Raw genomic sequence first — 461373 nt, forward strand, 5'->3', positions numbered from 1 at the left:
GGTGAGGTGTTTCATCTGGTACTCCTTTCTGCAAAGAAACGGTGCCCGCCTTCCTCGATGACGAAGATCTGGCTCTCGTGGAAGGCGCTGGTCACGAGGGCGGGGTTGTAGAAGTAGAGGATCGGCTCGTCCACGACGGTCTCGCCTCGGTCGAACACGGCCGCGACGGCGTCCTTGACGCGCTGTGTGGGATCCGGCCGGCTCTTGGTGTAGCTGTAAAGGACGACGGCCTCAGAGGGGTCGACGCCGCGCTTCTCGGCTGCGTTGAGGATGCACTGAGCGACGAGCATCTGGCCCTCGAAGGACTCCCCGCCTGCCTCGGCCATGACCACGCGCTCGACGACGTCTCGCTCAGCGTCGGTCAGAGGGTAGCGCAGGACGGGCTCGGTCGGCTCCACGGCCTCAGCGGCCGGGGCGGTGGTGTCCGGGATGTATGCGCCGACGGTGGCGGTCGGCGGCAGGATGTTGGTCTCCTGCTTGCTGCCGGTCGGGGTGGTGAAGATTGCCACAGAGATGCCGCCCAGCAGAAGGACGGCAGCGGCCAGCGTGGCAGCTCTCAGGGCTTTCCTCTTGGCACGGCGGCGCCGGCGTGTTATACTTGCGGTGCGGGATCCGTATGCTGGCAGGCTGCTGGATCTTCTCGCATGGGTCGCCCGGTCGCAACGGGCGGCCCTTTCTTTGTGGTTTCCATTGGTTTCTCCTTTCACTGAGCCCGTGCGACGGTCAGATCACAGAGGGCGTGAGTGAGGTCGCTGAACTCGGTCTCTCGGACGGTGTCAGCGGTCAGCAGCACAAGGTAGTCGTTGTCGTAGTAGTCGATCTCGGGGTGCCGCTGCCGGTTTACTTCGTTTTTGTGGCGGGCGTAGGGCTCGGCACGGTTCCAGACGTCGTCAGGGATCCAGCGGTCGAGGCGATCCTCGACGCGCTCGCGCAGCTCCTCGCTCGTGATCGTGATCTCCGGGCTCATGTTGTCACCTCCGCGCCACGCGGGCCGGGAGCGTCTGCTCCGGGCGAGTCAGGCCCTTGCTGAAGCTCTGCGGCTCATATCTGACGCCCACGATCCGGCGGCCGCTGACGCCGTACTTGGGGTTGTAGCCGAACAGGTTGACGTAGCTGCCGAGATCCTCGCGCTCGTCGTCCATCGCCTTCAGTACCTCGAACAGGGCCAGCACGTCGTCGATGGCGCGATGGCTGTTCTGCACCTTGCCGGTGAGGTCGTAGGCGATGATCGCGTTGGCGAGCTTGTGCGGGTAGGCCCTGCGGTCTTTGTAGACCGTCAGGCTGTCCAGCCAGTCGATCCGGCCGACCTTCTGGCCTCGGAGCAGGCCACGGAGGAAACAGGCGTCGAACTGTGCATTGTGGGCGATCATCAGGGTCGGGCCGTTCTGCATGAGCTTGGCGATCTGGCCGGCTGCCTTGACCGGCTGCACGCCCTCGGTCTGGAGCCGCTCGTCGGTGATGCCGGTCAGGCTGACGATGTTCTCCGGGAGGGTCTCGCCCTCGGGCAGCTTGATGAAGGTGTCCATCTTGCCGGCGATCCGTAGGCCGCCGGTGGCCGTGCGCTCCACGCGCAGGGCGGCGAGCTCGATGATCTGGTCGCTGTCGAAGTCGAGGCCGCTGGTCTCGGTATCAAACACGACGAGGGCCTTGTAGCGGTCGAGCAGGGTGGAGAGGTTACTCATGCCGGGCCTCCTTCTCGCGGGTAGCTCTCAGGGTGCCGAGCATAAACGAGAGGGCCGTGGTCAGTTGATCCTCGGTGGCGAAGGTGCCGCCGAACTGCTCGGCCAGCGCCGCGATGATCTCGCCGGCGTGCTCCGGCGTGACGTCGTCTGTGGCTTCGTCGTCCTCGACGGAGATCAGGAGATCGGAGTCCAGATAACAAGCGGGGCGCAGGCCGTCGCTGCCGCGGCAGGCGCTGTTCCAGTTCAGAGCGCCATCGGAGAAGACGCGGAGGGCGAGTGACTCGTAGCCGTTAGCCTTCGTGCTGAAGGCGGTAGACAGCCACCACCAGTCGTCTGCATTGGGGATGACGTCGCGGTTGCGCCGGTACTGGTCGACCGTCAGCAGGAAGATGGTGGCGGTGCAGGTGCCGTAGTCCTTCAGGCCGTCGTCTGTGGTCAGGTCGAGCTCCGTGGTCAGGAAGGCGTTGGGGCCGTTCACGTCCTCGAGCAGGTTGTCGAGGTAGGCGCCGTTGAGGTATTCCTTGCTGCTGGCGACGGCGAAGTTGTTGCAGTTGCCCTCGTCAAAGGCTCTGGTCTCGATGATGTCCTTGCTCAGGCAGAGGGCGCGGCCGTCATCATTCTCCAGCAGGATCCAGCTCTGGCCGGCATAGTCGAAGGCCGTGCCGCGGGTGGCGTTCTTGAGTGCGATCTTTTTCATGGGGTTGCTCCTTTCGTCATTTGTGGCCGTTCCTTTCGGTTGGCCTGTATGTCTTTCAGGGTGTAGCCGGAGCGGAGCCGGCTCTCACAGTGCGGGCAGATGTAGCCGGTGCGGGGGATCTTCTGGTATATGCTGACGTTCCAGTCGAGCCCGCAGCCGACGCACTTGGCTGTCATGGGCCTCCACCTCCTTCCGCAGCCAGAGCCTCGAAAACGTAGCGCCGGATGCGGTTGCGGTACTTCTTCCGGGTTCTGGCTTTCTTTGCGTGGGCCGCGAGGTGCAGCCACTTCGGCGGCACTCCGATGGCCCTGACCGATACCTTCCAGAGCTTTTTGAAGGCAGAGAGCACGGCGTTGATGACCGGCTTCATGGCTTCGGCCAGCTTGGCGGCGATTTCCCGCAGCGCGTCGGCCAGTCTATCGAGGGCTTCGCGGGCCTGCTGCATCTTCTCGTGATCGGCGAGTGCCATTCTGCCGTCGTAGACGTAGGGCTCAGCTCGTCATCGCCGCCGTCGGCCAGACGCTCGCAGAACGGGAGGCCGGCAGCTTCGGCAGCCTTGCGGCCCTCCTCGAGGGCGTCCCGGCCTTGCGTGACTTCGCAATAGTCCGCGAGGCGGTTGTGGCCGCCTTCGTAGTGCCAGCGGATCCCGGCGGCGATCTCGTCGATGGTCATGCCCTCACCGAAGTGGCCGCAGTAGTAGCCGTTGACGATGACGGCGTCCGGGTCGGCCTTCAGGATCCCGATGGCGTCGTTGAGGTCGTCGGTCTCCCACTCGCCGTTCCAGATGTCGCTCCAGATCGTCAGGGCGTTCCACGAGCGGCCGGTGCGATACACGATTGTCCAGCCGATGCCGTCACGGATCTCCGCGGCGAAGTCTCGGGCGATGTCTCTCAGTGCTGCCATGCTGGTGCCTCCTCTCTGGTGATGTGCACGACGGTGACGAGGTCGTCGATCTCGTGCTTGGTGGTGTATGTGTCCCGCTCGTCGAGCCCGATGTGCCGCAGCAGCGTCTCGGGCCCGTCCAGCAGGAAGGCGGTGACGGCCACGGCGTTCAGCCGGTAGACCGTGACCTCCACGGTGCAGCGGGTGCCGTCCTCGTCCAGCGTGGACGGGAACGAGGCCCGGCAGATGGGGCTCGCCTCGTATCTGAAGGCGGTCGCGCGGTTCTCGCCGGTGATGATGTCCTTCACAAACTCCTCGAAGGCTTTGCGGGGGATCGAGTTGCGGTACTTGTCCAGCGTGACGTCGGCGAGCTGCCGGATGGCTTTGGTGTTCATGTTCCGCACCTCCTCAGCAGGCGTCGCCGTGCGGGCCGACGACCGTGACATGCTTGGTGTTACCGTCTTTGTCCTCGTAGATTTCCTCGACGCTGTTGTCGGCCCAGTTGATCGTCTCCTTGAGCCGCCAGCACCGAGCGTCGTCCGCAGCTTTGGCGGCTTCGCGCGCTTCTTGCTGGAGCTCCTTCAGGCGTCCGAACTCGCTTAGCGTCAGGCTTGCAAAGGTTCGCTCAGCGCGTAGTCGCTGAGGTAGAAGCTGATAAAGCTATGGCTCCAGCCGGCGTTATGCCAGCCGCTCGTTGCTTTTTCGGCGAAGGCTATGAGCTCGGCGTCGTCCTCGATGGGGCCGCGCTTGCGGTGTTCAAAGATGAACTCGTCGCGGGAAAAGACGGGTTTCCCGTTTACATAGCCGTACACATTGGGGTTGTGTGTCATGGTGGTCTCCTTTCGTCTTGGCCCGGCCAGAGCCGGGGATCTTAGTGGTGTCGAGTCCCTGAAAAGCAGAAACACGACCGCCGGATCGCTTCAGAGAGCAGCGCGGAGGGTGCGCAGCTCGTCCATTTTCAGCGTCGGGGTCGTGTGATCGTTTTCATGTTGGGCTCTCCTTTCTTCGGCCCGGCGCTGCCGGTGTTCTTGGCTACTGTGCGGCCGGTGCTCGTTTACCTCTGCGCTTGAAGCTCTCACGCAGCCGCCTCTCGGCGAGCTCTGCGCTGTACCCTTCGCGCTGGTTGGCGTCCAGCGCGCCGGTCGCGCCTCGCTGGAGCTCCTTGTAGATCGTGGTGTGGTGGACGCTCAGGCGGGCCGCGATGTCGACCGGCCGATCTCCGAGCAGATGCCACGCCTCGATCTTCTTCCTGTCCTCGAAGGTCAGGTAGCGGTACTTTCCCGTCAGTCTCACCTCCGTCCTATGGGGGTTGTAGTAAAGAAAAACGCACAGCCGACTCGTTTGAGTCTCTGTGCGTTTAATGATAATGGATGGCGACGCGGATAAAAAACGGTAATTTGCTGGCAAACAAGGTTGGCTTATGCTATACTTCAAGATGAGTTATCATCTTCAGATCATACCGGTGCGCGGCCCAGAGTGCGGCGCGCCTTTTGGAGGGTGTGCACAGCACCTTCCGGTGATACAACGGAAGGAGAAAATCATCATGGAAGAAAAGAACCAGCCGCGCCGTCCGCGCCGCAGCCCGGAAGAGCCGCTGCAGAAGAACGAGAGCCTTGTTTATGGCAAAAATCCGGTGACCGAACTGCTGAAAAGCGGTTCCGGCGTGGACACCGTACTCATTGCTGAGGGCATGGCTCCGGCCGTGGCGGCTTACTATACCGCATTGGCAAAGGAAGCGGGTGCCACGGTGAAGCGGGTGCACCCCAACAAGCTGCGCCTGATGACCGGCACCGAGAGCCATCAGGGTGTGGCGGCATTTGCCAGCGAGATCGAATACGTGACGGTAGACGACCTGATGGCAGCAGCCAAGGACAAGGGCGAGGCACCTTTTCTGGTGCTGAGCGATGGCATTGAAGACCCGCACAATCTGGGTGCCGTGATGCGCAGTGCTCTGCTGTGCGGTGCGCATGGCATCGTGATCCCAAAGCGCGGCGGCGCATCGGTCACGCCTACCGTCATCAAGTCCAGCGCAGGTGCCGCAGAACGCCTGCCGGTGGCTCGTGTGGCCAACATCGGCGAGACCATCCGCCGCCTGAAGGAGCAGGGTGTGTTCGTCTACTGCGCCGATATGGACGGCGTGTCTCTGCGCAGGAACAACCTGACCGGCCCCATTGCACTGGTGCTGGGCAGCGAGGGCAGCGGTGTTTCGCAGCTGGTGAAAAAGCTGTGCGACGGCGTGGTGCGGCTGGATATGGCAGCACCGGGCACCGGTGTGGACAGCTACAACGTGTCGGTGGCTGCGGGCATTATTCTGTACGAGATCCAGTCCCAGCGCACAGCACAGCAGGCATGATCCGGCATTCGGGCCGGAACCTCAATTTGAATTACAGGAGGGACAAGAATGCCGAAAGATAAAAATAATGGCCGGGAAATGACCCCGGATGAAAAGTTCCGCTCCTTTTTCAGCACCACGGCGGTGGATATCCCGGAGGAGATGACCCGGAGGGACGAAAACCAGCCGGAGGAAAAGCCGCAGAAACGGTTTGGCCTGTTTGGCCGTGGTAAGGAAAAGCAGGAGACTGACGAAGCTGCAGCAGAGCAGCCGCAGGAAATGCCAACCGGTGAGGTGCGGCTGGGTGAGGATGCGCAGCCGGAACCGGAAGCGGATCTGGAACTGATGCTGAAGCCGGAGGCAGACCCGGAACAGGAACTGGCCCCGTGGCCTTTTCTGGAGAAGGAAGCAGAGGATGCACAGCCGGAAGCACCCGCCAAAAAGCCGGAGGAAAAATCTGCACCGCAAACGGCGGACCCCCGGCGGCAGTGAAGCCGGAAACACCCCGGCAGAGCGCTGTCCCGGCGGCAAGACCCGCAGAGCAGCACAGCACGGCAAAGCCTCTCCGGCACCCCAAGAATGCGCCGGAGGTGCTGCTGCCGCAGGAAGAGCAGGAGCAGCAGGAGATGGCACAGCTCAAGGCGATGATCAACGGCCTGAGCGACCAGAAGCCGGAAAAGCCTGCACCGAGGGCCGAAGCAGCCCCGGCAGCAGAAACTGAACCGGCTGAAAGCAAAAAGAAACCGTCCGGTGCACCGCTGCCCGCGGCTGTGTTTGCAGCGGTAAAGGAGACGGTACCGGAGCTGCAGCCGGAACCTGTGCCGCAGCCGGAAAAAACGGAGCAGCCGGAAAAGCAGCCGGTGGCCGATTTCTTTGGCAAGGCGCAGAGCGAGGACGCACCGCAGGCACCTTTGGCCCCGGCAGAGGAGCCTGCCGCAAAAGAGGATACCATGAGTCTGCCGCTGCTGCCGCTGGACGGTGAAGAGCCGCAGCAGGCACCGGAGAAGGCACCCGCTGCGCCACAGCCGGAACTGAAAGCTGAGGCGGAGGACGCGGTGTCTCCGGAGGAACATGCCGAAACGGAGCTGACCGAGCCGGAGGCCACGGCGGATAAGCTGCACCGCATGAACGCAGAGCTGACGCTGCGCTGCGTGCTGGGCGGCATTCTGGCTGTGGTGCTGCTGCATTTTGGTTTGGTGTCGGATGGGCTGCTGCCCGCCATGGCGGCGCTGGACCCGGACGCTGCCCCGGCGGCATTCTATGGTGCAAACCTGCTGCTGCTGGCTGCAAGCCTGTGCGTGGGCTTCCCGGTGCTGCGCGACGGCCTGAACGGCCTGCGCGGACGGTCTTCTTCCGAGACGATGCCGGCGCTGGCCGCAGTAGCAGCGCTGGTGCAGGCGGTTACAGCCATGCTGAACGCAAATGTTTACCGCGGCACCACCGGCATCTCGCTGCTCAGCGGCATGGCCGCGCTGGGGCTGTTCCTTGCGCTGCTGGGCAGCCGGGTGATGCTGGCTGCTGTCAAGGGCGGCTATGAGCTGGTGACCAATGGTGTGGAGTTCGAGGGCGCTTACCGCGCCAAGGACAAAGACCTGCTGCGCGCCCTTGCACGGGATCTGGAACAGAAGGACCCCTGGGTGCTGCTGAGCCGCCCGATGAAGGAAGCTGACGGCTTTGTGGAGCAGAGCTTGAGCGAACGCGCAAGCGAGCGCCGTGCACGCAAAGTTTCGTACATCCTGCTGGGCGTTGCCCTGCTCAGCGGCGTGCTGTTCCTGCTGGCAGGTGCCGGCTGGAACAAAGCTGCGGCTGCCATGGCAGCTGTGCTGTGCATGGGCGCACCGCTTTCTTCTACCTTGATCGCGGGCGTTGCCTCGCTACGGCTGCAGCGTGCGGCTGCGGCTGTGGGCGCAGTTGTGCCCGGTTGGCAGGCCATTGAGCAGCTGGGCGGCATTGATACGCTGCAGATCGATGCAGATGACCTGTTCACCGCCGACAGCGCACAGCTGGAGGACATCCGCATCTTCAAGGGCGGCCGCATCGACCGCGCCATCCTGTACGCGGCCAGCGTGTTGAACGAGAGCCACGGCACCCTGAAGGGGCTGTTCCGCCAGATCGTTGAGGAACGCACAGACATCCTGTTCCCGGTCAAGGATCTGGAGCAGCACCATGGGCTGGGCTTTTCCGCCTGGTGCGATAACAACCGCATCCTCATTGGTACCCGCCGCTATCTGGAGCAGGAGGGCGTGCCACTGCCGGACGAGGAATACGAGATGCAGCACTCGAAGAACGGCGAGCTGCAAATTTTGTATCTGGCTGTGTCCGGCAACCTGCACGCTATGTTCGTGCTGAAATATGTGGGCGGGCGCAATGTGGCCCGCGGCCTTGCCGTGCTGCAAAAGGAGAACATCCGCCTGTTGGTCACATGCCAGGACCCCAGTCTGACTGCACACCACATTACCGAAGCATACCGCCTGCCGGAAGGCATGATCACCGTGCTGGATCAGGAGCAGTGCAACGCCATCAAGGCCGCACCGGCAGACCCGGAGGACACCTGCTGCATGATCCATCTCAAGGCGTTTGCCAGCCTGACCGGCGGCCTTCAGGCTGCGGATCAGGCCCAGAACGCCGAGAGCAGCGCCACCACGGTACAGATGGTCTCGGTGCTGTTCTCCATTATCATTGCAGCGCTGCTCACCAGTGCGGGCAGCATCTGGGAGCTTTCGGTGGCAACGGTGCTGATGTATCAGGCAGCGTGGAGCGCCCTGAGCATTGCTGTGTGTGCACTGAAACAGCATAACTGAGAAATATTCTCAGAATAAATAGGAACTATTCTTGATTTCTCTCAAAAAATATGGTATACTCTGTTCAGAACCTGAGCCGCAGGCGAAAAAATTACCGCCGGGCTGAATGATAGAGCCGGGATCGGTCGATCCTGACAGAAGATCCGTTTTTGAAAGGAGAGCATCATGGAACTGAAGGGTACCAAAACCGAGAAAAATCTGATGGAAGCGTTTGCAGGCGAGAGCCAGGCACGCAACAAGTACACTTTCTTTGCCAGCATGGCAAAAAAAGAAGGCTACGAGCAGCTGGCCGCGATCTTTGAGGAGACCGCCGGCAATGAGAAGGAGCACGCAAAGATCTGGTTCAAGCTACTGTGCGGCGGCGCGATCCCCGATACCCTGACTTGTCTGGACATGGCAGCAGGCGGTGAGCACGACGAGTGGACCGAGATGTACCCCCGCATGGCCAAGGAGGCCAAAGAAGAGGGCTTCCCTCAGATCGCAGCACTGTTCACCATGGTGGCACAGATCGAGAAGGAGCACGAGGAGCGCTACCGTGCGCTGGCCGAAAACCTGAAAAACAACAAGGTCTTTGCCCGCGAGGAGCAGCAGGTATGGCAGTGCCGGAACTGCGGCTACACCTATATCGGCAAGTCCGCACCGCTCAAGTGCCCGGTGTGCGCACATCCGCAGAGCTACTTTGAGCTGAAAAAGATCAACTACTAAGCTGAAAATTCAAAAGCAGAACAGCGCCGCCGCATCCGGTTTGCCGGGTGCGGCGGCGTTTTGTACAAAATTGAAAAGCGGATTTTATTATTCTCCACAAAATAAGGCTCAGCTGCCCGGCAGAATGGGCAAAAAACTTGACCCGGTTTTGCACTGCGTGTAAAATAATACGGAGACAGGAATATTTAAAGGATCTTGCAGCAAAGCAGGCGGGGAGGGCAAAGCCCATGAAGCAGGGGTTCAAAGCGTGTGTTTGTGCAGTGGTGCTGTGCGCAGAACTGTTTGCAGCCGGGGCCTTGTCGGCCTATGCTGCGCAGGGGCAGCCGCTGCCGGACAGCGGCATGACATTGGACACTGCCGAACTGACGCTGGATATCACCGAAGGAGACCCGGCCCCGGTGGCCTACCTGAATGTGCAGGCACCCAACGACTACTTCTTTCTGATCTGGACTTCCAGTGATCCGGCAGTGGCATCGGTGGACGGCACCGGCAGGGTGACCGGCCATGCCGAGGGCACTGCGGCCGTCACGGCCCGCAATGAGCGCGGCGAAAAGACCACCTGTACCATCACGGTGCGCAAAAGCACAGCCAGCCGCTTGGTGCTGAACACCAGCGATCTGACGCTTACCATTACAGAGCAGGAGCCTGCCCCGACGAAACAGCTGAAGCTGGAACAGAACAAAGGCGGGTTTACCTATGTGCGGCAGTGGGTCAGCAGCAACCCGGCGGTGGCATCGGTAAGCACAAACGGTACCGTAAAGGCGCAGGGGTCCGGCAAGGCCGTCATCAGCGCACTGACCACAGCCGGGCAGGTGCTGCGCTGCACGGTAACGGTCACATCGGAGATCGGACGGGTGCAGATGAGCAAAAATGCCATGTTGCTGCAGGCAGTGGGAGCCAGTCAGAAGCTGACCGCGCAGGCTGCAGGCACCAAAAACGGAACGATGACATGGCTCAGCAGCAATCCGGGCGTGGCAACTGTGAGTGCGGATGGCATGGTAACGGGGGTGGGCGACGGTGAAACGATGATCCTTGCCGTTACACCGGAGGGTCGTGCCGATGCCTGCTATGTGGCCGTGGGAGCGGCGGCGTGGCGGTTCCGCTCGGAGGACGAACTTGCCGAAACGCTGACCCTGACCGGCCAGCTGCCCTATTCGGATGGAAAGTAAAAAGAAAAATGGGAGCGTTCTGTGCAGCAGGATGCTCCCATTTTTTCAAAACCCGCTGGGCAGAAAGATCATCGTTCCCCGGGCAGACCACGCCATCCGCTGGGCCATGCAGCCGGGCGCACCGGCCAGCAGAAACAGGGCCAGTGCGGCGAGCAGAAGCACCCATCCAAGGCCGCTGTGCGGCCTGCCGGAAAAAGGATCCCCTTTTTGCGTCTCATCCCGCTGCCCCTTTTTGCTGTGCTGGCCCATGCTATGCGCGGCCAGCAGTGATTGTGCAACGTGCTGGGCTGTGGTACAATAAAATATCGAAATCTACTGTGCAGGGAGAACGATTTTATGCTGACCATTACACTGCTGGGCACTGCGGCTACCATGCCACTGCCGGACCGGGCACTCTCGGCGGCGTTTGCTGCCTGCGGCGGCCACGGCCTGCTGTGGGACTGCGGCGAGGGCACTCAGGCAGCGGCACACCGGGCAGGCGTGAACCTGATGCGGGCAGATGCCATCTGCCTGACCCACTACCATGGCGACCACATCTTTGGTCTGCCGGGCCTTTTGCAGACTCTGGGGGCGCAGGGCCGCACAAGGCCGCTTGCGCTGCTGGGTCCGGAGGGCCTGCCGGATATCTGGGCGGCGGTGCGGGCACTGACCGGCCCGCTGCCCTATCCGGTGAAGCCGCAGGTGCTTATGCCGGGCCAGCCGCTGGCGCTGGATGCGCTGAGCGAGGGCTGGCCTGCCGGTGCGCGGCTGGTGCCGTTTGCCACAAAGCACCGGGTAAAAAGCCTTGGCTACCGGCTGGAGCTGCCCCGTGCAGGCAAATTCTCGCCGGAGCAGGCCCGGGCGCTGGGGGTGCCGGTGCAGCAATGGAAGCTGCTGCAGAAAGGGCAGAGCGTTGCCGTGGAGGGCAGAACGGTGCAGCCTGCGCAGGTGCTGGGCGCCCCGCGCAAGGGGTTGAGCGTGGTATTTTCCGGCGATACGGCCCCCTGCACGTATTATTTGCAGGCGGCGCATGACGCAGACCTGCTGATATGCGATGCCACCTATGCCCTTCCGGAGCAGGAAGACCAGGCCCGTCAGTGGGGGCACAGCACCTTTGGGCAGAGTGCATCCCTTGCCGCGCAGGCGAGGGCAAAGCGGCTTTGGCTGACCCATTATTCCCCCATGATCACCGACCCGGAGGAGTATGCCGCGCAGGCACAGAGCATCTTCCCGGCGGCGGAGTGCGGCTTTGACGGCAAAAGCATCACCCTGCAGTACGAGGAGGCACAGCCATGACCATCCGGATGGACGAGGGTGCGGCAGAGCTGCTGGACACCCTGCACAGGGCGGGCTATGCAGCCTACGTGGTGGGCGGCTGCGTGCGGGACAGTCTGCTGGGCCTTACACCGCACGACTGGGACCTGTGCACCAGTGCTCTGCCGCAGCAGGTGATGGAGCTGTTCGGCGCGCAGCGGTGCATCCCCACCGGCCTGCAGCACGGCACGGTAACGGTGAAGCAGAGCGGTGCCCTTTACGAGATCACCACCTTCCGTACAGAAGGCACCTACACAGATGGCCGCCACCCGGACGAGGTGCACTTTGTGCCGGATGTGCGGGAGGACCTGGCCCGGCGGGATTTTACCATCAACGCCATGGCCTACAATGAAAAAGAGGGCCTTGTGGACCCCTTTGGCGGGCAGGCCGATCTGCAAAGCGGCATCGTACGGGCGGTGGGTGTGCCCCGCCAGCGGTTCACCGAGGACGCGCTGCGCATCCTGCGGCTGTACCGCTTCGCAGCCCGGTTTGGCTTTGCCATCGACCCGCCCACGGCGCAGGCGGCACAGGAGCTGTGTGCCCATCTGGACTGCGTATCGGTGGAGCGCATCGAGGAAGAGCTTGCAAAACTGCTGGCCGCACCCGCCCCTGCGGCATATCTTGACAAAAAAATACTGCTTGTTATTCTGCCGGAGCTTTCATCGGAGGCACTGGCGGCGGCAAAGCCGGTGGTGGATGCCTGCCCGGCGGGGGCGGCTCTGCCCATCCGGCTGGCGGCGCTGCTGCTGAGCCTTGGCGAGGGCGGCACCCGCCGCACCCTCAGGCGCCTGCGCTGCTCCAATGCCTTGATTGAAGAGGCTGCGGTGTTGGTGCGGGAAGCCAGAAGGCGTGACGGTAGCTTTCTCTTCGGACACGAGTACGGGTTGCGGCACCCAGCGGATGCTTCGTGCTTTGAGCAGCACTCGCATCCTGCTGGCCGCTGTCCCAACAGCAACTTCCTGTTTCCGCCACTGGCGGCGGTCGTTGCTGTTGCAGGCCATTCCATCGCCCGCCCTATTGCCTTCGGCAACAGGGTCCCACCCCAGCGGACGGTCCTCAGAGAAACTACCGTCACACCCGACTTTACTATCTACGCCCGCCGACTACTGGGCAAATATAACTTGTGTACCGTGCAGCGTTTGGCAGCACTGGGCACAGCCCTGCAGCCGGAACACGCGGCTGATTTTGCTGCACTTTCCGAATTGGCCGAACGATTGGATGCGGACGGCGTGTGCTGCCGCGTCAGCCAGCTGGCTGTGAATGGCCGTGATCTGATGGCAGCAGGCATCCCGGCGGGGCCGGGCATCCGCAAAGTGCTGGAAGCGCTGCTGGACGGTGTGATCCGGGAAGAATATCCCAACGAGCGGCAAGCCCTGCTGGCCGCAGTGCAGCAGCTCGCTGCGTCTTGACAAGCTCTTTTTTCAGAGTTACTATTATACTACTGTTTTAGTGTGTTGAATGCACCAAAGGAGAACTTATGACCACACAGACCCCTGATTCAAAGCCGCGTGCCCTCATTGCCATGAGCGGCGGCGTGGACAGCTCGGTGGCGGCATGGCTCATGCAGCAGGCAGGCTATGACTGCACCGGCATCACCATGCGGCTCACCCGCAACGAAACGCTGGGACAGTCCGGCTTTCACACCTGCTGCTCGGAAAAGGACATCGAGGACGCGGCAGAGGTGGCGTATGCCATGGATATCCCGTACGAGGTGCTGGATTTCACGGCCGACTTCCGGGAACAGATCATTGAAAAATTCGTCCGCGTGTATGAGGCGGGCGGCACGCCGAACCCCTGCATCGACTGCAATAAATATATGAAGTTCCGCCATCTGCTGGACTGGGCCCGGGCACACGGCATGGAGTATGTGGTCACGGGCCACTATGCCCGGGTGGAGCAGGACGAGGCCACCGGCCGTTTCCTGCTCAAAAAGGGGCTGGACGAGGGCAAGGACCAGAGCTACGTGCTCTACAACCTCACTCAGGAGCAGCTGGCGCATATCCGTCTGCCGCTGGGCGGCCTGCACAAGACTGAGGTGCGCGAGATCGCGGAGCAGCACAAATTTGTCAATGCCCGCAAGCACGACAGTCAGGACATCTGCTTCGTGCCGGATGGCGACTATGCCCGCTTTATGGAGGACTTCACCGGCAAACACTACCCGGCAGGTGATTTTCTGGACGAGAGCGGCAGGGTGGTGGGCACCCACAACGGCGCGGTGCGGTACACCATCGGCCAGCGCAAGGGGCTGGGCCTTGCCATGGGGGCACCTGTGTACGTCTGCGGCAAGGACATGCAGGCAAACACCGTCACGGTAGGGCCGGAGGAGATGCTGTTCGACCGCATCGTGTATGCGGACGAGGTGAACTGGATCGCCATTCCGGAGTTGACCGGGCCGCTGCGGGTCACAGCCCGCACCCGGTACCATCAGGTGGAGCAGGCCGCCACCGTCTACCCGGCGGAGTGCGGCTTCCGGCTGGAATTTGACCAGCCCCAGCGCGCCCCTACGCCCGGTCAGGCCGTGGTGCTGTATCAGGGCGACACCGTGCTGGGCGGCGGCACCATTACGAGAGTGGAAAAGTAACAAGGAGAACAAAATGCAAAATCAGTATTCCCGCACGCAGTTGCTGCTGGGCGCGGAAGCTATGGAAAAACTGCACAATTCCCGCGTGGCGGTGTTCGGCATCGGCGGCGTGGGCGGCTACACGGTGGAAGCGCTGGCGCGCAGCGGCGTGGGGGCACTGGATCTGATCGATGATGATAAGGTCTGCCTGACCAACCTCAACCGCCAGATCATCGCCACCCGCAGCACGGTAGGGCAATATAAGGTAGATGTGGCTGCGCAGCGCATCCACGACATTGACCCGGACATCAGGGTGACCACCCACCGGTGCTTCTTTGGCCCGGAAACACAGGACCAGTTCGACTTTACCCAGTACGACTATGTGGTGGATGCCATTGACACCGTTACCGGCAAGCTGGCGCTGGTGATGAAGTGCAAGGAGGCAGGCACCCCCATCATCTGCTCCATGGGCGCAGGCAACAAGATGGACCCGACCCGCTTTGAAGTGACCGATATCTACAAGACCTCGGTCTGCCCGCTGGCCAAGGTGATGCGCACCGAGTGCCGCAAGCGCAAAATCAAGCACCTGAAGGTGGTCTACTCCAAGGAGCCTGCCATGACCCCCATCGAGGACGACGCCATCAGCTGCAAGTATCACTGCATCTGTCCTCCGGGCACCCAGCGCAAGTGCACCCAGCGCCGTTCGGTGCCGGGCTCCAATGCCTTTGTGCCCTCGGTGGCCGGCCTGATCATCGGCGGCGAGGTGGTAAAAGACCTTGTGGGCTTTGTGCCGATGAAGGGGTAAAACAGACCGCAGACTCCTGCTGTGTGGGACGATTTTGAATGCGCTCCGCGTTGCTTTGCGCATAAGCTAAGGAAATTATATTTTTGATTTTGGGGTCCAGAAACGCCTGCGGGTGTTTCTGGACCCCATTTTCATGGGCGGGGGTCGTGGAGGAAAGGCTTGTGCTTGCGGGCAGAACGTTAATTCCGCCGCGTGAATGTTTCCGCAGAAAACCAGCGCGGCAGCTTCCGCTTTCGGTTATGACTCCTCCCGTGAAAAGGCAATTCTGGAAAATCCGCAGATTTTCCAGAATTGCGAAATAAAATAATAATTCCGCTGAAAATGGTCAGAGCATCAGCGGAGACCATTTAAGATCGCGCTTTTTACGCGCTGCAGCGTTCCATAATATAAATTTGCAATCAATTTGCAATTTGGTATTGCAATTGGAGAGAATATCGTGTATAATCATCCCTGTTCAAAAATGCAACCAATTTGCAATTTACTAAAATGAAGCGACGAACGGTCGTTTTTAGGAGCGTATATGGAACTGTTTCTGGATGTTCTGGGCGAATCTCTGGTGGATACCGCCAAGATGCTGCCCTTCCTGTTTTTGGCTTATCTTCTGATCGAGTATATCGAGACCCGCCACGGTGAGCGCATTGAAGCACTGCTGGCAGGCGGCGGGCGCTGGGGCGCGATTCCGGGCGCGGTGCTGGGCTGTGTGCCGCAGTGCGGCTTTTCGGCCATTGCGTCCAACTTCTACTCCTCCCGCGTCATCACGCTGGGCACCCTGATGGCCGTCTACCTTGCCACCAGCGACGAAGCCATCCCGCTGCTGGTATCCATGCCGGCCTACTGGGATAAGCTGGCTGTGCTCATGGTCATCAAGGTGGTATACGCCATTGTGGTGGGCTTTGTGCTGGATTTTGTGCTGCGCGGCGTGCTGCCCAAATCGCTGCGCGGCGGCTACACCGGCCATGCCGACGAGGTGGACTGTCACGAGGAGCACAGCGACGAAGAGGGCAAGCCCGCCCCCATCTGGAAAGCGGCCCTGCGCCACACGCTGGAGATCTTTGTGTTCATTTTTGCGTTCAGTCTGGTGTTCGGCCTGATCGTGGAAGGCGTGGGCGAAGATGTGTTTGCAGACCTTCTGGGCAGCATGGGCTTCTTCCAGCCGGTAGTGGCTGCGCTGGTGGGCCTGATCCCCAACTGCGCCGCCAGCGTGCTGCTGACCCAGCTGTATGTGGAGGGTGCCCTGCGCTTTTCCAGTCTGGTGGCGGGCCTTTGCACCGGTGCAGGCGTGGGCCTTGCGGTGCTGTGGCGCACCAATCCTTCGTGGAAGCAGAACCTGTTCATCACCGGCCTGACATGGGGTGCAGGCGCATTCCTCGGCGTGGCAATGCAGGTGGTCGTGGCCGTGTTTGCGTGATCACGAGAAGAAGCTGCAAAGAAAGCAGCATCGTGAAACAAAATAAGGCTATTGCATGGAATTCTGTGCAGTAGCCTTATTTTTATGCCCAAATGCACCCCAATTTTAAAAAAGTATGGTATACTGGTACAAAACTCAGTTCCATAGGGGAGAATAGAATGCAATATAAGATTCTGGCAAGCGATTACGACAACACACTGGTGCCCTTTGGCGAGGGCAAGCCGCGTCAGAAGGTGGTAAAAGCCATCAAAAAGCTGCAGGCCGCAGGCGGCAGATTCGTGCTCAGCACCGGACGTGCGTATCCGTGCGTCAACCTCAAAGGCCAGCTGGGCGGCATCCGGTTCGATTATGCCATCACCTGCAACGGTGCCTGTGTGGTGGACCGCGAGGGCCGCATCGTGGCCGAGCACCCGCTCACCGCTGAGGAAATGTACGCGCTGGTGGATTTCTGCGAGGATTATAACTATCCGCTGCAGTTCAATTTCAGGGATGCCTGCTACGCCTACTGCGAGTATGAATATCTGCACAGGGGCTACCGGCAGATGAACAGCATCGGGCTGGACTGTATGGACGGCGAAGATCAGGACCGCCACCTGATCGACATGCCCCACGCCGCTTTTGCGGCAGTGCCGCCGGAGCACGTGGCAGATTTTGCGGCAAAGTACGGCCATCTGGGCCTGCACTGGATGCAGGTGGGCGCGCAGAATGCCGACGGCCTGTGCTACTACGACATCGTGCGCGGTGGAATGGACAAAGGCGTGGGCCTTGCCGACCTGTGCGAAAAGATGGGCCTGACACTGGCCGATGCCGTGGCGGCAGGCGATTCTGCCAACGATGTGGCCATGCTGAAGGCAGCGGGCCTTGGCTGCTGCATGGCAAACGGCACGCCGGACGCAAAGGCTGCCGCCGACCGCATCATTGGCGATGTGCGGGAGGACGGCCTTGCCGACCTGATCGATGAGCTGTGGTTCGACGGCCCCAGAGCAGAGCCGTCCGGCCGCGACCTTGGCTCGCCTTGGGATAAAATTGAAAGTGCAGGCGGACAATGAGCTTTGAACCGGTGTATAACGAACACAGCCGGGCGCTGATCCTTGGCACATGGCCCAGCCCCAAAAGCCGGGAGATGGCCTTTTACTACGGCCACCCGCAGAACCGCTTCTGGCCCATGATGGCCGCGCTGACCGGTGAGCCGGTGCCTGCCCGTGAGGACATTGAAGCCAAAAAGCAGATCATCCTGCGCCATGGGCTGGCCCTCTGGGACACGCTGGAACGCTGCACCATCACCGGCGCAGCGGACGCTTCCATCAAGGATGCAGTGCCGAATGATATTGCCGCTCTGCTGGCAAAGGCACCCATTGAAGCAGTATTCTGCAACGGAGCCACCGCATACCGGATCTATACAAAGTATTTGCAGCCGGTGTCTGGCATTGCAGCGGTAAAGCTGCCCAGCACCAGCCCGGCAAACGCTGCCTGCCGCCCGGAAAAGCTGCGCGAAATCTGGGGCGCGGCCCTCTTGCCGTGGATCAACAAATGATGGCCAGGTTGTAAATTATCCGTGAAAGCCTTGCGTTTTTCGCGGGGTGCGGTATTATGGATGACATAAGGGGCAATGCCCCGGACAAGGAGAAGAAACATGAGCAAGATCATCCGCACCAGAAAGCCCAGCGTTCTGCCATTTTATGCAATGGCACTGGTCTTTTTGGTATTGTGCGCGGTACTGCCGGTGTATAAGCTGTGGGCGCTGCTGGCGGCGCTGGGCGGTGCATTTGTGGCCTTTGGTGCGGCACAGAAGGTCTGCCCGCCCCGGGTGGTGGAGCACGAAGTGCCTTTCCACACCGGTGTGGAGGATGTGGACGCGATGCTGACCGACATCCAGCAGAAACTGGATACCCTGCACACCCTCAACGAGCAGCTGCCGGACCCGCAGCTCTCTGCCGCCATGACCCGCATGGAAAAGGCGGGCCGCTCCATTGTGGAAGCGGTGGAAGCAAACCCGGAAAAGGCAAAGCAGGTGCGCAGGTTCGCAAACTATTACCTGCCGGATGCGGTGAACGTTCTGCAGCAGTATGCAAAGCTGGCAAAGCAGGGCGTGCGCGGCGAGAATGCCGCAGCCATCCGTACCGAGGTGGAGCACAATGCTGCTTCCATTGCCACGGCGTTTGAAAACCAGCTGGATGCCCTGTACGCCGCCGAGAGCATGGACCTTTCTGCAGATATCACGGTGCTGCAGAACATGCTCAAAGGGCAGGGCCTGAGCTAAGAAAAAGGTAAACGGTATTTGGAAAGGAAGGAATCTCTTATGGCTGATAATACATTCAACTTTGACCTCGATGCACCCGCAGTACCCACCCTGACGCTGGACCCCACCCCGGCAGAAGAGGAAAAGGCAGCACCCGCCCAGCAGGAAGCTGCCGCACCGGAGCAGCCGCAGGTGAACCTGACCCCGGAAGAACAGGCCATGGTGGATCAGTTTGCTGAAAAGATCGATATTACCAACAGCCAGCAGGTGCTGCAGTACGGCTCCGCCTGTCAGAAGAAGATCGGCGATTTCTCCGAGGCCGCCCTTTCCAAGGTGGCCACCAAGGATCTGGGCGAAGTGGGCGATATGATTACCAGCCTGATCGGTGAGCTGAAGAGCTTTGATGCAGGCGAGGAAGAAAAAAGGGCATTCTGGGCTTCTTCAAGAAGAAGGGCGACCAGCTGGATGCCATGAAGATGAAGTACAACAAGGCCGAGACCAACGTGGAAAAGATCCAGTCCATGCTGGAGGGCCATCAGGTGCAGCTGCTCAAGGACATCGCCATGCTGGATAAGATGTATGATCTGAACATGGCCTACTTCAAGGAGCTGAGCATGTATATCCTTGCCGGCAAAAAGAAGCTGGCCGATGTGCGCGCAAACGAGCTGCAGCAGGCCATGGATAAGGCCAAGGTTTCCGGCCTGCCGGAGGATGCACAGGCGGCTCGTGATCTGGCCGACCAGTGCGAACGCTTTGAGAAGAAGCTCTATGATCTGGAGCTGACCCGCAACATCAGCCTGCAGATGGGGCCGCAGATCCGCCTTTTGCAGAACAACAATACCATGATGGCGGAAAAGATCCAGTCCACCATCGTCAACACCATCCCCCTGTGGAAGAACCAGATGGTGCTGGCACTGGGTCTGGCCCACAGCCAGCAGGCCATGCAGGCCGAGCGTGCCGTGACCGACATGACCAACGACCTGCTCAAGAAGAACGCCGAGGCCCTGAAGATGGGTACCATCGAGACCGCAAAGGAGAGCCAGCGCGGTGTGGTGGACATCGAGACCCTGCAGCAGACCAACAAGAGCCTGATCGAGACGCTGGACGAGCTGAACAAGATCCAGAGCGAGGGCCGCGCAAAGCGCGCTGCCGCCGAGCAGGAGCTGAACCGCATCGAGGACGAACTGAAAGCAAAAATGATGGAGATCCGGAGCTGAGATGGCAAACGCAGATTTTTCGCAAAAACAGAACAGCACTTCCGGCGGTTTTGACGCGGGCAGCTACCGCGAACAAAAGCAGCCGGAGCAGGCCGTGCCGCTGACACCTCTGCAGCAGAAGCTGACAGGGCTGGAAGCAAAGCTGCCCGCAGCCCTTTCCACCCGCGCAGCTGCACTGGCGCTGAGCGTGGTGGTGATGCTGGCGGCCTTTTTGGGCTTTGGCAGCGCCAAGCTGCGCAGCCGGTACAACGAAGTCCGCAAATGGTACACGGTGGGTGTGGCGGCAGACAACGGCTATAACCTCAACGAGGAGCTGACCACCCGCATGAACACGGCGGCAAACATCATCACCACCGCCGGCAGCACGCTGGGAGCGGACAGTGCCGAGGTACAGGCCGCACAGAGCGCGCTGAGCGATTTTACCGCCTGTCTGGAAGCCGTGCAGAACGGCGGCAAAAGTCAGGCACTCACCTCGCTGCCCTATTATCAGGGCAGCACGATGCATGCGCTGTATCAGGCCAACGAGGTGCTGGGGTCGCGGATCGATCAGCTCTACGCAAAGCTGCAGGAGCAGGCCGCAGACCCCATGAAGATAGGCGCGGTGCAGGGCCAGTACGGCCAGTTCAACAGTGCGGCTACCATTATCGGCACCCTGAAATACAACGATGCCGTTTACGACTACCAGAAAGAGACCGGCGGCTTCCCGGCCAGCGTGCTGGGCAGCATTGCCGGTGTAAAGGAGGTTGAACCCTTCGCATGAAAAATTTTGCAAAACGCGTAAGCGCTCTGGTGCTGGCCCTTGTGGTGGGCGCAGCGGCCCTGTGCCCGGCGGCCCTTGCCGCCGCCAGCCTGCCGGACCTGCCCAAAGACGAATGTGTGGTGGACGATGCCAACATCCTGAGCGACAGCACTACCCAGACCATCGTTGATCTGAACAACCAGCTGCAGTCCAGCTGCAACGGAGCACAGATCGGCGTACTGACTGTAGATTATACGGGTAATTATTCCACTGAGGATTATGCAACACAGGCCCTCAACGCCTGGGGCATCGGCTCGGCTTCCGAGAACAACGGTGTGCTGATCCTGCTGGTGATGGAATCGCCCATCTACGAGGACGGCGATTACTACGTGACCTACGGCGACGGCTTCCGCAACACCACGCTGGAAAGTCAGGCCAGTGCCCTCGCTCAGACCATGGAAGGTGATTTTGTTAACCGCGATTACAGCGATGCAGTAATCACCTGTGCCAACAATGTGGCCGACACCATTGCAAGTGTTTATGGGGTAAATCTGAACAATGGCAGCTACGACGATGGCAGCTACGCGGAGCCGGACGACGGCCCCACTACCTTTGAGGATGTCGTTCTGGGTATCGTGATCCTGTTCATGTCCCTGATGGTGATGCTGATCATCGTACTGTTCGTGTTCCGGGTGTTCATTGCACCCATCGGCCACGCAGCAGGCTGGAACTGGGGTCCCTTCGCATGGGGCTACATGGCAGGTTCGGCCCGCCGGCACCGTCCCGGCCCGCCGCCCCTCCGGGCCCCGGCTTCGGCCCCGGATACGGCCCGGGCTATGGCCCCGGCCCCCGCAATGACCGGCCCCGCCCGCCCCGGAACAACAACCGGCGTCCGCCCCGTCCTCCCATGGGCGGCGGCTTTGGCGGCGGGTCCTTCGGTGGCTCCCGCGGAGGTGGCTCCTTTGGGGGCGGCTCGTTCGGCGGCGGCTCCTTCGGTGGAATGGGCGGCGGCGGCAGCCACGGCGGCGGCGGTGGTCGCGGCCGTTAAAAACACAAAAACACGGAGAACTGCTGTGGGCGGTATGCCTGCGGCAGTTCTCTTTTTAGGTTTCAGGCGTGAAGGAAATTCATTTGACAAATCAACTTTGTTAACCTATACTGAGAAACATGCATAATAAGCCAGAAATAAAGGCTCTGAGAGCGGAAAAGCCGCAGAGCAGGGAACGATAAAAATAGAGGGAGAAAACCATGCTGACTCTGGATAAGATCTACCATGCAGCCTTTGTGCTCAAGGATGTTGCCCGCAAGACCGACCTCATCGAGGCACCCAAGCTCTCCAAGGACTGCCAACTGTACCTGAAAACCGAAAACCTGCAGGCCACCGGCAGCTTTAAGGTGCGCGGTGCTTACTATAAGATCAGCCAGCTTTCCGAGGAGGAGAGCGCCAAGGGCGTGATCGCCTGCTCTGCCGGCAACCACGCACAGGGCGTGGCGCTGGCTGCTACCCGCCGCGGCATCAAGAGCATCGTCTGTATGCCGGATGGTGCCCCCATCATGAAGGTGGAGAATACCAAGAATCTGGGCGCAGAGGTGTGTCTGGTGCCCGGCACCTACGATGATGCCCACGACAAGGCTGTGGAGCTGCAGGAAGAGACCGGCATGACCTTTATCCACCCCTATGACGATGAGCAGGTCATCGCGGGGCAGGGAACCATTGGTCTGGAAATTCTGGATCAGCTGCCGGATGTGGATGCGGTCGTTGTGCCGGTGGGCGGCGGCGGCCTGATCTCCGGCGTGGCCTTTGCCATCAAGAGTCTGCGCCCGGAGGTGAAGGTCTATGGCGTACAGGCCGAGGGTGCACCCAGCATGTACCGCAGCCTGCACGAGCATAAGTACCAGACCCTGAAAGCCGTTTCTACCTTTGCGGACGGCATTCAGGTCAAAACTCCCGGTGAGCTGACCTACCAGATCTGTGAGCAGTATGTGGACGACATCGTGACCGTGAGCGAGGATGAGACCGCTGCCGCCATCCTTTCGCTGATGGAGAACCAGAAGCTGGTTGCCGAGGGTGCCGGAGCCGTGCCGGTGGCTGCAGTGCTGTTCCACAAGCTGCCGGTCGAGGGCAAAAAGGTGGCCTGCGTCGTCTCCGGCGGCAACATCGATGTGAACATCCTCAACCGCGTGATCACCCGTGGTCTGGTCATGAGCGGCCGCAAGGCGAACATGACCATTGCGCTGGAGGACAAGCCCGGACAGCTCAAGAAGGTGGCCGAGATCGTGTCCCGCTGCGGCAGCAATGTGGTGTCGGTGCAGCACGATGGCTCCGATCCCAATATGCCCATTTCCAGCTGCTTCCTCAAGCTCACCCTTGAGACCCGCGATGCCGAGCAGATCGAGCAGATCCGCGCAGAGCTTGCAAAAGAGGGTTTCCAGCTTGTGAGCGAAAGAGTATAATAGAAGAAAAAAGAAAGGAACGTTTTATCATGAAAGTCGTTTCCACTTCCAACGCACCCGCAGCCATCGGCCCTTACAGCCAGGCGATCGATCTGGGCAATATGGTGTTTGTTTCCGGCCAGATCCCGGTAGACCCTGCTACCGGCAAGATGGCCGATACGGTTGAAGAGCAGGCTGCACAGAGCCTTGCAAACCTCAAGGCCATTCTGGCCGAGGCTGGCCTTTCCATGGCAAATGTGGTCAAGACTGTCATTTTTCTGGCCGATATCAACGATTTTGCCGCTGTGAATGCCGTGTATGCCAAGGCCTTTGCGGAGCCGTTCCCTGCCCGCAGCTGCGTGCAGGTGGCCGCCATCCCCAAGGGCGCAAAGCTGGAGATCGAGTGCATCGCCGTGCGCGAATAATCAGGCCTAAACACAAAGGGGCTGTGCCACTGGCACAGCCCCTTTTGCATGTATGAGGAAGAATGAGAATAGCAATTACGGGCGCAGACCCATGCCGCCCTCCAGCGTGAGGGTCTCGCCGGACAGATACTTGAAGTCCGGCATGGCCAGCTGCACGCATACCCGGCCAATCTCGGTCTCGGGGTTGGCGTAGTGGCCCATGGGCGGCATCTTGACGTTGGCCTTGAACGCATCCGGGTATGCCTGCTGGAACTGCTCCAGCTTGGCGGTCCAGGCCAGCGGGCAGATCACGTTGACATTGATGCCATCCTTGCCCCACTCAGTAGCGGCCACGCGGGACAGGCCGCGGATGCCCTCCTTGGCGGCAGCGTAGGAGCACTGGCCAAAGTTGCCAAACAAGCCTGCACCGGATGCAAAGTTGATCACGCTGCCCTTGGACTTGGCCAGATAGGGATAGCAGGCCTTCATATAGTAAAATGTAGCGTACAGGCCGGAATAAAGGGCCAGATCAAACTGCTCGGTGGTGTGCTCTGCCAGCGGCACGCCGGAAGCGGATGCCTGTGCGTTGTTCACCAGCACTTGAATGCCACCAAAGGTATCCACAGCCTGATTGACGACATTTTGCACGGTGGCTTCGTTGTCGGTGCCTGCACACACATCTGCCTGCACCGGCAGAACGCGGATGCCATACTTGGCTTCCAGCTCGTTTTTTGCCTCTTCCAGTTTTTTTACATTGCGGCCAGTGATGACCAGATTTGCGCCCTCTTTTGCAAAGGCGGTGGCAATGCCATAGCCGATGGAGCCGCAGCTGCCATCGGAAAGTACGGCGCGGCCTGCGCCGGTGATGATAGCGGTCTTACCCGTTAAAAAGCCCATAGTTGCCCTCCAGAAGTGCTCAATTGGCTGATGTTGGCCATATTATAGCCTGAATTTCAATAGAATGCAAGGCTTTTTACCGATAAATAAAAAATAGACAAAGAATGCCGAGAAGGTGAAAAAATTCACGACTTCTCGGCATTTTGTGAAAGATTTGTCAGAGATTTTGATGTTAAAATAAAGACAAACTAATTACTTCTGCACGCCCGCCTCGCACTGCTCAATAAACTGCTTTGCCACGCGGGGACTGCGGCCGCCGGCGCGGATGGCAAAGGCTTCGGCTTTGACCAGCAGCTGATCCATCGGCATGTCGATGCCGTGCTGCTTTGCCAGTTCGGCCAGAATGGTCTCAAACCGGGCCTTCTCCGGCCGCTGGAAAGTGACCGTCAGGCCGAACCGGGCGGAAAGGCTCATCAGCTCCTGCCGGGTATCGGCTTCGTGGATGTCGTCGCCGGTGCGGTCGGTCAGTGTTTCTTTAATAAGGTGGCGGCGGTTGGAGGTGGCATATACCGCAATATTCTTGGCCCGGCCGCCTACGCTGCCTTCTAGAATGGCCTTGAGCGCGGCAAAGTTGTCGTCGTTGGCGGTAAAGCTCAGGTCGTCGATGAACAGGATGAATTTGAGCGGGTTCGCGGCCAGCTTGTCCATCAGATCCGGGATCTGGTAGAGCTGGTTCTTCTTCACTTCCACCAGCCGCAGGCCTTCAGGTGCAAACTCATTGGCAATGGCTTTCACCGCACTGGACTTGCCGGTGCCTGCATCGCCGTACAGCAGCACATTGTTGGCGGGCATCCCGGCCAGCAGGGCCTTTGTGTTGGCAATGACCTTTTCGCGCTCCTTCTCGTAGCCGGGCAGCTCGGAAAGGCGCTGAGGGTCCGGGTATTTCACCGGCACCAGCTGGCCGTTCTCCACCGTGAACACATGGTGCTTGGCAAACATGCCATAGCCCTTTTTTCCCACCTCGCTCATGCGCTGGGCGTAGGCGGCAGGCAGGTCGATGCCGGAGGTCTCCCACCGGGGCAGGAAAGCCAGCTCCTGCGCCTGCCCTGTGGCAGAACCGGCAGCGGCCAGCAGCTCGTCCAGCGTCAGGCCGCACAGAGCCTGCAGAAAAGCCAGTTCACTGTCCAGCGCGGTCTGCAGTGCAGGGGCAAGGGTGCCCGATGCAGCCTGACGCACGCAGACGGTCTCGGCTTCCAGCACAGCGGCGCTGAGGTAGCTGCCCCAGTTGGTGGTGTGCTCGAACAGTGCGGCTTCAAATTGGGCCACAGCGTCGCACACCGGGCCATAGCCGGGCGCACCGGCTTCCATGCGGTCGGTCAGGTCCAAAAGCTTTGCCACAACGGGGTCGTCCAGCAGGCTGCGGAAAACAACAAGCCCGTGCAGCCGGGCATTCCATTCTCTCAATTTCATATTCCTGTCCTCTAGTTGGTCTTAAATTAAACGCGCAGGCGCGCATATCAGAAGTATACAGCGCATTGTGCCATGGCGCAAGAGGTGTTCAATTAACTTCATGTTTGGGGTGATTCAGGTTACAAATTGTCGATTGACAAAAGGCCGATTTATAGTATAATTTACATCAACAAATGCGCAGATGGGAAAAAGTACCACACGATCCCCACTGTTCAGAGAGCTGCCGTCTGGTGCAAGGCAGTCAGTGCTTCGTGCGGAAAATCATCCCGGAGCAGCCTGCCCAACGGGTGCAAAACCCTTGTAAGCAGCGCCGGTTGCAGCCGTTACCGTGCAGGGCTTTGTTGGAAGCCCGTGAGAGGGTGTGCACAGCACGCCAACGAGAGTGGTACCGCAGAGAGCTTGATGATCACAAGGTCTTTGTCTCTTGATAACAGGGGACAAAGGCCTTTTCTTTTAAAAAGAAGCTCCCCGGGAACGTGTAAAAAGTGGAAAAAGGTTAGGAAAACAGGAGAAACTCACCATGCAGTTGAATGGTTCTCAGATTTTTGTGGAGGTCCTCTGCGAGCAGGGCGTGGACACCCTTTTTGGTTATCCCGGCGGCGCAGTGCTGAACCTTTACGATGAACTGTACAAAAATTCGGACCGCATCACCCATGTGCTGACGGCACATGAACAGGGCGCGGCCCACGCGGCAGACGGCTATGCCCGCGCGACCGGCCGCACCGGCGTGGTGCTGGCTACCAGCGGCCCGGGTGCCACCAATCTGGTCACCGGCATTGCCACGGCCTATATGGACTCGGTGCCCATGGTAGCCTTTACCGGCAACGTGACCACGGACGGGATCGGGAGGGACAGCTTTCAGGAAGCCTACATTGAGGGCATCACAATGCCCATCACCAAGCACAATTTCACGGTGCGCCGGGTGGAAGAGCTGGCCGATACCATGCGCTCTGCCTTCCGTATTGCACAGAGCGGCCGCAAGGGCCCGGTGCTGGTGGATATCCCCAAGGACGTGACAGCGGCGGTATGCGAGTTCACCCCCAAAAAGCCGGAGCCCATCCGCACCGTTACCACCTTCAACGCAGAGCAGGTCAAGTGGGCAGCGGATCTTATCAATGCGGCCCAGCGCCCGCTGGTCTACTTTGGCGGCGGCGTGCGCAGCGCAGCCTCCTGCCAGCCGCTGCGTGATCTGCTGCACAAGGCAGAGATCCCGGCCACCTACACCCTGATGGCCGCAGGCGTTGTGCCCTACGGTGACCCGATGAACATTGGCATGGTGGGTATGCACGGCTGTTACACCTCCAATCGTGCCGTGGCCGACTGCGACGTGCTGATTGCAGTGGGCACCCGCTTTTCGGACCGTGTGGCCCTGAACCCCAAGACCTTTGCAAAGAACGCCACCATCATCCAGATCGACATCGACCCCAGTGAGCTGGGCAAGAATGTGGAGGTCGATCTTTCCATCGTGGGCGATGCCGCTTACGTGCTGAACGCCATGCTGCCGCAGATCGAGGAAAAGAAGCATCCCGACTGGATGAAGATGATCCGTGAGTGGCAGGCACAGGATTACCACCCGGTGTCCGACCCCACCCGCCTGATGCCCCATCAGGTGATCGGCGAGGTGTGCAACCAGTGCGGCCCGGAGGCCGTGTATGTGACCGATGTGGGCCAGCACCAGATGTGGGCGGCACAGTACCTGCGCCACGCTAAGAGCCGCGGCTTTATCACCAGCGGCGGTCTGGGCACCATGGGCTTTGGCTACGGTGCCGCCATTGGCGCACAGATGGCTCTGGGCCGCGACCAGCGGGTGGTCATGTTTACCGGCGACGGCTCCTTCCACATGAACCTGAACGAGGCCTGCACCGCCGTGAGCTATGAGCTGCCCATCATCACCGTGATCTTCAACAACTCGGTGCTGGGCATGGTGCGCCAGTGGCAGAACATCTTCTACGAAAAGCGCTACAGCCAGACCGACCCCCACCGCAAGACGGACTTCGTCAAGCTGGCCGAGGGCTTTGGCCTGAAGGGCTACCGCTGCAGAAACCTGCCGGAGTTTCAGGCTGCCTTTGCCGATGCAATGAAGCAGAAAGGCCCTACTTGGATCGAGTGCATCATCGATAAGGACGAAAAGGTGCTGCCCATGATCCCCGGCGGCGGCGATATCAACGACATCATCATGGAATAAGGAGGACACAGCAATATGGAATCCAACAAGCGCAGGGTCATCAGCCTGCTGGTGGACAACCAGAGCGGTGTTCTGGCCCGTGTGTCCAGCCTGTTCTGCCGCCGCGGCTTCAACATTGACAGCCTGACCGTTTCGGCTACCAACGACCCGGCGGTCAGCCGCATCACCGTTACCATCACCAGCGACGAAAAGGCACTCAGCCAGCTGGTCCTGCAGACCGAACGGCTGGAAGTTACCCGTCAGGTGTTCGTGCTGGACGGCGAAAAATCTCTGGAACGGGAACTGCTGCTGCTGAAGGTAGCGTCCGATGTGCACAACCGCAGCGAGCTGCGGGAGATCGCCAGTATCTACAAGGCCAAGATCATCGACCTTTCGCCGGACAGCATGGTGTTCGAGCTGATCGGCAAGCCGGATAAGATCGATGCCTTCCTGAAAATGTTTACAGATTACAAAATTTTGGAGCAGTGCCGCACCGGTGTTACCGCACTGGAGCGCGGCGGGATGCATCAGCATATGCAGAAGCCTCCGCAGGAGGTGCGCGAAGCACAGCTGCCTCTGCCGGGAACCCACTGCCCGGAGAGAAAGTAAGAACGAACCCTCTCCGTCACGGCTGCGCCGTGCCACCTCTCCCGAAGGGCGAGGTTTTATGCATCATCAAAAGAGAAGGTATGATAAAAGCTCCCCCCTCGGGGGAGCTGGCATCGAGCAAAGCGAGATGACTGAGAGGGTTAAAACTTCGCTTTTCCGCTCCACAGTGAGCGAAAAAATAAAATGTTTACAATCAGCCACTGAATAAACACAAAACAAAAAAGGAGAACAACTACCATGGCTATCAAGAAATACTACGATTCCGACTGCAACCTCGGCGTGCTGGACGGCAAGACCGTCGCTGTCATCGGCTTCGGCAGCCAGGGCCACGCCCATTCCGAGAACCTGGCCGAGAGCGGCGTGAATGTCGTCGTCGGCCTGCGCAAGGGCTCTGCTCACTGGGAGAAGGCTTCTGAGTTCGCAGCAACTCACGAGAACTTCAAGGTCATGGAAGTGGAAGAAGCTGCCAAGGCCGGCGACGTTGTCATGATGCTGGTGCCCGATGAGCTGTGCGCCGACATCTATAACAAGCAGGTGGCTCCCTACATGACCGAGGGCAAGGCACTGGCCTTTGCACACGGCTTCAACATCCACTTCAAGACCATCACTGCTCCCAAAAATGTGGACGTTATCATGATCGCTCCCAAGGGCCCCGGCCACATCGTCCGCCGCCTGTACACCGAGGGTGAGGGCTGCCCCTCTCTGATCTGCGTGGAGCAGGACTACACCGGCAAGGCTAAGGACATTGCTCTGGCATACGCTTCCGGCATCGGCGCTGGCCGTGCAGGCATCCTGCAGACCACCTTCAAGGAGGAGACCGAGACCGATCTGTTCGGTGAGCAGGCAGTGCTGTGCGGCGGCGTTTCCGAGCTGATCCACGCCGGTTTCGATACGCTGGTGGAAGCTGGCTACGAGCCCGAGATGGCATACTTTGAGACCTGCCACGAGATGAAGCTGATCGTTGACCTGATCAACGAGGGCGGCTTCTCCAAGATGCGTTACTCCATCTCCAACACCGCTGAGTACGGCGACTACCGCACCGGCAAGCGCCTGATCACCGCCGAGACCCGCAAGGAAATGAAGAAGGTTCTGACCGAGATCCAGGACGGCACCTTCGCTTCCGAGTTCCTGACCGAGATGAGCCCCAACGGCGGCCGCAAGGTGCACTTTCTGGCAAAGCGCCGCATGGAAGCAGAGCTGCCCATCGAGAAGGTCGGCGCAGAGCTGCGCGGCATGATGAGCTGGCTGAAGAAGTAAGGGGAAAACCCTCTCAGGCCGCCTTTCGGCGGCCAGCTCCCCCGAAAGGGGGAGCTTTTGTTGAAAGTGAGAACCTTATAGATCCTCCGCAAAAACCTCTCCCCTTCGGGAGAGGTGGCACGGCGCAGCCGTGACGGAGAGGGTTTTGTCAGAAAAGAGGATTTGAAATGAGAAGTGACAACGTGACCAAGGGTTCGGAGCGCGCCCCGAACCGAAGCCTGTTCTACGCACTGGGCTACACCAAGGAAGAGCTGGAGCGCCCGCTGATCGGCGTGGTGAGCGCCTACAGCGAGATCGTGCCCGGCCATATGAATCTGGACAAGATCGCCGATGCCGTCAAGGCCGGCGTTGAGATGGCAGGCGGCACCCCCATCCTGATCCCCGCCATTGGCGTGTGCGACGGCATCGCCATGGGCCATGTGGGCATGAAGTACAGCCTTGCATCCCGTGAGCTGATCTGCGACAGCGTTGAGACCATGCTCATGGCCCACCAGCTGGACGGTCTGGTGCTGGTGCCCAACTGCGATAAGATCGTGCCCGGCATGGTGATGGCAGCGGTGCGCATGGATGTGCCCGCTGTGGTCTGCTCCGGCGGCCCCATGCTGGCCGGTACCTACGGCGGCGAAGAGGTCAGCCTTTCCAAGATGTTCGAGGCTGTGGGTGCCTACAAGGCCGGTATGATCACCGAGGATCAGCTGGAAGACTGCACCTGCAACTGCTGCCCCAGCTGCGGCAGCTGCTCCGGCATGTACACCGCCAACAGTATGAACTGCCTGTGCGAGGCCATCGGCATCGCACTGCCCGGCAACGGCACCATTCCTGCCGTCTACTCCAAGCGTCTGCAGCTGGCAAAGCACGCCGGTATGGCCATCATGGATATGGTCAAGAAGGGCATCACCGCACGCCAGATCATCAACGAGCGCTCCATCCGCAACGCTCTGACCTGCGATATGGCTCTGGGCTGCTCCACCAACACCGTGCTGCACCTGCTGGCCATCGCTTATGAGGCTGGTGTGCCCATCGACCTGAAGCTGTTCAATGAGATCAGCGCCAAGACCCCGAACCTGTGCCATCTGGCACCGGCCGGCCCCACCCACATGCCGGACCTGTACGCCGCAGGCGGCATCCCCGCCGTGCAGGCAGAGCTGGCCAAGAAGGGCCTGCTGGATCTGGATGTGCCCACCGTTACCGGCAAGACGCTGGGCGAGAACATCAAGGGCGCACACATCCTGAACGACAAGGCCATCCGTCCCATCGACAACCCCTACTCCCAGACCGGCGGTCTGCAGATCCTGTGGGGCAACATTGCACCGGACGGCTGTGTGGTCAAGCGCAGCGCCGTGGCCCCCGAGATGCAGCAGCATTCCGGCCCGGCCCGCGTGTTCAACAGCGAGGACGAGGCCATTGCTTCCATCTACGCGGGTAAGATCGTCCCGGGCGATGTGGTGGTCATCCGCTACGAAGGCCCCAAGGGCGGCCCCGGTATGCGTGAGATGCTGAACCCCACCTCCGCACTGGCCGGCATGAAGCTGGACAAGACCGTGGCCCTCATCACCGACGGCCGCTTCTCCGGCGCAAGCCGCGGCGCAGCCATCGGCCATGTCAGCCCGGAGGCTGCTTCCGGCGGCCCCATCGGCCTGATCGAGGAGGGAGATACCATCAACATTGATATCCCCAATGCCTCCATCACGCTGGAGGTCAGCGACGAAGTCCTGGCCCAGCGCAAGGCAAAGTATATTGCACCCGAACCCAACATCAAGACAGGCTGGCTCAGCCGCTATGCACGCATGGTCACCAGTGCAAATCTGGGCGCCGTGCTGAAGTAATTTGATGATCTAAGCAAAAACAGAGGGACGACCCCGCGTCGTTCCTCTGTTTTTTGTTTCCTGCAGGCCCATAGATAAAAAAGAAAGCGGCAAAGCAGACAGGCTTTGTCACTTTTCAGGCAAAAATTTATTCTCCGTGGCCGAACAGCACCGCACGGAAGGTTGCAAAGATGATCTTCCAGTCCACCAGGAAGCTGCGCTCCTTGACATACTTCACATCCAGCGCCATCCACTCCTCAAAGCTCAGCTGGTTGCGGTGCGGGGCGATCTGCCAGTAGCAGCTCAGGCCCGGTGTCACGTACAGCCGCTGCCATTCATAGGGCGTGTACTGGGCCACCTCACGGGGCAGAGCCGGGCGCGGGCCCACGATGCTCATATCGCCCTTGAGGATGTTCACCAGCTGAGGCAGCTCGTCGATGCTGGTCTTGCGGATGAAATGGCCCACCCGGGTGATGCGGGGATCGTCCTTCATCTTGAACACCGGGCCGTCCATCTCGTTCTCCTGCAGCAGATCGTTGAGCTTGCTCTCAGCGTTCGGGCACATGGAACGGAACTTGTACAGCCGGAACAGCTTGCCGTTGCGGCCCACCCGCAGCTGGCTGAACACCGGGCTTGCACCCGGGCTGTCGATCCAGACTGCAATGCAGGTGAGGAGCATCAGCGGGGAAAGTGCGATCAGCGCCAGCAGAGAAAAGAAGATATCCTGTGCGCGGCGCACACACCAGTAGGCGCGGTGCTCGTGAAGATTCGTCTTACGATCGATCGTAATCGGCTTGCGGATGCCAAGCTCTGCGCCGGGTTCCTCCATCCAACCGGTCTGCAGCCAGTATTCCGCTTCTGGCGCAGTGGTTACAGTTGTCATACTTAGATTCACTCCATTGATCCTATAACATGAAAACAGGAGAGCCCCAAACTCTCCCACACAGTTATTGCATCTATTGCACAATAAAACTGCAAACTTCTGTACAATTTTACCATGTGTACAGGCGGATTGCAAGAGAGTTGAACCATTTTTTGTCTGGTATATCAGAAAAAACCGGATCACAGAGGTGGAAAGCGATGAACAGACAGACCGGTGCGCCAGAGCCTTACCCGAACAGGCTCTTTGTGTTGTGCATATAGACCGACAGCACAAGCCCCACGCAGATATACAGCATCAGCACCGAGCTGCCGCCCGCAGAATAAAAGGGCAGGGTGACGCCGATGACCGGCAGCACCCGCAGGTTCATGCCTACATTCACGGCGATCTGAGCCATCAGGGCGCCGCCGATGCCGGCGCAGATATAGCTGCCCAGCAGATCCTCGCTGCGCGCACCGGTGGCAAAGGTCTTGATCACCAGTGCCAGCAGTGCCCCCAGCACGATGCACAGGCCCACAAAGCCAATGACATTGCCCATCCAGCTGAGAATAAAGTCGTTGTGGGCATTGGGCACGCTGTAGTACCGGCCGCTGAACAGGCCGTTGCCGAAGATGCCGCCGGAGCCGATGGCGATCTCGCCGCGCTGCTGCTGATAGATGATGTTTTTCCAGGTGGCTTCGTTGGGTGCCCAGCCGGTGGAATTCTCCGGGTCGATAACGGCCAGAATGCGGTACCACTGGTAGCCCTTGCCGATCTTATCGCTGAAAAAGGCAAACGCCGCCGCCACGGCCACAGCTGCTGCCGAGATGGCACCGATGATATACTTCCAGCTCAGGCCCGCTGCAAACATCATGCAGCAGCCGATGATGGCGTAGATGATGGCGGTGCCGTCGTCGCCCTGAATGTGGATGATAAGGATGGGCACGGCCAGATGCAGCAGAAGCTTTACCAGCTCCTTTGGCTCGTTGATGCGGCTGCGCACATTGTTCAGGTGCATGGCAAAGGTAAGGATAAAGCTGATCTTTGCCAGCTCCGTGGGCTGGAAGGTAAAGCCGCCCAGCTTGTACCAGGAGTAGTTGTCGGTGTCACCGGCGTTGAAGCCGATGGTCAGCGGGCCGATGGCCACATTGCGGATGAACAGCGTGGGCAGCACCAGACCCCATGTCAGGGCTACATGCACCGGCCACACCTTGACAAGGCTGCGGTAGTCGATGCAGGAGAGCAGCAGCGCAATCACGATGCCAAGCACCGCCGCACCGGCCTGCACCAGCGCGCGGCGGTAATCGCCGATGCCGGTAATGGCACCAGTGATCTCGTCCGTGGCAAAACCGTTGCCCTGCTTTGCGGCCCAGGAGGCAAGAGCCACCACCGCCATGGTGCTGCTGAAGATGCACAGCAGCAGATAGATCTTATCTGTTCGTTTAAAATATTGTCGAATGCTTTCCAAGAAAGCACCACCTTTCGTTCCCAGATACACACCGGGTTTTGCCGCTGCAGCGGGCAATACCAACCCAGTTTATCCTATTATACACAGCCTGCACACCGTTTGCAATCCACCGGGTGTGACAGCTTTGCAAAATCCGCACGAATGCTTGACAAAGCAGACCGCACCATCTACAATGAAGGTGCAGCAGAAAGCTCCTTTGCAGAGCGCCTGCCGCGCAAAGAAAATGGCAGGAAGATGCCTGCTGGGAAAGGGCGGCGTGCCGCATTGGGCGGCAGATATGCCCGGAGGAAATGGGAATGGAACACGATATGCTCCGCCGTTTTGGGTGTGCACTGTGCGCTCTGGCTTTCGCGCTCACAGCGCTGCCCACAGCGGCTTTTGCACAGCAGCCGGAAGAACAGGCGGCTGTGCAGCAGAGCCTTTCGGCCACAGATGTGCGCGAGATGCAGCAGGCAGATGCTGCTGTGACCGCACTGACCGGAGGCAGCGACTATGCACAGATGACCGAGGACGAGCGCACAGATGCTGCTTTGCAGCAGCTGGATGCGCTGACCGCACAGGGCCTTGTGAAGCAGGGGTCTGTCTACACCGATGCCGAAAACGGCATGATCAGCTTTACCTACAGCTGCGGCGCGCTGGGCGGCATCTTGCTTACCGACCCGGAGGAGGAGAACACCGCAGCCCTGCCGGAGCTGGACAAGAGCCAGCTGCAGGAGCTGGCAGAGAACAAGCGGGTGGGCACGGCGGCGATCTATTATGCGTTTGACAACACGATCAACAGCACCCGCTACCCGTATTATGCCTACATGCAGACCTATTGGGATTCGGTGGGCCTGCAGACGGATCTGGATACCACCGTTACCGTATCCGACCTGCGCAGGATGGGCCGCTACGACCTGTGCATCCTGAGCACCCACGGCGCGTACTACACCTATGAATACGGCTGGCTGTTCAAAAAGACTACCACGGAACCGCTGATCCTGCTGACCGAGAGATCGGATTTCTGGAGCGATCTGCGCTATGGCTTTGACCTGCTGGCCCACCGCGTGGTCAAGGTGAACGGTATGTATGCCGTCAACGGCGATTTCTTCCGCAGTGCCTACCGCGGCAATGGCATCGTGCTCAGCGAGACCTGCGAGTTCTACGGCAAGAACGGCCATGTGGACACCTCTATGGCAGACGGCCTGCTGGCAGGCGGTGCCAAGGCGGTGATGGGCTATGTGAACAATGTCTACTCGGTGTATTCCCGCAGTATGCTGTGGGCCGCTGTAAACCGGATGATCGAGGGCGAAACGCTGGAACAGGCCGTGGACTATGCCAAGAGCATCTACGGCACCGATGATATCATCTGGTACAACGAGCAGGGCGGCAGACGGTCCCATGCGGCGGCATCCTATGCGATGCTCAGCGGAGACCGAAGCGCTGCACTGCCCAACCCCTACACGGCAGCGGATGTGGATGCGGCGGCGTAAGCAACACACGGCATTGCACTTTTGCACAAAGTATATTATACTAAAGGACGGCAGAGCATTCTGCCGTCCCTTTTGCTTTATAAAATGAGGTAAGCTTCATGTCAGAATATATCACCCACTCCCGCGCCGAGACGGTGGCGCTGGGTGCCCGTATGGCCGCAGTGCTGACACCGGGTTCGCTGGTTGCGTTCACCGGCGGGCTGGGCGCGGGCAAGACCGCTTTTACTGAGGGCCTTGCCGAGGGCCTTGGCTGCACCGACCCGGTGTCCAGCCCAACCTTTGCCATTGTGAACTACTACCGCGGCCCAAAGCCGCTGGCGCACTTTGACCTGTACCGTATTTCCACTGAGAACGACCTGTGTGCTGCAGGCTTTTACGATTATTTGGATCAGGGGGCCATTGTGGCAGCAGAGTGGAGCGAGAACTTTGCAGACCTGCTGGCACTGGAAAACCCCATCCGGGTGGACATCCAGCGCGTGGACGAGAACACCCGCAGAATCACCATTGAGGGGGTAACGCTATGAACATCTTAGCTGTGGATACAGCGGGCAAAACGGCTGGTGTGGCTCTTTCGCAGGGTGACCGCCTGCTGTACGAGGTGTATCTGGACGCAGGCATGACCCACAGCGAAACGCTGATGCCCATGATCGACACCTGCCTGAAGATGTGCGGCATGACCTGTGCAGATATTGACTTGTACGGTGTCAACGCAGGCCCCGGCAGTTTTACCGGGCTGCGCATCGGTCTGGCGGCGGTCAAGGGTCTGGCCTTCCCGCGGGAAACGCTGTGCGCACCGGTCTCCACGCTGGAAGCACTGGCCGCAGCCCACACGGGCGAGGGCACCGTGCTGTGCGCACTGGATGCCCGCCGTGCGCAGGTATACAGTGCCGCGTTCGACCTTGCCACCCACAGCCGCCTGCTGGAAGACGATGCCCGGGCGGTGGCAGATCTGGCCGATTTTGTAGAAAATTGCAAAAAGCCCCTGTTTTTTGTTGGTGATGGCACATCTCTGTGCTATAATGAATACGGCAGTGTGCCGGGCGTGCTGCAGGCACCTGCGGCCCTGCGCGGCGGGCGTGCTGCTGCAGTGGCCCTTGTGGCAAAGCAGATGGCCGAAGCCGGAAAGGCTGTGCTGCCGGAGGCTCTGCTGCCGGACTACCACCGCCTGAGTCAGGCCGAGCGGGAGCGCGCAGAGCGCCTTGCAGCAGAAGCTGCAGCCAATGCCGCCCAAAACAAGGAGCAGGCATAAAACCCTGCGTGACTGAGAGAAAGGAACATTTCCATGGCAAAACCCATTGCACTGGCCGCTGACCACGGCGGATTTGAATTGAAAGAAGCTGTCAAGGCGCATCTGAAGGAGCTGGGGCTGGAATACATCGATTTTGGCACCCATAGCACCGACAGCGTGGATTACCCTGATATGGCCGTGCCCGCCTGCGATGCAGTTGTGAGCGGCGAGTGCAGCAAGGCACTGCTGTTCTGTGGCACCGGCGTGGGCATCAGCATGGCAGCAAACAAGATCAAGGGCATTCGTGCCTGCTGCTGCTCTGACAGCTTCAGCTGCGAGTATACCCGCCGCCACAACGATGCCAATGCTCTGTGCATGGGCGGCCGCGTGGTCGGCCCCGGCCTTGCCTGCCAGCTGGTGGATCTCTTCCTGAATACGGAGTTTGAGGGCGGCCGCCATCAGCGCCGCATCGACAAGCTGACCGCACTGGAGAACCGCTGATCATGGCGAAGCGTATGCGGAGCTGTTTTAAATCGTAATCTTGGACCCGATAGAGTTATCTATTTAAAATAAGGAGCGTGTTTTTATGACCCCGATGATCGTTGAGCATCCGCTGCTGCAGCACAAGCTGAGCATTCTGCGCAACAAGCAGACCGGCACCAAGGAGTTCCGTGACCTCGTTGGCGAGATCGCGACCCTGCTGTGCTACGAAGCTACCCGTGACCTGCCTCTGGAAGAGGTGGAGATCGAGACGCCCATCACCATGGCAAAGACCAAGGTGCTGGCTGGCCGCAAGCTGGCTCTGGTGCCCATCCTGCGCGCAGGCATGGGTATGCTGGACGGTATGCTGACCCTGTTGCCCGCTGCAAAGGTGGGCTTCATCGGCCTGTACCGCGACGAGGAGACCCTGCAGCCCGTGGAGTACTTCTGCAAGCTGCCGCAGGATATTGCAGAGCGTGACGTTCTGGTTCTGGACCCGATGCTGGCTACCGGCGGCAGCGCCATCGATGCCATCACCCAGATCAAGAAGCATGGCGCAAAGCGCATCAAGTTCATCGGCCTGATCGCCGCTCCGGAAGGCATCAAGGCCCTGCACGAGGCACACCCTGATGTGGACATCTACCTCGGCGCAGAGGATGACCACCTGAACGAGAACGGCTATATCGTTCCCGGTCTGGGCGACGCAGGCGACCGCATCTACGGCACCAAGTAAGAAACTGTATCACGGAAGGGCAGCTGGGAACAGCTGCTCTTTTTTGTGCAGACGAAAAGGGGAACGACGGCTGTCGTTCCCCTTTGTGCGTTATGGAAAAACTCAGATCTCGGCCAGAATGGCATCGCCCATGGCGGTGCAGCCAAGGCAGGTGCAGCCCTCGCTCATGTTGTCGGCGGTGCGCAGGCCCTTGTCCAGCACCTTGTTCACGGCGGTCTCAATGGCATCGGCCTCCTCGGCCATGCCGAAGGAGTAGCGCAGCATCATGGCGGCAGACAGAATGCAGGCGGTGGGGTTCACGATGTCTTTGCCCGCAATATCTGGGGCCGAGCCGTGGATGGGCTCGTACAGGCCGCGGGTGCCGTCGCCCAGAGAGGAGGACGGGATCATGCCGATGGAGCCGGTGATCATGGAAGCCTCGTCCGACAGGATGTCGCCGAACATGTTCTCGGTAACGATCACGTCGAACTGGGCGGGGTTCTTGACGATCTGCATGGCGCAGTTGTCCACGAACATCTCGCTGTATTCCACATCCGGGTATTCGGCCTGCAGGCGGTGCATCACACTGCGCCACAGGCGGCTGGTGTCCAAAACGTTTGCCTTGTCCACGCAGCACAGTTTCTTGCGGCGCTTGCGTGCGGTCTCAAAGCCGATGCGGCCGATGCGCTCGATCTCGTGCTCCGCGTAGGGCATGGAGTCGATGGCCTGCTTCTCACCATTCTCGAGGGTGTGGGTCTCGTGATTGCCAAAGTATACGCCGCCGATCAGCTCACGCACGATGATGAAATCGATGCCCTGTGCCACGATCTCGGGCTTCAGGGGACTGGCAGGAGCCAGCTGGGGCCAGATCTTGGCCGGGCGGTTGTTGGAGTACAGGCCCATGCCTGCACGCAGGCGCAGCAGACCCTTCTCCGGGCGCTGCTCACCGGGCAGGCCCTCCCACTTGGGACCGCCCACGGCACCCAGCAGGACGCTGTCCGCGGCAAGGCACTTGTCCAGTTCGTGCTGGGGCAGCGGGTCGCCGTACTTGTCAATGGCTTCGCCGCCCATGGCAGCGTCGGTGTAGTGGAAGGTGTGGCCGTACTTTTCGGCCACCTTGTCAAGCACGCGGATGGTCTGCTTGACGATCTCCGGGCTGGAGCAGTCGCCCCAGATGACAGCAATGTTTTTTTCCATTGGGAAACTCCTTCTATCGGTTTGAACCCTCTCAGTCAATGCCTGCGGCATTGCCAGCTCCCCCGAAGGGGGAGCTTTTCAGGCGGGTAAGATATTGTTCGTTGTTTATCCTAGAAGAAAATACATTCGGGAAGATGGCAAAAAGCTCGCCCTTTGGGAGAGCTGGCGCGAAGCGCCTGAGAGGGTTACTGCTGCTTCGCCTTGATGGACTTCATCAGTCCACCGGCGGAGATGATCTCCTGAATGAACGGCGGGAAGGGCTCGGCATGGAACACCTTGCCGTTGGTCTCGTCGGTAATGACGCCGGTGTCAAAGTCCACGCTCACGGTATCGCCTGCGTTGATGGCATCCACAGCCTCCGGGCACTCCATGATGGGCAGACCGATGTTGATGCTGTTGCGGTAGAAGATGCGGGCAAAGCTCTTGGCGATCACGACCGAGATGCCGGCGGTCTTGATGCACAGCGGTGCGTGCTCACGGGAGGAGCCGCAGCCGAAGTTCCAGCCGCCCACCATGATGTCGCCGTCCTTCACCTTCTTGACGAAGTCCTTGTCGATGTCCTCCATGCAGTGGCTGGCCAGCTCTTTGGCATCCTGCGTGTTCAGGTGGCGGGCCGGGATGATGACATCGGTATCCACGTTGTCCGGGTATTTGAAAACAGAACCTTTTGCGTTCATTGTTGTGCTCCTTTCCGATCAGACCGTGCGGGGGTCGGTGATGCAGCCGGTCAGTGCGCTGGCGGCGGCGGTGGCGGGAGAAGCAAGGTAGACCTCGCTCTTCACATGGCCCATGCGGCCCACAAAGTTGCGGTTTGTGGTGGAAACGCAGCGCTCGCCCTCGGCCAGAATGCCCATGTAGCCGCCCAGACAGGGGCCGCAGGTGGGGGTGGACACGATGCAGCCTGCATCAATAAAGGCGGTGGTCCAGCCGCGCAGGATGCATTCCTTGTAAACGGCCATGGTGGCGGGGATGATGATGCCGCGCACGCCCTTGGCAATGTGCTTGCCCTTGAGCACGTTGTAGGCGGCTTCCATGTCCTCCAGACGGCCGTTGGTGCAGCTGCCGATCACTACCTGATCGATCTTGATGTCCTTGCCCTCGCTGGCAAGGTGGGTGTTCTCGGGCAGGTGGGGGTAGCTGACGGTGGGTTCCAGCTTGTCCAGATCGATCTCAATGGTCTTTTCGTACTCGGCATCCGGGTCGGCCTCAAAGAACACCGGCTCACGCTGGCTGCGGCCCTTGAGGTAGCTGCGGGTCACATTGTCCACAGGGAAGATGCCGTTCTTGGCACCGGCTTCGATGGCCATGTTGCAGATGCACAGGCGGTCGTCCATCGTCAAGCTGGCAACGCCCGGGCCGGTGAACTCCATGGATTTGTACAGCGCACCGTCCACACCGATCATGCCGATGATGTGCAGGATCAGGTCCTTGCCGGAGACGCGGGGGCCGAACTTGCCCTTGAGCACGAACTTGATGGCAGAGGGCACCTTGAACCATGCCATGCCGGTGGCCATGCCGGCAGCCATATCGGTGGAGCCGACACCGGTGGAGAAGGCACCCAGTGCACCATAGGTGCAGGTGTGGCTGTCCGCACCGATCACGCAGTCGCCTGCGGTCACGATGCCTTTTTCCGGCAGCAGAGCGTGCTCAATGCCCATCTGGCCCACATCGTAGAAGTTGAGGATATCGTATTTGTTGGCGAACTCGCGGCACTGCTTGGACTGGGTGGCGCTCTTGATGTCCTTGTTGGGCACAAAGTGGTCCAGCACAATGGCAATGTGCTCTTTGTCGAACACACCGTCAAAACCGGCCTTTTCAAACTCGTTGATGGCAACCGGGGTGGTGATGTCGTTGCCCAGCACGATGTCCAGCTTTGCATTGATGAGCTGGCCTGCCTTGACCTCGGCAAGACCGGCATGTGCGGCAAGAATTTTCTGCGTCAGGGTCATTCCCATGATGGTACTCTCCTTTTATCTGTTGGTAGAACTCCTTCAGGCACGGCTTGCGCCGTTCCAGCTCCCTCAAGGAGGGAGCCTCTGGCGAAACGGGAAACTTTTCCGCACTGCCAGGGGCCCCATCTCCGAGGGGGCTGTCTGCGAAGCAGACTGGGGGAGTTCTTTATTTATTATTGATGGCGCTCACCAGTGCCTTGATGCCGGCCACGATGATATCGGTATCCGTACCAGCACCCCATGTGACGGTGTTATCGCCCCAGACAAGGCCGACGTAGGAGGCAGCGCGGGAGGTGGAGCCTTCGTCCAGACTGTGCTCGGAGTAGGTCTCGAGGTGGAACTCCATGCCGGTGGCGCTCTGGATGGCGTTTGCCACAGCGTCCAGACGGCCATTGCCCACCGAGGTGACCACCTTGCGCTGACCGTTCAGTTCCAGCGTGACGGTGGCGGTGATGCCACCCACCTGTGCAAAGTGGGCTTCCAGAACGTTGAGCGGCTTGCAGCGGTTGAGGAAGGCATCCTCGAAGATGTGCAGCACCTCGTTTGCGCTCAGCTCCTTGTGGCTGTGGTCGGAAACGCTCTTGACCTTGTAGCCCAGCGCCTCGCGCATTTTGGGCGGCAGGTTGTAGCCGAAGTTCTGTTCCAGCACAAAGCCGATGCCGCCCTTGCCGCTCTGGCTGTTGATGCGGATCACATCGGCATCGTAGGTGCGGCCGATGTCGTGGGGGTCAACGGGGATGTAGGGGCAGGTCCAGCGGTGTTCGCCATGCTCCTTGCGGTAGGCCATGCCCTTTGCAATGGCATCCTGATGGCTGCCGGAGAAGGCGGCAAACACCAGCTGACCGGCGTAGGGGGTGCGCTCGTAAATGTGCATCCGGGTCACACGCTCGTAGGTGGCGCAGATGTCCGGCATATCGGAGAAGTCCAGCTTGGGGTCCACGCCGTGGCTGTACATGTTCATGGCCAGTGTCACGGCATCCACGTTGCCGGTGCGCTCGCCGTTGCCGAACAGGCAGCACTCCACCCGCTGTGCACCCGCCAGCACGGCCAGCTCTGCGCAGGCCACGCCGGTGCCGCGGTCGTTGTGGGGATGGGTGGAGATGATCACGCTGTCGCGGTATTTCAGGTGCTTGTCGCAGTACTCGATCTGGTTTGCGTAGACGTGCGGCATGCTCATTTCCACGGTAACGGGCAGGTTGATGATCATGGGACGGTCCGGGGTGGGCTGCATGATGTCCAGCACGGCGTTGCACACATCCACGGCATAGTCCACCTCGGTGCCGGTAAAGCTCTCAGGGCTGTACTCGAACAGGAAGTTGCCATCATACTCCTCGCTCAGCTGCTTGACCAGCTTTGCGCCGTCGGTGGCAATCTGCTTGATCTCCTCCTTGCTCTTGTGGAACACCTGCTCGCGCTGGGCCACAGAGGTGGAATTGTAGAAGTGGATCACCGCGCGGGGTGCGCCCTTGACGGCCTCGAAGGTCTTGCGGATGATGTGGTCGCGGCACTGGGTCAGCACCTGCACGGTGACATCCTCGGGGATCATGTTCTTCTCGATCAGGGTGCGCAGGAACTCATACTCGGTGTCGCTGGCGGCAGGGAAGCCCACCTCGATCTCCTTGAAGCCGATCTTTACCAGCATCTGGAAGAACTCCAGCTTTTCCTCAAGGCTCATGGGCACGATCAGGGCCTGATTGCCGTCGCGCAGGTCCACACTGCACCATGCGGGGGCCTTTTCAATGTGATCCTTCTTTACCCAGCTGTCATAGCCTGCGGGTACCGGGTAGTAACCCGGAGCGTACTTGGTTGCGTCCATCATAATGTGCGTCCTCCCAAACGATTTACACTTCTTGCTCCATGCTCTTTGTGAGCGTCCTTGCCCTCTCAGTCTCACATTCGTTCGACAGCTCCCCCAAAGGGGAGCCCTTGGCAAAACCGAAAACTTTGCCGTACTGCCAAGGCCTCTCACTTTGGGAGAGGTGGCACGGCGTAAGCCGTGACGGAGAGGGCAAGCCTGCTTCCAAAAGGCAGATATACGAAAAGGCTCTCGTCTTTCAAGGCGAAAACCTTGAGAGACGAGAGCCTGTAAAGTTCAAACTACAGGGCACCCGTGGTACCACTCTCTTTGCTGCGCCTTTGGGCACAGCCGCTTTGCACGATCGGCTTTTTGCAGCGAATCGCTGTCCTTGTAACGGTGGACATCCGTCAGAGCCTACTTGTGTGTTCAGCCCTGCCGCTCAGGGGCCAGTAACCGAAACCCTCTGCACCTGCCTTGCACCACCCGGCGGCTCTCTGTACGCAGAAGAAAATCGTTTTTTCCCCGTCAACGCATTTGTGCTTTTTTCAAAGTGGACTAAGTTTAGCATGATTCGCGGGCAGTGTCAAGCAATCTGACTCATTCTCAAAATGAAACAATTTCACAAAATAAGGGGCAGAATTTTCCAAAATTGTGCACCGGTCGATTCGACGCATTTTTCGGTCGATTCGTGTCAAACGAATGCCCGGGGGTGGGTACGGGTGTATGATAGGCTCAAAGATATAACAGAGGAGGTACACCCTACATGAAACTACGTACCCGTAAATTCCTTGCCGGGCTGCTGAGCCTTGGCCTGCTGCTGCAGGCGGCAAGCCCCCTCAGAGCATTGGCGGCGCAGTTGCAGCTGTTATTGTTGGCGGCGCAGCAGTCTGGGGCGGCTACGAGATCGCTACCCGGGTGATCCTGCACAACATCCTGCCCGAGGGCGCAGAGATCCCCGCAAACCGCGGCCAGCTGGCACTGCTGGTGTGGAACACCGCAGGCAGACCTGAACCTGTGAACACCCCGGCTTTTGCGGATGTGGCAGATGCCGACACCGCCAAGGCAGCCCAGTGGTGCGTGGAACAGGGCATCATGGAAGCCAAGACCGCAGAAACCTTCAAGCCGGAAGGCTGGACCCCCAAGCTCAAGGTCATTGAGGTCTGGAACAAGGCGTTCCCCAAACAGTAAACCTATACTAAACCAAAGAGAGCGGCTTCGGCTGCTCTCTTTTTGTATGCAGAGGGAACCTTTGTTAACAAACTGCTAAGTTTTTGGAAAGTTGTGCTCGAATTGCTGTTGCGCCCGGTTTTACTGTGCTATACTACTTGCATCAGGAACCAAAGGAGGAATTGCCACATGAAAGAAGTCAAACCTTCCAAAAAGCCGCTGGCGATTTACTACGCCATCGTGCTGGCGGTCCTGCTGCTGCTCAACCTTGTGCTGCTGCCGTGGATGAGCGAGCGTCAGGTGGAGGAAGTGGACTACGGTACCTTTATGACCATGACCGAGGAAAAGAACATCGGCCGTGTGGATATCGAATCCAATCAGATCATTTTTACCGATAAAGAGGAAAAGCAGGTCTACAAGACCGGCCTGATGAACGACCCGGAGCTTACCCAGCGCCTGTATGATGCCGGAGCACAGTTTTCCAGCGAGATCGTGGAGCAGGGGTCGCCGATGCTCAATTTCCTGATCTGGTTCCTGCTGCCCATCCTGTTGTTCAGCTTCATCGGCAATCAGATGAACAAAAAGCTGATGGAAAAGGCCGGCGGCGGCCCGGGGTCCATGATGTTCGGCGGCGTGGGCAAGTCCAACGCCAAGGTCTATGTGCAGTCCACCCACGGCATCCGCTTTGCGGATGTTGCCGGTGAGGATGAAGCTAAGGAAAACCTGCAGGAGATCGTGGATTACCTGCACGACCCCGGCAAGTACGAGAGCATTGGCGCATCCATGCCCAAGGGCATCCTGCTGGTGGGCCCTCCGGGCACCGGCAAGACCATGCTGGCTAAGGCCGTGGCAGGCGAATCCAACGTGCCGTTCTTCTCCATTTCCGGTTCTGAATTCGTGGAGATGTTCGTGGGCATGGGCGCATCCAAGGTGCGCGACCTGTTCCGACAGGCCAAGGAAAAGGCCCCCTGCATCGTGTTCATCGATGAGATCGATGCCATCGGTCAGAAGCGCAACAGCGGCAATCTCGGTGGCAACGACGAGCGTGAGCAGACTTTGAACCAGCTGCTCACCGAGATGGACGGCTTTGAGAGCAACACCGGCGTCATCATTCTGGCGGCTACCAACCGCCCGGATTCGCTGGACCCGGCGCTGACCCGTCCCGGACGTTTTGACCGCCGTGTGCCGGTGGAGCTGCCCGACCTTAAGGGCCGCGAAGAGATTTTGAAAGTGCACGCCAAAAAGGTGGCGCTGGCCCCGGGCATCGACTTCAACACTGTGGCCCGCATGGCTTCCGGTGCATCCGGTGCGGAACTTGCCAACATCGTCAACGAAGCAGCTCTGCGCGCTGTGCGTGCAGGCCGCAAGAGCGTGACGCAGGCCGATCTGGAGGAGAGCATCGAGGTGGTCATTGCAGGCTACCAGAAGAAGAACTCCATCCTCACCGACAAGGAAAAGTGCATCGTGGCCTACCACGAGATCGGCCATGCACTGGTGGCGGCCAAGCAATCCAACTCTGCCCCTGTGCAGAAGATCACCATTATCCCCCGCACCTCCGGCGCACTGGGTTACACCATGCAGGTGGACGAGGGCAACCACTACCTGATGAGCAAGGAAGAGCTGGAAAACAAGATCGCCACCCTTACCGGCGGACGCGCCGCCGAGGAAGTGGTGTTCCGATCCATCACCACCGGTGCCTCCAACGATATCGAGCAGGCCACCAAGCTTGCCCGCGCCATGCTTACCCGCTACGGCATGAGCAAGGACTTTGACATGGTGGCGCTGGAGACCGTGAACAACCAGTATCTGGGCGGTGACACCTCGCTGGCCTGCTCGGCGCAGACCCAGCGCGAGATCGACCAGAAGGTGGTGGAGCTGGTCAAGGCCCAGCACGAAAAGGCCATCCGCATCCTGACCGACAACCGCGCCAAGCTGGACGAGCTGGCACAGTATCTGTACCAGAAGGAGACCATCACCGGCGAGGAGTTCATGGAGATCCTGAACCGGGAACCGGCACAGGCCCAGTGACCCCGGCGGCAGAGCTTCCAAAAAATTTTTTAGCCTGCTGCAATAATCCCGCCGCCGCATCCGTTTATAAGACAGATGCGGCGGTTTTGTATTACACCGCATAGCAGACCATGGTTCTCCATAAAACAAAAATGTGCGGTGCAAAACCGCCGTCAACGGAGGTATTCCAAATGAAACTGAACCATAAATTTGTCCGTACCGTCACCACCACCGCTGCAGTGCTGGGTGCTGCCGCCATGCTGAGCGTGGGCGCATTTGCCGCAGAGGCAGACATCAACGACCCTGCTGCCGCAGGCTATCTGCCCCCGCAGGAGCAGATGGTGCAGGGGGATATCGCCCTGCACAGCGCCGATGTGGCAATCGGCGAAAAGGACCCCACCTACGGCGGCTACGGCGCACCGGAGGGAAACCCCATTCAGGGCAATATTATGCTGATCTCCGGCGATGAGCTGGCCGCCCCGTCCGCAGATGCAGCGGCGAAAAAGAGCGAGGCCCGTTACACCGTCAAGGGCCTGTTCGGCAGAGAAGTGCTGTACACTGCCCGCCAGAAGGACAGTGTGCTGACGCTGGATGTGCCCGCCGGTTCTGCCACCTTCCGCACCACCGTGCAGGACATGCAGACCCTGCTGAACGAGGGCGTGAGCACGCTGGTGGTCCAGACTGAGAAGGGCTCCACCACCCTGAACCTGTCTCTGCTGGTGGAGGGCCAGAAGGGCACCGACCGCGTGGTGCTGCGCCGACTGGGCGAAAACACCTTCCTCACCGTGGGCCTGCGCTGCCGCCGCGATTTGATCGTGGGGCGCTGACCGCTGAGATCAAATGATGAAAGGGCTGCTGCACGCAGGGATGTGCAGCGGCCCTTTTTGCGCTTTTCTGTTAAGTTTTTGAAAATTTGCGCAGATGTCTTTGCAAAGTCTGCCGGGAGATGTTATAGTTAAATTGAAACAGTATGCATTCCCGATAGAAAGGAAAAAACGCCATGGAGCATTTTGTGGAGTTTGAGGACGTTTGCAAATATTATCAGACCGGCAGTGTGAAGATCGCCGCCGCAGACCACCTGAATTTCTATGTGGATAAGGGGAGTTCTGCATCATCGTGGGGCCCTCCGGCGCAGGTAAGACCACCCTGCTGAACATCCTCGGCGGCATGGACAGCTGCGACGAGGGAAATGTCTGGCTGGACGGCCAGAACGTGAGCCATTTTACCGCCAGAGAGCTCACCACCTACCGCCGGTACGACGTGGGCTTTGTGTTCCAGTTCTACAACCTTGTGCAGAACCTGACCGCACTGGAGAACGTGGAGCTGGCCAGCGAGATCTGCCGCGACCCGCTGGACCCCAAAGAGACCCTGCGCAGCGTGGGTCTGGGAGAGCGGCTGAACAACTTCCCGGCTCAGCTTTCCGGCGGCGAGCAGCAGCGGGTGTCCATTGCCCGCGCACTGGCCAAAAACCCCAAGTTGCTGCTCTGCGACGAGCCCACCGGTGCACTGGATTACAAGACCGGTAAGCAGGTGCTGGCCCTTTTGCAGGATACCTGCCGCCGCACCGGCCGCACGGTGATCGTTATTACCCACAACACCGCCCTGACGGCGATGGCAGACCGCATCATTCAGGTGCGCAGCGGCAAGATCGTCTCCAATCAGGTCAACGAGCACCCTGTGCCGGTGCAGGAGATTGAGTGGTGAGAGCTGTGCTGAAAAGTTATCGTAAAAACATCCTGCGGGAAATGAAGGACAACCTGAGCCGCATGGTCTCGCTGTTCGGCATCGTAGCGCTGGGCGTGATGATGCTGACCGGCCTGATGAGTTTTGCGCCCAGCATGCGCATCGCCGGGCAGAAATACTACGTGCAGCAGAACGTGTTCGACCTGCGGGTGCTGTCCACGCTGGGCCTTTCGGAGGAGGACATTGCCGCCATTGCCGCCGTGGACGGCGTGGAGGCTGTGCAGCCGGTGAAATATCAGGACGTGGAGGCCCAGTGGCAGGGCCAGAGCGAGACGGCGGTGGTGCGCCTGCAGCAGCTGCCCGCCGACCCCGGGGCCGACACGGCAGAAAATATGGACCGTCTGGTGCTGCTCTCGGGCCGGATGCCTGAGGCCCCGGACGAGTGCGTGGTGCATGTGATGGGCTACGGCGACCCGGTGGAACCGGGCACGGTGCTCACCCTGCCGGAGGACACCGAACATGTGAGCCGGAAGCAGTTCACGGTAGTGGGCACCGTGCAGGACCCGCAGCATTTTTCCACGGACAAGGAGAGCAGCACCGCCGGTGACGGCCAGCTGGATGATATCGTATTCCTGCCGGAAGGCAGCCTGACCATGGGTTATTATACGGCGTGCTATCTCAAGGTGAAAAATGCCGACCTGTATGATAATTACTCGGACGCGTATCAGGCAGCAGTGGATGACACAGCCGCAAGGGTAAAGGCCATCAGCGGCGCACAGTGCACGGCCCGGCGGGCGGAGCTGATCGAGGATGCCAGTGCAGAGCTGGCCGATGCCCGGGCCGAGTACAACGACAAAAAAGCCGAAGCAGACCGTCAGTTTGCGGAGGCAGAGCAGCAGCTGGCCGATGCACAGGCACAGCTGGACAGCGCCAAAGCCCAGCTGGACGCGGGCGAAGCGGAGCTTGCCGCCAACAAAAAGGCCCTGCCGGATACTATGCAGGGCGGTGCGGACGAGCTGGTGAGCGGCGAGGAACAACTGCTGGAATTTGAGGATCAGCTGCAGCAGATCGAGATGCTGGTGAACCTGAAAAAGGTGGCCGACCCGCTGCTGGGCTATGCCGAAACGGCTCTGAACAATGCACAGAAAGCGCTGGACGAGGCCGAGCCCGCCGACGAGGAATACACCGACCTGCGGGACGCCCTGCAGAAGGCGCAGGATGCTTACGACAACATCAGCGGCCAGCTGAACGGCTATCAGGCTCAGCTGGACGCGGGCAAGCGCCAGATGTATGCACAGGGGCTGATCTCTTCGCCCAGCCTTTCCAACGAGCAGCTGGTGACCGAAGCCAAAGCCGCACTGCGCCAGATGAAGGTAAAGCTTCTGCAGGGGCAGCTGCAGCTCACCACCGGCACGGCCACAGCCTACACCCAGTTTGATGCGGCTCGCACCCGGCTGGACGAAGGCTGGCAGCAGTACAACGACGGCGTGCAGCAGCTGGCCGATTCCCGCGCGGAGTACGAGAGCCAGAAGGCCGATGCCGAACAGCAGCTGGCCGACGGCCTTGCCCAGCTGAACGATGCCGAGGAGCAGGTGAGCCAGATCAAGAGCGGCGAGTGGTATGTGCTGGACCGCGGCTCCACCGTGAGCTTTGTCACCTTTGAGCAGTATGCCGACCGCATGGATGCCATTGCACGGGTGTTCCCGGTGTTCTTCTTCCTGGTGGCGGCGCTGGTGGCCACTACCACTATGACCCGCATGGTGGACGAGAACCGCCTGCAGCTGGGCACCCTGAAAGCACTGGGCTACTCCAACGCAAAGATCGCAGGCAAGTATCTGTTCTATGCCCTCAGCGCCAGCGTGCTGGGCAGCATCGTGGGCATGGTCATCGGTTTTGTGGTGTTCCCGCTCATCATCTGGTATGCTTACCAGATGATCTTCAGCATGTCCACCTTTACGCTGCACTTTTACCCCGGCATGGCGGCAGCCAGCGTAGCCATCAGCGCGGCCGTCATCGGTTTTGCTACATGGAACGCCTGCCGTGCCAGCCTGAAGGAAAAGACCGCAGCTTTGCTGCTGCCCCGGGCCCCGGTGGCAGGCAAGCGCATCTTTTTGGAGTACATCACCCCGCTGTGGCAGCACATGAGCTTCTCCCAAAAGACCACAGCCCGCAACCTGTTCCGCTACAAAAAGCGCTTTTTCATGACAGTGCTGGGCGTGGCAGGCTGCACGGCGCTGCTGCTGATCGGTTTTGGCATTCAGGATTCCATCCTGCCCATCGTGGACAAGCAGTCCGGGCAGCTGACCCACAACGATCTCACCATCTCGCTCAGCGATGAAAAGGCGCTGACCATGGAGCAGGGCCTTGCCGACACGCTGGACAGCAGCAGTGCGGTCCACAGCTGGGGCGCGTTCTACACAAAGTCCACCACCCTTTATAATGAAGAGGGCGGGAGCGCCGATGTCAGCATCGTAGGCGCGGAGGACGATGCCCGGATGACCGAATACTTCACCTTCCGCACTCGGGTGGGCCACGACCCCATTCCCTTTGAAGAGGACAGCGTGATCCTGACCGAAAAAACGGCCCTGAATCTGGGGCTGAGCGTAGGCGATACGTTCTATGTGGAGGCAGCAGACGGGAGCCGCGTGCCGCTGGTGCTGACCGGCATTACCGAGAACTACATGTTCACCCGGCTGTATCTGTCCGGTGCACAGCTGGAGAGCCTGCTGGGCGGCACACCGGAGTGGAATACTGTGTACGGCCTGACCGGCTGTACCACCGAGGCGGAGTACAACGCCCTGCGCACAAAGCTGCTGGACTGCAACTATGTGAGCAGCGTCAGCTTCACCGAGGACACCACCTCCATGTTCGGCAGCCTGATCGGCAGCCTGAACTACGTGGTGGTGCTGATCATCGTGTGCGCGGCGGCGCTGGCGGCGGTGGTGCTGTACAACCTGATCAGCGTCAACCTTGCCGAGCGCAAAAAGGAGCTTGCCACCATCAAGGTTCTGGGCTTCTATGACAAAGAAGTGTACCGCTACATCTTCCGCGAGATCGAGCTTTTGTCCCTCATCGGCTCCGGCGTGGGCCTGCTGCTGGGCGTGCCGCTGCACCGGTTCATCGTCCTGACCGTGGAAATGGATCAGCTGATGTTTATTCGCACCATTGCACCCCACAGTTATCTGCTGGCAGTGGCATTGACGATGCTGTTCACCTTTGTGGTGTGCTTTGCCATGCGGCGGCATGTGCGGCATATCAGCATGGTGGAAAGCATGAAAGCCCCGGAGTGACAGCATGACAGCGGCAAAGAACCGGTAAATTCATAAAAGCTTCATATAAATAACATGCTTTCGCAGAAATTCTTTGGTATGATAATGCTACCGACAGGCGGGGCCGCAACCGCCTGAACGGGCAACATGATTCCTCCTTTACCAAACCAAATACCGCAAAACAAAACACCGCGCCTTGTCTGATCCGCAGCAGACAGGGCGCGGTGTCTTGTTTAAACCGTTAAGTTTTCAGCATCTGCGGCAATGGCATCGGCCTGCTGCTGGGTGAGCACGCGGCACTTGACCATCCGCTTGAGCACCACCTGCATCCGCTTGAAGGCAAGCTCTGGGCTGCTGGCGTAGGTGGAAGGCGCATTGGGCATACCCGCCAGATAGATCGCTTCGGCATCGGTCAGCTGGGCCGGTTCCTTGCCAAAGTAGCCCTCGGCAGCTTCTGCAATGCCATAATACCCGCTGCCAAAATAGATGGTGTTGGCGTACATCTCAAAGATCTGCTGCTTGGAGTAGGTCTTTTCAAGATCAAAAGCAGCAAGCATCTCGGCAGCCTTGCGGGCCAGATGCTTGTCCTGCGTGAACAGCTCGTTCTTGGCAAGCTGCTGGGTCAGGGTGCTGCCACCCTCGGCCAGCGAGTGGGTGCGCAGGTCGGCCAGCAGGGCGCGGGCAATGGCCCCCGGGTCAATGCCCTTGTGGGTCATAAAATGCTCGTCCTCGGTGCAGATGACTGCGTTAATATAGATCTGCGGCAGCGCATCGTAGGAAGTATAGCTCCCGCGGGCACAGATGGTGTCGTACATGGAAGCCACTGGGTAACTGCTGGCGGCACTGCGGTACAGCTGCCTGCCCTGATAAAAGAACCAGCCGCCTGCCAGCAGCCCGCCAAGCAGCAGGATGCAAAGAACAACGAGCAGGCTCTGCTTTAAAAAATGAAAGAAACGATGCAGCATCGAAAAAACTCCTTTGATGATAAAAAAGAACGCTACCATAATAAACGATTTGCAGGGCGTTTGCAAGGAATAGCTTTAGTATAACAATAAAATTTTAAGGTTTTATCAATGGAAAAATAAAAATTTTCGAAGAAGCAGAAGTGTTACTCCTGTTGGAACTGCACAACGGGATGCTGCAAATGCGGGCTGCGCATCGTGCAGAAAACTCAATTTGAAAAAAACTGGAATTAACCTATTGACAAACTGGGTAAGAGAGAATATAATGCAAACAATAAATCCACAAACCTAGTGGGAAAAAGAAAGCAAAGGTTTTGCTTCCCGGTACAGAGCAGATAGAGGCGCCGGTTTGTAGATGAGTGGGAAAGAGTTTTACGGGAAAGGAGGGCACGGATATGAAGCTGATTTGGAACGACCTGCTGCATGCAAACTTCCGCTGTGGGCGAATGTGCGGTGACCGGGCAGAACATCTGGCTGTGAACTGTACGATGCCCTCTTGCTGTGCACGAATGTGTACCCGAATGTGACGTTGACAGAATCGCTTTGAATTGTGTTTGCCCGATGCGCTTTTGTATCACGCATCGGGATTTTTTGTATCAGAAAATTATACTATAAGTACAAATAGAGAGGTAAAATACTATGTCTAACTATAAATTTGAGACCCTGCAGCTTCACGTTGGCCAGGAGCAGGCCGATCCCGCAACCGATTCCCGTGCAGTGCCTATCTATCAGACCACTTCCTATGTGTTCCGCAACAGCCAGCACGCAGCAGACCGCTTTGGTCTGGCAGATGCCGGCAACATCTACGGCCGTCTGACCAACTCCACGCAGGACGTGTTCGAGAAGCGCATCGCTGCTCTGGAGGGCGGCGTGGCTGCTCTGGCAACCGCCTCCGGTGCCGCTGCCATCACCTACACCATCGAAGCACTGGCACAGGCCGGTGACCACATCGTGGCTCAGAAGACCATCTACGGCGGCAGCTACAACCTGCTGGAGCACACCCTGACCCAGTTCGGTGTCACCACTACCTTTGTCAATGCACACGATCTGGCTGAGGTGGAGAATGCCATCCAGCTCAACACCAAGGCCGTCTATCTGGAAACTCTGGGCAACCCCAACAGCGATATCCCCGATATCGATGCCATTGCAGCCATCGCGCACAAGCACGGCCTGCCGCTGGTCATCGATAATACCTTCGGCACCCCGTACCTGATCCGTCCCATTGAGCACGGCGCAGATATCGTCGTCCATTCCGCCACCAAGTTCATCGGCGGCCACGGCACCACGCTGGGCGGCATCATCGTGGACAGCGGCAAGTTCGACTGGAAGGCAAGCGGTAAGTTCGGCAACATTGCTGACCCCAACCCCAGCTATCACGGCGTTTCCTTTGCCGATGCAGCAGGCCCCGCAGCTTTTGTCACCTACATCCGTGCGATCCTGCTGCGTGATACCGGTGCCACCATTTCGCCGTTCAACGCCTTCCTGCTGCTGCAGGGTACCGAGACCCTGAGCCTGCGCATCGAGCGCCATGTGGAGAACACCAAGAAGGTAGTCGAGTTTCTGGCAAACCACCCGCAGGTGGAGAAGGTCAACCACCCCTCCCTGCCGGATCACCCGGATCACGCCCTGTACGAGAAGTACTTTCCCAATGGCGGTGCATCCATCTTTACCTTCAACATCAAGGGCGGCCGCGAGGAAGCATTCAAGTTCATCGATAACCTGAAGATCTTCTCCCTGCTGGCAAACGTTGCTGATGTGAAGAGTCTGGTCATCCACCCGGCTTCCACCACCCACAGCCAGCTGAATGACGAAGAGCTGGCCGAGCAGCAGATCTATCAGAACACCATCCGCCTGTCCATCGGCACTGAGCACATCGACGATATCATTGCTGATCTGGAAGCAGGTTTCGCAGCCGTCCGCGGCGAGTAAATCTTATCCCCTTAGAACCTCCGACAGAATGTGTATGCCTTGTTTTTTCTCCTGATCTCTTCCAAAAATTCCTTATATCCTAAACACAGCAAAAGGGTCCCGGAATTTTCTCCGGGACCCTCTTGCTGTTTGCGGCAAAATGCCGTCAGCCTTTCACGCCGCCCAAAGCAACACCGCGGACGATGAACTTGGAAAGCAGCAGGTACACGATGATGACGGGCAGAATGGCGATAGCCACCATCATGTAAACCTTGCCCATATCAAACTTGAGGAAGTCTGCACTGCGCAGCTGTGCGATCAGGATGGGCAGGGTCTTTTTGTCGGCGCTGTCCAGCACCAGAGCGGGAATGAAGTAGTTGTTCCAGCTGGCCACGAAGGAGAAAATGGCCTGCACTGCCAGAGCGGGCTTCATAATGGGCAGTACGATCTTGTTGAAGGTGTAGAACTCGCCTGCACCGTCGATGCGGGCAGCCTCTACGATCTCCATGGGAAGGGAAGCGTCCAGATACTGCTTCATGAAGAAGAACACGGTGGGCGCTGCAATGCTGGGCAGGATCAGCGGGATAAAGCTGTTCTTCAGGCCCATCTTGGTGATGAGCTGCAAAAAGCCCAGAGCGGACACCTGCGTGGGCATGGTCATGATCAGCAGGATAATGGCGAACGCGGCCTTTTTGAATTTGAAGTTATAGGCGTAGATGCCGTAGGCCGTCAAGGCCGAGAAATACACGCTGAACGCCGCCGAGCAGGCGGAGACGATCAGGCTGTTGCGGATGCCGGTGATGACAGGGATGTTAGCATCGGCCAGCACGTTCTGGAAGTTGGTGATGAGCGATTTGCCCGGCAGCATCGAGAAGCCTTTCTGGATCTCGAAGTGGGTGCGGGTGGAGTTGATCACCAGCACATAGAAGAAGAACAGGCACAAAAAGCTGATGAGCACCAGCACCAGATAACACCATGCGCGGCGTGCAGCCAGTGTTGCTTTTTCCGATTGATTTCTAGGAGTGTGTGCCATAATCATTTCCCTCCTTTTGCTGCCTTTTTGGCGGCGTTCAGTTCTTTGCGCTGGGCGCGGGTCAGGCCGTCATCCTCCTTGGTAAGGGAGAAGTAGACCACAACGCACAGCACTGCACACACGAGGAACAGCACCACCGAGACTGCACCGGCCATGCCGTAGTTCTTGCTGAACAGGTGGTTGTTCAGGTACATGATCATGGTGGTGGAGGTGCGGTCCGGGCCGCCCTTGCCGTTGGTCAAAATCTGCGGCACATCGAACATCTGCAGGCCGCCGATCATGGAGGTGATCATGACGTAAACAAGGATGGGACGGATCAGCGGAATGGTGATCTTCCAGAACATCTGGTTCGGAGTGCAGCCGTCTAGTTCAGCCGCTTCGTACAGGGTGGGATCCACGCCCATGATCGCAGCCATCAGCATGATGGTAGTGTTGCCGAACCACATCAGGAAGTTCATCAGGCCGATCAGCCCGCGGTTGCCCCACACGGTGTTCAAAAAGCTGATGGGTTCTTTGATCCAGCCCATGCTCTGCAGCACGGCGTTCACCGGGCCGTTGTCCGAGAACAGTGCGAAGAACAGCATTGCAAAGGCGGAGGCCATGATCAGGTTGGGCATGTAGATGACCGTCTTGAAGAAGGTCTGGCCCTTCAACTTCAGGCGCAGATCGGTGAACCATGCTGCCAGCAACAGGGAAATGGCGATCTGCGGGATAAAGCCGATGATCCACAGGATCAGCGTGTTGCCAAAGTACTTGGGCAGATCGGTTGCGAACAGGGTAATGTAGTTTTTCAGGCCCACAAAGTTCGGGCCAATGATCTTCAGGCCGCTGCGGTAATATTCAAAAAAGCTGTAGTAAATGGTGGATGCCAGAGGGATCAGCTGGAATACCGCGAAGATGATGAAGAACGGCGCAATGAAGATGTAGCCCCATTTCGCGTAGCTGATCGACCCTTTCTTTTTCTTTTCTCCCATAGGATCGCCTCCTGATAAATTTGCGGAAAGAACAGGGGCGGGCGGGAACAGCGTCCGGCCCGCCCCTGCGTATTCACTTTTCCGTTTTAGGGTCGGCTGCTATTATGCGGGCCACACCACGTCGGTCAGCTCAGGATACTTCTCCTTGATAGCGGTCTCGAAGTTTGCCTTTGCGGTATCTTCGTCCACGTTGCCGGTAAAGTAATCCTTGAATGCATTCTGGAAGCTCTCATTCAGGCCCTGATCGTACGGACCGGCGTTGGACATATCGATCTTGGCTGCAGCCTCTGCAAACAGAGCGATGTGGTTCTGGCCGCCCAGGAAAGCGGAGCTGTAATCGCTGTTTGCGATCTCGTTCATAGCCTTCTCGTTGTTGGTGTAGTCCTGCGTATCCATGGTGATCTGCTTCATGATGGCTTCATCGCAGGTCAGCTTCTGCATAATATCCTTAATGGTCTCGATGTTGTCGCTGCCGGCTGCGCCGCAGATCCAGGTGCCGCCCCAGTAGTAGGGCTGAGGGCCTTCGCACACAGCGTAATCGCCGTAGATACCGTTGCCAACTTCTTCCTTGCCGCCCTCAGCGACAGGAGTCTCCAGAGAGTTGCCCAGCAGGGTGAAGTTGATGCCCCAAGTGGAGTAGAAGAAGCCGAACACCTTACCGGTGGGACCCTGATCGGCTGCCCACTGGCTGTCCCACAGGCTGGACTTGTTGTTATAGCCCTTATCGGTGTACTCCTTGGTCTGATCGACCCACTTCATAATGTTCTCATCAACGGTAACGGTAGTGCCGGTGACCCACGGAGCTGCCACGTTGTTGGAGAAGGTGCGGTATGCATCATCAAAGCCGGACAGCATCTTGTAGCCCTTGGCGGCTGCCTGTGCAGCTACATCATTGAACTTATCCCAGTCGGACAGGTAGGTCTGCACTTCGGCGGGATCATCGGTGCCCAGAACATCCTTGGCAATGCTGCGGCGGTATGCAAACAGACCGGGAGTTGCCTGCCAGGTGGTGCCGCGCTGGCTGCCGTCCACACTAACGATGTCCTTGGTGTACTGGTACTGGCCAGCCAGATCGTCATCGGTCAGGCCGATGTCCGCCTTGACATCCAGAACGTAATCGGAATCCACATACTTCAGAGCATAATCAGCCTCGATCAGGAAGATGTCGATCTTGTCGTCATCAGCAGCGCTGTCCTGACTCAGCAGGGCTTCGTCCAGCTTGTTCTGATAGTTGTTGTTCTCGTTGGCATTGATGGTCCACTTCACAACGGTGCCATCCTTCAGGGTGGTGGTGGACTTGTCGGCTGCGATCTCGGAAACTTCCGGATAGTAGTCGTTGAAGCGGCTCTGGAACTCATCATTCCAGCACCAGATGTTCAGCACCTTGCCCTGTGCTGCGGGAGCAGCGGAAGCAGCAGAGGAAGCCGGAGCAGAAGAAGCGGTGCTGGTGGAAGAAGAACCGCCGCAGGCAGCCAGAGCTGCACCAATGGTCACGGCACCGGAAGCGAGCAGGAAATTACGGCGAGAGATCTTTTTCATAAGGGTAAACCTCCTTCATGGTTTTCCATTATTTGCAAAAACTTTCTTCATAAAAGGTTCCGTAGCAAGAGCCTTTAGAGACATATTAAAGAATGCTGACCGACCCGCCGTCCAGCAATTTGCCGGAAACGCGGATCTGTTCGGGCAGGGTCACTCTTGGATGCTCGATCAGCTCAATGAGCTTGTCGGCAGCCGTGCGGCCCAGCGCGGCGGTGTTCTGCTGGTAAGTCACCAGCTGAGGCTTGACCACCCGGGAGAGGTAGATGCCGTCGTAGCCCATCACCGAAACATCCTCCGGGATCGAAAGCCCCTTTTCGCTGATGGCGTTGTAGCCGCCCAGCGCGGAGAAATCGTCCGGGAAGATGATGCAGGTGGGCGGCTGCGGAAGCTCCAGCAGCGCTTTGGTCTCGGCGGCACAGCGGTCAGCATCATGGTAGATGCCCTCCCGCACATAAGCTTCCGGGATCTTCAGGCCCAGCTCTTCGCAGGCCTGATAGAAACCTGCAACGCGGTTCTCGGTAACGGCGGTCTTTTCGCCGTGGATAAAGGCGATGCGGCGGTGGCCGCAGGCCCATGCCTGCCGCACCAGTGCCTTCAGGCCGAAAACGTTATCCGAGAGGATCGCCATGCGGTTATTGAACACATGATCGATCGTGACCACCGGCACCTCGCTGTTCACCAGCTCCACCACCTGCGGCTCGTAGAAGTTCACGCAGGCGATCACCACGCCGTCCACATTGCGGTAGCGGCAGTGCTCAAGGTAGCTCATGCTCTTGCCGCTGATATTGTGGTTGATAAAGGTGATGTCGTAGCCGTGTTTCTCGGCTTCCACCTTGAAGCTGTCCAGCACGGCGGAAAAGTATTCGTGGGTCAGGCCGCTCTGCCGTTCATCCACGAACAGAACGCCCAGATTGTAAGTACGGTTTGTTTTCAAGGAACGGGCGGCAGCATTGGGCAGGTAGCCCATACGGTGCGCTGCGGCCCGCACCCGTTCTCGTGTGGCAGGCGAGATATCCGGCTGGTCGTTCAGCGCCTTGCTGACCGTTGCCACCGATACGCCGCATTCCTTTGCCAGATCTTTCAGGGACGGCATCGCTCGTTTGCCTCCTTCCGAAGAACGTTTTACGGGGGATGTTCTCCGTCAAGTCCTTAATCGTTTTCGCAATTTCATGATAGCGTATTTTGTACGAAAAATCAAGCTCAAAAGAATAACTTTCATTGCTTTTGGCTCAATTTTGGCGTTTTGTTCGTTTCTGAAGAACCGAAATTGTGCATCTTGGATGGGTTTCGTTACATTTCGGTTAAAATCAAAAGATTTTCGTTGCGGTTTCGTTACGATTTTCGCCGTATATAATATTACCTATAAATTGTGTTTCAGCGTTTTCGCTTACAGGAAGCACAAAAAGCGTGCTTGAAATAAATTTTCTGAAAATCATGAAAACATACGTATTTATGAAAGATACTTTCAGAATTTTTTTAGAAAATCCTCTTGCTTTTTTGGCCTGCTTGGGCTATGCTAGAAGCAAAGAGAATGCTTTGATCGTCTGCCTTAATCGTTTTCGCAAAAGCGATGCCGCCGGGGCTGCCGGCAGCTGATAAGGAGGAAGCATTTATGAAATTCGGCCATTTTGATGATGCACGCAAAGAATATGTCATCACCACCCCGCGCACGCCTCTGCCCTGGATCAACTACCTTGGCAGCGAGGATTTCTTCAGTCTTGTCTCAAATACGGCGGGCGGCTACAGCTTTTACCGCGATGCGCGGATGCGCCGCCTGACCCGCTACCGCTATAACAGCTCCCCGCTGGATATGGACGGCCACCACATTTACATCAAGGATGGCGATACCGTCTGGAACCCCGGCTGGCAGCCCACCAAGACAGAGCTGGACAGCTACGCCTGCCGCCACGGTCTGGGCTATACCATTCTGGAGGGTGAGAAGAACGGTGTTTCCGCTGCGCAGGAGCTGTTCGTGCCCACCGGCGATGCCTGTGAGTTGGACCGCCTAACTTTGAAAAATAAGACGGATGCCATAAAAGAGCTGGATGTGTTCAGCTATGTGGAGTTCTGCCTGTGGGATGCCATTGACGACAGCTCCAACTTCCAGCGCAACTTCTCCACCGGCGAAGTGGAGGTGGAGCCGGCCATCATCTACCATAAGACGGAATACCGTGAGCGCCGCAATCACTATGCGGTATTCTGGAGCAATACGCCCGTTACCAGCTTTGATACCACCCGCGATGCCTTCTGCGGTGTGTATGGCGGCCCTGCAGACCCGCAGGCCGTCCACGCCGGGCACTGCTCCGGCAGCATCGCCCACGGCTGGGCACCGGTGGGCGCGCTGCACATCCATGTCACCCTTGCACCGGGTGAGGAAAAGAAGATCCTCTTCGGTCTGGGCTACATCGAGAACCCACAGGAAGAAAAGTTCACGGCTCCCGGTGTCATCAACAAGGAGCGTGCCCACGCCATGATCGCACGCTATGCCACCGATGCACAGGTGGACGCGGCCCGCAAGGCGCTGGCCGACCACTGGGAAGCTCTGCTCTCCACCTACCATCTGGAATCCGGCGAGGAAAAGCTGGACCGTATGGTGAACATCTGGCACCAGTATCAGTGTATGGTCACCTTCAATATGAGCCGCTCGGCCAGCTACTTTGAAAGCGGGACCGGCCGCGGCATGGGCTTCCGCGACAGCTGTCAGGATCTGCTGGGCTTTGTACACATCATTCCGTCCCGCGCACGGGAGCGCATTCTGGATATCGCCGCCACCCAGTTTGAGGATGGCAGCGCCTACCACCAGTACCAGCCTCTGACCAAGAAAGGCAACCGCGATATCGGCACCGGCTTCAACGATGACCCGCTGTGGCTCATTGCCGGCACTGCCGCCTATCTGCGCGAGACCGGCGACTGGTCTATTCTGGACGAGCAGGTGCCCTTTGATAATGATGCCAGCAAGGCACAGAGCCTGATGGAGCATCTGCGCCGCAGCTTCAACTTTACCGTCACCCACCTTGGCCCCCACGGCCTGCCGCTCATTGGCCGCGCCGACTGGAACGACTGCCTGAACCTGAACTGTTTCTCGGAGCACCCGGGCGAGAGCTTCCAGATCACCGGTCCCAGCGAAGGCCCTGTGGCCGAAAGCGTGTTCATTGCGGGCATGTTCGTCAAGTACGGCCACGAGTACGCCGAACTGTGCGACCACCTGAACCTTGCCGATGAAGCCGCTGCGGCCCGCAAGGCCGTGGACGGCGTGGAACAGGCGGCCCTGACCTCTGGCTGGGACGGCGCATGGTTCCGCCGCGCCTACGATGCTTTTGGCAAGCCTGTTGGCAGCAAGGAGTGCACCGAGGGCCAGATCTTCATTGAGCCGCAGGGCATGTGCGTTATGGCTGGCATTGGCAAGGAGACCGGTCAGGCCGCGCAGGCATTGAAGAGCGTAGAGGAACGGCTGGATACCAAGTACGGTGTGGTTCTGCACCAACCTGCATACACCAGTTATCAGCTCAATCTGGGCGAAATTTCCAGCTATCCTCCGGGATACAAGGAGAACGCCGGTATCTTCTGCCACAACAATCCGTGGATCAGCTGTGCCGAAGCCGTTCTGGGGCATGGCGACCGGGCCTTTGAGGTGTACCGCAAGACATGCCCGGCCTACATCGAGGATATTTCCGAGATCCACCGCACCGAACCCTATGTTTACAGCCAGATGGTGGCCGGTAAGGATGCCCCCACCTTTGGCGAAGCAAAGAACAGCTGGCTGACCGGCACTGCCGCATGGACCTTCTTCAATGTGAGCCAGTATATCCTTGGCATCCAGCCCACGCTGGACGGCCTGAAGGTAGACCCCTGTATCCCACACACGCTGGGCGGCTTCACCGTTACCCGCCGCTACCGGGGAGCAACCTATCACATTGCAGTGGATAATACCGCTGCAGTCCAGTACGGTGTGAAGAGCGTCGCTGTGGATGGCAAGCCCATTGAGGGCAGCCTGCTGCCGCTGGCACCAGAAGGCGCTGTGGTAGAGGTGCAGGTGACCATGGGATAACCTTTACTGCATTTTCATAATTTCTCCTTTGTGCTGTTCTGAAAGAACAGCGGCCTCCGCATTACGATCCTGCTTGGCATCATAATGCGGGGGCTTTTTGTTTGGCAGTTTATTTTGTCGGGAATACTGTTTCTGTTGTATCTGTTTTTTCACAACCTCAGCTTACAACAAAAAATGAGATAGGTAACCCCTTTCGGGGAAGTCTATCTCATTTTTTTCGTTGGAGCTATTTTGCAACAGCCCCCTACTGCCGCCAGAACACCCCATGCTTATTTCAAAAGCAATCATTTTTCTGATACTCCAGCATCAGCCCAAGAACGATTTTCAGTCCTGTGGGCAAGCTGGCAATGTCCACCCACTCCTGCCGGGTATGCGCCGATCCGCCATCTATCGTACCAATGGTATTGGCCGGGATACCCAGCGACAGCGGGATGTTGCTGTCCGTGGAGTTGGGCGTTTCGTCAGGCTCACGGCCTGTGAAGGCGCGAACAATCTCTTTACTTTTTTCCGTGAATTGACCGAGTCTTTTCTGGTCAACAGGGCCGTTGCCGGGACGGATGCCCAGCAGCTCCACCTCAAAATCGCCGCCTCTGCCATTCCAGTGCGCTACAGCACGACGGAATTTTTCTTCCATCTCTTCCAGACAATCCTGTGCGGTAGAACGGAACTCGTACAGCATGGATGCCTGCTGTGCAATGGAGTTGACCGTTGTGCCGCCCTCGATACGCCCTACATTATAGGTGGTACGGGAACGTACCGGTGGCTGGATCTGGTACAGTTCATTCACGAGTCCACACAGCAGTTGAATGGCACTGGGGTCGCCAAAATTTGCATAGGAGTGACCACCGGGCGTTTTACAGGTGATCTTATACCGATAAGAACCCACGGCACTGCTGCAGCAAAGCGGCATATAGATATCAAAAGAATAGAACCCCTGAATACGGGTGCCGTACTCGGCAAACAATGCCTTGGTACCGTCCAGATTGCCCAGACCTTCTTCGCAGGCATTCGCCACCACCAGCACACCATATTCCAGCGCGGTTTGTTTCTGGATCAGATATTTTGCAGCCATCAGCAAGTTGACGAGGTTGGCAGTATCATCGCCGATGCCCGGCGCAAATAGCTTGCCGCCCTCTTCCCGCAAGGGAAGATTTTCTACATCTGGGAACACAATATCCGTGTGGGCGGCAAAAACGACCAGTTCTTCGGTGTCCGGCCCCAGTTTGCAGATCACATTTTTAGCGCTGTCGATGCGGACATTTTCTGCCCCTTGTGCCCGGAGCCAATCCCGGCAGAATGCTGCCCGAAAATCCTCCTTTCGGGTCGGCGCAGGCATCTTTCCCAGTGTGCGCAGCAGTTCCAGCTGTTCGGTGCGGCATTCTTCTGCATAAGCTTCCACCTGCGCTTTTGTCTGTTCGTTCATAAAAACTTTCCCTCCCTGAACACGCCGAAAACCGCAGACAGTTTCCTGCCTGCGGTTCCGGCCTTCATTTAGCCTTCTAAGTCTTCACCATTGGTGGCGATACACTTCTGATACCAGTAAAAACTGTCTTTTCTACTGCGAGCCAGTGTGCCGTGACCGGCATCATCCTGATCCACATAGATCACGCCATACCGCTTGGACATTTCCATACTGCCGCAGGAGACCAGATCGATAAAGCCCCACATGGTATAGCCAATCAACTCCACGCCGTCCTTGACAGCTTCCTTCATCGCCAGCTTTTCGTGATTTTTAATCTTCTAACCCATGGCTCCCGGTTACGGTTTTCAAATATTCCTCTGGGTCGCCGTTCAGAATCAAATCGGCATAGCCCAGCGGGTCATTATAGATGAGATAATTCAACTCTGACCTCTGCGCCATGGTCACGTCCAGTGCATCCTCGACCCCGGTACAGTCAATGGAAATTTTTCTCCCATTCCGGAGCAGAAGCTCCACGCAGCCGGTGTCCATGTTACCCGCTGTTACTACGAAAGGGGAATTATTGGGTGAAGCAAAATAAGCGGTAGCCTCCCATTCCTACGGGTTGGGAACCGCGGCGGAATCTGGCGGTCAGGGCCTTACGGGTTGCGTTTGCTGATTTTTCTGCAGCCCCTTGGCAGGGCTTTGAAAAATCAGAACGCGGCCCCAACAACTCCTCCCTGTTTCAGCCGCTGGCTGCGGTCGTCGTCGTTGCTGTTCAAGTCCTCTTCCGCACCGAAAAAGAAAAACCAGTACACATTGTGTACTGGTTTTTCTTGGTGCAGTAAAGCAATCCAAATCCGAACCATTTCCCTCGGATGCAACTTCTGTCGCTTCTCCAAAGGTGACGGTCTGTGTACCTTCCTTATAGTTGAAGGTTATTAAAACCTTATCATCGTATAGATAAATCGCATTGATGAAGGTATCCACCAATGCCTGCCGCTGGTCTTTCAGGCTCATGTCCAGCTTGCGGAACCGCAGCAGCCAGAACCGGATGAACTCCTCTGTAACCTTGGGCTTTGCCAGCTTTTCTTCCGCAATGCGGGCTTCAAGCTCACGCTTGGTTTCTTCCAGCTGCTCCAGCCGCTCCTTGGTGGAGCTGGTCAGGATACCGACCTGAATCGCATTGAGCATATTCTGGATACCAGATTCAGCATCCCGAAGCTGTTTCTCATAGAGTGGAATGTTGGTGTTATCCTTATTTTGCAGTTCCATCACCTTGGCGATGATGGATTCCATAGCGGCATCGTCTTTCACAAGCTGCATGGTCTGGTTGACTACCAAATCTTCCAGCCACTGTTTGCGGACGGTCTTTTTCTTGCAGCCCTTGTGCTTTTTGGCAGTGGCACATTTATAGTAGCGGTGGACTTCACCCGTCCGGCTTGTGCCGCTTTCGCCAAACATCAACGCCCCACAGTAGCCGCAGAACAGCTTGGTGGTGAGCAGATAGTCATCCTCTGCCTTTCTACGGGCAGGGGCTTTTTTGTTTTTGGCGATTTTCTTCTGCACATCCTCAAACAGTTCCAGTGGAATGATGGGCGGGATAGCATCCGGCACGACCACATCCCGGAATTTCAGTTCTCCGATGTACCGCCGGTTCTTGAGCATATGTTCAACGCTGTTATAAGTAAATGCACCGCCCACCGGGTTCTTGATGCCGTTTTCGTTCAGCCAGTCCCGAATCTCCTTCATTGTGGAGCCTTCATTGTACTTCTTGAACGATTCAAGCACAAAAGGCGAGGTGAGAGGGTCGATGTGGAACTTCCGCTCGGAATCCAGCGTGTACCCAAAGGTTCCACGGCCACCGTTGCAGCGGCCTTTCAGGATGTTCTCGGTCTGTCCACGCACGACCTTCTCGGCAAGGTCAGCGGAATAATACTCGGCATAACCTTCCAGCACAGATTCCAGAATAATGCCCTCCGGCCCCTCGGAGATGATCTCGGTGGCAGACATGAGCTTGACGCCGTTCTTCTTCAGTTGGGTCTTATACCGGGCACTGTCGTAGCGGTTCCGAGCAAAACGGTCCAGCTTCCAGACCAGCACAATGTCAAACAGCTTCTTGTCGCTGTCCTTAATCATCTGCTGGAACTCCGGGCGGTTGTCCGTCTTGGCGGAGATAGCACGGTCAATATAGTGCTTGACGATGGTGATGCCGTTTTTCTCGGCATAAGCCGTGCATTCCCGGATCTGGCCTTCGATGGATTCTTCGCGCTGGTTGTCCGAGGAATAGCGGGCATAGATCACGGCGGTCATGGCAGGCACCTCCACTTTACACATCATTGAACGGTGGAACGTTCATCTAAGCAATGTTTCGTATAATGTATATACCACAGTTCTGCCCTGATTGCAAGCCCAATGATTTATTTTCATGATTCCAACAGACAAATTGTCTTAAGATTATATTCCGAGCAAAATGTGAAGTCCAAGCCCGGCCACGCCGCACAGGCACATGGTCAGGATGGGATTCCACTTGAGCTTCCGTAGGACAAAAAATGCCGATGCAAAACTGCCGATGCCGATCCAGTCTACGTTGGCGAGCGTCTTTGCACTCTCTCCGAACACCACCATAGACAGTATAGAAAGACCTGCACCAAAGATAAGCGCTACAATGACCGGACGCAGGCAGGCCAGAACACTTTGCAGCAGAGAAATATCCTTGTATTTACGATAGATGTAGGATAGAAGTGAAACAAAGAACAGCGCCGGTGTAATGCAACCTAGTGTTGCAATGATGGCTCCGGGTACCTGCGCGATACGCAAACCAACAAAAGTTGCCGAGTTGACCGCAATGGGACCAGGGGTCATTTCTGCAATCGTGATGAGGTCAGTAAACTCCTGCATCGTCAGCCAGCCATGTTGTTCCACCACTTGGCTCTGGATCAGCGGCATGGCCGCATAGCCGCCGCCTACGCTGAACATACCCACCTGCAAAAAGCTGAGAAAAAGCTGTAAGTAGATCATTTTGCACCACCTTTTTTCCACTGGACCAGAGCCAGCACCACGCCGAATACTGCAGCGGCAAGGATGACCACCACCACATTGACATCAAACACCGTATTTGCGACAAACGCTGCGACCATCAGGGCAATATACACCCATGAGCGGGTCTTCAGCACCTTGCCGCCGAGGTCGAATACAACATCCAGAATGACCGCCGCCACACCAGCCTGCATTCCCTTGAGTAACAACGCGATATAGCGATTGGTGGCAAAAGCATTGTAGAACACAGAAATGACTGAAAGAATGACCATAGGTGGGATGATGGTGCCCAACACTGCCACGATCATTCCAATCAAGCCTTCTACCTGCCAGCCTACCAGAATTGCAGCATTGACCGCGATTGCGCCCGGAGAGGACTGCGCCAACGCTGTCATATCCAGCATTTCCTGTTCATCGATCCAGTGCAGCTCATCTACAAATTTTTTCTTCATAAAGGTCACGATGACAAAGCCGCCGCCGAAGGTAAAGCTGCTAATGTACAGCGTACTCAAAAACAGCTTCCAAAGCCGTGCTAACCGTGTACCGTATGTTTTATTTTCATCCATACAAGTTTTCTTCTCCTTTTTTTGATTTTCGGACAACTATATTCGTTTTCTTACTATTTCAAACAGCTTTTAACTGTTACTGCTTGCGAAAGCCCGTATTTTCCGGTATCCTTGTTTTAAGAACTGCGAAGCACGGAGGGAATCTCTATGAAACATAATACATTTCTCGTCAAGCCAGCGTCCAGCCTGTGCAATCTGAGTTGCCGGTACTGCTTTTATGACGATGTTTCCAACAGCCGAGCCTGCAAAAATATGGGACTGCTTTCCCATGAAATGGCAGGAGAACTGGTTGAAAAGGCTTTTGCAGCCACAGAGGAAGGCGGCAGCGTCCATTTTCTGTTTCAGGGCGGCGAACCGACTCTTGCCGGGTTGGATTTCTTCCGGTTCTTTCTGGAAACGGAGCGTTCCATGCAGCGCAATATCTCTGTGTTCCACAGCATCCAGACCAATGGCATTTGTCTGGATGAAGAGTGGGCTTCCTTTTTCAAAGCCAACTCTTTCCTCGTAGGCCTCTCTCTGGACGGCACACAGGAGAACCATGATCTCTATCGGCTGGACGCAGCTGGGCAGGGCACATGGGATAAAGTAACTCATGCGCTTGCGCTGCTGGATGCCTACAGGGTCGAAACGAATCTGCTCTGTGTTGTGACCGGACAGCTGGCCAGAAAGCCGCAGCGAGCCTTCAAAAGCCTCTGCGAGTTGGGACAGCACAATCTGCAATTCATCCCATGTCTTGACCCACTTGATACGATTGGAGGGCAGGCATATTCTCTAACGCCGGAACTTTATGGTCGTTTTCTGTGCGGCGTCTTTGATACTTGGTATCAGCAGCTGCAACGAGGCAATTATATCAGCGTTCGCAATTTTGAGGACTATCTGCGTATCCTGCTGGGAATGCCGCCTACCTCCTGCGCTTCCTCCGGTTCCTGTGGACATTATCTTACCGTAGAAGGTGACGGAAGCCTTTATCCCTGTGACTTTTATGTTCTGGATGAGTGGAAGCTGGGAAATCTGAGCCACTGTACCGTTGAAGATGCGCTTGATTCTCCCACAAGCCAGACATTTCTGGCACAGGGCCGCAAACGCCCGGCGGAATGCGCAGCATGTGCTTATCAGCTGCTCTGCCGGGGCGGATGCAAGCGAGATTGGGATGCCTCTGGAAGCAACCGCTTTTGCGCAGCGTATAAGCAGTTCTTTGCCTATGTGCTTCCGCGCCTGCATACTGCTGCACATTTTCTGGCACAACAAAACCGATAAAGAGATTCTCCCGGAGAGCAGTACTGCCTCCGGGAGAATCTTTATTTTACCTTTTTGATCTTCCGGATGGAATGGCCATCGTAGAGGATGGGCTTCATGACATAAGTGTAGTTCCGGTCATCGCATTCGCCGGTGGAAATCATCTCCATAAGCCGCAGCGCAAGCTGACGTCCCATTTCAAAGCCTTGTTCCACAGAACAGGTAACGTCCTCCTGTCGATACGTCTCTTCCGAATAGTCAAAACAGACCAGCGAATAATCTTCGGGTACAGTCTTCCCCATTTTCTGCAGAGTTTTCATGACCAGTCGATAGATGATGTAGTTGCAGCAGACGATAGCGGTGCATTTAGGGATGCTCTTCAGAAATCTTTCAATGGAACGGACATAGCTTTCGTTGTGGGCTTCGTCCGAAATACACCACTTGATGTAATCATCGTTCAGTTCCAAACCACGATTTCGCATCGCTTCCGCCATGCCTTGAAACTTTTCTACGCTCTGGTAGTTGTCGTACACGAAGATGCCTGCAATGTGGCTGTGTCCGGCATCCATCAGGCGTCCTATCAACTGATGCGCACATTCAATATCATTGATGGTCACACGCGGACAGCGCAGATTCCGATAAAAATTGTTGTAGAATATCACCGGAATTTTGCGCCGATAAAGTTCCTTGTAGCAGTCAAGATTCGGGCTGAGGATACTCGACTTAACACCGTCCACGATAAAGCCATGAAAATTCTGATGCACCACTGTTTCCAGACAGCGGCGTTCGTTGCAGAACTTGTTATCGGTCAGAAATACGTGCAGATCCACCCGTTCCTGTGTCAGAACGCTGCGCACACCCTCAATCAGCCCCGAATTTGCACTCGTATCCTGACCTTGCAAAACAAGGCCGATCTTATAAAGTGCATCCTCGGTGTTCAAATCGCGCGTCATCACCTTTTCCCGGTGGAAATAGGTGCCGCTCCCTTTGACTTTGTACACGATTCCTTCATTCACCAATCGGTCAATGGCAACTCGAATCGTTTCCCGGCTGACGCCCAGCTTTCGGCAGAGTGCATTTTCCGAGGGCAGTCGTTGATTTCCAGAAAACTTGTTTTCGTCGATATAAGCCAGAAGCCAACGATATACCTGAGCAGATTTTTTCTCAGCAGCCGAGAGCATGGGCAAACGCTCCTTTTCAGTCGGTGATGGTGGGGCGGGTGCCTTCTGCGTGCTGTATCCAGTTCAGCAAGCGCTCACGAAGCTCCGCTTTGACGTCGGCGTATGCAGGATCTGCGACAACATTGTTCAGCTGCCACGGGTCTTTCTGCATATCATAGAGGAAGTCGTCCGCATACACATCAGATGCCGCAGCCTCGCCGCCATTGACACCGGGGGCATAGACAGAGTACATATAATCTGCCGTGCGGATGCAGCGGCCGCAGCGGCTCTCCGAGATTTGGGCGTAGACCTCATTAGCTCTATTATGATTTTTCTTTTCCACAACGTCAAGCAGATTTTCGCCGATCATCTTGTCGCCGACATCCACGCCTGCCAAAGCCAACAGAGTCTTGGGGATGCTCTCGGTGCTGACCAGCTCGGTGACTTCCTTGCCGCCCTTGAACGGGCCGCCGCAGATGACCAGCGGCACATGCAGGCAGCCGTCGTGGCACGAGCGCTTATAGTCATCGTATCCGTTCAGATGGGCGTCGCGGTTGCGGGTCTTGAAATGAGAGCCATGGTCGGAAGCGTAAAGGATAACAGTATTCTCATACAGACCCTTTTCTTTCAGTTTTTCCACCAGCTTGCCGAGGTTCTCGTCGAGGCTTGCGCACTGTCCCAGATAATCCGGATACTCTTCTGCTGCATTGCCGCCCAGAGCCTTCAAGTCTTCGGGGAGGACAAAATCCGCAAATCGCTGCTTCGAGCCGTTGGGGCCTTCGTAGTGGTTGTGGTCATTCTGATGGTGCGGCTCAATTTGGGATACGGTCATGAAGAAGGGCTTTTCGCCGGTGTACTGGTCGAGGTAGTCCAGCGCGAACTGGTTGATGCAGTCAGCACGGTAGCCCTTAAAATCGATGCGGTTGTTGTTCTCGTCGAACACATAGCCGTCGTAGCCGTGGGAGGTAAATTCCAGCACATCGGCTGCACGCCAGTAGCCGGTGTAGCCGCCGCGCAACTCCAACGGAACGGCTGTAATGGTATGGTCAATGGTCGGCTTCTTTTCCAGCTCGCCATCCGAGGCCAGATGCCACTTGCCGACATAGGCAGTTTCGTAGCCGGCATCTTTTTCCATATACTCGCCCAGAGTCTTGATATTCGAGGGCAGCATCAGGTTATTGCGGAAACAGCCTGTCTCAGTGGGGTATTTTCCGGTCTGGAACAGGGCGCGGCAAGGGCCGCACACCGGCTGGGGAGAGAAAGCATTGTCAAATTTTACGCCCTCCTCTGCCAGCTTGTCCAGATTGGGTGTGACGTTGAGCGGCTGGCCGAAGCAGCCGCAGGTATCCCAGCGCTGCTGGTCACTGAAGTAGAAAATAATGTTATATGCCACGGTCTTTACCTCCTTTTACTGTTCCACTTTCGCGTTCTTCGTTTCCTTCATCTTGCCGCGCAGGATGCCGATGATAACCACCACGATTAGCGCGATAAAAATCCAGCAATACACACTGCTGAAGAAGATTTTGGGACTTCCATCCGAGATGAGCAGGGCGCGGCGGAAGTTCGTCTCGGTCATATTGCCCAGCACCATGCCCAGCAGCACAGGGACAGCGGGCAGCTCCAGCTTGCGCATGAACCACGCCATCACGCCGAACACCAGCGCAACGCTCAAATCAAAATAGCTGCTGTTCACCGAGTAAGCACCGGCGAAACAGAAAATCACGATGATGGGGGTCAAGATCTGCTGAGGGATGGAGACGACCTTTGCAAACAGGCTAGTCAGGTATTTGCCCTGCAGGAACATGAAGATGTTCACGAGGATAAGGCCCAGCATGATGGCATACATGATAGCGCCGTCGGTGGTGAACAGCGAGAGACCGGGGTTCAGGCCATTTATCATCAGGGCCGACAACATGATGGCCACGCAGCCGTCGCCGGGGATGCCCAGCGTCAGCAAGGGAATCAGGGTCGCGCCACAGACGGCATTGTTGGCAGACTCAGCAGCCGCAACGCCCTCCACAGAACCGTGGCCGAATTCCTCGGGATGCTTGGACAGGTTCTTCGCAGTGTTGTAGGAGAACCACGAGGCCTCCGACGCACCCGTGCCAGGTACGATACCAACACAGGAACCGATGATAGAACCCATCAGCACTGGTCGGAACATCCGCTTGTATTCATCTTTTGTGATTTTGCCGTCATCATTGCCGATTTTTCCGGCGTGAAGGTTCAACTCATTCCGCTTCAGCTCTGCCTTGCCAATGATTTCCACCAGTGCGAACAAACCGATGAGGGTAACGGCAAGGTCAAGACCCAGATACAGACGGGGAATACCAAATGTAAAGCGGTCATAGCTGGTCATGGGGTCTGCGCCCACACAGGAAATAAGCAAACCAAGGCAGGCGGCGATGATGCCCTTGACAAGGCTCTTACCAGAAACGCCTGCAATAATCGTCATGCCGAACAGGCAGACCATAAAGTACTCCGCCGTGCCGAGCTGTGCCGAAATTTTTGCGACCTGAGGGCCGAGGAAGAGCAGCACCAACGCAGAGAAGATACCGCCAAAGGTAGATGCATAAAGTGCAATTTTCAACGCCGCCTTAGTGCGGCCCATTTTGGACAGCGGATAGCCGTCCAGCATAGTAGCCGCCGCGTGGGGCGTACCCGGCGTGTTGATAAGGATAGCCGATACCGAGCCACCATAGCCGCCTGCGCAGTAAATGCCCAACAGGAACATCATGCCGGGAATCGCACGCATGGTATAAGTGACAGGCAGGAATAGGATGATGCAGAGGATAACACTTAATCCCGGGATGGCCGCGAACACGCAGCCAATAAAGACGCCGAGGTTTATCCAGATGATATTTTCGAGGGTGAAAAGCAGCCCGGAGGCCGGGCCGATAAAGTCAAACAAACCCATATTCTGCCTCCTCAGAAACTAACATTCAGCACAAAGTGGAATACGACCCAAATCAACACAGCCATTGAAACTGTGATGGCATAGTAAAGGGGTTTCTTGCAGCGGAAAAAGACCAGAAATGCCAGTGCGCAGAATACAGCGCCCACAACAAACAGATCCGTGACCTCTGCCAGCAGATAAGTGACCACCAGAATGAGGACGATGACGAGTGCTTTTGTTTCCACCAAAAGATTCAGCGTTTTAGTTTTGGTCGGGCGGTGCATCACCATGTTGTATGCCTCGCGGCCCACCAGAAGGGCGCTCATGGCCAGCATGAGCCAAATCAGCATCGTCGGGAAAGCGCGGCCATTCACAACGTCTTTTTCCGAGATCTGCACCTGCTGCGGCATGATGAGCAGCAGCACGATGCCAATGACCAGAAACAGAATGCCGCAAATCAGGTCTACCGGGTACTCGATGTTCTTCTGTTCGAGCTTTGCGCCCCATTCATCCAGTTTTGCTTCGGCACGTTCTATCAGATTTTTCACTTGTTTCAACTCCTTTTGAAAACATAAAAGCAGGGAGAAGGGGATGTCCCCGTTCCCCCTGCTTCAGCTTTTTGTCGCTATGAGGGCTTTTTATCAGCCTACCACGATGTCCTTATACTGCTCGACGATGCTCTTGACGTTCTCAATGTGAGCCTTCACATCGTCCTCGGTCATGGTATCGACTTCCAGCAGCATGGTGTCGTTCAGCCACTCGACCATCTCATCATCGGCGAGGATCTTATCATACAGCTCTTTCAGCTCGGCAACCTTTGCGGCGTCAGTACCTTTGCGAGCCATGACGAAGCAGCGGTTGCGGAAGTAGGGGTAGCCCTTGGAGCCAACGCCCTCAACGCCTGCGAAGGGGCCGTTTTCGATAGCCTTGTCATCGAATGCGCAAACCACATCAACGCCGCCCTGCTGGTAGGTCTCAAGAATCTGAGACTGGTGAGAGACCGCGAATTTCGTTTCACCCTTAGCTACAGCCTGTGCAGCCTCCGCAGCGGACTGGTACGGAGTCAGTTTCAGCTGGTCGCCGGCACCCATAGAGCCGAACAGAGCCGCTGCCAGGAAAGCCTCGGAGCCGGTAGCGCCGTTAACGGCCACGGATACGGGGTTGCCTGCCTTGACATAGGCCTCCAGATCGTCCAGATTCTTGAGGTTCAGTGAAGAATCAGCGGACAGGACGAAGACGGAGGAGTACAAGTTCTCCACGAACTCGAAATCGTCGTAGCTGAACTGCAGCTTGGCCGGATCCAGAGTCTCGGTAATGGCGAACAGACCCTCACCGGCGAAGACCAGTTCCTTATCATTTGCCTTAGTACTGGACACCCAAGTGTTGACAGTAGCAGCATCGCCCTTGACGGCTTCAGCAACCAGTGTGATTTTATTATCAGAATAATCAGGGGACTTGGCAGCAGCCTTTTGGCTGACCATCGCTGCTACACCAGACGGTGCCCACGGGCAGGTAACTTTCCAGCTCTCCTGTTTGCTTCCGCAGCCGGTAAGCATCGACAAAGCAAGGACACCGGCGGTGACCAACGCCGCAATACGCTTTTTCATCATTTTACTCTCCTTTTTTGTTTTGCCTTTTCGTGTGGTAGCAAGCACTTCACCGTGCTTTTGTTACCAACAAGATAACATTTCAAGCAATTTCAAGTCAACAAATTTTTTTATTTTACAAAAAAGTTGTCTGGTAAAAGAGCTAAATGACCACATCTGTATTTTGCTGTAGAAAACTTATTGTGCATATTGCACATCCGCTTGAATCATCTTTGTGCAGCTTAAATTCTTTCATGATGTAAAGTGTATCATATTCATAATAGAAGTCTTACTATTGTCTCCATTCATAAATAATTTCTTCGGAATCATCTTGACGTACCCTACGAACCATGATATTCTCTATCACAAATCCCACTGAACTTGTAGATTGATTGCAAATCTTCTGCAAAAGTGGTTGGTTATCACCGTGAGACCCACCACTTCAGTGAGGAAAAATCCACGAAAGAAGCTACCGCCCCGCAACACACCCGATTCATTTTGCCGCCGACTCACCCGACAAAATCCATCGCTGCGCTGCGTGGGCGGTATTTTTCTTTATGGGAAACGTACCTTGAAAATTTCATAAGCCGACCGAACGTGATACCGACTTTCCGTCAACGCCGCTGCACAAACAGGGGCAGGAACTGCGTTCGGAGCAAACGGTGACCCACATACATGAGCAGCACAACCTCTACTTATTTTTTGCGCCTTAACAATTCGGAAACAATTACCCAGAAACGGTTTTGAGCGCAGCGGTAGAGGGCAAGAACCGTCCCGTGGCCACAAATTTTCAATTCTTGAAAATTTTTTGTCCATCCGGGACTTCACTTCTGCAATGCGTCCGCATTTCCGAAGTGATCTTGTTGGGGCGTGCCTGCCCCAAACCCTGCTTAGAACGGACGAGGAGGAATTGTGTCAATTTGACGCAATTCCTCCAACTTATAGAGAGAAACAGAGTGTTCCCGACGGGGAACGCCCTATTGTACATATCGCTATTGTCTGTGGTCTTTGGCAGGGTGCGTCCTATTCAGGGACGCACCCTGTTTTTATTTTGAGCCTTCACCGACTTTTTGAGATTCCGCCCTCTGCTTCCCGAATCAGAATCGTCAGCCGCTTCTGAACGCTATCATCTGCTGTGACGGTCAGATGAATTTTGCCCGCTGCTTCTCCTGCACGGACCACCGCCATGCAGCAGCCGCAGCATGGCAGGGGAGCCCAGCAGGCCGATGAGCAACAGCACCACACCGGCAACGGCGCTGATAATGGCCGCCGAGTGGACGGTCTTTTCCACGTCCTTGGGGTGGCGCGCACCGTAAAAACGCGCCACCAGCAGGTTGGAAAGCGCCAGCGGCAGACTGACCAGAAAGATCTGCTTGGCCAGAGGGCCTTCCGTCAGCGTATTCGTTTGAGAACTCATACTCTTTTTCCCTTTATCCTATATATCCCTAAACCGTGCCCGCGCACACCGGGGCACAGCCTCTTTTATAAGGCACTACGCTACTTTTGCAAGATGGAAACGGCAAAATGGCGCAAAAAAAACACGGCACCCGGCGGGGCGTCGTGTTTTTTGCGGAAAATATCTCAGCCCAGGTCCTCACCGTTGGTGGCAATGACCTGCTTGTACCAGTCAAAACTCTTTTTCTTATAGCGGTTCCCGGTGCCGGAGCCGTCGTCGTTGCGGTCCACGTAGATAAAGCCGTACCGCTTGCGTAGTTCGCCGGTGGTAAAGGACACCACGTCGATGCAGCCCCACGGGGTGTAGCCCAGCAGGTCCACGCCGTCCAACTCCACGGCCTTTTTCATCTCCTCGATGTGGGCGCGCAGGTAGTCGATGCGGTAGCTGTCGTCACAGGTGTGGTCGGGCTGGAGTTTGTCGATGGCGCCGAAGCCGTTCTCCACGATAAACAGCGGCTTCTCGTACCGCTCGTACAGGGTGGCCAGTGCGTAGCGCAGGCCCACCGGGTCGATCTGCCAGCCCCAGTCGCTGGCCTTGACGTAGGGGTTCGGCACGGTGTGGGCATTGCCGCCGCTGATGCCGTCGCTCTCCACGGCCACGTCCGAACGCACCGCGTTGCTCATGTAGTAGCTGAAGCCCAGATAGTCCACAGCACCCTCGGCCAGAATGGCCTCGTCACCCGGCTCCATCACCGGGGCAGTGCCCTCGCGCTCCCATTCCTTCTTAGCGTAGGCGGGGTAGTGACCGCGGCAGTGCACATCCGCAAAGTAGTAGCGCTCGTGCATGGATTCCAGCGCCAGCATCACGTCGTCCGGGTTGCAGGAGTAGGGATAGTACGGCACAAAGGAGCACATGCAACCGATCTGGAAGTCCGGGTTGATGGCATGGCCCTTTTTGACCACGAGGGCCGAGGCCACCAGTTCGTGGTGTACCACCTGATACAGGGCCTTCTTCTTGTTCTCGAACTGGGAGAACCGCACGCCGGAGTTGGTCCAGCCAAAGATGTCGTTGGTGGTGTTGCTCTGGTTGTTGATCTCGTTGAAGGTCATCCAGTACCTGACCTTGTGTTTGTAGCGCTCCATCACAGTGACGGCGTAGTGCACGAAGAAGTCGATGCACTTGCGGTTGTACCAGCCGCCGTACTCCTTGGCAAGGGCGTAGGGCATCTCAAAATGGCTCAGGGTGATCACCGGCTGGATGCCGTACTTGAGCAGTTCGTCAAACAGATCGTCGTAGAACTGCAGACCGGCCTCGTTGGGCTGCTGCTCGTCCCCGCGGGGGAAGATGCGGCTCCACGAGATGGAGGTGCGGAAACACTTGAAGCCCAGTTCGGCAAACAGCTTCACATCTTCCTTGTAGGTGTGGTAGAAGTCGATGCCCTCGTGGTTGGGGTAAAATTCGCCGGGCACAATGCCATCGGTGATGCGGCGGGCCACACCGTTGGCACCGCCGGTCATCACGTCGCTGACGGACGGGCCGCGGCCATCGGCGTTCCAGCCGCCTTCCAGCTGATGGGCAGCAACGGCACCGCCCCACAAAAAGTTTTCAGGAAGCATATTCTTTCTCCTTGGTCAAATGTATATCAGTTTTTCTGGGATTCTTTTTCGTCGCAGCCCACCACCTGCACCAGAACAATGGTGATGATAATGGTGGCCAGCACGCCGATCATCATGCCGGTAAAGGAAGAGGGATTGGCGTCGCTCATGGCGTTGACGGTGGTCAACAGGCCGGGCAGACCAGCGTATACATAGTACTTGGTGTTGAAGAAGCTGATGATCAGCGCACCGATGGCACCGCCGATGCAGCCGCAGACGAAGGGCTTCTTCAGGCGTAGGGTCACGCCGTAGATGGCGGGCTCGGTGATGCCGAAGATGCCGGTCAGGCCAGCGGACAGGGAAACGTTCTTGATGTCGGCCTTTTTGGTCTTGAGGAACACGCCGAAGCAGGCAGCAGCCTGTGCGATGACGGCGCAGGTCTGGAATGCCTGAAAGGAATCGCAGCCGTAGTTGGCAAAGTTGGCAAGGCACATGGGAGTGACGCCCCAGTGCACGCCGAAGATGACGAACACCTGCCAGATGCCGCCCACCAGAATGGCGGCCAGTGCGGGAACGTTGTTGGCAAGGAAGTTGTAGGCAGCAGCAATGGCGTTTGCCAGCACATTGGACACCGGGCCGATGACCAGAATAGTCAGGGGAACCATAACAATGGTGCAGATAAAGGGCACAGCCAGCGCCTTGATGATGTCGGGCAGATGCTCGTCCAGCCAGTGCTCCAGCCAGCTGAGCACCAGCACCAGGAACAGCGGCGGCAGCACGGTGGAGGTGTAGGTGGTCTGGCTCATGGGGAAGGCCAGGAACTTGATGACCTCACCGTCTGCGATGCGGGCAGCGATGGAAGCCCAGTCCGGGTTGACCAGCGCCATGCAGCACCACATGGCAATGAAGGTGTTACACTTGAAGTGCTTGGAAGCAGTGACGGCGATCATGACCGGCAGGAAGGTGAAGGGCGTCCAGCTGATGAAGCTGAGCACGGAATACGTACCGGTGGCCGCAAAAGCGGGGAAGAAGTGGGTAATGATGATCAGTGCGCCTTGCACCAGACCGGCTGCGGCCAGAATGTACACAAAGGGTGCGAACACGGCGGACATGGTGGCGATGATGCGGCTGCCGAGGCCCTGCTTGACTTCCGGCGCGGCAGCGGTGCTGTTGTCCAGATCCAGCAGCTGGGCCAGTGCTTCGTACACGTCCTTGGCATGGGTGCCGATGACCACCTGATACTGGCCGCCGCTTTCCATCACCTTGATGACGGCGGGCATCTCGGAGATCTGTTTGGTCACTTCGTCCGAGGGTGTTTCCCTCAGCACCAGACGCAGGCGGGTGGCACAGTGGGTCGCGCTGAGGATATTGTCCTTGCCGACGGCGGCACAGATGTCGGCGGCAAGCTTTGTGTAATCGCGGATTTTGTTTGCCATGATGTTCTCTCCTTTTCATCAGATCACGGGTTTGCCTTGTGTCCTCATTATACAGAGGAAAAACCGCATTGTCAGCTGATTTGATGCGCCAAAAAACAAAAATGTGCAGAAAAAACAGCTTGTTTTTTCTGCACATGGATACAAACATCTGTACAAATTGACGGAGCGTTTCTGCGGTCACTCCAGCAGGCGGTTGTACACCCGGCGGGCCAGTGCTTCCAGCAGGTAAAGTGCAGGCATCTGACTGGTCAGGTCGTAGCTTTCGGTGGTCACGCGGTGCACGGAACTGTAGTACGGCAGGGTGATGTCGGAAAGCTTTGCCGCAGAACTCTGGTCGGAACAGGTAATGGCGATCAGTCCGGCGTTTTTCTCCTTCAGCTGCCGGGCCAGATGCAGCACCTGCTTCGTTTCGCCGGATACCGAAAGAATGACGGCTGCGATGGTGGTGTTGGGCGTGACGGTGATGGGATAGAACGGGTCGGTCACGCCCAGCGCGAATTTGCCCAGATTGGACAGATACCGTGCACCATACTCGGCTATGCTGCCGGAATTGCCGATGCCCACCAGAAACACCCGCTCTGCCCGTGCGATCATACCGGCGGCTTCGTCCAGCGCTGCATCGTATTCCGGCGTGCCGACTTTCCACAGAAAGTTCTGCAACTCGCCCAGCGTGTCCGGCAGACGGGATCCCTGCGCGGAACCGGCCTGCTCCTTCAGCTTCCATTTGAATTGCGCATAACCGTCACAGCCCACCTTTTTGCAGAAGTGCAGCACTGTGGTGGTGGAAACGTGCGCTTCCGCTGCCAACTCCCGGATGCGCATGAAGGGCACCGTGTTCGGATGCTCGATGATGTACTGGTAGACCAGCAGTTCCAACTCGTTCAGATTTTTGATCTGCTGCGGGGTGAATAGTTCCATGAAAAGGCTCCCTCCTTGTCCCGATATCTGTCCTTATTATAGCAAAAGGAAGAACGGAAAAACAGGGCGAACATTTCCGTTTGCATTTTTAGCGCGGCTGTGCTATACCGTTTTATACTGACAGCATCAGTATGTGCGATCGTAGCTCAGCTGGATAGAGCCTTCATTCTGCTTTCCGAAGAAAACAAAAAATCCGAACCCTTCTCCTATCGAGAAAAGGTTCGGATTTTCATTGTTTGGTGCGGATAAGAGGACTTGAACCTCCACCGAGTTGCCCCGATTAGAACCTGAATCTAACGCGTCTGCCAATTCCGCCATATCCGCATATTTTGTTTTGTTCGTGAGCCGTGACGCTCGGAACGATAGTTATTATACCAGATATGGCAGAATTGTCAAGCATTATTTTTAATTTTTCTCGACAAAATTTTGCTTGAAAATTGATGCATTCTGAATGGCAGCTGCAGGGCGAAATTTTTGCCAAAGTGTGATACAATAAACAGGACGCGCCGGGAGGGTGTCCTGCGCGCAGACTGAGAAAACGAGGGAAATGCAGAATGTTCAATATCATTATTTTCCTGCTGGGAGCAGGCATCATGTTCTTTATGGCTCTGCGCAGCGTGCTGGCACGGCGCAGGCTGTGCACGCAGGGGCAGAAGGTCACGGCCACGGTGGAGGGCACCGTGCGGAGCCGGGATGGCGGTGCCTATGTGCTGGCCTTTACCACCGCAGGCGGCAGCCATCGGCTGCACTACCCGAAGCCTGCGCGGGGCAAGAGCTTTGCGGTGGGGGATACCGTCACCTTATACTATGACCCCGACGACCCGGAGAAGATGTACGTGGAAGGCGACCGGGCCACGCTGGGAGCCGAGGTGCTGTATGCCGTGATAGGTGTGGCCCTGCTGGTGCTGACCGTGGGCATTGCCCGCTGAAAGGGGAAAAGAGGATGAAACTAGAACATTTTGGCATGGCTGAGCCGGGCGACTGCCGTCTGGTATTCACAGCCGGTGCCGAGGAGCTGGCGGCAGCCGTTGCACAGGTGCAGGCGGAGCCGGACGCGCCGCAGGAAGAGGACGGTCTGCTGACTGAGGCGGTGAATCGCACCATTCTTGGCGGCTTTTCGGCGCTGTATGAGCAGCTGGTGCAGGAGTACCATGTGGTGCCGGTGACCGACCCGGATTTTGAATTGCTGGCGGTGAACCGGGCCGAGGGCTTCCGGGCGGGGGCGCAGTTCTACGCGCTACCGCCGCTGGAAGTGGGAGCATACACCGGCTTTGTGCAGCCCATTGAGCCGCACCCCATCCGGCAGCTGACCATTGAACTGGAGATCAACCGTCACCACGGCGACGAAGAACGTGCAGCCGATGCAGCGGGCAAGGCGGCGCTGCGGCAGCAGGTAGCCCGCGAGATCTGGGCACAGCGCTGTGCCCAGGCTGAGCAGCGGGCACGCAAGGAGCTGGTATGGCAGCTGGGCGATGCAGTGAAAGGCCCGCTGCCAAAGCAGCTGGTGGGCGGTAACTATTTTGCCGAGCAGCGCCAGTTCAACCTGAGCCTGCAGGCCAATGGCATCAACTTTGACCAGTTCCTTAAAGTGCGCGGCCAGACGGTGGAAGAGTTCCGTGCATGGCTCCACGCGCAGGCAGAGCGCAAGCTGCGCAGCTGGCTGGGGCTTCTGCTGGTGGCAGAAAAGGAGGGCCTTGCACCCACGGACGCCGAGGTGGAAGCAGCTGCTGCCCACTGGGATGCCAAGCTGGACGGCGAGCGCACCTTCCCCGCCAACGATGCACGCAAGGTGCGCCAGCGTCTGGCCCGGGAGAGGGCGGAGCAGTTCATTGTGGAGCACTCTACCCTCACGCCGCCGCCCGATGAACCCATCGTGCAGAAAGTTGAAAGCAAATAATAACAAAAAGGAGCGATGCAGCGCATCGCTCCTTTTTGTTATTATTATCAGGAACTCTCAGGTCTCCACGCCCTCGAACTGGCTGTTGTAGAGCTTGGCGTAGAAGCCGTTTGCAGCAAGCAGCTCGTCGTGGCTGCCCTGCTCCACAATGTGGCCGTCCTTCATCACAAGGATCACGTCCGCCTCGCGGATGGTGGAAAGGCGGTGCGCCACAATAAAGCTGGTACGGCCCTGCATCATGCGGGCAAAAGCTTTCTGGATACGCACCTCAGTGCGGGTATCGATGGAGGATGTTGCTTCGTCCAGGATCAGCATCGGCGGCAGGCAGAGCATCACGCGGGCAATGCACAGCAGCTGCTTCTGGCCCTGACTGATGTTGCCGCCGTCCTCGGCGATAACGGTGTCGTAGCCCTCCGGCAGGCGGCGGATAAAGCTGTCTGCATGGGCGGCTTTGGCTGCTGCCACGATCTCTTCAAGGCTTGCATCCGGCTTGCCGTAGGCAATGTTTTCCCGCACGGTACCGGCCCGCAGCCATGTATCCTGCAGCACCATGCCGTAGCTGCCGCGCAGGGAAGCGCGGGTCACATCCCGGATGTCGGTGCCGGACACCTTGATGGAACCGCCGTTCACATCATAGAAGCGCATGAGCAGGTTGATGAGGGTGGTCTTGCCGCAGCCGGTAGGGCCGACGATGGCGATGCGCTGGCCGGGCTTTACGTCGAGGGAAAGGCCCTCGATCAGCGGGCGGTCGGGCAGGTAGCGGAAGGAAACATCCTCCAGCTGCACATGGCCGTCCGGCTGCAGCACGGAGGCGTTCTCGACTTCCGGCACCTGATCGTCGGCATCCAGCAGCTCGAACACGCGGGCGGCGCAGGCCAGAGCATTCTGCAGCTCGGTGACTACACCGGAAATTTCGTTGAAGGGCTTGGTGTACTGGTTGGCGTAGCTCAAAAACACGCTCAGCTGGCCGATGGTGATGCCGCCCCGCACCGCGTACACGGCACCCACAAGGCCCACGCCTGCGTACACGATGTTATTCACAAAGCGGGTGGCGGGGTTGGTCAGGCTGGAAAAGAAGATGGCCTTCAGGCTCACGTCCTGCAGACGGCCATTCACCTCGTCAAAGGCGGTAAGGCTCTCGGCCTCGTGGCCGAAGGCCTGCACCACCTTCTGGCCCTCGATCATCTCGTTGACCAGCGCGGTCTGCTCGCCGCGCACGGCGCTCTGGCTCTGGAAGTAACCATAGCTGCGCTTGGCAAGGAAGCTTGCCACCACGAGGCTCAGCGGGGTGATGCACACCACCACCAGCGTGATGGGCACATTCTCGCTGAGCATGAACAGCAGGGTGCCGAGGATGGTCAGCACGCCGCTGAACAGCTGTGTAAAGCCCATCAGCAGGCCGTCCGCAAAGGTATCCACATCGGCCACCATGCGGCTGACGATATCGCCGGAGGGGTGGCTGTCGAGGTAGGAAAGCGGCAGGGTCTGAATTTTGCGCAGGGCTTCGTTGCGCAGGTCGCGGCTGACAAGGAAGGTGATGCGGTTGTTGCACACGCTCAGCAGCCACTGCGCAAGAGCGGCCACACCGGCAACCACCAGCACCTCGATGATAATGCGCATCACACCGCCAAAATCTACGGCACCCTTGCCCAGCATCATATCAATGGCGCTGCCGCAGAGGATGGGGATATACAGCTGTGCGCCCACGCTCACAGCGGCCACCACAAGGCTGCACACCACAAACAGGGAATAAGGTTTGATTTTGCCCAGAACACGGGTCAAGGTGGCCTTGCGCTGCTGCGGGGTCAGCTTTGTTTTTGCTTTTGCACTCATTTCTGCGCATCCCCTTTCTTGAACTGGCTCTCGTAGATCTCCTCGTAGACGGGGCAGGTCTGGCGCAGCTGGTCGTGGGTGCCGATGCCCACCAGATGGCCGTCGTCCAGCACCAGAATTTGATCCGCGTGCTGCAGGCTGGCGGCGCGCTGGCTCACGATGAACACGGTCAGGCTGCCGGGCAGAGCAGCCAGTGCCTTGCGCAGGGCGGCATCGGTGGCGTAGTCCAGTGCGCTGGCGCTGTCGTCAAGGATCAGAATTTCCGGCTTGCCCACAAGGGCGCGGGCGATGGTCAGGCGCTGCTTCTGTCCGCCGGACAGGTTGCGACCGCCCTGCTCCACAGGCTCGTCCAGCCCAAGGGGCTTGGCTTTGACGAACTCCGCAGCCTGTGCTGTTTCCAGTGCAGCCCACAGGTCCGCATCGGTGGCATTCTTGTTGCCCCACAGCAGGTTGGAGCGGATGGTGCCGCCAAAGAGCTGGGCCTTCTGCATGACCATGGCTGCCTTGCCGCGCAGTTCTTCACGGGGATAGTTCCGGGCATCGCGGCCCATGATCTCCACCCTGCCCTCGGTGGCATCGTAGAAGCGGGGATCAGGTTGACAAGGCTGGATTTGCCGCTGCCGGTACCGCCGATGACACCAATGGTCTGGCCGCGCTTTGCAGTGAAGCTGATGTCGGAAAGGCTGGGTGCACCGGCACCCGCATAGGTCAGGCTTACATGCTCAAAGCGCACGGCATCGCCGGATTTTTCGGCGGGCACCTCGCCCAGAAGCTTTTCCGGGAAGGCCATGCCGGGCGTGGTGTCCAGCACAGCCTGCACGCGGCCTGCGCAGGCCAGCGCCTTGCTCACCTGCACGATCAGGTTTGCCAGCTTGACCAGCTCCACAAGGATCTGGTTCATGTAGTTCACCAGCGCAATCACGTCGCCGGAAGCCATGCCACCCACATTGATCTCAATGCTGCCCACATATAGCAGTGCCACAATGGCAATGTTGATGAGCACATAGGTCAGCGGGTTCATCAGGGCAGAGATATGGCCTACATGGAGCTGCATCTTGGTCAGCAGGTCGTTGGCATTCTCAAAGCGCTCTACCTCGCTCTTTTCCTTATCAAAAGCGCGCACCACGCGCACGCCGGTCAGGTTTTCGCGGGTCAGGCCCAGCACCCGGTCAAGGCGATTCTGTACCGTCTTGTACAGGGGCCGGGTAGCAGCCATGATGCCGAACACCACCACGCTCAGCAGCGGGATGGTCACTACAAAGATCAGCGCTGCACGGGAATTCACCGTAAAGGCCATGACCATGGCACCGATCACCACGAACGGGCTGCGCAGGAACAGGCGTAAAAACAGGTTCAGGCCGCTCTGCACCTGATTCACGTCGCTGGTCATACGGGTGATCAGGGTGCTGGTGCCGAGGGTGTCCATCTCGGTAAAGCTCAGGGTCTGGATGTGCTCAAACAGGGCGTGGCGCAGAGCTGTGGAATAGCCCACGGCCGCCTTTGCGGAAAAATACTGTGCCGTCAGGCTGCAGGCAAGGCCGATCATGGCCAGCAGCAGCAAAATGCCGCACCGCACAAGAATATAGTGGAAGTCGTGGGCGGCAATGCCGATGTTCACGATATCCGCCATGACCAGCGGCACGAACAGGTCGAACGTGGCTTCCAGCATCTTGAAAAGGGGCGCAAGCACGCTCTCGCGCTTGTAGTCCTTCAGATAGCCTAGCATCTTGTTCAAGGCGATACTCCTTCTTTCTTGCTTTCTTGCATTATAAGGTTTATGAAATCCTACTTATTATAGCGTACAAAAACTTAAAAAGCCATAGAAAATGTTTTTATTGCAAAAGTGTGCTGAAAACCGCCGGGCAAAATGCCGAAAACGGTTGAAACCAGGGTGGGGGTATGCTACAATGATTTTAAATATTGCACAAAAGGGGAAACAGGAATGCTGATAAGTTTGGTCGTTCCGTGCTACAATGAGGAAGAATCACTTCCCATTTTTTATAAAGAGGCCAGCAAGATCGCACAGCAGATGGGAATATCCCACGGAGCAGATTTTGAGTTCATCTTTGTGGATGACGGCTCAAAAGACCGCACACTGCAGATCGCGCGGGAATTGCACCGGAAAGATGCCCGTGTGCGGTACATCTCCTTCAGCCGGAACTTTGGCAAGGAAGCAGGCATTTATGCCGGATTAAAAGCGGCAAAGGGCGATTATGTAGCAACGATGGATGCGGATCTGCAGGACCCGCCCTCGCTGCTGCCGGAAATGCTGGAACTGCTGCTCTCCGGCGAATATGACTGCGCGGCCACCCGCCGCACGACACGCGAGGGTGAACCGCCCGTTCGCAGCTGGTTTGCCAAAAAGTTTTATCAGATCATCAATAAGCTCTCGGATACAGAGATCGTGGATGGAGCAAGAGACTTCCGCCTGATGAGCCGCAAAATGACTGATGCCGTGCTGAGCATGGCGGAATATAACCGCTTCAGCAAGGGCATTTTCAGCTGGGTCGGCTTTAAAACAAAGTGGATCGACTACAAAAACGTAGAGCGTGTGGCGGGCACAACAAAGTGGAACTTCTGGGGTCTGCTCAAATATTCGATCGAAGGCATTGTGGGCTTTTCCACAGCTCCGCTGCTGATGGCGGCGGGCCTTGGCCTTGCCTTTTGCGTATTGGCGTTTGTAGGCATCATAATCGTGGTGGTGCGTGCACTGATGTTCGGCGACCCTACTTCCGGCTGGCCGAGCCTTGTCTGCATTATCCTTTTGTGCAGTGGTGTGCAGCTGCTGTGTACGGGCATTGCGGGCGAGTACCTTGCCAAAACATATCTTGAAACAAAGCACAGACCGATCTATATTGCTGCTGAGACCGAAGAAGATCTGGACGCGGAATAAGGCGTTTCAGGAAAAATGTATTTTTAACGGGGTGCCAGAAGAAGCTGATCTGGCACCCCGCTTTTTTTGAGCAGGGAAAAATGGATACATACAGATAGGCGTTGTACCCAAAGCCATTTCCTGCTATACTAAAAATTGACTAGAAACTGGAAGAATGGTGAGCAGATGGCAAAAAGACAAGACGGCGGCATCCGGCTGCGCCCGGTGGGCACCCGCAAGCATCGGCAGAACGCTCCGGCCTACAGCCCGGCGGGCACCGGCTGCCCGGCCTTTGAGCAGGCAGTGGAAAATTTATATAAAGGCCAGAACGAAGAAAGCTTCTGGACGCTGATGGGCGCTTTGAACTATGCACTGGAAATGGAGACCCATGTTCTGGTGCCGCTGCGCACGGCACTGACGGTGCACAACACGCCTGCACCGTGGACGGAGCATCCGGTGCCCACGGCAAAGGCTAAGGACCTGCAGCTGTGGACCCTGCGCAACGAGAAGGGTCGCACATGGCTGCCTATGTTCACCTCTGCAGCTGCGGCCTGCGCCGACCGCAGCACTTCTGCCCGGCCAATGGCGGATTACACCCTGCAGGATGCCATGGAGCTGGCCCTTTCCACTGAGGGAATCGACGGCGTGGTGCTGGACCCGTGGAGCCACTCGGCTACGCTGGACGGCGCTCTGCTCAACGGTTTGCTGCACGCGGGCCATACGCCGGAAGACCCCGGTGATGAGAAAGCAGATGCTGGAAAGGAAGCCGCCCGCAAGGGCAATTGGGCGCAGGCTGTGGAATGCTTTGAAAAAGCAGCCGAGCTTGGCAGCACCATGGGACTTGCCCTGCTGGCAGACTGTATTTATAAGGGCCGCGGCACCCGCACGAACCGTGCCGAGGCCCGCCGCATGTGGAAGGAAGCAGCGGACAGCGGCGAGATCTTATCCAACATTGCACTGGGCGATGACTGCGCTGCCCGGGGCGACAATGGCCGGGCACTTTTGTATTACCGCCGTGCCCGCACCAACGCAGCCCATATGCCGGATATCGAGTACACTCCGCAGGTGTGCCTGCGTGTGGCCCAGACCGAAACGCGCTACACCAGCCGCAAAAAGGCGCTGTCACTGGCCGCAGAAGCAAGGCAGGGCTTTTCCATCAAGGCCCGTGAGCACGAGCCGGACGCAGAGCAGTGGCTGGCCGAAGCCGACCAGCTCATCCGGGAACTGACCAGTGAACTGCCTGCCCGAGCCACAGCTTACGACATGGAATCTTTACAATTGGACTAAAAAATCGTCATATCGGGACGGTAAGATATACTCGGAAATGATTTGAAGAGCTGCGCCCAAGATGCACAGCACCGGAGAGGAAACAGACAGTATGAGCAAAGTAATCGGCATCGATCTCGGCACGACCAATTCCTGTGTGGCAGTGGTGGAGGGCGGCAAGCCCGTGGTCATCACCAATGCGGAGGGTGAGCGCACCACCCCCAGCGTTGTGGCTTTCACGAAGGACGGTGAACGTCTGGTGGGCGGTGCGGCCAAGCGCCAGATCGCCACAAATTCCGGGCGCACCATCTCCAGTATCAAGCGCCATATGGGCAGTGACTACCGGGTGCACATCGACGGCAAAGACCTGACCCCGCAGGAGATCAGCGCCATGATCTTGGCCAAGATCCGCCGCGATGCCGAGAGCTATCTGGGCGAGCCGGTGACCGAAGCGGTCATCACGGTGCCCGCCTACTTCGACGACAGCCAGCGCAAGGCTACGCAGGATGCAGGCCGCATTGCAGGCCTGAACGTGCTGCGCATCATCAACGAGCCTACTGCTGCCGCTGTGGCCTATGGTTTGGATAACGAAGCGGCGCAGAAGATCCTCGTCTACGACCTCGGCGGCGGCACCTTTGATGTGTCCATCATCGAGATCGAGGACGGGACCTTTACGGTGCTTGCCACCGGCGGCGACACCCATCTGGGCGGTGACGACTTCGATCAGCGCATCGTGGAATATGCCGTGGCCGAGTTCAAAAAGTCGGATCGCATCGACCTCTCCCGCGACCCGGCAGCTATGGGCCGGCTGAAAGAGGAAGCCGAAAAGGCAAAGAAGGAGCTTTCTGCAGCGCCGTCGGCACAGCTGAACCTGCCCTTTATCGCAGTGGGCAAGGACGGCCCTCACCACTTGGATATCTCGCTTTCCCGCCCGCAGTTCGAAATGATGACCGGCGACCTGCTGGCCCGCACAGTGGCTCCCGTGCAGAATGCGCTGCGGGACGCAGGCATTTCTGCCAGCCAGCTGGGCAAGGTGCTGCTGGTGGGCGGCAGCACCCGGATGCCTGCGGTGGAGCGTCAGGTGAAGGAGCTGCTGGGCTGCGAACCCAGCCACAGCCTGAACCCGGACGAGTGTGTTGCCATGGGTGCGGCTGTGCAGGGCGGTCTGCTGCAGGGCGGCGGCAAGCTGGCCGGTGCCACCGGCGCAGCGGCGCAGGGCCTTGTGCTGATGGATGTGACCCCGCTGACCCTCTCCATTGAGACGCTGGGCGGCGTGGCCACCCCGCTGATCACCCGCAACAGCATGATCCCCACCCGCAAGAGCCAGATCTTCACCACCGCACGGCCCATGCAGACCAGCGTGGAGATCAACGTGCTGCAGGGCGAGCGCCACTTTGCCCGCGACAACAAGAGTCTGGGCAAATTCAAGCTCACCGGCATTCGGGCAAGCTTCTCCTCCAAACCGCAGATCGAAGTTACCTTCGATATCGACGTGAACGGCGTGGTGAAGGTGTCTGCCAAAGACCTTGGCACCGGCCGGGAGCAGAACATCACCATCACCGGCAGCACCAACCTTTCGGAAAATGAGATCCAGCGCGCCATGGCAGACGCTGCCGCCTACGAGGCCGAGGACAGCCGCCGCAAGGAGCGGCTGGACCTGCACAATCAGGCCGAGGTGCTGGCCTACAAGGTGGACGAGGCTCTTTCCAAATGCAAAAAGGAGCTGGACAAGGACGAGAAGAACCGCATCAAAACCGACCTCGCCAACCTCCGCCGCTGCCTGCGCAAGGATAAGCCCGAAAAGATGAATGAAAACGAGGAAGCCGCCCTGCGTCAGGCCAAGACCCAGCTGGAAGAGAGCGCCAACCATCTGATGGTGCTGTATACCAGTGAGCAGGAAACAGATGGTACGAATAATGCGCTGTAAAAGTTGCAACAAAACAGAATGATGAGAACTGTGCTCTGTGGAAAATAGAAACCACAGAGCACGTTTTTTTGCAGAAATAGTTGCAGGAGATAGGCTGACATTGTATAATACAACTATATAGTTTTGGCTAAATTCGGGAATGATGCCTTGTTTGGGAGAAAGACATGGAAAAAACTGCGGAAAAGCTAAAGGTAAATGAGAGCCTGTTAAAAACAGTACTGTGCAGTGCTACTTTTTGGGGATTGTTGGCGCATGGTATGGTTCTGTTCAACAAATACTCATTCCATGATGATGTACGGTATTTCAATGAAGTGGGCGCTACTTACGAATCTGGACGGTGGATGCTGGGCATTCTTGGAAGTCTGAGTGCAAATTTGCTGGGTAGTAAAAACTACAGCCTGCCAGTGGTAAATGGTACGATTACGATTTTGTGCATTGCAGCAATCGTATATCTGCTGGTGGATAGTTTGAAGATCCAGTCAAAGCCTCTTGTTATTCTGCTGTGCGGAAGTATGGTGACATTTCCGTCAGTGACGGGAACATTCAGTTACATGTTTACTGCACCATACTATTATGCTGCATCCCTACTGGGAGTTGTTGGAGCATGGATTTTTCACCAGAAAAAGAATGTTGTCGCTCTATTACTCTGCACGGTTTTGATGGCTTGCTCTGTTGGTGTGTACCAGGCAAATATCCCGGTCTGCATCTGCACATTGCTGCTTTATATGATGGAAGATATCCGGCAGTCTGATATGAACTGGAAAACGTTTTGGAAAATGGCCCTGTGTAATGCAACTGTGTGCATTGGGTTTGTTACAGAATGTTTTCTAGTCAATCAATATTTTCTGAATCAGTTTGGCGTTGTTTTGACGGATTACAAAGGTATCAATCATTTTGGAAGAACAAATCTGAGCAATTATATTTATCGGATACTGTGCGGTTACGGCTCATTCTTTTATCCAAGCACTGCTGTGGAAGACTTCAGCGCAAGATATGTCTATACTTTGTTGATCATTGTTACTGCGATCATTGCCATATTTGTGCTCCGGAAAATGTATATTCTTAAGACCCCAAAAGGATGTCAAACCCTATTGATCCTAATCGCATATCCTATTGCAGCATGCTTTGTATACCTGATGGTAGAGCCTTGGGATGTTCATGCCGTAATGACTTTTGGACAGGCGTTTGCCTTTGCTTTGGTTGTATGGTTTATTGATAAATATCCCGAAGATAGAACAAAAGTAGAAGGTGCCCTATGTAAAGCCGCTGTTGCCCTATTAGGAGTACTTGTGACTCTAAATATTCGTTACAGCAATATCCTCTACCTAAAAGCAGACGTGATGCAGACACAAATGATCAGTTATTACACAACTTTGATCACGCGAATTGAAAGTATCGAAGGTTATACTGAAGATGCGCAGGTTGTTTATATCGGGGAGTATGACAAGCACGATAAAAATCTTGTTGGAATCAGCGAATATTTCGATGATTTGGATCTGGCTACATATAAAGGAGAGCCTATTTTCAATGATTACGCATGGAAGGAAGCCATGGAGTTTTGGTGTGGCTTTGCACCGGAATTAGGAGATGCCGCAGAGTTTGACGGTAATGCCGAGGTAGCATCTATGCCCTGCTATCCGGATCAGGGTTCGATCCGGTGCATCAACGGAAAAATTGTTGTCAAATTTGCAGATGAGCCGTAAGAACTACGAAAAAGCAGGGAAGTTAAATGAAAAAATTATCGTTAATTATTTTAGTTTATAACGAAGAAGCCGTTCTGGAAAAGTTTTATAAAGCTTTCTGCTCCATCGAACAGAATTTGGAATACGGGGGAGGGGGATATGAGCTGATTTTTGTAAATGATGGCAGTACCGATGCCAGTATGAATATTCTGGAAGTGATTGCGCAGCAGAACAAGAATGTCCGTGTAATCAGTTTTTCGCGAAATTTTGGCCACGAGGCTGCCATGATTGCAGGCATCGATCATGCTGCGGGGGACGTGATCATTTGCATGGATGCCGACCTGCAGCACCCTCTGGAATGCATCGCCCCCATCATGGCGAAATTTGAGGAAGGCTATGAGGTTATCAGCATGGTCCGAACCTCCAACAAATCGGCAGGTGCCATCAAAAACTTTACATCCAGAGCATTCTACCGGGTGATCAACGCCTTGTCTGATCAAGTAAAGCTGGAGGAAAATGCATCGGATTTCTTTGCCATCAGTAGCCGTGTGGCAGATGTTCTACGTACAAATTACCGTGAAAAAACTCGTTTTCTACGTGGATATGTACAAAGCGTTGGTTTCCGGAAAACAACGCTGGAATACACTGCTGCGGAAAGAGCTGGCGGTGCCAGCCACTATACGCTAAAAAAACTGATGAATTTTGCAATCAGCACCATAGTCGGTTTTTCTGATTTTCCACTGAAACTCGGCCTCTATGCCGGTGCTGTAAGTTTTCTTGCTGCTGTGATTTTTGCTATAAGTGCACTGTGTGGATTCCGCGAGTATAAGGTGATTCTTGCAGCATTCAATGTTTTATTTGCTGTTCTCTTTTTGCTGGTCGGAATTATGGGTGAATATTTTTCCGTTGCATTCGCAGAGCTGAAAAACCGTCCGATCTATATTGTGGAAAAGGAAATCAATTCCGGGCGCTGCGTATGATACAAACAATAAAGCAACTTTATTTTCGTTATAAGGAATTGATCAACTATGTGATCGTAGGTGGTCTGACTACGGTAGTGAGTCTGGCAAGTTACTATTTTTTCACTACAGCCTTTCTGGATCCGCAAGACCCATTTCAACTGATGGCTGCCAATACGTTCTCATGGATCTGCGCAGTTTCTTTTGCTTATATCACAAACCGAAAGTTCGTTTTTGAAAGCAAAAGTGCTGATAAATTGCGCGAAATGCTGAAATTTTTCAGTGCGAGGATTTCCACTCTCCTTATCGAAATGGCCTGCATGACATTGCTGGTAAATATTCTGCACTGGAATGACCGGATCTCTAAGTTTGCGGTACAGTTCATCGTCATGGCTTTGAATTACATTTTCAGCAAGCTGTTTGTGTTCCGCATCAAAGAATAATACAGAGTAAAAGGGGCTGCTGCACATGCAACAGCCCCTTTTACTCTGTGGAAAAGTATTACAGCATCTTAGAAAGGAATGCTTTCAGTCTGGGATGCTTCGGATTCGTGAACAGTTCCTGCGGCGGCTCGTCCTCCTGGATCTTGCCGTCGTCGATGAAGATGACGCGGTTGGACACCTCACGGGCGAAGCCCATCTCGTGGGTGACCACCAGCATGGTGATGCCGGTGTGGGCCAGCTCCTTCATCAGCTCCAGAACCTCGCCCACCATTTCGGGGTCGAGGGCGCTGGTGGGCTCGTCGAACAGGATCACGTCCGGGTCCATGGCAAGGGCACGGGCAATGGCAATGCGCTGCTGCTGGCCGCCGGAAAGGCTCTTGGGGTAGGCGTCGGCCTTGTCGGCCAGGCCTACGCGGGCCAGCAGTTCGTCGGCCTTGTCGGAAATGGCCTGCTTATCCTTGAGCTTGAGCAGGGTGGGGGCCAGCTCAAGGTTTTTCTTCACAGTCAGGTGCGGGAACAGGTTGAAGTGCTGGAACACCATGCCCATCTTCTGGCGCACAGCGTCGATGTGGGCTTCGTCCACCTCAGTGCCCTCGAACTTCACGGAGCCGCTGGTGGGGATCTCCAGCCGGTTCAGGCAGCGCAGGAAGGTGGACTTGCCGCAGCCGGAGGGGCCGATCAGGCAGACCACGTCGCCGCGGTAGATGTCGATATCAATACCCTTCAGCACGTCCAGGGTGGGGGTGGGCTGTTTTGCGCCCTTTTTCTTTTCGCCGCCGTAGGTCTTGGTCAGGCCGCGGACTTCCAGAATCTTATCGGTCACTTTGAGCAAGCCTCCTCTCAAACTTTGCCAGCAGACGGGTGAACAGCATGACCAGCACAAGGTAGATCAGTGCATCGCCCAGCAACGGGAACATGGGCTCGTAGGTGCGGTTCATGATGCCCTGTGCGGCGTACAGCAGCTCCTTGCCGCCGATGACCGTGATCAGGGAGGTATCCTTCAGCAGGACGATGAACTCGTTGCCCAGAGCAGGCAGCACCGCACGGATGGCCTGCGGGATGATGATGACCACCATGGTGGTCATGTAGTTCAAACCAAGGCTGCGGCCGGCCTCCATCTGGCCGGGGTCAACGGCCATCAGACCGCCGCGGATGATCTCCGAAACATAAGCACCGGAGTTGATGCCCAGTGCCAGCGCACCTACCATGGTAAAGTTGCGGCTGTTGGCAAAAATGACCATGCTCATGATGAGCAGCTGCACCATCATAGGCGTGCCGCGGATGATGGTGGTGTAAATTTCGCAGATGATGTTGAAGAAGCCCAGCACCGGGTTCTTGTGGCCGGGGCGCTGCTGGTCGTGTGCCACACGCACCAGAGCTACCACGCTGCCCAGCACGATGCCCAGCGCCAGCGCGAGAGCTGTGACCAGCAGGGTGGTGCCCACACCGCTGACATACTGGAGCCAGCGGTCTTTCAGGATGAACGCCTGATAAAACTTAAAGAAAAATTCCTGCCCGAAGCTGAGCTTCGTACCGCCGTTGAGCAGCTCTTTGAGCAGTTCGTATTGAGCAGCCATTCGCATCCTCACTTTCCTGTTTTGTTAGAATTTTGTAACCTTATTTTTCCAAAAAAGGGGAGGTACCCCAGTTGGGGCTGCCTCCCCGTGGTTCCGTTATCAGCCAGCTGATTATTCAGCGGTGATGTACTTGTCCACGATGGACTGCAGGGTGCCGTCAGCCTTCAGCTCTTCCAGAGCGGCGTTGACGACATCTTCCAGAGAAGAACCCTTTGCCATGCCGATGGCGTAATCCTCCTCGGCGTAGCTGGTCTCCAGCACCTTCAGGCCGGGGTTGGCAGCCACATACTCCTTGGCGGGAGCGTTGTCGATGACCACAGCGTCCACCTGACCATTGTTCAGGGCCTGCACAGCGGTCAGACCGCTGTCGTAAGCCACCACAGCGTCCTCGCCGAAATCATCGGTGCAGTAGATGTAACCGGTGGTGCCGCGCTGAGTGCCGATCTTCTTGCCCGCCAGATCATCGGGAGATGCAATGTCGGAGCCTTCGGGCACGATGATGGACTGGATGCCGGTAGCATAGCTGTCGGAGAAGTCCATCACAGCCTTGCGCTCGTCGGTGACGGTGACGCCGGCCATGACGATATCGGCCTTACCCTGCTGCACGCTCAGCAGAGCGGCGTCAAAGTCCATGTCATCGATCTGCAGCTCCAGACCCAGCTTGTCAGCAATGGCCTGAGCGGTCTCAATGTCGATGCCCTCGAACTCGCCTGCATCGGTGGTCATCTCATACGGAGGGAAGGTTGCGTTGGTGGCCATGGTCAGCTTGCCGGCCTCAACGGTGGTCAGCTCGCCAGCGGCAGCGCTGGTGGAAGCAGCTTCAGAAGAAGCAGCAGAGCTTGCCACGGAGGAAGCGGTGCTTGCGGAAGAACCACCGCAGGCGGTCAGAGCCAGAGCGGCAACGGACAGACCGGCAGCTGCCAGAAAGCTGCGACGAGAAATCTTTTTCATATTCAAACACTCCTCAAATGTACTGTATGTTTTTGCGGTACGCCGGAACGATGCGATTCATCGAACATCTGGCGAACGAATTTAGTATAGATTGTACAAATTGAAAAGTCAATACTTGTGCAAAAAATCTCATCATTTGAAACCGAATTGAAAACAATTATACAAAAAATGCGTTGAGAAAATGTATATATACAAATTATAGATATTTTGCAATCTCTTCTTTGCTTCGCTTTGGCACGCAGTAATCCCGGTTCTCGTCCAGATAATATTTTACGCCGGTCTCAGCCGTCAGCGGCACAATGTGAGCCTTGTGGGCCGGGTAGCCGAACGCCACCATGAATGCCAGCTTCTGCGGTTCTTCAATGCCCAGCAGTTCGGTGAGGGCAGGCTTGTTGATCGCGCCCATGATGCAACTGCCCACGCCTTTGTCCCATGCGGCAAGGGTCATGTTGGCAAGGGCGATGCCGGTATCGGTGGCAAGGTCGCCGGGGATGGAAGTGTCCTGCACCACGGCCACATACAGGGTGGGCAGCTCGTCGGCTTTGGGCGTGCCCTGCTCCGGCGGCAGATAGGCAGCCCACTTGACCAGCGGCTGCACCTTTGCCACCGCCTCGGGCTTGTTCACCACCACCAGACGCACAGCCTGACGGTTGGCTCCGCAGGAGGACAGGCGGACGGCCTCGACGATATCATCCACCACATCCTGCGGAACAGCTTTCTGTGCAAAGCGGCGGTAGGTGCGGCGGCTGACAAGAGTATCCATAACAGACATAAAGAGCACCTCCTTTATATAAGTGTTGTCAAAAGTATAGCAGATGCGGCAGAGTCTTGCAACGCTCCGGCGCAAAAAAGCTTGCACGTTGGGCAGTGATCTTGCCTTTTGCGACAGGCTGCAATTGCATCCGACAAATGATATATGGTAAAATATGGTAGAAGAAAGGAGGCGGCGCAATGGTATTGGCGGCAGGCATCGTGGGTTTTATTCTGGGGGTCAATGTGGGTTTTTTGTTTGCCGGGCTGATGCGGGCGGCAAAGGAGAAGGACGAGCAGACAGAAGATGAAAACAAGACATGTTGAGAATGAATGGAAACAGCATAGAACAGAAGGGGCCGCTGTACGGGATGCTGTGCAGCGGCCCTTTTGCCGGGCTTGACGGAACTTACGATTTTCTCTTGGTCGCTCCTGTTTTTCTGCATCCGGCGGAAAAAGATGCCAAAAATCACTTGACAAACTGTTACGGGGGGGGGTATTATATAGGAAAAGCAGGCTCCACAAAAAAGGGATCGGAGCATGCAGAAAAGATTGTGAGGTTGATTCTTATGTCTAACATTTCTCGTCGTAAGTTCCTCAAGGGCGCAGGTGTGGCTGCTCTGGCTGTTGCTGCTGCCGGTGTTCTGGCTGGCTGCTCTGGCAATGATGTCCCCGATGTCCCCGCGGTTCCCGGTGTGACCACTCGTCCTGTTACGGTTATCTTTATGAAGGATGAAGGCAATGGTGTGATCAACGTTGTGGGTGAGACTGCCAAGATTGATGTTCTGAAGACCGAGAACTCTGTGAAGGTTGCTGACATCGATAAGAAGCTGCTTCCCGAAGATTACCATCTGGAGAACGAGAACGCTGTTGTTGAAATCCGCAAGGACGACAGCAAGGGTGAGTACATCATCGTCTTCGTGACTGATGTGACCATGACTCCGACCAAGAAGACCATCGATGTCAAACTGCTGGAGCTGCCGAACAACTTCATTGAGGCTAAGGCTGAGGTTGCAGTCGATGCAACTGGCGTCAGCGCTGCTGATATTCAGCTGCCGGACGGCTACAAGCTGAGCACCGACTACGGCACGGAGGAAGAGCTGTTGAAGGTTCGTCCCTTCGGGACTGTCTTCATTGTGACCAAGCCCTGATTTCCTGGCACAGAAGTTTTTTGAAAAAACTCAAATAGCACCAACAGGGTGGCGGCCAACAAGGTCTCCGCCCTATTGGTGTTGTTTTTTTGTTGAAATTTCATTTGACAAACAGTTACCAGGGAGGGTATTATATAGAAAAAGCAGGCTCCACAAAAAAGTGATCGGGGCATGCAAAAAGATTGTGAGGTTGATTATTATGTCTAATATCTCTCGTCGTCAGTTCCTGAAGGGCGCAGGTGTCGCTACTCTGGCTGTTGCTGCTGCCGGTGTTCTGGCTGGCTGCTCCAACGTGCCTGACAAGCCGACCCCGGGTGTACCGGATAAGACTGTGCATATCTACTACATGATCGGGGTTCAGCCGGTCAATGGTGAGCCTGTCGAGATCTCTGTCAATGGTCTGGCTACCTATGTCACCTATGAGACCATCAAGGCAAACATTCCTGCCAATGTAGCTGCTGACTACGATTGCGCAAAGAAGAACTACGATATTGAAAAGGATGGCACAGTTACTGTCAAGCTGCAGAAAAAGGCATCTGCAAAGCCTACGAAGACTGTTGAGATCAGATATTACGAGGGTACAAATCCGGTCGGCGGCACGGAACTCATCTACTCTCTGGATGTTGATGAGGAGGCAACGGTGGTCAATCTGAGCAAGCTTGGACTTGAGAAGACTGACTATAAGCTGGCTGATGGTACGGAAAACAGCGGCATCATTAAGACCGAGGGTAAAAAGTTCTACGCAGAGGTCTTCGTTCAGAAGAAGTAAATCTCTCATAAAGCAGTATGAAAAAGAGAGCTGCCGCAAAACAGCTCCCTGAATCGATCACGCACAAAACCCGGAACCTTTTCGGGGCCTGAATGGCTCAGAAGGGTTCCGGGTTTCTGCTTTTTACGCAGGATGCCGATGCGTTTTTATTTTGTAGCAGATATGCTGTATCCGTAAACATCACACTTTATTCCGGTGCCGCTTTGGAATGGGCACGCTGAGCACCAGCGTGATGCCGATAGCCAGCGCAACGGCTACCTTAAAGGTGCTGATGCCGTTGGAAAGGGCCAGCGCATTGTTGCCCTGTATAAAATAGTAGGCGGTGTAGTAGATGCCCGCGCCGGGCACCAGCGGGAAGATGCCGGACAGCAGGAACACCGTTACCGGCATTTTAAGCACAATGGCAAACACGCGGGTGAGCAGGGTGAGCGGAATGACCGCCAGCAGGGAGGCTGCGGCACTGTCTGCCCCCAGCATCACGGCCAGCTCGTAGACAAACCAGCCCACGGCACCCACCAGCCCGCAGAAGGGCAGGCTTTTGCGCGGACAGCCGAACAGAACGGCAAAACTCAGGGTGCCTGCGCCGGCAATAAAGAACTGCGCGGCCAGCTCCCCAATTTGTGTACTGGTCAACATCATGCCACGACCACCCCCGTAAAGAATGTATAAAGGCTCAGCACAAGGCCGGTGCCAATGGCAATGCTGGCTGCAATGAGCAGCGCATCGATCATGCGGATGGTGCCGGAGAGGTAATCTCCGTGCACAAAGTCGCGGATGCCCATGGTAAAGGCGATGCCGGGGGTCAGGATCATCAGCGAACCGATAATAGAGTGACTGGCCGGTGTGCCCAGCATTCGGCAGGCCAGAATGCACACCAGCGTGATAAGCGCAGCACAGCTGATCTTGCAAAAGCCGCCGGGCAGCTCGTGCTGCTCACACAGCAGCAAATAGCCGCTGGCAAGAAAGCCTGCCAGTGCCGCCGCCAGTGCACTGCGCAGTGTGCCGCCGAAGATCAGCGCAAAGCAGAATGCACCGCACATGCCGCTGACCAGCTGCACCCAGTCCTTGGGAAAAGGGATGCGCCGCGCCAGCACCAGACGGCTCTCGGCTTCGTTCAGCGACATGTTGCCCTCTGCGATCTCGCGGGAAAGGGCGTTCACTGCCGCCACCCGGCCCAGATGAGTGGTGCGGGTAGGCACATTGCGCACCTCGCTGATCTCGGCGGTGCCCGCACTGGCAAAGATGCCGTTGGTCAGCACGTAAACATGGAACTCCCGCAGGTGGAATGACCGGGCCATGATCTCCATGGTCTGCTCCACCCGGAACACCTCGGCACCGTTTTCCAGCAATGTCTGGCCCGCCGCCATGATAAAATCCATGATGCGGCGGCGCAGTTCTTCATCCGGGAAAACCTCGCGGCTGTTCATTGCCGCACCTCCTTTATAAATAATGCTGTCTTATTCTACCATGTCCGCGGCTGGCGCACAAGATAAAAAAACGCAATTTCCTACTAAAAAACTTCGTTGTAGGTGTTGACAAATCCGGTCGATTGGATTATTATAAATGCAATATCACAAAAATGGCTGTGAAGAGAAGAGTAGGCCTTCGCATTGATCCTTACCAGAAAGCCCGGGCGATGGAAAAGGGCAGGAAACAGGAAGCTGAAAATGGTCTCGGAGCCGTGTGGGCGAGGCGCATGAGTGCTAAGTCTGCAACGGGATGCGCCCGTTACAGCGTCCGGCTGTAAGCAGCAAAACTGCCGCAGCATTGAGGCTGTGCCCGCAAGGGTGCGGTAAACCAAGGTGGTACCACGGAAGTATGTTATGCTCCCGTCCTTGTCTGAGCGTTGGCTCAAGGTCAAGGACGGGAGCTTTTTTCATGCATCCGTCAAAGGCCCTTAGCACGGAACTGTGCCGTGCGGGCCGCTGTACATTATAATAAGCAAATAGAGAGGGAACAAAACTATGATTACTCGTCGTGATTTTCTGAAAGTTACCGGAGCTGCAGCTGCTGCAGCTGCCCTGACCGCATGCGGCGGTTCTTCTTCCACCGCATCTTCCGCTGCTTCCGGCACTGCTTCTTCCGCAGCTTCTTCTGCTGTGGCTAAGCTGGACAAGGTGAAGGTGGCTGTGCCCAACGACACCACCAACGAGGCACGTGCCCTGACCCTGCTGGAGAAGAACGGCTTCTTTAAGCTGAAGGCTGATGCAGGCCTGACCGCAACCGCAAAGGACATCGAGGAGAACCCCTGAATGTTTCCGTCGATGAGGTCGAGGCTGCTCAGGTGCCCAACGTCCTGCAGGACGAGGACTACGCCGTCATCAACTCCAACTACGCCATCTCCGCTGGTCTGGACCCCATGACCGATGCTCTGGCAATGGAGGACGGCACCTCTGCTTACGTCAACATTCTGGTCTGCAAGGACGGCAATCAGGAAGAGCCGAAGATCAAGGCTCTGGCCGCTGCTCTGCAGAGCCAGAAGGTGAAGGACTTCATGGATGAAAACTACAAGGGCGCTGTGGTGTCCGTTGTGGAGAACCCCACCGACGGCTATGACTCCTCCATCGACTACGATGCACTGAACGGCGAGACCGTCAGCTGCGCTGCTACTCCGGCTCCTCACTGCGAGGTTCTGGAGATCTGCAAGGACATTCTGGCCGAAAAGGGCATCACGCTGGACATTCAGGAGTACGACGACTACATCATTCCCAACAACATCGTTGAGGACGGCCAGTGCGATACCAACTATTTCCAGCATCAGCCGTATCTGGACGACTTCAATGCAGAGCACGGCACCCATCTGGTGACGGTTGCCGGCATCCACGTGGAGCCTATGGGCATCTACGGCGGCAAGCAGGACAGTCTGGCACCGATCGAGGGCTAAGCAAACTCCCCCAGTCACCTTGCGGTGACAGCCCCCTCGGGGAGGGGGCCTTTGCTTGACCGTTCTGTTTCAGGCTCCCTCCATGAGGGAGCTGGCAAACCCGCAAGGGTTTGACTGAAGGAGTTTATTCAATAGCAAGGAGCAATTTCTGTGATCGAGATCAAACATCTTTCCAAGACCTTCCAGATGAAGGACGGCGCGGTGAATGCGCTGAAGGACATCAACCTCACCATCCCGGATGGTTCCATTTATGGCATCATCGGCATGTCCGGTGCGGGCAAATCCACGCTGGTGCGCTGCATCAACCTGCTGGAACGCCCCACCGAGGGCAGCGTTGTGATCGACGGCACCGCTATGGAGACTTTAAACGCAGCCCAGCTGCGTGAGCGCCGCCGCGATATCACCATGATCTTCCAGCAGTTCAATCTGCTGATGCAGCGCAGCTGCCTGAAGAACATCTGCTTCCCCATGGAGCTGGCCGGTGTGAAAAAGGCGGATGCCGAAAAGCGCGCCAGAGAGCTGCTGGAAGTGGTGGGCCTGCCCGATAAGGCCAACGCCTACCCGGCACAGCTGTCCGGCGGCCAGAAGCAGCGCATTGCCATTGCCCGCGCACTGGCAACGGACCCCAAAGTTCTGCTCTGCGATGAAGCCACCAGCGCACTGGACCCCAACACCACCCATGCTATCCTGACCCTGATCAAGGACATCAACAAGAAGCTGGGCATCACGGTTGTGGTCATCACCCATCAGATGAGCGTTGTGGAAGAGATCTGCGATCACGTTGCCATTCTGGACGGCGGCGTTGTGGTGGAGGAAGGCTCCGTGCAGGAGATCTTCTCGAACCCCAAAACGCCCGCAGCAAAGCGTCTGGTGGCCCCCAATGGCGGCAGCGCTGCGCGGGACCTGTCCAGCTTTGCACCGGACGACCATGTGGTGCGCGTCACCTTCAACGGTTCGTCCACGGCTAAGCCCTTGGTGGCAAGCCTTGCCGCAGAAAAAGGCATTCTGGTGTCGGTGCTCAGCGCCGATACCCGTGATCTGAGCGGCCAGTGCTACGGCTCCATGCTGCTCAAGCTGCCCGCTGATGTGGAGCAGGCAAAGCAGGCTGCGGCCTATATGCGCGCCCAGCCCGGCATTACGGTAGAGGAGGTGACCGGCGAATGAGTATTGCAGATTACGGCTTTGCCATCTGGGAGACCTTTTATGTGACGGTCCTTTCCACCGCGTTTGCGCTGGTGCTGGGCCTGCCGCTGGGTGTGCTGCTGGTGGCCGGTGATAAGGACGGCATTCTGCCGCTGCCCGGCTGGCTGATGCACATTCTCAACATCGTTATCAACATCCTGCGCAGTGTTCCGTTCCTGATCCTGATGATCTGTGTATTCCCGCTTACCCGTGCCATCGTGGGCACCACGGTGGGTACCAAAGCCACCATCGTTCCGCTGGTGGTGGCAGCCTTCCCGTTCGTGGCACGTCTGGTGGAGACCAGCCTGCGCGAGCTGGACGAGGGCGTGGTGGAAGCGGCCCAGAGCATGGGCGCAACGCCGTTCCAGATCATTACCAAGGTGATGATCCCGGAATGCCTGCCCGGCCTGATCTCCAGCATGACCACCGCACTGACCACCATTCTGGGCTACTCGGCCATGTCCGGTGTCATTGGCGGCGGCGGTCTGGGCAAGATCGCTTTGTCCTACGGCTATTACCGCTACCAGACCGATATCATGATCGTGTGTGTCATTTTGCTGGTGCTGATGGTTCAGGTGTTCCAGACTTTGGGCACTGCTTGGGCCACCAGAAGCGATAAGCGGCTGCGGAAGTAACTCCTTCAGTCGCACTTCGTGCGCCAGCTCCCTCGGAGAGGGAGCCTCTGGCGAAGAGGAAAACTTTCCGGTATTGCCAAAGCCGAAAGGCTTTGACGGAAGGCGTTCTCTCCTCATTTTGCCCCCGAACGGGAACTAAAATTTAACGTTTCAATTCCCCGCCGGAGGCTGCTGCACTCCTGCGGGGAATTGTGCTATATGGACAAACCCAGTAAAGGAGTATGTAGTATGAATCGTGATACTATCTGCGTGCAGGGCGGTTATACCCCCGGCAACGGCGAACCCCGCCAGATCCCCATTATCCAGTCCACCACCTTCAAGTATGCCACCAGCGAGGACATGGGCAAGCTGTTCGATCTGGAAGCTGACGGCTACTTCTATTCCCGTCTGCAGAACCCCACCTGCGACCTTGTGGCTAAGAAGATCTGCGAGCTGGAAGGCGGCACGGCCGCAATGCTGACCAGCAGCGGTCAGGCTGCAAACTTCTTTGCCCTGTTCAATCTCTGCGAAGCAGGCGACCACATCGTGGCATCCAGTACCATCTACGGCGGCACCTTCAACCTGATCTCCGTCACCATGAAGAAAATGGGCATTGAAGCCACCTTTGTTGATCCGCTGTGCACCGAGGAAGAATTGAACGCCGCATTCCAGCCCAACACCAAGGTGGTGTTCGGCGAGACCATCGCAAACCCGGCCCTGACCGTGCTGGACATTGAGAAGTTTGCCAAGGCTGCTCACGCCCACGGTGTGCCGCTAATCGTGGACAACACCTTCCCCACGCCGGTCAACTGCCGCCCCTTTGAGTGGGGCGCGGACATCGTGACCCACTCCACCACCAAGTACATGGACGGCCACGGCGCAGTGCTGGGCGGTGCCATCGTGGACAGCGGCAAGTTCGACTGGATGGCCCACGCCGACAAGTTCCCCGGCCTGTGCACCCCAGACGACAGCTACCACGGCATCACCTACGCCGAGCGTTTCGGCAAAGAGGGTGCCTTTATCACCAAGGCTACCGCGCAGCTGATGCGTGACTTTGGCTCCATGCAGTCGCCCATGAACGCCTACATGCTGAACCTCGGTCTGGAAAGCCTGCATGTCCGGATGCAGCGCCACTGCGCCAACGGCGTGGCTGTGGCAGAGTTCCTTGAAAGCCATCCCAAGGTGGCCTACGTGAACTACTGCGGCCTGGAGTCCAGCCCGTACCATGCACTGGCTGAAAAATACTTGCCGAACGGCAGCTGCGGCGTGGTCAGCTTTGGTCTGGCCGGCGGCCGTGAGGCTGCAAGCATTTTTATGAAGAACCTGAAGCTGGCAGCCATCGAGACCCATGTGGCCGATGCCCGCACCTGTTGCCTGAATCCTGCATCCAGCACCCACCGCCAGATGAACGATGAGCAGTTGAAAGCCGCCGGTGTGCCCGCAGAGCTGGTGCGCATGAGCTGCGGCTTGAAAGCAGCGAAGACCTCATCGCAGATATTGCACAGGCGCTGGATAAGATCTAAAAGGTGAGTTCAGCAGCATCTATCGGTTCCGGCCCTTCTCGTAAAAACGCGTTTGGAGCGCTCCGCAGGGCGCGACAAACGCAAAATATAAAAATAAATTCCGCTGAAGATAGCCAGAGCGTCAGCGGAGGCTATTCTAAATCGTTAGGAGTACGAACTATGCCGCTGATCATCCCCAAGACCCTGCCTGCTTACGATGCCCTCTACAACGAAAATATCTTCGTCATGCATCGTGAGCGTGCCCTTGCCCAGCACATCCGCCCGCTGGAGATCCTGATCCTGAACCTGATGCCCACCAAGATCACCACCGAGACCCAGATCGCCCGTCTGTTGGCAAATACCCCGCTGCAGGTGCACATGACCCTGCTGCAGACGGCCAGCCATGCGGCGACCCACGTTTCGGCAGCACACCTCGAATCGTTCTATAAGAACTTCAACGAGGTGAAGAACAACCGCTACGACGGCATGATCATCACCGGCGCACCGGTGGAGACCATGGACTTTGAGCAGGTGGATTACTGGCCGGAGCTGTGCGAAATCATGGACTTCAGCGAGACGAATGTCTACTCCACCCTGCATGTGTGCTGGGGTGCACAGGCTGGCCTGTACTACCACTACGGCGTGCACAAGCAGCTGCTGCCGGAAAAGATGTTCGGCGTGTTCGAGCACCGGGTCACCCGCCCGTCGAACCCTTTGGTGCGCGGCTTTGACGAGGTGTTCTATGCGCCCCACAGCCGTCACACCGGCATCAGCCGCGAGGATGTGGACAACTGTAAGGCTTTGCGCATCCTTGCCGAGAGCGATTCGGCCGGGCCCTTCCTTATGAGCACCGAGAACGGACGGCAGATCTTTGTCACCGGCCACCCGGAATATGACAAATACACGCTGGATTCAGAGTACCGCCGCGATGTGGACAAGGGCCTGCCCATCCATGTGCCGGTGAATTACTACCCGGACGATGATCCCACAAAGCCACCGCTGTTCCGCTGGCGTGCCCACGCCCACCTGCTGTATGAGAACTGGCTGAACTACTACGTCTACCAGAACACCCCCTACGATCTGGGCGAGATCCAGCGCGTAAAGCACGAATAAATGCACAAAAACCGGTATTGCGTCAAAATTGCGCGATACCGGTTTTTGTGCTATACTGTTCCTGCGGCCCTTCTCCATTCCCCTAACCGCGGAAAGGAGGTGAACCCCTTGGAAACTCTCTCTACATTTATCCAAACCGTTGCCGCGCAGGTAGTTGCCTACTATCTGTGCACATGGATCGACGGTAAGATCGGCAAGGGCAGCAAACACTAAAAGAAGCCCCCGGTACTGACACTACCGGGGGCTTCGTGTTTCGGCATGAACCCGATGGATTCAATCTCTCTACATTGCCTATCTTTAGTATATGCAGTTTTGGGCAAAAGTCAAGCGATGAAATGTAAATTATTTTTTACGCCTTACCGGCTTTTTCTTGCGCACGCTGTAGCCAAAGGTGCCCAGCTTTTTGCCCAGTGCCAGATATTCGCCGTGGCTGTAGACGATGAGCTTTGCCTTTTCGAGACACAGCTTGCCGCTTTCGTCCAGCAGGCTTTCGTCCACATCACAGGCCACCACTTCGGCAAGGAACAGGTCGTGGCTGCCCAGCGGGATCACCTGAGTTACCTTGCATTCCAGATTGACCGGGCTTTCTTCCAGAATGGGGCAGTCGGTCAGCACGCTGCCGGGGGCAGAATGCAGGCCGCAGGCGGCAAATTTATCCACATCACGGCCGCTTTTCACGCCGCACCAGTCCACCGAACGCACCAGCGCTTCGGTGGGCAGATTGATGGCAAACTGTCCGCTTTCCTGAATGAGGTGGTGGCTGTAGCGCTCCGGCCGAACGCTGATGGACACCATGCTGGGCTGGGTGCAGATGGTGCCCGTCCAGCCGATGGTGATGAGATTGGGCTTTTCCAGCCCGCCGCAGGACACCAATACCGGCGGTTCCGGGTTCAGCAGGGTGCTGCCCCGCCAGCTCTGTTTGCTCATCCGTGATACTTCCTTTCGTAGGGTGCCCAGGTGCGCTCGCTGATGATGTAGCGCGGACGGGCTTTCGTTTCCATATAAATTTTACCGATATATTCGCCGATCACGCCTAAGCACACCAGCTGCACGCCGCTCATGAAGCAGACGATGCACACGATGGAGGCCCAGCCGGCCACGCTGCTGCCCATGGCGGCGCACACGATGGCCCAGATGACTCCGATAAAGCTGATCAGGCTCACAAAGATGCCAGATCCGGTAATAAGGCGGATGGGCTTGTTGGACAGGCTGGTGATGCCATCAAAGGCCAGTGCCAGCATCTTGCTCAGCGGGTAGTGGCTCTCACCGGCAAGGCGTTCGTGACGCTCGTAGGTGACTACCTCGCTCTTGAAGCCCACCAGCGGCACCATGCCGCGCAGGAAAATGTTCACTTCCCTGTAGTCGGCAAAGCTTTCCAGCACACGGGTGCTGATGAGGCGGTAGTCTGCGTGGTTGAACACGATGTCTGCGCCCAGAGCGTTCATCACATGGTAAAAGCCCTCGGCGGTGAAGCGCTTGAAGAAGGTGTCTGTATCGCGGCGGCTGCGCACACCGTAGACCACCTCGGCACCGTCCAGATACTTTTTAACCATCTCGTCCATGGCGTTGATGTCGTCCTGACCATCACAGTCGATGGAAATGGTAACATCGCAGGTGCCGCTGTGCAGTGCCTCCATCAAGCCTGCCAGCACGGCGTTCTGGTGGCCGCGGTTGCGGCTCTGGGAAATGCCGATGTAGTGCTCGTCCTGTGCGGCAAAACTCTGGATCAGTTCCCATGTCTTGTCTTTGGAGCCGTCGTTCACGAACAGCACCCGGCTCTTCTCGCTCACAAGGCCCTGTGCGGCAAGGCCGCTGATCTTTTCCAGAAACATGGGAGCTGTAATGGGCAGCACCTGCTCCTCGTTGTAGCAGGGGATCACGATCCATAAAATCGGTTTTGACATATTTAATAATACTCCTATATAAAAAATAACAAGATGATGCCGCTGACGGTTACGGCCTTCCAGTGAAAAGAGTTTTAGAAAAATCCGTAGATTTTTCTAAAACTCAAATATAAAAATAAAATTTCAGCTGAATACAGCCAAAGCGCACGCGGCGGCTATTCAAATGGTCACTGCACCATTTGCTTCAGTACCTCAGGCTCCAGCAGCTTGAAGCTGCTTTTGTAGGTGTCCAGCAGGCCGTCCCGCTGCATCTGGCTCAGCTCGCGGCTGAGGGCGCTGCGGTCACAGTTCAGGTAATCTGCCAGCTGGATGCGGGAGAACGGGATGCTGAAGGTCAGGCTGCCAGCCCGCTCGGCTTCACTGAGCAGATAGGCGCACACTTTGGCCCGCAGGCTTTTGAGCACCAGCAGGTCGATGCGGCGGGAGAGGGAAAAATATTTATCGCTGATGGTGCGCACCAGATTGCGCAATGTCTGCTGGTGCGCCGGACTGCCATCCGAAAGCAGCAGCCGCTCGTAGGGAATCAGCAGCACCTCGCAGGGCACCGAAGCCATCACCGTGACCGGGCTTGCCAGACTGGAACCGCTCAGCACATCGCCGAACACGCCGCCCGGCTCCATGTGGGTGATGGGAATGCGCGCACCCTGCGGCCCGGGACGGTAGGCTTCCAGCTCACCGGACAGTACGATGCCCACCCTGCGGTTGGGTTCGCCCGCCAGAACAAGCGCTTCGCCTTTGCCATAGCTGCGCATAACGGCACCCAGCTGAGCCAGCAGGGTCTGCAGCTCTTCAGGGGTCAGACCATTGAATAAAGAGGTGGAGCATAACAGCGGAAGAAAGTTTTTCATCACAATTCCGTGGGAAAGATCCGGCTTCCCACAGCCCTCCTGCAATTCCGTTGCACACGCAACGGTATTTTTGACTCTATTATAGTAAACTTAGACCCGCAAAGCAAATGATTTTGCAAATTTGCCTTGTAAAAAATATGAAAAGACCGACCCATGGTTCTGTGCAAAATTTTCAGGCACAAAACGGCGCGGTCTTGTGAGGAAAGAGGGAACCCCGCATGAAAAAACTGACATCCATACTGCTGGCTCTGGCCCTTGTGCTGAGCCTTGCCGCCTGCGGCGGTGCGGCATCCAGCTCTGTTGCATCCAGTGCAGCTTCCAGCGAAGCTGTCCCCGAGGCTGCTTCGGAAGCCGCTTCCAGTGAGGAAGCAAAGGAACTGTCTACCACCGATGCTCTGCGCATTGCCGGCCTGAAAGGCCCCACCACCATGGGCCTTGTCAACCTGCTGAGCATGGAAGAGGATGGCACCGCTTCCATGGATTACGACCTGCAGCTTTACGGCGCTGCCGATGAGATCGTGCCGCTGCTGATGAAGGGCGAGCTGGACATGGCTGCCATCCCGGCAAATCTGGCCGCCACCCTGTATCAGAAGACGGAGGGCGGCATTCAGGCTGTGGCCGTCAACACGCTGGGCGTGCTGTACGTAGTGGAAAAAGGCGGCGATACGATCCAGTCCATGGCAGACCTTGCAGGCCGTACCATCCTGTCCACCGGCAAGGGCACCACGCCGGAGTACGTGCTGCGCTATCTTCTGAACGCCAACGGCATCGACCCGGACAAGGACGTGACCATTGAATACTACAGCGAGGCCACCGAGGTTACGGCCCAGATGGCCAATACCGAGGATGCCATTGCAGTTCTGCCCCAGCCCTATGTGACTGCAGCCGGCCTGCAGGACGACACCCTGCGTGTGGCCCTCGACCTGACCGAGGAATGGAACAAGGTCGCGGATACCCAGCTCATCACCGGCGTGACCGTGGTGCGCAAGGAGTATGCCGAGGAACACCCGGATGTTGTGGCCGCATTCCTTACCGACTACGCCAAGAGCGTGGAAGCTGCCAACGCCGATTTGGACGGCACTGCCGCTCTGTGCGAGGAGCAGGGTGTTGTGGCCAAGGCTGCCATTGCCAAGAAGGCCCTGCCCAACTGCAACATCGTCTGCCTGACCGGCGACGAGCTCAAGACCAACGCATCCGCTTATCTGCAGGTGCTGTTTGATGCCGACCCCAAGGCAGTGGGCGGCGCAATGCCCGGCGACGATTTCTACTGGACTGCCGAGTGATTCCTCAATAAGCCATCTCTCCGGCCGCTGTGCGATTGGTACGCACGGCGGCTTTTTTGTTTGCACAAAATGCTTGTATCCCAGCTTTTGTGCTCCCTGCACAAATTTAAAGACAATTTTTTGTGAACGAAAATGAATGAAATTGACTGAAAGCGATTGATTTTGGCGCTGTATTTGCTATAATAAAGATGCAATCAACCAAAACAACGCACAAACGGTCATAAACCGTCAAAGATAAGATCAAACCAAAGGAGAGGATGCCGATGCTGGCAGAAGAACGCTTCAGCCTGATCATGGAACAGCTGGACCGCAAACGCACCGTGACGGTGCAGGAACTGTGCGAGGCGCTGAACACCAGCGAATCCACCATCCGGCGCGACCTGACCGAACTGGACCGGCTGGGCAAGCTGAACAAGGTGCACGGCGGTGCCACCCTGCCGGACAGCCGTTTTCTGGCGGATGAACCCACCATGGAGGCCAAGGAGTCGCAGGCTGTGGAGCAGAAGCACAGCATCGCGCAGGCGGCGGCAAAGCTCATCAACGCCGATGATTTTGTGTTCATCGATGCAGGCTCCACCACGCTGGAGCTGGTGCGTGCACTGGCGGGGGATGCCCTCAAAGCCAGCTATGTGACCAACGGCGTGGCCCATGCCCGGGCACTGGCCCGAAAGGGCTGCCGGGTGTATCTGCCCGGAGGACTGCTGCGGCCCGAGACCGAAGCTATTGTGGGTGCACCCACAGTCACCAGCCTGCAGCGCTACAATTTTACCAAGGCGTTCATGGGTGCCAACGGTGTGGCGCTGGATGCCGGTTTTACCACGCCGGACCCCGAGGAAGCTGCCGTGAAAGCAGCGGCAGTGCACCGTGCACGGGAAGCCTGGTTCCTTGTGGATGATGCCAAGTTTTCCCGCATCGACCCGGCAGTCATTGCCGACCTGCAGGGCGGTGCCATTCTCACCAACCGCTGCCCCAACCCCAAATACAAACAATTCACGCTGGTAAAGGAGACGGAAGTATGATTTATACCGTAACATTCAACCCGGCCATTGACTATGTGGTGCGTTTGGATGCACCGCTGGAAGTAGGCGAGGTGAACCGCGCCAAAGGCGAGGACTGCGTGCTGGGCGGCAAGGGCATCAATGTGTCCGGTGTGCTGGCACAGCTGGGCTGCGAGAGCGTGGCGCTGGGCTTTGTGGCCGGTGAGACCGGCGCATGGCTGGAACGCGGTCTTGCTGCACAGGGCTTAAAGACCGATTTTGTGCATCTGGAACAGGGCATGACCCGCATCAATGTCAAGATCAAGGCAGGGCAGGAGACCGAGCTGAACGGCGCGGGCCCCGACATTCCGGAGAGCGCCATGCAGGAGCTGGAAAAGAAGCTGGACAGCCTGAACGAGGATGATATCCTCATTCTGGCGGGCAGCATCCCGGCAAGCCTTTCGCAGGATACCTACGAGCGGCTGCTGGCCCGGCTGCAGGGCAGGGGCGTGCGTGCTGTGGTGGATGCCACCCGCGACCTGCTGGTGAACGTGCTGCAGTACCACCCCTTCCTCATCAAGCCCAATAACCACGAGCTGGGCGAGATCGTGGGCAGGGTGCTGACTACGGACGAAGAGATCATTGCTGCGGCCCGCACCCTGCAGCAAAAGGGTGCTCGCAACGTGCTGGTAAGCATGGCGGGCGACGGTGCCCTGCTGGTGGACGAAAATGGCGAGGTGCACCGCATCGGCTGCCCCAAGGGCAAGGTCGTAAACAGCGTGGGCGCAGGCGACAGCATGGTGGCCGGCTTTGTGGCTGGCTGGATGCAGACCCGGAGCTATTCCTTTGCACTGCGTCTGGGCACAGCCTGCGGCAGTGCAACGGCGTTCAGCCTTGGCCTTGCCACCAAAGAAAAAATCGACGAACTGATGAAGGAAATCTGACCCTCTGTGACGGAGAGGGTTGCAGTTATACAGGAAGGGAGAAAAATCATGCGTATTACGGAATTATTCACCGCGCAGTCCATCGCACTGGATGAGGCTCTGACCGATCAGGAGCAGATCATCAGCCGTCTGGTGGAGCTGCAGGCCACCCATGGCAACATCACGGACAAGGATGCCTACAAAAAGGCCCTTTATGCCCGTGAGGCGGAGGGCTCCACCTATGTGGACAACGGCATCACGGTGCCCCACGCCAAGACCAATGTAGTCACCCGGCCCAGTCTGGCGGCGCTGCGGCTGAGCAGCCCTGTGCAGTACAACGCCGAGGACGACGGTACCACCGACCTGCTGTTTGCCATTGCGGCTCCGGAAAACGGCAGCCTGCATGTGGACATGCTGGCCCGTATGATGCAGATGCTGATGAACGAGGACTTTGTAGAAAAGCTGAAGGCTGCAAAGACCCCGGCAGAGTTCCTTGACTGCATCGATGCACAGGAGGAGGCTCAGTTCGGCGCGGAGAGCTTCACCCAGCAGGAGATCCCCCAGAGCGGTTACCGCATTCTGGCCGTGACCGCCTGCGTCAACGGCATTGCCCACACCTATATGGCTGCTGAGGCCCTGACCAAGGCCGGTGACAAGCTGGGTCTGCCCACCAAGGTGGAGACCAATGGCTCGGATGGAGCAAAGAACATCCTCACCAGAGAAGAGATCGCAAACTGCGACGGCATCATCGTGGCAGCAGAAAAGAAGGTGGAGACCGCCCGCTTCGACGGCAAACCGGTGCTGTTCACCCGGGTGGACGATGGCATCCACAAGCCGGAGGAGCTCATCAAGAAGATCGTGCACGGCGAGGTGCCTGTTTACCACGCCGAGGGCGGCGCACAGGCCGCCGAGGATGCTTCCGGCAAGGACAGCTTTGGCCGCACTCTGTACAAGAACCTGATGAACGGTGTCTCCCACATGCTGCCCTTCGTGGTGGGCGGCGGCATCATGATCGCACTGGCGTTCCTGCTGGACGATTACACCATCGATCCCTCCAACTTTGGCATGAACACCCCGGTCGCTGCCTTCTTTAAGACGGTGGGCAGCGCAGCCTTCGGTTACATGCTGCCCATCCTGTCTGCCTTCATCGCCATGTCCATCGCGGACCGTCCGGGTCTGGCGGTCGGTTTTGTGGGCGGTGTGCTGGCCATGAACGGCACCAACTTTGCAGGCATTGCAGCGGGTGAGACCACCGGTGTTTCCGGCGGCTTCCTTGCTGCACTGCTGGCCGGTTTTGCTGCAGGCTACATCGTTGAGCTGCTGAAAAAGATCACCGAAAAGCTGCCTGCCAGCCTGAATGGTATCCGTCCCATGCTCATCTACCCGCTGGGCGGTATGCTCATCCTCGGCGCGGTGATGTGCGGCATCAACCCGGTCATGGGCATGATCAACACTGCCATGACCGATTGCCTGAACGCCATGGGCGGCACCTCCAAGGTGCTGCTGGGTGCCATCGTGGCCGGGATGATGAGCATTGATATGGGCGGCCCCTTCAACAAAGCAGCTTACGTCTTTGGCACGGCAGCCCTTGCCTCCGGCAACTATGAGGTGATGGCCGCTGTCATGGTGGGCGGCATGGTTCCTCCCATCGCCATCGCCCTGTCCACCACCTTCTGCCCCAAGAAGTGGACTGCCGACGAGCGCCGCAACGGCATCGTGAACTACGTCATGGGCCTGTGCTTCGTCACCGAGGGCGCGATCCCTTATGCAGCAGCAGATCCGCTGCGCGTCCTGCCCAGCTGCGTGGCCGGTGCAGCGGTGGCCGGTGCGCTCTCCATGACCTTCGGCTGCGCTCTGCGTGCACCGCACGGCGGCATCTTCGTGTTCCCAGTTGTGGACCATACCGCTCTGTACTGTGTGGCGCTGGCTGTGGGCAGCGTGCTGGGTGCTGTGATCCTGAGCCTGCTCAAGAAAAACCGTACCGACGCAGAATAAACGCCATTCCCTCCATATTCGAGATACTTCATAAAGCTGCAGCAAGCCTCCGGGGAGACCCGGGGGCTTGCTGTATTACGCAGGATCGCGCGAAGGATCAGAAGGATAAAAAGAAAAAGTAACCGCCCACGACTTCCAATCCAATCAGATATAACATGATACACCCGCTGTCAAAAACGCGGTAAGAACCATTTTCACAAAAAATGCAGCAAAGAACAGCGCGAAACACCGCATTTGCTGGAAAAAGCTTTGCAGCCGCCCTTTTGGATTGCACCCGGTTTTTGAGTGTGGTATACTGTTTCTGTTATGGAAAAGTTCCGGTGCGGTGTGCCGGGCACAGCAAAGAGGAAAAAGGAAACGAACGATGAAAATTGGATTTGACAACGACAAATATCTCTCGATGCAGTCAGAACATATCCGCGAGCGCATCAAGAAATTTGACAACAAGCTCTATCTGGAATTCGGCGGCAAGCTGTTCGATGATTACCACGCGTCCCGCGTACTGCCGGGCTTCCAGCCCGATTCCAAGCTGCAGATGCTGCTGCAGCTGAAGGATCAGGCCGAGGTGGTCATCGTTATCAGCGCCGAGGACATCATCAGCAACAAGATCCGCGGCGACTACGGCATCACCTACGATCTGGATGTGCTGCGCCTGATCGATGCCTTCCAGGAAGTAGGCCTGTATGTGGGCAGCGTGTGCGTGACCAAGTACGCCGCTGCACCGGAGGTGGAGGCCTTTGAAAAGCGGCTGAACAGTCTGGGCATCCGCACCTTCCGCCACTACAAAATTCCCGGCTATCCCAACGATGTGGCACGCATCGTCAGCGACGAGGGCTACGGCAAGAACGATTACATCGAGACCCAGCGCCCGCTGGTGGTCATCACGGCCCCCGGCCCCGGCAGCGGAAAAATGGCCACCTGCCTTTCCCAGCTGTACCACGAGTACAAGCGCGGCGTGAAGGCCGGTTACGCCAAGTTCGAGACCTTCCCCATCTGGAACATTCCCCTCAAGCACCCGGTGAATCTGGCCTACGAGGCCGCTACAGCCGACCTGAACGATGTGAACATGATCGACCCGTTCCATCTGGAAGCCTACGGCGTGACCACCGTCAACTACAACCGCGATATTGAGATCTTCCCGGTGGTGAACGCCATGTTTGAGCTGATCGCCGGCAAAAGCCCGTATAAGTCCCCCACGGACATGGGCGTGAACATGGCAGGCAACTGCATCGTGGACGATGCGGTCTGCCGCGAAGCCTCCCGCAAGGAGATCCTGCGCCGCTACTTCAAGTGCCTGTGTGAGCAGAAGATCACCGGCACGGTCAAGGAGACCGAGCGCTACAAGCTGGAACTGCTGATGAATCAGGCCGACCTGACCGTGGGCCAGCGCGAAGTGGAAAAGCAGGCTCATGCCCGCAGCGAGAGCACCGGCGGGGCCCCTGCTGCCGCCATTGAGCTGCCGGACGGCACCGTTGTTACCGGCAAGACCGGTCCGCTGCTGGGTGCAGCAGCATCTGCTCTGATGAATGCTCTCAAGGTGCTGGCCGGTATCCCGCAGGAGACCGACCTTGTGAGTGCGGCTTCCATTGAGCCCATCCAGACCCTCAAGACCAACTATCTGGGCGGCAAGAATCCCCGCCTGCACACCGACGAGATCCTGATCGCGCTTTCCAGCTCGGCTGCTTCCAACGAGCAGGCTGCAGCGGCCATGCATCAGCTGCCCAACCTCAAGGGCTGCGATGTGCACTCCACCGTGCTGCTTTCGGGTGTGGATACCAGCACCCTGAACCGGCTGGGAATGTACCTGACCTGTGACCCTGTTTACGAGGAAGAGGACCGCAAGTACCACAAGCAGTAAATTATACAAAAAACAAAACAGGCGCATCCAAAGGCCGAAAGGCTGGCGGATGCGCCTGTTTTTATTGGTTCAGATACCGGTAAAATAGGATTTGTACTTTTCTGCGTACAGCTGGGTGCCCATGCGGCGCAGGCCGCCGTACAGGTGCCGCCGGATCAGCGGTTCAATGGCATCCAGGTCTTTTTCCCGGATCACCCGCAAAATTTCCCGGTGCTCGCTCAGCACATCCGGCACATTGTTGGCCCGCACCACATCCAGACGGGTAAAGCGGGAATAATCCGGCTGCGGCTTTGTCAGGTTCTGCCAGATGTACCACTTGTTCATGCTGCAAAACCAGATGGCGTGCATTTCCAGATCCAGCGTCAGGAAGGCATTGATATCCACGTTGTCCGGGTCGGTCATGGTCTGGGCCATCTCTTCCAGCAGGTCATATTTGTGCTTGATTTCGATGTACTCTTTGGGCGAACAGACCTGAATGAAATCGCGCAGCACCGTGCTTTCAACGGCTGTGCGCTGGTATACGATCTGATCCACGATATCCAGATTGATGGGGGTGACGATGGTGCCCTTGCAGGGAATGATCTGCACAAAGCCGTTCTGTTCCAGCCGCTGCAGGGCAGCGCGCACCGGTGTGCGCGAAATGCCGAACCGTTTGCACAGCTGATTTTCGCTGATGGTCTCTCCGGGCTTGATCTTCAGCGTAACGATCTCATATTCCAGCGTCTGGTAGATGTCCTCCGGATGCAGCTGTTCAGCCATGTGCTCACACTCCATTTACATAGTTGATGATAAGATATTTCTATTTTAGCCTGCCAAAAAGAGATTGTCAACGTATGAGAATGAAGTATACAATAGCCTGTATACAAGTATAGGAAAAGCTCCGAAATTTATCATATCTGACAAAAATTGATATATCAGATGAAAATGAACGGAATTGTGTCATCAAATTGTAACAGTTTTCACGAGAAACGGATAAGATTGTTAGTTATGCACAAAGAAACTTTACGAAGTTGGTGAAGTTTGGCTTTTGTGCGGATGTGAATTTTCTGTTACGATTAGCGTGCAATGAAAATGCTGTATACAGGGGCCGCCAAAAACTTTGCTAGAGTACAAGGCAAAACGGCACCCTTGAAACAAGGAGGAAGAAGATTATGAAAAAGGTCTCTCGTCGCAATTTCCTGAAGGTGTCTGGTGCAATGGCAGCTGCAGGTGCTCTGGCAGCCTGCGGCGGTTCCGGTGCATCCACTCCGGCTGCTTCCGGCGCAGCATCCACCAGCACTGCAGCAAGTGCCGCAGCAGCCGGTGAGGACAAGTTTGCATCTCTGGGCGACTTCACCATGACCGTGGGTCATGCACAGCCCGAAGGCAACCCCCGCTTTGTTTCCATGGAGCAGTTTGCCGCCGATGTGGCAGAGACCACCAACGGCCATGTGAAGATCGAGGTTTACGGCAACGGCCAGCTGGGCACCGAGAAGGAGATGCTGGAGCAGGTCGTGGCCGGCACCGTGCAGGGCATGCGCGGCGGTCAGTTCGACTTCAGCCCCCGCCTGCTGATGTTCACCCTGCCCTTCCTGACCAACACCCGTGCACAGGTCACGGCTCTGCTGCAGAGCGATCTGGCACAGAAGGTGTGCGCTGAGGCCGAAGGCGAGACGGGCACTGTCATCATTAACCTGTGCGATGCAGGCGGCTACCGCCAGTTCTCCAACTCCAAGCACCCCATCAAGGCTCCCGCAGACCTGAAGGGCCTGAAGATGCGCACCAACGGCATGAAGACCATTGACATGACCTTCCAGGCAATGGGTGCTACCACCACTACCATCCCGTACTCCGACCTGTACATGGGCCTGAAGACCGGCGTTGCAGACGGTCAGGAGAACCCTGGGTCAACGTGGAGGGCATGAAGTTCTATGAAGTGCAGAAGTACTTCACCGAGGTCAACTACCAGTTCCATCCGGATCCCTTCTATGTGAACGCAGCATGGTGGAACGGCCTGCCCGAGGAGTACCGCGATATCATTACCGAGTGCGCCACCAAGATGGGCGAGTACAACGACGAGCTGATCGACAAGAACTCCAGCGCCGCAAAGCAGACCATCGTGGATTCTGGCTGCGAAGTCTACGAGCCCTCTGCCGATGAGCTGAAGGCCTTCCAGACCGCTGTGCAGTCCGTGTACGACCAGTGTGTCACCGAGGGCATCTGCACCGCCGACGAGATCAAGGAGATGCAGGATATCGTCGCAAAGGCATAAGCAGAAACGACCAAAGGCAAAAACGGCCATGTTACGGTAAAGGCGAGAGGGCAGCCTGCGGGCTGCCCTCTGCTGTAACAGGCCAATGGAAAAAGTTGTAAAATAACCGAAAGGGGCTGAGCACCATCGAAAAGCTGAAAAAAATCGGCAAGAAGCTGTTTGACGTATACTTTACCATCGGCGTGATCGCCATGGCACTGCTGGCGGCTCTTGTGATCTTTACCGTTATTGCGCGCTACTGCTTCTCCCTGAGCTGGAAGCAGCTGGCAGAGTTCAACACCACCCTGTTTGCCTTTACCACTTTCTGGGGCATGGGCATCAACGTGATCAAGGACGAGCACGTCATGATCGACATCCTTTACGACGGCGTAAAGCCTGCCCGCAAGCGCTGGCTTGCCATCATCAACTACCTCATCGTGCTGGCTGTGGTGCTGGTGTTCACCTATCAGGGCTTCAAGTATGTGGGCGTTGCCGGTAAGCAGATCAGTCAGGGCATGGAGATCCCCATGATGTATATGTACGGCATCATGCCGGTGTGCGGCATCATCTGTGCCATCTGCGTCGTGATCAAGATCATCACCCTGTACAAGGCCGATATTTCCTACTTTGCGCCCAAGAATCAGGCGCTGAGCCGTGACGACGCATAAGCGGAAAGGGGAGAATACACAACTATGGCAATGCTCATCCTTCTGGTGCTGCTGATCTTCTTTGCCGCGCTGGGCATCCCGCTGGCCTTCGCCATCGGCGCTTCCTGTGTGACCTACATCCTGATCTATGCACCTACCTTTATTACCATGCTGCCGCAGCGCGTGTGGAACGGTGCCTACAGTGAGCTGATGATCGCCATGCCGCTGTTCATGCTGGCTGGTGAGCTGATGAACACCGGCGGCATCACCCAGCGCATCATCAACTTCTGCATGGAGCTGCTGCGGCCCATCCGCGGTGGTCTGGGCGAAGTGAACATCGTGGCTTCCATGATCTTTGGCGGTATTTCCGGTTCCTCTGTGGCCGATACCTCGGCTCTGGGTTCCATCCTGATCCCCGCCATGGAGAAGGAAGGCTACCCGCCGGAAGCTTCTGCCGGTATCACGGTGGCATCCTCCACCATGGGCATGATCATCCCGCCCTCCACCCCCATGATCGTTTACTCCATGATCTCCGGTGCATCGGTGGGTGCGCTGTTCGTGGCAGGTGCCGTGCCCGGCATCCTGATCGGTCTGACCCAGCTGGTGCTGGTGTACATCATCAGCGCCAAGAAGGGCTGGCATCCGGAAAAGGTCAAGTTTGACGGCAAGCGCGCCGCCAAGAGCCTGCTTTCCGGCATTCCTGCCCTCATCATGCCGCTGTTCATCATCATCTGCGTTTCCTTCGGCGTGTGCACTGCATCCGAAAGTGCCGGTGTGGCCGTGCTGTATTCCATGCTGGTGGGCTTCTTCGTCTACAAGGAGCTGACATGGAAGGGTGTCTGGGAGGCTTTGAAAAAGACCCTGATCTCTTCTTCCTCCATCATGCTCATCATCGGCTTTACCACCATCTTTACATGGGTGCTGACCATGCAGAAGGTGCCGCAGACGGTGGGTGCCTTCTTCATGTCCCTGAACATGCCCGCATGGGCCATTGCACTGATCTTTGATGTGCTGATCCTGATGATCGGCACCTTCATCGATGTCAGCCCGGCCATCCTGCTGCTCACCCCCATCCTGCTGCCGGTCATGGTGCAGTACGGCTTCTCGCCGCTGCAGTTCGGTGCCATGATGATCACCGGTCTGGCCATCGGTCTGGTCACTCCGCCGGTCGGCATGTGCCTGAACGCCTGCAACAAGATCAACCGTATGCCCATCATCGAGATCTTCAAGGGCGCAGCGCCCTACGTGATCTGCAACGTGATCGTTCTGATCTCCATCAGCCTGTGGGGCCCGCTTACTACCGCCCTGCCGCAGCTGCTGGGCTACAGCATCTTCTGAGAGCAACGCGTATACCTCTTATAAAAAACAGGCAGCGCTCCCTTGCGGGGCGCTGTTTGTTTTTTGCACGCAAACAGGCGGAACCGTTGTATTTGACGGACAGATATGGTACACTAAGGCCACTTGTGTATAGGAATATAGGAAAAGAGGAATTAAATCATGGATACGCAAAAACAAAAGCGCAGCGCCTTTTCCGGCAAGATCGGCTTTGTGCTGTCGGCCGCAGGCGCTTCGGTGGGTCTGGGCAACATCTGGCGGTTTCCGTACCTCGCCGCGAAATACGGCGGCGGCATTTTTCTGCTGGTGTACATCGTGCTGGCTGTCACCTTTGGCTACACGATGATCGTGGCCGAAACGGCACTGGGCCGCATGACCCACAAAAGCCCGGTGGGTGCCTTTGGCGCCTTTGGCAAAAAGGGCGGCCTGCGGTTCGGCGGCTGGATCAATGCGGTCATTCCCATTCTGATCGTGCCGTACTATTCGGTCATTGGCGGATGGGTCATCCGCTATCTGTCGGAGTATATCAGCGGCCATGGCAGTGAGCTTTCGCAGGACGGTTATTTTTCCAATTTCATTTCCAGCGGACTGTCGGCAGAGGTGTGCTTTCTGATCTTCACGGCCTTTACGCTGGCCATCATCTTTGCCGGTGTGCGCAACGGCGTGGAGCGTGTTTCCAAGGTGATGATGCCGGTGCTGGTGGTGCTTTCGGTGGTCATTGCGGGCTACTCGGTCACGCGCCCGGGTGCGTTGGCAGGCGTGAAGTATTTTCTGGTGCCGAACGTGGCAAACTTTTCCTGGATGACGGTGGTCACGGCCATGGGCCAGATGTTCTATTCGCTGTCCATCGCCATGGGCATTCTGGTCACCTTTGGCTCCTATATGAAGAAGGAGGTCTCCATTGAGGAATCCACCGAGAACGTGGAGGTGTTTGACACGGCCATTGCCATCATGGCGGGCCTGATGATCATTCCGGCGGTGTTCTCCTTCTCCGGCGGCGACCCGGACACCCTGCAGGCCGGCCCGGCGCTGATGTTCATTACCATCCCCAAGGTGTTCGAGAGCATGGGCTTTGGCCATGTGGTGGGCATCCTGTTCTTTTTGCTGGTGCTGTTTGCAGCCGTGACCAGCTCCATTGCCCTGACCGAGAGCGCTGTCTCCACCTTTGAGGACGAGCTGGGCTGGAGCCGCGAGCGCGCAACGGCACTGATCGGCCTGATCATGGTGGCGCTGGGCAGCCTTTCGGCACTGGGCTATGGCCCGCTGGCGGGCGTGACGGTGTTCGGAATGCAGTTTCTGGATTTCTTCGATTTCCTCACCAACTCTGTCATGATGCCCATTGCAGCCATTGCTATCTGCCTGCTGGTGTCCCGCGTGATCGGCGTGCAGAAGATCGAAGAAGAGGTGACGCTGGGCGGCAAGCCCTTCCGCCGTAAAAAGATCTTCAACTTCATGATCCAGTATCTGTGCCCCATCTTTGCGGCCATTATCCTGATCAGCTCTGTGGCAAATGCTCTGGGCTGGATCGCAATGTAAAAACAAAAAAGCGCAGAAGGTGTTTCTCAAAGGAAGCCTTCTGCGCTTTTTTGTATGTCCAAAAGGTTTTCTTATGCTGTGAAGTTGCATAAAGCATAGAAAACGGCGATTTTGGCCTCAATTAGCTGGAAGCCTGATTTTATTAGCTGGAACCGAAAATTCTGCTAATGGCATTCGCTGGCTAATTTTGGTGATAGGTTCAAAATGAAAAATGCGAAGATCGTCTTTCACATGGAAAAATGACCTTCGCATTTTCTTAAAATGGCGTCCCCGCCCGGATTCGAACCGGGGGCCTCAGGCTTAGGAGTAGACCGTACACCTGTAAACCCATTACAAAATAGGGTAATATATTCTACTCTATATCAACGAATTTTTTGTTGTGATGTCAACGTATGTAAATGGATTCGAACCTTTTTTATTCTGTGTAAACGGATGTTTATTAGCTGGAAATTAGCTGAGCTAATGAAAAGTGGCCGCTCTATTGTACAACGCTCACCTTTCATTAGCTGGGAGGTGTACGTTTCCCTACGGATATTTGCTTGTATAGCATTCGTGAACCAGACCATACAGCCGTAGCTGGTGTGATGGACAAATGTTTTCAATAGAAAAAGATCAGAGCTTTCTGCGAGAAAACTCTGGTCTATGTAACAGTGCGAATGGAAATGCGCATTGTCTTGTAAAAGGAAGGGGCTTATGGTATTCTTACTTTAAGTAAGGGAGTGGCAACGATGTGCAGAGCATTTGAAGAAGTGAGAGAAGAAACAAAGCATGAGCAGTCGATTGAAATTGCAAAATCTTTGCTAGAAGTTGGAAAAATGACCTATGAAGAAATTGCTCGGTCGGTTCAGCTTCCTGTTGAAGAAGTAAAGGCACTGGATACAAAGAAACCCGCCTGATCTTGATTCAGCCAAGATATTCTTAAAAACAAACAGCGGCAGTTTTCCCAATCGGAAAGCTGTCGCTGTTTATGTATAGAGGCCTATAAGTTCTTTGCAAGATTTTTGATGAGTTCGGCCATAGAGGGGTTGGCCAGCAATTTGGTAAGTGCTGCTGCCGCATCTGCATCAACCGCGCTGTTCTCAGGGATGGGCTGCGCTGTTTGATGGGGCATTTCAGGCTCTGCGCCATGATGCTGGTAGAAGAAATCATCAAAACGCTGTGCATTCAGACGCCGATCATCATCCAAGATATGTGCATACTGCTCTGTGACCATCGAAGCCTGTGCATGGCCGGAGTCACCCTGAACAGCTTTGATATCACCGCCGTTCAGTTTGAGTTTGTATGTAATACTGGAGTGTCGGAAGCTATGAAAGACCACTTTGGGGAGATCGTTTTCCTCAATCAGCTGCTTCAATGCACCGTTAATGGTGGATTGTTCGGTCGGCATTCCCAGCGGGCCGGCAACCACGAGATTATAGTCTGCATACTCTGCACCCAGTGCGTCCTTTGTCATGTCCTGCTCGGCTTTATAGTGGACAAGCATTTCAGCAACTGTTTTGGGGAGAAAAATGGTTCGGATACTGCTGTCTGTTTTAGGGCTTTTCAGAACCTGGACCGTGGTGCAGCGGGAACTCAGCGAGGGAAAACGAGTGATGACATTTTTATTTTCCAAGGCGTTCAGCAAAGCAATATCTACACGCTGCAATTCCTTATTTATGTAAATGGAGGCTCGCCCGGCTTCAATGCTTTCGGGGGAGATATCCACACAATCCCATGTCAGACCGAGCAATTCCCCTAAGCGCAGGGAACAAGAGAAGGAGAGGTTGATGCACAGCCGCAGCTTCGGATCATCACAAACTTTCAAAGCACGGAACAGCGTTTCAGCTGTCCAGATATCACGTTTCTTGGAAGTGTACTTGGGCAGGGTAGCGTAAATGCAGGGATTCTTTTCCATGAGTTCCCATTTTACAGCCTGCTCAAAGGCGCTCCGCAGAATCTTATGAACCGAACGGACTGTACTGGGGGAAACAAACTGGTGCTTCCGCTTCCCACACATAGGGTCAACGGCTTCGTATTTAAGCAGCCGCTGATAATATCCCTCAATTACGCGGGTGGTGAGATCTTGCAGCTTCATTGAGCCGATAAGCGGTTCTATGTAGTTTGAAATCAGTGCAGTGTTTGATTGATAGGTTGAAAGTGCCCATTTGGTTCTTCCGTACAGGGTGACGTATTCTTTAAGCAGGTCTTTTAGAGTTCGGCACTGGGGTGCCACAAAGGTACCGACGGATTCTTTGTATTCGACCTCTTTCTTACGGTTTTTGGCATCTGCAAGGTCGGTAAAGGTTTCCCATTTCTGCTTTAGCGTTCCATTAGTGTGTTTGTAGGTATAGACAACGCAGTATCGGTTATTGCGTTTGACAATGCTAGCCATTATACATCCTCCTCTACTTTACGTTTGGACTTCAGAACTTCATCGAAAGCATCTTTTTGGATGCGTTTTACCCTTCCCAACTTCATCGTTGGAATTCCTTCTTTGAGAACCCACGAGTCAAGTGTTGGGCGGCTGATTCCGTAAAAAGCCTGAATTTCCTGAAAACTGTAGTATTTCCCATTCTTGGGACATTGCAGTTTTAGCGGCGGCTCCTCATGCGTTTCTTTTTTCGGTTTTTGAAGTTGGTATGTAGATTGGCTTTTAAGCCATGCCTTAAAACTTTTTTTGGTAATGCGCGGCCTGTCGGCCACGCGCTCAATGACGAAACAATCTCGGTATTTTTTGCAATCAAGAATCCCATAAACATTCTTGCGTGGGATACCGAGTAGTTTTGCCATTTCCGGGATGGAGATGGTTTGCGCTTCAATCTCCCGGTCACGCTCACGGTCGGCTGCTGTGCGGTAGCGACTTTGTGATCGGTACCACCGCTCAAAGTCCTCTTTGGGAATTCTCATACAGAAGTCTGCCGTTTCTGTTTTCAACTTGCCCTGTCGGATGAGTGTATAGATCGTTTCGGGTTTCACCTTCAATATCTCGGCGGCGTCAGGAACGGAATAGGACCGTTTGCAAAGTTCCTCGCCCGGTGGCGAACCATTGACCTTATGATATTTGACCTGATTGGCATACCATTTCTCAAAGCTGGAAATAACGATACGCCTTTTGTCGTTTATCAGAATGACTTCAAAGAGATTCTTATGAAGCAGCCAATAGCTATCTGTTTTGCCAAGGCCGAGAAGCTGCCGCATCTCACGAACCGACATGGTGGTTTTGGTAGTGGCAGGTTCAGCTTTTCCGTATAAGGGAGCCGAAGTATTCCGCATATCATCCATGAAAGACACCTCTCTATCTATGTAAAAGTTTAGCCGGGATTTCTCATCCCGGCTAAAGAATAGCAGATTTCGCTTGAAATGTTGAGGATGTCAAACAGCAGGATTGCGTTCAACAGTGCCATCATTGAGCCATGCTTCAAAGCTGGCTTTGGAAATACGGTAAGCGCCGCTTACCTTGAACCAGCGGAATTCGTTCTGCTTCAGTAGACGGTAGACAGTGGGACGGCTCAGGAGCAGCATTTCCATCAGGTCTTCTACGGTATAGCAGCGGCTGTCCTTTGCTGTGGAAACAGGGGAGGAAACCGAGTTGGGCGAAGGTTCTTCATGGATAATCATTGGATAATACCTCGTTAAATATACTTAAAGTTAAAACTTGAGCGGCAATGCAGCCCGGCGGCTGCCACCATTATAAATAGTATAGACCTGCTGAAGGTACTTCGTCTTGCCGGGAAGGCTTACGCCTGCGGTTCGTGCAAGGCGAAAAATCGTGAATGCATCGACCTGCCGCAGTTTGGCAATCAGACGGCTTTTACTGTATTCGGAGTGGTACAGTTCTACAAAGCGGCAGATGCCGAGCAGATTTGCAGAACTCATGGAATCAGGTTCTCCGTCCCACGCATTCAGCAAAACATCAAGGGATTCGATATACAGTTCAGGACCAAGCCGGATGAATTCGTGATAGGCGGTTGCGATGCAGCTGATCCGCTGCTTGCCCCTGCCTTCTTCAAAAGAAAGATGAACGCCAGCCAATTCGGTGGCCTGCTGGAATGCAACGGCAGCAGGCTCCCCTGCAAAAATCAGGGCACGGAGCTTCTGCCCTGCACTCAGCCGTTCCGAAATGCCTGTCTGCTGTGCAAACAGGAGGGCTTCTTCCTGCTCGGTCATGTTAAAGTAGACCTTGCAGCGAATCTGCAGATCATCACCACCGTTCAGGAACTTCCGGGCAGCGATGGTGTTCTGCCCGTCCATCACATAGTAGTGACCATCCCGGAAGCTGATCTTCGGCTCATTGGCAACCCGCTCGTCAAATTCTTTTGCGATACGGGCAACACGAGCGGGGTGAAGAGCACGCTGATAAGTGTCGCGCGGCACGATCAGCTCACTGCTGTTCAGGCACATTTCATGGTAAGGTTTTACCACTGCGTTCATCATAAAGGAACCTCCTTCTTCTTTTGCAGAAAATCAATTCCTGATTGGATAATCAAACCGATTTTCTTCTTTTCGTTATCGGATAAGTGAAAACTGGAATACCGTTCATAACAGATATTCCAGCGGAACATAAGCGATTGAAGTGCATCATCCAGTTCTGCGACCATGAACTCAACAGAAGATTCTGTCGGGGTGGAGAGCATCCTTTCCGATATCTGCTCAATGCTATGTAAATCGCCTTTTGTGTGCTTGGTGAGAGCAGGGGGCTGACTGTTCAGCACCCGAAGATTCTGAAACTGCTGGGAGAGCAGCTCTTTTGCAGCGGCGAGAACATCCTCCTGCGGAGGAGCCGTAAGGTATTTTCGGAATGACTTATACCCAATGAACCCAAAGCTGTATTGCAGACACACTGACACTTGCCGCATTTCATATTTGGACAGGTGCCCAAGGTAGCTTAACACTCTGGATTTATCTGCAGGGCGCGGGCTTTCGCAAATCGCCATAGATGGCGCACTCAAAAAACGATTGTGCAGAATAAAATGCGTTGGCATATTTCGCTTTTTGATCTGTGTTGTCAGCGGAACGACCAGAAGAACATTGGAATAAAAATTACCGTCATCGTTTTGGACAACAATGGCAGGTCGGATGCCGCCTTGCTCGGAACCGCTGTAAGGATTCAGATCCATCATGTAGACATCCCCGCGCTTGTACATCCAGTTTGCGGGCATAGGCGGATACTCTTTCTCTTTTTTACCTCGTGTGGCCAATTTGGATTTCTCCTTTCTATCCGTATATGTAACAGTGGGCTGCTCGCACAGCCCACCCTACTATCTCAAACAGCAAATTGCTGTGATTTATAGTTCTATACCTTTCCGTATTTGTCCCTGACATCCCCGGAAACCGAAAACTCTGTTTTCGTGTGGGAAATCTTTCAGCCGTCCGGCAGCGTACCGAATCCATAGGGTTCTCACCTCTCCGTGGTTCTCACCGAGCTGCCCGAAGGCAGAAGTATCATTATTCTGTGATGGCTCTTAGCTATGGAGAAGCTGTCATCCATTTACCGTCAACCTACCGCTCATTCCCTCAGTGGGAGATCATCGCATTTGTTACGGACGTGGCTCATCATCACAGGAACGTGACTGAAGAATGCGTGTTCAATTTTCAAGGGGCGGGATAGCTTGAGGGCTGCTTTGAACGCTTGCCGAAGCTATGGCTGTATTGTAACCGATGCGGAACGAAATGAACAGGAACTCAGAGTTCACAATTTTTGAGGAAAATAGGAAGTATCGTTCCTATTTCTCGATGAGCCGTCAAAAATATATTTCCTGACTTTATGTAAGAAATGAAGTATTATACTCGTAAGAAACTAACTTACGAGTATATAAATTCGATAAATACACTTTTGGGAGGGAACAAAATGAGCCGATTTTACTGCCGCGATGAGGAACTTCGGAAGTTAAATAAACGATATGAGAATACCGTAATGAAAAAATCGGTTTGGACGAACTGGAACTGATTCGGGAATATGCAGCAGTCTTTGGGAAAGGAACAAACTACCACTACTACATTTTCTCGAAAGGCGGATTTACGGACGGACTACTTCAGGCACAGGAACGCGGAGAAGTACAGCTGCTTACCCTCGCCGATATTTTTGAATAACACAAGAAACGCTCTTGCCGGTGTAAAACTGGCAGGAGCGTTTCTTGTTGAAGTGATTATAAAAGACCTTTGATTTTTTCAATATGATCTATAGCGGCTTGCAGTTCATTTTGAAACTGATCCCTAGAAGGATCTCGACCCAAAAGAAGATAATCCATACTGACATGGAAGTATTCTGCAATATCGATCAGGATTTTTACAGAGCCATTGGAGCTTCCCCTTTCAAGATCGCCGAGGTGTCGATGGGAAACACCAAGTTTTTCCTGCGATAACTTCGCATTTGTACGCAAAGTAAAAATACGGTTACCAATAGCATTCGGATCAAAGCTCATGTGTGACCTCCAAATTTTCGATAAAGCGTGAGAAGTCGAAAACTCGGAGTTGCTACGGATATCTAGCCGCTTGGGGCATCCACGAAAAACGGACAAACATAAAGCCTGCTCCTTTTTACGGGAGCAGGCTTCCTGAAGGCTAAAAAAATAGCCGGACAACAACCAACTGAGGGATCTTCAATGAAAATCTCTCAATCAGCTGTTGCCCGGCTATTTGGAGCACGTTTCATACATTGCCTTGCGGCAATGGCCCGTTGCTCGGAGCGAACAGTCCATATTCAGGGTGCAATGCACCCGTATTTGTTAAAATGACTGGAAAATCACCGGCATCTAAATGCCAGATCAAGTCTCAGGGTTTCTTTGCATCTATTGCACTTCACTTGTAGTATACCTGAACACCCCTCGATTTTTTGGTATAACTTATTTCCACAAACAGGGCAAAATCTCCAGCCTATGCTAAATTCTGCCTGCTGTGTAGTAGTCGGTGCTTTACCGGCAAAGGGACGGTTCTTTAACTGAATCATATTCATTCTCCAAATCGCATGATGTCCAATGGATGGCAGTGGATGGGTTTGCCTTTTATAACCTGCATCTGCTGCAGTCTGATCCTGATTGCAGACCAAGAAACCCCAATCCGTCGAGCCATCTCCAGAATTTTTTCATAGTTAGGGTCAGACACTGATTTGTACAGAATCCCATTTGGCAGAGTCAACGCCACACGTTCTATTTCGGCATTGATCAGAAATGTTGGCATCAGCAGCTCTGCTGCAAGGGTATCCGCCTGCCATTCTTCCCACGAGGCCTTTCCGTTTCTTTCCCGATAGACAATGTGCCCACGGCACTTGACTGCTTTTCCGTAGTCGTTCGGAAACAGATCAGCCAAAATCTGATGTGCTGCTTCATGCGCTATTGTGAAATTCCGGCATCCAGTGCATCTGTCTGCCGCAAGAGCAGAATCGATTACGATATCCCTCGGCATAAATACTTCAACAAGCTTTGTTCCATCCTCAAGGGTTGCTGTGAAGCTACATCTCTGGAAAACCGTTAATCCAAGGATGTGACCATCGCTACACAGCGGCAACATCTTCAGGTTCAGTCCAAGAACAGAATTTGCAAACTGCTCTGGGTTAATAGGAGCGGGGTCATTTTTGCTTATTCCGAAGAGTGCATAGTACATTTCAATATATTTGCCTGCTATGCACGAGAGTTCTGCACGCGATAAGTATCTTGCCATTATGAAGCCCTACCTTCTGATGTGGCACAGTAGGCTTCCACGAACCACTTGCCCTTTTCAAGCCAAAGATTCCGCTTCTGCCCGCAAATCAGGCAGGTGAAGCAATGTCCTTTCACGCCAAAACGTGATGTACCGTGCTTGACTGCCAAGACACGATCAATTCCATAAGTGCGAGTCTTGTCATAGTTTATGGCAAGAGGACGGATCTTGCCGTCAGGAGTAAAACGAACATCCACTTCGACGTATCTTTTCTCACGGCGAAGGTTGTAATCACCACACATCAGAATTCCTCCTTTTTGCAGATTTATCAGAATGCAGCGTGCATTACTTGCGAATCATACTGCGTGCCACGAGCTGTTTTTCGTTTAACAGAGGAACGGACACTGTATGCTTTTTCCACTCATCCATAGAGCAGGTTACTGCTTTGCACAGACGGCATTTTGTCCAGCCGTCGGTTGCATCAAGATCTACATCATAGTTCATGGTTCCGCACATCGGGCATCTTACATTTTCTTTTCTCATATTATCACCTCTCAAAAACGCCAAATATACACGATTTCGGTCCAGAATTAACACCAAAAAGCTGTTATTTGTGGATTTGATTCGATTATACACCCACTTTATGGAGATGTAAATTACGCATTTGTCGCTATTTTGGAGATTTCTTGTTGATTTCTTGTGTTTTCTATACTATAATAGAGATACCGGATCACAAAGGAGTGTTCTTGTTATGAAAAAGAAAACTGCGCTCACCATAATGCACATAGCCCCATCCACGGTGTGCTATGATGCAGTCGCCGCAAGGGATAGTAATGAGGTTGGTCTGATTCTCGCAGCTGTACGAAAAAGGAATGGCTATTCACTTGTAACTTTCTCCGAACTTCTCCGCCACTATGGCGTCGATGTCAGTGACAAGGGAATCAGTAAATGGGAAAAAGGATACACCACTCCCAGCATCTACCAACTGGTTGCAATCTGCCACGCATTGAACATCAAGGAAGGACCTTCCTACTTTACAAAGACCTTTCAGAAACCCGCCCTTCTAAATGCCATCGGGCAAAAAAAAGTCGCCGAGTACGAAATGGACTTGATTGCATCTCGGCGCTACCAGCCAGGCACAGAAGAGCCTGCGAAAATCGACTGCATAACGATGCCAGTATCAGAGTTGCCAGTATCGGCAGGTCTAGGAGCTTTTCTTGAAGGTGAAATGTTTCAACAGATACAGGTGCCTGCCAGTAGCGTTCCGGCAGGGACTGAGTTTGGGATATACGTTAGTGGCGATAGTATGGAGCCGCGTTATCATGACGGACAAATCGTATGGGTGAAGCGCTGCGAAGAACTTGAATGCGGGGATATCGGGATATTCGTATATGATGACTGCGGATATCTGAAAAAATACGATGAACATACCCCAGATAAGTCTCAAGCAGAGTTCTTTACCGACAGCTATGGCGTGGTGCATAACCAACCGGTTTTGGTTTCTCTTAACACCAAATATTCGCCAATCCTTATATCTCCAGAGCAAAGATTTGAGATCGTTGGAAAAGTTTTGAACTAAAAAGATGGGAGGGATTTTCGTGGATACGATCAAACGTGTTCAGGATTTGATGCAAGAGCGTGATATGAATCTGTGTGTGTTGACAAAAAAATGCGGGATATCGTACTCCACAATCCAAAGTACTGCCCGTCGAGGAGGGCAGTTAAGCGTAGAGACGATTGAAAGAATTTGTCAGGGTTTGGGAATTACATTAAAAGACTTCTTCGATTCTTCATATTTGTAAATATGGCAGAAAAAAGCCGTTCACCGAGCTAGAAAACCTGTGCGGTGAACGGCTTTAATATTGCTTCTATTTATTCCCAATAGCATTCACGCATCAAGATGTAGCAGTCATTTTATATGTGGTTCTGACAACAAAAAGAAGTGGAAGTATTCCTATGTTGGAATGCTCCCACTCTTTAGGGATCACAATTCTTGAGTTCTCAGTGCATTTTCAAGCATTTGACGATAATCTTCACAAACCTTTTGGGGTGTGCCATAATAACTCGTGATGAATTCAGTTGCCTTAAATTCATACGAGCAGTGACACGACCAACTGGATTCAGAGGATGAATACATACAGGAGGTTCTAGTATGAACAAATTGATTTCCTGCCACTATAACATGGACACTAACCGGGTGGAAGCCCGGTTCGAGGATGGCACTACCCTTGCCATCGACTGCATCGCCGTGGAGGACGAATACGGCAACACCCCGGCACAGCGGGCAGAACTAGACTGGCTGCTGTACAATAAACCGCTGGAGTACGCACAGATGGTGCTGAGAGGGGAGATTGAGCATTATCTCTCGCTTGGTTGCGACCATGGAAGATTGGAAGATTGATTGACAAGGTTACATAACAGTTAACACAGCTTGCATTTGCCCTGCAATTTTTCAGAATGGAACGCCCCAAGGGCATCCGGTCTATATCCGGCAGATTTTTCATAAAGAATCTGCCGGGTATTTTTGTTTGTCATACCTATTGCAATTCTGACTATTTGGAATATACTTGTAAGTATCAAATTATTTCACTGTATGAGGACATCCGCACCAAACTTATCCAGTCCGGTGTAATGAAATGCAGAGAATAAAAGACAAAATTGGTATGTTCCACGAAATTTAGGGAGAAAACTGAGCAAGTAGGAAGGCGGAATATATATGAAACAAGATACTTTAGAGGGCAAAGCAAAAACAAAAAATGGGGTAAAACGGCTGTGTTTTTCCATAATCTGCATTCTTCTGGAAGTGATTTTTATTATTACTATCGTAACACGCTTGAATGAATATGCAGAAGTCATAAATTTATTTACAAGGATTTTGAGTGGGATCTTGGTTTTGGGATTGTACGCATCAAATAAGACATCCTCTATGAAAATGCCTTGGGTCATCTTAATTCTAATTTTCCCAATTATGGGTGTAGGCCTGTATTTGTTGATTGGTTTGAATGGTGGCACACATAAAATGCGTGAGCGGTATGCAGAAATTGATAGCAAATTGTTACCAATGCTTCCGGACAGTCAGGAGTGTTTGAGCAGAATAAAAGAAACAATTCCGAAAGCAGGAAATATAGCAAGTTACATACAAAGAAATTCGCAGTATCCAATCTATCAGAATACGGATATTGTGTATTTTGATGAAGCAGTGAAAGGATTAGAGGCACAGCTTAAGGATTTGGAGAAAGCACAAAAGTTTATCTTTATGGAATATCATGCGATAGAAGACGCTGAAGCATGGCATAAGATTCAAGATGTTCTGGAAGAGCGAGTAAAAGCAGGTGTGGAAGTTAGAGTATTCTACGATGATATGGGTTCTATAGGCTTTATTAACACAGATTTTGTGAAAAAAATGGAGACAATAGGAATTCATTGCCGTGTATTCAATCCGTTTATGCCAGGTTTAAATCTGTTTTTGAACAATCGTGATCATAGAAAAATAACAGTTATTGATGGAAAAGTCGGATTTACAGGTGGATATAATCTAGCAAACGAATATTTTAATTACACACACCCGTATGGACAGTGGAAAGATACAGGTATTCGTTTAGAAGGAGATGCTGTTCAGTCGCTTACAGTGACATTTTTAGAAATGTGGAATGCTGTTAGTGAAAAAGCTACGAATGATACTGATTTTAGTAAATACATTATTCATTACGATTATAAAGCACAGCAAACAGGTTTTGTTCAGCCTTATGCAGACAGTCCTATGGATAATGAGCAGGTCGGAGAAGAAGTTTATATCAGTATGATAAATAAAGCTGAAAAATATTGTTGGTTTATGACTCCATATCTAATCATAACAGATGAAATGACGCATGCGTTATGTCTGGCTGCTAAGCGAGGGGTAGACGTAAGAATTATCACACCTGGTATCCCTGATAAAAAATTCATTTATAGTGTAACTCGTTCTTTTTATCATGGATTAGTTAAACATGGTGTTCGTGTTTATGAGTGGACTCCTGGTTTCTGTCATGCAAAAATGAGTGTGGCAGATGACTGTATGGCAACTTGTGGAACAATTAATTTGGATTATCGAAGTTTATATCACCATTTTGAAAACGGCTGTTTTATGGCAGATTGTCAGGCAGTTGTGGAAATAAAAAATGATCTGATAAGAACGATGGGAGAATGTCGTGATGTGACAGACCAATATCAAACCGGACGAAGTGCATATTTGCGACTGGGACAATTATTTATGAGATTATTTGCTGGATTGCTATAAGAATCTGATGAAACGACCTTTCAAAAAACAGTTGATTTAGAAGTTAACTGTTTTTGAAAGGCCGTTTTTGCTATATCTAACAGTCTGTTGTACAAAGAAGATTTTGCATGGATGAAAAAACAAACCTTGTTGAGGTTAAATTGAGTTTTCTATTGTATTGTATTGCTAATGAATAAGAATAAGAAATAAAAAGGAATCAAGTGATGTACAATGAAAAAGCATAAAATATGTAAAATCCTTCTTGTTATACTGGCAATTTTTTTATGTGTGGCTTTTTATGAATTGCTCGGAATCTGCGTTGCATATAAAAAGCAGCCGGAAGTGTCCAATACAACCAAAAAAGAAACAAAAAATGGGTCATGGAACGAATGCAGTGAAAATACAGAACGGGCAGTAATCATAGAAAAGAATCCAGAAGCGCTTTTACAAAGAGTGCGTTTGATCAAGAATGCAAAAAAGGAAATTATTCTTTCTACTTTTGCATTTCAATCCGATGAAAGTGGAAAATTGATCTTAGGAGCACTGCATGATGCGGCAGACAGAGGTGTACATATTCGTCTGTTAGTAGATGGAATGGAGAGCTGGATTGATATGGAAGGAAATCCGTATTTCTATGGATTATCTTCCCATGAGAATGTTGAAATTAAACTGTATAATAAGGCCAATCCGTTGAAACCGTGGAAAATAATGGGTAGAATGCATGATAAATATTTGATTGCAGATGGAAAGAGATATATTCTTGGGGGAAGAAATACATACAATTATTTCCTGGGTGATTTTCCGGGACATAAGAACTATGACAGAGACGTGTTAGTGGTTTGCGATGAACCTGAGAAAGAAAATTCAGTTAACCAGTTGTTAGAGTATTTTGAAACGATATGGGAACAAGAAGACAGTGATTATTTTCATGACAATAAAAAACTGGCAAATAGAAAATCTGTAAAGAACGCAGTTTTAGAGCTGAAGAACGGCTATCAGAAATATTTTGAAGAGAATAAGGAAAGAATCTGCGATACCGATTACACGGACGAAACTTTTGAGACAGAAAAGATTGCATTAGTGTCAAATCCTATTCACACAGGTTCCAAAGAACCAGTAGTGTGGTATCAGTTGGGAGAATTGATGAAAAATGCAAAAAATCGTGTGAAGATCCACACGCCATATATTATCTGTAATGATATGATGTATAATACATGGGAGGAGATTGCAGAGAACGTTTCAGATTTTTCTATCATGACAAATTCAGTTGCGAATAATGGGAATCCATTTGGGGCTGCCGATTATGCGAAAAACAGAAATAGAATCTTAAGTACAGGGATTAATATCTGGGAATATGAAGGCGGTTATTCATACCACGGAAAAAGTATTCTGATTGACGATGATCTGTCTGTAATCGGTTCCTTTAATATGGACATGAGAAGTGCATATCTGGATACGGAACTGATGCTTGTAATTCGCAGTAAAGATATTAATAAACAGTTGGAAGAGGGCATGATGGAATATGAAAGAGTGTCCCGCCAGGTATTGGAAGATGGAACCTATCGTGATCCATATCATGTAGAGCCAATCGAATTAACAAAGAAACGTCAGAGAAAAATATTTTTGGTACAGCATCTGCTTGGATGGGCAAGGTATCTGTTTTAATAAGGAGGAAGGAAAACGTGTTTCAAATATTGATTGTAGAAGATGATAAAGAATTAAGCCAGCTATTCCAAAAAGTGCTTGAGAAGAATGGATATCAAGTCAAAAGTGCATCGGATGGAGCACAGGCATTAGAAGTATTGGTTAAGGAATATATTGATCTGATCATTTCTGATATTATGATGCCGGTTATGGATGGTTATGAACTGGTGTCGGAACTCCGTTCAGCAGGATATCAGATACCTGTACTTATGATCACTGCGAAAGGTTCCTTTGATGATATGCGCCAGGGATTTCTTTCGGGAAGTGACGATTATATGGTAAAACCGGTAAATGTGAATGAAATGGTTTTAAGAGTCGGAGCACTGCTTCGCCGTGCACAGATACTGAATGAACACAAAATTGTGATCGGCTCAACAGAGTTTGATTACGATGCAATGACGGTTACAACTGATAAGGAAAGTCTTGCTTTGCCTAAAAAAGAATTCCTGCTTTTATATAAGCTTGCAGCTTCGCCAGGCAGAATATTTACAAAACAACAGTTGATGGATGAAGTATGGGGATACGAGACGGAGGCAGACCCACATACGATAGAGGTACATATAGGAAGAATCAGGGAGCGTTTTAAAGATAACCCTGATTTTGAAATCGTAACAATGCGTGGAATTGGATACAAGGTGGTGAAAAAATAATGGAACAAAAGAAAGAAAAAGGATTGCGGATCCGATCCTGTCTGACTGGTGCAATCTGGCTGGCACTTGTATTTTCAACAGTCATATCTGCTTTATTATTTGCTTTTTTGAATCATTTTTTTAATCTGCCGGGCAGCATACCTGTGCTTGGCTGGCTTTTGATTTTCAATACATTGATTGCAGGGCTGATCACTTCCTTTATTAATGCAAAGTTACTGGAACCAATTACAAGACTTAGTAAAGCAATGAAGGAAGTTTCTCGGGGAGATTTTGAACAGCATTTGGAAACGAATAGCCGTATAGCAGAAGTTGGAGAATCTTATCAAAGTTTTAACGTTATGACAAAAGAACTTCGTGCAACAGAGGTGCTGCAGATGGATTTTGTATCTGATGTTTCTCATGAGTTTAAGACCCCGATTAATGCCATTGAAGGATATACAATGCTGCTTCAGGGAGAAGAACTGTCTCCGGATCAAGAGGAATATGTAGAAAAAATCTTATTTAACACCCAAAGACTTTCCGGATTGGTTGGTAATATTTTGCTGTTATCCAAGTTAGAGAATCAGAATATACCAATGAAAAAAACAGAATATCGTCTGGATGAACAGATCCGCCAGGCAGTTCTTTCATTGGAAACAAAATGGACAGAAAAAGAAATTGGTTTTCAGGTAGAATTGGAGGAAGTTAAATATACTGCGAATGAAGGACTTTTTATGCATGTCTGGATAAATCTTTTAGATAATGCGATTAAGTTCAGCCCTTCAAAGGGGACAATTACGATGTTTCTGAAACAAGAACAGGATTCTGTTAAGTTCATTCTGGAAGATGAAGGACCAGGAATAGAGGATGATGTAAAATCCAGAATATTTGACAAGTTCTATCAGGTAGATGGATCTCATAAAGCAGAAGGAAATGGCCTAGGTCTTGCACTTGTAAAACGGATTGTAGATAGTGCCGGAGGAACAATCAAAGCAGAAAACCGTGAATATGGTGGATGCAGATTTGTTATAGAGCTGCCAAAGCAGAAAGATGAGATTATCTAGTTTTAAGATAAATTAGAAGATGGGAGGATTTATATGACATTTTATCAGGAGTTGCAGTTAAATCAGGCAGGTTCTAAAAACCTGTTGAAAAAGAGTGAAACACTAAAAGAAAAACTATATCATATGTGGGTATATCTGGTGAAGATAGCTGCTACAATGGCATTTTGTTTTTTCTTTGTTAGTATTTTCAGCATCCTATTTGGAAATGAGAACAGCATTGTAGGTGTAGTAGTCTTATTATGTCTCATGGTGTTTAGGAATGCGGATCTGGGGATCCACACCGGACAATCTACGATGCTTTTGGCTTTGTTCTTTGTAATTATGACTGTATGTCCGCATTTAGCAAATCAGTTTTCACCGGTATTGGGAATGCTGTTAAATATTGCGGCACTGGCTGTGTTGATTCTGTTCGGATGCCATAATCCATTCATGTTTAATCAATCTACATTGGTTCTTGGGTATCTGCTGCTATATGGTTATGATGTTACGGGAAAAAGCTATCAGATGCGATTAGTCGGAATGGCTTTAGGTGCAGCACTTACCTGCTTCGTATTTTATCGAAATCATAAAAACAGAACTTATAAAAGAAATCTGAAAGATCTGATACAAGAATTTGATATCACTTCTTCCAGAACAAAATGGCAGATATGTCAGATTTTATGCGTACCGATTGTCCTTTGCATTGCAGAACTTTGTAATATGCCACGTGCAATGTGGGCTGGTATTGCGGCCATGTCCGTGATTTTGCCGTCTATGGAAGATATGCACTACAGAGTCCGTAAAAGGATTGTCGGAAATATTGCAGGTGTTATATGTTTTACAGTATTATATTTTCTGCTTCCTTCGTCAATCTATGCATATATAGGAATTCTTGGTGGAATCGGTGTAGGATTTTCAGCACAATATGGCTGGCAGGCAGTATTTAATACATTTGGTGCTTTAGCCATTGCTGCAGAGACATATGGACTACAAGGAGCGGTTAGTCTTAGAGTGAGTCAAAATGTTTTTGGTGTTGTGTTTGCTTTAGCATTTTGTGTTATGTTTTATTGGTTTATGCCTAAAAAAAGGAAAGTGAGGTGACCGTACATGCAGAGTGAAGTGAATCAGGAAGAAAATTTGAATACCACTGATTTTGACGAGCACTTCGCTAAAATTTCGTCCTATATTGTAGACACATTGCACGGCGTTCCACTTGAGATGACCGAGGATGAAAAAGAACAATTTCGCATACAGGTTATTTCAAATCAGTATGCAGAACGGTTGCTAAGTGAAGCCGAAAAGACAGAAACGTATAGAGGTTTATCAAAAATTGATATTCTCCATACAGTTTCTATCCCTCAACTGGCTAGAACAATCCCACTTAAAGGTTTGAATCTCAGTTTAGAAAAATACAGAATGCCGGATGGTGTAATAATAGAGGTTGAGAGTTCGTCACATTATTTGGGGTCATTTAGTGAGAAAAATGATTCTTCCACAAATTGGATAGAAAAGATCATGGAGGGTGTCGGTATTCACTAGATGGATTCTCAAGAAGCATATGCACGAAAGTTCTGCACGCGATAAGTATCTTGCCATTATGAAGCCCTACCTTCTGATGTGGCACAGTAGCAGTTGAAAACAGCTCAGGTTACCTATTGCAATTCTGACTATTTGGAATATACTTGTAAGTATCAAATTATTTCACTGTATGGGAGGAAATTATTATGGCAAGACCCAAGGGAAGCAAGAATAAGACCCGTATTGTAAATGCCAACGTTGATTATGCAGCCGTCGTTGCAGAAAAGACCGCCGAAAAGGAAAAAATCGAATCTGAGGTTGCTGCGCTGACTGCAAATCTCGATGATCTGAAGACGCAGCTGAAAGCCAAGAAAGCAGAATTGAAAGCCGCCACCAAGGAACTTGCCAAAGCCGAAAACAAAAAAGCTGCCGCCGAAGCAAAGGCAGCAGAAGAAGCAAAGAAGGGCGAAGCAGAAGATGTGCTGAAGAAGCTGCTTGCCAGCGGTATGACGGCTGAAGAAATCCTTGCAAAGCTCCAGTAATGCAATATGATGAACTGGACAAGCTGCTGAAGTAAAGGAAGGGGCTGTTGCACACGGATAAAAGCCGGTGCAACAGCCTCTTTTTCATTCATGCTGCAATTTTTTCAGCGTTTCAAACGTATCTAAATTAAAGTGGCATATCATATTCCTTTTCACACATACTTGCCATTTTCAGACAGGAGGTTGCTTTTATGAAAATATCTGCCGACTATCGTATGCTCGCTCTCGATGCTCTGCGCGGAAAATGGAAAACTGCTGTTCTGACAGGTATTGCCGCCAGTGCGCTCGGTGCTACCATTGTGAGCAGTTCCAACAGTGTCGTTTCCAATTCCAATCAGGCAAAGGACATTCATTTTAACCTGTTCGCCCAGCCAAACGGCGGTCGGCTGCTTGCTGTTTTGCTTGTCGGCATTGGTCTGTGGGCAATCCTCCAACTGATCGTGGGCGGTGCAGTTCAACTGGGATATGCTCATTTTAATCTGAACCTTGTAGATGGAAAGGATGCTGCCATCTCGGACTTGTTCTCTCAGAAAGACCGTCTGTGGGATGGCTTCTGCATGAAATTCCTGCAGGGTCTGTACATCGCCCTCTGGTCGCTGCTGTTGGTGATTCCGGGAATCGTGAAAACATACAGCTATGCGATGACACCTTACATCATGTCCGAGCATCCTTCGTTGACTGCAAATGAAGCGATCACAGAATCCCGGCGGATTATGGACGGCAACAAATGGCGGCTGTTCTGTCTGGATTTCAGCTTCATTGGCTGGGAGCTGCTCTGTTCGTTGCCACTGTATGCCGGGGGTTTTCTGGTTCTCAAATATTTCACCGGTTCAGAGGCTATGGCGATTTCTCTTTTTCTCCTGCTGACAATTCCATTGAGCATTGGCTTCTTTTTTGTACGCCCCTATGAGGAAGCTGCATGGGCCACTTTCTACCGTGATATTACCGCAGCACCTACCGAACCGGATGAAGCATACTGACTTTTATACTATTTCTCAGATGTGACCGGACTTTCTAGGTGATCTGCGTATGGAGAAGAAACCTGACCGTTCCGAAATAATTGCAATGACCCTCTTATTTGCTTTAACGCTGGTGCTTACGGTATTAAAAGTGACGAGAACGGTTTCACTGCCTTGGTTGTGGGTGCTGGGTCCGCTTTGGCTTGGCACATATCGGTACCGTGATTAGGGCTGCTTGCGCTGGGAGATTTCTCCCAGCGTTTTTTATTCCTCGGAGATGCCGAGATATTGGTCGATCTCCATGATACCCTCCCCACTGACCTCCACCAGATCTTCAAAGGGCACTACGGTGTCGCCCACCTGCAAGGTGCGGAACACCGGGTCGATGCGGTCTGCCTTGCCAGTCAGGGTGACGTAGTTGCCCACTGCGGGAATCTCCGGGTGGGCGGTATCCTCCTTGAAGTACCGCACCGTGATGGTCATGCCCTTGGTGACCTGCATCAGCCGATCGGACAGAGCCGACATTTCTTCCTCGGTCAAAATGCGCTTGGTCACCCGCTCGGTGCGCTGTTTTTCTGCGGCAAGCTGCTCATCATAATACTGCTTCTATTTATCCTTTGGCAATCTCCAGATAAACGCTAAAATGGAGCATCTACTGCACATCCTAACTTAATATGCACTGAATAAAAGAAAAAGCCTTATATTTCAATCTATAGAGGCCAATCTGTGGTATAATTGGAGCAAGAGAACTGGAAAAAATCCAGCAAAAACCTTGTACCTGGAGGGCAGCTATGTATCGTTACAGCAATGGCCAGATCAGCTTGGCGGATTAATCGAGTATCTAATGCAGCAGGAGACCATCCTCCGGAAATGTGAGGCAGTGCTGGATCTACCGTCCGTGTATGAGAAAATGGTGCAGTTGTGCAGCAAAGAAGATAGTCGTCCGCCCCTCGCCCCAGCGTTCATCGTAAAGTACCTGCTGGTGAGTTTCCTGTACAGCAAACCATTGAACCGGCAGATCGGGCAGCGCACCCCTTCACCTCAAAGCTAACGAAGCTAATGAACTGCACGCTGCCACCAGCCTTCAGTACCTCCATCACAACTGCGACGTGGACGTTCAGTGCCGCCTCCCTGTCCTTTCTTCGTCAGGCCAGGCTTTTTTCGCAATAGTGGCGACGAATTCGTTCTTGCTGTTTTTCGTTTGAAAAGAGCCTTATGACCTGGGCGCTCTCCGGTCGTGGGTAGCGTAGTAGGCTCGCTTATTTTCGTACATGCAATAGTCGGCCTTGTCCAGCAGCGTTTGCATGATGCAGCCTTCATAATCGGCGGAGATCGCCCAACCGTAGGCGTAGCTGAGAGGAAGCTGATTGCCGTCACGGTTTGCAGCGTCGGCTTCCCTGCGCAGACTGTCCAGTATGCCCTCCACCTCCTGCCGGTCCGTATGGTAAATGACCGCCATAAATTCGTCGCCGCCGTATCTGCCCACGAAATGCTTTTCCGGGATCACCCGGCGTAAAAGCCGGGCAAAGCTCAGGATCAGTTGGTCACCCGCCGAATGACCCCTCGTATCGTTGACGGTTTTCAGATTGTTCAGGTCAAATATGACGCAGGCCGTAGGCTCCCGGAGAATTTCCCTGTTGTTGAGAAGCTCCTCGCAGGAGCCTTTGTTGGGCAGGCCGGTATGGATGTCGATGTATGCCTTCTGCTCCAGCAGTTGGTTTTTCCGGGCCATTTTCAGTGCCATGGCGGTCTGGAGCATGATCAGGATCACCAGGCACAGCATATCCAGTGCCGAGAGGATCTCAATAGTGCGGATCTTCATGGCGATCTTTTCTGAATAGTGTTCCGCGGCAGACACCGTTTCGTCCGCCATTTCAAAATAGGTCTCGCTCATGGCAACGATTTGGGTGTTCTCATATCCACGCTGTCTGGCCGCCGCGACCTCCGCCTTGAGCCGCTCCCAGTAGGCACTCTGGATGTCCAGCCTTTCCTGATAGGCCGCGTCCTTGAGCTTTACCAATTCGTAGTGCCCATCCCCGGATGTCAGATCGCTTAAAATATCGTCTAAATACGCGATCAACTCATCGTTTCGGGTGCCTGTGATCTCCAGCTTTACCGCCCGCTGCGTGTCTCCGCGCACCAGCCCGGCATAATTGATGACGCGGGCCGTGCCCTTCAGGTTGCCGATCTCGACCATCATCAGAGCGACAAGGATCACCAAAATCAGCACAAGGCAGCTTTGCAGGATGCTGATGAGATTTTTGCGATCTATTTTTACATTTCCTTTTATCATAACGACCTCGATCACGGAACGACCATGATATTCTTTATTGCGAATCAGTCTTGATGAATACTTTACTCTGTAACGCACATCATGTCAATAACAATGGAAATTTTTCTACTGTCTCCCAAGAATGATCGGCATGAATAAAATGAAAAGCACGCACTTTATTGCTTGTTTCGGTTGGATGGCTTAGGCTTGTCAGGGATCGCCTCATCCGCCTTGGATGGGCGACCCCTGCGAGCCCCAACCAATTTCTCCGCTTTCTGGTTTTCAGTCATAGTCTTTTCTGCTTTCGGCGGACTGCCATGGCACAGCTTTTTCGGCTTCTATAATTGTAAGGAACATGGCTTTTCGCTGAATGGAAAGCGAAGCTGACCCGGGCTGGGGCGGTCTGTATGAAAGCAATATTTTTTTTGAAATAATCTTGACAAAATTTATCAAGATTGATATGATAGTATTAACAAGCAAGCGAAAAGAGGATGTGGAGCATGATCATCACCAAAGAGACGGACTACGCGCTGCGCATTTTGCGGGTGCTGCTGGACGGGGAGAAGCATTCGGTGGCCGAGATGTCGGAAACGGAATTGATCCCCAATCAGTTTGCCTACCAGATTCTGCGCAAGCTCTCCGCCGGCAATTTGGTGCGGGTGAGCCGCGGCGCTCTCGGCGGCTGCGAGCTGTCCTGCGATCTGGACGCGACCTCCCTCTACGATCTCATGGTGGTCGTGGGGGAGCGGGGCATCCTGTGCGCCTGCATGGAGCCGGGATATGAATGCCGCTGGCATGACAAGCATGGGCGGTGCGCCATCCACTGTCAGCTGGCGGCCTTGCAGCAAAAGCAGGACGAGGCGTTCCGTGCCGTGAGCCTGCGCAGGCTGCTGACCGGCGGATCCGATCCCCAAGATACAAGCAAGCTGTAAAATTTTAAAAGGAGGTACCCGTATGCTGTTTCAAACCACGTCGGCGCACGAAGAGCTGCGCGCGAAGATCCGGAGTTTTGCGGAGGAGGAGATCAAGCCACTCGCATTTTTAATGGATCAGAACAATGAGTTTCCCGAGGAGGCTGTCAAGAAGCTGGGTAAGCTGGGCTGGATGGGCATTCCCTACCCCAAGGAGTACGGCGGTGCCGGTCTTGATGCTCTGAGCTACGCCATCGCGGTGGAGGAGCTGGCCCGTGTGGACGGCGGCACGGGCGTAATCCTCTCCGCCCACGTCTCCCTCGGCTCATGGCCCATTTTCGCCTATGGCACCGAGGAGCAGAAGAAGAAATATCTGGTTCCGCTGGCCAAGGGCGAGAAGATCGGCGCCTTCGGCCTTACGGAGACCAACGCCGGATCCGACGCCGGCGGCACGGAGACCACGGCGCTGGATAAGGGGGACTACTACCTCCTCAACGGCGGCAAGATCTTCATTACCAACGCCCCTAAGGCGGACACCTATGTGGTTTTCGCCGTCACCACGCCGGACATCGGCACCCGGGGCATCTCCGCTTTCATCGTGGAGAAGGGCTGGAAGGGCTTTGAGTTCGGCGACCACTATGACAAGATGGGTATTCGCTCCTCCTCCACGGCGGAGCTGATCTTCAACAACGTGAAGGTTCCCAAGGAAAACCTATTGGGCAAGGAGGGCGAGGGCTTCAAGATTGCCATGTCCACGCTGGACGGCGGACGCATCGGCATCGCCGCGCAGGCGCTGGGCATCGCCCAGGGCGCGTTTGAGCACGCGTTGAGCTATTCCAAGGAGCGTGTCCAGTTCGGCAAGCCCATCGCGGCCCAGCAGAGCATCGCCTTCAAGCTGGCGGATATGGCAACCAAGCTGCGCTGCGCCCGGTTCCTCATCTACTCCGCGGCGGAGCTGAAGGAGCAGCACGCGCCTTACGGCATGGAGTCCGCCATGGCGAAGATGTACGCCTCGGACATCGCGCTGGAGGTCACCAATGATGCCTTGCAGATCCACGGCGGCAGCGGCTACCTCAAGGGCATGGAGGTGGAACGGGCCTACCGCGACGCCAAGATCACCACCCTCTACGAGGGCACTAACGAGATCCAGCGGGTGGTCATCGCCTCTCATCTGTTGGGCAGGCTGGGCAAGAGCTCCGGCGGCGAGAGCCGTTCGGCGGCCAAGAAACCCGCGCCCATCACCGGCATTCGCAAAAAGACCATCTTCCGGGAGGGGGATGCTGCCCAGCAGGTGGCCGACCTTGTGGCGGCGCTGAAGAAGGATGGTCACGACTTCTCCGTGGGCATCCCTATGGATACGCCCATCCCGCAGGCGGAACGGGTGGTCTCCGCGGGCAAGGGCATCGGGGAGAAAAAGAACATGAAACTGGTAGAGTCGCTGGCCAAGGCCGCCGGCGCGGCCATCGGTTCTTCCCGCCCTGTGGCGGAGACTCTCAAATATCTGCCGCTGAACCGCTATGTGGGTATGTCCGGTCAGAAGTTCACCGGCAATCTGTACATCGCCTGCGGCATCTCCGGCGCATCCCAGCACCTTAAGGGCATCAAGGACGCCTCCACCATCGTGGCCATCAATAAGAACGGTAACGCGCCTATCTTCAAGAATTGCGACTACGGCATCGTGGGCGATGTGGAGGAGATCCTGCCCCTGCTCACTGCCGCGCTGGATAGCGGCGAAAAGCTGCCCGCGCCGCCCATGGTAAAGATGAAGCGACCCACGCCGCCGAAGCCCGCCCCCATCGGCGACCGCTACGTCTGCAGCGGCTGCGGCTACGAGTATGTGCCGGAGTTGGGCGACGAGGACGGCGAGATCGCGCCCGGTACGCTCTTTGAGCAGCTTCCCGCCGAGTGGGTGTGTCCCGAGTGCGCGGAGACGAAGGATCAATTTGTAAAGGCTTGAGGCCGTGAAGGAGGCAAGATAAGATGTATTGCGTGCGTAAAGTAACGAACGACCTCTACTGGGTGGGCGCCAACGACCATCGCCTGGCCCTGTTTGAAAACTGCTTTCCCATTCCCCGGGGCGTAAGCTACAACGCCTACTGCCTGCTGGATGAAAAGACGGTGCTCTTTGACACGGTGGACTGGTCTGCCTGCCGCCAGCTTTTGGAAAATCTGGCGTATGTGCTGGATGGCCGCGAGCTGGACTACCTGCTGGTCAACCATCTGGAGCCGGATCACGCCGCCTGCATCGAGGAGATCCTGCTGCGCCATCCCAAGGTGAAATTGATCTCCAACGAGAAGGCATTCATGCTCATGCGGCAGTTCGGCTTCCATGTGGACGGACATGAGTGCATCGAGGTGAAGGAGGGCGACACCTTCTCCTTCGGCAAACACACCGTCACCTTTGTGGGCGCGCCTATGGTTCACTGGCCGGAGGCCATGGTGACCCTCGACGTCACCGACGGCGTCCTCTTTTCCGCCGACGCCTTCGGCACCTTCGGAGCGCTGGACGGCAAGCTGTTCGCCGACGAGGTGGACTTCGAGCGGGACTGGCTGGACGACGCCCGTCGCTACCTTACCAACATCGTGGGCAAGTACGGCCCCCACATCCAGCTCCTGCTGAAAAAGGCCGGCGGCGTTTTGGATCAGATCAAGTACATCTGCCCGCTCCACGGCCCCGTGTGGCGCAAGGATCTGGGCTGGTTCATTGAAAAGTACGACACATGGAGCCGCTATGCCCCTGAGACCCAGGGCGTGCTCATCGTCTACGCCTCTATGTACGGCAACACGGAGAACGCGGCGCAGGCGCTGGCGACGTCGCTCTGCGATAAGGGCATGAGCAAGGTGGCGATGTACGATGTGTCCTCCACTCATGTCTCCCAGCTGATCTCCGAGGCGTTTAAGTACAGTCACATTGTCCTGGCCTCTGTGACCTACAACCTCGGCATCTACCCTGCCATGCATGACTTCCTCATGGATATGAAGGCACTGAATCTGCAAAACCGCACCTTTGCCATCATTGAAAACGGCTCATGGGCGGTGAAGTCCGGTGACCTCATGCAGAAATTCGTCAACAATGAGCTTAAGAACATGACGGTGCTCAACGAGCGGCTCAGCCTCGCCTCGTCCATGGGCACGGACAAGCGCACTGAGCTGGAAGCACTGGCGGACGCCATTCTGGAATCTATGAAATAACTGGCAGGAAAGCCAAAACCAAGACAACAGACAACAAACAGCCCTGCCGCGTCGGCTGCAGAAAAACCGGCTTTCAAAAACAGAGCGGGCAAGCGTGATACTGCGCTTGCCCGCTCTTTGCCCAAAAGGACATGAGAAGTGACCGGAGAAGATGAGAGGATCGAAATGGAGATCAGAAAACGAAACGGGGAGTCTGTTCCCTTTCAACAGGAGAAAATTTTCAACGCCATGAAAAAGGCGTTTGACGGACAGGGCAAGGAGATCGGGAGCAGAGAGATGGATGAGATCCTCGCCACCGTTCTCAACAATCTCTCCGTCACAGTGCCGCTCACCGTAGAACGTGTGCAGGACGAGGTGGAGCGAACGCTCATGGAGCGCGGACACTATGAGGTGGCCAAGGCGTACATCCTCTACCGCGAAAAGCGGTCTGCGCTGCGCCGTGTCCGGCATACCATCGCGCGGACGGTGGGGGATGACTCGCTTGACGAGGTGCTGCGCCGCATCCAGATGGATTTTACCGAGGAAGTCTACTCCCTCGCGGCGCTTCAAATGAAGTTTGAGAGTTTCTGTCGTCTGGGCATGACGGAGGATGAGCGGGCTGAGGCACTGACCAAGGCGGCGGTAGAGCTGACTACGGCAGAGGCACCCAAGTGGGAGTTCATCGCGGCGCGGCTTCTGAACCACTCCTTTCGCTGTCGCAACGCACAGGAATGGGAGGGGCGCGGCGTCTGCGACCTCTATGGCAAGCTTCGCTATCTGACGGATAAGGGACTCTACGGTGACTATATCCTTGCCCACTATACCCACGAGGAGATTGCCATGGCGGAGGACTTTCTCTGCCCGGAACGGGACGAGCTGTTCACCTACTCCGGCCTTGACCTGCTGCTCAAACGCTATGTGATCCAGTCACGCAGCCGCGTGCCGCTGGAAACACCGCAGGAGATGTTTTTGGGTATCGCGCTGCATCTTGCTATGAACGAAGGCTCTGACCGCATGGGGTGGGTAAAACGCTTTTACGATATGCTCAGCCGTATGGAGGTCACAATGGCGACACCTACCATGTCCAACGCACGAAAGCCCTACCATCAGCTTTCAAGCTGCTTTGTGGACACTGTGCCGGACAGTCTGGACGGCATCTACCGCTCTCTGGACAACTTCGCAAAGGTCTCTAAATTCGGCGGTGGAATGGGGATGTACTTCGGTAAGGTGCGCGCTGCAGGCAGCACCATCCGCGGCTTTCAAGGGGCGGCGGGCGGTGTTATCCGCTGGATCCGGCTGGTCAACGACACCGCCGTGGCGGTGGATCAGTTGGGGATGCGGCAGGGCGCTGTGGCGGTTTACTTAGACGCATGGCACCGGGATCTGCCGGAATTCCTTCAACTGCGCACCAACAACGGCGACGACCGCATGAAGGCACATGATGTGTTTCCCGCCGTGTGCTATCCGGATCTCTTCTGGCGACTGGCGGAGGAGAACATAGACGCGCCGTGGCATCTCATGTGTCCGCATGAGATCCTCACGGTCAAGGGCTACGCACTGGAGGATTACTGGGGTACAGAATGGGAGAAGCGGTATCTGGACTGCGTCAATGACCCGCGCATCGAAAAGCGCAGCGTCACCGTCAAGGACATCGTGCGGCTGGTGCTTCGCTCGGCAGTGGAGACCGGCACACCCTTCGCTTTCAATCGCGACAGTGTAAATCATATGAACCCAAACGGCCACACGGGAATGATCTATTGCTCCAATCTCTGTACGGAGATCGCGCAGAACATGGCACCCATCGAGCACATCAGCACTGAGGTGCACACGGAGAACGGCGACACAATTGTGGTGACGGCCACACGCCCAGGTGAGTTTGTGGTCTGCAATCTGGCGAGTCTGTCTCTCGGTAATCTGCCGGTGGAGGACGAGGCCTATATGGAACGCACGGTGGAAACGGCCATCCGCGCACTGGATAATGTGATCGACCTCAACTTCTACCCGTTGGAATACGCGCGGCTTACCAATCAGAAGTACCGCAGCATCGGCCTGGGCGTCAGCGGCTACCACCACATGCTGGCAAAGCGCGGCATCCACTGGGAGAGCGATGAGCACCTTGCCTTCACCGACGCAGTGTTCGAGCTCATCAACTACGCCGCCGTCAAGGCGGACACAGCTCTGGCACGGGAAAAGAGTCGTTACGCGCTCTTTGAAGGCAGCGACTGGCAGACGGGCGCGTATTTTGAAAAGCGGGGTTATACCTCCGAAAAGTGGCGGGCGCTTGCGAAAACGGTGGCGGTGCAGGGAATGCGCAACGCCTATCTGCTGGCGGTCGCACCGACCTCCAGCACATCTATCCTCTCCGGCACGTCGGCGGGCATAGATCCAATTATGAAGAAATTCTTTTTAGAGGAAAAAAAGGGCAGCATGCTGCCCCGCGTTGCTCCGGAGCTTTCTATGGACACATGGTGGTACTATAAGGCAGCGCATCTAATCGACCAAAGCTGGTCGGTACGCGCCGCGGGCCTTCGCCAGAGACATATTGACCAGGCGCAGAGCATGAATCTCTATATCACCAACGACTATTCCATGCGTCAGGTGCTCAGACTGTATTTGGAGGCGTGGAGGGCCGGCGTCAAGACCATTTACTATGTCCGCAGCAAGGCCCTTGAGGTCGAGTCCTGCGAAAGCTGCTCGTCATAAGGAGGATAGCATGACGGAACTGAAGAAAAAGCCCCTCTTTAACCCGGAGGGCGACCCTGATGTGCGCCTGCGGCGCATGATCGGCGGCAATACCACAAACCTCAACGACTTCAACAATATGAAGTACGCTTGGGTCAGCGACTGGTACCGGCAGGCCATGAACAACTTTTGGATCCCTGAGGAGATCAATCTCTCGCAGGATGTGAAGGACTATCCCCGCCTGCTGTCAGCCGAGCGCAGCGCCTACGATAAAATTCTGAGTTTTCTTGTCTTTTTGGATTCCATTCAGACAGCGAACCTGCCTAATATCGGCGCCTACATTACCGCCAACGAGGTCAATCTCTGCCTGTCCATTCAGGCGTTTCAGGAGTGTGTCCACTCACAGAGCTACAGCTATATGCTCGACACCATCTGTTCCCCCGTGGAGCGCAATGACATCCTCTACCAATGGAAAACGGACGAGCATCTGCTGCGCCGCAACACCTTCATTGGGGACTGCTACAACGAGTTTCAGGAGCGGAAGGACGCTCCCACGCTGCTGCGCGTGATGATGGCAAACTATATTTTGGAGGGCATCTATTTTTACAGCGGCTTTATGTTCTTCTACAATCTCTCCCGAAACGGGAAGATGCCCGGCTCGGCGCAGGAGATTCGCTACATAAACCGCGATGAGAACACGCACTTGTGGCTGTTCCGCAATATCATCACGGAGCTGCAAAAGGAGCAGCCGGAGTTGTTCACCGCCGAGAGCGTACAAGCGCTGCGCGAGATGATGCGTGAGGGCGTGGAGCAGGAGATCGCATGGGGGCATTATGTAATCGGCGACGACATCCCGGGGCTGAACCGGCAGATGATCAGCGATTACATCCGCTATCTCGGCAACCTCCGCTGGACGAGCCTTGGCTATCCCGCATTGTATCCAGGCTTTGAGAGCGAACCGGAGAGCATGGAATGGGTCAGCCAGTACGCCGACGCCAACATGGTCAAGACCGATTTCTTTGAGGCACGCAGTACCGCCTACGCCAAGAGCACCGCACTGATAGACGATTTATAAGAAAACCAAAGACATCAGAATAGGAGATACTACTATGAATTACAGCGCTATGATCCAAAATCGCAGATCCGTTCACGCATTCTGCGAAAAGGAAGTTCCGAGCGAGGCTATCGGCCAGCTCCGATCCTACTATGAAAAGACCTGCCCCCGTCTTGTCCCGGAGATTGCAACGGAGTTGATCGTCTTGGACAAGGATGCACAGCCGGCGCTGGAGAGCTCAGCGGGCTATAATCAATTTCTCATCGGAGCACCGCACTACCTGCTCCTTATGTCTGCCCCGCATTCCTATGCGGCCATCAACGCCGGCTACATGATGGAAGATCTCGTCCTCAAGCTGACTGAGTTGGACATTGACACCTGCTGGATGACCTTCACCGACAGCGACAAAATCAAAAAGGCACTGTCTCTCGCCACCCCGTTAGAGGTGGCGGCAATCGTTGCCTTTGGCTACGGGGAAAAGACCGCAAAAAAGCTGCGGCTGAATATCCTAAGTATGTCTCAGATCGATGTGCGGGCCGAGCAGCAGTACTACGCGCCCAAAAAGGGCGTGCATGATTTGGTTCACATGGGGAGCTGGAGCAACAAGTCTGGGCTTGACGAGATGATGGACTTCTACGACGATATGCTCTGGCAGTCCTTCTACGCCGCTTCGCTCTCCCCCAGCTATCTCAACCGTCAGCCCTATGGCTTCCTTGTGCAGGATCACAGCATCTATTTGGTGCAGCAGGAGGATGCCTACACCGATAATTTGGATGCCGCATTGGATCTCGGTATTGTCATGCTCCACTTCTCCGCTGTCGCCTCCCAGTGGGCGGGGCAGGTACACTGGGAACTTTCACCTGCTGCGCCCGACGGCCTGCCGGAAGGACTTCGCTCCGCTGCGGTGTACCACATGTAACGACTCTGGGGGAAGCAAGGCAACGGTAAAATGCGCGACCGCCGATCCGCGGTTGAGCGTATGTTTCATTAGAAAAGAAGAACCTATCAGTCAGAGTCTGAGTAAGGAAAATAGGAGGTATTTTTTATATGGCTATCCAAACGGTAACAGATGCCATCCGCTATGTAGGGGTGGATGATAACACATTGGCACTCTTTGAAAACCAGTACCCCGTCCAGCCTATGGGAGTGAGCTACAACTCCTATGTCATTCTGGATGAGAAGATTGCCGTGATGGACAGCGTGGACGCACGGGCAACGGAAGAATGGCTTTCCAATGTGGCGCGGGTGTTGGAGGGGCGCAGCCCCGACTATCTTGTGGTCACACACATGGAGCCGGATCATTCCGGCAGCCTCATGCGGCTGGCACAAAAGTACCCGGAGATGAAGATCGTGGGAAACGCGAAAACATTTACCCTGATCAAGCAGTTCTTCGGCACAGGTGCATTGTCGGAAGACCGTATGCTGGAGGTTGGCGAAAGAGATACGCTTTCCTTGGGTTTGCACCGGCTGCGCTTTCTGCTGGCGCCGATGGTACACTGGCCGGAGGTGATGACGGCGTATGAGGAAACGGAAAAAATCCTGTTCTCGGCGGATGCCTTCGGACGCTTTGGCTCACTGGAACGGACTGCCCGTGCCCCCTGGGTGCCGCAGGCCCGACGGTATTATTACAATATTATCGGGAAATATGGCGCACAGGTGCAGGCTCTGCTGAAAAAATCTCCGCGCTGGAGATCAAAACGATCTGCCCGCTCCATGGCCCCATGCTCACAGAAGGACTTGGGGAGTATCTGCGGCTCTATGATCTCTGGTCACAATGGAAACCGGAAGAACCGGAGGGCATCCTGATCGCTCACGCATCGATCCATGGAAATACTGCCCATGCGGCGAAGACCCTCAAGAGCAAGCTGGAGGGCAAAGGTGCGCAAGTCACCATATGCGATCTGACGGCAACAGACCTTTCCTACGCTGTTGCCAGTGCATTCTACTGCGGGAAGTTGGTTTTAGCCAGCTCCACCTATGACGGAGGACTGTTTCCGCCCATGAGGGAGTTTTTGGAACATTTACGGACAAAGGGATTCCGAAACCGCCGGGTTGGCCTTATTGAAGACGGCTCTTGGGCACCTGCTGCCGCGCGGCTGATGCGCACCAAATTGGAGGAGATGAAGGATATCCACCTTTACGAAACGGTAGTGTCTCTGCGTGGTGCATTGAACCAAACCAGCGAAGCGCAGATGGACGCTCTGGTGGCTGAGCTCTGCGCAGAATAAGCTGCAACAAACCGCAGCTATTCTCGTACAGATGATGGTCTTACTCATCTGCTTTATGTCCCAAGGGCAGAGTACCGTCATCTCAGGTTGAGGTCACGATGTGGTGTGGGGCGAGACCGGAGTCTTGAGAATACCCAAACAAAGGAAAGGAGCTGGCAGATATGGCAGCTATGAACATGAATCAGGAGCAGTTTGAGCAGGCGATCCGGGAGGAAAAGCCCGTTTTGGTGGATTTCTGGGCGCCCTGGTGCGGCTACTGCCGGAGGATCGGCCCCGCGTATGAGAAGATCGGAGAGGAATACGCGGACAGCCTCGCCGTCGGCAAGATCAACATTGACGAGGAGCCGCGGCTGGCGGGGGCCGAGGGGATCGAGGACATCCCAACTCTGGTGCTGTACCGGAACGGAAAGGCCGTGGATTCCATCACCGCGCCCGGCTCAAAGGCAGAAATCGACCGTTTCATTCAGGAAGCCTTGGCGAAATAACGGAGGGTTCAGATATGAACAACAATCATGTTTATGATATGCTCGTGGTGGGCGGCGGCCCGGGCGGCTACACCGCCGCCCTGTACGCGGCACGGGCGGGGCTGGACACCATCGTGCTGGAAAAACTGTCCGCCGGTGGGCAGATGGCCCTGACCGAGCAGATCGACAACTATCCCGGCTTTGAGGACGGGATCGACGGCTTCTCTCTGGCGGAGAAGATGCAAAAGCAGGCGGAGCGCTTCGGGGCACGCAGCGAATACGCAGAAGTCCTCCGCATGGATCTGACGGCGGTTCCCAAGCTCGTGGAGACCAGCGAGGGGATCTTCCTGGGGAAAACCGTGGTGCTGGCCACCGGTGCGGACCCCAGAACGCTGGGCGTTGCCGGAGAGACTGAGCTGTTGGGCCGGGGCGTGGCCTACTGCGCCGCCTGCGACGGGATGTTTTACAAGGGCAAAACGGTGGTCGTGGTGGGCGGCGGCAATTCCGCCGCGGCAGATGCCCTCCTTCTCAGCCGCGTGGCGAAAAAAGTGATCCTCGTCCACCGCAGAGACACCCTGCGGGCCACCAAGATCTATCACGAGTCGCTGTCACAGGCCGAAAACGTGGAATTCCGTTGGAACAGCGTCGTTTCCGCGCTGCTTTCCGGGGACAGGCTGACCGGCGTCCGCCTGCGGGACACCGTCACCGGTGAGGAAAGCGTGGTGGACTGCGACGGCGTATTTGTCAGCGTGGGCCGACAGCCCGCCACGGCGCTGGCGGTGGGTCAACTGGCGCTGGACGGCGGCGGCTATATCGTGGCCGGAGAGACCACGGAAACCAGTATTCCCGGCGTTTACGCCGTGGGCGACGTGCGGACGAAGCCCCTCCGTCAGGTGGTCACCGCCGTGGCGGACGGCGCGGTGGCAGTCCACATGGCGGAGAAATATATCGCGGAAAACCGATAAGGGAGGTAGATTGAAAAAGCCATGTTTAAGGTCAGGCCGGATACGACCGCAGTGGGGATGCCGACATATCTGCAAGGCAAACTGCCAGAGTGATGGCAGATAAGATAACCCATGTAAGATCGGGAGATATGTTGTCTCTCCATATCCAGTCCACGCAACAGTGAGCAACTGAACACAAAACACAGCCGCAGATGTACTCTGCGGCTGTGTTTTTATGCGTAGTATTACCGCGTGACAAGCGGTTTTACTGTGACGGCGTCACATAATTTGAGAAAATCGGCTTCGAGGCAGCTTTTGGAGCACAAGCCCTTTGTGGTTGTTGACAGAGAAAAAAATATAGGTATAATAAAAGCAAAATAATAAGATTCATTCTTGCATTTGGAGAGTTGGCGGTATGCCAAAATACGCAGAGGAGATATTGGCCGCCGTAACGGAGCTGCAGCAGTATCCCAAGGCGGAGCAGGTGTTCCTGAAGATGAAAAGGGAGCATCCCAGCATCGCTCTGGGTACGGTATATCTGCCCCCATGCCGGGAGCAGGAAAAGACAATCTTATGGAGGAGAAGTATCATGAACGCTAACGTATCTCTTCTGCTCAACGAGCAGATCAATAAGGAGTTCTACTCCGCCTATCTGTATCTGGACTTTGCCAACTACTACGCCGCCGTCGGACTGGACGGCTTTGAGAACTGGTACCGGGTACAGGCGCAGGAGGAACGGGATCACGCCATGCTGTTTTGTCAGTATTTGCAGAATAACGGCGAGGGCGTCACCTTTGAGGCTATCGCAAAGCCGGAGTGGGAACGAGGCGACCACATGGCCCCGCTGAAAAGAGCACTGGAACACGAGATGCTGGTCACCGCCAGCATCAATGCCATCTACGCCGCCGCATACGAGGTCAGGGACTTCCGCACCATGCAGATGCTGGACTGGTTCATCAAGGAACAGGGTGAGGAGGAGAAGAACGCCGCTGACCTTATTACCAAGATGGATCTGTTCGGCGGTGACAGCAAGGGGCTGTATATGCTAAACAGCGAGCTGAAGGCACGGGTCTACACCGCGCCCTCGCTGGTGCTGTAAGCCCCGCGTGTCTGCGGGATTTCGCATCAGGCAAAAGGCAGACTACATACAGGTGGCCTGCCTTTCCTTCCACCAGATGGTTAGATTGTGCTGACTGCGTATAATAAATAAGCAGCGCCCGCCGGGAGATCTCCCGGCGGGCGCTGCTGTGTTCAGAGGAACGTTATTTTTCTTGCCTTACTTTGCGGCATCCACCAGCACACCAACGTAGCCGGCAGTATCCACCAGCGTGGCACCGGAAACGGCGTCCACAGCCTTTTCATCTTTGCTCAGAGCCTCGGCGTCGGCAATGCTCATGCCGTTCACGTGATTCTGGATGGCGTCGTAGTTGGCATCCAGCGAAACGGTGGAACCAGCCTTTTCGGCCATCATCTTGCTGTAGTAATCGGCGTTGACCCGCTTGGACATCAGCACCTTGCCCTCGGCGTAGCCTGCGCCGAAGTCAGAATCGGAGTTGGGCACACCGACGACCCCGGCGTCCGAACCGGCAAACTGGAACTCGTCAATGTAGCTCAGCACGATGGTGTCCCCGGCGGTGGCGACAGCGCCGGAGGTGAAGCACTTGGTACCGTGTGCGGCCCCATAGACCACATTCAGCTTCAGGTCCTCGGAGCTGCCGTTGAACTCCACGGCCTGCGTGGTCTGGGCGTTTTTGGCGGCATCCACGATGGCAGAGAGATAACCGGCGGTATCCACCAGCGTTGCGCCGGAGACGGCGTCCACAGCCTCGGCACCCTTGGCAGCCACATCCTCCAGCTCGGAGATGGTCTTGCCGACGGCAAAGTTCTGGATGGCATCGAAGTTTGCGTCCAGAGCGACCGTGGAGCCGCCCTTTTCGGCCATCATCTTGCTGTAATAATCAGCGTTGGCCCGCTTGGACATCAGCACCTTGCCCTCGGCGTAGCCTGCGGCAAAGTCGGAGTCGGAGTTGGGCACAGCGGTCACGCCTGCATCGGCGCTGGTGAACTGGAAATCGTCGAGGTAGGCGGCGAGGATGACGTCATCCTTCACCACAGCCACCGCTTCGGTGAAGCACTTGGTGCCGTGGGCGGCAGCATAGGCCTGACCGATTTGGATGCCGCCTTCCACCGGGACGATGGCGGCGGGCTCAGCGGGGGCTGCGGCAGCAGAGTCGGCGGGAGCCTCTTCGGCCAGCTCCACACCCAGTGCGGCGGCAACAGCCTTCCGGACGGCCTTGGTGGTCACCGTGGCACCGGCAACGCCGTCGATGGCGGGACCGTTGGCGGCCACGACCTGCTTGGACAGCTCTTCCAGTGCAGCGCCGCCGATGCTTTCGGTCTCCTGTGCACCTTCCAGCTTGCAGTCGGTAACAGTGCCGTTGGCATCCACGGTCAGGGTGGCGGTGACAGCACCGCCAAAGCCGTCGGCAGAGCCGGTCTTAGTCACACCGGCAGCGGTGGAGCTGCTGCTGCCGCCGCAGGCGGCCAGAGAGACGCCAACAACGAGGCTCATGGCCACGGCAGCGCTCAGTTTGCGGATGATCTCCTGTTTCATGGGTCTTTCCTCCAGAGAAAAATCGGTTTGTGTTCGGTCCCCAGAAAATGTCATATCTTTTCAAGGATGTTTACAAAAGATAACATATTTTGTGAGGTGCTGTCAAGAGATTTTAGCACATACTTCGTGAAGAATGATAAATTGGTGTCAATTTGTGACGCTGACGGTATAAAAAAGCCGGAAACCAACGTGCAGCGGTCGGTTCCCGGCAGACGGAAGCGCTAAGGCGAAACTCAACGCTTGATGTCGTAGTTCATGTTCATCAGGTTGCGGATGGAGCTTACTTCGTCGGTGATGTTGGCATCGCCGTGGATGGTGTGCTTGATGGCGCTGCTGGCCACGGCAAAGTTGATCATATCCATGGCCTTGTAGTCGTGCAGCATGGCGTAGATGAGGCCGCTGGCGAAGGCATCGCCGCCGCCCACGCGGTCGAGGATATTAATGCCGGTTCCGCCTATGCCCATTACCGATTCAGCTTGCTTTGTGACACGAATGTACGGCAACATTTTTATCTGCCGATAACTCAACCTGCGTCAATCGAACGCTGCAATGGAGATGGCGGAGAACAGTTTGCGCGTACGAGCGTTCAGCTCAAGCAATGCTTCGTTCTCTCAGCACATCTTCATTGTAGCTTAGGTTTGGGCATCTGTATAGCTCACTGGCTGTGAACTTCTCAGAACCAACACCATTGTAGCAAGCAGTGCATTCGTGCGCACAAATGCAAATTTTGCGTTGCAAAATGCTTGTTGGGAAATCCCAAACCCTTTCTGATCTGCACCGTTCCGGTGCAGGCTGCGCATTCTTTCCGAACGCTATTGAATGTGTCAATGCACACTCTCTCCGAAAATCCGGGGCGCTTTTTGGTGCAAGCGTCAATGGCATAATTCCTAAGTTCATGATAGAATAGGTGCGTTGTGTGCCTGACACATGAAAACGGAAAGGACGATGCAGAAATGGAGCAGCTTTATCTGATGCCCGGTGAGGAACGCTACACAAAGTTTCGGGATGAGAACGGTGTGCCCAAAATCCGTTACACCTACTGCTCCCTGCACGGCAAGCTGTTCAATTGCGTGTGCCGCTCAACAGATGAAGCCCAACGGCTGTGTGAAGATTGGCTCGTAACGCAGGATCGCTGCTACATAAACTAAAAAAGTCGCCGAGGATTCCGCCCCATGAAAGGGTTAGAATCCTCGGCGACTTTCGTTTATCGGGTCTGCTGCTTTTCCTGTGCGTCTTTTTCTTCTGTGAAGAACAATTCAATATTTTTCTGTGCCTTTACCAACTCCTGCATTTCTTCTCGTGCCTTGCGATAGTCCGGGTAGGCTGCTTTCTTTTGGGTCAGAAGATCGGAATACTCTGCATTCAGTGCTTTGACCTTCGGCAGCTTTTTTAAGCCAGTTTCATCGAAAGCGGCCTTGGCTACTTTGTGCAGTGTGATTTCTTCCCGGTGAGTATCCAGAAACTTTTTGCTATATCCCGCTTTCCGGTAGGCATCGTAGACTGGGTGGGTCTTGGCGTAATTGACGATGTGCGTTTTCAGCACAGCAATTTCCGCCATCCGTGTTTCGGCGGCTTTGATGGAATCTCCCAGCTGGTGATATTTTTCTGTTGCCGCCGCTGCGCGTTCATTCAGTTCATCTGTGCTGCCAATTTTGTGCTCCTGCAAGAAAATCAGCGTCTTGGACATTTCTTTCAGATTATATTTTTTCGCCCATCGTGCATAGCCTTCGCTTTTGCCCTCGGAGAGCTTTGCCTGAATGTTAACCAGCAATTGGAACGGTTGCTCTTGGGGCGGCTGCTTCTGGTGGGGATGGTGTTCTGCTTTTCCTGCAATCACTGCTTTCAGTTCGTCCTCGCTATAGCCTGCGCCCAGCGTTTTGAATCGGATGAACCGTTTTTGTCGTGCGCCCTTGACGGAAGTGTATTTTCCACGCTTGACCTCATAACCCTGTTGTTCCAGTTTTTGCAGAAAATCTTCGTAATCCTTGGGCTTTTCTGCAAGGATACTGTCGATGATGCCACACAGCCTATCACGATTGCTTTCTTTGGGTGGATAGAGGGTACGTTTCTGCCGTTCCCGGTAGGGCTTTATTTCAATAACAGAGAGTTGATGCTCCAGACAAATCAAGTCGCTCAACCGCTGAACGGCCAGTGCCGAAAAGAAAAAATCCCGGAACTTTTTTGAACCGTCCAATGCGGTGGAGTTGAAAATCACATGGTTATGGATGTGGTGACGGTCCGTGTGCGTTGCCACCACAAAGGCGTGTTTGCCCTTGGTAAAGCGCATGGCTAGTTCGTAGCCCACCTTGTTGGCTTCTTCGGCGGTGATCTCGCCGGGTTTGAACGACTGCCGGATCTGATAGGCAATCACGTCACTTTTCTGTCTGCGCCCGGTAGCAAGTTCATACTGCCGCTTGGTAAGCATAAATTCTTCATCGACTGTCAGAGGACTGCACTCGTGGCAACTCACCAATTCACCTTGCTCGGTCTTATCGGGGTTCTGCACATAATCTGTGCGGCTTTTCAAACAGGCCGCAACGGTCTTTCCCTTATTCTTGTGCAATGCGATCAATCGTGTCGCAGCCATCACGAATCACCCCCTATAAAATGAAAATGCCGCCCGAAGGCGGCAAAGGATTAAAACTATTTCTTACAGTTCTGCAAGCCATTCACTAAAACGCCCGATACCCTCGGTGATGGCAGTTGCACCGAAAAAGAGGATGAAGCAGATGAACTCGGACACCAGCAGGATAAGAAACTGATCCCAAGTTTGACGGCAGGCGGTGTAGATGCCGCAGCCGAAGATGTAGAGCATCAGCGGAGCGACCACATAACTGGACAAAGTGAGCAGCCACTTTGCCATGAGAGCCAAAAACGCCACAAAGAGAGAAATCGGGAAAAGAACAACTTTCTTCAGCATAGACATCATATCAAGCACTTCCTTTCTGTTCGCCCTTATTATAAAGGTATCGACTACTACGTTGCAAGGATGTCAAGCATTATATGTACACCCGCAGTCCTCCAACTGCGGGAATTTTTATAGCTCTGCCAGCTTGGAAAGAATCTGCTTACCGATATCAATCAGTTCATCCAGCCGGGTGCGTAGATCGGCAAGGTCGGCAGAATAGATCTTGCCGCTTTCGTTGACGCGTTTTGCTACCTGATTCAAGTTGTTGCTGCAATTCTGGAGCAAATAAGCCATGCGCCGCAGCTGCGGAAGGTCGAGATTCAGGCAGTAGCCATCCAATGCCATTTTGCGGATATAGGCACTCAGGCTGTGGATGCCCATGCCATACATCTTATCTAAAATGCAGTTCCGTTCTTCATCAGTCACACGAATAAAGAGACGGTGTTCCCGCTTTTTCAAATTATCGGCCCTCCTTATCCAGATAGCTTTTGAACGGCTTAACAGGCTCTGGCTGATTGGCTTTTTCTTCCAGTGCAGACAGCACAGACGGACGAGTTGCGGGTGCTTCGGTTTCCTCTGCTTCTTCGGGAGCATCCTGCGAGGAACTGCGGTCACGGTCGATATTCAATAGAGCATTCAGTTCGGCAAGGCGAGCAGACTTTTCAGCCAGTTCTTCTTCCTGCGCGAAGGGCTTTGCCACTTCAACCTCTGCAGCCTGTTTCTGCTGCTCCAGATTTTGCAGAGCATTTTCGGCGTCTGCAATACGGTCCGTAAAGTTGTCGATGGCATTGTCCAGACGAGTGATATTGCCGCGCGCATCATCGCCCAGCGATACCGGGTAGCTCAACTCTGCCCGAAGAACGGCCTGATGCTCATTCTTAAAGCTGTCGAACCGAATATTCAGTTCAAAGCCACGGTAGGTGCCCAGCAACATCATGTCGGCATTAGGCATCTCCTGCCGAGCCAGCAAAAGCCGTTCGCCCGCAGCCTTTTTGTCATCGTACACCATGCCCTTGATAGTCATGCCGCAGAAGTTTTCTTTGTCCTGTGGGTGTGCTGCTGCAATCTGTGAATCCTGCTGCAAAGCAGCAATGCGGGTTTTCTGTTTCTGGATCTCCTCCGGGAAAGTTTTGAGCAGCTTATCCTCCAGACGATATTTCTGATTCTGGAAGTCTCCGCGCAGCACCTTCAATTTTGCTACCTGCACGTCCAAGTCCATCTTTTCCCGGATGCGAGGGTCGCCTGCACACAGAGCCTTGATTTCTGCGTAAGATAAAGCCTGTTCGTCAATATCATCGCAAGATCGCATAGGCGATTTGCTCGTCATGATCTGCGAGATAAACTTCTGTTTATTCTCAAGGGTCTGATAGAGGTAGGCGTCAAATGTCGATTCCGTGACGTAGTTATAGACGTAGACTTGTTTGTTTTGGTTGCCTTGGCGGATGATTCTGCCGTTGCGCTGGGTCATATCAGACGGACGCCAGCCTACATCCAGATGATGCACCGCTACGAGCAGCGTCTGGACGTTGGTCCCTGCTCCCATTTTGGCAGTGCTGCCCAGCAGCACACGCACCTGTCCGCTGCGTACCTTGGAGAAAAGTTCGGTGGCCATAATGTCACCAAAGCCAGTAGCAGATTTATTGCTGATCCGCCATTCGGAAGTGTAAGGGGAGTAGCGAACGGTGATGGCATTGTTGTAGCGGATACGATAGGGCGGCTGAAAAGTTTCCATCATGAACTGCTGCACAATAGAGGGGCAAGCCATGTGGCACCCAGCCGCACATCAATTTCAGAAGCTTCCAAATCTTTGGGCTGCGCCTTAGTCAGTGCGTCCACATTGCCCTTGAACTCCGAGCGGCTTTCTGCAGCAAGTTGTGCCATCCGTAGTTTATCGCGCACATTACCCGAAAGGTATTCGTCCGCTGTTTGCCAGCCGGCTTCCGGGTCGTCAGCATCCGCAGCAGGGTCTTTGAAAATCACGCCGGACAATTCGGTGGTGATGCGCTCATAGTTACCGGGAGTGCCCAGCAGTTCTGCCATATAAGGCAGGTCTACTTTGCCATGCTCCCCGATGGACACTGCCAGTGCTTCGCTGGGGGTATCCACGCTGGTGACAATACGTTCTGGGCGAATCGTCCGCTTGGTGAACATATCTGCCTTAGATTTGAGATTTTTATTCTCGTCCAGATTCTCCAGCGAGCAGAGCAGATAATAGGAGCTGTCATCATCGAACAGGCGGGCATTTTTCTTGTCGTTGATCAGACCGTATTTTGCAGTAAACGCATCGTAGGCATAATTCAGCTTTGCCTGCGATGCCTTGATATCCTCGTCCGGGAAGTCATTCAACTGCTGGTCGATCAACTCGTTGACGATCTGCCGCAGTTCCACCATGCCAGCCACACGGCCTTTGGCGTTGTCGGACAGTTCAATCTGTGTCATGATGGAGTTCTCGCGGTAGTAGATTTCACCATCCACCACAGTATAGCTGAAATTCTTCACGGTAGGGTCTGCGGGCAGAGTTTTGCGCTGCACTTCCGCATCGGCAACGTCCGGAGCGGCAATCTCCACCGCAGTGTACTGGCCCTCGATGTGCTGCACCGCTTCGGTAAGCTGGTCTGCAAGGTTTGCATCTTCGATTGGTGCAACGGTCAGGTCATGGCCGTACTGGGTGCTTTCTAGTTCCAAATTTCCCAGCACCATTTCCGGATGGTCTACAAAATACTGATTGATATTGAAGCCATCTTCGGTCTGCCCCAGCTGCACCCATGCAGGTTCGATGTCTGCAGGGCGGTCACGCTTCTGCAAAAAGAGGATATCCGAAACAACCTCGGTGCTTGCATTTGCCTTAAAAGCGTTGTTGGGTAAGCGGATGGCTCCCAGCAAATCAGCACGTTCCGCCATGTACTTGCGGGCACTGCTGTCTTTGCTGTCCATCGTGAAACGGCTGGTCACGAAAGCAATCACGCCGCCCGGTCGGATCTGGTCGATAGTCTTGGCGAAAAAGTAGTTGTGGATAGAAAAACCCAGTTTGTTGTACGCCTTGTCGTTGACTTTGTACTGACCGAAAGGGACATTACCTACGGCAAGGTCGTAAAAATCTCGGCGGTCGGTGGTTTCAAAGCCAGCAACCGTAATGTCGGCCTGTGGATATAGTTTTTGGGCGATGCGTCCGGTGATGGAATCCAGTTCCACACCATACAGACGGCTGTCAGCCATGCCAGAGGGCAGCATACCGAAAAAGTTGCCAATACCCAAGGAAGGCTCCAAGATATTTCCAGACTGGAAGCCCATCTTTTCCACAGCATCATAGATGGCGCGAATTACCACCGGAGAGGTATAGTGGGCATTCAGAGTGGAAGCGCGGGCGGCGGCATACTCCTCTTCGGTGAGCAACCCTTTCAGTTGGGTGTACTCGGCAGACCAGTTTTCCTTGTTGGGGTCAAAGACATCTGCAAGACCGCCCCAGCCTACATACTGCGAAAGCACCTGCTGCTCCTCGGCGGTGGCACCGCGATGCTCCTGCTCCAAAGTGCGCAAGGTCTGGATGGCTTCAATATTGCGGGCGAATTTCTGCTTGGGGCCTCCGACACCCAAATTATCATCCGTGATGTGAAAATTTCCTGCGGCTTCCGGCATCGGTTCAGCGTTCAGGGCTTCGTCTGCGGCAGCAGCATCCGGAAAGGTCTGCCACTCGCCATTGACCTCCACAGAGATAGGCAACTTGTCCAGTTCCTCATCAGGTGTAGGTTCATCCCGCCGCAGACCGTCCTCGAATTGCTGCTTGTTGAGTACCTCGTTATCCCACGACTGCCCATGCGCGCTGGTGTCGATGCGCACATCGGTTTCGCCAACATAGCCGATTTTGCCTTCGATGGTTCGGGTGGGAAGGTCAACAACAACTTCGTCACCGACCTTGTAATCAACAGCCTTTTCAGGAGAAACGTCAATAATTTCATCCTGCTGCTGTTCATACAGTTCCCGGATATTGGGCAACCGTTCAACCCGGAAGATGGGCTGTCCGCTGTTGGTCAAGTCCATGTCCTGCAAGCTGACGGATTTGAACATGAAGTTGACGTGATCCACACGGAAATCCCGGCCATCTAGCTTGATGATGATGCCGATCGGCAGATAATCTTCCTCTCGCAGATATTTTGTCTGATGGTGGGTACCATCTCCGCCCTGTCCGGCTAGATAGATGCTGTTGCCCTCGGCCCACAGCTTCTGCGATTTTGCTACCCACTCTCTGCGCAAAAAGCCGGTCACTTTGACTTTTCCCAGCGCATTTTCCTGTGACAGCAAATTAGAACGAAAAACTTCCTTTACAGTGATTGCATCTTTGTCATAGAACAGAAAGTATCCGCCCAGTTCAAAGCCAATCAGGGTATTGGGGTACTGCTCTTTCAGAGCATTGTATTCGGCAGCGGCATCACCATCCAGCATTGGGAGCTGTCGTTCCGCTTCCTGCACGGCGGCACGATGCTCTTTTTCCTTATCGGTCAGGTAGCGGTCAGACTGAATCATCAGGTCGATGTATTTCTCGACCTGTGTCCAGCTTAACGTAACCTTTTGATGATCCGGGTAGTGGTCAAATTCAAGTCCTTTTCCATCATGATTTACAAAACCGCTGCTGCCATCCAGAAAATCCTGCGAATGTCCGCCGATGCCGTACTCTTTCGCCAATGCTTTAGCGCGGAGTTTGCGGTCGGGCTGTGTCTGGTACAGTTCGATGATTCGCTGCTTGCCATCCTGAAAACCGGAACCATGCTTGCGCAGTTCATTCTCAATTTCAGCCTGCGACAAAACAAAAGCGGAGGGCGATTTTTCGCTCTCCGCTCGGTCGATATGTTCAATTTGCTGGGCTTCGGTGGGGATGACGGCATCCAGAAAACTTAGCTGTAGATCAGTTCCGTCCGAATCACTTCCTCGACCTGCTCCTGTAGGCTGTTCATGTGCTGTACCCACGCCATCTGATTCTTCTCCTTGTCCGGGGCCGGGTTCTTCGCCAGCAGATCGGCCATCAGTTGCTTCTTCATCGCTGCTGCGGTCTGCTCCAGTTCGGTCAGGGTCGGGTACAGGCTCCCGTTCAGGAGCATCGTGTGGTACAGAACCGGGTGCTGCTGTTTCAGAAAGTTCAGGCGCATCCTGCCGTACTTGCCCAGCGGGTTCTTCGGCTGATGCAGGGTCAGGTTCGGGAGAAGATAATCCCCGGTCTGCGTATAACTCAGATTGCTGCTCATATTTATGCTGGCTCCTTTCATTGTTTCGGCGGCGAATGGTTGTTTTGACTGCCCGCTCGACGGTGCGCAGGACTTCGCGGCTGATGTCGCTGACTGCGGCACCGAGTGTGTAGACAGTGTCCGGGGTAGAAAAATCGTAGATGGCCTGAAAACTGTCTTTGTCAAAATAGCCATCCGGTTCAAATCCACAGCGTTCCAGCAGCGTGTAGGTGACGCTAATGGCGGCGGCAGACTTGAACTGCATCTCCACCCCGGCTTCATCATAATCCATCAGCAGCGAACCGTCAACGATGGCGCTGATGTCCTCGCTGTTGTTGTCCCAGTAATCCGCCACCAGTTTCCCGGCAACATCCGCAAGCTGCTGGCTGACACGCTCTCCGCTGATGCCGTAGGTGGCGGCGAGCATTTCTGAAACCGGCTGTTTCAGGTCATCGTTGTACTGCCACAGGTCGGGGTCACGGGAATTACGGCGCACCCCGGTGTCCGACACATCGAAAACGTAGTGCAGGCGCTGGAATCCGCTGGATTCATCCAGCAGGGCGATGCCCTTAGAACCGCGCCGGACATAACGGTTCATCCGGTTGTTCCAGATGTCATAGTCGGCGCAGGCGGTGGCATCGGGCCGCTGGGCGTAGATCATCAGCTGGTCTGCAAAGGGGTACTTGTACAGCCGGGATGCGGTGGTCAGATAGTCCGTCCAGCTTTCCCAGTATCGGGTCAAGCCGTTGGCCGTGCGCTGAGCAAGGGCAAGATATTCTTCGGTTTTGCTTGGCATAGCGTTCCTCCTTTTTCGGATTTTAGGGTATAAAAAGAGCGGGCAACCGTTTTGAGGGTCGCCCGCAGAAGGTGTGTAATAATTTGATAGTCCGTCAAACAGGAATTGATTTACTTTGTTTGTAAATCTTCCAGAAAGAAAATTCCCTCTGTTAGGTTGACAAACATTTCCTTGTCCTTGATTACATGAATTTTATTGTTCCACCAGACAGTAGTGTTATTAGCGGAGATTGTTTTGCTTGTTCCATCCTTGAGAAAATAAGTAATTGTAATAGCGGGTTCTTCTTCGCTATTCACTTCCCCAAATAAATCATATTTCAGAAATCCCGTTAGCTTTAAGGCTAACTCAATGTCCTCACTGCTCGAAATTTCTTTAACATCATCCGTGACACTCGGATACGTGATATTTACAGACTGAATATCATTTATGCGGGGCAATCCCCAAAGATACATACCATTAGTAAATATGTTGATCCCAACAATCAAAACAGTCATAACTATCACTTCTATCAAAAATCGAATAAGACCTTTGAAAATCTTGTTCACCAACTTATCCTCCAATCTCAATTTCTCCTACTCCCTCGATTCCGATTTATTGAGTTGAGCATATCACATAAGCGAACACTCCAACCCTACAGCTCGGTTTCCACTGCAAGCTGCTCCTGCTTCTCTTTTTCGTCAGCGATTTGGACATCAACATCTTCGCGCATCTTTTTCAGAAGTGCGAGGACACGCTTGATCTGGCCCTTGGTGTTCTCTACACGGCTCTGTGCCTGATTGATGTGATCCAGAACTGCCCAGTCTGCAAAGAGGCCGTCAAAGAAGAAATCCGCAAATTTCAAAAAGCTGTCCACCGTAACCTGAAGGTCTGCGGTGATCTCAACATCAGCAAGCTCAGTTTTGAACCGCCGCAGTTCCACTTGAAGCTGTTCGATTTGTTTCTGCGCATCGTCCAGTTCCTCATACTTGGCAAGATCGGCCATCAAACCGCCGCCCATTACGTCCCATGTACTCCAGCCCTCGGCATTGTCGAGGGTTTCGAGAACTTCGTTGACCGTATGCAAGGCAGTCTTTCCTGCGTTGATGGCTTCCAGCAGCTCCCGCTTTTGAACTTTCAGTGCGGCAATGCGGCTTTCGCTTTCCGCAATCTGCTGTGCGGCAGGGTGGGCAGAGACTTTGATGCTTTTGATTTTTTCGGAAAGAGCAGCTTGATACTGACTTTCGCAATCGGACAGCCGTGCCAGTCTATTTTGAATCTGCTTCAAGTCGGCATCAACGGAAGAAAGATCATGGAGAGCCGCATCGTACTTGACGCGGGCTGCATAGGCTTCCTGCCGTTCTTTGTCCAGCTTTTCATCCATTTTTCCAATCACTTGATAGAAAAATGCGGCAAGGCTGTGTCCCTCCAGACGGTCCACATCAGCCTGCTCTGCCAGCTTGGATTTTTCCAGCTTTTTCAGGCAATCAGCAAGCGTATCTCTCTGGGCGGTCAGTTCTTTCTGTTTTGCTTCGCAGCTTTTCTTTTCAGCGACCTGCTGCCAAAGCTCTTTCAACGTAGAATCACTCATATGGAATGTCCTTTCCCGGCATTACGTTTCTTCGTTCAGAAGCTGGTTCAAAAAATGCTGCCGATTATTTACAAATGTTTTGGTGATAACGTAGCTGTCCGTATCTTCATACTGACAAGGATGAATCGTGCCATTGTCGAAGCTAAAAATCTCAGCATCAGGCATTCCGAGGAGAATGGGTGAATGTGATACGATAATGAATTGCGCCCCTTCTTGGGCACACCGATAAATGTTGATCAGTAACGTGAGCTGCCGCTGCGGGGATAAAGCGGCTTCCGGCTCGTCAAAAATATAGACTCCATCTGCACCCATGTAGTCCTGCGCAATGGCGAGGAAACTTTCACCGTGTGATTTTTGGTGATAGCCTTTGGAGGGATGATCGTCATCGGAATAGTCGATTTCCTTGGTGGCTACATTATAGAAACTCTCTGCTCGGAGAAAATACCCGAACTTTGGTCTGCGATACCCCTTGGAAATCGTCATAGCCTCACATAGTTCCGAATGGGAGTTGTATGTGGAAAATGAATAGTTCTTCGTTCCACCCTCTGCGTTGAAGCCGTAAGCAACAGCGATTGCTTCCAGAAGCGTAGATTTTCCACTTCCATTTTCGCCAACAAAGAACGTAATGGGCTTATGGAATGTAAAAGTGTCGATTCCACTGATGGCAGGAATCTGACGAACATAATTGTATGGGCGAACTCTGTTCCAGTCGATGGTCAGCCCTTGGATAAACAAATCGTTCATACAGCACTCCATACTATATAATGTAAGAAACACTTAGCTCCGCTCAAACCCAAGATAGCGGGTGCCCTGAAAACTCAGCTTTCCGATGTCGCCCTGCACGAGCAGACCATAATCGCTTCCGTCCACTTCAAATTCCATCCGGTCGCCGCTCTCCACCTGAAAAGTCACATAGTACGATGTAAATGTGCTAGTGTCGTATCCGTGCGCACCGGACATATCTCCGGCATTGGCACTGCTGGAATGCGAAACATCGGTGCGCTTTGCTACCACTGTTGCCGGAACGGTAAGCCGCGGCGAGTGGTTGTTTTTGTTCCATGTGCGGAGATTTGAAATTAGAGCAAAGAAAAACATTCCAATAAAAAGCAGGAACAGGATTGGGAAAATGAAGCTGAATATAGCGTCAAACCATCCAAAAAACATTTTACTCCTCCAAAATTTCTTCCAGCAGGTCCTTTACATCGTCCAGAAAAGATTCTTCTCCGAGGGTGTTCACCTTGAAGAACACCGCTTGACTGCCGCCCGCTGTAATTGCAGACAGCCGAATCGGGCTATCTCCATTCTGGAACATGGTCAGTGTCAGACTCAGGCGGTTGCCGCCCATCATGCTGTACCGTTCAAACACACGGACACTGCACCGGGCATCGCCCTCTTTGAAATCACTGCCTGCCTCTAAATCTGCCGACCAACTGCTGTCCGGGATTTCATTTTCCAGCTTCCGAAGCAGTTTGTCAAAATTCTTGTTTCGGATGGTCTTTTCAAAGATTGCCATAATGGTTCCTCCGTTCTGACAATTAAAAATCGGTCCCTTATTTTTGATATGAGCAGAGCCACAGGAAAATTGCGGAGAAATCGCTTGAAGAGAGGAATTTTGTCTGATTTGATTATAGCATATCTTTTGGAAGAACAAAATACTTTATGTACGCCGCCCGCAGGCGGCAAAAGTCAGTCCAGTGGAAATTCCAGCTCGGCAAACTCTGCATCGGTCAGCAGTTTCAGCTTTTCGATAACCACCACCGATAGTTCCCGCAGAGCGGTCTCGTCCGGCATCAGGTAGCACTGCATGAGCCGCAGTTCGTGAATGAGCCCCAGCCGGGTGCCGGTGTTGTAGAGCATCATCAGCATCAGTTCCTCATGGTTAAAGTTCATGCGCATCCCTCACTTTCCGGCAGACGATGGGGTTGCACTCCGGGGCACATAACGGTTCATCCGGTTGTTCCAGATGTCAAAGTCGGCGCAGGCGGTGGCATCCGGGCGCTGGGCGTAGATCATGAGCTGGTCCGCAAAACTGTACTTGTACAGCCGGGATGCGGTGGTCAGGTAGTCCGTCCAGCTTTCCCAGTATCGGGTCAAGCCGTTGGCCGTGCGCTGGGCAAGGGCGAGATATTCTTCGGTTTTGCTTGGCATAGCGTTCCTCCTTCCATTTTTTGAGCATAAAAAGAGCGGGCAACCGTTTTGTGGTCGCCCGCTGGAAAGTGTATTGAGATAAGATTATTTGCTATTGTCCTTTATGTACTTCATAACGCAGCACCCCATCACGATGACAGGAAGCACTGTTCGTAAACCGAGGTCGCCGACCCGCACATTTACATCAACCACAAGTCCTGCAAACCATGCCGCTAAAGTGAAAACAGTTGCCCATCCGTAGCTCATTGAAATCACCTCGTAAAGTTATCTCAGTGCTTTGCCGCCAATTTCTCGGCCATCTCCAGCAGACGGTCAAAGGTCTGCTTTTCTTCCGGCTCCTCGATCAGTTTTGCAAGGAGCGCACGGAACACATCGGTGCTGTCCTGCCCCAACGTAACTGCAACTTTTTCAATGCAGTCGTGCAGTTTTATGACCGCCTCATCGGAGGGTTTGGATTTTGCAAGCAGGTCGGACAGGTAGCTGATGAAGGGATAGGTGGAATCATCGTTGATGATCTCGTTGGTCTCCTCGATGATCTTCTGGTTATCTTCGGGGGTCATATCGCCCTTTTCTTCCCATACATCACGGGAAGATGTGCGGCCTTTCAGAAAGGTGGCAAAAAGCAGGCGGTCGATGGGTGATCTTTTTTTGGTGTCCATTGGCTATCCTCCGCTTTCAATTTTTCTGTGCATTAAAACTGATTTTAGTATAGCATGAATGAAAGTATTCTATCAAGCCCACTTTCTTGCGGGTTATGAAAATTTTTCGGAGTGATGGCTTATGACAATTATCCCAGTTGACAACCATCGACAAGCTGAAAGTCGTCATCGTATTCCTGTTATATAAGGTTGATCGTCGTTTCATCAAAATTCTTAATACTGAACATTGTGCACCACTCTACATCATCCCGAACCGGCTCAAAGTGCAGTGCTGAGCAAGCAGCATGAAGCCTGCCTTGTGATTTTTCTCCAGGCATAATCACTGTTGGTCCGTCAGCTCCACCGATAATGCCTACGCAAGCATTATTTTGGGTTTCCGGCGTGAAGGTGTCTCCCTCCACAGCAATTTCCATAGGCTTATCTCCATCGCAGCAATCACAAATCGAGATATCTTCCTCCGATTCAGGGAAAAGCGTATAACGCATGACGGTAAAGTGTGTCGGATAAACCCAGCGGTCAGAACCGAAACACTTTTGAGGAATTGTTTGTTGCTCTATTTCCTGCACGGTCAATGTATAGTTTGTTCCGCTGACCGGATGGAGGAAAGAAAACGAATCACCGGGAGCGTGTGTCTGGAAATGTGGTCCCGGCACACGGCATGGCCGTTGCTCCATCGTAAGGGAGAGGGATTTTATTTCAGGACGGCGTTTGCTTGTCCACGGAAATGCCGCCCGAAAAATCATCCACCCATAGGATGTATCCAAATCATAGTGTTCCAATGCCCACTTTGCTTCCGCTTCATTGATCATCCCGTCTGGCAAACATGGATTAAAGACCACCGAGCAACCGTGGGAGGTCGGCATTGTTTTCCCGTTCAATTCCAAACGAGGAATAAAGTCAAGACAAAGTGGATTTTCTAAATCTATTTGCAGTTGCTGCTCCTGCGTGAAGTATTCACAAGAGTCGTTTTCGGGGTGTAAATCCCATTTAGTCATGAACTTGCGAATGTCTTCCTCCGGGGTACGCATACAAAAGTCCACAACGAACCCCTTGCTGCACGAATACGCCGCAGGAATGATCCAATGATGCCCGGCCCATTCAAATTGCTGATTCAAGGGGACTTCTGTTCCGGCACGTTCTTTTCCCGAATGTCCCCAGAAGTTTCCCTCAAAGTAGACTTTCCACTCCGGGATAGCTGGTTTTGCGTTCTGGTCCACAACATCGTAATATTCTTTGGTGTACTTGATTTTGCTGTAATCAAAAGATGCCTGAAGCTCTTTGATATATGCCCATGGCCGCTCCATTGGCATCAGCTTTAATTTCGTAGCGACAAGCGCAAGGGTTTCCTGCTGCTCCTGCGTGGGAGGGTTGTCCTGTAAGAAGGTTTCAAATTGTGCCTTATCCCACATCCATGCCTGCTCCAATGCTGCCACATCGCCGCAGGCAAGCAGTAGCCGCAGAAAATCAGCGAAATTTTTTGCCAACGGATGAACATAGTTTGGAAATGTGTTCGCCGGGCTGACAGCAAAAACCATACCGCCAAAGCCACGAACAAAACAGAAGTGGATTCCATCCACACCGGTCCAACCAAATACAGACGCACCCTTTGGTGTGCAAAAATATGGTTCGTTATCTGTACGGCGTTCTACGCCTAAGGATGAAAGATCAATGTCAGTCTGTAATAATTTCTGAAATGTTTTGTCCATCGGCTGATCCTCTTAAACAGAAATTTGATTATTTTTTTCCTTTTCGGAGATAAAGAATTGCGGTAACAAGACACATTCCTGCAATTCCTGCCAGAAATGAATTGGAATAGTTCTTTGTCAGAATGGCCCAAAGGTTGATTGACACAAAGACAGTTAAAAATATAATACCGATTATTCTATTTTTCATTTCTGTTACCCCTGCAACTTTCCGAGTTGTCGAGTTCAGTATACCACACCAAATGGCATTGTAAAAGAGAATATGTATGCCGCCCGCAGGCGGCAAAAGTCAGTCGAGCGGAAATTCCAACTCGGCAAACTCTGCATCGGTCACCAGTTTCAGCTTTTCGATAACGCCCTCCGACAGTTCTCGCAGGGCGGTTTCATCCGGCATCAGGTAGCACTGCATGAGCCGCAGTTCGTGGATAAGCCCTAGCCGGGTGCCGGAGTTGTAGAGCATCATCAGCATGAGTTCCTCGTGGTTAAAGTTCATGTCCATCCCTCGCTTTCCGGCAGACAGTGGGATTGCACTCCGGGGCATCGCACTTTTCCCTGAGATTCATCAGCACCGAAGGACGTTCCGGCTTTGTATCCAGAAACCCCGGCAGTTCCTTGAAGCCGATGCTGTCCACATAATGCACAGACACCTCGCCATTGCGTTTGAGTGCGATCACATCGCTGACCGACAGGCTGTGCCCCTCAAAATCCTGCGGACGGGAGAGGTTGAACATCTGAAATAGTTCTTCCAGAACCTCGTTGTCTGGCACATCCTGCCACATGGCGGGCAGATCAGCATAGTAGGTGACCTCGTAATGCTCCGGGTCGGGCGTTTTGCCTCGACGATTCAACTCCCGCATAGAAGCAAATCTTTCATCAAGGATTTTTTCGTCATGCCGCAGCTGCATCACCATATAAACATCGCACCCTGCGTTCAGAAACTTCTGCGGGATGTCCGTCATGGGTTCACCGTCAAAATTCTGGTTCCATTTTTGCTGCATCGTCCACCTCACAGTTCTGGCGCAGAACGTGCAGAGGATTTTGGCGCAGACGCATCACTTGCCAGTTCTGCCAGCTTTTCCAGTGTGGAAGGGCGATGGTCTGCACTCAGTTCCTCGGCTTCCGCAACTTTATCCATGACTGCATCGTAGTCCCGCAGTAGCCGCCGGCCCTTTTCCATGTGGTGTGCTTCCAGAATCTGCTCACGGGCTTCCTGAATGGTCAGTTCCGGGGCACCCAGCTGCCCGCCGTCCATCACAGAATAATCGCTGTGGTAGAGGGTGTAGTCCCATCCATCCTCACAAGACTGGATGGCAAGGTAGCCTTTGCCGCCCAGTTCCCACGCCGCCTGCTCGTCCTGTGTCTGAATCTCCGGGTAGAAGTCGGCATGGTTTCGTTCCATGACTTCGGCAAACTGGCAGATGTGGAACACATTGCCCAGACCGCCCATGTCAAAGTGATAATCATCCAGATGTTCCACCCGTGCCGTAAAACTGTGCCCATCCGGGTAATCCACCTGAATCACGCCGCCATCTGGAATGCGATAGAGGTCATCATAGTGGCTGTTGATGAGACGAATATCCCTCGGCAGCGTTTCCGGCTCCCAGATGCGCCGTCTGCCGATGCCCGCCTGCGGGATGTTTTCGAGGATCTTTACGCTTTCCTGTTGGATGACCTTGCGGTCATCGTCCGAAAGTTCAAACAGATACCAGTTCCGGGCGGCAGAAATGGCGTTCCTGCCATCGGGCGGCAGGTTCTTTTCCGAGATCTGCCCGCTTTCCAGCGGCTCACCAGTTACCTTGTTGTAGGTGGCAAAGCCGACGCCTGCGCCATTTTCCCGGAGGTGGAGATAGCGTTCATCGTTGATAAGGTAAACCGCTTCTTTTTCTGCTCCATCAGCACCCACCTTCAAATTCCAGAGAAAACCTGCTTCGGCCATCGGCCTCACAGGACAGCAGCACGGTGGCATTGTAGGTCTTGCCCTTGGCGCTCTTGCAGTCCTTCAGCCGGACACGGCCATCCCGCAGCAGCTTGTCCGCCACATGGGAATCCAGTCGCTTACCCAGACGCTTGAAGAACGCATTGTCCTTCCACAGCACGAAACGGCACTCCCTGTTCTCACAGAACCAGCCCTTTTCACGCTCCACAACATTTGCACCGCAGTTCGGACAGACACCAATGATTTTGTTTTTCATAAGCGCATTTACTCCTTTTTTCATTTCCGTATTCTTTACCAGTTCGGTAATCATCGTATTGATCTCAGTCATAAATTCACTCGGCTCCATTTCGCTACGTTCGATTTGTAGCAATTTCGCTTCCCAGTCAGCCGTCATATCCGCAGACTGAATCTCTTCGGGCATTACGGTAATGAGGGCTTTTCCCTTATCCGTGGGCAGCAGCACCTTGGTTTTCTTGGTGCCCTTGCGTTCCAGAAAGCCCTTCTGCACCAGCTTTTCGATGGTGGCGGCTCTCGTTGCCGGGGTACCGATGCCCTGACGTTCTACGCCCTCCGGCATACTGTCTGCACTGGCGATTTCCATCGCATGAAGTAGAAGGTCCTCGGTGAAATGCTTTGGCGGAGACGTTTGACCCTCTTTCAGTTCGACACCGGCAACGCTGCACTGGCTCTGCTCCTGCACATCGGGCAGAACAGCCGGTTCTTTCTGCTTGCCCAACAGTTCGCCCAGCATTTTCCGCTCCATGGCTCTCCATCCATCGGACAGCACCAACTTGCCTTTTGCGGAGAATTCCTCTCCGGCGCAGATGGTGGTGAGCGTAGTTTCTGCATAGCAGTGCGGTTCGCCCACAGCGCAGAGCAGCCGTGCGGCAATCAGCCGCAGGACATTCCGCTCCCCGGCAGGGAGGGCGGCAAGATCTGCGTTTGCCATGCTTTTCGTAGGCAGCAGCGCATGGTGGTCGGTGACTTTGCCGCCATTGATGACCTGCTGCACATGGATGGGAATCGGCTCCTCCACGGCAAACGCCCTGCCCGTGTCCGTCACCAGTCCCGGAAGGGAAGCCGCCATATCCTCCGTCAAAAACCGGCTGTCCGTGCGGGGGTAGGTGATAAGCCGCTTTTCGTAAAGGCTTTGGGCATAATCCAAGGTCTGCTGTGCCGTAAATCCCAGCAGACGGTTGGCATCCCGCTGCAATGCAGTAAGGTCATAGAGCTGCGGCGGGCTTTCGGATTTCTCCTTGCGTTCCATCTTCTGCACCGTGACACGCCCCTCCTTTCGGCATTTGGAAAGCAGCAGTTCGGCATCCGCTTTCTGTGCAAACCGTGTGCTGGATGCCGTGCAGCCACTGGTCAGTTCCAGATCCACCGTGTAGAATTTCTCCGGCACAAAGGCGGCAATGGCGGCTTCCCGAACCACCGTCATGGCAAGTACTGGGGTCATAACACGCCCCACCGCCAGCGGTTGACCGTACAGGCACGAAAAAAGCCGGGACGCGTTGATGCCGACCATCCAGTCGGCGCGTTCCCGGCATAAAGCCGCCTCATACAAGGCATCGTATTCAGTTGACGGTTTGAGATGGGCAAAGCCCTCCCGGATGGCGTTTTCCTCCATGCTGGACAGCCACAGGCGAGAGAAGGGCTTTTGCAGCCTGCTTGCTGGTACACTAAGCGGAAGATGAGTTCTCCCTCCCGGCCGGAATCGCAACTGTTCACAATGCTGTCCACGTCCGGGCGGTGCATCAGCTTTTGCAGAATGCCAAACTGCTTTTTGGTGGACACAGACACCAGATACTGCCACTTTTGCGGCAGGATGGGCAAATCCGCGATACTCCACTTGACGTACTTGGCATCGTAGACATTGGGCGGAGCAAGTTCCACCAGATGACCAACGCACCAGCTTACCAGATAGCCGTTACCCTCCAGATAACCGTCTTTGCGGTTGGTGGCACCGAGGACTTTGGCGTAGGACATGGCAACCGAGGGCTTTTCTGCTACAACTAGAATTAAAATAAGCGTTCCCTCCAATCTGTTTTCATTTGGATATGTACGGCGGCAAATGCCGCCTTGAAATCAGATGGGTTCGGTATCTTCCTCATCGGATTCCTCCGGCTTGTCCTCGGTGGGAATCTCGAAATCGCCCTTGTCCTCGGTGTAGTTTGCATCGGGGTCAAGGGCTTCTTCTGCGGTAGTGCAGCTTCTGCTCTGCTTTGGCTTTTTCGCTACGGAAATAGGCGAGGTCAGTTTTTGGTTGGGTCATGGCATCACGCTCCTTTACAACATTAGTGACATTCGACATTTTTGTTGGTTCGTGGTACACTACATCCAATCGTTGCGAATCAGTTGGAGGTGGTTGTGTTGCTTTCTCTGTACTTAGCTGTTCTTGACGATCAAAGCAATGAAGAACAGTTTATAGCTGTATATAATACTTACAAGCGGCTGGTCTATCATACCGCTTACAAAATTATGGGCGATTCGTATCTGGCAGAAGACGTACTGCAAGAAGTGTTTTTGTACGTTGCCAAAAATTTTTCTAAAATTCATCGAGAAAACTGTCACGAACTTGCCGCTTATCTCGTTAGTTGTAGTAGAAGCCGTGCATACGATATGCTTCGCAATCAGCGAGAAGAGCTGCTGGAAGAAGTATCGGACGCACCAGATGGTGCCCCGGTGCCGGATGATGCAGCAGTCAGCGCCGACAACATCGAACACCTGACAGAACTGATCGGACAGATGAAACCGATGTACCGTGACCCACTGCGCCTTTTGGCAATGGGCTACACCAACCGGGAGATTGCCAAATCGCTTGGACTGACGGACGAAGTGGTTCGGATGCGGCTTTTCCGTGGAAGAAAACTATTGTGGAAGGAGTTGAACCACTATGAGTGAGCAGACAGAAGTTTCTTTTGACACTGCGTTGATGATGGCAATCCATGCAGATGCACAGAAAGAACTGAACGAGCTACCAACTCCGGCGCAGCTTAAAGAACGCTACCCGGACACTTCCCGATGGGATGCCCGCCTGCAAGCGGCGTTGCATAAACGCCGCCCTGTGCTGAAACGAGTGCTTATTGCGGCCCTGACGCTGGTAATTTTAACTCTCGGTGCGCTTACAGTAAGTGCGGACTTCCGCAAGGCAGTCTACACGATGATTCAGAAGTTCTTGCCGATTGAGATGCAGCTGACGTATCAAGTGGACGGCGAACCGTTGGAACGATTGCCGGATGGATACAGCGATCATTATGTGCCGGACGGCTTTGAACGAGATCGTGAGCAGGAATTTGAAAGCGCAGAAAACTTTTTGCACGTTCACTCGTCAAAAGGAAGCGGCAAAGGATATACTGTTCGATGCTCCATTATACAGCCGGGGCAACAGTCCTCGTTTGACAATGAGCATACAACTTATGAGAACGTAAAAGTTGGAGACGCAGACGCAACTTTGGGAACGAGCGTAGAAAAGAACGGCGATACAGTATATATTTTAAGCTGGGAGCAGAGAGGCATTTCAAACACGATTATGGGAAACATCTCACAAGATGAGATTGCGAGAATCGCTGAAAACATTTTTAATATGAGCCTCCATGTTATTTGTTAGAATCAACAAATAACATGGAGATTTTTTGTATAAGCGTACAAACATAACGAAAAACAGAGATTTTTTCAAAAAAGCTGTCACAAACATAAGGCGAATTACGTTGACTAAGCAAAAGCTCCTATTGGAAGCAAAAAAATAGAGGTGTATAAAATGACAAAGAAAGTGGTTTTCAGCATTTGCACTGCAATGATAGTAGTTTTTTCCTTTGGTTTTTTCAAAGTGAATTTTTTAGATAGAAAAGAATCGAAGCTCACAGTCACAAATGTGGATTTGCAAGAGAACTGTATCTATGCAATAGCAAAAAACCAGTTGTATGATGCCGATGATGAATACATAATTCATGGAGCATCAGATTATTTGAAAGGGCAAGTTCAACTATCGCAAATTAAAGAAGGCGAAACAATTATCGTGATTTCAAATGGAAAAGTTTTACAATCAGATCCATACCAATTTGATACGATATATAGCATTCGGCCACAATGATTGCGCTTCCGAAAAATACACAAATGATAGTTATGTACGGCGGCAAATGCCGCCTTAAAATCAGATGGGTTCGGTATCTTCCTCGCCGGTGTCCTCCGGCTCGTCCTCGGTGGGAATCTCAAAATCGCCCTTGTCCTCGGTGTAGTTTGCATCGGGGTCAAGGGCTTCTTTTTCGGCCTGCTTTTTCTGCTTCTGCTTTGTGAAAGCGTAGAAGCCGCCGCCTGCCGCCAGCGCAATCAGCACGATCACACCCAGAAAGCCGGATGCGATACTTGTGACCTTGTTTTCCTTGGGCTGTTCCTCGCCGGATGCTGCCGCTTCTTCGGCGGCTTTTTTCGCTTCTTCCTCGGCTTTCAGCTTATCCTGTTCCGCCTGCGCCGCTGCTTCTTTTTCAGCGGTGTAGGCATCGGCGGCATCCTCTTCCATCAGTGTCAAAAGGTCCGCTTCGTCCACCAGATTCATAAAGTGGACGGTCTGCTGCCCTTTGGCGTTGCGGTCTATCACCAGATAGAAAGTCGCACCCGACTTCGACACCAGCGTGATAAACTGCTGACCGCTGCCATCAGAATAGTTGGTGTTGTAGTCGTCCACCAGCGTCAGGTTGCCCTCCGGGGTCAGGGCACCGGTTTCCTCATCGGTCACGGTGACTACATCTTCTTCATCGGTGGTAGAAGTCAGGACAGGCTGCTCCGCTTCCTCCACAGGCTCACCGCCATAGGCAAAAGCAGGAGCCGCCATGCCAGCGCACAGTGCCACCGACAGCATCAGGGCGCAGAACTTATTCATCATCTTCATTATCAGATGGGTTCGATGTTGTTCCACCTCTCCCACGCCAATGATGTGGATCAAGCCTGGGCCTCAAGCCGCACCAGAGAGGAACTGGACCAGGTGGTGGAACCCTTTGTGCAGGCCAAGCGGCAGACAGGACAGTGGACACAGGAGGATGAGGCGGGCTATCAGCTCTACCGGCAGGAAACAGATCCGAAGAAGCGCACCTTTCGGGTATGGTATCTCATCGCCAACCCCCGCGGCCTGCCGAAAGAGTTTGTCCAGAAAGAGCTGGAGTTTCGGTGGAAACTGTTCCCAGAAAAGAAGGAGGAAACCAAATGAGCAATAAAGCTTTCCAGCAAAATCTGGACGACAAAAAAGGCCCCCAGCCCGGTGGCCCCTATCTCATTCAGATGCTGTTCAAAGAGCCGGTAGAAATGCCGGATAAAGAAAAAATGACTGCTGTAATGGAGAAGCACATCGGATCAACAGAGTGCTTCTGTTATGATAAGAAAATGGCTGGCTTTGCCGCACAGGAGCATATTGCAGAGTTCAAGGACGGAAAATGCCCGGTGCAGCTGATGGTGATGAAATGCGACAAGTTCAAGGGCAAAGGCTTTGATGCCTTCCTGATGAGCCAGATGTGGGACTGCCAGGAGGACCGGGAGCGGATCTTCCGGGAGTGCAAATATCAGGTGGTAGCCACCGATATGCTGGCTGCGACACTTCCGGCGCTGGAGCGTGCCAACCTGGATGCCGACTTTCTGGAGGCTCTTGCGGAGCTGTACCCCACCTGTGAGGCATTCTATTTCCAGAACTGCGGCAAGCTGTTTCTGGCAGAGGATGTACGCTCCCACCAGATTGAGGGTCCGGATCGGTTCATCCGCTTTGGGGTCAATGTCCGCTTCTTTAACATTGAGGGCACTGAGGATATGCTCATCGACACGGTGGGCATGAGTACCCTGTTTCTGCCCGACCTCCAGTACCACTTCCACGACATGGACCCAAACTGGGTGGTAAACCACGCCTATAATGTTGCGTCCTATATTCTGGAGCATGATAATCCCATTGGGGATGGTGAAACCATAGACGGCGTGGCGGATGGCCAGATGTGTCGGGAGATCCAGTGGAAGTGCCAGTATGAGGACGCCCTGATCCAGCCGCCCAGAGGGGTGCTGGACATCAACATGGGAAACTATGCTTCGGGAGGACGCTGAATGAATGGCGTTGTGCTCCTGGTAGGCGGACTTCTGCTTGTGGCGGTGATCAAGCTGATTATAGATCGAAATTGGATCGGCCTGCTTCTCTGTGCTGTCGCCCTGCTTCTGGTCTTTGGGGCTGGACACCATACAAAATAGGCCATTTTAAGAATCGAGGAGGTGAAGTATGCAGAATTCAACAAATATGCGGATACTGGAATTACTCCGGTTTCTCTATGAGCGGACCGATGAAAACCATCCCGCCACAGTATCTGACATCATTGCCCATCTGAATGGAAAAGGAATTCAGGCAGTGCGGCAGACTGTTTACGCAGATACCAATGCGCTGATCGATGCGGGGATTGATATTGTGGTGGTTAAGAGTACCCAAAACCAATATTTTATGGGAAACCGCCTGTTTGAGTATCCAGAACTGAAAATGCTGACAGACGCAGTAGCATCCTCGAAGATCATTTCTGCCAAGAAGTCTGAGGAGCTGGTGCAGAAATTATGCCGTCTGACCAGTCTACATCAGGCAAAGCAGCTTCAAAAATTTGCTGCTTTATCCAGCCGTGTCAAACCGCATAATGAAAAGGTTTACTACATCATTGACAATATCCAAACAGCGATTGGAAACCATCAGCAAATTCGGTTCCAATACTATGAATATACTCAAGAAAAAAAGAAAATCTTAAAGCATGATGGATATTATTATGTCGTAAATCCTTATGCGCTTGAATGGAAAAATGACCATTACTATTTGATTGGATTTTCTCTGAAGCATCAGAAAATTGCTCACTTCCGTGTAGATCGGCTAACAAGTGTAGAAAATCTGGAAACTTACTTTATGCCGATAGAGGGATTTGATGTAGCCTCCTATACAAATAAAATGGTTGATATGTTTACATCGGAGTCATCGAAGGAAGTAACCCTTCTATGTGAAAACGAATTGATGAGAGTAATCATAGATCATTATGGAGAAGATGCTGCTGTTGATAGGTATGATGATACACACTTCACAGCCAAAATTGAAGTGAACCCCAGTGGAACTTTTTATGGCTGGATATTCAAATTCAAAGGGAAAATAAAAATTCTCTCTCCCAAAGAGTGCATTACGGAAATGCAGCAAATCGCTCAGGAATTTATATAGCGCAAAAGAGGTGTTATTGATTTTTAACACCTCTTTTCAAATGAAATTTTTATCCTTGAAGTGAACAGATGTTCGATATACAATATAAGCAAGATGTTCGCAGTTCGTCGAACAAATGAGAGGTGAATGCTGTGGGCAATATAACTTTTGGATCATTTATAGCCGAGAAACGCAAGGCGCACAAATTCAATTTACGCGATACAGCCAAGCATTTGAATATTGCTTACGGTTATCTGTGTGATATTGAGCAAAGCCGCCGTCCTGCACCCAATGGAGATTTTGTGGAACGCATCTCTGCCTTTCTGAATTTGGATAAATCAGAACATGAGTTGCTTTTGGATCTGGCTGCAAAATCACGCAATACAGTATCTGCTGATTTGCCAGACTATATCATGGAAAAAGATATTGTTCGGGCAGCCTTGCGTGTGGCAAAAGAAGTAGATGCTACCGATGAAGAATGGCAGACATTTATGAAAATGCTAAAGGAGCGTAAACGATAGGGGGGAGAGCTTTGTCAATTCCACAAATCCGTACAGAAGCAATCGAGGCAGTAGGGCGAAAAATCCTGATGGAATATGATCCCTCTCTGCTATCCGGGCAACCATGTCCTGTGCCAATCGAAACCATTATCGAGACAAAGTTTGATCTAATCCTGGAGTTTCATACACTAAGAAAAAACCCCAAGATATTAGGGGAAACAATTTTCGATGACGGTGCTGTTGTCTTATATGACCAGATACAGAGACAGTATCGAATGATTGCAGTAAGAGCCGGTACAATCTTAATTGATGAACGGCTTTGTGATCCGTCAAAATTAGGGCGGCTCCGTTTTACCTGTGCCCATGAGCTGGCTCATTGGGTACTACATAAGAAGTTGTACTCTGGTACTGGAGATGTTGCTGCTTATAACGGAAATGTTTCTTCCGACGAAAGTCATGGCATAATTGAGCGTCAGGCGGATACTCTGGCTTCTGCTCTGCTGATGCCTTTACCGCAGATCAAAAAATGTTTTTACCGGCTTAAAATAGGCCGGACAGATGAACAGCTCATTGCTGAAATGGCAAATATTTTTGAGGTTTCCAAGCAAGCAATGCAGATTCGTCTAAAATCCAGAAACCTGATATAACCAAATGGGGGAATAGAGAGAGGCACTGCCCTCTCTCACGCTCCTCTGCTATGCTATTTTGTACCTAATATGTTCGCAATATTGCGAACAAGGAGGGATGTTCTATGAGAAAAGAAAGCACAACAATCCAAAAATGTAACAGCAGGCTAACAGCTTTGGGGCTTAACAGCGACGCTGCGTTTCATAGAAGTAAGCTGATTCTAAAGATTTACCGTGATGTAGTCTGGGTTCTGAGTGAACGGGCAGAAGAATTACAAGAAACTGCTTGGATTATGGGAGAACAAGATATAGAGTCTGGCCTCTGCTATCTTGAAAATTTTGCACCAGATATTGAACTGCAAGCCTTTGAAGAAAAAGTTTGCTGCCTTGTTCAAAATCAAATGCTAGTCAATATTATTGACCGTGCACTCCTTCGTCTGAAACGGTATCCGGATCGAGGAGAACTTTACTATGAAATTTTGACTAAGCAATTTATCTATCGGTTCAACAGTACAGAGAAAGAATTGCTGGAAGAACTAAATATAGAGCGCAGTGTCTTTTATGACCGAAAACGAGAAGCCATCTATTTATTTTCTGTTTGCTTGTTTGGATATTCTATTCCAGAAGTCCTGGAGGAGCTGCCCCGACTAAATCCCGACTAAATCCCGACAAATCCCCGACCTAATCCCTACTCCCTTCCGACTTCCGACCTGCTATACTTGTTATAGTGGCAGGAATGCGCTAAATTGAATACTTTTCTACATAAGGCCCGGCATTAACCGGGCTTTTTTCATTCCTGCTGCAATATGGCGGCAGGAACATGGCTGGAGGTGAAAACACTTCCGGCCTTTTTCTTTGCCCGGTATTAGGAGGCCGGTATGCGCTGGGAGGCGTACATAGCAAAATATCCATGACACCGTTCAAATTCGCTGACTACCAAGAATTTGAACGGAGGAAAGGATATGACGAGAGTATTCATTTGGAAAAATAACAGCCCACAGGAATGGGAGGAAATCAGTTTTTCAGCGTTCAGTAAGGCACGCCGCAATGGTTGCTTTACTGGGCGCTTTTTTGTTGAAACAGTCAAAATGTTCCGTGATGAAGATGACCGCATTATCATGGAATGTTCTCGCAAAGATTTTGAAAAATACCAACAGGAGGACCGCCACAGCCGCTATCTCCAGGAACATGAGAAAAGTCGCTCTATATTCCCGGCTTCTCATGTGGGAGATCGTGACGGCACAGAGGAAGGTTATCAGGATACAGATTTGTTTGTGGATGAATCTGTTGATACTGCGGAACAAGCTATTCAGAATTTACTTCTTGAGGATTTACACCAAGCTCTATTGAAACTGAGTCCAGCAGAACGAGATTTTATATTGTCCTATTATGAAATGAAAATACCAAATGCAACTTGTTTAGCCCAACGATATGGTATTACTCGGCAAGCCGCAGATAAGCGATCGAAAAAAATTGAAGAAAAAATAAAAAAGTTGGTTGCGATTTTCTAAAAAAGTGGCAGTAGCAAGTGAGAGGGAAATCCTTTCACTTGCACCTTGACAACCTCATATACGAATCATTAAGTTTGATCCTCTTTGGGCGTAATAGCCGCTACATCAGCGGTATATTTTCTGAGAGCTGCCACTCGCATAACAGGCCAACCCATTTTTGCTGTATAGATGAGTTTTCGGTTTATCAGAAATATATCAGGCTGGAATACATCGGATGGCATCCGGTCATGGCATAACAAGGAGGAAAGCTCTCTTACAGCCATAGTCCGAGCGTGATAATAACCGTCGCAGGCCATGGGTAAGACCAAACGAAGTGGAGGTGAAACTCCTGAGAAGCAGGCCAGCCACCTGCGGCTTAATGATTACCCAAATCCCTGGGGTGTCGTGGACAAGTAAGGGATAAAACAGGCGCTAAATTGAAGGAGACTCTGTAATTTGCAGAGCCTCCTTCTTACATAATCAAATCTCAAAACATAGGAGGATGAACATGAAAGAAGATTGGATTTATAAGCGTGGGGATTTATATTATGCCAATTTGAACCCTTATTTTGGATCAGAGCAAGGCGGCACCCGTCCTGTCCTGGTTCTTCAAAACAATGTGGGGAATTTTTTCTGCCCCACTTTGATCGTAGCTCCACTCACCAGTAAATGGATTAAGAAAAAGGAGCTGCCCACACACTATGCACTGGAGAGCGTTCCAGAGCTTGGACTGAAATCTGTTGTTCTGCTGGAGCAAATTAAAACGATTGATAAAAGGCGTGTTTTATCGTACATTGGGCGCGTATCTCGCGAAGAAATGAGAGCGATTGATGATGCTCTGCAAGTTAGTTTAGATATTCATATTCCGGAGGAAATGGAGGCTCCGTAAGGCCACTTACCGGATAAAGGAGGCGTTTTTATGTTTGAAGCAAGAATTGCGGAATTGAACCGCTTTAATGAACAAAATCCTGTCAGCTATGACAAAAGAACCTATACGGTCGATGAGATTCAGGACATTCTGGGTATCAGTCGTCCCACAGCATATAATCTGGTAAAACAGGGTGTATTCCACAGCGTCAGAGTCGGCGGTCATATCCGCATTTCCAAAAAGAGCTTTGATGACTGGCTGGATCACGCAGATGAATGATTTGTCAAGGATGCCGATCTCCAAATCGACATCCTTAACTTTTTTTCTGCTTTCTCTTACAATGAGGCCATAGCAAGAAAAACTTTATAGAGGAGGCAAAAGCCATGCAAAAACAAAGAGTAAAGACCAGTATGTCTGTACCAGAGATGGGCAAAATGCTTGGGCTTGGTAAAGTAGAATCCTACTGGTTGGTTAAAAAGAACTATTTCAAAACAATTCAAGTGGCCGGACGAATGAGAGTTATGCTGGATAGCTTTGAAGATTGGTATGCCGGCCAGTTCCACTATAAAAAAGTGGATGGTACACCGCCCGGAGAGAAATGGAGGCATACTACGATGTCAGTTCCGGAAATGGCGGATCTTTTGGGGCTGAAATCTGGCACAGCTTATGACCTTGTTAAAAGGGGCTATTTTGAGACGACCTTGATTGATCGAAGAATTCGTATCATTACCAGCAGTTTTGAAGCCTGGTATCAAAAGCAAACTCATTATGTGAAAATCTCAGAAAGGAGCAATGAAAATGGCATCTATCGTGAAGCGTAAAAGCAAATATTCTGTGGTGTATGATTACACAGATGAAAACGGAAAACGCAGACAGCGTTGGGAAACCTTCAGCACAAATGCAGAAGCAAAAAAACGAAAAAAGCAAATTGAGTATGAGCAGGACTCTGGAACCTTCTTTATTCCTACGGCAAAGACCCTGAACGATCTGCTCGATGAATATATGTCCATCTATGGTGTAAATACCTGGGCAATGTCAACATATGAAAGCCGCCGTGGTCTGGCGAGAAACTACATAACTCCTATTATCGGAGATATGTTACTATCCGACATCACTCCAAGGATGATGGATAAGTATTACCGTGATCTGCTCTCTGTGAAAACGGTAAGCGTCAACAACCGCAAACCCACAAGCGAATATCTGACCCCGCATACAGTAAGAGAAATTCACAAGCTACTTCGCAGTGCCTTTAATCAGGCGGTGCGTTGGGAACTAATCAGCCGTAACCCTGTCCTGAATGCGACACTTCCCAAAGAAGAACATAAAGAACGGGATATATGGACTGCCGAAACGCTGAGCAAGGCTATGGAAGTCTGTGATGATCCTATCCTCTCCCTTGCCTTAAATCTGGCGTTCTCCTGCTCTTTACGCATTGGTGAAATGCTGGGCCTTACCTGGGACTGCATTGATATTGCACCACAGAGCATAGAAAATGGTTCAGCTTATATATTCGTCAACAAAGAGCTGCAACGGGTTACACGAGGTGCATTGGACGATTTGAGCGACAAAGGTGTTATTAAGAAGTTTCCACCTTGCATAGCCAGTACCCATACTGCTCTGGTCCTGAAAGAGCCTAAAACCAAAACCAGTATTCGCCGCGTGTACCTGCCGAAAACAGTTGCCTATATGCTGGTAGAGAGAAAAAAAGAAATTGATGAGCTGATGGATCTGTTTGGAGATGAATACATCGACAATAACCTGGTCTTTTGCTCCAGCAATGGCCGTCCGATGGAAAGCCAGGTGATTAACCGTGCTTTCAATAAACTTATCAAAGAAAACGGACTGCCTCATGTTGTATTCCATTCTCTCCGTCACTCCAGTATCACCTACAAGCTGAAACTCAATGGTGGCGATATGAAATCCGTCCAGGGCGACTCTGGTCATGCTCAGGTAAAAATGGTTGCAGATGTCTACTCTCACATCATCGACGAGGATCGCTGCATAAACGCTCAGCGATTGGAGGAAGCATTTTACTCATCCAAGACTCCTGACCCTGTTGAAGATACAGAGCCTAAAACTGCGGATACTGCCGTCACTGAAAGTGATGAAAGTGATGCAGCGAAGATACTGGAACTGCTTAAAAATCCCGAAACTGCCGCACTGCTCAAGCAGCTGGCAAAAGCTTTATAAAGTCCCTCCCTCAGAAGAACGCCTCTCACTTTGTGAGAGGTTTTCTTCGTTTGAACCACTTTGCACAGTGACCAAACACTTTTTTTGTTAGCAAGGTTCTGAAAGCATTTTTGAGCGATGTTAGCAAATTCGCGATTTTGTTTGCAACTTCCTCTAATTTCTGCTAACAAATGTTTGCAAGTTCCTTTGGTAAAAATCGAACCTCTGACTTACCGCCTTTCTTAGCAAAAGGCCAAATCTCGTTAGCAAATGTTAGCAAACCAAGGTTTTTTGCAAAAAAGCCACAAAAGCCGCAGAAATAAGAAAAGCCGAAAACCCTGATAAATCAAAGGTTTTCGGCGTGTTTGCTGGCGTCCCTGGCGGGATTCGAACCCACGGCCTTTCGCTTAGGAGTAGACCCGATACGATGAAACCAAGTGCAACACAGTGCAAGAAAATCCTTGGAAATACAAGGCTTTTCACAGTTTCAAATCCTATCTGGTATTACGCTTCATAAGCATTTTCATAGGGATTTTACACCGTCCAATTGGCTCGAAATTAGCAAGGCTTTCGATTTTCGGTGGACGTTGCAAGTGCAAGCAAATTCCTCTATGTAACTTCTCGTGATACGAAATGATAGGAAATCCTATTCATTCTCGTGCGGAGGCGCTGATGTCTTTAGACACCATCTTAGTCTGTTTAATATATCATTTCAAAATAGATTTTTCAACCAGCATTATTAAGAATTTCAAAGGTTTTTCAGACTCAATGATTCTATGTAATTTAGACCCGCCGAAGCAGGTCTTTTTTTATTTCAGCATAATCTCTCTATCCTCAGCGCCGAGCATATAAGCACCCTTGGCAAAAGCATCCCTTGCCAGAAGCTCTGCTACATCAACCCTATCGAACAGCATCCATATTTCTTTCTCTTTCGGAGTCAGTTCATGGCTATGGTCAAACAAATGCTCAAGTCCCAATCCTTCAAGCAATGCCGACTTTGCTGCTTTGTATTCCTCAGCTCTGCCAACATATTCGTCGTTCCTTTCCTTGGAAAATGCCTCGATATTGTCAGCTCTCAGATGCTCGTAATACTCGTCCATAAAGATTCTATCCATACTCGTTGACCTCCATAACAAAAAAATAAGGGCAGACCCTTTTACAGCTATTGTAGCTATGTAAAAGGATCTGCCCTTGCAGTTACTATAATGTTTTTGCCAGCGACTTCAGGAGTGCTGCCATTTCCGGATTTTGCAGAAGCTTCAGAAGAAGTTCTTTATCATCAGCGGAGCTTTCCGTTGCGGCTGGTTGAACCGGCTCAGGCGTTGCCTGTCTGCCTGAGTAGAACGCAGCTTCCATTCTTTCAGCGTTCAGTCTGCGGTCATCGTCGATGATATGAGAGTAAACATCCGCTACCATCTTGACCTGTGCATGACCGGAATCGCCTTGAACGGATTTCATATCGCCGCCGTTCAGCTTCAGCTTGTAAGTGATACTGGAATGTCGGAGACTATGGAAAACCACTTTCGGCAGTCCCTTCTCCTCAATCAGCTTATTGAAAGCACGGTTGATAACCTGCCCCTCAATCGGCTTGCCATTGGAAGAACAGAAAACCAGATTGAAGTCTACGAACTCGTCACCGAAAAGGTCTTTCAGTTCTTCGATGTCAGCCTTTCGCTGTACCAACATTTCCGCTACGGTTTTCGGTAAGAACACCTTGCGGACACTTGTTTTGGTCTTAGGAGTTTTGAGAACCAATGCGGTATGCGTACTGGCGAAGGTCGGCGGGAACTTGAACATGATGTCCTTACCGTCCAGATCTGCCATCGCTTCACGATTTACTCTCTGCAACTCCTTTTCAACGAAGATGCTTGCCTGACCAAGTTCAATACTGGTGGGGGAAATGTCAATACAGTCCCAAGTAAGCCCCAGAAGCTCGCCCATTCGCAAGGAACAGGAGAAGGCAAGGTTAATGGCCAGACGAAGAATATCATCGTCACAGGCTTCCAGAGCCTTCTGGAGCACTTCTGCTGTCCAGATGTCCCTGGTCTTGTGTTCTTCCTTCGGCAGTGTAGCGTGCTCCACAGGGTTTCTGGTCATCAATTCCCACTTGACCGCCTGATTGAAAGCATTTCGCAATGTCTTGTGAACCTCTCGGACAGTATGCGGAGTCAGATATTCTGTACGGGCTTTTACATACTTAGAAGAAACCGCTTTGACAGAAAGCAAATCTCGGTAATACTTGTCCATGATTCTCGGCGTGACATCCTCCAGCTTCATATCACCGATGAGGGGACGAATATAGTTTGCAATCAGGCTCTTTCTGCTTTCATAGGTAGACATCGCCCAGGTGTTCACACCATAGATTGACATATACTCATCCAAAAGATCGTTGACGGTTTTAGCAGAAGGGGGAATAAAGGTTCCGGACTCCTGCTCATATTCAACCTGCAACTTCCTTTTCTTTGCTTCAGCATTCGTTTCAAAGGTTTCCCACTTCTGACGCTTGTTGCCGTTCTCATCGGTGTATGTATAAACCACAGAATACTTCTTTTTTCTCTTAACGATAGATGCCATGTAATCATCTCCTTTCCTGTCTATCTTCCGCTAACTGGTAGCGGGTCTGATTCTGATACCACTTCATAAAGCTCTCTTTTGTAGCTCGGTTATGCCTGCCCACTCGAATCAGCTCGAAGCTTCCCTTGGCGGCAATGCTGTAGATATTCTGGCGATTGGTGTCAAGCATTCTTGCAATCTCTGGCAGACCGTAGGTGGATGCCATAATATCTGCATCAAGTTCCTGATCCTCTACCGTGCGGTAATCGGTTTGAGAAGCATACCATCTTTCAAAGCTCTCCTTGGTCACTCTGCGCTTGCCCAGGACATCGACCACATCAAAATGCCCTTTGGCAACCAGTTCGTAAGCAGTCGCTTCTTTCAGCCCAAGGCGCTGTCCAAGCTCCTCCATTGAATATGTAGTTTTCTTCAGTTCCTCACCGGGAGGGGTTCCATCGACCTTCTGGTATTTGAACTGATTGGCATACCATTCTTCAAAGCTGTCGATCATCACCCTCATGGTGTTGCCGACAAGAATGGTTTTGAAGTAATTCTTCTTAATGAGCCAGTATGACTCCGTTTTTCCAAGACCAAGCATCCTGCCCATTTCCGGAACAGACATACTCGTGCGTTTTCTCATTTCCGCCATCGTACAACCTCCTATGTAAAAAATGTAGCCATGTGTTTCTTGTCATGGCTACATTTTATCGAACTCTCAATATGTTTTGAAGTTTGTCGCCGGGTTGTACGACACCCTTGACAAATCTTACATTTGATGATCCAACCACTCATCAAAACTCTTTTTGGAGATTCTGATGCTGCCGCCAATGCGGACACTATGAAAAACCTTCTTTTTCACAAGGTTGTATGCACTGGTTCTGCTGATGCCCAGAATATCCTGAATCTCATCAACCGTATAGGTTCTCTTATCAAACTGAACTGTGTTAGCAGCTATCGCTTCTTCGGTGCGCTGATTCATGGCAGCGATTCTTTCTTCAAACATTTATGTTCACTCCTTCGTTTTCTTTGCTTTATGTTTTGTGGAACGCTTTTTCAGCTGCTCCATTGCCAGGCTGACGGATAAGGCTTTCTCAATCGCTACCATTTCACGGGGCGTTACCTTACCTAAGTAATTATCAATCCTGCTCTTATCAATGGTGCGAATCTGTTCCAGCTGAACAACGGACGCTTCTTTGAATGCAGGATTGTCGTAAATAACAAAGTGCGTCGGCATATTCGCTTTCTTATGGATTCTGGTGGTGACCGTTGCCACAATCAATGTGGGAGCGTGTTTATTACCGGTATCGTTCTGAATGACGATAACCGGACGGATGCCGCCTTGTTCCGACCCAACTACCGGGTCCAGATTGGCGCAATAAATATCACCACGGCAATATACCCAATTTTCTTTCATCATTTGCCATGACCTCCTTTCGTTGGGTATGTAATAACTGACTGCCTGAAATGAATCAGGCAGTCAGTCCAAAAGTCTATGTGTCCCATATTTGCCACGCACCCCTGAGAAAGAGGGCTTACGCCCTCAGGGAATCACCGAACGACTGATTGCGAATCAGTTCCATAGGAATCTAACCTCTGCCGGGTTCTCCGCCAGCTCCGTAGAGAAGTATCTTTAATCCTGTTGCTTTCATGGCCGTATTGGGAGCAACCCAATATTTACAAGCCAGTATTGATCGCTGGCATCGGGAGAGAGACAACTGCTTAATTTATAGAAGAAAGTCGTTCTGTTTCTCTGTCCGATACGTCACGGCGTACCGCTGATGTGGCTGATGCTCTCGCACCGGCAACAGGAACGTATTCGATGACTGTGTATTCAGTTTTCAAGGATCAAGCAGCCGATTTTCTTTGGCTGTATCTAAATTGTACCTGTTCCTCATGCAAGTTTTTATTGCCTCGTAGGTATAGTTTTGAGGTTATTCACGACCTAAAAATATGTAATCAAGGGTTGTATCAAAGCGCACGACCAATTCGATTGCCAAATCAATAGAGATGCCTCTGTTGCCGGTTTCAATTCGTGCAATGGTGTTTGCGGCAACGCCCAACTGCTCCGCAAGCTGTTCCTGTGTAAGCCCATGTTTCTTTCTCAATGCTTTAATTCTTTTTCCGCTTTCAACCAAGTCGTAATACATTTTCGTTCCTCCGTGTTTTTGAATTTGTGAAGTTGCAAAATCAAAAACGGAGGGAGGAGATCGTGACTGGTTCTCAATGCCCTTTGCCATCTGCCTGTCCTCCTTGCAGGCATAAAAAAAGAGCCGGAGTACATTACTCCAAGCTCTCGTTCATGCCTTTGTGTTAATAATGAAGGAAGATAGGCTGGTATAAAAAAAGCCCCGTACCCATTACAGGCACGAGGCGTAACTCTCTCTATTCAATTTTATGCCGCTATCTCCCAGCATAGCCATTCTAACACTGGACAAGTCGGACTTTCAGTATGGAAACCGTCGTATTTTCATCGGATTTTAGTCGGACTAAAATCCTGTCTTAGCACTCACAATAACACAATGCTTCTTCCTCCCTGGCACTTTCCAGGAAATCTTTCAATTTAGGAATGGCTGTTCCCCAAAGTGACAGACCAAATAACAGTATCGCTTCTTTCTTTCGGTCATAATAGCTGCTGCGTTCCATATTCAGAACCTCCAGCATTTCTGATTCTTTGTACTTGAAGCGATTGAGATATGCCTTTGAGATAATCTCACAGTACAGAGCGCCTTTATCCGGATATTCTCTGATTTTCAGCATCGCCATATCTACCAGTTCAATGATCCACTTTGTCTCGAATAAGCTTCGAATACGTTCTTCAAATCGTTCTCTCGCTTCATCCGGAGCAAAGTTCTCCAGATAAATCAATGCTCCATCTAAGCTGTCACCGTAAGTACAAATAAGGGTATCACATACATCATTCGCACGATCAATAGTAGACCAGCACACCTCTCGATATATGGATAAAATCAGCTTTGCTCTTTCATACAGAACCTTTTCGTCAATGTTCTGCATCCGGCAAAGCATTCGAATATTGCTTAATACCTGTGTATTATATCTGCTCATTCAGAATCTCCTTTCAGCCTAATCCATAAAATAAGAATTCCTTTCTAACTCCTGTCACTTGGCTAAAGGGAAACAAATACCATGGGACAAGAATGACTATAACTTCCGATATTTGATTAAAATAACAGAAGCAAAATCGGAAGTTCTTGACTTTATAAAAGTTCCGATATATAATTAAGTGGAACTAATACTTCTGTTCTGATTCTCATTATAGCATTTTCCAGAAGTTTGTCAACAAATAATCGGAAGTTACGAATAAATATTTTTTGAAAGGAAGGACAGTACCATGACATTTGGAGAAAAAATTAAAGAAGCTCGTTTGGCTATGAACCTATCTCAAACGGAGCTTGCCCAGATGACCGGCATTTCCGAAAGATCCCTTTACACCTATGAGCAGCTCGGAACACTCCCCAGAAAAAGCAACATCAGAAAACTTGCTGAAGCGCTGCATATCTCTGTGTCCTATCTTTTGGATGAATCTGAAACGGACAGCCAGAGCCATATAGATCAGGATATGTTTATTTTAGAGGCAAAGGAAAACTTCGGTTCAAAGGGAGCAAAAGAAGCTCAGGAAGTGCTGGGTCGTGTAAATTCTCTGTTTGCCGGTGGAGAATTGGACGAGGACGCAAAAGATGTATTCTTCCAGGCGATTATGTCAGTTTATATGGACTCTAAGAAAACAGCACGGGAAAAGTACACTCCGAAGAAATACAGAAAGCATAAAGATAAAGAGTAAAATCCTCAAGCACAGAATATGTTTTCTGTGTGCGATTCGGAGGTGAAGCAAATGAAAACGGCAGAGCATATCATTGAAACTGTCGATAAGCTTGTGCGAAAATATCACACCAGAGACCCTTACGAACTATGTCAGCTGTTAGGTATCAAAATCCACTATTACGATTTACAGAAGAAATTGAAGGGCTTCTTCTATTACCAGTCCAGACAGAAGAATATCGTGATAGATCACAATGTGAACGGCATCCTGGAACGTATCTTAGTCGCACATGAATTAGGACACGCTGTCCTGCATACAAAAATCGCCATGATGCACGGCTTTCAAGAAATGGAAGTTTTTGATGATAGATCAATCGAAGAAAATGAAGCAAACTTCTTTGCGGCGGAGCTTCTGTTAGAAGATGGGGAAGTTCTGGAATGCCTTTCGGAACACACATTTTTTGAAACGGCTAAAATGCTCTATGTACCGGCAGCATTATTAGACTACAAATTCAGCCTGCTCCACGAAAAAGGAGAGCTGGTAAATTCGATGTATATTCGTAAAGCAGATTTCCTGAAAGAAGATCTTCATGCCTACGATAACGACATTAGTTATGGCGATATATGAATATCTATTTTTATATCTTTACAGAAAAAGTCCACCAGTACGATGCGCAGTGCATCATGACTGGTGGACTTTTTGTTTCTTAAAGGATCAGTATATTGTATTGCAAAAAAGAAACCCACAGCAGTTCACTCAGAACCGTCAATGGGCTTCTTTTTCATTATATCAATCAAGCTCCGCTTTTTTTATCATCTCTTGCTGGTCAATCAAGACATCAATCATCTTTCCTACGGTTATCAATGTTGTTACATTACACTTTTTCAGTTTTGCAGCAATCTCATCATCGATGATGCTGTCGCATTTTGCATATGGGGTATCCAGCAAAAAATAGTCAAAGTTCTTTTCCAAGACGAATGCCAGTTTTAGAAGCATTGCCAAAGAAACTTTCGTCTGTCCAACTTCAACATGGCTCATATGATTGTTCGAGCAACCAACCAACGCACCCAAGTCTGCTTGGCTGTATCCCTTCTCCTGGCGAGCAGCTTTAATGCGCTGACCGATTTTTATATAGTCAACTTCCGGTTGCATTTCAATCACCTCCATGCTGTGTATGATTCTGCTATACATTATAAAATGTACCAAAAATCTCAACAACCAACATTGGGTGCAAGTTGCATTTATAAATGCAATATGATAAAATTTTATAGGCAGATTGCATTAAATGATAGAATGAAAAGAACCCCAAGACGACAATATGAGCTATCTTGAGGTTCTTTAAAATAAAAAATTCGTAGAGTACATTACTCCACGAAAAAACACCGCCAAACACTGAAAACTCAGCATTATTTGACGGTGTTGACAATTTATTTGACGGCTAATAAATCAGAAAGCCGTTGCATATTTTCTCTTTTTAAATCCATGGATGGGTGTACATAGCGATTCATTGTAATATTCACGCTGGCATGACCCAATATCTCGCTGAGACTTTTTACATCGAATCCAAGCTCTATGCACCTTGTAGCAAATGTATGACGTAACGAGTGATAATTTGCGGAGTTGATTCCGCTGTTTTTCAATACCTTCTTGAAATGATTTTGCATGGTTCTTGGTTCTAATGGATTCTGATCGCTATTGGTTAGAATGTAGCCAGTAGAAGAAGCTTTGTGTGCTGTAAGAATAGTCATTAAGCCATGGGGTACTGGAATAGTACGGATGGAGCAAGCACTTTTGGGTGTGGTAACAACAATCCTTGTCTTGCATTCACTGTTGGTTCTATCTTGGATTCTCTGGAGCGTTTGATGCACATGGATTGTGTAATCTGAGAATGAAACATCTTCCCATCGCAACGCACAAATTTCACCTACTCTGAGACCAGTGAATAAACATACTAATATACCAATATTGCAGGAATCAAGATTAGAATACAAGTATTGGCATAATTTTTCCTGTTCAGCACGACTCAAAACTCTCATTTCCTTCGTTTGACGTTTTATCTGTATAGATCGTGCGTCACAAGAAATGGCTTTCCCGTTTCGGGTGGCAAATTGTAAGATATTTCGAATTAGAGATAAAATATCTGAAACAGTTTTAGAGGAAAGTCCATTCTCCTTTAATCCACCAGAAACAAGGAAAAAATTACACTGCGTTTCAATAAACTCGTGTGTTATATCACGCAATTGTTTGCTTCCGAACACAGGAAGTATATACGAGTTGAGAAGATTCCTATATTTGTTGCTTGTAGATTCTTTCACTTTAGGACATATAGCTTGAAACCATTCCATAGCAACCTGTTCAAATTGATCTGAGCTAATTTCTGGATCGACAGTGACAGAATTACTCGTGCACGAACTTTGACTGATAAGTTTTGCTTTGACTTCTCGATATGATTTTGCATAAACATAACCGTAATTGGCTTTGCCTGTAGAAGATCGGGACTTAATGTATCTTCCTTCCCATCTGCCGTCTTTCCTTTTGTAAATATTTTCTCCTTTTCGTGCCATAAGGTACACCTCCTTCAATATGACTATAATTCTGACGGCAAATTGTGACTTTGGAACTTCCTAAGACGGATTTTTGCGCAAAACCTCGTGTTTTATGTCCCTAACATATTGACAAACAGTGCGACAACTTGTAAAATAGAGATGTAAATTAAAAAAAACAGAGAAGAATGCGATTCGTGGAGTAATGTACTCTACGAAAGAGTATACCCAGGAGGAGATTTATTGATTCAATTTGTAGGGCGAGATGCTTATAAGCAGTTTTGGAATTTTAGTAAAGATGAGAAAGAGAACTTGGCCACTCAATTGGCGATTGAGTTACCCGCACTCAGAGGAAAAGTTGGTGCATCACAAGAAGAAATTGCTTCGGCTGTTGGTATTTCACGACAAACTTATAGTGCCTACAAAAATCGGACACGCCCAATTCCATGGAGTTTATATCTAGCACTATTGTTTTATTTTGATTACATTCCAAGTACACATTATATGATTCGCCAGCTTGAATTATTCCCAAATGAATTAGACGAATGTTGGTTAGCTGGTAGAGTTTTTATTGAGGAAGAAAAATGAGCGAATATTCACAGCAAATAAAAAGGGATATTACATGAACAAAAATATAAAATATTCTCAAAACTTTTTAACGAGTGAAAAAGTACTCAACCAAATAATAAAACAATTGAATTTAAAAGAAACCGATACCGTTTACGAAATTGGAACAGGTAAAGGGCATTTAACGACGAAACTGGCTAAAATAAGTAAACAGGTAACGTCTATTGAATTAGACAGTCATCTATTCAACTTATCGTCAGAAAAATTAAAACTGAATACTCGTGTCACTTTAATTCACCAAGATATTCTACAGTTTCAATTCCCTAACAAACAGAGGTATAAAATTGTTGGGAGTATTCCTTACCATTTAAGCACACAAATTATTAAAAAAGTGGTTTTTGAAAGCCATGCGTCTGACATCTATCTGATTGTTGAAGAAGGATTCTACAAGCGTACCTTGGATATTCACCGAACACTAGGGTTGCTCTTGCACACTCAAGTCTCGATTCAGCAATTGCTTAAGCTGCCAGCGGAATGCTTTCATCCTAAACCAAAAGTAAACAGTGTCTTAATAAAACTTACCCGCCATACCACAGATGTTCCAGATAAATATTGGAAGCTATATACGTACTTTGTTTCAAAATGGGTCAATCGAGAATATCGTCAACTGTTTACTAAAAATCAGTTTCATCAAGCAATGAAACACGCCAAAGTAAACAATTTAAGTACCGTTACTTATGAGCAAGTATTGTCTATTTTTAATAGTTATCTATTATTTAACGGGAGGAAATAATTAAACTATGTTTTGAACCATGAATTAAATAAAAATGACTCTCAATTATTGGAAGTCAATTTATTAAACCAATTAAAGCTTGCAAAACGTGTAAATCTTTTTGATTATTCTTTAGAAGAATTACAAGCCGTTCATGAGTATTGGCGGTCAATGAATCGTTACTCAAAACAAGTTTTGAATAAAGAGAAAGTGGCTTAATATGGCAAATATAGTCAATTTTACTGACAAACAGTTTGAGAATCGCTTAAATGATAATTTAGAAGAATTGGTTCAAGTAAAAAAGCGGTTGAATCGCCAACCGCTTTTTTACTTGGTGGGCAATCAGGGTCAGGGAAAACCAGTTTGCGAAGAAGATGATTGAGCAGGCAGGAACAAAGTGATAAATTCAAATTGTGAGGGAAAATACAGATGAATCAAGGAAGAATTATTGTGATTACAGGCTCACCGGGGACAGGAAAAACAACAACTGCGTCAATTGTCGCAAAGGAATCAGATATGGATAAATCAGTGCATATGCACACCGATGACTTTTTCATTACTTAAGCAAAGGCGCAATACCACCACATTTGCCAGAATCCAACAAGCAAAATCTGGTTGTCATTGAAGCCTTTTTAGAAGCTGCAAAGCGATATGCTCGTGGCGGATATGATGTAATTGTAGATGGGATTGTCGGGCCATGGTTTTTGGAGCCATGGAAAGCTCTTGCCCAAGAAGATTACGAGGTACACTATATTGTATTAAGAGCGAGTAAAAAAGAAACTATGAAGCGAGCTGTGGAACGCTCAAAATTAGATAGAAAAACAAATATTGAATTAGTGGAAACAATGTGGGAGCAATTTTCCGGTTTGGGGATATATGAATCAAATGTCATAGACACAACTACATTCACAATTAAAGATACGGTTTCCGCAATAAAAGAAAGAGTTGCATGTGGGACGTCTTTACTATCTTAGACATTCCCATTTGTCAGGAAGATAGCAAAGCCAGCCGAGCCAGTCAACGGTCAAGATGAACGGCGCATTTCATGCGCCGCCGTTGACAGTCACGCCCGTCTTTGCTAAAAAGTAATCAAGGCTGGAAAGCCCTAAAATGGCTTCCCGCCCATTTCAATTTTTAGAAAAGAAACGCTCCAAAATCAGAAAGAGAGCGTCCAAGCACTTTGAGGGATTGGCCGCCTTGTCCACCCATTCAGCGGGACAGCGGGCGGAGGTCAAGGCCGGGTGTAAACCCGTTCATTTCAGCTTAGAAACCCTTCATAAAACGGGCTTATTTAGCGATATAAGGCTTTATAATAGAGAAGGAGTGAAACTTCTATTCAAGTTTAGAAACGCCTTCCATTAGTCCGAAAGAGACCTTAGAAAGAGAATTAAATCGTAAAGTATCAGGGAAAGAAATTCAACCGACTTTGGAGAGAATAGAGCAAAAAATGGTTCAAAATCAACACCAAGAAACCCCTGAATTTAAAGCAATTCAACAAAAATTGGAAAGCTTGCAGCTACCTACACCACCAATACCCAAAACACCTAAACTTCCAGGACTTTAAACCTTAAAAAGGAAAAGAGTAGTTACCAAAAAACGGTAACTACTCTTTTGAATGAAAAATATAATTGTCGCTTGATCGAGAAACTTTATCGCATTATGGACGAGGTGAACCAAGACAGGAAAGATTGCGATTAAATAAGAAGGAGAAAATATAATTATGTCCAAGTATAAAAAAATGAAACAGCTCATAGCGGATATGCGCTTACCTGAGTATCGTTATAAGCAACTGCTTGATGCTGTGTTCCTACAAGGAATTATGCGTTTTGAAGATATGAAGTTGCTTCCAAAAACGCTGCGCGAAAAGTTGGTGGAGCAGTTTGGTGAAACTGTTGTGGAGATCAAGGCGATCCATCATGAGAAATCAATGCAAACTGACAAGGTGCTGTTTGAACTGTCGGACGGAAACCGTGTGGAAACGGTGGGTCTGTTTTATAAAGAGGGCTGGAACTCCTTTTGCATTTCATCTCAAAGCGGTTGCGGCTTCGGTTGTAAGTTTTGCGCAACAGGGACTTTGGGATTACGCAGAAACTTGACTGTGGATGAAATTACCGACCAAATCCTATATTTTATGCAACAAGGATGCAGTATCAACAGTATCTCTTTTATGGGAATGGGAGAGCCGTTCGCTAATCCACAAGTTTTTGAAGCCCTGCATGATCTGACCGCCCCGGAACTGTTCGGGCTGTCCCAGCGACGCATCACCATTTCGACTATCGGTATCGTGCCGGGTATTCAAAAATTGACAAGAGAATATCCGCAAGTCAATCTGGCCTATTCCCTCCACGCACCTACTGACCGTCTGAGGGAAACGCTCATGCCAATAACTAAAACATACCCCCTTGGTCAGGTACTGGATACATTAGATCAGCACATTCGGCAAACAAATCGCAAGGTGTTTTTGGCATACATCATGCTAAAGGATGTCAATGACAGCGACAGACACGCAGAGCAACTTACCAAGTTGTTATTCAAACACAAAAAGTATTTGCCACTATACCATTTAGATTTAATCCCATACAATCAAACGACAGTTACGGAAACTATGGTGCCCTCAAGCCACACACGAATAAAGGCCTTTTGCCGTATCATTCATAATGCAGGAATTAGCGTCAATATCCGAACGCAATTTGGCTCCGATATTAACGCTGCTTGTGGCCAGTTGGCGGGGGCCTACCGTGACGATCAAAAACAAGGAGAGAGAACAATGTCCGCTATACAAGAACAGTCTTTTGAATGGCTCTTGTGTCCTGTGTGCAAGAGCAAAACACGACTTAAAATCCGAAAGGACACGATACTTGACAATTTCCCACTCTTTTGTCCCAAATGCAAAAGTGAAATGCTTATCTGTGTCAAACAATTTCATATATCTATTATCAAAGAGCCAGACGCACAGACGCAGAGCCGATAATCCGTAGCCCTTGGGTGCGAGTTATCGGCTCTTTTGTTTTTGGGGCGGGTATCAATCAAAGTTACCGCCTTATACGATGACTTTAGGAGGAACACGGCGGTTTCCATGGAGGGATCGTCGTGTTCATTTTGCTTTTTCACACTACCCGTGATTTTCACCTGCTAAAAAAAGCGTAGTTCTCCCTCCGGGATCGTCCGATCATGAACATGAAATATTCCAGTACATATATGTAAATAAAAACTCGTGCGTCCGCATAGCGTCATGCTGTGCGGGCGTTTTTATATATTCTTACCTTGGGACAAGTTGTCCCAAAGCTGGCAGCCCCGGCTGTCGATCCCCGCCCCTCTCCGTTCAGAACGCCATCCACCCAGCTATCTGAACGGAGGAAAATATAATGGCTATCATCAATTTGAAAGAGTTTTACCCGTGGTACACCCACGATGAATATATCGAAGTTTCCGATGAAGTGGCCGCCGAACTGCGGGCGGACAAGCTGTACGAGGCTGCCCACCAGCGGCGGATCGTCCGCAACAAAGCGCAGTATTCCCTCGATTGCAATGATGGGATCGAATACTCTGCCTGTCTGCACGAGCCGACCCCGCAGGAGCTGTTGGAACGCATGGATCAGTTCTGCACTCTCTGGAACGCTCTCAACACCCTGCCGGAGATCCAAGGCCGCCGAGTGGATGCCTGTGTTATCCTCGGCAAGAGCTATTGCGAGGTTGCCAAGGCCGAGGGCGTAAATGAAAGTGCTGTGCGGCGTTCCGTAGAGCGTGGTTTGAAGCAGATGAAAAAACATCTTAAAGACACTCTGTAAGCCAGTCCGAATTGATGTGTTTGCTGTCCTTGGTATATAGAGAGGATTGATCCTCTCGACAACTGAATAGCGGCGGCTCCCGGCTTTGCCGGGGAGCCGAGCGGTGGGTACGCTGTGACTTCTCCCACGGGAGGACGAGCGATCCATACCAACACCGCAAGTGGGGCATCGCCACCCCCACGGCCACGATCCGGCGTGGACAGGCTGGCCGCCTGTCCCGACCGGCCGCCGCACCCCAGCGGGAGCGTCATGTCGAGTATCGCTGTCTTATGACGGGCCAAGGAAATGAGCGTGGCGCTCCCAAAATCTTTATCAAGGAGGAAAACCTATTATGAGTTGCGATCCTGTATTGGCGGCTATGCTGGCCCGGCCGTGGAACAACAATGCCTGCCGGGGCTATGTCATCTACGCTATGGAAAACTGTGGCTTTTCTCCCACGGACATCCGGCGTGTGGTGGCAGAACTCCACGAGGTTTTTGACTTCTGCGGGCTGGAGGAGGCCCAGCAGCACTTTGAGAACGGCCCCTATTGACCTTGGGACAACCTGTCCCAAGGTGGAGCAAGGCAAGAGGGCGGCACCGCCGAGGTGCCGCCTTTCTGCGTTTCCCCACGGGACAAGGGGAACTGTCGGTCATTGTTTCTCGCTGCGCCGAAAGGAGGCCCACATGGAAGTTCCCGTACCAACCAAGGAGGAATACACTTATCAAGTCGGAAAAATCCAATTTATTGTCACGCCCGTCTACAAGGACAAAGGCGAGTCTATGCGTGACATTCTCTTGAAACTGATGTTGGCTGATTTGGAGCCAGCTTAACTTTTCATCCACATCCTTAACACGGGCGGTCAACGGAGGTATAATATAAATAGGATAAAACCTCTTGTTTGACTGCTGGAAGGAGGATATTTTGAAACAGTCAAGCAAGAAAACCGCCCTCGGCACAGCCGCCCTTTACTGCCGACTGAGCCGTGATGATAATATGGACAACGAGTCCAACAGCATCAGCAATCAGAAAAAGATACTGCAAAAAGCCGCCAAGGACAAGGGCTATACGGACACCATCTTTTTCGTGGATGACGGTATCACCGGCACCACCATGAAGCGCCCCGGCTTTCAGAAAATGATCGCCGCAATCGAGGCCGGGTATATCTCGGCGGTGTTCGTCAAAGACCTGTCCCGGCTGGGCCGCAACTACATTGAGGTGGGTAAGCTCACCGAGGAGTTTTTCCCGCTTCATGATGTGCGGCTGGTGGCCGTGTCCGATGGCGTGGACAGCGACGAGGGCGAGGATGACTTCACCCCGTTCAAAAACATAATGAATGAGTACTACGCCAAGGACATCTCCAAGAAGCGCCGGATCGTCAATAAGATGAAAGGCAACGCCGGGATTCCGCTGTCCCCACCGCCCTATGGCTATATCAAAAACCCGGACGATCCCCGGTTTTGGGTGGTCGATCCCGTGGCCGCCGATGTGGTGCGCCGTATCTACCGCATGGCGCTGGAGGGTACGGGCTGGCCGAAACTGCCGCCGCTCTCGGCGCTGATGGTATCGTCAACCCCACCTACTACTGGCGCAGCAAGGGTACAAGCCGGGGCGGTTCCAAAAGTACCTTGGAGCCTACCAAGTGGGGCCATACCACGATCAAGAAAATCCTTACCACGCAGGAGTATTGCGGCGATGTCATCAACTTCAAAAGCTACTCCAAATCCTACAAGATGAAGCGCCGGATCGAAAACCCGGAGGAAAACCGGGCGATCTTCCTCAATGTTCACGAGGCTATTATTGATCGGCCCACTTGGGAAAAGGTACAGGCGCTGAAGGCCGGAACCCGGCGCAAGCGCCCCACCGTCACCCAAGAGCCAAGCGCCTTTTCCGGCGTGATGAAGTGTCCCGAGTGCGGCGGCAATCTGAACTTCCACTTTAATCAGAACAACCACGACATCAAGTTTTTCAGTTGCCAAAACCATAATTCGGGGCTGCGTAAATGCTCGTCCACCCACTATATTCGGCTGGACTTCTTGGAGCAGGTCGTTCTCTACGAGGTGCATCGGCTGGCCTGTTTCGCCAACGAGTACGAAAACGACTTTATCAAAGCGATGGTGGGCCGCTCGGCAAAGGTAGCCGAAAATGAGCGGGTACGCAAAAAGCGGGAGCTGGATGGGCTGCTGGCCCGTGACCGGGAGTTGGACACACTCTTTGAGCGGCTGTATGAGGACAATGTTTCCGGCAAGATCGACGATGCCCGGTTTGCGAAAATGGCAAAGCGCTATGAGCAGGAGCAGGGCGAGAACGCCGGACGCATCAAGGCCCTGCGGCTGGAAGTGAAAAAGCTGGAAGAAAAGCGGATGGATGTAGATGACTTCTTGGAAACGGTACGCCACTACACCAACGCCGCCAAGATCACCAAACGAATGGTAGCCGAGCTGATTGACCACATCGAGGTCTATCCTGCGGTCAAGGAGGACGGTGTAACCAACCAGCGGGTGACGATCCACTACAACTGTATCGGGGCCTTTGAGGTGCCGGATCGCCGCAAAATCCCCGAGCGGGACATCCTGCTGGAAACGAGAAAAGGCGTAGCATTAAGCTACGCCCCGGCGGTGTAAAGGTGGTGTGGGATATGAGAGTTTTCATTTACTGCCGTGTGGCCCGTGACGATACCTTTGCATTGGAACACCAGCGGTTCTTGCTCCAGCTTTACGCAAAGCGGGCGGGATATACCATTATCGGCGCTGCGGACGAATACGGCAGCGGGTTGACCCTTGACCGTCCGGGCATGGGAAAGGTCACACAGGCCGTTCTCGCTGGCGAGGTGGATGTGGTGTTAGTCCATAGTCTGACCCGGATAGGCCGGGAATGGGGGATGACCCAAAGCTATATCGACCAGCTCACCCGGCACAAGGTCAAGCTCCTTTGTATCAAAGAACGCTGCTTGTTCAGCGAAAAAGGCGTGATCCATTTTTGAGCATAAAAATGGACGTTATGCTGAAATGTGGAAACATTATACAGAGGCGATTGATTTGAAAGTTCAAACAAAGGTGGTGCAGTAAAATGAAAAAATTAAAAGAAATATTATTTTTTTTATAAAAACCTTTCCTCATGTTTGAAAAGCTGATCGAGAAATAAAGCACACAACGGTATTCTTTCTTTTTCAGTTGGTACATTTTGCAGTCTGTAACGTGTCATTTACTGTTTGTTACCTTAACATATCCAGTCGAAAACACAAGGGTATATAAACGAGCAAGCTCGCCCTTGTGTTTTCTTTGTGTCTATGTTGCGTTCTCGTCACAGCAAACGACACGAACACACTGGCGAAAATGAACCAACAAAACGAAAAAAGAAAGGAGCGTATACTTCACAGACGGTGTTAAGGATACTTACCAGATGAAACCGTACATTGCACCGACCGCTGCTGAGTTGGAACAATTTCTTTCCTCTCTAAATTAAATCTTGCCGAAGCAGTGATGTGTCAGACTTTCCTGACACATCGCCGCTTTGCACTTCACAAAATCCGCTGCCAGGAGGTGATGAAATGAGTATGGTAAATGCTGACTCCGTTCAGCTATTCGCAATGCTGAAAAAAATGCAGGATTCCATTTCCTCCATCGAAACTACCAAAAAATCTGTAAAGATGAAATATGAACAGTTAGGTGCTGGATGGCAAGATAAAAAATACAACGAGTTGGGCGTGGTTGTAAGAGACTGCAACAAGGCTCTCAATGACATATTGGTAATTATGCTTCAAGCAGAAAAATATGTGGCTTTACTCGCCAAGAGCCTTAGTGAATACGAAAGTGTTCAACTAGGATCTACAAATGGAATATCTGCAAGCACACCTCAGACCAGTAGTTTTGCTGTTACACCATCAAGTGCAGATACAACCACCTTTGAGTCAAATACCTTTGGTTCTAATCTTGCATTTGTTCAAGACAGACTATCAGCTGAACGATATTTTTCCCGTGGAAATCACTATGAAGAATATCGAGATTATTGGGAGAACGGGAACTATACCTTTTCTCGAAATGAAAATCCAGAACTCGTATACGTTAGAGCAAGGGATATTGAAGGAGTTTATCTCAGTGACCGAGAACTTGGGAACCCGGAAGGATTTTGGACACGGAATGGTCGAGAGGGATGGTCGAGAGAAAACATTCTAAGGCGAGCTTCGCACATCCAAGATGTTCGTCAAAATACTGAGTCAGGAATGTCTTTGGATGAGCTTTCACAAAACCCAGTGTTAGATGATACCATTCGTAGCTATTACAATAATCCTGTCCAGGTTGCGCAGGTAGGTTCTTATTATGTATTTCAGAGTGATGGGCGACATCGAACACTTGCAGCTCAATCGCTTGATACATATATCCCGGTTTTAGTAACAGGTAGCTACACTCGAAATGATTAACAAATGAGGAGGTGAGTGTTTGAGCAACGTAAATGCTGATGCAACTCAATTACTGACAATACTGAAAAATATGCGGACCTCCATTTCTTCTATCGAAACTACAAGAAGTTCTGTGAAGATGAAATATCAGCAATTGGGAATTGGATGGAATGACAAGAAGTACGATGAGCTGGGAACTATCGTAAAAGATTGCAACAAAGCCCTGAATGATATTTTACAGATTATGCTTCAGGCCGAAAAATACGTTGCTTCACTTGCCAAAAGTGTACAAGAATATGATAATGTTAATTTGGACACTCCTTCTGCACGAAATTCTTTCCTCCAGGGTCTGCAAACACCTAATGTTGGTAATTCGTCTTATCAGTATTGCCTTGGCGTGCTAACCCAAGGTAGCACACCAGACGGATATATCGCTGTTATATCACAACGCCATGAAAATGCAGAGCAGAATGTCAGAGAAGTGTTTGACCATTTCGCTGGTAAACTGATGATACAAGATTCTGAATATCCACCGGATCAGACAGCACATTACTCACCGGGAAATTATATAGGGCATTCACGAGGAGTCTACTACAATGCAGCTTCTGATATGACAAATCCAAGAGGTGCAGGAACAACTTATTTCCACGAGCTTGCTCACATGATCGACCATGCTTCGTGCAACTATCGGAGCAATCTATCCAATACTCCAGAATTTGCTGAGGCACTGGTTGAGGACGGACAAAGAATCCTGAGCTTATATAACAATCTTCCAGTGGAAAAGCAAACTGCTTTTCTGACCCGTATTAGGCAGGATTCAGCTCACTCCTTCTCGGACTTAATTGATGCGACAACAAATGGTCAATTGCACGGAAATTATGGTCACTCAAGGAACTATTGGACGAGACCGGGCAATCTACAAGCAGAAGCCTTTGCCCACTTTTTTGAAGCGTCTATGGGAGACCAAGGCAAATTAGAGCTATTAGCAAATTTCTTTCCTACAGCGTTTGGTATTTTTTCTTCAATGATTGATTCTATTAGACCAGATAATCATGTTAGGGTCTTGAGCAGAGAAAGGTAGGTGCATACAATGGACAAAAACAAGAGCGTTGCAGATTTTATGAATAGCTTCCTTAATACACCTGAACCGAAAATTGATAATGAGTATTATGAAATCGAAGAACAGTATTTTCGGCAATTCGGTCATGGTGTCCCAAGGGAAATGTTGCCTGATAGCATTTCAACGGAACAAATTAAACAAGCCATGAAAAAATGCATTCTTTCCAAAAAGGATAATCTCTTTGAACTATTAGGCATCATTATCAACGATAATTATTTATATTAAGAAAAGGAACGACGACATGGATGAAGACAACATTATAACTTTGAATGATGAGAATGGGAACGAAGTTGAATTTGAATTTCTTGACTTAATACCGTATCGCCAGAACGAATATGTTGTCCTGCTTCCTATTGGAGATTCGGATGGGCAAGTTGTTATTTTGCAGCTGAAAGAAATTGACGATGAAACAGAAGAATATGTTGGTGTTGAAAACGAATTTGTGTTAGAGACTGTCTTTGCTCTGTTCAAAGAGCGAAACAAAGATTTCTTTACATTTGAGTAATTAAACAATGCAAGCTCAAACCAACAACACGATAAAAGGGGGTGCATTATGGATATTTGGCATCGTGTAGGCAGAATTGTTCGCTTCTCAAACTTAGGAACTCTTCTGTTCTTTACTCTTAATATTCTGCTGATTGTTGCTGTGTTCGGTTCGTCAGGAAGCATTGTTGAACTGATTTGTATTTACTTTTTCACAGTAGCTATCAGCTTATCCCCATTAGGCGAAATGTGCCTGGCTGCCTTCGCAGGAGCAAGCGATATAAAAAGAGTAGATATAAAACTTCGAGTTGTCCCGCTGGTTCAATATGTTTTAGATAAAGCAAAAGAGAACACATCATACTGTCCTAAAAAAGTGAAAGTGAAGATTATCCATGATCCTGCTCCAAATGCATTTGCTCTAGGTAGGCAAACACTATGCATAACTGACGGATTGCTTTTACTCTCCGATGATATGATACTTGGAATTCTCGCCCATGAGATCGGACATCTCTCATACGGACATACTGTTATCCAATTATTGATTGGCGGGGGCAATATATTTATATCCGGGTGCCTCCTGTTAATCAAAATATCCTACTGGATTTTTTCTGCAATCATGGGGCTGTTCGCAATATGCTCTCGTAGTGGTGTAATGGGTATAATTACCGCAGTTTTCGCAGGAATATCAACAGCACTTTCTTGGTTATGGGTAAAGTTCTGTATGCTTTTTCTGATGTGGTCTATGAGACAAAATGAGTATCTGGCTGATGAATTTGCTTATAAAATTGGTTTTGGTCTTGAATTAGCGACGGTATTAGACCAACATATCTCAGATGTTCCGCATGATGGTTTTCTCAGTGCAATATACTCAACTCATCCATGCAACGATGATAGGGTTGCAGCATTGCAAAATTTAGGTGTACCCTATTCTCGATACTAAATTCATAATCTCACAAATTGGCAAGCAGTGTAAACCTGTACAGGTTCACTCATTTTCTCGATTTTCCCTTCGGTGCAATCTTCGCAAATTTGCTTGTTGGGGAAGCATCCCCAATCCCCTTTGAACATCATCTGCCGATGATGGCTACACGATTTTCAATCGTTTCTCAAAGAACAGTAGAATAAAAATTTGCCCATGGTTGAAAGCACCGAAATCGAAAAGCAAAAAAGCAGCCACGATCCGCACCCTTTGGGGAGTGCAGACCGTGGCTTTTTGCTTTAACGGAAGTTCTTCTTTTCCTCTTTCTCTTTCTCTTTTTCCTGCTCTTTCTGCCTGTCGATATTCAAAATCGTTTCAACCGTCCGTTTGGCAATCAGCAGTTCTTCTTTCTCTTTTCTGATCTGACGGTACTCAGCGTAGTCCTGCTTTTTCTGGACTGCCAGCTGATGAAACTCCTCATACAATGATTGCATGGACGGGAGCTTTGTAATCTGCAATTCATCAAAGGCTTGCTTCGCCGCTTTATGAATTGTGATTTCCTGACGGTGTTCTTCAAAGAATTTTTTGCTATATCCAGACTTGCGGTACTCGATATAAATTTGCCTTGTGTTGCGATAATTTTTGATGTGCTGCTGCAACGCCTGAACCTCAACCATACGTTTCTCTGCGACCTTGATAGAATCAGAAAGCGCATCGAACCGGGCAGACAGATTTTCAATATGAGCAGTCAGATCGTCGTAGTTGCCCAAGCCTTTTTCTTTCAGTAGGATTACCGTTCGGGCAGCTTCTTTTCGGTTGAACTTCTTCGCCCACTTTTCATAACCGACCGTCTTGCCCTCGGCCATCTTTGCCTGAATATCAATCAGCATCTGGAACTGCTTCGGGGCAGGAGCCTTGGCAGAGCCGCCTTTTGATTTGTGCAGGTTCTTGCCGGAGATAACCGCTTGAATTTCCTCTTTGCTATATCCTTCGCCCAGGGAACGCAGCCGAATGAAACGCTTCTGATTCTCGCCCTTGAACGCAGGCTGCTTTCCATCCTTGAACTCAAATCCCATGTCAGCCAGAGCCTGAACAAAGCCATCAAAGCTCTTTGGTTTCTGCTTCAGCACCGCATCAATCGCATCACATAATTCGTCACGCTGGGTACGCTTCTTGGGATAAACAGTTCTTTTCTGGCGCTCCCGATACGGCTTCGGTGTAATAATGGACAGCCCGTGTTCCAGGCAAACCATATCACTGAGTCTTTGCACCGCCAGACCGGAAAGAAAGAAGTTTTTGAATTTCCGTGTGGCATCCAGCGAGGTCGAATTATAAATGATATGATTGTGAATGTGGGATTTGTCGATGTGGGTCGCAACGATGAAAGCGTGTTTTCCCTTTGTCCATCGCATCGCTGTTTCATAGCCGACTTGGTTCGCTTCTTCCGGGGTGATTTCTCCCGGCTTAAAGGACTGGCGTATCTGGTATGCGATGATATTGTTCTTCTGCTGTCTGCCGGTAATATGCTGATACTGCCGTTTGGAAAGCAGAAATTCCTCATCTGCTGTCTTTGGATCACACTCATAGGAACTGATAAATTCGCCATCATTGGTTTTTGCGGCATTTTGTGAGTAGTCGGTTCTGTCTGCCAAACATTGAGCGACCGTCTTTCCCTTATTCACATGGAGTGCAATCAATCTTGTCGCTGCCATTCCCATCACTTCCTTCCCAAAAAGAAAAAGCCACCGGTCGGTGACTTTTCTCTGATATTATCTTATGACCTGATAAATGCTCCCAGACTTTCTCCAATATTCTCGACTTTCATAACAGCCCAGACGAGCAAGAACACCGCTGCTATTGTCGCAATTCCAAGAACCACAAGAATAAGCAGGGACTGCCACAAAGCCTTTACAATGCAGTAAATCGCAGATCCGCCAATGACCAAGAGCAATAAACCAATTACATAGGACACAACATTTGTAAGCAGATTTCCAAGAATGCAAATCACTTTTACAACGAACAGCACCGGCAGTGCCAATATCTTCAATACCAGCTTCATAGGCTCAACCCCTTTCTTTTAATTATATTGTACAAGGGTATCTGCCATAACGCAATGATGTCAACCCTTATGTAAAAGCCGCAGCCGAAACTGCGACTTCCCAACAAGTTGTCGGATTACTGGATTGAGGACAGGCGAACAAGAACTTCTCTCATGTCCGTCCAGATCTCCTCCAGCCGTTTTTGCAAATCCTCAATGTCAGCACGATAGATGCTGCCTGTTTCGTTCGCTCGCTTTGCGTACTGGTTCAGGTTGTTGGAGCAGATTCGCAGGAGCGAAACCAGGGCTTTCACATCCTGCAAATCCAGTCTGATACAGTAACCATCCAGAGCCATTTTCCGCAGATAGGCTCCCATGCTGCGGATGCCAAGCTCGTCCATCTTCTCATGGATTCGCTCGACCTCCTCCTTGGATGCAAGGAAATGAACATCCTGATCTCGCTTTGCCATTACAACACCTCCTCACGGGTTTCAGAGTATTTTGCAGGCGGGATATGCTCCGCTTTGGATTTCAGATCAGCCAACACAGAAGGACGCTCTGACTCGCTTCTTTCGTCACGATTTTCCACAGAGTCCTCCATATTCAGGGCTGCATCCAGTTCTGCCAGTCGCTGACTTTTGGCTGTCAGCTCTGCTTCCTGCGGGAACGGTTTTCCAACCTCCGCCTTGGCTGCTTCCTGCTGATTGTAGAGATTATTCAACTGCTCATTGGCTCGTTCTAAGCGCTCAAGGATGCCTGCAAGGGCATTGTCCAGTCGGGTGATATTTCCTCGTGCGTCCGTTCCAAGGGCTACTCTGTGGCTCACAGCGCCCTTCAGGGTCACATCGAACTCGTTCCGGAAACTGTCAAACGAAAGCTCCATCTGAAAGCCACGGTAACTGCCAAGAGGAACCGGATCGGCACTTTTCGTGTCCTTACAAGCCGCAAGGAGGATTTCACCGGCATCTGCCTTTTCGGTGTAGGCTTTGCCCATGATTTCCATGCCGCAAAAGCCATCGGCAATCTGCGGGTGTGCTTCCACGGTTTTAATATCAGCTTCAAAGCCATGAATATAGCCTGTCTGCTTTTCAATCTCAGCCGGGAAGTATTTCAGAAGCTTATCTTCCATACGGTACTGCTGGCTCTGGTGGTCAGCTTTCAGCACCTTCAGCCTTGCCACATCAATGTCCAAGTCCATCTTTTCCTTGATAAGCGGATTGCCGGCACACAGCGCCTTGATCTCCGCATAGGACAGCGCCTGCTCATCCACATCGTCACAGGAGCGAACCGGTGATTTGGAGGTCATAATCTGAGAAATAAACTTCTGCTTGTTTTCCAAGGTCTGATACAGGTAGGCATCGAAGGTTCCCTCGGTCACATACTGATACACCTGAACCTCTTTGTTCCGGTTGCCCTGACGGATGATACGACCGTTTCTCTGGGTCATATCAGACGGACGCCAACCCACATCCAAGTGGTGAACTGCCACCAATTTGTCCTGGACGTTGGTTCCTGCACCCATCTTTTGCGTACTGCCAAGAAGCACTCGCACCTGCCCGGTACGAACCTTGGCAAAGAGGTCTTTTTTCTTTGCCTCGGTATCTGCATCATGGATAAAGGCAACTTCTTCCGCAGGCACACCGTTTGCAATCAGCTTGGTTTTGACATCATCATAGACATTGAAGGTTCCATCATTTTTCGGTGTGCTAAGGTCGCAGAACACCAACTGGGTCAATTTGTCAGCCTGACCGTCCTGCCAGATACGCAGGATATTTCCCACGCAGGCATTGAGCTTGCTGTCAGGGTCATCGGGTAACAGGGTGTTCATTAGCCGCTGATCCAGTCCCAATTTTCGTCCGTCGCTGGTAATCTTGAGCATATTATCGACGGACGGGTCTACAATACCGGCATGAACATCTGCTGCTCTCTCTGAAAGGGAAGCCACCATATCCTTCTGGTACTCAGAGGGCTGAACCACAACCGTTTCAAACTTTGCTTCGGGAACAGGGAGATGCAACTGGTCAGAGGTCTTGATGTCGGCAACCTCCTTGAACATATTCATCAGTTCAGGCAGGTTGAAGAACTTCGCAAATCGGGTTCTGGCACGATAGCCGGTTCCCTCGGGAACGAATTTGTCAAGATGATTTCTTTAATTTTTCTAAACTTAACAAACCGGCTGAAAAGAAATCTTCTTGAACCTCGTGTCTGCATATATCCTTAAATACCTTTTCTATCGGCTTTTTAGCGGTTTCCGACTGCTTCACGCACACAATAAAAGTGGTCTTTCCAATTTGCACCGAATAACTTGAATTTTTGTTTTCCATATCGTTTCACTTCCTTTCAAAAAATATGGGACACTCGTTTGCCAAGTGTCCCGATTACTGCCCGAAAATACATTTCCAACAGTCCAAGAAGTCATTAAGTCGGGAGTGTAGTCGAAGTGATTATCTTTCCATATCACGCTTATTTCTTCGTGCCTTGATACGCTCTTGTCTTTCTTTTTCCCTTGCTTCTTTTTCGGCTCGTTCCTGTGCTTCCTTAAAAGAAAAAAGTTGCTTCACTTTTTCGGTAAAAAGTTTAGAAACTTCTGGGAAATGCTCCAACGCTTGAAGAAAAGGTCTGCACTTTTCTTTCAGTTCGTTGTATTTAGTTTTCATTCTTTCGAGTGCGTTTGCACAGTCAAAATATTTCTGTCGGTAATAGTTGGCACTCTGTTCTAATTCGCTGATTTCCGCACGACTTGTAATGCCCTCTTTGGCAAGGGCAGTCAGTTGGGAATAATCCTCTTTTGAGATTGCCATTTTACCTGTGATTGTTTTCTGCCCCATACGGTCAATCTCGTTATAGGTTTTGGAAACATTACGGGCAGGCTCATATTTTATCTGTTCACGCTGAATACGCTTCTGCAACTTCTCCAAGCGTTCCTTGTCCTGCTTGATTTGATATTGCAGGGAAGTCAGGTGTTCTGCTGTACTTCCGTATTCGCCACGCTGAAAGCCTTTGAAGCCTTGCTCCGTCATATGGTTAAACAATTCATCTTGCAGAATACTGTATGAAGCTCGGAACATCGGTTTTCCGTTCTTTCGCAATAGCGGATTACCTTTTTCATCGGTCAGTGGAATATCCGATTTCCACTTCTTTGAATGGCTTATCTGATTGACTACCTCCTTAACTGTTCCTCGTAGTTTTTCATCTTTGCAACGCTTACTCCACAAGATTTCTTTTTCGACCACAGGCAAAACCATAGCGTGCAGATGATAATGGTAAACCTCTTTTCCGAGTTCCTCAGTAGCAGCCACATTGATTTCGTCAGCGTGCATTACAGCCGATATAATATTGTCAGCACCGAATTTTTCCTCGATGAAATGATAGGTTTCTTCATAAAACTGCTTTGCATACTCATACCCACCGTTACGCTCAAAATACATTGTATTCACATCAATCACAATCTCGTTAAAGAGCGTTGCGTCTTTTCTTAACCCACGAAGCGACACCATACCGTCAGCTTCCATCTGCTTTAATTGCTCCATATAGGTCGGAGCAAAAGGCTTTTGAAATGCACATTATAAGGTATGCGTTCCTCAATCACATTCATATTTTCATAGGTTTCATTCTTGCGTTCGTTGTGCCTTTCTGCCTTGCTCACATCAGAAGCGGTGTACTTTTTTACCCTTGCGCAACTCATATCCGCCTTGTTGTTTTTCGCCATTTTTGCTCTCCTTTCTCGGCAGGGCGAAGCCATTACACAACATTCTTTGAATGTGTGTAACCCACTATGACACTTTCAGACTTCGTCTGCAAAGATGTCGTGGGCAAGGGTGTTCCCCTTGACCTCCTTTGATACCTCAATCATAAAAACAGACTGTCCCATCAGCAGACAGCCTGCATTTATTCTCTCGGTATATCGCCCATCGGCAAAGACCAGTACCACAGAAAACCTTTCTTTCGGGAGATAACTCCTGCGTTCTTCTTTGCCTTTTTAATGGTCGATTTCCTGAACCCTGCGGCTTCAAGTTTTTCTTCACAATCCGAAGAAAGCATTTCTCCGTCTTTCAGCATTTCAATCAGAAATGCTTTCGCCTTGACTTCCTTATCGTTGGGTCTGCCGATTTTCGGGGCGAGGGATTGGAACGCTTCTTCTGCTGTCATATCCATTTCGGAAATAAAGTCCACACCTTTCTCAGATACTTCAAACAGAATGGCAGAGCCTGTCGGGGCAAGGTTGGATTTTACCTGCACCAAATATCTTTCCGCAGGTGCTTCTTTGTTCGGTGTGCGTGTGATTGCAAGAATACTTCTCGCAGCACCCGCAATGTCAATCGAACCGTTGGTGCGGTAGAGGGATTGGTATCCCTCATCTTGTTCATATGAGCGATAATCACAATGGCACAGCCAGTATCTTTTGCAACCGCTATCAGATGATTAAACTCAGCTCGTGTTTCATTGGCATTGTTCATTGAGCAATTCTCTCCGATATAGGAACTCATCGGGTCAAGAATTAAAAGTCTTGCGTGGTACTTTTCGATTGCTTCTGCAATGCGGTTATCTCCAAAGGATAAAGACTTTTCATCTTCCTTGATAAAGATAAGGTTCTCTCCGTTGCCACCGGCAGAATTAAATCGAGGTACTACCGTATCATCTGCGTCATCTTCCGTTGTCTGATAGATGATAGTCATAGGTTCGTTTTCTTCCGTTTCGGTAAAGGGCAGAGGTTCGCCCTTAGAGAGCAGGGCGGCAATGGAAAGCATTAGCTTGCTTTTTCCATCGCCGGGATCGCCCTGCAACAGCGTAACCTTGCCAAACGGAATATACGGATACCATAGCCATTTCACTTCTTTTGGTTCAATTTCACTTGCCTTGACAACTTCAAGAGGTACGCTGACAGTCATTTCATTTTCAATCATTTTTCTTTGTTCTCCTTTTCGTCTGAAAATATAAAAACCACAGATTGATACCTAAACCTTGTTTGTGTTGCTTTTCGGGGCGAAAATCAAGGAAAAATCCTCGTTTTAAGCCTTTCAAAAAGGGACACAAGGTGTTTGTACTAACCTGTGGTTATGTATAAAATTGTAGATTTTAGGGTAACAAAAAACACCGTATTTCTACGATGTTTTTCGCTTCAACACTTGTCTTTTAGTTACAGACAAACTGGAAGTTATAGTGCAATCTTTTTCCATTTTCTAATCTTGGTTCTAAAGGTTCCGAACGGAGCAACTGTATTAACATGTATGAATTTGTATACTTCCCAGACAGCTGTTTTAGTTGCTTCGTCAGCCCATTTTCTCATATGTGGTTTAAATAATTCTTCATCACTCAGAGAATCAATCATTGCATAAATAGAGTTGATATTCTCATTCAATCTGTCTTTCAATTCTTGCAGTGACAGCTGAGCATATGTATCTGTGAACCATTGATATAATTCGCCAAGCTGATTCCACTTAAAATTATCCGAAGGAGTTTTGACAGGAATACCCTTTCTTTCGTCTGATTCCCATTTAATAACAAGAGTTGTCCAGCCAACCTGATAAGCAAGATTTTCTGCCGGAGTTCGATCGACCTCATCAATTCTCTTATCTTTTAAATGCTCCGGAATATCATTAAATTCTGAAATATACTTTGCAAAGCTTTTATTTATCTCGTTTTTAAGCTCGTCTTTATTCTCATATGTTCTCAATAGTCTATCTCCTCAGCTTCCGATTTTCCAGTTTCAAAAAAAGGATTTTTCAAATTAGTCTTCGCAAATAACCTTTGAACCTTCACCATCAATTACAATTCCCTGATGGTTGTTAATAGGGCATAGATTCAAATCCGAAAACTCAGTCATTATTTTCTCGGTAACTTTCTTAAATGGTGCTGTAAGATAATGCGGAAGAACATAGAAATCAATCAAATCAAGCCCTGCATCATCTTCTTGTGAGTAGTCCTCCGGCTTTTCATCCATTTGCTCGATATATTGGATGCTTGGAGCGCATATAATTGCGCCTGCCGACTCGCCGATCATCAATTTTCCATTTACCAATTCCTTTTTCAGCAACCCATCAGTTCTTGTTTTACGGAGTTGGTCCATAAGAAAGAAAGAATTTCCGCCGGTAAAATATATCACATCTGCATCTTCAAAAACAGACTGTATCGTTGAATAAGCCTCCGTTGAAATATCAATTTCAGTTACGATTGCTCCCAACTTTTTGAATAATTTTCGAGCCGAGCCGACATAACCGGTGTAGCCTTCACGCAACGAAGCTGTTGGAATAAATGCGACTTTCTTATTTTCAATTTCTTCTTTTATCAGACTTCCTACACTTGAAAAGTGCGAACATAAAAATAGTTTCATCAATATTCTCCTTTATAAATACCGATTTGCTGTCTTAATTAAAATGCATTATACCATATTTTTGTGATTTTTTCAACTTGCCCACTTCGACTACACTCTCGACTTAATAACTTCTTGATCACTTGCCGAAAAAGAAAAACTGCCATCACTCGACAGCAGTTCTTCTTCGGTTGGTACTCCATCAGGAATACACAATATCATTCAGTACAATCTCATCTGCACAAGCTCGAATATTATTCATAAGTCCGACCCATCTCATCATATCCACAGCCTTTAATTGCTCGGTAACTCCTTGCTTTCTTGCCATTTCCTTTATAAGATATTCAGCCATATCACAAGCCGAAGTGTCAATCTCGGCAAGGTGTTCATATAACTTTCCACTTGTCAGCAGAGTGTAATATAAAACTCGCTTGTGTTCTTTCAAATATCGCTCTCGCATTCTTCCGTACTTTGAAAGCAAAGGCTTTTCTTCTGCGGTTAAGCAGGGGTAGTAATAGTCCCCGATAAGCTCATATCGGATACCCGTTCTTTCGTCTGTGATAAATCTTTGCATTGCGACTTCTCCTTTTCTCTTTTATGGTGGTAAAACTCCAAGGTCTTCTTATTGTGATTTACCCTTTGACATTCTTCGGAGCAGAATTTCTGTTGGCTGTGTGTAGGCCAATAGGAATTTCCACACACAGCACATTCACGCTGTCGGTAATAGTGATTTCCCCGTTCTGCTTCTCGGTCGGCTTTCTTTTTGTCTTGCCTTGCTTGATAGCAACACTCTTTTGAACAGAACACCTGTCGATTGCTTGTTGGGATAAACTCTTTATTACAATGAGGACAAACCTTTGTCTTGACGACCTCGCCACCGTTTTCAGCGATTTTCTTCGCTTTTCGTTTCTCTCGGTAGGCTTTTTCACGATGACGCTGTTTTTCCAATCGTTTCTTTTCCTCTTGTTCTTCCTGCTCTTTTATCTCGGCAAGTTCTTCTTCGGTGTAGGCAATATCCACTTGACCGACATAGTTAAAATAAATATCGACCTTTTGTGTTCGTGCTTTTCCCACACCCTCTGCTTCATAAACCACTATCTTATCAACAAGTTCATTAAACATTGTATCGGAGATTTCCGTAGGATTTTTACACTTGCGTATCAGCGAAATGAAATGCTTAATATCAACGGAATTTACTTTTTCTTCGGCAAGTTCTGTTTTCATCGTTTCCATTTTCGTTTCCAGCTCTGCCTGCTCGTCATCATATTGTTTCATAAGTTGCTTATACTGTCTTTCGGGAAGTAAACCCGATATGAGATTTTCATACAAGCCACGAACAAGTGCGGAAAGTTCGTCATAGCGTTTCTGACAGCGTTGCAGTTCCGATTGATTGTGTTTCGGCTTTTCCTCTTGCTTGTCTTTCCAAAGGGATTGCAGTTCCAAAGCAAAGGCTTGTTCATCATTAAGAACAAACCTTGAAAAGCGTTTGACAGATGATAATATCAAGGCTTCAACATTGTCAGCACTAATCGAATGAGCAGTACAACCGTTCACTCTGCTTGCATACCCACCGCAACGGTAAGAATACTGCACAGAACCGTCTTTTTTACTGTAATGTGTCTGCAAAGTCATTCTTCTTCCGCAATCGGCACAGTACAAATATCCGCTCAAACGGTTGCTGTGCGTTCCCAAGCCGAAGCACGATTTACTCTGCTTCTGCGTTTCTGAACGCTGTCCCAAAGTTCCTGCGATATGATAGGTTCGTGTGTATTCGGAAATACATACTGTTCTTCTTCGTCTGTGCTTTTTCTCTTGTGAAGTTTGAAATTTGTGCTTACAGACTTACGCAAAACGGTGTGTCCGAGATATTCCTGCCTGTCTAAAATATTTCTTATCGTTGACATTGCCCAAAGATAAGGGTTTGTGAACTTGTTGCCGTTGTACTGTTCGGGGTGGTATTCCTTTGCGTATGCCGCAGGGGTTAAAGCTTTTTCTTCGGTCAGTATTTCTGCGATTGCCCTTGTACTTTTGCCATCATTGGCAAGAAGAAAGATACGCTTTACCACTTCCGAAGCCACAGGGTCAACAACAAGCGTTTGTTTATCGTTCGGCAGTCGGTTATACCCATAAGGGATAGAACCGCTACAACGCTTTCCGTCTTTCATACGGGCATCGAATATAGCCTTGATTTTATTGCTTGTGTCTTTGGCATACCATTCATTCATAATATTCAAAAACGGAGCAAAATCATTATCCGAAGCGTTGTTACTGTCAATACTGTTGTTGATTGCAAGAAAACGGACATTTTTCTGTGGAAACAGAACTTCCGTATAAAACCCTACTTGCAGATAATTTCGCCCTAATCGGCTCATATCCTTTACAATCAAGGTTTCTACATTTCCTGCTTCAACTTCTTTTATCAGAGATTGAAAGCCGGGGCGATTGAAATTTACACCCGAAAATCCGTCATCGGTAAAATGACGAATGTTTTCAAAACCATTCCTACGGGCGTAATCTTCCAAGTATTTCTTTTGGTTGGTTATCGAATTTGACTCGCCTGTAAGGTCATCATCTCTCGACAAACGCTCGTAAAGTGCCGTAATTCTTGAAGTCCTTGACATTCTTTTTACCTCCTTCCTTATGTATTTTTTCAATTTAGGACAGTTAAATTCATCGTCCTATAAAAGTATAGCCCTCCGGTGCAAGCTCAATCGCAGTTGTTGTTTCTCCGAAGGTCGATGCCCAGGAATCAAAATGGGTCAGGTTCTTTTGCTGGAGCGTACTGTACTGGAGATAGCGCATGACCGTATAAAGCTCGGTCATCGAGTTACTTACTGGAGTACCGGTTGCAAAGATCACACCACGCCCGCCGGTCAGCTCATCCATATAGCGGCACTTCATAAACATATCCGAAGATTTCTGGGCTTCGGAGGTGGACAGACCTGCCACATTTCGCATTTTTGTGTAGAGGAACAAATTCTTGAACGCATGGCTTTCGTCCACAAACAGCCGGTCTACACCCAACTGCTCAAAGGTAATGACATCATCTTTCTTGTCAGCGGCAAGGAGCTTGTCCAGTCTGGCTTCCAATGATTTTCGTGTTTTCTCCATCTGCTTGATCGTGAAGTTTTCGCCACGCTGCCATTTCAGCTCCGCAATCGCACCCTCGATCTCATCAATCTGCTCCCGCAGCTGCCGTTCCTGTCGTTCGGCAGAAAGCGGGATTTTTTCAAACTGGCTGTGACCGATGATGACTGCATCATAGTCACCCGTTGCGATACGAGCGCAGAACTTCTTACGGTTTGCTGTTTCAAAATCCTTCTTGGTGGCAACAAGGAGCTTGGCACTCGGATAGAGGTGCAGGAACTCGTTTGCCCACTGTAAGGTCAAGTGATTCGGCACAACGAACAGGGATTTCTGGCTCAATCCAAGCCGTTTACTCTCCATAGCCGATGCAGCCATCTCGAAGGTCTTGCCCGCACCAACTTCGTGTGCAAGCAGCGTATTTCCACCATATAGCACATGAGCGATAGCATTTCTCTGGTGTTCACGGAGGGTAATATCCGGGTTCATGCCGCCGAAACGGATATGAGAGCCATCATACTCACGAGGTCTGGTGGAGTTAAAAAGTTCGTTGTACTTGGTGGAAAGGGTTTCTCGTCTGTGCGGATCTCTCCAAATCCAATCTCGGAACGCATCCTTGATTGCCTGCTGTTTCTGCTGTGCCAGGGTAGTTTCTTTTTTATTGAGGACACGCTTCTGCTTACCATCTGCATCTTCAATCGTATCATAGATACGAATATCCTTCAGATTCAGCGTTTCCTCCAGAATCCGATATGCGTTGGCTCGCTCTGTACCGTAGGTGACATACGCCGCCACATCGTTGTAGTTGGGAGAACTCTTACCGTTGATGCGCCACTCTGCGGTCAGCTCGGAGAACTTGACCTCAATGGAACGGCGCAAGTAATACGGCGTTTCAAAGGTTTCCTCCATGAACTGCTGAATATAATCGGCATCAATCCATGTTGCACCCAAACGCACATCAATCTCGGACGCATCCAAGTCCTTCGGCTGTGCTTTCTGCAAGGCTTCCACATTGATGTGGAAGGAAGAATCCCTGTCTGCCGCCATCTGTGCGACACGCAGCTTGCTTCTTACATCACCGGAAAGGTAATCATCGGCAGTCTGCCATCCAACTTCCACAGCATCGGGAGCCATCGGGTCTTTGAAGATCACCCCTCGAAGCTCTGCCTGAATCGCATCGTATTCTCCAGGTGTTCCAAGCAGCTGTGCCATAAACGGCAAATCCACCTTGCCACGCTCACCGATAGAGATTGCCAGAGCTTCGGACGGCGTATCCACGCTCGTCACTCTGCGTTCCGGCTTGATGGTTCGCTTGGTGAACATATCCGCCTTGCTTTTCAGATTGCCGTCCTCATCCACATTTTCCAGAGAACACAGGAGATAGTAGGAGGAATCGTCAGCAAATGCCTGACCATTGGCTCGATTATTGATAAGCCCGTTCTTTGCGGCAAACGCATCGTAGGCATCATTCAGTTCTGCCTGTTTCTGAGTAATCATTTCATCCGGGTAATCCTCAAGCTGATATTCGATCAGCTCGTTGACGATACCACGAAGTTCCACCATGCCCATCACACGGTCTTTTGCTTTCTCATTCAGGTCTACACGGCGCATCAGGGAGTTTTCACGGAAGTACACATTGCCATCCACCACGGTATAAGAGAAATTCTTTACATCCGGGGTTGCAGGAATGGTTTCGATTTCCTTACCCTTGTCAGCTTCGGGAAGCTCCACAGCCTGATAGGTTCCTTGGATGTGGGAAACTGCTTCTTTCAGAAGTTCGGACAGTTCCATGCCCTCAATGGGACGCACTGTAATGTCCATGCCGTAGGCGGTACTTTCTTCCACCGTATCGCCCAGAACCATTTCAGGATGAGCGACAAAGTAGCTGTTCATGGTGTGTCCTTCTTCGGTGCGGTCAAGGTTTACCCATTCCGGTACAATGTCAATCGGATGGTCACGCTTTTGCAGGAACAGGATGTCGGACACGACTTCCGTGCCTGCGTTTTTCTTAAAGGCATCGTTTGGCAGACGGATTGCACCAAGCAGTTCCGCCCTCTGCGCCATATATCGCCTTGCGTCAGAGTTCTTGGAATCCATGGTGTAACGGCTTGTCACAAAAGCGACCACACCACCGGGACGAACCTGATCCAAAGCCTTGGCAAAGAAATAGTTGTGAATGGAGAATCCCAGCTTGTCATACGGCTTGTCGGACACTTTGTAGTTGCCGAAAGGGACATTACCCACAGCCAGATCGTAAAAGTCTCGGCGGTCTGTCGTTTCAAAACCGGCTACTTTGATTTCTGCGTTGGGATAGAGCTTCTGAGCAATTCTGCCGGTGATGGAATCCAGTTCCACACCATACAAACGGCTGCTCTGCATTTCAGGAGGGAGCATACCAAAGAAGTTGCCGATACCCATAGCAGGCTCCAGAATATTTCCTGTTTCAAAGCCCATCTGTCCGACCGCATCGTAGATGGAGCGAATGACCGTAGGGCTGGTGTAATGTGCGTTCAGGGTGGAAGCTCTTGCCGCAGCATATTCATCTTCGGAAAGCAGGTTTTTCAGTGTCTGATACTCCTTCGCCCAATTTCCCTTGTCCGGGTCAAAGGCATCTGCCAGACCGCCCCAACCGACATAATTCGACAAAATCTCCTGTTCTTCGGTAGTGGCGTTCCTGTTCTCGCTTTCCAGTTTGAACAGAGTTTCAATGGCTGCGATGTTTCTTGCGAATTTCTGCTTCGGTCCACCTTCACCGATGTTGTCATCCGTGATGTGGAAGTTCACCGCAGGAACAGGTGGGATTTCTCTGGTGGTGATGGACTGCTCAAGCTGAGCGATAATGTCCATGACTTCGGCATTCTGCCATCCGTCCACCTGGGCATAATCCTGAATGATGGTGTCCTTTCCATCTACGCACTGTACGAAGTCCAGACTACCCGGCAGATCTCTGGTATTCATTGCACCCAGGGCTTTTCTCTGCGTGTCAGGAAGTGCATAGTAGGCTCGCAGGGCATCATCAAAGGAACTGTATTCCTTGATGTCCAGCGCACCCCGCTTCTGAATGTCCTCGGCAACATAAAAATGATCGATGAAGTGTTCCGGTTCCTGCTGTTCGGGTTCCGCACTGGCTCTGACCTGTGCGTGTGCCTTTTCGTCAGGGTAGTCCCCATAGATACGGATGCACTTATGCTCCTGCTGATCGTAAACGGCAGCACCATCGTACTTGAATCCGTCATCCTCCATGGTTCCGTCCACATAGCCCTGGGCAGCTTTTTCCGCTTCTTCCAGAGTGTAGTAGTCCAGTTTATCATCGAAGCCGTTTTCAAAGTGATGGTAGGCGGCAACCAGATAGCGGGGAGCCATGCGCTCCTCGTAGCTGTTAATCATCTCAGGTGTCAGCCATTCTGGTTTGTCGGGAATCATTTCATACAGCTCACGCATCTTGGCAATCTGTGCATGGCGGTTGCCTGCCCACAGATGCTTTTCGCTGTGCTGTCCTGCACCAAGGAAGTATTCGCAGTCCATACGCAGACGGTCTAACAGCTGATACTCAGGGGTGTAGTCCCTCGGTTCGGTTTTGCCCAGAAAATCCTCTGTAACGGGCTTTTCTTCGGTTTGGGCATCAACCCTTACCGCATGGTTTCTTTCGTCCTGAGAGAGCATACGCTCGAAATTCTCACGATTCTCGGCACGGAAGATGGGATAAGCAAGCGTAGGGTCACGCAGCTGAACTTCTCTGTCCGTGATCTGCTCCACACGGAAAGCTGTATCGTCCAGATATACCGTGTCACCGACCTGATAATTCCATTTCGGTTCCTCGGAAGCAGATGCTTCCACAACTTCGGCAGGCTCTGCCACAGGCGCTTCTGGCTGAACCGACTCCATCGCAGCTACGGACTGACGAACTTCCTCCAAATAGTCATTGGCAAGCCATTCGTCCGTGAAGTATTCCGTAACGCCTTCCGGGTCTACATAGTAGTCATCGGTCTGATTATCCCAGATCGCATACTCGCCATCCTCGGTATCAATCACTGCGAAACGGTCATAAACATCTTCCAACGGATCAGTTTTAGCTTCTTCGATAGCCTGTCGTTCCGCTTCTTCCTCCGGGCTGAGGTAGCGTCCCTTTCGTATCAGACCGTCGATTCTCTGCACCACCTGCGCCCAGGACATCTGCAATTTATCGCAACCGCTCTTGGTGTAAGCAACACCCTTGGCATCGTGATCCTGACCGCTGTGCGTTGCACCAGAGCAGGCATGGGAATGACCACCGGTTCCGTATTCATGCTTCAGGAAGTCCATCTTTTCCTTGGCAGAATGATTCTCCTGCCAGTAGTTATAAATACGGGCTTTACCACCGGAAAAGCCGCTTCCACGGGTCAAGTCTGCATTGACTTCATCATCCGTAATGAACTGGCGGACAAGGGGCATCTGCATCATATCGGTCTGATACTCACGCAAAGGCATATTCAACTCATACAGCTGTTTCTGAATGAGATTCAGCTTGTGATAGTGAAAACGAAGCAGATCGGGATTTTCCGCAAGGGTTTTTCTAAATTCCGAATACTGCTGTACCAAGGTTGCGTGGAAACGAGGGTCATCCAACTTTTCAGCCAAGTCTGCGGTTTCGTCAGGGAAACCACGAAACGGTTCCTGATGAAGAATTGCCAGATAGTTGCTGGAACGGGCTTCTTCACTCAAATCGTGATAAAGATGCCACAGGGATTCTGCCAACTTCTGACGCTCATATCCGGATGCTTCTACCAGTTCCACATTAGTTGCGAACCGACCATTTTCAAGCAGTTCTCCAATGCGCTCGGCAACCGTTTCCCAAGAAACGATCTGCGCTCTGGGGCTGTCAATGGCAGAGGAACCTTTGGCAAGGTGGATACCGTCCTCGGCATACCACGCACAGATATTCCCGCTATCTTCTTTCAGACCATAGCCGCCGTGATAGACCTGCTTTAAGGTCTGAACGATTTCTTCCAACGGCTTCTGCTTCATATATTCCAGCGCTACGACTTTTCGGGCTTCATCGGTATTGCTACCAAGCAGAAGGAAGTGGTCGATTTCTTCCTGGGCAAAAGAAAAAGCAGAGGGCGTAAAGCTCTCTGCTCGGTCGATAAAACTGATTTGTTCATTTTCGGAGAGGAAAAGGTTCAGACTCAGCTGTTGATAAGCTCCGTCATCACGACTTCCTCCGCCTGTGCTTTCAGGCTGTTCATGTGCTGCACCCACGCCATCTGCTGCGTTTCCTTGTCCGGTGCGGGGCTGTCCTTCAGGTACTGCTCCATCAGAAACTCCACTCTGGCTTTCGCTGTTTCCTCGATCTCCCACAGGTGCGGGAACAGGCTCTCCGTCAGAATCATGTCGTTCAGGAGCATCGGATTGTTCTGTTCCAAAAATGCTCGACGCATCCTGCCGTACTTGCCCAGAGGTTTCTCTCCCTCGTTCTCCAACTGAAGGTTCGGAATCTGATAATCTCCGGCCTGTCTGTAAGTCATCTCGCTCATAATCTGTACTCCTTTCGGTAGCTTTAATCTGCTCATGTTCTCCAATCGCTTTTTCGATTTCCTGAAACATCCTTGTGCTGATGGCATTCACCGCAGTACCAAGGGCATTTACCGTCTGTCTGGTGTTAAAATCAAACACCTTCTGGAAATCCTCATGCTCGAAGTAGTTGTCGGGACTTTCCACGAACCGGCAATACATCGTATAGGATACGCTGTTTGCCACCGCATTTTTGAAAGCTACTTCGATGTTGAGTTCATCATACTCCTCAAGGAAGCTGTTGGCAACGATGTCGAGGAACTGCTTTTTGTAATCGTCCCAATACTCAGCCGCCAGTGCGGATGCAATATCTTCAAGCTGTGCTTCCAGTACCCCGTCAGCGGCAACACCGAAGGTACGCTCCATCGCTTCCATGACATAGGAGCGGTTTTCAGGCGTCACCTCCCACGGTTTCAGTTCCGGGGAAGAACGGCGAACGCCGGTATCCGCCACATCAAACACATAGCGCAGATACGGTTTATCCCTGTTCATCACAAACAGAGCAATGCCGGTAGAGCCACGCTTTACATATCTGCGGTAATTTTCAGCGTTCCAGTCCTCATAGGGCTTGCAAAAGGTCGCATTGGGGCGCTGAGCATAAATCATCACCTGTTCCGGATAGGTGAACTCATAGTTGCGGGACATCGTTCTCAAAAACGAAGTCCAGTTATCTGTGTTCGAGGTGATTTTCCCAATCGTTTCTTTTGCTAATCCGGAATAAAATCGCTCTTTTGCGTTCATTGTATCCCTCCAATCCTATCAATCCGGATAAAGGTTCAGCTTCTCAAAGGCGGCATCGTCCATGGCTGAAACTTTACGGAGAACCGAGTCTGCCAAAGCAAAAAGCTCTGACTCGTCCTCCGAAAGCTGTTCCTTCATCAGTGTCAGTGCTTCACACAGCCCTGACCTTGTGCCAGGGCTGTAAAGCATCATCATGTTCCGCTCATCCTGTGTGAAATCCATCATTCAATCTCCCTTTCCGGGTGGCTCTTGGGCGGCTTATGGGAAACATCCGGCACGGGCTTTTCCTTTAACTGCTCCAACACCGAAGGACGTTCCTCTAATCCGGACGCTTTTCCGTTATTGATGATACCGTCAATCATCCCATAATCATCTTCCATTGCCATCTCTGCGTTTTTCAGGTAGTTTTCGGACTTCATAAAGTTTTCCAGCTTCTGAAACCCAACAGAATCTACATAGTGAAAGGATACCTCACCGACTACCTTTAAGGCTACGATGTCGCTGACCGACATACTGTGACCACGGAAATCATCCGGGTGGTCAATATTGAACTTTACATACAAATCTTCCAGCTGCCGATTCACATCCTCGGACATAGAAATGGAGCCATGATAGACCACCTCGTAACGGTCAATCTCAGGCTCCATTTCTTTCTTCTGAAGGTAGCTGTAATTTGCAAACATGAGCGGGATATTATCGTCTACATCTTCCCGCAGCTGAAGAATCGCATAGGAATCCGTGGGGCTTTCCAGAAAAGCAACCATTCTGTCATCCGGGGTGGTATTTCCGTGAACATCATCCCATTTTTCGTTTTTCATATCCGTGTCCTCCTTATCGTTCAGGCTCTTTGCGTTTGGGAGAGGGACTGGCAGGCGCAGCTTTTTCTGCGGCCTGTGCCAGTTTTTCCATGACCGACTCACGCTTCGGAGAGTCGAGCTTATCCAGCTGACTTTTCAGCACTTTGGCAACCTCAACCGCAGTTTCCTCACGGGCTTCTTCAATGGCTGTATTCAGGAACTCACGATACGGAGCCGTATTACCAGCGGCAAGATCTGCCTTGATTTCTTGGATATGCGCCTGCACATCATCGACCTGATCCATATATTCATAGGGGTCGAAGTTCTCTGCAAAACGGTCGAGCTTAAAAGCAAGCTCAGCGATAGGGTCATTGACCACCACCGCCTGTCTGCCGACTTCAAAAGCCTGCTCCATGACATCCTCATAGAACATTGCCCGCAGTTCCCGGCGCTCCAGCCCGAAGGATTCCAGAATATCCCGGCGGACTTCGAGCATGGACAGTTCAGGGTTATCAACCTGACCGCCATCAATCTCGTTGTAGTTTTCATCCAACAGGGTGTAGTCGTAACCATCTTCGCAGGTCTGCACCGCAAGGATTCTATCCTTTCCGACCTTCCATGCGGCTTCATCGCCCATAATCTCAGGCTCCGGCATATAGCTTGCGCCGTTGCGCTCCATAATTTCTGCAAACTGGCAGATATGAAACACATTGTATCCGATCTGCGTATGATACTCGTCAATGAAGGTGCAGGGCTTCACAACCATTTCATCCGGGTAGTGAATCTGCACACAGCTGCCATCGGGGATATGAAACAAATCCTTATAATGGCTGTCGATAAATCGGATTTCCTTACCATCCGGGTTGTACTCATTTGTCATTTGCGCTTTCCTCCATTTTCAAATTCCATACTGAACTTCGTTTTGCCATCATCTGATACCTCCATAAAGACGGTGGCATCAAAGGTGTTGCCCGTTCTTTCGGACTTGCAATTCTTGAGCTTTACCTTGCCGGAACCAAGCAATTTCTGCGCCGTGGCAGAAGTCATGCTCTTGCCGATGCTCGCAAAGTAGCGATTGTTTTTCCAGAGGGCAAATTTGCAAGCTCTGTTGGAACAGAAAAATGCCTTGGCTTTGTCCTCTACAGCACTGCCGCAGAGCGGGCATTTGCCGATAGAATTGGCTTCTTTCGACATCATAACCTCGGAATCACGGATTACTTCATAGTTCTGAATCAGACCGGCAATCACATCTTTGATCTCGTCCATAAAGTCCTCGCTGGCATATTCGCCTTTCTCAATGAGCAACAATTTTTCTTCCCAATCCGCCGTCATGGATGGGGACTGAATCTGTTCCGGCATGACTGTTACCAGAGCCGTACCCTTGTGGGTCGGAATCAGGTGTTTGGTTTTCTTATCACCCTTACGCTCCAGAAAACCGATGCGAACCAGCTTCTCAATGATACCGGCACGGGTCGCAGGCGTTCCCAAACCTTTGCGCTCCACCTCATCAGGCATTTCGTCCGCACCGGCAGTTTCCATAGCAGAAAGCAGAGTATCCTCGGTAAAGTGTTTAGGGGGAGATGTTTTCCCTTCCTTGATTTCCGTGCCGCTGACGGTCATTTCGTCACCAACGGAAACAGAAGGGAGTGTCTGCACGTTTTCGTCGGATTTTGTCGAATCATTTTTCTGAACCAGAGCTTTCCATCCATCCTGCACAACAGTTTTGCCTTTGGTGGAAAACACGGTACCGCCACAGTCCAGCTCAATAACTGTCTCTGCGTATCGGTGCGGATCGCCAACAGCTACGCACAACCGATTCGAGATCAGTTGCAAAATTGCAAGTTCACCCTTGGGAAGTTCGCTCAGATTGCATTTCTGCAATTCTCTGGTCGGAATGATGGCATGGTGATCTGTGACCTTTTTGTTATTCACAACCTGCTCTGCATGAACTGGTATGTTATCCACATCCTCCACGGGGAATGTGTGGAAAGCCAGCTTTACGAGGTCGGTCAGGCTATGTGCCATATCTTCCGTCAGAAACCTGCTGTCGGTACGGGGATAAGTGACCAGTTTCTTTTCATAGAGGTTCTGCGTGTAGTCCAAGGTCTGCTGTGCCGTGTAGCCAAGCACACGGTTGGCTTCTCTCTGTAAACTGGTCAGGTCATAGAGCGCAGGCGGCTTTTCTGTTTTCTCCTTACATTCAGCTTTCTGAACGATTGCCACCGAACAGCTTTGTTTGACAGCTTCGGCTGCTGCCTTGGTTTTGAAGCGTTCGCTTGCAGCCGTAAAACCATCCAATCCAATCTGAACTGTGTAGAACAGTTCAGGCTTGAATGCGGAAATGGCAGCTTCTCGCATAACAGCCATAGCAAGGGTAGGGGTCATAACACGACCAACATTCAGGGTCTGCCCGTAAAGGGTCGAAAAAAGTCGAGTAGCGTTAATACCAACAATCCAGTCGGCTCGTTCTCGACACAGTGCTGCTTCATACAAAGCATCATATTCCGTTCCAGACCTGAGATTTTCAAAGCCCTCCTTGATTGCTACATCTTCCATCGAGGAAATCCAAAGCCGCTCAAACGGCTTTCTGCACCCGGCTTTGTGGTACACCAACCGAAAGATCAGCTCGCCCTCACGACCGGCATCTGTTGCACACACAAGACTCGCAACATCTTCTCTGGCCATGAGCTTTTTCAGAATCCCAAACTGTTTTTTCGTACCGGCAGAAACCTCATACTGCCAGTCCATCGGGAAGATAGGAAGGTCTGCATAAGCCCATTTGCTGTACTTCGCATCATAGACTTCCGGCTGTGCCAGCTCCACCAAATGCCCTACACACCAGCTGACCACATATCCGTTTCCCTCTAAGTAGCCATCCTCACGCTTGGCAGCACCTAACACTTTGGCAATACTCTGTGCAACCGAAGGCTTTTCAGCCAAAACTAATTTCATTTGCATCTGCTCCTTTCACAAAAAAATAAGCAGCCACACACCGTAGTGCATGACTGCTATGTAAAAAGTTCGGAAAGGATTTTTGCAACCTGATACAATTTTCTGTTCTACAATCTCCGTCATAATAAAAATATCTCCATCATTTCAAAAGAGAATGACGGAGATATTTCACCTTGCTTATTCTTGTAGCAACCAATCGGCTATATCGTGAATTTCGATTCCTTCATAGCTATATTGGGGATGTTTGGTTCTGGCAATAATCATTTTCGGATAAGCGTCTCGAATCTGAAGCAGAGGAGAGCATTCTCTCTCAAATGTTTCCTGCCCGGAAATGTTGTCGCTGACCTGAATATAAATCTTTTCGCTACCTCTCTGAGCAACAAAGTCGATTTCCTTTTGATAGAGCTTGCCGACATAGACATCATATCCACGGCGAAGAAGCTCGATACAAACAACGTTTTCATATACTCTGCCATAGTCTATATTTCTGCTTCCCAGTATTGCATATCGAATACCGCTGTCACACAAATAGAACTTTTCAGAGCTTTCAAGGTATTTCTTACCTCGGATGTCATATCTCTTAATATCATAAAATACAAAAGCATTGCACAAATACTTAATGTACTTGCCGACGGTTACATGATTGGTTGGAGTCTCATTTGCTGTCAGTAGCTGACTGACCTTATTCGGAGAAGTCAGGTTGCTGATATTATCCATAAGGAACTCGCTCAGACGTTGTAAAACCAAAGTGTCCGGGAGAGTATATTTCTGTACCAAATCCCTTGTAACAATCGTTTCGTAGACCTCTTTGATATAGTTTGTTCTGTCTTTTTCGGTTCTATAAGCATAGGAACCTGCTAAACCGCCCTTGATAGCGTACTCATCAAAGAGCTTATCTTTGTCACTAATATCATCATAATACTGGCAATATTCCTGGAAGCTGAAAGGAAACACATGAATTTCAATATAGCGTCCGGTAAACAGAGTTGCCAGATCTGCACTCAACAGGAAAGCATTAGAGCCTGTTACATAGATGTCGTATTTTCCCTTAGAGTACAGGCTATTGATTGCCAACTCAAACTTGGGACACATCTGAACCTCGTCTACAAACAGGTAGTTCGTTTTTCCTTCCTGATAATGTTCTTCCACATAGGCGTGTAAGGCATGGTATTCCTTGATTTCTTCATACGCCAAATCCATGAAGTCGATGAAGATAATATTGATGTTTTCAAAATTGCTTTTCAGATACGCAATATACGCCTGCATCAATTTGGACTTACCAGATCGACGAATGCCCGTGATGATCTTGATGTCAGGAGTACCATTCAGTTCAATGATTCTATCGAGATATTTTGCTCTCGTGATTGTTTTCATATAGTCACCCGCTTTCAAAAATTGAAGTTTTTTCATTTCTCGAAACCGCTTCGCTGTACTTATTATACTGTCTGCTAATAGTATATGCAAGATGTCACTTTCAAAAACGCAAATTTTTTTATTTTTTGAAAGCGGAAACTATGTAAAGGCAACCCGAAGGCTGCCCCAGGCATCAAGCCTATCCTGTTTACACAGGTTCATTATCATCTTCATCGACGGAGCTATCTTCATCGTCGTCCTCAAACTCCGGATCGTACCCATAGTCCTCGTCATCGTCCACATAATCAGCATCTGGGTCAGGCTTTGCCGCTTCCTGTGCCTTCTTCTTTTCCTGGACTTTCTTAAATACGAAGAATCCACCACCACAGGCAAGCACAATCAGAGTAAGAATCGCCGGGAGCATATTTGTGGATTTCGGCTTTTCCTCCGGTGTCGGTTCTGTAATTTCAGGAACTGTTTCAACTACTTCCGGCTTTGTTTCCTCAACCGGCTTGGTGAACTCTGCAACTTCTTCCTCGTCCATCAGCTTGAGCAGGTCGGCTTCATCCACCTGATTCAGAAAATGCACGGTTTCCTCGCCCTTATCATCACGGTCAATGATGATATAGAAGTAGTTTCCGTTTTTGGTTACAGCGGTAATGAACTGCTTTCCGCTTTTCGTAGGCGAGCCAGCGTCATCAACCAAAGTCAGATTGCCGTCGGGAGTAAGCGGTAGCATCGGCTCCTCCGGCTCTGTTTCGGGAACTTTTTCTTCGACCGCAGGTTCTTCAGTCGCTACGCTTTCATCTACATAGGCAAATGCCGTTGTAGAAAACACGCCAAAACACATTGCACACGCCAGCAATGCGGCTCCAATTTTCTTAAATCTCATTCTGCGTTTCCTCCTCATTCATAGTATTGATCGTATCAGGCTTCGGAGCCATATCCGCAGCAAACATACGGAGCAGCTCGGAAAGCTGTTCGGGATTCAGGTTCGCAGCATGAACCATCTCATGGATTTCGGAATTTTCCTCCTCACGGTATCTGCGTTCCAGGTCTTTCACCTTAGCATCCCATTCTGCCCGTTTCTTACGGGCTTTTTCAAGGTCTGCACCTATTCTGTCTAACTTGGCACTCAATCGCCATCCCTCCTTTAGTTTCTGATTCTGCCGAAGCAGTAAAAATGCTGTTGCCAGTAATTCGATTCGATAGAAGCGTAGGAAATGGGGTTTCCGCAGTGGATCATCATACCATTGCCAACATAGATACCAACGTGTGATGCACCGGAGGTATCATAAGTGCCTTGGAAGAAAATCAAATCTCCCGGTTTGGCAGAGCTTTTCGGGATAATGTCGCATACGCCCATCAAACCGTTTGCGGTCAAACGACCAACACTCCAACCGTTTCCGCAGTGATTGATTACATAGGAAACAAATCCGGAGCAGTCAAAGGAGGTAGACGGGCTGCTGCCGCCCCACACATACGGGTATCCCAGATATTTTTCAGCTTCCCGAATCATATTGGCAAATCTTGTGTCTGTCAGCGCTTCGCCCGGAATATCATAATCGGTGTACTCGCCGCCAGGGGTGGCGTAAATGTCATTTCCGAAAATATCCGGTCTGTTGCCCCTTGTCTGAAGCAAAATTCTATATCGCTCCATATCATCTTCCGACAAGCCGGAATTTGAAATCACACTGTTCAAGCCCTTATTTCTGAGCTTCACATTCAGAATATAATATTCGTAATCTTCTTCCTCTGTTGTTGTCTCTCCCGTTTCGGGATCAGTAGAAGATGTTGTTCGTGTACGAATCTCTACTACTTCCGTCAGGGTCAGCTCATATTGTTGCTCAAATAGCCATTGCAGGGTAGCCTGCACCTCATCTCTGGTGTAATCCTCAAACTTCACCGTCAAATACGCCGCCAGCTCATAAGGATTGTGGTTGATTTCATCAAGGTCATACCGGTACTCGTCATATCCGCTATGAGTACGCTCGATATTATTGATTTTATTGCGGAGCGCAGCTTCCAAAGCCTTGTAATCATTGTCCGCACCAATAATATCTTCCTCTTTTGCAGTAAAAGAAGTTCCCAGAATGATCTGTGTGCCGCCTTGGAACATAGCCGAACAAGACGAGAACATCCCTGAGAGTATCATAAAAAGCAGTCCGGCAATCAAAACAAACAGAATCGTTTTAGAGTGTGTGGTGCAGAACTCCGTTACTCTTTCTGTGATGTTCTTGGCTCCCTGAGCTGCTTTGCCCGTTGCCTTGCCTGCACCCTTAGATGCAGAAGCCGTTGTCGAAGCGGTATTCTTACCGGCTTTGGCGGCAGCATATTCTTTCTTGATTGCCCTTTTCTGTTGCCAACGGGAAAAGGGATTGGAACCGGCATCGGGGTTGTCCTTTTTGAACTTCTCATACAGGGCATTTACATTTGCTTTATCTGACTTCTCAACCAGCTTTTCCGCCTTGTCGTAGGCTTTCAGCTTGTGACTGTAAACGGCATGATCGACGGTATAGACAGTGGATTCAACAGCCTTGGTCGTTTCCTGCACAGCCTGAACGCCGATATTATCATCCTCATATTCTGACACCGCCCGATGTGCTTTGGATGTGAGCGTGACTGCGGCACCACGGCTTGCCATGTGCTTTGCCACAGATGGGCGCTCGATTTCCGTAAACTCCGCTTTTTCAAAACGGAGCTTTGCTTTACGGGAACCGGCTGCATCTGTTTCCAGCTTTAGCTTCGGCTTTGCCTTTTTAGAAGCCAATTTGTCTGCCGCTTTTTCAGCCCTATCAACCGCCTTATCTGCACGGTCGGCAGCTTTCTTCACATGAGAATCTGCAAGGTCATCTTCGGTAAAACGGAGTCGTGTAGGTCTTTTCGCCATACATTACGCCTCCTTTTCCTGTGCCACCTCGTTTAACTTCGTGGTCATAATGCGATACAGTTCCAGATCTGTCGGGAATCGGTCAATGAACGGCAGAATCACATTGCCATAGAACAGAAGTCCTTCGCCCTCACCGGAGTTGGTTACATAGGACAGCTGATGCGGCGAAATGTTCAACCGCTGTGCCAGAATACTTCGGTCATCGCTTGCCTGATTCAGCATATAGATGAAATCAGAGTTTTCGAGGATGTTGGCAATCTCCGGGGAACGAAGCAGGTCTTTGACATTCTGAGTAATACCGGTCGGCAAGCCGCCCCATTTACGGAATCGCTTCCAGATTTCTACGGAATAGGTTGCCGTCTGTTCTTCCTTCAGAAGCAATCTCGATAGGTCAGACGCTTTCACGCCTTTCGCCCCGAGCCACACCGTGCAAGCAACTTTCATTGCACACGGCGTTCCATGGGATAAGTCTTTATTGCTAATACAGTTACTTCAAACTCTGGTTAATTGTTATAAGGTTAATTGCTTCCAATCCTGCTTTAGCTCTCCATTTGTTGAGCTTTGCAATCTTGGCAGGTGCCCTACAATCGAATAAATCGATGAGGGACTTGATGATTTTCACGTCATTAGAATAGATAAGGCTCTTTATATCTTTGTGTACGATTCTGAGGTTTGCATATTCATCCGTACCACCTTGGCTTGGTGGATTAAGATATATGCATTCCACATCTTCAAACGCAAGGGACACCTTTGAGAGTTCACACTTACCCTTTGATGCCACAAATCTTGATAGGCGGTTGTCACAGAATTCGATACTATGATTCGTGTCGTTATCTCTACTCAACTTCAACAGCGTTTCTCCATATTCAGATTTAGCAAGCATGCGGTGAATACGTTCACGTCCCTGTGGGGTGTAACGATTGGTGTCCACTCGGTAGAACATTGGATTTTGCGTCCTACAGTATGCTACAGGAACGACAATCATACCATTGATATATCTAACCTGTTTGGACTCCCCATATTTCTGATAGAAATATTCGTCCATCGCACCTTTCAATGTCGGCGGTTTTTCCTTGGAGAGGTCAGCCCGACTATTCAGTCTCGTCTTCATGGTTATGTCAATCGACGGGAACAGTCTGTGAACATCTGCATTTATCATAGTAGCCATGTTATAGTACTGATGCATACCAATGACTGCTTGGTTGTATCTGATGAGGTCATCGTGCTGTGATTGTTCACTCTCGTGAGATTTACAGGCCCGCGCCATGGCATTTTTCAGCTTCACTCGTTGAGAATTGATGGCTTTGTCAGTCATATGAGACTTGATAGACCATTTCTTTCCCTTCTTGTAAAGTTTAAATTTTATGCCTAAGAAGTCGCTATAGCCTTTGGTAAGATTCGTAATTCGTGACTTATCTGGAGATGTTTCCAGCTTTAGTCTGTCCATTAGCCATTGCTCGACCGCATGCTTTAGCTTGGAAGCATCAGAATACGACCTGCAAAATATCTTAAAATCATCCGCATATCTCACTATGTGGCACTCTTTCAATCTGGACTGTCGCAACTTCTTGTACAGATTCCCTTTATTCGGAGTACCATTTTTATTCATATAAATATCGCTTTTCAGAGGATGCTTTGCAGGCATTTCCTCCCATTGACTGGCTATCCACCAATCAAGCTCATTCAGCACAATATTTGCCAGTAAGGGACTAAGTACACCGCCCTGTGGCGTGCCTTTATCGGGTACCGTTCTAACCCCGTTTTCTTCAATGGGGGCTTTCAGCATCTTTCCTATCAAGGAAATCAGCCTTTTATCCCGAATTCCCAACGTCCATATCTGTTTCAGTAGCTTCCCATGGTCAACGCTATCAAAGAATCCCTTGATATCTACATCAACTACATAGTGGAATCCGTCCACCTGCGCCAGTTTGTAACACACGGCAACGGCATTCTTAGTGCTACGATTCGGTCTGAAACCATAGCTGTGCCGATAAAACTTGGCTTCGCATATAGGCTCCATAACCTGCAATACGCTTTGTTGTACAATCCTATCTATTACAGTAGGAATTCCTAATGGTCGCATTTTTCCATTCGGCTTTGGGATATACACCCTTCTGACCGCTTTGGGTTGATAGTTAAGGATTTTGTCCCTAACGCATCGAACCAATGCTTCCTCTGACATCTCAGCTAAGTCCTTAAAGGTCTTACCGTCGACACCAGGCGTGTTGCTTCCTTTGTTTGATTTGAGATTACGATATGCCATTTTGATATTGGCATCTGAACCGATAATACTTATCAGATCCGTGAAAATCTTTTTGTTCGCACTATCCGCATATAATGCATCCTGTACTTCGACCATGCCGTAATACTCAGCATGACGGATAGCACTTTTCTTTAACAATTCCTTTCTTTGCATAGTCAACATCACCTCACTCTCGCAAGACTTGTTTCTCTTAGTCATACTCGAACCTATGAATGTTAACTGCATTACTTTATTAAACTTGTTTTGTCGACTGGCAGACAGACCAATCGTCCCACTAGAGGCTATTGCTCCACTCCCATTACAGGAGCTTCGTCGCTCGTGCCTCCGCTCTCACAACGATAAAGGTAAGTTATACAGTGTGCTTTCCTTACCAACAGGTCATAGCATGTGCAACTGCTCACTGTTCGTTGCTTTCGACGTTCCAATATGGTGCAATATACTATACTGTACTTAGGTGCCTCCTTTGAGCCTGCTGATTTCCATTGCCTGTAACAATGCTCCGACTTTCACTTCCACCCAGTTACTTTTCGGTAATCAGCGCCAAACCGTTGGCATGCGCTTTTCAACGCATTCGAATTTTAGACTCTTTAAATCGTCAGTTCGTCCCCACTTCCGTGGATACTCACCATATACAGCTCCACTACATAATCACAGGCAACCCACACCTCTGTGAATCTTTCCTCAGCCTTACCTGTTAGGACCTGCTTTTTGCTCTTCACCCTAACTTTTGACAACCCGATAGCTTTTGCACAACTATCACGCTGTAGGGAGTTTACGTGTGTCCCTTCAGGGCGTTACCCCTTCATTTGAACAACACCATATCAGTTGTATCAGTAGCTTTTTCTTTTACGGACGGCTACTGACCCCGCTGTCTATTCAACAAGCGGAACGTCTCGTCCGATGGAACTCGTCAATATAATATCTGGTCGATTTACCGGCAGAACGGTTGGCAGTTACACGCCCCCAGACCTGATCCTGAACGATCAGCATACCGATTTTTTTCAGCTGATTGCCCAGCTCCTTAATGTCGAAGCACACCAGACGATTCTGAATATCCACATTGGTTCTGTTGTTAAACAGTTTCAGAGAACCCTTAACATAGATTTCCAAGGCGGTCGCTACATGGTGGGCTTCCTTTTCGTCCTGTTTCAGAAGGGCATCATACAAATCCTCAAGGATCGGCATATTCTCAGGGGCAGGATTGTCGAAATATCTCTGGTAAATCTGATGCACACAACGGTCGATAACCGTCTTTTCGATAGGCTGCAAGCCATCCTTACTGCCCATAATCAACTCACAGAGGGACAGGATAAAATCAGCTTTCAGTGCTACCGGGTTGTCATCCTCAGAGTAGTTCAGGTTGATGTCCATAGGGTTGATATAGTTGGTACTGGAGGAGCTGATTTTTACCACCTGACCATTGAACTTGTGAACCAGAGCCGCATATTCCGCTTCGGGGTCGCAGATGATAATATCGTCATCCGTAACCAGGAACGCATTGGTGATTTCACGCTTTGCGGAAAAGGATTTACCGGAACCGGGAGTACCCAGAATCAGTCCGTTGGGGTTCTTGAGCTTCTTTCTGTCCACCATGATAAGGTTGTTCGACAGAGCATTCAGCCCGTAATAGAGCGTTTCTCCACCATTCTGGAACAGCTCCTGCGTGGTGAAAGGCACAAAAATAGCCGTGGAACTGGTAGTCAGGCCACGACGAATCTCAATCAGGTTTTGTGCCAAAGGCAGGCTGCTCATCAGTCCGGATTCCTGCTGAAAATCCAAACGACGCAGATTGCAGTTATGCTTCTGGGCGATGCTCTGTGCCTGGAACACATTGTTCTCCAGTTCCTGCTCGGTGCGCCCGGTGTTCAGCACCAGAAATGTCACCATGAACATTCGCTCATTCTGGCTCTGCAATTCTTTCAGAAGTGACTTCGCATCTTTACCATAGGTAGCAAGGTCAGATGGGATAATGTCCATGTCATAGCCAGAACGCACAGCCTTTTTCTGTTCCTCGATTTTGGAACGGTCAAGCTCGGTGATGATTCTCTTGATGGTCTTAATCGCCGCAGTCTGGTCAACCGACTGGATGTGCATGGTCACGATCTGCGTGGATTCCATATCCAGAAAATCCGCCAGCATACGATCAGACAGGTCTGATGCCGTAATTGCCAGATAAGACATCGAACCGAAGATACTGCCCATCTGGAAGGTGCGGTTGGTCTTAAAGGCAAACGCCGTCGGAGCAATGAAGTCCTTTACGGACAGCCCGGATTCCACAAGATACTTCCAATCGAAGAAGAACTTATCATTATCACCCATGTGGAACATAGAGTGCATCAGATGCAGCCGCTCTTTGCCGTTCATGGTAGTGGCAATGACACCCAAACGCCGAAAGTTATTGAGCAGATCGTTTTCGATATGGTTGAGTCTCGGCTTTGCCTGCCGCATGGATTCGGCTTCAATGCCGAATGTCAGGTACTTGGTTTTGGTCAAGCCGTTGTTGCCCTGCGCCAACTGCTTTTTCAGCATCTGGCTATACTCGGCACGGACGGGATTGAAGCTGTCCTTCTTGAACGGGATACGGATACTCTTTTCAAAGCTTTCAGCATCGGTACTCAGGTTCATAAAGGAAAGCTCAAAGTGAATGGAGCTGTCAAAGAAATTCAGGAAACTGCACCACTCATCGAAGATGGCAGTCTTATCTTCCTGCTGTGCCAGCTGATAGTTGATGTCCTGAAACTGAATGGTCTTGGTGTAATAACTGTCAGTGACACGGCAGATGCCATCCGGGAACATTCTCTGAAAGGGAATGGACTGCTGTGCAGTCTGCGGAATACCGTTGTCCTTCTTTGCCCGTTCCACAACAGCTTTAATTTCTCGCTGCTGCTTCCGATTCAGATTTGCAGGCATTTTGATGTTTCTTGCCTGTGGCTTCTTTTTGAAAAACAATTCGTTCAACCTCCTTTTCCAGTTTGTACTGACGCATCAAAGCGTCATAATAGTTGTCCGTCTGATAAGGGCGAACCTTGGGACGAACGAATTTGGTCTGAATGAAGTGTTCTACAACCACTTCCAACGGCTGACTATCCTTTTCATACATTGCCAGAAAGAACAACGGTAACATGACGATCATCATGGACAGTGCTGCAAGGCTCACATTTCCGGTTGCTTTGACCAGAAAGAAAATCGGCACTCCGATGAGCGCCGCCGCACCAAAGCAAAGTAACTGCCGTTTCGTCAGATTGAAGAACACTTTTGTTTTTACCCTCGTCAGGTCACGAGGTACGGGAATATACGCTGCCAAACAATTTCCTCCTTCCCTTAGTGAGCGCTGAATACACCCTTCGCAAGCGAACCAGTCTTAAACAGGGTGAAGCACAAAAGGACGGTGTAGCCCATAACACCCCAGATAGAACCGATGATGTCATCACTGAATGCGATAGACTGAATCAGCACCGCATAAATGCCCACGCAGATCATAATCAGGAATCCCTGGAATCCGATTGCAAACAGCGAACGCAGATAATTCTGTCCGATATTGCTCTGTTCTCTGTTTCCAAAAGTGGAAAGCGGAATCGGGGCAAGGCTGACCATCAGATAAATTTCAATCATTCGACCGTAGACGATCACAAAGATGATGATTGCCAAAGCGGACATCGTGACCTGCACGATAAAGGATTGCAGGAACAAGCCGAGCAAAGGACCCAAATCCATTGCCATCAGCGTTTCTTCCATTGTTTCCAATGCCGAAGCATCTATGGCAGTATTTCCGGATATGATACCGGCGCTTGCGTTTATAACGTGCTGTGTCACATCAAACACAGCCATCGTGATATTGAATGTGTTTGTGATTAACATGACCGCAACAAAAGTCTTGAACACCCATTTGAAGAAGATCCAGGTTTCAAAATTTGCCAGATTGTTGTGGTCAATAATCATCTGAATTAGCTCATAACAGGCAATGAAGGTCAGAATCAAGCCTGCGATTGGGATAATCACTGACTCGGAGATGTTTCGTACCATGGCAAAGACACCCGGCGAAAAATTCGCCGGGGTCATGCCAACGAAGGTTGCTATCTCGCCAACCTGGTTGTTGACGGACTCAAACATCCCCGACAGATTTCCCATAATAGCTGAAACGAGCATTTCTTTCAGCCAGTCTGTGATCTGTTGGAGTATGCTGTCCAAAGGCGATTACCTCCTTGTTTTGTGATTAACCGAACAGTCCGGAGAGCAGAGGTACAAGGGTGGTGCCGATGAGGGCAACACCGCCGCCAGCCATGAGCTGCTTCATGCCCTGGGACTTTGCGCCGGGGTTATCGTTGCCGTAGCCCTCAAGCAGATTGATTGCACCCCAGATGCCAAGACCTGCGCCCAGAGCGATAACGAGAGTCTGAAGAACGGTTACTGCGCTATTGAAAAATGCCATAATATTTTCCTCCTAAAATTTGAAATTGTTTTGAGAATAGAAAAAGCCCTCCGTACTACCGGCATCAAAACCGGACGGAAGGCTTAGTTTACGAGAATCTTTTCAAGGAACTCCTCGACGGTTATCACGCCAAGTTTCTGTTCCATTCTGCTTCTTGCATATTCAGTTTCACAATCATATATATCACCACCACCTTTCATAAGAAACAGCCAATACATTGACTGCAACAAATCTTCACGAGAAGCACAGATTGTCGGTGAAAAAACGACAGGTGAAACCTTCAGAACCTCTGCGAGTTTCGCTGTGGTTTCTGCATTAGGGGTTCGAGCGTTTTTCTCATACTGAGCAATACGGACATCCGCTGTTTTCTCGGAATACCCCATCAGGAGTCCAAGCTCTTTCTGGGTAAGGCGGCGAAATCGTCTAACGAACTTCAATCGCTGCCCAATAGAGGTATCCGTGATCCACCAAGTCATTTTTTTTACACCTCGCTTTCTGCAAATTCTCGATATACAACCTCATTTTTTGCTCTGCGCTTGCCTACGGCTTCACTGGGAGCAAGGTCAGGGTAGGTTGCCTGCACTTTCTGTCTGCTTCTGCGGACAGTTTCAAACCCCGGAAAGCTGCGTCTATCCAGTTCCTTCAAAAACACAGGAACCGTCATGGCATGAATGTCGATGCCACGCAGACCGGAATAGTGTTCCAGTACCATCAGGTACAAATGATTGTCGGTATTTCTTGCCTTGTGGTCGTGTTCCAAGATGTTCTTAACCAGGGCAGATACCGTTTTCAGATTTTCCAAACAGAAACCTCCTTAATCCGCATCGACTACCACAAACTCATCACCTGCCTTGAGCTTCAACCTTCGACTCAGAAACTGCTCAATGTTGAACTCATTTCTCTTATCAAAGTCTGATGTGTACTTATAATTGGGGTGCTGCGTCAGATCGTACTTGTCAGAAAGAAACGGTCTGACACCACGCAACTGCAAAATACACTTGCTGCCATCCAGAACCGCAAGCTCATCTACGCTCGCAAGGTCTTTGCCTAACTTCTGATAATTCAAGCCGTAAGACGGGCTGTTACCTCTGGTGTTGGAGGTGTTGTAGGTGTCGATAGTTTCTTTTCCCAATGCCTGATTCAGTTCTTTGAGCGTGGTTGGCTCAGAACCACCCAGGAAAATTCGGGAATCCATGTTGCCGATGATGGTATCGGCATTGTCTTTATAAATGGCTTTCAGCTGTGATTGTGCCTGGAGAACAAGGCAAGCCGATATTTCACGGCTTCGGATTGTCGCTACCAGTTTTTCCAGATTGGGAATCTGACCGATGTTTGCCATCTCATCAATCAAGCAGCGCACATGAACCGGCAGTCTGCCGCCGTACACATCATCTGCTTTCTCGCACAACAAGTTGAACAGCTGTGTGTAAATCATGGAGATCAAAAAATTAAACGTCGCATCCGTATCTGACATAATCAGAAAGAGCGCCGTTTTCTTATCTCCGAGAGTATCCAACTGCAACTCGTCATAGGCAGTCACATCTCTGACCTCCTGAATATCAAAAGGAGCCAGACGAGCGCCGCAGGAAATCAAAATCGACTTAGCGGTCTTGCCGGCAGCCAGCTTGTATTTTTTATACTGACGGACTGCAAAGTGATTCGGCTTTTTCTTTTCCAGGGCTTCAAACATCAGATCCACCGGGTTCTGGAACTCCTCATCATCTTCCCGCACCTCCATTGCGTTCAGGAACTCAATCAGGGTGGAGAAATTCTGTTCCTCAACCGGAGCTTCATAGTGGATATATCCGATCAAGGCACAGTAGAGCAGCGTTTCCGCCTATAGTGATAGGTAATCCTTTGAAGTTATCGCCGGATTTTCCCCACTCCACACCGGACGTGCGACTTTCACCGCATCCGGCGTTCCATCGGTTGTTTTCACAAGCATTTAATCAATCACCAAATGAAATGTTAGTTTTCTATTGCGGACAAACCAGCCTGCTGGCGCAGACTGTTCACTTTTAACATCAGTTCCTTTGTTGCCTTGAGCGTGTCGGCTATCTCTTTTAGCTCATTCTTAGGACACTCTTGCAGGAGTGGAAGAAATCTATTATGGAACAAAATCATATTTCGATAGCGTTCCTTGCCGCCCAATTCTGCCGGTGTTTTCAGCCAGCATACTATGTCAGCCGCATTTTCAAAGAGTTCCCCACTTAGCGCACATTTTCCACGTTGAGCCGAGAATAGTGAAATCCTGCTGTCAGTAAGTTCTGTGCTTCGCCCCATAGACGGTTGATTCCTCAAACCTGATAGAACAGATGAGTTCATACTTAGGTTCGTGTGTATCAATGCCCGTCCCTCTACCGTGTAACTGCAAACCGCCGCTTTCTTTGCCATCGGTATCTTGTTCTTGATGTATGCGATAGGGTAGATAGGTTGGTCGATTCCAGATACATACCGTATCATTGCCGACTTTCCAAACCGTTCTTTTTCGCTCTCGGTCATTGCGCCGCCCTCTCGAACAAGTCTGCACCCGGTTTCTGTATTGAGCCGATTTGTTAAAACTGTCATGACCTGTCTGTGGATTTTCCTGCAATCAATGCTGATGCAGGTGGCAAGTTGAAAATAATTCTGTATTCCCAGAACCATTGAATTGTACAGCCGTATTTCGTCCAAAGGTCTTTTTCCCTCTGAAGGTCGGGCAATTCGTTTCGCCTGTTCCACCAGTTTTTGCCTTTCCAGTTCCAACTTTTTGTCACAGATATGAGATTGCACGATGTACTTCCTGCTTTTCGGTCTGACTCGTATCTTAAACCCAAGAAACTCTGAATAGCGTTTTCTAACATTGACTATCCTTGTTTTCTCTGGCGATACCTCCAACCTCAGCCTCTCGGTTATCCATGCCGTTACAGCCTCTTTCGTTCTCAAAGCGTCCTCTTTATTCCGGCAGAAAATTCTGAAATCATCTGCATATCTCACGATATACATTTCTTTCAACCCTGTTTTCCTCATTTTGAGGAATGCCTTGCTCCGGTCAAAAGTAATCGAGTTTCTGATTTTCCTCTCATACCCGTATTCCTTTACAAGAGGGTGGTTCTGCCATTGGCTCTCAACCCATTTGTCCAGTTCATTCAGCACGATATTGGCAAGCAACGGTGAAATGATACCGCCTTGCGGAGTGCCTTTGTCTGGAATGAGTGTAGTGCCGTCTGGCATTCTAATCGGTGCTTTCAGAATCCGCTTGATAATAAAAATCAACTGTTTGTCGTGTATTCCCATTGCCCATATTTGCCGCATTAGCTTGCTGTGATTTACGTTGTCGAAAAATCCTTTTATATCAAACTCAATCACATAATGCAGGTTCATGCGTTGAAGCATGGTGTAAGTTTTCTGCACGGCGTGTTCCACGGAACGGTTCGGGCGAAAGCCGTAACTGTTGTCGCTGAATTTCGCTTCGCAGATTGGCTCTATGACCTGTTTGATACATTGCTGTACCAGCCTGTCCCAGATACAGGGAATACCTAACGGTCTGGTTTTTCCGTTTGGTTTCGGAATGTCTTTGCGTCTTACCGGCTTTGGGCGGTATCCGTGCTGACTTCCTGTGACAATAAACCTCACTTTCTCTGCAACTGTTTCGGGCGGTAAACACCCGATGTCACTGATGTTTTTGTTGTCTGTTCCTGCTGTGTAGCTTCCTCCGTTTGCTTTGATGTTCCGATATGCCAGAAGAATGTTGTCCCGGCTCAGAATTAAATCCATAAGGTCGGTAAAATTTTCTCCTCCAAACTTCGATGATAGAGTTCATCAAAAACTGGCTGCATACCGTAATACTCGGCATGACGTAAGTCATCTACACATAGAGTTTTGTTTTTCTTTGGCATAAGGCATCACCTCCTTTTTGCGAAAGTGACCCTTTTGGTCTTACTCGAATCCTTATGTTGGATTGAATAATGCCTGCTTATCTCAACCGACTTGTGGCCATTCCTCCGTAGCTCACATAACGCAAGCACATCATAGGTTCGACCACTACTTTTCAGCAGCAGTTCGTCTGCTTATTGTTTTTCGTCAGACTATTCCTTGCGGAATCTGCTGCCTTTCCTCGTTCCGATAGTTCTATCTGTTCATACATACCCATAGGTTCCTGCTATAGACCTGTCGGCTTGCCTGTGCCTGTAACACAGCATGGTCGTTCGTAGGATCAATTTCTACTAAACCACACCGACTGCGCATTAACGCACCCACACATTTCTGCGTGGTCTTCTTTTAGACCTGTACATTCGCAGGTTCGTCAGTCCGCCCGCCAAAGCGAACATTCTAACCATAGGTATCTTATAGACTCTCGGCTTATAGGTAACACAGTCTGCCTCCAGACCGCTTTCGACCACTTTAGGCAGTGGTTACGGTTACTCTCAGCCTTTGTCATGGGGCTTCGTACACCAGCCATTACAGCTAATGCACGCCCATCAAGGGTAGGCGTTTCAGGGCGTTACCCCGTCATTCCACCTATCAAACTACCAGTTCTCCGAACAACGGAAAACCGTTGCTCGTGCGCAGACTTTTACCGTCTGCGAACGAGTCGCACTCGTCCAGAACTCATCACCGGCTTTTCCATCACCCTTTGTGTTGGCAATCAGCGTTGTCACCAGTTTCAGAATGTCTTTTTCTGAATGGATATAGGCAAATGGGTTATAGTGCATCGACTTCTGAAAGTTGATGGTGTTGAAAATCTTGATGGTGTAGCCATGCTTCAAAAGGGCGTTGCCGCACTCAATCACGATGCTGCCTTTCGGGTTTTGTCAATAAGGATAGAGAAAAAAGTAAATTATTTTTATGAGGTTACAACATCGGATTGAATAAGGCGCAGTACCTTGTCGGTAAAGGTTTCCCGGCTGGTCTGGCTGAAATGGAAATAAATATCAAAGGTCGTACCGCCAACGGTCTTTACCATATCGGTGGCGGTACGTCCGGGGCGGGTGAAGCGTTGCCGCCCGCCATCACGGGCAGGGGATGGCCTTGCCCTCTCTGCTGGTGCTGTCGCTCCCCTCCGGGGCGGGGATGGTGCTGGTGATCGTCATGCTGGGGTCGTAGGTCATAGGCTCTCCTTTCATCATTCATCAAAGTTAATCCACGTGAGCGCCATTTTGCCGCCCACGTTGGAGTGGGGAAGGGGAATGTATTAGTCCCCTTTGAGGACTGTCCACAAGCCCCCTGATTGCAAGGCTTTTCAGCCTCTAAATGTCCACGCCTGCGGCGTTCCCGTTCGCTGGCAGCTTTCTTTCTCCGGCGCACATTGGCGGCGCACTCGTCACAGTATTTGCCCCGATTGGAGCGCGGCACGAACATCGCCCCGCACTCGGCACAGGGCCGCGCCTGTCCTCGGTGGAGCAAGGCGGCACACAACCCCTTGTCTGTTGGCAGGACGGCGGCGCGGAACCATTTACAGACCAGGGAATAGGTGATACTCTGGACGCAGACACAAGGCTCCCAGCCGTCATCAAGAGCAAGACAGTTGCCGCCGTCATAATTGCAGCAGTCATGCACCAGCCGCCGGACGGCTCGGTACTGCTGGTAGGTCAGTCGGGGAATGCCGTTCACCGCTCCACCTCCCGGCGTTTCTGCTGGGTCTGCTCCTGCTGGTGTATGGCAGCATCGGCGTTCCGCTTCACCTGTTGAAGCCGCCGCAAATCGTCTTGGATAGGCTTGTACTGCTCATACTCGGCTGTGTACTCCTGGTGAAGCCTCGCCTGTTCCTGTTCCCACGCATGAACGGGGATTTTACCAGCAGGGGAACGGTGCTTGTCCAGCTTCCGGCGGGCCATGTGGAACGTCCTCAACTCGTTCTCATGCTCCCTCTCGAATTTTTCCCGCTTGCCCTTCCACTTGATACCCTGCAACTCGTCATAGACGGGCTTGGTGTCTCGGTAGAGGTCAACAAGGCGAAGCAGTTCCTTCAATTCGTTCAGACGGTCACGCTTCGCTTTCATGGATGTGTTGATGGCCTCCGTTCGTTCACTCTGGGCGGCGATATGGGTCTCTAAATCTTCCAGCGTAGCGATGCCCCTCTCGGTCAGAAAATTGATGGCCTCGGCAAAACCTTTAAGATTTCCAATCCTGGCGTTGCGGCTCCATGCTCCGGCGTTCCGGCCCTCATAGTAGTCGGTCAGCAGGGCGGCAAGGGTCGGGGCCTGGGGCTTGCTCAATTCTTCTTTTATGGCCTTAATCCAATCCGTCAGGCCGGCGATTTTCTTCCGAATATCCCGCAGAATGTTGTTGGCCTTTTTTATCCAGCGGTTCAGATCGCCCTTGTCGGTGGGGATGCCCTTGGCCTCCATCTGGCGGACGGCCACGCCCTCATGGACGGTGGGCAGCAGGTCAAGGCCCTGACGCTCATAGGAGCGGTGGTCGATGCGGCAGGTCAGCCCCTTTTCCTCAAACTTGGCGTTCACCATAGCGGCCCACGCCTCCCGCCAATGTTCCAGTGTTTCCGGGCTTCCCCAGTCGGTAGTGGGAACAGCGTCAAAGAGGGCTTGCCGTCCTCTCCCATAATGCGGTTCCCGTCCTCGTCCAGACGGTAGCGGCGGCGCTGCTTGCACCCCCATTTGCCGTCTGGCTCAATGGGCCGGATGGGGCAGAGAACATGAAAGTGCGGGTTAGGAATACCGCCGTCCTCCTTGTCCGGCTGGTGGATGGCAAAGTCGGCAATCATGCCCCGGCCCACAAGCTGCTCCGAAACAAATTGCCTTGCAAGAGCGATGTTTTCCTCCAATGAAAACTCGTTCTGCAAGGCAATGTCAAAGCTATATGCAAGCTGGGCTTTCTTGCCGCGCTCGGCCTTCTCCACGGCGTTCCAGAGGGTGGCGCGGTCTTGGTACTGGTTGGGGGCCTGGGGCGGCAGGAGAATGTCTGTGCAGACCACGCCGCCCTTGTGGGTGTAGTCGCTGACCTCGCCATAGTATTCGCTATACAATTTCTCCCCGGCTCGGTAGGCGGCGGACGTGACAACAGACTGTCCCGCGCTCCGTTTGACCTGGGTAACGTGGAGATGGAACAGGGCCAATTATCCGCTTTCCTGCTGGTCAGTGGCTTGGCTCACCAGGGCGGCAACTTCCGGCAGGGAAAAGACCTTTTCCATCAAAAGAAAAAAGGCCCTTTCGCTCATGCCGCGCACCTCCGGGGCGATACTCTCCACCGCTCCGCCACGGGTGATAAGTCGGTGGTTTCGCTTCTTCCTTTCGCCTTGGGTGTAGTAGCGGATGCGGTTCTCATACCGCTGGCCTCTGTGCTGGTACTGCTCCAACTTAGCGGTGGCCTCAGCATACTCTTTCTCTAATTCTTCGCGTGACTTGTCCATCGTGTTTGACCTCCTTCTTGGCAAAACAAAAGACCGTCTACCTGCTGTGTCGGGTAAACGGTCAAGGGTAACGGTATTCGGTTTTAGCCTCGCTGGAAAGGTGCAGACGCAGAGCGGATGTACCTTTCCAGCGAGGGCGCAGGGATAGCCGCAAAGCGGCGCAAGGGCGCAGCCCCTTGTACGGAGCGGAGCGACGCAAACGGCCCGGACTTTCGGAAGTCCGGGCCGTAGCCTCGCAGAGCGCACGATACATGGTCGCAGACCATGTATAGAAGTGCGCCCTTTGTTCCAAAGGGATTTTATAAGTCCATCATTGATGGGAGAATTTTGTTGAACATATGGCGCACCTTATCAATCCGGGTGTTTGGGCGGCGTGGCTGAAAAACTGGTTCGCCGCTGGCGATTTGATACCCCTTCAATTCTGTTAAACAAACGCTTCTCCCGTTTGTATAAAAGGTGAGGTCATTGCGGTACTCTTGCACACAGCGGGCAGGGATTTCGCCAGTAAAAATCACCTCGCTGTTTTTAACCTGGGTCGTTTCAATACTCGCGCAATATTTTGGTGCGTCATGATAAGCTCTGGAGAGATATTCCTGCGGCGCATAGAGTGTAAAAGAAAGATATGGTTCCAATAGCTGCGTCCCCGCCTTTTTCAACACCTGCTCCAATACAATAGGTGCCAATGACCGAAAGTCTGCGGGAGTGCTGACCGGACTATAATAAAGCCCATACTCAAAACAGATTTTACAGTCCGTTACCTTCCATCCATACACGCCTTGTTCCAGACCGTAGCGGATACCATCCAATACAGCGTTTTGAAAACTCTGATTCAAGTATCCAACGGAAACTTTGCTCTCATACTGCACTCCGGTGCCAAGGGGGAGAGGGGTGACGGACAGCCCGATGGACGCCCAGAATGGATTGGGCGGCACTTCGATATGAATGGTGTGACTTACCGCTTTCAATGGCCTCTCCATATAGATGACGGTAGGTTCTTTTGCAGTTGTGTTGAGCTGATATTTTTCCACCAGAAGATCAGAGATAATTTCCAATTGTACCCGGCCCAAAAAGGAGAGAATGATCTCATGGGTCACAGCGTCTACTTCATAGCGCAGAAGCGGGTCGGTATCCGCAATTTCTGTCAAGGCGTTTAACAAGCGTTCCCTCTGTTCTGGTTTCTCTGGTGCAATTGTTGTCCGCAGCAAAGGGAGAGGATTGTCGCTCCACGTTTCACGGGGCAGCAGCAGTTTGTTTCCCAGCACATCATTCAGCCGCAAACTGTCGCAGGGTACAATGACGATCTCGCCCGCATGGGCAATCTCTGTTCGGACAATCTCACCCTTTGAGGGGATACGCATTTCCGTAATTTTCAGTTTTTCTTTCCCTGCCAAGGCTACGGAATCCCGCAAATGAAGCGTACCGCTATACAACCGCAGATAGGCAAGGCGTTGGCTCTGGTTTGCGTACTCAACTTTGAACACAGTTCCGCACAATTCAGAGCTGTTCTGCCCGGTGGGTGATTGGAATGTATCTGTGACCGCTTCAATGAGTTGTCGGATTCCCAAGTTTACCTTGGCACTGCCATGATAGACCGGAAACAGAGAGACGCTTTGGATTCTCCTGTTTTCCTCCCGCAGAAGTTCTTCTTTGTCCATTGGTTCTCCGGCAATATATTTCTCCAACAATTCATCACAGTCCGCAATCACGGTATCCCAATTCTCCAGCCCCATGTTTTCCATGATGGATATATCCGGGGAAAGCTGCACGTTCTGCTTAATAATCATATTTGCGGAGAGCTTATCTCGGATAGACTGATACACACCTGGCAGGTCAATCCCGTCCTGGTCGATTTTGTTAATAAAGATAACAGTTGGGATTTTCATTACTTGCAGAGCATGAAACAGAATACGGGTCTGCGCCTGAACGCCGTCTTTTGCAGAAACAACCAAAATCGCTCCGTCAAGAATGGCAAGGGAGCGATAGACCTCCGCTAAGAAATCCATATGCCCAGGAGTATCCACAATGTTGACCTTACAATCGTGCCACTGAAAGGAAGTGACCGCCGTTTGAATGGTGATTCCACGCTGCCGCTCTAAAAACATGGTGTCCGTTCTCGTTGTTCCCTGATCCACACTGCCGGGCGCCTCGATTGCTCCGCTGGTATATAACAGGCTCTCCGTCAAGGTCGTCTTACCTGCGTCTACATGAGCAAGAATGCCAATATTGATGATTTTCATATGATTGTCCTCCATACAAGGCCCAGAAGGGCGCAAAAATCCCCAGCGACAAATACTTTTACCGCTGGGGATGATAGGTAGGACACACATGAAAACTGCGGCCAAGGCTGGCCGTTGTCTATCACGATATGAAATGAAAAGGCAAAAGTATTCTTAAATTGGGTACAAAAACCAAGCCCTCTCCTTGAGGACGTTTGTCTTTGTTCCCATTATCAAATTTTATTTAAGAATACCTTGCCGCATATTGATAAACTCCTTTGCTTGGATTTTTTTATAGTATAGCATATCAAATTCCCAAAAGCAACCCTGTTAAGATAAATTTTTTCTGTCACTGCACCTCCATATCTCTCTCGTGTATACGCCATACGCAACTCTTTTCAAAAAGAAGTGGACGCGCTGGCAAAGCTGTGGTAGAATGAAACGAAAGAAGGTGAGGATGGTGGAGCTCAAAACGACAATCGCCCAGGGACTGCACGTCACAGATGACAGCGCGGGTTATGATGCCGCCTGTAAGCGTGTCCTGTCTGAAAAGGCAATCCTGGCGCGGATTATGAAGTCCTGCCTGGAAGAATACAAGGATTGCGATGTCAATGATATTGCCGAGAAGTACATTGAGGGCCAACCCCAGGTGTCCGCCGTCCCGGTGCTGCCGGACGAGGGTGGCACAGTCATCAGCGGCATGGACACCGAGGACAAATCGGTGCGCGAGGGGACAGTCACCTATGACATTCGCTTCCGCGCCATCGTTCCCGACTCCGAGGAACAAATTGCCCTCATCATCAACGTGGAGGCCCAGAACGATTTTTACCCCGGCTATCCGCTGATAAAGCGTGGCATATACTACTGTTGCCGCATGATTTCTTCCCAGTACGGCAGGGAGTTCACTGGCTCCCATTATGAGAAAATCAAGAAGGTCTACTCCATCTGGATTTGCATGAAACCGCCGCAGTATCGAGAGAACACCATTACCCGGTATCGGCTGGTGGAAGAATATCTGGTCGGCGAGGGCAAAGAACCCATCAGGAATTATGATTTGCTGTCCATCATCATGCTGTGCCTTGGCGGGCCGGATGGGTCAAATTATGACGGCGTATTGCGGATGCTGGATGTGCTTCTCTCCAACGAAACCAGCGAGGCGGAAAAGCGGAAAATTTTGCAGGACGATTACGACATTCAAATGACGCAGACAATGGAAAGGGAGGTGTCGGTCATGTGTAATTTGAGCAAGGGCGTTGAGGAAAAAGGCGTTGCTAAAGGTATCTTGTCCTCTATCAAAAACCTCATGGAAACGATGGGGCTGACCATTGAACAGGCTATGGCGGCGCTGAAAGTCCCGGAGGGCGAACGTCAGAAATATATGGATTTGCTGGAACGGCAGTAATGACAAAAACGCCACGGACTATCGTTGTCCCTGGCGTTTTCTGTATCTACGTTAGCTGACTTGAGCAGCTTCGGCTTCTGCCTGTTTCTTCCTGTGGTAGTTCTCCCGCCTCGCGGCAAGCATACGTTCATACCGGGCCTGGGCTTCGGGATCTCCGGCGGCAGCGTCCGCATACATTTTCTGACGGGACTTCTTTACCGCTTCTGACTGTTGCGCTCTCTGCTGCGCCAACTCTGCCGCCGCTACCGGGTCGGTTTCGGCGCGGGCTTTCAAATCCTGCAAAGCCGCCTTTTTCCGATTGCGATGGGCTTCCAGCCGTTCCGCTTCTTCTAGGGTGAGAGGCAAACCTGCCTCGGCACATCTGGCAAGTTCTTTCAACGTCCGCTGTTGGGGCTTCGGGGCTGTGCGGACTTCTGCCTGTCACGCCACGCTTTGTGCTGCTCGGCTTTCTTCTGGCGGTGCGCCGCAAGCCGCTCCGCTTCCTCCGGGGTGAGATCGGCTCCATCCAGCTTGGCGAGTTCCTTCAGTGAGCGTTTGCGAGGCTTCTCTGGCTGACTGGCCTTTTTCTTGTCGCGTTGCTTCTGCTGATAGGCCCGATTGCGCTCTAACCGCCGTTCTTCCTCCGCCTGTTCCTCCGGGGTCAACAGGCCCGCCCGCTTCCTCGCGGTAAACTCCCGGCGCTCCTGCTTGTACCTCTCATACCGAACCTGGGCAAGCACCTGGGAGCGTTCCTCTTTCTCTGCCTGTTCCTCCTGCTGGCGGCGTTCTTCCTCCTGCTCCATCGGGGTCACAATGTCGGCGGGAACCTCAAACGCGCCAATGAAATTGAAATAGAAATCTAACCGCTGACGGCGCTGCTTTCCCCGTCCGTTGCCCTCATGGACAACGATTTTCTCGATAAACTCATTGAGAATGGGCGTAGTCAGTTCCGAAAAATCGGTGTACCGCTTGGCAAGGTCGATAAACTCCGTCATTCTCACCCGGTCGGCGTTCCAGTTGTCCAGCAAGCCCTGCCACTCCGTCATGGAGGCTTCCAGCGCGGCCTGTTCCTCGTCATACTCGGCAAGGAGACGGCTGAAATGCTTATCCGGCAGCTTGCCCGTGGCGTTGGCCTCGTACAGCTTCTTCACCAGTCCGTCCAGTTCGGCGTGGCGCTTCTTCGCCTGGACAATCTGTTTCCGGCAATCCTTGACTGCTTCCTCCTGGCGCAGACTGGATGCCTTTCGAACCCGCTGAACAAACTCCTGCTCGTTGTTGCGGACATACCAGCTTATCCGCTGGATGGCGGAGAGGATCGCCGCTTCCAGCTTTTGCGTGGCAACATAGTGAATGGTGCAATCCTCCATAGGTGCCCGGTATCTGGAACAGGTGAAAGCATCGTCAATGTACTTGCCTTGGACAAGACTGTTGTGGTGGGTCAGCTTTGCGCCGCAGTCGGCACAGTAGAGCAGTCCGGTTAAACGGTTAGGGGCATTACTCCGCTTGGGTGTCCGGCGCTTGGTTTCCCGCAAACGCTGAACATTGTGCCACGTTTCTTCGTCAATGATGGCGGGGACGGCTCCCTCAAATACAAATTGTTCCTCTGGCATTGTCCTGCGGGTGCTTTTAGTCTTGTAGTTCTCACAGACAGTCTTGCCCAGCACCTTGCGCCCCAGGTACTCCGGCCTTTTAAGAATATAACCCAGGGTGGTGGCAGACCATGCGTAGGGGTCGCGGTAGCTGTTGGCTCGAACAGGACAGCCGATACGCTTCCAGTGTTCGGAAGGGATGGGGATTTGCTCGGCCCGCAGCGTTCGGGCGATGCCGTTGACGCTCTGACCGTCCATGACCATCTGAAAGATGCGGCGCACAACGGCGGCAGCTTCCTCGTCGATCACCCACTCGCCCTTTTCTTCTTTTGAGGCGAGATAGCCATAGGGGACGGCCCCCGAACAGCGCAGGCCCTTTTCCATTCTGGACTTGAAAACGGTCTTGATTTTGCGGCTGGTGTCAGCAACGTACCACTCATTTATCACATCCCGGAAGATGGACATAATATCAAATCCATTGGCGGTGTCCAGGTTGTCATTGGCGGCGATAAAGCGGACGTTGTACTCGTCAAAGGTGCGTTTGAGCAAGCCGACCTCCACCACGTCACGGCCTATTCTGCTCTGGTCTTTGACAATGACGGTAGCCACATTTCCGGCCCGTATCTCGTCCACCATAGCGTCCAGGCCGGGCCGCTTGAAGGTCGTTCCCCGCACCCCGTCATCGGTGAAGTGGCGGACATTAGTGAAGCCATTTTTTCGGGCGTAGTCCTCCAGGATGCGCTTTTGATTTTCTACGGACACGCTCTCGTCAGACCGCCCATCGTCGTGAGATAACCTTTCGTACAATGCTGTGATTTTACCCTTTTGCTCCTGCTTCCTCATGTGTGTAACCTCCTGTTTTGTATTTTCACGACCTTTCTATCCTTATTATAGTGACCCTTTCGGGTCAGTGACCACATAGGAACTGTGCATCTGGAGAAGGTTTGGCTTCAACCAAAAGCGAGTTTTACCGGAACCCGAACCGCCGATAATCAGAACATTCTTATTTCGGGCATTGGCAGGATTCTTCGGGCGATTGCTCATCATCAGCCGCTCCGTTTTCGTCAGGATCACATTGTCCTCGAACTTTGGTGCAATAAACGGCTCAATATCTTTTGCCGTTCCCCAACGAGCAGAACCGTACTCAACATTGTGTCGGTACTTCTTTGCGTTTTTGCCTTTTAGATAGACAGCCAGCCGAAGTCCTGCGCCGCAGAGAATACCAATCAGCAAATCCAACGGGTGAAAGCTGGGAAACGGATTGTTCAGGGCTATCGGAAGGGCATGAAAAAAGCTGAGGATTTTCGCAGATGAATCTGCCCCCTCAGCCAATCTCCATGCTTCTCCTAAATTCGTAGCGAACAACCCTACCAGAAAATACGGTAAATTCAGAATCAGGAGCTTTTTCATTTTTCTCTTATCCATCACAGATCACGCTCCTGTTTCTTCTCTCGAACCTTCTTCGGAATCGCTGCGACAATTTCCTTGAACTTCTTCAGCTGCGCCAGAACGCTCGGCTTTTCATTCTTGGTTAATGCCCTTGCCTGATGTTCCTTGCAGATTGCATCCAAAGCATCTGCATCTTTAGAACGGACAAAAACAAGAAACCGGGGAGGATCAACGGACTTATCTTTTCTTACGGCAAAGTCCACGCCATACTTCTTGGCGAGCTTTTCAAAATCACGGATACTCTCTTTGTCGATCTCAACATTCGTAGCACCCTGATTCTGTCCCAAAAGCTGTTTCACGGATTGCTTTCCATGAACGGCAGGGTCTCGTGCCTTTTTCATCTTCACTTTTTCCCGGTGCTGCAAATACTTGCGGATACCGGCAATGATAGTGCGCCCCGTCAGCTTGGTTGTGCTGATCGCCAGGTTTACTGTTCTGTTTTCAACTTCTTCCTGCATGATTCATCACCTCCTGCAAGCAGTAGAGTGAACAGATTATCGTGCCATATCTCTGTGGTCGTAATACAGATTGCCCTTGGCAACTGCGGCATGGCTGATAATCTTGATATTGCCAGCTTTCTGGTTATCCAGAGCCTTCTGATAACCCACATCGCTCAAATACAGGCGATTTCTTTCGCCTTTCCAACCGACAGGCGATTCATCGGTCAGCACATCGAAAATAATCATGTGCTTGGTGGCGTCATCAAATCGTGCCAAGTCCATATAGGTATGTCCCTGGTACTCCTTGGCACCATCCTGAATCCGCTTTCGCTCCATCAGCTCTCCAATCGTCGAATTTCTTTGCATAAGAACCTCCTTACAGAACATCTCGGTCAGGGTTACTTTTGTGGGGAACCGAATCAGCTTTGACAGGTGCATCTTCTTTCTTCACCATGTCATCCGGCAGGGGAAGCGCCATAATGCTGCGCCCCATGCGTACAAAAGTCTCAGGCTGATGAAAGTGTTCCTCAAACTGCTTCATCAGTTCCGGGGACAGAGAACAAAAATCATCCTCGCCCAATCCCACAACCAGAAAATCACCGGCGATAATGTCATAAATATCGCCGTCATCATCACGCAGCGCACGGTTCAGTTCTTTGCCTACGAGTTTACCTTCGTCGTGCATCACCAGTGCAACCGGCTCATTGAACGGATAAGTTGCCTCAATATCGCCACCTACGGCTTTCTGCAAATCCTCCAGCTCACAGCCGATCTGCACAGCCTGCGGATACATGAACGGCTTTACCAGCAACACATTCATGGTATCTGCCTGTTCTTTCTGAACCTCCCGTTCCTCGGTCGTGCCGAACGCAACACCGGTAAAGTTTTCGGAGTCCAGAATGTACTCCGAATTGTAATAAGCGGCTCTAACCTGTTCCTCTGCCGCATCGTGAGATTCTGCTTGCACCGTAACCGTTTTCTCCAAGGTTTCGGTGATCTTCACATCGTATTCTTTCAAGTTTCGATACCTCCGTTTCTTTGGAAATAAGAAAAGCGACCATCCATGAACCTGTTACAGTTCATAAATAGTCGCATCCACATCGGCTAAAAGCTCGAACAAGCAAATATCGTCCAGTTCGCAAATCAGGGAACCCATGTCGAAGAAAATATCGTCCTCGCATTCCACCGTAGTAACCACGCTGCGGTGTTCGTTAAGACAAATGGCTTCTTCCTTGTCCATCGTGATCGTAGACATACAGGACACCACATAGAATGTCATATCTTCTGCTAACCACAGCTCCTTGCTCTGAATCGTGCGAACTTTTTCATCGCCGCTCATATCTTCTACATAGGACAGAAGCCGCACGGCTCTGCTGTTCAGAAGTACCTTTCCCTGATAGTCGATACCCTCACCAGCAGAGGACAATACTCGATACTCGCTAATCATCTCGGCATTTTTCTGAAACGACTTTGCCAGAAGCGCAGGAGAAATATCATCGAACTCCTCACTGTAGTTTACGAGCATATCTACCATATAATCAGGATCGCAAAGGTCGTAGAGTTCTTCCAAAGCGCCCTGAATGTTTTTGGGTGTAAACATTTTTTACCTTACCTTTCCATTGATTTTTCTCTTTTTTTCTGCCATTGCTCCAAAAGCTGAATGATTTTATCCTCCATCTGCTTGTTGGTATAGGACTTCGGGAAGTATTTTCGCAACGAATCCGTTTTGAAGGTTACTCTGTCCAGCTCTCCCTTCTTGATTTCATTCATAATCTCGCACATCGCATCCAGCGTACACTCGCCCTCCTGTGCGAGCTTTTTAATTCGCTGTGCTTGCGAAAGGGAAGGAGCTGCTTGAGCATAATCCATTGCAGAAAGAAAATCCTTCTGTTCTTCACTTGCCAGATAGGAAAGCTCCACCGCAGGATTGAATTTGATCTGACCCGTATCTACCATATCCAGCAGTTCCGGAATCAGTTCGGTCAGACGGATATAACGGTGTACCTGATTTCTGCTTTCTCCTGCCTCCTGACCGACTATATCCATTGCCTGCAACTTCATCCCAACTTGGGATGAAGTTAAATCGGTGCGTTGACCTTGATGTTTAATCGCATCCAGCTTCATCTTATAAGCAAATGCTCTTTCACTCGGCAGGATACTCTCCCTCTGCAAATTCGCATCAACCATCAAAATAATGGCTGCATCATCGTCCAGGTCACGAACAATCGCAGGCATGGTTTCCTTACCCGCAAGCTCCGATGCCCGGTGCCGCCTGTGACCAGAAACGATTTCATAACCACCGTCGGGGTCAGGACGGACAATCGCAGGAGTGAGAACTCCGAAATCTCGGACGCTCTCTGCCGTTTTCATCATTTCTTCATCATCAACCACACGGAAGGGGTGTCCCTCAAAGGGGTGTAGCTCAGAAAGCGGAATTTCCTGCACACGCTCCTGCTGGGCTTCAGCTCTGGATTGATCGGTGGAGAAAATATCATCGTACCCCTTCAAGCTGATGTTTGCGCCTTTTTTCTGCATTGTTTAACACCTCCTTCGTCAGAATTTTATAGGCTTCGGCAACTTTGCCTTTGGGATCATGCTTGAAGATACTGGTTCCCTCTGCGCTGATTTCCTCTGCACGGACAGAGCGGGGAATGTCGGTCTTGTAAACCTTCAGCTTTCCGCCGTAGCTCTCCCGAATCAGATTGCTGATGTCTTTGGAGTAGTTGGTGCGGCTGTCCACCATCGTCAGAAGAATCCCTTCAATCCTCAGTTTCGGGTTGATTTGCCTCTTGACCTTGTTGATGGTTCCAAGCAGCTGTTCCAGACCCTTTGCAGGAAGGTATGCTGCCTGAACCGGTATCAGCACATTGTCGGCAGCTGCCAACGCATTGACGGTCAGCATACCCAAAGACGGCATACAGTCAAGAAGAATGTAATCATAATTCTGTTTGACTGTATCCAGGTATTGCCGGAGAATGGTTTCCCGGCTCATGGCATTGACCAGTGCTACCTCCATACCTGAGAGTTCGATGTTGGACGGCACCAAATCAACGCCCTCCGGATGATGAAGAATCCCTTCATCGGGAGTAATAGGGTTTTCCATCATAATCTTTCCCATCAGATCGGAAAGTGTCGGAGACAGATCATCCGGGCAGGGATTGCCCAAACTGACCGTCAGGGAAGCCTGGGGATCGGTGTCTACCAGAAGCACCTTTTTTCCTTCAAGAGCCAAGCCAACGCCCAGATTCTCGGTGGTGGTGGTCTTTCCAGTGCCTCCTTTCTGATTGACCACCGCAATGATGGTTGCTTTTTTCGACATTTATCGTCACTCTCCTTCCTCTCGCTTCATTTTCAATTTCTTAAATCCTCCTTCCAAATATCCGTGTGACATATCGTGCCGAACAAGAGCATCGTAGTAGGTGTCTATTGTCGTCGGCGCATTGTATATCGTAGTCAGCATATACTGACGGATATTTCTAATCTTTGTGGTGTTCTCCTTGAAGCAGTCCATAACATATCGAATGTGTTCGGCATTCAGTTTCATAAACCGACTGCGGACAATTTCTGCCGGACGCTCCTCTGCACCAATGCGAATCAACGGTCGCTTCGTGCAAACTGTTTCAACGATCAACTCCAGAATGTTATCCAGCATTTCGGAATCGTAAGGGTAATCCTTCTTCAACAAATCCATACTGAGCTGATCCGAGAAATAATCAAAGTATTCTTGATACCGGTCATTCTCGTCCATCATTCCACCATTTCCGGAAGGAAAGATAGAATCAGTATCACTAAATTCAGTATTTTTAATATCAGTATTATTACATTGTGATTTCGGAAGTTCTTGAGTTGTGATTTCCATTGTTCCAGAATTGTGATTTTCACAATTCAAGAGTTGTGAATCCACAGCAGAGATAAAGTTCTTCACATAGATCAGGTTGGGCTTTCCCAAACCCTGGCGCTTACGTTCAATCAATCCTGCTTTCTTCTCAAGTTCACTGAGCAGCTTGATAGCCTTTTGTTCAGCACAGTTCAGAGCCATCTTCGCTTCGTCGATTGTAAAAATGATATACACTCTACCGTTTTTATCTATCCAACCATTCTTGGCAGACAGGCTCATGCGGTCAAGCAAAATGCCATACAGCATCTTGGCATCGGCAGAAATATTCCAGAACCTCTCGTTCGTGAACAACACCTTCGGAACTCGATAGAATGTGAATAGATCGGATTGCTGACCGTAAAAATAATCAAAACTCACACGGCTTCACCACCTTCTTTCTGCGGAAAACTTTCTGTTGTCAGCGGAATGCTGCGGAAAGTCGTATCCGTCTTTTCGTAAGGACATCGGGCAAAATAGTAGAAGCGGTATTCCTGTTCATACACATCCATATCAACGAAGCCCCACTTCACGCATAACCTTCTTCGTACACCAACCAATGCACGGGTGATCTCGCCCATAGGGACAGCCATCACATTCCGACTTGGGTTTCGGCGGCAAAGAGATTAAGTAGTAGCAATTATTTCTACCCAGACGGCAGCCCTTTCTGCCATTCGTCCAGAAGTAGCAGTAATGACAGTCGCTCGGCTTGTCTGCGGTATAAACAGGCTTGCTCAAATAAAACACCTCCAATCTCTTGTATTTGCCCATGGGTTTGGGCATAAAAAAAGAGCGCCTATCCATCCCCAATGCGGGGCAAATAGACGCTCTATGTACATAACGATATTTAATTTTATCTGCTATAACTGCATGGTATTCAAAACATCCGCCTTTTTTGATTAGCTGGATTTTTGGCACGATTTTGGGGCTGATTAGCAGGAAGGGCATTTTCATTAGCAAGAACAGCCCGTTTTCTGCTAAAAATTAGCTGGCGATTTTGTCTTATAACAACCGTTCGATTCTGGAGGGGTTGTCAAAAATCAAATTTTGGAGTAGAATTTTATCTCATACAGTGAAAGAGCTTTTTCGTAGCTTTTTATATAAGAAAAGCCGAAAACCCTTGAAAACAAAGGCTTTCGGCGTTGTTCACTGGCGTCCATAAGAGGATTTGAACCTCCGACCCCACGCTTAGGAGGCGTGTGCTCTATCCAGCTGAGCTATATGGACGTGTCTGATATATGATTATAGCCCGATCAAAGTCGAACTGCAATCCCTTATTTAGTTTTTTTGAGGTGGCCGTTGTAACGCAACCTTAGGAGGCGAACGCTCTATCCTGCTGAGCTACAGAGACTTATATTAAATTGAGACTGGCAACGATCACTTTTCCCCGTAAGGCAGCTGGTAGAGCACAACCTTAGGAGGCTTGCGCTCTATCCATCTGAGCTACGGAGACGAATGCCCTATTATAATACAGCATTTTGCGGATAAAATCAAGTTGAACCGGAGGGCAAAATGGTGTATGCTATAGAGGAAATGAAAATAGCCGCGGCAGACTTTGCCGCGTGCGGAGGAACTTATGGAAAAGGCAAAAGGGAAAAAGCTGTTTTACCGCCCGGCGGGCAAGCGCAAGGGGATGTATACGCCTACGCAGATCATCTGTGTGAGCTTTGTCATCGTGATCGCGCTGGGCACCTTTCTGCTCAGCCTGCCTGTTGCCAGCAAGCACGGGCGGCTGGATGTACTGGATGCCATGTTCACCGCTACAAGCGCTACCTGCGTTACTGGTCTGATCGTGCGGGATACCTGGACCCAGTTCACCTACTTTGGGCAGGCGGTGATCCTGCTGCTCATTCAGGTGGGTGGTCTGGGGTTGGTCACCCTCACCAGCTTCTTCGCGCTGGCTATGCGGCGGCGTATGGGCTTCCGCGATCTGCGGCTGCTGGGAGAAAGCGTCTCAGCGGACGGATATGCGCAGGCCAAGGACGTGCTGAAGATCGTGGTGGGACTGGCTGGCCTGTTTGAAGGCATTGGCATTGTGCTGCTGCTGTTCGCCTTTGTGCCGCAGTTCGGGCTGGAAGGCATCTGGGTGAGCGTGTTCACGGCCATCTCGGCTTTCTGTAACGCGGGCTTTGATCTGTTTGGCCGGTTCGGCCAGTATTCCTCACTGGCACCCTATGTGAACAATTACTATGTTCAGGCCGTTGTGATGTTCATGATCATTTCCGGCGGTCTGGGCTTCATGGTATGGGTGGAGATCGGTCAATACCGCAAAAAGCACCGGCTTTCCCTGCAGGCCAAGGTGGTGCTGAGCTTCTCGGTGATCCTGTGGCTCGGCGGCGCGGCGCTCATCGCGCTGATGGAGTGGAACAATCCTGCCAGCATGGGCGGGCTCTCTGTGCCCGGCAAGCTGATGGCGGCACTGTTCCAGTCGGTGTCCACTCGTACTGCGGGCATGAATACCATCGACCTTGCGGCCTGCGGCCCCATCACCAAACTGCTGATGAGCGCGTTGCAGTTCATTGGTGCGGCACCCGGTTCCACCGGCGGCGGCGTGAAGGTGACTACGTTCGCTGTGATCATCCTGACGATCCGCAGCGTGGCTCAGGGCCGCGACGACTGTGTGATCGCAGAGCACCACATCGAGTCCAAGACGGTTTATCGTGCTTTGACCATTATCGTGCTCGGCGGGCTGGCGGCGGTTGGCTCGGCTGTGGTGGTGTTCTATAACACCTCGGACGCTGTGTCGGTCATTGACGCGATCTTTGAATCCTGTTCGGCCTTTGGTACGGTGGGCCTTTCGGTGGGCGTTACCAGCCAGCTGAACCGGGGTGCAAAGATCCTGTATATGCTGGTCATGTTCATGGGCCGTGTCGGCCCGGTGTCGCTGGCCATGAGCCTGACGGCAAAGCCGGACGACAACAAGCGGAAGATCATGCCGGTGGGGCATATCAACGTTGGTTAAACGATTTTGAATGCCCTCCTAGAGTTGCGGCTCCCAGCATCCACTTCATGCCTTGAACGGCATTCGTGTCTTGCTGGCCGCGGTCCCAACAACTCCTCCCTGCTTCTGCCGCAGGCAGCGGTCGTCGTCGTTGTACTCTGGGCATGTTCAGTGGAATTTGATTTTTATTTTTCGCATTTGTCGCAGCCCCGACGCTTGTCAGGGCGAATCCCTTCCATCTGCTAACGCAGATCGCTCGCCTGCTTGAAGGCCCCACTGGGGCTTTCATTGCTACGCAACCGCAGGGCTGCTCCAAATGCATTTTCACGAGTGGAGTCGTAGAGATAAGCGTCAGAGTATAACAAAAGTGGGTGCTATCCGAAAATAGCACCCACTTTTTTGTATATTGAAAAATAGAATTTACTCTGCGTACAGCTTGATGATGTTCAGCAAGATCTCGGTGCAGCGGTCCATGCGCTCAGCGGTGATGCACTCGCATACGCCGTGGAAATTGAAGCCGCCGGTGCCCAGATTGGGGCAGGGCAGGCCTTTCCAGCTCAGCATAGCACCGTCGGTGCCGCCGCGCACCGGAATTTCCTCCGGTTCCAGCCCGGCCATGCGGGTGGCCTTGCGGGCGGTCTCTACTAAGTGGAAATGCGGCTTGATTTTTTCCAGCATGTTGCGGTAGCTGTCCTTGATCTCCACGGTCACGGTGCCTTCGCCGTACTTTCCGTTCAAAAATTCGGCAATATCCAGCATGTTGTCCTTCTTGAACTGTAGCTTTGCGGCATCGTGGTCGCGCAGGATGTAGCCCAGCTTTGCGGTGGTCACATCGCCGTACATCTGGCACAGGTGGTAGAAGCCCTGCCGGCCCTCGGTAGTCTCCGGCCGGGCCGTGACGGGCAGAGCACCGTGGAACTCCATTGCTACGTTGGAAGCGTTGATCATGGTGTCCTTGGCGGTGCCCGGGTGCACCGAGAAGCCGCGGATGGTCACGGTGGCGGAAGCGGCGTTGAAGTTCTCGTACTCAATGGAACCGGCATCGCCGCCGTCCACCGTATAGGCAAAGTCGGCACCGAAGCCCGGAATATCGAACAGCTCTGCACCTTCGCCGATCTCTTCATCCGGAGTAAAGGCGATACACAGCTTGCCGTGGGGCAGGCCTTTTTCCTGAATGGTCTCAACAGCGGTCAAAATTTCGGCAATACCGGCCTTATCGTCGGCACCCAGCAGGGTGGTACCGTCTGAGGTGATGAGGGTCTCGCCCTTCATGGAAGTAAGGAAGGGGAACACAGAGGGCTTCATCACCATGCCGGTGGCGGGCAGAGTTACGTCGCCGCCGTTGTAGTTTTCCCACACAACGGGCTGCACATTCTCACCGCTGGCATCGTCGGCAGTGTCCATGTGGGCAATCAGGCCCAGAGCGTGTTGATCCTCACAGCCGGGCGTGGCAGGCAGGGTGCCATAGACGTAGCAGTGCTCGTCCACATGGGCATCCTCCATGCCAAGGGCCTTCATCTCATCCACCAGCTGGCGGGCAAGGTCAAACTCCCGTTCAGCGGAAGGGTGCGTACCGGAGTTTTCGTCCGAGGTGGTATGCACCCGGACATAATTCAAAAGCCGTTCATAAGCGCGCATAAGGCACACTCCTTTTATATTTCAGTGATGTATACTTCTCAGTTCCTTTATCATACCCTCTTTTCCGACAATTTACAACTGTTTTGCGCGCATTCATATGGAAAGATGAATCCTCATTTTTAAGGTGAACAAAATTCACGCAGTAAAATGCATCCATCTGTGCAGAACGTGCTACAATAGGTACAAAATAAGCTGGGAGGGAAGTTTTATGGCAACAAAAGTCTTTTTTTACACCCTGCGCCCCTACGATGAGCTGGGCATCGCGCAGCGGCTGGCACCGCAGCTGGACGTTGAGTTTGGCTCTACGCAGGAGTATCCAACGCTGGAAAACGCTGAACTGGCAAAGGGCTATGATGCCGTGTCGGTAACGCCTTGTGATATGAGCGCGCCCATGGTCAAGCGGTTTCACGAGCTGGGCGTAAAGTCCATCTGCTGCCGTTCCATCGGCTATGACCACGTAGACCGCGAGACGGCCCGGGAACTGGGCATGAAGGTGGCCAATGTGGACTACCCGCCAAACGGCGTTGCAAACTTTGCCATTATGCTCATGCTGATGAGCCTGCGCAAGGCAGGGCACATCCTCAAGCGCGGCGAAGCGCAGGACTACTCCCTGCAGGGAAAAATCGGCCGCGATATTTCCACCTGCACTGTGGGTGTGATCGGTACAGGCCGCATTGGCCGCACGGTGCTGCAGCATCTGTCCGGCTTTGGCTGCCGCCTGCTGGCCTACGACCTGTACCCCAACGACGAGGTAAAGAAGATCGCCGAGTATGTGCCGCTGGAGACCCTGCTGGCGGAAAGCGATGTCATCACTCTGCACACCAACGCTACGGAGGAGAATCACCATCTCATCGACACCAAAGCAATTGAGAGCATGAAGCCGGGCGTGACCATCATCAACACCGCCCGCGGCAAGCTGATCGACAGCGATGCACTGATCGCCGGGCTGGAAAGCGGCAAGATTGGCGCGGCGGGCCTGGACGTGCTGGAAAATGAGAACGGCCTGTACTATTATAATCGCATGGGCGATGTGATCCCGAACCCGGAGCTGGCGGCTCTGCGCAGCATGCCCAATGTGATCCTGACCGACCACACGGCTTTCTACACCCACGAGGATGTGGAGAGCATGGTGCGCGGTGTGCTGGAAAGCGCGGTTGCCTTTGAAAAAGGCCAGCCCACCCGGCATGATGTGACGGACCTTTGATTTGTCCGGCGGACGATTTTGAATGGCCACCGTTGCACTCTGGCCATCTTCAGCGGAAACAGTATTTCTGAATAGAGCAGATCCCGGCAGACTACGGTCTGCCGGGATCTGCATTTTCACGGGAGGAGGTGCAGCGGAAAACGGCATTCCGTTTGTTTGAAGCATCTGCCGGTTGGGACCCTTCCGGTGAAAAAGGGATTCCTGAAAATCCGCAGATTTTCAGGAATCCCCAATAAAAAATAATTATTCCGCTAAATATGCTCAGAGCAAAGCGGAGAGCATTCAAATGGTAATCAACCCAGACTGATGCCCATGCGGCGGGCGACGGTGAGCAGGTCGCAGTTCTCCGGCACGTTGCGGGTCTTGCCTGCAATGTCGGCCAGACGGTTCTGGGTGACATGGCGGTTCACCATGGCAACGGTCACGCCGTAGCGCTCGATCTCCACCAGCTTTGCCGCATAGCTGCCGAACTGGGTGGCCAGCACACGGTCGTAGGCGCTGGGGCTGCCGCCGCGCTGCATGTGGCCCGGGATGCACACACGGGTCTCCATGCCGGTTTTTTTCTGCACGGCCTGTGCAATGCGGTTGGTGGCGGTGGTGCCAAAGCCTGCCTCGGCGCGCTTTGCCATCCATTCCTTGCGCTTCATGCCGGCTTCCTCGCAGTTGATGGCACCCTCGGCCACAGCGATGATGGAGAAGTTGGAACCCTTCTTTGCGCGGCGTTCCACGGCAGAGCACACACGGTCGATATCATAGGGCTGTTCCGGCAGCAGAATAATATCTGCACCACCTGCAATGCCGGAATACAGCGTCAGCCAGCCTGCCTTGTTGCCCATGATCTCAATGCACATCACGCGGCTGTGGCTGCCTGCGGTGGTGTGGATGCGGTCGATCACATCGGTGGCAATGTCCACGGCGGTGTGGAAGCCGAAGGTTACGTCGGTACCATAGATATCGTTATCAATAGTCTTGGGCAGGCCGATGATGTTCAGACCCTCCTGCGAGAGCAGGTTTGCGGTTTTGTGGGTGCCATTGCCGCCCAGGCACAGCAGGCAGTCCAGCTTGGCTTCCTTGTAGGTCTTTTTCATGGCGGCAACTTTATCAATGTTGTCGTCCTCCACCACACGCATCATTTTAAAGGGGGTGCGCTTGGTGCCCAGAATGGTGCCGCCCAGCGTCAGGATGCCGCGGAAATCGTCCTCGCACATCTCCTTGTAGTCGCCGTTGATCAGGCCGCTGTATCCGTTCAGGATGCCAATGATCTCCACGTTATCGCCCATGCGGGCATACAGTGCTTTTGCTACGCCGCGGATGGTGGCGTTCAGACCCGGACAGTCGCCGCCGGAAGTCAGGATTCCAACACGTTTTTTCATTCAAAAGCCCTCTTTCATTTGGTATTCAGCGCCGCGCGTTCTGCCTTTCAAAGTCAGTCTGCCCGGAGATCTACCTGTTTATAGTATAAGATTATTCCGGATGGGGGCCGCTGTCAAGAGAAGCGCAGAAAATTTACACGCTTCCACGGTGCATTTCTGCGGACAGGAGAACAGCGGGAAAACTTTTGCAGAAAAAATAAAAAAATGGTTGACAAGCGCGGGCCTTTTGAGTATAATATCCCTTGTCAGCAGCGCACGGCGCAGCAGATAAACTGAATAATGGGGATTTGCATAGTGGTAGTGCGGTAGACTCTGACTCTACTTGTGGGAGTTCGATTCTCTCATCCCCAACCAAGAAAACCGCAGTCTCAACTGGCTGCGGTATTTTCGGGGCATAGCGCAGTTGGTAGCGCGCCTCGTTCGGGACGAGGAGGCCGTGGGTTCAAATCCCGCTGCTCCGACCAAAAAGAACCAGTACACATTCGTGTACTGGTTCTTTTTTGTTTCCGCGCGGGATTTGAACAGGGCGGCGGTGCGAAGCACCGCAAACAAAGCCATAGTATGGCTTTGTTTAGCCCGCGGGTCCCAACCGGTAGGAATGTCTAACAAGGTGCATGCTGCTAACACATTCGTGTACTGGTTCTTTTTTGTCTCCGCGCGGGATTTGAACAGGGCGACGGTGCGAAGCACCGCAAACAAAGCCATAGTATGGCTTTGTTTAGCCCGCGGGTCCCAACCGGTAGGAATGTCTAACAGGGTGCAAGCTGCTAGGAGCAGCGGGATCTGCAACCCGAAAAGTTTTGACTTGTGTTCTAAATATGATATACTGGAAAAGCAAAGCCATATTTGGCTGCAGAACGGACAAAAAAGCGAGGAAAAACAGAAACTATGCAGGAAACAAAAAAGAAAAAACGGGCGGTCGCGCTTTTTGTGATCGTTCTGATCTGCCTTTGCGGCTGGTGGGCTGTGCGGAAAGAGGGTTTCTTTCTGGATGAGATCTACTCCTACGGCCTTGCAAACAGCAGCTATGCGCCGTTTTTGAATTGGTATTATAATGGTGAGCATTCGTTTGATGGAAATCTCCCGGAAGCAGTTTTTGAACAACAGGATTTTGTGAATTATATTTCGGTTCAGAAAAATGATCGCTTCAACTATGCGTCGGTCTACTATAATCAGACGCAGGACATTCATCCGCCGCTGTTTTATTTTCTGTTGAATACAGTATGCTCGCTGTTCCCGGGCAGCTTTACAAAATGGACGGGTCTGGGGATGAATTTTGTGCTGCTGGGCGGCACGCTGGCAGCGCTGTATGCGCTGGGCATGGAGCTGTTTGCAGACTGGAAAAAAGCATTGTTCGTCTGTGCATTGTATGCGTTCAACCGTGAAATGATCTCAAATGTGACGATGGTGCGCATGTATATGCTCATGACCTTGCTGACGATCCTGCTTGCGCTGCTGGTGGCAAAGTCTCTTCGCAGGCCGTCTGTGCCCAAATATCTTCTGATCGGTGTAACCATCTATCTTGGCATGATGACCCAGTATTTCTTTGTGGTCTATGCCTTCCTGCTGTGCGCAGCATATGACCTTTACCTGATGTTCCGGCGCGAATGGAAAAATGCTGCTGCATTTTCGCTTCCGGCACTTGCGGGTGTTGGCGGAATGCTGCTCACCTTTCCGTGCTGGTATGCACAGCTGCACTCGCAGAATACGAACTCACTGGATGCTACAACGCGCAATCTTTTTGATCTGGCGCAGTACCCCAAAGGCCCGCTGGAGCTGATCGGCTGGAGCATCGTCGGCTTTGCTGTAGGCGCAGGCATTATGGCCGTGCTGATCCTGACGAAGCTGGGGCAGCGCTGGCTGCCGGGCAAGTTGCGCGGCACAACGCTGATCCCCGGGGATGTCAAGCTGATCACGGTCCCGGCGCTTGCTGCATTTCTGGTTATCGCGGTGATCTCGCCGTATAAGTCGCTGCGGTATGTGTACCATCTGCAGCCGCTGGAAGCGTTGTTTTGTGGCTGCGGCCTTTTCTCCATTCTGGATACGCTGCGTGCAGGCACCAGAAAGCGCATTCTGCAGATCGTGTGCCTTGCAATGGTCGTGCTTGCATTTGTGATCGAGCCGGAGCGCATGTACAGCGGTACTTATAAGATAGACAAAGAACTGGAACAATACAGTCAGGCCGCCTGCGTGGATATTACCGGGGACCTTGGCAGTTTCACTTCCGGCGTGCAGGAGCTTCTCAAATTTCAGGAGGTCTGTGTGGTGCCGGACGATTCCAGTGAGCTGCTGGTGCAGTATAACACCGGCGAAAATGATACGCTGGTGCTGTTCATTGGAGGCCGGGGGCTGTGGCAGTTCGTGACGGCAGAACAGGTGGAGCAGATCACGGCCCAGAACATGGAAACTGCGTGGAACGTTGCCCGACAGGGCGGCTATGAGGATGTTTCGCTGCTGGCAACGCAGGAGTTTGAACAGATCTTTGTTTTGAAAAAGTGAACGCTTTGCGGCACAGCAGAAGGAAAAACTGCCTTTTTTGCGCGTGCTATATCGTTTTAAGGTAAAGTGTGCTAGAATAGTACTATCAACGATTCAGGAGGGTATCCCATGCTCAAACGACTGCGCAAAGCGCACCCGATCTTATTCTGTGTTCTGGCAGAAGTGGTCTTTCTGGCAAGCCTGTTCGTAACAGATCTTGTCTTTACCATTGCATTGGTTCTTTTTCGGGCGGATTTTGCGTCCATTGATACATACCTCTACAGCACTCTGCAGGAGCTGGTGGGGGCCATGGTGGCAGTGCTGTTTCTGGTACGGACAGACCGTGCTGGGCTGCTGCGCCGCCGCGGCAGCGGCTTTTTCAATGGCCTGCTGGTGGGCATGTACCCGCTGGTGTTCATTGGCTACAATGCCTTTGGTTCGCTGGTGCTGGGCCGGCCGGAGAACGGCGTGCTGCAGCCTGCGGCACGCATCTGCACCTTCCTTGTCAGCATGGCCATGGTGGGTGTGGCCGAGGAATTCATCTTCCGCGGTGTCATTGCCCAGACCCTGCTGGAGCACTTTGGCACCAGCCGCGCCGGTGTGTGGAAGGCCTGCCTTTTGTCCGGTGTGCTGTTTGGTGCGGCGCACCTGACCAATATCCTCAGTTCGGCACCCTTCGGTGTGCTGATGCAGTGCGTGTTTGCAGCATCGCTGGGCACTCTTTTTGCGGCGATCTACTTCCGCACCGGCAATTTGTGGGTGACGGTATTCCTGCACGGTGCCATGGATATTTCGTCCATGCTCATCGGTGGGCTGTACGGCACCACTACCGTGGCCGATGCGGTAAGCGGCTACGATGCATCCATGCTGCTTTCGGTGCTGCTGTATCTGATCCCCACCGCAGTTCTGCTGCGCAAAAAGAAGCTGCCGGAGGTACAGCTGTACTGGCACCAGTACGTAAAAAAATAAAGGCAGGATGCAAAAAATATCCTTGCATTTTGCACAGGGTTCTGGTATACTGTATCTGTTACCGTGGTACGGGGTTGGGAGTATGCCCGCTTTTTGGGAATGCCGTTTCCCGCCGCTGTTCCATTGGCACATAAAATTTTATAAAGAGGTATGTAACTATGAACAAGCAGGAAGTTATGGCCAAAGTCGCTCTGACCGAGAAGGACACTGGCTCTCCCGAAGTGCAGGTCGCTCTGCTGACCGCTCACATCAACGAGCTGAACGAGCACCTGAAGAAGAACCCGAACGATCACCACAGCCGCCGCGGCCTGATGAAGATGGTTGGCCGCCGCCGCAATCTGCTGGCTTATCTCCAGAAGAAGGACATCGAGCGTTACCGTGCTCTGATCGCAACTCTGGGTCTGCGTAAGTAATTTAAACAGAGGGCAGGTACCGCAAAGGTGCCTGCCTTTTGCTTTTATGTACAAAATGGCGGCGGCAGCGTATTGCAGCAGTAAATCGAACGCCTGTGCCCCGGGTACGGACGCTGGATTTATTGCTATGATGCGCGCGCCACGGCCTTTTGGATAGAAAAAATCCGGAAAAACAAGGAGGCAAAAACAATGGCAATTGAATTTGGTTCCCGCAGAGAGACCTTTGAGAATTTCAAGGTCTACGAAACCATGCTGGCAGGCCGCCCGTTCAAGGTCGAGATGGGCAAGATGTGCGGCCTGTCCAACGCCAGCGCCATGATCCGCTACGGCGAGACCTGCGTTCTGTGCAATGTGGTCATGAGCCCCAAGCCCCGCGAAGGCGTGGATTTCTTCCCCTGAACGTGGAGTATGAGGAAAAGCTCTACGCCGCAGGCCGCATCCCCGGCAGCTTTATGCGCCGTGAGGGCCGCCCCGGTGAGCGCGCCATCCTGACCAGCCGCGTGGTGGACCGCCCCATGCGCCCGCTGTTCCCCAAGGAAATGCGCAACGACGTGTGCATCACCATGACCGTCATGAGTCTGGACCCCGACTGCAGCCCTGAGATCGCCGGTATGATCGGTGCTTCTCTGGTCACTGCCGTGTCCGACATCCCGTGGAACGGCCCCATCGGCGGCGTGCAGGTGGGTCTGGTGGACGGCGAGATCGTGCTGAACCCCACGCAGGAACAGCGCAAGGTGAGCGACCTTGCCCTGACCGTTGCCGCCACCATGGATAAGATCGTCATGATCGAGGCCGGTGCCAACGAGGTGGACGAGGACACCATGCTGAACGCCATCAAGGCCGCTCACGTGGAGATCAAAAAGACCATTGAGTTCATCAACCGCATCGTGGCCGAGCGCGGTAAGCCGAAGATCGATTTTCAGGTGGTGGGTCTGGATATGGACGTGTTCCACGCCATCCAGAACAAGTATCTGGACGACTTCAAGGCCGCTATGGACACCGACGACAAGAATGTGCGCGATGCCGCTCTGCTGCCCATCATGGACAAGATCGCCGAGGAGTACCCCGACCTGACCGCTGCAGACCTTGATCTGGTCAGCTACAAGATGCAGAAGTTCGTGGTGCGCCGCTGGCTGCTGGACGAGGGCAAGCGCGTGGACGGCCGCGGCATCAACGAGATCCGCCCGCTGGCTGCCGAAGTGGGCATCCTGCCCCGCGTGCACGGCTCCGGCATGTTCACCCGCGGCCAGACGCAGGTGCTCACCACCTGCACTCTGGGCGGCACCAAGGACAACCAGCTTATGGACGACCTGACCGACGAGCAGACCAAGCGCTATATCCATCACTACAACTTCCCGCCGTACTCTGTGGGCGAGGCCCGCGCACCGCGCAGCCCCGGCCGCCGCGAGATCGGCCATGGCGCACTGGCAGAGCGTGCTCTGGTGCCCGTGCTGCCCTCTCTGGAAGAGTTCCCCTACACCATCCGCTGCGTGTCTGAGGTGCTCTCCTCCAACGGTTCCACCTCTCAGGCATCCATCTGCGGCTCTACGCTGGCCCTGATGGATGCAGGCGTGCCCATCAAGGCACCCGTTGCCGGCATTTCCTGTGGTCTGATCACCGAGGGCGACCGCTGGATGACCATGCTGGACATTCAGGGCGTGGAGGACTTCCACGGCGATATGGACTTCAAGGTGGGCGGCACCCGCAAGGGCATCACTGCCATCCAGATGGACATCAAGATCGATGGCCTGACCTACGACATCATTGCCGAGGCTTTCGAGAAGTGCCGCAAGGGCCGCCTGTATATTCTGGACGAGATCATCAAGCCGGTGATCGCAGAGCCTCGCCATGAACTGAGCCGCTACGCACCCAAGATGTTCAGCATGATGATCCCCACCGATAAGATCAAGGATGTCATCGGCAAGGGCGGCAAGGTCATTCAGGACATCTGCGCTACCTGCAACTGCAAGATCGACGTGCAGGAGGACGGCCATGTGTTCGTCTCTGCTGTGGATCAGGAGGACGCAAAGCGCGCCATCTTTACCATCAAGACCATTGTGGAGGACCCCGAGATCGGTGCCATCTACAAGGGCAAAGTGACCCGCCTGATGAACTTTGGTGCCTTCGTTGAGATCGCACCGGGCAAGGAAGGTCTGGTGCACATCTCCAAGCTGGACACCAAGCGTGTGGAGCGCGTGGAGGATGTGGTGGCCGTGGGTGATGCCATCGTGGTCAAGGTGACCGACATCGACCAGCAGGGCCGCATCAACCTGAGCCGCCGCGATGCCATTCTGGCGCTGGAAGCCAAGCGCGCCGAGCAGCAGGCACAGCAGCAGTAAACCCTGACTGCATAAAAGAAACCGAAAAAGAGGACCCGATGCAGATGCATCGGGTCCTCTTTGTTGTATCAGAATAAAATTATACTGCGCGGTATTTGCGATCCAGCGCCCAGCCGAATGCAAACAGCACCACACCGCTGACAGCCAGCACCGGCACGGGCCAGTTCAGCTGACCGGTCTGCGGCAGACCGCTCATTGCCGGGTTATCCGGGTGGCCCGGCAGAACGGGGCTGTCTGGATTACCGGGTGCTGCCGGATGATCCGGGTGGCCCGGAGCCACGGGATTGTCCGGATTACCGGGAGGACCGGATTACCGGGAAAGACCGGGTTATCCGGGTTGTCCGGCGGGGTAGGCGTATCAGGATAATCGGGCGTAGGCGGGGTAGGGGGCGTAGGCGGCGTGTCCGGCTTGGTGGGGGTGTAAGCACCCACCTTGGGGCTGGCATCTACCGCATAATTCCACTTGCCATCCTCCGCCATGGGCAGAGAGACAAGGAACGGATTGATCGGCTCATAGCCCTTGGAAGCCTCGGTCTGCACGATCAGATACAGGCCAAGCTCCAGACCACAGAAGGTCACGTTGCCGTCCGCATCAATGGTCTTTGTGGTGCCCTCGGCGCTTTGGGGCAGATACTCCTGCAGCTGGGCCGCAAGGGTGCTGTCGGTCAAATCACCCAGCGCAATGCCGCAGCCGTAGAAATCGCCGCAGTATTCGTAGCTCAGGTTGCCGTTTTGGCGCTTTACCTCGGCCACACGGTACAAAGTGAGCTTGCCGCCGCTCAGCGCCTTATCGTTGGCGCTGTCGTACAGCGTAACGCAGATGGTGCCGGTAGTGGGATTGCCGCTGCTGTCCACCAGCTTGATGTTTGCGCTGGTGGCAAGGGCAGGCAGCGCACTTGTTACCAGAAGGCACAGCACCAAAAGCAGGGCCGCAGCGTGCTTTTTGAGATCAGTGCGTTTCATGTTTTTCACCTCTTGTAGATTTGCGTTTGCGGTTGGAGAACAGCAGCCAGAGCAGCAGCACCAGCAGCAGGGGCAGTGCCATGATGGGAGCTGTGATGATCGGTTCGATCTTGATGGCATCGGCTGTTACACGGATGTGCTTGAGCTTGTCCGGCGTTTCGATGCGGCGTCCCCGCACCAGAAGGCGGTGGGAGTTGATGCCGTAGGGGGTGCAGGTCATCAGGGTGACGTAGTCCTTGCCGTCCACCACCTTGAGGTTGTCCGTCTCGGTGGGCAGTACAATGGAGATCTGGTCCACCTCGTAGGTCAGCACCCGGTCCAGCACCGTGATGGTGAAGGTGTCGCCCACTTCCAGCTGGTCCAGATTGGTGAACAGCTTGGCGCTGGGCAGGCCGCGGTGGGCCGAAATGACCGCGTGGGTGCTGCCGCCGCCCACCGGCAGGCTGGTGCCCTCCAAGTGGCCTGCGGCGATCTGCAGCACGCCATCGCTGGTGCCGTGGTAGATGGGCAGTTCCACACCGATCTTTTCAATGGTGATGTAGCCCATAATGCCGGTGCCGGTCACATCCAGCGTGCTTTCGTAGGTGGGAAAGCGCTGCGGGAAATACAAAGCGTCCGGGTCGGCGGCGATCTGCGCATTGAACGCATCTGCCGCCTCGAAATAGGCGCTGTAGTCGGCATCGGTCAGATTGTCCACATCCTCGGCATAGGTGGCCACAGCACGGGACTGATGCAGCTGGTTGACGTAATCGCTGAGGGTGGGGTATAACATCACGGATAGACCCACGAAAAAGACGAGGATCAGGATGATGGTGCTTTTGTTCTTTTTCATGGGCTACTCCCTAATGTTATAAGGATAGGAGCGGGGGCCTTGCGGCCCCTTTGCTCCGGGTTCTTGGGGGAAATGGAGCTTACTTGTTCTCCATGCGCTTCTTGGTGACCAGCAGAACGATGGCCGCAACCATTAGGCCGCCGCCGACCACATAGAACAGGGTAGTGCCGATGCCGCCGGTGGAGGGCAGGGTAATGCCGCCGGCTTTGTTGTTGATGATGGTGGTAGACAGGGTGGAACCGTTCAGATCAACCTGATTTCCTTTGTGGTTTGCCTTGATGATCACAGGGGGTACATCGCAGGGATTGTAATCGGCAGGAGTTTTGGTCTCCTTCAGGTAGTAGGTGCCAGCGTCCAGACCTTTAACGTTGAACGTGCCATCCTCGGCAGACTTCATTTCAACAGCCTGTTTATTGGATGCGTTTTTGATGGGGTAGTAGAATTCGCCGTCTTGGTAGAGCTCCACTTCATTCTTATAATCCGCATCGCTGTACAGACGGAAGCCAACGTCCTTCAACTCGTTGCCCTTTTCAGCTGTATCGTGATACTTGGTGTTGTTCAGCTGGTAGGTGTACACATAGACTTCGCTTTCGGGAGTGTAGTTGGGAGTGTAGCCCCAGTATTCGCCGTCGGGTCTGGGGTTATTAGAGTACTGGAGCCGTACGCTGTTTTTGTTCTCGGCAGAGCCATTGACAGCGGCATTTTCGTTCAGGTGTGCAGTGTAGGTGACCGTAATAGTAGCGCCGTCATTCAAATCAAACTCTGCGTCTTTGGCACAGGCCTTAACATCAGGAATTTTTACCACAAGATAGTTTTGACTTTCAAGACCGATAGTATACTTCGAAGAATCGTTGGGGATAACATAGGTCTTGCCATTGGATTTAATGACTACACTATCGGGTCTGTCATAAGTAATGCCATCGGACAGGGTATCATGAAAGATAACCGAGTACTTATCATAGTAATCGTAAGCATGGCCATTGTTTTCGCTTTCGGGCAACTTAGCAATCAGCCTGAACTTGAACTCTTCGTTGATTGCATGGTCAGCGGAACTGCCCCAACCGTTATTGTCACCAGAAGAGCTTCCATCGTCGTTGTCGTAGACTTCCTTCTTAACAGTGGGCTTTACAACCTTAGGCGTAATTTGAACGTGATAGTTTGCTTTGTTAACCTTCAGCAGGAAGGAATTGTAGGCATGATAGGAATCGTTATTAGCGTCACTGCTAAAGGAGGAAGTATCAACGATCAGATAATAACCTGCCTCTTCAAGTTTGAAGCCATTGGTGTGACCACCTTGAAGGACGGGTGTCGAGTCTCCATCCGAGTAGACATAGTTGCATACACAACGCGCAAAAGCGATGCTGTTATTATCGGAATCACTCCATTGGCTGATAACCGCAGCAGCTTCCTGAGGAGTGAAACTAGTTTCAAACTTATCGCCGATGGTAAGATCTTCCGTCAACTGCGCCAGAAACTCGTTAGGATGAGCGATGCTGCTGCCCCACCCAACGTTGGAAATCTTAAAGCCATCAGTATCATTACCCGTAACATCACCCTTGAAGATCTGGAAAGCGTCGTAACAGTGGTTTTTGCCGAGGTCCTCCTCAGTGTCATCTGCAAACGCCGGGATCGCCATGGCGCACACCATGGCAACTGCCAGCAGTGCGGCCAGCAGCTTTTTGATTGTTTTCTTCATCATGATTTGCGAAAATCTCCTTTCAAGTTTTTCTGATTCCTATTTTCAGGGTCTGCTTCCGGCGCAGAATCAATTTTGCCGCCGTGTCAGGAAGGATGCAGGTTTTTTAACGTGCCCTCCTTTCGCGTCTGCGCTTTCTGCAAACCCCGCACACCAGAGCGGCAAGCATCAGCGCGCCGCCGCCTGCTGTATACAGTTTGGTACCGGCCCCGCCGGTAGAGGGAAGTTCGTAGTCGGACGGATCGGCCTGACTGGTGATCACAAGGCTGTCGGTTTTTACCGACTCTTCGGCATCATCGCTGATGGTCGTATCCAGAATCTTGATGTTATTGATTACTTCACCGTCAACAGCCGTTTTGCCAAAGTCCTTCAGCTTGACGGTGTAGCAGATATAATAGGTGCCTACGGCAATGGGGGAACCGGCAGAACCCAAGGTGATCTTGCGCTCACCATTATCATCTTCCCAAGTGATGCGGAGCGCTGTATTGCCGTTTTCCATGCTGAGCTGGAGCGAGTCTTCGACATATTCGGCGGTTACGCCGGTGGGCAGGGTCATGCTGTCCGCAAGCGTCAGCGGGCCGGCCTGTTCGTTCTGGACCACAAGCGTAACAGTGTAATCCAGGTAGGCATCGCTGCCATTGTAGCGCGGGTCCTTCACGCTCTGGTTAAGGTCATAGTTCTTATCGTCTTTTTTATCCTCATCGGGGGTTTCATCCGGGTTGATGGTGATATCAAGGGAGTAATCTTTGTTGACCTCGATCTGATTAAAGCCGCTGCTGGTGACCTCGCTCTGGTTCCACTGGAAATTGAAGGCAACGTTGCTGGTGACCTTGGCATCGGAAGTATCCGCGCCTGCGCCTTCCGCCTCTTTCCGCTGGATATAGTCTTGGTCGTACCGCAGCACGGCGTACCAGCAGCCGTCATTCCCCTTGAGCAGCTGGTAGCTGCCGCAGGTGTCATAATTGCCGGTATCTTCCAGTTTGCCGGAGATAAGCTCATCGTTCAGCACATCAAAGCTCTTGGGCAGCTTAACATGGACACAGTAGTCGTTTTCCTGGATCGCTTGGGCCGGGATATCTGTGACGGTCAGGCTGCTGTGCAGAAGCTCCGAAATGGTGGTGACGTTGGTATCCTCGTATTCAGTGCCATTCTTGCGCTGCACCTCCAGAGCAGTGAGGTAATCCAGTGCATCCAGACCTTTGATGGCGGTAATGGCACCTGCGTCATCTTCGACTTTGAAATCCGGCGTAGACACGCCGTAATCGGCCTGCTGCGCATTTGCCACAGACACCAGCGTTGTCACCTGCGAAGCATTCAGCGTGACTTTAGCCACCTTGCCGTCCACATCGCCGGAGATCACGGTCAGGGTGCCGAAATCTTCGTCCACATCGCTCACGATGCCAACGGTGCTGGCATCCACGGTGTATTCCTCAATGTGGGGCGCGGTGTCGGTGGTGGCCGCAGCATCCATGGAGAGCAGGGCAATGTCGGCATCGGCGGAATCATCCTGCACCTGCAACGGCTGGCTTTCCGCGGCCACGGCCTTGGTCACGGTGCCATTGTAAATGACGATATCACCGGGCATTGCGGCATCAGACGGCAGATCACCGTCAAAATCCATGGCATAGCCGCTGCCGGTCTCTTCGTTGTACAGCGCGCTGCGCAGCTGGCTGTGCAAAGACAGCACGCTGGAAACCTGCGGGATAGCGCTCTGGGGGATATCGGCATATTTCAGGCAGTAGGAAAGGAACATCACGTCCCATGGGCCGTAGTCGTTGCCGTAGTCGTTGCCGTAGCGGGTGTAGTGGCGCACGGTCTCGCCGTCGGCATCGTCCAGCTGGAAGTTGCGCTCGCTCTGCTCATAGCCCAGCTGGCTCTCGGCTACGGCCAGCAGGTCGTCGGCCCAGTTGCCGCTCAGCGTGGTGCCGGTCTGCGCCAGCCATTCGTCCTCGTCCTGCGTGCCGTCCAGCGGGTCGGACAGGCAGTTCACCGTGTGGTGATGCTCCGGCAGGCCGCAGACCAGCACTTCCTCGTAGCAGGCATCGGTGTGGTGGTGCACCGGGGTCTCGGTCACAGGATCGACCACCACGGGCTTTGCGGCCACCGGCTCCTCAAACAGGGCCACCGGGTCATAATCGGGGTTCACTTCTTCTACAAGCTCGCCCTCTTCCAGACCGCACACCAGCTCATAGGTGGTGGTGTAGCAGCTGTCGTCGTGGGTGTGCTCGAATTTATCGCAGATGAAGGTGACACCATCCTCATCAAAACAGCTGTCGTCGTGGGTGTGCTCTTCTTCCAGGCAGGTCAGCTCCTGCACTTCCTGGTAGCAGTCGTCGGTGTGCTCATGGGGCACAAAGATGTACTCCGGCTCTGCGGAATGGGCTGCAATGCCGGGATCATCCGCATCCACGCCGAACGCATCATCATCCATGTCGAATGTATCATCAAAAGACATGCCGTCGTCCGTCATGGTGGCGTTCCAGTCCTCCGGTTCGCCTTCCTCATAGCCGCACACCAGCTGCTTTTCATAGCAGGCAGCAGTGTGCTCGTGCTCCAACTCGCCGCACAGATATTCGGCCGTTTTGGCAATGCCCACGCCGTGCAGCTGCCAGTTCACGAACAGGCTGGTGGTAAGCGCCAGTGCCAGCAGCAGCGCAGTATAGCGTCTGGCGCGCTGGTGGTTCCGACGGAACTTTTTCTGATATTCTTTCACAATATCCCGCATGATTCCTAAACCTCCTTAGTGGATCAACGAGAAGTTGGACAAGGGCCATACCCGCAAAAAAACCTTGCCCACGATCTGACTTTTTTCAACACAGCCGATCACACTGCTGCGGCTGTCAATGGAGGTGGCCCGATGGTCACCCAGTACGAAATACCGGTTTTCCGGCACCTGATAGGGAAATTTGATGTCGCATTCGCCCAGAGCCAGTTCGTCTACATATGGCTCATCCAGCGTCTGGCCGTTCACAGTGACCACACCGTCCTCGTCCAGTTCGATCACATCACCGGGCAGGCCGATGATGCGCTTGAGCAGAAGCTTGTTCTGCCAGTAAAATCCGCAAAGGTCGCCGGTCTTCATGTCGCTGCCCTTGACCAGCAGAATGATGTCCCGGTCCTGCAGAGTGGGGTTCATGCTGTCGCCGGAGACCTGCAGCACCGGCAGAAACAGGGTGGCCAGCAGCACGGCAACGGCCGCGACCACCAGCAACGTGTAGACAGTGCTGCGCAGCACCCGCATATAACGGCTGCGGTAGGCCAGACGTTCGCGCTCTGCTTCCACCTCTGCTGTGGATGGAATGGGCGTGAACCTGATCTTTTGCTCTTTCATTTGGCACGCTCCTCCGGCAGAAATTCCGTGCTGTGATAGCCGTCCAGCAGTTCGCTGGCCCGGCGGTCAAAAGCGGCCCGGCGCTGCTGGATCTCCTGCTGCGTCCGGGCAAGCATTGCCTTGCAGTCCGCTTCGGTCTGGGCGCGCTTGCGTGCGGCGGCTTCCGTTTCCGCGTCGCACTGCTGCTGGGTGCGGGCCTTCAGGTTCGCAGCCTCGGTCTGTGCCTGTGCAAGGATCTGCTGGGCTTCGGCTTCCGCCTGAGCGCGCAGAGCGCTGGCAGCGGCATCGGTGTTTTTGTTTGCTGCGAGCACCGATGCAACGTATTCATCAGCCGCAGCCTGCGCCGCTTCAAACACCTTGTTCAGCTCCAGTGCAGCCTGCGCAATGGAACCTGCGTTTTCAATATGGATCTGCCGTTCCTGCAGCTGGGCAGACAGGGCAGCGTTTTCTGCCCGGAGCCGGTCCTCGCTCTGCTTGAGCGCCAGAATGATCTCGACTAATTCGGTGCGGCGCATGTGCCGCAGTTCACGGTCTGGCATAATGATCGATTTCTCCCGCAAAAAGTGGTCGGATTGGGCGAACGAAAACTTTCGACAAATACGAAAATTTTCGCACCACAAAACCACATTTGATATATCAGTTTTCGGCGTGAAAGCGCCAGTTTGATGAATGACCTTCCACCTTATATGTTAGCACAGTATGCGTAACAAAAGCGTAACAAAAATGCCTTTTCCGTGCATTTTTTTGCCAAAGCCAAAGAAAAATTGTTTCTTTTGATGTAAACGATTAAAATGCGTTAAAAACAAAAAGAACTGTCCCCACAACGGAGACAGTTCTTGAAAAACAGATGAAAATAGAAGCCGGATCAGAAGCTCTTCAGCAGATCGCCCAGAGTCAGGAAGGACTGGTAGATCACGTTGACATTGTTGATGATGGAGCTTGCACCGGAGAAGATGCGGGCAATGGCGTTGAACACCTTACCGACATTCAGGAAGCTGTTATAAGCGTCGCGGGCACCACCGTCCAGATAGACCATTTCCTCTTCGCTGATGGAGGCATAGTTTGCGGGCAGTTTCATAGTAGACATGGAGATTTTCCTTTCTATTGATAAAATTGATACAGTGTGTGGAAAGACTTAAATAAAGGCAGCCACGGCCAGCGTGGTGATCAGAGCACCGGCTACCGTCAGAACGCTCAAAATCGGGCCGTCATCGTATTCCTGCGCGGTCTGTTCCGGCTGAGCGGGCGTGGATGTGCTGGTGGAAGTGGTGGCATTTTTCACGGTCCAGTGTGCGTACACAGTGGTATCACCGGTAAACACCGTAGAGGTGCTGATTTTTGTGCCGCCCACCGGCTCGGTATACCAGCCGTCAAAGGTGTAGCCTTCCAGCGCAGGCTGCGCGGGCAGGGCACTGAGTTTGCCGCTCAGATTGGTGGTGACTGCCACAGCGGAGCTGCTGCCGCCCATGGCATCCAAACCAATGGTGTAGACCTGCGAATCCTTGTCTTCTGCGGCAAAGGCAGAGGGCAGTGCACAGCAGAGCAGTGCAGCGCTGAGCAGACCGAGGACCAGTATTTTCAAGATCTTTTTCATATGACTCCTCGCTTTCCTGACGAATTGGGATGTGGTGCCTGCCGGGAACGGAAACACCAGAACAGACCTCGATGTCCCCGCCATGAGGCAGTAGACGAAAAAGCCGGGAAGAGGAGGTTTATTCAATCCTATATTTACCACATATAGTGTAACAAAAGCGCAACAAAATGGGCGTATTCTGTTGTTATGATGAAAAAATTGGTTTTTCACAAATTGCAGGCTGCAAAAGGCGGCACAGAGCCGCCGCAAAAGCGGAAAAGTGGAACCTTCCCCTTGTGGAAAAACAAAGAATATGGTATAATATCTTGCACGATGCGCCATCGCCAAGCGGTAAGGCAGGGGACTTTGACTCCCCCATCGTAGGTTCGACTCCTGCTGGCGCAACCAAAAGCCCCGTCATCCTGAAAAGGCTGACGGGGCTTTTTGCATCACTTTTCCACAAAATGCGGCTGAACGGTGCAAAGCTCAGCGGCGGCGGATCTTTCTGGTGGGCTTGCGGCGGTTCCAGCCGTTCAGGAACGTCCACAAAAAGTAAATTGCGGCAGAGATAATACTCAGCGTTATCACAACTTTGAGGTACAGACTGCCCAGAAACTCCCGGAACCGGGCCACCGTGAACAGCAGCGGGTTCAGGCTGACATCCTGCCCGGCGATCAGGTCCACCACGCCGATGGTCTCACCGGCAAGCTTCAGCTCCACGGTACCCACCACATCGCCCTGCTGGACAGGAGCACACACAGAATCCGGCAGGTGGAAATATTTCTGGGTCACGCTGCCGTCGCCGGTGGAAGGCAGCAGGGTCATCATGCTGTCGGCGGGATACAGCTGCAGGGAGCTGGTATCGGAGGAATACTTCACCGGGATCTCGGCCAGCGTAAGGTCGGTGTCCAGTGCGGCCTGAATGGAAAAGCTGTCGAACACCCAGTCCATCAGCTTCACGGTCTCGCACAGGGCCGGGCGACGGTTGGCGTAGCCGAAATCGTCGCAGGTGTCCGGGCTTTGCATCACGCAGAAAATATAGGTGGCACCATCCTTATTGGCCCATGAAACATAGCTCTGATTGCCACTGTCGCTTTTGAATGCGGTCACATCGCACATGCCGCCCTGCATGGCGCTGCGGTAGTATTTGCCGCCGCTGGATTTGCTCAGCGCGGCATTCTGGCTGACCAGAACAGACGAAGAACGGTGTTTTTCTTTGGCGGGCATGGTAAAGCTGGGCGCACCGGAAACCTCCACAAAGGCATCAAAGCTCATCAGATAGCGCAGGATCAGGTACATATCCACGGCACAGGTCACGTTGCCGCTGTCGATGCCGCAGGCATCCGTCCAGGTGCTGCCGGTGGTGCCGATGCGCTGGGACAGGGTGTTCATCTGGCTCACCCAGCCCGCGAGGTCGCCGCCGGAAAGGGCATAGGCAAGGCCCATGGCGGCTTCGTTGGCGTTGCGGGTCAGCATGGCGTACATGGCTTCGCGGTAGGTAAAGGTCTCGTTGGAGCGCATATCGGCGTTGTTGGTGTTATAAACGTAATCCGAGATGGCAAAGGGCATCTGGAAGGTGTCGTCCAGATGGTCGGCATAGTTGGTCAGCAGCAGGGCAATGGTCATGTACTTTGTCAGACCACCGGCGGATACCTGCTTTGTGCTGTCCTTATCATAGACAATGATATTGGTATCAGTGTTGACGATATAGGCACTCTGTGCCTGCACCTGATAGACCGGGGTGGGGTCGAACATAGCCCCGGCGGGCAGCACAAGGCAGCTGAACAGGACAGCGAACGACAAAACCAGCGCAAAAATACGTTTCATGTGGACAATTCCTTTAAAAAGCGATAATATAAAACAACAGGCAGCACGGCACAAGCGCCGTGCGCCGGATAAGAACGAGATCACAGCGGAAGGCTGTATTCTTTATAATAACAGGTTTGGCGGGGTGTGACAAGGCTTATTGTGCCGATTTCACATCCGGTCAGGGAGGACAGGAATGGTATATCTGACAGGGGACACCCACGGCGACATCGACCGCTTCAAGCACGGAAAGCTGCGCTGGCTGGGCAAACGGGATACCGTGGTGGTACTGGGCGACTTTGGCTTTGTGTGGGACGGCAGCAAGGAGGAACAGAAAAAGCTGGATTGGCTGCGCAAGCGCCCGTATACCCTGCTGTTTCTGGACGGCAGCCACGAAAACTACGACCTTTTAAAGCAGTATCCCACCGAGGAACGCTTTGGCGGCAAGGTGCAGGCACTGGGTGGCAATGTGTACCATGTGTGCCGCGGCAGTGTGCTGGAATTGGAGAACAAAAAATACCTGTGCTTTGGCGGTGCGGAAAGCCAGGATGTGGAGGATCGGGAACCCGGCGTGAACTGGTGGAGGGAAGAAATGCCTTCGGAGGAGGAATACGCCTTTTGTGAGGAGAACCTTGCAGCGTGCGATTACAAAGTGGATTATGTGCTGACCCACGATGCGCCAAGCAGATTTTTGGATTTTACCGCCCTTGCCAGCGGCGAGACCAACCAGCTGCACAGCTTTCTGGATAAAATTTTGTTGAAGCTGACCTACGACAAGTGGTTTTTTGGCTGCTACCATAAGGATACCCAGCTTTCCACCAAAAGCCGCTGCGTGTTCTGCGATGTGATAAGCATGGGCGAACGGCACGCAAAGCGTTCCGTTCGATAACAGGGGCCGCTGCACTAGCCGTGCAGCGGCTTTTGCATTTGCTGTTGCTTGTGCGCAAAAACCTCCGGATCAGTTCATGGCTCCGGCTTTCTCGAACATCTGCTGCACCTGCTGTTCCAGCAGTGCGTGCTCCGGCGCTTCCAGCAGCGGGTCGTCGGCCAGCATGGCAACGGCTTCCGCCTGCGCAGCGTGCAGGGTGCGGGTGTCGTTCATCAGGTCGGCGATCTGCAGGGTGGGCAGGCCGTGCTGGCGGCTGCCGAAAAAGTCGCCGGGGCCGCGGGTCTCCAGATCGTACTGTGCCACCGCAAAGCCGTCCGTGGTGCTGCACAAAAATTTTAGCCGCTTTTGTACGTTTTCGCTTTGGTTGTCGCTGACAAGAAAGCACCAGCTCTCCGCTGCACCGCGTCCCACGCGGCCGCGCAGCTGGTGCAGGGCGCTCAGACCGTAGCGCTCTGCGTTTTCGATCACCATTACGCTGGCATTGGGCACATCCACACCCACCTCAATGACGGTGGTGGACACCAGTGCGTCCAGCCGTCCGGCTTTGAAGTCCTCCATCACGGCAGCTTTCTCCTTGGGTTTGAGCTTGCCGTGCATCAGGCCTACCCGGCGCTCCGGCAGCAGGGCTTTGGCAATGTCCTCGTAGTAGCTCTTGACGGCGTTCAGCCCGCCATCCGGTGTGTCCTCGATGGCGGGGCAGACCAGATACACCTGCCGCCCGCGCCCGATCTCCTGATCGAGAAAATGGTAGAGGTCGCGCCGCTTTTTGCCGGTGATGCAGCGGGTCTTGACCGGTGTGCGGCCCGGCGGCAGCTCGTCCAGAATGGAGATGTCCAAATCGCCGTAGATGAGCAGGCCCAGCGTGCGGGGAATGGGCGTTGCGCTCATCACCAGCAGGTGCGGATTCGCGGCCTTTTCGGCCAGCATTCCGCGCTGCCGTACCCCAAAGCGGTGCTGCTCGTCGATCACGGCAAGACCAAGCCGGGCAAACTCTACGCCTTCGCTGAGGATGGCGTGGGTGCCCACCACAAGGTCGGCTTCGTCGTTCCGGATGGCGGCAAGGGTGGTGCGGCGTGCAGCGGCCTTCATGCCGCCGGTCAGCAGGGCCACCCGCATCCCGAAGGGGGCAAGCATCCGGTTCAGGCCTTCGGCGTGCTGGGTGGCCAGAATTTCGGTGGGAGCCAGCAGCGCGGCCTGATACCCCGCCCGGATGCACGCCCAGATGGCGGCAGCCGCCACCAGCGTTTTTCCGCTGCCCACATCGCCCTGCAAAAGGCGGTTCATGGAAGTCTCGCCCGCCATGTCGGCCAGAATCTCGCTCACGGCCCGGCGCTGGGCTCCGGTGGGGGAAAAGGGCAGGCTGGCCCAGAACGGGGACGGGTCGGCAAGCTGCATGGGCGCACCGGTGGCAGCGGCACCCCGGTTTTTCATCCGGCCAATGCCCAGCTGCAAAACCAGAAGTTCTTCATAGATCAGCCGCCGCCGGGCTGCATAGGCCTGCTCTTCGGTGGCAGGGCAGTGGATGGCCCGCACGGCATCTGCCTTGGGGAGCAGGCGGTATTTTGCCAGCATTTCCGGCGGAAGAGGGTCGGGCAGAAGCTCTGCATGGGGCAGCAACTGCCGCACGCACTTGGCGATGGCATTGCTGGTCAGGCCCTCGGTCTGGGGGTAGACCGCTTCAAAGGGAGAAGCCTTGATCTGCTCGGCGGTGCGCACCTGCGGGTTGACCATCTGGCGGCGCAGCATCCCGCCGGTAACGATGCCCTGAAAATAATATTCCTGCCCAAGCTGCAGCTTCTGGGCGGCATAGGGATTATTGAACCATGTGATCTCCAGACTGGACACATCGTCCCCGGCAGTGATGCGCTCCATCCGCCGCCCGCCCGGCAGGATACGCCCGCCGGGTTTGGCGAACACCTCGGCCCTGACGACGCACTCCACATCGGTGGGCGCTTCGGCGATGGAATAGGGTTTGGTGAAGTCGATATATCTGCGCGGGTAGTGGCACAGCAGGTCGGCCAGCGTCACGATGCCCAGCTTCTCGAATCGCTCAGCGGTCTTGGGGCCAACGCCCTTCAGGTAGCGCACCGGCGTATCCGGGGTGAGGGTGGTATGGTTTTCGGCGGGCATGGCGTGTCAGCTCCTTTCCTGGATGCAATATAGCCATTGTAACACGGAGCGGCAGCGGATGCAAATGGCCCAAAAAGGAAAAACCGGCAGGACCTTTGCCTTTGGGCAGGAACTGTGGTACACTCGGAAGAAAAAGAGGGGAGAATATTTATGGAGATCCGTAAGGGGACCTTAAAGGACTTGGAGGCCATTGCAGCGGTGGAGGCGGCCTGCTTCCCGGCGGCAGAGGCGGCTACGGCAGAGGAGTTTGCCGAGCGGCTGCAGCAGTACGGCGATCATTTTTGGCTGCTGTGGGAGGGGGAAAGGCTGCTGGCCTTTGTGGACGGCTTTTGCACCGACTGGCCGGACCTGACCGATGAGATGTACGCCGACGCCTCCCTCCACCGGGAGAATGGTGCCTGGCAGATGATCTTTGGGGTAAACACCATCCCGGCCTGCCGCAGACAGGGGTACGCCGGGCAGCTGCTGCAGCAGGCCATTGCCGACGCCCGGGCCCAAGGCCGGAAGGGGCTGGTACTGACCTGCAAGGAGGCCCTGGTGCACTACTATGCAAAGTTCGGCTTTGTGAACGAGGGCGTTTCCGGCTCCACCCACGGGGGCGTGGTGTGGTACCAGATGCGGCTGAAGTTCTGAGGGGGACGATCTGGAATGGCCTACGCCTTGCTCCGGCCGTATTCAGCGGAAGAATAATTTTTAAGAGAGCAATGCCGGAGCGTCCGCGGAAGCTCCGGCATTGCATTTTCACTGGAGGGGGCGTAAAGGTAGACGGCATTTGCAGTGCCGCTTTCTGCGAAAGTGCGGCACTGCGGCAGACTTTTCGGCTTAACTGCAAAGTGACCGGTTTCGCCAGAGGCTCTCCCTTTGAGGAAAGACTTCCCCGCTCCGGGGAGTCTGTCACCGTAGGTGACGGAGAGGGCGAGGAGGCTGATAGGGAACAACGCAAAACAAAAAAATCCCGGAAGCCGAAGGCTTAATAGTGACAAGTAACTATTTGGCTACGAACAGGGACAGAAGACGGTGTGACCGAAAGGTCACGCCGTTTTTCTGCGTCCGTAGGTTGATTCTGCAATACTGGGTTCGCTGAAAACAGGAATGTCAACCTCGTCAACGAAGTTGAAGTAAATCTTGATTTTCTGCCGCCGCTTGCCGCTGGACTTGTCAGGAGCAAACACCTCGATTTTCTTGATATACTCATTTACAATCGTCGGTGTCAGTTCGGTCACGTCCACATACTTTTTCGTCAGGGCAATAAAGGCATCCAGACCATCATTCATTTCATTCTGCTGTTCCACCCATTCTTCGGTCACTTCAATTTCGAGTTTTAACCGTTCCTGTTCCGCTTCATAGTCAGCGGACATTTTCTTGTACCGTTCCTGACCGAGATTTCCAAGAACAAAATCCTCATAGAGCCGGGAAATGATAATATCAAGGTCGGCAAGGCGCTTCTTTGCCTGTTCCACTCGCTTCTTATCGTCCCGGATACTCTGCTCCTGATCGGCACGGCGGCAGTGCAGCCATTCCTCTTGAAAGCCCTCCACATCGTTTCGGATATACTCGTTGACTGCCCGGATTCGTTCCAGAACCATCTCACGAAGCACATCTTCACGAATATAGTGTGCGCTGCACATTCCACGACCACTTTTGTAGCTGGAACAAACATAATGGTCTTGCTTGCCCTCAAAGCTCTTGCAAGTGGCAAAGTGCAGCTTGTTTCCACAGTCAGGGCAGAACAGAAGCCCGGAGAAGAAGCCCTGCCGTTCCGCTTTTGCGGGGCGGCGTTTGTTTTTGCGAAGCTCCTGCACCCTGTCCCACTGTGCCTGTGATACGATGGCATCCTGCGTATCCGGCAGGATGAACATATCCTCCGGGAATTGGGAATCCGCTGTTTCAGCTTGTAGGATTTGGAATAGGTCTTGAAATTACAGGTACAGCCTGTGTATTCCATCCGTTCCAGAATACCTGCAACGGATTGTCCAGCCCAATGATATGGTCTTTCCGGCATTGCTTTCCCTTGCGCTGGGCATACAGAGCTTTTGCTGTCAGGATTTTTGGTTTTCCAAAATTCTGGCTATGGCATCCGGTCCCTTTCCCGAAACGGTCAGGTCAAAGATATATTTGACGATAGGAGCCGCATCTTCATCCAAAATCCAATGATCCTTGTCCGCCGGGTCACAACGGTAGCCGTAGGGCGGCTTGCCCATGTGCTTGCCGCTGGTTCCCCTTTGGTGGAGACTGACACGGACTTTCTTGCTGGTATCACGGGGATACCACTCATTGAAAAGATTGCGGATTGCAGCCATACCCTCGCTGTCGCCCCGTTCACTGTCCACCCCGTCATTGACGGCGATAAATCGTACATCATAGCTGGGGAAGATAATGTCTGTGTACTGTCCGACAGTCAGATAATCACGCCCGAAGCGGCTCAGGTCTTTGACCAGCCAGCAACCGACAAGGCCTTGCTTTACGAGGTCGAAGCCCTCCTGTACGCCGGGACGATTGAAGTTCGTCCCGGTATAACCGTCATCCACCAGAATTCTCAGGTTGGTGTACCCATGTTCTTTTGCGTATCTGGTTAAAAACTCTCTCTGATTCTGTATTGAATTTGATTCATCAGCCTTGCCGCCCTTGGAATTTTCCTTAATATCCTCCACGGATAAGCGGCAATAGATGATGGTAATTTTCTGCTGATCCATAACGTCCTCCTTTGCGTTTTGGTCAGCTGACAGAATCGGTGTGCATAATAATATATTATCATAATTTTGTGTCTGTGTCATTAACAAGCCACCCCTTATCCGAAAAAATGAGCCGTTTTACCTTGTCGGTAAGCGGCTCATTTCCATCACATACAGTTTCAATGGTGTACCACGTATTTCCAATCAGGCGTTCCACGGTACAATGGTACGGCGACTGTGCCGCTTCCTGCCGTTTCCGGCATTCCTCCACAAAATCAATGGGCGGTTCAAAGATAGGGTCGAAGCAGGATTCCAAATCAATCCCGGAACAGGCTTCTACCATTTCCAGATGTGGCGTACCATCCAGCATCATGTTATTCAGTTTTGTTACAATATTTATCATCAAATTTTCCTCCTTAAATTTCCATATCCCGTCCGTGCTTGCGGACATGAGCTGTGTGTTCACGAGTTTCTTTTCCCCTTGCGAGGATGGCAGAAAGAAAAGTCCTGACCCGTTCTGCTGCGATTTCCAACGCATCCAGATAGGGCTGGGCTTTTTCTTTCAGTTCATTATATTTTTCGTTCAGTTCGTCATGCCGCTGTTTCCAGATGGAAGCGGATTTTACAGCGGAATCCAGTTTTTCTTTCAGGCGACTATTCTCAGCATTAAAGATAATCCCGTTGACAGCGTAGCGTTTCAGGGTATCGCACTGGTCTGCTGTGAGGGTGACATTTCCGGTAAAGGAATTTTTCTTACCCATTGCTTCAATATCCTGCACGGTTATTGCCACTGTCTTTGCTGTCTTGGTTTCCTTTTGCAGAGCTTTCAGCTTCTTTTCCTGCTTTTCTACGGCGGATTGGGTGTCAGCCAAGGTCTGTTCCGATTGTTCCACCTGTGCGGTCACAGCTTCCAGACGCTGGGTTTCGGCTTGCACCTTAAACTGTGTTACCGTCAGATGTTCCTCAGTGCTGCCACGCTCTCCACGCTCCACATCGGTATACCCGGCGGCTTGCATGAAATTGAAAAAGTCATCCTGCAATACACTGTAGGATGACTTCAAAATCTTTTTGCCTTTTGTATTCAGCATGGGATTGCCGTTCCCGTCAAGAACAGGTTTGGATTCCCATTTCTTACTGCGGCTGACCTGCATGATGGTTTCCTTGACTGTCCCCCGGAGGGCTTCGTCCTTGCACCGCTTCGACCAGAGGATCTGTTTTTCAACCACCGGGATATAGACCACATGGAGGTGGTAGTGGTACACATCCTCGCCAAGAGCTTCCGACATAGCCCGGTTGCGCTCATCGGCGTGCATGACAGCAGAGAGAATATACTGTTCACCGCCCACCACCTCCACGGCGGCTTTATAGGCATCGGCATAAAACTGTTTGGCAAATTCATAGCCGCCGTGATTGTAGAAGTAAGCGGAGTTCACATCGAATACCAGCTCACCGTATTTCACGGCATCCGCTTTCAGCCCTCTGGTGGAGATCACCTTGTCCTGTTCCATCTGGGTAAACATTTCTTCGTAACCGGCTGTCGGCTCTTTGAAATGAATGTTCAGAGAAGAACGATCCGGCACGATGTCCTGATTGCTGTAACTGTCTTTTTCCCGTTCGTTGTGTTCCTGCACCTTTGCCAGATCATCGGCGGTTTCTATATCCTGGTTACGGGCAACGGTGCGGTCAATTCCATCATTTCTTGCCATGGGGCATGCTCCTTTCCGAGAAGATTTGTGAGGGATGAGGGGCTTGCGAGAGGCACTTTTTCAAAGTGTAATAACCCACTATTACACTTTCATCCATACTGGCTGCAAAGTGCCGTGGGCTCTCCGAGGGCTCCTCCGGAGGGGAGTGCGGTCACTGCGGTGACCTCTGCTGTCCAGCTCGAAAAATGCCCTTTGCCTTTTCTCTTGTCCAGCCTGTCTGCCAGCAGAATTGTTCCACAATCCCTTGTAGGCAGCGGCAGCGAACAAACAGCAGCATTGCCGATTGTATTCACTGCCAGTCCATAGGAAGCACTGCGGCACTTCCTATGGGGACGGGAGCTGCGAGGGGATAAGATATGCCGCATCATCGCTCCCCCGTTTCTGCCACACGATGTCATAGCCCAGCACATCGGCAAGCTCGATGACCTCTTTGTAGCGGATGCTCTCTCTTTGGAGCTTTGCAGAAAGGTTAGATACGCTGTCCGACCAGCCATAATCCTCCGCCAGCTTGTCCACCACATCCTGCATGGTAAATCCGGCACGGACGATCTGTGCCTTGATTTCGTTTCGTACATTGCTCATATTGAAAAACCTCCATAATTTGTTGTAAAAAAGCGAAGCTGGTGCGCCCATTGGCGTGTCCGCTTCGCTGTTCCGTGTAATATTTGACTTTCATAAAATGCGATAGAAATATCGCCTGTGATGTCCTGCCCGCAAGTGACCCTATCCCAGTTTACTGCTTTTTGTGCTTTGGTCTGAAACAGCGAAAACCGCCATTATTTCGTAAAGACTGTTCACTGTCCAGAGAAGCACTGTTTCGCAAAATGATTTCGCCCTACGGTTAAAAACTTCGCCGTTTCCATTACCATTGATTTTCCAGCCCTCAAAAAGAGGGGTGCGGATGTTTCTAAGGCGGAAAAACGATAGTAAGCGAAAAGTACGTGTACCAAGTGCACGCTTGACAATCGGCTCCATCCGGTACGGATGGTACACGTACTTCTGAGTTACTACCGCTTTCATAGAAACGGTCTTTGCAGAAGTTCGATGCCCACAAACCCTCTGGCAAATCGTCCGCCGCCAATGTTGACCTTGTTGGTGTATTCAAGGTTGTATCGGCTTTCATTCTGCTTTAGAAACGAGCAGAAGCTCTTTTGGGAAAGGCTGTTCAAGGCGTTATCATCACACCACTGCTTGTAAACAGCGTACAGATTTTTGGAGCTTGCTTCATAATCTGCACGGAAGCGGATATAGCCCTCAGAAGCCAGAAAATCAATGATGTTGTTTCCGTCTGAAACGGCATCGTTCAGATTGTCCAAAGCCGACTGGCTCAGGGTAAATCGGAAATTATTTGCAATTAGACGGTGCAGCCCCTCCAATGCCCAGAGGAAGATACCCTCCGCTTCGGCAGCCATTTTTTCCGCAATATAGGGATCGTCTTTTCTGTTCGGGTCTTTTTCCTTGGTGGTCAAAATGATCTGTCTGCGGAAGAAGCCCACACTCCGGTCATGGAGAGCTTGCAGGACACCGTTCCCAAGCCCGATGAACCGCACATATAAATCTCCCTGATAGCTTTGCTGTCTCTTTCTCTCCAAATCCATAGGTAGCTCTGCGGTGATAATTGCTTTGATATTGTTGGTCTGGGGCAGTGCTTCCAGCTTCATATCATCGTCCAGCATCAAAAGCTCATGTTCCAGATCGGCACGGGCAAAGTTGCTTGTCTCCACCTTTGCCACACTTCCGGTTTTCATGTTGACACCCAGCAGCGCACGAAGAACAACACCGATCCGGCTCTTTCCTTCGCCGCCCTTTCCGGTGAGCATGAGCATCTTCTGACCCTTGGTTGAGGGAATGAAGCAATAGCCAATAAATTCCTGCAAGGTCAAAATGTCCTCTGGCTCCAAAAGCTGGGACAAAAAATGCAGCCATGTCACAGGCTGCGGAGCATCTGGTTGATAGGAAACGGGCAAGCGATTGCGGCAGTAATCTTTTTCCGCACTGAATGTGCCATCCAAATGATAGGTGCCGTTTGCCACATGAATACGGTCTTGGTACAGGAGAAGATCATCGGCACAGCACTCCATTCGCATTACATCCAGCAGATTTGTGACCCTCTTTGCAATGTTGCTGGTCACATAGAGCTTGATACGGTCATAGATTTCTTTTTTCAGCCTGTTTTCATCGTTCACAATGCCATTGACAGTGAAGAAAGTTCCATTTACCGTAATCATGGGATAGTCCCTGAGAAATTCTTCACAGAAAATGACTTCGTTGATTGCTTTGCCGTCAAACCAAATCGGCATATTCGTATCAGGCAATTTCCTGTTCTCTGACATGGCAGCGCACCTCCTTTTCCTGCTTGTCCAGTCGTTCTTGCATTTTTGCAATCGTTCCATCTGTCAAAAGTTCCTTGACCGTATCAGTCCTTTCTTCGTAGTCGCTCATAATGAGCAAATCGGTCAGATACTCCACATAGCCCAGCTCGTGACAGGCTTCCACGAACCTCTCATCAAGTTCGTCTTCCGGTGCTTCGGGAGCATACCGCTCTTTCCAGTCCTCCAAAAGATGAAGATACCCGGACAGCACATTCAGGCAGAAAAGCTCGTCCTGCTTCAACTGGTTTACACGGGGACGGGGCTTTCTGACCTGTGCTACCACGGACGGCGGCCTGTCCAGCCCGAAGTCCACAGCAAGTCTCTGCGCTGCTTCATAAGCGGACATGTCAAACAGCCTTGCTGTGAAGTCCACCACATCCCCGGCAGTACCGCAACCGAAGCAATAGAAGTAATCCTCGTTCAGCTTCAAGCTGGGGTGTCTGTCATCGTGGAAAGGGCAGCAAATCATCCCGGAGCGATTGATTTTCAGCCCGTAGTGTTCGGCGGCTTGCCTAACCGTGACCGCCGCCTTGACTGTTTCAAAAATGTTCATTTGCATAACCTCCTTGATTTTTCTCGATGATTTTTTCATCTGCCTGAATATACGCAGAAAAACGCTTTCAACCGAAAAATCAGGCACATCCGCAAGCAAAGCAAAAAGCCGCCCCGAAAACTTGCATTTTTGCAAGTTTTGGGACGGCAGTGTTCACACAATATTGGTTGATATTGTTCCGTAAATAGAATATAATTAAAGTTACTATGAACCAGGAGGGACGATGCAGATATGAAATACCTGTCTACATTTGAAGTTGCCGAAAAATGGGGCATTTCTCCCCGGAGAGTTGGTATTCTCTGCAACAATGACCGAATACCGGGCGCACAGCGGGCAGGAAGCCGCTGGATCATCCCGGAGGACGCTGAAAAGCCGACAGATGCCCGCATCAAAAGCGGAAAATATATCAAACTGAAAGCTGACAGAGAGGAGGAAGCATAATGGCAGATACTTATTTACCCGCCGATGTCCGAAAAAGAATCGTTGATGTGATGAGAGAACGCAAGATGACCCAGCGAGAGCTGGCACTTCGGATTGATGTAAATGAAAGCACAATCAGTCGCTTCCTCAGCGGAAAGACAGAGAAGTTGAGCGAAGAAAGCGTTATCCGCATCGCCAGAGTGTTCAATGTGTCCACGGATTTTATCTTGGGTACTACCGTAATCCCGGACAAAAAGAACTACGATATTTCAGAGCTTGGGTTATCTGTTGAAGCTGCAAAGAATCTTTATACCGGAAAGGTCAACAATGATGTAGTCAACCGTCTGCTTGAAAATCCCCGCTTTGCCACGGTTACTTATATGATTGCACAGTATATGGATGATACCCTTGCAGGAGGATATGCCGCACAAAATCAGATGTATGCTACCCTCAGTTCCATGCTGCTGGGGATAAACAAAACCAGTGCCGCAGTACAGGCAGCAAGAACCGCCAATGCTATGAAAGTTCCCGCTTATCAGGCTGACCAGACTACGATCCAGAACACCTTTATGACGGTGGTTAAGGAAATCAAGAAAGAAGCAGGCAGCGATTTGGCCGCAGCCAAGGCAATCAGCAAGGAAACCACTGAGAGGATGTTTACCGAGCTGACCAAGGGACAGGATACGCCCGTTCCGACCATTACGCCGGAAGCTGTTGCAGATGCCGTCACGGGCAGTGTTTCCGGTATGGATTATGTCAATCAGGAAGCATTGCTGAACTTCAACCAGTCATTGGTTGACCTTTTGAAAACGACTCTGCAACAGCCGGAATCACAGGGACAAAGCGATGACACCACAGAATAACGAAGAACTCTGTATTGCGGCGCAGGGCGGCGACAAATGGGCGGAAAATGCCCTTGTAGAGAACAATCTGCGATTCATCCGAAAGACGGCATATGAAATATGGAGCGCACAGCGGGAGCTGAACGCTGCCCTCGGCATTGAACTGAACGATTTGGTGCAGGAGGGTTCCTTGGGGCTTCTGGGCTGCATAAGCAGCTTTCAACCCGACTACGGGAACAAGTTTCTGACCTATGCTGCCCCGGCTATTCATAACGCCATGCTGGACTACATCCGCAGGCAGAATCCCACCTTTGAAGCCAAAAATCTGGACTGTATTATCCGTCTGGATGAGGTCAAAAAGGGCGAAAACAAGGGACGGCATGAATTTATAGCCGATTCCAGAATACAGAACCCGGAACAGATTTTCATCGCCAAGGAAACTCACGAAGAAATCCATACAGCTCTGCAAATGATTGAGGAACGAGATAAAGCTTACCTTTGGTATCGTTTTGGCTTTGAGGACGATGTACTCCATCCCTTGAACGAAACAGCGAAGCACTTCCACCTGTCAGAGAGCAGGGCAAAGTCCACGGAAAAGCTGGCTCTGGATAACTTCTGGTTGGAATTGCCTTGGTGGTATTGAGCGAAAAATAGTATAGATTGGAGAATTAAATGGAACAAATTTTAATCATAGAAGATGATACAGGCTTAAATCAAGGATTATGCCGTGCTTTGAAGTCTGAAAACCGCCAAGTCGTTTCCTGCCTGAATTTGAAGACCGCACGGGAACAGTTAGCTTGCGGCAGCGTATTACTGGTGCTTCTGGACATCAATCTGCCGGACGGCAGTGGGCTGGATTTTTGCAAGAGCTGAAAGCCGCCGCCCCGGTGCGCCCGGTGATTTTGCTGACTGCCAATGATACCGATATGGATATTGTAGTTGGGCTGGAACAGGGTGCAGATGATTACATCACGAAGCCCTTTTCTCTGTCGGTTTTGCGGGCGAGGGTCAATACGCAGCTACGAAAAAATGCGGTTTCTGTCCCTGCAAAGACTTTTCAAATTGACCGTTTTGTATTTGACTTTGACCAGATGCAGTTTTCCGCAGACGGTGCCAACGTAGAACTCAGCAAAACAGAACAAAAGCTCCTTCGTCTGCTGGTGGAAAATCAGGGCAACGCTATGAGCCGTGGCGATCTGATCGACCGCATCTGGACGGATGGAGCGGAGTATGTAGATGAAAATGCCCTGTCTGTGACTGTCAAACGGCTTCGGGATAAGCTGGGAGCGCAGAACTATATCCAGACGGTCTACGGCATCGGCTATATGTGGGGAAAGAAGCATGGATAATTGGATTGTAATATTGGAATTTTCCTGCGTTCTGGCTGCGGCACTTGCAATTTATGCAAACTACCGCCGAACCAAAAAGACGATGGACACAATCGATCAGATGCTGGATGCTGCCGTCGAGGGTACTTACTCCGAAACAAATTTTGATGAAAGCCGCTTATCGGCTCTGGAAACCAAATTTGCCCACTATCTATCCTCCTCCGCTATTTCCGCCCGGAATGTGACCATCGAGAAAGATAAAATCAAAACGCTGATTGCCGATATTTCCCACCAGACCAAGACGCCCATTGCCAATCTTCTGCTTTACAGCGAATTGATTGCAGAGGAAGAATTGCCCGGGGATATGCACTCCAATGTGGAAGCCATCCATCAGCAGACAGAGAAACTGCGTTTCTTAATTGATTCTCTGGTGAAGTTGTCCCGGCTGGAAAATGGGATTTTGACCCTATCACCCAGGCAGGAGTCTGTTCAACCGATGCTGGACGGTATTGCGGCTCAGTATGGTTCCAAGACAAAACAAAAGGGATTGGTACTGCAAATCTCTGAAACAACTTCTTCTGCCTGCTGCGACCCCAAATGGACAACAGAAGCCTTGGGCAATTTGGTGGACAACGCTATCAAATACACGCCCTCCGGCAGCATGACGATTTCCGCAGCAGAATATGAACTCTTTACCCGTATTGATGTGACGGACACGGGCATCGGTATTGAAGAATCTGAACAGCCGAAGATCTTCTCCCGCTTCTATCGTTCGGAAGCCGTCCGGGAAAATGAGGGCGTGGGCATCGGCCTGTATCTGGCACGGGAGATTATTTCCGGGGAGGGTGGGTACATCAAACTGACCTCGGAACCGGGAAAAGGCTCCACTTTTTCTGTATTTCTTCCGAGACAAGCTGAAATCTTACAAAACTGTTAGAATTGAACTCCGTCTTGAAAGATTGTGGAAAGAATTGTGTGATATGATCTGTATGCAGGAACATAAAACCCTGCATACAGATTTTTTAATGGAGGTACGAGTTTATGAATATTTTACAGGCAAATGACCTGACGAAGATTTACGGCTCCGGTGAAAACGCAGTTCATGCATTGGATGGAGTTGATTTAAGTGTAAAGAAGGGCGAATTTGTTGCAATTGTCGGCACATCCGGCTCCGGCAAATCCACGCTGCTGCACATGCTGGGCGGGCTGGATCGCCCTACAAGCGGCACGGTCATGGTGGACGGACAGGATATTTTCTCCCTGAAGGAGGAAGCGCTGACCATCTTCCGCCGCAGGAAAATCGGCTTTGTATTTCAGAGCTACAATCTTGTTCCGGTGCTGAATGTATATGAAAATATCATTCTACCCACTGAACTGGATGGCGGAAAGGTAAACAAGGCTTTTGTGCAGCAGATTGTACAGACGCTTGGACTGAGCGACCGTCTGGATGCGCTGCCCAATCAGCTCTCTGGCGGTCAACAGCAGCGAGTAGCCATTGCCCGTGCGCTGGCGGCAGCACCCGCTATCATTCTGGCAGATGAACCCACCGGTAATCTGGATTCCAAAACCAGCCAGGATGTATTGAGCCTTTTGAAAGTCACCAGTCAAAAGTTCACCCAGACAATCGTAATGATCACTCACAACGAAGAAATTGCGCAGATGGCAGACCGCATTATCCGTATCGAAGATGGTCGGATCGTCTCCCAGAACTAACGGGAGGTGGCTACGATGAATGTCAAAAACAGAAAATGTATTCGAAAGCTCAGCTTAAAATCTCTTTATGCGAACCGTCGCCGCAATCTGATCGCTATTTTTGCCATTGCGCTGACAACGCTGCTATTTACTTCCATGTTCACCATTGTCTTGTCACTGAACGCCAGCTATGAAACCTACCAGTTTCGGCAGGTAGGCGGCTATGCGCATGGCACCTTTAAGGATGTTTCCCCGAGCAGGCGGAACGCATCGCTGCCCACCCAAAGGTGAAGGCTACGGGGGCACGGAAGGTAATCGGTATCACTGCGGAGGGGTCTTTGCCAAAATACCGGCAGAGATCAGCTACATGGATGCCAACTGTACTAAATGGAGCTATGCAACCCCTACTACCGGACGGATGCCCGAAAGCGGCAAAGAGGTAGCCATGGATACGGCAGCGTTGCAGCTGCTTGGCGTAACGCCGGAGCTGGGCGCAAAGGTCACGGTTTCCTATTCCATTACGGACAAGGATCAAACCGCCTTTACTGTAACAGATGCCTTTACGCTGGTAGGCTATTGGGACTATGATGAACTAATGCCTGTTCATTACATCAACATCAGCCGTGATTACGCAGATGACATCGAAGCGCAGGCAGTGAAAACAGGTTTACAGCCTTTCCGCACCGATTTGAATGTCATGCTGGCCTCCGGCACAAACATTCAAGGGCAGATGGAGCAGGTGGATACCGATCTTGGCTACACATGGGACAGCTATACCGATCCCAACAGCGTCCGGATCGGCGTCAATTGGGGATATACCTCATCCCAGCTGGAGTCACAGCTCGATCCAGAGCTGATGGTCGCCATAGCAGCTTTTTTGCTGCTGGTGATTTTCACTGGGTATCTTATCATCTATAACATTTTCCAGATCTCTGTTGCGGGAGATATCCGGTTTTACGGACTTCTGAAAACCATTGGCACAACGCCCCGGCAGCTCAAACGCATCATTCGCCAGCAGGCACTTCTGCTTTGTCTGATCGGTATTCCGGCGGGGCTGCTGCTGGGCTACGGCATTGGCGCCGTTTTGGTTCCTGTTGTCTTGCGCTCCACCCAGTTGGATGCAGGCATCACCACCATCAGCACATCGCCTGTGATCTTCCTTGGTTCTATGCTGTTTGCCCTGTTGACGGTGCTCTTGTCCTGTTCCAAGCCCGGAAAAATGGCAGCCAAGGTCTCTCCGGTAGAGGCTACCAAATATACGGATGCGATACAGACTAAGAAAAAACAGCGCAGCACCCGGGGAGCCAAGCTCCATCAGATGGCCTTTGCCAATCTGGGACGAAACAAGAAAAAAACGGTGCTGGTGGTGGTGTCTCTGGCACTGTCGGTGACACTGTTCAATGCGCTGTGTGCCTTTGTGGGCGGCTTCAGCATGGAGAAGTATGTATCCACCATGACCTGCGCCGATTTTATCGTCAGCACTCCCGACTATTTTCGTTATAACTCGAGTGCAGATGAATTTATCACCCAGGAGCAAATAGAGGATATCTCCGCAAACACAAAGGCCAGTCTTTCCGGCACGGGATATGCTGTGCGAAAACCCGCCTACCTGTGGATGACGGAGGATGCTCTGCGACAGGACTATGCAAGGTACGAAAGCGCCGAGCAGTTGGACAGCCATATGAGCCGTCTGGAGCACCGAGGCAATATGGTGATGGGAGATACCAGGATCGAGGCTCTGGACAACAGCCTGTTTGACAAGCTGCAAGTGTTCGACGGAGATATTTCTCCTATGTTGGAGTCGGATAATCACTCTATTGCCATTGCGGTTTCCTTAGATGACTACGGCAATCTGCCCAATCCTGAATACTACCCCAAGGTGGGAGACACAATCACGGCTACCTATGCGGACGATGTGAAATATATCGACAGCCGCACCGGGGAACTCACCGAGGATACACCGGAGGAGTACTTTCAGGAAAAACTGTATGGAGCCAGAGATGTAGAGTACACGGTCTGCGCCTTGGTAGAGGTTCCCTATTCCATGAGTTATCGTTATGGTGGTATTGGATATAATGCAGTTTTGTCTGTGGACACTGCTCAGCGGGACAGTGGTGGTGCGGCCATTCCGATGCTCTACCTGTTCGACACAGTGGACGAAGTTGACGAGGCCGAAGCAGAGCAATATCTATCGAAGCTCACTGCCGGTGAGTTTTCGCCCTTGATGTATGAAAGCAAGGCCACGGCTCGCTCTGAATTTGCTCAGTTCCGGCAGATGTTCCTTCTGATAGGTGGTATCCTCTGTGCTATCATTGGGCTGGTGGGACTCTTGAATTTTTTCAACGCCATGATGACCGGTATTCTTTCCCGCCGCCGTGAATTTGCTGTGCTTCAGGCTGTAGGAATGACGAACCGGCAGCTCAAAACCATGCTGATCTATGAGGGAGTGTTTTACGCAATGTCTTCCGTAGCGGCGGCCTTTATGCTGTCGCTGGTGATGGGACCTCTTGCGGGAAAAATGCTGGGCAGTATGTTCTGGTTCTTTGAGTATCGATTCACCATTCTGCCTGTCCTGCTGACAATTCCGGTATTTCTTCTGCTGGGGTGGCTGATCCCCTGCATGATGTATGACAACGCAGAGAAATGCAGCGTTGTAGAGCAATTAAGGGATGCTCAATAACTGTTAAGCAAAAAACGGCCCTCTGCCAAGAAAAAGGCAGAGGGCTGAGTTTTAATCTAAGGGTTTACATTCAGTTACAGTTTTTAGATAAATTTCGGGATCACCGTTCAATATCAAGTCTGCATATCCAATCGGATCATTGTAGATCAGATAGTCCAATTCTGACCGCTGATACATATTATCGGCAACCTCATTCTCCACGGCGGTACAGTCTATTGAAATCATGCTGCCATCAGCGAAGCAAAGCTCCACGCAGGCGGTGTCGATGTTAAATTCACAAGAAATCATATTTTTCATGGTATTAACCTCCGATATACATATTTTGAAAAGAAAAACTCCCGCCCAATTCCTGTTAGGAATCAGACGGGAGTTCTGTATGCACCCGAAATCCGTCAGCTAACAGTTGATAAGTGAATTAGTTCCTTATCACTGTTAAGCCAAGCTTCCGGGAATCTTTTGGAGGTGACGACCAGATTTGAACTGGTGGATGAGGGTTTTGCAGACCCTTGCCTTACCACTTGGCCACGTCACCATATTTAGGAGTGAATTTCCACTCCTGTTGGAGCGGCCGACGAGGCTCGAACTCGCTACCTCCACCTTGGCAAGGTGGCGCTCTACCAGATGAGCTACGGCCGCATATTCGGTGCATTTTACCTTGCACCCATCATTTCTGATGCCCTGAAAACAAGTTTCAAAGTAGGTGAAAGCTTGCGCTTTCTTGGTGGCGACCCGGATCGGGCTCGAACCGACGACCCCCAGCGTGACAGGCTGGTGCTCTAACCAACTGAGCTACCGGGCCATATTGGAGCAACCGTTGCTGCTCCGTTATGGAGCGGCCGACGAGGCTCGAACTCGCTACCTCCACCTTGGCAAGGTGGCGCTCTACCAGATGAGCTACGGCCGCATATTGGAAACCCTGCTGGGTTTCCTTGACTGGTGCCTCCGATCGGAATCGAACCAATGACACGGGGATTTTCAGTCCCCTGCTCTACCGACTGAGCTACAGAGGCGCACCGGACGATGATTATTATACCTGAAATTTCGATTTTGTAAAGGGGTAAATCCAAATTTTTTTCAGAAAATTGAAACTTTCTTGATTTTGGTCGCTCCAGCGCGTAAAATAAGAATGACTTTTTTCAACCTGCTTTTGGCACATCCGGCGCAGGACGTGCTGTGTGCGGGCGTGCCAAACAGAAATTGACAAATTCAACAACCTATGGTTTAATGAAAATGAAATGATTCAGGCGCTTTTGCCCTTTTTCTCTGTGTATACCTATATTATAGTAAGAAAAGGGCAGAGGCGTTTTATGATTTGACTACAGACGGCCCGCTTTTTGCAAGAAAGGCCGGGCCGGGAGGAGCAGCATGGCAAAAAAACAGGAATATGGCAACGAGAGCATTACTTCTTTGAAGGGTGCTGACCGTGTGCGTAAGCGCCCGGCCGTTATCTTTGGCTCAGACGGCGTGGAGGGCTGCGCCCACTCCATCTTTGAGATCGTCTCCAACTCCATCGACGAAGCCCGCGACGGCCACGGCGATACCATCAACGTGACCCGCTGTAAGGATGGCAGCGTCATCGTTGAGGACTTTGGCCGCGGTATGCCCGTGGACTGGAACAACGGCGAGGGGCGCTACAATTGGGAGCTGTTGTTCTGCGAGATGTATGCAGGCGGCAAGTATGGCGAGGGTGAGGATAACTACGAGTTCAGCCTTGGCTTGAACGGTCTGGGCCTGTGCGCTACCCAGTATGCTTCTGCATGGATGACCGCCGATATCTACCGTGACGGATACCACTATCACCTTGATTTTAAAAAGGGCGAGAATGTGGGCGGCCTGCAGAAGGAAGCCTACAAGGGCCGCCGCACCGGCAGCATCATTCACTGGAAGCCGGACGACGAGGTGTTCACCGACATCGATGTGCCCGGCAGCTACTATAAGGATACCCTGCGCCGTCAAGCAGTGGTCAACGCAGGCCTGACCCTGAACTTTACCGATGAAAAAGAGAAAGACCCTGCCACTGGCAAGGCGTGGTACGAGAGCTGGTGCTATGAGCACGGCATCGCGGACTATGTGGCCGAGGTGGCAGGGGAGGATACCCTGACCCCGGTGTTCAGCTGCGAGAGTGAGGCATCCGGCCGAGACCGCGAGGACCAGCCGGATTACAAGGTGCGCATGAGCGCGGCGTTCTGCTTCTCCAATAAGGTGCAGATGCTGGAATATTACCACAACTCTTCCTGGCTGGAGCACGGCGGCAGCCCGGAGCACGCGGTGCGCACCGCCTTTGTCTACCAGATCAACAAGTACCTGAAGGAAAAGAACCTCTATAAAAAAGGTGAGAGCGCTATCAGCTTTCAGGATGTGCAGGACTGCTTGGTGTATGTCTCGTCCAGTTTTTCCACCCGCACCAGCTACGAGAACCAGACCAAAAAGGCCATCACCAACAAATTCGTCTCGCAGGCTATGACCGACTTCCTCAAGCATTATCTGGAAGTGTATTTTCTGGAAAAGCCGGACGAGGCCCAGAAGATCTGCCAGCAGGTGCTGGTGAACAAGCAGAGCCGTGAGCATGCGGAAAAAACGCGCCAGAGCATCAAAAAAACGCTGTCCACCCAGATCGACCTTGCCAACCGGGTGCAGAAATTCGTGGACTGCCGCACCAAGGATGCATCCCGCCGCGAGCTGTATATCGTGGAGGGCGATTCCGCTATGGGTGCGGTCAAGTCCAGCCGTGACAGTGAGTATCAGGCCATCATGCCCATCCGCGGCAAAATTTTGAACTGCCTGAAGGCCGACTATGCCCGCATCTTTAAATCGGATGTCATCGTGGACCTCATCAAGGTGATGGGCTGCGGCGTGGAACTGGGCGGCAAACACAACAAGGAGCTGGCCACCTTCAATCTCGATAATCTGCGGTTCAATAAAATCGTCATTTGTACCGATGCCGATGTGGACGGCTACCAGATCCGCACGCTGGTGCTCACCATGCTCTACCGCCTGACCCCGACCCTGATCGAGAAGGGCTATGTGTATATCGCAGAGTCGCCGTTGTATGAAATTACAACGAAAGACCGCACTTATTTTGCATACACCGAGCCGGAAAAGACAGCGTTTCTGGAAGAGATCGGCGAGAAAAAATACACCATCCAGCGCTCCAAAGGTCTGGGTGAGAACGACCCCGAGATGATGTGGCTGACCACCATGAACCCGGAGAGCCGCCGTTTGATCAAGGTGATGCCCACTGATGTGGTGCAGACCGCGCAGGTGTTCGATATCCTGCTGGGTGATAACCTTGCAGGCCGCAAGGAACACATTGCGCAGCACGGCGCAGAATATCTGGATGATCTGGATGTGAGCTGATGATTTTAAATTGCCTCCGCTTGCGCTCTGGCAATGACAGAGGTAACGTTATTTTAATTTGGTGATTTGTCGCAGCCTGCGGGCTGCTCCAAATCACGTTTTCACGAAGAAGGCCCCAACGGGTCACGGCATTTTAAGGGAAAAATGCAGAAAACCGGAACGGCTCCATCTGTGAAAGAGCAGCTCAGGATGGCCCGCAGGCCATCCTGAACTGCAAAAATAAAAAATATTTTCCGCTGAATATGGGCAGAGCGAGAGCGGCGCCCATTTAAAATCGTCAAGAGGTTAGAAGATGCCTAGAAAATCGACCAAGAAAACACTCAAGCCGGTGCGCCCGCAGCTGGGCGACGGCGTTGAAATTTTAAATGCCGGCAGTGTGCTGGAGGACCCCATCACCCGCACGCTGGAAACTAACTATATGCCCTACGCCATGAGCGTCATCGTCAGCCGCGCGCTGCCAGAGATCGACGGCTTCAAACCGGCGCACCGCAAGCTGCTGTACACCATGTACGAGATGGGCCTGCTCAAGGGCGCACGCACCAAGTCTGCCAACATCGTGGGCAGCACCATGCACCTGAACCCCCACGGCGATGCCGCCATCTACGACACCATGGTGCGCATGGGCCGCGGCAACGAGAGCCTGCTGGTGCCCTTTGTGGACAGCAAGGGCAACTTCGGCAAGGCCTACAGCCGCGATATGTCCTGCGCTGCTGCCCGTTACACGGAGGCGAAGCTCGAGGGTGTGTGCGAGGAGCTGTTCCGGGATATCGACAAGGAGACCGTGGATTTTGTGCCCAACTACGACAGCACCACCACCGAGCCTACCCTGCTGCCGGTCACATTCCCCACCATTCTGGCCAACAACACGCTGGGCATCGCGGTGGGCATGGCATGCAACATCTGCTCCTTCAATCTGGCAGAGCTGTGCGCCACCACCGTGGCCCTGATGAAGGACGAGCACCACGACATCTCCACCACCATGCCTGCCCCGGACTTCGTGGGCGGCGGTCAGATTTTGTACGATGAAGCGCAGATGCGTGAAATTTACGAGAACGGCCGCGGCAGCGTGAAGGTACGCGCCCGCTACAATGTGGTGCCGGGCGAGAACATGATCGAGGTCACCCAGATCCCGCCAACCACCACGGTGGAGGCTATCATGGACAAGATCGCAGAGCTGGTCAAGGCCGGCAAGGTCAAGGAAATCAGCGACATGCGTGACGAGACCGACCTGAACGGCCTGAAGCTGACACTGGACCTCAAGCGCGGCGTGGATGCCGACAAGCTGATGGCAAAGCTGTTTAAGGCTACCCCTCTGGAAGACAGCTTCAGCGCTAACTTCAATATTCTGGTGTCCGGCCAGCCCCGCGTGATGGGTGTGCGCGAAATTCTCAAGGAGTGGACGGCCTTCCGCGTGGAGTGCGTGCGCCGCCGCACCTACTACGACCTGCACGGCAAGGAAAAGCGCCTGCACCTGCTCAAGGGTCTTGCTGCCATCCTGCTGGACATTGACAAGGCAATCAAAATTATCCGCACCACCGAGGAAGAGACCGAAGTGGTGCCCAACCTGATGATCGGTTTTGGCATCGATGAAGTGCAGGCCGACTATGTGGCCGAGATCAAGCTGCGTCATTTGAACCGGGAATATATCCTCAAGCGCACCAGCGAGATCGAACAGCTGGAGAAGGACATTGCCGACCTGAACGATATCCTTGCAAAGCCCGCCCGCATCCGCCGCATCATCATCAATGAGCTGAACGATGTTGCCAAGAAGTACGGCCAGCCCCGCCGCAGCGAGATCCTGTACGATCTGCCTGAGGAAGAGAACGGCTCCGAGGAGGAAGAAGCGCCGGATTACCCCGTGACGGTGTTCTTTACCCGCGAGGGCTACTTCAAAAAGATCCCGCCGCAGGGTCTGCGCACCGCTGGTGCCCATAAGCTGAAAGAAGGCGACGAGATCGTGCAGCAGATCGAGACCCGCAACAACGTGGAAGCGCTGTTCTTTACCGACAAGCAGCAGGTGTACAAGGTGCGTCTGGCTGAGCTGGAGGACGGCAAGGTGGCCCAGATGGGCATTTTCATCCCGGGCCGTCTGGGCATGGACGAGGGCGAGAACGTGCTCTCCATGGTGATCACCAGCGACTACAGCGGCTTTATGCTGTTCTTCTTTGCCAGCGGCAAGTGCGCGAAAATTCCGCTCAGCTCCTATGCCACCAAGCAGAACCGCCGTAAGCTGCTCAAGGCCTACTGCGACAAGGAGCCGCTGGCGAAGCTCTTCTTCCTGCCGGAGGAAACGGAGCTTGCCATCCGCACCAGCGCCAGCCGGATGCTGCTGGTGGGCACGGCGCAGATCGCGGCCAAGGCCACCCGCGACAGTCAGGGCGTGGCAGTGGTTACCCTGAAAAAGAACCAGACCATCGCTTCGGTGGTGCCTGCGGACACGCTGGAGCTGGCGAACCCCCACCGCTACCGTGTGCGCAGCCTGCCCGCTACCGGTGCGCTGCTCCGCGCCGAGGACGAGGGCGAGCAGATGAGTCTGCTGTAAAACGCTTTTTATTGAGAAATGGCTCCGCTTCGCTCTGCCATTCTTAGCGGAAGTTGATTTTAAGGATTGCAAATTGGAAAAATCTGCGGATTTTTCCAATTTGCCTTTTCACAAGAAAGGCTGCAACGGCAAACGGCATCTTGCTGCTGTCGGCTTGCAGCCGTCGCGCAGAGGAAAATGCATTTTCCGGCAGCGACCCCACCCGTGAAAATGTGTTTGGAGCGGCCCGCAGGCCGCGACAAACACGAAAATAAAAATGGAAATTCCGCTGTTATTGTCAGAGCGAAGCGGAGACAATTTTAAATCGTTTCTATATAAAAGAGGAAACTGCAATGCAAAACATCGACCTGATCTGTGTGGGCAAGCTGAATGCAAAATATTTCGCCGAGGGCGTGGCCGAGTACCAGAAGCGCCTTGCCGCCTTCGCGTCCTTCCGCATCATTGAGCTGCCGGAGGAAAAGATCGAGGAGAAGAACGCCTCGGATGCCGTGGTAAAAAAGGCACTGGACAAGGAGGGCAAGGCCATCCTGTCCAACGTGCGCAAGGGTGCTGCCATCGTGGCTATGTGCATTGAGGGCAGGCAAATCTCCTCCGACGAGCTGGCGCAGTTCCTTGCGGACCGTGCGAACAGTGGGGCAGGAGACGTGGCCTTTGTGATCGGCTCGTCCCACGGCCTGTCCGATGAGGTGAAAAAGGCCGACGCCCTCAAGTTCAGCATGGGACGCATCACCATGCCCCACCAGCTGGCCCGCCTTGTGCTCACGGAACAGATCTACCGCGCCTGCACCATCAATGCAGGAATGAAATACCATAAATAAGTGCAAAAACCGGTCTGTTCCCCAAAGCAGGCCGGTTTTCGGCTTTACAAGCGGCGCAAAACATGGTACAGTAAAGATACTGTGCTTTCCCTTTGAAAAGCACGCCCGGCAGTGGGGAAAGCTGCCGGAACGATACAACAACGACACGGCAAACCAGCCGCGGACGGAAAGGATGTACTACAATGGAACAGAGCGAAAAGACCCTTGATATGATCGTCAATCTCTGCAAGAACCGTGGTTATGTGTTCCCCGGTTCCGAGATCTACGGCGGTCTGGCCAACAGCTGGGACTACGGCCCGCTGGGCGTCGAGTTCAAGAACAATGTCAAAAAGGCATGGCTGAAGAAATTCGTGCAGGAGAGCCCCTATAATGTGGGTCTGGATGCAGCCATCATCATGAACCCTCAGACCTGGGTGACCACCGGCCACGTCTCCAGCTTCTCGGACCCCCTGCTGGACTGCCGCGCCTGCAAGGCACGCCACCGCGCCGACAAGCTGATCGGTGAGGAGCACCCCGAGGTGAATGTGGATGCCATGAGCTTTGACGAAATGGATGCTTTCATCGCAGAGCATGAGGACATCGTGTGCCCGGTGTGCGGCAAGCACGATTTTACCCCCATCCGCAAGTTCAACCTGATGTTCAAGACTGCCATCGGCGTTACTGAGGACAGCTCTTCCACCTGCTATCTGCGTCCTGAGACCGCACAGGGCATCTTTGTCAACTTTGCCAACATCCAGCGCACCACCCGCCGCAAGCTGCCCTTCGGCGTGTGCCAGGTGGGCAAGGCTTTCCGCAACGAGATCACCCCGGGCAACTTCACCTTCCGCACCCGTGAGTTCGAGCAGATGGAGTGCGAGTTCTTCTGCAAGCCCGGCACCGATCTGGAATGGTTCGCTTACTGGAAGGACTATTGCGAGAACTGGCTGCTGAGCCTTGGCATCAAGAAGGAGCACCTGCGCCTGCGTGACCACGAGCCTGCAGAGCTGGCCTTCTACAGCCGCGCTACCACCGATATCGAGTACGCCTTCCCGTTCACCGACTGGGGTGAGCTGTGGGGCATCGCGGATCGTACCAACTACGACCTGACCCGCCATCAGGAAGCTTCCGGCAAGAGCCTGGAGTACTTCGACAGCGAGACCAACGAGCACTACATCCCCTACGTCATTGAGCCGTCTCTGGGCTGTGACCGTGTGGCTCTGGCTTTCCTGTGCGAAGCATACGACGAGGAGCACCTGACCGACAGCAAGGGCAAGGAGGATATCCGTACCGTGCTGCATCTGCATCCGGCTCTGGCTCCCTACAAGTGCGCCGTGCTGCCCTTGAGCAAGAAGCTGGGCGAGAAGGCCATGGAGATCCGCAACGAGCTGAGCAAGTACTTCATGGTGGATTACGACGATACCGGTTCCATCGGCAAGCGTTACCGCCGCGAGGACGAGATCGGCACCCCGTACTGCATCACCGTGGACTTTGACACCGTGGGCGACGAGGCCAAGGGCATTGCTGCCGACAACTGCGTCACCGTCCGTGACCGCGACACCATGGAGCAGGTGCGTATGCCCATCTCCGAGCTGAAAGCTTATATCGAGAGCAAGATCGAGTTCTGAGAAAAATTCGCTTTCAGGCGATAAAAAACAGCCCCGCCGTTGCAATTTCGGCGGGGCTGTGCTATAATACAAATAAAGAAAGTGCTGTCTGGCAAACGGTCAGTACCTTTCCGGCGCGATAATCAAAAGATGACCGCTCAGGTTTGGACGCTGAGGGCGGTCATTTTTTGTTGTTGAAGATCTTCCACGCGATATCGAAAATGCCAAAGCTCACGGTTGCAAGCAATGTGAGCAGAGCCAGAGTTTCTAAAAGCGTCATGAAGCATCACCCCCTTCGCTGCAAAGCGTCGGGGTACGACAAAAATGTTCGCCTTCCCGACGCAGGGCCGAAAAGGCATAGACCGCCTGCCGTATGTAGACAGCACTCTCAAAAGACAGTATAACAGACGTTTCCTGCTTTTTCAACAGCGGGAGGTGTCTGTTTTCTTTTTACTGGACAGAACGGCTTGTACCGGGTATACTGAAAAACAGAAAAACATGATTTTTACACCGCAGGAGGTTCTACCGTGGAAAACTTTGACGAACTGCTGAAAAAATATGCCGATTTCATCGTCCGGGTGGGGGTGAACCCGCAGCCCGGACAGACCCTCATCATCAACTGCCCGCTGGAGGGCGCGCCGCTGGCGCGGCTGTGCGTGCGCAGTGCCTACGAAGCCGGTGCCCGGGATGTGCAGGTGAACTGGAGCGATGACGCTGTGGCCCGCGCCCGCATGGAGCTGGGCAGCGAGGAGGCCCTGACCGACCTCAAGCCATGGCAGCTGCGCCGCTATCTTGACTATGCTGAAAGCGAGGGCGGCGTGTGCGTACTGCATCTCATTGCGGACGACCCGGAGCTGTATGCGGGCATTGACGGCAATAAGATCAGCCGGGTGAATGCCGCCCGCCGCGCCTTTATGGAGGAGTGGCAGGAGTACACCATGAACGACCGGGTGCAGTGGTCCATTGCGGCCCTGCCCAGTGTGCCGTGGGCAAAGAAGGTCTTCCCGGAGCTGGACGCGGATGCCGCCATGGAAGCGCTGTGGAAGCTGATCTTTGACGTCTGCCGGGTCACCGGTGGCGACCCGGTGAACGAGTGGCAGGCCCATATGGAGCGGCTCAGCACTCTGCGGGATAAAATGAACGCGCTGGACTTGGAAAGCGTGCATTTTGAGAGCAGCAATGGCACGGACCTGACCGTGGGTCTTGCGGATCAGGCTGTGTGGGAAAGCGCCGCCAGCAAGAGCGAAAAGGGCGTGGTGTTCCTGCCCAACATCCCCACGGAGGAAGTGTTCACTGCGCCCCACAAGGACAGAGTAGAGGGCATCGTCTACGGCACAAAGCCCTATGTGTTCAACGGCCAGCTCATCAAGGACTTCCGTGTCACCTTTGAGAAGGGCCGGGTTGTGGACTACCACGCCGAGCAGGGACAGGTGCTGCTGGGCCGTCTGCTGGACGGCGACGAAGGCTCCCGCAGCATTGGCGAGGTGGCACTGGTGCCGGCAAGCAGCCCCATCAATCGCAGCGGCAAGCTGTTCTACAGCACGTTGTTTGACGAAAATGCCGCCTGCCACATCGCTTTTGGTGCCAGCTACCCCGGCACCACGAAGGGCGGCACGGCGCTGACGAAGGAAGAGCTGCTGGCCCGCGGCATGAACCAGTCCCGCCTGCATGAGGATGTGATGATCGGTGCAGAGGACAGCCATATCACCGGAAAATGCCGCGATGGCCGCACCGTGGAGCTGTTCAGGGACGGCGTGTGGGTGCTGTAAAAGACCCTGCGGCGAAAAAAATCTGCGAAAATGCTTGCATAATCGCGGGATGTATGGTATATTCTAGTAGTACGATATAGTTTAACCTGAAACGTGGGCCGCAAGGTCCGCGTTTCTTGTTTGTTTGGAGGTTTTTTATGGCGAAGCAGTCTGGCGGCAACACCGCCCAGAGAGTCGAAGCGCTTGTCCGCCCCACCGTGGAGGGCATGGGCCTGCGCCTGTGGGATGTGGTTTTTGAAAAGGAAGGTCCAGACTGGTATCTTCGCGTGCTCATCGACAAGGACGGCACCATGGATACCGACACCTGCGCGGATGTTTCCCATGCGCTGGACCCCATCCTTGACGAGGCAGACCCCATCGACCAGAGCTATTATCTGGAAGTGGGCAGCCCCGGCCTTGGCCGTAAGCTGACCCGCCCGGAGCACTATGAAGCCCTCGAGGGCCAGAAGATCCGGGTAAAGCTCATCCGCCCGAGTGCAGACGGCGTGCGTGAGTTTTCCGGTATCCTGACAGGCCGCGAGGGCAGCACCGTTACAGTGAACACCGATGCGGGCGCTGTCACCTTTGAGGTGAACGCCGCATCCAGCGTGAACCTGTGCGACGATGAAGACCTGTTTGACTAACATAGATAGAGAGTAAATTACAGGAGGAACCCGAAAAATGGCAGCAGCGAACAATGAATTTTTTGAAGCTCTCTCCATGCTGGAGCACGAGCGCGGCATCACCGCAGAATACCTGATCGAAAAGATCAAGGCTGCGATCATCATTGCCGTCAAGAAGAACTATGAGGTGGAAGAGGACCACGTGAAGGTGGATATCGACCCCGCCGCAGGCCGCTTTGATGTGGCCCTGATCCAGGACGTTGTGGCCGACGAGGACTGGTACGACGAGCACTCTGAGATCGGCATTACCGAGGCACAGAAGATCCGCAAGAGCTACGAAGTGGGCGACCGCATCGTGACCCCCCTCAAGACCAAGGACTTCGGCCGCATTGCAGCCCAGACCGCAAAGCATGTGATCCGTCAGGGCATCCGCGAGGCTGAGCGCAGCCAGCAGCTGAGCGAGATCCAGTCCCGTGCACACGACATCGTGCAGGCCACCGTTACCCGCGTGGACCCGGAGAAGGGCATCGTTGCTCTGGATCTGGGCAAGGGCGGCGAGGCTATCCTGCCCCACAACGAGCAGGTGCCCGGCGAGGTGTACACCGAGGGCCAGACCCTGCAGGTCTACGTTGTGGACGTGGTCAGCACTGAGCGCGGCCCCCGCGTTATGATCAGCCGCACCCACCCCGGCCTTGTCAAGCGCCTGTTTGAGCTGGAAGTGCCCGAAATTTTTGACGGCACTGTGGAGGTCAAGGCCATCAGCCGCGAGGCCGGTGCCCGCACCAAGATGGCTGTTTGGAGCAAGGACCCCAACGTGAACCCTGTTTCCGCCTGCATCGGCGAGCACGGTGCCCGTGTAGCTGCTGTTGTGGAAAAGCTGGGCGGCGAAAAGATCGACATTGTGAAGTGGAGCGAGGATATCTCCGAGTTCATCTCCGCAGCACTCAGCCCGGCCAAGGTGGTCAAGGTGGAACTGCTGCCCGGCGAGACCCGTTCCTGCCGTGTGACCGTGCCCGACCAGCAGCTGAGCCTTGCCATTGGCAACAAGGGCCAGAACGCACGCCTGTGCGCACGCCTGACCGGCTACAACATTGATATCCGCCCCGAGAGCGGCTATTATGGCGAGGAAGAGCCCAAGAAGGAAGCCGAGACCGACACCGAGTAATTCTGGCGCAGATGGCCAAAGGAGGGAAACCGGATGGCACAGAAAAAGATCCCTTCCCGCCAGTGCATCGGCTGCATGACCAGCCGCCCCAAAAAGGAGCTGGTGCGTGTGGTGCGTGCACCCAGCGGAGAGATCAGCATTGATCTGGTCGGCAAAAAGCCGGGCCGCGGCGCGTATCTCTGCCCGAACCCCGACTGCCTGACCAAGGCAAAAAAGAAAAAGGCGCTGGAGCGCTGCTTTGAGCAGCCGGTTCCCGCCGAAGTTTACGAGGCTCTGGCCGCACAGCTGGCCGAAGCCGCAAAGGAGGCAGCAGCAAATGGCAAAGAAGAATAACACCCCCGCAAAGCCCAAGCTGCCGCCGGAGGAAGCGCTGTATCAGGCGCTGAGCCTGTGCCGCAAGGCGGGCGCACTGACCATGGGCTTTGATGCCGTGGAAGATGCCTGTGTCAAGAGCAAGGCATGGCTGGTGATGGTGGCAAGCGATGCCAGCGCCAAGACCGTGCAGCGCCTCGACTATTCTGTGGGCGATCTGGTGGATGTGATCACCATGCCGCTTACGCAGGATAAACTGGCCGATATCAGCCGCAAGCCTGTGGCTGTTTACGCGGTGACTGACCGCAACCTCGCAAAGCTCTGCTTTGACCGCCTGTCGGACTGCGGAGCAATCAAAAATGAGGAGGATATGACCGAATGATCGTAAAATATAAAGTGAGTGATTTTGCAAAGGACCTGAACCTTTCCGCCAAGAAGGTCCTGGATGAGCTGAACGCCATGGGCAGCACCGGCAAGAAGAACAGCTCCAATCTGGAAGAGAACGAGCTGAACTACCTGCTGGAAAAGTTCAGCAAGGATAACAGCGTGGCAAATCTGGACGAATTCCTGAACAGCGCCAAGGCCGCAAAGGAAGAGCCGAAGCCCACTGAGAAGAAGGCCGAGAAGAAGGCCGAGAAAAAGCCCGAAGCTCCCAAGGCGGAAAAGAAGCCGGAGCAGCCTGCCGCCAAAAAGGCAGAGCCTGCCCAGCAGGATAAGAACGGCAATAAGCATAACGAAAAGAAGAACGAGCAGCACAAGAAGCGCGAGGAAAAGACCGTTTCTCTCAGTGAGCTGGCTCGTGAGACCGGTGCCAAGGCATCCGCTGCTCCGGCACAGGCTGTGTCCGTGCGCCGCGAGGACAATCAGGTCACCGTGGATACCCGCACTGTGGATATGAACGTGGACCGCTTCGATGCCCGTTACGATGATCTGGCTTCCACCAAGAACACCGAGAACCGCCGCAAGCCCACCCCGCAGGGCAACAAGCAAAAGTTCACCCAGCGCGGTCAGCGCCAGCGCCAGCAGTTCCAGAAGGGCAAGCGCGAGACCGAGTTCGAGCGTCTGCAGCGCATCCAGCTGGAAAAGGCCCGCAGCGCACAGCTGAAGGTGATGATCCCCGACGAGATCACCGTGGGCGAGCTGGCTGCCCGCCTGAAGCAGCAGGCCGGCAAGGTCATTGCCAAGTTCATGCAGATGGGTGAGATGCACGCCATCAACGATGTGATCGATTTCGATACCGCTTCTCTGCTGGCAGAGGAGTTCCACGCAAAGGTCGAGCACGAGGTGCATGTGACCATCGAGGAGCGCCTGTTCACGCAGGAAGAGGATTCGCAGGAGGATCTGGTGGAGCGTCCCCCGGTGGTCTGCGTCATGGGCCACGTTGACCACGGCAAGACCAGTATTCTGGATGCCATCCGCAAGACCAACGTTACCGCAGGCGAGGCCGGCGGCATCACGCAGGCCATCGGTGCATATCAGGTCAAGGTCAACGACAGCCTCATCACCTTCCTGGATACCCCGGGCCATGAGGCATTCACCTCCATGCGTGCCCGCGGTGCCAATATGACCGATATCGCCGTTCTGGTGGTTGCTGCCGACGACGGCATCATGCCCCAGACCATCGAGTCCATCAACCACGCCAAGGCTGCAAATGTCAAGATTATCGTGGCAATGAACAAGATGGATAAGCCCACCGCAAACCCCGAGCGCGTGATGGAAGGCCTGACCAAGTACGGCATCATCACCGAGGACTGGGGCGGCGATGTGGCCTGCATCCCGGTGTCTGCCCTGACCGGCATGGGCATCAACGACCTGCTGGAGCGCATTGCTCTGGAAGCTGAGGTCATGGAGCTGAAGGCAAACCCCAACCGCCGCGCCAAGGGTGCGGTCGTCGAGGCCCGTCTGGACAAGGGCCAGGGCCCCATTGCCACCATTCTGGTGCAGAACGGCACCCTGCACTCCGGCGATGTGATCATTGCCGGCACCGCTGTGGGCCGCGTGCGCACCATGCGCAGCGACAAGGGCCAGCTGCTGAGCGATGCCGGCCCCTCTACCCCTGTGGAGATCACCGGCCTGACCGCAGTGCCGGAAGCAGGCGACCTGTTCGAGGCTGTTGAGGACGAGCGTCTGGCCCGTGAGCTGGCCGAACAGCGCGTTGCTGCCGCCAAGGAAAAGCAGTTCTCCTCCTTCCAGAAGGTCACGCTGGATAACCTGTTCAGCCAGATGGCTCAGAACGACATGAAGGAACTGGCCATCGTGGTCAAGGCCGATGTGCAGGGCTCTGCCGAGGCTGTGAAGCAGAGTCTGGAGAAGATCTCCAACGAAGAGGTGCGCGTGCGTGTCATCCATGCCGGCGTCGGTGCCATCAGCAAGTCCGACGTGGATCTGGCCGATGCCTCCAACGCCATCATCATCGGCTTCAACGTCCGCCCGGACAATGTGGCCAAGGAAGAAGCTGCTGCCACCAAGGTGGAAATGCGTATGTACCGCGTCATCTATGATGCCATCAACGATGTCACCGACGCTATGAAGGGCATGCTGGCTCCCAAGTTCCGCGAGGTGTCTCTGGGCGAGCTGCAGGTCCGTCAGGTGTACAAGATCTCCAATGTGGGCACCGTTGCAGGCTGCCGCGTGACCAGCGGCAAGATCACCCGCGACAGCAAGGTGCGCGTGGTGCGTGACGGCATCGTGATCACCGAGGACGAGATCGCATCCCTGAAGCGCTTCAAGGATGATGCCAAGGAAGTGGCCGAGGGCTACGAGTGCGGCGTTACTCTGGCAAAGTTTGCCGACGTTAAGGAAGGCGACGTGTACGAAGCCTTCAAGATGGAAGAGTACCGCGATTAAGATCTGAAATATCCCTCTCCGTCATTGCTGGCGCAATGCCACCTCCCCCGAGGTGGGAGGTTTGCAGAGAAACGGAACGTTTGCCGTATCCACGCAAAAAGCTCGTCCCTCGGGAGAGCTGCCGAGCGAAGCGAGGCTGAGAGGGTTTTCTTTTATAGGGAGAAATACTATGTCTCAGAAGAATATGGGCCGTCTGGCGCAGGATATGAAGCGCGAGATCATTGCCATCATCGGCAGGCTGAAGGACCCGCGTCTGGAGGGCGGTCTGCTCACCGTCACCCGTCTGGATGTGACCCCTGATCTGGATGTGGCCAAGGTGTATGTGAGCGTGATGGGCCGCGAGGACGGCCCAAAGCCCGCCATCGAGGCACTGAACCGCGCGGCAGGCCATGTGCGCACTGAAGTGAGCAAGAAAATGCACATCCGCAAGGCTCCCCGCTTCATCTTCGTAGAGGATGACGGTGCCGCCTATGCAGCCCACATCAACGAGCTGCTCCGCACGCTGAACGTGAACGGCGACGCTGACACCGAAGCCAGCGCACCGGAGGAGACCGAAGAATAATTCCGCCTGCGGAAAGGATGGATCATGGAATGACAGAACAGTTGAATGTGCAGCAGATGGCCCAGCGCCTGATGACGGCGGACAACATTTTGATTCTGTGTCACAAAAACCCGGATGGCGATACCATTGGCTGCGGCAGCGCGCTGTATTGTGCACTGAAAGCACTGGATAAAAATGTGGCAGTGCTTTGCTCCGATGCCATTCCCAACCGGTATGCGTTTACCAACGCACATATGTTCAAAGGTGAGTTTGAGCCGCAGACGGTGGTAGCGGTGGATGTCGCCAGCGTGCAACTGTTTGGAGAAAACAACGGTATGACGCAGTTCTCGCGCCATGTGGACCTGTGCATCGACCATCACGCAGGCAACAGCGGCTATGCCGACTTCACCCTGCTGGATGGCAGCGCTGCAGCGGCGGCAGAGCTGCTGTACGAGGTAATCAACGCCATGGGCGTTGCCATTACGCCGCACATTGCAGACTGCCTTTACACCGGCCTTGCAACCGACACCGGCTGCTTCCGGTTCTCTTCCACCACGGCAAACACCCACATTGTGGCGGCAAAGCTCATTGAGGCGGGCTGTCATGTGGAAGAGCTGAACACCCTGCTGTTCGATACCAAGCCCCGTGAGCGCATGGAGGCCGAGCGCATTGCCCGCAACCATCTGGAATACTATCTGGACGGCCGATGCGCGCTCATCTACCTCACCCGGGACGAGATCGAGCAGAGCGGGGTGGACCCGGCCGATCTGGAAGAACTGACCAGCCTGCCTGTGAGCATTGAGGGCGTAAAGGTGGGCCTGACTCTGCGGCAACAGCCCGGCGGCAGCTACCGTATCAGTGTGCGCACCGCAAAGGGCGTGGACGCCTGCGCCATCGCCCGGCGTCTGGGCGGAGGCGGTCACAGCCGCGCTGCAGGCTGTGAGCTGCTGGGCAATCTGGAAAACGCAAAAAATGCAATTCTGGCAGAGGTGGAAGCCGAGCTGGACGCACCGCAGGAGGAAGCATAAATGCAGGGCATCCTGATCGTTGACAAGCCCATGGACTGGACCAGCTTTGATGTGGTGGCAAAGCTGCGCGGCGTGCTGGGCACCCGCAAGCTGGGCCACAGCGGCACGCTGGACCCCATGGCCACCGGCGTGCTGCCGGTGTTCTGCGGCGGTGCCAGCAAGGCAGTGGACCTGCAGCTGAACCACGATAAAAGCTACCGTGCGGTTTTAAAACTGGGCGCACGCACCGACACCGGCGATGTGACCGGCACTGTGCTGGAAACGGCTCCGGTCACGGCGGGCGAAGGGGAACTGCTGGCCGTGCTGCCACAATTCATCGGCCCGCAGATGCAGGTGCCGCCCATGTACTCGGCCATCAAGCTGAACGGTCAGCCGCTGTATAAGCTGGCCCGTGAGGGCGTGACCGTGGAGCGCAAGGCGCGCCCCATTGAAATTTACAGCATCACCTACGGCGGCAGCCCTGCCGAAAATGAGTATGTGCTGGATGTAACGTGCTCCAAGGGCACCTATATCCGCACATTGCTGGAAGACATTGCCGCCGCCATGGGCCAGAAGGGCACCATGAGCGCACTGCGCCGCACCTCGGCGGGCGTGTACACCGAAGCCGATGCCCACACGCTGGAGGAAATTCTTGCCGCAAAAGAGCAGGGCATGGACGCACTGGAAGCGCTGATGCTGCCGGTGGAAAGCGTGTTTGAAAGCCTGCCGCTGCTGGTGGTGGAGCCTTGGGTGGAACAGCATTTGTACAACGGCTGCCCCACCAGCCGGTATCCGGCAGCAGATGGCCGCTACCGGGTGCGCAATGCCGCCGGACAGTTTTTGGGCCTTGCCAATATCGTACAGGGTGTGCTGCGGGTGGAAAAACTGTTCGTAGAACGTAATTGAAAAAGGAAACAAAACCCATGCAGATCATTTCACAATTTGCACCGCTGCCGCTGGCGCAGCCGGAAAAAGGCACCGCAGTGGCAATGGGCTTTTTTGACGGCATCCACATCGGCCACCGTGCGGTGATCGAAAGCGCCGTGCAGTGGGCCAAAGAACACGATGCCGCCCCGGCGGTGTTTACCTTCAAGCTGCCGATGGTGAATAAGATGAAGGGCAAGCGCCTGCTTTCCACAGCGGATAAGCATGCTCTGATCGCAAGCCTTGGCGTGGAGTATTACCTCACGCCGGACTTTGAGGAGATCAAGGGCCTGACCCCGGAGCAGTTCGTGCTGGGCATCGTGCGGGACTGCAATGCCCGTGCGCTGGTCTGCGGCGAAAACTTTACCTTTGGTGCCAAAGCGGCCGGCAACCCGGAGCTGCTGCGCACCCTCTGCGCTCCGTTGGGCGTGGAGGTGATCGTGGTGCCCATGGCGCAGTTTGAGGAAAAGCCGGTGTCTTCCACCCGCATCCGCACCGCGCTGGAAGGCGGCGACATCCCGGCAGCAAACGCCATGCTGGGGATGCCCTACGCCATCCGGTTCGAGGTGCAGCACGGTGCAGGTCTGGGCCACACGCTGGGGGTGCCCACCATCAACCAGCTGTATCCCGAGGGCTTTCAGCTGCCCCGCAGCGGCATTTATATCACCCGCACCCACATTGGCGGGGTGTGGTATCCTTCGGCCACCGGCCTTGGCAGCCGCCCTACCGTCAATGATGATGCCACCAAGGTGACCTGCGAGACCTTTATCCCGGGCTTTTCCGGCGACCTCTACGGCACCGACCCGGTGGTGGAGTTCCACGCCTACCTCAGCCCCAGCAAAAAGTTTGATACGCTGGACGAGCTGCGGGCCTGCATCAACAACGCTGCAAAGCGTGCACAGGAATATTTTGCATAAGAAAAAGACCTGTCCTTCCGGAGATCCCGGAAAGGCAGGTCTTTTTATACTGCTTATTCGTAGTCGATGGGTAAAGTGGGCAGACCGTTCAGTTCAAGGCCCGCTGTGTGGCCTGCAATGTACTGGTAATACCCCTGCGCCGCGATCATAGCGCCGTTGTCACCGCAGAATTTCAGCTCCGGCAGATAAACTTTTGCACCCAGCTTCTGGGCACCGTCGTTCACCAGCTGACGCAGCCGTCCGTTGGCGGCAACGCCGCCTGCCAGACACACCTGCTTTGCGCCGGTGTCCGCTGCGGCCAGCAGCAGCTTTTCGGCCAGAATGCCCGCAATGCGGTCCTGAAAGCTGGCGGCAAGGTCGGGCACATTCACTTCTTCGCCCTTCATCTGGGCCTTGTTCACCTCATTGAGCACGGCGGTTTTCAGGCCGGAAAAGCTCACGTTGTACTTGCCGTCCACATGGGGCACCGGCAGGCGATAGGCCTTGGGGTTGCCGGTCTTGGCGGCATTGGCCACGCTGGGGCCGCCGGGATAGGGCAGACCCAGCGTGCGGGCCACCTTGTCAAAGGCTTCACTGGCGGCATCGTCCACCGTGTGGCCGAGGATGTGGTAATGGGTGTAGTCCTGCACCTCCACAATGTGGCTGTGGCCGCCGGAGGCCACAAGGCAGAGGAAGGGAGGCTTCAGCTCCGGGTGGGTGAGGTACAGTGCGGCAATGTGTCCGCGCAGGTGGTGCACCGGCACCAAAGGCTTATTGGCCGAGTAGGCCAGACCCTTGGCAAAATTCACGCCCACCAGCACTGCACCGATCAGGCCCGGCGCAAAGGTGACGGCCACGGCATCCACATCGTCGATGGTCTTGCCTGCATCCAGCAGGGCTTTTTTGACCGTAGCGCTGATAAATTCGCAGTGGCGGCGGCTGGCGATCTCCGGCACAACGCCGCCGTAAAGAGCCTGTTCTTTTACGCTGGTGGAAATGACGTTGCTCAGCAGGTGCCGGCCGTCCTCCACCAGAGCTGCGGCGGTCTCGTCGCAGGTGGATTCAATTCCCAAAATAATCATGTTTTAGTGGGCCTCCAGCCAGTTTTTGCCTGCGTGCACATCGGTGCTCAGGGGCACGGCATACTGCACGCAGCCTTCCATTTCCTCCCGCAGGATCTGCGCAGCCTTTTCGGCTTCAGCCTGCGGTGCTTCCACGATCAGTTCATCATGGACGGTCAGGATCAGGCGGCTTTCCATCTTTTCGTTCCGCAGCCGCTTCCATACCCGCACCATAGCCAGCTTGATCACGTCGGCCGCAGTGCCCTGAATGGGGGTGTTGCGGGCCATGCGTTCGCCGCTGGAACGCACATTGAAGTTGCTGCTTGCCAGCTCCGGCAGAGCACGGCGGCGGCCGAACAGGGTGGATACATAGCCCACGGCCTTGGCATCGGCAATGGTCTTATCCATGTAGCCGCTCACCTTGGGGAACGCGGCCAGATAGTTCTTGAGGAAGGCATCTGCCTCCTTCACACTCACGCCGATGTCCTTGGCAAGGCTGTAAGCGCCCTTGCCGTACATGATGCCAAAGTTGATGGCCTTGGCAGAAGAGCGCAGCCGGGAGGTGACTTCTTCCTGCGGGATGCCGTAAATTTTTGCGGCGGTGCTGCGGTGGATGTCCTCGCCGTTCAAAAACGCCTGCTGCATGTGCTCATCGCCGGTAATGTGGGCCAGAATGCGCAGCTCGATCTGGCTGTAGTCGGCATCCACCAGCACACAGCCCGGCTTTGCAATAAAGTAGGCGCGCAGCTGGCTGCCCAGCTCGGTGCGGATGGGGATGTTCTGCAGGTTGGGGTTATCGGACGAGAGCCGTCCGGTGCGGGCCTCGGTCTGGTTGAAGGTGGAGTGGATGCGGCCATCCTCGCCAATCACCTTGAGCAGGCCCTCCACGTAGGTGGAGTTCAGCTTCTGGTAGGCGCGGTACTGCAGAATGTCCTCCACCAGCGGGTAATCCCGCAGGCTTTCCAGTGTTTCGGCATCCGTGGACCAGCCGCGCTGGGTCTTTTTGCCGTGGGGCAGGCCCATGGTGTCAAACAGCATTTCGCCCAACTGCTTGGGGCTGTTGGGGTTGAAGCTGGCGCTGCCGGTCTCCATGTGGATGCGGGTGAGCACCTGCTCCAGCTCAGTGCGCAACTTTACGCCGAACTGCTCGATGCCGTCTTTGTCCACCAGCACACCGGTGCGGGTCATATCGGCCAGCACCTGTGCCAGCGGGAACTCGATCTCATTGTAAAGGCTGTCCTCACCGCAGGCGGTGATCTCGGCCTTCATCTTGCAGAACAGGTCTGCAAGGCGGCCTGCATCCGGGTAATCGGCACAGGTAAAGGCAGCAGCGGCGCGGTAGCTGGCGGTCAGCTCGCTGATCTGATACTTGGAAGCAGATGCATCCAGCAGGTAGGCGGCAAGCTTGCCATCCCACACGATGCTGCTGCCCCAGCCGCCTGCGGCCATGGCCTTGGCATAGAGGGGCGCTGCGTTGAACACTTCCAGCGTTACGTCTGCGTTGTCCAGCAGGCGCACAAGGTCTGCATCCTCCAGCGGGTAAACGGTGCAGTCCTGCACGGCGTACCAGTTCTCCGGCTGCAGCACCACGTTGCGGGTGCCCTGCTTGCCCATCACGGCCGGGCGCGATGCTACCAGATAGGTGCCGGAAGGGGTCAGCGGCAGAGCTTCCAGCTCTGCTTCAGCCAGTTCGATGCCGTCCTCTTCTTCCGGGGCGGCAGGTGCAATGCCGTCCAGCCCAAAGCGAGGGATCAGAGAGTGGATCTCCAATTCCTGCAAAAGGCGCACGGCCTCGGCTTTGTTGCCCTCGCCCACGGCATAGGTGCCCTCGGCCGTGTCGATGGGGGCATCGGTGCGGATGGTGCCAAGGGTGTGGCTCAGCTGGGCCATCTCGCGGCATTCCAGCAAATGTTCCCGCTGTTTGGGCTTGATGAGCTTATCGTCGATGTGCTCGTACACGCCTTCCAGCGTGCCAAAGTTCTGCACAAGGGTCAGGGCGGTCTTTTCACCAATGCCCTTCACGCCCGGAATATTATCCGAAGCATCGCCCATCAGGCTCTTCACCTCAATGAGCTGTCTGGGCTGGATGCCGTATTTTTCCTGAATGGCATCCACGTCCATCGTCACCGTCTTGCTGCGTCCCATGACAGTGGCGGCAAGCAGCACAGTGGTGGTGTCACTGACCAGCTGCAGGCTGTCCCGGTCTCCCGTAGCAAGGAAGCAGTCGTCCTTCCGGGCGGCGCAGGCAGCGGCCAGCGTGCCAAGAATATCATCCGCTTCCCAGCCTTCGGCGGTGACGGTGCGGTAGCCGAGGTCTGCCAGAAGTTCCTTGAGCACCGGCATCTGCTGGGCCAGCTCTTCGGGCATGCCATGGCGGGTGGCCTTGTAGCCATCGTACATTTTGTGGCGGAAGGTGGGAGCCTTCAGGTCAAAGGCAACCGCCACCTCGTCGGGTTCGCACTCCTTAAGCAGGGAGAGCAGGATATTCAGAAAGCCATAGATGGCGTTGGTGTATCGTCCGTCCTTGGTGGTCAGCAGCTTGATGCCAAAAAAAGCACGGTTGGCAATGCTGTTGCCGTCAATGACCAGTAAACGCATAGTCGTGTTCCTCCATTGCATTATTACACATTCTGCATTATACCACAAAACCGTGCCCAGCGGGGGATTTTTGCGTAAAAAAGAGAGAAAGCCGCCAACATGGTTGACGGCCTTCCCTCTTACTCCTCGATGCGGATCGCGCTTACCGGGCAGGCGTTGGCTGCGTCCACAGCCTGCGGCACCTCCTCCGGTGGGATCGGCCCGGGCTGGGCCACGGCCAGCGTGCCTTCCATCTGGAACACGGCGGGGCAAAGCCCGGCGCACTGGGTGCAGCCAATGCACAGATCAGGGTCAACGTATGCGTTCATAGAAAAACCTCCTTCTGATAATGCCCTGCGGGCAGTATGGCCCATCCGGCTGCGAATTATGCCTATGCAGAGGGCACAGGATGTGGTACAATAAAAATTCAGGAGGGTACAGACCATGAATATTCAGATCTTTGGCACAAGCAAGTGCTTTGATACCAAAAAGGCCCAGCGCTATTTCAAGGAGCGCGGCATCAAGTTCCAGATGATCGACCTCAAGGAAAAAGAGATGAGCCGCGGCGAGTTCGAGAACGTGGCCCGCGCTCTTGGCGGCTGGGAAAAGCTGGTGGACCCCAATGCGAAGGACAAGCAGACCCTTGCACTTCTGGACGCACTGGTGGACTGGCAGAAGGAGGACAAGCTGTTTGAGAACCAGCAGCTGTTTTTAACGCCCATTGTACGCAATGGCCGCAAGGCCACCGTGGGCTACCAGCCCGATGTGTGGAAGACATGGGAATAAGGAATGCGCTTTTCACAAAAAAACCACGGGCATAGTTTTGCACAATGGGCCGGTATGTGGTATACTGGACACTGTAGCATTTGAGAACCCTGGGAGATAAAACAACTATGAAACATTATATTACCCCTGAAGAACATGCCCGGATGCAGCGCCGCCGCGGGCGGCAGGCACTGGGCCTTCTGGTTGCCATTCTGGTGATCGTGGGCTTTGTTACCGTGCTGCGGGCCGGTGTGGGCGCGGTGGCGAACCTGTTCGATGATACCGCCCAAAAGCAGGAATATGAAGATAAGCTGGAAGGGCTTGTGCTGTTTGACCCCATGCCATTTGACGGCATTGAGAACATCGACGACCTGACTCTGCGCGAAGCTGCGGTGTGGGGCTGCATCTATAATATTCAGGAAACGCAGGGCGGTTTTGACAACTACAATACCGACCCCGACACCGAACAGCTGCTGCTGCCCTCGCTGGATGTGGATGCCTACCTTGCAAAGCTGCTTGGCCCCGGCTTCAAGCTGACCCACCGCAGCTTTGAGATGGAGGATATGACCATCGAGTTTGACGATGCCACCCAGTGCTATAAGATCCCGGTCACCGGCACGGTGGGCTACTACCGCGCTGTAGTCACCAAGCTGTTCAAGCGCAGCGGCAAGCTGCATGTGACCGTGGGCTATATCCCCACCACCAGCACGGACGACAGCATCATCAATGTTTCTTCGGATACGCCCACCAAGTACATGGATTATCTGTTCGAGCGCCAGAGCGGCAGCTGGTATCTCACCGGCCTGACCGAGAGCGAGACCAAGGCCGAGAGCACGGAAAGCACACCGGCCGCGAATGTGCCGGAACCCATGGCAGAAAGCGATGTGCAGGATGCCATTCTTGCAGCAGCCGGTTCAGATTCTGCTTCGGCTGAGGCAGACAGCACCGCTGCAGACGAGGGCGTGGATACACAGGCGGAGGAACAGTCCGCCGACAGCACCGAGGCACAGGCGGACGAAAGCACAGCCAGCCCGGCGGCATAATACAAAACAAAAATACCGGATACAAGGCAGATGCTTCGTATCCGGTATTTTTTATTTGAGGTCAAATTTTACGATCACCAGCCGGTACCACAGGTACGGCACCATGTTCCAGATCATCCACAGCTCCATCAGGATGTAGTTGGGCAGATCCTTCAGGCGGAAAGGCCGCTTGCCCAGCCTGCCGCTTTTCAGCAGGGCAAAGGCTTCGTGCATCCCCTTGTCCCATGCCTCGCCAAAGCCCTGTTTGTGGAACTTGTAGCACTTGAGCAGGTAGCCCACGGCCAGCGGGATGAAGTTTAAAATCAGCATCAGCAGCGGTTCGTTCTTGAGGGGCAGCAGGATGCTGTTGCGGCCGCTCTGCTGGCTTTTGAAGGCGTTGTACTTCACCGCGCCGGTGCTGGCACCGCAGATGTGGTAGCACTTGGCGGTGGGGCAGAGCAGGTTTTTATAGCCTGCATTGTTGGCGCGCCAGCTCAGGTCCACATCCTCAAAGTAGGCAAAGAAGTTCTCGTCAAAATTGCCGATCTCGTCCAGAATGCTCTTGCGGTAGAGCGCCGCACCGCCGCAGGCCGAGAAGATGCGCTTTTGCCGGGTATAGCGGCTGGCGCGGCGGCCATCGCCGGTCTTGCAGGCAAAGCCCATCCATGTGACATAATCGCCGGCATCGTCGGCCAGCTCCCGGTCAAAGTGTCGGATCATCAGGCTCTGCACTGCAAAGATTTTCGGGTCGGTCTCAGCGGTGCGGATCAGCTCTTCCAGCCACTGGGGTTCGGCAAAGGCATCGTTGTTGAACAGCACCACATATTCACTGTCCGCCAGCGCAATGCCCTGATTCACTGCATGGGAAAAGCCGGTATTGGTGCCGTTTTCGATGAGGGTGAAATTTTCGCGGCTGCAATAGCTGCGGGCCTGCTCCAGACTTTCGTCGGTGGAACCGTTGTCCACCACAATGAGACGGAAGTTCTGTTCGGTCTGGGCATAGACCGACTCGATAGAATCCTTCAGCCAGCCCTTGCCGTTGATATTCGGGATCACGATAGTCGCTTTATACATAAATACTCCTGTATTTCAGTGCAAGTTCACGGGAACAGTATAGCATATCTGCACACAAAAAGAAACCGCATCCCGGCAGGATGCGGCTTCGGCAGGGCAAAAATTATGCGGCAAGGGCTTTCTCGATGTTGGAAAGAATGGTGTCGTGATCCTCGGCGCACACCAGAACCACCTCACCGGTGGGAGCTACGGTGACGGTGGCCGCCTTGGCGACCAGATACTGATCCTCAAGGTAGTGCTCCATGGACTGCTGCTCACTCTGCACATAGGCTTCCAGTGCGGCTTTCACGGCATCGGTCTTGCCCTCGGCTGGCTTTACGATGGCAACGGCGTAGCTGCGCACCATCATGGAGGAAACAGAGGCGGCAAAGCTCTCGTAGCTGCCGTCCTCAAGGCCCAGCAGGGGGAACACGATGTCTTTCAGCTCGTCATTCAGCTGGTCGGCCTCATACTCGGCGCTGTAGCCGTCGATGGCGGTGAATTTGCCGTCCTCACCTTTGGTAAAGATCATATCGTATTCGTTGTCCTCGTCGGTGCGGGCATCGTGGATGATCTGGGAGTAGTCCTTCGGGGCGGAAGAGTCGGCCTTGCTGCCGGCAGAGCAGCCCACCAGAGCAAGCAGGCACAGACCGGCAAGCAGGGAAGCAATGATACGTTTCATAAATGAAGTCCTTTCGTGTGTGAAAATCTTCGTGTGAAAGCGGGCGCAGCGGTTTTGAAGCTATTGTGTGCTGTTTTACGCCTGCTATCCATAATACGAAAGAACGCCCCGGCAGAATTGCACCGCAAACGTAACTATTTTATGAACAGCGTTACAGCATAAGGGCATCCAGCTCGCCGTGGTTCACCGGCGTGGAAAGGATGATCTGGGTGCTGGTGGTGCCCAGCTTCTGGAACTGCAGGATCAGGTGTTCCAGCTGGGGCATGCTGCCGCAGCTCACCTTGACAAGGAAGGTGTATGCACCCGTGACGTGGTAGCACTGCAGCACTTCCTTGCTGCTTTGCAGCAGCTCCAGAAAGGCATCCTGCTTGGAAGGTGCTACCGAAAGGCTGATGAGGGCATCCACATACATCCGGTCAGCGGGGCGGTTCAGGGTGACGGTGTAGCCGCTGATGATGCCATCCGTTTCCAGCTTGTGAATGCGGCTGGAAACAGCAGGACTGGTCAGCGATACCTGCTCGGCGATCTCCTTGACCGGCATCCGTGCGTTCTTTGCCAGCAGGGAGAGAATCTTACGATCCAGATCATCCATGGGGAATACTCCTTTTTGAAAATATGTTGGATTGTATAAAATTTTTTGAAAGTAAAGTTTTATTGTTGGTGCAAACATACAAAAGCCAAAAAATTTTGCTTTTGCTTTGCTTTGCGTTAATTATATAAAGTTTTATCGAAAAAGTAAAGACTTAATTTAAAGCAAAACCGGAAAATTTTGTTTGACAAGAAAACAAAAAGGGGTATAATACATCATGCAAGGCAGCGCAAAACAGAAAGCGCCTGCCGCTTTGAATTTGAGATTCACCACTTTATATACTTTCCCACCCCTCTATACACAAAAGCCCGCTGCCAGGCGGGTTTTTGTGTTTGTTGGGGATTTTTTCTTTTTGAAAAAAGCAGTGGCAGACAATGTACTCGACCCATAGAGCAGCTGCTTTCGGCTGCGACCCCGCCCGTGAAAATGCAAGCCCGGAAAGTCCGCAGACTTTCCGGGCTTGTTCTATCTCAAAATATTATTCCGCTGATGATAGCCGGAGCACAGCGGAGGCGATTTAGATCGTGTACGCCTATCAGACCAGATACCCTTCAAAGCAGTGCAGGTCTTCCGTCTTGACGATGCCCTCCAGATACAGCCCGTCCTCCCGGTATTCCTCCACCTGCACGCTGCCGCGCTCCCGCATGGGGGCGGCAAGGCCCAGTTTATCGTAGGGCAGCAGCACCTTTAAGGTGTGCACCCGGTCGCTGAGCACCTCGTCCAGCTTTGCCAGCAGGGTGTCCAGACCGTAGCCGGTCTTGGCACTGGTGAGCAGGATGTCCGGGTCAAAGCTCATGGCACCCGGCTTATCGCACTTGTTGTAGACGGTCAGGCGGGGGATGTCCGCACAGTCCAGCCCGTCCAGAACCTCGTCCGTGACGGCCAGCTGCTCTTCCCGCTGCTCATCGCCTGCGTCTGCCACACGGATGATCACGTCCGACCATGCCGCTTCTTCCAGCGTGGACTTGAAGGCTTCCACCAGATTGTGGGGCAGGCGGGACACAAAGCCCACCGTGTCCACCAGCAGCACCGCCATGCCGCTGGGCAGTATCAGCTTGCGGCTGGTGGGGTCCAGTGTGGCGAACAGCATGTCCGCTTCGGCTACGCTGGGGCCGCACAGAGCATTCATCAGGCTGGATTTGCCCACGTTGGTATAGCCTACAAGGCTGACCACCGGCATCCCGGTCTTGGCACGGGCCTTGCGGCTCTCGCCCCGGCGCTTTTCCATTTCGGCCAGCTTTTCAGCCAGCGCATCGATGCGGGCATGCACATGGCGGCGGTCCAGTTCCAGCTTGGTCTCACCGGCACCGCGGCGGGCACCACCACCGCCGCCGCCACCGCCGCCCTGACGGCTGAGCGCTTCGCCCATGCCCTGCAGACGGGGCAGGCGGTAGCGCAGAAGGGCCAGTTCGGTCTGCAGCTTGCCCTCGTTGGTGACGGCGCGGCTGCGGAAAATTTCAAGGATCAGCATGGTGCGGTCGATCACTTCCAGTCCGCCCAGCGCATTGGAGATGTTGCGGATCTGGCTGCCGGTCAGTTCGCCGTCAAATACGGCGCATTCCGCGCCCAGCGTTTCGGCGGCAAGGGATGCTTCCTCCAGCTTGCCGCTACCCAGCACGATGCCGGTCTCCGGGGTCTGGCGCTTCTGGGTCACCTGTGCCACGGCTTCCATGTGGTTTGCTTCGCACAGGGCGGAAAGCTCTGCAAGGCTGCGCTCGCAGTCCCACAGGCCCTGATCCAGCGCCAGCAGAATGACCTTCGTCGGGGGTGTTTCTACCAAAATATCGTAAAGTTCGCTCAAAGTAAGTCCTTTCTGTTATATCGTTCTCTTGTCAGCAGATAGCTTCTGCACTCCACCGGTGTGCCGTCAAACTTGTGATCAACGGTGTCGTGGTGGTACACAAAACCGGCTTTTTCCATCACCCGGCCGCTGGCAGGGTTCTCTTTTGCGTGGCAGCAGGTGAGCCAGCCGCCGTCTGTATTCTCAAACCAGTAGTTTACTGCTGCTTTTAAAGCTTCGGTTGCAAAACCATGGTTCCACCAGTGCTTCCCGATGCAGTAGCCTGCTTCCCAGATGCCGTCTGTGCAGTCCTGTTGCGGCCAGAGCGCTTTCTGTGCCGGGTCACCGAGCAGAGCATTGAAGATGCTGATGCTGCCAAACACCTGCCCGGAAGCCTTTTCCACAATGGCCCACTGGTAGTAGTCCGGGTTCGGGTAAAGGGTGGCCCATGCCGCCAGCAGACCTACGGTCTCCAGCGCGTTTTTGTGCGGCTCCCACCGCAGAAAGCGGGTCACTTCCGGGTCGGATGCCCAGTTCGTATACATCTGCTCGGCATCCTCGGGCAGAAGCTGGCGCAGGAAAAGCCGGTCGGTCTCAAGCGTTTGCGTTCCGGCATGGCGCATGGCACACACCTCCCCACTTTATAAAGTATGCATAGGATAGCACAAATTTTGCGTTCCTGCAAGCGCCGCCGTGAAAAAACGCTTGACCGGACGGCATTTGTGCATTAAACTGAAAGCCAAGCGTTTTTGTAGGAAAAAGGAGAACTCCCTCATGAAGGATGTGCGTGAAATTTTAAAAAAGCGCCCGCTGCTGTTCGATGGCGGCATGGGTACATATTATAAGGCAAAGCCCGGGCAGGAATGTGAGCAGGCAAACCTGCTGGACCCGGATGGCATTTTGACCGTGCACCGCGCGTATCTGGAAGCGGGTGCCGATGCGATCAAGACCAACACCTTCGGCCTGCCGCGCATGGCAGCAGCGCAGAACCCCATGTGGGAGGCCATGGCGGACGAAGGCTGGAAACTGGCTGCACAGGCCGCTGCAAAGACCAGCGCTGCCGTGTTTGCCGATCTTGGCCCGGCCCCGGACACCGAGGCACTCCCGGCGGCACAGATCTATACGGCCCTTGCCGAGCGGTTTGTCGCATTGGGTGCAAAGAACTTTTTGTTTGAGACGCTGAGCAGCGATGCCGGTGTGGCCGAAGCCGCGCGGCAGATCAAAGAAGCAGTGCCGGATGCCTTTGTGCTGGTGTCCTTTGCAGTGCTGCCGGACGGCTACACCCGCGAGGGCCGTCACTGCGCAGAGCTTGTGCGCAGCATGACTGCCTGCGGTGCAGTGGATGCTGTGGGCCTGAACTGCGTTTCTGCTCCCGGTGCCATGCGTGCGCTGGTGCAGCAGCTTGGCGAGACAAAGCTGCCGCTTGCAGTGATGCCCAACGCGGGCTACCCGGTGGTCACACGCACCCGGGTGCAGTATCAGGGCAGGCCGGAATATTTTGCACGGGAGCTGGCCCGCCTTGCTGCCGAGGGTGTGCGCATTCTGGGCGGCTGCTGCGGCACTACGCCTGCCCACATTGCGGCCCTGCGTGCGGCACTGGATGCCTTGCCGGAAACACTGCCTGCAGCCCCGGCAGTAGCAGTCTCCACTGCCGCAAAGCCGGAGGTGGAAAAAGACGATGCCTTCCTGCGCAAGCTGAACGCGGGCAAAAAGGTGATCGCCATTGAGCTGGACAGCCCCAAGGATGCCGACCTGACCGGCTATCTGGACGGTGCACGCCGCCTGCAGGCTGCTGGTGCAGACCTTTTGACCATTGCGGACTGTCCCATTGCCCGGGCACGGATGGATTCTTCGCTGGTGGCCTGCCGGGTGCACCGGGAGCTGGGGCTGAACGTGCTGCCCCACATGACCTGCCGCGACCGCAATCTGAACGCCACCAAGGCCCTGCTGCTGGGCCTGTACGCCGAGGGCGTGCGGGAGGTGCTGGCCATCACCGGCGACCCCATCCCCACCGCGGAGCGGGACGAGGTGAAAAACGTGTACCAGTTCAACTCCCGCAAGCTGGCGCAGTACATCGTCTCGCTGGCAGGGGAGGGCCGGGAGATGCCCTCGCCCCTCACCGTGTTCGGTGCGCTGAACCTGAACGCCCGCAACTTTGATGTGGAGCTGCGCCGCGCACAGGAAAAGCTGCAAAATGGCATGAGCGGCTTCCTTACCCAGCCGGTGCTCTCCGCACAGGCGGTGGTGAACCTGAAAAAGACCCGCGAAACGCTGGGCGAAAAGGCGAAAATTCTGGCCGGCATCATGCCGGTGGTGAGCCAGCGCAACGCCATCTTTATGGAGAACGAGGTCAACGGCATCCATGTGGATGCGGAGATCATTGAGCGTTTTGCCGGGCTGGACCGTGCGCAGGGCGAAGAGCTGGGGTTGGAAGTCTCGGTGAAGGCCGCGCAGGCTGCAGCGCCCTATGCAGACGGCTTTTACCTGATGACCCCCTTCAACCGCATCGCCCTGATGGAGCGGCTCATTGCAAGGCTGAAGGATGAAGGGATCGCGGATTGAAAATGGCCGATGCGTTTGCTCTGGCCATTGATAGCGGAAAAAATATTTTTTATATTTGCGTTTGTCGTGGCCTGCGGGCCACTCCAAACGCGTTTTCACGAATAAGGCCCAAACCGTAAGATGCAGTGGGATAAATTCTTTTGAAGAAAAAGTAATTGACAAATCGCACAAAAAACGCTATATTCTTTTTATAAATGCGTTGAAGAAGAGTGTGCACTGCATTTGCCGTTCAGAGAGCCGGAGAATGCTGCGAATCCGGTACGGTCGGGCGGTGTGCTGTCACTTTGGAGCAGGAGTGGTGAGCTGAAGAGCAAGCCGCTCTCGGAGCTGTCCCACGTTACCGGGGCATCAAGGGGCGCAGGATGCTCTGCGCAATTTGGGTGGTACCGCGGTTATTACAGCCGTCCCATGGAACGTTCCGTGGGACGGCTTTTTTCGTCCCACTTCATCATTTTTTACTGGGAGGACCCTATGAAAGAACTTGCAAAACAGTACGATCCCAGCCAGGTGGAAGACCGCATCTACCAGTTCTGGCTGGACGGCGGCTACTTCCACACGAAGGCAGACCCCGACAAGAAACCCTACACCATCGTCATGCCGCCCCCGAACGTCACCGGTCAGCTGCACATGGGCCATGCGGTGGATAACACCATGCAGGACATCCTCATCCGCACCAAGCGGATGCAGGGCTATGCTGCCCTGTGGGTGCCCGGTACCGACCATGCATCCATCGCTACCGAAGCCAAGGTGGTGGAGGCCATGCGTGCCGAGGGCCTGACCAAGGAGATGGTGGGCCGCGATGGTTTTCTGGACCGTGCATGGGCATGGAAGACCAAGTACGGCAACCGCATCGTCAGCCAGCTGAAGAAGCTGGGCAGCAGCTGCGACTGGGATCGTGAGCGCTTTACTATGGACGAGGGCTGCTCCGAGGCTGTCAAAGAAGTGTTCGTGCGCCTGTACGACAAGGGCCTGATCTACCGCGGCAACCGCATGGTCAACTGGTGCCCCCACTGCAACACCTCCATTTCTGATGCCGAGGTGGAGTACGAGGAGAAGGACGGCAGCTTCTGGCACCTGCTGTACCCGGTCAAGGAGACCGGCGAGATGCTGGAGCTGGCTACTACCCGTCCCGAGACCATGCTGGGCGATACCGCTGTTGCCATCAACGGCGATGACCCCCGCTATGCCCATCTGCACGGCTGCCATGTGGTGCTGCCCCTGCTGAACAAGGAGATCCCCATTGTGTGCGACGAGCACGCCGACATGACCAAGGGCACCGGTGTGGTCAAGATCACCCCCGCCCACGACCCCAACGACTTTGAAGTGGGTCTGCGCCACGGCCTGCCCATCGTGCGTGTGTTCACCTACGACGGCCACATGACCGGTGCTGCCGACAAGGCTGCTGCCGATGCCCTGTTCGCCGCCGGCAAGAACGCCATCAATGAGCCGGAGGTGCTGGACTGCGGCAAGTACGCCGGCATGACCACCCTCGAGGCCCGCAAGGCCATTCTGGCCGATCTGGAAGCAGGCGGCTTCCTGAAGGAGATCGAGCCCCTCAAGCACGAGGTGGGCACCTGCTACCGCTGCCACTCCACCATCGAGCCGATGGTGTCCAAGCAGTGGTTCGTCAAGATGGAGCCGCTGGCAAAGCCCGCCATCGAAAGCGTGGAAAAGGGCGAGATCAAGTTCGTGCCCGAGCGCTTCACCAAGAACTATATGAACTGGATGAAGAACACCCGCGACTGGTGCATCAGCCGTCAGCTGTGGTGGGGCCATCAGATCCCGGCATGGTACTGCGACGACTGCGGCGAGACCGTGGTGGCAAAGTCCGCTCCCTGCGCCTGCCCCAAGTGCGGCAGCGCAAAGCTGACCCAGGACCCCGATACGCTGGATACCTGGTTCTCCTCCGCTCTGTGGCCCTTCAGCACGCTGGGCTGGCCCAATGAAGAGAGCGAAGACCTCAAGTATTTCTACCCCACCAACACCCTCGTTACCGGCTACGACATCATCGGCTTCTGGGTCAGCCGCATGATCTTCTCCGGTCTGGCCTACACCGGCAAGGCACCCTTCAGCACTGTCTGCATCCACGGTATCGTGCGCGACAGTCAGGGCCGCAAGATGTCCAAGAGTCTGGGCAACGGCATCGACCCGCTGGAAGTCATTGCCCAGTACGGTGCAGATGCCCTGCGCTTTATGCTGGTGGATGGCTCCACCCCGGGCAACGACATGCGTTATATCGAAAAGAAGGTGGAGGCTGCCCGCAACTTTGCCAATAAGCTGTGGAATGCTACCCGCTTTGTGCTGATGAACCTGCCCGAGGACTTTACCCCGGGTCTGCCCAGTGAGGACAAGCTGGACATGAGCGACAAGTGGGTGCTCACCAAGCTGAATCAGGTGGCCGGTGCCATGACCGACAACCTCGACCACTACGAGATGGGTCTGGCCGCCGCCAAGATCAACAGCTTTATCTGGGATGTCTACTGTGACTGGTTCATCGAGATTGCAAAGCCCCGCCTGAACTCCGGCGATGCCGAGCAGGCCGACACCGCCCGCCGTGTGCTGGTGTATGTGCTGGACAAGGCCCTCAAGCTGCTGCATCCCTTCATGCCCTTCATCACCGAGGAGCTGTATCAGGCTCTGCCCGGCTCTGCCGAGACCATCATGACCCAGAGCTGGCCCACCTTTGACGAAGCTCACAACTGGGCCGACGAAGAGGAAGCTTTTGAAAAGGTCATGGACTACATCAAGGCCGTGCGTACCATGCGCACCGAGATGAATGTCCACCCCGCCAAAAAGACCAGCATGATCATCGAGACCGCCGACGCAGCACCCTTCCAGAAGGCACAGGTCTATCTGGCAAAGTTCGCCTTTGCCACCGACGTGACCTTTACCGAGAAGTACGAGGGCAGCACCGACGGCATGGCGCAGGTGTCCACCCACGCCGCCCGCGGCTTCATCCCCATGATGGAGCTGATCGACCGCGACAAGGAACTGGCCCGCCTGAACAAGGAAAAGGCCAAGGCCGAAAAGGAAATGGCCATGTTCGCGAACCAGCTGAACAACCCCAAGTTCGTGGAGCGCGCCCCGGCGGCACTGGTGGAGGATATCCGCAATAAGTACGCCAAGAGCCAGGATAAGCTGGCCAACATCGAGCAGAGCATCAAGGCTCTGGGCTGATTTGAGCGGGGAATATAACAGCAGCGCACAGCGCACTTCGCCGTGGGTGACCGCAGGGCGGGTGATCTTTACCCTTGCTCTCATCGGCTGCATCGCGTTCATCTTTTCCAATTCCATGAAGATCGCCTCGGTGTCTACTGTGTCCAGCAGCCGGGTGCTCACTCTGCTGCAGGCGGCTCTGCGCCGTCTGGGCCATCCGGCCCTTGCCCAGCGCCTGACCGACCACATCGTGCGCAAGCTGGCACACTTCTGCGAGTATATGCTGGAGGGCTTTCTGCTCATGCTGTGTATGCGGGTGTATACCCGGCAGTATATCTGGCACATCAGCGTGCCCATGCTGGGCGGCGTGCTCACTGCGCTGACCGATGAGACCATCCAGATCTTTTCGCCCGGACGCAGCAGTCAGGTCACCGATGTGTGGCTGGATTCAGCCGGTGTTCTGGCGGGCATCCTTACGGCGCTGGTGCTCATGGCGCTGTGCAGATTGTTGTTCAACCATCGTAATAAGGAGTAACCAATGACCATCGAACAGGCAAATCAGTATTTTGCCGCCCTGCCGGACGGTTTTGCCTCCACCGAACAGCTGCGCGCCGCGTTCACCGCGCCGGTGCAGAAGGTGCAGTTCGTGGGCGTGGCAGGCACGGCAGGCAAGACCGTGACGGCCCGCCTGCTGGCGGCCATCCTGCACGCACAGGGGATCCATGCCGGCCTGTACCATGCCGGGTGCCGCCCGCTGTCGGAGCGCATCTGCATCGATGATGCCCCGGTGGACGAGGGCCTGCTGGCTCTGACTGCGGATACCCTTTCCGCAGCCGAAGCCCTGCCGCAGGATGCAGCGGAGCTGGCCGCTGCGGCCAACTGCTTTGGCGCAGCGGGCTGCACGCTGGCCGTGGTGGAACTGCCGGATGCGGGCCTTGCGGAAGCACTGCCCGGCATGCCGGTGTGCGCCGTCACGTCGGTCGGCCCGGACGGTGTGAGCCGCTCGGTGGAGCGCCTTGCGGCTTTGGCAGCAGGTGTCATGCGCAAGGAAAGCATCTGCGTCACCGCGCCGGAGCAGCCCAAGTCTGTGCTCAGCGAGCTGATCGTGGCCGCAGGCAAGTGCGGCTGTGAGCTGGTGGTGCCGGACCCGGAGGATATCACCTTTCTGGAGGCAGAAAAGTTTGCCAGCAAGGTGGACTACGGCGGATATACCGTGCCGCTGGCTTTTCTGGGCCGTCATGCGGCGGGCAGCGCTGCCATGGCTGTGGAGCTTTCGCTGGCGCTGTGCCGCAAGGGCTTTGATATTACCGACGATGCCATTCTGGAAGGTCTGGCTGCGGTGGAGAACCGCAGCAGCATCCGGGTCATCTCGCAGCGCCCACTCATCATTCTGGATGCCTGCCGCACCCCGCAGCAGGCAGCGGCCTTGCTGCGTGTGCTCAACATGGCCAAGGTGCGCCATATGAGCGCCATCATCGGTCTGGCAGAGGAGGAGGGAGCCGAAGCGTTCTTCTCCGCACTGGAGACCGGCCTGACCCCTGAAGAGCAGAAAAAGGATAAGTCCACCATGCCCGGCATGAGTGAGAACCCCTTTGATAAGGTGTATCTTGTCACCCCGGCAGGCGGCGATGACGAGATGACGGCCCGTTTGACCGAAAAGGCAAAGTATCATTTTGATGCCGAGATGTGCACCAGCATTGCCGAAGCTGTGGAGTTGGCTCATGCCAACACCCGCCGCGGCCTGCTGGTCTGCGGCGGTGAAGCTGCCGCGCTGGAAGCGGCCGAACTGCTGGTGAACAGCTGAGCCGACACGCTTCCCTAAAAAATAAACGAAAGATCCCGTACACTGAAACCATGTGTACGGGATCTTTTTATTTTTGGCAAAGGAGATGGACAAACCATGGCAACGGTAAGCTTCAGCCCGGCGGGCGATGTGCTTTATGCCTACCTTGCGGGCGAGATCGATCACGATGCGGCGCAAAGCCTGCGCATCCAGCTGGATGATGCACTGGTCAGCCGTGCCCCGCAGACCATGATCCTGGATTTTGGCGGGGTCGGATTTATGGATTCATCCGGTGTAGGGCTGATCCTGGGGCGGCAGCGCATTGCCCGCACACTGGGCACGGCACTGCGGGTGCAGCACACACCGTCCCAGCTGGCAAAGGTGCTGCAGCTGGCGCGCATCCCCTGCACGGATGCAGGACAGAAGGAGGAATAAACCATGAAAGCGGAAAACACAACAAAGATCCAGTTCGATTCCCTCAGTGTGAACGAAAGCTACGCCCGGGGCGCAGCGGCGGCCTTTCTTGCCCGGTACGACCCCACCGTGCCGCAGCTGGCCGATATCAAAACGGCAGTGTCTGAGGCGGTGACCAACTGCATCGTCCATGCCTACCCGGACCACATCGGGCCGGTGGCCATGAGCATTGCAGTCTATCCCGGGCGGGAGGTGCACATCACGGTGGCAGATAAGGGCATCGGCATCCCGGATATCCCGCAGGCCATGGAACCGCTGTTTACCACCGGAAACCCGGAGGAACGCTCCGGGCTGGGCTTTGCGGTGATGCAGAGCTTTATGGATAAGGTCAAGGTCATCTCAAAGCCCGGCAAGGGTACAAAGGTGCTGCTCATCAAGCGTCTGGCCCAGAGAGAATGATACATAACAGGAAAGGCAGGCAGGAGCATGGTATCGGATAAGACCCGGCGGGACGCATTCATTGAGCAGAATCTGGGGCTGGTGCACGCCTGCGCCGGGCGCTTCCGCGGGCGGGGCATAGAGTACGATGACCTGTACAGTGCCGGATGCATGGGACTTGTAAAAGCCTGCGATAATTTTGATGAGAGCCGCGGCGTATGCTTTTCTACCTATGCAGTGCCGGTAATTTTAGGCGAGATCAAAAAGCTGTTCCGGGACAGCGGCACAGTCAAGGTGAGCCGCTCCTTAAAAGAATTGGGGATGCGCGTACAGGCGGCACGGGAGCATCACATGAAAGTGTGCGGTACGGAGCCGACCCTTTCTCAGCTGGCGGAAGAATTGAATGAACCTACAGAGAACATCACACTTGCCATTCAGGCGGCACAGCCCGCCATGAGCCTGACCCCGGAAAATGAAGAAGAGGACCGGCAGATGGATATTCCAGTAGAATCCCCGGAAGAAGCATTGGCAGAACGCATCAGTCTGGAAGAGGTGCTTCACGCTTTGCCGGAACAGGACAGGCAATTGATCCGCCTGCGGTTTTATGGCAACAAGACCCAGAGTGAAACTGCAAAGGTGCTGCATACCACACAGGTGCAGATCTCCCGGCGGGAACGCAAGATACTGGTGCAGCTGCGCCGCCGACTTTTAGAAGATTAGATGTCATACTTTCCAGATTAAAAGGAAAAAACTGGGCAAAAAGCCAAAAGCCGGATTTTTGCGAAAAATATGAAGAAAATGCTTGCTTTTTGCAAAAGGCTGTGCTAAAATATATTACTGTCAGGCGGACATCCGACAGAATGAAACACTTCAGAAGGAACGTCCTAACGTGAAGAATCGATGAGCTTCGACAAGAAACTCAAAAATAATTCAAAAAAGTGCTTGACAACTTATCACGAAAGTGATAAAATAAATAAGCTTTCAGCCGCAAGGCTGAGGCGCACAGGACCTTGAAAATTGAACAATATCGAAAAACTTGTAAGGAACCTTTTAAGTGTTTGGAAAAACACTAAAAACAATTCCAAAAGTAATTCACACAGGACGCAAGCGATTGCGTGCTGAGCGAACAAGATTTAACACTTTTAAGTGATAAATATCATTTATAAAGAGTTTGATCCTGGCTCAGGACGAACGCTGGCGGCGCGCCTAACACATGCAAGTCGAACGAGCGAGAGAGAGCTTGCTTTCTCGAGCGAGTGGCGAACGGGTGAGTAACGCGTGAGGAACCTGCCTCAAAGAGGGGGACAACAGTTGGAAACGACTGCTAATACCGCATAAGCCCACGGTGCCGCATGGCACAGAGGGAAAAGGAGTAATCCGCTTTGAGATGGCCTCGCGTCCGATTAGCTAGTTGGTGAGGTAACGGCCCACCAAGGCGACGATCGGTAGCCGGACTGAGAGGTTGAACGGCCACATTGGGACTGAGACACGGCCCAGACTCCTACGGGAGGCAGCAGTGGGGAATATTGCACAATGGGGGAAACCCTGATGCAGCGACGCCGCGTGGAGGAAGAAGGTCTTCGGATTGTAAACTCCTGTTGTTGGGGAAGATAATGACGGTACCCAACAAGGAAGTGACGGCTAACTACGTGCCAGCAGCCGCGGTAAAACGTAGGTCACAAGCGTTGTCCGGAATTACTGGGTGTAAAGGGAGCGCAGGCGGGAAGACAAGTTGGAAGTGAAATCTATGGGCTCAACCCATAAACTGCTTTCAAAACTGTTTTTCTTGAGTAGTGCAGAGGTAGGCGGAATTCCCGGTGTAGCGGTGGAATGCATAGATATCGGGAGGAACACCAGTGGCGAAGGCGGCCTACTGGGCACCAACTGACGCTGAGGCTCGAAAGTGTGGGTAGCAAACAGGATTAGATACCCTGGTAGTCCACACCGTAAACGATGATTACTAGGTGTTGGAGGATTGACCCCTTCAGTGCCGCAGTTAACACAATAAGTAATCCACCTGGGGAGTACGACCGCAAGGTTGAAACTCAAAGGAATTGACGGGGGCCCGCACAAGCAGTGGAGTATGTGGTTTAATTCGACGCAACGCGAAGAACCTTACCAAGTCTTGACATCCCTTGACAGGCATAGAAATATGTTTTCTCTTCGGAGCAAGGAGACAGGTGGTGCATGGTTGTCGTCAGCTCGTGTCGTGAGATGTTGGGTTAAGTCCCGCAACGAGCGCAACCCTTATGGTCAGTTACTACGCAAGAGGACTCTGGCCAGACTGCCGTTGACAAAACGGAGGAAGGTGGGGATGACGTCAAATCATCATGCCCTTTATGACTTGGGCTACACACGTACTACAATGGCGTTAAACAAAGAGAAGCAAGACCGCGAGGTGGAGCAAAACTCAGAAACAACGTCCCAGTTCGGACTGCAGGCTGCAACTCGCCTGCACGAAGTCGGAATTGCTAGTAATCGTGGATCAGCATGCCACGGTGAATACGTTCCCGGGCCTTGTACACACCGCCCGTCACACCATGAGAGCCGGGGGGACCCGAAGTCGGTAGTCTAACCGCAAGGAGGACGCCGCCGAAGGTAAAACTGGTGATTGGGGTGAAGTCGTAACAAGGTAGCCGTAGGAGAACCTGCGGCTGGATCACCTCCTTTCTAAGGAGTCAGGCAAGGACAGGACATCAAAAGATGGACAGTCCTTGGACAGGTAACAAACAAGCAGAGTAGATATTGTTCGATTTTGAGGGCCCTGAAAAGGGAACTCAATTCCTAATGTGGGGGTTTAGCTCAGCTGGGAGAGCACCTGCTTTGCAAGCAGGGGGTCAAGGGTTCGATTCCCTTAATCTCCACCACATGGGCCAATAGCTCAGCTGGCTAGAGCACACGACTGATAATCGTGAGGTCGATGGTTCGAGTCCATTTTGGCCCACCATGTGATGTTTCTCAAAGTTCTGGGAGACCGGGCTTTGAAGAACATCACCAAGACGTACCTTGAAAACTGAATAATAACTGCGAAACAAAGATTATAGTAAGTTCTTTTTTAAGAAATATTACAATTTCAAAAGGAAGGGTAACAATAATCTTCGTTGGCAAGAGAGAATCAAGAGGATACCAAATGTTCTCAAGAGAACGTTTGAAAGGTCAAGCGAACAAGGGCGCAGGGCGAATGCCTTGGCACTGGGAGCCGATGAAAGACGTGATAAGCTGCGATAAGCTTCGGGGAGCTGCAAATAAGCATTGATCCGGAGATCTCTGAATGAGGAAACTCACCTGGGTTCATACTCAGGTACGTTATACTGAACTTCAAAATAGGTATATCGAGGGAACCGCCTGAACTGAAACATCTAAGTAGGGCGAGGAAGAGACATCAAACGAGATTCCGTAAGTAGTGGCGAGCGAACGCGGAAGAGGGCAAACCGAGAGTAGAAATACTTTCGGGGTACGGAGCGCATTTAGGACTTAAGTTGTTAACCGAACGGCATGGGAAGGCCGGTCAGAGAGTGTGAGAACCACGTAGGTGAAAACGACAAGAGCCGAGCGAATTCCAGAGTACGGCCAGACACGTGAAACCTGGTCGGAATACGGGGGGACCACCCTCCAACCCTAAATACTACCCAGTGACCGATAGCGTATAGTACTGTGAAGGAAAGGTGAAAAGCACCCCGGGAGGGGAGTGAAAAAGAACCTGAAACCCTGTGCCTACAAGCACCTAGAGCGCGTCAAAGCGTGATAGGGTACTTTTTGTAGAACGGTCCGGCGAGCGATTGTATGCAGCAAGGTTAAGGACTTAAGGTCTGGAGCCGAAGCGAAAGCGAGTTTGAAAAGGGCGTTAAGTTGCATATAATGGGCCCGAAACCGGGTGACCTACCCATGGTCAGGTTGAAGTGGAAGTAAAATTCCATGGAGGACCGAACCGACCTCCGTTGAAAAGGCGGCGGATGAACTGTGGGTAGCGGAGAAATTCCAATCGAACCCGGAGATAGCTGGTTCTCCCCGAAATAGTTTTAGGACTAGCCTCAAGTTAGATACCTGGAGGTAAAGCACTGAATAGCCTAGCGGCCGAGAGGTTAGCGAAGCTTATCAAACTCAGAATGCCAGAGTATTGATGCTTGGGAGTCAGACAGTGTCAGATAAATGTCATTGTCAAAAGGGAAACAGCCCAGATCTACAGCTAAGGTCCCAAAGTCAGGTTAAGTGGAAAACGATGTGAAGATACGTAGACAACCAGGATGTTGGCTCAGAAGCAGCCACTCATTCAAAGAGTGCGTAATAGCTCACTGGTCGAGCGTCTTTGCGCGGAGAATTTAACGGGGCTAAACCTGACACCGAAGCTTAGGCAGCATGTTTACATGCTGGGTAGGGGAGCGTTGTATACGCGGTGAAACAGTAGCGCAAGCGGCTGTGGAGTGTATAGAAGTGAGAATGCCGGAATGAGTAGCGCGAATGCAGTGAGAATCTGCATGGCCGAAAGCCTCAGGTTTCTGGAGGAAGGTTCGTCCGCTCCAGGTTAGTCGGGAGCTAAGGTGAGGCCTAACGGCGTAGCCGATGCACAGACGGTAGAGATTCCGTCACCACCAAAAGAGTTAAACACAGGGACACATATGAAGTCTCGGAGCCGGGTGTTGGTTCCGGTAGCGATCGAGGGAAGTTAGTACCGAAGTCCGAGATGGAAGATGGCGAGAAAAGCTGTGTGTATTTCTGCGGTGCCCGTACCGCAAACCGACACAGGTAGGTAGGAAGAAGATTCTAAGGCCAACGGGAGAAGGGTTGTTAAGGAACTCGGCAAATTGACCCCGTAACTTCGGGAGAAGGGGTGCTGCAGCAATGCAGCCGCAGAGAATCGGCCCAAGCAACTGTTTACCAAAAACACAGGTTTGTGCTAAATCGAAAGATGACGTATACGAGCTGACGCCTGCCCGGTGCTGGAAGGTTAAGAGGAGATGTGCAAGCATTGAATCGAAGCCCCAGTGAACGGCGGCCGTAACTATAACGGTCCTAAGGTAGCGAAATTCCTTGTCAGGTAAGTTCTGACCCGCATGAAAGGCGTAATGATTTGGGCACTGTCTCAACAGCCCGCCCGGCGAAATTGTAGTACCGGTGAAGATGCCGGTTACCCGCGACAAGACGGAAAGACCCCATGGAGCTTTACTGTAGCCTAATATTGGGTTTCGATGTTGCATGCACAGGATAGATGGGACACTGGGAAGCAGGTGCTTTGGCGCTTGTGGAGTGGCCGTTGGGATACCATCCTTGCGATATTGGAATTCTAACCTGCGCCTTTGAATCAAGGCGGGGGACATTGTTAGGTGGGCAGTTTGACTGGGGCGGTCGCCTCCTAAAGAGTAACGGAGGCGTTCAAAGGTTCGCTCAGCTTGAACGGAAATCAAGCAAAAGAGTGCAAACGCAGAAGCGAGCCTAACTGCGAGACTGACGGGTCGAGCAGTAACGAAAGTTGGAGTTAGTGATCCGGTGGTATGTGAGTGGAAATGCCATCGCTCAACGGATAAAAGTTACCCTGGGGATAACAGGCTGATCTCCCCCAAGAGTCCACATCGACGGGGAGGTTTGGCACCTCGATGTCGGCTCATCGCATCCTGGGGCTGTATTCGGTCCCAAGGGTTTGGCTGTTCGCCAATTAAAGCGGTACGCGAGCTGGGTTCAGAACGTCGTGAGACAGTTCGGTCCCTATCTGTCGTGGGCGCAGGATATTTGATGGGAGCTGTTCCTAGTACGAGAGGACCGGAGCGGACGTACCTCTGGCGCACCAGTTGTTCTGCCAAGAGCATAGCTGGGCAACTATGTACGGATCGGATAAACGCTGAAAGCATCTAAGCGTGAAGCCGACCCAAAGATAAGATATCCCATTGTTTCAAACAAGTAAGACCCCTTGAAGACTACAAGGTTGATAGGCACGATGTGTAAGTGGAGTGATCCATTCAGCAAGCGTGTACTAATAGGTCGAGGGCTTGACCACAATTCGCTTGAGACTCTTAAGAGTCAACGAAAAAATGTAAGCAGTGATTATTCAGTTTTGAAGGCACGTCCTTCTAAGAAACACTGGACAAAGTACGACAAACATGTTATACTGGTTCAGTCAGATCGGTCGGTGTCGATGACGGTGAGGTTCCACCTGTTCCCATTCCGAACACAGAAGTTAAGCTCACTTGTGCCGAAGATAGTTCGCTGGAAACGGCGCGTGAAAATAGGTAGTCGCCGACTTTTATATGGCCCGTTGGTCAAGCGGTTAAGACAGAGGCCTCTCACGCCTTTAACATCGGTTCGATTCCGGTACGGGTCATATTTGCACCTCTAGCTCAGTTGGTAGAGCAACTGACTCTTAATCAGTGGGCCCAGGGTTCGAGTCCCTGGAGGTGCACCAATAAAAGAGCGTTGAATCGTAAGATTTGACGCTCTTTTTCGTTATGTAACCCCGAAAAATCGGGGTCTGCACGGTCAATGCACGGTTTTTGCACGGTCGGCTTTTTCGTGGGAATCCTCTGCATGGGCTGGAATTGCTTTGAAATGCGTGGTAAATTTTGCATCAGGTCAGCAGTGCCAGACGGAGCTGTGCCTTTACTTCAGGGTCGGCGTTCTTCAGAAGTTCCAGCAGAGCGGTCATAGAGATGGTCGGTTCGCCTGCGGCATTTACAGCCTGCGGGCTGGGGTTTTCCTGTTTGGCATAGAACCCTTCCTCAAACTTTTTCCCAAGTTCTACACGAGAGGACTGCTGGATATGAGCGTAGGTGTTTACCAGCATATCTGCCGTAGCGTGTCCTGTGGTGCCCTGAACGGCCTTCACATCGCCGCCGGAGATCATCAGCTGATAGGTTGCACTGGAATGGCGCAGACCGTGGAACACGATACGTGGGAACTCCGGGTGTGCATCCTGCCATTTGAGGAACTTTTTACGGATGAGCACCGGCTCTACCGCCAGACCGTTGGGCAGGCGGAACAGCATCCCACTGTCATGGTAACGTTCCGGGTCTTTCGATTCGTCTGCCGCTAACTGATTCAGCCACTTCTTCAATTCCTCTTTAAGAGCAGAGGTCATGAAGATGGTGCGGCAGGAGGATGCGGTCTTGGTGCTTTTCAGGATGAGGGAAGTGGTACTGCGCTCCAGCTTGTCCGGGAATACCTTGATGATGCAGCCATCATCTACTTGATTCAGGGCTTCTTTTCGCACCCGCTGCATGGACTTGTTGATACGGAACGTTCCGATGCCATCTGCGGCATCAAAATCGAGATCTTCCGGGGTCAGACCTGCGATCTCGCCCTCTCGCAGTGCGCCCACCAATGTGAGGTGGACTGCCAGATGCAGGATAGGATCCTCCATGCTGTCCAGAGCCGCTCGCATTTCCTCTACCGTCCAGATGGTACGCTCCTGTGTGGACTTCTTGGGGCTGTCCACGGGAACAGGGCTTTTGACAAGGATGCCCCATTCTACAGCGTACTGGAATGCGGTGCCCAGCAGCCGATGAACCTCGTGGATGGTGGTGCCGGAAAGGAACCGCTGCTTCTGCTTTTCGGTCAGTTCCTGCTTCTTTCCCTCGATATACGAACCGCAGGGCGTTTTGCTCAGGGTCGTGTAGAGGTTCTCCATGTGGTAGGGCTTGAGCTTCTGCATCTCCATGCTGCCGATATAGGGGATGATCAGATTCTGGATGGTGGAAAGGTTGGATTCGTAGGTCTTGGGTGCCCACTTGTGCTTGCTGCACTGCTTGGGCAGCCAATCCATCAGGAACTCTGCCACCGTCACCGAGGACGGAATCAGAAAAGTGCCGGCCGCCAGCTCATGCTCGATCTGCTTTTTTCGGTTCGTTGCCTCCTCTTTGGTGGGAAAGCTCTCCCATTTGTCGCAGCTCTTGCCGTGCTCGTCTTCGTAGGTGTAGCGGACGCTGTAAGAGTTGCCACGCTTCGTAATATATGCCATACTGTTTGCCTCCTTATCAAGCTGCCCGGTTGAGCCACGCATCGAAGCTGTCTTTCGGGATGCGGATGCTTCCGCCTACCCGCAGGACACGGAATTCGGTGGTGCTGTTGCACAGGTTGTAAGCAGAGCGCAGGCTGATGGCCAGCATTCGTGCGATCTCTTCCACCGTGTACACCAGCTTCGTGGTTTTCGGGCTGTCAGTCGGAGACTTGACGGCATTGGTTTGAGTGACCACCTCCATTGTAGTCGTGGTCGAGTCCATTTGCAAGGACTCATTCGTATAATCTTTATATTTCACATCTTCGGTCATGTCAGGCCGATTCATATTCATAGGCAGACCTCCAATTCCTTGTAACCGAACGCCTGTAACCGGGCAGGAAAATTCTCTTTTTCTGCACACAGAGCATCCGGTGAGCTTTATACTTTTTCTTATCTTTTTAAGGTTACATGGTTACAGAAAGAGGAAAACGCAGAAGTCATGCGGATTTTTCGGTGTAACTGCGGCGTAACCAAATCTGTAACCAGACGTGTAACCGCTGTCCATCAGAAGGGAAAGCCCAGTTGCTTGGCTTCCGCATCCGTTATTTCGGAGAAATTTTCAGCCCCGGTTTCGGGGCTGGTTACGCGCTCCCAGCCTTTCTGGACACCGTACTTCGGGTAACGCTTGGCGGTCTTGTGCGCCTGCTAGCCTTGGATATCGCCGCGCGAAATTCCTGTGTTCATAATCTCGCAGATAGCACGGGTCTCCCACTCTGCCGGGATGTTGGTGTTGCCCAGCGCCTCCGCATAGAGCTGCTTGGAACACACCCGGTCCCCTGTGTAGTCCTCCAGAAAAGCATAAATCATGCCAGCCTGTGCATCCTCCTGCATGAAGTCCTGCTGGTGGGCTTGCAGCGTTTCCTGCATGGCAGGGCTGAATGCCAGCTTATAATTTCCGCTGTTGTAGATGGTCATGGCTTCTGCCCAGAGCTGGTCGATATAGGCGCGGGATTCCTCCTCGTTGTCCAGAATGTGGACTTCGGCCAGTTCTGCATCCACCGGGACAGGAATGAAGCGGCGGTTGCCTGTGCGGTCACGGGGCAAAAATCCTGCCGGTTGGTCGTGCCGGCAAAAACGCACTGGCGCAGACGGTCGGCAGGATGGGTCTCGTAGGGGACTTTATAGGTTGGCTCGTTCCGGGTCGATGTGCTCACTGTTGGCAAGGTTGAAGCTGCGGTCATTGTGCTTGGGGTTATAGGTGCCGTGTTTTCCGGCTCGTCCATTGTGTCGTGTCAGCTTCAGATAAACATCTCTCCATTTCAACGTCTTGGTGGGGTGGGTGCGCAGCAGCTTTGCTGCTGAATCTGCCGCCTGCGGTGCGCCAGATAATACCCAGTAGGATATGACGCACAGCATCATATCACTGGGGCAAAGGACTACGTCCTCTGCACTCCTGCTCGGGCAAGCTGTCTCGAATGGACAGCTCGTCCGGTTTTTCAGAGGGTCATTTTGACCCTCTGATTCCGTTACGGGTAAAATCAAGTGCCGGGTGGCGGCACCTGATTTTCAACAGACCTTGCAGTGTTACGGAAAACGATGTGCTCATTTTGACCACTTGGTTTTCCGTAACAGGTTGATGAATTTCCGTTCCCGCATTCGGGAGGAGATTGAGTTTCATTTGGCAGATGCGTTACGCTTAACCAAGTGCTCATTTTGAGCACTTGCAGCATCCGTAACACGTTTTCGATAGTCTTTTTGCCGACAGGCATTGCTGCAATAACGGGCACCTGCGCGTTTGGGCGTGAATTTTTCGCCGCAGCACTGGCAGACTAAATCTTGACGGCGCATTTGGCGGTATTCCCGCTGCCGCCGATTGTTGGCCTGATTGCCGCACCAGTAGCTGTGACAGTATTTCTTGGTGTAGATGGTGGTGTAGAACACCCGACCGCAGCCGCCGCAGATAAGTTTGCGGATAGCGTATCCTCCGGTGGTAAAACCCGTTTCCTCATACGATTCTTTCAAATAATCCTGATTGTTCTGCTCCCATTCTTCGTTTGTCACATACATGGAGAGGACCCTCCTTTCACTGGCGTTACAGAAAAACAATGTGGTCAATTTGACCACATTGTTTTCTGGTAACTGAAGAATCAACGTTTAGCCGTTCTCTCTGCATGGATTTCCTGCCCCCTTCCGGCGGCGTTTTCCGGCTCTCCCTCGTGAGGGGTCATCGCCGGGTATCCCATGCAGACGGTCATGCGGTTGTCAAGGTTCGGTGCTGGATTTGGCAATAAAAAATCGCCACACAACAACCTGAACCTGACCATCCCTTCCGGGGTGGCCTTGGTTCGGGTTCGTTATGTAGCGATAAGAAAGTCAAAAACTTGCTCCGACTCCTTCGGGAGCCGGGCTGGAACTCTAAGTAAATATGTTATATTAAATTGTTGGGATAGATTACCACAAAAATCGAGCCGTGTCAACAAAAACTTTTGAGAATACGCCGATTTCGGCAGCTTGCAAGAAAACACAAGGGGAACTTTGGTAAAAAGAGAGCTTGACGGCTCGTTCTGTTTGCAATGGAATGCCAACCCGGAACTTTTGCGAGCAAAAAAACAACCGTCCGCTTCAAGTTGAGCTAGAAAACGGACGATCATTCTTGCAAAGCGATATTCAAATTTGGGAGGCGTTTTGAGAGGTTTCATAGTGCTAGCTTGCATTGTGCGGTATTGCCCTATGAATTTTTGGAATACCTTTGCGGCAAAGCACCCCGCCGCTGCCAAGTGGGTGCGTGAGGGCGGACTGCTTGTCATCGTGTCCAATCTCATCACCGTGTTCAAATATCTGCTGCTGCAGTTTCTGCCCAAGGCATTCGCAAGCCTGCCGGTGGTGGATTTCGGCTGGCCGGGCATTGACATCACCCTCTTCGGCGAGACCTTCAAGTGGAACATTCTGGGCTACGATGCCGCTCACGGAGGTCTGCCCTACTTCTGTGCTTACATGATCGCCATGGTCATCGGTGAGTGCATCAACTTCCCTATCCAGCGCAATTTCGTGTTCCGCAGCAAAGGCAACATTGCAAATCAGGTGGGCTGGTATCTGCTGGCGTTCTGCATCATTACCTGCATCGTCAACTCCATCAACTGCATCTGGGTGGCGGTGGCTGGGCTGCTGGTGCCAGACTTCATCTACAACATTGGCACCACCGTGCTCAACAGCGGCATCTCCATGGTCATCTTCTTCTTTGTGAATAAGGTCATCTTCCCGGAAGGCGAGCAGGCAAAACAAAGCTCGACAGGAGCACGGGTGGTTTTTCCGGTATTCGCCCGGCGCAAGGTGCACATGGGCTCTGAACAACCCGGAAAAGCGGCTGGGAGGAGAAAATCCAAAACAAGAGCGGATGGGCTTATCGGAAGAGCGGAGAAGGTGTTTTGATTCCTCCGCTTTTCCGGCTTTGCATAAAAATCGAGCTCTGTTTTAAGGGGCTGATTTTGGCGCTGCACCGGGACCGTTTGTCAAACTGCTTGCGGCAGAGCAGGTGCGGAAAACCACAAAGCAGGGAGGATTTTCCGCAGAAAAGGAGGAAAAAACCGCATGAGACGGATAGTTAGTATGGACTAATGTGCAATAAGCACAAAAGTAATCCGTAAACATTGGAAGATAATGTGGTTAAAGTTGATGTTAAGGTATTGACAATCTCCTTTGGACGGCGGTATAATGCAGGTACAACAATTGATTAACGCTATTAATCAATTGAAGGGATTTGACCGGACGAAAAATCAAGAACCAAAAAAGAAACGTACCGCTGATGAAAATAAAAAATCAATTGCGGGACGCAATTAATCAACACTTTTAATCAAAGAAGGAGAAACGACTATGAAGTACTTTCTGGACAGCGCAAAACTCGACGAGATCAAGCTTGCTTACAACACCTTCGGTATTGACGGCGTTACCACCAATCCCCGCCACATCATGCTGAGCGGCAAGCCTTTCCTGACTGCCATCACCGACATTGCCAACTGGATCAAAGAAGAGGGTCTGGAAGGCTACGATAAATTCCCGGTCTCTGTGGAGATCAACCCCCATCTGGATGACACCGAGGAGATGATCGCTGCTGCCAGAAAGGTTTCTGCCATCTGCAGCAACTTTGTCATCAAGATCCCCTGCACCGAGGCTGGCGTGGCTGCGGCCCGCCGTCTGGAGAAGGAAGGCATCCGCACCAATGTGACGCTGGTGTTCAGCCCGGCACAGGCCATCTGGCCCGCCAAGAATGGTTCTCTCTTCGTTTCTCCCTTCCTGGGCTGGAAGGAAGCCAACGGTGAGGACTGCAAGCAGTATATCAAGGACATCGTGGACATCTACAAGAACTACGGTTTCTACGGCAAGACGCAGATTATCTGCGCCGCCATCCGCACACCCAAGCAGATCGTGGACTGCGCTGTGGCAGGTGCCGACATCGTCACCACCGGACTGGCAGTCTATCAGGACGCGATCAAGCACGCTTACACCCGTCAGGGCATTGAGACCTTCATCAATGCGTGGGACAACACCGTGACAGAGTAAGTCCGGGACAAAGGAAATTGCGGAGAGCTAAAGGAGAAAAGGCTATGGAGATCGGTTTTATTGGTTTGGGCATCATGGGCGAGTCCATGTGCGAAAACATTGTCAAGAAGCATGACGACACAGTCTACTGCTTCGATTTCGTCCCCGCAAAGGTGGAGCTGCTGGCTTCCAAGGGAGCGGTGCCCTGCAAGGATTCCGTGGAGCTGGCAACCAAAGCCGATGTCATCATCTCCATGGTCCCCAAGTCCGAGCATTCCATGAGCGTCTACAAGACCATCCTTCCGGTGCTGTGTGCGGGCAAGACCTGCATCGATATGTCCACCATCGACCCCAGTGTTTCGGTAGAGATCAGCAAAATAGTCAAGGCCACAGGTGCTGCCTTTATGGATGCCCCGGTGGTCAAGAGCAAGCCCGCCGCCATTGCCGGCAAGCTGGGCATCTACATGGGCGGCGACGAAGCTACCTGTGAAGCTATGCGCCCCATCCTTGCTTACATGGGCGAGAACATCATCCGCATGGGCGGCAACGGCAAGGGGCTGGTGATGAAAATCTGCCACAATGCGCTGGTCACCCAGATCCAGAACGGTGTCAACGAGACGCTGTCTCTGGCACAGCTCAACGGCATCACGGTGGAGGATTATGCCACAGCCATCTCCTACGGCGGCGGGCAGAACTTCTATCTGGATGGTCAGTGGCAGAAGCTGCGGGATGAGGACTATACCACTGCTTTCTCTCTGGCAAATGCCGCCAAGGACGTGGGTATCTGCATGGAGCTTGCAAAGGAGTGCAGGCTGGAGATGCCCGGCGAGGCCAATGTGAAAAAGGTCTATGACAAGGGCATGGAGGCCGGCATGGGCGGCGACGACTGGCGCTCGACCTTCAAGCTGGTCCGCGGCCACTGAAAAGGGAGAACAGGAATGGAAAACTTGTTGGAGCATCTGAATCAGGTCAATGATGTTCCGGTGTACAGCGTGCTGGACCCGGAGTTTGCCCCCTACGGTCGGGTGGTCACAGGCTATGATCTCAGTGAGATGATCGCCTACATGGAGCAGAACACCTCCATCCCGGAAAACGGCAATGTCTATGTTGCCAGTGTGCCGGAGATGGAAGCTCTGCCCGCAGCCACCGGGCTGCAGAAGAAGTTCTACGGCGATATGCCCATTGAGGTGGGCTACTGCAACGGGCGCAACACTACATGGAACGGCTTTGAGTACCACAAGGGCAGCGAGATCAATGTGGCAGTCACGGACTTCATGCTGATCCTGGGCCATGTGTGGCAGATCGAGAACAATACCTATCGCTTCGAGAACGCCAAGGTGTTCTTTGTGCCGCAGGGCACGGCGGTGGAAATGTACCAGACCACCCTCCACCTGTCTCCCTGCCGGGTCTGCGATGCAGGCTTCAAGGGCATAGTCATCCTGCCCCGAGGCACTAACACACCGCTGGAGGACAAGACCCCGGGCGACGACCCGGAGAGCAGACTGCTGCTCCAGCGCAACAAGTGGGTCATCGCCCACCCGGAGCGGGAGCCGCTCATCAAGCAGGGAGCCTATCCCGGCTTGCTGGGCGAGAACCGGGAACTCCACTATTAAAGAGCCGAATGGCTGAGAAAGGGCAACCATGGAGATCATTTGCAAAGAACGGGTCTTTACCCTGAAAAACGGCAGCGATGTGCTGCTGCATACCGACGCCGATACCCCCATGGTCTATGTCGGTTGCGGCGAGGAGCGGGTGGAGATGTACCGCGGCAACTTCAAGCTGGAGGATCATCTGTTGGAGCGCCGCCCCTGACGCTGACCGCGACCCGTGCGACACAACAGGGGACAGAGCTGGATCTGGAAGGCCGGCTCAAGCTGCTGGTCACCGAAAAAACGGCGCAGTCACCCTAACCGTGACTGAGAAGGCGGAGGAGATCAACCGCTTCTGGCTTCGGGTGGAAGCGGCCGAGGACGAGCATGTCTACGGCTGCGGCGAGCAGATGAGTTACTTCGATCTGCGGGGCCGTCATTTCCCCTGTGGTCCAGCGAGCCGGGCGTCGGGCGCGACAAGACTACCTATGTGACATGGCGCAGCAACGTGGAAAACGGCGGCGCGGGCGGTGACTATTACAACACCAACTACCCGGAGCCTACCTACGTTTCCAGCCGTCACTACTACCTCCACATGGATACCACCGCTTACGGCGATTTCGATTTTCGCAATCTCCACTACCACGAGCTGCAGTGCTGGAATGTGCCGGGCTTTATCCGCATCGAGGCAGCGCCCACCTTTGTGGAGCTGCTGGAAAAGCTCACTGCTTTTCTTGGACGTCAGCCGGAGCTGCCGGAGTGGGTCTATAACGGCCTGATCATTGGTGCGCAGGGCGGCAGCCAGCGCAGCTTTGACATCGTGGACAGAAGCTTGGAAAAAGGCATCAAGGTCTCCGGCCTGTGGTGTCAGGACTGGTGCGGCAAGCGGGTGACCAGCTTTGGCAAGCGCCTCCAGTGGGATTGGCATTACCACAAGGAGATGTACCCCGATCTGCCCCGGCACATTGAAGAGCTCCACGCCCGGGGCATCCGGTTCCTTGGCTACATCAACCCGTACCTCGTCAAGGACGGAGAACTTTATGCCGAGGGCAAAAAACGGGGCGTCTTTGCCAAAAAGGCCGACGGGTCCGATTATCTGGTAGACTTTGGCGAGTTCTATTGCGGCGTGGTGGATTTCACCAACCCGGAGGCCTACCGCTGGTTCAAGGACGAGGTCATCAAAAAGTATACGCTGGACATTGGCATCGACGGCTGGATGGCGGACTTTGGCGAGTATCTCCCTACCGACGATCTGGTGCTTTCCAACGGGGTCAGCCCCATGATCGAGCACAACCACTGGCCGGCGCTCTGGGCAAAATGCAACTACGATGCCGTTACCGAAAGCGGCAAGCTGGGGCAGGTAGTCTACTTTATGCGTGCCGGCGGCACCGGCAGCCAGAAGTACTGCACGCTGCTGTGGGCCGGTGACCAGAGCGTGGATTTCAGCCGCCACGATGGTCTGTGCACCGTCATCTGCGCGGCCCTCAGCTCCGGCATGGTCGGCTGCGGACTGAACCACTGCGACATCGGCGGCTACACCTCTCTGTTCGACAACTGCCGCACCAAGGAGGTATTCCTCCGCTGGGCAGAGATGGCGGCCTTCATGCCGGTGATGCGCACCCACGAGGGCAACCGCCCGGACACCAACTTCCAGTATTACGATGATGAAGATTGCATGACGCAGCTGGCGCGGCTGGTGGATATCTATACCATGCTGGCACCTTACACCAAAACGCTGGTGGCTGAAAACGCCGCCAAGGGCACCCCGGTCATGCGTCCCCTCTTCCTTCATTACGAAGATGACCCCCGCAGCTATACCGAGCAGTTCGAATACCTCTACGGTTCGGACCTGCTGGTGGCTCCGGTGTGGCACAGCGGAGCGACCGAGTGGGAGGTCTACCTGCCCGGTGACGCGTGGGTCCACCTGTGGACCGGCAAGGTCTACGGTAAGGGCACCCACACCGTTCCCGCAGAGATGGGCGACATCCCGGTATTCTGCCGCAAGGGCTCCCAGTGGACGGAGCTGTTTGACAGCATCCGGGAAAAATACGGGAAGTAAACTATGGAAAATCAGATCCTGTTTTACATCGTTATCCTGTTGACCAATATCATCCACGGCATCACAGGCTTTGCAGGCACCATTCTGGCAATGCCTCCCAGCCTGATGCTGGTGGGCTACGACATCGCAAAGCCCATCCTGAACGTGCTGGCGATCTTCTCCGGGGTGTACGTCTTTGTGGGAAACTACAAAAGCATCAACTGGAAAGAGTTTGCCCGGATAGTTGTGGTGATGGCACTGGGCATCGTTGGTGCCGTGTATATCAAGGGACTGTTCATAGGCAAGGAGCATCTGCTCTACAAACTGCTGGGGCTGCTGGTCATCGGGCTTTCAGTGCAGGGACTTTACAAGCTCGTGCACAAGCCGGAGCCGGATACAAAAAAGCCTGCAGAGAGGCAGACCGCCGCGCGCAATGCAGGAACCTGCGCACTGCTGGTGCTGGCAGGCATCATTCATGGATTGTTTGTCAGCGGCGGCCCGCTACTGACGGGGTATATGACCAAGAGGATCCAGGACAAGACCGTTTTCCGTGCGACCATTTCCACGGTATGGATCTTTTTGAACACCCTTGTTTTTTGGAAGATGTGCAGGCGGGGCTGTGGGTGCCCTCTACTGTAAAGATGCTTGGCATCTCGGTGCCGTTTCTGCTGGCGGGGATGTTCATCGGCAGCAAGCTGGTGACCCGTATGAGCCAGCTGGTCTTTATGAAACTGACCTATGTTCTACTGTTTATTTCGGGGCTTTCGCTTCTGGTGAAATAACCCCCGCAAAGATCGCAACCTGAATGTACGCAAGACACGAAAAAGTAAAAATTTGAAGGAGAACACTACTATGAAACGTCGCGAATTTCTGTCCATGAGCGCTGTTCTGGCTGCCGCCGGGCTGTTTGCAGGCTGTGCCGCTTCCAATGCAGGCAGCACTGCTTCTTCCACCGCAGGCTCTGCTGCATCGGAGCAGCCCAGCAACGGCGGCGAAACCATCAAGATCATCTGTCCCTACGGTGTCGGCGGCACGGCAGACATCGTGGCGCGCAAGTACGGTCAGGTGGCAAACCAGCTCCAGAAGAAGTACAACTTCATCGTGGAGAACATGACTGGCGGTGATGGCTTTGCCGCGGCAACCTACTTTGCAGACAACGATACCTCTGTTACCAAAGAGCTGCTGGTCTTTGGCTATGGCGTGTGCTACCGCCACGATCTGGGCAAGGAGTTCGGTACCGAAGAAGTGGACTTTGACCGCAATGAGATGTATCCCATCGGCACCATTGACGACCGTACCTGGATCATCTACACCAAGCCGGATCAGTCTCTGGCTTCCATTCTGGAAAAGGCCAAGAACGGCGGCATCAAGATGTCCGGCGGCAACCCCTGTCCGACTGCCACCTGTCCTGGGGTTCTCTGATCGCCATGGAGGGCGGCAAGGTGTCCGTCGTTCCGTATGACGGCGGTGCAAACCAGAAGAAGGGTCTGACCGATGGCGAGGTCGATGTCTTTGTGGGCACCACGCAGGCCGCCAAGGACGAGGTCGAGGCCGGCACCCTGATCCCCATTCTGGCAATGAATGACCGTCCCTTTGAGGGCTTCGTCACGCCGAACGGTGCCATCACCGTTCCTACCTGCGCCGGTGAGTCCAAAGCTCCCGAGCTGAACGCCGCCAACGATTACGCAAGCTGCATCCTGCCTGCAGGCGGCGTGTTGGCGGTGCATAAGGGCACCGATCAGGCATTCATTGATGAGATGGTGGAGATCACAAAGGACGTCTGGAATGAGCCGGACTACAACGAGTGGATCGCTTCCATCCTTCTGAACCGCTTTGAGCTCTACGGCGATGAGGCCGAGGCATTCATCAATGAGGCCTGCGAGAAAGCCATCAACGCTTACAAGAACCTGAGCGGTCAGGCCTGAGCGCTGAACTCATCCAGAAACAAGTGCCGGACCGGTCACGTTTCGCATGGATCTTGTGCAGACGGGCTGCCGATGCAGCCCGTCTGCATTTTTTGTCAGAAAAAATAAAAGCAGGATTCCCCAAATGGGGGAGCCTGCACTGGTTTGCCGTATGAAAGGAGAATGGATTTCGATGAAGAAATTCAAAATCAAGACCAATCTGGTCTCGGGCATCATCATGGGTGTGATCGCATTGATCCTGATCCTGTGCATTCCCAGCCAGATCCGCGTACCGGCCTATGATTCCGGTGCACCCAGTCCCCGCATCATCCCTGGAATCTGTCTGGCCATCATGCTGGTGTCGTCCATTGCCCTGCTCATCCAGAGCCTTGTCCTCAAGCAGGAAAAGGTGGTGGAGTTCGACTGGGAGAAGGAAAAGCCCGCCATCCTGCTCATTGTGGGAATGTGCGTCTATATCGGTCTGATGCTCAGCATCGGCTATGTGCTGGCTTCCATCATTGTCTTTCCGCTGGTACTGTTCTATGTGGGCGAACGCAAGCCCGGTCCCTACATCGTGGTCCTGATCTCGGCGTTCGTCATCTTCCTGCTTTTCAAGAACGTCTTTAACATTTCGCTGCCCGCTCTGGGCCTGCTGGGAGGGATCATCTGATGTCGGATTTTGCAATGATTTCGCAGGCTGTTCCGCAGGTGTTCACCCTGTACAACATGCTGCTCATCTTCGGCGGTCTGATCCTTGGAATGGTCATCGGCTGCGTCCCCGGTCTGAGTGTGACGCTGGGCATCATCCTGATGCTGCCCCTGACCTATACCTTCAGTGACCCGGCCTCTGCCATTATCCTGCTGCTGGCGGTCTACGTCGGCGGCATGTACGGCGGCTCCATTTCCGCCATCACCCTCAACACCCCGGGCACCAACTCCGCCATTGCGACCACCTTCGACGGCTACCCGCTGGCAAAGAAGGGCAAGGTCAAGAAAGCGCTGGATACCTCCCTGTTCGCTTCGGTGTTCGGCGGCCTGTTCTCGGCGGTTCTGCTGATGCTCTGCGCCTCCCTCATCACCAAGCTGGTGGCAAACTTCACCTCGGTGGAGTACTTCTCACTGGGCATCATGGGCATCAGCCTCATCGCCGGTGTCTCCGGCAGCAGCCTGCCCAAGAGCCTCATCTCCGGCATGATCGGTCTGCTGATGGCCTGCGTCGGTATGGATGCCGTCACGGGTGTCACCCGCTTCTCCTTTGGCTCCGCCACCCTGAAATACGGCATTGATATGCTGCCCGCCATGATCGCCCTCATTGCGCTGACGCAGGTGGTGCAGAAGCTCCGGGACTTTAAGGTGGCCCGCGGCAAGCTGGACGATGCCCGCAAGATCGACAAGCAGGGCATCACCAAGAAAGAGATGATCAGCATCCTGCCCGCCTGTCTCCGCTCCTCTGCCATCGCCAGCATTCTGGGCGCCATGCCCGGTGTCGGCGGCGGCGTGGCCCAGTTCCTGTGCTACAACGAGGTCCGCCGCACGTCCAAGCACCCCGAAGAGTTCGGCAAGGGTTGTCTGGAGGGCATTGCCGCGGCAGAGTCCTCCAACAATGCGGTGGTCGGCTCTGCCATGATCCCCTGCTGACGCTGGGCATCCCCGGTGACGGCGTCACCGCTCTGCTGCTGGGCGCGTTCGTGCTCCACGGCATCCAGCCCGGCCCCACCATGTTCACCAAGCAGGGTGTGATGGCCTACACCATTATCGTCGGCTGTCTGGTCGCCAATGTGCTGCTGGCTCCTCTGGGTCTGGGCACGACCCGCATTGTGGCAAAGATCGTGCAGGTGCGCTATACCTACCTGGCACCCGTCATCATCATGTTCTGCTTTGCAGGTGCCTTTGCCGCCACCGGCAACACCAAGGAGCTGATCCTCTGCGCCGGCATCCTGATCTTCAGCTACATCCTCACCGTTCTGGATATCGACAACACCCCGCTGATGCTGGGCATGATTTTGGAGGACATCATGGAGCAGAACTTCGTTACTGCTTCCATGAGCTACGACCGCAATTACAGCATCTTCCTCACCCGCCCCATTTCTGCAGTCATCCTGATCATCACCATCGTGCTGCTGGTCTCCATGATCCGTGTCAACCGCCGTGTGGCAAAGCTGAACGAGGAGCAGGAGGCGCAGATGGCCTCTGAGCACGCAAAGATGGAGAATGCATAAGCGGTGGGAGCCGAATGTCAAAAAGAGAGTCATCAAAAGGAGTAATATATTATGGGATTTCAAGTAGCGTATGTGCCCATTGGTGTTGGCACCTTCCACCTGGAAAGCGCACAGGATCAGTTTGAAAAATCGGTCTCCATGCTCAGGGCCTGACGGCGGACTGCGCGGTGCCTGAGAAGATGCTGCTGACCATCAACGATCTGGACGCGTATCTGGATACCATTTCCCCGACCTCATCGTGTTGCAGAACATCACCTTTGCCAATGCCGCCTACGCCAGCGAGGTGCTCAAGCGGTTTGACTGCCCCATCGTCCTATGGACGCTGCGGGAGCCGGTCATCGACGGCACCCGCCTGCGCCTCAACAGCCTGACGGGCGCATACTCTGCCGGCAATGCCATCACAGCGTTCCGCGGCGAGGGCAGGTTTGAGTATATCTTCGGTGCGCCCACCGAGGAGGAAGTGAAAGCGGAGATCGGTGCTGCCATCCGTGCAGCCAAGGTCAAATACGACCTGCGCCGCCTGAAGATGATCTCCATCGGACACACCCCGCAGGGCTTCGGATTTGGCCGTGCGCTGGACGCCGAGATGATGAGCACCTTCGGCACCACGCTGGATTCCATTGAGGCCCGGGAGCTTATCAACAAGGCCAAGGGCTACACCGAGGAGGAACTGGCAGACGAGCTGACCGAGGCCCGCAGGACCATCGTGGGGCTGGACACCATCCCCGAAAAGAACGTCGTCAACTTTGCCCGCCTGTACAAGGCCTATAAGAGCTATGTGGGCGAGAATCGGATCGGCGCTCTGTGCTCCCGCTGCTGGCCGGATTTCTTCACCGAGTTCGGCACCCCGGTGTGCAGCGTGCTCTCGCTGCTCAACGCCAACGGTGTTTCTGCCAGCTGCGAGTCGGACGCTTACGGTGCACTCTCCATGTTCATTGGCAGCGATCTGACCGGCCGTTCCTGCTTCTTTGGCGATCCCGTCTCGATGAACGAGCAGGAGAGCACCATCACCTTCTGGCACTGCGGCATGGCTGCCTGTGATCTGGCCCGCAAGGACACCGGTGCGCAGGTGGGCGTCCACCCCAACCGCAAGATCGGCCCGGTCATGGACTTTGGCTGCGAGGCCTGCGAGTGCGTCACCCTCTTCCGGGTGGGCCGCAAGCCCGACGGCAGCTTCCGCTTCTTCGTTGCAGAGGGCGCTGCACTGGACAAGCCCAAGCAGTTCAACGGCACCTCGGTGGTCGTCAAGACCGCAGCCAGCGCCAAAGAGGTGGTCTACGGCACCGTCAAGGGCGGCTGGGAGCCCCACTTTGTAGTGGTGTACGGACAGGTCGCCAACGAGCTGGAAAAACTGGGCAATATGCTGGGCGTCGAGGTCTGCAAGTTCTGAAAATAATTTCCAAAAATAAAGATCGAAAACCGTAAAAACAGAGAAAACGCCTGATGTTCTTGCGAATGCGGTCAGGCGGCGCTATACTGAACATGACGGTCAAAGATTGGAAAAATTCCGAAGAAAGGGGGGACGGGATGGCATACAATGGGCTCAATCTGGAGAATGTCAAAAACCAGAACCGCAGCTCCATCCTGAAGCTGCTGAACGACCACGGTCCCATGTCCCGCAAGGACATCTCGGCCCGGCTGGGTCTGACCCCTGCCAGTGTGACCACGCTGTGCGCAGAACTGCTGGCGCAGAACATTCTGGTCGAGCTGGGCGAGGTGCAGCAGGGCAATCGGGCCGGACGGCGGAAGATCCTGCTGGGGATCAACTACACCTACCGCTATGTCCTTTCCATCAGCATCGAGATGCCGTCCACCTGCATCACCCTGTGTGACCTGCGGGGCGAGCACTGCAGCACCCGGCGCATCCCCACCGACATTGCTGCGCCGCCGGAACTGTTCCTGAAGCAGGTGGCAAACGTGGGGAAGGCGCTGCTCTGGGAAAACAGCATCGGGCGCGAACAGCTGCTGGGGGCGGGGGTCTCCGTCCCCGGTCCGGTGGACCGGGAAAAGGGGTCAGCACCCACGCCTACCGCATCTGGAACCAGTCGGTGCAGGTGGCGTCCCTGCTGGCGCAGGCGCTGGAGTGCACGATCCTGTTGGAAAACAACGTCAAGGCATTTGCCCGTGCAGAACTGACCTACGGCTTGGGCCGGACGCAGGAGAACCTGCTGCTGCTGAAGTGGGGTCCAGGCGTTGGCTCTGCGATCATTGCACAGGGGCACATCTATGACAGCGGAAAGTACCGGTCAGCAGAGATCGGACATGTGCGGGTGGAAAAGAACGGCAGGCTCTGCCGCTGCGGGCGGTACGGCTGTCTGGAGACCCGGGTGGCCAGCCACCCCATTGCCCGGCATCTGCGGCAGGTCTGCAGCCCGGAAAAGACCCCGCTGCTGTGGGCTGCGGTGGATGGACACCCCGAAAAGATCACAGTGCACGATCTGGAGGCACTTGCTGCGCTGGACGAGCCCGCCATGTGGGAGGCGCTGGATGCAGACATCGAACTGCTGGCAGACGTGGTGGGCGGGATGCTCACCATGCTGACGCCGGATCACCTGATCCTGTACGGCGATATGTTCAAGCTGCCGCATTTCCGGGAGAAATTCCTCGCCGCCTGCAAGCGGTACGACCCCGCCTACGATGAGGACTATGTCCGCATCTCGGAGCTGGACCAGAGGATCGCCTACATCGGTCCGCTGGCGGTGGTGACCAACGAGCTGTTCTATCAGGGATAAAACACAGACCGAAAAAAAGCGTGCTGTGGAGCAGGAGAGCGCAAGGGCTTTGCAAAGCTCTGGGCGGTGCCTGCCCCACAGTTTTTGTATTACCGAAAAAGGAGGATGTCCCATGTCATACATCATGGCGCTGGATGCCGGGACCACATCGAACCGCTGCATCCTTTTCAACGAAAAAGGGAAATGTGCAGTGTGGCGCAGAAGGGGTTTGCCCAGTATTTCCCTAAACCCGGCTGGGTGGAGCACGATGCCAACGAGATCTGGACCACCCAGCTGGGCGTGGCGCTCTCCGCCATGAATCAGGTGGGCGCCAGCGCAGCGGATATCGCGGCGATCGGCATCACCAACCAGCGCGAGACCACCATCGTGTGGGACCGGGACACGGGAGAACCCGTTTACCATGCCATCGTCTGGCAGTGCCGCCGCACCAGCGCCTACTGCGATGAGCTGAAGGCCCGTGGGCTGACCGAGAAATTCCGGGAAAAGACGGGTCTGGTCATCGACGCCTATTTCTCTGCCACCAAGCTGAAATGGATCCTGGACAATGTGCCCGGCGCCCGGCAGAAGGCGGAGGCAGGGCAGCTGCTGTTCGGCACGGTGGAGACGTGGCTCATCTGGAAGTTGACCTGCGGCAAGATCCATGTGACGGATTACTCCAACGCCAGCCGCACTATGATGTTCAACATCCACACCCTCCAATGGGACGAGGAGATCCTGACAGAGCTGGACATTCCCCGGTGTATGCTGCCGGAGCCACGGCCCTCCAGCTGCTTTTATGAGTGGGCCGACCCCATGCATTTCGGAGACGGCATCCGCATCGCCGGGGCGGCGGGAGATCAGCAGGCGGCACTGTTTGGGCAGACCTGCTTTACCCCCGGGGAAGCCAAGAACACCTTTGGTACCGGCGGCTTTATGCTGATGAACACCGGAGAGACCCCGGTGTTCTCCCGGAACGGGCTGGTCACCACCATCGCATGGGGCATCGACGGCAAGGTGAACTATGCGCTGGAGGGCTCCATCTTTGTGGCGGGGGCTGCTATCCAGTGGCTGCGGGACGAACTGAAGCTGCTGGAGGAAGCCCGGGACTCGGAATATATGGCCGGCAAGGTCAAGGACACCAACGGCTGCTATGTGGTGCCGGCCTTTACCGGGCTGGGTGCTCCCCACTGGGATCAGTACGCCCGGGGCACTATCGTTGGATTGACCCGGGGATGCAACAAGTACCACATCATCCGGGCAACGCTGGACAGCCTGTGCTATCAGGTCAACGATGTGCTTCACGCCATGGAGGCGGACTCCGGCATTGGCATGAAGGCACTGAAGGTGGATGGCGGGGCTTCCGCCAACAACTACCTGATGCAGACCATGGCAGATGTCAGCGACGTGCCGGTGCAGCGGCCAGCCTGCGTGGAGACCACGGCGCTGGGTGCCGCTTATCTGGCGGGTCTGGCAGTGGGGTACTGGAACTCCGCCGAAGATGTCCGGCAGAACTGGTCGGTGGACCGGACCTTTGTGCCGCAGACCTCCCCGGAGGAACGGAAAAAGCGGGTCCGCGGCTGGAACAGGGCGGTCCGCTGCGCCTACAACTGGGCCAGAGAAGAAGAGGATGAATGAACCATGAACCGTGCACAGGACGGAGGCCTTCGCTTTTTCTCCGAGCTGTCGGAGCATCAGATTTCGGCCGATGAGTTTTTCAATGTTGTCCTGCTGGACTCGCTGGCCCGCAATTTCGGGCTGAAGAACGTGCTCATCTCGTATTTTGACCCGCAGGGCAGATTCCTCTCGTGGACCCACCGCAACGGCGTGCTGGCGGATCACGAGGGACACCCGTATCGCAGCTGCCTGCCCGAGGATGTGGTGCGTCAGACCCTGTATCGGGAGGCGGTGCAGGACAACCTGACCTACTACAATGTGACCCCCGACTGTACCATTCCACCCGGCTGATCCCGCCGCAGGATTACGCCCGAAGCCGCTATGTGCAGTTCATTCAGGAACAGTTCGGAGCGTATTACAGCGTGACCATGGCCTTTGGTATCAATGCCTACATTCAGGTGGCGTTTTTTAAAAGCTGCGCCGAGGGGGATTTTACCCCCGAGGAGCTTTTTGCAGCTGGAGCAGATCTACGTTTACATCGCCAACGATTACAAGAACTTCAAAAAATACGAGCAGGCCCGGATCATCACCAACATCCAGAGCGAGATCATCCTCTCCGGGAGAAAGCCTACCTCGTCACCGACGATTTCATGCACATCATGAGCTGCAACCACGCGGCAAAGGTCTGTCTGGACGATATCCTTGGCGCCGCCGCCGAGGGCTGGACGGCAGCAGACCCTGCAGCTGGCTGCCGTTTTTGCTGGGCAGCGAGCGGGACCACGCCGAAAACAGGGTGCAGACCCGGGTCATCCGGGACTATATCTTTAAGATCTACACCTACGATCAGCGCTATTCCAACGGCATCGTGGACCGCTACCACTGGATCACCATTTCCCGGGTGGAGTCGTCGGCGGCGAACGACCGGAGCGGAGAAGCTCTGCCTGCAGGCACAGGTCAGCCGCTGACCAAAGCGGAACTGCGGGTGGCACGGCTGCTGGCAAAGGGGCTGACCTATCAGGCCGTAGCCGACCAGCTGGTGGTAAGCTACCATACAGTCAAGAAGCATGTGCAGAATATCTACCAGAAATGCGGGGTCAATTCCCGGTTCCAGCTTTACCGCTGGATGGAGCGGAACGACCCCAAAAATGACCCAGCGCATCCAGAATGGCACCCCGTGGGAAAAAGCCGGACAGAATGTCGGAAATGACGATCCTGTCCGGCTTTTTTCTGTGGATCCACAGGCCCAAAATAGGGAGAGTTCCCTATTCAAAATCGACCGGTCGTCCACTGTTTCTCCCCGGCGGCATCTGGTAGAATCGAAGCAGAAACAAATGCAGAAACAAACGCAGAAAAAGGAGGCGTCCGCTGTGGATCAGACCGGCATCGTGTTCAATGTCCAGCGCTTCACCATCCACGACGGCCCCGGGGTGCGGACAGAGTTTTTTCTGAAGGGATGCCCCCTGCGGTGCCAGTGGTGCTCCAACCCCGAAAGCTGGGCGCTGCAGCCGCAGGTGGGGGTCTATCGGACCAAGTGCATCGGGCGCAGGGCCTGCGGTGCCTGCGATGACAGCTGCCCGCAGGGCGAGATCTTCCGGTTCACCGCAGGCAGGCTGGCAGGCATCGACCGGACAAAGTGCAGCGACTGTCTGGTCTGCGCGGAGGAATGCCCCTCCGATGCCCTCAAGCAGTGGGGCAGACCGATGAAGGTGGAGGAGTGCATGGAGATCGTCCGGCGGGACAGGGGCTATTACGAGCGCTCGGGCGGGGAGTCACCGTCTCGGGCGGCGACCCGCTGGTGCAGAGCGATTTTGTGGCAGCCCTGTTCCGGGCCTGCCGGCAGGAGGGTTCCATACCTGCTGCGAGTCCACCTTCCATGCCGGATGGGATGCGGTGGAAAAAATCCTTCCCTGCACCGACCTCATCATCTCTGACCTCAAACTGATGGACCCGGAGCTTCACCGGCAGTACACCGGGGTGAGCAACGAGCGCATCCTGCAAAACCTGCGCCGTCTGGCGCAGGAGGGCCGGAAATGATCCTTCGCATCCCGGTCATCCCGGGCGTTAACGATGGGCGGCAGAACATCGAAGCCAGCGCGGATTTCATCCTCAAACAGCTGGGCGGGCAGGTGCGGACCCTGCAGCTGCTGAGCTTTATACGGCTGGGCGAGGAAAAATACCGGTCGCTGGGCATCCCGTATCAGATGGAGTCCGTGCGCCTGCAGCGCCGGGCTTTTCAGCGGCGGGTCGAGGAGATCGCAAAGTATTTCAACAGCCGGGGCATCCACTGTCTGGTGGGTACCCGGGAAAAAGAAGAGAACCGACCGGAATAAAGCATCACGCCAAGGAGGAAACCGTTATGGCAGCTGTCCACACCAACGCACGCGGCACCGAGCCGTATGATAAAGTTTACTGTCTGGGGTATCAGGTCCATCACGAGGACTGGTCCCCCTATCCCCGCATCAACAAACTGCGCCAGACGTTTCTGGACCGGGGCTATGACGTGGACGTGGAGCGTCTGCGCCTTGTCACCCAGAGCTACCGGCAGCACGAACACCTGCCCGAAAAGCAGAAGGTGGCCTACGCCTTTGAAAATGTGCTGCTGCACTGCGGCATAGAGATCTGCGACGACGACTTGATCGTGGGCGAGATCGCTTCGCCCATCAAATCTGCCCCCATCTACCCGGAGTTCTCGGTCAACTGGATCCTGGACGAAGTGCAGAACCACCCCTTTGAGCAGCGGGAGCATGACCAGTTCACCATCCGCAGCGAACAGGAAAAGCAGGAGATCCTGGAGCTGTGCCGCTGGTGGAAGGGCCGCACGCTGGACGATTACATCAACGTCCGTCTGGACGAGGACCAGCTCAAGGGCTCCGAGGCGGGCAAAAAATCTACCAGACCAACCTCTACCACTACGCCGGCACCGGTCATCTGGCGGTGGATTACGCCCGCCTGATGCAGCTGGGCTTTGACGGTCTGCTGCAGCGTGCCCGGGAAAAGCTGGCGGCGCTGGACATGCACGACCCCGAGTTCTGCACCAAGCGGGAGTTCTATCAGGCGGTCACCATCATGTACGGCGCTGTAAAAAGTACATCCTGCGGTATGCGGTTCTGGCAGAGGAAATGGCAGCCCGCGAGCAGGAAGCCGGGCGGAAGGCCGAGCTGGAACAGATCGCCGCCAACTGCCGCGCTGTGGCAGGCGGCACGCCAAAGACCTTCTGGCAGGCGCTGCAGCTGTTCCACTTTGCCACGATGCTCATTTGTGTGGAGTCCAACGGCCACTCCATCTCCTATGGACGGATGGACCAGTGGCTCTACCCCTATTATCAGGCGGACAAGAGCCTTTCCAAGGAGTTCGCGCTGGAACTGCTGGAAGTGGAGTATGTCAAGCTCAACAACCCCACCAAGCTCAAGGACCGGGGCAGCATGGCGCTGCGCAACGGCAGGGGCTTTGGCGGCGAGAGCCTGACCATTGGCGGCGTGAAGCGGGACGGCACCGACGCCACCAACGACCTGACCATGCTGATGCTGGAAGCCTCTGCCCACACCCGGATGATGAACCCGTGGGTCTGTGTGCGGATGCACGAGGGCACCCCGGAGGAGCTCCGCATCAAGGCGGTAGAGTGCATCCGCGCCGGCTACGGCCACCCCAAGCTTTTCAACGACAGCGCTGCGATCAAGGGCATGCTGCGCAAGGGGATGACTCTGGAGGAAGCCCGCGACTACTGCGTGGTGGGCTGTGTGGAGATCAGCCTGCCGGGCCGGGAATACGGCTGGCACGACGCCGCCTATGTCAACACCGCCAAGATGATGGAGATGGTGCTCAACGGAGGCCGCTGCCTTGACTGCGGCCCGCACTGCCCCGCTGGAGCCGGTGCGGCGCACTGGGTGGACATCTTGGTCCCGATACCGGCAGGCTGGACCGCTATGCCAGCTTTGAGGAGGTCCGGCAGAGCGTGGATGCCCAGTTTGAGTACTGGACCAACCAGATGTGCTCCAGCCTCTGCGTCATCGAGAATGCCCACCGGGCGCTCAAACCGCTGCCCTACGTCTCGGCGCTGTTTGAGGACTGCATGGAGTCCGGTCACGACCTGACCGAGGGCGGTGCCAAGTACAACGGCATCGGCCCTCAGGCCAGCGGCATTGCCACCTGTGCCGACTCGCTGGCTGCCATCCGGCAGCTGGTCTTTGACGAAAAGCGCTGCACAGGCGCCGAACTGCTGGAAGCCGTCAAGCACAACTGGAAGGGCTATGAGAAGCTGTACGCTCTCGTCAACAGCTCCAAAGTCCACCACTACGGCAACGACGATGATTACGCCGATGCGCTGTTCCGGTTCATGTTCGAGACCTACTGCAGGCACATTGCCGGACGCAAAACGCCGCGTGGCGGGATCTTCAGCCCCGGTGTCTACTCGGTCAACGCCAACGTTGCCATGGGCCTGAACACCAACGCATCGGTGGACGGACGCAAGGCGGGGAGGCCATCTCGGACAACATGGGCCCGGTCCATACGGAGCTTGGCTCCCATGACATCAACGGCCCCACCGCCATCGTCAACTCCCTGACCAAGGTGGACCACAGCCTTGCCACCAACGGTACCCTGATGAACCTCCGCTTCCCGCAGGAGGCGGTGGCGGGCATCGAAGGCCGCGACAATCTGGCAGCCTTTATTGAGGAATACATCCACAAGGGGGCCATGCACGTCCAGTTCAACATTATGAGCGCCGCCACCATGCGGGCTGCCCAGAAAAAGCCGGAGGACTACAAGGACATGCTGGTCCGCGTGGCGGGATACAGCGCCTACTTTGTGGAACTGGGCAAGCCGCTGCAGAAGGATCTGATCCAGAGGACCGAACTCCATTTTTAACGGGTAACGATAGAAAGGAAGCACAGCGATGAAAGACTTCAACTTTAAGATTCCCCAGAACATCCAGTTTGGCATGGGCAGTCTGAAAAAGCTGCCGGAGATCCTGACCGAGAGCCGCTCGGACAAGATCCTGCTGGTGTCGGATCGCGGACTGGAAAAGATCGGCGTCGTCAAAAAGGTGCAGGATATCATTGAGACGGCGGGGCTGCAGTGCACCAGCTATCTGGATGTGGTGCCCAACCCCACCATGGCGGTGGTCAACGAGGCCGCGGACCTGTACCGGAAATGCGGAGCCACCAGCATCGTGGCGCTGGGCGGCGGCAGCTCCATGGACGTGGGCAAGGCTGTGGGCATCCTGGCCAACTATGGCGGCAGGATCACCGACTACGAGGGCAACCACAAGGTGCCCGGCCCCATCGTGCCGATGATCGCCATCCCCACTACGGCAGGCACCGGCAGCGAGGTGACGGCCTCTGCTGTGATCACGGACACCGAGCGCAACTACAAGCTCTCGGTGTTCAGCTACGAGATCCTGCCCAGATACGCCGTGCTGGACCCCGAGCTGATCATGACGGCTCCCGCTTCCATCGCTGCGTCCTGCGGCGTGGACGCCCTCATCCACGCCATGGAGGCCTATGTCTCCCGCAACGCTACCCCCTTCTCCGACGCCATGGCGGAAAAGGCCATGGAGCTCATCGGCGGCAGCCTGCGCCGCTTTGTGGCCAACCGTCAGGACGAGGAAGCCGCCTGCGCCATGATGCTGGGCTCCAACTTTGCAGGCATCGCCTTTGCATGGGCCCGGCTGGGCAATGTCCACGCCATGAGCCACCCGGTCAGCGCGTATTTCAACGTGCCCCACGGGGTGGCAAACTCCATCCTGCTGCCCAACGTGGTGGAGTACAATGCACTGGCGGACCATGGACGCTATGAGGTCATCTACAACTACATCCGGGAAGGCAGCGGCTCCACCGAAAACTTTACCCCGGAGCTGCTGGTGGAGGAGTTGCGCCGCCTGAACCGGCAGCTTGGCATCCCCGCCACCCTGTCGGAGGTGGGTGTCACCGTCGAAAAGATCCCTGCGATGGCAGAGGATGCCATGAAGAGCGGCAACATCCCGGCAAACCCCCGCCAGAGCACAGTCAGGGACATTATCAAGCTGTACGAAAAGACCATGTAAACGGGGTGTTTTCCATGCAGGCAGTGCTTCGGAATGATTTTTTGACCCTTACGGTGGACACCCATGGAGCCGAGGCGGTCAGTTTGAAAAACGATGCCGGGGAGGAGGTGCTCTGGCAGGCTGACCCGGAGGTCTGGCCCCGTCACGCGCCCATCCTTTTTCCGTGGACAGGGAGCTGCCCGGCAGCTCCTACTCTCACAAAGGCAAGACCTACCATGTGGTCAAGCAGGGCTTTGCCAGGGATGTGGAACACACGCTGGTGCGGGCTGATGAGAACGAGATCGTCTTGGAGCTGCGTTCCAGCCCGGAGCTTAAGGCGACGCAGTTCCCTTTGATTTTATTCTGCGCAGCACGTTCCGGTTGGAGAACCGGACGGTCTGCCACACTCTGACCGTGGAAAATCCCGGCAGCGAGGAGCTGCGCTTCGGCATCGGCTTTCATCCCGCATTCAACATCCCCTTTGACCGTCACCATACCACAGAGGATTACGAGTTCCGGTTTGACCGGCCGGAAAGCCCGGTCATTCTGGATGCCCGGCCCCATGGGCTGCTCAGCGGAAAGTGCTATTACAAATGGAAAAATGCCGAGAAGATCCAGCTGACCGATGATCTGTTTTCCAACGACAGCTTCTGCATGGCGGGGCTGCGGACCAGAACGTTGGGCATTTATGAAAAAGACAGCGGGCGGCACATCGTCTGCAATGTTGAGGATTTTCCGTACAAGCTGATCTGGAGCGCGCTGGCAAAGCCGGTCCGCTTTGTCTGCATCGAGCCATGGCACTCTCTGCCCAGCGCAGAGACCGACCCGCAGGAGTGGAGCGAGCGCGCCGCCGCCGTCTGTCTTGCACCCGGAAAAAGCTGGTCTACGACCCTTTCCACCACCGTCATGCGGTGAAGACCAGCAGCAGTTTCCAAGCACCTGCCGCACAGCGGGCTGGAAATGCAAAAAGTCCCATGCCGCACCGGAAAGGCGGGCGTGGGACTTTTGCTTTGGGCGTTGCGGGCCGGGGCGTTTGTTTTGCTTCAGCTTTGGTCAAAAGACCGGTGCACTCCAGAGCCGGGCGCAGGGCTAGGTATAAAAGCACAGCGCAGGCGGTGGAGACCACGCTGTTTACAAAGGTGATTAGCGGAAGGAAAGCAGGTTCATCATAGTAGTATCCTCCAAGACTTGATTTTTGGTGTGCGGTCACTCGAACTAATGCCGTCAAGTCGTTGTCGGATGAAGTGGTTTTCAGTTTGTCTGGGAGTAAGTGCACGATTTCTGCACGGATTTTGCACGGTTTCAAAACGTGCAGAGGGTGCTTTTCGATGCGAAATCCGACAAAGGATGCAGAAGCTGCCGGGAGAAAAATCACGTTGCTTTGATTGAAAATGACGATAGCTCGAAACTTCCATAAATTGAGACGAACCGGCGGCTTGCTCTCTTAATCAGTGGGCCCAGGGTTCGAGTCCCTGGAGGTGCACCACATCAACAAAATCCGAACTTTTTTCCGATAGGAGAAGGGTTCGGATTTTTTGTATTCTATGGGAGAAAAATTTCCATTGACTGTACCGGGGTTGAGGATGCACTGGATGTGACCATGGCGCAGCAGACGGAACTGGACTACCTTATCTACAATGACCCACTGGGCTATGCGGATTTGATTCTGAACGGCGACCCGAAGGAATATTTGAAGAATGTGTCCGGTAGTCGTACACTAGAAGATTAAAAAGTAATTGTCTGTCGAACAAAAACATTCGGCAGACAATTTTTTTCATAGATTTAGAAGTACTGTCAGTTCCAACCATACAAAAACGTTGGATTCAACAGGTGAATCTTTGCACCGGAAAAATCAAGGATCCTCTCATCGCGCATCCGGCACAGCTCACGGGAAAGAGCACTGCGGTCCACACAGAGGAAATCTGCCAGTTCTGTCCGGGTGTAGGGCAGACTGTAACAGCCTTTTTCATCGGGTGTCAAGGTTTGAAGATAAATCTTCAGACGATCTCGAAGCCGTTTTTGTGCTAAAATACGCACTTTGGTGTTAAAAAAGAGAAGCTGCTGCGCCATATCCTGCATAAGATTTGCTGTGACTTGCATCCGGCAGGGACAGGTCAGCGTTTTCTGTGACAGCAATGCGCTGAAATCCAGCAGCATTACAGTACAGTCCGAACTGGCACGCAGACAGACCGGACTTGTCGTCCAGCCAGTACAGGCCAGTTCTGCACCAAATATTTCTCCGGGATGAAAACGGCAGATGCTGATTTGATTGCCATTTTCATCATAAAAAAATTCTTCCATCGTGCCATCCAGCAGAACACCCGTATTGTGGCTCTGCTCACCCAGCTCGACGATGTGCGCACCACGAGGATATTCACGGACAGTCGCATTCAAGCAACTAAGGACTTCCCTATATTTTCGTGGCTGGATGCCGTTGAACATGCCGCATTGCTGTAAAATTGAATAATATTGCTCCATCTTAAAATTTACTTTGCCGTTGCCATAACAACGGACACTCCGAGGTAGTTGTGTTAAACTCTTGGTTAGAGATGTCTAATTAAAAGGCATCATTATTATACGGTATAAAGTTTGAAATGTCAAACCCTATAACGTTCAGGGTTGATATCGAAGGAGTGACACAATGCTTTCGTTGGGAATGGATATCGGTACATCAACGGTCAAGTTGGTGCTGTTGAAAAATCAAGAAATTGAAAAGCAGTGGATGGCGGTGCATCACGGCAACCCTTTTGTCTGCCTGAAAAAGGGTCTTTCCACGTTGGAACTGGCGATGGATACTCCGTTTTCACTCTGTGTGACCGGAAGCAACACGGAGGCTCTGCTGGAGCAAGATTCAGCCATTCCCTCTTTAGGCGACATCCCAGCTATCGTCGAGGGTGTGCGCTGGATCATTCCGCAGGTGGGTTCGGTCATTGAAATTGGCAGTCAGGGCGCGCGATTCATCACGGATTTGCAGAGCCGTGCACCGCAGTTCGCAGTCAACGAACACTGTGCAGGCGGCACGGGCTCGTTCTTTGAAGATCAGATGTCCCGTGTGGGCTGCAAGCTGGAGGATTACTCTTCTCTGGTAAAGCAGGCACAGAGTGTTCCGCGCCTTTCTGGCCGGTGTGCGGTCTTTGCCAAAACAGATATCATCCACCGCCAGCAGGAAGGAGTTTCCACACCGGATATCCTGCTAGGATTGTGTTATGCCATGATCCGTAACTATAAGGCGACCATCGTGCGGCGGCTTCCGGTCTGTAAACCTGTGGTATTCTGCGGCGGTGTTACCTGCAATGCAGGCGTGATCCGAGCCATCCGGGATGTATTCGGGTTGAGTGAGAAAGAACTCACCGTTCCGGAGTTTGCCCGATATGAAGCGGCTCTTGGTGCTGCACTCAAAGCATCCGGCTCGTTCACGTTACGTCAACTGAATGATTCTCTGGACCGTACACTAACAACACACCACATGGTCGGAACATTGCCCAAACTGGAACTGCGCCCCGGTACGAGCCTTGCGGAGCCAAACGCTACCAAGATCATTCCAGAAAGTGGCTGCGCATTAGGCATTGATATTGGTTCGACCAGCACGGACCTCGTTCTGGTTGGTGCTGACGGCGAACTGGTAGACTTTCAATATCTGCGCACCGCAGGTGACCCGGAAGGAGCTGTCCGCAAAGGCCTTGCAAGTATTCGTCAGCGGTTTGGCGATATCCGGTTCACCGCAGTCGGTGTGACCGGTTCAGGACGAGAGCGCGTCGGCAAACGCATCGGAGCAGATGCTGTCCGGGATGAGATCACTGCGCAAGCCAAAGGAGCTGCTCATTGGGTGCCGGAAGTCGATACCGTGTTTGAGATTGGCGGACAGGATAGCAAATACATTAGCATCCAGAACGGTGAAGTTGTGGATTTTCAGATGAACAAGATCTGCGCTGCCGGTACCGGTTCTTTTGTGGAAGAACAAGCTGCCCGTATGGGCATCCCACTGGCGGAGTTTGGCCCATTGGCCTTATCCTCTGAACATCCGGCATCCTTGGGAGAACGGTGCACGGTGTTTATCGAAACGGCCATTGCGTCCGCTTCCGCTGAAGGTATTTCACGGGCGGATATTGCCGCAGGCCTTTGTCATTCCATCGTGCAGAACTATCTGCATAAAGTGGTTGGTTCTAAACCTGTGGGTCAGCACATCGTTTTGCAGGGTGGTGTCGATTACAACCCCGGCATTGTGGCGGCATTCCAATCCGTATACGGCGACCGCGTACAGGTCAGCCCGGTCTTTTCCATCAGTGGTGCGTATGGTGCGGCTTTGCTGGCACAGGAAGCTGTGGGCAACGCACTCAGTCGATTTGTGGGATTTGACAGCCCGGCAAAGGACGCAGAGGACAGCCGCAGTGCGGAGATCCAGAAGAACATTGACTTCTACAAGCAGGCGGACAAACTGCTTTTGGAGGGTTATACCGGCAAACGCGACCCACGTAAAAAGACCGTAGGTGTGCCTTTTGCGTTGATGATCCACAAATTCTTCCCGATGGCGAATGCCTTCTTTACCTCGTTGGGCTTCAATGTCGTCCTGACCAACCCCACCAGTGAGGAAACGATCCGGCTGGCTCAGCAGACCGCACAAGGGGAGACCTGCTACCCGGTCAAACTTATTTACGGCCATATGCAGCAGCTCATCGACCAAAAAGTAGATTATATCTTCCTGCCCACCATCCACACGATGAAGCACGAAAAGAGCCGTGTGAAACACAACTACGGCTGCGTCTATATGCAGACGGCAGCCGTATCCATTGCCAAAGCTCTGGACATTGAGAGCAAGGGCATCACCTTGCTCAGTCCGGTGTTTGACCTCGATTTTGGGCAGGAAGCTATGGCATCTGCAATGCTGGGACTGAGCAAGATTTTAGGAATCCCGAAACCGTTTTGTGCCAAAGCTCTGCTCAGTGGTGCCATGGCGGTGCGCCGCCATACCGCCGCCGTGGAAAAACAGGGCAAAGCTCTGCTGGCGACCCTGAGACCGGACGATAAAGTGTTGGTGCTCATCACCCGCAACTACGGCGTTTCCGACCCCATCCTGAACATGGGCATCCCGGAACTGCTGTTGGAACGCGGCTATAAAGTCATTACGCTGAGCCACCTGCCCGGCCATGCGCTGGACATCTCCGATGAATACGATAATCTTTATTATCCGTTCGGGCAGCATATCCTGTCCGGAGCAAAGCTGATTGCTCACCACCCGAACCTCTACGCTGTCTACCTGACGAACCACGGCTGCGGCCCGGACACCATGCTCTCACACCTGTTCAAGCAGGAGATGGGCGATAAACCCTACCTGCAAATCGAAGTGGATGAGCATTTTTCCAATGTGGGTGTCATCACTCGCATTGAAGCGTTCCTGAACAGCTTGCAACACCGCCCGGCGGTGGCTCTGCCGATAGATTTCAACATCGAGCAGGTCGATATTCACCCCTGTCGTCTGGCACAGACACCATCCCCCAATGTGCCACTCTATCTTCCGGCGATGGGTGCTTATACGCCCTATCTGGCCGCATATTTCAAACAGCAAGGGGCAGATCCCTACGAGCTGCAGCACCTGACGGACGATATTCTAAGCCTTGGCCGAGCAGAGACGAGTGCAAAAGAATACCTGCCTTTCCCGGCACTGCTGGGCAGTATCCTTGCCGAGCGAAAAAACGACCAGACACATGCGCAGTTCCTGATTCCGCAGACGCAGGGAGCGGAAGCAGACGGTCAATACGCCCGTGTCATCCGTGCTGTGTTGGACCGCAGAAAAGAGCTGAATGCTCAACTGGTCAGCCCGATGCTGGAAACACTGCCCGAAATGGCGCAGAACCGTGATGCTCTCTTCCGCGCACTGTTGGCGGGAGATATCCTCTATGCTGCTCCGGCAGATAAACGTGCAGACATTTCGGCACAGTGGGATGCTCTGCCCGGCTGGGAGCAGCTGCACGCTGCGGCGAGGGAAATCGGCGCACTTCCCCCACCAAAGGCCGCCGTATCGCTGCTGTTGGTACGCCGCTCTGCCTGACAGAACTGGACAGCGGCGTACTTGCCGCGCTGGAAGCCGAAGGCGAACAGGTACTTCGCGCCCCACTCAGCGAGGCACTCTGGTTTCTGTGGAAAGACAATTTGGATGAAAACAAACCATCGGCTGGTTGGCTTGACCAGATGCAGAGGCAGATGCAGACCCTTGGTAATGAACTTGGAGCGCACAGTGCCTTTGCGGAAGACGCTGAAACACTGTTCCTCATTGCGGACTCTGCCTTGCCGAATTTTTCAGGCGGGAACGGTCGATATCGGTACGCCAAGGCCGTGGAGCTTTCTGGCCGTACCAATGCAGTGCTGACCCTTGCACCCCGGTATGAAAATACCGCTATGATTCTGGATATGCGCGGCCTGCACGATGCCTGCAGTGCCCCACTGTTCCAGCTTTCCCTTGATAACGACTGGGATGAAACTGCATGGAGCCGCCTGCGCTCGTTCCTCTACTACTGCTGAATCTGGCAGACGCAAAGAACCCGTCCGGTACGTCCGGACGGGTCCTTTGCGTCTGTTATGAAACAGAAAATCGCTTATTCGATGACCAGCAGCAGGCTCATTTTGAATTTGCCCTGTGCGGTAACGCTGTGCAGGCCGTTCTTATCGAAGCGGAAGCTCTCGCCTGCGTTCAGTTCGTAATCCTTACCCTCATAGCCAATAATGGCCTTGCCTTCGAGGGCGGTCAGGATGGCATTGCCGGGAGCGCGGTGCGGAGTCAGGCCGGTGCCCTCGTCAAAAGCCATCAGGACAAATTTCATGTTGTCTGCATGAGCGATGTCCAGATTGGCGATGCTGCCCTCTTCATAAGAAATGAGGTTCTTCAGTTCGGTGGGCTGGCCTGCCTTGATGATATTGTTCATGGTAAAATTCTCCTTTTTCAAAATGATTTCGGTATAGATCATTCCACTGTCGGTTTTTGTGCCGCACAGTGTTTTCGGCGGTACATACAGCACTTCTCCGGGTTTGACAGACACTTCCTGCCCATCGACTCCCAGAAGGAACCTGCCGTTTCCCTCACCACCCAGATAAAGAGTGGTGCAGTCATAGTATTCCGGGGTGATAGAAGTGCCTGCGCCCAAGGAAAACCATGTTATCGGCACTCCATAGCCCAGTCCGGAAGGTCGGGAAACGGTCATAGCGTCCCGGATCGGGCGAACCTGGGAAAGTGTAAAAGGGACATTGTTCATACAGCAGTTTCCTCCCGCAGAGCAACCGGAACGATGCTGCGCACCGACCGCCCCTGATAATGCAGTTCATCCACCAGCACCTGAACATCAAAAGAATACGAGATGTTCTCCTCGTTCAAGATCTCCGCAGCTGGACCGTAGAAAAATTCGCCTTTGCGGTTCAGCATCAGGGCTTCGTCCGCTACGCTCATGGCATTGGTGGGATAGTGGGTATTCATGATGGCACTGATGCCGGATTCATGCGCCAGCCGCTCCACCATATTCAGCACTAAGATCTGATTGTGGAAATCCAGACCGGTTTCCGGCTCGTCCAGAATGATGAGCTTCGGCTCATTGATGAGGGCACGGGCAATGAGCACCATTTGCAGTTCACCGCCGCTCATCCGGTTGAAGTCTTTGTTGGCAAGACGGGTGATCCCCACCCGTTCCATCATGGCTTCCGCCATTTCGATTTCCTCTTTGCCGGGTTGCTGAAAGGCTCCGAGATGCGCACTGCGCCCCAGCAGAACCATTTCCAGACCGGTGTAGGAAAAAGCGAAGCCACGGGACTGCGGAATGTAGGAGATAGTGCTCCAGACATCCTTCGGCTTGAGGGTGTGGATATCCTTCCCGTAAAGCAGAGTCTTGCCGCTGTGCCATGGCAGCAGACCGATCATGCACTTGAGCAGGGTGGTTTTACCAATGCCGTTTGGACCAAGAATCGCAAGGATGTGGCCTTCTTCCAGGCTCAAATTGATGCTTTCGAGAATCACAGGCTGCTTCGGGTAGCCGAAGCAACCGTTCTGCACTTCTAAGATCATTGCAGATTGCTCCTTGTTTTATTCAACAGAGAAATAAACGCCGGTGCACCGATGATAGCGGTGAGGATGGAAAGAGGCAGCTCGATGATGCTGATGCTGCGGGACAGGGTATCGATCAGGATCATAAAGCTGGCTCCCAGACTGAGACTGAGGGGCACCACATAACGGTTGTTGCTTCCAACCAGCATCCGGGATGCGTGCGGGATCAGCAGACCAATCCAGCCCACCTGACCGCACATGGAAACGGCTGAAGCCGTGACCAGCGTAGATGCAACAATGAACAGCATCCGGGTCTGCTTGATGTTGATGCCGCTGGTACGAGCCTCGTCATCACTCAGTGAAAGGATGTTCAGCCGCCAGCGCAGCAGATAGATGATGATGATTCCAGCAACGATAAGTGGGCAGCCAATCAGGATCTTTTGGTAACTGGCACTGGTAAAGCTGCCCATGAGCCAGTAGGTGATCTCCGGCAGCTTGTCCTGCGGATCGGCAGTATATTTCAGCAGCGAACCCAGTGCGTTGAACAGAGAGGATGCAATCGTGCCGGCCAGCACCAGATAAACCATAGAACGCCCATCACTCTTGCCTGCGATTTTCAGAGTAAAACAGACGGAAATCAGGCCAAAGACCAAGGCGATGAGCTGCGTTTCCAGAATACTGCAAGACAGGATAATAGCAAGAATTGCACCCACACAGGTGCCGCTGGTTACACCCAAAATATCCGGTGTGGCAAGCGGATTGGAGAATAAGGATTGATAGGTATTGCCTGCACAAGACAGACCTGCGCCAACAATGATGGCCATTAGAATGCGGGGCAGCCGCAGATTAATGACGATGGAGTAGTTCTGTACATTTGAGGTACTCCCACCCGTCAGAGCAGTGCGCAAAGCCGAAAGGACTTCGCCTATCGGAACACTCATTCGCCCAAAGCACAGGCAGATGAGTGCGGTCACAAGGGGCAAAGCAAACATCAATACCACGGCCAGAGGAGTGAACCGGCCTTTTTTGATCCAGATGGTATCTTTCATCAGTACAGCAGCATTTCCTCCAACTCGTCATCTGTCACATCGTAGCCGTACCATGTCTTGTAATATTCCTTGATGGTATCGCCCAGCGGATAATCGGCAAAAGCATCCGGGTAGGTGTTGCAGGCCAGCCATGCCAGCACCAGCGGAGCATCCGGATTCGGGGTGAACCAGTTCCACATACCCAACGTAGTGTTGTAGACTCGGCCGCTCTTCACGGCAGTCAGGGTGGAGAAGTCAGCACCGTCCACATTCCCGCTCAGCACGTCCTCGGTGCGCAGGGGCTGCAGGCCGGGACCATCCAAGAAAAGAATATCGGGATCCCAGCTATAAATCTGCTCCATGCTGGCCTGTGCAAAGCCAGTAGCTTCCAGTGCCTTATCCGTCACACCCAGACGCTTCATCCAGTAGGTTCCAAAGGTGCCCTGACCGGATACCTGCGGCACACCGTCTGCATACTTCCACAGAATCAGCGCACTGGGGCGATCCGTTTGAGGAATTTCCGCAATACGGGCTTCCACATCGGTCACGATCTCATCACCGGCAGCAACAAAGGCGTCGGTCTTGCCCGGTTCGTTGAAGATCTGCTCCAGCAGCTTCAGCCACTCTTCGTAACGCTCAATGGGATCAGCTTCCGTAGATGCGCCCACGGTAGCGAAACCGATGGAGGGGATTCCGCTGGCCTTCAGGATTTCGGCATGGGAGGAGTTGCCAGCATTGTACAGGATAACATCAGGGTTCAGCTTCATGATCTCCTCGATGTTCAGGTCGCTCTGAGCATAGACCGTATCGCTGGACTCCAGAAGCTCCGGGGCGATATTCTTCAATACAGTGTCAGAAATGACCGACTTGAAAGAGCCGCAGTAACCCACGATGTAGGGAGCACTGCCCTCAAAATAAGCCATGTAGGTGGACAGGATTGGAATCTGGTCGATGACGACACGGGTGACCTTATTAGGCACTTCTACTTCGTTGCCGCCGTGGTCTACGACGGTATGGGTACCGGTCTCATCCAGAGATGCGGCAGAGGAAGTTGCTTCGCTGGATACAGCGGAAGAAGCCACAGAAGAAGCCGTGCTGCTGGAAGAAGAACCGCAGGCGGCCAGAACACCGGCTGCACTTACAGCAGCCATGGCAGTGATAAACGAACGGCGAGAAATTTTTTTCATGGAAAACTCCTTTGATAAATCGATGATTCTTTGGTTGTGGCAGTTAGTTAGCAATAACCAACTGCAGAGCATTTTATCAAATTCACTTTCCTTTGTCGGTTGCTATGGCAACGGCAGCGTAAATTTATGTGATGGTAAAAATAGCAACAAAAATAGGGTGCGCCCCTGAATAGGACGCACCCTGCCATCGCAATTCACGATTTGATTTGTTGGCAACAACCGTGAATTGCATATCGCAAACAAGTTGTTGAGAATTGCACTGCTTGTAAAACTTGCGATTAAATCCGCATACGACAGCGATACGTACAACAGGGCGTTCCCCGTCGAAAACGCTCTGTTTTTCTTCATATCTGCTCAGCTTTGCCGCCGGAGCCATGCTGTATGTGGTGGTGGAGGAACTGATTCCGAAAATGTCGCAGGGGCAGCACTCCAACGTTGGCACGGTGTTTTTTGTGGTGGGCTTCAGCGTGATGATGGTGCTGGATGTGGCACTGGGGTGACGGTTGGGGGCCGAAAGCGAAATCTCTTTCGGAATTTCCGAAAATGCCTAAACTTCTTGACAGAGGAGACGGCAGGGCGTATTATTTTGGCAGAAGGACCGCTGAGAAGCGGCTTTTTATAAGACTGAAAGTTAGCTTCACCTAACTCACAACTCTGCCCTATACGAAGAAATATATCTCTTCTATTTACAGGTGGAAAATAAATAGAGAAGGAGCGTATCAGGATGAAGATCTACCATTTTGGTGCAGAGGATGCCCCGGTACTGTTGCTGCTGCCGGGCACCTGTTGCCATTGGAAAAGCAATTTCGGTGTGGTGATCCCGCTTCTGGCTGACAGCTTCCGGGTGCTGTGCGTCAGCTACGATGGCTTTGATGAGACTGAACAGACCGAATTTCCCACCATGCTGGAGGAGACCGAAAAGATCGAGGCCTACCTCAAGAACCACTGCGGCGGTCGCATCCGGGCGGCCTACGGCTGCTCTTTGGGCGGCTCGTTTGTGGGGCTGCTGGCGGCGCGGCAGAACATCCACATGGACTACGGCATTCTGGGTAGCTCCGATTTGGATCAGGCGTCGCCGCTGACGGCAAGCTTGCAGACGGATTTTCTGCTGCCATTGATCTACCCTGTGGTGCGGGACGGAAAGATTAAGGCGAAATTTCTCCAAAAACGTCTGGACAAGTGTGCTAAAGAGTCGGGGGATTATGTCAAGGCTTTTCTGAAAATGTTTGGCGATGCCCGCCCTTATGTGACCATGCAGAGCTGCAAAAACCAGTTCTACTCCGATCTTATCACTCCGCTGCCGGATAAGATCCATGTGCCCGGTACCGAGATCCATATTTTTTACGTCCTGAAAATGGGCGCAAAATATCGTGCCCGGTATCAGCAGCATTTTGCACATCCTGTTCTCCATGAGCAGAACTTGCAGCACGAGGAATTGCTGGCCTGTCACCCGGAGCAGTGGGCGCATCTGGTAAAAAGCATTGTATTGTGAACGGTAAAACGTATCTGGAGCAAGCAGGATTTTGTAAGATCCAGAACCACAAAAATAAAAAGGGCTGGCTGTGCATCACAGCACAGAAATGAGGTGTGATCATGTCGAAAAAAGCAACGGAATTTCAAAGAAAAGCAATGAGCTGGATGTACCGGGGCAAGGAGATCTTCAAGCCATTGAACACCGGCTGGATCGACGAGAATGTTGCCTGCGTGCGCGAATGGGTGGCGAACATCTTCTTCTACCGCAAAGGCGATACGACCATTATGGTCGATGCGGGATATAACTACGACCGCCTTGCCGAAAAAATGGGCTGGCTTGGGATTGATCCGAAGTCGATACACCATATGATTGTTTCCTATTAGGAACGCTGTAAATACAAGGCTTTTCGGAGCCTACGAACCACAAAAATAATATTTGATCTATCACATTACACAAAAAGCCGCCCGGCGTTCAAATCGGGCGGCTTTTTTGCGTGGATAGACCGGAAGGAGGCGGAAAAATAATTACAGAAATTTAACCCGCAAAATTGTGCAACTTTCACGAAAAGGAGGATAGTGAATGGCAGATGAAAAATTGAACACAGGCCCCGGTGAGGAGAAGCTCCCGGAGGCTCCCGCTCCTGTTACGGTTGACGGGCCCCAGGCTCCGGCTCCCGAACAGACTGCCGCTCCCACACCCCAGCAGGAGGGGCCTGCCCAGCCCGAGCCCGGTGATGTGGTGGTGTCCTTTGACAAAATCAATGAGCTGATGAATGAAAAGCGGCAGACAGCCCGGGCCGAGGTAGAAAAAGAGGAGGCGGCAAAAGAGCCGGAGGAGAAAACGCAGGAGGAACCTCCCGCCGCTGGGGATGACGAACCGAAAAAGGCCCGTCGGGGCCGTCCCCCAAAAGAGGAAAAAGCGGAGCCTGCTGGCAAGGAGGCGGCGAAGCCCCGCAAGGGCCGCCCACCCAAGGCGGATAAGGCGGCCCCCGGCGAGGCCACGCCGACTAAGCGAGACAAATTGTCCCGAAGTGGGAAAAAGGCTGCGGAGGTTAAAGCTGCCCCCGAACCCGAAAAGGCCCCACCCGAAAATGCGGCTCCTACCCCGGAACAGTCTCCGCCTGAGCCAGCCGCTCCGCCCCGTCCTGTGGAGGAAGGAAAGCTGGTCTATCTGAAGCTTTCCGAAATGCATCCGTTCCACACATTCCGCCCCCACCCGTTTAAGGTGCGGGATGACGCCAAAATGCAGGAAACGGTGGCGTCCATCAAGGCAAACGGCGTAATGGTTCCCGGCCTTGCCCGCCCGGAAAAGGATGGCAACGGTTATGAGATCGTGGCGGGCCATCGCCGCCATCATGGTTGTGAGCTGGCCGGGCTGGAGGAAATGCCCTTTATCGTCCGGGAAATGACTGACCACGAGGCGGTACAGGCCATGAAGGACAGCAACAAGCAGAGGGATCAGACGCTCCCCAGCGAACTGGCCGCCCTGCTGGAGCTGGAAGTGGAGGACATCAAGCACCAGGGCGGGCGGCTGAAAAATGTGGCCGAGGGCGATATTGGAAAACGCTCCGTTGAGATCGTGGGCGAGGCGCACGACATGAACTATAAAAAGGTCATGCGTTATCTGCGGCTGAACTCCCTTGTGCCGGAACTGCTGGACAAGGTGGACGATAAAAAAATGGGCTTTATGCCCGCTGTGGAGATTTCCTATATCCGCCCCAAAAACCAGCGGCTGATCGCTGTTTCCATTGACGGAGAACAGGCGTCCCCCTCTCTGGCCCAGGCGAAAAAGCTCCGGGAGCTGGATAAGGATGGGAAACTCAACGGTGATGTCATTGATGGCATCTTATCAGAAAAGAAAAAGGAGGATCGAGGCGTGATTATTTCTACCGCTGAACTGGAAAAGTATTTTGGCAAGGAGGCCACTCCCGCCAAAATGAAGGAGCAGATCATGACTTTGCTGGACGAGTGGAAAGAGAAACAGCCGCCCGAACTGGCGAAGGCTCCGAAAAAGATGGAGCAGGACAAGTAACCACTTCGAGACATTTTGTCCCGAGGGCCCTGCCCTCCGCATCATGGCTCTGGTGGTATATATCCCCCGTCGCCGCCTGTTTTTCGTACAGCCGGGAGCGGGCTGTCAAGGGTGCATCGCACCGCCGTTTTACGGCGGCCTGCCCTTGACGGTCTGCCCCGGCTGTGCTATTTCCTCGGCAAGCGGCGGGGGTATATCCTCCAGAGCCGCCCCTTTCCCATGATTGGGAAAGGGCGGGGGATTGGGCTGAACTTTCTTATTAAAATATCGGAGGTATTGACTATGAAGCGTCCCCTTGCATACATTACCGCCGCTTGGCTTGGCGGCGACAGTGAAAACGCAGAACAGGCCGTCCGCTACTGCCGGGCGGTTTATGAGGCAGGCTTTTCCCCGATCTGCCCGCCCCTTTATCTGCCCCTGTTTCTCAATGACGCAGTACCCGAGGAGCATAAAAGCGGCATCGACATGGGCCGTGACCTCTTGCGCCGCTCCCATGTGCTGGTGGTCTGCGGCCACACCATGACCGAGGCCATGAAAAATGATATTGCCGTGGCCCAGCGGCTGGGAATTACCGCCACCACCCTTGAGGGCATCCTGACCGTCAAGGGACAGGGCAAACGCTGATGGAGTCTGTTTTTGAGGCTTTCATTTCAAATCCTGCCCTTTACAGTGCGGGGCATCTGGTGGGGAAACGCTGCATTTCCCCACCAACACGGAGGAGGTGCAGTCCCTCTTAAAGCGGATCGGCGTGGACGGGGTGCGCTGCCAGGAATACTTTATTATCTCCTTTGACAGCGACATTCTCGGCCTTTATGACTATCTGGGCGAGTATGAAAACATTGACGAGCTCAACCACCTGGCCCATCTGCTGAAGGAGCTCTCCCCATCAGAACGGGAAACGCTGGAGGCGGTTATGGACAGCGGCCAGCATTGTGGCTCGGTGCAGGACTTGATCAACCTTACGCAAAATCTGGACTGCTACGACCTGCATCCCGGTGTGGACAATGAGGAAATGCTGGGCCGCCTTTATGTGGAGGATATGGAAAGTCTCGAAGTGCCGGACAATATAAAACCCTACTTTGACTTTGAAGCATACGGGCGGGACATTTCCATCAACGAAAACGGACACTTTGCACCGGGCGGCTATGTGACGAAGGTAAGTGACGATTTCCGGGAGGTCTACCACGGCCCCCAGGACATCCCCGCTGAACACAGGGTTTTTGCTTACCCCCAGCTTTCGATCCGGGAGCAGATGGCCGCTTATCAAGACATTATTGACGGTTCCTCAAAGGAGGGGTTCCGGCGGCTGGCTGAAAAACACCATGAGGAACGGTAACAGGACTTCGAGACAATTTGTCCCAAGGCGAAAGGAGGCGGTGTAACTGATTGATGAAGAAATTTCCCGGAGCTCCATAGCGATTTCTGTCCGGGCCAGCAAGCTGACAGCCCGGGGCTGGCCTATGTGCTCCGGGCGGCGGGCCGCCAGATCGCCAAACGGCATAAGACAGCCCAAAGGCCCCACGGCAGGCAGAGCGTGAAAAAGCTCATGGCCCACGGCGAAAATGTGAACAGCATCGAGGTGGAGGCCCCGAAGCTCTTTGACCGTATGGCCCGCCGTTTTAATGTGGACTATGCCTTTTACAAAACCGGGCCGGACAAATACCTGCTGTTTTTCAAGGCGGGACAGGCGGATGCAATTACCGCCTGTTTTGAGCGGTACTCCCGCAGGCTTCTGGAACAGTCAAAATCCAGCCGCATCCCCATCCGGGAACAGCTCAAAAAAGCGGCGGAACAGCTTGTAAAGGAACCGCACAAAACACAGGAACGGACAAAGGAGGTGGTTCGTGAAGAACGATAGCATCAAAAAATACCTTATTCCCAACATCCCGTATCTGTTTGTCCTGTGGGCCTTTCTCAAGCTGGGGACGGCCTACCGTCTGGCGGCGGGTGCGGATTTTGCTCATAAGCTCATGGGGCTGGGCCAGACCATTGGCCCGGCCTTTGCCGACTTTGCCCCGGGGCTTGCTCCCTTTGACTGGCTCGTTGGCATTGTGGGGGCTGTGGCGTTCCGGGTGATGGTCTATGTGAAAAGCAAAAACGCCAAAAAATTTCGGCGGGATGAGGAGTATGGATCAGCCCGTTGGGGCTGTCCGAAAGATATAGCCCCTTTCGTAGATCCAAAGTTTGAAAACAACATCATTCTGACCGGGACGGAGTTCCTTACCATGAATACCCGTCCGAAAAATCCAGCCAACGCCCGCAACCTCAATGCCTGTGTGATCGGTTCGTCCGGCTCCGGCAAAACCCGGTTCTGGCTTACCCCGCAGATTTTGCAAGCCAGCGCAGACAAAAACGGCGGATGCAGCTATGTGTGTGTCGATCCCAAAGGAGGCGTTCTAGGGCAGGTGGGCCACTTCCTGCAAAAGTGTGGGTATCGGATCAAGGTGTTCAATTCCATTGATTTCACAAAATCCATGCACTATAACCCGCTGGCGTACATCCGCAACGAGGCCGACATCCTTAAATTTGTGGACGCCCTCATTTCCAACACAAAAGGCGAAGGCAAGGAAGGCGATCCATTCTGGACAAAATCGGAAACCCTGCTTTACTGCGCCCTCATCGCCTATATCATTTTTGAGGGCCCCGCCGAGGATCGGAACATGAACACATTGGTTGACATGATTTCCGGGATGGAGGTCAAGGAGGATGACGAGGATTTTATGAACGCCGTGGACTATATGTTTGCGGGCCTGGAAAAACGAAAGCCGGATTGCTTTGCGGTCAAGCAGTATAAAAAGTACAAACTGGCCAGCGGCAAAACAGCGAAGTCGATCCTTATTTCCTGCGGCGCAAGGCTGGCTCCCTTTGACATCCCCCAGCTTCGGGAGGTCATGGCCTATGACGAGCTGGAGCTTGACCGCATCGGGGATCGAAAAACGGCGGTGTTCTTTATCATCTCGGACACTACGCAAACCTATAACTTCCTTGTGGCTCTGGCCTTTTCGCAGATGTTCAATCTGCTGTGCGAGAGGGCCGACAATGTTCACGGAGGCCGCCTGCCCCACCATGTACGGGTGCTGTGGGACGAGGCCGCCAACACAGGGCAGGTTCCCCAGCTTGAAAAAATCGTGGCTGTCATCCGTTCCCGTGAGATCAGCTTGACGCTGTTCTATCAGCAGTTGGCTCAGTGTAAGGCGATTTACGATAAACACGCCGAAACTATTTTGGGAAATATGGACAGCGTGATATTCCTCGGAGGCCGGGAGGCCAGCACCATCAAGGAAATATCCGAGAACTGGCTGGGTAAGGCTACCATCTCCATGCAGACGGACAGCCGCTCCCGTGGCCAGTCGGAAAGCTACAGTCAAAATAACCAGCGGCTGGGCCGGGAGCTGATGACACCAAGCGAGCTGGCGACCATGCCCGGGGATAAGTGCATTTTACAGCTTCGGGGCCTGCCCCGTTCTATTCCCCGAAATACGATTTGAAAAAGCACCCGAACTACCGATATACGGCTGAAGCCGACAAAAAGAAAAACGCCTTTGACCTTGACCGGCTCATTAACCGCCGCAGGCGGCCCGGGCAGGACGAGCTGTGTGAGGTGTATGCCGTGGCTGTGCCGGACGATGGGCTCACAAGCGAGGACGAGGACATCCTCAATTATGATGACATCGACGATCCGGACGCCTTTGCATAAATAGGGCTTTGGGACAAAGTGTCCCGAAGTATGTAACCTGCCGCCAGAAATGGCGGCTTTTTTCATGGCCGGGAATACCCCGGAGAAAAGGAGGCTCTATGCAGTTTTTCACTTCCGCTATTGATACTTTGCAGACTCTTGTTGTAGCCCTCGGCGCTGGACTTGGCGTGTGGGGCGTTGTCAATCTGCTGGAGGGCTATGGATCGGACAACCCAGGTTCCAAAAGCCAGGGCATCAAGCAGCTCATGGCTGGCGGCGGCATCATCCTTTTGGGAACCACGCTGATCCCCCTGCTGTCTGGCTTGTTCTAAGGAGGGCTTATGGATTTTCTCACCGACTGGCTCACGAACTGGCTGAAAGAGCTGTTGATCAGCGGCATCATGGGGAACCTCGAAGGGCTCTTTGATACCGTCAATGCCAAAGTCGGAGAGATTGCGGTACAGGTAGGGACTACCCCGGCGGCATGGAACGCCGGGGTTTTCTCCTCATCCGCCAGCTTTCCGAAACGGTGATCCTGCCGATTGCCGGATTGGTGCTGACCTTTGTTGCCACCTACGAGCTGATACAGATGCTTTTGGAAAAGAACAATATGCACGAGTTTGATGTGGCGAATATCTACAAATGGGTATTCAAAACCGCTTGTGCCATCCTCATTCTTTCCAACACCTTTGATATTGTCATGGCGGTGTTCGATGTGTCGCAGAGCGTGATTGCGGATGCGGCGGGGCTCATCCAAGGCTCCACCGACATTACGCCGGATATGCTGGCGGAGCTGGAAACCACGCTGGAGGGCATGGACTTGGGGCCGCTCCTTGGCCTGTGGCTCCAGTCCTCTGTGATCGGGCTGACCATGCAGATCATGGGGATCATCATTTTTGTTCTGGTGTATGGAAGAATGATTGAAATATATTTAATGACCAGTCTGGCCCCTCTCCCCGTTGCCACGCTTTCCAACCGGGAGCTGGGCGGCACAGGGCAGAACTACCTAAAATCCCTGTTCGCCGTGGGCTTTCAAGGGATGCTCATACTGGTCTGTGTTGCGATCTATGCGGTGCTCGTCCAGGGCATCGCCACAGGCGGCGATCCGATTGGAGCGATATGGGGAACCGTAGGCTATACGGTTCTTTTGTGCTTCATGCTGTTTAAGACAGGCGGCATCGCCCAGCGCATCTTCGGGGCGCATTAAACGGACGGACTTCGGGACAATTTGTCCCGAGGCCGGGAAAGGAGGAAACGATTTTGGATAAGGATGTCATATTAACCCCGGAACAGATCGCCGCCGAGGAGCGGCGCTGGCTGTTCGATGCGCCGATTGCGGAGCTGGCCGAGGTAAAAGGCGTGACGGTGGACGAAGCGGTTAAGCTGCGGACGGACGCAATTTTGCAGGAGGCCGCTGTTCCCATCGAAGTCACGGTTCGCCCGATTGAGCCCCAGGGCAAGCTCATCGGCTTTGCCAGCGTCAACTATGGCGGTGTAGTGATTGACGATTTCAAGGTGGTGGATGGTAAGAACGGGATTTTCCTCGGGGCTCCCAGCAAACCCGATCCCACCAGCAGGACGGGCTACCGCTCCACGGTGCGGATCAATGACCGGGCCACCCAGGAGCGGCTCAATGCGGCGGGAGCCCAGGCGTACCATTCAGCGGTGGAAAAGCTCATCGCCCGGGCCGAGGCAGTCCGCCCCACCCCGATCAAGGAGCAGATGGCACAGGCCGCAAGGGAGGCCGGGAAGGAAAATGCCGCCCGAACCGCCCCGGCAAAGAAGAAGGAGGCCCGGGATGACAGGTGATGTGACCTCGAGACAAATTGTCCCGAAGTCTCCAGCCTGCCCGGAGGGGCTGTTTTTGATGGACGGGATTGAAGGACTGCGCTCTTTGCCGAAGCACTCGGTTGATATGCTCCTTACCGATCCGCCCTATGGCACTACCCGGAACTTTTGGGATGTGCCGCTCCCGCTCCCGGAGCTGTGGGAGGCGGTCAAGTGGGCTGTCAAGCCGGATGGCGCAGTGCTGTTTTTCGCACAATGCCCCTATGATAAGGTGCTGGGGGCATCCAACCTCTCTATGCTCCGCTATGAATGGGTGTGGTACAAAAGCAGGTGTACTGGCTTTCTCAACGCAAGGCGGGCTCCCCTAAAGCGGACGGAAAACATTCTGGTGTTTTATCAAAAATTGCCCTATTACGATCCGCAGTTTGAACAGGGCAAGCCCTATAAGAAAATTTCCCGGACAGGGGGCAACAGCCCCAACTATGGAAAATTCCTGCGTTCCAGCAGTGGATCAGAGGATGGCCTTCGTTTCCCCGGGAACCTTTTGTCCTTTTCTTCCGTACAGCGTACCGTCCACCCCACGCAGAAACCCGTGGAGCTGTGCGAGTATCTCATCAAAACCTATACCCGGCCCGGGAGGTAGTGGCAGACATCTGCGCTGGCTCCGGCACGACTGCTGTGGCTGCTGTCAATACGGGCCGCCGATTTGTATGCTTTGAAACCGCCCCGGCCTTTTACGCCCCAGCTACAGAACGCATCCGACTGGCTACTGAGGCGGTCAAAGCCGGGCAGAAAGGAGTATAACTATCGGAAACTATTCTATCATTTACGCCGATCCCCCTTGGCAGTACCAGCGCAGTAAGGTACAGGGGGCGGCAGAAAACCATTATCCCACAATGGGGATTGACGAGCTGTGTGCGCTCCCGGTGGCTGATCTGGCCGCCCCGGACAGCGCACTTTTTTGTGGGCGACTTTCCCCCAGCTCCCGGAGGCCCTGCGGCTCATAGAGGCGTGGGGCTTCCGCTATAAGTCGGTGGCCTTTGTCTGGCTGAAAAAGAATAAAAAGGCAGACAGTTGGTTTTATGGCCTTGGCTTCTGGACGAGGGAAATGCGGAAATCTGCCTGCTGGCTACCAAGGGCCATCCCAAACGGAAGGCGGCAAATATCCATCAGTTTATCATTTCCCCGATTGAAGCCCACAGCAAAAAGCCGGACGAGGCCCGGGAAAAGATCGTGGCCCTTATGGGCGACCTGCCCCGGGTGGAGCTCTTTGCCAGACAGTCCCCGCCCGGCTGGGAGGTGTGGGGAAATGAAGTGAAAAGCACGATCCCGGACTTTGGGCTCATGGGGCCCCCGCAAAATCAGCGATTTTGTGGGGAGAGGAGGAACAACGGAGCGGACGGACTTCGGGACAAAGTGTCCCGAGGTAGTCAAGCGGAGTTTGTGACGACGAGTCCCGAGGTTAAAGGGGCCGGAAAGGAGGCTGATCCATGCCCTATGTGAATGTACCCAACGACCTGTCAAAAGTAAAAACCAAAATGGCCCTAAACCTTACCAAGCGCCAGCTCATCTGTTTTGGCTGTGCGGCGGCGGTAGGCATCCCGTCCTATCTGCTGGCCCGAGGCTCTATCGGTAATACCGGGGCCATGTTCCTTATGCTGGCCGTGATGCTCCCGGCATTTCTTCTGGCCATGTATGAAAAAGACGGGCTCCCGGCGGAAAAGGTGCTGAAAAACATCATACGGGCCCGGTTTCTGCGGCCCGGAGTCAGGCCCTATCAGACACAAAACATTTACGCCCCCTTTGCCGGGCGGGGCGCTGTGAGAAAGGAGGATGCGATTGCGAAAGGCAAATCAAACCAGCGGAAGAAAAACCGCAAAGGCTAAAAACCGGGCGGCCCTGTCCGCCCAGCAGACGATCCCCTATGTGGCGATGCACCCGGACGGGGTATGCAAGCTCCCCGGCGGGCTCTACACAAAGACCGTAGAATATGAGGACATCAATTATTCCGTGGCATCCACCGAGGATCAGACTGCGATCTTTGGCGGCTGGAGCTCATTTCTCAACTACTTTGACAGCTCCCTGCCGTTCCAGCTTTCCTTTATCAACCGCCGCTCCCACTCACGGAGCCGCTATAAGGTAAACATTCCCCAGGCGGATGATGATTTTAACAGCGTCCGGGAGGAATTTACCGGGATGCTGAAAAACCAGATCGCCCGGTCTAACAACGGGATTGAACGCTCCAAGTACATTACTTTCGGCATCCCAGCCGGAGGGATCGTGGAGGCCCGTCCCCGCCTGGAGCGTGTGGAGGCCGATGTGATGGGCAACTTTAAGCGGCTGGGCGTTCCCTGTGAACCGATGGACGGGCGGGCAAGGCTGGCCCTGCTTCACAGCCAGATGCATCCGGGCAACCGGGAACCGTTCCGCTTTTCATGGAAGGACATCCCGCAGACGGGGCTCGGCACCAAGGACTATATCGCCCCGGACAGCTTTGACTTCCGGCACTCCCGCCTGTTCCGGGTGGGCCAGTATTGGGGCGCTGTTTCCTACTTGCAGATTTTAGCGTCTGAGCTCTCGGATAAACTGCTGGCAGAAATTCTGGAGCTGGATGCGGAAATGACCGTAACCCTCCATATCCAGACGGTGGATCAGCTAAAGGCCATCAAAACCATCAAGGGAAAAATCTCCGACATTGGGAAAATGAAGGTGGAGGAACAGCGGAAGGCTGTCCGGGCTGGGTACGATCCCGACATTCTCCCGCCCGACCTCATTACCTTTTCCAAGGATGCGGCGGAGCTTCTTGCTGACCTCCAGTCCCGTAACGAGAGGATGTTCCTTTTGACTTTTACGGTAGTCAATATGGCCCCTACCCGCCAGCGGCTGGAAAATGATGTGTTTACCGTGGGCGGCATCGCACAGAAATACAACTGCGCCCTCAAGCGGCTGGACTGGCAACAGGAGCAGGGCTTTGTGTCCTCGCTGGCTCTCGGCTACAACGAAGTGGAGATCCAGCGTGGTATGACAACCAGCTCCACGGCAATTTTCATCCCCTTTATGACAAGGGAGCTGCGGATGGACGGGCAGGCCCTCTACTATGGCATGAACGCCCTTTCCCACAATGTCATTATGGCTGACCGCAAAAAGCTGAAGTCGGCCAACGGAATGTACCTCGGCTCTACGGGCTCGGGAAAATCCTTTGCGGCAAAGCGGGAACTGCTCAATGTCTTTCTGACCATTCCCCAGGATCGGATTATCATTGTTGATCCGATGGGCGAATATGCCCCGCTGGTTCGCAGGCTGGGCGGACAGGTGATCGAGATTGCCCCGGACAGCCCCCACCACCTAAACCCGATGGATGTGGAGCTCAACATGGCCGCCGGGGAGAGCCCTCTTTCCATGAAGGCGGATTTTTTGCTTTCCCTGTGTGAGCTGGTGGTAGGCGGAAAGGAAGGCTTACAGCCCATCGAAAAAACAGTTGTTGACCGCAGTGTGCGACTGGTGTACCGGGAACAGGCCCTTGGGCTTGATACGGGAAAAACCCCGCTTTTGCAGGACTTGTATGAGGAGCTCTTGAAACAGCCGGAGCCCGAGGCCCGGCGTGTGGCAACCGCCCTTGAGCTCTACTGCACCGGCTCCCTCAACCTGTTTAACCATCCCACGAATGTGAAAACCGACAGCCGGGTGGTGTGTATCGTGCTGAAAAACATGGGAGAAAACCTCCGCAAGATTGCCATGCACATCACAAATGAATTTGTGTCCCAGGCGGTAGATACCAACTTCCGGGAAGGCGTGGCGACATGGTGCTACTTCGATGAGTTCCATGTCCTGCTCCGTGATCCGCTGACCGCCAGCTATTTTGTGGCGGTGTGGAAAATGCTGAGAAAGAAAGGCTGCGTTCCCAGCGCCCTCACGCAGAATGTGAAAGACCTTCTGGCCAGCCGGGAGATCGAGAACATTCTGGATAACACCGACTTTATGATTTTGCTCTCGCAGGCTCAGAGTGACCGGGCGATTTTGGCAAGACAGCTCGGTATTTCCGAGCACCAGCTTTCCTACATTACCCACTCTAATTCCGGCGAGGGCCTGCTGTTTTACGGGAATGTGACCATCCCGTTTGTGGATCGGTTCCCGAAGGGGAAATCTATGACCTCTTAACCACCCGACCGGAGGATATGAAGAATGAAGCGAAAACCGAATAAACCACGCCCGGAGGCCCAAACGCATACGGAACCCGGAGGCGGAGCTGCCGAGCCCGGGGGCTCTGCTTTTGGGGCTGGCTCTGAACAGGAGCCCGGGGCGTCTGGCACTTCGGGACAAAGTGTCCCAAAGTCAAAATTCCGGCAGAAAAGCCAGCAGGAACAAGCGGCGGCATCCAAGCTCCGCATGGAAAAGTGGGGCGAAAAACGAGAGGCCGCCCAGGAAAAGCTGGCAAAGCAGAAGCCGCCCAAACAAAAAGGCCCGATCCGTAAGGCGGCGGGGGCCGCCGGATGGGGCGTTCACGGCTTTGTGCATGGCAAGCTCTACGAGGTGGAACAGGAAAATGTAGGAACCGAAGGGGCCCACCGCTCGGAGCTTGCCGGGGAGGTTGTCCTGCGGCATGGCTCCCGGTTTGTAAAACGCAAAGTCCGGGAGCATCCGGCAAGGGCGGCCAGCCGGGCCGAGGCCAGGTATCAGAAAGCGGCGGCGGATTATCATTTCCACACCGCCGCACAGGAGCACCCGGAGCTTTCCAAAAACTATTTTACCCGGTACTGGCAGAAACAGCGGCTTAGAAGGCAATACCAGAAGCGGGCGAAGGAGGCCACAAAACAGAGCGCAAAAGCCGCCGGGAAAACAGTCGCCGCCACGGAAAAGCTGACAGCCCGGGCCGCCGGGTTTGTGAAGCGCCATCCAGTCGGATGCCTGCTGGCACTGGCCTGTGTCCTTGTGATCGTCCTGCTCCAGTCCTGTTCGTCCTCACTGGTGTCCATCGGCAACGCCGGAGCCGGGGCGCTGGGAGCCACCACTTACCCCTCTGAGGATGAGGCGATTTTAGGGGCGGAAGCGGCTTATGCCGGGCTGGAGGCAGAACTGCAAACCTACCTTGATACCTACGAAAGCACCCACGATTATGACGAGTACCACTTCGATCTGGACGAGATCGAACACGATCCCTATGTGCTCATTTCCCTGCTGTCGGCGCTCCATGAGGGGAATGGACGCTTTCACAGGTGGAGGGCTCCCTGCAAATGCTCTTTGACCGCCAGTATATTCTGACGGAGCGTGTGGAGGTGGAGACACGCTATGACAGCGACGATGAACCCTATTCGTGGTACATCTGCTATGTGACGCTGGAAAACAAAAACCTGTCCCACCTGCCTGTTTCTTTGTTGAGCGAGGAACAAATGTCCCGGTACTCCATCTATATGTCCACCCTCGGCAACCGTCCCGACCTGTTTCCCGACTCCCCTATGTGGATAAATACATTACCAACCCGCCGGAGGGCTATGAGGTTCCGGGGAATATCTGGACGATGAAACATTCGCCGCTATTTTCTCAGAGGCAGAGAAATACATCGGCTATCCCTATGTGTGGGGCGGCTCCAGCCCGTCTACATCTTTTGACTGCTCCGGCTATGTGTCATGGGTGATCAATCATTCCGGCTGGAATGTGGGCCGCCTTGGGGCGCAGGGGCTTTACAACATCTGTACTCCGACCAGCTCCCCAAGGCCCGGCGACCTTGTGTTTTTCAAGGGAACCTATGATACCCCGGGCGTGAGCCACTGTGGTATTTATGTAGGCGATGGGCGGATGCTCCACTGTGGCGATCCCATCGGATACGCAAACTTAAATACAAGCTACTGGCAGTCTCATTTTTACGCCTACGGGCGTTTACCATGATTGGAGGTCATTTATGGCAACAGCAAAAAGCATGAAAATCCAGGCCGAGATTGATAAGGTCAAGGCCAAAATCAGCGAACAGCAGGCCCGGCTCAAGGAGCTGGAGCAGAAAAAGCTGGAGGCGGAAAACAGCGAGATCGTGGACATCGTGCGTGGCATGAGCATCCCCTTGCGGAACTGCCCCTGCTGTTTGAAAAGCTGAAAGGCGGCGGGGCTTTGGGACAAAGTGTCCCGAAGTCCGAGGATGAGGAAAAGGAGGAAAACTGAATATGAAACGGTTTCGAGTTTTGACAGCGGCGCTTTGTGCCGCTGTTTTGTTATGCGGCTTTAGCGTTCCCGCCTATGCCTACGCAGGCGGCGGCGAGGGCGAGGACTACGGCGATCCCACAATGGAACCCCCGGCCCCGGAGCCGACCATTACGCCGGGCGAGGGCTTTTCTGAGGAGGGAAACCTTGTAACCCGTGATCTGCTCTATGACGAGCACACCAACAAGCAGTTTATTACCGTCCAGACCAGCGGCGGCAATACCTTTTACATTGTCATTGATTATGACAAGCCTGTGGACGAGGAAGGCGAACAGTATGAAACCTACTTTTTCAGCGTTGTGGATGAGGGGGATCTGCTGGCCGCAGCCGAGGCCGCTGGCGTGGAACAGGCGGTCTGCTCCTGTCCGGAGAAATGTGCGGCGGGGGCTGTCAATACCGACTGCCCGGTATGCTCTGTCAATATGGGGAAATGCGTAGGCGCAGAGCCCGAGCCTGCCCCGGAGCCTGAGCCGGAACCCGAGAAGCCGGGCAACGCCGGAATGATCCTTTTGGTGCTGGCTGTCATGGGTATCGGCGGCGGGGCCGCATGGTATTTCAAGATTTACCGTCCGAAACACCAGCAGGCTGACCAACCCGAGGAGGACGATGGCGGGGAGTACCCGGACTATGACGGGTTTGAAGATGACGGCCCCCGTGGGACGAGGAGGACGAAACCGAAGAAAAGGAGGAAATCAGATGAATTTTACCAGCAGTCCCTTTGAACGAATGATGAAAGAAAAACCCCGTCCCCAGGCTCCCGCTGAGAACAGGCCGCCCAGGGGCTCGGCCTGTTATGGCTGCTGTTACTGGCGGGGGATCGCCTGTGTGTCCTGCTACAAGGAGCTTTTGAAGGCCGGGGCTGGCGGGAGGTGATGGATTGTCCCGTGAACTGACACGCAAGGAAAAGACAGCGATCCGCTCTCTTGTGGTAACATGGTGCGCCAACTATGACCGGGAATACGGATGCCTGCCGCTGGATAGCGATTGCTATATGCTGGGTAAATGCTGGACGGGATCATACTGCCGCTATTTCCGGGAGTCCGTCCTGCCCCTTGATCCGGCGCTGGAAGCGTCCCTTATGAGCGAGGGCCCAAGACCGGATTTTAAGATATGCCCGGTATGCGGCGGGCCTGTTCCCCGGACAGGCGGCAGGCGTACTGCTCGGCGGCCTGTGCAAAGAAAGCCCACCGCCGCCAGCAACGGGAATATATGCGGAAAAAGCGGGGTGCATCCGTTGACAATTAGGGCCTGCAAAACCCGCTTATATCAAGGATTTTCGGGGCCGTTCCGTTGGCCTGCCGTATCATTCTACGGTCTGGCCCCGTTTGCCCCGATACTGTCAACATCCATACAGCGGGACTTTGGGACAATTTGTCCCGAAGTCCCTGCTTTCTGAGAGGAGGAATTATGCCGAAATATTACCCCATCAATGAGGAGGCCGCCCGGCGTGCTAAAAACGCCAACAGCTTTTCCGACTATGTTCCCGGCTCCGCTACCGCCGCTTATCGTGAAATGGTGGATCAGGCCTATGCCCTTGGGGAACAGCAGAAAGGGCGTGTCGATCCCATGTACCACGAAAAGATTGACGGGCTCATAGACCGCTATGCCCGCAAGCTGGCGGAGAACATCAACCAGAGCAATCTCATAGATGCCCGTGTACCCTCCATCCTCATCGCCGGAGGTTCCAACTTCCCGGTGCGGAAAAAGGAAAAGCAGAACGCCGCCCGGGATAAGAACATGGGCGAATATATGCAGATCGAGGGCCTGCTGGACAAGGTGCGCTCAACGGGCATGGGCGGGATCAGAGCAGACGATGACCGGGCTGTGGAAAAGCTGGAGGCAAAGCTGGCAGGGCTGGAGGCCATGCAGGAGGAAATGAAAACTGTCAATGCCTACTACCGCAAGCATAAAACGCTGGAGGGCTGTCCCGTCCTGTCCGCCGAGGAAATCGGAAAGCTCCAGTCCTCTATGGCATCCGACTGGCGCAAAAATCCCGTACCCTATCCGTCCTATCTGCTTACCAACAACAATGCCAATATCCGCCGCACACGCCAGCGCATTAAGGATTTGAAAAGCCAGTCGGAATATGCGGGCTGGGCCTTTCCCGGGGCCGGGCGGAAATCAACGAAGGAGAAAACCGCTTGCAGCTCTTTTTTGAGGAAAAGCCATCGGAGGAACAGCGGCGGGAACTGAAAAGCAACGGTTTTAAGTGGGCTCCCAGCCAGGGGTATGGCAGAGACAGCTTACGAAAAATGCCATCTATGCGGCGGGCCGGATGGAGTTTTTACGCCCGGAGGATGGGCAGAGCCCTTACCAGCTCCAGCCCTTTGCCCGGAAAACGGAAAAGGATATGACACGATGAAGGAGGTGTATTTGTGGACAAAAATCAAGGCTATTCCATTTTGAAGGCTGTGATGCTGGAAAATGGCAGGGGCTTTGCGCTGGGGCATCATCCCACAGCTCCATCCCCCTATGTCACATGGGCCTGTTACGATGATAAGAACGGCCAGCGGCAGTATGAATGGGGACATTACGGCAACGATCTGGCCGCTATGGAACGGGATTTTTCAGACCGGGTAAAGGACTATCAGCGGCTTTACCATGTGGGGATCGTGCAGACCGAGGCCCCCGGCCTTTACAAGTATTACTCTACCCAGCGGCCTGTGGACATCGGGACATTCCCCAAACCGCCCCACAATGCCCCGGATGAGATCGTCAACTATGACCGCCGCATCCCGGTGGAGGGCGGCGCATTTCTGGCATGGGGGCATCTGACTTATACAAGGCCGCTGACCGAAAAGGAGGCGTCTGACTATGAGCTCCGTCCTGCCCCCGTCATTTCTGAATTATCCCGAAAAAACGGTGACAGGCCCCTCTCGATTGCCCAGCAGATGAAAGAGGCCGGAGCTCTGGCCGAAGCCAGCCAGGGCGATCCCATCCATAAGAAAAAGGCCCCCGACCGGGGCGACCGATAGGAGGATTTGTATGGAAGAAAGATATAACCCGATGAAAAGTGCGGAGATCGCCACCGAGCACAATTACAATATGCTGGACGGTGTTCTCAATAACCAGGCCCCGCCCCCGGAGGAAAAGGAGCTGGATAAGGTTAAGGAACCGCCCCACAAGCGCCGGAGCCGGGAACGGGAGGAACGATGACAAAGAAACGCCGCCGCCCGATCCATCTCCATGTGATGGTATCTGAGGAGGAGCAGGCCCTTATTCAACAGCGCATGGCCGAGGCGGGCATCCGCAATATGGGGGCCTATATACGGAAAATGGCCCTCAATGGCTATGTGCTCCATGTTGACCTCTCGCCCGTCCGGGAGCTGGTATCGCTCCAGCGGCGGTGCTCCAACAATCTCAATCAAGTGGCGATCCAGGCGAATACCTACGGTGGGATTTACCCCGAGGAGATCGCCGCTCTGCAACGGGACTATGCCGCCCTGTGGGGGCCGCTGTCCGATCTGCTGAAAAAGCTCTCCGCATTGGTGGAGCTCTGATCCTTCCGGGGAGTGGTGTGTGCCGCTCCCCGGTTTTCACTACTTCGGGACAATTTGTCCCGAGGTGCTGAAAGCCGGAGGCATCCTTGTTGTCCCTCCCGGACAGAGGTATAATTATCATGTAAGGAACCATAAACCACACTTTTCAAGGAGGTATCAAGCGATGCGGATCATTCTGAAACTTTTAGCGGCCCCCTTTGTTCTGGCCCTCACGCTCCTTGTGGCAGTATTGAATTTTGCTTTTTCCTTTGCGTCATGGGTGTTCTGCGCCCTGTCCTTTCTCTGCCTGATCGGAGCCCTGTTTGCTTTATTCACGGGGGATCGCTGGGGCATACAGGGGCTTGTGATCGCCTTTGCTGTTTCGCCCTTTGGCCTGCCCGCTGTGGCGGAGTGGCTCATTGACAAGCTGGACAGTCTCAACTACTCGCTAAAGAGTTTTATCACAGGATAACGCTTTGGGACAATTTGTCCCGAAGTCCCCTGCGGCGGCTGGACGGACAGCCGCCGTTTTCTTTGGAAGGAGGTGTGCTCACGGCTACAACTTATATCCGGCCCTACAAGGTGGCGGCTGGGAAAGGCGCTGTCCAGACAATGGAGGAACGCTTTGACTATGGGCTTAATCCGAAAAAGCTGGGAGCCCTGTCCTCATACCTCTGCGATCCGGCCACGGCTCCCGCTGAGTTTCTGCTGGTAAAGAGCCAGTACCAGGCGGAAACAGGCCGGGCCGTAGAGCGTGGAGCCCTGTTTTTTCAAATCCGGCAGGCGTTCCCGCCCGGCGAAGTGACAGCGGAGGAGGCCAACCAGATTGGCTATGAAACAGCCATGCGCTGGACAAAGGGAAAGTATCAGTTTTTTGTCTGCACCCACACAGACAAGGGGCACCTCCACAATCACATTTATTTCAATTCAACGGCCTTTGACCGCTCTCGGAAGTTCCATAATTTTATCGGCTCCAGCTTTGCCCTGCGGCGGCTCTCTGACCGGGTGTGCATTGAGCATGACCTCTCTGTGATCCAAAATCCCAAACAGCACAGTAAGGGCCGGTATCTCCATTATGGCCAGTGGATTGGGGAAAAGCCGCCCTCTGCAAAACAGCGGGTGCGGCTGGCCATCGTGGAGTCCCTGCAAAAACAGCCCGCCGATTTTCCGGCGTTTCTGAGGCTTATGGAGGAGTCCGGCTTTCTGGTAAAGCATGGCCGTGGCGGTGTGATCTCCTTCCTTGCTCCCGGGCAGGATAAGCCCACCCGCCTGCGGGCATCTACCCTCGGGGATGGTTTTGATCCCGAGGACATCCGGGCTGTGATTGCCGGGGAGCGTCCGATCCCGGAGCTCCCGCAGGAGGCCCCGACTTCTGCCCGTCGTGTCAATCTGATTATAGACATTCAAGAGCGCATGGCACAAGGCAAGGGCCCGGCCTATGAACGGTGGGCCAAGGTTTACAATCTGAAACAGATGGCTGCTGCGCTCCAGTACCTGCGGGAAAATGATTTGATGGACTATGAGGCGCTGGCGGCCAGTACAGAAAAGGCAGTAGAGCGTTTTCACACGCTGTCCGAGGAATTGCGGCAAACGGAGGCGGAGCTGGAAAAGACCTCCGGGCTCATGGCGGCTACTGTGGACTACGCAAAAACCCGGCCTGTGTTTGACGGTTATAAGGCGGCCCGGTACAGTAAAAAGTATCTGTCGGAGCATGAGGCGGAGCTTGCCACTTACCGGGCGGCCCGGGCCACTATGAATGAGCTTTTGGACGGTGCAAAACTGCCAAAGATGGCGGATATGAAAAAGTCCCGCCAAGAATTGGCGGGAAAGAAAAAGCCCTCTATGCGGAATACCGCAAGGCCCAGGCGGATATGCGGCAGGCTGTGGCAATCAAGGCGAACATTGATCATCTGCTCGGCGTGACGGACGGGCGGGAAAATAAGGCCCAGGAGCGGTAGCGACAGGCCGCAGACAACAGGCGCATAGCGCCGGGACTTTGGGACAATTTGTCCCGAAGTTCAGCGGGTTTGGGGAGCTCCCCAACAAGTATTTTGCGGGCCTGCGGCCAGCAAAAATTTCGGAGTGTGGCCACACCCGAATTGCTTGCCATTTCGTGCGCTTCCGATACATGGCGCAAAAAAACGAAGGTCACGCTTTCTTACGCTTCCTCCGTTTCTCTGGCTTTCTTAATTCCCTCGGCTGTGGCTTCTATCACGACGAGCTCTTTTTCATTCATAGAATTTAGGAGCACATCAATGTGTTTTCTGCAAGAACTTGTCTGCGCCCCTCCGTCCGCATGAATAAACTGGTCTACTGAAATGTCAAACATAGTAATGAGTTTAACAAAAAGGTCGAAGCTGGGATATTGACCTTTATTCTCAATATTCATAATGGTACGGGAGTCACGGTCTACTAATTCCGCAACATAGGCTTGTGTCCAGCCCTTTTCTTCTCTGGCTCGTTTGAGTGCCGCCCCGAGGCCGTGAAAGTCAAACCTTCTTTCATCTTGGTTCATTCTCATATCACCCTATATCATTCTACATTTCTGGTTGAATTATGAGAATGTAATGAGATTTTACATTGAGTAGTATTTTATTTCGTGTCCATGTAGTCTCTAACTTGTATTATTCGAGGCAGAGAACTATAATATATCCTGTGGAGGTGCAAAATGGACTATATGACATTGAAAGAGGCTGCCGAAAAGTGGGGCGTGACACCTCGTAGGGTAAATTATTATTGTGCTGGTGGGCGTATCCACGGCGCTGTGAAAATGGCTGGTATTTGGCTGATCCCTAAAACTGCGGAGAAGCCGATTGATGGGCGGACAAGACAAGGGAAGGAGCTGCGCCATGAATAAAATTTTGATTATAGATGATGACAGAGAACTGTGCGCTTTGATTAAACGCAGCGTACAAGCAGAAAACATAGAAGCTGATTTTTGTAATACTGGAAAAGAGGGCTTGCAGAAATTAAAAGAGCAGGAGTATCAGCTTGTAGTGCTGGATGTGATGATGCCCGGTATGGATGGCTTTGAAACGCTGGAAGAAATCCGTAAAGAGAACAGCCTGCCGATTTTGATGTTTACATCCAAAAATGACAGCATTTCTAAAGTGCGGGGCTTACGGGCCGGGGCGGACGATTATCTGACAAAACCGTTTGATATGGACGAACTGATTGCCCGTATTGCGTCCCTCATTCGCCGCTACACCCGCTTTAATCAGCAAGCCGGAACTGTGCAAAAACTGGATTTTGACGGATTGCAGATTGACCTTGAAAATCGTTCTGTTACGACGGCAAACGGCACTTTTGAACTTCCGCCAAAGGAATTTGATCTGCTCCTGTACTGTGCAAAACATCAAGGTAAAATTTTGACAAAACAGCAGATTTATGAGGAAGTTTGGGGCGAAGAATATTTCTATGATGACAGCAATATCATGGCGATTATCAGCCGGCTTCGTAAAAAATTAGAAGTCAATCCTTCCAGTCCAAAGTATATCCAGACGGTCAAAGGGATTGGCTACCGCTTTAATAAGGAGGTGTAGCTGGTATGGAAATTATCGTATTCTTGTCCATTGTGATTGCTGTTGTGGCTGTATTGACTTCCATCGTTCTCATTCGGCGCGTAAAAAAGCAAATCGCAGAAATGACCGATGCACTGGTTGATGTGAAAGACGGAAATGGCAACCGGCGTATTCTATCTGCAACAAATGAACTGACAGCACCTCTTGCCTATGAAATCAACGAGATCGTTGTGGCCTATGAAAGCAGACTTTCAACTGTACGGCAGACAGAAGAAACCAACCGCCAGCTTATGACGAGCCTTTCCCACGATGTGCGAACGCCCCTTACTACTCTGATTGGGTATCTTGACGCTGCACACAAAGGACTGGTCACAGGAAAAGACCGGGATGATTATATTGAAACCGCCCGCCGGAAAGCCCATGATCTGAAAGAATATATTGATGTACTCTTTGACTGGTTCAAGTTAAATTCAAACGAGTTTGCTTTGGAGATCCAGAGCGTTGAGGCCGCAGAGCTGACAAGAAATATCCTCATTGACTGGATACCGATTTTTGAGGATAAACAGGTTGAGTATGACATCGATATTCCCGAACAGCCTGTCCGGGTAAGATTGGATATGGACAGCTATATGAGGATCGTCAACAATCTCATTCAAAATGTAATTGCTCACAGCCATGCAGACAAAATCAAAATTGCCCTGTCAAAGAAGGAAAATAACATGGAGCTGCTGCTGGCGGATAATGGAGTGGGAATTGAGAAGGAAGATTTGAAACACATTTTTGAACGGCTCTATAAGTGTGACAAAGGACGCTCTGAAAAAGGCAGCGGACTTGGTCTTTCTATTGTCCATCAGCTTGTAGAAAAGATGGGTGGGAGTATAACAGTTGAAAGTTTGCCGGGAAAAGGAACTGAATTTATGTTGCTTTTTCCTTTGGAGATTTAAGCGGGTTCCCGTCTTTATGGCGGGAACCTTTGTCATTTTTGCCGGATTTCAAATTGCAAGGTTAATGCAAGGTTGCGGCAAGGTTAATGCAAGGTTGGCGTGATAGAATACCTTACAGAACAGGAGGTTTTGAATATGGATACAAATTACATCATTGAAACAAAAAATCTGACGAAGCAATATGGCTCGCAAAAGAGTGTGGCTGACTTAAATATCCATGTGAAGCGTGGGAGAATTTATGGTCTGCTTGGCAGAAACGGAGCCGGAAAAACCACTACCATGAAAATGCTGTTGGGCTTAACGAAGCCGACTTCCGGAGAGGTCAAAATCTGGGGAAAGTCTTTACAGGGGAATGAAAAGAAATTGCTGCCCCGTATCGGCAGCTTGATTGAGTCCCCCGGTTTTTATCCCAATCTGACCGGCACAGAAAACCTGCGTATTTTTGCTACTCTGCGGGGTGTACCAAACAATCATGCCATCAAAGATGCTCTGGATTTGGTAGGACTTCCCTACAAAGATAAAAAACTCTTTTCTCAGTATTCTCTTGGTATGAAGCAGCGGCTTGCCATCGCCCTTGCCGTTATGCACGATCCAGAACTTTTGATTTTGGATGAACCGATCAACGGTCTCGATCCTATCGGTATTGCAGAAGTACGCTCTTTTATTCGGGAGCTTTGCGACGCAAGAGGAAAAACCATTTTGATTTCCAGTCACATTCTTTCGGAGATTTCCCTGCTGGCTGACGATATTGGAATTATCGATCACGGCGCATTGCTGGAAGAAGAAAGCCTTGCTGAACTGGAGCAAAAAAGCAGTAAGCATATCCGGTTTACACTCTCTGATACTGCACAGGCGGCAAGAATTTTGGAACGCAATTTCCATGAAAACCATTTTTCCATACAGGACGACCACAATCTGCGCCTGCACAACCTTGATCTGCCTGTGGGGAAAATTGTAACTGCCTTTGTAGAAAACGGATTGGAGGTATCGGAGGCGCATACTTGTGAAGAAAGTCTTGAAGATTACTTCAAGCGTGTGACAGGGGGCGAAGGAATTGCTTAAACTAATCAAATGCGAATTTTTGAAATTAAAACGGAAGCCCTTGGTATTTATTTCTCTGCTGCTTTCTGTTTTCATGCCATTGGCTTATGCTTTCTTTCTGGCAGATGTAAACACTGATGTGGATGCTGTAAATGGAGTGATGTCCAGCCTGTTCCAGCTCAGTGCTTATTTGCTTTTGATGCCGCTCCTTGTGATACTGGCTTCCAATCTGCTGTTTGAGGAGCTGGACAATGACACACTAAAAAACCTTGTTACCATACCGATAAACAGAACCAAGTTGGTGCTGTCCAAGATGCTGGTTTTGCTATTGTTTGCCGTTGGCTTTATGGCAGTTGGAGGATTGGTAAATCTTGCGGTTTTGCTGTTTCAGGGCTGGGAGCCGGTTGGGTTTTGGATCTTGTTTGGCGTTGGGATAGAAGAAGGGCTGATTATGTGGGTAGGCGCACTTCCATGTATCCTGCTCGTTGTTCTTCTTAATAAAAACTATATCGTGTCGGTCGTGATTACCTTTTTCTATACGACTGCAAATTATATCCTTTCGATGAGCGATGCGTTCCTCACACAGCCTTTTGGTTTGAATATCGGAACCCTGTTTCCGGGACCGCTGGCTTTCCGCTGGACCTTCCAATTTTATGACCAAAGCCAGACCAGTGCGGAATTGGCAGACTTGTTGGAACGGATCAGTCCGTATTTTCTGAATGGTGTTCAGGTGTTCGGTGTGATTGTTGTGGAAGCCGTTGTATTTCTTGCGCTGATTGCGTTGGTTTACCGGCGCCAGGAAATCTAAGGGGGTGTAATTATGTGGGATTTATTAAAAGCAGAATTGCTCAAGCTACGCCGGTGCCAAATACTTTGGGTGGGGCTGGTGGCGCTTGCACTCTGTCCGTTGGTGCAATATGGGAGCCAGCTGATTGTGGAGGCGGAGTACCGAAATCCAAACTATGATTTTTCCACTCTGTTTGAGAATGTTGTCTGGGGCAATACGCAGATGTTTTTTCCGATTTCACTGGTGATGATTGGCAGCTGGCTGATTGACAGAGAATCCACCCATGATACGCTGAAAAACATCATGACAATTCCTGTTTCCATGCCGAAAATGCTGGGAGCTAAGCTCTTTTGGGTCGGGATTTTTGCAGTCCTGCTGGGAATATACAGCGTTGGCGTTACCTTGATTACTGGATTGACGGTTGGATTATCGGGACTGACAGTGGAAGTGTTTTTTCATGGAGGTACACAGATCGTGTTGGCAGCTCTGACGACCTATTTGGTCTGTATGCCGCTGATCTTGATTTTTGGGCAGATCCGAGGGGCATATCTGGGAGGTTCCATTCTGGCGTTTTTCCTTGGATATAGCATGCTGTTCTTCAAAGGCGGTATCCTTGCCAGCATCTATCCGTTTTCTGCTGCGCTGATTTTAGTGGGCTTTGACATGAGTGGATATGCCGGAACAACCACAGCCCCGAATCCTTTGCTGGCAGTCATTGGGGTTGGCATCATGGTTCTCTGGGCGGTGCTGTTGTTACTGATGTCCAGTAACAAAAAAGAAATAAAATCCCGTAAACAGGCAAATTCCAAGGGAAAAGGAAAGCGTGCTGTACGCAGGAAAGGAAGGTGATACCTGTGAAGAAAATAGTTCTATCATTATGCTTGATACTGTTGGGCGCTTCTGTGCTTTCCGGTTGTACAAAAGATGAAGTTCTCGATCAGTATAACAATATTGTTCAGTCTGCTGGTTCCATAGCACTTACCGGAAATTCATCCTTACAAGGTACGAAAGAAAAAGGAATTGATGATTATACAGGAAGCTATACAGCCAACTATGAGGATTTTTCAGATACAGAGTATTTGTTCGGCGGAACTTCCATAAAGCGTGAAGCGGGTAAGGATCTGTCTATTGACTGCGCGCTGGAGGTTACGGATGGAACTGCAAAAGTATTTTGGATTTCTGGAGCTGATGAAGAAGTCACTTTGCTTGAAACAACCGGAACATATAGTGATACAATTACACTCCCTGAAGGTGGAAACTATATCGGCATTGAATGTGAAAATTTCACTGGAAGCATTGAATTGAATATGGAGTAACATTCTGCCGGACGACGGCAAAAGAAAAAAAGCCGTCGTAAAGCAGACACATTTCCACGCGCCTATGAAGCGGCGGCTTTGATTTCAGAGCCGCCGTTTCTTTTCGTCTACCTTAAACCAACGACGACCTAACACCGTGTAAATCCACGGCGGCATATAGGAGGATTGCCGCCGTGTCTATTTTTGCCTTTTTTCACAGTACACATGATCTACACCAGCTAAAATAAGCGTAGCTCCCCCTCCGGGACAGTCTGGTTATAAATATGAAATTAGGCAGTACATAAATGAATATGTAACTTCATGCGCCTGTGCGGCTTTGTGTCGCCCAGGCGCTTTTTTGTACTTCGAGACAAATTGTCCCGAGGTGCAGGGCGGCTCCCGGGGTGCCGCTCCCCGCCAAGCCCCGTTTCGGTCACTCATCCACCCAACACTGAAACGGAGGTTTATTTATGACTACAATCAATCTGAAGGATTTTTATTATTGGTACACACAGGATCAGTTTATCGAGGTTTCTGACGAGGTAGCCGAAGTGTTTGTGTCCGATGCTCGGCACGAAATGGCCTACCAGCGGCGGCTCTCCCGGCATAAGGCGCAGTATTCTCTGGACTGCGATGACGGGATCGAATATTCCGCCTGCCTGCATGAGCCAACGCCCCAGGAGCTTCTGGAGCGCATGGAGCTGTTCATCCGTCTGTGGAACGCACTCAACTCTTTGCCGGAGATCCAGGGCCGCAGGATTGATGCCCACATCATTCTCGGAAAGAGCATCAAGGAAATTGCCGAGGCCGAGGGCGTACATGAGGAGTCTGTCCGCCAGTCGATCAAGCGTGGCCTTGAGCGCATGAAAAAACTTTTTGATTTTTTCATTTTCCCCACTTGGAAATGATGAAAAAATGTCTCGGTTTATGAAAGGAGATATTCTTCTTTCTGCAGATAAACAGCAGCGGCCCCGGGCATAGTCCGATGAGCCGGGCGGCGGGTGCGCTGTGACTTTTTCTTTGGAAGAATGAGCGAACAACACCAACGCCGCAACTGGGCCGGGCCAACCCACGGCCACGATCCGGCATAGGACAGGCTGGCCGCCTGTCCCTCCGGGCCGCCCTCTTATCTGCGAGGGAACGCCGCTCTGAGCATGGTTGTCTTTGGACAGGGCAAGAAAATGGGAGCGGCGTTCTCTATTTTATACTTACATGGAGTGAGGCAAGAGGGCAGCATCGTTTGGGTGCTGCCCTCTTGCGTTTCCCCACGATATGCGGGAGGCGTATCCTATTTTTGATAAGGAGGTTTTACCGTGAGATTAACGGCAAAGGAACTGGAACAAATGAAAAGCGTTGACATCGGCGCAGTGGCTCCCGAGTCCCTGCCGGATGTGAGCGGTATGGCCTTTGACACCTCTCTCCCCGGGAGGAGCGGATCGCCCTGTTTTTACAGGCGGTAGAAAATCCATACTGCTTTTGCATCGGCGGGATCGGTGTGAAAATTGAATTCGCGGAAAGCGGGCCATCCTTGCAGGACACGCTGACGGACTTCCTGCTCCGGCAAAAAAGCGGGCTGTAACTTCGGTTATGGCCCGTTTCTACTTCGAGACAAAGTGTCCCGAGGCGGAGGCATCCTTGTTGTCCCGCCCGGGCAGAGGTATAATATAGATGTAATGTGATAGGGAAGGAGGAACAATGGCACGAGCAAAAAACAGAGGATTGCAACAGAGTTTCTCTCCCTCTTATACCGTCCGCCGCTGGCGGCTGGGCGAATATATCCGGCTTTCCAAAGAGGACTTGAAAAAGGGAAAGGACGACAGCAACAGCGTCATCAACCAGCGTGATCTGCTCAATGACTTTTACCAGAAGCATATCGGAGAATTTGAAAGTGTTTCCGAATATGTAGACGATGGACACACAGGAACGGACGCCAACCGGGAGAATTTCCAGCGGCTCCTTTCCGATGTAATGAGCGGGAAAATAAACTGCGTGGTAGTAAAAGACCTTTCCCGTTTTGCAAGAAATTACAGCGATGCGGGAAGTCTGATTGATAACCTGTTTGTTCAGATGGGTGTCCGTTTTATCAGTCTTGCTGAAAATGTGGACAGCTATCTCAACCCGGACAGCGTTTCCAGTATTATCGTCCCGATTACAAATGTGATGAACGATCAATACTGCTACCAGACCTCAAAGAAAATTCGCCAGGTATTTGACTACAAGCGGCGCAACGGTCAGTACATCGGCGCATTTGCTCCTTATGGATATATAAAGCACCCAAAGGACAAGCACCAGTTGATCATCGATCCCGATGCCGCTGAAATCGTCAAACTTATTTTCTCTTTGTTCCTAAAAGGGACATCGAAACGGGCCATCGCTTTGTATCTGAATGAACACGGCGTACCAAGCCCCTCGGCTTATAAACTGCAAAAGGGCATACCCGTTTCAACAAGAGGATATGACGATCCTATGTGGGGAGCCCGCATGATCCACTCCATTCTGACGAACCCCACCTATACCGGGGATCTGGCACAGGGCCGCAGTCGGGTAAAAAGCTATAAGGTACACGAGGTTGAAAGCGTTCCCCGTGAAGAATGGGTGGAAGTAGCTGGTACGCATGAGGCAATCATTGATTATGAAACCTTTGATAAGGTGCAGGCCCTTTTACAGCGGGATACCCGTACTTCTCCAAAAGGCCGGGAAGTCCACCTGTTCAGCGGTTTTCTGAAATGTGCTGACTGCGGGCGGGCAATTACCCGGAGCGTAGGCAACAACAATAATGTGTACTATGCCTGCTCCACCTACAAGAACCGCTCTCGGACAGCCTGCACAATGCACTCAATCAAGCATAACCGTCTGGAGGCCGCTGTCCTCTTTGCGGTACAACAGCAAGTCCATCTGGCTGTTTCATACTCGGAAATGATTGCTCGCATTAACACCGCCCCGGTCAAAAAGAGCCAGTCCATCCGTTTGGAAGAACTGATTGCTGCGAAAGAGCAGGAACTGGCAAAAATCAGCCGCTACAAGCAGTCCCTTTATCAAGACTGGAAAGACGGGGAAATTACCCAGCAGGACTACCGGGATATGAAAGCCGATTATGAACGACAGACCATCGCTCTTACGGATGTGCTGGCCCGGCTGAATGCTGAACGGGCGGAACTGGCAAACGGTGTAAAGAGTGAGCATCCCGCATTGGTGGCCTTTACAAAGCATCAAAATATCGACCAGCTTTCTCGGGAACTTCTCGTTGAGCTGATCGACCATATCAAGGTTTATGAGAATGGAAACATTAGTGTGAGATTTAAGTTTGCGGATGAATTTAGACGCATAGCAGAATACATTGAAATCAACACCACAAAACCCGCAGTAGCGGGCTAACCCCGCTACACACCCCTTTGACAGTGTGTTTTCCTAATAGGAGCTAATCATATCCTTATCACCCATCAGGACACCGACCATGTGGGTGCGGTGGAAGCAGACAGTCCGGGGCTGTTCCGAAATGCGAATCTGTACATCGGTGAGATCGAGAACCGGTATCTCACCGGCGAGGTGCGGCGAAAAGTCATCTATCATCTCTATAAATTGCCGCAGGTCACGATCAACAATGAAAAAGTGCTGCTGCACGATGGTGAGGTCATCGACATCGACGGGGTCAGGATCGAGTGCTTTCTCGTTCCCGGTCATACATGGGGGCACATGGTATATCTTGTGGACGGGAAATATCTCTTTACCGGCGATACCATCTGGTTCGGCGCGGACGGCGGCTACAGCTTCATTTCCTCGCTGGCGGAGGACAATGAGCTGGCTGTGCAGTCACTGGCGGAGCTGGAGCGGAAACTGCGCGCACGTGGGCTGCATCCATATTTCATCACCGGTCACACGGGATGGACGGACAATTTTGCCTATGCGTTTGCCCACAAAGACAAGAGCTGTTCACCATTCAAAAAGCGAGTACACGACCCATCGGCACCCTATGATGCCTACGACGAATCGGACGACACCGAAGAAAATGCAAAGAGTGGTTTTCTGAAAGGCGTGGGAAGATGAAGGACAGTGAATTACAAATTGACCGTAGCTGCCATGTGCTATATTCCAAACCCTGCAAAAAGGAAATTCTGGCGAAAATCACTCTGCACTATCCGGAGGTGGAGCGCGAGGCGGTCTGGGAGCAGGTGCAGCTGAGATACGCAGAGCTTCTTTCCAAGTGGCGCACCGACCTCGGCGGTAAAAAGAATTTTCACAACGGCGTAGGCGGCACCTACGACTGCATCGCCATCATGTGCTTTTACGATGTGTGCCGGGATGTGGTCACATTCCGCGAAATGGAAGAGATCGAAGAAAATCTGATCCTGCCGTCCTTCCGGAAGCTGCGATTCGTTGACATCAACAAGCCATTCTGGAAAAAGCTGATGTATCGGGCATTCAGCACCGCCCAAAAGCACTGTGACACATGGCACGATTACGAGATGGATGTTACGCCTTACGAAAACAGCAAGCCCATCTATTATGAATTTACGGCGTGTCCGGCGGCGGAATTTGCCAAGCGGTTCGGATTTGCGGACATTATGCCCGCCCTGTGCAATGTGGACTATGCGTCCATGGAACTGCTCCATGCCAAGCTCGTGCGGACGACCACCTGCGTGGACGGCTGCCGATGCGACTATACCATCTGCGGCGATAAGGATTCATACGTAAAGGAACATCCCGAATACCGGGATGAAAACGGATACAGGAGGAATAAGTAATGCTTTTACAGGTGATTCTGGAAGGTCTTGGGTTGGGGGCTTTGCTGGTTCTTGTCTGTGCTGTGGGCATCCGCAAAGGGGCTGTTGGGATGGTGCATCTTTACAGCCCGGCGGTGCAGCAGCGGTGCGTAAAACTGGGGTTTACAAGCCAGGAACGCATCCGACGCAACAGCCTGCTGTTCAAAGCAGTCTGCATTCCGGCTATATCGGCTATGTGCTGGTCTGTGTCTATGGGATAAACGGTGCAAAGGGCTTTGTTCAGGGTTTCTGGCAGTTACTCGTCATCTTGTCCGTTATGAATCTCATGGACCGCCTGTTGGTTGACAGCTATTGGGTGGGGCACACGAACGCATGGACGATCCCCGGAACAGAAGATCTGAAGCCGTACATCACCGCAAAAGACAAACAGAAAAAGTGGCTGTTCGGCACGGTGGGCATGGCAGTCATAGCGGCGGTACTTGCGAGAATTATGATGTTTCTTATGGAAAGCTGAGGCGATATCAATGATGTTTCAAACTTATGGCAACAGGAATCATCCTGCGGTGCTGTTCTTTCATGCTATGGGTGTGACGGGGGAGAGCAGCGAACCGGTTGCAAACTATTTACAGGATCGGTATTTCTGCATTTTACCTACCTCCACCGTGTACTGCAAAGGGCAGAAATATGTCAGCAAGGCGGACGAGGTTCGTCAGGTGGAAGAATACCTGAAACCGCAGGGGGTGGAACGCCTTGAACTGGTTGTGGCTTCTTCGATCGGTGCTGACCTTGCCATGGCGTTTTTGACAGGCACGAAGCTGCCCATCGGACATGTTTTCTTTGACGGCGGGCAGTTTGCACAAATCGGAAAAGGTACGCGCCGCATGATGACACCGTTTCTGTATCTGGCCATCAAGAGCCTGTACTGGTCAAAGGGCGGCACATTGAAAAAGATCCTGTGGTGTGACGATGACTCCATAAAGCCGTATTTTATAGCCGCAGGGAAAAATCTGACCTACACAAATTTGCGGCGACAGATTCTGGACAGCCTGGAGGATAAACCCTTTCCAGCACTTTCCGAAGAACTGCAAAAGCATCTCTATTTCGAGTTTGGCAGCATAGAAGATCATTTCAAATACCGTCAAGCGGTGATAGAAGCCTATCCCTGCGGCAATTACCCCGTATTTGAGGGATACGATCACATGCAATATCAGATTCGTGATCCGAAGGGCTTTGCTGAAATGCTGGCATTTATCGCTGAGCAGGACGGTATGCCGAAGCTGCCGTTTATCAGAAAGTGAGAGGACCCGATATGAAATACAAAATCGAGAAAAACACCGTGCAGGAGACGCTGATCCTCCCACTGTATTCCCGGAAGCTGTGTACCGAGCTGTATCCGAACCTTTACCAAGACGAAACAGCGGTGCATCTGATCGACCAGATCGACTACGATTTTTCGCAGGCAGAGAAAAACTCCCGCAGCCTGATGCAGCGCTTTGGTGCGCTGGAGGTCGCCATGCGGCAGAATGACCTTGCCTTTGAGGTGCAGGCATACCTGAAAACGCACCCCTGTGCGGCGGTAGTCAACCTGGGCTGCGGGCTGGATAACACCGGCAGAGCCTGCGACAACGGCAGCTGTAAAATCTACAATCTGGACTTCCCGGATGTGATCGCCTTGCGGCAGCAGCTGCTGCCCGCCGGGGAGCGAGAGCAAAACGTCCCCTGCGACCTGAAAGACCCCGCATGGTTTGACCGTATCGATGCCACCGGCGGGGCGGTGTTTTTTGCCTCCGGGGTGTTCTATTACTTCCTGACGGAGCAGGTTCGGGAACTGGTGCAGGGGATGGCGGACGCTTTCCCCGGCGGGGTGCTGGTGTTCGATGCTGCCAACCGAACGGCGGTGAAGATGATCGCCAAAACGTGGCTCAGGACGGCAAAAATCAAGGATGTAGGGGCATATTTCGCGGTTTCGGATGCGAAAAGCGAGCTTTCCCCGTGGGACAGCCGTTTGCAAGTGTCCAGCCGGGGCTATATGCTGGGCTACAACGATTTGAAAGATCCTTCTATCAGCGGCTTTTTCCGGTTTCTCGCCAAGGTCGGGGACAACGGGATGAAAATGCAGATCGTAAAGATCGGATTTGGAGGCAGACAATGAAATATGCCGGAATGCCCTTTGGAATGTGGGTGCTGTTTTCAGGCTCCTTTCAAAAGCAGCTGACCGCAACCCCTACTCGTGGAACATGGGATTTTACGAATACCCGGATGGCAGCGGCTACGAGGGACGCTTTACCAAGTGCGGCAGCTGTGTCCAGACCACCGGAATATGCCAGCACGACCTTTTTGACTTCAGACATAGGAACTGCCTTCGTTCAAACCAACTTATATATTTTTCGATTTCCCTCGTGCAATTTCATGATTGCAGCGTCCATTGTACAGGCACTTGGAAAATGTGTAAAAAGTGTTCTGCATATAGCAGCAATATGAAAGCAGTATTTCACAGCGGGGCATTATGAATCTATAATAGGTAGCTGGAAATAAACAGAAAGAGGGTCTTTTTGATGGCAACGATATTTCCAAGAGAAGAAAAGGCAGAGGCACTGTTCGGGGAGATCCTGAAAAATCCAGAAGCCTGCCGACGCCTGATGGATACCTTCAACGACTCGCTGGACATGGCAGACGTATTGGATGCGCCGGCCGTGAGTGCACAGCAGTTTGCCGCAGCGTTGTTCAATGCCTACGAGAACAAGGATCTGTCTGCCTTTCTGATGGCGATCTGCCAGCACAGTATGTTTGACCTGCTACGGAACGCTGCCCTGATCCCGTTCAAATTCAACGCCGATGGTCAGCCGAACCCGGTGATCCTGACGGATGATGCCGGCGTTCTTTTGCCGAACAACAAAGTTGCCGTGAGCAGCAAAGTATACGACCGGTTCATCCGGGTGTTCCAGAAGCAGGAAAAGGTAAAAATGTACCTTGCCAGCGGCTACTGCAAGTATCACGGCTACGACGAAGGCTCGATGGATGTGGTGGAGTACCACTACAACCAGCATTTGGGGCTGCTGCTGATCTACGAACTGCCGGACACCGTGAAGCAGAAGGTAACGGAAGCGGAGGCCTACTCCACCGTCTGGGATATCCAGATGAAACTGCAGCACGCACTGCCCCGTTCCGTGGTCTACTATGGACAGGATACGCTCAAGGACGGAGGAACCCGCTACGATGAACTTGGCGTTTTTCTGCCGCTGGAACACTTTGCCGACCGGCTGGAACGCCATGTGGAAACTGCTACCAAGATCGTTTACGGCGAGTAAACGCCCTGTAAACGAACTCCCTTTATAAGTGCATCACAGCAAAACAAAACGCAGCGAACTGTTAAAAGATTCGCTGCGTTTTGCCTTATATGGGAGAATGGAAATGCTGTACATCAGGTGCAATAACGGAAAGTCTTGTCAGTGACAATACGGGCGAAGATCAGCCCTAACGGCAGTGCCACGATGATGAGAATGGCATCTGCAAACCATGTGGCGGAGTCCATCAGAGACAGGATGCCCAGATTATAGATGGCACGGTAGAAATACAGTCCCGGTACCATGATAACGATGGACGGCACGGTGACGGAGATGCGGGGATAACCGGCGGCGCTCTTCAGGCAGGAGGCCAGCAGTCCGGACAGCAGTGCGCCCAGAAACGCTGCAACAGCGGGCGGAAAGCCCGCAAGGCTCACCAGCTCCAGCCGGAACGTGTTCGTTACCGCACCGATAAGGGCGGCGCAGACTGCCAGGTTCCGGGGACTGTTGAACATGAGCGAAAAGCCGAACACACCGCCAAAACTTGCCAGCAGCCGGAACACGATCTCTTCCGGGAGTGTCAGGCTCAGGGCAGGGAACTGCACCGGCTGCAAATGCAGCAGCAGTGCCATGATCCAAGCCGTCATGGTTGCCACCAGAATGATGAGGACGGCGTAGGCCAGACGTTCCAGCCCGGAGCGCATATCCAGCTTGGCAAGGTCGATGCCGCTGGTAATGAACGGAAAGCCCGGAATGATGAAGAGCATGGAGCAGATATACCCCGCCTCGTGCTGCGCCGATACGGCAAACAGCACCTCGGCCAGCTTCAGCAGGATGGCATACACGAGGCTTGCTGAACAGACCGACGCCGTAATGCCCAGAAACAGGGTGAAATGGTGCTTTGTCAGCTTGCACCGTACAAAGTTGCCGATGCCTGCACCGCAGAAGGCACACAGCATTTCCACAATGCCGCCGCCCAGCAGAAAGGTGAAGCAGCTGCAGGCCAGTGCAGCTGCAAAGCCCAGTGCGATGGGCGAATACAAGCCGTGGATGCGCTCGATCTCATCGAGGTGGCTGTGCAGCTCTTCGCCGGTCATAAATTTCCCTTCCCGGTCGAAGTCGTTGACGAAATGCTCCAGCCGGTTCAGCCGGGAGGTATTCACGCCCGTATTTGTCAGACAGAGTGACTGGGTATAACACTGGTCACCGTCAAAGCAGGTGAACTCAATGGACAACAGGCCGATATCCGCTGTTGTTGTGACTCCCAGCTCCCGCGAAAGGGTGTTCATGGAGCTTCGGACACGCCATGCGCCGGTGCCGCATTCCAGCAGCATCAGCCCGGTGCGTCCAATGACGGAGGCTTTTTCCACAAGCCCCGCCTCGGTAATGGGAACGCCCTTGCTGGCCGACGCATAGTCGTGCCAGTAAACTTCCATGTGATTTTTGATGATCTCACTTTGCCGTTGTCCCATACCGGAAAGCCTCCTTTGTGATATGGGAATGTTGCAGCTGTTTCAAGACTGCGGTGCTATTATAAGGGAAATTGCAGGGTGGGTAAAACGTATCTTGGATATGCCGGCAATATTCGTTTGGTATTTCAAAGAAGAAAATACGTTGCGTTTTTGGCGGCTCTGCGGTAGGATAGAAAAAACACGCCGAAAGGAAACAGCCGTGACCCTTCAACAACTCCGCTATGTCACGGCTGTTGCCGGCGCCGACACCATCAGCCATGCAGTGCAGCAGTTCTATATTTCTCAGCCCAGCCTGACCAATGCTATCCGGGAGCTGGAACAGGAAGTGAGGCTGGCGCTTTCCAAGACGGCAAGCTCTGTGGTGAGCCGGACGCTGCTGGAATATCTGAGATCCACCCGGCAGCAAAAGGATGCACCGCAGATAAAATAAGAGCAAATAGCGGATAACGGTATAAAAGCAGCTCTCCGCTTTGCTGAATGGAGACGTGCAGTTGGAGCAAGATGGTGGTAGCGGCTGCGGAAGCTGCCTCTGTCCTTTTTCGGCAAGCGAGACCTTGCCGACCTGACCAGCACCATCATGGCAGACTGCGAGGTACTGGAAAAGGACTGCTCCCACTTCATCCCCGGTCTGTTCGGCTCCCTCATGAAGGACGGTGCATTTTCATCGTCAACACTGCCCGCGGCGACCTTGTGGCCAGCGCCGCCCTTGCCAAAGCCCTGTGCAGCGGCAAGATCGCCGGAGCCGGACTGGACACCATTGCGCCGGAACCGGTCACAACGGAAAATCCGCTGCTCAGCCTGCCGCATGATCGCCGCGGCGATCATGGCGGTGCAAAACGGACAGCGGCCGGAAAATATCGTGAACGGGTTATAATAAAAAGCAAAACAAAAACACCCTTACAGCTGAAATGGAAAAGCTGTGAGGGTGTTTTTGCTTGTACGGCAACCGCACATATGGGAGGTTGTTATTGTCTGCTTTTGGCGGGCGGGTCCGGCTTCATGGCTTCCAGTGCGATGCCCAGCTCCTTCGGCTGAAGAGGGCCGGTGCAGTCCGCGGAAGAGCTTTGCAGCTTTTCCAGCAGGGAAACGGAAGTGAAGCAGTTCAGGCCGCTGCAGTTGATCAGCTGCACGCCCGGTGTGGTAAAAACGGAAAAGACCTCGACCTGAGATGCATTCAGCTGGGGCAGAAGAGACGCAAGAGCTGCCTGCTGCGCGGTCTGATCCGGCAGGGGAGAGTGGATCGCCTTGGTCGTCTTATCCAGCTTCTGTGTCCAGTCGGCGGCTTTTCCGTTATTGGTAAGGGAACCGCCATAACCATAACATTTCAGGCCGATGACACGATGCTGCGTGATGAGCACGAGCGAAAGATTGGTTTTGGGCTTGCCGTCCGAAAGCTGGCCGGGCATGACGATGTACCAGTGATTTTTGCGCACCAGCTTCATCAGAGAGGAAACGAACTGCAGAATGTCCTTCTGGGAGCCGTTGCGGGAAGAGGAAGACACCGCTGCACAAGCAGCTTCTTCCGAGGGCAGCTGCCCCAGAATGTTGCGTCCCTTACCCCACAGGGTCAGATCACCGCTTTTCTTTTTTCGGTACAAAGCCGGCAGGGAAAAAACAACAAGGACGGCCAGAACGATCAGTGTAATTGTATTTTGTGTCATTTGGATACCTCATAAGGGGGATTGAAATAGAGAGCATGGTCGCCCATGTTGGGGCCTTGCATGACCACGTTCACGTTGTTCAGGTGGGTAAAGATCGCATTTTGCAGGCGCTCACGGTCGTTGGCGCGGATCGCTTCCAGAATATCCGTGTGCTGCTCAATGATCGTTTCTTTTGCCTCATGATGGATGGAGAGCAGACGTGCCCGGCGATAATGTACATTCTGCGGACCGGTATGCTCCAGCACGAACTCACGGTGGGCCAGCGAATAGAAGATATGGTGGAAATCTTCATCCAGACGGAACACGGTTGCAATGTCATCCATTGCGCGGGCGGTCCGCTGCTGTTCCACAATGGAGCACAGATAAGGATAGATCGCAGTAAGTGCGCCGGAATCGAACGCTTCCAGACAGACATGGGTTTCCAGAACTTCGCGCAGGTAGCGGGTCTGCTCCACCTGCTGGCGGTCGATCAGGCTGACAAAGCTTCCCCTTTTGGGGAACACATCCACAGCACCATCGGCAGCCAGGCGATGTAGTGCTTCACGCACGGGAACACGGCTGCATTCAAACTCGGCAGCAAGGCGCACCTCGCTGAGCTTTTCGCCGGGGAGCAGATCCAAACTGCAGATCTGGTTCCACAGGCTCAGATAGATCTGGTCGGTAGCGGTGAGCATATCGGCAGGGAGAGAATTTGACATAAATGATGTCCTTTCAAAGAAGGTTAAAGCAGGTTTTGATATCTCTTGAAACTAGTATACTTTAAAATCTAAAAAATAACAATATATAAAATATCAAGATTTCAGGATAAATACTGGTCAAAAAGTGGAAAAAGCTGTAAATGGTAGAAAGAATACAAGATTCCAATGATGTATACTAGATTGCATGAAGAGCTAAATCGCGAGAAATGGACGGAAAGACTGTAGAATGTGCATAAAATAACCATAAAAATTTGTGAAATCAGTAAAATTGTATGAAAAGTATTGTTTTTGAGATGAGGATATGCTATGATGATGGCACAGAAAACTAGTATACAATTTGCGAGAATCGCAAAGATTGAACGGATAAACAAGTATAAAATATGGAGGACTTTACAAAATGGATACCTTGCAAAAAAAGATCCTTTGCCCGTCGATCCTCAATCTTTCCACAGACAACATGCGGGAAGAGATCGAAAAGCTGGATGCAACGGACATGGACATCTACCATGTGGACATCATGGATGGCACATTTGTACCGAACTTCGGCATGTCGGTGCGTGAGCTGGAAATGATCCGCCGCATCACCGACGCGGGCCATCACAAGCTGGTTGACTGCCACATGATGGTCATGAACCCGCACCGCTACATCAAGAGGATCGCAGAAGCCGGTGCCGACATCATCTACATTCATCCTGAATCTGAGCTGATCCCCTCCGCTACGCTGGAGCTGATTCAGCTGGAAGGCAAAAAGACGGGCCTGATCCTGAACCCCTGCACCAGCCTTGAGACGGTGAAGGACATGCTGCCCATCACTGATTACGTCATGATCATGGCTGTGAACCCAGGCTTTGCAGGCCGCGAATTCATGCCTTACACGCGCCAGAAATTCATTGAGCTGGATAACTACCGCAAGGAAAAAGGCCTGAACTACCACCTGATGCTGGATGGCGGTGCTACCCGCGAGGTGATTGCCGACCTGTACCATAACTGCAATGTGGAAGGCTTCGTGCTCGGCAAGCAGGAGCTGTTCTTCCAGCAGGATGATTACGCAACCTGCATCGACCGCATCCGCACTTTCTGATAAGACCGATTTTTGTGCCGGGGAAAGGCACCTAAAATAAAAAGAACGAGAACACACGAATCAAGGAGGAAATTTACCATGAAAAAGATTTCTCGCCGTAGCTTTCTGACCGTTGTTGGCGCAGCAGCTGCTACCGCAGCCTTGACCGCATGCGGCGGTTCCAGCAGCTCCACTGCAGCTTCCACCTCTTCCGCAGCTTCCACTGCTGCTCCCGCAGCAACCGCAAGCAACGCTTCTGTGGTGCTCAAGTTCGACCTGACCGTTTCTCTGGAGCATCCCTGGGGCCTTGCAGCTACCGAGTTCAAGAACCGCATCGAGGAGAAGTCCGGCGGCAGCATGACCGTTGAGATCTACCCCTCCAGCACCTCCGGTTCCGAGGCGGACTCTCTGGCCGGTATGCTGGTCGGCACCACTTCCATGACCATGTCCGGCGGCTCCTTCAACGGCTACGCACCCAGCGCCACCCTGCTGGAGGCTCCCTGGGCTTACAACTCTGAGGAAGACGTTCAGGCCATGTGCGAGAGCGACATCGGCAAGGGCATCATGCAGGACTTCGAGGATGCAGGCTTCAAGGTGCTGTGGTATCAGCTGCGTGGTCCCCGTGAGCTGACCTCCAATGTGCCCATCAACAAGGCTTCTGATCTGCAGGGCCGCAAGATGCGTATGAGCGGCAATGTTCTGCACAACAGCATGTGGACTGCCGCAGGTGCCATCACCTCCGCCATCGCACTGAGCGAGACCTTCAACGCACTGAGCCAGGGCGTTGTGGAAATGCAGGAAAACCCCTACGATATGATCTACGATAACAGCTTCTACGAAGTGCAGAAGTACGTGAACCAGACCAACCACGTGTACTCCACCATCTTCAACCTGCTCAGCGTGGATATCTGGAACGGCCTGTCCGAGGATCAGCAGAACATCATCACTGAGACCTCCAACGAGATGCAGGATTGGACCAACGAGTACTACTTCGCTCACAAGGACGAGTACCTCGAAAAGCTGAAGGAAACCGGTATGCAGGTGAACGAGGACGTTGACCGCGACGACATCAAGAACGCCATGATGCCCGCCATCGAGGAGTTCCTGAAGAGCCAGCCGGGCGATTTGTGGACCACCTATCAGGCAATCTGCGATCTGTCCAACAGCTAAACAGACCCTTTAAAAAAGTACATTTTCATCTGACCGTTCTCCAATAGTGGCCGCGCCGTTCTTGATGGGCGGCGCGGCTTGATTTGGAAAATACACACCTGAGTACGGAGGAATATCCAGAATGAAGAAAGTTTTGGACGTGCTGGATAGGCTGTTTCACTATCTGGCAGCCATCGGCTTTGGGTGCGTCACAGTCTGCGTGTTGGTGCAGATCCTTGCCCGCTATATTCCGGGAGTTACCGCTCCCTGGACAGACGAGATGACACGCCTGTTTTTCCAGTATACGATCATGATTGCCTGCCCCATGGCCATCAAGTACCATGAGTACGCATCCATCGATGTGATCGCAGCCCAAACACATGGCACCGGCCGTCACATCCTGAACCTTGTTTCGGATGCGGCCATCCTAATCGTGTGCCTCTTTGGAATCCCGCAGGCACGGACCTATTTCCGTGTTGGCACAAAGTCGCTTTCCACCTCTCTGCAGATCAACCTGGGCATCTTCTATGTGGTGCCGCTGGTCATTTTTATCCTGACTGCAATTTACGTAGTGCTGGATGCGATCAATGAAGTAAATCTGATCAGAAAGGGGGACAAAGCACAATGATCGGTGGCATGTTTATTCTGTTTCTGGTCCTGCTGCTGCTAAACGTGCCCATTGCGTTCTCTCTGGGTGCTTCTTCGCTGTTCTATCTGCTGACCTCCAATATGAACGCGGCGGTCCTGGCACAGAAATTCTATGCAGGCATCGACTCGTTCACCCTGCTGTGCATCCCCGGCTTCATGCTGGCTGGTGCTTTGATGAACGGCGGCGGCATCACCCGCCGCATCCTGAACTTCTGCAACGCCTTCCTGGGCCACTTTACTGGCAGCCTTGCGCTGGTGAACATCGTAGCATCCATGGTCTTTGCCGGCATTTCCGGTACGGCCATTGCGGACGTGTGCTCTCTAGGCGGTATGCTGATCCCCGCCATGGTGGAGGACGGCTACGACGACGACTTCTCGGTTGCAGTTACGGCTGCTTCCTCTGTGGTCGGCCCCATCATCCCGCCCAGTGTGCCCATGGTCATTGCCGGTTCCTGCGTGAGCATCTCGGTTGGCAAGATGTTCCAGGCAGGCATCATCCCCGGTGTCCTGCTGGGTCTGGCACTGTGTGTACCCACCTACATTATCTCGGTCAAGCGCCACTACCCCAAGCACGAGCGTTCCAGCTGGAAGAAGCGCTTGGAAGTTACCAAAGATGCTATCTGGGCGCTGCTGATGCCCGTTATCCTGCTGGGCGGCATCCTTTCCGGTATCTTTACCCCCACCGAAGCTTCCATCGTGACCTGCGTTTACTCCCTGATTGTGGGCGTGTTCGTCTATAAAGAGATCAAGCTCTCGGATGTGCCCCGCATCGTTTACACCAATATGCGCTCCTGCTCTTCCATCATCATCCTGATTGGTCTGGCAAACGTGTTCGCATTCATCCTGACCAACGAGCGCATCCCGCAGAAGGTTGCTACCGCGATCCTGAGCATGACCACGAACCGCATCCTCGTTATCCTGCTGATCAACCTCGTGCTGATCTTTGTGGGCATGTTCATGGAAAGTCTGGCGGCGATCCTGATCACCTTCCCTGTGCTGCTGCCGGTGGCAACGGCTGTTGGCATGAACCCGGTCCACTTTGCTCTGATGGCCATTCTGAACCTGATGATCGGCCTGACCACGCCTCCCGTTGGCATGTGCATCTGCACCGGTGCCCAGATCGGCGGCGTTTCCAGCTGGAAAGCCTTCAAGGCAAATATGCCGTTCCTGATCACCAGCCTGATTGTGCTGATGCTGGTCTCCTTCTGTGAGCCGATCACCCTGTGGATCCCCAGCCTGTTTGCCTGATAACTGTATGATTGAGATAACTATATGATTGATTGGAGGAACTTACAATGAGCCGTACTGTAGTGATTACCGGTGCCGGCGGCGGCCTCGGCAGCATTTTTGCCAAGGAGTTTGCAAAGACCGGATACCGGGTAGCGATTCTTGATTTTAACATTCAAGCAGGCCAGAAGGTGGCCTGCGAGATCGAACAGGCTGGCGGCGATGCCGCAGCATTCCAGGTGGATGTTACGGACAAAGCTTCGCTGGAAAAGGCCCGCGATGCTGTGGTGCAGCACTTTGGCAGCTATGAAGTGCTGATCAACTGCGCAGGCATTCAGGACCCGCTGGCAAAAACCACCTCGGAAGCTTATGCCGCAGGCGACGAAAAGGCAACAGAGGTCGTCAAGGTAGATCCGCAGGCAGCAGATCTGGCCGCAGAAAAGGCCTGCGTTCTGGCTTCGTCCCGTACCCTGTTCAACATCGACAGCGATAAGCTGCTGCGCGTCATGGATGTGAACTGGCTGGGCACCGTGATGGCATGTCAGGTGTTTGCAGTGAACATGGTGGGCCGCGATGGCTGCTCCATCATCAACATTACCTCCATGGCAGCCTACGATGCACTGAGCATGGTGCCTGCATACGCAAGCAGCAAGGCCGCTGTGGATATGTTTACCAAGTGGCTGTCCAACTACCTGTCCAACACGGCAGGCAAGGTGCGTGTGAATGCGGTCGCACCCGGCTACTTCCTCACGCCGCTGAACCATGACATGTATGTGAACCCGGATGGTTCCTACACCCAGCGCTACTGGAACGTGATCCACCGCACCCCGATGGGCCGCCTTGGCGACCCGAAGGAACTGGTGGGTGCACTGCGGTTCTTTGCTGATCCGGAAATGTCTGGCTACATCACAGGCCAGGTCATTGCCGTGGATGGCGGATTCCTGTCCTGCCCGGGTATCTGAAGCTTTGGAAAGGGGAACATGATTATGAAAGCAATTGTTGTAAATGGCCCTGGTGATATGCAGCTGGTGGAGCGCCCTATGCCTGAGATCAAGGAGCCGAATCAGGTGCTCGTCAAGGTGCACGCTGCCGGCATCTGCGGCTCGGATGTGCATGTCTATCATGGCAGCAACCCGTATGCAAAGTATCCTGTGGTGCTTGGCCACGAGGGTTCCGGTGAGGTGATCGCAGTGGGCGAGGGTGTTACCGACCTGAAGCCCGGCGCAAGTGTTGTGTTTGAGCCGATCACCTACTGCGGCAAGTGCTATGCCTGCCGCTGCGGCCACCACAATGTCTGCCGTGAACTGAAGGTTCTGGGCTGCATCGTGGACGGCATTTTTCAGGAATATGTGGTCATGCCGCGCAGCCAGGTGTATGAGTACGATGCTTCCAAGATGACTTATCAGCAGGCTGCTCTGTGCGAGCCGTTCACGATTGGCCTGCAGGCAAACTGGCGCGGCGATGTGCGCCCCGGCGATGTGGTGCTGGTGCACGGCGGCGGCCCCATCGGCCTGATCGTTGCCAACATTGCAAAATCGCGCGGCGCTACCGTGATCGTGTCTGAGCCGAACGAGAGCCGCCTTGCCATGGCAAAGGACTTTGGCGCAGATTACAGCATCAACCCGATGAAGGAAGATCTGGATGCGTTCATCAACAAACTGACCGACGGCGAGGGTGTCAACGTGATCTTTGAGGCCGCAGGCGTTCCCGCACTGCTGGCACATGCAACCAGCCAGCTTTCTCCCGCAGGCCGTCTGGTGGCTATGACCTTTGGCAAGGAGCCGATCCCCGTGAACTTCAAGGAGATCAACGCAAAGGAACTGACCATTCTGGGTACCCGTCATCAGTACCAGAAGTTCCCCGAGGTGGTCAAGATCCTGCCTGACCACCTGAAAGAGGTCGATGAGATCACCACGCATGTGTTCAAGGCAGAGGACTTCCAGAAGGCATTCGATACCCTTGCAGACCGTAACAGCGGCGCTGGCAAGGTGGTGCTGACCTTCGCCTGAGAGCAAGTGCCCCTTACATTATAAAAAGATAAACAAAAAGGAGCTGCTGCACAGTGTTTGTGCGGCGGCTCTTTTTTTGCCTGCGGAGGACTTGACAAGAATGATATAAAGTGATATTATTTTGATATCATAAAGAAACGCTTCCGCACCCTGTGAAGGAGGGAACTGTTATGGAAGAGAAAATTCTGCAGACCAAAAAGAACGGCATGGTCATGCTGCTGCTCACCCTGCTGGGCTATGCTGTTACCGTCCTGCTGTTTTTCTACAGCATCATTCTGCTGGACGAAAGCCTGTTTCCGGGCATCCTGCTCACGATCCTGTCCATCGCATACTGGGTGGCGGGCATCTTCCTGCTCTGCGGCCTGAAGGTGTTAAAGCCCCAGGAAGCACTGGTGCTCACCCTGTTCGGCGATTACATCGGCACCCTGAAGGGACAGGGGTTTTACTGGGTGAACCCCTTCTGCACCGCGGTGAACCCGGCAGCTGGCACCAAACTGAGCCAGAGCGGCGATGTGAACAGCGGCGAGACCGGCATGGCGGCCCTGCTTAAGGCAGGCAACAGCAGTCCCCAGACTGCAGAATCGACCAGCAAGAAGATCTCGCTCAAAATGATGACCCTCAATAACTCCCGCCAGAAGATCAACGATTGTCTGGGCAACCCGGTGGAGATCGGCATTGCGGTCATCTGGCGCGTGACCGATACCGCAAAGGCCGTATTCAATGTGGACAACTACAAGGAGTACCTCTCCCTGCAGTGCGACAGCGCTCTGCGCAATGTGGTGCGCATTTACCCCTATGATGTGGCTCCCAATGTGGATACCACCGGCGACGGCGTAGCCGATGAGGGCAGTCTGCGCGGCTCCTCGGAGGTGGTAGCCGCCCGCATCCGGGACGAGATCCAGAAGAATGTAGCCGAGGCCGGCATCGAGGTAGTGGAAGCCCGCATCACCTATCTGGCCTATGCGCCGGAGATTGCGGCCGTGATGCTGCAGCGCCAGCAGGCAAGCGCCATCATCGATGCCCGCAAGATGATCGTGGACGGTGCTGTGGGCATGGTGGAAATGGCCCTTGAACGCCTGAATGAGAACAAGGTAGTGGAGCTGGACGACGAGCGCAAGGCGGCAATGGTCTCCAACCTGCTGGTGGTGCTGTGCGGCAACCGTGATGCCCAGCCCATCGTGAACAGCGGCAGCCTGTACTGATGGCAGAACCAAAAAAGCAGGTGCCCCTGCGCCTGAACGCGAAGCTCTACGATGCCCTTGCCGCCTGGGCCGAAGATGACTTCCGCTCGGTGAACGGGCAGATCGAATATCTGCTGACGGAGTGCGTGCGGCAGCGCAAAAAGAACGGCAAGTATGTCTCGGACCAGATCGATGTGCCGCCTGAACTGGATGTCAAATAAAATACCAATTGGCCCCGGCTGTGCGGATGAACTCTGCATGGCCGGGGTTTGTGTTTATCTGTGGCTCCCTAAAGGCTGAAAATGCGAAATTTCCTGCCGGAAAATAACGAAAATACATTGACAGTTGCACACCTGTGACGATATAATAAGCCAAGGAATATCTTTCTGTGGCAATGGAAAGACCTTCCCGCAGAAAACTATATTCCGAAGAAAAGAGGGAAGCTTACCCGCTTGAACAGACAAAAACAATATCGTGGTGCCACTGTTGCGCTGGCTGTGCTGGTGCTGGCAGCTGTACTGTTTTTTGTGGGCGGAAGCTGGCTGGAAAAGCGCAGCCAAAAGCCGGAGACCCGGACGGAGCTGCCGCAGGAGACCGCTGAGACCATGGAAGTGGACGGCGTGACCTACCGCAGGCGCACAGATCTGACCACCATCCTTGTTATGGGCATCGACCATGACAGCGAGGTGGAAGCAGAAGGCTCTTATCAGGGCGGTCAGGCGGATTTTCAGCGGCTCATTGTGATAGACAGCAAAGACAAGACGGTCCGTCAGCTCAAGATCGACCGCGACACCATGGCAGAGGTGACGGTGCTGGGTATGCTGGGCAATCCGGTGGGCACCACTCAGATGCAGATCAGCCTTGCCCATGGCTTTGGCGATGGCAAGGAGGAAAGCTGCGGCTATGCCCGTGATGCGGTGTCCCGCCTGCTGCAGGGAGAAAACATTGATTTCTATCTGGCTATGAGTCTGGACGGCATCTCGGTGCTGAACGACCTTGCAGGCGGTGTGACCGTGACGCTGGAGGATGATTTCTCCGCAGCAGACCCGGCCATGACCAAGGGAGCTACCCTGACGCTGCAGGGCGATCAGGCTGAGATTTTTGTGCGCAGGCGCATGGATATTGGCGAAGGCACCAACGAAGCCCGCATGGTGCGGCAGGAGGAGTATCTTGCACAGCTTTCCGCACAGCTGGAAAGCAGGGTACAGCAGGATCAGCAGTTCACCGCACAGGTGTACGATGCGCTGCAGCCTTATCTGGTCACCGACCTTGCAAAGGGTCAGCTGGTCAATGAGGTGTGGGCCGCAAAGGACGATACTGTGGAACCTGCCATTGCACTGGAGGGCGAGCATAAGGTGGCAGAGGACGGATTCACCGAGTTCTATCCGACCGAAGCTTCCATCCAGAAAGCGGTTCTGACGCTGTTCTGGGAGCCTGTTGAAGAATGATGTAAATGTTGAAAAGCATTTGCGATAGAAAGCAGCATCTTGGGGAGTGCGGCTTGAAGTGAAAGGAGATCTTCATTATGAAGAAAGTTATCAGCGCTGTTCTGACCGCTGCTATGGTCGTGGGCATGGGTGTGTCTGTTCTGGCAGCAACGCCCAGCAAGACTGTGGCAGATGAGGTCAAGGCCAGCGGTTCTGCTACCGTCACCGGTGTTCTGGGCATTGTCAGCGATGTGAAGGTCACTGCCAAGGAGGATACCGCTCAGGTCAAGGAAGTCCTGCAGGACATCACTTCTGATGCAGACCTGCAGAAGGCTGCGGGCGCTTCGAAAGAAAAGAAGACGACTATAGATGTTACTGTAACGCAGGCCTTTGAGATGCAGACCTCTAACCTGCTCGACGCTGCAAATGTTAAGCTGACCATTGAGTCCAAGGTCATTGAGGCTGCTTACGAGGATAACGAGCAAGTTACCGTTCTGGTGGCTGTGCCCAAGACGAAGGCAGACGGCACTGTGACCTATACCTACTATACTGTGCCCGGTAAGGTCGTGGATGGCAAGATCGTGGTGAACCTGAAGGGCCGTCAGGTCAAGCTCTATGGCTCCAACTTCGTTCTGGTGGCCGTGAAGACCATTGAGGGCTAAGAACTAGAAATGTTCTGCGGTGTTCCCTGATGAAAAAGGGAACGCCGCATTTTTGGCGTATAGGATTCAGAAAAATAGAGGAAAGGGCACAACGCCCGGGCCGCATGGGCGGCAGTATTATAAGGTTATAAGGAGTGAAATCGTGCAGCAAGATACTTTTGTGAAGGAGCGCACAGCTTTAGCGGCACAGCCGGAACAGGACGAAGATACCATTGATCTGCTGGAGCTGGCATTGGGCCTGCTGGCCCATTGGACGCTCATTGCAGCCACGGCTGTGGTGGGTGCCGTGCTGATGGCGCTTTATACGTTTTTTCTGGTAACGCCGATGTACAAGGCAACGGCCACCATTTATGTGGTCAGCCGCAATGATTCGGTGCTGAACTTCTCCGATCTACAGGTCGGCAGCGAGCTGACCAGCGATTACATCAAGGTCTTTGAAATGTGGGAAGTCCACGAAAAGGTCATCAGCAACCTGGATCTGGATTACACCTACACCGATATGGCCAGTATGCTGTCTGTCACCAACACCAGCGACACCCGTATGCTGGATATCACGGTCACGAACCCGGATCCGGAAGAAGCAGCAGCGATCGCAAACGAGTATGCGGATGTGGGCGCAAAGTACATCTCGGAAAAGATGAAGACAGACGAGCCCACCCTGATGTCTTCTGCGCGTGTGCCGGAGAACCCGTTCAGCCCCAACAAGGCCAAGAACATCCTGCTGGGCTTTGTAGTGGGCTTTGTGCTGGCCTGTGCCGTGGTGGTGCTGCGGACCATGCTGGACGATACCTACAAGTCTGCCGATGATATCCGCAAGTATACCGGCATGGTGGTGCTGGCATCGATCCCGCTGGCCGATGCTGGCGAACAGCCGAAAGAGAAAAGCGAGTTCAAGCGCCGCACCAAGCGGTTTGCCAATGATGTCCGCCGCCGTGTGGGTGGCAGCTCTGGGAGGAAAGCATGAAACAGCTGAAGATCACAAAATTTCCGGCTCTGGATTATGCGGGAAATGAAGCCTTTAATACCCTGAGCACCAACCTCTCCTTTGCAGGTGCGAGTGTCAAAAAGATCATGATCACCAGCTGCCATGCTGCAGAGGGCAAGAGCTATCTGTCCATGAACCTGATGCGCACGCTGGCACAGCGCGGCATCAAGGTGGCGCTGGTGGACACAGACCTGCGCCGCAGCATGGTCAACAGTGACTACGGCCTGAAATATGAGGATGGCCGCAGCGACGGTAAGGGCCTCTCCCATTTTCTGGCCGGTATGGTGGGCATGGATGAGGTGATCTATCAGACCGATATCCCTAATGCCATCATGGTGCCGGTGGGCCGCGATGTGCCCAACCCGCTGGCGCTGCTGACCAACAGCCATTTTGCCGAACTGCTGGATATGCTGGCCAGAATGGCAGATTACGTCATTGTGGACGCACCCCCGGTGGGCGTGGTCATCGATGCGGCGGAGATCGCCAAGGCATGTGACGGCACCCTGATCGCAGTGAACTACAACGATGTGAGCCGTCAGGAGCTGCTGGACGTGAAGCAGCAGATCGAGCAGACCGGCTGCCCCATTCTGGGCACCGTGCTCAATCAGGTGGACTACGACAACTATATGGGCCGCAAGTACTACAAATCCTACTCAAAGTATGGAAAGTACGGTTATTACAGAAAGTATTATAAACGAAGCCACGAAGCGGAAAAGAAATGAGCGGCTTTACGGATTATCATGCGCACTTCGTCTACGGCGTGGACGATGGTGCGCAGACCAGAGAAGAAATGTATGCCATGCTGGATGCAGCGGCAGCAGACGGTGTGCGGCACCTGTTTGCTACCTCGCACAGTACGCCGGGCATGGAACGCTTCCCGCAGGAAATCTACGACCGGCATCTGGCGCTGGCCCGCGCATACTGCACACAAAAAGGCTACGACCTGAAGCTGGAGCACGGCTCTGAGTTGCTGTATACCCCTGCGACGGGATATGCGGCAGTCCAGCGCCAGCTGCTGACCTTGGGAGATACCGGCTGGGTGCTGCTGGAATTTGTGCCGAACATAACGGCAAAGGAGCTGGAAACGGCTCTGCAGGAGATCACGGGTGCGGGTTACCGCATTCTGGTGGCCCACATTGAGCGGTATCCCTGCCTTGCGCAGCACGGCCTGCTGGCCCGCCTGCACAAACAGTACCGGCTGCGCTGCCAGATCAACTGTTCGGCTGTGCTGGACAGCGGCTTCTGGCAGCGGATGCGGCTGGAGCACTGGGTCAAGGCGGGGCTGGTGGACGCGGTCTCTTCCGATGCACACAACTGCACCTCGCGCCCGACCCGGATGCGGCAGGCGTATGAGCGGCTCTGCACCCGTGTGGGACAAACGACAGCACAAAAACTGACCGGACTGGATGGCACAGAGTATCTTGTATAGTTGCTTTGACTGCCGGAAATGAAAATGGGAAAGACGCCACTTTCAGCCAGCTGCTTCGTGAGGAAACGGATGGGGAAGGAACGTCCTTTTGTAAAGAAGTGTGGAGCTTCTGGCTTTTTGTGCAAAAAAACTTGCGAATCAAAGGACAAAGTGTTAAACTGAAACAGGGAACATGTATGGTAAACTTGCGGGGGTGTACGAATGAAGATACTGGTCGTCGATGATGGACAGCTTGCAATCAACTCGCTGATCCGCATCCTGTGCCGCGTTGCACCCGACTGTGACTATATCAGCGCCATGACGACCGAGGATGCACTGAGCTGGATGCGTCAGGGGCCGATGGACGCGGCTTTCCTCAATCTGGAAATGCCCGGCATGAACGGGCTTGCTTTGACGCGCATGATCCAGAAGCTGCAGCCGCGCTGCAACATCATTGTGGTAACAGAGCACCCGGAGTATGCGCTGGAAGCGCTGCAGATCTTCGTGAGCGGCTTTTTACTCAAGCCTGCAAACGAGGCAGATGTGCGCAATGTGCTGGAGCATCTGCGCTACCCGCCGGAGAATGCCCCTGTCGGCATCAAGATCCAGTGCTTTGGCAATTTTGAGATCTTCGTGGGCGGGCGCGCTTTGGCCTTCAAGCGCAGCAAGAGCAAGGAGCTGCTGGCCTATCTGGTGGATCGCAATGGTGCCACCTGCACCAACGGCGAAATGCTGGCCGTGCTGTGGGAGGATAAGCCCGACACCGCATCGCTGCACAGCCATCTCCGCAATCTGATCTTTGACCTGAGCCATACGCTGGAGGATGCAGGTGTTACCGGCCTGCTCATCCGCGGCCGCAGCACACTGGCGCTGGACACCAGCAAGGTGGATTGTGATTATTACAATTTCCTGCGGGGCAGCCGCTCGGCCACCAATTCCTATCGCGGCGAGTATATGACCCAGTATTCTTGGGCAGAGGTGACCCGTTTAGCACTGCGCCAGCAGGCAAATGTGCAGAAAACAGCCTCGATCCCCAGTTACTATGTGCCGCCTACCGGCTTTTAAACCAGAAAAAACAAGAACACCTCAGAAAATCGCTCGATTTTCTGAGGTGTTTTTTCTTGACATGAAAATACCCCAAGAGTACTCAGAGTTTTGTTTTTACTCTGGCTACTCTAGGGGTAGCATATCAAAAGTAAAGGGGCTTTGTGTGCAATTATTTACTGCTGCGCAAAAATTTTGATCTCATCCTTATCCATAAAGGCGGCACCGGAAAAACCGGAAGCTTCCAGCTGGCCCAACTGTTTGCCCAGCTTCTTGGCCTGCTGCAGAACGGTGACATTGTAGCTGCTGCGCAGGTCTGCAGCCTTGGCAAGAACGGCGGTGAAATCGGCATCCTTGCCGTACAGCAGGGCGATCTTCTGCTTTGCGCCGGGGATCTGGTAGCCCTGCTCCAGCAGGATGCCGCACACCCGCTCGAAGCCGATGGAGAAGCCCACGGCGGGCACCTGAGTGCCCAGGAACTTGCCCACCATGTTGTCGTAGCGGCCGCCGCCGGCCACGGCACCGCTGAACTGCGGGCAGGTGATCTCAAACACCATGCCAGTGTAGTAGCCCTGACCGCGCACCAGACTGGGGCAGTAGGCTACCTGATAGCGGCCTGCAGCCATGGCGTTGGCGGTAGCAAGGACATACTTGAGGTCGTCGGCAATGGCGGGGTCTGCGCAGCGGGCAGCCACGGCATCCAGCGTGACTTCGCCTGCGGCAATGAAGTCGGCCAGTGCGTTGATGGCATTTTCCGGCAGCTGCTTTTCGGTCAGCTCAGCCTTCACACCATCGGCACCGATCTTGTCCATCTTATCAAAGGTGATGCAGACGGAATCCAGCGTATCAGCGGAAAAACCCATGCTCTCCAGCATCCCGCGCAGGATGCGGCGGTCATTGATGTTGACGGTGAAGCCGGTGAAGCCGATGTTCAGCAGGGCACGGGTGGTCACGTCGATCAGTTCCACCTCGGCGTTGGGGGAAGAATCGCCCAGAATGTCGATATCGCACTGTACGAACTCGCGCAGACGGCCCTTCTGCGGGCGCTCGGCGCGGAACACACGGTCGGTCTGGATCACCTTGAAGGGGCTGGGCAGCTTATCCTTGTTGGCGGCATAGTAACGGCTCAGCGGCAGGGTCAGGTCATAGCGCAGGCCCATATCGGACAGCTGCTTGGGATCGCCGGTGTTCAGGGCAGCGGTGAGCTTATCGCCGCGCTTGAGCACCTTGAAGATCAGGTTCAGGTTGTCGCCGCCGTCGGATTTGTCCAGATTCTCCATATCCTCCAGCATGGGGGTGGAAATGCGCTCGAAGCCGGACGCACGGTAGGTCTCCAGAATTTTGCCCTGAATGTAATCGCGCAGGGTCTGCTCTGCGGGCAGCAGGTCGCGCATGCCCTTCAATGCCTGTGTTTTCATAAGATGGTTCCTCTCTATATAAATCAATGTAAATACTTTTACCTTATTCATTATAAAGAAATCTGCCGTTTTGTCAATTGAAATGGGCACACTGTAAAGGAAAAACCATTCGGAGGACAGACGATGAAACAGCAATTTACGGCAAAACATCCGTGGACCATCCTTGCGGCGGGCGCAGCCATTCAGGTGCTCACGGGCATCCCGGCGGCGTGGGGCGTATTCCAGCAGCCGGTCATGGACGAGTACGGCCTGAGCGAGCAGGGGGCAGGCTATGCCTTCGGCATCCTCATTGCGGCGTTCGGCGTGGGGTGCGTCCTCGGCGGCTTTCTGCAGGACAGCCGAGGCCCGCGGTGTGCGGCTCTGTGGGGAACAGCACTGCTGTGCGGCGGATTTTTTGCAGCGGCCATCCTGCCGGGCGGCAGTGCGGGCAGCTTTTTTCTGGCATTCAGTATCCCGGCGGGGCTGGGCACGGCGTTTCTGTACCCATCCATCCAGTCCTGCGCACAGAAATGGTATGCCGGGCGCAAGGGCCTTGCCACCGGCGTGATCGGCGGGGCGGTGGGCCTTTCCGGCGCGTTCCTCACCGTGTTCGTGCGCACGGCGGTCAGCGGCTTTGGAATCGTGCAGGGCATCCGGGGTGCGTTCTGGGCACTGGGAGCCGTCACGCTGCCCGTCTGCCTTGCGGGCAGCCTGCTTTTGCAGGACCCGCCGCAGGATGCCGAAAAACAGCGGCAAAACGACAAAAATACCATTGACCTTTCCCCGTGGCAGATGCTGAAAACAAAGCAGTACTGGCTGTGCGCAGGCGCGGTGTGCTTTTCCACCCCGGCGGTGCTTCTGTTCAGCCCCATCATCCTGAAGCTGGGCGTGGAGCGGGGGCTGGACGAAAGCGCTGCATTGTGGAGCGTGGTGCTGGGCAGCGTGGGCAGTGCGGCGGGCCGCCTGCTGATGCCCATGCTCAGCGATAAAATTGGCCGCAGGCCCACCGATCTGCTGCTGTTTGCGGTGTCGCTGGGGCTTTCGGCAGGGTTTGCGTTTGCGCAGGGCTGGTGGGTGATCGCCTGTTATGCGGGGCTTACCTTCTGCTATTCCGGCCTTGCAGCGGTGCTGCCCGCCCTTTCCACCGATCTGTTCGGCCTGCCGCACGCAGGGGTGAACTACGGTTTTCTGGCACTGGGGCAGAGCGTGGGCAGTCTGGCCTTTCCGTTTGCAGCAAATCTCTGGGGGTTGGAAGCCGGGCGGCACTGGCTTGCCGTGGGCGGCGCAGCGACGGGCTTTGCGGCCATGTGGGTACTGAAGCCTGCCGGGCAGACACCGCGCAGGCAGGACACAGGAGCGTGAAATTTGCCCTCTTGACATAGTTGACAAAAACTTGACGAATGAAATGACAAAAGCATCCGAATTGACAGTTAGCGGCAGGCAACTGCAAATAGTTTTGATGTTTTTTACCGGAAATGTATTGCAAAATCCGTCAGCTTTCTCTATAATAAAATCATGCGTGGTAGTACCGGTGAAGGCGCTGAAAGAGAGCGGCGCGCCCGGTCAGATGCAAGCAGCAAAGGGCAGCGGCTGTGCCGGCAGGGCGCGGCGGCGGCTTTGTGCTGCAAAGCAACATTTGTCAAAAGGAGAGTATGATTATGACCTATTCGCAGCAAGTACAGAATATGTGCCCGATCACCAAAGGTCCTAAGCATGGTCCGGCTCCCATCCCTGAAGAGGGCGCATGGGTCAAGGCCTATGAGATCAAGGACATCAGCGGCTACACCCACGGTGTGGGCTGGTGCGCACCTCAGCAGGGTACCTGCAAGCTGTCCCTGAACATCAAGAACGGCGTCATCGAGGAGGCTCTGGTGGAGACCATCGGCTGCTCCGGTATGACCCACTCTGCTGCTATGGCAGGCGAGATCCTGCCCGGCAAGACCATTCTGGAAGCTCTGAACACCGACCTGGTGTGCGATGCCATCAACGTTGCTATGCGCGAGCTGTTCCTGCAGATCGTCTACGGCCGCAGCCAGACCGCTTTCTCTGAGGACGGTCTGCCCATCGGCGCAGGTCTGGACGACCTGGGCAAGGGCCTGCGCTCCATGACCGGCACCATCTTCTCCACCAAGGCAAAGGGCGTCCGTTATCTGGAGCTGACCGAGGGCTATATCAACAAGCTGGCTGTGGATGCCAACGATGAGGTCATCGGCTATCAGTTCGTCAAGCTGGGCAAGATGATGGAGGATATCCGTCACGGCAAGACCCCCAACGAGGCTTATGAGAAGAACGTGGGTACTTACGGCCGCTTCAGCAAGGAGCAGGGTGCTGTGAAGTACATTGACCCGCGTGAGGAATAAGAGAGGAGGAACAACTCATGGCAACTTTTGAATCTATGGATCGCCGCATGCCGAAAATCGAGGCATGCCTGAAGGCTAACGGCCTGGAGTCTCTGGACGCTTGCAACGAGATGCTCCTCGCAAAGGGCATCGACTGCGACAAGATCGTGCGCGGCGTTCAGCCCATCTGCTTTGATAACGCTGTCTGGGCATACACCCTGGGCACCGCCATCGCCGTCAAGCGCGGCCTGACCGATGCTGCCGAGTGTGCTGCTGCCATCGGCGAAGGTCTGGAAGCTTTCACCATCCCCGGCTCTGTCGCTGAGCAGCGTCAGGTCGGTCTGGGCCACGGCAATCTGGGCGCTCGTCTGCTGAGCGAGGACACCACCTGCTTCGCTTTCCTGGCAGGCCACGAGTCCTTTGCTGCTGCTGAGGGTGCTATCGGCATCGCCCGCACCGCAAACAAGGTCCGCAAGACCCCCCTGCGCGTCATCCTGAACGGCCTGGGCAAGGATGCAGCTTACATCATTTCTCGTATCAACGGCTTCACCTATGTTCAGACTGAGTACGACATCCCCACTCAGACCCTGACCGTCGTCAAGGAGATCCCCTTCTCTGAGGGCGAGCGCGCAGCCGTCAAGTGCTACGGTGCAAACGACGTTATGGAAGGCGTTGCCATCATGAAGAAGGAGGACGTTCAGTGCTCCATCACCGGCAACTCCACCAACCCCGTTCGCTTCCAGCATCTGGTTGCCGGCACCTACAAGAAGTGGGCCATCGAGAACGGCAAGAAGTACTTCTCTGTCGCTTCCGGCGGCGGCACGGGCCGTACCCTGCATCCCGATAACGTGGCTGCAGGCCCCGCAAGCTATGGCCTGACCGACTCTCTGGGCCGTGTGCACGGTGATGCTCAGTTCGCTGGCTCTTCCTCCGTGCCCGCACACGTTGAGATGATGGGCCTGATCGGCATGGGCAACAACCCCATGGTCGGCGCTACCGTCGCATGCGCTGTTGCTGCAGCTCAGGCTAACGCCTAAGTTTTTCCTAAGTTTCAGCGAGGGGGAACTGCTTTCCGAATGAGCAGCTCCCCCTTTTTTGCTGATAGATGTCCGAACACAAGCAACCCGAATATGAGAAGGAAGAAACAATGAAAAAGAATCAGATCCGCAAGAGCGTGGCTGCGCTGGCCATGGCGGTCGTTGTGGGTGTCAGTCTGCTGGGCTACGGCTGCGGCAGCAAGTCCGCTTCCACCGCAGGCGGCGTGTCCGGCGATTTCACCGGCACTGCCAAGGGCATGGGCGGCGACGTTACCGTTACCCTGACGCTGGAAGACGGCAAGATCACCGGCTGCACCGCTGAGGGTAAGGACGAGACCCCCGGCATCGGTACGCTGGCACTGGAGCAGCTGCCCGCTCAGATCGCTGAGACCGGCAGCATCGCTGTGGACGGCGTGTCCACCGCGACCATCACCTCCAACGCCATCAAGGAGGCAGCAGCCGCTGCCCTGACTGCCGCCGGCTTGAATGCTGACGACTATAAGATCGAGGTCAAGGCCGACGAGACCAAGGCCGAGGATTCCACCATTGACGCTGACGTTGTCATCGTGGGTGCAGGCGGCGCAGGCATGACCGCTGCCATCACCGCTGCTGCCGAGGGCAAGAGCGTTGTGATCGTGGAGAGCCAGGCCATGGTGGGCGGCAACTCTGTGCGCGCTACCGGCGGCATGAACGCCGGCAAGACCGTGTATCAGGATGAGAACGAGTTCGGCGAGTCTGCCGGTGTCGAAAAGACCCTGAAGACCGCTGCTGAAAAGTACGCTGACAACGAGACCATCACCGCTCTGGCAAAGACCGTCTCTGAGCAGTGGGCAGAGTACCAGAAGAACCCCACCGGCTACTTCGACTCTGTTGAGCTGATGGAGCTGGACACCATGATCGGCGGCAAGGGCATCAACGACCCTGCTCTGGTGGAGACCCTGTGCTCCAACTCTGCTGATGCCATCGACTGGCTGGACGAGCACGGCATCACCCTGCACAGCGTTTCCAGCTTTGGCGGTGCATCCGTCAAGCGCATCCATCGCCCTGTGGACGCAGAGGGCAAGACCGTTTCTGTCGGTTCCTACATGATCCCCCTGCTGGAGGAGAACTGTGAGAAGGCTGGCGTTCAGATCCTGCTGAACACCACCGCCAACGAGATCCTGACCGATGCGAACGGCGCTGCTGTGGGCATCAAGGCCACCGGTTCTACCGGCGAGACCGTCACTGTGAACGCCAAGGCTGTGGTGCTGACCACCGGCGGCTTCGGCGCAAATCTGGACATGGTTGTCGAGTACAAGCCTGAGCTGAAGGGCTTCATGACCACCAACGCTGCCGGCGCTCAGGGTCAGGGCATTGAGATGGCCACCGCCATCGGTGCTGGCACTGTGGATATGGACCAGATCCAGATCCACCCCACCGTTGAGGCCAACACCGCTGCCCTGATCACCGAGGGCCTGCGCGGCGACGGCGCTGTGCTGATCAACGCCGAGGGCAAGCGCTTCATCGACGAAGTGGGCACCCGTGACGTGGTCTCTGCTGCTGAGATCGCTCAGACCGGCAGCTACAGCTGGCTGGTGGTCGATCAGGCTATGGTCGATGCTTCCAGCGTCATTCAGGGCTACATCAAGAAGGGCTTCACCGTGACCGGCGAGACCTACGAGGAGCTGGGCAAGGCAATGGGCGTTGATGAGGCTGCTTTTGCCGAGACCATGAAGACTTGGAACGGCTATGTTGAGGCCAAGAATGACCCCGACTTTGGCCGCACCAGCTTTGCAAACCCGCTGGATACTGCTCCGTACTATGCAATCAAGGTCACTGCTGGTGTGCACCACACCATGGGCGGCCTGACCATCAACACCAACACCGAAGTCCTCAAGGAGGACGGCACTGTGATCCCTGGCCTGTTTGCAGCAGGTGAGGTCACTGGCGGTGTGCACGGTGCAAACCGTCTGGGCGGCAACGCTGTTGCAGACTTCACCGTGTTTGGCCGCATTGCAGGTAAGGCTGCCAGCGACTACGCTGCATGAGTACCCGCAAAGCACCTGAAAACGCTTCCGGCTCCAAAGGCCTGAAGCCATGGATGAAGAACCTGATCTTTGCTGCAGTGATCCTTGTGCTGGCAGCAGCGCTGTATTTCGGCGTGCGCGCAGCACACAGCAGCAAGGGCAGCGGCCTGCAGGCCACCGTCGATTTTGGTGATGGCATCACCGAGACTCTGCCGCTGGATACAGACCACGATTACCTGTATGATGTGGGCAATTATGTCGTGCATCTGCAGGTAAAGGATGGTGCCATCGCGTTTTTGGACAGTCAGTGCCCGGACCATGTGTGCGAGCAATTCGGCTGGCTGGACAAGGACGGCGCATGGGCTGCATGCGTCCCTGCCGGGGTGTATGTGGTAGTGGAAACTACAGCTGAATAAAGATCGTGCTTCAAAAAAGAGGCAGTACCCTGCAAGAGCGGGGCACTGTCTCTTTTGTTTTGTCTGGAAGGCAAAAGAGGGCACGGTGTGAAAGTTGGGTAAAACTTTGACACAAATGCGTCAAAACAAAATTTAGACGCTTGTGTAATAGACGAAAATGCGATAAACTAACAATAAACTCTTTATCGCGCGCTTTTGCAAAGCCTGCGCCCGATACCGAAACCAGGGCATGCCCTGAAAGATACAGGAGGAAACAGCAAGCATGATCTTTAAAAAGAAGCAGGATGCTGCGGTACAGCAGACGGCTGCGGGTGAGGCAAAGCCCGCAGCGAAGGGCGGCAAAGCAGCAGCCTTTTTCCGCAAGAACTGGAAATGGATGGTGCCGGTAGTGTGCGTGGCCGTGCTGGGCGGATGGTTCATCCTGCGCCCGGACAAGGCACAGAACGCCAATACGGACATCAACTATGTGCAGGTCTCGCCGTCCAAACGGGATGTGTCCAACACCCTCAGCGGAACCGGCACTCTGAACCCTGCCAATACATATAATGTTAAGTCGCTGGTAGCGGGCAAGGTGTTGACCAGCAGCTTTGAGGAAGGGGACATCGTGGAGGAAGGCACCGTGCTGTACACGGTGGACTCCTCCGATGCTACCACCAAGGCGGAGCAGGCGTCCATTGCTCTGCAGCAGGCACAGCGCAGCTACGACAAGACGGCAGACCGCCAGTATGTCCGCGCCGAGGTGGCAGGTGTTGTGAGTGCCCTCAAGGTGGCCAAGGGCGACGAAGTGACCAGCGGTCAGGAAGTGGCGGTCATCCGTGACAGCTCCAAAATGGTGCTGCGGCTGGAGTTCCCGGCAGCAGATGCCGCCACCTTCTCGGTGGGCCAGAGCGCAGAGGTGACGCTGGACGGCACCTTTGAAATGCTGACCGGCACCGTGACCGCTGTGACCGGCACCGATGCTCTGAGCACCGGCAACCTGCTCACCCGCACCGTGACCATTGCTGTGCGCAATGCAGGCGGCCTGACCACTGCGCAGGCAGCAACGGCAACCATCAATGGCGTGAACTGCATTGCCGCCAAGTGCTTTGAGTATCAGGCAGAGCGCACCCTGACTGCCCTTGCCGCCGGTACCGTGACGGCCATCAATGTGCCGGAAGGCGGAGCCGTGAACAAGGACGATATCGTGCTGCAGATCAGCGGCGAGGACCTGACCGAGGCCATCCAGTCTGCCGCCGAGAGCCTGCGCAGCGCCGAGCTGAACATGGACAATCTGCAGGAGGCCATGAACAACTACACCATCACCTCGCCCATCAGCGGCACCATTATTGAAAAGAATGCCAAGGCCGGGGACGCGCTGTCCGCCGGCTCGGACCTGTGCACGATCTTTGACCTGAGCTATCTGGAGATGACCCTGAACGTGGACGAGCTGCAGGTCAGCAGCCTGTCGGTGGGTCAGAGCGTGCAGGTCACGGCGGATGCCGTGCCGGACAAAACCTATACCGGCGTTGTGACCCGTGTTTCCTTGAAGGGTACCTCCAATGGCGGCACCACCACCTACCCGGTCAAGGTGCGCATTGATGAGACCGATGGCCTGCGCCCGGGCATGAACGCCAATGCTGAGATCGTGGTGGCACAGGCAAAGAATACCCTTACCGTGCCCAACGCTGCCATCGTGCGCGGCGGCTATGTGCTGGTCACGCAGGACTCCCCCAGCGCAGTCAACGCAGACCCGGGCATGATCGCGCCGGACGGCTATGTGTATGTGCCGGTCAAGACCGGCGTCAGCGATGACAACTACACCCAGATCGTCAGCGGGCTGACCGGCAATGACACGGTGGCCTACGACTCTGCCGCAGCAAGTACCGATACGTACTATGACGACGGCGGCTATTACGAGGCGGATGCAGAGAGCACCGAGGGCGAGGAAGGCGCCGATGCTGCGAACAGCATGGTCGATGAAGAAGAACCGGAAAACGGGACCGTACCGGCGGAAGAGCCTGTGGAAGCCGAGGAAAAGCAGGACTCCGCAGGGGATGACGTGAATCCGTCTCAGGCAGACGGCGTGGTCTATCTGGGCTGACACAGGAGGAATGCATGAGCGCTCTGATCGAGTTTGATGAGGTGTGCAAGTATTACCAGATGGGTGACACCACGGTAAAAGCTGCAGACCACATCACCATGAAAATCGAAAAAGGCGAGTTCGTGGCCATCGTGGGCCAGTCCGGCTCCGGCAAATCCACCTGCATGAACATCATCGGATGTCTGGATGTGCCCACCCACGGCACCTACCGCCTGAACGGAAAAGACGTTGGCAGGATGAGCCGCAATGAGCTGGCATCCGTCCGCAACGAGATGCTGGGTTTCATCTTCCAGCAGTACAACCTTTTGCCAAGGCTCAACCTGATGGAGAACGTGGAGGTGCCGCTGGTGTATGCGGGCATCGGCCGCGCCGAGCGCCACGCCCGGGCCAAAGAGGTGCTGGAGCAGGTGGGTCTGGGCGATAAGCTCAGGAACCGCCCCAACCAGCTTTCCGGCGGCCAGCAGCAGCGTGTTTCCATCGCTCGGGCGCTGGTGCGGAACCCGGCGGTCATTCTGGCCGACGAGCCTACCGGCGCACTGGACAGCCACACCGGCCGCGAAGTGCTGGGAATGCTGCAGCAGATGCACGATGAGGGCCACACCGTGGTGCTCATCACCCACGATAATTCCATTGCGGTGCAGGCAGACCGCATCATCCGTCTGGAGGACGGGCGGGTGGTCTACGATGGCGATGCCCATGCACCGGAAGCCGTGGTGCAGCCCACGCTGCTGCCGGAAACGCCGGATGAGGAGGAGAAAGCATGATTATTGAAACCTTCCGTCAGGCCATCCAGAACGTGTGGAGCAACAAACTGCGCACCTTCCTTACCATGCTGGGCATCATCATCGGTGTTATGGCAGTCATCGTCATCGTGGGCTTGGGCAACGGCATGACCAAAAGCATGCGCGACAGCTTTTCGGCACTGGGTACCAACACCCTTTCGGTGCAGGTGTGGGGCAACGGCTCACGCACCGTTTCGGTGGAGGAAATGTACAAGCTGCCCACGGAGTACCCGGAGCTGATCCAGTCCATTTCGCCGCAGATCGATTTCAGCGGCAGCGGCACGCTGAAGATCGGCACTACCAGCTACCGCTGGTCCAACATCAGCGGCGTGGACGAGAACTATTCCGCCATGAAAAATTACCAGATCGCGCAGGGACGCGGCCTGCAGTACATGGATATGAAGGATAACAAGCATGTGTGCATCATCGGCGATTACCTCAACCGTGTGGCCTTTGGCGGCAACGGCCTTGGCCAGACGCTCAAGATCGGTGCCAACAAGTTCCGCATCGTGGGCGTGCTGGCGGCCAAAGTCAGCGATCCGGACATGCAGCAGGGCAGCGATGACGACTGCGTTTACCTGCCCTATACCACGGCCATGCGTCTTTCCAGCCAGAGCACGGTGAACAACTATGCCGCGGTCATGGAGGATGAGGGCCGCGCCAACGAAGCAAAGTCTGCGGTGGAAAGCGAACTGCAGCGCCTGCTTGGCTCGGATAACGGCTACTATGTCTACAGCGCCAGCGAGTGGCTGGAGGAAATGAACAACATGATCAACATGGTCATTGTGATCCTGACCGGCATTGCCAGCATTTCGCTGCTGGTGGGCGGCATTGGCATCATGAACATCATGCTGGTGTCGGTGACTGAGCGCACCCGCGAGATCGGCATTCGCAAGGCACTGGGTGCCAAGGAACGCACCATTCTGTCGCAGTTCGTGGTGGAAGCAGCCACCACCTCGGCCCTCGGCGGCGCACTGGGCATTGCACTGGGCTACATCGTATCCATGGGAGCAAACAAGGTGCTGCCCATGTTCACCAGCGGCACAACGGTCACGGTCAGCCCGTCCTTCAATTCCATCGCAGTGGCCTTTGGCATCTCGGTGGGGATTGGCGTGCTGTTCGGCTACCTGCCCGCAAAGCGCGCAGCGCGGCTCAACCCCATTGAAGCATTGCGCTATGACTGAACTCTTCTCTGCCGGCGTTGCGCCGGACTGCAAAACACCAAGGAAGGGGAATATACCTATGAAAAAACGTCTCTTCGCATGTCTGCTTGCAGCATGCCTGGCTGTATCCGTGCTGGTGCTTCCGGCATCGGCGGCCAGCCTGAACAACTCGGCCATCCAGACGGCCATCACGCTGGGCGCTATGGATACCAGCCAGACCGGCAGTCTGGATGCTGCCGTCACCCGCGGTGCATTTGCCAAGATGCTGGTCTCCTTTTCGGCCTACCGCGAAAGCGCCAGCCAGCAGGGCAATCTGGGCACACTGTATAAGGATGTGCCCGGCAGCTCTCAGTGGGCACCCTATGTGCGCATTGCGGTGCAGCAGGGCTGGATAAACGGCTATACTGATGGTACATTCCGCCCGGATAATACGGTCACGCTGGAAGAAGCCTGCACCGCAGCGCTCAAGCTGCTGGGCTATAAAATGACCGACCTCAACGGCGTGTTCCCGACGGCACAGCTGAACAAGGCGCAGGAACTGGGCCTGCGTAACCAGCTGAACCGCAGCCAGAGCGAGGCCATGAACTATGAGGATTGTGCTTTGCTGCTGTATAACACCCTCACGGCAAACACCGCCTCTGGCAGCGCCTATGGTACCAGCCTGGGCTTTACGGTTTCGAACGGTCAGGTGGACACCTCCACGGTAATGCTCAAGAGCCTGAAGGGACCCTTTGTGGCAGCGGAAGGCACCCAGCTGCCTTTTACGCCGGTGAGCATCTACCGCAACGATAAGGTCTCGGCTTCTGCAGAGCTGAACCGCTACGATGTGTATTATTACAGCGAAAGTCTGCAGACTGTATGGATCTACACCCGCAAAGCAGCAGGCCGCATCACTGCCGTTTCGCCCAGCGCCAGCGCACCCACGGCCATTACCGTGGCGGGCACCAGCTATCAGCTGGGCAGCACAGCAGTGGCTTCCAAGGTGTCCAGCCTGAACGGCGGCGGTGTGGGCGAAGTGGTCACTCTGCTGCTGGGCATGAACAATGAGGCGGCGGATGTTATTACCGGCGCAGAGGCCGACGAGGTGTTCTACGGCGTGGTGCAGGGCGCAGCCCGCAGCCTTGTGGAAGATAACGGCGCGGATGTGCTGCAGCGCGTGGCTGTCATGTGCACCGATGGTGTTCAGCGCACTGTGAATGTGGACAAAAGCCTGAACTACCCCAAGGGCTGGCTGGTAGAGATCCGTGTAACGCCGGAAGGCGAGTCCGTGAGCGGCATCGAGAACAAGGCCGTTACCGGCAAGGTCAATGCAGATGCAACGGCACTGGGCAGCTATGCCCTTGCCGACGATGTACAGATTCTGGATACAACTGCGGAGGGTGTGGCTGGGACGGTTCGTCCCAGCCGCCTAGCGGGAACAGACCTGAATCTTCTGAACGTCCGCTACTATACGCTGAATGAGAAGGGCGAGATCGACCGCCTGATCCTGAATGATGTCACCGGCGACCTGTGGACCTACGGCGTGCTGGATGATATCAAGAATGTGGCAGTCAACTACTCGGAACTGCAGACGCTGGCCAAGATCATTTTCACCGGCAAGAGCGACAGCACGGATACGCAGGATAAGATCGTGGACGACCTGAAGGATGTTCTGGTGCCCACCACCAGCGAAGTGCTGTGGGGTGTGATCAACGGCGACATCCTCTCCACTCTGTGGCAGAAGATCACAGCCAACACGGATAGCCTGCTCAGCCTTGGTCTGCGGCAGGTGGGCAGCCTTGTAGGCGAACCGTATGCGTCCATCTTCCGCTATATTGGCGGCGGTGCTACCTATGTGTGCTATGTCAATGGTTCGCAGGTAGCTTTCACCACCAACGTCAAATATCCGGTGCTGGTAGGTGGTGTTGCAGCCCGCAGAGAGACGACCGGCAGCGTGCGGACGATGGTCCAGCTCATGCCCATGAAGATCGATCAGGTGGGTGCAGCGTCGGTCATGAGCAACGGCACCCGCTTTGAGATGGCGGACGACGCACAGGTGTATCTGTGGTACAAGGGTCAGTACTACGCCACCAAGCTGACCGAGGTCAACTCGGAGGGCTACTACCTGACCGGCTGGTACGATAACTTTGGCTGTGCTGCGGGCAAGCGCGTGCGTGTGATCGTGGCCGTCAAAAAGGACTGATGGATTATTACAGCGTCCCGCGCCGCATTCTGCGCGGGGCAAGACAGCTGGTGTATCCGCGCCGCTGCCCGTTTTGTGATCGGGTGCTGGGCAGTGTGCCCATCTGCCCGGATTGTGCCGCGGAGCTGGAAGAGCTGCGCAGGAAGCCGGGAATGCGGCTGGACGCTTCTCAGCATTATTTAGGGGAACTGACCGGTGCAGCAGCACCGTTCCGGTATGAGGGCTGTGTGCGGCGCGGCATCCTGCATACAAAATACCATGCTGCACCGTGGGCGGCGGTGGAGCTGGGCCTCTGGCTGGCAAAGCTGGCCTTTGGCAGCGAGATGCATATGGCCGGTGCAGAACCGGTGCCGGAGCTTGTGGAAGGCATGTCCCTTGGGTACGACTGCATCGTTCCCGTACCGGCATCCGGCAGAGCACGCGGCTACAATGTGCCGCAGCTCATGGCGGTGCCGCTGGCCCGCGCACTGGGGATACCGCTGTACCCGAAAGCACTGGGCCGCACTCGTGCAAAGCGGCATCAGGCGGGCCTGCCCTTTGAGCAGCGCCTTGCCAATGTGGCGGGTGCCTTCCGGGTGACGGACACGGAACTTGTGGAGGGCAGAAAGGTGCTTTTGGTAGACGATGTGATCACTACCGGTGCCACGGCAGCAGCCTGCACACAGGCGCTGCTGGCAGCCGGTGCCGAGAGTGTGTTTGCAATTGCACTTGCCACTGTTGAATTTGAAATGTTTCCCGCAAGGGATCAGCCGCTGCAGGAAAACGAGCCGGATTTTTGAAAATTTATTTGAAAAAACTTGGCAGAAAAAGCTTGACAAAACACCCTGAATCAAGTATACTAATTGAGCTGTGAGCGATAACCGCTTGCAGATATCCGGGTGTAGCGCAGTTTTGGTAGCGCGCTTGAATGGGGTTCAAGAGGCCGTGAGTTCGATTCTCGCCACTCGGACCAAAGAAAAATAATCCGAACTTGTTTCCGATAGGAGATGGGTTCGGATTATTTGTTTTCTTCGGAAAGCTCAATGCAGGTGTCCATAAATCCGTTATTTAAAAGGCTTCTTAATTTTCGAGCGCTAGTTTTGGATGTATAGACGTTCAGTGATATTAGTTAAAAAGTTGACCTTTTATATAGGACTATGATATACTTGGCACAGAAAATTAAAAATCACAAGACGATTAAAGCAAAGCACCAGAATGGAGACTTTGAAATGGCGTATGAAATCGATTTTATAGGTGTGAACTCAGAGAAAAGCACAAAAGATGCCGATGCAATTTGCATGCGTTGGAGGTCTGGAGTATCATTCGACGGAACAGCAACTTACAAAATAGGTGTCGTCGATGGTGGATTTGAGGCACATGGTGATGCTCTGGTTGCACACATGAACCAATATTATTTCAATGATGAACTTAATATAAAAGACATCACCGAAAAATCGGTTGATTTTATAGTTATAACTCATCCAGACCAAGACCATACAATTGGAATAAAAAAAGTTTTAGAGAATTTCAGCGTAAAAAAGATTTATATGAATCGCCCGTGGAAATACGTAGATGACCTTTTTGATAAAATTAATGATGGACGCATTACAAAAGAAAGTCTTGCAAGGAGATTGAGAGAAAAATATAAAACGATTGCTGATATTGAGGATATGGCTAAAGAAAAAAACATTCCAATTTATGAGGCGTTCGAGGGAACTCATATCGAAGATGAGTTGTTGATACTCTCCCTGAAAAGCAATACTATTTAAGCCTTTTGGTGTCCTCAGAAAAGACACCTCTTGAAATGAGCTCAGCGCTTCAACATGATGGAACACTTCTAAAGTTTCTGGAGTCGGTTAAAGATTTTGCACTAAATATTCTTGAAACATGGGATATCGAAACGCTTAGAGAAAGTGAAACGACTTCAGCAGAAAATGAAACGAGTGTAATTCTAAGGGGAAAAGTGGATGGCTCTGGTTTCATCCTTACAGGTGATGCAGGTATTGGTTCATTAAATAGAGCAATTGATTATATGGAAAAAATTGGCGAAAACATTGTAGAGGATATTTCTTTTTACCAAGTTCCTCATCATGGAGGACGACACAATGTGAGTCCATCAGTATTAAACCGGATGCTAGGAGAAAAGATTGAAAAAGGTAGCTCTCGAAATAAAGTAGCATTTGCTTCCGTAGCCCAGAATTCAAGTCACCCATTGAAAATGGTTACCAATGCATATATTAGACGTGGTGTTACCATATATAAAACAAATGGCAATGTAATATGCCATCACAATGGTAAAATGCCTGATCGCAGATGGGTAGGGCTGAAGTCAATTGAGTTCTCTGACTATGTAGAAGAATGGAGCAATTGATATCATGGATAGCGATCTCAAAAATTACAGAGAAAAGGAATTGAAATCATTTGTATTGGGAAATATTCTCCTGATTCTTATGGAAACCGGGATTGTTGATAATATCGTACAGCTTATGAGTTCGAGTGATCTTTGGAAGGCAGCAGCAGAACTGTTCGAATCCTCTATCATATCATCAATAATCTACATTTTCGTGTTCTGTTTTGATTCAATTCTTCAAGGACGGCTAAAAGACAAGGTTATTTGGCCTATAAAAGGACTTCCAGGAAATACAATTTTCTTAGATATCGATAAAAACAATAAAGATGAGCGTTTTTCTAAGCAAACAGCAAGAAAAGTTTATGAGAAGTTATATACCCAAATCGATTCTTGCAAGGACAAAAAGGAATGCGAAAAAATCCAGAACCAATACTGGTACGCGATATATCAAAAATATGAAAGTCAAGCACAAATCTATATGGCGCAGCGTGATTTTTTGCTGCTTAGAGACATGACAATTATGATGTTATGGATAGGATTTATGTATGTTTTCTTGTCGTGGTACATTAAAAGACCGCTTTCATGTAAATTAATCACAGTCTTTATAATTGAGTTTATGCTTATGTGGATTGGTGCTAGGGTAAAAGGAAACCGATTTGCTTACAATGTTATCGCAAAAGATTTGGCAAAATATTATAATGAACACAACAGCAAATCTTTGATTTCTTGAATAAGCATATTATATGATGTGACACTAGCTTGTGTCGGTGTGAATAGCTATTGTATGCTTTGAATAGTCCAAGTGTTAATACTTAAGACTTTTTCTCTTTGATTTATAAAGAAAACTCTGAAAAAGCGGAGCATCAGCAAAAACAAGTGTATAGCTATTAATTTATAACTAAAACAGGGTGCGCCCACCCGGACGCACCCTGCAAAAATCCACACACGATAAGTAAGGCAGGGAGTTCCCCAGCGGGAACTTCCTGTTTTTCTTTGGTTGCAATATGAGCCTGTTCCGCCTGCCACGCGGCAAACTCCCGCTGACCTTCCTCACTGTTCCAGCAGGCAAGGATGGCCGGGTAGAATGCCCGTGCCAGACGTTCGATGGCTTCATCGGGATAGGGGAAGTGTTTGTGGACTTTTTCTTTTTGTTCAAACGCACGCTCCTTTGATCGTCCCACCGCAGCAAAGCCGGGCAAGAAAATCAAAGTTCCATTTTTTATCAGGCGCAAGGGCGCGGATGCTTTCCGCCCTGCACTTGCGGCTGGGGACTTGTTGATGGCTTACAAGTGCCTGTCGTTATGCGGTCTTTTCTTCTTCAAGGACTTCTGCAAGAGCCTTTTCCAGATAGGTTTCGATTTCAGTCAGGTAGTTAGCAGGCCTCTGCATTGCGAAGCGGAGAACCTTCTGCTTTTCCGGGTCAGTGAAATAGCTGGGATTGTTTTTGAGCGTTTTCTTCCATGAGTTTTTCATCATTTCGGTCGCACGGCTCAAAGATTTGTAAACCTTCATAAACTCGTCCGGTACATGATAGCACCGGAATTCTTCTGTTTGTGATGTGGGCATGGGAACGGGTTCCGCTTTTTCAGGCTCAAATTCAGCGCTGGCAGATTCCAACACTTCCAATGCCTCTGGATGCAGGATTTGAGCAAGGACATCTGAACGATGCTCGACACTTGCCTGCACAAGCTTGGACATTTCATCGTTGGTGAATTTCACCTCACCGGAAAAGACCTTTTTCTTAATGCCGGGAGAAAGATTATCTGCGATGTCGATGCCTCGTGTATAGTGGCTGGCACGAAGAACGGAGGCACGGCTGACACTGCTTTCCTCTGCGATCCGGTCGCAGGTTTTCTTCCCGGAGTGGTGGTTATCACCGTGATCACCACCACTTTTCTTTGCTAAAGTGTACTGATTGCCGTGAAAGATTTTCTCGGCTTTCTTTTCAGATTCGTACTGCTTCCCCAGCAGGTAACGCTTTTGTTCGGGGGAAAGATTGCGCCGCCCCAGCTGATTCTTGTAAATCCAAGCGAGTGCTTCCTCACGATTTGCAAAGCGGAGCGGCATGGTAGAAAAGCGGATTTCGGGATGTTTCTGAAGAATCGCATAACGGTTGTGACCATCAACAAGGGTGTTGTTCCACACGATCAAAGGAGAAATCAGCTTGCCTTCCTTGAGGATATTTTCTTCAAGCTGCTTAAATTCATCATCGGTCAGAGGAGGAATCTGGGACTGAAACTCCGGGTCGATTTTCAGATTGATCATACGCACACTCCTTTATCTCTCCTGCTGCGCCGGTTCTTCCTCCCGGAAAAAGGACGCAACATTCTGCTTCGCGGTTTTCAGTTTGAGCAGTTCTTCCTTAGCTTCCTTGTACTGCTCGTAGAACTTTGCCTTTTCGGATGCCAGCTGCGCATACTCGGCTTCCAGCTTTTTCGGGCTGGGCAGCTTTGTGATGTTGTTTGCCTTGAAATAGGCTGCTGCCGCCCGGTATGCTGTCAGCTCTGCACGATGCTGTTCCTCAAAGGCTGCGGGTCGTTTGACAGTATTGAACTGCTGTACGATACCCTTGGTGCTGGTATAGGCTGCGATGTGATAGCGCAGCTCTTTGTTGAATTTCATGCGACCTTCGAGGTCTTTCACCACCGCCAGCGAATCGTGATACTTGGTTTCCAGTTCGGTGATGCGCTGGTTCAGGGCGTCCTCGTCGGTTAAGCCCTTTTCCTGCAGAAGCTTCACTGTCTGCGCCATAACTTTGAGATTGTGTTTCGTGAGCCAACGCTTATAGCCGATGCCCTTGCCCTCGGTCATCCTCGACTGGATGTCGATCAGTTTCCCGATGGTATCCTGCTTGAACTGCGCCTTGGGTTTGCATTCGGCGTTTGCCTGCAACGTGACAAACACTGCCGCCTTATCGAACTTGTCACCGAGATGTTTCGCTCGGATAAACTTTGTTCTGCCAGCGGGCAGATAGCTCAGACACCCACGGCTTTCCTTGACGGCAATACCATACTGCTGCATGAGCCTGTCAGAAAAATCTTCAAAGCTCGTGGCACGGTACAGCACTGAAGAAATCTGTTTCCGCAGGGTTCGCGTTTGCGAAGCAACAAAAGCCCCAGTGGGGCTTTTGAGTGACCGAGCGGTTTGCGCAGCAAATGGAGGGGCCTCGCCCCGACAAGCGACCTTTACGGTTTCAAACTTCTTCTGCCGGGGCAGCTGTCCATCTGCGGTGAGGGCTGCGTTTTCACGGTCAAGTTTCAATTGGCCGCGTCTGCGCACCCAATACTCAGCTTCGCTCACGCGCTCCTTCGAGCCGTTGAGCAGGTCGATCTGGTACAGTCCGGCACTTTCGCACAACTCCATTACCTCGACACGGAGGTGCCGCATGGTCTGGGCAGTGCTGGAGTGCTTCATGCCCTCATGCCAGTCGCGGGGCTTCTGCATATAGGGCTTGCGTTCCACTTCTCGTGTTCGGACGCTGCCGATCACGATGTGGACGTGGATGTTTCCCGAATGGTTGTGCCCATCCGGGTGAGTGCAGACGATGGCGGGATGACCGGGGAAGTTTTCTTCGCAGAATTTCAGGCCAAGTGCCTGTGCCTTTTCCATGGTCAAGCCGTTGTCGGCTGCATCTCGTGGGTCAAAGCTGATGATATACTGGTGGCTCTTAATATCACTATGCTGCGTGTTCTTGCCATACTTGCGGTTTGCCAGTAGACAGGCCATTGCAAACGAGAAATCGCCGCACTCAAGTGTATCGAGGATGTACGATTCTCGCAGCTTCGGTCTGCCCTGTTCATCCAGAAGTTGCTTCCCGGTGAACGCATCATGCTGGTAAACGAGGTACGCTTCGATGGCGGCGTAGTCCGAGTTTTTAGAGGCGATATGCTTGAGCGTTGCCATACAGTTCACCCAGAACTTTCTCGGCGTTGAGCCGAAATGCGGTCAGGTCTGCAAGTTCGTCAAGGAGTTTCGCCCGGATCTGCTCGGTGTCTGCACCGCCGGAATTGAAGTGCCTTGCAAGCTGGTTCAGGTTGCCGCCCACCTTGCTGCACTGGGCAAGCAGGGTGGAAACGGCGGTCAGGGTTTCTTCGCCACCACCGGCAACGATGACCGTTTTCTCGATCTTGACGTTGTGGATGGCACGGCGGATAAAAGTGGAGAGGGAGAGATTCAGGAGTTTGCAAGTGAGTTCCAGTGACGTTTTTTCCTCCGCTGTCACACGGAACTTGATGATGTGCGTTTTGTTGTTCGGCGTGTCGTGGTGCTGGGGAATGCTAGGGGTCGGTTGAACATTCGTTTTGGTCATTGTACCTCCTGTCTGTTCGATAACTCCTCGGTGAAGTTATGTAAAGCACGACACGCCGTTGCATTCGTGCCGCTAGGCACAAATGATGAGCAGGGTTTGGGGTTGGACCGCGCTTGCGAAGCGCAGCGCAGCAATGAAAGCCCCAGTGGGGCTTTTAAGCGGCAGCGCGGTCTTGCGCAAGCAAGATGGAGGGGCCTTGCCCCGACAAGCGTTACCCCAACAAGATCACTTCGGAAATGCAGACGCATTGCAGAAGTGAAGTCCCGGATGGACAGGAAATTTTCAAGAATTGAAAATTTGTGGCCACGGGACGGTTCTTGCCCTCTACCGCTGCGCTCAAAACGCATTTTCAACAAATGTTTCCGAATTGTTAAGACGCAAAAATAAGTAGAGGTGGTGCTGCTCATGTAATGGGGTCACCGTTTGCTCCGAACGAAGTTCCTGCCCCTGTTTGTGCAGCGGCGTTGACGGAAAGTCGGTATCACGTTCGGTCGGCTCATGAAATTTTCAAGGTACAACTCCCGTAAAGAAAAATACCACCCTGCAAGACAGGCGAAAAATTTTGTCGGGTGAATCGGCGGCAAAATGAATCGGGTGTGTTGCGGGGCGGTAAATCTTTCAGGGATAATCCACGGTGAGGCAGTGTTCAAAATGAACACGACCACATTTTGTGGGTGGCTTCAAACCAATCCACAAAGACGGTGGGATTTACAAGAAAAATACCACTGTATGTGAAATTCGTCAAGAGGGTTTTGGAAAATTTATTACGGTAAAGTGGCGATAGTAAGACTTATCCGACAAAAAACAAAAGCATATGCAGAGAAATTTTGCGCACAAATTGGAAAATCGAGCTATCTGTGTTATACTCAAGTCAGAATTTGTTGAGCAAAACGGAGGTACTGAGCTATGGCAGAGAAAAACACCGCCGACATTGGATTTGAAAAACAGATTTGGAATGCGGCCTGTGTACTTCGGGGCAACATGGATGCTTCGGAGTATAAGGGCGTTGTTCTTGGTCTGATTTTCTTGAAATATATTTCGGATCGTTTTGAAGAAAAGTACAATCAGTTAGTTGCAGATGGTGATGGTTTTGAGGAAGATCGTGACGAGTACACATCGGAGGGAATCTTCTTTGTGCCTGCTGGTGCGCGTTGGAGCGATGTTTCTGCAAAGGCACATGACCCGGAAATCGGTCAGGTAATTGACGATGCAATGCGCGCTATCGAAAAAGAAAACGCGCGCCTAAAAGATATTCTGCCAAAGAATTTTGCGCGTCCGGAACTGGATAAACGTCGGTTGGGCGAAGTCGTTGACCTGTTTACGAACATCAAAATGATTGAACATGGCAGCGAAAAGGATATTCTGGGACGCACTTATGAATACTGCCTGTCTATGTTTGCAGAACAGGAAGGCAAGCGCGGCGGCGAGTTCTTTACGCCGTCCTGCGTTGTGCGGACGCTGGTAGAAGTGCTGCAACCGTTTAAGGGACGAGTGTATGACCCTTGCTGCGGCAGTGGTGGTATGTTTGTTCAGTCTGCAAAATTTGTAGAGAACCATAGTGGAAATATCAACGATATCTCGATTTATGGACAGGATTCCAACCCGACCACATGGAAACTGGCACAGATGAACCTTGCCATTCGTGGCATTGAACCCGACCTTGGCAAGTATGCAGCAGACACATTCCTCGATGATCAGCATCCGACCATGCGGGCAGACTATATTATGGCGAATCCCCCTTTCAACCTGTCGAATTGGGGCGCAGAGCAGCTCAAAGATGATGTACGCTGGCAGTATGGTATGCCGCCTGCAAGCAACGCGAACTTTGCATGGCTTCAGCACATGATTTATCATCTTGCACCGGGCGGCCGCATGGGTATGGTGCTTGCAAATGGTTCTCTTTCCTCTCAGTCTAGCGGTGAAGGTGACATCCGCAAAAATATTGTGAATGCTGACCTTGTGGATTGCATCATTGCCATGCCGACACAGCTTTTCTATACCACACAGATTCCGGTTTCGCTTTGGTTTATCTCCAAGCGCAAGAAACAGGCTGGTAAAACGCTGTTTATTGATGCCCGGAAGATGGGCGTTATGGTGAGCCGTAAGTTGCGGGAACTAGCCGATGAGGATATTAAAAAGATTGCCGATACCTACAATGCTTATGTTAGTGGTACACTGGAAGATGTAAAAGGTTTCTGCGCAGTTGTTGATACGGAGAAAATTGCAGAGCAGGATTATATTTTAACGCCGGGTCGTTATGTTGGTGTTGAGGAACAGGAAGATGATGGTGAATCGTTTGAAGAAAAAATGGCTCGGCTGACTTCTGAACTTTCGGATTTGTTCAAGCAGTCACATAAGCTGGAAGCAGAAATTAAGGAGAAGTTGGGGGCGATTGGGTATGAAATCTAAATGGACATATCGCCCACTTGGTGAGCTTGTATCTTTTGCATCAGGAGGAACACCGAGTAAAAAAAGAGATGGTTATTGGGGTGGAACTATTCCTTGGATTAGTGCAAAGACATTGAAAACGGAGAATATCGACACATCTGATTTGTTTATAACAGAAGAAGGGCTAAAAGCTGGAAGCAAGATTGCGCCGAAGGGAAGCATCTTACTTCTTACACGAGGAAGCGGTCTTTTTAATGGAATACCAATTGCTAGAGTTGAAAAAGATGTGGCTTTCAATCAAGATATAAAGTGTCTGGATTCATATGGAGAAGTGGAAAACGAGTTTATATTTTATTGGTTGTTGTCGCAAAAAGATTATTTGATGGCAAAGGTTGGAGTTACAGGAATTGGAGCGGGAAAATTTGATTTAGATTTTTTACAAAAGCTAATGATTCCGATTCCGAGTGAGCGAGAAAGAAAAAGTATCGTTGGATTCGCAAATAGCATCAGCGAAAAAATTAGATGTAATGCAAAGGTAAACGATAATTTAGCGGCTTAAAGCTGGATATCACGCACATCAATTTCCCCGGACATAATCTTTGGCAAAAGGGTATTTCTAAGAGCGGTGAGTTTTCGATCCTCAATTCGATTTGAAATAATCAAGTCAAAAAGTGGTTTTATTGAGGCACCAATTCGCTTATAATCGTATTTAGAGGGAATAATTACTTCTACCTTTTCAAGTTCTTCCCTTTTGATATGCCCCATAGTTGTTGCCTTATCTGCTGCAACAGCAATGAATCTGTCAAGATGATGTGCTGTCCACAAATAATAGAACCACTTGTCATAGTTATTCGAGGTCACTTTGAAAAGATGCTGATTTAATCCACAGGTTCCGCCACACCAAATATCAACCAAAAGACTACCCGACCAAGAAAATATAATATCTCCATCATGAATAATATACTCCGACTTGATACTGGGTGAGCAAAGCTCGCTGCTGGCATCGCAAATACCTTGTCTTAATTCTTTGATTTTTAATACGGGAAGTCCTGTTTCACCATCTTTAGGACGGTATTTTTGCATTGCCAGCCCATTCAAATAGTCTGCAATGTCCAAAAGATTTCCAGTTTTCCATCCATCTGGAAGAAAATCAAGGTCAAGGAAGTTCTCAGAAAAAATTGCTTTTACCTGAGCATATAAATTATCGTTTACTTAAATTTCGATAACTCTCACCAGTGGCGGGAGATTCTATGGAGAAACTGCCACTGCCGCCGTTCTCTGAAATCGTAATAAGGAGATACGGCGATGAAAAATCAGATTATCAACGAGATACAGCGAAAAATGCTGCCGTATCTCAATAACGAACAGTTGCTGCATTTGAAAGCAGTGCTGGAAGCGTCATTTCAAGGTGTCACAATTGAAATGGGTGAAGAACAGCCAAAGGCTGAGGAACAAGATTCGGCAGTAGCGTTTATTACGGCAAAACGGATAGAGGGCTGTTCCGAGAAAACATTGACCTATTATTCAAAAACTATTGCAGCGATGCTGAATGGTGTGGGAAAATCACCGCAGCAAATTACAACGGATGATTTGCGAAAATATCTGATGGATTATCAAACACGGCGGCGGTCGAGCAAAGTTACGATTGATAATATCCGGCGTATTCTTTCCAGTTTCTTCTCGTGGCTGGAAGATGAAGATTTTATTGTGAAAAGCCCTGTTCGTAGGATTCACAAAGTAAAAACTGCGAAAATCATCAAGGAAACGTATACGGATGAAGCGTTGGAGCTGATGCGTGACAACTGTTCAACAGTACGAGATTTGGCGATTATTGATTTGCTGGCATCTTCTGGAATGCGTGTCGGGGAATTGGTGACACTTAATCGGGAGGATATCAATTTCAACGAGCGCGAATGTGTTGTATTTGGTAAGGGCAACAAGGAACGATTGGTATACTTTGACGCACGGACGAAGATCCACCTTCAAAATTATCTGGATGAACGGTCAGATAGCAATCCAGCACTCTTTGTGACGCTGAAAGAGCCGCACGAACGATTGATGATCGGTGGTGTGGAAACGATGCTTCGTGAATTGGGGCGGCGATTAAAGCTAAATAAGGTGCACCCGCACAAGTTCCGGCGTACATTGGCAACATCAGCAATTGACAAGGGAATGCCGATTGAACAGGTGCAGCAGCTTTTAGGACACCAGAAAATTGACACAACGATGCACTATGCAATGGTAAAACAACAAAATGTGAAATTGGCACATAGGAAATTTATTGGATAAGGTGATGTGGTATGGAATATAAAACTTTGGGATCTCTTGTGGACAGAAAAATAGGATATGGCATCGTTCAACCGGGTCAGAATATTTTGGATGGAGTGCCGGTTATAAAAGTAAATAATCTGATTACTGGACTTCATTCAAAGGATGAATTGGACGTCACAACAAAAGAAAATGATGAAAAATATTCCAGAACAAGACTTGAAGGCGGCGAACTGATTGTAAGCGTTGTTGGTACTGTTGGAAAAACTGCGATTGTTCCCAAAAGCTTTCGAGGGTGTAATTTGGTTCGTGCAGTTGCAATGATTGATATAAAGGAAAACTGGCTTTCCAAATGGGTTAAGTACTATATTGATTCACCTGCCGGGCAAGCATATATCGAGCAAAATCTAAATACAACTGTTCAAGCAACACTTAATATTAAAACTCTTGTTGATATGCCGATTCCTTTTCCAAAAGAAGATGAAATGCGAAAGATTGTAACAATTTTGGACGCAATCGATAGGAAAATTGAATGCGATCAACAGATAAACGATAATTTAGCGGCTTAAAGCTGGATATTGGAAACATTAATCTCGCCAGACATGAGTTTTGGCAGCAAAGCATCACGCATTATGGCAAGTCGTTTGTTTTCAATGCTATTGGAAACGATTTGCTCTACCATGGGCGTTGTTATTACATCGAAAGCATCCAATAATTCTGTATCAGGGAGCATGATTTCAAAAGCATCAAAATCTTTTTTCCAATATGAATAACAGTTGTAGCTACCTGAGTTTGTTCAATCGCAAAAAGCAAGGGCTTGATTGTAAAATAAAGGAATGCTTTTCCGTTCGGACGCTTGTTCTCGAATACGCATACTCGCTGATTTAACCACGCTTCATCGTTACCCCAAATATAGGGACGAAATTCACCGTCCATACCAACGACAATATCTCCAGGGTGCAATAGATACCCTTTTGGATGCACTTCGGTTGTATATGTCGCAAACTGCTGATCTTTCAAATCACGAATACGAATGATCGGCCTTCCATTGCCTTCAGTGTTAAACTGTTTGGAGGCAAAAGGCGCACCGTAGATGATGTTTGCCAATGAATAAATGCCGGTTTGAGTCCACGACGTGGGCATTACACCTCCGAAGGGACGGTAATCTACAAACCATGATTTGTAAAGAGCCTGCATTTGCTCAAGTAAATTATCGTTTATAAAAGAAATGAAGGGATAATATGGAAGATTTTGATAATGCTAAGACAAGAAATCCGAGGGAATGCGTTGTTACAAACCTTAATAGCTACTTGACCTACATTTCTGATATAAAGGAAACCATAAAGAAAGAAGAAGGCGCGGAAGTGAGCACAAAGCACTATTTCTTCCGTGGACAGGCTAGCAACGAATGGAACGTCATGCCGGGAGTGTTCCGTGGTGGGATGCTGCCACATGAAGCAGAATTGATAAACGCAGCTTACACACGGAATCCTGATGACTTTCGAAAATTGACAACAGATTTTGAAAAACTCGCAAAATTGCAGCACTACGGGTTGCCAACAAGACTGTTGGACGTGACGGAAAATCCGCTAGTGGCACTGTATTTTGCCTGCCAAAACAATCAAGAGAAAAAGATAACTGACGGAAAGACTACGTTATTGCCGCCGACCGATGGGAAAATCTATTATAAGCGCGATTACGGAAAAAGCTATAGCGACATAGAGATCAAAGTGCTGGCATATTTAGCGAGTCATGAAATTTCGGGCGATTATACATTAGAAAAGCTGCTCTCGGATTTGAACAAGTATGGAATTTATACAGATAAAGAGGTAAAAGAGTGCGAGGCAAGCGAGTACAAAAGCTTGCTTTCGACTATTCAAAGAAATTATTTTGTGATTTCCAACTTGAATAATGAAAGATTGGTACGGCAAAGCGGCTCTTTTTTGATCTGCGGAAAATATAATGTTCAGCTGAAAGAAAAACTCGGACAGAGCATTGTTAAACGGGCATATAGTGATGTCCAAGATGAATTTGAACTTCAAAGTTTTAGAATACCAGCGGGAAGAAAAGATGCGATTTTAGAGGAACTGAGTTTTTACAACATCAACGAAGGGACGCTGTTCCCGGAACTTGAGCACCAGATGGCATATATTAAAAGCAATTATGCGAACACACAAAAGCCTATGGTTGATCGGTTTGTGAAAACAGAAGTTCCGATAACAAGTATTAGAGAAGTGCGTGATTCAGATGTTTCAGATGATAAAGTGGACGAGATTATTCGAGAAGCATTGCATAATGCTGTGCATCCAGAAATTTTTGATGATTGTTATGTTGCAATTCAAAAGAATCTGATGCCGGATTGGTATCGTAAGGAAATTGGACTCAGTAAAGTTCGATTGGCACTAACGGATACATTGGATAATGGTACGCCGATGGGACGTGCGGTGGCAAAAAGAGCGGCGCATTCTATCGTTACAAAGATTGTGAATGCCATTGCGCAAGAATCGAATACAGCAACTTCGGATAATAGTTGAGGAGAAAAATCATGCTTTTATTTACCGAAGATACCTTTGAACAAGCGGTCGTAGAGCTATTTGAAAATATGGGTTACACCCACATTTATGCTCCTGATATGAACCGGACGGATTACAGCCGCCCGCTACTGGACGATGTTTTGCGGGATTGTCTGGTGCGGCTGAATCGCAGCCTTCCGGCTGTGGCAATTGATGAAGCCATCCTGAAACTGAATGATTTTGATGCAGGAAGCCTATTGCAGAAGAATATTATTTTTATGGACTATCTGCAAAACGGCATCACTGTCAAATATGCAGTCAAGGGTGAAGAACGGTCTTCGGTAGTAAAGCTGATTGATTATGCAGATGCAGACAAAAATGATTTCTATGTGGTAAACCAGTATACCTTCGTGGAAAATGGAAACAACCGCCGCCCGGATATTATTTTGTTTATCAATGGCTTGCCGCTGGTTTTGATGGAACTGAAAAGTCCTTCCAAGGACGAAGTGGGCGCAGAAAACGCATACAACCAGATTCGGAACTACATAAAGGACATCCCTTCGATGTTCTATTATAATGCAATCTGCGTAATCAGCGACCTTTCGACCAATAAGGCGGGAACAATCACTTCTGGACTTGACCGTTTTATGGAGTGGAAAACAAAGGATGGCGATTACGAAAATACGGCGTATGCGCAGTTTGATACCTTCTATGAGGGGATGTTCCAGAAAGCCCGGTTGCTAGATATTCTGAAAAATTTTATCCTGTTTTCCGGCGATGGGCAGAAGCCGATTAAAATTTTGGCTGGATACCACCAGTATTTTGCAGTGCGAAAAGCTATCGAAAAGGCCAAGATTGCCACTAAAACGGATGGCAAGGGTGGTGTGTTCTGGCATACGCAGGGCAGCGGGAAATCGCTGTCGATGGTATTCTACGCCCATTTACTGCAAGAAGCTTTGGATAGCCCCACCATCGTTGTGATGACGGACCGCATTGACCTTGACGATCAGCTCTACACGCAGTTCGCCAGGTGCGCGCCGTTTTTGCGCCAGACACCTGTACAGGCAACCAGCAAGGAAAATCTAAGCAAGCTGCTGGATGGCCGAGAAGCAAACGGCATCATCTTCACCACGATGTTCAAGTTCGAGCGTGGCGAGAAGCCGCTCTCCGAACGGCGGAATATTGTGGTGATGGCCGATGAAGCCCATCGCGGACAATATGGTTTTGATGAGAAAATTGTCATCAAAGAAAATGAACAGGGTGAAAAAGAAGCACATACAGTGATTGGAAATGCCCGAATCATCCATGATGCCCTGCCGAATGCAACCTACATAGGCTTTACGGGAACGCCGATTTCGGCAAAAGATAGAAATACGCGTGAAGTTTTTGGTGATTATATCGATGTTTACGATATGACACAGGCGGTGGAAGATGGTGCAACGCGTCCGGTTTACTACGAGAGCCGTGTTATCAAACTCCACCTCGACCAAAATACGCTGGCCTTGATTGATGCGACCTACGATGCGCTGGAACAGCAATCGGACGCTGCAACGATTGAAAAAAGCAAAAAGATGCTGGGGCAGATGGAGAGTGTGCTGGGGGCAGATTCTACCATTCAATCCCTGTGCGAAGATATTGTCAACCATTACGAAAAGTACCGCGCTAATCTTTTGACGGGCAAGGCGATGATCGTGGCGTATTCGCGCCCGATTGCGATGAAGATTTATCGAAAACTTCTGGAGCTGCGCCCGACATGGAACGAAAAAATCGGCGTAGTTATGACGGGTGGCAACAATGACCCGGAGGATTGGAAAGAAATCATCGGTACAAAATCTCACAAAGAAGAACTTGCCCGGAAATTCAAAGACAACGATGACCCGATGAAGATTGCCATTGTTGTGGATATGTGGTTGACAGGTTTTGATGTGCCTTCACTGGCTACGATGTATGTTTACAAGCCAATGCACGGATACAATCTGATGCAGGCCATCGCGCGTGTCAACCGCGTGTTTAAGGACAAAGAGGGCGGCTTGATTGTAGATTACGTTGGCATTGCATCTGCCCTCAAAGCCGCTATGAAGGAGTATACCAAGCGTGACCAGTCCCGATATGGCGATATGGACATTGCCAAAGTTGCTTATCCAAAGTTTCAGGAAAAGCTTCAGGTGTGCAAAGATTTGTTGCACGGCTTTGATTTCAGCGGATTTATTGGCGGTTCTCCGTTGATGATGGCAAAGCTGGTCACTGGCGGCGTAAACTTTGTTCTGGACGCAAAAGCACCCAAGCGCAAAGATCTGTTCCTGCGAGAAGCTCTGCTGCTGAAACAGTCGCACTCTCTGTGCTCTAGCATGACCACGGAGCAGGAGCGACATGAAGCGGCCTATATGGAAGCAGTCCGTTCTACGGTGGTGAAGATCACCTATGGTGGGAGTGGCGGCAAGACACTTTCTTTGAAAGAAATCAATGCTCAAATCAATGAGTTGCTAAAGGCGAGTATCCAGAGCCAAGGCGTTATCAGCTTGTTTGACAGCAAGCAGGCGGATGAAAATATCAGCCTGTTTGACCCGGCGGTGTTGGATGAAATTTCAAAAATGAAGGAAAAGAACATTGCCGTAGAAATTTTGAAAAAACTTATGGCAGAGCAAGTTTCACTGTATAAACGGACAAATGTTGTGCAGTCTCAGAAGTTTTCAGAAAAGATTACACAGTTGATGAACTCTTACTACAATGGCTTGATTACAAACGAGGAGGTCATCAAGGAACTTCTGAAAACGGCACAGGAGATTACAGAACTGTATAACAACGGTAAAAAGCTGGGCTTGACGCAGGAAGAACTGGCTTTTTACGATGCTCTGACAAAGCCGGAAAACATAAAGGACTTCTATCAAAATAATGAATTGATTGACTTGACCAGAGAACTTACGGAAATGCTGCGCAAAAATCGGACGATAGACTGGCAGAAAAAAGAAACTGCCCGTGCGAGTATGCGTAAGATGGTGAAGCACTTGCTGAAAAAATATAAGTATCCACCGGAAGATTATGATACGGCAATCAGCACGGTCATTAGCCAGTGTGAGATGTGGACTGACAACATGGTAGTATGAATTGTATGAAATGTCGTTGATTTGTGCTTGACAATCAGATTTCCTTCCTGTAAAATAATTTTAGAAAATACTATTATTGAAAATACGAAAGGTTGTTTTATGGGAAAGATGATTTTAGATGACCTCCGCAAGCGTCTGGAACGTCTGGACGAAGACGCAGACCTGATGATCGACAATAACGACCGCTATCAGATGGTGATTGTGGGTGGCAGTGCGTTTATTTTGTTGGGCAAGCTGACCCGCGCTACCCATGATATTGATGCCTTGAGCGTTCCAAAAGAACTGTACAGCTTGCTCGGTAAGTACGACATCAACACCGATGTGGAAGCCTATATCGACAATTTTCCGTACAACTTCCAAGACCGGCTGCAGCCGCTGCCCTTTGGTGGCACAAAGGTGCAGTTCTACACACCCAGTCTGGAAGACTTAGTGATTGCAAAGCTCTGCTCTTTCCGGGACACCGACAAGGTAGACGTAGAGAGCGAAGCTGTGCGGAACTCTTTGAATTGGGCCTTGCTGGAACACCTTGCAACGGATGAAGATGAACTGAAAGCCAGCATCTTGAACGACTGGCGGTATCGGGATTTTTATATCCGTTATCAGGAGTATGTGGAGAGGTGGAGACCATGCGAAAGCTGACATTTGAGGGTTTCTTGAAGCAGTATGTGGCAGAGCTTTCCGGGGTGCAGACGGCTAGTATTCATAAGCTGGCAGATTGTCTGAGCGAGAATCCCCGCCTGAAAGAACCGCTGTTTCTCTATGCTTTGGCCTATGATAAAGTAGAACTGCTGCTCCGCTACACCGCGAACAGCACTGTTGCTGCGGAATATGAGCAGCTTTCCAACCGCTATTCACTGGCGCAAATGCTGCTGTTTCTGGAAAATCAGTCGCCGGAATTGCCGGAGGGCTACTGGAAAGTCTGGCGCAGTTATTGTTCAGTACGAGATTCTGCTCTTGCAGACAATGACACAAAAGATCTGATCCATCGCCGGGTATTGGAACTTCAACAGAAAAAGAAATTGACGAATTATCGCCTTTACACAGACTTGAAGTTGAATCCGGGCAATGTGAATGCATGGCTCAAACACAACGATTCCAGCAAAATGAGCCTTGACTGTGCACGGCAGATTTACAAGTATGCAAAAAGCTACCCGTCTGTTCGATAAGAAAAAGGAAGTGAGCCTATGACCGCCGTAATTTACGCCCGCTATTCCAGTGATAACCAGCGTGAAGAATCCATTGAAGGCCAGATTCGGGAATGCACGGCTTATGCGGAAAAGAACGGCATCACGGTCATCAAGCACTACATTGACCGTGCATTCTCTGCCAAAACGGACAATCGCCCGGAATTCCAGCAGATGATCAAAGACAGCGGCAAAAAACTGTTTGATATTGTTCTCGTCTGGAAATTTGATCGCTTTGCCCGGAATCGTTTTGATAGCGCAAACTATAAGATGATCCTGAAAAAGAACGGTGTCCACCTGATTTCCGTTATGGAACCCATTGCCGAGGGTTCACAGGGCATTCTGGTGGAAACCCTTCTGGAAGGTATGGCGGAATACTATTCGGCAGAGCTGTCCGAAAAGGTGATTCGTGGCCAGACGGAGAATGCTTTGAAGGGAAAGTGCACTGGCGGTACGGGAACCATCGGCTATAAAATCGACGATGACAAGTTCTATCATCTTGACCCGCTGACCGCTCCGTTGGTACTGGAAGCCTTTCAGCGGTATGATAACGGCGATAAGATGGTGGAGATCGTAAACTTCCTCAACGACAAGGGTGTCCGCAATATGCTGGGCGGCAAAATGACTCACAGCAGCGTGAACACCATGCTCAAGAACCGCCGGTACATTGGCGAACTGTCTTTCCGGGATATCGTTGTGCCGGATGCAATTCCGGTTATTGTTCCGAAAGACCTGTTTGACCGGGTGCAGAAGCGTCTGGATAAGAACAAGCGTGCCCCTGCCTGTGGCAAGGCAGACGAGGAATATCTGCTGACCACCAAGCTGTTCTGCGGCAAATGCGGTGCGCTGATGTTCGGCGAAAGCGGAACCAGTGCCACCGGGCGCACCTACTATTATTATAAATGCGCCAACGTCAAGCGGCGTAAGGGCTGCAACAAAAAGACCGTGCAGAAGGACTGGCTGGAAGATCTGGTTGTTCGGGAGACCATGAAGCTGATTCAGGACGATGCGGTGATCGACAAGATCGTTCAATTGGTCATGGATGTCCAGAATCAGGAGAACACAACGATCCCGCTGCTGGAAAAGCAACTGCGAGAGGTCAACAAAAAGCTGGACAACCTGATGAAGGCGATCGAGGACGGCTTGTACGCCCGGACAACGAAAGAGCGTCTGGAAGCGCTGGAAAGCCAGAAAGGTGAGCTGACTGTAAAAATCGCAGATGAAAAATTGAAGAAGCCCAGCTTCAATGAGGATTTCATCCGATTCTGGCTGATGAAATTTAGAAAGTTCGATATTTCGCAGAAAAAGCAGAGAAAAGCGCTGATCGAAATTTTTGTAAATGCCATTTTTCTGTACGATGACCGGATGCTGATCACGTTCAACTACAAGGATGGCACCCAAACCGTCCGATTTGAGGACGCTTTGACCGCTGATTGCGGAGAAAAAAGTTTGCGTTTGCGAAGCAACGAAAGCCCCAGTGGGGCTTTTGAGCAACAGAACGGTCTTGCGCAAGCAAGATGGAGGGGCCGTGCCCCGACAAGTTCGGATTTGTCCAGCTCTGCTGGACCAAAAGCTCCACAGACGAATTTGTTCGTCTGTGGAGCTTTTTTGTTTGCCCACAGCGTGGTCAGAAAATGAAAAAAGAATGCAAAATGCGGTGCGCTTGAAAAAATGTCAGGACGGGATTTTTGTAAAAAATGTAGAATATCTTGCCGGAAACTGTGCATTCTCTCCAACAAAAACTGCCCAAACGTGTTGATATTGAGAAAAAAGCTTCACAAACGTTTACAAAAGGGTAACAGGTTGGTATACTTTATGGTGGTAAACGTAACAAGCCATGGAAGCTGAAAGGAGAACCTACCCGTGAATACTGCTGCACCGTCCCGTAAAAAACTGCTGAGCCTTGTGCTGACACTGGTGTTTATGCTCACCTGCCTGCCGGCGGCCTTGGCGGTTGATCTGAACGTGGACGCAGGCTTCTACTTCAAGCAGAGCCGCGGCGGCACCTGCACACTGGCATCCGCAGCCATGATGCTGCGCCGTCGTGCCTATTTTGACGGCCTGACCGACTGGTCCACTGTGACCGAGAACAGTGTCCGTTCCACAGCATGGTCCAACGGGCTTTCCCACAGCTTTACATATAAGGAGATGCAGGTGGGCTACGGCACACTGCCCTCCCGCAAACAGGAAAAAGTGCAGACCCTGATCACCCTGCTTTCGCAGCACCCGGAGGGCATCGTGCTGTATGACCGCGGCCAGCCCCATGCAGTGCTACTCACCGACTACACCAACGGCAACTTCTATTGCTCCGATCCGGCAGGCAACATCTCTTCCGGACGCATCCCGCTGGAAAACTCCAGCGTTTCGGTCAATAGGTCCTCCTGCTACTGGTATGTGGCATCAGATCACAACTCCATTGCTGCAGAGGCTGACGGCCTGCGTCTGGAAGGCATGAGCTACCCCATCAATGTCCGTGCGGGCAAGGGCATGGCGCTGACCGGCACTGCAAATGCTGCGCTGGGCACCACCCTGACCAATGTGCAGGTGGCAGTGCTGGACGAGAACGACCAGACGGTGTTCACTGCACAGGCGGCACCCAATACGGCGATCTTCTCCTTCAAGTCGCTGGACAGCTCCATCCGCTTTGGCGAACTGCCCGCAGGCAATTACACCTACATGGTGATCGTGACCGATTCTCAGGGCGATAACCTCTGCTTTACCAGTGACTTCACGGTTTCGGATGGCTCGGCAAGCAGCGGCGTTTACTGGTCGGTGAAGGATACCGAGGGCACCAAGCTGCTGGACAGTATTCAGGAAGTTCAGGATGCCTTTGCAAATGCAACTGAGTCCACTCTGGGCTGGTTTGGCGGTCTATTCCAGTAAAATCATAAACGACAAAAAAGAAATCCCGGAATACACTTCCGGGATTTCTTTTTTGCTGTAATTTGTTGTAAAAAAGCTTATTTCAGGGTTCCGTCCAGTACCTGACTGTAATACCAGGGCTTTGGTGCGCGGAAGGTCTTGCCGCTGAGGAACTCGAAATCCGGCTGGGTGAAGCGGGGCATGGTGAGTTCCCATGCGCACAGGGCCTGATACTTGAGCTTCAGCTCGCGGTTGGCGGTGTTGTTGCCGTATTTGCTGTCGCCCAGAATGGGACAGCCGATGCTGGCCATGTGGGCGCGGATCTGATGGGTGCGGCCGGTGATCAGCTGCACCTTCAGCAGGGCCAGACGACCGGAGACGGCGATGGTCTCGTACCGGGTCTCCACTTCCTTGGCACCGGGCTGCTTGTCCTCCACGATCTTCACGATGCCGCGGTCCGCGTCCTTGAGCAGATAGCCGCCCAGAGTGGCATCCGGCGGCATCGGACGGCCGAAGGTGACGCAGAGGTAGGTCTTTTTCACTTCGCGGTTCTTGATGGCTGCAAGGAACAGCTCTTCGGCCTCCGGGGTCTTGGCAACGATGACAAGGCCGCTGGTGCCGGTGTCCAGCCGGTGGCACAGCGCCGGGGTGTACAGGTCGTTCTCCTTGTACTCGCCCTGCTGGTTCAGGTAGAGCAGGGTGCGGTTCAGCAGGGTATCATCCTCCGGACCATCCACGGCAAGACCGGCGGGCTTGTTCACAATGACGATCTGCGGGCAGTCATACACCACCTGTGCCGGGCCGCGGGCATTCTTCCACGCCGGGCCGTCCACACGGCGGTCCGCATCCAGAACTTCATCCAGAATGAACAGCTTGATCTCATCACCGGCCATCACGCGGGTGGAAAGCGGCTGCTTTTTGCCGTTCAGCTTGATCTTGTTCTCCCGCAGGGCCTTGTTCAGGCGGCCCGGGTTCAGTGCCGGGTACTGCTGCATCAGGTAGTTGTCCAGCCGGGTGGGGGCAAGACATTTTACTTTTAAAATTTTCACGGGAAATTCCTCTCTATCTTAAAATCAGTTGCAATAGAATGGGTTCTTGATTCGTTTTTATTGTAGCGGAACAAAAACCGCGCGTCAAGCGCAGAGAAAAGGAAATGTTGACTTTTCCGCACGGGTGACGTATGATACCGAGACAGGTGCGGAAAACACCGCCCCGACAACAACAGAAGAAGGCATAGAATATGAAACTGAATAAAAAGGTGCTGGCCGTTACGGCCATTCTGGCAGTGGGCATTCTGGCAGGTTGCGGCAGCAGCAACAGCACCGCAGGCAGCGCGGCAAGCGCACCGGCTTCCGGCGTGGAAAGCAGTGCGGCTTCGTCCGAAGCAGCCGGTGAGATGGGCGATGTGCTGCCCATCGACGCCGGGGATCTGAACGAGATCAAGACGGGTTCCTACAAGTTTGCAGCCAGCATCACCAAGGTGGCCGACGGCCAGGCGACCCTGAGCGTATACGGCTACGACAGCTACCTGCCCGAGGACATCAACGCCTTGCAGGAGGGCAGCGTGCTTCGGATCCACGACCAGGGCGACACCACCGTGACCAAGCTGACTGTGACCAGCATCGACAGGGATGCCGACAACGGCTATGTGACCATCAACGGCGGCATCGAAGCGGGCGGCGTGGAGCTGACGCTGGACCACGATGTGTACCGCACCGTGACCTTTGACGATTACCCCGTCTACTATGAGATGGGCGAGGTGACCCTGCCTCTGGCCGGGGGCGTGACCCTGAGCGACAGCTCGGCCGACCCGCAGGCTTCCGCCGTGGAGACGGACGGCGCCGATGCCGTGGCCGAGGCCGTCAACGCCGAGCCGGACGGCTGGATGCCCAACAACACCCTGGTCTTTACCGAGGATGGCACCATCAGCAGCATCGTCCGCATCTGGGTGCCGTAAATTTTGCTCAAAACCGTTGACAAACGTTTTGCGTATGCTATAATTTAGCTGTACGCAAAGGGGCATTGTGTCTGCTTTGCGGAATGTAAAATTATGACAGATGGCAATGATGGGGTCAGAAATGCACACCGCCGTTCAGAGAGAGCGCTTCCAGCTGCAAGGCGTTCCGGCCGGTTCCATTTTGCGCCGCCCCGGAGCTTCCGGCGACACAAGTCGGACGCAGCGCAGCGTTAACGCGCCGAAAGCGGCAGGGGACACATTTTATCCTTTGCAATTTGGGTGGTACCACGGAGCAGTTTACAGGCAGCCTCGTCCCTTTTGGGATGGGGCTGTTTTTTGTTTTCTGCGCCCACCCGCCCCGTCTGCCATAATCATAAATCTGACGTGCAAACGCCAAGGACAATCGAGGAGAGAAAACCTATGCAATGGACCGGTTTGAATGAACTGCGTGAAAAGTACCTGAGCTTCTTTGAGAGCAAGGGCCACCTGCGTCTGGACAGCTTCCCGCTGGTGCCCAAGAACGACCCCAGCCTGCTGCTGATCAACAGCGGCATGGCCCCCATGAAAAAGTGGTTTCTGGCTCAGGAAGAGCCGCCCCGTCACCGCGTGACCACCTGCCAGAAGTGCATCCGCACCCCGGATATCGAGCGCGTGGGTATCACTGCCCGTCATGGCACCTTCTTTGAAATGCTGGGCAACTTCTCCTTCCAGGATTACTTCAAAGAGGAGGTCATTCCCTGGGCATGGGAGTTCCTGACTTCTGACGAGTGGATGGCCATTCCGAAGGACCGCCTGCACATCTCTGTGTACGAAGAGGACGACGAGGCTTACGATATCTGGACCAAGAAGGTGGGCATCGCCCCCGACCACATGGTGCGTCTGGGCAAGGAAGACAACTTCTGGGAGCATGGCTCCGGCCCGTGCGGCCCCTGCTCT

418 protein-coding genes, 15 tRNA genes, 3 rRNA genes, 52 pseudogenes and 3 other annotated features (1 of these 491 running past the window's edge) are annotated in these 461373 nt (G+C 53.2%); of the genes and pseudogenes, 289 read left to right on the top strand and 199 right to left on the bottom strand.

The window, feature by feature from the left end:
• Positions 1-11 precede the first annotated feature (11 nt).
• The 10 genes from PXT33_RS03350 to PXT33_RS03395 all read right to left on the bottom strand — a co-directional run bounded on the left by PXT33_RS03350 (position 12) and on the right by PXT33_RS03395 (position 4554).
• Positions 12-509, bottom strand: coding sequence for a cell wall hydrolase (locus PXT33_RS03350; protein WP_347070471.1), 498 nt, complete (start codon positions 507-509; stop codon positions 12-14).
• A 194-nt stretch (positions 510-703) separates the two neighbouring features.
• Positions 704-967 carry a chitinase gene (locus PXT33_RS03355; RefSeq protein ID WP_118761564.1) on the bottom strand — a complete coding sequence of 88 codons (264 nt, stop codon included), beginning with the start codon at positions 965-967 and terminating at the stop codon, positions 704-706.
• Between the two features lie 4 nt (positions 968-971).
• Entirely contained in the window at positions 972-1682 is a 711-nt protein-coding gene (locus PXT33_RS03360; protein WP_223474802.1) for a PolC-type DNA polymerase III, read from the bottom strand.
• Positions 1675-2379 (bottom strand): DUF6273 domain-containing protein, encoded by a 705-nt coding sequence (locus tag PXT33_RS03365; RefSeq protein ID WP_332375951.1) that lies wholly within the window; start codon positions 2377-2379, stop codon positions 1675-1677. The genes PXT33_RS03360 and PXT33_RS03365 overlap by 8 nt, the downstream gene beginning before the upstream one ends.
• Complete coding sequence (locus tag PXT33_RS03370) at positions 2376-2555, bottom strand: hypothetical protein (RefSeq protein WP_332375952.1); 180 nt, start codon at positions 2553-2555, stop codon at positions 2376-2378. The genes PXT33_RS03365 and PXT33_RS03370 overlap by 4 nt, the downstream gene beginning before the upstream one ends.
• Positions 2552-2749: a hypothetical protein gene (locus PXT33_RS03375; RefSeq protein WP_347070472.1), complete on the bottom strand. Its 198-nt coding sequence runs from the start codon at positions 2747-2749 to the stop codon at positions 2552-2554. Before PXT33_RS03375 ends, PXT33_RS03370 begins: the two co-directional genes overlap by 4 nt.
• Positions 2746-3282: a hypothetical protein gene (locus PXT33_RS03380; protein ID WP_347070473.1), complete on the bottom strand. Its 537-nt coding sequence runs from the start codon at positions 3280-3282 to the stop codon at positions 2746-2748. The genes PXT33_RS03375 and PXT33_RS03380 overlap by 4 nt, the downstream gene beginning before the upstream one ends.
• On the bottom strand, positions 3270-3656 hold the full coding sequence (locus tag PXT33_RS03385; RefSeq protein ID WP_332375954.1) for a hypothetical protein: 387 nt from the start codon (positions 3654-3656) through the stop codon (positions 3270-3272). The genes PXT33_RS03380 and PXT33_RS03385 overlap by 13 nt, the downstream gene beginning before the upstream one ends.
• A 210-nt stretch (positions 3657-3866) precedes the next feature.
• Positions 3867-4091, bottom strand: a complete 225-nt coding sequence (locus tag PXT33_RS03390) for a hypothetical protein (protein ID WP_347070474.1) — start codon at positions 4089-4091, stop codon at positions 3867-3869.
• Positions 4092-4293: 202 nt separating this feature from the next.
• Positions 4294-4554, bottom strand: coding sequence for a helix-turn-helix domain-containing protein (locus tag PXT33_RS03395; RefSeq protein WP_020989852.1), 261 nt, complete (start codon positions 4552-4554; stop codon positions 4294-4296).
• Positions 4555-4681: 127 nt separating this feature from the next.
• Here PXT33_RS03395 and rlmB point away from each other — a divergent pair, with 127 nt between their 5' ends.
• The 19 genes and pseudogenes from rlmB to PXT33_RS03490 all read left to right on the top strand — a co-directional run bounded on the left by rlmB (position 4682) and on the right by PXT33_RS03490 (position 23387).
• Positions 4682-5614, top strand: coding sequence for a 23S rRNA (guanosine(2251)-2'-O)-methyltransferase RlmB (rlmB, locus tag PXT33_RS03400; protein ID WP_332375955.1), 933 nt, complete (start codon positions 4682-4684; stop codon positions 5612-5614).
• 48 nt (positions 5615-5662) lie between these two features.
• A complete protein-coding gene (locus tag PXT33_RS03405) occupies positions 5663-6085 on the top strand; it encodes a hypothetical protein (protein WP_347070475.1) in 423 nt (140 codons plus the stop codon).
• A complete protein-coding gene (locus tag PXT33_RS03410; RefSeq protein ID WP_347070476.1) occupies positions 6082-8394 on the top strand; it encodes a cell envelope biogenesis protein OmpA in 2313 nt (770 codons plus the stop codon). Before PXT33_RS03405 ends, PXT33_RS03410 begins: the two co-directional genes overlap by 4 nt.
• Before the next feature lie 165 nt (positions 8395-8559).
• Positions 8560-9099: a rubrerythrin gene (rbr, locus tag PXT33_RS03415; protein ID WP_005941401.1), complete on the top strand. Its 540-nt coding sequence runs from the start codon at positions 8560-8562 to the stop codon at positions 9097-9099.
• A gap of 227 nt (positions 9100-9326) precedes the next feature.
• Entirely contained in the window at positions 9327-10268 is a 942-nt protein-coding gene (locus PXT33_RS03420; RefSeq protein WP_332375957.1) for an Ig-like domain-containing protein, read from the top strand.
• A gap of 21 nt (positions 10269-10289) precedes the next feature.
• Positions 10290-10538 carry a hypothetical protein gene (locus PXT33_RS03425; protein WP_347070477.1) on the top strand — a complete coding sequence of 83 codons (249 nt, stop codon included), beginning with the start codon at positions 10290-10292 and terminating at the stop codon, positions 10536-10538.
• Between the two features lie 66 nt (positions 10539-10604).
• Positions 10605-11543 carry a ribonuclease Z gene (locus tag PXT33_RS03430; protein ID WP_332375958.1) on the top strand — a complete coding sequence of 313 codons (939 nt, stop codon included), beginning with the start codon at positions 10605-10607 and terminating at the stop codon, positions 11541-11543.
• Positions 11540-12970, top strand: a complete 1431-nt coding sequence (locus PXT33_RS03435) for a tRNA nucleotidyltransferase (RefSeq protein WP_347070478.1) — start codon at positions 11540-11542, stop codon at positions 12968-12970. The genes PXT33_RS03430 and PXT33_RS03435 overlap by 4 nt, the downstream gene beginning before the upstream one ends.
• Before the next feature lie 68 nt (positions 12971-13038).
• The gene (gene mnmA / locus PXT33_RS03440; RefSeq protein ID WP_097774043.1) at positions 13039-14142 is read left to right on the top strand and encodes a tRNA 2-thiouridine(34) synthase MnmA; all 1104 of its coding nucleotides are present in this window, start codon (positions 13039-13041) and stop codon (positions 14140-14142) included.
• A gap of 13 nt (positions 14143-14155) precedes the next feature.
• Entirely contained in the window at positions 14156-14926 is a 771-nt protein-coding gene (locus tag PXT33_RS03445; protein ID WP_097780951.1) for a ThiF family adenylyltransferase, read from the top strand.
• Between the two features lie 520 nt (positions 14927-15446).
• Positions 15447-16334, top strand: a complete 888-nt coding sequence (locus PXT33_RS03450) for a putative manganese transporter (RefSeq protein WP_005941425.1) — start codon at positions 15447-15449, stop codon at positions 16332-16334.
• A gap of 158 nt (positions 16335-16492) precedes the next feature.
• On the top strand, positions 16493-17383 hold the full coding sequence (locus PXT33_RS03455; RefSeq protein ID WP_332375960.1) for an HAD family hydrolase: 891 nt from the start codon (positions 16493-16495) through the stop codon (positions 17381-17383).
• Positions 17380-17868 carry a DNA-deoxyinosine glycosylase gene (locus PXT33_RS03460; protein ID WP_005941430.1) on the top strand — a complete coding sequence of 163 codons (489 nt, stop codon included), beginning with the start codon at positions 17380-17382 and terminating at the stop codon, positions 17866-17868. Before PXT33_RS03455 ends, PXT33_RS03460 begins: the two co-directional genes overlap by 4 nt.
• Before the next feature lie 99 nt (positions 17869-17967).
• Complete coding sequence (locus PXT33_RS03465) at positions 17968-18594, top strand: 5-bromo-4-chloroindolyl phosphate hydrolysis family protein (protein WP_005941432.1); 627 nt, start codon at positions 17968-17970, stop codon at positions 18592-18594.
• Positions 18595-18633: 39 nt separating this feature from the next.
• Positions 18634-19790, top strand: a pseudogene (locus PXT33_RS03470) (toxic anion resistance protein).
• A gap of 1 nt (position 19791) precedes the next feature.
• Positions 19792-20550, top strand: a complete 759-nt coding sequence (locus tag PXT33_RS03475) for a LemA (protein WP_332375961.1) — start codon at positions 19792-19794, stop codon at positions 20548-20550.
• On the top strand, positions 20547-21704 hold the full coding sequence (locus PXT33_RS03480; protein ID WP_347070479.1) for a TPM domain-containing protein: 1158 nt from the start codon (positions 20547-20549) through the stop codon (positions 21702-21704). Before PXT33_RS03475 ends, PXT33_RS03480 begins: the two co-directional genes overlap by 4 nt.
• A 73-nt stretch (positions 21705-21777) precedes the next feature.
• Positions 21778-22983 carry a threonine ammonia-lyase gene (gene ilvA / locus PXT33_RS03485; RefSeq protein ID WP_005942203.1) on the top strand — a complete coding sequence of 402 codons (1206 nt, stop codon included), beginning with the start codon at positions 21778-21780 and terminating at the stop codon, positions 22981-22983.
• 29 nt (positions 22984-23012) lie between these two features.
• Positions 23013-23387, top strand: a complete 375-nt coding sequence (locus PXT33_RS03490; RefSeq protein WP_097774035.1) for a RidA family protein — start codon at positions 23013-23015, stop codon at positions 23385-23387.
• 75 nt (positions 23388-23462) lie between these two features.
• Here the strand turns inward: PXT33_RS03490 and PXT33_RS03495 are convergent, their stop codons facing one another.
• Positions 23463-24263, bottom strand: coding sequence for an SDR family oxidoreductase (locus PXT33_RS03495; protein WP_332375963.1), 801 nt, complete (start codon positions 24261-24263; stop codon positions 23463-23465).
• 192 nt (positions 24264-24455) lie between these two features.
• Positions 24456-25673, bottom strand: coding sequence for an ATP-binding protein (locus PXT33_RS03500; protein ID WP_223388176.1), 1218 nt, complete (start codon positions 25671-25673; stop codon positions 24456-24458).
• A 169-nt stretch (positions 25674-25842) separates the two neighbouring features.
• Positions 25843-26101: a binding site (T-box leader), on the top strand.
• A 92-nt stretch (positions 26102-26193) separates the two neighbouring features.
• On the opposite strand from PXT33_RS03500, the gene ilvB reads away from it, so the two are divergent.
• The 4 genes from ilvB to ilvD all read left to right on the top strand — a co-directional run bounded on the left by ilvB (position 26194) and on the right by ilvD (position 31529).
• Positions 26194-27858, top strand: a complete 1665-nt coding sequence (gene ilvB / locus PXT33_RS03505; protein WP_154260838.1) for a biosynthetic-type acetolactate synthase large subunit — start codon at positions 26194-26196, stop codon at positions 27856-27858.
• 15 nt (positions 27859-27873) lie between these two features.
• Positions 27874-28446 (top strand): acetolactate synthase small subunit, encoded by a 573-nt coding sequence (gene ilvN, locus PXT33_RS03510; RefSeq protein ID WP_154260840.1) that lies wholly within the window; start codon positions 27874-27876, stop codon positions 28444-28446.
• A 237-nt stretch (positions 28447-28683) separates the two neighbouring features.
• Complete coding sequence (gene ilvC, locus PXT33_RS03515) at positions 28684-29703, top strand: ketol-acid reductoisomerase (RefSeq protein WP_097774032.1); 1020 nt, start codon at positions 28684-28686, stop codon at positions 29701-29703.
• Positions 29704-29870: 167 nt separating this feature from the next.
• On the top strand, positions 29871-31529 hold the full coding sequence (ilvD, locus tag PXT33_RS03520; protein WP_332375964.1) for a dihydroxy-acid dehydratase: 1659 nt from the start codon (positions 29871-29873) through the stop codon (positions 31527-31529).
• Between the two features lie 127 nt (positions 31530-31656).
• Here ilvD and PXT33_RS03525 read toward each other — a convergent pair whose 3' ends face one another.
• Complete coding sequence (locus PXT33_RS03525) at positions 31657-32337, bottom strand: sugar transferase (RefSeq protein ID WP_332376667.1); 681 nt, start codon at positions 32335-32337, stop codon at positions 31657-31659.
• Between the two features lie 280 nt (positions 32338-32617).
• Positions 32618-33835 (bottom strand): FtsW/RodA/SpoVE family cell cycle protein, encoded by a 1218-nt coding sequence (locus tag PXT33_RS03530; protein ID WP_223388173.1) that lies wholly within the window; start codon positions 33833-33835, stop codon positions 32618-32620.
• 296 nt (positions 33836-34131) lie between these two features.
• Between PXT33_RS03530 and PXT33_RS03535 the strand changes: the two genes are divergently transcribed.
• The 5 genes from PXT33_RS03535 to upp all read left to right on the top strand — a co-directional run bounded on the left by PXT33_RS03535 (position 34132) and on the right by upp (position 37748).
• Entirely contained in the window at positions 34132-35307 is a 1176-nt protein-coding gene (locus PXT33_RS03535) for a hypothetical protein (RefSeq protein WP_332375965.1), read from the top strand.
• Positions 35308-35405: 98 nt separating this feature from the next.
• Positions 35406-35831 carry a tRNA (adenosine(37)-N6)-threonylcarbamoyltransferase complex ATPase subunit type 1 TsaE gene (gene tsaE, locus PXT33_RS03540; protein ID WP_120081364.1) on the top strand — a complete coding sequence of 142 codons (426 nt, stop codon included), beginning with the start codon at positions 35406-35408 and terminating at the stop codon, positions 35829-35831.
• Positions 35828-36556, top strand: a complete 729-nt coding sequence (gene tsaB, locus PXT33_RS03545) for a tRNA (adenosine(37)-N6)-threonylcarbamoyltransferase complex dimerization subunit type 1 TsaB (protein ID WP_332375966.1) — start codon at positions 35828-35830, stop codon at positions 36554-36556. The genes tsaE and tsaB overlap by 4 nt, the downstream gene beginning before the upstream one ends.
• A gap of 33 nt (positions 36557-36589) precedes the next feature.
• Positions 36590-37036, top strand: a complete 447-nt coding sequence (rpiB, locus tag PXT33_RS03550; RefSeq protein WP_005942243.1) for a ribose 5-phosphate isomerase B — start codon at positions 36590-36592, stop codon at positions 37034-37036.
• An 85-nt stretch (positions 37037-37121) separates the two neighbouring features.
• Positions 37122-37748 carry a uracil phosphoribosyltransferase gene (gene upp / locus PXT33_RS03555; RefSeq protein ID WP_097774028.1) on the top strand — a complete coding sequence of 209 codons (627 nt, stop codon included), beginning with the start codon at positions 37122-37124 and terminating at the stop codon, positions 37746-37748.
• Positions 37749-37850: 102 nt separating this feature from the next.
• On the opposite strand, the gene leuB is transcribed toward upp, so the two are convergent.
• The 4 genes from leuB to PXT33_RS03575 all read right to left on the bottom strand — a co-directional run bounded on the left by leuB (position 37851) and on the right by PXT33_RS03575 (position 42695).
• Positions 37851-38924, bottom strand: coding sequence for a 3-isopropylmalate dehydrogenase (leuB, locus tag PXT33_RS03560; RefSeq protein WP_294648854.1), 1074 nt, complete (start codon positions 38922-38924; stop codon positions 37851-37853).
• A 185-nt stretch (positions 38925-39109) separates the two neighbouring features.
• Complete coding sequence (gene leuD / locus PXT33_RS03565) at positions 39110-39601, bottom strand: 3-isopropylmalate dehydratase small subunit (protein WP_005942253.1); 492 nt, start codon at positions 39599-39601, stop codon at positions 39110-39112.
• Positions 39602-39619: 18 nt separating this feature from the next.
• Positions 39620-40879 (bottom strand): 3-isopropylmalate dehydratase large subunit, encoded by a 1260-nt coding sequence (gene leuC, locus PXT33_RS03570; protein WP_298638969.1) that lies wholly within the window; start codon positions 40877-40879, stop codon positions 39620-39622.
• Positions 40880-41042: 163 nt separating this feature from the next.
• Positions 41043-42695: a 2-isopropylmalate synthase gene (locus PXT33_RS03575; RefSeq protein ID WP_332375967.1), complete on the bottom strand. Its 1653-nt coding sequence runs from the start codon at positions 42693-42695 to the stop codon at positions 41043-41045.
• A 249-nt stretch (positions 42696-42944) separates the two neighbouring features.
• Positions 42945-43212 (bottom strand) — a binding site (T-box leader).
• Between the two features lie 225 nt (positions 43213-43437).
• Here PXT33_RS03575 and PXT33_RS03580 point away from each other — a divergent pair.
• The 6 genes and pseudogenes from PXT33_RS03580 to PXT33_RS03605 all read left to right on the top strand — a co-directional run bounded on the left by PXT33_RS03580 (position 43438) and on the right by PXT33_RS03605 (position 50821).
• Positions 43438-43593 (top strand): hypothetical protein, encoded by a 156-nt coding sequence (locus tag PXT33_RS03580; RefSeq protein ID WP_154255888.1) that lies wholly within the window; start codon positions 43438-43440, stop codon positions 43591-43593.
• On the top strand, positions 43590-43862 hold the full coding sequence (locus tag PXT33_RS03585; RefSeq protein ID WP_154255887.1) for an S-layer homology domain-containing protein: 273 nt from the start codon (positions 43590-43592) through the stop codon (positions 43860-43862). Before PXT33_RS03580 ends, PXT33_RS03585 begins: the two co-directional genes overlap by 4 nt.
• A 168-nt stretch (positions 43863-44030) precedes the next feature.
• The gene (gene ftsH, locus PXT33_RS03590; protein ID WP_332375968.1) at positions 44031-45869 is read left to right on the top strand and encodes an ATP-dependent zinc metalloprotease FtsH; all 1839 of its coding nucleotides are present in this window, start codon (positions 44031-44033) and stop codon (positions 45867-45869) included.
• Between the two features lie 170 nt (positions 45870-46039).
• Positions 46040-46675: a hypothetical protein gene (locus PXT33_RS03595; RefSeq protein ID WP_044953740.1), complete on the top strand. Its 636-nt coding sequence runs from the start codon at positions 46040-46042 to the stop codon at positions 46673-46675.
• A gap of 173 nt (positions 46676-46848) precedes the next feature.
• Positions 46849-47552, top strand: a pseudogene (locus tag PXT33_RS03600) (ABC transporter ATP-binding protein).
• On the top strand, positions 47549-50821 hold the full coding sequence (locus tag PXT33_RS03605; RefSeq protein WP_332375969.1) for an FtsX-like permease family protein: 3273 nt from the start codon (positions 47549-47551) through the stop codon (positions 50819-50821). The pseudogene PXT33_RS03600 and the gene PXT33_RS03605 overlap by 4 nt, the downstream one beginning before the upstream one ends.
• 212 nt (positions 50822-51033) lie before the next feature.
• Here PXT33_RS03605 and PXT33_RS03610 read toward each other — a convergent pair whose 3' ends face one another.
• Positions 51034-51765, bottom strand: coding sequence for a biosynthetic peptidoglycan transglycosylase (locus tag PXT33_RS03610; RefSeq protein WP_242960029.1), 732 nt, complete (start codon positions 51763-51765; stop codon positions 51034-51036).
• 392 nt (positions 51766-52157) lie between these two features.
• Between PXT33_RS03610 and PXT33_RS03615 the strand changes: the two genes are divergently transcribed.
• Both PXT33_RS03615 and PXT33_RS03620 read left to right on the top strand, forming a co-directional pair.
• Positions 52158-52289, top strand: a complete 132-nt coding sequence (locus PXT33_RS03615) for a hypothetical protein (protein ID WP_005942280.1) — start codon at positions 52158-52160, stop codon at positions 52287-52289.
• A 112-nt stretch (positions 52290-52401) separates the two neighbouring features.
• Entirely contained in the window at positions 52402-53691 is a 1290-nt protein-coding gene (locus tag PXT33_RS03620) for an O-acetylhomoserine aminocarboxypropyltransferase/cysteine synthase family protein (RefSeq protein ID WP_332375970.1), read from the top strand.
• Between the two features lie 145 nt (positions 53692-53836).
• On the opposite strand, the gene PXT33_RS03625 is transcribed toward PXT33_RS03620, so the two are convergent.
• From PXT33_RS03625 to PXT33_RS03640, 4 genes are all read right to left on the bottom strand, one after another.
• Positions 53837-54703 carry a carbohydrate ABC transporter permease gene (locus PXT33_RS03625; RefSeq protein WP_044953743.1) on the bottom strand — a complete coding sequence of 289 codons (867 nt, stop codon included), beginning with the start codon at positions 54701-54703 and terminating at the stop codon, positions 53837-53839.
• A 2-nt stretch (positions 54704-54705) separates the two neighbouring features.
• Positions 54706-55677, bottom strand: coding sequence for a carbohydrate ABC transporter permease (locus PXT33_RS03630; protein WP_294648529.1), 972 nt, complete (start codon positions 55675-55677; stop codon positions 54706-54708).
• A gap of 102 nt (positions 55678-55779) precedes the next feature.
• A complete protein-coding gene (locus tag PXT33_RS03635; RefSeq protein WP_180806680.1) occupies positions 55780-57216 on the bottom strand; it encodes a twin-arginine translocation signal domain-containing protein in 1437 nt (478 codons plus the stop codon).
• Between the two features lie 85 nt (positions 57217-57301).
• Positions 57302-58309, bottom strand: a complete 1008-nt coding sequence (locus PXT33_RS03640) for a LacI family DNA-binding transcriptional regulator (RefSeq protein ID WP_332375971.1) — start codon at positions 58307-58309, stop codon at positions 57302-57304.
• A 314-nt stretch (positions 58310-58623) separates the two neighbouring features.
• Here PXT33_RS03640 and PXT33_RS03645 point away from each other — a divergent pair, with 314 nt between their 5' ends.
• Both PXT33_RS03645 and PXT33_RS03650 read left to right on the top strand, forming a co-directional pair.
• A complete protein-coding gene (locus PXT33_RS03645) occupies positions 58624-58812 on the top strand; it encodes a hypothetical protein (RefSeq protein ID WP_332375972.1) in 189 nt (62 codons plus the stop codon).
• A gap of 16 nt (positions 58813-58828) precedes the next feature.
• Entirely contained in the window at positions 58829-61264 is a 2436-nt protein-coding gene (locus tag PXT33_RS03650; protein WP_332375973.1) for a GH36-type glycosyl hydrolase domain-containing protein, read from the top strand.
• 274 nt (positions 61265-61538) lie between these two features.
• Here the strand turns inward: PXT33_RS03650 and PXT33_RS03655 are convergent, their stop codons facing one another.
• The 6 genes and pseudogenes from PXT33_RS03655 to PXT33_RS03680 all read right to left on the bottom strand — a co-directional run bounded on the left by PXT33_RS03655 (position 61539) and on the right by PXT33_RS03680 (position 66268).
• The gene (locus PXT33_RS03655; RefSeq protein ID WP_291014862.1) at positions 61539-62687 is read right to left on the bottom strand and encodes a M20/M25/M40 family metallo-hydrolase; all 1149 of its coding nucleotides are present in this window, start codon (positions 62685-62687) and stop codon (positions 61539-61541) included.
• A gap of 68 nt (positions 62688-62755) precedes the next feature.
• Positions 62756-62980 (bottom strand): annotated as a pseudogene (locus PXT33_RS03660) (family 1 glycosylhydrolase); the annotation flags it as partial.
• Between the two features lie 16 nt (positions 62981-62996).
• A complete protein-coding gene (locus PXT33_RS03665) occupies positions 62997-63215 on the bottom strand; it encodes a DUF6061 family protein (RefSeq protein WP_298638989.1) in 219 nt (72 codons plus the stop codon).
• Between the two features lie 99 nt (positions 63216-63314).
• Complete coding sequence (locus PXT33_RS03670; RefSeq protein WP_332375974.1) at positions 63315-64976, bottom strand: recombinase family protein; 1662 nt, start codon at positions 64974-64976, stop codon at positions 63315-63317.
• Positions 64977-65120: 144 nt separating this feature from the next.
• Complete coding sequence (locus PXT33_RS03675) at positions 65121-65684, bottom strand: chromate transporter (RefSeq protein WP_015536709.1); 564 nt, start codon at positions 65682-65684, stop codon at positions 65121-65123.
• Complete coding sequence (locus PXT33_RS03680) at positions 65681-66268, bottom strand: chromate transporter (RefSeq protein ID WP_005941143.1); 588 nt, start codon at positions 66266-66268, stop codon at positions 65681-65683. Before PXT33_RS03680 ends, PXT33_RS03675 begins: the two co-directional genes overlap by 4 nt.
• Before the next feature lie 147 nt (positions 66269-66415).
• Here PXT33_RS03680 and PXT33_RS03685 point away from each other — a divergent pair, with 147 nt between their 5' ends.
• The gene (locus tag PXT33_RS03685) at positions 66416-67525 is read left to right on the top strand and encodes an anaerobic sulfatase maturase (protein WP_332375975.1); all 1110 of its coding nucleotides are present in this window, start codon (positions 66416-66418) and stop codon (positions 67523-67525) included.
• 41 nt (positions 67526-67566) lie between these two features.
• Here PXT33_RS03685 and PXT33_RS03690 read toward each other — a convergent pair whose 3' ends face one another.
• The 10 genes from PXT33_RS03690 to PXT33_RS03735 form a co-directional block, all read right to left on the bottom strand.
• Positions 67567-68685 carry a GntR family transcriptional regulator gene (locus PXT33_RS03690; RefSeq protein WP_207684474.1) on the bottom strand — a complete coding sequence of 373 codons (1119 nt, stop codon included), beginning with the start codon at positions 68683-68685 and terminating at the stop codon, positions 67567-67569.
• Between the two features lie 16 nt (positions 68686-68701).
• Complete coding sequence (locus tag PXT33_RS03695) at positions 68702-70057, bottom strand: sulfatase-like hydrolase/transferase (RefSeq protein WP_097776425.1); 1356 nt, start codon at positions 70055-70057, stop codon at positions 68702-68704.
• A 15-nt stretch (positions 70058-70072) separates the two neighbouring features.
• Entirely contained in the window at positions 70073-71581 is a 1509-nt protein-coding gene (locus PXT33_RS03700; RefSeq protein WP_015536705.1) for a tripartite tricarboxylate transporter permease, read from the bottom strand.
• 11 nt (positions 71582-71592) lie between these two features.
• A complete protein-coding gene (locus tag PXT33_RS03705) occupies positions 71593-72108 on the bottom strand; it encodes a tripartite tricarboxylate transporter TctB family protein (RefSeq protein ID WP_113991662.1) in 516 nt (171 codons plus the stop codon).
• A gap of 93 nt (positions 72109-72201) precedes the next feature.
• Positions 72202-73167, bottom strand: coding sequence for a tripartite tricarboxylate transporter substrate-binding protein (locus PXT33_RS03710; protein ID WP_332376668.1), 966 nt, complete (start codon positions 73165-73167; stop codon positions 72202-72204).
• Between the two features lie 1105 nt (positions 73168-74272).
• Positions 74273-74563 carry an MATE family efflux transporter gene (locus PXT33_RS03715; RefSeq protein WP_242702941.1) on the bottom strand — a complete coding sequence of 97 codons (291 nt, stop codon included), beginning with the start codon at positions 74561-74563 and terminating at the stop codon, positions 74273-74275.
• 164 nt (positions 74564-74727) lie between these two features.
• A complete protein-coding gene (locus tag PXT33_RS03720) occupies positions 74728-76158 on the bottom strand; it encodes a 6-phospho-beta-glucosidase (protein WP_112121592.1) in 1431 nt (476 codons plus the stop codon).
• A gap of 26 nt (positions 76159-76184) precedes the next feature.
• Entirely contained in the window at positions 76185-77573 is a 1389-nt protein-coding gene (locus PXT33_RS03725) for a PTS transporter subunit EIIC (RefSeq protein WP_112121591.1), read from the bottom strand.
• A gap of 177 nt (positions 77574-77750) precedes the next feature.
• On the bottom strand, positions 77751-78491 hold the full coding sequence (locus tag PXT33_RS03730) for a MurR/RpiR family transcriptional regulator (RefSeq protein WP_112121590.1): 741 nt from the start codon (positions 78489-78491) through the stop codon (positions 77751-77753).
• 237 nt (positions 78492-78728) lie between these two features.
• Positions 78729-78815 (bottom strand) — tRNA-Leu (locus PXT33_RS03735).
• Positions 78816-79045: 230 nt separating this feature from the next.
• Here PXT33_RS03735 and PXT33_RS03740 point away from each other — a divergent pair.
• Together PXT33_RS03740 and PXT33_RS03745 are read left to right on the top strand one after the other, a co-directional pair.
• Positions 79046-79420 carry a DUF3592 domain-containing protein gene (locus tag PXT33_RS03740; RefSeq protein ID WP_120081394.1) on the top strand — a complete coding sequence of 125 codons (375 nt, stop codon included), beginning with the start codon at positions 79046-79048 and terminating at the stop codon, positions 79418-79420.
• A 14-nt stretch (positions 79421-79434) separates the two neighbouring features.
• Complete coding sequence (locus PXT33_RS03745) at positions 79435-80388, top strand: hypothetical protein (protein ID WP_005946538.1); 954 nt, start codon at positions 79435-79437, stop codon at positions 80386-80388.
• Between the two features lie 57 nt (positions 80389-80445).
• On the opposite strand, the gene PXT33_RS03750 is transcribed toward PXT33_RS03745, so the two are convergent.
• Both PXT33_RS03750 and PXT33_RS03755 read right to left on the bottom strand, forming a co-directional pair.
• Positions 80446-82221, bottom strand: coding sequence for an ABC transporter ATP-binding protein (locus tag PXT33_RS03750; protein ID WP_120081395.1), 1776 nt, complete (start codon positions 82219-82221; stop codon positions 80446-80448).
• Positions 82218-83947 (bottom strand): annotated as a pseudogene (locus tag PXT33_RS03755) (ABC transporter ATP-binding protein). The gene PXT33_RS03750 and the pseudogene PXT33_RS03755 overlap by 4 nt, the downstream one beginning before the upstream one ends.
• Before the next feature lie 216 nt (positions 83948-84163).
• Here PXT33_RS03755 and PXT33_RS03760 point away from each other — a divergent pair.
• From PXT33_RS03760 to PXT33_RS03785, 6 genes are all read left to right on the top strand, one after another.
• Positions 84164-85114, top strand: a complete 951-nt coding sequence (locus tag PXT33_RS03760) for a glycosyltransferase family 2 protein (protein ID WP_154261095.1) — start codon at positions 84164-84166, stop codon at positions 85112-85114.
• A gap of 165 nt (positions 85115-85279) precedes the next feature.
• Complete coding sequence (locus tag PXT33_RS03765; RefSeq protein ID WP_332375977.1) at positions 85280-86380, top strand: SseB family protein; 1101 nt, start codon at positions 85280-85282, stop codon at positions 86378-86380.
• A 91-nt stretch (positions 86381-86471) separates the two neighbouring features.
• Entirely contained in the window at positions 86472-88286 is a 1815-nt protein-coding gene (gene dnaK / locus PXT33_RS03770; protein WP_332375978.1) for a molecular chaperone DnaK, read from the top strand.
• A 164-nt stretch (positions 88287-88450) separates the two neighbouring features.
• Positions 88451-89989 (top strand): glucosyltransferase domain-containing protein, encoded by a 1539-nt coding sequence (locus PXT33_RS03775; protein ID WP_332375979.1) that lies wholly within the window; start codon positions 88451-88453, stop codon positions 89987-89989.
• A gap of 26 nt (positions 89990-90015) precedes the next feature.
• Positions 90016-90948, top strand: a complete 933-nt coding sequence (locus tag PXT33_RS03780; protein ID WP_332375980.1) for a glycosyltransferase family 2 protein — start codon at positions 90016-90018, stop codon at positions 90946-90948.
• Between the two features lie 38 nt (positions 90949-90986).
• A complete protein-coding gene (locus PXT33_RS03785; RefSeq protein ID WP_332375981.1) occupies positions 90987-91370 on the top strand; it encodes a GtrA family protein in 384 nt (127 codons plus the stop codon).
• Between the two features lie 58 nt (positions 91371-91428).
• Here the strand turns inward: PXT33_RS03785 and PXT33_RS03790 are convergent, their stop codons facing one another.
• The 5 genes from PXT33_RS03790 to PXT33_RS03810 form a co-directional block, all read right to left on the bottom strand.
• Positions 91429-92193, bottom strand: a complete 765-nt coding sequence (locus tag PXT33_RS03790) for an amino acid ABC transporter ATP-binding protein (protein WP_332375982.1) — start codon at positions 92191-92193, stop codon at positions 91429-91431.
• Positions 92183-92947 carry an amino acid ABC transporter permease gene (locus tag PXT33_RS03795; protein ID WP_154255872.1) on the bottom strand — a complete coding sequence of 255 codons (765 nt, stop codon included), beginning with the start codon at positions 92945-92947 and terminating at the stop codon, positions 92183-92185. The genes PXT33_RS03790 and PXT33_RS03795 overlap by 11 nt, the downstream gene beginning before the upstream one ends.
• A gap of 111 nt (positions 92948-93058) precedes the next feature.
• Entirely contained in the window at positions 93059-93898 is an 840-nt protein-coding gene (locus tag PXT33_RS03800) for an amino acid ABC transporter substrate-binding protein (protein ID WP_332375983.1), read from the bottom strand.
• A 196-nt stretch (positions 93899-94094) separates the two neighbouring features.
• On the bottom strand, positions 94095-94670 hold the full coding sequence (locus tag PXT33_RS03805; RefSeq protein ID WP_044954313.1) for a nitroreductase family protein: 576 nt from the start codon (positions 94668-94670) through the stop codon (positions 94095-94097).
• A gap of 28 nt (positions 94671-94698) precedes the next feature.
• On the bottom strand, positions 94699-95121 hold the full coding sequence (locus PXT33_RS03810; RefSeq protein ID WP_347070480.1) for a hypothetical protein: 423 nt from the start codon (positions 95119-95121) through the stop codon (positions 94699-94701).
• Positions 95122-95217: 96 nt separating this feature from the next.
• Between PXT33_RS03810 and PXT33_RS03815 the strand changes: the two genes are divergently transcribed.
• Both PXT33_RS03815 and PXT33_RS03820 read left to right on the top strand, forming a co-directional pair.
• Positions 95218-95799, top strand: a complete 582-nt coding sequence (locus tag PXT33_RS03815) for a twin-arginine translocation signal domain-containing protein (RefSeq protein ID WP_332375985.1) — start codon at positions 95218-95220, stop codon at positions 95797-95799.
• 199 nt (positions 95800-95998) lie between these two features.
• On the top strand, positions 95999-96568 hold the full coding sequence (locus tag PXT33_RS03820; protein WP_332375986.1) for a twin-arginine translocation signal domain-containing protein: 570 nt from the start codon (positions 95999-96001) through the stop codon (positions 96566-96568).
• A 180-nt stretch (positions 96569-96748) separates the two neighbouring features.
• Here PXT33_RS03820 and PXT33_RS03825 read toward each other — a convergent pair whose 3' ends face one another.
• Both PXT33_RS03825 and PXT33_RS03830 read right to left on the bottom strand, forming a co-directional pair.
• Positions 96749-97207: a threonine/serine exporter family protein gene (locus PXT33_RS03825; RefSeq protein WP_207699135.1), complete on the bottom strand. Its 459-nt coding sequence runs from the start codon at positions 97205-97207 to the stop codon at positions 96749-96751.
• On the bottom strand, positions 97204-97995 hold the full coding sequence (locus tag PXT33_RS03830) for a threonine/serine exporter family protein (protein ID WP_332375987.1): 792 nt from the start codon (positions 97993-97995) through the stop codon (positions 97204-97206). The genes PXT33_RS03825 and PXT33_RS03830 overlap by 4 nt, the downstream gene beginning before the upstream one ends.
• Positions 97996-98697: 702 nt before the next feature.
• Here PXT33_RS03830 and PXT33_RS03835 point away from each other — a divergent pair.
• The 5 genes and pseudogenes from PXT33_RS03835 (at position 98698) to metA (ending at position 103863) form a co-directional block, all read left to right on the top strand.
• Positions 98698-99452, top strand: a pseudogene (locus tag PXT33_RS03835) (MetQ/NlpA family ABC transporter substrate-binding protein).
• Positions 99453-99602: 150 nt separating this feature from the next.
• Complete coding sequence (locus PXT33_RS03840) at positions 99603-100616, top strand: methionine ABC transporter ATP-binding protein (protein ID WP_097780908.1); 1014 nt, start codon at positions 99603-99605, stop codon at positions 100614-100616.
• Positions 100613-101269, top strand: a complete 657-nt coding sequence (locus PXT33_RS03845; RefSeq protein ID WP_097773982.1) for a methionine ABC transporter permease — start codon at positions 100613-100615, stop codon at positions 101267-101269. The genes PXT33_RS03840 and PXT33_RS03845 overlap by 4 nt, the downstream gene beginning before the upstream one ends.
• Before the next feature lie 228 nt (positions 101270-101497).
• Positions 101498-102771, top strand: a pseudogene (locus PXT33_RS03850) (O-acetylhomoserine aminocarboxypropyltransferase/cysteine synthase family protein).
• A gap of 159 nt (positions 102772-102930) precedes the next feature.
• Positions 102931-103863 (top strand): homoserine O-succinyltransferase, encoded by a 933-nt coding sequence (gene metA / locus PXT33_RS03855; RefSeq protein ID WP_120081407.1) that lies wholly within the window; start codon positions 102931-102933, stop codon positions 103861-103863.
• A gap of 342 nt (positions 103864-104205) precedes the next feature.
• Here the strand turns inward: metA and PXT33_RS03860 are convergent, their stop codons facing one another.
• The 3 genes from PXT33_RS03860 to PXT33_RS03870 all read right to left on the bottom strand — a co-directional run bounded on the left by PXT33_RS03860 (position 104206) and on the right by PXT33_RS03870 (position 106615).
• The gene (locus tag PXT33_RS03860) at positions 104206-104790 is read right to left on the bottom strand and encodes a flavin reductase family protein (protein ID WP_332375990.1); all 585 of its coding nucleotides are present in this window, start codon (positions 104788-104790) and stop codon (positions 104206-104208) included.
• A complete protein-coding gene (locus PXT33_RS03865) occupies positions 104787-105767 on the bottom strand; it encodes a glycosyltransferase family 2 protein (protein ID WP_120081409.1) in 981 nt (326 codons plus the stop codon). Before PXT33_RS03865 ends, PXT33_RS03860 begins: the two co-directional genes overlap by 4 nt.
• A 167-nt stretch (positions 105768-105934) precedes the next feature.
• Positions 105935-106615, bottom strand: a complete 681-nt coding sequence (locus tag PXT33_RS03870; protein WP_097774005.1) for a Crp/Fnr family transcriptional regulator — start codon at positions 106613-106615, stop codon at positions 105935-105937.
• 218 nt (positions 106616-106833) lie between these two features.
• Between PXT33_RS03870 and PXT33_RS03875 the strand changes: the two genes are divergently transcribed.
• The 5 genes from PXT33_RS03875 to PXT33_RS03895 all read left to right on the top strand — a co-directional run bounded on the left by PXT33_RS03875 (position 106834) and on the right by PXT33_RS03895 (position 113651).
• Positions 106834-107898 (top strand): ABC transporter substrate-binding protein, encoded by a 1065-nt coding sequence (locus PXT33_RS03875; RefSeq protein WP_332375991.1) that lies wholly within the window; start codon positions 106834-106836, stop codon positions 107896-107898.
• A 263-nt stretch (positions 107899-108161) separates the two neighbouring features.
• Positions 108162-108917, top strand: a complete 756-nt coding sequence (locus PXT33_RS03880) for a DeoR/GlpR family DNA-binding transcription regulator (protein ID WP_332375992.1) — start codon at positions 108162-108164, stop codon at positions 108915-108917.
• Positions 108914-109819 (top strand): 1-phosphofructokinase, encoded by a 906-nt coding sequence (gene pfkB, locus PXT33_RS03885; protein WP_005946476.1) that lies wholly within the window; start codon positions 108914-108916, stop codon positions 109817-109819. Before PXT33_RS03880 ends, pfkB begins: the two co-directional genes overlap by 4 nt.
• A gap of 48 nt (positions 109820-109867) precedes the next feature.
• Positions 109868-111793, top strand: coding sequence for a fructose-specific PTS transporter subunit EIIC (locus tag PXT33_RS03890; RefSeq protein WP_120120958.1), 1926 nt, complete (start codon positions 109868-109870; stop codon positions 111791-111793).
• A 364-nt stretch (positions 111794-112157) separates the two neighbouring features.
• The gene (locus PXT33_RS03895) at positions 112158-113651 is read left to right on the top strand and encodes a DUF1846 domain-containing protein (protein ID WP_044954306.1); all 1494 of its coding nucleotides are present in this window, start codon (positions 112158-112160) and stop codon (positions 113649-113651) included.
• Between the two features lie 69 nt (positions 113652-113720).
• On the opposite strand, the gene PXT33_RS03900 is transcribed toward PXT33_RS03895, so the two are convergent.
• Positions 113721-114410 (bottom strand): GntR family transcriptional regulator, encoded by a 690-nt coding sequence (locus PXT33_RS03900; protein WP_291013515.1) that lies wholly within the window; start codon positions 114408-114410, stop codon positions 113721-113723.
• 392 nt (positions 114411-114802) lie between these two features.
• Between PXT33_RS03900 and PXT33_RS03905 the strand changes: the two are divergent.
• The 5 genes and pseudogenes from PXT33_RS03905 (at position 114803) to PXT33_RS03925 (ending at position 120295) form a co-directional block, all read left to right on the top strand.
• A pseudogene (locus tag PXT33_RS03905) lies at positions 114803-115902 on the top strand (TRAP transporter substrate-binding protein).
• A 191-nt stretch (positions 115903-116093) separates the two neighbouring features.
• The gene (locus PXT33_RS03910; protein ID WP_097780928.1) at positions 116094-116549 is read left to right on the top strand and encodes a TRAP transporter small permease; all 456 of its coding nucleotides are present in this window, start codon (positions 116094-116096) and stop codon (positions 116547-116549) included.
• Positions 116550-116573: 24 nt separating this feature from the next.
• Entirely contained in the window at positions 116574-117866 is a 1293-nt protein-coding gene (locus tag PXT33_RS03915; RefSeq protein WP_097780898.1) for a TRAP transporter large permease, read from the top strand.
• Positions 117867-118025: 159 nt separating this feature from the next.
• The gene (locus PXT33_RS03920) at positions 118026-119399 is read left to right on the top strand and encodes a sodium-dependent transporter (RefSeq protein WP_097780897.1); all 1374 of its coding nucleotides are present in this window, start codon (positions 118026-118028) and stop codon (positions 119397-119399) included.
• A gap of 728 nt (positions 119400-120127) precedes the next feature.
• Positions 120128-120295 (top strand): hypothetical protein, encoded by a 168-nt coding sequence (locus PXT33_RS03925; protein ID WP_179858992.1) that lies wholly within the window; start codon positions 120128-120130, stop codon positions 120293-120295.
• A gap of 83 nt (positions 120296-120378) precedes the next feature.
• Here the strand turns inward: PXT33_RS03925 and PXT33_RS03930 are convergent, their stop codons facing one another.
• The 5 genes from PXT33_RS03930 to PXT33_RS03950 all read right to left on the bottom strand — a co-directional run bounded on the left by PXT33_RS03930 (position 120379) and on the right by PXT33_RS03950 (position 124576).
• Positions 120379-121770, bottom strand: a complete 1392-nt coding sequence (locus PXT33_RS03930; RefSeq protein ID WP_332375994.1) for a tyrosine-type recombinase/integrase — start codon at positions 121768-121770, stop codon at positions 120379-120381.
• Positions 121770-122660: a helix-turn-helix domain-containing protein gene (locus PXT33_RS03935; protein WP_005928318.1), complete on the bottom strand. Its 891-nt coding sequence runs from the start codon at positions 122658-122660 to the stop codon at positions 121770-121772. Before PXT33_RS03935 ends, PXT33_RS03930 begins: the two co-directional genes overlap by 1 nt.
• A gap of 90 nt (positions 122661-122750) precedes the next feature.
• Positions 122751-122996: a helix-turn-helix domain-containing protein gene (locus PXT33_RS03940; RefSeq protein WP_005933015.1), complete on the bottom strand. Its 246-nt coding sequence runs from the start codon at positions 122994-122996 to the stop codon at positions 122751-122753.
• Positions 122997-123026: 30 nt separating this feature from the next.
• Positions 123027-123812, bottom strand: coding sequence for a DUF6551 family protein (locus tag PXT33_RS03945; protein ID WP_005928324.1), 786 nt, complete (start codon positions 123810-123812; stop codon positions 123027-123029).
• Entirely contained in the window at positions 123809-124576 is a 768-nt protein-coding gene (locus PXT33_RS03950; protein ID WP_332375995.1) for a type II toxin-antitoxin system PemK/MazF family toxin, read from the bottom strand. Before PXT33_RS03950 ends, PXT33_RS03945 begins: the two co-directional genes overlap by 4 nt.
• 730 nt (positions 124577-125306) lie before the next feature.
• Between PXT33_RS03950 and PXT33_RS03955 the strand changes: the two genes are divergently transcribed.
• The gene (locus PXT33_RS03955) at positions 125307-125468 is read left to right on the top strand and encodes a hypothetical protein (protein ID WP_005946444.1); all 162 of its coding nucleotides are present in this window, start codon (positions 125307-125309) and stop codon (positions 125466-125468) included.
• Between the two features lie 56 nt (positions 125469-125524).
• On the opposite strand, the gene PXT33_RS03960 is transcribed toward PXT33_RS03955, so the two are convergent.
• The 4 genes from PXT33_RS03960 to PXT33_RS03975 form a co-directional block, all read right to left on the bottom strand.
• Positions 125525-125800 carry a helix-turn-helix domain-containing protein gene (locus PXT33_RS03960; protein WP_082210885.1) on the bottom strand — a complete coding sequence of 92 codons (276 nt, stop codon included), beginning with the start codon at positions 125798-125800 and terminating at the stop codon, positions 125525-125527.
• Positions 125801-126326: 526 nt separating this feature from the next.
• Positions 126327-127034: an ImmA/IrrE family metallo-endopeptidase gene (locus PXT33_RS03965; RefSeq protein WP_173015230.1), complete on the bottom strand. Its 708-nt coding sequence runs from the start codon at positions 127032-127034 to the stop codon at positions 126327-126329.
• Positions 127034-127315, bottom strand: a complete 282-nt coding sequence (locus tag PXT33_RS03970) for a hypothetical protein (RefSeq protein WP_005928337.1) — start codon at positions 127313-127315, stop codon at positions 127034-127036. Before PXT33_RS03970 ends, PXT33_RS03965 begins: the two co-directional genes overlap by 1 nt.
• Positions 127316-127358: 43 nt before the next feature.
• Positions 127359-127556 carry a hypothetical protein gene (locus PXT33_RS03975; RefSeq protein ID WP_005928340.1) on the bottom strand — a complete coding sequence of 66 codons (198 nt, stop codon included), beginning with the start codon at positions 127554-127556 and terminating at the stop codon, positions 127359-127361.
• A gap of 208 nt (positions 127557-127764) precedes the next feature.
• Here PXT33_RS03975 and PXT33_RS03980 point away from each other — a divergent pair, with 208 nt between their 5' ends.
• From PXT33_RS03980 to PXT33_RS04030, 11 genes and pseudogenes are all read left to right on the top strand, one after another.
• On the top strand, positions 127765-128592 hold the full coding sequence (locus tag PXT33_RS03980) for a S24 family peptidase (protein ID WP_332375996.1): 828 nt from the start codon (positions 127765-127767) through the stop codon (positions 128590-128592).
• Positions 128593-128611: 19 nt separating this feature from the next.
• The gene (locus PXT33_RS03985; RefSeq protein ID WP_242821978.1) at positions 128612-128815 is read left to right on the top strand and encodes a helix-turn-helix transcriptional regulator; all 204 of its coding nucleotides are present in this window, start codon (positions 128612-128614) and stop codon (positions 128813-128815) included.
• A 350-nt stretch (positions 128816-129165) separates the two neighbouring features.
• Positions 129166-129414 (top strand): DUF6061 family protein, encoded by a 249-nt coding sequence (locus tag PXT33_RS03990; RefSeq protein WP_113992750.1) that lies wholly within the window; start codon positions 129166-129168, stop codon positions 129412-129414.
• A gap of 315 nt (positions 129415-129729) precedes the next feature.
• Positions 129730-131289 carry a cardiolipin synthase gene (gene cls / locus PXT33_RS03995; protein WP_113992749.1) on the top strand — a complete coding sequence of 520 codons (1560 nt, stop codon included), beginning with the start codon at positions 129730-129732 and terminating at the stop codon, positions 131287-131289.
• A gap of 210 nt (positions 131290-131499) precedes the next feature.
• Positions 131500-132933: a phospholipase D family protein gene (locus PXT33_RS04000; protein ID WP_112122106.1), complete on the top strand. Its 1434-nt coding sequence runs from the start codon at positions 131500-131502 to the stop codon at positions 132931-132933.
• A complete protein-coding gene (locus tag PXT33_RS04005; protein ID WP_129873037.1) occupies positions 132912-133622 on the top strand; it encodes a response regulator transcription factor in 711 nt (236 codons plus the stop codon). The genes PXT33_RS04000 and PXT33_RS04005 overlap by 22 nt, the downstream gene beginning before the upstream one ends.
• Positions 133622-134665 carry a HAMP domain-containing sensor histidine kinase gene (locus PXT33_RS04010; protein WP_332375997.1) on the top strand — a complete coding sequence of 348 codons (1044 nt, stop codon included), beginning with the start codon at positions 133622-133624 and terminating at the stop codon, positions 134663-134665. The genes PXT33_RS04005 and PXT33_RS04010 overlap by 1 nt, the downstream gene beginning before the upstream one ends.
• A 33-nt stretch (positions 134666-134698) precedes the next feature.
• Positions 134699-135762, top strand: a pseudogene (locus PXT33_RS04015) (FUSC family protein).
• Positions 135752-136183: a hypothetical protein gene (locus tag PXT33_RS04020; RefSeq protein WP_005921183.1), complete on the top strand. Its 432-nt coding sequence runs from the start codon at positions 135752-135754 to the stop codon at positions 136181-136183. Before PXT33_RS04015 ends, PXT33_RS04020 begins: the two are co-directional and overlap by 11 nt.
• 185 nt (positions 136184-136368) lie before the next feature.
• Positions 136369-136704 (top strand): hypothetical protein, encoded by a 336-nt coding sequence (locus PXT33_RS04025; RefSeq protein ID WP_207699150.1) that lies wholly within the window; start codon positions 136369-136371, stop codon positions 136702-136704.
• Positions 136705-136895: 191 nt separating this feature from the next.
• Positions 136896-137684 (top strand): DUF975 family protein, encoded by a 789-nt coding sequence (locus PXT33_RS04030; RefSeq protein WP_207699151.1) that lies wholly within the window; start codon positions 136896-136898, stop codon positions 137682-137684.
• Between the two features lie 243 nt (positions 137685-137927).
• Here the strand turns inward: PXT33_RS04030 and PXT33_RS04035 are convergent, their stop codons facing one another.
• Together PXT33_RS04035 and PXT33_RS04040 are read right to left on the bottom strand one after the other, a co-directional pair.
• Positions 137928-138218, bottom strand: coding sequence for a hypothetical protein (locus PXT33_RS04035; RefSeq protein ID WP_243112049.1), 291 nt, complete (start codon positions 138216-138218; stop codon positions 137928-137930).
• Positions 138219-138876: 658 nt separating this feature from the next.
• Positions 138877-139956, bottom strand: coding sequence for a GGDEF domain-containing protein (locus PXT33_RS04040; protein WP_154261245.1), 1080 nt, complete (start codon positions 139954-139956; stop codon positions 138877-138879).
• A gap of 479 nt (positions 139957-140435) precedes the next feature.
• Between PXT33_RS04040 and PXT33_RS04045 the strand changes: the two genes are divergently transcribed.
• From PXT33_RS04045 to PXT33_RS04090, 10 genes and pseudogenes are all read left to right on the top strand, one after another.
• On the top strand, positions 140436-140867 hold the full coding sequence (locus PXT33_RS04045; protein WP_044954298.1) for an Rrf2 family transcriptional regulator: 432 nt from the start codon (positions 140436-140438) through the stop codon (positions 140865-140867).
• A 22-nt stretch (positions 140868-140889) separates the two neighbouring features.
• Positions 140890-142803 (top strand): acyl-CoA dehydrogenase family protein, encoded by a 1914-nt coding sequence (locus tag PXT33_RS04050; protein WP_005946387.1) that lies wholly within the window; start codon positions 140890-140892, stop codon positions 142801-142803.
• A 23-nt stretch (positions 142804-142826) separates the two neighbouring features.
• On the top strand, positions 142827-144038 hold the full coding sequence (locus PXT33_RS04055; protein ID WP_005946385.1) for an FprA family A-type flavoprotein: 1212 nt from the start codon (positions 142827-142829) through the stop codon (positions 144036-144038).
• Between the two features lie 165 nt (positions 144039-144203).
• Positions 144204-146720, top strand: a complete 2517-nt coding sequence (locus PXT33_RS04060; protein WP_332375998.1) for a ribonucleoside-diphosphate reductase subunit alpha — start codon at positions 144204-144206, stop codon at positions 146718-146720.
• Between the two features lie 10 nt (positions 146721-146730).
• Entirely contained in the window at positions 146731-147774 is a 1044-nt protein-coding gene (locus PXT33_RS04065; protein ID WP_005946381.1) for a ribonucleotide-diphosphate reductase subunit beta, read from the top strand.
• Between the two features lie 34 nt (positions 147775-147808).
• Positions 147809-148672, top strand: a complete 864-nt coding sequence (locus tag PXT33_RS04070; RefSeq protein ID WP_332375999.1) for a nitroreductase family protein — start codon at positions 147809-147811, stop codon at positions 148670-148672.
• Between the two features lie 128 nt (positions 148673-148800).
• Positions 148801-149981: pseudogene (locus tag PXT33_RS04075) on the top strand (FprA family A-type flavoprotein).
• Positions 149982-150142: 161 nt separating this feature from the next.
• The gene (trxA, locus tag PXT33_RS04080; RefSeq protein WP_154261239.1) at positions 150143-150466 is read left to right on the top strand and encodes a thioredoxin; all 324 of its coding nucleotides are present in this window, start codon (positions 150143-150145) and stop codon (positions 150464-150466) included.
• Between the two features lie 14 nt (positions 150467-150480).
• On the top strand, positions 150481-151410 hold the full coding sequence (gene trxB, locus PXT33_RS04085; RefSeq protein ID WP_227621491.1) for a thioredoxin-disulfide reductase: 930 nt from the start codon (positions 150481-150483) through the stop codon (positions 151408-151410).
• A gap of 568 nt (positions 151411-151978) precedes the next feature.
• A complete protein-coding gene (locus PXT33_RS04090; protein ID WP_015536768.1) occupies positions 151979-152488 on the top strand; it encodes a ferritin in 510 nt (169 codons plus the stop codon).
• Positions 152489-152665: 177 nt separating this feature from the next.
• Here the strand turns inward: PXT33_RS04090 and PXT33_RS04095 are convergent, their stop codons facing one another.
• Together PXT33_RS04095 and PXT33_RS04100 are read right to left on the bottom strand one after the other, a co-directional pair.
• The gene (locus PXT33_RS04095; RefSeq protein WP_097779472.1) at positions 152666-154003 is read right to left on the bottom strand and encodes an FMN-binding protein; all 1338 of its coding nucleotides are present in this window, start codon (positions 154001-154003) and stop codon (positions 152666-152668) included.
• Between the two features lie 233 nt (positions 154004-154236).
• A pseudogene (locus PXT33_RS04100) lies at positions 154237-154443 on the bottom strand (PfkB family carbohydrate kinase); the annotation flags it as partial.
• Positions 154444-154956: 513 nt separating this feature from the next.
• Between PXT33_RS04100 and PXT33_RS04105 the strand changes: the two are divergent.
• Complete coding sequence (locus PXT33_RS04105; protein WP_005924624.1) at positions 154957-155151, top strand: DUF3873 family protein; 195 nt, start codon at positions 154957-154959, stop codon at positions 155149-155151.
• Between the two features lie 56 nt (positions 155152-155207).
• On the opposite strand, the gene PXT33_RS04110 is transcribed toward PXT33_RS04105, so the two are convergent.
• The 5 genes and pseudogenes from PXT33_RS04110 to PXT33_RS04130 form a co-directional block, all read right to left on the bottom strand.
• Positions 155208-156590 (bottom strand): relaxase/mobilization nuclease domain-containing protein, encoded by a 1383-nt coding sequence (locus PXT33_RS04110; RefSeq protein ID WP_215675910.1) that lies wholly within the window; start codon positions 156588-156590, stop codon positions 155208-155210.
• Between the two features lie 63 nt (positions 156591-156653).
• Positions 156654-156932: a hypothetical protein gene (locus PXT33_RS04115; protein WP_154261226.1), complete on the bottom strand. Its 279-nt coding sequence runs from the start codon at positions 156930-156932 to the stop codon at positions 156654-156656.
• 108 nt (positions 156933-157040) lie between these two features.
• The gene (locus tag PXT33_RS04120; RefSeq protein ID WP_154261224.1) at positions 157041-157370 is read right to left on the bottom strand and encodes a plasmid mobilization protein; all 330 of its coding nucleotides are present in this window, start codon (positions 157368-157370) and stop codon (positions 157041-157043) included.
• Between the two features lies 1 nt (position 157371).
• Positions 157372-161432 (bottom strand): annotated as a pseudogene (locus tag PXT33_RS04125) (hypothetical protein).
• A 368-nt stretch (positions 161433-161800) separates the two neighbouring features.
• A complete protein-coding gene (locus PXT33_RS04130; protein ID WP_173012992.1) occupies positions 161801-162148 on the bottom strand; it encodes a TnpV protein in 348 nt (115 codons plus the stop codon).
• Positions 162149-162152: 4 nt separating this feature from the next.
• On the opposite strand from PXT33_RS04130, the gene PXT33_RS04135 reads away from it, so the two are divergent.
• The gene (locus PXT33_RS04135) at positions 162153-162560 is read left to right on the top strand and encodes a hypothetical protein (protein ID WP_154261289.1); all 408 of its coding nucleotides are present in this window, start codon (positions 162153-162155) and stop codon (positions 162558-162560) included.
• A gap of 473 nt (positions 162561-163033) precedes the next feature.
• Here PXT33_RS04135 and PXT33_RS04140 read toward each other — a convergent pair whose 3' ends face one another.
• The 14 genes and pseudogenes from PXT33_RS04140 to PXT33_RS04205 form a co-directional block, all read right to left on the bottom strand.
• Entirely contained in the window at positions 163034-163483 is a 450-nt protein-coding gene (locus PXT33_RS04140) for a hypothetical protein (RefSeq protein WP_055190176.1), read from the bottom strand.
• A gap of 71 nt (positions 163484-163554) precedes the next feature.
• Positions 163555-164490, bottom strand: a complete 936-nt coding sequence (locus PXT33_RS04145; protein WP_332376000.1) for a hypothetical protein — start codon at positions 164488-164490, stop codon at positions 163555-163557.
• A 21-nt stretch (positions 164491-164511) separates the two neighbouring features.
• Complete coding sequence (locus PXT33_RS04150) at positions 164512-165234, bottom strand: AAA family ATPase (RefSeq protein ID WP_005921747.1); 723 nt, start codon at positions 165232-165234, stop codon at positions 164512-164514.
• Positions 165235-165267: 33 nt separating this feature from the next.
• On the bottom strand, positions 165268-165654 hold the full coding sequence (locus tag PXT33_RS04155) for a DUF2500 domain-containing protein (RefSeq protein ID WP_015536783.1): 387 nt from the start codon (positions 165652-165654) through the stop codon (positions 165268-165270).
• Position 165655: 1 nt separating this feature from the next.
• The gene (locus PXT33_RS04160; protein WP_005921745.1) at positions 165656-166003 is read right to left on the bottom strand and encodes a DUF6054 family protein; all 348 of its coding nucleotides are present in this window, start codon (positions 166001-166003) and stop codon (positions 165656-165658) included.
• A 173-nt stretch (positions 166004-166176) separates the two neighbouring features.
• Positions 166177-166380 (bottom strand): transposon-transfer assisting family protein, encoded by a 204-nt coding sequence (locus tag PXT33_RS04165; protein WP_044954185.1) that lies wholly within the window; start codon positions 166378-166380, stop codon positions 166177-166179.
• Between the two features lie 33 nt (positions 166381-166413).
• Positions 166414-166638: pseudogene (locus PXT33_RS04170) on the bottom strand (hypothetical protein); the annotation flags it as partial.
• Between the two features lie 84 nt (positions 166639-166722).
• Positions 166723-166884: a hypothetical protein gene (locus PXT33_RS04175; RefSeq protein WP_165852646.1), complete on the bottom strand. Its 162-nt coding sequence runs from the start codon at positions 166882-166884 to the stop codon at positions 166723-166725.
• 23 nt (positions 166885-166907) lie between these two features.
• Positions 166908-167297 carry a hypothetical protein gene (locus tag PXT33_RS04180; RefSeq protein ID WP_005945547.1) on the bottom strand — a complete coding sequence of 130 codons (390 nt, stop codon included), beginning with the start codon at positions 167295-167297 and terminating at the stop codon, positions 166908-166910.
• Between the two features lie 179 nt (positions 167298-167476).
• Positions 167477-169003, bottom strand: a complete 1527-nt coding sequence (locus PXT33_RS04185) for a sodium ion-translocating decarboxylase subunit beta (protein WP_217298113.1) — start codon at positions 169001-169003, stop codon at positions 167477-167479.
• Positions 169004-169289: 286 nt separating this feature from the next.
• Positions 169290-169493: a transposon-transfer assisting family protein gene (locus PXT33_RS04190; protein ID WP_044954181.1), complete on the bottom strand. Its 204-nt coding sequence runs from the start codon at positions 169491-169493 to the stop codon at positions 169290-169292.
• Complete coding sequence (locus PXT33_RS04195; RefSeq protein ID WP_302276719.1) at positions 169483-169998, bottom strand: YodL domain-containing protein; 516 nt, start codon at positions 169996-169998, stop codon at positions 169483-169485. The genes PXT33_RS04190 and PXT33_RS04195 overlap by 11 nt, the downstream gene beginning before the upstream one ends.
• Before the next feature lie 8 nt (positions 169999-170006).
• Positions 170007-170903: an LPD16 domain-containing protein gene (locus tag PXT33_RS04200; RefSeq protein WP_347070544.1), complete on the bottom strand. Its 897-nt coding sequence runs from the start codon at positions 170901-170903 to the stop codon at positions 170007-170009.
• A pseudogene (locus PXT33_RS04205) lies at positions 170893-172925 on the bottom strand (DNA topoisomerase 3). The gene PXT33_RS04200 and the pseudogene PXT33_RS04205 overlap by 11 nt, the downstream one beginning before the upstream one ends.
• A 381-nt stretch (positions 172926-173306) precedes the next feature.
• Here PXT33_RS04205 and PXT33_RS04210 point away from each other — a divergent pair.
• The 3 genes from PXT33_RS04210 (at position 173307) to PXT33_RS04220 (ending at position 175029) form a co-directional block, all read left to right on the top strand.
• The gene (locus tag PXT33_RS04210) at positions 173307-173840 is read left to right on the top strand and encodes a sigma-70 family RNA polymerase sigma factor (protein ID WP_243145086.1); all 534 of its coding nucleotides are present in this window, start codon (positions 173307-173309) and stop codon (positions 173838-173840) included.
• Positions 173833-174546, top strand: a complete 714-nt coding sequence (locus PXT33_RS04215; protein ID WP_306508499.1) for a DUF4367 domain-containing protein — start codon at positions 173833-173835, stop codon at positions 174544-174546. Before PXT33_RS04210 ends, PXT33_RS04215 begins: the two co-directional genes overlap by 8 nt.
• Before the next feature lie 150 nt (positions 174547-174696).
• A complete protein-coding gene (locus PXT33_RS04220) occupies positions 174697-175029 on the top strand; it encodes a hypothetical protein (protein WP_156075035.1) in 333 nt (110 codons plus the stop codon).
• A gap of 60 nt (positions 175030-175089) precedes the next feature.
• On the opposite strand, the gene PXT33_RS04225 is transcribed toward PXT33_RS04220, so the two are convergent.
• Complete coding sequence (locus PXT33_RS04225) at positions 175090-175824, bottom strand: DUF4366 domain-containing protein (RefSeq protein WP_332376002.1); 735 nt, start codon at positions 175822-175824, stop codon at positions 175090-175092.
• 3 nt (positions 175825-175827) lie between these two features.
• On the opposite strand from PXT33_RS04225, the pseudogene PXT33_RS04230 reads away from it, so the two are divergent.
• The 11 genes and pseudogenes from PXT33_RS04230 to PXT33_RS04280 form a co-directional block, all read left to right on the top strand.
• Positions 175828-176139, top strand: a pseudogene (locus tag PXT33_RS04230) (spondin); the annotation flags it as partial.
• Positions 176136-177014, top strand: a complete 879-nt coding sequence (locus tag PXT33_RS04235; protein WP_006059617.1) for a DUF4261 domain-containing protein — start codon at positions 176136-176138, stop codon at positions 177012-177014. The pseudogene PXT33_RS04230 and the gene PXT33_RS04235, both read left to right, overlap by 4 nt.
• A gap of 169 nt (positions 177015-177183) precedes the next feature.
• On the top strand, positions 177184-178146 hold the full coding sequence (locus PXT33_RS04240) for a YafY family protein (RefSeq protein ID WP_006773000.1): 963 nt from the start codon (positions 177184-177186) through the stop codon (positions 178144-178146).
• A 131-nt stretch (positions 178147-178277) separates the two neighbouring features.
• The gene (locus PXT33_RS04245) at positions 178278-178646 is read left to right on the top strand and encodes a helix-turn-helix domain-containing protein (protein ID WP_002569119.1); all 369 of its coding nucleotides are present in this window, start codon (positions 178278-178280) and stop codon (positions 178644-178646) included.
• Between the two features lie 11 nt (positions 178647-178657).
• Positions 178658-179272, top strand: coding sequence for an ImmA/IrrE family metallo-endopeptidase (locus tag PXT33_RS04250; protein WP_002592912.1), 615 nt, complete (start codon positions 178658-178660; stop codon positions 179270-179272).
• Between the two features lie 104 nt (positions 179273-179376).
• The gene (locus PXT33_RS04255) at positions 179377-179913 is read left to right on the top strand and encodes a hypothetical protein (RefSeq protein ID WP_002592913.1); all 537 of its coding nucleotides are present in this window, start codon (positions 179377-179379) and stop codon (positions 179911-179913) included.
• A 300-nt stretch (positions 179914-180213) separates the two neighbouring features.
• Positions 180214-180762: a sigma-70 family RNA polymerase sigma factor gene (locus PXT33_RS04260; protein WP_332376003.1), complete on the top strand. Its 549-nt coding sequence runs from the start codon at positions 180214-180216 to the stop codon at positions 180760-180762.
• A gap of 487 nt (positions 180763-181249) precedes the next feature.
• Positions 181250-181630 (top strand): type II toxin-antitoxin system PemK/MazF family toxin, encoded by a 381-nt coding sequence (locus PXT33_RS04265; RefSeq protein ID WP_002569115.1) that lies wholly within the window; start codon positions 181250-181252, stop codon positions 181628-181630.
• A 30-nt stretch (positions 181631-181660) separates the two neighbouring features.
• The gene (locus tag PXT33_RS04270) at positions 181661-181888 is read left to right on the top strand and encodes a helix-turn-helix domain-containing protein (protein ID WP_002569114.1); all 228 of its coding nucleotides are present in this window, start codon (positions 181661-181663) and stop codon (positions 181886-181888) included.
• 104 nt (positions 181889-181992) lie between these two features.
• Positions 181993-182430: a helix-turn-helix domain-containing protein gene (locus tag PXT33_RS04275; protein ID WP_002569113.1), complete on the top strand. Its 438-nt coding sequence runs from the start codon at positions 181993-181995 to the stop codon at positions 182428-182430.
• Positions 182408-183799 carry a tyrosine-type recombinase/integrase gene (locus tag PXT33_RS04280; protein WP_007862346.1) on the top strand — a complete coding sequence of 464 codons (1392 nt, stop codon included), beginning with the start codon at positions 182408-182410 and terminating at the stop codon, positions 183797-183799. The genes PXT33_RS04275 and PXT33_RS04280 overlap by 23 nt, the downstream gene beginning before the upstream one ends.
• A gap of 788 nt (positions 183800-184587) precedes the next feature.
• On the opposite strand, the gene PXT33_RS04285 is transcribed toward PXT33_RS04280, so the two are convergent.
• The 7 genes from PXT33_RS04285 to PXT33_RS04315 form a co-directional block, all read right to left on the bottom strand.
• Positions 184588-184893 carry a hypothetical protein gene (locus PXT33_RS04285; RefSeq protein WP_002304425.1) on the bottom strand — a complete coding sequence of 102 codons (306 nt, stop codon included), beginning with the start codon at positions 184891-184893 and terminating at the stop codon, positions 184588-184590.
• Positions 184894-184978: 85 nt separating this feature from the next.
• Positions 184979-186352, bottom strand: coding sequence for a tyrosine recombinase XerC (gene xerC, locus PXT33_RS04290; protein WP_002304423.1), 1374 nt, complete (start codon positions 186350-186352; stop codon positions 184979-184981).
• A gap of 4 nt (positions 186353-186356) precedes the next feature.
• Positions 186357-186980, bottom strand: coding sequence for a helix-turn-helix domain-containing protein (locus PXT33_RS04295; RefSeq protein ID WP_110437433.1), 624 nt, complete (start codon positions 186978-186980; stop codon positions 186357-186359).
• Positions 186981-187097: 117 nt separating this feature from the next.
• Positions 187098-187334 (bottom strand): helix-turn-helix domain-containing protein, encoded by a 237-nt coding sequence (locus PXT33_RS04300; RefSeq protein ID WP_110437432.1) that lies wholly within the window; start codon positions 187332-187334, stop codon positions 187098-187100.
• A 6-nt stretch (positions 187335-187340) separates the two neighbouring features.
• Positions 187341-187748: a type II toxin-antitoxin system PemK/MazF family toxin gene (locus PXT33_RS04305; RefSeq protein WP_110437431.1), complete on the bottom strand. Its 408-nt coding sequence runs from the start codon at positions 187746-187748 to the stop codon at positions 187341-187343.
• A 514-nt stretch (positions 187749-188262) separates the two neighbouring features.
• Positions 188263-188568: a helix-turn-helix transcriptional regulator gene (locus tag PXT33_RS04310; protein ID WP_181966891.1), complete on the bottom strand. Its 306-nt coding sequence runs from the start codon at positions 188566-188568 to the stop codon at positions 188263-188265.
• A 262-nt stretch (positions 188569-188830) separates the two neighbouring features.
• Complete coding sequence (locus PXT33_RS04315) at positions 188831-189394, bottom strand: hypothetical protein (protein ID WP_110437430.1); 564 nt, start codon at positions 189392-189394, stop codon at positions 188831-188833.
• A 286-nt stretch (positions 189395-189680) separates the two neighbouring features.
• On the opposite strand from PXT33_RS04315, the gene PXT33_RS04320 reads away from it, so the two are divergent.
• Both PXT33_RS04320 and PXT33_RS04325 read left to right on the top strand, forming a co-directional pair.
• Positions 189681-190130 carry a helix-turn-helix domain-containing protein gene (locus PXT33_RS04320; RefSeq protein WP_002304411.1) on the top strand — a complete coding sequence of 150 codons (450 nt, stop codon included), beginning with the start codon at positions 189681-189683 and terminating at the stop codon, positions 190128-190130.
• 51 nt (positions 190131-190181) lie between these two features.
• Positions 190182-190736, top strand: coding sequence for an ImmA/IrrE family metallo-endopeptidase (locus PXT33_RS04325; RefSeq protein WP_110437429.1), 555 nt, complete (start codon positions 190182-190184; stop codon positions 190734-190736).
• Positions 190737-190898: 162 nt separating this feature from the next.
• Here the strand turns inward: PXT33_RS04325 and PXT33_RS04330 are convergent, their stop codons facing one another.
• Positions 190899-191276, bottom strand: coding sequence for a helix-turn-helix domain-containing protein (locus PXT33_RS04330; RefSeq protein WP_110437428.1), 378 nt, complete (start codon positions 191274-191276; stop codon positions 190899-190901).
• 260 nt (positions 191277-191536) lie between these two features.
• Positions 191537-192673, bottom strand: a complete 1137-nt coding sequence (locus tag PXT33_RS04335; RefSeq protein ID WP_346352495.1) for a site-specific integrase — start codon at positions 192671-192673, stop codon at positions 191537-191539.
• 222 nt (positions 192674-192895) lie between these two features.
• Between PXT33_RS04335 and PXT33_RS04340 the strand changes: the two genes are divergently transcribed.
• The 18 genes and pseudogenes from PXT33_RS04340 to PXT33_RS04425 all read left to right on the top strand — a co-directional run bounded on the left by PXT33_RS04340 (position 192896) and on the right by PXT33_RS04425 (position 204700).
• On the top strand, positions 192896-193240 hold the full coding sequence (locus PXT33_RS04340; RefSeq protein WP_332376004.1) for a helix-turn-helix transcriptional regulator: 345 nt from the start codon (positions 192896-192898) through the stop codon (positions 193238-193240).
• Between the two features lie 34 nt (positions 193241-193274).
• Positions 193275-194012, top strand: a complete 738-nt coding sequence (erm(B), locus tag PXT33_RS04345; RefSeq protein WP_002292226.1) for a 23S rRNA (adenine(2058)-N(6))-methyltransferase Erm(B) — start codon at positions 193275-193277, stop codon at positions 194010-194012.
• Positions 194013-194210, top strand: a pseudogene (locus PXT33_RS04350) (antitoxin); the annotation flags it as partial.
• Between the two features lies 1 nt (position 194211).
• A pseudogene (locus PXT33_RS04355) lies at positions 194212-194360 on the top strand (zeta toxin family protein); the annotation flags it as partial.
• A gap of 60 nt (positions 194361-194420) precedes the next feature.
• Positions 194421-194965 (top strand): annotated as a pseudogene (locus tag PXT33_RS04360) (AAA family ATPase).
• 286 nt (positions 194966-195251) lie between these two features.
• Positions 195252-195555: pseudogene (locus PXT33_RS04365) on the top strand (toxin zeta); the annotation flags it as partial.
• Between the two features lie 156 nt (positions 195556-195711).
• Positions 195712-196962, top strand: coding sequence for a Cfr family 23S rRNA (adenine(2503)-C(8))-methyltransferase (locus PXT33_RS04370; protein WP_002578771.1), 1251 nt, complete (start codon positions 195712-195714; stop codon positions 196960-196962).
• Between the two features lie 394 nt (positions 196963-197356).
• Positions 197357-197779 carry an RNA polymerase sigma factor gene (locus tag PXT33_RS04375; RefSeq protein ID WP_009896537.1) on the top strand — a complete coding sequence of 141 codons (423 nt, stop codon included), beginning with the start codon at positions 197357-197359 and terminating at the stop codon, positions 197777-197779.
• A gap of 331 nt (positions 197780-198110) precedes the next feature.
• Positions 198111-198311, top strand: a complete 201-nt coding sequence (locus PXT33_RS04380) for a hypothetical protein (protein ID WP_009896535.1) — start codon at positions 198111-198113, stop codon at positions 198309-198311.
• A 133-nt stretch (positions 198312-198444) separates the two neighbouring features.
• The gene (locus tag PXT33_RS04385; protein ID WP_009896533.1) at positions 198445-198591 is read left to right on the top strand and encodes a hypothetical protein; all 147 of its coding nucleotides are present in this window, start codon (positions 198445-198447) and stop codon (positions 198589-198591) included.
• 163 nt (positions 198592-198754) lie between these two features.
• A pseudogene (locus tag PXT33_RS04390) lies at positions 198755-199069 on the top strand (recombinase family protein); the annotation flags it as partial.
• Between the two features lie 149 nt (positions 199070-199218).
• Complete coding sequence (locus PXT33_RS04395) at positions 199219-200382, top strand: DUF4368 domain-containing protein (protein WP_347070481.1); 1164 nt, start codon at positions 199219-199221, stop codon at positions 200380-200382.
• A gap of 14 nt (positions 200383-200396) precedes the next feature.
• Positions 200397-200741, top strand: coding sequence for a recombinase family protein (locus PXT33_RS04400; protein ID WP_009896530.1), 345 nt, complete (start codon positions 200397-200399; stop codon positions 200739-200741).
• Between the two features lie 567 nt (positions 200742-201308).
• Entirely contained in the window at positions 201309-202178 is an 870-nt protein-coding gene (locus PXT33_RS04405) for a hypothetical protein (RefSeq protein WP_002578944.1), read from the top strand.
• Positions 202179-202197: 19 nt separating this feature from the next.
• On the top strand, positions 202198-203238 hold the full coding sequence (locus PXT33_RS04410; RefSeq protein ID WP_002304399.1) for a hypothetical protein: 1041 nt from the start codon (positions 202198-202200) through the stop codon (positions 203236-203238).
• A gap of 9 nt (positions 203239-203247) precedes the next feature.
• Complete coding sequence (locus tag PXT33_RS04415) at positions 203248-203502, top strand: hypothetical protein (protein ID WP_002588965.1); 255 nt, start codon at positions 203248-203250, stop codon at positions 203500-203502.
• Between the two features lie 16 nt (positions 203503-203518).
• The gene (locus tag PXT33_RS04420) at positions 203519-203782 is read left to right on the top strand and encodes a DUF1292 domain-containing protein (protein WP_002304397.1); all 264 of its coding nucleotides are present in this window, start codon (positions 203519-203521) and stop codon (positions 203780-203782) included.
• 48 nt (positions 203783-203830) lie between these two features.
• A complete protein-coding gene (locus PXT33_RS04425; RefSeq protein WP_002588966.1) occupies positions 203831-204700 on the top strand; it encodes a zinc metalloprotease HtpX in 870 nt (289 codons plus the stop codon).
• A 278-nt stretch (positions 204701-204978) separates the two neighbouring features.
• Here the strand turns inward: PXT33_RS04425 and PXT33_RS04430 are convergent, their stop codons facing one another.
• The 14 genes and pseudogenes from PXT33_RS04430 to PXT33_RS04505 all read right to left on the bottom strand — a co-directional run bounded on the left by PXT33_RS04430 (position 204979) and on the right by PXT33_RS04505 (position 221615).
• Positions 204979-206391 (bottom strand): relaxase/mobilization nuclease domain-containing protein, encoded by a 1413-nt coding sequence (locus PXT33_RS04430; protein WP_002578945.1) that lies wholly within the window; start codon positions 206389-206391, stop codon positions 204979-204981.
• A gap of 62 nt (positions 206392-206453) precedes the next feature.
• Complete coding sequence (locus tag PXT33_RS04435; RefSeq protein WP_002578946.1) at positions 206454-206738, bottom strand: hypothetical protein; 285 nt, start codon at positions 206736-206738, stop codon at positions 206454-206456.
• 116 nt (positions 206739-206854) lie between these two features.
• Entirely contained in the window at positions 206855-207187 is a 333-nt protein-coding gene (locus PXT33_RS04440) for a plasmid mobilization protein (RefSeq protein ID WP_002578947.1), read from the bottom strand.
• Positions 207187-208851, bottom strand: a pseudogene (locus PXT33_RS04445) (helicase-related protein); the annotation flags it as partial. The pseudogene PXT33_RS04445 and the gene PXT33_RS04440, both read right to left, overlap by 1 nt.
• Before the next feature lies 1 nt (position 208852).
• Entirely contained in the window at positions 208853-209041 is a 189-nt protein-coding gene (locus tag PXT33_RS04450) for a transposon-encoded TnpW family protein (protein ID WP_002570986.1), read from the bottom strand.
• A gap of 120 nt (positions 209042-209161) precedes the next feature.
• Positions 209162-210426, bottom strand: a pseudogene (locus PXT33_RS04455) (plasmid recombination protein).
• Between the two features lie 179 nt (positions 210427-210605).
• Complete coding sequence (locus PXT33_RS04465) at positions 210606-210959, bottom strand: hypothetical protein (RefSeq protein ID WP_347070484.1); 354 nt, start codon at positions 210957-210959, stop codon at positions 210606-210608.
• Positions 210947-211621, bottom strand: coding sequence for an AAA family ATPase (locus tag PXT33_RS04470; RefSeq protein ID WP_347070485.1), 675 nt, complete (start codon positions 211619-211621; stop codon positions 210947-210949). The genes PXT33_RS04465 and PXT33_RS04470 overlap by 13 nt, the downstream gene beginning before the upstream one ends.
• A gap of 251 nt (positions 211622-211872) precedes the next feature.
• Positions 211873-212391: a ClbS/DfsB family four-helix bundle protein gene (locus PXT33_RS04475; protein ID WP_033126079.1), complete on the bottom strand. Its 519-nt coding sequence runs from the start codon at positions 212389-212391 to the stop codon at positions 211873-211875.
• 54 nt (positions 212392-212445) lie between these two features.
• Positions 212446-213048: a Type 1 glutamine amidotransferase-like domain-containing protein gene (locus PXT33_RS04480; RefSeq protein WP_117488226.1), complete on the bottom strand. Its 603-nt coding sequence runs from the start codon at positions 213046-213048 to the stop codon at positions 212446-212448.
• Between the two features lie 181 nt (positions 213049-213229).
• Positions 213230-213508 carry a TnpV protein gene (locus tag PXT33_RS04485; protein ID WP_330669632.1) on the bottom strand — a complete coding sequence of 93 codons (279 nt, stop codon included), beginning with the start codon at positions 213506-213508 and terminating at the stop codon, positions 213230-213232.
• 17 nt (positions 213509-213525) lie between these two features.
• Positions 213526-215648, bottom strand: a pseudogene (locus tag PXT33_RS04490) (recombinase family protein).
• Between the two features lie 49 nt (positions 215649-215697).
• Positions 215698-221115: an LPD11 domain-containing protein gene (locus PXT33_RS14790; protein WP_316960651.1), complete on the bottom strand. Its 5418-nt coding sequence runs from the start codon at positions 221113-221115 to the stop codon at positions 215698-215700.
• 161 nt (positions 221116-221276) lie between these two features.
• Complete coding sequence (locus PXT33_RS04505) at positions 221277-221615, bottom strand: TnpV protein (protein ID WP_118199520.1); 339 nt, start codon at positions 221613-221615, stop codon at positions 221277-221279.
• 43 nt (positions 221616-221658) lie between these two features.
• On the opposite strand from PXT33_RS04505, the gene PXT33_RS04510 reads away from it, so the two are divergent.
• Complete coding sequence (locus PXT33_RS04510; protein ID WP_021632746.1) at positions 221659-222372, top strand: hypothetical protein; 714 nt, start codon at positions 221659-221661, stop codon at positions 222370-222372.
• Positions 222373-222420: 48 nt separating this feature from the next.
• Here PXT33_RS04510 and PXT33_RS04515 read toward each other — a convergent pair whose 3' ends face one another.
• The 24 genes and pseudogenes from PXT33_RS04515 to tet form a co-directional block, all read right to left on the bottom strand.
• Positions 222421-222627, bottom strand: a complete 207-nt coding sequence (locus PXT33_RS04515; RefSeq protein WP_002578948.1) for a transposon-transfer assisting family protein — start codon at positions 222625-222627, stop codon at positions 222421-222423.
• The gene (locus tag PXT33_RS04520) at positions 222624-223220 is read right to left on the bottom strand and encodes a YodL domain-containing protein (RefSeq protein ID WP_002304389.1); all 597 of its coding nucleotides are present in this window, start codon (positions 223218-223220) and stop codon (positions 222624-222626) included. The genes PXT33_RS04515 and PXT33_RS04520 overlap by 4 nt, the downstream gene beginning before the upstream one ends.
• 13 nt (positions 223221-223233) lie before the next feature.
• Positions 223234-224079 carry an LPD16 domain-containing protein gene (locus PXT33_RS04525; protein WP_002304387.1) on the bottom strand — a complete coding sequence of 282 codons (846 nt, stop codon included), beginning with the start codon at positions 224077-224079 and terminating at the stop codon, positions 223234-223236.
• Entirely contained in the window at positions 224076-226151 is a 2076-nt protein-coding gene (locus tag PXT33_RS04530; protein WP_002578949.1) for a DNA topoisomerase 3, read from the bottom strand. Before PXT33_RS04530 ends, PXT33_RS04525 begins: the two co-directional genes overlap by 4 nt.
• Before the next feature lie 177 nt (positions 226152-226328).
• Positions 226329-227561, bottom strand: coding sequence for an ATP-binding protein (locus PXT33_RS04535; RefSeq protein WP_002304383.1), 1233 nt, complete (start codon positions 227559-227561; stop codon positions 226329-226331).
• Between the two features lie 151 nt (positions 227562-227712).
• Positions 227713-228396: a DUF4366 domain-containing protein gene (locus PXT33_RS04540; protein ID WP_002578950.1), complete on the bottom strand. Its 684-nt coding sequence runs from the start codon at positions 228394-228396 to the stop codon at positions 227713-227715.
• Positions 228386-228643, bottom strand: coding sequence for a DUF4315 family protein (locus PXT33_RS04545; RefSeq protein ID WP_002304378.1), 258 nt, complete (start codon positions 228641-228643; stop codon positions 228386-228388). The genes PXT33_RS04540 and PXT33_RS04545 overlap by 11 nt, the downstream gene beginning before the upstream one ends.
• A gap of 14 nt (positions 228644-228657) precedes the next feature.
• Positions 228658-230394 (bottom strand): C40 family peptidase, encoded by a 1737-nt coding sequence (locus PXT33_RS04550; RefSeq protein WP_002304377.1) that lies wholly within the window; start codon positions 230392-230394, stop codon positions 228658-228660.
• Positions 230395-230397: 3 nt separating this feature from the next.
• A pseudogene (locus PXT33_RS04555) lies at positions 230398-230787 on the bottom strand (VirB4-like conjugal transfer ATPase); the annotation flags it as partial.
• Positions 230788-230881: 94 nt separating this feature from the next.
• Positions 230882-232810 carry a group II intron reverse transcriptase/maturase gene (gene ltrA / locus PXT33_RS04560; RefSeq protein ID WP_332376007.1) on the bottom strand — a complete coding sequence of 643 codons (1929 nt, stop codon included), beginning with the start codon at positions 232808-232810 and terminating at the stop codon, positions 230882-230884.
• Positions 232811-233557: 747 nt separating this feature from the next.
• Positions 233558-235567: pseudogene (locus tag PXT33_RS04565) on the bottom strand (VirB4-like conjugal transfer ATPase, CD1110 family); the annotation flags it as partial.
• The gene (locus PXT33_RS04570; protein WP_002304375.1) at positions 235527-235961 is read right to left on the bottom strand and encodes a PrgI family protein; all 435 of its coding nucleotides are present in this window, start codon (positions 235959-235961) and stop codon (positions 235527-235529) included. The gene PXT33_RS04570 and the pseudogene PXT33_RS04565, both read right to left, overlap by 41 nt.
• Positions 235962-235978: 17 nt before the next feature.
• A complete protein-coding gene (locus PXT33_RS04575) occupies positions 235979-236845 on the bottom strand; it encodes a VirB6/TrbL-like conjugal transfer protein, CD1112 family (RefSeq protein ID WP_332376008.1) in 867 nt (288 codons plus the stop codon).
• Between the two features lie 25 nt (positions 236846-236870).
• The gene (locus PXT33_RS04580) at positions 236871-237086 is read right to left on the bottom strand and encodes a Maff2 family mobile element protein (RefSeq protein WP_002576404.1); all 216 of its coding nucleotides are present in this window, start codon (positions 237084-237086) and stop codon (positions 236871-236873) included.
• Between the two features lie 83 nt (positions 237087-237169).
• Entirely contained in the window at positions 237170-237562 is a 393-nt protein-coding gene (locus PXT33_RS04585) for a helix-turn-helix domain-containing protein (RefSeq protein ID WP_002304334.1), read from the bottom strand.
• Positions 237563-237567: 5 nt separating this feature from the next.
• On the bottom strand, positions 237568-237888 hold the full coding sequence (locus PXT33_RS04590; protein ID WP_002304332.1) for a hypothetical protein: 321 nt from the start codon (positions 237886-237888) through the stop codon (positions 237568-237570).
• A 12-nt stretch (positions 237889-237900) separates the two neighbouring features.
• Positions 237901-238923, bottom strand: a pseudogene (locus tag PXT33_RS04595) (VirD4-like conjugal transfer protein, CD1115 family); the annotation flags it as partial.
• A gap of 131 nt (positions 238924-239054) precedes the next feature.
• Positions 239055-240964 (bottom strand): annotated as a pseudogene (ltrA, locus tag PXT33_RS04600) (group II intron reverse transcriptase/maturase).
• 666 nt (positions 240965-241630) lie between these two features.
• Positions 241631-241876: pseudogene (locus tag PXT33_RS04605) on the bottom strand (type IV secretory system conjugative DNA transfer family protein); the annotation flags it as partial.
• Between the two features lie 35 nt (positions 241877-241911).
• Positions 241912-242031, bottom strand: coding sequence for a transposon-encoded TnpW family protein (locus tag PXT33_RS04610; protein WP_347070289.1), 120 nt, complete (start codon positions 242029-242031; stop codon positions 241912-241914).
• Positions 242032-242300: 269 nt separating this feature from the next.
• Positions 242301-242678 (bottom strand): annotated as a pseudogene (locus PXT33_RS04615) (cysteine-rich VLP domain-containing protein); the annotation flags it as partial.
• Positions 242675-244140 (bottom strand): annotated as a pseudogene (gene mobQ / locus PXT33_RS14795) (MobQ family relaxase). The pseudogenes mobQ and PXT33_RS04615, both read right to left, overlap by 4 nt.
• Entirely contained in the window at positions 244141-244434 is a 294-nt protein-coding gene (locus tag PXT33_RS04630) for a DUF3847 domain-containing protein (protein WP_021631985.1), read from the bottom strand. It lies immediately after the preceding pseudogene.
• 299 nt (positions 244435-244733) lie between these two features.
• Positions 244734-246671 (bottom strand): TetM/TetW/TetO/TetS family tetracycline resistance ribosomal protection protein, encoded by a 1938-nt coding sequence (gene tet / locus PXT33_RS04635; RefSeq protein ID WP_035300359.1) that lies wholly within the window; start codon positions 246669-246671, stop codon positions 244734-244736.
• Positions 246672-247107: 436 nt separating this feature from the next.
• Here tet and PXT33_RS04640 point away from each other — a divergent pair, with 436 nt between their 5' ends.
• A complete protein-coding gene (locus PXT33_RS04640; protein ID WP_117810788.1) occupies positions 247108-248052 on the top strand; it encodes a hypothetical protein in 945 nt (314 codons plus the stop codon).
• 51 nt (positions 248053-248103) lie between these two features.
• Here the strand turns inward: PXT33_RS04640 and PXT33_RS04645 are convergent, their stop codons facing one another.
• The 12 genes and pseudogenes from PXT33_RS04645 to PXT33_RS04700 form a co-directional block, all read right to left on the bottom strand.
• Positions 248104-248334, bottom strand: a complete 231-nt coding sequence (locus tag PXT33_RS04645) for a hypothetical protein (RefSeq protein WP_347070415.1) — start codon at positions 248332-248334, stop codon at positions 248104-248106.
• Between the two features lie 92 nt (positions 248335-248426).
• Positions 248427-250463: a recombinase family protein gene (locus PXT33_RS04650; protein ID WP_347070416.1), complete on the bottom strand. Its 2037-nt coding sequence runs from the start codon at positions 250461-250463 to the stop codon at positions 248427-248429.
• 48 nt (positions 250464-250511) lie between these two features.
• Positions 250512-251045 (bottom strand): annotated as a pseudogene (locus tag PXT33_RS04655) (type IV secretory system conjugative DNA transfer family protein); the annotation flags it as partial.
• A complete protein-coding gene (locus PXT33_RS04660; protein WP_002304320.1) occupies positions 251045-251527 on the bottom strand; it encodes a PcfB family protein in 483 nt (160 codons plus the stop codon). The pseudogene PXT33_RS04655 and the gene PXT33_RS04660, both read right to left, overlap by 1 nt.
• A 36-nt stretch (positions 251528-251563) precedes the next feature.
• The gene (locus PXT33_RS04665) at positions 251564-251875 is read right to left on the bottom strand and encodes a DUF5720 family protein (RefSeq protein WP_002304317.1); all 312 of its coding nucleotides are present in this window, start codon (positions 251873-251875) and stop codon (positions 251564-251566) included.
• A gap of 10 nt (positions 251876-251885) precedes the next feature.
• Complete coding sequence (locus tag PXT33_RS04670; protein WP_002588969.1) at positions 251886-252527, bottom strand: DUF3846 domain-containing protein; 642 nt, start codon at positions 252525-252527, stop codon at positions 251886-251888.
• 54 nt (positions 252528-252581) lie between these two features.
• Positions 252582-253109: a hypothetical protein gene (locus PXT33_RS04675; protein ID WP_002304315.1), complete on the bottom strand. Its 528-nt coding sequence runs from the start codon at positions 253107-253109 to the stop codon at positions 252582-252584.
• 8 nt (positions 253110-253117) lie between these two features.
• A complete protein-coding gene (locus PXT33_RS04680) occupies positions 253118-254044 on the bottom strand; it encodes a ParB/RepB/Spo0J family partition protein (protein ID WP_002304314.1) in 927 nt (308 codons plus the stop codon).
• A complete protein-coding gene (locus tag PXT33_RS04685; protein WP_002304313.1) occupies positions 254001-254828 on the bottom strand; it encodes a ParA family protein in 828 nt (275 codons plus the stop codon). Before PXT33_RS04685 ends, PXT33_RS04680 begins: the two co-directional genes overlap by 44 nt.
• 6 nt (positions 254829-254834) lie before the next feature.
• Positions 254835-255764 (bottom strand): DUF6017 domain-containing protein, encoded by a 930-nt coding sequence (locus PXT33_RS04690; protein WP_002304312.1) that lies wholly within the window; start codon positions 255762-255764, stop codon positions 254835-254837.
• Positions 255761-255964, bottom strand: a complete 204-nt coding sequence (locus PXT33_RS04695; RefSeq protein WP_223385014.1) for a hypothetical protein — start codon at positions 255962-255964, stop codon at positions 255761-255763. Before PXT33_RS04695 ends, PXT33_RS04690 begins: the two co-directional genes overlap by 4 nt.
• Before the next feature lie 569 nt (positions 255965-256533).
• Positions 256534-256610, bottom strand: a tRNA-Arg gene (locus PXT33_RS04700).
• Between the two features lie 349 nt (positions 256611-256959).
• Here PXT33_RS04700 and PXT33_RS04705 point away from each other — a divergent pair.
• A complete protein-coding gene (locus tag PXT33_RS04705; RefSeq protein WP_332376009.1) occupies positions 256960-258345 on the top strand; it encodes a potassium transporter TrkG in 1386 nt (461 codons plus the stop codon).
• 399 nt (positions 258346-258744) lie between these two features.
• On the opposite strand, the gene pepT is transcribed toward PXT33_RS04705, so the two are convergent.
• Positions 258745-259962, bottom strand: coding sequence for a peptidase T (gene pepT, locus PXT33_RS04710; protein WP_332376010.1), 1218 nt, complete (start codon positions 259960-259962; stop codon positions 258745-258747).
• A gap of 208 nt (positions 259963-260170) precedes the next feature.
• On the opposite strand from pepT, the gene PXT33_RS04715 reads away from it, so the two are divergent.
• Entirely contained in the window at positions 260171-261166 is a 996-nt protein-coding gene (locus tag PXT33_RS04715; RefSeq protein ID WP_097773899.1) for a D-isomer specific 2-hydroxyacid dehydrogenase family protein, read from the top strand.
• A gap of 293 nt (positions 261167-261459) precedes the next feature.
• On the opposite strand, the gene PXT33_RS04720 is transcribed toward PXT33_RS04715, so the two are convergent.
• Positions 261460-262539 (bottom strand): 6-phosphofructokinase, encoded by a 1080-nt coding sequence (locus PXT33_RS04720; protein WP_291016835.1) that lies wholly within the window; start codon positions 262537-262539, stop codon positions 261460-261462.
• 280 nt (positions 262540-262819) lie between these two features.
• On the opposite strand from PXT33_RS04720, the gene PXT33_RS04725 reads away from it, so the two are divergent.
• The 6 genes and pseudogenes from PXT33_RS04725 to PXT33_RS04750 all read left to right on the top strand — a co-directional run bounded on the left by PXT33_RS04725 (position 262820) and on the right by PXT33_RS04750 (position 268738).
• Positions 262820-262893, top strand: a tRNA-Gln gene (locus PXT33_RS04725).
• A gap of 34 nt (positions 262894-262927) precedes the next feature.
• Positions 262928-263003: transfer RNA gene (locus tag PXT33_RS04730), tRNA-Pro, on the top strand.
• A 424-nt stretch (positions 263004-263427) separates the two neighbouring features.
• Positions 263428-265038, top strand: coding sequence for a glycosyltransferase family 39 protein (locus PXT33_RS04735; protein ID WP_332376011.1), 1611 nt, complete (start codon positions 263428-263430; stop codon positions 265036-265038).
• 108 nt (positions 265039-265146) lie between these two features.
• Positions 265147-265986, top strand: coding sequence for a CPBP family intramembrane glutamic endopeptidase (locus PXT33_RS04740; protein ID WP_005945318.1), 840 nt, complete (start codon positions 265147-265149; stop codon positions 265984-265986).
• A gap of 158 nt (positions 265987-266144) precedes the next feature.
• Complete coding sequence (gene rpsO / locus PXT33_RS04745) at positions 266145-266399, top strand: 30S ribosomal protein S15 (protein ID WP_005933138.1); 255 nt, start codon at positions 266145-266147, stop codon at positions 266397-266399.
• Between the two features lie 189 nt (positions 266400-266588).
• Positions 266589-268738: pseudogene (locus PXT33_RS04750) on the top strand (polyribonucleotide nucleotidyltransferase).
• A gap of 192 nt (positions 268739-268930) precedes the next feature.
• Here PXT33_RS04750 and PXT33_RS04755 read toward each other — a convergent pair.
• The 8 genes from PXT33_RS04755 to PXT33_RS04790 all read right to left on the bottom strand — a co-directional run bounded on the left by PXT33_RS04755 (position 268931) and on the right by PXT33_RS04790 (position 277154).
• On the bottom strand, positions 268931-269701 hold the full coding sequence (locus tag PXT33_RS04755) for a SpaA isopeptide-forming pilin-related protein (protein ID WP_347070486.1): 771 nt from the start codon (positions 269699-269701) through the stop codon (positions 268931-268933).
• Complete coding sequence (locus tag PXT33_RS04760) at positions 269688-270533, bottom strand: class C sortase (protein ID WP_097780842.1); 846 nt, start codon at positions 270531-270533, stop codon at positions 269688-269690. The genes PXT33_RS04755 and PXT33_RS04760 overlap by 14 nt, the downstream gene beginning before the upstream one ends.
• 79 nt (positions 270534-270612) lie before the next feature.
• Positions 270613-272232 carry an isopeptide-forming domain-containing fimbrial protein gene (locus PXT33_RS04765; protein WP_347070487.1) on the bottom strand — a complete coding sequence of 540 codons (1620 nt, stop codon included), beginning with the start codon at positions 272230-272232 and terminating at the stop codon, positions 270613-270615.
• A gap of 103 nt (positions 272233-272335) precedes the next feature.
• Entirely contained in the window at positions 272336-274954 is a 2619-nt protein-coding gene (locus PXT33_RS04770) for an LPXTG cell wall anchor domain-containing protein (protein ID WP_347070488.1), read from the bottom strand.
• Positions 274955-274969: 15 nt separating this feature from the next.
• The gene (lepB, locus tag PXT33_RS04775; RefSeq protein ID WP_005945336.1) at positions 274970-275560 is read right to left on the bottom strand and encodes a signal peptidase I; all 591 of its coding nucleotides are present in this window, start codon (positions 275558-275560) and stop codon (positions 274970-274972) included.
• The gene (locus tag PXT33_RS04780; protein ID WP_005945339.1) at positions 275557-276099 is read right to left on the bottom strand and encodes a hypothetical protein; all 543 of its coding nucleotides are present in this window, start codon (positions 276097-276099) and stop codon (positions 275557-275559) included. Before PXT33_RS04780 ends, lepB begins: the two co-directional genes overlap by 4 nt.
• 326 nt (positions 276100-276425) lie before the next feature.
• Positions 276426-276647 (bottom strand): hypothetical protein, encoded by a 222-nt coding sequence (locus PXT33_RS04785; RefSeq protein WP_223388047.1) that lies wholly within the window; start codon positions 276645-276647, stop codon positions 276426-276428.
• Between the two features lie 48 nt (positions 276648-276695).
• On the bottom strand, positions 276696-277154 hold the full coding sequence (locus PXT33_RS04790) for an InlB B-repeat-containing protein (protein WP_243139283.1): 459 nt from the start codon (positions 277152-277154) through the stop codon (positions 276696-276698).
• 313 nt (positions 277155-277467) lie between these two features.
• Here PXT33_RS04790 and PXT33_RS04795 point away from each other — a divergent pair.
• A tRNA-Gln gene (locus PXT33_RS04795) sits at positions 277468-277541 on the top strand.
• A gap of 78 nt (positions 277542-277619) precedes the next feature.
• Here the strand turns inward: PXT33_RS04795 and PXT33_RS04800 are convergent.
• Entirely contained in the window at positions 277620-278960 is a 1341-nt protein-coding gene (locus PXT33_RS04800; RefSeq protein ID WP_298638487.1) for a D-alanyl-D-alanine carboxypeptidase family protein, read from the bottom strand.
• A 175-nt stretch (positions 278961-279135) separates the two neighbouring features.
• On the opposite strand from PXT33_RS04800, the gene PXT33_RS04805 reads away from it, so the two are divergent.
• Positions 279136-279828 (top strand): metallophosphoesterase, encoded by a 693-nt coding sequence (locus tag PXT33_RS04805; protein WP_097773889.1) that lies wholly within the window; start codon positions 279136-279138, stop codon positions 279826-279828.
• Positions 279829-279897: 69 nt separating this feature from the next.
• On the opposite strand, the gene recG is transcribed toward PXT33_RS04805, so the two are convergent.
• Entirely contained in the window at positions 279898-281958 is a 2061-nt protein-coding gene (gene recG / locus PXT33_RS04810) for an ATP-dependent DNA helicase RecG (protein WP_332376013.1), read from the bottom strand.
• Between the two features lie 150 nt (positions 281959-282108).
• Here recG and PXT33_RS04815 point away from each other — a divergent pair, with 150 nt between their 5' ends.
• Positions 282109-282591, top strand: a complete 483-nt coding sequence (locus tag PXT33_RS04815) for a GNAT family N-acetyltransferase (RefSeq protein ID WP_097773887.1) — start codon at positions 282109-282111, stop codon at positions 282589-282591.
• 398 nt (positions 282592-282989) lie between these two features.
• On the opposite strand, the pseudogene PXT33_RS14800 reads toward PXT33_RS04815, so the two are convergent.
• From PXT33_RS14800 to PXT33_RS04850, 6 genes and pseudogenes are all read right to left on the bottom strand, one after another.
• A pseudogene (locus PXT33_RS14800) lies at positions 282990-284732 on the bottom strand (DUF4368 domain-containing protein).
• Complete coding sequence (locus tag PXT33_RS04830) at positions 284710-285033, bottom strand: hypothetical protein (RefSeq protein ID WP_347070491.1); 324 nt, start codon at positions 285031-285033, stop codon at positions 284710-284712. The pseudogene PXT33_RS14800 and the gene PXT33_RS04830 overlap by 23 nt, the downstream one beginning before the upstream one ends.
• 13 nt (positions 285034-285046) lie before the next feature.
• Positions 285047-286336, bottom strand: a complete 1290-nt coding sequence (locus tag PXT33_RS04835) for a plasmid recombination protein (protein ID WP_195488830.1) — start codon at positions 286334-286336, stop codon at positions 285047-285049.
• A gap of 324 nt (positions 286337-286660) precedes the next feature.
• Complete coding sequence (locus PXT33_RS04840) at positions 286661-286918, bottom strand: LLM class flavin-dependent oxidoreductase (RefSeq protein ID WP_347070492.1); 258 nt, start codon at positions 286916-286918, stop codon at positions 286661-286663.
• A 434-nt stretch (positions 286919-287352) separates the two neighbouring features.
• Positions 287353-288651, bottom strand: coding sequence for a phage/plasmid primase, P4 family (locus tag PXT33_RS04845; protein WP_345786145.1), 1299 nt, complete (start codon positions 288649-288651; stop codon positions 287353-287355).
• A complete protein-coding gene (locus tag PXT33_RS04850) occupies positions 288644-289261 on the bottom strand; it encodes a CHC2 zinc finger domain-containing protein (protein WP_173859778.1) in 618 nt (205 codons plus the stop codon). The genes PXT33_RS04845 and PXT33_RS04850 overlap by 8 nt, the downstream gene beginning before the upstream one ends.
• A gap of 231 nt (positions 289262-289492) precedes the next feature.
• Between PXT33_RS04850 and PXT33_RS04855 the strand changes: the two genes are divergently transcribed.
• From PXT33_RS04855 to PXT33_RS04890, 8 genes and pseudogenes are all read left to right on the top strand, one after another.
• Positions 289493-289702, top strand: coding sequence for a helix-turn-helix domain-containing protein (locus PXT33_RS04855; protein ID WP_173859777.1), 210 nt, complete (start codon positions 289493-289495; stop codon positions 289700-289702).
• The gene (locus PXT33_RS04860; protein WP_173859776.1) at positions 289702-290544 is read left to right on the top strand and encodes a helix-turn-helix transcriptional regulator; all 843 of its coding nucleotides are present in this window, start codon (positions 289702-289704) and stop codon (positions 290542-290544) included. Before PXT33_RS04855 ends, PXT33_RS04860 begins: the two co-directional genes overlap by 1 nt.
• On the top strand, positions 290528-291166 hold the full coding sequence (locus PXT33_RS04865) for a sigma-70 family RNA polymerase sigma factor (RefSeq protein ID WP_173859775.1): 639 nt from the start codon (positions 290528-290530) through the stop codon (positions 291164-291166). Before PXT33_RS04860 ends, PXT33_RS04865 begins: the two co-directional genes overlap by 17 nt.
• 29 nt (positions 291167-291195) lie before the next feature.
• A pseudogene (locus PXT33_RS04870) lies at positions 291196-291872 on the top strand (response regulator transcription factor).
• Positions 291865-292788, top strand: coding sequence for a HAMP domain-containing sensor histidine kinase (locus tag PXT33_RS04875; protein WP_332376017.1), 924 nt, complete (start codon positions 291865-291867; stop codon positions 292786-292788). Before PXT33_RS04870 ends, PXT33_RS04875 begins: the two are co-directional and overlap by 8 nt.
• A 104-nt stretch (positions 292789-292892) precedes the next feature.
• Positions 292893-293564, top strand: a complete 672-nt coding sequence (locus PXT33_RS04880) for an ABC transporter ATP-binding protein (protein ID WP_195659728.1) — start codon at positions 292893-292895, stop codon at positions 293562-293564.
• Between the two features lie 15 nt (positions 293565-293579).
• Positions 293580-293834 carry a hypothetical protein gene (locus PXT33_RS04885; protein ID WP_347070493.1) on the top strand — a complete coding sequence of 85 codons (255 nt, stop codon included), beginning with the start codon at positions 293580-293582 and terminating at the stop codon, positions 293832-293834.
• Positions 293835-293910: 76 nt separating this feature from the next.
• Positions 293911-296223, top strand: coding sequence for an ABC transporter permease (locus PXT33_RS04890; RefSeq protein ID WP_347070494.1), 2313 nt, complete (start codon positions 293911-293913; stop codon positions 296221-296223).
• A gap of 51 nt (positions 296224-296274) precedes the next feature.
• Here the strand turns inward: PXT33_RS04890 and PXT33_RS04895 are convergent, their stop codons facing one another.
• The 6 genes from PXT33_RS04895 to PXT33_RS04920 form a co-directional block, all read right to left on the bottom strand.
• Positions 296275-296520 (bottom strand): DUF6061 family protein, encoded by a 246-nt coding sequence (locus PXT33_RS04895; protein WP_195488833.1) that lies wholly within the window; start codon positions 296518-296520, stop codon positions 296275-296277.
• Between the two features lie 160 nt (positions 296521-296680).
• Positions 296681-296755 (bottom strand) — tRNA-Cys (locus tag PXT33_RS04900).
• A 28-nt stretch (positions 296756-296783) separates the two neighbouring features.
• Positions 296784-296859 (bottom strand) — tRNA-Gly (locus tag PXT33_RS04905).
• An 86-nt stretch (positions 296860-296945) separates the two neighbouring features.
• Positions 296946-297022: transfer RNA gene (locus PXT33_RS04910), tRNA-Asp, on the bottom strand.
• A gap of 29 nt (positions 297023-297051) precedes the next feature.
• Positions 297052-297127 (bottom strand) — tRNA-Gly (locus PXT33_RS04915).
• 30 nt (positions 297128-297157) lie between these two features.
• Positions 297158-297233 (bottom strand) — tRNA-Phe (locus PXT33_RS04920).
• Positions 297234-297588: 355 nt separating this feature from the next.
• Between PXT33_RS04920 and PXT33_RS04925 the strand changes: the two genes are divergently transcribed.
• The 14 genes from PXT33_RS04925 (at position 297589) to ribF (ending at position 314607) form a co-directional block, all read left to right on the top strand.
• A complete protein-coding gene (locus PXT33_RS04925; protein WP_120020158.1) occupies positions 297589-299580 on the top strand; it encodes a type IIA DNA topoisomerase subunit B in 1992 nt (663 codons plus the stop codon).
• A 292-nt stretch (positions 299581-299872) separates the two neighbouring features.
• Positions 299873-302122 carry a DNA gyrase subunit A gene (locus PXT33_RS04930; RefSeq protein ID WP_097773885.1) on the top strand — a complete coding sequence of 750 codons (2250 nt, stop codon included), beginning with the start codon at positions 299873-299875 and terminating at the stop codon, positions 302120-302122.
• A 332-nt stretch (positions 302123-302454) separates the two neighbouring features.
• Positions 302455-302940: a 23S rRNA (pseudouridine(1915)-N(3))-methyltransferase RlmH gene (gene rlmH, locus PXT33_RS04935; protein WP_332376019.1), complete on the top strand. Its 486-nt coding sequence runs from the start codon at positions 302455-302457 to the stop codon at positions 302938-302940.
• 182 nt (positions 302941-303122) lie between these two features.
• Positions 303123-304544 (top strand): glycine--tRNA ligase, encoded by a 1422-nt coding sequence (locus PXT33_RS04940; protein ID WP_097773884.1) that lies wholly within the window; start codon positions 303123-303125, stop codon positions 304542-304544.
• Positions 304545-305050: 506 nt separating this feature from the next.
• Positions 305051-306292: an aminopeptidase gene (locus PXT33_RS04945; RefSeq protein ID WP_332376020.1), complete on the top strand. Its 1242-nt coding sequence runs from the start codon at positions 305051-305053 to the stop codon at positions 306290-306292.
• A 137-nt stretch (positions 306293-306429) separates the two neighbouring features.
• On the top strand, positions 306430-306915 hold the full coding sequence (gene rimP / locus PXT33_RS04950; RefSeq protein WP_332376021.1) for a ribosome maturation factor RimP: 486 nt from the start codon (positions 306430-306432) through the stop codon (positions 306913-306915).
• A 37-nt stretch (positions 306916-306952) separates the two neighbouring features.
• The gene (gene nusA, locus PXT33_RS04955; RefSeq protein WP_097773881.1) at positions 306953-308059 is read left to right on the top strand and encodes a transcription termination factor NusA; all 1107 of its coding nucleotides are present in this window, start codon (positions 306953-306955) and stop codon (positions 308057-308059) included.
• 33 nt (positions 308060-308092) lie between these two features.
• Positions 308093-308392 carry an RNase P modulator RnpM gene (rnpM, locus tag PXT33_RS04960; RefSeq protein ID WP_005945403.1) on the top strand — a complete coding sequence of 100 codons (300 nt, stop codon included), beginning with the start codon at positions 308093-308095 and terminating at the stop codon, positions 308390-308392.
• Positions 308376-308753, top strand: coding sequence for a 50S ribosomal protein L7ae (locus PXT33_RS04965; RefSeq protein ID WP_097780834.1), 378 nt, complete (start codon positions 308376-308378; stop codon positions 308751-308753). Before rnpM ends, PXT33_RS04965 begins: the two co-directional genes overlap by 17 nt.
• On the top strand, positions 308750-311218 hold the full coding sequence (infB, locus tag PXT33_RS04970) for a translation initiation factor IF-2 (protein ID WP_097776638.1): 2469 nt from the start codon (positions 308750-308752) through the stop codon (positions 311216-311218). The genes PXT33_RS04965 and infB overlap by 4 nt, the downstream gene beginning before the upstream one ends.
• A gap of 169 nt (positions 311219-311387) precedes the next feature.
• Complete coding sequence (gene rbfA, locus PXT33_RS04975) at positions 311388-311780, top strand: 30S ribosome-binding factor RbfA (RefSeq protein WP_005945412.1); 393 nt, start codon at positions 311388-311390, stop codon at positions 311778-311780.
• Between the two features lie 17 nt (positions 311781-311797).
• Positions 311798-312787 (top strand): bifunctional oligoribonuclease/PAP phosphatase NrnA, encoded by a 990-nt coding sequence (locus PXT33_RS04980; RefSeq protein WP_097773879.1) that lies wholly within the window; start codon positions 311798-311800, stop codon positions 312785-312787.
• Positions 312788-313672: a tRNA pseudouridine(55) synthase TruB gene (truB, locus tag PXT33_RS04985; protein ID WP_120079719.1), complete on the top strand. Its 885-nt coding sequence runs from the start codon at positions 312788-312790 to the stop codon at positions 313670-313672. It begins immediately after the preceding gene.
• A gap of 17 nt (positions 313673-313689) precedes the next feature.
• A complete protein-coding gene (gene ribF, locus PXT33_RS04990) occupies positions 313690-314607 on the top strand; it encodes a riboflavin biosynthesis protein RibF (RefSeq protein ID WP_120079721.1) in 918 nt (305 codons plus the stop codon).
• Between the two features lie 53 nt (positions 314608-314660).
• On the opposite strand, the gene tsaD is transcribed toward ribF, so the two are convergent.
• The 3 genes from tsaD to PXT33_RS05005 form a co-directional block, all read right to left on the bottom strand.
• Positions 314661-315668, bottom strand: a complete 1008-nt coding sequence (gene tsaD / locus PXT33_RS04995) for a tRNA (adenosine(37)-N6)-threonylcarbamoyltransferase complex transferase subunit TsaD (protein ID WP_346352513.1) — start codon at positions 315666-315668, stop codon at positions 314661-314663.
• 3 nt (positions 315669-315671) lie between these two features.
• Entirely contained in the window at positions 315672-318245 is a 2574-nt protein-coding gene (gene polA, locus PXT33_RS05000; protein WP_332376022.1) for a DNA polymerase I, read from the bottom strand.
• Positions 318246-318364: 119 nt separating this feature from the next.
• Complete coding sequence (locus PXT33_RS05005; protein ID WP_005945433.1) at positions 318365-318553, bottom strand: ferredoxin; 189 nt, start codon at positions 318551-318553, stop codon at positions 318365-318367.
• A gap of 115 nt (positions 318554-318668) precedes the next feature.
• Between PXT33_RS05005 and PXT33_RS05010 the strand changes: the two genes are divergently transcribed.
• Positions 318669-319010, top strand: a complete 342-nt coding sequence (locus PXT33_RS05010; protein ID WP_005945436.1) for an arsenate reductase family protein — start codon at positions 318669-318671, stop codon at positions 319008-319010.
• A 107-nt stretch (positions 319011-319117) separates the two neighbouring features.
• Positions 319118-320032: an Ice-structuring protein gene (locus tag PXT33_RS05015; protein WP_097773874.1), complete on the top strand. Its 915-nt coding sequence runs from the start codon at positions 319118-319120 to the stop codon at positions 320030-320032.
• Positions 320033-320083: 51 nt separating this feature from the next.
• Here the strand turns inward: PXT33_RS05015 and PXT33_RS05020 are convergent, their stop codons facing one another.
• From PXT33_RS05020 to PXT33_RS05040, 5 genes are all read right to left on the bottom strand, one after another.
• A complete protein-coding gene (locus tag PXT33_RS05020) occupies positions 320084-321085 on the bottom strand; it encodes a glycosyltransferase family 2 protein (protein ID WP_005945443.1) in 1002 nt (333 codons plus the stop codon).
• 103 nt (positions 321086-321188) lie between these two features.
• A complete protein-coding gene (locus PXT33_RS05025) occupies positions 321189-321746 on the bottom strand; it encodes a DUF4358 domain-containing protein (RefSeq protein WP_154261153.1) in 558 nt (185 codons plus the stop codon).
• A gap of 151 nt (positions 321747-321897) precedes the next feature.
• The gene (locus tag PXT33_RS05030; protein ID WP_005945452.1) at positions 321898-322338 is read right to left on the bottom strand and encodes an Lrp/AsnC family transcriptional regulator; all 441 of its coding nucleotides are present in this window, start codon (positions 322336-322338) and stop codon (positions 321898-321900) included.
• A gap of 532 nt (positions 322339-322870) precedes the next feature.
• Positions 322871-324136 carry a GTPase HflX gene (gene hflX / locus PXT33_RS05035; protein WP_005945458.1) on the bottom strand — a complete coding sequence of 422 codons (1266 nt, stop codon included), beginning with the start codon at positions 324134-324136 and terminating at the stop codon, positions 322871-322873.
• On the bottom strand, positions 324133-324738 hold the full coding sequence (locus PXT33_RS05040; RefSeq protein ID WP_332376023.1) for a GNAT family N-acetyltransferase: 606 nt from the start codon (positions 324736-324738) through the stop codon (positions 324133-324135). Before PXT33_RS05040 ends, hflX begins: the two co-directional genes overlap by 4 nt.
• A gap of 151 nt (positions 324739-324889) precedes the next feature.
• On the opposite strand from PXT33_RS05040, the gene PXT33_RS05045 reads away from it, so the two are divergent.
• The 14 genes from PXT33_RS05045 to PXT33_RS05110 all read left to right on the top strand — a co-directional run bounded on the left by PXT33_RS05045 (position 324890) and on the right by PXT33_RS05110 (position 338862).
• Positions 324890-326677: a bifunctional homocysteine S-methyltransferase/methylenetetrahydrofolate reductase gene (locus PXT33_RS05045; protein ID WP_332376024.1), complete on the top strand. Its 1788-nt coding sequence runs from the start codon at positions 324890-324892 to the stop codon at positions 326675-326677.
• Between the two features lie 190 nt (positions 326678-326867).
• Positions 326868-327089 (top strand) — a binding site (T-box leader).
• Between the two features lie 59 nt (positions 327090-327148).
• Complete coding sequence (locus tag PXT33_RS05050; protein ID WP_332376025.1) at positions 327149-329854, top strand: valine--tRNA ligase; 2706 nt, start codon at positions 327149-327151, stop codon at positions 329852-329854.
• 1 nt (position 329855) lies between these two features.
• Positions 329856-330368, top strand: a complete 513-nt coding sequence (locus PXT33_RS05055) for a VanZ family protein (protein WP_101956512.1) — start codon at positions 329856-329858, stop codon at positions 330366-330368.
• 3 nt (positions 330369-330371) lie between these two features.
• Positions 330372-331637 carry a folylpolyglutamate synthase gene (locus PXT33_RS05060; RefSeq protein ID WP_097773871.1) on the top strand — a complete coding sequence of 422 codons (1266 nt, stop codon included), beginning with the start codon at positions 330372-330374 and terminating at the stop codon, positions 331635-331637.
• A 96-nt stretch (positions 331638-331733) separates the two neighbouring features.
• Positions 331734-332051 carry an STAS domain-containing protein gene (locus tag PXT33_RS05065; RefSeq protein ID WP_097773870.1) on the top strand — a complete coding sequence of 106 codons (318 nt, stop codon included), beginning with the start codon at positions 331734-331736 and terminating at the stop codon, positions 332049-332051.
• Positions 332052-332054: 3 nt separating this feature from the next.
• Complete coding sequence (spoIIAB, locus tag PXT33_RS05070) at positions 332055-332489, top strand: anti-sigma F factor (RefSeq protein ID WP_005945484.1); 435 nt, start codon at positions 332055-332057, stop codon at positions 332487-332489.
• Positions 332490-332516: 27 nt separating this feature from the next.
• Positions 332517-333188: a sigma-70 family RNA polymerase sigma factor gene (locus PXT33_RS05075; protein WP_097776626.1), complete on the top strand. Its 672-nt coding sequence runs from the start codon at positions 332517-332519 to the stop codon at positions 333186-333188.
• A 439-nt stretch (positions 333189-333627) separates the two neighbouring features.
• Positions 333628-335138 (top strand): 16S ribosomal RNA (locus PXT33_RS05080).
• 121 nt (positions 335139-335259) lie between these two features.
• Positions 335260-335335 (top strand) — tRNA-Ala (locus PXT33_RS05085).
• 3 nt (positions 335336-335338) lie between these two features.
• Positions 335339-335415, top strand: a tRNA-Ile gene (locus PXT33_RS05090).
• Between the two features lie 207 nt (positions 335416-335622).
• Positions 335623-338457, top strand: a 23S ribosomal RNA gene (locus PXT33_RS05095).
• 128 nt (positions 338458-338585) lie between these two features.
• A 5S ribosomal RNA gene (gene rrf, locus PXT33_RS05100) occupies positions 338586-338702 on the top strand.
• The 16S, 23S and 5S rRNA genes sit together here with 4 tRNA genes alongside, the layout of an rRNA operon.
• A gap of 7 nt (positions 338703-338709) precedes the next feature.
• Positions 338710-338781, top strand: a tRNA-Glu gene (locus PXT33_RS05105).
• Positions 338782-338786: 5 nt separating this feature from the next.
• A tRNA-Lys gene (locus PXT33_RS05110) sits at positions 338787-338862 on the top strand.
• 162 nt (positions 338863-339024) lie between these two features.
• Here PXT33_RS05110 and xerC (PXT33_RS05115) read toward each other — a convergent pair.
• The 5 genes and pseudogenes from xerC (PXT33_RS05115) to PXT33_RS05135 form a co-directional block, all read right to left on the bottom strand.
• Positions 339025-340413 (bottom strand): tyrosine-type recombinase/integrase, encoded by a 1389-nt coding sequence (gene xerC, locus PXT33_RS05115; RefSeq protein WP_332376026.1) that lies wholly within the window; start codon positions 340411-340413, stop codon positions 339025-339027.
• 16 nt (positions 340414-340429) lie between these two features.
• Positions 340430-340744 carry a helix-turn-helix domain-containing protein gene (locus PXT33_RS05120; RefSeq protein WP_332376027.1) on the bottom strand — a complete coding sequence of 105 codons (315 nt, stop codon included), beginning with the start codon at positions 340742-340744 and terminating at the stop codon, positions 340430-340432.
• Between the two features lie 353 nt (positions 340745-341097).
• A pseudogene (locus PXT33_RS05125) lies at positions 341098-341633 on the bottom strand (VapE domain-containing protein).
• Positions 341572-341811, bottom strand: a complete 240-nt coding sequence (locus tag PXT33_RS05130; protein ID WP_347070495.1) for a hypothetical protein — start codon at positions 341809-341811, stop codon at positions 341572-341574. The pseudogene PXT33_RS05125 and the gene PXT33_RS05130 overlap by 62 nt, the downstream one beginning before the upstream one ends.
• 255 nt (positions 341812-342066) lie before the next feature.
• Entirely contained in the window at positions 342067-342459 is a 393-nt protein-coding gene (locus tag PXT33_RS05135) for a hypothetical protein (protein ID WP_332376028.1), read from the bottom strand.
• Between the two features lie 663 nt (positions 342460-343122).
• On the opposite strand from PXT33_RS05135, the gene PXT33_RS05140 reads away from it, so the two are divergent.
• The 30 genes and pseudogenes from PXT33_RS05140 to PXT33_RS05290 all read left to right on the top strand — a co-directional run.
• Positions 343123-343821 carry a GtrA family protein gene (locus PXT33_RS05140; RefSeq protein WP_333490523.1) on the top strand — a complete coding sequence of 233 codons (699 nt, stop codon included), beginning with the start codon at positions 343123-343125 and terminating at the stop codon, positions 343819-343821.
• Between the two features lie 441 nt (positions 343822-344262).
• A complete protein-coding gene (locus PXT33_RS05145; RefSeq protein ID WP_270195137.1) occupies positions 344263-344949 on the top strand; it encodes a transaldolase family protein in 687 nt (228 codons plus the stop codon).
• A 44-nt stretch (positions 344950-344993) separates the two neighbouring features.
• On the top strand, positions 344994-345851 hold the full coding sequence (locus PXT33_RS05150; protein WP_332376029.1) for an NAD(P)-dependent oxidoreductase: 858 nt from the start codon (positions 344994-344996) through the stop codon (positions 345849-345851).
• Between the two features lie 15 nt (positions 345852-345866).
• Complete coding sequence (locus tag PXT33_RS05155; RefSeq protein WP_333490524.1) at positions 345867-346541, top strand: DUF4867 family protein; 675 nt, start codon at positions 345867-345869, stop codon at positions 346539-346541.
• A gap of 28 nt (positions 346542-346569) precedes the next feature.
• A complete protein-coding gene (locus PXT33_RS05160) occupies positions 346570-346740 on the top strand; it encodes a hypothetical protein (protein WP_347070496.1) in 171 nt (56 codons plus the stop codon).
• Positions 346741-347007: 267 nt separating this feature from the next.
• The gene (locus PXT33_RS05165; RefSeq protein WP_347070497.1) at positions 347008-348576 is read left to right on the top strand and encodes an alpha-glucosidase; all 1569 of its coding nucleotides are present in this window, start codon (positions 347008-347010) and stop codon (positions 348574-348576) included.
• Between the two features lie 3 nt (positions 348577-348579).
• Positions 348580-349194 carry a TSUP family transporter gene (locus PXT33_RS05170; RefSeq protein WP_347070498.1) on the top strand — a complete coding sequence of 205 codons (615 nt, stop codon included), beginning with the start codon at positions 348580-348582 and terminating at the stop codon, positions 349192-349194.
• Complete coding sequence (locus PXT33_RS05175) at positions 349179-349337, top strand: hypothetical protein (RefSeq protein WP_347070499.1); 159 nt, start codon at positions 349179-349181, stop codon at positions 349335-349337. Before PXT33_RS05170 ends, PXT33_RS05175 begins: the two co-directional genes overlap by 16 nt.
• Positions 349338-349407: 70 nt before the next feature.
• Positions 349408-349977, top strand: a complete 570-nt coding sequence (locus PXT33_RS05180; RefSeq protein ID WP_347070500.1) for a hypothetical protein — start codon at positions 349408-349410, stop codon at positions 349975-349977.
• 20 nt (positions 349978-349997) lie between these two features.
• Entirely contained in the window at positions 349998-350480 is a 483-nt protein-coding gene (locus PXT33_RS05185) for a hypothetical protein (protein WP_347070501.1), read from the top strand.
• Positions 350481-350652: 172 nt separating this feature from the next.
• The gene (locus tag PXT33_RS05190) at positions 350653-351129 is read left to right on the top strand and encodes a tripartite tricarboxylate transporter TctB family protein (RefSeq protein WP_270195141.1); all 477 of its coding nucleotides are present in this window, start codon (positions 350653-350655) and stop codon (positions 351127-351129) included.
• Positions 351130-351218: 89 nt separating this feature from the next.
• A pseudogene (locus PXT33_RS14760) lies at positions 351219-352678 on the top strand (tripartite tricarboxylate transporter permease).
• 241 nt (positions 352679-352919) lie between these two features.
• Positions 352920-354068 (top strand): fucose isomerase, encoded by a 1149-nt coding sequence (locus PXT33_RS05205; protein ID WP_347070504.1) that lies wholly within the window; start codon positions 352920-352922, stop codon positions 354066-354068.
• A gap of 137 nt (positions 354069-354205) precedes the next feature.
• The gene (locus tag PXT33_RS05210; RefSeq protein WP_347070505.1) at positions 354206-354814 is read left to right on the top strand and encodes a winged helix-turn-helix transcriptional regulator; all 609 of its coding nucleotides are present in this window, start codon (positions 354206-354208) and stop codon (positions 354812-354814) included.
• Positions 354727-355410 (top strand): ROK family protein, encoded by a 684-nt coding sequence (locus PXT33_RS05215; RefSeq protein WP_347070506.1) that lies wholly within the window; start codon positions 354727-354729, stop codon positions 355408-355410. Before PXT33_RS05210 ends, PXT33_RS05215 begins: the two co-directional genes overlap by 88 nt.
• Before the next feature lie 112 nt (positions 355411-355522).
• Positions 355523-357024: pseudogene (glpK, locus tag PXT33_RS05220) on the top strand (glycerol kinase GlpK).
• Between the two features lie 3 nt (positions 357025-357027).
• Positions 357028-357354, top strand: a complete 327-nt coding sequence (locus PXT33_RS05225; protein WP_347070507.1) for a hypothetical protein — start codon at positions 357028-357030, stop codon at positions 357352-357354.
• A 159-nt stretch (positions 357355-357513) separates the two neighbouring features.
• Entirely contained in the window at positions 357514-357666 is a 153-nt protein-coding gene (locus PXT33_RS05230; RefSeq protein WP_347070508.1) for a hypothetical protein, read from the top strand.
• 94 nt (positions 357667-357760) lie between these two features.
• Positions 357761-358210, top strand: coding sequence for a helix-turn-helix transcriptional regulator (locus PXT33_RS05235; protein WP_347070509.1), 450 nt, complete (start codon positions 357761-357763; stop codon positions 358208-358210).
• Between the two features lie 160 nt (positions 358211-358370).
• Entirely contained in the window at positions 358371-358934 is a 564-nt protein-coding gene (locus tag PXT33_RS05240) for a 4Fe-4S binding protein (protein WP_347070510.1), read from the top strand.
• Positions 358894-359037, top strand: a complete 144-nt coding sequence (locus PXT33_RS05245; protein WP_347070511.1) for a hypothetical protein — start codon at positions 358894-358896, stop codon at positions 359035-359037. Before PXT33_RS05240 ends, PXT33_RS05245 begins: the two co-directional genes overlap by 41 nt.
• A complete protein-coding gene (locus PXT33_RS05250; protein WP_347070512.1) occupies positions 359034-359333 on the top strand; it encodes a hypothetical protein in 300 nt (99 codons plus the stop codon). Before PXT33_RS05245 ends, PXT33_RS05250 begins: the two co-directional genes overlap by 4 nt.
• A 26-nt stretch (positions 359334-359359) precedes the next feature.
• Positions 359360-359956 carry a pyruvate formate lyase family protein gene (locus PXT33_RS05255; protein ID WP_347070513.1) on the top strand — a complete coding sequence of 199 codons (597 nt, stop codon included), beginning with the start codon at positions 359360-359362 and terminating at the stop codon, positions 359954-359956.
• Positions 359938-360782: pseudogene (locus tag PXT33_RS05260) on the top strand (pyruvate formate lyase family protein); the annotation flags it as partial. The gene PXT33_RS05255 and the pseudogene PXT33_RS05260, both read left to right, overlap by 19 nt.
• A 134-nt stretch (positions 360783-360916) precedes the next feature.
• Entirely contained in the window at positions 360917-361564 is a 648-nt protein-coding gene (locus tag PXT33_RS05265; protein WP_347070546.1) for a pyruvate formate lyase family protein, read from the top strand.
• Positions 361495-361866, top strand: coding sequence for a glycine radical domain-containing protein (locus tag PXT33_RS05270; RefSeq protein WP_347070514.1), 372 nt, complete (start codon positions 361495-361497; stop codon positions 361864-361866). The genes PXT33_RS05265 and PXT33_RS05270 overlap by 70 nt, the downstream gene beginning before the upstream one ends.
• A gap of 28 nt (positions 361867-361894) precedes the next feature.
• Positions 361895-363043, top strand: a complete 1149-nt coding sequence (locus PXT33_RS05275) for an iron-containing alcohol dehydrogenase (protein WP_332376036.1) — start codon at positions 361895-361897, stop codon at positions 363041-363043.
• A gap of 163 nt (positions 363044-363206) precedes the next feature.
• Positions 363207-363434, top strand: coding sequence for a hypothetical protein (locus PXT33_RS05280; RefSeq protein ID WP_347070515.1), 228 nt, complete (start codon positions 363207-363209; stop codon positions 363432-363434).
• Complete coding sequence (locus PXT33_RS05285; protein WP_347070516.1) at positions 363404-363937, top strand: hypothetical protein; 534 nt, start codon at positions 363404-363406, stop codon at positions 363935-363937. Before PXT33_RS05280 ends, PXT33_RS05285 begins: the two co-directional genes overlap by 31 nt.
• Before the next feature lie 631 nt (positions 363938-364568).
• A pseudogene (locus tag PXT33_RS05290) lies at positions 364569-364751 on the top strand (DUF6061 family protein); the annotation flags it as partial.
• A 65-nt stretch (positions 364752-364816) separates the two neighbouring features.
• Here the strand turns inward: PXT33_RS05290 and PXT33_RS05295 are convergent.
• Positions 364817-365500 (bottom strand): Crp/Fnr family transcriptional regulator, encoded by a 684-nt coding sequence (locus PXT33_RS05295; protein WP_294648589.1) that lies wholly within the window; start codon positions 365498-365500, stop codon positions 364817-364819.
• Between the two features lie 163 nt (positions 365501-365663).
• On the opposite strand from PXT33_RS05295, the gene PXT33_RS05300 reads away from it, so the two are divergent.
• Positions 365664-369068, top strand: coding sequence for an acyl-CoA dehydratase activase (locus tag PXT33_RS05300; RefSeq protein WP_347070517.1), 3405 nt, complete (start codon positions 365664-365666; stop codon positions 369066-369068).
• Between the two features lie 101 nt (positions 369069-369169).
• Positions 369170-369538 (top strand): hypothetical protein, encoded by a 369-nt coding sequence (locus PXT33_RS05305; protein ID WP_347070518.1) that lies wholly within the window; start codon positions 369170-369172, stop codon positions 369536-369538.
• A gap of 74 nt (positions 369539-369612) precedes the next feature.
• On the opposite strand, the gene PXT33_RS05310 is transcribed toward PXT33_RS05305, so the two are convergent.
• The 4 genes from PXT33_RS05310 to PXT33_RS05325 are packed head-to-tail and all read right to left on the bottom strand — an operon-like array spanning position 369613 to position 373260.
• Positions 369613-370266, bottom strand: a complete 654-nt coding sequence (locus PXT33_RS05310) for a cupin domain-containing protein (RefSeq protein WP_291016114.1) — start codon at positions 370264-370266, stop codon at positions 369613-369615.
• The gene (locus PXT33_RS05315) at positions 370263-371066 is read right to left on the bottom strand and encodes an ABC transporter ATP-binding protein (protein ID WP_332376038.1); all 804 of its coding nucleotides are present in this window, start codon (positions 371064-371066) and stop codon (positions 370263-370265) included. The genes PXT33_RS05310 and PXT33_RS05315 overlap by 4 nt, the downstream gene beginning before the upstream one ends.
• Positions 371063-372094, bottom strand: a complete 1032-nt coding sequence (locus PXT33_RS05320; protein WP_097781444.1) for an iron ABC transporter permease — start codon at positions 372092-372094, stop codon at positions 371063-371065. The genes PXT33_RS05315 and PXT33_RS05320 overlap by 4 nt, the downstream gene beginning before the upstream one ends.
• Positions 372094-373260 carry an ABC transporter substrate-binding protein gene (locus PXT33_RS05325; RefSeq protein ID WP_332376039.1) on the bottom strand — a complete coding sequence of 389 codons (1167 nt, stop codon included), beginning with the start codon at positions 373258-373260 and terminating at the stop codon, positions 372094-372096. The genes PXT33_RS05320 and PXT33_RS05325 overlap by 1 nt, the downstream gene beginning before the upstream one ends.
• 374 nt (positions 373261-373634) lie before the next feature.
• Between PXT33_RS05325 and PXT33_RS05330 the strand changes: the two genes are divergently transcribed.
• The 25 genes and pseudogenes from PXT33_RS05330 (at position 373635) to PXT33_RS05450 (ending at position 393855) form a co-directional block, all read left to right on the top strand.
• The gene (locus PXT33_RS05330; protein ID WP_332376691.1) at positions 373635-373760 is read left to right on the top strand and encodes a hypothetical protein; all 126 of its coding nucleotides are present in this window, start codon (positions 373635-373637) and stop codon (positions 373758-373760) included.
• Between the two features lie 224 nt (positions 373761-373984).
• Positions 373985-374752, top strand: a complete 768-nt coding sequence (locus tag PXT33_RS05335; RefSeq protein WP_332376040.1) for an alpha/beta hydrolase — start codon at positions 373985-373987, stop codon at positions 374750-374752.
• A gap of 101 nt (positions 374753-374853) precedes the next feature.
• A pseudogene (locus PXT33_RS05340) lies at positions 374854-375114 on the top strand (MBL fold metallo-hydrolase); the annotation flags it as partial.
• A gap of 199 nt (positions 375115-375313) precedes the next feature.
• Positions 375314-376765 carry a ParB/RepB/Spo0J family partition protein gene (locus tag PXT33_RS05345; protein WP_332376041.1) on the top strand — a complete coding sequence of 484 codons (1452 nt, stop codon included), beginning with the start codon at positions 375314-375316 and terminating at the stop codon, positions 376763-376765.
• 282 nt (positions 376766-377047) lie between these two features.
• Positions 377048-377389 carry a hypothetical protein gene (locus PXT33_RS05350; protein WP_332376042.1) on the top strand — a complete coding sequence of 114 codons (342 nt, stop codon included), beginning with the start codon at positions 377048-377050 and terminating at the stop codon, positions 377387-377389.
• A pseudogene (locus tag PXT33_RS05355) lies at positions 377389-378101 on the top strand (antirestriction protein ArdA). The gene PXT33_RS05350 and the pseudogene PXT33_RS05355 overlap by 1 nt, the downstream one beginning before the upstream one ends.
• A gap of 126 nt (positions 378102-378227) precedes the next feature.
• Positions 378228-378623 carry a PcfB family protein gene (locus PXT33_RS05360; protein ID WP_332376044.1) on the top strand — a complete coding sequence of 132 codons (396 nt, stop codon included), beginning with the start codon at positions 378228-378230 and terminating at the stop codon, positions 378621-378623.
• Positions 378610-380462 (top strand): annotated as a pseudogene (locus PXT33_RS05365) (VirD4-like conjugal transfer protein, CD1115 family). Before PXT33_RS05360 ends, PXT33_RS05365 begins: the two are co-directional and overlap by 14 nt.
• A 98-nt stretch (positions 380463-380560) precedes the next feature.
• Positions 380561-380773, top strand: a complete 213-nt coding sequence (locus PXT33_RS05370) for a Maff2 family protein (RefSeq protein ID WP_101877630.1) — start codon at positions 380561-380563, stop codon at positions 380771-380773.
• A 9-nt stretch (positions 380774-380782) separates the two neighbouring features.
• Positions 380783-381648, top strand: a pseudogene (locus tag PXT33_RS05375) (VirB6/TrbL-like conjugal transfer protein, CD1112 family).
• 53 nt (positions 381649-381701) lie between these two features.
• Positions 381702-382250: a septation protein SpoVG family protein gene (locus PXT33_RS05380; RefSeq protein ID WP_074664075.1), complete on the top strand. Its 549-nt coding sequence runs from the start codon at positions 381702-381704 to the stop codon at positions 382248-382250.
• Positions 382240-383033, top strand: a pseudogene (locus PXT33_RS05385) (DNA-methyltransferase). Before PXT33_RS05380 ends, PXT33_RS05385 begins: the two are co-directional and overlap by 11 nt.
• Positions 383030-383558: pseudogene (locus PXT33_RS05390) on the top strand (MT-A70 family methyltransferase); the annotation flags it as partial. The pseudogenes PXT33_RS05385 and PXT33_RS05390, both read left to right, overlap by 4 nt.
• A gap of 161 nt (positions 383559-383719) precedes the next feature.
• Positions 383720-384115: a PrgI family protein gene (locus tag PXT33_RS05395; RefSeq protein WP_015560022.1), complete on the top strand. Its 396-nt coding sequence runs from the start codon at positions 383720-383722 to the stop codon at positions 384113-384115.
• Positions 384063-386431 (top strand): annotated as a pseudogene (locus tag PXT33_RS05400) (VirB4-like conjugal transfer ATPase, CD1110 family). The gene PXT33_RS05395 and the pseudogene PXT33_RS05400 overlap by 53 nt, the downstream one beginning before the upstream one ends.
• Positions 386412-388112, top strand: a pseudogene (locus PXT33_RS05405) (CD1108 family mobile element protein). The pseudogenes PXT33_RS05400 and PXT33_RS05405 overlap by 20 nt, the downstream one beginning before the upstream one ends.
• A 13-nt stretch (positions 388113-388125) precedes the next feature.
• A pseudogene (locus PXT33_RS05410) lies at positions 388126-388379 on the top strand (DUF4315 family protein).
• Positions 388380-388381: 2 nt separating this feature from the next.
• Positions 388382-389118, top strand: a pseudogene (locus PXT33_RS05415) (DUF4366 domain-containing protein).
• Between the two features lie 177 nt (positions 389119-389295).
• Positions 389296-389663: pseudogene (locus PXT33_RS05420) on the top strand (cysteine-rich VLP domain-containing protein).
• 162 nt (positions 389664-389825) lie between these two features.
• Positions 389826-390611 (top strand): hypothetical protein, encoded by a 786-nt coding sequence (locus PXT33_RS05425; protein WP_347070519.1) that lies wholly within the window; start codon positions 389826-389828, stop codon positions 390609-390611.
• 182 nt (positions 390612-390793) lie between these two features.
• Entirely contained in the window at positions 390794-391393 is a 600-nt protein-coding gene (locus PXT33_RS05430; protein WP_332376050.1) for a hypothetical protein, read from the top strand.
• 10 nt (positions 391394-391403) lie between these two features.
• Complete coding sequence (locus tag PXT33_RS05435; protein ID WP_005933602.1) at positions 391404-391574, top strand: DUF4316 domain-containing protein; 171 nt, start codon at positions 391404-391406, stop codon at positions 391572-391574.
• On the top strand, positions 391571-391918 hold the full coding sequence (locus PXT33_RS05440) for a plasmid mobilization protein (protein WP_191230403.1): 348 nt from the start codon (positions 391571-391573) through the stop codon (positions 391916-391918). Before PXT33_RS05435 ends, PXT33_RS05440 begins: the two co-directional genes overlap by 4 nt.
• 163 nt (positions 391919-392081) lie before the next feature.
• Entirely contained in the window at positions 392082-392369 is a 288-nt protein-coding gene (locus tag PXT33_RS05445) for a CD1845 family protein (RefSeq protein WP_055246214.1), read from the top strand.
• Between the two features lie 140 nt (positions 392370-392509).
• Positions 392510-393855, top strand: a pseudogene (locus PXT33_RS05450) (relaxase/mobilization nuclease domain-containing protein).
• 200 nt (positions 393856-394055) lie between these two features.
• On the opposite strand, the gene PXT33_RS05455 reads toward PXT33_RS05450, so the two are convergent.
• The gene (locus PXT33_RS05455) at positions 394056-394418 is read right to left on the bottom strand and encodes a helix-turn-helix transcriptional regulator (protein ID WP_332376052.1); all 363 of its coding nucleotides are present in this window, start codon (positions 394416-394418) and stop codon (positions 394056-394058) included.
• 147 nt (positions 394419-394565) lie between these two features.
• On the opposite strand from PXT33_RS05455, the gene PXT33_RS05460 reads away from it, so the two are divergent.
• The 15 genes and pseudogenes from PXT33_RS05460 (at position 394566) to PXT33_RS05530 (ending at position 406358) form a co-directional block, all read left to right on the top strand.
• Positions 394566-394754, top strand: coding sequence for a helix-turn-helix domain-containing protein (locus PXT33_RS05460; RefSeq protein WP_025580818.1), 189 nt, complete (start codon positions 394566-394568; stop codon positions 394752-394754).
• Positions 394747-395439 (top strand): response regulator transcription factor, encoded by a 693-nt coding sequence (locus PXT33_RS05465; protein ID WP_332376053.1) that lies wholly within the window; start codon positions 394747-394749, stop codon positions 395437-395439. Before PXT33_RS05460 ends, PXT33_RS05465 begins: the two co-directional genes overlap by 8 nt.
• 5 nt (positions 395440-395444) lie before the next feature.
• Entirely contained in the window at positions 395445-396362 is a 918-nt protein-coding gene (locus PXT33_RS05470; protein WP_014080235.1) for a sensor histidine kinase KdpD, read from the top strand.
• Between the two features lie 135 nt (positions 396363-396497).
• On the top strand, positions 396498-397424 hold the full coding sequence (locus tag PXT33_RS05475) for an ABC transporter ATP-binding protein (protein ID WP_007860248.1): 927 nt from the start codon (positions 396498-396500) through the stop codon (positions 397422-397424).
• Positions 397417-398211: an ABC transporter permease gene (locus tag PXT33_RS05480; protein ID WP_014080234.1), complete on the top strand. Its 795-nt coding sequence runs from the start codon at positions 397417-397419 to the stop codon at positions 398209-398211. The genes PXT33_RS05475 and PXT33_RS05480 overlap by 8 nt, the downstream gene beginning before the upstream one ends.
• Positions 398212-398223: 12 nt before the next feature.
• Entirely contained in the window at positions 398224-399039 is an 816-nt protein-coding gene (locus PXT33_RS05485) for an ABC transporter permease (RefSeq protein ID WP_014080233.1), read from the top strand.
• A gap of 5 nt (positions 399040-399044) precedes the next feature.
• Positions 399045-399506, top strand: a complete 462-nt coding sequence (locus PXT33_RS05490; RefSeq protein WP_038259777.1) for a hypothetical protein — start codon at positions 399045-399047, stop codon at positions 399504-399506.
• A 449-nt stretch (positions 399507-399955) separates the two neighbouring features.
• Positions 399956-400393 carry a sigma-70 family RNA polymerase sigma factor gene (locus PXT33_RS05495; protein WP_191230404.1) on the top strand — a complete coding sequence of 146 codons (438 nt, stop codon included), beginning with the start codon at positions 399956-399958 and terminating at the stop codon, positions 400391-400393.
• Between the two features lie 572 nt (positions 400394-400965).
• Positions 400966-401064 carry a hypothetical protein gene (locus PXT33_RS14805; RefSeq protein ID WP_405002403.1) on the top strand — a complete coding sequence of 33 codons (99 nt, stop codon included), beginning with the start codon at positions 400966-400968 and terminating at the stop codon, positions 401062-401064.
• Between the two features lie 116 nt (positions 401065-401180).
• A complete protein-coding gene (locus PXT33_RS05505; RefSeq protein ID WP_332376055.1) occupies positions 401181-402860 on the top strand; it encodes a recombinase family protein in 1680 nt (559 codons plus the stop codon).
• A gap of 45 nt (positions 402861-402905) precedes the next feature.
• Positions 402906-403529, top strand: a pseudogene (locus PXT33_RS05510) (MBL fold metallo-hydrolase); the annotation flags it as partial.
• Positions 403526-404227, top strand: a complete 702-nt coding sequence (locus PXT33_RS05515; protein ID WP_154258472.1) for an L-2-amino-thiazoline-4-carboxylic acid hydrolase — start codon at positions 403526-403528, stop codon at positions 404225-404227. The pseudogene PXT33_RS05510 and the gene PXT33_RS05515, both read left to right, overlap by 4 nt.
• Positions 404199-404720, top strand: a complete 522-nt coding sequence (locus PXT33_RS05520; protein WP_347070520.1) for a hypothetical protein — start codon at positions 404199-404201, stop codon at positions 404718-404720. The genes PXT33_RS05515 and PXT33_RS05520 overlap by 29 nt, the downstream gene beginning before the upstream one ends.
• 10 nt (positions 404721-404730) lie before the next feature.
• Entirely contained in the window at positions 404731-405504 is a 774-nt protein-coding gene (locus PXT33_RS05525; protein WP_332376057.1) for a hypothetical protein, read from the top strand.
• Positions 405505-405515: 11 nt separating this feature from the next.
• Entirely contained in the window at positions 405516-406358 is an 843-nt protein-coding gene (locus tag PXT33_RS05530; RefSeq protein ID WP_332376058.1) for a class I SAM-dependent methyltransferase, read from the top strand.
• A 49-nt stretch (positions 406359-406407) separates the two neighbouring features.
• Here PXT33_RS05530 and PXT33_RS05535 read toward each other — a convergent pair whose 3' ends face one another.
• Positions 406408-406557 carry a hypothetical protein gene (locus PXT33_RS05535; RefSeq protein WP_165852590.1) on the bottom strand — a complete coding sequence of 50 codons (150 nt, stop codon included), beginning with the start codon at positions 406555-406557 and terminating at the stop codon, positions 406408-406410.
• A gap of 204 nt (positions 406558-406761) precedes the next feature.
• Between PXT33_RS05535 and PXT33_RS05540 the strand changes: the two genes are divergently transcribed.
• Positions 406762-407514 (top strand): DUF4866 domain-containing protein, encoded by a 753-nt coding sequence (locus tag PXT33_RS05540; RefSeq protein ID WP_291019289.1) that lies wholly within the window; start codon positions 406762-406764, stop codon positions 407512-407514.
• Positions 407515-407627: 113 nt separating this feature from the next.
• Here the strand turns inward: PXT33_RS05540 and PXT33_RS05545 are convergent, their stop codons facing one another.
• A complete protein-coding gene (locus PXT33_RS05545; protein WP_005942733.1) occupies positions 407628-408962 on the bottom strand; it encodes a threonine/serine exporter ThrE family protein in 1335 nt (444 codons plus the stop codon).
• Positions 408963-409161: 199 nt separating this feature from the next.
• On the opposite strand from PXT33_RS05545, the gene PXT33_RS05550 reads away from it, so the two are divergent.
• The 3 genes and pseudogenes from PXT33_RS05550 (at position 409162) to PXT33_RS14765 (ending at position 409997) form a co-directional block, all read left to right on the top strand.
• Positions 409162-409392 carry a LysR family transcriptional regulator gene (locus tag PXT33_RS05550; protein WP_291019292.1) on the top strand — a complete coding sequence of 77 codons (231 nt, stop codon included), beginning with the start codon at positions 409162-409164 and terminating at the stop codon, positions 409390-409392.
• A gap of 84 nt (positions 409393-409476) precedes the next feature.
• Positions 409477-409665: pseudogene (locus PXT33_RS14810) on the top strand (ABC transporter ATP-binding protein); the annotation flags it as partial.
• The gene (locus PXT33_RS14765; protein WP_350339887.1) at positions 409653-409997 is read left to right on the top strand and encodes an NAD(P)-dependent oxidoreductase; all 345 of its coding nucleotides are present in this window, start codon (positions 409653-409655) and stop codon (positions 409995-409997) included. The pseudogene PXT33_RS14810 and the gene PXT33_RS14765, both read left to right, overlap by 13 nt.
• Here the strand turns inward: PXT33_RS14765 and PXT33_RS05555 are convergent.
• Both PXT33_RS05555 and PXT33_RS05560 read right to left on the bottom strand, forming a co-directional pair.
• On the bottom strand, positions 409928-410623 hold the full coding sequence (locus PXT33_RS05555) for an NERD domain-containing protein (protein WP_291012307.1): 696 nt from the start codon (positions 410621-410623) through the stop codon (positions 409928-409930). The genes PXT33_RS14765 and PXT33_RS05555 overlap by 70 nt on opposite strands.
• Entirely contained in the window at positions 410620-411321 is a 702-nt protein-coding gene (locus PXT33_RS05560; RefSeq protein ID WP_291012310.1) for a GntR family transcriptional regulator, read from the bottom strand. Before PXT33_RS05560 ends, PXT33_RS05555 begins: the two co-directional genes overlap by 4 nt.
• 397 nt (positions 411322-411718) lie before the next feature.
• Between PXT33_RS05560 and PXT33_RS05565 the strand changes: the two genes are divergently transcribed.
• From PXT33_RS05565 to PXT33_RS05630, 14 genes are all read left to right on the top strand, one after another.
• On the top strand, positions 411719-412402 hold the full coding sequence (locus tag PXT33_RS05565) for a ribulose-phosphate 3-epimerase (protein WP_291012312.1): 684 nt from the start codon (positions 411719-411721) through the stop codon (positions 412400-412402).
• A gap of 78 nt (positions 412403-412480) precedes the next feature.
• Positions 412481-413551 carry a TRAP transporter substrate-binding protein gene (locus PXT33_RS05570; RefSeq protein WP_291012314.1) on the top strand — a complete coding sequence of 357 codons (1071 nt, stop codon included), beginning with the start codon at positions 412481-412483 and terminating at the stop codon, positions 413549-413551.
• 121 nt (positions 413552-413672) lie between these two features.
• Positions 413673-414158: a TRAP transporter small permease gene (locus PXT33_RS05575; RefSeq protein WP_291012315.1), complete on the top strand. Its 486-nt coding sequence runs from the start codon at positions 413673-413675 to the stop codon at positions 414156-414158.
• On the top strand, positions 414155-415426 hold the full coding sequence (locus PXT33_RS05580; RefSeq protein WP_291012317.1) for a TRAP transporter large permease: 1272 nt from the start codon (positions 414155-414157) through the stop codon (positions 415424-415426). The genes PXT33_RS05575 and PXT33_RS05580 overlap by 4 nt, the downstream gene beginning before the upstream one ends.
• Before the next feature lie 47 nt (positions 415427-415473).
• Complete coding sequence (locus PXT33_RS05585; protein WP_332376059.1) at positions 415474-416367, top strand: SDR family NAD(P)-dependent oxidoreductase; 894 nt, start codon at positions 415474-415476, stop codon at positions 416365-416367.
• A gap of 24 nt (positions 416368-416391) precedes the next feature.
• Positions 416392-417414: a zinc-binding alcohol dehydrogenase family protein gene (locus PXT33_RS05590; protein ID WP_291012322.1), complete on the top strand. Its 1023-nt coding sequence runs from the start codon at positions 416392-416394 to the stop codon at positions 417412-417414.
• Between the two features lie 170 nt (positions 417415-417584).
• A complete protein-coding gene (locus PXT33_RS05595; RefSeq protein ID WP_332376060.1) occupies positions 417585-418616 on the top strand; it encodes an SPFH domain-containing protein in 1032 nt (343 codons plus the stop codon).
• The gene (locus PXT33_RS05600) at positions 418616-418816 is read left to right on the top strand and encodes a PTS ascorbate transporter subunit IIC (RefSeq protein WP_332376061.1); all 201 of its coding nucleotides are present in this window, start codon (positions 418616-418618) and stop codon (positions 418814-418816) included. Before PXT33_RS05595 ends, PXT33_RS05600 begins: the two co-directional genes overlap by 1 nt.
• Positions 418817-419047: 231 nt before the next feature.
• Positions 419048-420043 carry an LCP family protein gene (locus tag PXT33_RS05605; protein WP_332376062.1) on the top strand — a complete coding sequence of 332 codons (996 nt, stop codon included), beginning with the start codon at positions 419048-419050 and terminating at the stop codon, positions 420041-420043.
• A gap of 77 nt (positions 420044-420120) precedes the next feature.
• On the top strand, positions 420121-420684 hold the full coding sequence (locus PXT33_RS05610) for a hypothetical protein (RefSeq protein WP_097781429.1): 564 nt from the start codon (positions 420121-420123) through the stop codon (positions 420682-420684).
• 142 nt (positions 420685-420826) lie between these two features.
• Positions 420827-421648, top strand: a complete 822-nt coding sequence (locus PXT33_RS05615; protein ID WP_332376063.1) for a Wzz/FepE/Etk N-terminal domain-containing protein — start codon at positions 420827-420829, stop codon at positions 421646-421648.
• Complete coding sequence (locus tag PXT33_RS05620; protein ID WP_332376064.1) at positions 421645-422391, top strand: CpsD/CapB family tyrosine-protein kinase; 747 nt, start codon at positions 421645-421647, stop codon at positions 422389-422391. The genes PXT33_RS05615 and PXT33_RS05620 overlap by 4 nt, the downstream gene beginning before the upstream one ends.
• Positions 422388-423098 (top strand): CpsB/CapC family capsule biosynthesis tyrosine phosphatase, encoded by a 711-nt coding sequence (locus PXT33_RS05625; RefSeq protein ID WP_332376065.1) that lies wholly within the window; start codon positions 422388-422390, stop codon positions 423096-423098. Before PXT33_RS05620 ends, PXT33_RS05625 begins: the two co-directional genes overlap by 4 nt.
• A gap of 201 nt (positions 423099-423299) precedes the next feature.
• A complete protein-coding gene (locus PXT33_RS05630; RefSeq protein ID WP_332376066.1) occupies positions 423300-424142 on the top strand; it encodes a response regulator in 843 nt (280 codons plus the stop codon).
• 155 nt (positions 424143-424297) lie between these two features.
• On the opposite strand, the gene hisS is transcribed toward PXT33_RS05630, so the two are convergent.
• Entirely contained in the window at positions 424298-425539 is a 1242-nt protein-coding gene (hisS, locus tag PXT33_RS05635; RefSeq protein ID WP_097774680.1) for a histidine--tRNA ligase, read from the bottom strand.
• 123 nt (positions 425540-425662) lie between these two features.
• On the opposite strand from hisS, the gene PXT33_RS05640 reads away from it, so the two are divergent.
• From PXT33_RS05640 to PXT33_RS05705, 14 genes are all read left to right on the top strand, one after another.
• Positions 425663-426880: an MFS transporter gene (locus tag PXT33_RS05640; protein WP_332376067.1), complete on the top strand. Its 1218-nt coding sequence runs from the start codon at positions 425663-425665 to the stop codon at positions 426878-426880.
• A 296-nt stretch (positions 426881-427176) separates the two neighbouring features.
• Complete coding sequence (locus PXT33_RS05645; protein WP_044953520.1) at positions 427177-427878, top strand: iron-sulfur cluster assembly scaffold protein; 702 nt, start codon at positions 427177-427179, stop codon at positions 427876-427878.
• Between the two features lie 17 nt (positions 427879-427895).
• Entirely contained in the window at positions 427896-428894 is a 999-nt protein-coding gene (locus tag PXT33_RS05650) for a GGGtGRT protein (protein ID WP_005935035.1), read from the top strand.
• A 110-nt stretch (positions 428895-429004) separates the two neighbouring features.
• Complete coding sequence (locus PXT33_RS05655; RefSeq protein ID WP_332376068.1) at positions 429005-430921, top strand: flavocytochrome c; 1917 nt, start codon at positions 429005-429007, stop codon at positions 430919-430921.
• The gene (locus PXT33_RS05660) at positions 430918-431316 is read left to right on the top strand and encodes a NusG domain II-containing protein (protein ID WP_005940526.1); all 399 of its coding nucleotides are present in this window, start codon (positions 430918-430920) and stop codon (positions 431314-431316) included. Before PXT33_RS05655 ends, PXT33_RS05660 begins: the two co-directional genes overlap by 4 nt.
• A 262-nt stretch (positions 431317-431578) precedes the next feature.
• Complete coding sequence (locus PXT33_RS05665; RefSeq protein WP_332376069.1) at positions 431579-433396, top strand: HlyD family efflux transporter periplasmic adaptor subunit; 1818 nt, start codon at positions 431579-431581, stop codon at positions 433394-433396.
• 14 nt (positions 433397-433410) lie between these two features.
• Positions 433411-434160: an ABC transporter ATP-binding protein gene (locus PXT33_RS05670; RefSeq protein ID WP_097774684.1), complete on the top strand. Its 750-nt coding sequence runs from the start codon at positions 433411-433413 to the stop codon at positions 434158-434160.
• Complete coding sequence (locus PXT33_RS05675; RefSeq protein WP_332376070.1) at positions 434157-435362, top strand: ABC transporter permease; 1206 nt, start codon at positions 434157-434159, stop codon at positions 435360-435362. Before PXT33_RS05670 ends, PXT33_RS05675 begins: the two co-directional genes overlap by 4 nt.
• A 58-nt stretch (positions 435363-435420) precedes the next feature.
• Complete coding sequence (locus PXT33_RS05680; RefSeq protein WP_332376071.1) at positions 435421-437523, top strand: S-layer homology domain-containing protein; 2103 nt, start codon at positions 435421-435423, stop codon at positions 437521-437523.
• Positions 437523-438302, top strand: a complete 780-nt coding sequence (locus PXT33_RS05685; protein WP_332376072.1) for a phosphoribosyltransferase family protein — start codon at positions 437523-437525, stop codon at positions 438300-438302. The genes PXT33_RS05680 and PXT33_RS05685 overlap by 1 nt, the downstream gene beginning before the upstream one ends.
• Before the next feature lie 95 nt (positions 438303-438397).
• Positions 438398-438475: transfer RNA gene (locus PXT33_RS05690), tRNA-Pro, on the top strand.
• Between the two features lie 193 nt (positions 438476-438668).
• Positions 438669-439271 (top strand): MBL fold metallo-hydrolase, encoded by a 603-nt coding sequence (locus PXT33_RS05695; RefSeq protein WP_347070521.1) that lies wholly within the window; start codon positions 438669-438671, stop codon positions 439269-439271.
• Positions 439272-439306: 35 nt separating this feature from the next.
• Positions 439307-439873: a hypothetical protein gene (locus tag PXT33_RS05700; RefSeq protein WP_347070522.1), complete on the top strand. Its 567-nt coding sequence runs from the start codon at positions 439307-439309 to the stop codon at positions 439871-439873.
• A 4-nt stretch (positions 439874-439877) separates the two neighbouring features.
• Positions 439878-440582 (top strand): hypothetical protein, encoded by a 705-nt coding sequence (locus PXT33_RS05705; RefSeq protein WP_298638831.1) that lies wholly within the window; start codon positions 439878-439880, stop codon positions 440580-440582.
• A 157-nt stretch (positions 440583-440739) separates the two neighbouring features.
• Here PXT33_RS05705 and PXT33_RS05710 read toward each other — a convergent pair whose 3' ends face one another.
• The 4 genes from PXT33_RS05710 to PXT33_RS05725 all read right to left on the bottom strand — a co-directional run bounded on the left by PXT33_RS05710 (position 440740) and on the right by PXT33_RS05725 (position 444161).
• Positions 440740-441084: a transposase gene (locus tag PXT33_RS05710; RefSeq protein WP_347070523.1), complete on the bottom strand. Its 345-nt coding sequence runs from the start codon at positions 441082-441084 to the stop codon at positions 440740-440742.
• Positions 441085-441151: 67 nt separating this feature from the next.
• Positions 441152-442117, bottom strand: a complete 966-nt coding sequence (locus tag PXT33_RS05715) for a hypothetical protein (RefSeq protein WP_332376074.1) — start codon at positions 442115-442117, stop codon at positions 441152-441154.
• Between the two features lie 12 nt (positions 442118-442129).
• A complete protein-coding gene (locus PXT33_RS05720; protein ID WP_332376075.1) occupies positions 442130-443755 on the bottom strand; it encodes a relaxase/mobilization nuclease domain-containing protein in 1626 nt (541 codons plus the stop codon).
• Positions 443727-444161 carry a plasmid mobilization protein gene (locus PXT33_RS05725; RefSeq protein ID WP_332376076.1) on the bottom strand — a complete coding sequence of 145 codons (435 nt, stop codon included), beginning with the start codon at positions 444159-444161 and terminating at the stop codon, positions 443727-443729. The genes PXT33_RS05720 and PXT33_RS05725 overlap by 29 nt, the downstream gene beginning before the upstream one ends.
• Positions 444162-445067: 906 nt before the next feature.
• On the opposite strand from PXT33_RS05725, the gene PXT33_RS05730 reads away from it, so the two are divergent.
• Together PXT33_RS05730 and PXT33_RS05735 are read left to right on the top strand one after the other, a co-directional pair.
• Complete coding sequence (locus tag PXT33_RS05730; RefSeq protein WP_291016021.1) at positions 445068-446570, top strand: type I restriction-modification system subunit M; 1503 nt, start codon at positions 445068-445070, stop codon at positions 446568-446570.
• The gene (locus PXT33_RS05735) at positions 446560-447108 is read left to right on the top strand and encodes a restriction endonuclease subunit S (RefSeq protein ID WP_332376077.1); all 549 of its coding nucleotides are present in this window, start codon (positions 446560-446562) and stop codon (positions 447106-447108) included. Before PXT33_RS05730 ends, PXT33_RS05735 begins: the two co-directional genes overlap by 11 nt.
• On the opposite strand, the gene PXT33_RS05740 is transcribed toward PXT33_RS05735, so the two are convergent.
• Positions 447105-447665, bottom strand: a complete 561-nt coding sequence (locus tag PXT33_RS05740; RefSeq protein ID WP_347070524.1) for a restriction endonuclease subunit S — start codon at positions 447663-447665, stop codon at positions 447105-447107. The two genes, PXT33_RS05735 and PXT33_RS05740, sit on opposite strands and share 4 nt — an antisense overlap.
• 189 nt (positions 447666-447854) lie before the next feature.
• On the opposite strand from PXT33_RS05740, the gene xerA reads away from it, so the two are divergent.
• Positions 447855-448838 (top strand): site-specific tyrosine recombinase/integron integrase, encoded by a 984-nt coding sequence (gene xerA / locus PXT33_RS05745; RefSeq protein WP_332376078.1) that lies wholly within the window; start codon positions 447855-447857, stop codon positions 448836-448838.
• An 11-nt stretch (positions 448839-448849) separates the two neighbouring features.
• Entirely contained in the window at positions 448850-449386 is a 537-nt protein-coding gene (locus PXT33_RS05750; protein ID WP_332376079.1) for a restriction endonuclease subunit S, read from the top strand.
• Between the two features lie 124 nt (positions 449387-449510).
• Here PXT33_RS05750 and PXT33_RS05755 read toward each other — a convergent pair whose 3' ends face one another.
• Positions 449511-449960, bottom strand: a complete 450-nt coding sequence (locus tag PXT33_RS05755; RefSeq protein ID WP_347070525.1) for a restriction endonuclease subunit S — start codon at positions 449958-449960, stop codon at positions 449511-449513.
• Positions 449961-450058: 98 nt separating this feature from the next.
• Here PXT33_RS05755 and PXT33_RS05760 point away from each other — a divergent pair, with 98 nt between their 5' ends.
• The 6 genes from PXT33_RS05760 (at position 450059) to PXT33_RS05785 (ending at position 458501) form a co-directional block, all read left to right on the top strand.
• Complete coding sequence (locus tag PXT33_RS05760; RefSeq protein ID WP_332376081.1) at positions 450059-451351, top strand: FRG domain-containing protein; 1293 nt, start codon at positions 450059-450061, stop codon at positions 451349-451351.
• Between the two features lie 11 nt (positions 451352-451362).
• On the top strand, positions 451363-454434 hold the full coding sequence (locus PXT33_RS05765; protein ID WP_291016035.1) for a type I restriction endonuclease subunit R: 3072 nt from the start codon (positions 451363-451365) through the stop codon (positions 454432-454434).
• Between the two features lie 99 nt (positions 454435-454533).
• Positions 454534-455073: a DUF6036 family nucleotidyltransferase gene (locus tag PXT33_RS05770; RefSeq protein ID WP_332376082.1), complete on the top strand. Its 540-nt coding sequence runs from the start codon at positions 454534-454536 to the stop codon at positions 455071-455073.
• A gap of 26 nt (positions 455074-455099) precedes the next feature.
• A complete protein-coding gene (locus PXT33_RS05775) occupies positions 455100-455600 on the top strand; it encodes a transcriptional regulator (protein WP_332376083.1) in 501 nt (166 codons plus the stop codon).
• A gap of 18 nt (positions 455601-455618) precedes the next feature.
• Entirely contained in the window at positions 455619-457256 is a 1638-nt protein-coding gene (locus tag PXT33_RS05780) for a recombinase family protein (protein ID WP_332376084.1), read from the top strand.
• Between the two features lie 225 nt (positions 457257-457481).
• Positions 457482-458501, top strand: coding sequence for a hypothetical protein (locus PXT33_RS05785; protein WP_332376085.1), 1020 nt, complete (start codon positions 457482-457484; stop codon positions 458499-458501).
• A gap of 77 nt (positions 458502-458578) precedes the next feature.
• Here PXT33_RS05785 and PXT33_RS05790 read toward each other — a convergent pair whose 3' ends face one another.
• Positions 458579-459529: an RluA family pseudouridine synthase gene (locus tag PXT33_RS05790; RefSeq protein WP_332376086.1), complete on the bottom strand. Its 951-nt coding sequence runs from the start codon at positions 459527-459529 to the stop codon at positions 458579-458581.
• 191 nt (positions 459530-459720) lie between these two features.
• Between PXT33_RS05790 and PXT33_RS05795 the strand changes: the two genes are divergently transcribed.
• Both PXT33_RS05795 and alaS read left to right on the top strand, forming a co-directional pair.
• The gene (locus tag PXT33_RS05795; RefSeq protein ID WP_332376087.1) at positions 459721-460437 is read left to right on the top strand and encodes a hypothetical protein; all 717 of its coding nucleotides are present in this window, start codon (positions 459721-459723) and stop codon (positions 460435-460437) included.
• Positions 460438-460857: 420 nt separating this feature from the next.
• Positions 460858-461373, top strand: the start of a protein-coding gene (alaS, locus tag PXT33_RS05800; protein ID WP_332376088.1) for an alanine--tRNA ligase. The gene runs 2148 nt beyond the window's last position; the window shows 516 of its 2664 coding nt (coding positions 1-516); it begins with the start codon at positions 460858-460860; its stop codon lies off the right edge, out of view.

The sequence above is a fragment of the Faecalibacterium taiwanense genome, assembly GCF_036632915.2.
GTDB classification, from domain to species: domain Bacteria; phylum Bacillota; class Clostridia; order Oscillospirales; family Ruminococcaceae; genus Faecalibacterium; species Faecalibacterium taiwanense.

Bases quoted from the DNA above. Each gene is read 5' to 3' on its own strand.
- PXT33_RS03355 (WP_118761564.1), bottom strand. From the start codon at position 967: ATGAGCCCGGAGATCACGATCACGAGCGAGGAGCTGCGCGAGCGCGTC.
- PXT33_RS03360 (WP_223474802.1), bottom strand. From the start codon at position 1,682: ATGAGTAACCTCTCCACCCTGCTCGACCGCTACAAGGCCCTCGTCGTG.
- PXT33_RS03365 (WP_332375951.1), bottom strand. From the start codon at position 2,379: ATGAAAAAGATCGCACTCAAGAACGCCACCCGCGGCACGGCCTTCGAC.
- PXT33_RS03370 (WP_332375952.1), bottom strand. From the start codon at position 2,555: ATGACAGCCAAGTGCGTCGGCTGCGGGCTCGACTGGAACGTCAGCATA.
- PXT33_RS03375 (WP_347070472.1), bottom strand. From the start codon at position 2,749: ATGAAGCCGGTCATCAACGCCGTGCTCTCTGCCTTCAAAAAGCTCTGG.
- PXT33_RS03380 (WP_347070473.1), bottom strand. From the start codon at position 3,282: ATGGCAGCACTGAGAGACATCGCCCGAGACTTCGCCGCGGAGATCCGT.
- PXT33_RS03385 (WP_332375954.1), bottom strand. From the start codon at position 3,656: ATGAACACCAAAGCCATCCGGCAGCTCGCCGACGTCACGCTGGACAAG.
- PXT33_RS03390 (WP_347070474.1), bottom strand. From the start codon at position 4,091: ATGACACACAACCCCAATGTGTACGGCTATGTAAACGGGAAACCCGTC.
- rlmB (WP_332375955.1), top strand. From the start codon at position 4,682: ATGCTATACTTCAAGATGAGTTATCATCTTCAGATCATACCGGTGCGC.
- PXT33_RS03405 (WP_347070475.1), top strand. From the start codon at position 5,663: ATGCCGAAAGATAAAAATAATGGCCGGGAAATGACCCCGGATGAAAAG.
- rbr (WP_005941401.1), top strand. From the start codon at position 8,560: ATGGAACTGAAGGGTACCAAAACCGAGAAAAATCTGATGGAAGCGTTT.
- PXT33_RS03420 (WP_332375957.1), top strand. From the start codon at position 9,327: ATGAAGCAGGGGTTCAAAGCGTGTGTTTGTGCAGTGGTGCTGTGCGCA.
- PXT33_RS03430 (WP_332375958.1), top strand. From the start codon at position 10,605: ATGCTGACCATTACACTGCTGGGCACTGCGGCTACCATGCCACTGCCG.
- PXT33_RS03435 (WP_347070478.1), top strand. From the start codon at position 11,540: ATGACCATCCGGATGGACGAGGGTGCGGCAGAGCTGCTGGACACCCTG.
- mnmA (WP_097774043.1), top strand. From the start codon at position 13,039: ATGACCACACAGACCCCTGATTCAAAGCCGCGTGCCCTCATTGCCATG.
- PXT33_RS03445 (WP_097780951.1), top strand. From the start codon at position 14,156: ATGCAAAATCAGTATTCCCGCACGCAGTTGCTGCTGGGCGCGGAAGCT.
- PXT33_RS03450 (WP_005941425.1), top strand. From the start codon at position 15,447: ATGGAACTGTTTCTGGATGTTCTGGGCGAATCTCTGGTGGATACCGCC.
- PXT33_RS03455 (WP_332375960.1), top strand. From the start codon at position 16,493: ATGCAATATAAGATTCTGGCAAGCGATTACGACAACACACTGGTGCCC.
- PXT33_RS03460 (WP_005941430.1), top strand. From the start codon at position 17,380: ATGAGCTTTGAACCGGTGTATAACGAACACAGCCGGGCGCTGATCCTT.
- PXT33_RS03465 (WP_005941432.1), top strand. From the start codon at position 17,968: ATGAGCAAGATCATCCGCACCAGAAAGCCCAGCGTTCTGCCATTTTAT.
- PXT33_RS03475 (WP_332375961.1), top strand. From the start codon at position 19,792: ATGGCAAACGCAGATTTTTCGCAAAAACAGAACAGCACTTCCGGCGGT.
- PXT33_RS03480 (WP_347070479.1), top strand. From the start codon at position 20,547: ATGAAAAATTTTGCAAAACGCGTAAGCGCTCTGGTGCTGGCCCTTGTG.
- ilvA (WP_005942203.1), top strand. From the start codon at position 21,778: ATGCTGACTCTGGATAAGATCTACCATGCAGCCTTTGTGCTCAAGGAT.
- PXT33_RS03490 (WP_097774035.1), top strand. From the start codon at position 23,013: ATGAAAGTCGTTTCCACTTCCAACGCACCCGCAGCCATCGGCCCTTAC.
- PXT33_RS03495 (WP_332375963.1), bottom strand. From the start codon at position 24,263: ATGGGCTTTTTAACGGGTAAGACCGCTATCATCACCGGCGCAGGCCGC.
- PXT33_RS03500 (WP_223388176.1), bottom strand. From the start codon at position 25,673: ATGAAATTGAGAGAATGGAATGCCCGGCTGCACGGGCTTGTTGTTTTC.
- ilvB (WP_154260838.1), top strand. From the start codon at position 26,194: ATGCAGTTGAATGGTTCTCAGATTTTTGTGGAGGTCCTCTGCGAGCAG.
- ilvN (WP_154260840.1), top strand. From the start codon at position 27,874: ATGGAATCCAACAAGCGCAGGGTCATCAGCCTGCTGGTGGACAACCAG.
- ilvC (WP_097774032.1), top strand. From the start codon at position 28,684: ATGGCTATCAAGAAATACTACGATTCCGACTGCAACCTCGGCGTGCTG.
- ilvD (WP_332375964.1), top strand. From the start codon at position 29,871: ATGAGAAGTGACAACGTGACCAAGGGTTCGGAGCGCGCCCCGAACCGA.
- PXT33_RS03525 (WP_332376667.1), bottom strand. From the start codon at position 32,337: ATGGAGGAACCCGGCGCAGAGCTTGGCATCCGCAAGCCGATTACGATC.
- PXT33_RS03535 (WP_332375965.1), top strand. From the start codon at position 34,132: ATGGAACACGATATGCTCCGCCGTTTTGGGTGTGCACTGTGCGCTCTG.
- tsaE (WP_120081364.1), top strand. From the start codon at position 35,406: ATGTCAGAATATATCACCCACTCCCGCGCCGAGACGGTGGCGCTGGGT.
- tsaB (WP_332375966.1), top strand. From the start codon at position 35,828: ATGAACATCTTAGCTGTGGATACAGCGGGCAAAACGGCTGGTGTGGCT.
- rpiB (WP_005942243.1), top strand. From the start codon at position 36,590: ATGGCAAAACCCATTGCACTGGCCGCTGACCACGGCGGATTTGAATTG.
- upp (WP_097774028.1), top strand. From the start codon at position 37,122: ATGACCCCGATGATCGTTGAGCATCCGCTGCTGCAGCACAAGCTGAGC.
- leuB (WP_294648854.1), bottom strand. From the start codon at position 38,924: ATGGAAAAAAACATTGCTGTCATCTGGGGCGACTGCTCCAGCCCGGAG.
- leuD (WP_005942253.1), bottom strand. From the start codon at position 39,601: ATGAACGCAAAAGGTTCTGTTTTCAAATACCCGGACAACGTGGATACC.
- leuC (WP_298638969.1), bottom strand. From the start codon at position 40,879: ATGGGAATGACCCTGACGCAGAAAATTCTTGCCGCACATGCCGGTCTT.
- PXT33_RS03575 (WP_332375967.1), bottom strand. From the start codon at position 42,695: ATGATGGACGCAACCAAGTACGCTCCGGGTTACTACCCGGTACCCGCA.
- PXT33_RS03580 (WP_154255888.1), top strand. From the start codon at position 43,438: ATGAAACTACGTACCCGTAAATTCCTTGCCGGGCTGCTGAGCCTTGGC.
- ftsH (WP_332375968.1), top strand. From the start codon at position 44,031: ATGAAAGAAGTCAAACCTTCCAAAAAGCCGCTGGCGATTTACTACGCC.
- PXT33_RS03595 (WP_044953740.1), top strand. From the start codon at position 46,040: ATGAAACTGAACCATAAATTTGTCCGTACCGTCACCACCACCGCTGCA.
- PXT33_RS03610 (WP_242960029.1), bottom strand. From the start codon at position 51,765: ATGCTGCATCGTTTCTTTCATTTTTTAAAGCAGAGCCTGCTCGTTGTT.
- PXT33_RS03615 (WP_005942280.1), top strand. From the start codon at position 52,158: ATGAAGCTGATTTGGAACGACCTGCTGCATGCAAACTTCCGCTGTGGG.
- PXT33_RS03620 (WP_332375970.1), top strand. From the start codon at position 52,402: ATGTCTAACTATAAATTTGAGACCCTGCAGCTTCACGTTGGCCAGGAG.
- PXT33_RS03625 (WP_044953743.1), bottom strand. From the start codon at position 54,703: ATGGCACACACTCCTAGAAATCAATCGGAAAAAGCAACACTGGCTGCA.
- PXT33_RS03630 (WP_294648529.1), bottom strand. From the start codon at position 55,677: ATGGGAGAAAAGAAAAAGAAAGGGTCGATCAGCTACGCGAAATGGGGC.
- PXT33_RS03635 (WP_180806680.1), bottom strand. From the start codon at position 57,216: ATGAAAAAGATCTCTCGCCGTAATTTCCTGCTCGCTTCCGGTGCCGTG.
- PXT33_RS03640 (WP_332375971.1), bottom strand. From the start codon at position 58,309: ATGCCGTCCCTGAAAGATCTGGCAAAGGAATGCGGCGTATCGGTGGCA.
- PXT33_RS03650 (WP_332375973.1), top strand. From the start codon at position 58,829: ATGAAATTCGGCCATTTTGATGATGCACGCAAAGAATATGTCATCACC.
- PXT33_RS03655 (WP_291014862.1), bottom strand. From the start codon at position 62,687: ATGAACGAACAGACAAAAGCGCAGGTGGAAGCTTATGCAGAAGAATGC.
- PXT33_RS03665 (WP_298638989.1), bottom strand. From the start codon at position 63,215: ATGGACACCGGCTGCGTGGAGCTTCTGCTCCGGAATGGGAGAAAAATT.
- PXT33_RS03670 (WP_332375974.1), bottom strand. From the start codon at position 64,976: ATGACCGCCGTGATCTATGCCCGCTATTCCTCGGACAACCAGCGCGAA.
- PXT33_RS03675 (WP_015536709.1), bottom strand. From the start codon at position 65,684: ATGATCTACTTACAGCTTTTTCTCAGCTTTTTGCAGGTGGGTATGTTC.
- PXT33_RS03680 (WP_005941143.1), bottom strand. From the start codon at position 66,268: ATGGATGAAAATAAAACATACGGTACACGGTTAGCACGGCTTTGGAAG.
- PXT33_RS03685 (WP_332375975.1), top strand. From the start codon at position 66,416: ATGAAACATAATACATTTCTCGTCAAGCCAGCGTCCAGCCTGTGCAAT.
- PXT33_RS03690 (WP_207684474.1), bottom strand. From the start codon at position 68,685: ATGCTCTCGGCTGCTGAGAAAAAATCTGCTCAGGTATATCGTTGGCTT.
- PXT33_RS03700 (WP_015536705.1), bottom strand. From the start codon at position 71,581: ATGGGTTTGTTTGACTTTATCGGCCCGGCCTCCGGGCTGCTTTTCACC.
- PXT33_RS03710 (WP_332376668.1), bottom strand. From the start codon at position 73,167: ATGAAAAAGCGTATTGCGGCGTTGGTCACCGCCGGTGTCCTTGCTTTG.
- PXT33_RS03715 (WP_242702941.1), bottom strand. From the start codon at position 74,563: ATGAGTTCTCAAACGAATACGCTGACGGAAGGCCCTCTGGCCAAGCAG.
- PXT33_RS03720 (WP_112121592.1), bottom strand. From the start codon at position 76,158: ATGCTTCCTGAAAACTTTTTGTGGGGCGGTGCCGTTGCTGCCCATCAG.
- PXT33_RS03725 (WP_112121591.1), bottom strand. From the start codon at position 77,573: ATGGCAAACAAAATCCGCGATTACACAAAGCTTGCCGCCGACATCTGT.
- PXT33_RS03730 (WP_112121590.1), bottom strand. From the start codon at position 78,491: ATGGAACTATTCACCCCGCAGCAGATCAAAAATCTGAACGAGTTGGAA.
- PXT33_RS03740 (WP_120081394.1), top strand. From the start codon at position 79,046: ATGTTCAATATCATTATTTTCCTGCTGGGAGCAGGCATCATGTTCTTT.
- PXT33_RS03745 (WP_005946538.1), top strand. From the start codon at position 79,435: ATGAAACTAGAACATTTTGGCATGGCTGAGCCGGGCGACTGCCGTCTG.
- PXT33_RS03750 (WP_120081395.1), bottom strand. From the start codon at position 82,221: ATGAGTGCAAAAGCAAAAACAAAGCTGACCCCGCAGCAGCGCAAGGCC.
- PXT33_RS03760 (WP_154261095.1), top strand. From the start codon at position 84,164: ATGCTGATAAGTTTGGTCGTTCCGTGCTACAATGAGGAAGAATCACTT.
- PXT33_RS03765 (WP_332375977.1), top strand. From the start codon at position 85,280: ATGGCAAAAAGACAAGACGGCGGCATCCGGCTGCGCCCGGTGGGCACC.
- dnaK (WP_332375978.1), top strand. From the start codon at position 86,472: ATGAGCAAAGTAATCGGCATCGATCTCGGCACGACCAATTCCTGTGTG.
- PXT33_RS03775 (WP_332375979.1), top strand. From the start codon at position 88,451: ATGGAAAAAACTGCGGAAAAGCTAAAGGTAAATGAGAGCCTGTTAAAA.
- PXT33_RS03780 (WP_332375980.1), top strand. From the start codon at position 90,016: ATGAAAAAATTATCGTTAATTATTTTAGTTTATAACGAAGAAGCCGTT.
- PXT33_RS03795 (WP_154255872.1), bottom strand. From the start codon at position 92,947: ATGGCTGCTCAATACGAACTGCTCAAAGAGCTGCTCAACGGCGGTACG.
- PXT33_RS03800 (WP_332375983.1), bottom strand. From the start codon at position 93,898: ATGAAAAAGATTTCTCGTCGCAGCTTTCTGGCAGCTGCCGGTCTGTCC.
- PXT33_RS03805 (WP_044954313.1), bottom strand. From the start codon at position 94,670: ATGTCTGTTATGGATACTCTTGTCAGCCGCCGCACCTACCGCCGCTTT.
- PXT33_RS03815 (WP_332375985.1), top strand. From the start codon at position 95,218: ATGTCTAACATTTCTCGTCGTAAGTTCCTCAAGGGCGCAGGTGTGGCT.
- PXT33_RS03820 (WP_332375986.1), top strand. From the start codon at position 95,999: ATGTCTAATATCTCTCGTCGTCAGTTCCTGAAGGGCGCAGGTGTCGCT.
- PXT33_RS03825 (WP_207699135.1), bottom strand. From the start codon at position 97,207: ATGATGTTGACCAGTACACAAATTGGGGAGCTGGCCGCGCAGTTCTTT.
- PXT33_RS03830 (WP_332375987.1), bottom strand. From the start codon at position 97,995: ATGAACAGCCGCGAGGTTTTCCCGGATGAAGAACTGCGCCGCCGCATC.
- PXT33_RS03845 (WP_097773982.1), top strand. From the start codon at position 100,613: ATGAGTATTGCAGATTACGGCTTTGCCATCTGGGAGACCTTTTATGTG.
- metA (WP_120081407.1), top strand. From the start codon at position 102,931: ATGCCGCTGATCATCCCCAAGACCCTGCCTGCTTACGATGCCCTCTAC.
- PXT33_RS03860 (WP_332375990.1), bottom strand. From the start codon at position 104,790: ATGAGCAAACAGAGCTGGCGGGGCAGCACCCTGCTGAACCCGGAACCG.
- PXT33_RS03865 (WP_120081409.1), bottom strand. From the start codon at position 105,767: ATGTCAAAACCGATTTTATGGATCGTGATCCCCTGCTACAACGAGGAG.
- PXT33_RS03870 (WP_097774005.1), bottom strand. From the start codon at position 106,615: ATGAAAAACTTTCTTCCGCTGTTATGCTCCACCTCTTTATTCAATGGT.
- PXT33_RS03875 (WP_332375991.1), top strand. From the start codon at position 106,834: ATGAAAAAACTGACATCCATACTGCTGGCTCTGGCCCTTGTGCTGAGC.
- PXT33_RS03880 (WP_332375992.1), top strand. From the start codon at position 108,162: ATGCTGGCAGAAGAACGCTTCAGCCTGATCATGGAACAGCTGGACCGC.
- pfkB (WP_005946476.1), top strand. From the start codon at position 108,914: ATGATTTATACCGTAACATTCAACCCGGCCATTGACTATGTGGTGCGT.
- PXT33_RS03890 (WP_120120958.1), top strand. From the start codon at position 109,868: ATGCGTATTACGGAATTATTCACCGCGCAGTCCATCGCACTGGATGAG.
- PXT33_RS03895 (WP_044954306.1), top strand. From the start codon at position 112,158: ATGAAAATTGGATTTGACAACGACAAATATCTCTCGATGCAGTCAGAA.
- PXT33_RS03900 (WP_291013515.1), bottom strand. From the start codon at position 114,410: ATGGCTGAACAGCTGCATCCGGAGGACATCTACCAGACGCTGGAATAT.
- PXT33_RS03910 (WP_097780928.1), top strand. From the start codon at position 116,094: ATGGCACTGCTGGCGGCTCTTGTGATCTTTACCGTTATTGCGCGCTAC.
- PXT33_RS03915 (WP_097780898.1), top strand. From the start codon at position 116,574: ATGGCAATGCTCATCCTTCTGGTGCTGCTGATCTTCTTTGCCGCGCTG.
- PXT33_RS03920 (WP_097780897.1), top strand. From the start codon at position 118,026: ATGGATACGCAAAAACAAAAGCGCAGCGCCTTTTCCGGCAAGATCGGC.
- PXT33_RS03925 (WP_179858992.1), top strand. From the start codon at position 120,128: ATGTGCAGAGCATTTGAAGAAGTGAGAGAAGAAACAAAGCATGAGCAG.
- PXT33_RS03930 (WP_332375994.1), bottom strand. From the start codon at position 121,770: ATGGCTAGCATTGTCAAACGCAATAACCGATACTGCGTTGTCTATACC.
- PXT33_RS03935 (WP_005928318.1), bottom strand. From the start codon at position 122,660: ATGGATGATATGCGGAATACTTCGGCTCCCTTATACGGAAAAGCTGAA.
- PXT33_RS03940 (WP_005933015.1), bottom strand. From the start codon at position 122,996: ATGATTATCCATGAAGAACCTTCGCCCAACTCGGTTTCCTCCCCTGTT.
- PXT33_RS03945 (WP_005928324.1), bottom strand. From the start codon at position 123,812: ATGATGAACGCAGTGGTAAAACCTTACCATGAAATGTGCCTGAACAGC.
- PXT33_RS03960 (WP_082210885.1), bottom strand. From the start codon at position 125,800: ATGAGCTTTGATCCGAATGCTATTGGTAACCGTATTTTTACTTTGCGT.
- PXT33_RS03965 (WP_173015230.1), bottom strand. From the start codon at position 127,034: ATGGCAAGATACTTATCGCGTGCAGAACTCTCGTGCATAGCAGGCAAA.
- PXT33_RS03970 (WP_005928337.1), bottom strand. From the start codon at position 127,315: ATGTGTGGTGATTACAACCTTCGCCGTGAGAAAAGATACGTCGAAGTG.
- PXT33_RS03975 (WP_005928340.1), bottom strand. From the start codon at position 127,556: ATGAGAAAAGAAAATGTAAGATGCCCGATGTGCGGAACCATGAACTAT.
- PXT33_RS03980 (WP_332375996.1), top strand. From the start codon at position 127,765: ATGAAAAAGAAAACTGCGCTCACCATAATGCACATAGCCCCATCCACG.
- PXT33_RS03990 (WP_113992750.1), top strand. From the start codon at position 129,166: ATGAACAAATTGATTTCCTGCCACTATAACATGGACACTAACCGGGTG.
- cls (WP_113992749.1), top strand. From the start codon at position 129,730: ATGAAACAAGATACTTTAGAGGGCAAAGCAAAAACAAAAAATGGGGTA.
- PXT33_RS04000 (WP_112122106.1), top strand. From the start codon at position 131,500: ATGAAAAAGCATAAAATATGTAAAATCCTTCTTGTTATACTGGCAATT.
- PXT33_RS04005 (WP_129873037.1), top strand. From the start codon at position 132,912: ATGGGCAAGGTATCTGTTTTAATAAGGAGGAAGGAAAACGTGTTTCAA.
- PXT33_RS04010 (WP_332375997.1), top strand. From the start codon at position 133,622: ATGGAACAAAAGAAAGAAAAAGGATTGCGGATCCGATCCTGTCTGACT.
- PXT33_RS04020 (WP_005921183.1), top strand. From the start codon at position 135,752: ATGCAGAGTGAAGTGAATCAGGAAGAAAATTTGAATACCACTGATTTT.
- PXT33_RS04025 (WP_207699150.1), top strand. From the start codon at position 136,369: ATGGCAAGACCCAAGGGAAGCAAGAATAAGACCCGTATTGTAAATGCC.
- PXT33_RS04030 (WP_207699151.1), top strand. From the start codon at position 136,896: ATGAAAATATCTGCCGACTATCGTATGCTCGCTCTCGATGCTCTGCGC.
- PXT33_RS04040 (WP_154261245.1), bottom strand. From the start codon at position 139,956: ATGATAAAAGGAAATGTAAAAATAGATCGCAAAAATCTCATCAGCATC.
- PXT33_RS04045 (WP_044954298.1), top strand. From the start codon at position 140,436: ATGATCATCACCAAAGAGACGGACTACGCGCTGCGCATTTTGCGGGTG.
- PXT33_RS04050 (WP_005946387.1), top strand. From the start codon at position 140,890: ATGCTGTTTCAAACCACGTCGGCGCACGAAGAGCTGCGCGCGAAGATC.
- PXT33_RS04055 (WP_005946385.1), top strand. From the start codon at position 142,827: ATGTATTGCGTGCGTAAAGTAACGAACGACCTCTACTGGGTGGGCGCC.
- PXT33_RS04060 (WP_332375998.1), top strand. From the start codon at position 144,204: ATGGAGATCAGAAAACGAAACGGGGAGTCTGTTCCCTTTCAACAGGAG.
- PXT33_RS04065 (WP_005946381.1), top strand. From the start codon at position 146,731: ATGACGGAACTGAAGAAAAAGCCCCTCTTTAACCCGGAGGGCGACCCT.
- PXT33_RS04070 (WP_332375999.1), top strand. From the start codon at position 147,809: ATGAATTACAGCGCTATGATCCAAAATCGCAGATCCGTTCACGCATTC.
- trxA (WP_154261239.1), top strand. From the start codon at position 150,143: ATGGCAGCTATGAACATGAATCAGGAGCAGTTTGAGCAGGCGATCCGG.
- trxB (WP_227621491.1), top strand. From the start codon at position 150,481: ATGAACAACAATCATGTTTATGATATGCTCGTGGTGGGCGGCGGCCCG.
- PXT33_RS04090 (WP_015536768.1), top strand. From the start codon at position 151,979: ATGAACGCTAACGTATCTCTTCTGCTCAACGAGCAGATCAATAAGGAG.
- PXT33_RS04095 (WP_097779472.1), bottom strand. From the start codon at position 154,003: ATGAAACAGGAGATCATCCGCAAACTGAGCGCTGCCGTGGCCATGAGC.
- PXT33_RS04105 (WP_005924624.1), top strand. From the start codon at position 154,957: ATGGAGCAGCTTTATCTGATGCCCGGTGAGGAACGCTACACAAAGTTT.
- PXT33_RS04110 (WP_215675910.1), bottom strand. From the start codon at position 156,590: ATGGCTGCGACACGATTGATCGCATTGCACAAGAATAAGGGAAAGACC.
- PXT33_RS04115 (WP_154261226.1), bottom strand. From the start codon at position 156,932: ATGATGTCTATGCTGAAGAAAGTTGTTCTTTTCCCGATTTCTCTCTTT.
- PXT33_RS04130 (WP_173012992.1), bottom strand. From the start codon at position 162,148: ATGAGCAGCAATCTGAGTTATACGCAGACCGGGGATTATCTTCTCCCG.
- PXT33_RS04135 (WP_154261289.1), top strand. From the start codon at position 162,153: ATGCTGGCTCCTTTCATTGTTTCGGCGGCGAATGGTTGTTTTGACTGC.
- PXT33_RS04145 (WP_332376000.1), bottom strand. From the start codon at position 164,490: ATGAGTGATTCTACGTTGAAAGAGCTTTGGCAGCAGGTCGCTGAAAAG.
- PXT33_RS04150 (WP_005921747.1), bottom strand. From the start codon at position 165,234: ATGAACGATTTGTTTATCCAAGGGCTGACCATCGACTGGAACAGAGTT.
- PXT33_RS04155 (WP_015536783.1), bottom strand. From the start codon at position 165,654: ATGTTTTTTGGATGGTTTGACGCTATATTCAGCTTCATTTTCCCAATC.
- PXT33_RS04160 (WP_005921745.1), bottom strand. From the start codon at position 166,003: ATGGCAATCTTTGAAAAGACCATCCGAAACAAGAATTTTGACAAACTG.
- PXT33_RS04165 (WP_044954185.1), bottom strand. From the start codon at position 166,380: ATGAACTTTAACCATGAGGAACTGATGCTGATGATGCTCTACAACACC.
- PXT33_RS04175 (WP_165852646.1), bottom strand. From the start codon at position 166,884: ATGAGCTACGGATGGGCAACTGTTTTCACTTTAGCGGCATGGTTTGCA.
- PXT33_RS04180 (WP_005945547.1), bottom strand. From the start codon at position 167,297: ATGGACACCAAAAAAAGATCACCCATCGACCGCCTGCTTTTTGCCACC.
- PXT33_RS04185 (WP_217298113.1), bottom strand. From the start codon at position 169,003: ATGGACAAAACATTTCAGAAATTATTACAGACTGACATTGATCTTTCA.
- PXT33_RS04190 (WP_044954181.1), bottom strand. From the start codon at position 169,493: ATGAACTTTAACCACGAGGAACTCATGCTGATGATGCTCTACAACTCC.
- PXT33_RS04195 (WP_302276719.1), bottom strand. From the start codon at position 169,998: ATGCAGCAAAAATGGAACCAGAATTTTGACGGTGAACCCATGACGGAC.
- PXT33_RS04215 (WP_306508499.1), top strand. From the start codon at position 173,833: ATGAGTGAGCAGACAGAAGTTTCTTTTGACACTGCGTTGATGATGGCA.
- PXT33_RS04220 (WP_156075035.1), top strand. From the start codon at position 174,697: ATGACAAAGAAAGTGGTTTTCAGCATTTGCACTGCAATGATAGTAGTT.
- PXT33_RS04225 (WP_332376002.1), bottom strand. From the start codon at position 175,824: ATGAAGATGATGAATAAGTTCTGCGCCCTGATGCTGTCGGTGGCACTG.
- PXT33_RS04235 (WP_006059617.1), top strand. From the start codon at position 176,136: ATGAGCAATAAAGCTTTCCAGCAAAATCTGGACGACAAAAAAGGCCCC.
- PXT33_RS04240 (WP_006773000.1), top strand. From the start codon at position 177,184: ATGCAGAATTCAACAAATATGCGGATACTGGAATTACTCCGGTTTCTC.
- PXT33_RS04255 (WP_002592913.1), top strand. From the start codon at position 179,377: ATGAGAAAAGAAAGCACAACAATCCAAAAATGTAACAGCAGGCTAACA.
- PXT33_RS04260 (WP_332376003.1), top strand. From the start codon at position 180,214: ATGACGAGAGTATTCATTTGGAAAAATAACAGCCCACAGGAATGGGAG.
- PXT33_RS04265 (WP_002569115.1), top strand. From the start codon at position 181,250: ATGAAAGAAGATTGGATTTATAAGCGTGGGGATTTATATTATGCCAAT.
- PXT33_RS04270 (WP_002569114.1), top strand. From the start codon at position 181,661: ATGTTTGAAGCAAGAATTGCGGAATTGAACCGCTTTAATGAACAAAAT.
- PXT33_RS04275 (WP_002569113.1), top strand. From the start codon at position 181,993: ATGCAAAAACAAAGAGTAAAGACCAGTATGTCTGTACCAGAGATGGGC.
- PXT33_RS04280 (WP_007862346.1), top strand. From the start codon at position 182,408: ATGGCATCTATCGTGAAGCGTAAAAGCAAATATTCTGTGGTGTATGAT.
- PXT33_RS04285 (WP_002304425.1), bottom strand. From the start codon at position 184,893: ATGGATAGAATCTTTATGGACGAGTATTACGAGCATCTGAGAGCTGAC.
- xerC (WP_002304423.1), bottom strand. From the start codon at position 186,352: ATGGCATCTATCGTTAAGAGAAAAAAGAAGTATTCTGTGGTTTATACA.
- PXT33_RS04295 (WP_110437433.1), bottom strand. From the start codon at position 186,980: ATGGCGGAAATGAGAAAACGCACGAGTATGTCTGTTCCGGAAATGGGC.
- PXT33_RS04300 (WP_110437432.1), bottom strand. From the start codon at position 187,334: ATGTTTGAAGAAAGAATCGCTGCCATGAATCAGCGCACCGAAGAAGCG.
- PXT33_RS04305 (WP_110437431.1), bottom strand. From the start codon at position 187,748: ATGATGAAAGAAAATTGGGTATATTGCCGTGGTGATATTTATTGCGCC.
- PXT33_RS04310 (WP_181966891.1), bottom strand. From the start codon at position 188,568: ATGGCAAAGGGCATTGAGAACCAGTCACGATCTCCTCCCTCCGTTTTT.
- PXT33_RS04315 (WP_110437430.1), bottom strand. From the start codon at position 189,394: ATGAGCAGATATAATACACAGGTATTAAGCAATATTCGAATGCTTTGC.
- PXT33_RS04320 (WP_002304411.1), top strand. From the start codon at position 189,681: ATGACATTTGGAGAAAAAATTAAAGAAGCTCGTTTGGCTATGAACCTA.
- PXT33_RS04325 (WP_110437429.1), top strand. From the start codon at position 190,182: ATGAAAACGGCAGAGCATATCATTGAAACTGTCGATAAGCTTGTGCGA.
- PXT33_RS04330 (WP_110437428.1), bottom strand. From the start codon at position 191,276: ATGGAGGTGATTGAAATGCAACCGGAAGTTGACTATATAAAAATCGGT.
- PXT33_RS04335 (WP_346352495.1), bottom strand. From the start codon at position 192,673: ATGGCACGAAAAGGAGAAAATATTTACAAAAGGAAAGACGGCAGATGG.
- PXT33_RS04370 (WP_002578771.1), top strand. From the start codon at position 195,712: ATGTCCAAGTATAAAAAAATGAAACAGCTCATAGCGGATATGCGCTTA.
- PXT33_RS04375 (WP_009896537.1), top strand. From the start codon at position 197,357: ATGGCTATCATCAATTTGAAAGAGTTTTACCCGTGGTACACCCACGAT.
- PXT33_RS04380 (WP_009896535.1), top strand. From the start codon at position 198,111: ATGAGTTGCGATCCTGTATTGGCGGCTATGCTGGCCCGGCCGTGGAAC.
- PXT33_RS04385 (WP_009896533.1), top strand. From the start codon at position 198,445: ATGGAAGTTCCCGTACCAACCAAGGAGGAATACACTTATCAAGTCGGA.
- PXT33_RS04400 (WP_009896530.1), top strand. From the start codon at position 200,397: ATGAGAGTTTTCATTTACTGCCGTGTGGCCCGTGACGATACCTTTGCA.
- PXT33_RS04405 (WP_002578944.1), top strand. From the start codon at position 201,309: ATGAGTATGGTAAATGCTGACTCCGTTCAGCTATTCGCAATGCTGAAA.
- PXT33_RS04415 (WP_002588965.1), top strand. From the start codon at position 203,248: ATGGACAAAAACAAGAGCGTTGCAGATTTTATGAATAGCTTCCTTAAT.
- PXT33_RS04420 (WP_002304397.1), top strand. From the start codon at position 203,519: ATGGATGAAGACAACATTATAACTTTGAATGATGAGAATGGGAACGAA.
- PXT33_RS04425 (WP_002588966.1), top strand. From the start codon at position 203,831: ATGGATATTTGGCATCGTGTAGGCAGAATTGTTCGCTTCTCAAACTTA.
- PXT33_RS04430 (WP_002578945.1), bottom strand. From the start codon at position 206,391: ATGGCAGCGACAAGATTGATTGCACTCCATGTGAATAAGGGAAAGACG.
- PXT33_RS04435 (WP_002578946.1), bottom strand. From the start codon at position 206,738: ATGAAGCTGGTATTGAAGATATTGGCACTGCCGGTGCTGTTCGTTGTA.
- PXT33_RS04440 (WP_002578947.1), bottom strand. From the start codon at position 207,187: ATGGCAAAGCGAGATCAGGATGTTCATTTCCTTGCATCCAAGGAGGAG.
- PXT33_RS04450 (WP_002570986.1), bottom strand. From the start codon at position 209,041: ATGGAAAACAAAAATTCAAGTTATTCGGTGCAAATTGGAAAGACCACT.
- PXT33_RS04470 (WP_347070485.1), bottom strand. From the start codon at position 211,621: ATGATTGAAAATGAAATGACTGTCAGCGTACCTCTTGAAGTTGTCAAG.
- PXT33_RS04480 (WP_117488226.1), bottom strand. From the start codon at position 213,048: ATGAAACTATTTTTATGTTCGCACTTTTCAAGTGTAGGAAGTCTGATA.
- PXT33_RS14790 (WP_316960651.1), bottom strand. From the start codon at position 221,115: ATGAAGCAGAAGCCGTTGGAAGAAATCGTTCAGACCTTAAAGCAGGTC.
- PXT33_RS04505 (WP_118199520.1), bottom strand. From the start codon at position 221,615: ATGACTTACAGACAGGCCGGAGATTATCAGATTCCGAACCTTCAGTTG.
- PXT33_RS04510 (WP_021632746.1), top strand. From the start codon at position 221,659: ATGTTCTCCAATCGCTTTTTCGATTTCCTGAAACATCCTTGTGCTGAT.
- PXT33_RS04515 (WP_002578948.1), bottom strand. From the start codon at position 222,627: ATGATGGATTTCACACAGGATGAGCGGAACATGATGATGCTTTACAGC.
- PXT33_RS04520 (WP_002304389.1), bottom strand. From the start codon at position 223,220: ATGAAAAACGAAAAATGGGATGATGTTCACGGAAATACCACCCCGGAT.
- PXT33_RS04525 (WP_002304387.1), bottom strand. From the start codon at position 224,079: ATGACAAATGAGTACAACCCGGATGGTAAGGAAATCCGATTTATCGAC.
- PXT33_RS04530 (WP_002578949.1), bottom strand. From the start codon at position 226,151: ATGAAATTAGTTTTGGCTGAAAAGCCTTCGGTTGCACAGAGTATTGCC.
- PXT33_RS04535 (WP_002304383.1), bottom strand. From the start codon at position 227,561: ATGAAAAAACTTCAATTTTTGAAAGCGGGTGACTATATGAAAACAATC.
- PXT33_RS04540 (WP_002578950.1), bottom strand. From the start codon at position 228,396: ATGAGATTTAAGAAAATTGGAGCCGCATTGCTGGCGTGTGCAATGTGT.
- PXT33_RS04550 (WP_002304377.1), bottom strand. From the start codon at position 230,394: ATGGCGAAAAGACCTACACGACTCCGTTTTACCGAAGATGACCTTGCA.
- ltrA (WP_332376007.1), bottom strand. From the start codon at position 232,810: ATGCAAAGAAAGGAATTGTTAAAGAAAAGTGCTATCCGTCATGCTGAG.
- PXT33_RS04580 (WP_002576404.1), bottom strand. From the start codon at position 237,086: ATGGCATTTTTCAATAGCGCAGTAACCGTTCTTCAGACTCTCGTTATC.
- PXT33_RS04585 (WP_002304334.1), bottom strand. From the start codon at position 237,562: ATGACTTGGTGGATCACGGATACCTCTATTGGGCAGCGATTGAAGTTC.
- PXT33_RS04610 (WP_347070289.1), bottom strand. From the start codon at position 242,031: ATGGTAAAGACCGTTGGCGGTACGACCTTTGATATTTATTTCCATTTC.
- PXT33_RS04630 (WP_021631985.1), bottom strand. From the start codon at position 244,434: ATGGACAAGTCACGCGAAGAATTAGAGAAAGAGTATGCTGAGGCCACC.
- tet (WP_035300359.1), bottom strand. From the start codon at position 246,671: ATGAAAATCATCAATATTGGCATTCTTGCTCATGTAGACGCAGGTAAG.
- PXT33_RS04640 (WP_117810788.1), top strand. From the start codon at position 247,108: ATGGTGGAGCTCAAAACGACAATCGCCCAGGGACTGCACGTCACAGAT.
- PXT33_RS04650 (WP_347070416.1), bottom strand. From the start codon at position 250,463: ATGAGGAAGCAGGAGCAAAAGGGTAAAATCACAGCATTGTACGAAAGG.
- PXT33_RS04660 (WP_002304320.1), bottom strand. From the start codon at position 251,527: ATGCAGGAAGAAGTTGAAAACAGAACAGTAAACCTGGCGATCAGCACA.
- PXT33_RS04665 (WP_002304317.1), bottom strand. From the start codon at position 251,875: ATGCAAAGAAATTCGACGATTGGAGAGCTGATGGAGCGAAAGCGGATT.
- PXT33_RS04675 (WP_002304315.1), bottom strand. From the start codon at position 253,109: ATGTTTACACCCAAAAACATTCAGGGCGCTTTGGAAGAACTCTACGAC.
- PXT33_RS04680 (WP_002304314.1), bottom strand. From the start codon at position 254,044: ATGCAGAAAAAAGGCGCAAACATCAGCTTGAAGGGGTACGATGATATT.
- PXT33_RS04685 (WP_002304313.1), bottom strand. From the start codon at position 254,828: ATGTCGAAAAAAGCAACCATCATTGCGGTGGTCAATCAGAAAGGAGGC.
- PXT33_RS04695 (WP_223385014.1), bottom strand. From the start codon at position 255,964: ATGGGCGAGATCACCCGTGCATTGGTTGGTGTACGAAGAAGGTTATGC.
- PXT33_RS04705 (WP_332376009.1), top strand. From the start codon at position 256,960: ATGGAAAAGGCAAAAGGGAAAAAGCTGTTTTACCGCCCGGCGGGCAAG.
- pepT (WP_332376010.1), bottom strand. From the start codon at position 259,962: ATGCGCGCTTATGAACGGCTTTTGAATTATGTCCGGGTGCATACCACC.
- PXT33_RS04715 (WP_097773899.1), top strand. From the start codon at position 260,171: ATGGCAACAAAAGTCTTTTTTTACACCCTGCGCCCCTACGATGAGCTG.
- PXT33_RS04720 (WP_291016835.1), bottom strand. From the start codon at position 262,539: ATGAAAAAACGTGTTGGAATCCTGACTTCCGGCGGCGACTGTCCGGGT.
- PXT33_RS04735 (WP_332376011.1), top strand. From the start codon at position 263,428: ATGCAGGAAACAAAAAAGAAAAAACGGGCGGTCGCGCTTTTTGTGATC.
- PXT33_RS04740 (WP_005945318.1), top strand. From the start codon at position 265,147: ATGCTCAAACGACTGCGCAAAGCGCACCCGATCTTATTCTGTGTTCTG.
- rpsO (WP_005933138.1), top strand. From the start codon at position 266,145: ATGAACAAGCAGGAAGTTATGGCCAAAGTCGCTCTGACCGAGAAGGAC.
- PXT33_RS04755 (WP_347070486.1), bottom strand. From the start codon at position 269,701: ATGAAACGCACTGATCTCAAAAAGCACGCTGCGGCCCTGCTTTTGGTG.
- PXT33_RS04760 (WP_097780842.1), bottom strand. From the start codon at position 270,533: ATGAAAAAGAACAAAAGCACCATCATCCTGATCCTCGTCTTTTTCGTG.
- PXT33_RS04765 (WP_347070487.1), bottom strand. From the start codon at position 272,232: ATGATGAAGAAAACAATCAAAAAGCTGCTGGCCGCACTGCTGGCAGTT.
- PXT33_RS04770 (WP_347070488.1), bottom strand. From the start codon at position 274,954: ATGCGGGATATTGTGAAAGAATATCAGAAAAAGTTCCGTCGGAACCAC.
- lepB (WP_005945336.1), bottom strand. From the start codon at position 275,560: ATGAAAGAGCAAAAGATCAGGTTCACGCCCATTCCATCCACAGCAGAG.
- PXT33_RS04780 (WP_005945339.1), bottom strand. From the start codon at position 276,099: ATGCCAGACCGTGAACTGCGGCACATGCGCCGCACCGAATTAGTCGAG.
- PXT33_RS04785 (WP_223388047.1), bottom strand. From the start codon at position 276,647: ATGTCTACTATGAAACTGCCCGCAAACTATGCCTCCATCAGCGAAGAG.
- PXT33_RS04790 (WP_243139283.1), bottom strand. From the start codon at position 277,154: ATGAAAAAGATCTTGAAAATACTGGTCCTCGGTCTGCTCAGCGCTGCA.
- PXT33_RS04800 (WP_298638487.1), bottom strand. From the start codon at position 278,960: ATGAAACGTATTTTTGCGCTGGTTTTGTCGTTCGCTGTCCTGTTCAGC.
- PXT33_RS04805 (WP_097773889.1), top strand. From the start codon at position 279,136: ATGGTATATCTGACAGGGGACACCCACGGCGACATCGACCGCTTCAAG.
- recG (WP_332376013.1), bottom strand. From the start codon at position 281,958: ATGCCCGCCGAAAACCATACCACCCTCACCCCGGATACGCCGGTGCGC.
- PXT33_RS04815 (WP_097773887.1), top strand. From the start codon at position 282,109: ATGGAGATCCGTAAGGGGACCTTAAAGGACTTGGAGGCCATTGCAGCG.
- PXT33_RS04830 (WP_347070491.1), bottom strand. From the start codon at position 285,033: ATGATAAATATTGTAACAAAACTGAATAACATGATGCTGGATGGTACG.
- PXT33_RS04835 (WP_195488830.1), bottom strand. From the start codon at position 286,336: ATGGCAAGAAATGATGGAATTGACCGCACCGTTGCCCGTAACCAGGAT.
- PXT33_RS04840 (WP_347070492.1), bottom strand. From the start codon at position 286,918: ATGAGCAATGTACGAAACGAAATCAAGGCACAGATCGTCCGTGCCGGA.
- PXT33_RS04850 (WP_173859778.1), bottom strand. From the start codon at position 289,261: ATGAACATTTTTGAAACAGTCAAGGCGGCGGTCACGGTTAGGCAAGCC.
- PXT33_RS04855 (WP_173859777.1), top strand. From the start codon at position 289,493: ATGAAATACCTGTCTACATTTGAAGTTGCCGAAAAATGGGGCATTTCT.
- PXT33_RS04860 (WP_173859776.1), top strand. From the start codon at position 289,702: ATGGCAGATACTTATTTACCCGCCGATGTCCGAAAAAGAATCGTTGAT.
- PXT33_RS04865 (WP_173859775.1), top strand. From the start codon at position 290,528: ATGACACCACAGAATAACGAAGAACTCTGTATTGCGGCGCAGGGCGGC.
- PXT33_RS04875 (WP_332376017.1), top strand. From the start codon at position 291,865: ATGGATAATTGGATTGTAATATTGGAATTTTCCTGCGTTCTGGCTGCG.
- PXT33_RS04880 (WP_195659728.1), top strand. From the start codon at position 292,893: ATGAATATTTTACAGGCAAATGACCTGACGAAGATTTACGGCTCCGGT.
- PXT33_RS04885 (WP_347070493.1), top strand. From the start codon at position 293,580: ATGAATGTCAAAAACAGAAAATGTATTCGAAAGCTCAGCTTAAAATCT.
- PXT33_RS04890 (WP_347070494.1), top strand. From the start codon at position 293,911: ATGGATGCCAACTGTACTAAATGGAGCTATGCAACCCCTACTACCGGA.
- PXT33_RS04895 (WP_195488833.1), bottom strand. From the start codon at position 296,520: ATGAAAAATATGATTTCTTGTGAATTTAACATCGACACCGCCTGCGTG.
- PXT33_RS04925 (WP_120020158.1), top strand. From the start codon at position 297,589: ATGGCAAAAAAACAGGAATATGGCAACGAGAGCATTACTTCTTTGAAG.
- PXT33_RS04930 (WP_097773885.1), top strand. From the start codon at position 299,873: ATGCCTAGAAAATCGACCAAGAAAACACTCAAGCCGGTGCGCCCGCAG.
- rlmH (WP_332376019.1), top strand. From the start codon at position 302,455: ATGCAAAACATCGACCTGATCTGTGTGGGCAAGCTGAATGCAAAATAT.
- PXT33_RS04940 (WP_097773884.1), top strand. From the start codon at position 303,123: ATGGAACAGAGCGAAAAGACCCTTGATATGATCGTCAATCTCTGCAAG.
- rimP (WP_332376021.1), top strand. From the start codon at position 306,430: ATGGCGAAGCAGTCTGGCGGCAACACCGCCCAGAGAGTCGAAGCGCTT.
- nusA (WP_097773881.1), top strand. From the start codon at position 306,953: ATGGCAGCAGCGAACAATGAATTTTTTGAAGCTCTCTCCATGCTGGAG.
- rnpM (WP_005945403.1), top strand. From the start codon at position 308,093: ATGGCACAGAAAAAGATCCCTTCCCGCCAGTGCATCGGCTGCATGACC.
- PXT33_RS04965 (WP_097780834.1), top strand. From the start codon at position 308,376: ATGGCAAAGAAGAATAACACCCCCGCAAAGCCCAAGCTGCCGCCGGAG.
- infB (WP_097776638.1), top strand. From the start codon at position 308,750: ATGATCGTAAAATATAAAGTGAGTGATTTTGCAAAGGACCTGAACCTT.
- rbfA (WP_005945412.1), top strand. From the start codon at position 311,388: ATGTCTCAGAAGAATATGGGCCGTCTGGCGCAGGATATGAAGCGCGAG.
- PXT33_RS04980 (WP_097773879.1), top strand. From the start codon at position 311,798: ATGGATCATGGAATGACAGAACAGTTGAATGTGCAGCAGATGGCCCAG.
- truB (WP_120079719.1), top strand. From the start codon at position 312,788: ATGCAGGGCATCCTGATCGTTGACAAGCCCATGGACTGGACCAGCTTT.
- ribF (WP_120079721.1), top strand. From the start codon at position 313,690: ATGCAGATCATTTCACAATTTGCACCGCTGCCGCTGGCGCAGCCGGAA.
- tsaD (WP_346352513.1), bottom strand. From the start codon at position 315,668: ATGATTATTTTGGGAATTGAATCCACCTGCGACGAGACCGCCGCAGCT.
- polA (WP_332376022.1), bottom strand. From the start codon at position 318,245: ATGCGTTTACTGGTCATTGACGGCAACAGCATTGCCAACCGTGCTTTT.
- PXT33_RS05005 (WP_005945433.1), bottom strand. From the start codon at position 318,553: ATGAACGCATACGTTGACCCTGATCTGTGCATTGGCTGCACCCAGTGC.
- PXT33_RS05010 (WP_005945436.1), top strand. From the start codon at position 318,669: ATGAATATTCAGATCTTTGGCACAAGCAAGTGCTTTGATACCAAAAAG.
- PXT33_RS05015 (WP_097773874.1), top strand. From the start codon at position 319,118: ATGAAACATTATATTACCCCTGAAGAACATGCCCGGATGCAGCGCCGC.
- PXT33_RS05020 (WP_005945443.1), bottom strand. From the start codon at position 321,085: ATGTATAAAGCGACTATCGTGATCCCGAATATCAACGGCAAGGGCTGG.
- PXT33_RS05025 (WP_154261153.1), bottom strand. From the start codon at position 321,746: ATGAAACGTATCATTGCTTCCCTGCTTGCCGGTCTGTGCCTGCTTGCT.
- PXT33_RS05030 (WP_005945452.1), bottom strand. From the start codon at position 322,338: ATGGATGATCTGGATCGTAAGATTCTCTCCCTGCTGGCAAAGAACGCA.
- PXT33_RS05040 (WP_332376023.1), bottom strand. From the start codon at position 324,738: ATGCGCCATGCCGGAACGCAAACGCTTGAGACCGACCGGCTTTTCCTG.
- PXT33_RS05045 (WP_332376024.1), top strand. From the start codon at position 324,890: ATGAAGGATGTGCGTGAAATTTTAAAAAAGCGCCCGCTGCTGTTCGAT.
- PXT33_RS05050 (WP_332376025.1), top strand. From the start codon at position 327,149: ATGAAAGAACTTGCAAAACAGTACGATCCCAGCCAGGTGGAAGACCGC.
- PXT33_RS05060 (WP_097773871.1), top strand. From the start codon at position 330,372: ATGACCATCGAACAGGCAAATCAGTATTTTGCCGCCCTGCCGGACGGT.
- PXT33_RS05065 (WP_097773870.1), top strand. From the start codon at position 331,734: ATGGCAACGGTAAGCTTCAGCCCGGCGGGCGATGTGCTTTATGCCTAC.
- spoIIAB (WP_005945484.1), top strand. From the start codon at position 332,055: ATGAAAGCGGAAAACACAACAAAGATCCAGTTCGATTCCCTCAGTGTG.
- PXT33_RS05075 (WP_097776626.1), top strand. From the start codon at position 332,517: ATGGTATCGGATAAGACCCGGCGGGACGCATTCATTGAGCAGAATCTG.
- xerC (WP_332376026.1), bottom strand. From the start codon at position 340,413: ATGGCATATATTACGAAGCGTGGCAACTCTTACAGCGTCCGCTACACC.
- PXT33_RS05120 (WP_332376027.1), bottom strand. From the start codon at position 340,744: ATGAATATGAATCGGCCTGACATGACCGAAGATGTGAAATATAAAGAT.
- PXT33_RS05130 (WP_347070495.1), bottom strand. From the start codon at position 341,811: ATGATGCTGTGCGTCATATCCTACTGGGTATTATCTGGCGCACCGCAG.
- PXT33_RS05135 (WP_332376028.1), bottom strand. From the start codon at position 342,459: ATGTATGTGACAAACGAAGAATGGGAGCAGAACAATCAGGATTATTTG.
- PXT33_RS05140 (WP_333490523.1), top strand. From the start codon at position 343,123: ATGAATTTTTGGAATACCTTTGCGGCAAAGCACCCCGCCGCTGCCAAG.
- PXT33_RS05145 (WP_270195137.1), top strand. From the start codon at position 344,263: ATGAAGTACTTTCTGGACAGCGCAAAACTCGACGAGATCAAGCTTGCT.
- PXT33_RS05150 (WP_332376029.1), top strand. From the start codon at position 344,994: ATGGAGATCGGTTTTATTGGTTTGGGCATCATGGGCGAGTCCATGTGC.
- PXT33_RS05155 (WP_333490524.1), top strand. From the start codon at position 345,867: ATGGAAAACTTGTTGGAGCATCTGAATCAGGTCAATGATGTTCCGGTG.
- PXT33_RS05160 (WP_347070496.1), top strand. From the start codon at position 346,570: ATGGAGATCATTTGCAAAGAACGGGTCTTTACCCTGAAAAACGGCAGC.
- PXT33_RS05170 (WP_347070498.1), top strand. From the start codon at position 348,580: ATGGAAAATCAGATCCTGTTTTACATCGTTATCCTGTTGACCAATATC.
- PXT33_RS05180 (WP_347070500.1), top strand. From the start codon at position 349,408: ATGAAACGTCGCGAATTTCTGTCCATGAGCGCTGTTCTGGCTGCCGCC.
- PXT33_RS05190 (WP_270195141.1), top strand. From the start codon at position 350,653: ATGAAGAAATTCAAAATCAAGACCAATCTGGTCTCGGGCATCATCATG.
- PXT33_RS05210 (WP_347070505.1), top strand. From the start codon at position 354,206: ATGGCATACAATGGGCTCAATCTGGAGAATGTCAAAAACCAGAACCGC.
- PXT33_RS05225 (WP_347070507.1), top strand. From the start codon at position 357,028: ATGAACCGTGCACAGGACGGAGGCCTTCGCTTTTTCTCCGAGCTGTCG.
- PXT33_RS05250 (WP_347070512.1), top strand. From the start codon at position 359,034: ATGATCCTTCGCATCCCGGTCATCCCGGGCGTTAACGATGGGCGGCAG.
- PXT33_RS05255 (WP_347070513.1), top strand. From the start codon at position 359,360: ATGGCAGCTGTCCACACCAACGCACGCGGCACCGAGCCGTATGATAAA.
- PXT33_RS05270 (WP_347070514.1), top strand. From the start codon at position 361,495: ATGGGCCCGGTCCATACGGAGCTTGGCTCCCATGACATCAACGGCCCC.
- PXT33_RS05275 (WP_332376036.1), top strand. From the start codon at position 361,895: ATGAAAGACTTCAACTTTAAGATTCCCCAGAACATCCAGTTTGGCATG.
- PXT33_RS05295 (WP_294648589.1), bottom strand. From the start codon at position 365,500: ATGGAGCAATATTATTCAATTTTACAGCAATGCGGCATGTTCAACGGC.
- PXT33_RS05300 (WP_347070517.1), top strand. From the start codon at position 365,664: ATGCTTTCGTTGGGAATGGATATCGGTACATCAACGGTCAAGTTGGTG.
- PXT33_RS05310 (WP_291016114.1), bottom strand. From the start codon at position 370,266: ATGAACAATGTCCCTTTTACACTTTCCCAGGTTCGCCCGATCCGGGAC.
- PXT33_RS05315 (WP_332376038.1), bottom strand. From the start codon at position 371,066: ATGATCTTAGAAGTGCAGAACGGTTGCTTCGGCTACCCGAAGCAGCCT.
- PXT33_RS05320 (WP_097781444.1), bottom strand. From the start codon at position 372,094: ATGAAAGATACCATCTGGATCAAAAAAGGCCGGTTCACTCCTCTGGCC.
- PXT33_RS05325 (WP_332376039.1), bottom strand. From the start codon at position 373,260: ATGAAAAAAATTTCTCGCCGTTCGTTTATCACTGCCATGGCTGCTGTA.
- PXT33_RS05330 (WP_332376691.1), top strand. From the start codon at position 373,635: ATGCTGTATGTGGTGGTGGAGGAACTGATTCCGAAAATGTCGCAGGGG.
- PXT33_RS05335 (WP_332376040.1), top strand. From the start codon at position 373,985: ATGAAGATCTACCATTTTGGTGCAGAGGATGCCCCGGTACTGTTGCTG.
- PXT33_RS05345 (WP_332376041.1), top strand. From the start codon at position 375,314: ATGGCAGATGAAAAATTGAACACAGGCCCCGGTGAGGAGAAGCTCCCG.
- PXT33_RS05350 (WP_332376042.1), top strand. From the start codon at position 377,048: ATGAAGCGTCCCCTTGCATACATTACCGCCGCTTGGCTTGGCGGCGAC.
- PXT33_RS05370 (WP_101877630.1), top strand. From the start codon at position 380,561: ATGCAGTTTTTCACTTCCGCTATTGATACTTTGCAGACTCTTGTTGTA.
- PXT33_RS05395 (WP_015560022.1), top strand. From the start codon at position 383,720: ATGCCCTATGTGAATGTACCCAACGACCTGTCAAAAGTAAAAACCAAA.
- PXT33_RS05425 (WP_347070519.1), top strand. From the start codon at position 389,826: ATGCCGAAATATTACCCCATCAATGAGGAGGCCGCCCGGCGTGCTAAA.
- PXT33_RS05435 (WP_005933602.1), top strand. From the start codon at position 391,404: ATGGAAGAAAGATATAACCCGATGAAAAGTGCGGAGATCGCCACCGAG.
- PXT33_RS05440 (WP_191230403.1), top strand. From the start codon at position 391,571: ATGACAAAGAAACGCCGCCGCCCGATCCATCTCCATGTGATGGTATCT.
- PXT33_RS05445 (WP_055246214.1), top strand. From the start codon at position 392,082: ATGCGGATCATTCTGAAACTTTTAGCGGCCCCCTTTGTTCTGGCCCTC.
- PXT33_RS05455 (WP_332376052.1), bottom strand. From the start codon at position 394,418: ATGAGAATGAACCAAGATGAAAGAAGGTTTGACTTTCACGGCCTCGGG.
- PXT33_RS05460 (WP_025580818.1), top strand. From the start codon at position 394,566: ATGGACTATATGACATTGAAAGAGGCTGCCGAAAAGTGGGGCGTGACA.
- PXT33_RS05465 (WP_332376053.1), top strand. From the start codon at position 394,747: ATGAATAAAATTTTGATTATAGATGATGACAGAGAACTGTGCGCTTTG.
- PXT33_RS05470 (WP_014080235.1), top strand. From the start codon at position 395,445: ATGGAAATTATCGTATTCTTGTCCATTGTGATTGCTGTTGTGGCTGTA.
- PXT33_RS05475 (WP_007860248.1), top strand. From the start codon at position 396,498: ATGGATACAAATTACATCATTGAAACAAAAAATCTGACGAAGCAATAT.
- PXT33_RS05485 (WP_014080233.1), top strand. From the start codon at position 398,224: ATGTGGGATTTATTAAAAGCAGAATTGCTCAAGCTACGCCGGTGCCAA.
- PXT33_RS05495 (WP_191230404.1), top strand. From the start codon at position 399,956: ATGACTACAATCAATCTGAAGGATTTTTATTATTGGTACACACAGGAT.
- PXT33_RS05505 (WP_332376055.1), top strand. From the start codon at position 401,181: ATGGCACGAGCAAAAAACAGAGGATTGCAACAGAGTTTCTCTCCCTCT.
- PXT33_RS05515 (WP_154258472.1), top strand. From the start codon at position 403,526: ATGAAGGACAGTGAATTACAAATTGACCGTAGCTGCCATGTGCTATAT.
- PXT33_RS05520 (WP_347070520.1), top strand. From the start codon at position 404,199: ATGAAAACGGATACAGGAGGAATAAGTAATGCTTTTACAGGTGATTCT.
- PXT33_RS05525 (WP_332376057.1), top strand. From the start codon at position 404,731: ATGATGTTTCAAACTTATGGCAACAGGAATCATCCTGCGGTGCTGTTC.
- PXT33_RS05530 (WP_332376058.1), top strand. From the start codon at position 405,516: ATGAAATACAAAATCGAGAAAAACACCGTGCAGGAGACGCTGATCCTC.
- PXT33_RS05535 (WP_165852590.1), bottom strand. From the start codon at position 406,557: ATGTCTGAAGTCAAAAAGGTCGTGCTGGCATATTCCGGTGGTCTGGAC.
- PXT33_RS05540 (WP_291019289.1), top strand. From the start codon at position 406,762: ATGGCAACGATATTTCCAAGAGAAGAAAAGGCAGAGGCACTGTTCGGG.
- PXT33_RS05545 (WP_005942733.1), bottom strand. From the start codon at position 408,962: ATGGGACAACGGCAAAGTGAGATCATCAAAAATCACATGGAAGTTTAC.
- PXT33_RS05555 (WP_291012307.1), bottom strand. From the start codon at position 410,623: ATGACACAAAATACAATTACACTGATCGTTCTGGCCGTCCTTGTTGTT.
- PXT33_RS05560 (WP_291012310.1), bottom strand. From the start codon at position 411,321: ATGTCAAATTCTCTCCCTGCCGATATGCTCACCGCTACCGACCAGATC.
- PXT33_RS05565 (WP_291012312.1), top strand. From the start codon at position 411,719: ATGGATACCTTGCAAAAAAAGATCCTTTGCCCGTCGATCCTCAATCTT.
- PXT33_RS05570 (WP_291012314.1), top strand. From the start codon at position 412,481: ATGAAAAAGATTTCTCGCCGTAGCTTTCTGACCGTTGTTGGCGCAGCA.
- PXT33_RS05575 (WP_291012315.1), top strand. From the start codon at position 413,673: ATGAAGAAAGTTTTGGACGTGCTGGATAGGCTGTTTCACTATCTGGCA.
- PXT33_RS05580 (WP_291012317.1), top strand. From the start codon at position 414,155: ATGATCGGTGGCATGTTTATTCTGTTTCTGGTCCTGCTGCTGCTAAAC.
- PXT33_RS05585 (WP_332376059.1), top strand. From the start codon at position 415,474: ATGAGCCGTACTGTAGTGATTACCGGTGCCGGCGGCGGCCTCGGCAGC.
- PXT33_RS05590 (WP_291012322.1), top strand. From the start codon at position 416,392: ATGAAAGCAATTGTTGTAAATGGCCCTGGTGATATGCAGCTGGTGGAG.
- PXT33_RS05595 (WP_332376060.1), top strand. From the start codon at position 417,585: ATGGAAGAGAAAATTCTGCAGACCAAAAAGAACGGCATGGTCATGCTG.
- PXT33_RS05600 (WP_332376061.1), top strand. From the start codon at position 418,616: ATGGCAGAACCAAAAAAGCAGGTGCCCCTGCGCCTGAACGCGAAGCTC.
- PXT33_RS05610 (WP_097781429.1), top strand. From the start codon at position 420,121: ATGAAGAAAGTTATCAGCGCTGTTCTGACCGCTGCTATGGTCGTGGGC.
- PXT33_RS05620 (WP_332376064.1), top strand. From the start codon at position 421,645: ATGAAACAGCTGAAGATCACAAAATTTCCGGCTCTGGATTATGCGGGA.
- PXT33_RS05625 (WP_332376065.1), top strand. From the start codon at position 422,388: ATGAGCGGCTTTACGGATTATCATGCGCACTTCGTCTACGGCGTGGAC.
- PXT33_RS05630 (WP_332376066.1), top strand. From the start codon at position 423,300: ATGAAGATACTGGTCGTCGATGATGGACAGCTTGCAATCAACTCGCTG.
- hisS (WP_097774680.1), bottom strand. From the start codon at position 425,539: ATGAAAACACAGGCATTGAAGGGCATGCGCGACCTGCTGCCCGCAGAG.
- PXT33_RS05640 (WP_332376067.1), top strand. From the start codon at position 425,663: ATGAAACAGCAATTTACGGCAAAACATCCGTGGACCATCCTTGCGGCG.
- PXT33_RS05645 (WP_044953520.1), top strand. From the start codon at position 427,177: ATGACCTATTCGCAGCAAGTACAGAATATGTGCCCGATCACCAAAGGT.
- PXT33_RS05650 (WP_005935035.1), top strand. From the start codon at position 427,896: ATGGCAACTTTTGAATCTATGGATCGCCGCATGCCGAAAATCGAGGCA.
- PXT33_RS05655 (WP_332376068.1), top strand. From the start codon at position 429,005: ATGAAAAAGAATCAGATCCGCAAGAGCGTGGCTGCGCTGGCCATGGCG.
- PXT33_RS05660 (WP_005940526.1), top strand. From the start codon at position 430,918: ATGAGTACCCGCAAAGCACCTGAAAACGCTTCCGGCTCCAAAGGCCTG.
- PXT33_RS05665 (WP_332376069.1), top strand. From the start codon at position 431,579: ATGATCTTTAAAAAGAAGCAGGATGCTGCGGTACAGCAGACGGCTGCG.
- PXT33_RS05670 (WP_097774684.1), top strand. From the start codon at position 433,411: ATGAGCGCTCTGATCGAGTTTGATGAGGTGTGCAAGTATTACCAGATG.
- PXT33_RS05675 (WP_332376070.1), top strand. From the start codon at position 434,157: ATGATTATTGAAACCTTCCGTCAGGCCATCCAGAACGTGTGGAGCAAC.
- PXT33_RS05680 (WP_332376071.1), top strand. From the start codon at position 435,421: ATGAAAAAACGTCTCTTCGCATGTCTGCTTGCAGCATGCCTGGCTGTA.
- PXT33_RS05685 (WP_332376072.1), top strand. From the start codon at position 437,523: ATGGATTATTACAGCGTCCCGCGCCGCATTCTGCGCGGGGCAAGACAG.
- PXT33_RS05700 (WP_347070522.1), top strand. From the start codon at position 439,307: ATGAGCTCAGCGCTTCAACATGATGGAACACTTCTAAAGTTTCTGGAG.
- PXT33_RS05705 (WP_298638831.1), top strand. From the start codon at position 439,878: ATGGATAGCGATCTCAAAAATTACAGAGAAAAGGAATTGAAATCATTT.
- PXT33_RS05715 (WP_332376074.1), bottom strand. From the start codon at position 442,117: ATGATCAATCTGAAAATCGACCCGGAGTTTCAGTCCCAGATTCCTCCT.
- PXT33_RS05720 (WP_332376075.1), bottom strand. From the start codon at position 443,755: ATGGCAACGCTCAAGCATATCGCCTCTAAAAACTCGGACTACGCCGCC.
- PXT33_RS05725 (WP_332376076.1), bottom strand. From the start codon at position 444,161: ATGACCAAAACGAATGTTCAACCGACCCCTAGCATTCCCCAGCACCAC.
- PXT33_RS05730 (WP_291016021.1), top strand. From the start codon at position 445,068: ATGGCAGAGAAAAACACCGCCGACATTGGATTTGAAAAACAGATTTGG.
- PXT33_RS05735 (WP_332376077.1), top strand. From the start codon at position 446,560: ATGAAATCTAAATGGACATATCGCCCACTTGGTGAGCTTGTATCTTTT.
- xerA (WP_332376078.1), top strand. From the start codon at position 447,855: ATGAAAAATCAGATTATCAACGAGATACAGCGAAAAATGCTGCCGTAT.
- PXT33_RS05750 (WP_332376079.1), top strand. From the start codon at position 448,850: ATGGAATATAAAACTTTGGGATCTCTTGTGGACAGAAAAATAGGATAT.
- PXT33_RS05755 (WP_347070525.1), bottom strand. From the start codon at position 449,960: ATGCCCACGTCGTGGACTCAAACCGGCATTTATTCATTGGCAAACATC.
- PXT33_RS05760 (WP_332376081.1), top strand. From the start codon at position 450,059: ATGGAAGATTTTGATAATGCTAAGACAAGAAATCCGAGGGAATGCGTT.
- PXT33_RS05765 (WP_291016035.1), top strand. From the start codon at position 451,363: ATGCTTTTATTTACCGAAGATACCTTTGAACAAGCGGTCGTAGAGCTA.
- PXT33_RS05770 (WP_332376082.1), top strand. From the start codon at position 454,534: ATGGGAAAGATGATTTTAGATGACCTCCGCAAGCGTCTGGAACGTCTG.
- PXT33_RS05780 (WP_332376084.1), top strand. From the start codon at position 455,619: ATGACCGCCGTAATTTACGCCCGCTATTCCAGTGATAACCAGCGTGAA.
- PXT33_RS05795 (WP_332376087.1), top strand. From the start codon at position 459,721: ATGAAACTGAATAAAAAGGTGCTGGCCGTTACGGCCATTCTGGCAGTG.